The organism is Psychrobacter sp. L7 (assembly GCF_002810365.1).
GTDB lineage: Bacteria > Pseudomonadota > Gammaproteobacteria > Pseudomonadales > Moraxellaceae > Psychrobacter > Psychrobacter celer.
This window is the reverse complement of sequence record NZ_NEXR01000001.1, coordinates 1-461,373: the sequence shown is the minus strand read 5'-3', so window position 1 is coordinate 461,373 and position 461,373 is coordinate 1. Positions and strand designations below refer to the sequence as shown.

The 461,373-nt window shown below is 47.8% G+C and carries 379 protein-coding genes, 10 tRNA genes and 1 riboswitch (1 of these 390 only partly in view); of the genes, 173 read left to right on the top strand and 216 right to left on the bottom strand.

All coding sequences use genetic code 11. The features are described 5' to 3' along the window. Together CAP50_RS01975 and CAP50_RS01970 are read right to left on the bottom strand one after the other, a co-directional pair. A protein-coding gene (locus tag CAP50_RS01975; RefSeq protein WP_100748974.1) for a 4-phosphoerythronate dehydrogenase crosses the window boundary here: on the bottom strand, nucleotides 1–808 show its 5' portion. Its footprint begins 350 nt before the window's first position; the window shows 808 of its 1,158 coding nt (coding positions 1–808); the start codon lies at nucleotides 806–808; its stop codon lies off the left edge, out of view. Between the two features lie 39 nt (nucleotides 809–847). Beyond that, entirely contained in the window at nucleotides 848–1,975 is a 1,128-nt protein-coding gene (locus CAP50_RS01970; protein ID WP_100748849.1) for an AI-2E family transporter, read from the bottom strand. 835 nt (nucleotides 1,976–2,810) lie between these two features. On the opposite strand from CAP50_RS01970, the gene CAP50_RS01965 reads away from it, so the two are divergent. Together CAP50_RS01965 and CAP50_RS01960 are read left to right on the top strand one after the other, a co-directional pair. Continuing rightward, nucleotides 2,811–4,502, top strand: coding sequence for an NAD+ synthase (locus tag CAP50_RS01965; protein ID WP_075101768.1), 1,692 nt, complete (start codon nucleotides 2,811–2,813; stop codon nucleotides 4,500–4,502). Between the two features lie 209 nt (nucleotides 4,503–4,711). Next, nucleotides 4,712–5,986: a hemolysin family protein gene (locus CAP50_RS01960; RefSeq protein ID WP_100748848.1), complete on the top strand. Its 1,275-nt coding sequence runs from the start codon at nucleotides 4,712–4,714 to the stop codon at nucleotides 5,984–5,986. Between the two features lie 34 nt (nucleotides 5,987–6,020). Here CAP50_RS01960 and CAP50_RS01955 read toward each other — a convergent pair whose 3' ends face one another. Then, the gene (locus CAP50_RS01955) at nucleotides 6,021–6,716 is read right to left on the bottom strand and encodes a YggS family pyridoxal phosphate-dependent enzyme (RefSeq protein ID WP_100748847.1); all 696 of its coding nucleotides are present in this window, start codon (nucleotides 6,714–6,716) and stop codon (nucleotides 6,021–6,023) included. A 351-nt stretch (nucleotides 6,717–7,067) separates the two neighbouring features. Between CAP50_RS01955 and CAP50_RS01950 the strand changes: the two genes are divergently transcribed. After that, complete coding sequence (locus CAP50_RS01950; protein ID WP_100748846.1) at nucleotides 7,068–8,123, top strand: type IV pilus twitching motility protein PilT; 1,056 nt, start codon at nucleotides 7,068–7,070, stop codon at nucleotides 8,121–8,123. A gap of 124 nt (nucleotides 8,124–8,247) precedes the next feature. Beyond that, the gene (locus tag CAP50_RS01945) at nucleotides 8,248–9,369 is read left to right on the top strand and encodes a PilT/PilU family type 4a pilus ATPase (protein WP_100748845.1); all 1,122 of its coding nucleotides are present in this window, start codon (nucleotides 8,248–8,250) and stop codon (nucleotides 9,367–9,369) included. Nucleotides 9,370–9,527: 158 nt separating this feature from the next. Here the strand turns inward: CAP50_RS01945 and fur are convergent, their stop codons facing one another. Then, a complete protein-coding gene (gene fur, locus CAP50_RS01940; protein WP_075101773.1) occupies nucleotides 9,528–9,962 on the bottom strand; it encodes a ferric iron uptake transcriptional regulator in 435 nt (144 codons plus the stop codon). Between the two features lie 362 nt (nucleotides 9,963–10,324). Between fur and CAP50_RS01935 the strand changes: the two genes are divergently transcribed. Further along, complete coding sequence (locus CAP50_RS01935) at nucleotides 10,325–10,744, top strand: outer membrane protein assembly factor BamE (protein ID WP_100748973.1); 420 nt, start codon at nucleotides 10,325–10,327, stop codon at nucleotides 10,742–10,744. A gap of 19 nt (nucleotides 10,745–10,763) precedes the next feature. Here the strand turns inward: CAP50_RS01935 and CAP50_RS01930 are convergent, their stop codons facing one another. The 4 genes from CAP50_RS01930 to CAP50_RS01915 form a co-directional block, all read right to left on the bottom strand. After that, nucleotides 10,764–11,096, bottom strand: coding sequence for an RnfH family protein (locus CAP50_RS01930; protein ID WP_241900603.1), 333 nt, complete (start codon nucleotides 11,094–11,096; stop codon nucleotides 10,764–10,766). After that, entirely contained in the window at nucleotides 11,084–12,226 is a 1,143-nt protein-coding gene (locus tag CAP50_RS01925) for a hypothetical protein (RefSeq protein ID WP_100748844.1), read from the bottom strand. The genes CAP50_RS01930 and CAP50_RS01925 overlap by 13 nt, the downstream gene beginning before the upstream one ends. 425 nt (nucleotides 12,227–12,651) lie before the next feature. After that, nucleotides 12,652–13,320: a c-type cytochrome gene (locus CAP50_RS01920; RefSeq protein WP_075101776.1), complete on the bottom strand. Its 669-nt coding sequence runs from the start codon at nucleotides 13,318–13,320 to the stop codon at nucleotides 12,652–12,654. 317 nt (nucleotides 13,321–13,637) lie between these two features. Then, nucleotides 13,638–13,970 carry a c-type cytochrome gene (locus tag CAP50_RS01915; protein WP_100748843.1) on the bottom strand — a complete coding sequence of 111 codons (333 nt, stop codon included), beginning with the start codon at nucleotides 13,968–13,970 and terminating at the stop codon, nucleotides 13,638–13,640. A 387-nt stretch (nucleotides 13,971–14,357) separates the two neighbouring features. Here CAP50_RS01915 and yihA point away from each other — a divergent pair, with 387 nt between their 5' ends. Continuing rightward, nucleotides 14,358–15,122, top strand: a complete 765-nt coding sequence (gene yihA, locus CAP50_RS01910) for a ribosome biogenesis GTP-binding protein YihA/YsxC (RefSeq protein ID WP_198411582.1) — start codon at nucleotides 14,358–14,360, stop codon at nucleotides 15,120–15,122. A gap of 308 nt (nucleotides 15,123–15,430) precedes the next feature. Here yihA and CAP50_RS01905 read toward each other — a convergent pair whose 3' ends face one another. Further along, a complete protein-coding gene (locus CAP50_RS01905) occupies nucleotides 15,431–16,171 on the bottom strand; it encodes an HAD family hydrolase (protein WP_100748842.1) in 741 nt (246 codons plus the stop codon). A gap of 357 nt (nucleotides 16,172–16,528) precedes the next feature. Here CAP50_RS01905 and CAP50_RS01900 point away from each other — a divergent pair. Further along, a protein-coding gene (locus CAP50_RS01900) for an IS5 family transposase (protein ID WP_198411581.1) occupies nucleotides 16,529–17,280 on the top strand; the annotation gives its coding sequence in 2 pieces (ribosomal slippage) (nucleotides 16,529–16,757 and nucleotides 16,757–17,280; 753 coding nt in all). Nucleotides 17,281–17,289: 9 nt separating this feature from the next. Here CAP50_RS01900 and CAP50_RS01895 read toward each other — a convergent pair. After that, on the bottom strand, nucleotides 17,290–18,315 hold the full coding sequence (locus CAP50_RS01895) for an RluA family pseudouridine synthase (RefSeq protein WP_075101779.1): 1,026 nt from the start codon (nucleotides 18,313–18,315) through the stop codon (nucleotides 17,290–17,292). A gap of 461 nt (nucleotides 18,316–18,776) precedes the next feature. Here CAP50_RS01895 and CAP50_RS12660 point away from each other — a divergent pair, with 461 nt between their 5' ends. Both CAP50_RS12660 and CAP50_RS01885 read left to right on the top strand, forming a co-directional pair. After that, nucleotides 18,777–18,944, top strand: coding sequence for a hypothetical protein (locus CAP50_RS12660; protein ID WP_172953039.1), 168 nt, complete (start codon nucleotides 18,777–18,779; stop codon nucleotides 18,942–18,944). A gap of 522 nt (nucleotides 18,945–19,466) precedes the next feature. After that, complete coding sequence (locus CAP50_RS01885) at nucleotides 19,467–23,573, top strand: Rne/Rng family ribonuclease (protein ID WP_100748839.1); 4,107 nt, start codon at nucleotides 19,467–19,469, stop codon at nucleotides 23,571–23,573. Nucleotides 23,574–23,731: 158 nt separating this feature from the next. Here CAP50_RS01885 and CAP50_RS01880 read toward each other — a convergent pair whose 3' ends face one another. After that, nucleotides 23,732–24,658, bottom strand: a complete 927-nt coding sequence (locus CAP50_RS01880; protein WP_100748838.1) for a DUF808 domain-containing protein — start codon at nucleotides 24,656–24,658, stop codon at nucleotides 23,732–23,734. Nucleotides 24,659–25,167: 509 nt separating this feature from the next. Beyond that, nucleotides 25,168–26,244 carry an RNA-guided endonuclease InsQ/TnpB family protein gene (locus tag CAP50_RS01875; RefSeq protein ID WP_100748837.1) on the bottom strand — a complete coding sequence of 359 codons (1,077 nt, stop codon included), beginning with the start codon at nucleotides 26,242–26,244 and terminating at the stop codon, nucleotides 25,168–25,170. Between the two features lie 343 nt (nucleotides 26,245–26,587). Between CAP50_RS01875 and CAP50_RS01870 the strand changes: the two genes are divergently transcribed. The 6 genes from CAP50_RS01870 (at nucleotide 26,588) to CAP50_RS01845 (ending at nucleotide 33,788) form a co-directional block, all read left to right on the top strand. Beyond that, nucleotides 26,588–27,439 carry a DsbC family protein gene (locus CAP50_RS01870; RefSeq protein WP_100748836.1) on the top strand — a complete coding sequence of 284 codons (852 nt, stop codon included), beginning with the start codon at nucleotides 26,588–26,590 and terminating at the stop codon, nucleotides 27,437–27,439. 272 nt (nucleotides 27,440–27,711) lie between these two features. After that, on the top strand, nucleotides 27,712–29,055 hold the full coding sequence (locus CAP50_RS01865) for a homoserine dehydrogenase (protein WP_100748835.1): 1,344 nt from the start codon (nucleotides 27,712–27,714) through the stop codon (nucleotides 29,053–29,055). A 90-nt stretch (nucleotides 29,056–29,145) separates the two neighbouring features. Further along, nucleotides 29,146–30,327 carry a thiolase family protein gene (locus tag CAP50_RS01860; protein WP_100748834.1) on the top strand — a complete coding sequence of 394 codons (1,182 nt, stop codon included), beginning with the start codon at nucleotides 29,146–29,148 and terminating at the stop codon, nucleotides 30,325–30,327. Between the two features lie 403 nt (nucleotides 30,328–30,730). Next, on the top strand, nucleotides 30,731–31,579 hold the full coding sequence (locus tag CAP50_RS01855; protein ID WP_100748833.1) for a DUF2382 domain-containing protein: 849 nt from the start codon (nucleotides 30,731–30,733) through the stop codon (nucleotides 31,577–31,579). Nucleotides 31,580–31,788: 209 nt separating this feature from the next. After that, nucleotides 31,789–33,008, top strand: a protein-coding gene (locus tag CAP50_RS01850; protein ID WP_372046648.1) for an IS3 family transposase whose coding sequence is annotated in 2 segments (ribosomal slippage) — nucleotides 31,789–32,151 and nucleotides 32,154–33,008 — 1,218 coding nt in all. Because the reading frame shifts where the segments join, the coding sequence is not laid out codon by codon here. Between the two features lie 138 nt (nucleotides 33,009–33,146). Continuing rightward, nucleotides 33,147–33,788 (top strand): YsnF/AvaK domain-containing protein, encoded by a 642-nt coding sequence (locus CAP50_RS01845; protein ID WP_100748832.1) that lies wholly within the window; start codon nucleotides 33,147–33,149, stop codon nucleotides 33,786–33,788. 281 nt (nucleotides 33,789–34,069) lie between these two features. On the opposite strand, the gene CAP50_RS01840 is transcribed toward CAP50_RS01845, so the two are convergent. Together CAP50_RS01840 and secA are read right to left on the bottom strand one after the other, a co-directional pair. Continuing rightward, nucleotides 34,070–34,621 carry a hypothetical protein gene (locus CAP50_RS01840; RefSeq protein WP_100748831.1) on the bottom strand — a complete coding sequence of 184 codons (552 nt, stop codon included), beginning with the start codon at nucleotides 34,619–34,621 and terminating at the stop codon, nucleotides 34,070–34,072. 236 nt (nucleotides 34,622–34,857) lie between these two features. Continuing rightward, complete coding sequence (secA, locus tag CAP50_RS01835) at nucleotides 34,858–37,659, bottom strand: preprotein translocase subunit SecA (protein ID WP_100748830.1); 2,802 nt, start codon at nucleotides 37,657–37,659, stop codon at nucleotides 34,858–34,860. Nucleotides 37,660–38,212: 553 nt separating this feature from the next. On the opposite strand from secA, the gene mutS reads away from it, so the two are divergent. Both mutS and fdxA read left to right on the top strand, forming a co-directional pair. After that, complete coding sequence (gene mutS / locus CAP50_RS01830) at nucleotides 38,213–41,194, top strand: DNA mismatch repair protein MutS (protein WP_241900623.1); 2,982 nt, start codon at nucleotides 38,213–38,215, stop codon at nucleotides 41,192–41,194. A gap of 204 nt (nucleotides 41,195–41,398) precedes the next feature. Further along, complete coding sequence (gene fdxA, locus CAP50_RS01825; RefSeq protein WP_045452504.1) at nucleotides 41,399–41,722, top strand: ferredoxin FdxA; 324 nt, start codon at nucleotides 41,399–41,401, stop codon at nucleotides 41,720–41,722. A 90-nt stretch (nucleotides 41,723–41,812) separates the two neighbouring features. Here fdxA and CAP50_RS01820 read toward each other — a convergent pair whose 3' ends face one another. From CAP50_RS01820 to CAP50_RS01700, 24 genes are all read right to left on the bottom strand, one after another. Further along, nucleotides 41,813–42,271 carry a pilin gene (locus CAP50_RS01820; RefSeq protein WP_100748970.1) on the bottom strand — a complete coding sequence of 153 codons (459 nt, stop codon included), beginning with the start codon at nucleotides 42,269–42,271 and terminating at the stop codon, nucleotides 41,813–41,815. Nucleotides 42,272–42,358: 87 nt separating this feature from the next. After that, the gene (locus CAP50_RS01815; protein ID WP_100748828.1) at nucleotides 42,359–43,498 is read right to left on the bottom strand and encodes a serine hydrolase domain-containing protein; all 1,140 of its coding nucleotides are present in this window, start codon (nucleotides 43,496–43,498) and stop codon (nucleotides 42,359–42,361) included. After that, a complete protein-coding gene (locus CAP50_RS01810) occupies nucleotides 43,471–44,679 on the bottom strand; it encodes a methyltransferase family protein (RefSeq protein ID WP_100748827.1) in 1,209 nt (402 codons plus the stop codon). The genes CAP50_RS01815 and CAP50_RS01810 overlap by 28 nt, the downstream gene beginning before the upstream one ends. 87 nt (nucleotides 44,680–44,766) lie before the next feature. Then, complete coding sequence (locus CAP50_RS01805) at nucleotides 44,767–45,285, bottom strand: pilin (RefSeq protein WP_100748826.1); 519 nt, start codon at nucleotides 45,283–45,285, stop codon at nucleotides 44,767–44,769. A 323-nt stretch (nucleotides 45,286–45,608) separates the two neighbouring features. Continuing rightward, complete coding sequence (locus CAP50_RS01800; protein ID WP_100748825.1) at nucleotides 45,609–46,073, bottom strand: type IV pilin protein; 465 nt, start codon at nucleotides 46,071–46,073, stop codon at nucleotides 45,609–45,611. Further along, the gene (locus CAP50_RS01795; protein ID WP_274539903.1) at nucleotides 46,073–46,660 is read right to left on the bottom strand and encodes a prepilin-type N-terminal cleavage/methylation domain-containing protein; all 588 of its coding nucleotides are present in this window, start codon (nucleotides 46,658–46,660) and stop codon (nucleotides 46,073–46,075) included. The genes CAP50_RS01800 and CAP50_RS01795 overlap by 1 nt, the downstream gene beginning before the upstream one ends. Nucleotides 46,661–46,716: 56 nt before the next feature. After that, entirely contained in the window at nucleotides 46,717–50,430 is a 3,714-nt protein-coding gene (locus CAP50_RS01790; RefSeq protein WP_100748824.1) for a PilC/PilY family type IV pilus protein, read from the bottom strand. A 59-nt stretch (nucleotides 50,431–50,489) separates the two neighbouring features. Next, on the bottom strand, nucleotides 50,490–51,299 hold the full coding sequence (locus CAP50_RS01785) for a pilus assembly PilX family protein (RefSeq protein WP_100748968.1): 810 nt from the start codon (nucleotides 51,297–51,299) through the stop codon (nucleotides 50,490–50,492). Between the two features lie 20 nt (nucleotides 51,300–51,319). Continuing rightward, complete coding sequence (locus tag CAP50_RS01780) at nucleotides 51,320–52,279, bottom strand: PilW family protein (RefSeq protein WP_100748823.1); 960 nt, start codon at nucleotides 52,277–52,279, stop codon at nucleotides 51,320–51,322. Then, nucleotides 52,280–52,927 carry a type IV pilus modification protein PilV gene (pilV, locus tag CAP50_RS01775; protein ID WP_100748822.1) on the bottom strand — a complete coding sequence of 216 codons (648 nt, stop codon included), beginning with the start codon at nucleotides 52,925–52,927 and terminating at the stop codon, nucleotides 52,280–52,282. Beyond that, nucleotides 52,924–53,874, bottom strand: a complete 951-nt coding sequence (locus CAP50_RS12780; protein WP_100748821.1) for a pilus assembly FimT family protein — start codon at nucleotides 53,872–53,874, stop codon at nucleotides 52,924–52,926. The genes pilV and CAP50_RS12780 overlap by 4 nt, the downstream gene beginning before the upstream one ends. 307 nt (nucleotides 53,875–54,181) lie before the next feature. Beyond that, nucleotides 54,182–55,003 (bottom strand): ComF family protein, encoded by an 822-nt coding sequence (locus CAP50_RS01765; protein ID WP_241900600.1) that lies wholly within the window; start codon nucleotides 55,001–55,003, stop codon nucleotides 54,182–54,184. 46 nt (nucleotides 55,004–55,049) lie between these two features. Then, complete coding sequence (locus tag CAP50_RS01760) at nucleotides 55,050–56,534, bottom strand: phospholipase A (RefSeq protein WP_100748820.1); 1,485 nt, start codon at nucleotides 56,532–56,534, stop codon at nucleotides 55,050–55,052. A gap of 524 nt (nucleotides 56,535–57,058) precedes the next feature. Next, nucleotides 57,059–59,278: a cytochrome c biogenesis protein CcdA gene (locus CAP50_RS01755; protein WP_100748819.1), complete on the bottom strand. Its 2,220-nt coding sequence runs from the start codon at nucleotides 59,276–59,278 to the stop codon at nucleotides 57,059–57,061. A 51-nt stretch (nucleotides 59,279–59,329) separates the two neighbouring features. Next, nucleotides 59,330–59,869 carry a protein-disulfide reductase DsbD domain-containing protein gene (locus tag CAP50_RS01750; RefSeq protein ID WP_100748818.1) on the bottom strand — a complete coding sequence of 180 codons (540 nt, stop codon included), beginning with the start codon at nucleotides 59,867–59,869 and terminating at the stop codon, nucleotides 59,330–59,332. A gap of 434 nt (nucleotides 59,870–60,303) precedes the next feature. Then, nucleotides 60,304–60,771, bottom strand: coding sequence for a type II secretion system major pseudopilin GspG (gspG, locus tag CAP50_RS01745; protein WP_443555085.1), 468 nt, complete (start codon nucleotides 60,769–60,771; stop codon nucleotides 60,304–60,306). Between the two features lie 493 nt (nucleotides 60,772–61,264). Beyond that, nucleotides 61,265–62,467: a type II secretion system inner membrane protein GspF gene (gene gspF, locus CAP50_RS01735; RefSeq protein ID WP_100748816.1), complete on the bottom strand. Its 1,203-nt coding sequence runs from the start codon at nucleotides 62,465–62,467 to the stop codon at nucleotides 61,265–61,267. A gap of 78 nt (nucleotides 62,468–62,545) precedes the next feature. After that, nucleotides 62,546–63,592: a hypothetical protein gene (locus CAP50_RS01730; RefSeq protein ID WP_100748815.1), complete on the bottom strand. Its 1,047-nt coding sequence runs from the start codon at nucleotides 63,590–63,592 to the stop codon at nucleotides 62,546–62,548. A 238-nt stretch (nucleotides 63,593–63,830) separates the two neighbouring features. Beyond that, nucleotides 63,831–64,754: an AraC family transcriptional regulator gene (locus tag CAP50_RS01725; RefSeq protein ID WP_100748814.1), complete on the bottom strand. Its 924-nt coding sequence runs from the start codon at nucleotides 64,752–64,754 to the stop codon at nucleotides 63,831–63,833. A gap of 402 nt (nucleotides 64,755–65,156) precedes the next feature. Next, nucleotides 65,157–65,232 (bottom strand) — tRNA-His (locus CAP50_RS01720). 38 nt (nucleotides 65,233–65,270) lie between these two features. Next, nucleotides 65,271–65,347, bottom strand: a tRNA-Arg gene (locus tag CAP50_RS01715). A 104-nt stretch (nucleotides 65,348–65,451) separates the two neighbouring features. Further along, a tRNA-Pro gene (locus CAP50_RS01710) sits at nucleotides 65,452–65,528 on the bottom strand. Nucleotides 65,529–65,777: 249 nt separating this feature from the next. Beyond that, nucleotides 65,778–67,298 carry an McrC family protein gene (locus tag CAP50_RS01705; RefSeq protein ID WP_100748813.1) on the bottom strand — a complete coding sequence of 507 codons (1,521 nt, stop codon included), beginning with the start codon at nucleotides 67,296–67,298 and terminating at the stop codon, nucleotides 65,778–65,780. Beyond that, on the bottom strand, nucleotides 67,298–68,770 hold the full coding sequence (locus CAP50_RS01700) for an McrB family protein (protein ID WP_100748812.1): 1,473 nt from the start codon (nucleotides 68,768–68,770) through the stop codon (nucleotides 67,298–67,300). Before CAP50_RS01700 ends, CAP50_RS01705 begins: the two co-directional genes overlap by 1 nt. A gap of 273 nt (nucleotides 68,771–69,043) precedes the next feature. On the opposite strand from CAP50_RS01700, the gene CAP50_RS01695 reads away from it, so the two are divergent. Together CAP50_RS01695 and CAP50_RS01690 are read left to right on the top strand one after the other, a co-directional pair. After that, the gene (locus tag CAP50_RS01695; protein WP_100748811.1) at nucleotides 69,044–69,826 is read left to right on the top strand and encodes a DUF4442 domain-containing protein; all 783 of its coding nucleotides are present in this window, start codon (nucleotides 69,044–69,046) and stop codon (nucleotides 69,824–69,826) included. A 41-nt stretch (nucleotides 69,827–69,867) separates the two neighbouring features. Beyond that, complete coding sequence (locus CAP50_RS01690) at nucleotides 69,868–70,362, top strand: RidA family protein (protein WP_172953037.1); 495 nt, start codon at nucleotides 69,868–69,870, stop codon at nucleotides 70,360–70,362. A gap of 143 nt (nucleotides 70,363–70,505) precedes the next feature. Here the strand turns inward: CAP50_RS01690 and gspE are convergent, their stop codons facing one another. Further along, nucleotides 70,506–72,053: a type II secretion system ATPase GspE gene (gene gspE, locus CAP50_RS01685; RefSeq protein WP_100748809.1), complete on the bottom strand. Its 1,548-nt coding sequence runs from the start codon at nucleotides 72,051–72,053 to the stop codon at nucleotides 70,506–70,508. Nucleotides 72,054–72,487: 434 nt separating this feature from the next. Here gspE and CAP50_RS01680 point away from each other — a divergent pair, with 434 nt between their 5' ends. Together CAP50_RS01680 and CAP50_RS01675 are read left to right on the top strand one after the other, a co-directional pair. Continuing rightward, a complete protein-coding gene (locus CAP50_RS01680; RefSeq protein WP_100748808.1) occupies nucleotides 72,488–73,306 on the top strand; it encodes a thiazole synthase in 819 nt (272 codons plus the stop codon). 96 nt (nucleotides 73,307–73,402) lie between these two features. Further along, nucleotides 73,403–74,842: a WS/DGAT/MGAT family O-acyltransferase gene (locus CAP50_RS01675; RefSeq protein WP_100748807.1), complete on the top strand. Its 1,440-nt coding sequence runs from the start codon at nucleotides 73,403–73,405 to the stop codon at nucleotides 74,840–74,842. A gap of 37 nt (nucleotides 74,843–74,879) precedes the next feature. Here the strand turns inward: CAP50_RS01675 and CAP50_RS01670 are convergent, their stop codons facing one another. Together CAP50_RS01670 and dxs are read right to left on the bottom strand one after the other, a co-directional pair. Continuing rightward, nucleotides 74,880–75,707, bottom strand: a complete 828-nt coding sequence (locus tag CAP50_RS01670) for an inositol monophosphatase family protein (protein WP_100748806.1) — start codon at nucleotides 75,705–75,707, stop codon at nucleotides 74,880–74,882. A 268-nt stretch (nucleotides 75,708–75,975) separates the two neighbouring features. Beyond that, nucleotides 75,976–78,009, bottom strand: a complete 2,034-nt coding sequence (dxs, locus tag CAP50_RS01665) for a 1-deoxy-D-xylulose-5-phosphate synthase (protein ID WP_100748805.1) — start codon at nucleotides 78,007–78,009, stop codon at nucleotides 75,976–75,978. Nucleotides 78,010–78,470: 461 nt separating this feature from the next. On the opposite strand from dxs, the gene ribA reads away from it, so the two are divergent. The 3 genes from ribA to CAP50_RS01650 all read left to right on the top strand — a co-directional run bounded on the left by ribA (nucleotide 78,471) and on the right by CAP50_RS01650 (nucleotide 81,068). Then, on the top strand, nucleotides 78,471–79,157 hold the full coding sequence (gene ribA, locus CAP50_RS01660) for a GTP cyclohydrolase II (protein ID WP_100748804.1): 687 nt from the start codon (nucleotides 78,471–78,473) through the stop codon (nucleotides 79,155–79,157). Nucleotides 79,158–79,164: 7 nt separating this feature from the next. Next, the gene (hemF, locus tag CAP50_RS01655) at nucleotides 79,165–80,199 is read left to right on the top strand and encodes an oxygen-dependent coproporphyrinogen oxidase (RefSeq protein WP_241900599.1); all 1,035 of its coding nucleotides are present in this window, start codon (nucleotides 79,165–79,167) and stop codon (nucleotides 80,197–80,199) included. 401 nt (nucleotides 80,200–80,600) lie between these two features. Continuing rightward, nucleotides 80,601–81,068, top strand: coding sequence for a c-type cytochrome (locus CAP50_RS01650; RefSeq protein ID WP_100748803.1), 468 nt, complete (start codon nucleotides 80,601–80,603; stop codon nucleotides 81,066–81,068). Nucleotides 81,069–81,180: 112 nt separating this feature from the next. Here CAP50_RS01650 and CAP50_RS01645 read toward each other — a convergent pair whose 3' ends face one another. The 3 genes from CAP50_RS01645 to CAP50_RS01635 form a co-directional block, all read right to left on the bottom strand. After that, complete coding sequence (locus CAP50_RS01645) at nucleotides 81,181–82,152, bottom strand: mechanosensitive ion channel family protein (RefSeq protein WP_100748802.1); 972 nt, start codon at nucleotides 82,150–82,152, stop codon at nucleotides 81,181–81,183. A 77-nt stretch (nucleotides 82,153–82,229) separates the two neighbouring features. After that, entirely contained in the window at nucleotides 82,230–82,808 is a 579-nt protein-coding gene (gene gloA / locus CAP50_RS01640; protein WP_100748801.1) for a lactoylglutathione lyase, read from the bottom strand. Between the two features lie 221 nt (nucleotides 82,809–83,029). Then, entirely contained in the window at nucleotides 83,030–83,668 is a 639-nt protein-coding gene (locus tag CAP50_RS01635; RefSeq protein WP_075101817.1) for a carbonic anhydrase, read from the bottom strand. Nucleotides 83,669–84,301: 633 nt separating this feature from the next. On the opposite strand from CAP50_RS01635, the gene potA reads away from it, so the two are divergent. The 4 genes from potA to CAP50_RS01610 all read left to right on the top strand — a co-directional run bounded on the left by potA (nucleotide 84,302) and on the right by CAP50_RS01610 (nucleotide 88,252). Beyond that, nucleotides 84,302–85,567 (top strand): spermidine/putrescine ABC transporter ATP-binding protein PotA, encoded by a 1,266-nt coding sequence (gene potA, locus CAP50_RS01625; RefSeq protein ID WP_241900598.1) that lies wholly within the window; start codon nucleotides 84,302–84,304, stop codon nucleotides 85,565–85,567. Then, nucleotides 85,567–86,454: a spermidine/putrescine ABC transporter permease PotB gene (gene potB, locus CAP50_RS01620; RefSeq protein WP_075101819.1), complete on the top strand. Its 888-nt coding sequence runs from the start codon at nucleotides 85,567–85,569 to the stop codon at nucleotides 86,452–86,454. Before potA ends, potB begins: the two co-directional genes overlap by 1 nt. Beyond that, a complete protein-coding gene (gene potC / locus CAP50_RS01615; protein ID WP_100748799.1) occupies nucleotides 86,454–87,254 on the top strand; it encodes a spermidine/putrescine ABC transporter permease PotC in 801 nt (266 codons plus the stop codon). The genes potB and potC overlap by 1 nt, the downstream gene beginning before the upstream one ends. A gap of 107 nt (nucleotides 87,255–87,361) precedes the next feature. Next, nucleotides 87,362–88,252: a LysR family transcriptional regulator gene (locus CAP50_RS01610; protein WP_100748798.1), complete on the top strand. Its 891-nt coding sequence runs from the start codon at nucleotides 87,362–87,364 to the stop codon at nucleotides 88,250–88,252. Nucleotides 88,253–88,464: 212 nt separating this feature from the next. Here CAP50_RS01610 and CAP50_RS01605 read toward each other — a convergent pair whose 3' ends face one another. The 6 genes from CAP50_RS01605 to CAP50_RS01580 form a co-directional block, all read right to left on the bottom strand. Continuing rightward, nucleotides 88,465–89,409: an EamA family transporter gene (locus tag CAP50_RS01605; RefSeq protein WP_100748797.1), complete on the bottom strand. Its 945-nt coding sequence runs from the start codon at nucleotides 89,407–89,409 to the stop codon at nucleotides 88,465–88,467. Nucleotides 89,410–89,465: 56 nt separating this feature from the next. Continuing rightward, nucleotides 89,466–90,104: a LysE family translocator gene (locus tag CAP50_RS01600; protein WP_100748796.1), complete on the bottom strand. Its 639-nt coding sequence runs from the start codon at nucleotides 90,102–90,104 to the stop codon at nucleotides 89,466–89,468. Nucleotides 90,105–90,327: 223 nt separating this feature from the next. Beyond that, a complete protein-coding gene (gene crcB / locus CAP50_RS01595) occupies nucleotides 90,328–90,699 on the bottom strand; it encodes a fluoride efflux transporter CrcB (protein ID WP_075101823.1) in 372 nt (123 codons plus the stop codon). Between the two features lie 50 nt (nucleotides 90,700–90,749). After that, nucleotides 90,750–91,787, bottom strand: a complete 1,038-nt coding sequence (tsaD, locus tag CAP50_RS01590) for a tRNA (adenosine(37)-N6)-threonylcarbamoyltransferase complex transferase subunit TsaD (RefSeq protein ID WP_100748795.1) — start codon at nucleotides 91,785–91,787, stop codon at nucleotides 90,750–90,752. Between the two features lie 151 nt (nucleotides 91,788–91,938). Next, complete coding sequence (locus CAP50_RS01585) at nucleotides 91,939–92,463, bottom strand: c-type cytochrome (protein WP_100748794.1); 525 nt, start codon at nucleotides 92,461–92,463, stop codon at nucleotides 91,939–91,941. A gap of 77 nt (nucleotides 92,464–92,540) precedes the next feature. Then, the gene (locus CAP50_RS01580; RefSeq protein ID WP_075101826.1) at nucleotides 92,541–92,909 is read right to left on the bottom strand and encodes a hypothetical protein; all 369 of its coding nucleotides are present in this window, start codon (nucleotides 92,907–92,909) and stop codon (nucleotides 92,541–92,543) included. 444 nt (nucleotides 92,910–93,353) lie between these two features. Between CAP50_RS01580 and rpsU the strand changes: the two genes are divergently transcribed. Together rpsU and CAP50_RS01570 are read left to right on the top strand one after the other, a co-directional pair. Further along, on the top strand, nucleotides 93,354–93,569 hold the full coding sequence (gene rpsU, locus CAP50_RS01575; RefSeq protein WP_010195908.1) for a 30S ribosomal protein S21: 216 nt from the start codon (nucleotides 93,354–93,356) through the stop codon (nucleotides 93,567–93,569). 372 nt (nucleotides 93,570–93,941) lie between these two features. After that, complete coding sequence (locus CAP50_RS01570; RefSeq protein WP_100748793.1) at nucleotides 93,942–94,391, top strand: GatB/YqeY domain-containing protein; 450 nt, start codon at nucleotides 93,942–93,944, stop codon at nucleotides 94,389–94,391. A 118-nt stretch (nucleotides 94,392–94,509) separates the two neighbouring features. Here the strand turns inward: CAP50_RS01570 and CAP50_RS01565 are convergent, their stop codons facing one another. Further along, entirely contained in the window at nucleotides 94,510–96,213 is a 1,704-nt protein-coding gene (locus CAP50_RS01565; protein ID WP_241900597.1) for a M48 family metalloprotease, read from the bottom strand. Nucleotides 96,214–96,479: 266 nt separating this feature from the next. On the opposite strand from CAP50_RS01565, the gene CAP50_RS01560 reads away from it, so the two are divergent. The 4 genes from CAP50_RS01560 to thiS all read left to right on the top strand — a co-directional run bounded on the left by CAP50_RS01560 (nucleotide 96,480) and on the right by thiS (nucleotide 98,823). Then, entirely contained in the window at nucleotides 96,480–96,938 is a 459-nt protein-coding gene (locus CAP50_RS01560) for a sulfurtransferase TusA family protein (RefSeq protein ID WP_100748792.1), read from the top strand. Nucleotides 96,939–97,179: 241 nt separating this feature from the next. Beyond that, nucleotides 97,180–98,043: an RNA polymerase sigma factor RpoH gene (rpoH, locus tag CAP50_RS01555; RefSeq protein ID WP_198335748.1), complete on the top strand. Its 864-nt coding sequence runs from the start codon at nucleotides 97,180–97,182 to the stop codon at nucleotides 98,041–98,043. An 87-nt stretch (nucleotides 98,044–98,130) separates the two neighbouring features. Beyond that, the gene (locus CAP50_RS01550; protein WP_100748790.1) at nucleotides 98,131–98,508 is read left to right on the top strand and encodes a DUF423 domain-containing protein; all 378 of its coding nucleotides are present in this window, start codon (nucleotides 98,131–98,133) and stop codon (nucleotides 98,506–98,508) included. Nucleotides 98,509–98,622: 114 nt separating this feature from the next. Then, on the top strand, nucleotides 98,623–98,823 hold the full coding sequence (gene thiS / locus CAP50_RS01545; protein WP_075101831.1) for a sulfur carrier protein ThiS: 201 nt from the start codon (nucleotides 98,623–98,625) through the stop codon (nucleotides 98,821–98,823). A 275-nt stretch (nucleotides 98,824–99,098) separates the two neighbouring features. Here thiS and hpf read toward each other — a convergent pair whose 3' ends face one another. Together hpf and rpoN are read right to left on the bottom strand one after the other, a co-directional pair. Beyond that, nucleotides 99,099–99,479, bottom strand: coding sequence for a ribosome hibernation-promoting factor, HPF/YfiA family (gene hpf, locus CAP50_RS01540; protein WP_075101832.1), 381 nt, complete (start codon nucleotides 99,477–99,479; stop codon nucleotides 99,099–99,101). 590 nt (nucleotides 99,480–100,069) lie between these two features. After that, the gene (gene rpoN, locus CAP50_RS01535) at nucleotides 100,070–101,797 is read right to left on the bottom strand and encodes an RNA polymerase factor sigma-54 (protein WP_100748789.1); all 1,728 of its coding nucleotides are present in this window, start codon (nucleotides 101,795–101,797) and stop codon (nucleotides 100,070–100,072) included. A gap of 330 nt (nucleotides 101,798–102,127) precedes the next feature. On the opposite strand from rpoN, the gene CAP50_RS01530 reads away from it, so the two are divergent. Then, nucleotides 102,128–103,027: a carbon-nitrogen hydrolase family protein gene (locus CAP50_RS01530; RefSeq protein WP_100748788.1), complete on the top strand. Its 900-nt coding sequence runs from the start codon at nucleotides 102,128–102,130 to the stop codon at nucleotides 103,025–103,027. Nucleotides 103,028–103,120: 93 nt separating this feature from the next. Here CAP50_RS01530 and CAP50_RS01525 read toward each other — a convergent pair whose 3' ends face one another. From CAP50_RS01525 to lptM, 4 genes are all read right to left on the bottom strand, one after another. Then, on the bottom strand, nucleotides 103,121–104,227 hold the full coding sequence (locus tag CAP50_RS01525) for a tyrosine recombinase XerC (RefSeq protein WP_241900596.1): 1,107 nt from the start codon (nucleotides 104,225–104,227) through the stop codon (nucleotides 103,121–103,123). 49 nt (nucleotides 104,228–104,276) lie between these two features. Beyond that, on the bottom strand, nucleotides 104,277–105,164 hold the full coding sequence (dapF, locus tag CAP50_RS01520) for a diaminopimelate epimerase (RefSeq protein WP_100748787.1): 888 nt from the start codon (nucleotides 105,162–105,164) through the stop codon (nucleotides 104,277–104,279). Between the two features lie 115 nt (nucleotides 105,165–105,279). After that, nucleotides 105,280–106,638: a diaminopimelate decarboxylase gene (lysA, locus tag CAP50_RS01515; RefSeq protein WP_172953036.1), complete on the bottom strand. Its 1,359-nt coding sequence runs from the start codon at nucleotides 106,636–106,638 to the stop codon at nucleotides 105,280–105,282. Nucleotides 106,639–106,907: 269 nt separating this feature from the next. Further along, nucleotides 106,908–107,222: an LPS translocon maturation chaperone LptM gene (lptM, locus tag CAP50_RS01510; protein WP_241900595.1), complete on the bottom strand. Its 315-nt coding sequence runs from the start codon at nucleotides 107,220–107,222 to the stop codon at nucleotides 106,908–106,910. 739 nt (nucleotides 107,223–107,961) lie between these two features. Between lptM and CAP50_RS01505 the strand changes: the two genes are divergently transcribed. The 8 genes from CAP50_RS01505 (at nucleotide 107,962) to CAP50_RS01470 (ending at nucleotide 119,400) form a co-directional block, all read left to right on the top strand. Further along, nucleotides 107,962–109,194: an acetate/propionate family kinase gene (locus CAP50_RS01505; RefSeq protein WP_100748786.1), complete on the top strand. Its 1,233-nt coding sequence runs from the start codon at nucleotides 107,962–107,964 to the stop codon at nucleotides 109,192–109,194. Between the two features lie 153 nt (nucleotides 109,195–109,347). Then, nucleotides 109,348–111,495, top strand: coding sequence for a phosphate acetyltransferase (gene pta, locus CAP50_RS01500; RefSeq protein ID WP_100748785.1), 2,148 nt, complete (start codon nucleotides 109,348–109,350; stop codon nucleotides 111,493–111,495). Nucleotides 111,496–111,700: 205 nt separating this feature from the next. Then, nucleotides 111,701–112,609: a nicotinate-nicotinamide nucleotide adenylyltransferase gene (locus tag CAP50_RS01495; protein WP_100748784.1), complete on the top strand. Its 909-nt coding sequence runs from the start codon at nucleotides 111,701–111,703 to the stop codon at nucleotides 112,607–112,609. Between the two features lie 233 nt (nucleotides 112,610–112,842). Then, on the top strand, nucleotides 112,843–113,244 hold the full coding sequence (gene rsfS, locus CAP50_RS01490; protein WP_100748783.1) for a ribosome silencing factor: 402 nt from the start codon (nucleotides 112,843–112,845) through the stop codon (nucleotides 113,242–113,244). Between the two features lie 224 nt (nucleotides 113,245–113,468). Next, complete coding sequence (locus CAP50_RS01485; protein ID WP_100748782.1) at nucleotides 113,469–114,260, top strand: MOSC domain-containing protein; 792 nt, start codon at nucleotides 113,469–113,471, stop codon at nucleotides 114,258–114,260. Nucleotides 114,261–114,559: 299 nt separating this feature from the next. Then, nucleotides 114,560–115,390: an N-acetylmuramoyl-L-alanine amidase gene (locus CAP50_RS01480; protein WP_241900594.1), complete on the top strand. Its 831-nt coding sequence runs from the start codon at nucleotides 114,560–114,562 to the stop codon at nucleotides 115,388–115,390. Between the two features lie 28 nt (nucleotides 115,391–115,418). After that, complete coding sequence (locus CAP50_RS01475) at nucleotides 115,419–115,613, top strand: hypothetical protein (protein WP_100748780.1); 195 nt, start codon at nucleotides 115,419–115,421, stop codon at nucleotides 115,611–115,613. 55 nt (nucleotides 115,614–115,668) lie between these two features. After that, nucleotides 115,669–119,400 (top strand): hypothetical protein, encoded by a 3,732-nt coding sequence (locus CAP50_RS01470; RefSeq protein ID WP_100748779.1) that lies wholly within the window; start codon nucleotides 115,669–115,671, stop codon nucleotides 119,398–119,400. A gap of 308 nt (nucleotides 119,401–119,708) precedes the next feature. Here CAP50_RS01470 and purL read toward each other — a convergent pair whose 3' ends face one another. Beyond that, nucleotides 119,709–123,707 (bottom strand): phosphoribosylformylglycinamidine synthase, encoded by a 3,999-nt coding sequence (gene purL / locus CAP50_RS01465; RefSeq protein WP_100748778.1) that lies wholly within the window; start codon nucleotides 123,705–123,707, stop codon nucleotides 119,709–119,711. A 522-nt stretch (nucleotides 123,708–124,229) separates the two neighbouring features. Between purL and CAP50_RS01460 the strand changes: the two genes are divergently transcribed. Beyond that, a complete protein-coding gene (locus CAP50_RS01460) occupies nucleotides 124,230–124,724 on the top strand; it encodes a pyridoxamine 5'-phosphate oxidase family protein (RefSeq protein WP_075101845.1) in 495 nt (164 codons plus the stop codon). Nucleotides 124,725–124,956: 232 nt separating this feature from the next. Here CAP50_RS01460 and pgsA read toward each other — a convergent pair whose 3' ends face one another. From pgsA to acs, 4 genes are all read right to left on the bottom strand, one after another. Continuing rightward, nucleotides 124,957–125,637: a CDP-diacylglycerol--glycerol-3-phosphate 3-phosphatidyltransferase gene (gene pgsA, locus CAP50_RS01455; RefSeq protein WP_100748960.1), complete on the bottom strand. Its 681-nt coding sequence runs from the start codon at nucleotides 125,635–125,637 to the stop codon at nucleotides 124,957–124,959. Between the two features lie 505 nt (nucleotides 125,638–126,142). Further along, nucleotides 126,143–126,583 carry an MgtC/SapB family protein gene (locus CAP50_RS01450; protein ID WP_075102627.1) on the bottom strand — a complete coding sequence of 147 codons (441 nt, stop codon included), beginning with the start codon at nucleotides 126,581–126,583 and terminating at the stop codon, nucleotides 126,143–126,145. Between the two features lie 73 nt (nucleotides 126,584–126,656). Next, the gene (locus CAP50_RS01445; protein WP_100748777.1) at nucleotides 126,657–127,871 is read right to left on the bottom strand and encodes an NAD(P)/FAD-dependent oxidoreductase; all 1,215 of its coding nucleotides are present in this window, start codon (nucleotides 127,869–127,871) and stop codon (nucleotides 126,657–126,659) included. Between the two features lie 222 nt (nucleotides 127,872–128,093). Then, nucleotides 128,094–130,055: an acetate--CoA ligase gene (acs, locus tag CAP50_RS01440; RefSeq protein ID WP_100748776.1), complete on the bottom strand. Its 1,962-nt coding sequence runs from the start codon at nucleotides 130,053–130,055 to the stop codon at nucleotides 128,094–128,096. Nucleotides 130,056–130,494: 439 nt separating this feature from the next. Between acs and CAP50_RS01435 the strand changes: the two genes are divergently transcribed. Further along, nucleotides 130,495–131,796: an NAD(P)/FAD-dependent oxidoreductase gene (locus CAP50_RS01435; protein WP_100748775.1), complete on the top strand. Its 1,302-nt coding sequence runs from the start codon at nucleotides 130,495–130,497 to the stop codon at nucleotides 131,794–131,796. Between the two features lie 208 nt (nucleotides 131,797–132,004). After that, a complete protein-coding gene (locus tag CAP50_RS01430) occupies nucleotides 132,005–133,051 on the top strand; it encodes a pirin family protein (protein WP_100748774.1) in 1,047 nt (348 codons plus the stop codon). Nucleotides 133,052–133,265: 214 nt separating this feature from the next. Here CAP50_RS01430 and nemA read toward each other — a convergent pair whose 3' ends face one another. Further along, the gene (gene nemA, locus CAP50_RS01425; RefSeq protein ID WP_100748773.1) at nucleotides 133,266–134,375 is read right to left on the bottom strand and encodes an alkene reductase; all 1,110 of its coding nucleotides are present in this window, start codon (nucleotides 134,373–134,375) and stop codon (nucleotides 133,266–133,268) included. A 671-nt stretch (nucleotides 134,376–135,046) separates the two neighbouring features. On the opposite strand from nemA, the gene CAP50_RS01420 reads away from it, so the two are divergent. Next, nucleotides 135,047–136,234 (top strand): hypothetical protein, encoded by a 1,188-nt coding sequence (locus CAP50_RS01420; RefSeq protein ID WP_100748772.1) that lies wholly within the window; start codon nucleotides 135,047–135,049, stop codon nucleotides 136,232–136,234. Between the two features lie 6 nt (nucleotides 136,235–136,240). Here the strand turns inward: CAP50_RS01420 and CAP50_RS01415 are convergent, their stop codons facing one another. Next, nucleotides 136,241–137,668 carry an outer membrane protein transport protein gene (locus tag CAP50_RS01415; RefSeq protein ID WP_100748771.1) on the bottom strand — a complete coding sequence of 476 codons (1,428 nt, stop codon included), beginning with the start codon at nucleotides 137,666–137,668 and terminating at the stop codon, nucleotides 136,241–136,243. 219 nt (nucleotides 137,669–137,887) lie between these two features. Here CAP50_RS01415 and CAP50_RS01410 point away from each other — a divergent pair, with 219 nt between their 5' ends. Next, nucleotides 137,888–138,655: a hypothetical protein gene (locus CAP50_RS01410; protein ID WP_100748770.1), complete on the top strand. Its 768-nt coding sequence runs from the start codon at nucleotides 137,888–137,890 to the stop codon at nucleotides 138,653–138,655. An 89-nt stretch (nucleotides 138,656–138,744) separates the two neighbouring features. Here CAP50_RS01410 and CAP50_RS01405 read toward each other — a convergent pair whose 3' ends face one another. Further along, on the bottom strand, nucleotides 138,745–139,647 hold the full coding sequence (locus CAP50_RS01405) for a DMT family transporter (protein ID WP_100748769.1): 903 nt from the start codon (nucleotides 139,645–139,647) through the stop codon (nucleotides 138,745–138,747). Between the two features lie 133 nt (nucleotides 139,648–139,780). Then, on the bottom strand, nucleotides 139,781–141,055 hold the full coding sequence (trpB, locus tag CAP50_RS01400; RefSeq protein ID WP_100748768.1) for a tryptophan synthase subunit beta: 1,275 nt from the start codon (nucleotides 141,053–141,055) through the stop codon (nucleotides 139,781–139,783). A 315-nt stretch (nucleotides 141,056–141,370) separates the two neighbouring features. Here trpB and CAP50_RS01395 point away from each other — a divergent pair, with 315 nt between their 5' ends. After that, the gene (locus CAP50_RS01395) at nucleotides 141,371–142,978 is read left to right on the top strand and encodes a GMC oxidoreductase (protein ID WP_100748767.1); all 1,608 of its coding nucleotides are present in this window, start codon (nucleotides 141,371–141,373) and stop codon (nucleotides 142,976–142,978) included. A gap of 204 nt (nucleotides 142,979–143,182) precedes the next feature. On the opposite strand, the gene CAP50_RS01390 is transcribed toward CAP50_RS01395, so the two are convergent. Further along, nucleotides 143,183–143,437 carry a DUF4282 domain-containing protein gene (locus tag CAP50_RS01390; RefSeq protein WP_100748766.1) on the bottom strand — a complete coding sequence of 85 codons (255 nt, stop codon included), beginning with the start codon at nucleotides 143,435–143,437 and terminating at the stop codon, nucleotides 143,183–143,185. Between the two features lie 187 nt (nucleotides 143,438–143,624). On the opposite strand from CAP50_RS01390, the gene CAP50_RS01385 reads away from it, so the two are divergent. From CAP50_RS01385 to CAP50_RS01375, 3 genes are all read left to right on the top strand, one after another. Continuing rightward, the gene (locus CAP50_RS01385; RefSeq protein ID WP_100748765.1) at nucleotides 143,625–144,629 is read left to right on the top strand and encodes a lipoate--protein ligase; all 1,005 of its coding nucleotides are present in this window, start codon (nucleotides 143,625–143,627) and stop codon (nucleotides 144,627–144,629) included. Between the two features lie 220 nt (nucleotides 144,630–144,849). Then, nucleotides 144,850–145,848 carry a PAAR domain-containing protein gene (locus CAP50_RS01380; protein WP_100748764.1) on the top strand — a complete coding sequence of 333 codons (999 nt, stop codon included), beginning with the start codon at nucleotides 144,850–144,852 and terminating at the stop codon, nucleotides 145,846–145,848. Between the two features lie 13 nt (nucleotides 145,849–145,861). Then, entirely contained in the window at nucleotides 145,862–146,314 is a 453-nt protein-coding gene (locus CAP50_RS01375; protein ID WP_075102234.1) for a hypothetical protein, read from the top strand. 587 nt (nucleotides 146,315–146,901) lie between these two features. Here the strand turns inward: CAP50_RS01375 and CAP50_RS12855 are convergent. Beyond that, nucleotides 146,902–147,144, bottom strand: coding sequence for a transposase (locus CAP50_RS12855; protein WP_274539904.1), 243 nt, complete (start codon nucleotides 147,142–147,144; stop codon nucleotides 146,902–146,904). 265 nt (nucleotides 147,145–147,409) lie between these two features. On the opposite strand from CAP50_RS12855, the gene CAP50_RS01365 reads away from it, so the two are divergent. Continuing rightward, on the top strand, nucleotides 147,410–147,967 hold the full coding sequence (locus CAP50_RS01365) for a hypothetical protein (RefSeq protein WP_075102233.1): 558 nt from the start codon (nucleotides 147,410–147,412) through the stop codon (nucleotides 147,965–147,967). 38 nt (nucleotides 147,968–148,005) lie between these two features. Next, entirely contained in the window at nucleotides 148,006–148,905 is a 900-nt protein-coding gene (locus CAP50_RS01360; RefSeq protein WP_100748763.1) for a tetratricopeptide repeat protein, read from the top strand. Between the two features lie 96 nt (nucleotides 148,906–149,001). Here CAP50_RS01360 and CAP50_RS01355 read toward each other — a convergent pair whose 3' ends face one another. Continuing rightward, nucleotides 149,002–151,137: an NADPH-dependent 2,4-dienoyl-CoA reductase gene (locus tag CAP50_RS01355; RefSeq protein WP_100748762.1), complete on the bottom strand. Its 2,136-nt coding sequence runs from the start codon at nucleotides 151,135–151,137 to the stop codon at nucleotides 149,002–149,004. A 641-nt stretch (nucleotides 151,138–151,778) separates the two neighbouring features. On the opposite strand from CAP50_RS01355, the gene CAP50_RS01350 reads away from it, so the two are divergent. After that, nucleotides 151,779–153,446 carry an AMP-binding protein gene (locus tag CAP50_RS01350; RefSeq protein ID WP_100748761.1) on the top strand — a complete coding sequence of 556 codons (1,668 nt, stop codon included), beginning with the start codon at nucleotides 151,779–151,781 and terminating at the stop codon, nucleotides 153,444–153,446. Nucleotides 153,447–153,562: 116 nt separating this feature from the next. On the opposite strand, the gene CAP50_RS01345 is transcribed toward CAP50_RS01350, so the two are convergent. The 4 genes from CAP50_RS01345 to hemA all read right to left on the bottom strand — a co-directional run bounded on the left by CAP50_RS01345 (nucleotide 153,563) and on the right by hemA (nucleotide 157,299). Further along, entirely contained in the window at nucleotides 153,563–153,982 is a 420-nt protein-coding gene (locus tag CAP50_RS01345; protein WP_172953035.1) for a DUF6691 family protein, read from the bottom strand. Nucleotides 153,983–154,059: 77 nt separating this feature from the next. Continuing rightward, nucleotides 154,060–154,497 carry a YeeE/YedE family protein gene (locus CAP50_RS01340; RefSeq protein WP_100748759.1) on the bottom strand — a complete coding sequence of 146 codons (438 nt, stop codon included), beginning with the start codon at nucleotides 154,495–154,497 and terminating at the stop codon, nucleotides 154,060–154,062. A 189-nt stretch (nucleotides 154,498–154,686) separates the two neighbouring features. Then, nucleotides 154,687–155,820 carry an aminotransferase class V-fold PLP-dependent enzyme gene (locus tag CAP50_RS01335; RefSeq protein WP_100748758.1) on the bottom strand — a complete coding sequence of 378 codons (1,134 nt, stop codon included), beginning with the start codon at nucleotides 155,818–155,820 and terminating at the stop codon, nucleotides 154,687–154,689. Between the two features lie 123 nt (nucleotides 155,821–155,943). Continuing rightward, complete coding sequence (gene hemA / locus CAP50_RS01330) at nucleotides 155,944–157,299, bottom strand: glutamyl-tRNA reductase (protein WP_100748757.1); 1,356 nt, start codon at nucleotides 157,297–157,299, stop codon at nucleotides 155,944–155,946. A 564-nt stretch (nucleotides 157,300–157,863) separates the two neighbouring features. Here hemA and CAP50_RS01325 point away from each other — a divergent pair. The 11 genes from CAP50_RS01325 to CAP50_RS01280 all read left to right on the top strand — a co-directional run bounded on the left by CAP50_RS01325 (nucleotide 157,864) and on the right by CAP50_RS01280 (nucleotide 167,024). Next, complete coding sequence (locus CAP50_RS01325) at nucleotides 157,864–159,762, top strand: tetratricopeptide repeat protein (protein ID WP_100748756.1); 1,899 nt, start codon at nucleotides 157,864–157,866, stop codon at nucleotides 159,760–159,762. Nucleotides 159,763–159,912: 150 nt separating this feature from the next. Further along, a complete protein-coding gene (gene lolB / locus CAP50_RS01320) occupies nucleotides 159,913–160,611 on the top strand; it encodes a lipoprotein insertase outer membrane protein LolB (protein WP_446737498.1) in 699 nt (232 codons plus the stop codon). A gap of 104 nt (nucleotides 160,612–160,715) precedes the next feature. Beyond that, on the top strand, nucleotides 160,716–161,672 hold the full coding sequence (gene ispE, locus CAP50_RS01315; protein ID WP_100748755.1) for a 4-(cytidine 5'-diphospho)-2-C-methyl-D-erythritol kinase: 957 nt from the start codon (nucleotides 160,716–160,718) through the stop codon (nucleotides 161,670–161,672). A 301-nt stretch (nucleotides 161,673–161,973) separates the two neighbouring features. Then, nucleotides 161,974–162,049, top strand: a tRNA-Gln gene (locus CAP50_RS01310). Nucleotides 162,050–162,212: 163 nt separating this feature from the next. Continuing rightward, a tRNA-Gln gene (locus CAP50_RS01305) sits at nucleotides 162,213–162,288 on the top strand. Nucleotides 162,289–162,398: 110 nt separating this feature from the next. Further along, nucleotides 162,399–163,346, top strand: a complete 948-nt coding sequence (locus CAP50_RS01300; RefSeq protein WP_058367921.1) for a ribose-phosphate pyrophosphokinase — start codon at nucleotides 162,399–162,401, stop codon at nucleotides 163,344–163,346. A gap of 394 nt (nucleotides 163,347–163,740) precedes the next feature. Continuing rightward, entirely contained in the window at nucleotides 163,741–164,415 is a 675-nt protein-coding gene (locus CAP50_RS01295) for a 50S ribosomal protein L25/general stress protein Ctc (RefSeq protein ID WP_100748754.1), read from the top strand. Nucleotides 164,416–164,605: 190 nt separating this feature from the next. Next, nucleotides 164,606–165,190: an aminoacyl-tRNA hydrolase gene (pth, locus tag CAP50_RS01290; protein ID WP_100748753.1), complete on the top strand. Its 585-nt coding sequence runs from the start codon at nucleotides 164,606–164,608 to the stop codon at nucleotides 165,188–165,190. A gap of 139 nt (nucleotides 165,191–165,329) precedes the next feature. Beyond that, nucleotides 165,330–165,710 carry an aspartate 1-decarboxylase gene (gene panD / locus CAP50_RS01285; RefSeq protein WP_075102220.1) on the top strand — a complete coding sequence of 127 codons (381 nt, stop codon included), beginning with the start codon at nucleotides 165,330–165,332 and terminating at the stop codon, nucleotides 165,708–165,710. Between the two features lie 117 nt (nucleotides 165,711–165,827). Then, nucleotides 165,828–165,998 carry a hypothetical protein gene (locus CAP50_RS12645; protein ID WP_172953034.1) on the top strand — a complete coding sequence of 57 codons (171 nt, stop codon included), beginning with the start codon at nucleotides 165,828–165,830 and terminating at the stop codon, nucleotides 165,996–165,998. 15 nt (nucleotides 165,999–166,013) lie between these two features. Continuing rightward, nucleotides 166,014–167,024, top strand: a complete 1,011-nt coding sequence (locus CAP50_RS01280) for a calcium/sodium antiporter (protein WP_100748752.1) — start codon at nucleotides 166,014–166,016, stop codon at nucleotides 167,022–167,024. Nucleotides 167,025–167,265: 241 nt separating this feature from the next. Here CAP50_RS01280 and CAP50_RS01275 read toward each other — a convergent pair whose 3' ends face one another. The 3 genes from CAP50_RS01275 to CAP50_RS01265 all read right to left on the bottom strand — a co-directional run bounded on the left by CAP50_RS01275 (nucleotide 167,266) and on the right by CAP50_RS01265 (nucleotide 168,522). Next, nucleotides 167,266–167,940, bottom strand: a complete 675-nt coding sequence (locus CAP50_RS01275; RefSeq protein WP_100748751.1) for an RDD family protein — start codon at nucleotides 167,938–167,940, stop codon at nucleotides 167,266–167,268. A gap of 227 nt (nucleotides 167,941–168,167) precedes the next feature. Beyond that, nucleotides 168,168–168,244: transfer RNA gene (locus tag CAP50_RS01270), tRNA-Arg, on the bottom strand. Between the two features lie 188 nt (nucleotides 168,245–168,432). Continuing rightward, nucleotides 168,433–168,522: transfer RNA gene (locus CAP50_RS01265), tRNA-Ser, on the bottom strand. A 436-nt stretch (nucleotides 168,523–168,958) separates the two neighbouring features. On the opposite strand from CAP50_RS01265, the gene CAP50_RS01260 reads away from it, so the two are divergent. Continuing rightward, nucleotides 168,959–169,765 (top strand): hydroxymethylpyrimidine/phosphomethylpyrimidine kinase, encoded by an 807-nt coding sequence (locus tag CAP50_RS01260; protein ID WP_100748750.1) that lies wholly within the window; start codon nucleotides 168,959–168,961, stop codon nucleotides 169,763–169,765. Between the two features lie 75 nt (nucleotides 169,766–169,840). On the opposite strand, the gene CAP50_RS01255 is transcribed toward CAP50_RS01260, so the two are convergent. From CAP50_RS01255 to ppx, 5 genes are all read right to left on the bottom strand, one after another. Beyond that, a complete protein-coding gene (locus tag CAP50_RS01255) occupies nucleotides 169,841–170,410 on the bottom strand; it encodes a YggT family protein (protein ID WP_075102216.1) in 570 nt (189 codons plus the stop codon). Between the two features lie 131 nt (nucleotides 170,411–170,541). Then, on the bottom strand, nucleotides 170,542–171,375 hold the full coding sequence (gene proC, locus CAP50_RS01250) for a pyrroline-5-carboxylate reductase (protein WP_100748749.1): 834 nt from the start codon (nucleotides 171,373–171,375) through the stop codon (nucleotides 170,542–170,544). A 202-nt stretch (nucleotides 171,376–171,577) separates the two neighbouring features. Continuing rightward, nucleotides 171,578–173,242 carry a tRNA lysidine(34) synthetase TilS gene (tilS, locus tag CAP50_RS01245; RefSeq protein ID WP_100748748.1) on the bottom strand — a complete coding sequence of 555 codons (1,665 nt, stop codon included), beginning with the start codon at nucleotides 173,240–173,242 and terminating at the stop codon, nucleotides 171,578–171,580. A 328-nt stretch (nucleotides 173,243–173,570) separates the two neighbouring features. After that, nucleotides 173,571–174,374, bottom strand: a complete 804-nt coding sequence (locus tag CAP50_RS01240; protein WP_100748747.1) for an acetyl-CoA carboxylase carboxyltransferase subunit alpha — start codon at nucleotides 174,372–174,374, stop codon at nucleotides 173,571–173,573. A gap of 391 nt (nucleotides 174,375–174,765) precedes the next feature. Next, nucleotides 174,766–176,292 (bottom strand): exopolyphosphatase, encoded by a 1,527-nt coding sequence (gene ppx, locus CAP50_RS01235; RefSeq protein ID WP_100748746.1) that lies wholly within the window; start codon nucleotides 176,290–176,292, stop codon nucleotides 174,766–174,768. A 510-nt stretch (nucleotides 176,293–176,802) separates the two neighbouring features. Between ppx and CAP50_RS01230 the strand changes: the two genes are divergently transcribed. Next, nucleotides 176,803–177,138 (top strand): DUF962 domain-containing protein, encoded by a 336-nt coding sequence (locus CAP50_RS01230; protein ID WP_241900619.1) that lies wholly within the window; start codon nucleotides 176,803–176,805, stop codon nucleotides 177,136–177,138. 110 nt (nucleotides 177,139–177,248) lie between these two features. On the opposite strand, the gene hemL is transcribed toward CAP50_RS01230, so the two are convergent. Then, nucleotides 177,249–178,550 (bottom strand): glutamate-1-semialdehyde 2,1-aminomutase, encoded by a 1,302-nt coding sequence (hemL, locus tag CAP50_RS01225; RefSeq protein ID WP_075102210.1) that lies wholly within the window; start codon nucleotides 178,548–178,550, stop codon nucleotides 177,249–177,251. Between the two features lie 72 nt (nucleotides 178,551–178,622). Next, on the bottom strand, nucleotides 178,623–178,976 hold the full coding sequence (locus CAP50_RS01220; RefSeq protein WP_075102209.1) for a zinc ribbon domain-containing protein YjdM: 354 nt from the start codon (nucleotides 178,974–178,976) through the stop codon (nucleotides 178,623–178,625). Nucleotides 178,977–179,261: 285 nt separating this feature from the next. Here CAP50_RS01220 and ygfZ point away from each other — a divergent pair, with 285 nt between their 5' ends. From ygfZ to CAP50_RS01195, 5 genes are all read left to right on the top strand, one after another. After that, on the top strand, nucleotides 179,262–180,014 hold the full coding sequence (gene ygfZ / locus CAP50_RS01215; RefSeq protein WP_075102208.1) for a CAF17-like 4Fe-4S cluster assembly/insertion protein YgfZ: 753 nt from the start codon (nucleotides 179,262–179,264) through the stop codon (nucleotides 180,012–180,014). A gap of 57 nt (nucleotides 180,015–180,071) precedes the next feature. Beyond that, a complete protein-coding gene (locus CAP50_RS01210) occupies nucleotides 180,072–181,400 on the top strand; it encodes a D-amino acid dehydrogenase (RefSeq protein ID WP_100748744.1) in 1,329 nt (442 codons plus the stop codon). Between the two features lie 546 nt (nucleotides 181,401–181,946). Beyond that, nucleotides 181,947–182,150, top strand: a complete 204-nt coding sequence (locus CAP50_RS01205; protein WP_100748743.1) for a CsbD family protein — start codon at nucleotides 181,947–181,949, stop codon at nucleotides 182,148–182,150. A gap of 807 nt (nucleotides 182,151–182,957) precedes the next feature. Next, nucleotides 182,958–183,623, top strand: coding sequence for a hypothetical protein (locus tag CAP50_RS01200; RefSeq protein WP_100748742.1), 666 nt, complete (start codon nucleotides 182,958–182,960; stop codon nucleotides 183,621–183,623). Nucleotides 183,624–183,808: 185 nt separating this feature from the next. Beyond that, on the top strand, nucleotides 183,809–184,177 hold the full coding sequence (locus CAP50_RS01195; RefSeq protein WP_100748741.1) for a hypothetical protein: 369 nt from the start codon (nucleotides 183,809–183,811) through the stop codon (nucleotides 184,175–184,177). Between the two features lie 38 nt (nucleotides 184,178–184,215). Here CAP50_RS01195 and CAP50_RS01190 read toward each other — a convergent pair whose 3' ends face one another. From CAP50_RS01190 to CAP50_RS01160, 7 genes are all read right to left on the bottom strand, one after another. Then, entirely contained in the window at nucleotides 184,216–184,527 is a 312-nt protein-coding gene (locus tag CAP50_RS01190; RefSeq protein ID WP_100748740.1) for a Nif3-like dinuclear metal center hexameric protein, read from the bottom strand. A 51-nt stretch (nucleotides 184,528–184,578) separates the two neighbouring features. Beyond that, complete coding sequence (locus CAP50_RS01185; RefSeq protein WP_100748739.1) at nucleotides 184,579–185,226, bottom strand: DNA-3-methyladenine glycosylase; 648 nt, start codon at nucleotides 185,224–185,226, stop codon at nucleotides 184,579–184,581. A gap of 146 nt (nucleotides 185,227–185,372) precedes the next feature. Then, entirely contained in the window at nucleotides 185,373–186,086 is a 714-nt protein-coding gene (gene purC / locus CAP50_RS01180; RefSeq protein WP_100748738.1) for a phosphoribosylaminoimidazolesuccinocarboxamide synthase, read from the bottom strand. Between the two features lie 124 nt (nucleotides 186,087–186,210). Then, nucleotides 186,211–186,525, bottom strand: a complete 315-nt coding sequence (locus CAP50_RS01175; protein ID WP_227679979.1) for a hypothetical protein — start codon at nucleotides 186,523–186,525, stop codon at nucleotides 186,211–186,213. Between the two features lie 81 nt (nucleotides 186,526–186,606). Beyond that, entirely contained in the window at nucleotides 186,607–187,512 is a 906-nt protein-coding gene (gene dapA / locus CAP50_RS01170) for a 4-hydroxy-tetrahydrodipicolinate synthase (RefSeq protein ID WP_075102200.1), read from the bottom strand. Between the two features lie 478 nt (nucleotides 187,513–187,990). Continuing rightward, on the bottom strand, nucleotides 187,991–189,166 hold the full coding sequence (locus CAP50_RS01165) for a hypothetical protein (protein ID WP_100748737.1): 1,176 nt from the start codon (nucleotides 189,164–189,166) through the stop codon (nucleotides 187,991–187,993). A gap of 519 nt (nucleotides 189,167–189,685) precedes the next feature. After that, entirely contained in the window at nucleotides 189,686–191,101 is a 1,416-nt protein-coding gene (locus tag CAP50_RS01160) for a Do family serine endopeptidase (protein ID WP_446737500.1), read from the bottom strand. Nucleotides 191,102–192,360: 1,259 nt separating this feature from the next. Here CAP50_RS01160 and CAP50_RS01150 point away from each other — a divergent pair. Beyond that, nucleotides 192,361–194,637 (top strand): cation:proton antiporter, encoded by a 2,277-nt coding sequence (locus CAP50_RS01150; protein ID WP_100748734.1) that lies wholly within the window; start codon nucleotides 192,361–192,363, stop codon nucleotides 194,635–194,637. An 85-nt stretch (nucleotides 194,638–194,722) separates the two neighbouring features. Here the strand turns inward: CAP50_RS01150 and tmk are convergent, their stop codons facing one another. Both tmk and mltG read right to left on the bottom strand, forming a co-directional pair. Next, a complete protein-coding gene (gene tmk, locus CAP50_RS01145; RefSeq protein WP_241900618.1) occupies nucleotides 194,723–195,355 on the bottom strand; it encodes a dTMP kinase in 633 nt (210 codons plus the stop codon). Between the two features lie 175 nt (nucleotides 195,356–195,530). Continuing rightward, the gene (gene mltG, locus CAP50_RS01140; protein ID WP_100748732.1) at nucleotides 195,531–196,838 is read right to left on the bottom strand and encodes an endolytic transglycosylase MltG; all 1,308 of its coding nucleotides are present in this window, start codon (nucleotides 196,836–196,838) and stop codon (nucleotides 195,531–195,533) included. Nucleotides 196,839–196,963: 125 nt separating this feature from the next. On the opposite strand from mltG, the gene CAP50_RS01135 reads away from it, so the two are divergent. Together CAP50_RS01135 and CAP50_RS01130 are read left to right on the top strand one after the other, a co-directional pair. Next, nucleotides 196,964–197,728, top strand: a complete 765-nt coding sequence (locus CAP50_RS01135) for a DpnI domain-containing protein (protein ID WP_100748731.1) — start codon at nucleotides 196,964–196,966, stop codon at nucleotides 197,726–197,728. A 79-nt stretch (nucleotides 197,729–197,807) separates the two neighbouring features. After that, nucleotides 197,808–197,999, top strand: a complete 192-nt coding sequence (locus tag CAP50_RS01130; protein WP_100748958.1) for a DpnD/PcfM family protein — start codon at nucleotides 197,808–197,810, stop codon at nucleotides 197,997–197,999. A 4-nt stretch (nucleotides 198,000–198,003) separates the two neighbouring features. On the opposite strand, the gene CAP50_RS01125 is transcribed toward CAP50_RS01130, so the two are convergent. Both CAP50_RS01125 and CAP50_RS01120 read right to left on the bottom strand, forming a co-directional pair. Continuing rightward, nucleotides 198,004–199,044, bottom strand: a complete 1,041-nt coding sequence (locus tag CAP50_RS01125) for an aminotransferase class IV (RefSeq protein WP_100748730.1) — start codon at nucleotides 199,042–199,044, stop codon at nucleotides 198,004–198,006. A gap of 8 nt (nucleotides 199,045–199,052) precedes the next feature. Then, nucleotides 199,053–199,724, bottom strand: a complete 672-nt coding sequence (locus CAP50_RS01120) for a hypothetical protein (protein ID WP_100748729.1) — start codon at nucleotides 199,722–199,724, stop codon at nucleotides 199,053–199,055. Nucleotides 199,725–200,338: 614 nt separating this feature from the next. Between CAP50_RS01120 and aroE the strand changes: the two genes are divergently transcribed. Beyond that, entirely contained in the window at nucleotides 200,339–201,199 is an 861-nt protein-coding gene (gene aroE / locus CAP50_RS01115; protein ID WP_100748728.1) for a shikimate dehydrogenase, read from the top strand. A gap of 3 nt (nucleotides 201,200–201,202) precedes the next feature. Here the strand turns inward: aroE and CAP50_RS01110 are convergent, their stop codons facing one another. After that, complete coding sequence (locus tag CAP50_RS01110) at nucleotides 201,203–202,324, bottom strand: FUSC family protein (RefSeq protein WP_100748727.1); 1,122 nt, start codon at nucleotides 202,322–202,324, stop codon at nucleotides 201,203–201,205. 588 nt (nucleotides 202,325–202,912) lie between these two features. On the opposite strand from CAP50_RS01110, the gene CAP50_RS01105 reads away from it, so the two are divergent. Continuing rightward, nucleotides 202,913–204,733 carry an acyl-CoA dehydrogenase C-terminal domain-containing protein gene (locus tag CAP50_RS01105; protein WP_100748726.1) on the top strand — a complete coding sequence of 607 codons (1,821 nt, stop codon included), beginning with the start codon at nucleotides 202,913–202,915 and terminating at the stop codon, nucleotides 204,731–204,733. A 198-nt stretch (nucleotides 204,734–204,931) separates the two neighbouring features. On the opposite strand, the gene ybaK is transcribed toward CAP50_RS01105, so the two are convergent. Further along, nucleotides 204,932–205,420, bottom strand: coding sequence for a Cys-tRNA(Pro) deacylase (gene ybaK, locus CAP50_RS01100; RefSeq protein ID WP_100748957.1), 489 nt, complete (start codon nucleotides 205,418–205,420; stop codon nucleotides 204,932–204,934). A 339-nt stretch (nucleotides 205,421–205,759) separates the two neighbouring features. Here ybaK and plsB point away from each other — a divergent pair, with 339 nt between their 5' ends. Beyond that, the gene (gene plsB / locus CAP50_RS01095; protein ID WP_100748725.1) at nucleotides 205,760–208,459 is read left to right on the top strand and encodes a glycerol-3-phosphate 1-O-acyltransferase PlsB; all 2,700 of its coding nucleotides are present in this window, start codon (nucleotides 205,760–205,762) and stop codon (nucleotides 208,457–208,459) included. Between the two features lie 122 nt (nucleotides 208,460–208,581). On the opposite strand, the gene ettA is transcribed toward plsB, so the two are convergent. After that, nucleotides 208,582–210,243, bottom strand: a complete 1,662-nt coding sequence (ettA, locus tag CAP50_RS01090; protein WP_100748724.1) for an energy-dependent translational throttle protein EttA — start codon at nucleotides 210,241–210,243, stop codon at nucleotides 208,582–208,584. 482 nt (nucleotides 210,244–210,725) lie between these two features. On the opposite strand from ettA, the gene CAP50_RS01085 reads away from it, so the two are divergent. Then, nucleotides 210,726–211,025: a GNAT family N-acetyltransferase gene (locus tag CAP50_RS01085; protein ID WP_100748723.1), complete on the top strand. Its 300-nt coding sequence runs from the start codon at nucleotides 210,726–210,728 to the stop codon at nucleotides 211,023–211,025. Nucleotides 211,026–211,128: 103 nt separating this feature from the next. Beyond that, nucleotides 211,129–211,422 (top strand): 4a-hydroxytetrahydrobiopterin dehydratase, encoded by a 294-nt coding sequence (locus CAP50_RS01080; protein WP_100748722.1) that lies wholly within the window; start codon nucleotides 211,129–211,131, stop codon nucleotides 211,420–211,422. A 153-nt stretch (nucleotides 211,423–211,575) separates the two neighbouring features. Here CAP50_RS01080 and CAP50_RS01075 read toward each other — a convergent pair whose 3' ends face one another. Next, complete coding sequence (locus CAP50_RS01075; protein ID WP_011512513.1) at nucleotides 211,576–211,731, bottom strand: DUF1328 domain-containing protein; 156 nt, start codon at nucleotides 211,729–211,731, stop codon at nucleotides 211,576–211,578. 537 nt (nucleotides 211,732–212,268) lie between these two features. Between CAP50_RS01075 and CAP50_RS01070 the strand changes: the two genes are divergently transcribed. From CAP50_RS01070 to CAP50_RS01060, 3 genes are all read left to right on the top strand, one after another. Further along, nucleotides 212,269–213,555: a saccharopine dehydrogenase family protein gene (locus CAP50_RS01070; protein ID WP_100748721.1), complete on the top strand. Its 1,287-nt coding sequence runs from the start codon at nucleotides 212,269–212,271 to the stop codon at nucleotides 213,553–213,555. 499 nt (nucleotides 213,556–214,054) lie between these two features. Then, entirely contained in the window at nucleotides 214,055–214,867 is an 813-nt protein-coding gene (locus CAP50_RS01065; protein WP_100748956.1) for a hypothetical protein, read from the top strand. 308 nt (nucleotides 214,868–215,175) lie between these two features. After that, nucleotides 215,176–215,700 (top strand): hypothetical protein, encoded by a 525-nt coding sequence (locus CAP50_RS01060; protein ID WP_100748720.1) that lies wholly within the window; start codon nucleotides 215,176–215,178, stop codon nucleotides 215,698–215,700. Nucleotides 215,701–215,870: 170 nt separating this feature from the next. Here CAP50_RS01060 and CAP50_RS01055 read toward each other — a convergent pair whose 3' ends face one another. Continuing rightward, a complete protein-coding gene (locus CAP50_RS01055) occupies nucleotides 215,871–218,393 on the bottom strand; it encodes a Tex family protein (protein ID WP_100748719.1) in 2,523 nt (840 codons plus the stop codon). 543 nt (nucleotides 218,394–218,936) lie between these two features. Here CAP50_RS01055 and ompR point away from each other — a divergent pair. Together ompR and CAP50_RS01045 are read left to right on the top strand one after the other, a co-directional pair. Further along, nucleotides 218,937–219,695, top strand: coding sequence for an osmolarity response regulator transcription factor OmpR (ompR, locus tag CAP50_RS01050; protein WP_075102182.1), 759 nt, complete (start codon nucleotides 218,937–218,939; stop codon nucleotides 219,693–219,695). A 148-nt stretch (nucleotides 219,696–219,843) separates the two neighbouring features. Continuing rightward, on the top strand, nucleotides 219,844–221,079 hold the full coding sequence (locus tag CAP50_RS01045; protein WP_100748955.1) for a GTP-binding protein: 1,236 nt from the start codon (nucleotides 219,844–219,846) through the stop codon (nucleotides 221,077–221,079). Between the two features lie 117 nt (nucleotides 221,080–221,196). Here the strand turns inward: CAP50_RS01045 and CAP50_RS01040 are convergent, their stop codons facing one another. The 4 genes from CAP50_RS01040 to ubiG form a co-directional block, all read right to left on the bottom strand. Beyond that, nucleotides 221,197–221,463: a DksA/TraR family C4-type zinc finger protein gene (locus tag CAP50_RS01040; protein WP_100748718.1), complete on the bottom strand. Its 267-nt coding sequence runs from the start codon at nucleotides 221,461–221,463 to the stop codon at nucleotides 221,197–221,199. A 184-nt stretch (nucleotides 221,464–221,647) separates the two neighbouring features. Next, entirely contained in the window at nucleotides 221,648–222,481 is an 834-nt protein-coding gene (locus tag CAP50_RS01035; RefSeq protein WP_100748717.1) for a YciK family oxidoreductase, read from the bottom strand. Nucleotides 222,482–222,579: 98 nt separating this feature from the next. Continuing rightward, nucleotides 222,580–223,290 (bottom strand): HAD family hydrolase, encoded by a 711-nt coding sequence (locus CAP50_RS01030; RefSeq protein WP_100748716.1) that lies wholly within the window; start codon nucleotides 223,288–223,290, stop codon nucleotides 222,580–222,582. Nucleotides 223,291–223,345: 55 nt separating this feature from the next. Continuing rightward, a complete protein-coding gene (gene ubiG, locus CAP50_RS01025) occupies nucleotides 223,346–224,194 on the bottom strand; it encodes a bifunctional 2-polyprenyl-6-hydroxyphenol methylase/3-demethylubiquinol 3-O-methyltransferase UbiG (RefSeq protein ID WP_100748715.1) in 849 nt (282 codons plus the stop codon). 346 nt (nucleotides 224,195–224,540) lie between these two features. Between ubiG and CAP50_RS01020 the strand changes: the two genes are divergently transcribed. Continuing rightward, nucleotides 224,541–225,161: a thiol:disulfide interchange protein DsbA/DsbL gene (locus CAP50_RS01020; protein WP_075102176.1), complete on the top strand. Its 621-nt coding sequence runs from the start codon at nucleotides 224,541–224,543 to the stop codon at nucleotides 225,159–225,161. A gap of 160 nt (nucleotides 225,162–225,321) precedes the next feature. Here CAP50_RS01020 and yjgA read toward each other — a convergent pair whose 3' ends face one another. The 9 genes from yjgA to CAP50_RS00975 form a co-directional block, all read right to left on the bottom strand. Then, on the bottom strand, nucleotides 225,322–225,834 hold the full coding sequence (gene yjgA, locus CAP50_RS01015) for a ribosome biogenesis factor YjgA (RefSeq protein ID WP_100748714.1): 513 nt from the start codon (nucleotides 225,832–225,834) through the stop codon (nucleotides 225,322–225,324). 228 nt (nucleotides 225,835–226,062) lie between these two features. Continuing rightward, entirely contained in the window at nucleotides 226,063–227,040 is a 978-nt protein-coding gene (gene rapZ, locus CAP50_RS01010; protein ID WP_446737497.1) for an RNase adapter RapZ, read from the bottom strand. Between the two features lie 182 nt (nucleotides 227,041–227,222). Next, a complete protein-coding gene (gene panC / locus CAP50_RS01005; RefSeq protein WP_100748713.1) occupies nucleotides 227,223–228,104 on the bottom strand; it encodes a pantoate--beta-alanine ligase in 882 nt (293 codons plus the stop codon). Nucleotides 228,105–228,201: 97 nt separating this feature from the next. Continuing rightward, nucleotides 228,202–229,002 carry a 3-methyl-2-oxobutanoate hydroxymethyltransferase gene (panB, locus tag CAP50_RS01000; RefSeq protein ID WP_100748712.1) on the bottom strand — a complete coding sequence of 267 codons (801 nt, stop codon included), beginning with the start codon at nucleotides 229,000–229,002 and terminating at the stop codon, nucleotides 228,202–228,204. A 51-nt stretch (nucleotides 229,003–229,053) separates the two neighbouring features. Then, a complete protein-coding gene (folK, locus tag CAP50_RS00995; RefSeq protein ID WP_100748711.1) occupies nucleotides 229,054–229,644 on the bottom strand; it encodes a 2-amino-4-hydroxy-6-hydroxymethyldihydropteridine diphosphokinase in 591 nt (196 codons plus the stop codon). Nucleotides 229,645–229,668: 24 nt separating this feature from the next. Further along, on the bottom strand, nucleotides 229,669–231,867 hold the full coding sequence (gene pcnB, locus CAP50_RS00990) for a polynucleotide adenylyltransferase PcnB (RefSeq protein ID WP_100748710.1): 2,199 nt from the start codon (nucleotides 231,865–231,867) through the stop codon (nucleotides 229,669–229,671). Nucleotides 231,868–232,030: 163 nt separating this feature from the next. Beyond that, nucleotides 232,031–232,435 (bottom strand): ComEA family DNA-binding protein, encoded by a 405-nt coding sequence (locus tag CAP50_RS00985; RefSeq protein WP_241900592.1) that lies wholly within the window; start codon nucleotides 232,433–232,435, stop codon nucleotides 232,031–232,033. Then, the gene (gene mazG, locus CAP50_RS00980; RefSeq protein WP_100748709.1) at nucleotides 232,419–233,285 is read right to left on the bottom strand and encodes a nucleoside triphosphate pyrophosphohydrolase; all 867 of its coding nucleotides are present in this window, start codon (nucleotides 233,283–233,285) and stop codon (nucleotides 232,419–232,421) included. The genes CAP50_RS00985 and mazG overlap by 17 nt, the downstream gene beginning before the upstream one ends. Before the next feature lie 114 nt (nucleotides 233,286–233,399). Continuing rightward, a complete protein-coding gene (locus CAP50_RS00975; protein WP_100748708.1) occupies nucleotides 233,400–234,476 on the bottom strand; it encodes an RNA-guided endonuclease InsQ/TnpB family protein in 1,077 nt (358 codons plus the stop codon). Nucleotides 234,477–234,646: 170 nt separating this feature from the next. Here CAP50_RS00975 and CAP50_RS00970 point away from each other — a divergent pair, with 170 nt between their 5' ends. Further along, nucleotides 234,647–236,134: a phosphomannomutase CpsG gene (locus CAP50_RS00970; RefSeq protein WP_100748707.1), complete on the top strand. Its 1,488-nt coding sequence runs from the start codon at nucleotides 234,647–234,649 to the stop codon at nucleotides 236,132–236,134. Between the two features lie 71 nt (nucleotides 236,135–236,205). Here CAP50_RS00970 and CAP50_RS00965 read toward each other — a convergent pair whose 3' ends face one another. The 4 genes from CAP50_RS00965 to galE form a co-directional block, all read right to left on the bottom strand. Continuing rightward, entirely contained in the window at nucleotides 236,206–237,606 is a 1,401-nt protein-coding gene (locus CAP50_RS00965; protein WP_100748706.1) for a UDP-glucose/GDP-mannose dehydrogenase family protein, read from the bottom strand. 32 nt (nucleotides 237,607–237,638) lie between these two features. Next, on the bottom strand, nucleotides 237,639–239,312 hold the full coding sequence (pgi, locus tag CAP50_RS00960; RefSeq protein WP_100748705.1) for a glucose-6-phosphate isomerase: 1,674 nt from the start codon (nucleotides 239,310–239,312) through the stop codon (nucleotides 237,639–237,641). Between the two features lie 3 nt (nucleotides 239,313–239,315). Further along, nucleotides 239,316–240,200 (bottom strand): UTP--glucose-1-phosphate uridylyltransferase, encoded by an 885-nt coding sequence (locus CAP50_RS00955; protein ID WP_100748704.1) that lies wholly within the window; start codon nucleotides 240,198–240,200, stop codon nucleotides 239,316–239,318. A gap of 73 nt (nucleotides 240,201–240,273) precedes the next feature. Beyond that, nucleotides 240,274–241,317 (bottom strand): UDP-glucose 4-epimerase GalE, encoded by a 1,044-nt coding sequence (gene galE, locus CAP50_RS00950; RefSeq protein ID WP_100748703.1) that lies wholly within the window; start codon nucleotides 241,315–241,317, stop codon nucleotides 240,274–240,276. A gap of 215 nt (nucleotides 241,318–241,532) precedes the next feature. Between galE and CAP50_RS00945 the strand changes: the two genes are divergently transcribed. Next, nucleotides 241,533–242,519 carry a capsular polysaccharide export protein, LipB/KpsS family gene (locus tag CAP50_RS00945; RefSeq protein WP_172953033.1) on the top strand — a complete coding sequence of 329 codons (987 nt, stop codon included), beginning with the start codon at nucleotides 241,533–241,535 and terminating at the stop codon, nucleotides 242,517–242,519. A 73-nt stretch (nucleotides 242,520–242,592) separates the two neighbouring features. On the opposite strand, the gene CAP50_RS00940 is transcribed toward CAP50_RS00945, so the two are convergent. The 15 genes from CAP50_RS00940 to sdhC form a co-directional block, all read right to left on the bottom strand. Then, nucleotides 242,593–243,879, bottom strand: coding sequence for an alpha-2,8-polysialyltransferase family protein (locus CAP50_RS00940; protein WP_172953032.1), 1,287 nt, complete (start codon nucleotides 243,877–243,879; stop codon nucleotides 242,593–242,595). Between the two features lie 323 nt (nucleotides 243,880–244,202). Further along, the gene (locus tag CAP50_RS00935) at nucleotides 244,203–245,051 is read right to left on the bottom strand and encodes a hypothetical protein (RefSeq protein ID WP_153045420.1); all 849 of its coding nucleotides are present in this window, start codon (nucleotides 245,049–245,051) and stop codon (nucleotides 244,203–244,205) included. Nucleotides 245,052–245,055: 4 nt separating this feature from the next. Further along, a complete protein-coding gene (locus CAP50_RS00930) occupies nucleotides 245,056–246,159 on the bottom strand; it encodes a DUF6716 putative glycosyltransferase (RefSeq protein ID WP_153045419.1) in 1,104 nt (367 codons plus the stop codon). A gap of 5 nt (nucleotides 246,160–246,164) precedes the next feature. Further along, nucleotides 246,165–247,205 carry an N-acetylneuraminate synthase family protein gene (locus tag CAP50_RS00925; RefSeq protein ID WP_100748698.1) on the bottom strand — a complete coding sequence of 347 codons (1,041 nt, stop codon included), beginning with the start codon at nucleotides 247,203–247,205 and terminating at the stop codon, nucleotides 246,165–246,167. Continuing rightward, nucleotides 247,202–247,885 (bottom strand): acylneuraminate cytidylyltransferase family protein, encoded by a 684-nt coding sequence (locus CAP50_RS00920; protein ID WP_100748697.1) that lies wholly within the window; start codon nucleotides 247,883–247,885, stop codon nucleotides 247,202–247,204. The genes CAP50_RS00925 and CAP50_RS00920 overlap by 4 nt, the downstream gene beginning before the upstream one ends. A 15-nt stretch (nucleotides 247,886–247,900) precedes the next feature. Continuing rightward, complete coding sequence (gene neuC / locus CAP50_RS00915; protein WP_100748696.1) at nucleotides 247,901–249,019, bottom strand: UDP-N-acetylglucosamine 2-epimerase; 1,119 nt, start codon at nucleotides 249,017–249,019, stop codon at nucleotides 247,901–247,903. 113 nt (nucleotides 249,020–249,132) lie between these two features. Continuing rightward, a complete protein-coding gene (gene sucD / locus CAP50_RS00910; RefSeq protein ID WP_100748695.1) occupies nucleotides 249,133–250,008 on the bottom strand; it encodes a succinate--CoA ligase subunit alpha in 876 nt (291 codons plus the stop codon). 187 nt (nucleotides 250,009–250,195) lie between these two features. Next, entirely contained in the window at nucleotides 250,196–251,362 is a 1,167-nt protein-coding gene (sucC, locus tag CAP50_RS00905) for an ADP-forming succinate--CoA ligase subunit beta (RefSeq protein ID WP_075101408.1), read from the bottom strand. Between the two features lie 185 nt (nucleotides 251,363–251,547). Beyond that, a complete protein-coding gene (lpdA, locus tag CAP50_RS00900) occupies nucleotides 251,548–253,002 on the bottom strand; it encodes a dihydrolipoyl dehydrogenase (RefSeq protein ID WP_100748694.1) in 1,455 nt (484 codons plus the stop codon). 355 nt (nucleotides 253,003–253,357) lie between these two features. Continuing rightward, a complete protein-coding gene (gene odhB, locus CAP50_RS00895) occupies nucleotides 253,358–254,605 on the bottom strand; it encodes a 2-oxoglutarate dehydrogenase complex dihydrolipoyllysine-residue succinyltransferase (protein ID WP_100748693.1) in 1,248 nt (415 codons plus the stop codon). 163 nt (nucleotides 254,606–254,768) lie between these two features. Then, nucleotides 254,769–257,651, bottom strand: a complete 2,883-nt coding sequence (locus tag CAP50_RS00890; protein WP_100748692.1) for a 2-oxoglutarate dehydrogenase E1 component — start codon at nucleotides 257,649–257,651, stop codon at nucleotides 254,769–254,771. 1,115 nt (nucleotides 257,652–258,766) lie between these two features. Next, a complete protein-coding gene (locus CAP50_RS00885; protein ID WP_100748691.1) occupies nucleotides 258,767–259,477 on the bottom strand; it encodes a succinate dehydrogenase iron-sulfur subunit in 711 nt (236 codons plus the stop codon). Nucleotides 259,478–259,663: 186 nt separating this feature from the next. After that, the gene (gene sdhA, locus CAP50_RS00880; protein ID WP_075101403.1) at nucleotides 259,664–261,514 is read right to left on the bottom strand and encodes a succinate dehydrogenase flavoprotein subunit; all 1,851 of its coding nucleotides are present in this window, start codon (nucleotides 261,512–261,514) and stop codon (nucleotides 259,664–259,666) included. A gap of 389 nt (nucleotides 261,515–261,903) precedes the next feature. After that, entirely contained in the window at nucleotides 261,904–262,308 is a 405-nt protein-coding gene (gene sdhD, locus CAP50_RS00875; protein ID WP_075101435.1) for a succinate dehydrogenase, hydrophobic membrane anchor protein, read from the bottom strand. A gap of 2 nt (nucleotides 262,309–262,310) precedes the next feature. Further along, nucleotides 262,311–262,697 (bottom strand): succinate dehydrogenase, cytochrome b556 subunit, encoded by a 387-nt coding sequence (gene sdhC / locus CAP50_RS00870; protein ID WP_075101402.1) that lies wholly within the window; start codon nucleotides 262,695–262,697, stop codon nucleotides 262,311–262,313. A gap of 1,087 nt (nucleotides 262,698–263,784) precedes the next feature. Here sdhC and gltA point away from each other — a divergent pair. After that, nucleotides 263,785–265,065 (top strand): citrate synthase, encoded by a 1,281-nt coding sequence (gene gltA / locus CAP50_RS00860; RefSeq protein ID WP_100748689.1) that lies wholly within the window; start codon nucleotides 263,785–263,787, stop codon nucleotides 265,063–265,065. A 125-nt stretch (nucleotides 265,066–265,190) separates the two neighbouring features. Here gltA and CAP50_RS00855 read toward each other — a convergent pair whose 3' ends face one another. Both CAP50_RS00855 and CAP50_RS00850 read right to left on the bottom strand, forming a co-directional pair. Then, nucleotides 265,191–266,177, bottom strand: a complete 987-nt coding sequence (locus CAP50_RS00855; protein ID WP_100748688.1) for a hypothetical protein — start codon at nucleotides 266,175–266,177, stop codon at nucleotides 265,191–265,193. Nucleotides 266,178–266,419: 242 nt separating this feature from the next. Next, complete coding sequence (locus CAP50_RS00850) at nucleotides 266,420–266,929, bottom strand: type IV secretion protein Rhs (protein ID WP_100748687.1); 510 nt, start codon at nucleotides 266,927–266,929, stop codon at nucleotides 266,420–266,422. 338 nt (nucleotides 266,930–267,267) lie between these two features. Between CAP50_RS00850 and CAP50_RS00845 the strand changes: the two genes are divergently transcribed. Then, nucleotides 267,268–268,557: a replication-associated recombination protein A gene (locus CAP50_RS00845; RefSeq protein ID WP_100748686.1), complete on the top strand. Its 1,290-nt coding sequence runs from the start codon at nucleotides 267,268–267,270 to the stop codon at nucleotides 268,555–268,557. Nucleotides 268,558–268,863: 306 nt separating this feature from the next. Beyond that, nucleotides 268,864–269,976, top strand: a complete 1,113-nt coding sequence (ribBA, locus tag CAP50_RS00840) for a bifunctional 3,4-dihydroxy-2-butanone-4-phosphate synthase/GTP cyclohydrolase II (protein WP_075101396.1) — start codon at nucleotides 268,864–268,866, stop codon at nucleotides 269,974–269,976. Nucleotides 269,977–270,105: 129 nt separating this feature from the next. Here the strand turns inward: ribBA and CAP50_RS00835 are convergent, their stop codons facing one another. From CAP50_RS00835 to CAP50_RS00810, 6 genes are all read right to left on the bottom strand, one after another. Then, a complete protein-coding gene (locus CAP50_RS00835) occupies nucleotides 270,106–270,588 on the bottom strand; it encodes an acyl-CoA thioesterase (protein ID WP_100748685.1) in 483 nt (160 codons plus the stop codon). 66 nt (nucleotides 270,589–270,654) lie between these two features. Beyond that, nucleotides 270,655–271,605, bottom strand: coding sequence for a hypothetical protein (locus CAP50_RS00830; protein ID WP_100748684.1), 951 nt, complete (start codon nucleotides 271,603–271,605; stop codon nucleotides 270,655–270,657). 99 nt (nucleotides 271,606–271,704) lie between these two features. After that, nucleotides 271,705–272,799 (bottom strand): uroporphyrinogen-III synthase, encoded by a 1,095-nt coding sequence (locus CAP50_RS00825; protein ID WP_100748683.1) that lies wholly within the window; start codon nucleotides 272,797–272,799, stop codon nucleotides 271,705–271,707. Between the two features lie 90 nt (nucleotides 272,800–272,889). Next, nucleotides 272,890–273,924, bottom strand: coding sequence for a hydroxymethylbilane synthase (gene hemC, locus CAP50_RS00820; RefSeq protein ID WP_100748682.1), 1,035 nt, complete (start codon nucleotides 273,922–273,924; stop codon nucleotides 272,890–272,892). Nucleotides 273,925–274,130: 206 nt separating this feature from the next. Next, on the bottom strand, nucleotides 274,131–274,868 hold the full coding sequence (locus CAP50_RS00815; RefSeq protein ID WP_100748681.1) for a LytR/AlgR family response regulator transcription factor: 738 nt from the start codon (nucleotides 274,866–274,868) through the stop codon (nucleotides 274,131–274,133). A gap of 323 nt (nucleotides 274,869–275,191) precedes the next feature. Beyond that, complete coding sequence (locus CAP50_RS00810) at nucleotides 275,192–276,217, bottom strand: histidine kinase (RefSeq protein ID WP_241900591.1); 1,026 nt, start codon at nucleotides 276,215–276,217, stop codon at nucleotides 275,192–275,194. Nucleotides 276,218–276,456: 239 nt separating this feature from the next. On the opposite strand from CAP50_RS00810, the gene argH reads away from it, so the two are divergent. Together argH and CAP50_RS00800 are read left to right on the top strand one after the other, a co-directional pair. Further along, nucleotides 276,457–277,830 carry an argininosuccinate lyase gene (gene argH, locus CAP50_RS00805; protein ID WP_100748679.1) on the top strand — a complete coding sequence of 458 codons (1,374 nt, stop codon included), beginning with the start codon at nucleotides 276,457–276,459 and terminating at the stop codon, nucleotides 277,828–277,830. A 296-nt stretch (nucleotides 277,831–278,126) separates the two neighbouring features. Continuing rightward, entirely contained in the window at nucleotides 278,127–278,417 is a 291-nt protein-coding gene (locus CAP50_RS00800) for an oxidative damage protection protein (RefSeq protein ID WP_075101388.1), read from the top strand. Between the two features lie 265 nt (nucleotides 278,418–278,682). On the opposite strand, the gene phoU is transcribed toward CAP50_RS00800, so the two are convergent. From phoU to pstS, 5 genes are all read right to left on the bottom strand, one after another. Beyond that, nucleotides 278,683–279,483, bottom strand: coding sequence for a phosphate signaling complex protein PhoU (gene phoU, locus CAP50_RS00795; protein ID WP_100748678.1), 801 nt, complete (start codon nucleotides 279,481–279,483; stop codon nucleotides 278,683–278,685). 98 nt (nucleotides 279,484–279,581) lie between these two features. After that, nucleotides 279,582–280,502, bottom strand: a complete 921-nt coding sequence (pstB, locus tag CAP50_RS00790; RefSeq protein ID WP_100748677.1) for a phosphate ABC transporter ATP-binding protein PstB — start codon at nucleotides 280,500–280,502, stop codon at nucleotides 279,582–279,584. A gap of 89 nt (nucleotides 280,503–280,591) precedes the next feature. Then, on the bottom strand, nucleotides 280,592–281,494 hold the full coding sequence (pstA, locus tag CAP50_RS00785) for a phosphate ABC transporter permease PstA (RefSeq protein ID WP_100748676.1): 903 nt from the start codon (nucleotides 281,492–281,494) through the stop codon (nucleotides 280,592–280,594). Nucleotides 281,495–281,560: 66 nt separating this feature from the next. After that, nucleotides 281,561–282,514, bottom strand: a complete 954-nt coding sequence (gene pstC, locus CAP50_RS00780) for a phosphate ABC transporter permease subunit PstC (protein WP_100748675.1) — start codon at nucleotides 282,512–282,514, stop codon at nucleotides 281,561–281,563. Nucleotides 282,515–282,858: 344 nt separating this feature from the next. After that, on the bottom strand, nucleotides 282,859–284,025 hold the full coding sequence (gene pstS / locus CAP50_RS00775; RefSeq protein WP_100748674.1) for a phosphate ABC transporter substrate-binding protein PstS: 1,167 nt from the start codon (nucleotides 284,023–284,025) through the stop codon (nucleotides 282,859–282,861). Nucleotides 284,026–284,297: 272 nt separating this feature from the next. Continuing rightward, nucleotides 284,298–284,414, top strand: a riboswitch (TPP riboswitch). Nucleotides 284,415–284,700: 286 nt separating this feature from the next. Here pstS and thiC point away from each other — a divergent pair. After that, nucleotides 284,701–286,686, top strand: a complete 1,986-nt coding sequence (thiC, locus tag CAP50_RS00770; protein WP_100748673.1) for a phosphomethylpyrimidine synthase ThiC — start codon at nucleotides 284,701–284,703, stop codon at nucleotides 286,684–286,686. 113 nt (nucleotides 286,687–286,799) lie between these two features. Here the strand turns inward: thiC and CAP50_RS00765 are convergent, their stop codons facing one another. Both CAP50_RS00765 and CAP50_RS00760 read right to left on the bottom strand, forming a co-directional pair. Next, nucleotides 286,800–287,690: a fructose bisphosphate aldolase gene (locus CAP50_RS00765; RefSeq protein WP_100748672.1), complete on the bottom strand. Its 891-nt coding sequence runs from the start codon at nucleotides 287,688–287,690 to the stop codon at nucleotides 286,800–286,802. 376 nt (nucleotides 287,691–288,066) lie between these two features. Continuing rightward, complete coding sequence (locus CAP50_RS00760; RefSeq protein ID WP_100748671.1) at nucleotides 288,067–288,933, bottom strand: hypothetical protein; 867 nt, start codon at nucleotides 288,931–288,933, stop codon at nucleotides 288,067–288,069. Nucleotides 288,934–289,235: 302 nt separating this feature from the next. On the opposite strand from CAP50_RS00760, the gene CAP50_RS00755 reads away from it, so the two are divergent. Genes CAP50_RS00755 through CAP50_RS00745 form a run of 3 tightly spaced genes read left to right on the top strand, consistent with a single transcriptional unit; the run spans nucleotide 289,236 to nucleotide 292,731 of the window. Next, nucleotides 289,236–291,161, top strand: a complete 1,926-nt coding sequence (locus CAP50_RS00755) for an ABC transporter ATP-binding protein (protein WP_100748670.1) — start codon at nucleotides 289,236–289,238, stop codon at nucleotides 291,159–291,161. A 44-nt stretch (nucleotides 291,162–291,205) separates the two neighbouring features. Next, entirely contained in the window at nucleotides 291,206–292,096 is an 891-nt protein-coding gene (locus tag CAP50_RS00750; protein WP_100748669.1) for an alpha/beta fold hydrolase, read from the top strand. Between the two features lie 17 nt (nucleotides 292,097–292,113). Beyond that, nucleotides 292,114–292,731, top strand: coding sequence for an alpha-ketoglutarate-dependent dioxygenase AlkB family protein (locus CAP50_RS00745; protein ID WP_100748668.1), 618 nt, complete (start codon nucleotides 292,114–292,116; stop codon nucleotides 292,729–292,731). Nucleotides 292,732–292,766: 35 nt separating this feature from the next. Here CAP50_RS00745 and CAP50_RS00740 read toward each other — a convergent pair whose 3' ends face one another. From CAP50_RS00740 to CAP50_RS00730, 3 genes are all read right to left on the bottom strand, one after another. Further along, complete coding sequence (locus CAP50_RS00740) at nucleotides 292,767–293,774, bottom strand: NADP-dependent oxidoreductase (RefSeq protein WP_100748667.1); 1,008 nt, start codon at nucleotides 293,772–293,774, stop codon at nucleotides 292,767–292,769. A 113-nt stretch (nucleotides 293,775–293,887) separates the two neighbouring features. After that, nucleotides 293,888–294,643 (bottom strand): endonuclease/exonuclease/phosphatase family protein, encoded by a 756-nt coding sequence (locus CAP50_RS00735; RefSeq protein ID WP_100748666.1) that lies wholly within the window; start codon nucleotides 294,641–294,643, stop codon nucleotides 293,888–293,890. A 172-nt stretch (nucleotides 294,644–294,815) separates the two neighbouring features. Further along, the gene (locus CAP50_RS00730; protein WP_100748665.1) at nucleotides 294,816–295,928 is read right to left on the bottom strand and encodes an AOC03_06830 family ribosome hibernation factor; all 1,113 of its coding nucleotides are present in this window, start codon (nucleotides 295,926–295,928) and stop codon (nucleotides 294,816–294,818) included. A 544-nt stretch (nucleotides 295,929–296,472) separates the two neighbouring features. On the opposite strand from CAP50_RS00730, the gene CAP50_RS00725 reads away from it, so the two are divergent. The 4 genes from CAP50_RS00725 to CAP50_RS00710 all read left to right on the top strand — a co-directional run bounded on the left by CAP50_RS00725 (nucleotide 296,473) and on the right by CAP50_RS00710 (nucleotide 300,254). Beyond that, entirely contained in the window at nucleotides 296,473–298,656 is a 2,184-nt protein-coding gene (locus CAP50_RS00725) for a M3 family metallopeptidase (RefSeq protein ID WP_100748952.1), read from the top strand. Then, nucleotides 298,657–298,914, top strand: a complete 258-nt coding sequence (locus tag CAP50_RS00720) for a YheV family putative metal-binding protein (protein WP_100748664.1) — start codon at nucleotides 298,657–298,659, stop codon at nucleotides 298,912–298,914. Between the two features lie 141 nt (nucleotides 298,915–299,055). Beyond that, nucleotides 299,056–299,661 (top strand): hypothetical protein, encoded by a 606-nt coding sequence (locus CAP50_RS00715; RefSeq protein WP_100748663.1) that lies wholly within the window; start codon nucleotides 299,056–299,058, stop codon nucleotides 299,659–299,661. Between the two features lie 26 nt (nucleotides 299,662–299,687). Next, nucleotides 299,688–300,254: a hypothetical protein gene (locus CAP50_RS00710; protein WP_100748662.1), complete on the top strand. Its 567-nt coding sequence runs from the start codon at nucleotides 299,688–299,690 to the stop codon at nucleotides 300,252–300,254. Nucleotides 300,255–300,463: 209 nt separating this feature from the next. Here CAP50_RS00710 and pnp read toward each other — a convergent pair whose 3' ends face one another. The 14 genes from pnp to tpiA all read right to left on the bottom strand — a co-directional run bounded on the left by pnp (nucleotide 300,464) and on the right by tpiA (nucleotide 314,658). Beyond that, nucleotides 300,464–302,566, bottom strand: coding sequence for a polyribonucleotide nucleotidyltransferase (gene pnp / locus CAP50_RS00705; protein WP_100748661.1), 2,103 nt, complete (start codon nucleotides 302,564–302,566; stop codon nucleotides 300,464–300,466). Between the two features lie 725 nt (nucleotides 302,567–303,291). Next, nucleotides 303,292–303,558 (bottom strand): 30S ribosomal protein S15, encoded by a 267-nt coding sequence (gene rpsO, locus CAP50_RS00700; RefSeq protein ID WP_075101373.1) that lies wholly within the window; start codon nucleotides 303,556–303,558, stop codon nucleotides 303,292–303,294. Nucleotides 303,559–303,951: 393 nt separating this feature from the next. Further along, nucleotides 303,952–304,125, bottom strand: coding sequence for a hypothetical protein (locus CAP50_RS12640; protein WP_172953030.1), 174 nt, complete (start codon nucleotides 304,123–304,125; stop codon nucleotides 303,952–303,954). Between the two features lie 67 nt (nucleotides 304,126–304,192). Beyond that, complete coding sequence (locus tag CAP50_RS12635; RefSeq protein ID WP_172953029.1) at nucleotides 304,193–304,354, bottom strand: hypothetical protein; 162 nt, start codon at nucleotides 304,352–304,354, stop codon at nucleotides 304,193–304,195. A 160-nt stretch (nucleotides 304,355–304,514) separates the two neighbouring features. After that, a complete protein-coding gene (locus CAP50_RS00695) occupies nucleotides 304,515–305,039 on the bottom strand; it encodes a type 1 glutamine amidotransferase domain-containing protein (protein WP_100748660.1) in 525 nt (174 codons plus the stop codon). Between the two features lie 452 nt (nucleotides 305,040–305,491). After that, a complete protein-coding gene (gene truB / locus CAP50_RS00690; protein ID WP_100748659.1) occupies nucleotides 305,492–306,535 on the bottom strand; it encodes a tRNA pseudouridine(55) synthase TruB in 1,044 nt (347 codons plus the stop codon). Nucleotides 306,536–306,544: 9 nt separating this feature from the next. Next, nucleotides 306,545–306,934, bottom strand: coding sequence for a ribosome-binding factor A (locus CAP50_RS00685; RefSeq protein WP_075101370.1), 390 nt, complete (start codon nucleotides 306,932–306,934; stop codon nucleotides 306,545–306,547). Nucleotides 306,935–307,138: 204 nt separating this feature from the next. Further along, nucleotides 307,139–309,865 carry a translation initiation factor IF-2 gene (gene infB, locus CAP50_RS00680; RefSeq protein WP_100748658.1) on the bottom strand — a complete coding sequence of 909 codons (2,727 nt, stop codon included), beginning with the start codon at nucleotides 309,863–309,865 and terminating at the stop codon, nucleotides 307,139–307,141. A 197-nt stretch (nucleotides 309,866–310,062) separates the two neighbouring features. After that, nucleotides 310,063–311,547, bottom strand: a complete 1,485-nt coding sequence (nusA, locus tag CAP50_RS00675) for a transcription termination factor NusA (RefSeq protein WP_100748657.1) — start codon at nucleotides 311,545–311,547, stop codon at nucleotides 310,063–310,065. Between the two features lie 113 nt (nucleotides 311,548–311,660). Next, on the bottom strand, nucleotides 311,661–312,161 hold the full coding sequence (gene rimP, locus CAP50_RS00670; RefSeq protein ID WP_100748656.1) for a ribosome maturation factor RimP: 501 nt from the start codon (nucleotides 312,159–312,161) through the stop codon (nucleotides 311,661–311,663). 439 nt (nucleotides 312,162–312,600) lie between these two features. Then, a tRNA-Met gene (locus CAP50_RS00660) sits at nucleotides 312,601–312,677 on the bottom strand. Between the two features lie 123 nt (nucleotides 312,678–312,800). Next, nucleotides 312,801–312,885 (bottom strand) — tRNA-Leu (locus CAP50_RS00655). 223 nt (nucleotides 312,886–313,108) lie between these two features. Next, complete coding sequence (gene secG, locus CAP50_RS00650; protein ID WP_075101365.1) at nucleotides 313,109–313,417, bottom strand: preprotein translocase subunit SecG; 309 nt, start codon at nucleotides 313,415–313,417, stop codon at nucleotides 313,109–313,111. A gap of 440 nt (nucleotides 313,418–313,857) precedes the next feature. Further along, on the bottom strand, nucleotides 313,858–314,658 hold the full coding sequence (gene tpiA, locus CAP50_RS00645) for a triose-phosphate isomerase (protein WP_100748655.1): 801 nt from the start codon (nucleotides 314,656–314,658) through the stop codon (nucleotides 313,858–313,860). Nucleotides 314,659–315,008: 350 nt separating this feature from the next. Here tpiA and pilB point away from each other — a divergent pair, with 350 nt between their 5' ends. The 4 genes from pilB to coaE all read left to right on the top strand — a co-directional run bounded on the left by pilB (nucleotide 315,009) and on the right by coaE (nucleotide 320,106). Beyond that, the gene (gene pilB, locus CAP50_RS00640; RefSeq protein ID WP_100748654.1) at nucleotides 315,009–316,724 is read left to right on the top strand and encodes a type IV-A pilus assembly ATPase PilB; all 1,716 of its coding nucleotides are present in this window, start codon (nucleotides 315,009–315,011) and stop codon (nucleotides 316,722–316,724) included. A gap of 368 nt (nucleotides 316,725–317,092) precedes the next feature. Then, nucleotides 317,093–318,316 (top strand): type II secretion system F family protein, encoded by a 1,224-nt coding sequence (locus CAP50_RS00635; RefSeq protein WP_100748653.1) that lies wholly within the window; start codon nucleotides 317,093–317,095, stop codon nucleotides 318,314–318,316. A 25-nt stretch (nucleotides 318,317–318,341) separates the two neighbouring features. Further along, complete coding sequence (locus CAP50_RS00630; RefSeq protein WP_100748652.1) at nucleotides 318,342–319,244, top strand: prepilin peptidase; 903 nt, start codon at nucleotides 318,342–318,344, stop codon at nucleotides 319,242–319,244. Nucleotides 319,245–319,419: 175 nt separating this feature from the next. Next, entirely contained in the window at nucleotides 319,420–320,106 is a 687-nt protein-coding gene (gene coaE, locus CAP50_RS00625) for a dephospho-CoA kinase (RefSeq protein ID WP_100748651.1), read from the top strand. Here coaE and rlmB read toward each other — a convergent pair. Together rlmB and ppnP are read right to left on the bottom strand one after the other, a co-directional pair. Then, entirely contained in the window at nucleotides 320,069–320,839 is a 771-nt protein-coding gene (gene rlmB, locus CAP50_RS00620; protein ID WP_100748650.1) for a 23S rRNA (guanosine(2251)-2'-O)-methyltransferase RlmB, read from the bottom strand. The two genes, coaE and rlmB, sit on opposite strands and share 38 nt — an antisense overlap. Nucleotides 320,840–321,096: 257 nt before the next feature. After that, nucleotides 321,097–321,432, bottom strand: a complete 336-nt coding sequence (ppnP, locus tag CAP50_RS00615; RefSeq protein ID WP_075101358.1) for a pyrimidine/purine nucleoside phosphorylase — start codon at nucleotides 321,430–321,432, stop codon at nucleotides 321,097–321,099. Nucleotides 321,433–322,050: 618 nt separating this feature from the next. Here ppnP and recN point away from each other — a divergent pair. From recN to CAP50_RS00570, 9 genes are all read left to right on the top strand, one after another. Further along, nucleotides 322,051–323,730 (top strand): DNA repair protein RecN, encoded by a 1,680-nt coding sequence (gene recN, locus CAP50_RS00610; protein ID WP_100748649.1) that lies wholly within the window; start codon nucleotides 322,051–322,053, stop codon nucleotides 323,728–323,730. Nucleotides 323,731–323,991: 261 nt separating this feature from the next. After that, nucleotides 323,992–324,555 (top strand): YqgE/AlgH family protein, encoded by a 564-nt coding sequence (locus CAP50_RS00605; RefSeq protein ID WP_100748648.1) that lies wholly within the window; start codon nucleotides 323,992–323,994, stop codon nucleotides 324,553–324,555. A 107-nt stretch (nucleotides 324,556–324,662) separates the two neighbouring features. Further along, nucleotides 324,663–325,214 (top strand): Holliday junction resolvase RuvX, encoded by a 552-nt coding sequence (gene ruvX / locus CAP50_RS00600; protein ID WP_424108337.1) that lies wholly within the window; start codon nucleotides 324,663–324,665, stop codon nucleotides 325,212–325,214. Nucleotides 325,215–325,327: 113 nt separating this feature from the next. After that, nucleotides 325,328–325,819, top strand: coding sequence for a hypothetical protein (locus CAP50_RS00595; protein WP_100748647.1), 492 nt, complete (start codon nucleotides 325,328–325,330; stop codon nucleotides 325,817–325,819). 64 nt (nucleotides 325,820–325,883) lie between these two features. Continuing rightward, on the top strand, nucleotides 325,884–326,222 hold the full coding sequence (gene tusA / locus CAP50_RS00590) for a sulfurtransferase TusA (RefSeq protein ID WP_100748646.1): 339 nt from the start codon (nucleotides 325,884–325,886) through the stop codon (nucleotides 326,220–326,222). A 100-nt stretch (nucleotides 326,223–326,322) separates the two neighbouring features. Then, a complete protein-coding gene (locus CAP50_RS00585) occupies nucleotides 326,323–327,543 on the top strand; it encodes a methyltransferase (protein WP_100748645.1) in 1,221 nt (406 codons plus the stop codon). 33 nt (nucleotides 327,544–327,576) lie between these two features. Beyond that, complete coding sequence (xerD, locus tag CAP50_RS00580; protein WP_100748644.1) at nucleotides 327,577–328,515, top strand: site-specific tyrosine recombinase XerD; 939 nt, start codon at nucleotides 327,577–327,579, stop codon at nucleotides 328,513–328,515. A gap of 58 nt (nucleotides 328,516–328,573) precedes the next feature. After that, nucleotides 328,574–328,912, top strand: a complete 339-nt coding sequence (locus tag CAP50_RS00575; RefSeq protein WP_100748643.1) for a DUF3817 domain-containing protein — start codon at nucleotides 328,574–328,576, stop codon at nucleotides 328,910–328,912. 202 nt (nucleotides 328,913–329,114) lie between these two features. Further along, a complete protein-coding gene (locus CAP50_RS00570) occupies nucleotides 329,115–329,735 on the top strand; it encodes a class I SAM-dependent methyltransferase (protein WP_100748642.1) in 621 nt (206 codons plus the stop codon). Between the two features lie 124 nt (nucleotides 329,736–329,859). Here the strand turns inward: CAP50_RS00570 and lptG are convergent, their stop codons facing one another. Then, complete coding sequence (gene lptG / locus CAP50_RS00565) at nucleotides 329,860–331,068, bottom strand: LPS export ABC transporter permease LptG (protein WP_100748641.1); 1,209 nt, start codon at nucleotides 331,066–331,068, stop codon at nucleotides 329,860–329,862. Next, nucleotides 331,068–332,417: an LPS export ABC transporter permease LptF gene (locus CAP50_RS00560; RefSeq protein WP_100748640.1), complete on the bottom strand. Its 1,350-nt coding sequence runs from the start codon at nucleotides 332,415–332,417 to the stop codon at nucleotides 331,068–331,070. The genes lptG and CAP50_RS00560 overlap by 1 nt, the downstream gene beginning before the upstream one ends. Before the next feature lie 817 nt (nucleotides 332,418–333,234). Here CAP50_RS00560 and CAP50_RS00550 point away from each other — a divergent pair. The 3 genes from CAP50_RS00550 to sstT all read left to right on the top strand — a co-directional run bounded on the left by CAP50_RS00550 (nucleotide 333,235) and on the right by sstT (nucleotide 337,011). Continuing rightward, a complete protein-coding gene (locus CAP50_RS00550; RefSeq protein WP_100748638.1) occupies nucleotides 333,235–334,890 on the top strand; it encodes a leucyl aminopeptidase in 1,656 nt (551 codons plus the stop codon). A gap of 21 nt (nucleotides 334,891–334,911) precedes the next feature. Further along, nucleotides 334,912–335,421, top strand: a complete 510-nt coding sequence (locus tag CAP50_RS00545; protein WP_100748637.1) for a DNA polymerase III subunit chi — start codon at nucleotides 334,912–334,914, stop codon at nucleotides 335,419–335,421. Nucleotides 335,422–335,808: 387 nt separating this feature from the next. Then, complete coding sequence (gene sstT, locus CAP50_RS00540) at nucleotides 335,809–337,011, top strand: serine/threonine transporter SstT (RefSeq protein WP_100748636.1); 1,203 nt, start codon at nucleotides 335,809–335,811, stop codon at nucleotides 337,009–337,011. Between the two features lie 101 nt (nucleotides 337,012–337,112). On the opposite strand, the gene CAP50_RS00535 is transcribed toward sstT, so the two are convergent. After that, the gene (locus CAP50_RS00535; RefSeq protein WP_075101342.1) at nucleotides 337,113–337,436 is read right to left on the bottom strand and encodes a chaperone modulator CbpM; all 324 of its coding nucleotides are present in this window, start codon (nucleotides 337,434–337,436) and stop codon (nucleotides 337,113–337,115) included. Nucleotides 337,437–337,552: 116 nt separating this feature from the next. Continuing rightward, nucleotides 337,553–338,590 carry a DnaJ C-terminal domain-containing protein gene (locus tag CAP50_RS00530; protein WP_100748635.1) on the bottom strand — a complete coding sequence of 346 codons (1,038 nt, stop codon included), beginning with the start codon at nucleotides 338,588–338,590 and terminating at the stop codon, nucleotides 337,553–337,555. Nucleotides 338,591–339,380: 790 nt separating this feature from the next. On the opposite strand from CAP50_RS00530, the gene CAP50_RS00520 reads away from it, so the two are divergent. After that, nucleotides 339,381–339,743, top strand: coding sequence for a septal ring lytic transglycosylase RlpA family protein (locus CAP50_RS00520; protein ID WP_100748633.1), 363 nt, complete (start codon nucleotides 339,381–339,383; stop codon nucleotides 339,741–339,743). A gap of 80 nt (nucleotides 339,744–339,823) precedes the next feature. Here CAP50_RS00520 and CAP50_RS00515 read toward each other — a convergent pair whose 3' ends face one another. Then, a complete protein-coding gene (locus CAP50_RS00515; RefSeq protein ID WP_100748632.1) occupies nucleotides 339,824–341,845 on the bottom strand; it encodes an ATP-binding cassette domain-containing protein in 2,022 nt (673 codons plus the stop codon). Nucleotides 341,846–342,378: 533 nt separating this feature from the next. Here CAP50_RS00515 and erpA point away from each other — a divergent pair. The 3 genes from erpA to CAP50_RS00500 all read left to right on the top strand — a co-directional run bounded on the left by erpA (nucleotide 342,379) and on the right by CAP50_RS00500 (nucleotide 345,245). After that, a complete protein-coding gene (gene erpA / locus CAP50_RS00510; RefSeq protein WP_100748631.1) occupies nucleotides 342,379–342,759 on the top strand; it encodes an iron-sulfur cluster insertion protein ErpA in 381 nt (126 codons plus the stop codon). Nucleotides 342,760–343,091: 332 nt separating this feature from the next. Continuing rightward, nucleotides 343,092–344,678, top strand: coding sequence for a glutamate--cysteine ligase (gshA, locus tag CAP50_RS00505; RefSeq protein WP_100748630.1), 1,587 nt, complete (start codon nucleotides 343,092–343,094; stop codon nucleotides 344,676–344,678). Nucleotides 344,679–344,726: 48 nt separating this feature from the next. Further along, entirely contained in the window at nucleotides 344,727–345,245 is a 519-nt protein-coding gene (locus CAP50_RS00500) for a disulfide bond formation protein B (protein ID WP_100748629.1), read from the top strand. 137 nt (nucleotides 345,246–345,382) lie between these two features. Here the strand turns inward: CAP50_RS00500 and CAP50_RS00495 are convergent, their stop codons facing one another. Further along, a complete protein-coding gene (locus CAP50_RS00495; RefSeq protein ID WP_198411578.1) occupies nucleotides 345,383–345,910 on the bottom strand; it encodes an IS630 family transposase in 528 nt (175 codons plus the stop codon). After that, nucleotides 345,876–346,229: an IS630 transposase-related protein gene (locus CAP50_RS00490; RefSeq protein WP_075100793.1), complete on the bottom strand. Its 354-nt coding sequence runs from the start codon at nucleotides 346,227–346,229 to the stop codon at nucleotides 345,876–345,878. Before CAP50_RS00490 ends, CAP50_RS00495 begins: the two co-directional genes overlap by 35 nt. Before the next feature lie 377 nt (nucleotides 346,230–346,606). Between CAP50_RS00490 and CAP50_RS00485 the strand changes: the two genes are divergently transcribed. The 5 genes from CAP50_RS00485 to CAP50_RS00465 all read left to right on the top strand — a co-directional run bounded on the left by CAP50_RS00485 (nucleotide 346,607) and on the right by CAP50_RS00465 (nucleotide 351,599). Continuing rightward, nucleotides 346,607–347,161: a copper resistance protein NlpE N-terminal domain-containing protein gene (locus CAP50_RS00485; protein WP_241900590.1), complete on the top strand. Its 555-nt coding sequence runs from the start codon at nucleotides 346,607–346,609 to the stop codon at nucleotides 347,159–347,161. 276 nt (nucleotides 347,162–347,437) lie between these two features. Then, nucleotides 347,438–348,922 carry a UDP-N-acetylmuramate:L-alanyl-gamma-D-glutamyl-meso-diaminopimelate ligase gene (mpl, locus tag CAP50_RS00480; RefSeq protein ID WP_100748627.1) on the top strand — a complete coding sequence of 495 codons (1,485 nt, stop codon included), beginning with the start codon at nucleotides 347,438–347,440 and terminating at the stop codon, nucleotides 348,920–348,922. 373 nt (nucleotides 348,923–349,295) lie between these two features. Further along, a complete protein-coding gene (locus tag CAP50_RS00475) occupies nucleotides 349,296–349,550 on the top strand; it encodes a GlsB/YeaQ/YmgE family stress response membrane protein (protein WP_100748626.1) in 255 nt (84 codons plus the stop codon). Between the two features lie 270 nt (nucleotides 349,551–349,820). Continuing rightward, nucleotides 349,821–350,375: a peptide deformylase gene (gene def / locus CAP50_RS00470; RefSeq protein WP_100748625.1), complete on the top strand. Its 555-nt coding sequence runs from the start codon at nucleotides 349,821–349,823 to the stop codon at nucleotides 350,373–350,375. Nucleotides 350,376–350,423: 48 nt separating this feature from the next. Next, nucleotides 350,424–351,599 carry a type III PLP-dependent enzyme gene (locus CAP50_RS00465; protein WP_100748950.1) on the top strand — a complete coding sequence of 392 codons (1,176 nt, stop codon included), beginning with the start codon at nucleotides 350,424–350,426 and terminating at the stop codon, nucleotides 351,597–351,599. A gap of 140 nt (nucleotides 351,600–351,739) precedes the next feature. On the opposite strand, the gene CAP50_RS00460 is transcribed toward CAP50_RS00465, so the two are convergent. The 4 genes from CAP50_RS00460 to dnaJ all read right to left on the bottom strand — a co-directional run bounded on the left by CAP50_RS00460 (nucleotide 351,740) and on the right by dnaJ (nucleotide 354,843). Then, a complete protein-coding gene (locus CAP50_RS00460; protein WP_100748624.1) occupies nucleotides 351,740–352,426 on the bottom strand; it encodes a hypothetical protein in 687 nt (228 codons plus the stop codon). 30 nt (nucleotides 352,427–352,456) lie between these two features. Beyond that, nucleotides 352,457–352,684 (bottom strand): hypothetical protein, encoded by a 228-nt coding sequence (locus tag CAP50_RS00455; RefSeq protein WP_100748623.1) that lies wholly within the window; start codon nucleotides 352,682–352,684, stop codon nucleotides 352,457–352,459. After that, nucleotides 352,677–353,519, bottom strand: a complete 843-nt coding sequence (dapB, locus tag CAP50_RS00450) for a 4-hydroxy-tetrahydrodipicolinate reductase (RefSeq protein ID WP_100748622.1) — start codon at nucleotides 353,517–353,519, stop codon at nucleotides 352,677–352,679. The genes CAP50_RS00455 and dapB overlap by 8 nt, the downstream gene beginning before the upstream one ends. Nucleotides 353,520–353,712: 193 nt before the next feature. After that, the gene (dnaJ, locus tag CAP50_RS00445; RefSeq protein WP_075101327.1) at nucleotides 353,713–354,843 is read right to left on the bottom strand and encodes a molecular chaperone DnaJ; all 1,131 of its coding nucleotides are present in this window, start codon (nucleotides 354,841–354,843) and stop codon (nucleotides 353,713–353,715) included. Nucleotides 354,844–355,252: 409 nt separating this feature from the next. Here dnaJ and CAP50_RS00440 point away from each other — a divergent pair, with 409 nt between their 5' ends. After that, nucleotides 355,253–355,903 (top strand): DUF2939 domain-containing protein, encoded by a 651-nt coding sequence (locus CAP50_RS00440; RefSeq protein ID WP_100748621.1) that lies wholly within the window; start codon nucleotides 355,253–355,255, stop codon nucleotides 355,901–355,903. 203 nt (nucleotides 355,904–356,106) lie between these two features. Here CAP50_RS00440 and CAP50_RS00435 read toward each other — a convergent pair whose 3' ends face one another. After that, nucleotides 356,107–357,168, bottom strand: coding sequence for a disulfide isomerase DsbC N-terminal domain-containing protein (locus CAP50_RS00435; RefSeq protein WP_241900589.1), 1,062 nt, complete (start codon nucleotides 357,166–357,168; stop codon nucleotides 356,107–356,109). Between the two features lie 395 nt (nucleotides 357,169–357,563). Then, nucleotides 357,564–358,268 carry a pseudouridine synthase gene (locus CAP50_RS00425; RefSeq protein WP_100748618.1) on the bottom strand — a complete coding sequence of 235 codons (705 nt, stop codon included), beginning with the start codon at nucleotides 358,266–358,268 and terminating at the stop codon, nucleotides 357,564–357,566. 263 nt (nucleotides 358,269–358,531) lie between these two features. On the opposite strand from CAP50_RS00425, the gene CAP50_RS00420 reads away from it, so the two are divergent. From CAP50_RS00420 to CAP50_RS00390, 7 genes are all read left to right on the top strand, one after another. Continuing rightward, complete coding sequence (locus CAP50_RS00420; protein ID WP_100748617.1) at nucleotides 358,532–359,128, top strand: YigZ family protein; 597 nt, start codon at nucleotides 358,532–358,534, stop codon at nucleotides 359,126–359,128. Between the two features lie 136 nt (nucleotides 359,129–359,264). Next, nucleotides 359,265–360,314 carry a YheT family hydrolase gene (locus tag CAP50_RS00415; protein ID WP_100748616.1) on the top strand — a complete coding sequence of 350 codons (1,050 nt, stop codon included), beginning with the start codon at nucleotides 359,265–359,267 and terminating at the stop codon, nucleotides 360,312–360,314. A 128-nt stretch (nucleotides 360,315–360,442) separates the two neighbouring features. Continuing rightward, nucleotides 360,443–360,985, top strand: coding sequence for an acyl-CoA thioesterase (locus CAP50_RS00410; protein WP_100748615.1), 543 nt, complete (start codon nucleotides 360,443–360,445; stop codon nucleotides 360,983–360,985). Between the two features lie 465 nt (nucleotides 360,986–361,450). After that, nucleotides 361,451–361,840 carry a DsrE family protein gene (locus tag CAP50_RS00405; protein WP_100748614.1) on the top strand — a complete coding sequence of 130 codons (390 nt, stop codon included), beginning with the start codon at nucleotides 361,451–361,453 and terminating at the stop codon, nucleotides 361,838–361,840. 343 nt (nucleotides 361,841–362,183) lie between these two features. Then, complete coding sequence (locus CAP50_RS00400; RefSeq protein ID WP_100748613.1) at nucleotides 362,184–363,227, top strand: NAD(P)H-dependent flavin oxidoreductase; 1,044 nt, start codon at nucleotides 362,184–362,186, stop codon at nucleotides 363,225–363,227. 354 nt (nucleotides 363,228–363,581) lie between these two features. Then, nucleotides 363,582–363,836: a DUF2798 domain-containing protein gene (locus tag CAP50_RS00395; protein ID WP_075101317.1), complete on the top strand. Its 255-nt coding sequence runs from the start codon at nucleotides 363,582–363,584 to the stop codon at nucleotides 363,834–363,836. 140 nt (nucleotides 363,837–363,976) lie between these two features. Then, nucleotides 363,977–364,954, top strand: coding sequence for a zinc-binding dehydrogenase (locus CAP50_RS00390; RefSeq protein ID WP_100748612.1), 978 nt, complete (start codon nucleotides 363,977–363,979; stop codon nucleotides 364,952–364,954). Nucleotides 364,955–365,221: 267 nt separating this feature from the next. On the opposite strand, the gene CAP50_RS00380 is transcribed toward CAP50_RS00390, so the two are convergent. From CAP50_RS00380 to guaA, 4 genes are all read right to left on the bottom strand, one after another. After that, the gene (locus CAP50_RS00380) at nucleotides 365,222–365,920 is read right to left on the bottom strand and encodes a hypothetical protein (protein WP_100748611.1); all 699 of its coding nucleotides are present in this window, start codon (nucleotides 365,918–365,920) and stop codon (nucleotides 365,222–365,224) included. Between the two features lie 118 nt (nucleotides 365,921–366,038). Continuing rightward, complete coding sequence (locus tag CAP50_RS00375) at nucleotides 366,039–366,851, bottom strand: hypothetical protein (RefSeq protein WP_153045418.1); 813 nt, start codon at nucleotides 366,849–366,851, stop codon at nucleotides 366,039–366,041. A 45-nt stretch (nucleotides 366,852–366,896) separates the two neighbouring features. After that, entirely contained in the window at nucleotides 366,897–367,583 is a 687-nt protein-coding gene (locus CAP50_RS00370) for a DUF2628 domain-containing protein (RefSeq protein WP_100748609.1), read from the bottom strand. 317 nt (nucleotides 367,584–367,900) lie between these two features. Next, nucleotides 367,901–369,511, bottom strand: a complete 1,611-nt coding sequence (gene guaA / locus CAP50_RS00365) for a glutamine-hydrolyzing GMP synthase (RefSeq protein ID WP_100748608.1) — start codon at nucleotides 369,509–369,511, stop codon at nucleotides 367,901–367,903. A gap of 630 nt (nucleotides 369,512–370,141) precedes the next feature. Here guaA and CAP50_RS00360 point away from each other — a divergent pair. The 3 genes from CAP50_RS00360 to CAP50_RS00350 all read left to right on the top strand — a co-directional run bounded on the left by CAP50_RS00360 (nucleotide 370,142) and on the right by CAP50_RS00350 (nucleotide 375,423). Then, complete coding sequence (locus tag CAP50_RS00360) at nucleotides 370,142–371,863, top strand: FAD-binding oxidoreductase (protein ID WP_100748607.1); 1,722 nt, start codon at nucleotides 370,142–370,144, stop codon at nucleotides 371,861–371,863. A gap of 189 nt (nucleotides 371,864–372,052) precedes the next feature. Then, nucleotides 372,053–373,699: a glycerol-3-phosphate dehydrogenase/oxidase gene (locus tag CAP50_RS00355; RefSeq protein ID WP_100748606.1), complete on the top strand. Its 1,647-nt coding sequence runs from the start codon at nucleotides 372,053–372,055 to the stop codon at nucleotides 373,697–373,699. A gap of 158 nt (nucleotides 373,700–373,857) precedes the next feature. After that, complete coding sequence (locus tag CAP50_RS00350; protein WP_100748605.1) at nucleotides 373,858–375,423, top strand: FGGY-family carbohydrate kinase; 1,566 nt, start codon at nucleotides 373,858–373,860, stop codon at nucleotides 375,421–375,423. 39 nt (nucleotides 375,424–375,462) lie between these two features. Here CAP50_RS00350 and CAP50_RS00345 read toward each other — a convergent pair whose 3' ends face one another. Further along, a complete protein-coding gene (locus CAP50_RS00345) occupies nucleotides 375,463–376,623 on the bottom strand; it encodes a MalY/PatB family protein (protein WP_100748604.1) in 1,161 nt (386 codons plus the stop codon). Nucleotides 376,624–376,686: 63 nt separating this feature from the next. Continuing rightward, nucleotides 376,687–377,490 (bottom strand): crotonase/enoyl-CoA hydratase family protein, encoded by an 804-nt coding sequence (locus tag CAP50_RS00340; RefSeq protein ID WP_100748603.1) that lies wholly within the window; start codon nucleotides 377,488–377,490, stop codon nucleotides 376,687–376,689. A gap of 172 nt (nucleotides 377,491–377,662) precedes the next feature. Between CAP50_RS00340 and CAP50_RS00335 the strand changes: the two genes are divergently transcribed. Both CAP50_RS00335 and rlmF read left to right on the top strand, forming a co-directional pair. Further along, nucleotides 377,663–378,322 (top strand): LysE family translocator, encoded by a 660-nt coding sequence (locus CAP50_RS00335; RefSeq protein WP_100748602.1) that lies wholly within the window; start codon nucleotides 377,663–377,665, stop codon nucleotides 378,320–378,322. 65 nt (nucleotides 378,323–378,387) lie between these two features. Further along, a complete protein-coding gene (rlmF, locus tag CAP50_RS00330; protein ID WP_100748601.1) occupies nucleotides 378,388–379,410 on the top strand; it encodes a 23S rRNA (adenine(1618)-N(6))-methyltransferase RlmF in 1,023 nt (340 codons plus the stop codon). A gap of 115 nt (nucleotides 379,411–379,525) precedes the next feature. Here rlmF and CAP50_RS00325 read toward each other — a convergent pair whose 3' ends face one another. The 5 genes from CAP50_RS00325 to dnaA all read right to left on the bottom strand — a co-directional run bounded on the left by CAP50_RS00325 (nucleotide 379,526) and on the right by dnaA (nucleotide 387,953). Then, nucleotides 379,526–380,134 carry a manganese efflux pump MntP gene (locus CAP50_RS00325; protein ID WP_100748600.1) on the bottom strand — a complete coding sequence of 203 codons (609 nt, stop codon included), beginning with the start codon at nucleotides 380,132–380,134 and terminating at the stop codon, nucleotides 379,526–379,528. A 137-nt stretch (nucleotides 380,135–380,271) separates the two neighbouring features. Beyond that, nucleotides 380,272–382,878, bottom strand: coding sequence for a DNA topoisomerase (ATP-hydrolyzing) subunit B (gene gyrB / locus CAP50_RS00320; RefSeq protein WP_100748599.1), 2,607 nt, complete (start codon nucleotides 382,876–382,878; stop codon nucleotides 380,272–380,274). A gap of 575 nt (nucleotides 382,879–383,453) precedes the next feature. After that, the gene (gene recF, locus CAP50_RS00315) at nucleotides 383,454–384,683 is read right to left on the bottom strand and encodes a DNA replication/repair protein RecF (protein WP_100748598.1); all 1,230 of its coding nucleotides are present in this window, start codon (nucleotides 384,681–384,683) and stop codon (nucleotides 383,454–383,456) included. Nucleotides 384,684–384,879: 196 nt separating this feature from the next. Next, nucleotides 384,880–386,055, bottom strand: coding sequence for a DNA polymerase III subunit beta (gene dnaN, locus CAP50_RS00310; RefSeq protein WP_075101301.1), 1,176 nt, complete (start codon nucleotides 386,053–386,055; stop codon nucleotides 384,880–384,882). A gap of 452 nt (nucleotides 386,056–386,507) precedes the next feature. Then, nucleotides 386,508–387,953: a chromosomal replication initiator protein DnaA gene (dnaA, locus tag CAP50_RS00305; RefSeq protein ID WP_075101426.1), complete on the bottom strand. Its 1,446-nt coding sequence runs from the start codon at nucleotides 387,951–387,953 to the stop codon at nucleotides 386,508–386,510. A 618-nt stretch (nucleotides 387,954–388,571) separates the two neighbouring features. Here dnaA and rpmH point away from each other — a divergent pair. The 8 genes from rpmH (at nucleotide 388,572) to CAP50_RS00265 (ending at nucleotide 396,144) form a co-directional block, all read left to right on the top strand. After that, complete coding sequence (gene rpmH / locus CAP50_RS00300; protein WP_007394757.1) at nucleotides 388,572–388,706, top strand: 50S ribosomal protein L34; 135 nt, start codon at nucleotides 388,572–388,574, stop codon at nucleotides 388,704–388,706. A 199-nt stretch (nucleotides 388,707–388,905) separates the two neighbouring features. Next, nucleotides 388,906–389,277 (top strand): ribonuclease P protein component, encoded by a 372-nt coding sequence (rnpA, locus tag CAP50_RS00295; protein WP_100748597.1) that lies wholly within the window; start codon nucleotides 388,906–388,908, stop codon nucleotides 389,275–389,277. 1 nt (nucleotide 389,278) lies between these two features. Beyond that, on the top strand, nucleotides 389,279–389,644 hold the full coding sequence (gene yidD / locus CAP50_RS00290) for a membrane protein insertion efficiency factor YidD (protein WP_100748596.1): 366 nt from the start codon (nucleotides 389,279–389,281) through the stop codon (nucleotides 389,642–389,644). 216 nt (nucleotides 389,645–389,860) lie between these two features. Next, the gene (gene yidC, locus CAP50_RS00285; RefSeq protein ID WP_100748595.1) at nucleotides 389,861–391,543 is read left to right on the top strand and encodes a membrane protein insertase YidC; all 1,683 of its coding nucleotides are present in this window, start codon (nucleotides 389,861–389,863) and stop codon (nucleotides 391,541–391,543) included. Between the two features lie 175 nt (nucleotides 391,544–391,718). After that, nucleotides 391,719–393,176, top strand: coding sequence for a tRNA uridine-5-carboxymethylaminomethyl(34) synthesis GTPase MnmE (gene mnmE, locus CAP50_RS00280; protein ID WP_241900588.1), 1,458 nt, complete (start codon nucleotides 391,719–391,721; stop codon nucleotides 393,174–393,176). A 113-nt stretch (nucleotides 393,177–393,289) separates the two neighbouring features. After that, a complete protein-coding gene (nrdR, locus tag CAP50_RS00275) occupies nucleotides 393,290–393,748 on the top strand; it encodes a transcriptional regulator NrdR (RefSeq protein WP_058369796.1) in 459 nt (152 codons plus the stop codon). Nucleotides 393,749–393,816: 68 nt separating this feature from the next. Beyond that, nucleotides 393,817–394,872, top strand: a complete 1,056-nt coding sequence (ribD, locus tag CAP50_RS00270; RefSeq protein WP_100748593.1) for a bifunctional diaminohydroxyphosphoribosylaminopyrimidine deaminase/5-amino-6-(5-phosphoribosylamino)uracil reductase RibD — start codon at nucleotides 393,817–393,819, stop codon at nucleotides 394,870–394,872. Between the two features lie 597 nt (nucleotides 394,873–395,469). Next, complete coding sequence (locus CAP50_RS00265) at nucleotides 395,470–396,144, top strand: riboflavin synthase (RefSeq protein ID WP_075101296.1); 675 nt, start codon at nucleotides 395,470–395,472, stop codon at nucleotides 396,142–396,144. 383 nt (nucleotides 396,145–396,527) lie between these two features. On the opposite strand, the gene CAP50_RS00260 is transcribed toward CAP50_RS00265, so the two are convergent. Next, nucleotides 396,528–399,404: a response regulator gene (locus CAP50_RS00260; protein WP_100748592.1), complete on the bottom strand. Its 2,877-nt coding sequence runs from the start codon at nucleotides 399,402–399,404 to the stop codon at nucleotides 396,528–396,530. A gap of 252 nt (nucleotides 399,405–399,656) precedes the next feature. Between CAP50_RS00260 and fmt the strand changes: the two genes are divergently transcribed. The 10 genes from fmt to CAP50_RS00210 all read left to right on the top strand — a co-directional run bounded on the left by fmt (nucleotide 399,657) and on the right by CAP50_RS00210 (nucleotide 411,198). Continuing rightward, complete coding sequence (gene fmt, locus CAP50_RS00255) at nucleotides 399,657–400,742, top strand: methionyl-tRNA formyltransferase (RefSeq protein WP_100748949.1); 1,086 nt, start codon at nucleotides 399,657–399,659, stop codon at nucleotides 400,740–400,742. Between the two features lie 85 nt (nucleotides 400,743–400,827). After that, the gene (locus CAP50_RS00250; RefSeq protein WP_100748591.1) at nucleotides 400,828–402,402 is read left to right on the top strand and encodes a transcription antitermination factor NusB; all 1,575 of its coding nucleotides are present in this window, start codon (nucleotides 400,828–400,830) and stop codon (nucleotides 402,400–402,402) included. A 57-nt stretch (nucleotides 402,403–402,459) separates the two neighbouring features. Then, nucleotides 402,460–403,881 carry a threonine synthase gene (gene thrC, locus CAP50_RS00245; RefSeq protein WP_100748590.1) on the top strand — a complete coding sequence of 474 codons (1,422 nt, stop codon included), beginning with the start codon at nucleotides 402,460–402,462 and terminating at the stop codon, nucleotides 403,879–403,881. Between the two features lie 341 nt (nucleotides 403,882–404,222). Beyond that, nucleotides 404,223–405,320, top strand: a complete 1,098-nt coding sequence (locus CAP50_RS00240; protein WP_100748589.1) for a LysM peptidoglycan-binding domain-containing protein — start codon at nucleotides 404,223–404,225, stop codon at nucleotides 405,318–405,320. Between the two features lie 64 nt (nucleotides 405,321–405,384). Further along, nucleotides 405,385–406,617 carry a DNA-processing protein DprA gene (gene dprA, locus CAP50_RS00235; RefSeq protein ID WP_100748588.1) on the top strand — a complete coding sequence of 411 codons (1,233 nt, stop codon included), beginning with the start codon at nucleotides 405,385–405,387 and terminating at the stop codon, nucleotides 406,615–406,617. Between the two features lie 89 nt (nucleotides 406,618–406,706). Continuing rightward, on the top strand, nucleotides 406,707–407,336 hold the full coding sequence (locus tag CAP50_RS00230; protein WP_100748587.1) for an L-threonylcarbamoyladenylate synthase: 630 nt from the start codon (nucleotides 406,707–406,709) through the stop codon (nucleotides 407,334–407,336). A gap of 336 nt (nucleotides 407,337–407,672) precedes the next feature. Continuing rightward, nucleotides 407,673–408,191, top strand: coding sequence for a GbsR/MarR family transcriptional regulator (locus CAP50_RS00225; RefSeq protein ID WP_100748948.1), 519 nt, complete (start codon nucleotides 407,673–407,675; stop codon nucleotides 408,189–408,191). A 233-nt stretch (nucleotides 408,192–408,424) separates the two neighbouring features. After that, nucleotides 408,425–409,366 (top strand): fatty acid desaturase family protein, encoded by a 942-nt coding sequence (locus tag CAP50_RS00220; protein WP_100748586.1) that lies wholly within the window; start codon nucleotides 408,425–408,427, stop codon nucleotides 409,364–409,366. Nucleotides 409,367–409,530: 164 nt separating this feature from the next. Continuing rightward, nucleotides 409,531–410,586, top strand: a complete 1,056-nt coding sequence (locus CAP50_RS00215; RefSeq protein ID WP_241900586.1) for a TIGR01777 family oxidoreductase — start codon at nucleotides 409,531–409,533, stop codon at nucleotides 410,584–410,586. Nucleotides 410,587–411,015: 429 nt separating this feature from the next. After that, a complete protein-coding gene (locus tag CAP50_RS00210) occupies nucleotides 411,016–411,198 on the top strand; it encodes a hypothetical protein (RefSeq protein ID WP_193833346.1) in 183 nt (60 codons plus the stop codon). Between the two features lie 24 nt (nucleotides 411,199–411,222). On the opposite strand, the gene CAP50_RS00205 is transcribed toward CAP50_RS00210, so the two are convergent. Further along, nucleotides 411,223–412,623, bottom strand: a complete 1,401-nt coding sequence (locus tag CAP50_RS00205) for an alpha/beta hydrolase (protein ID WP_100748585.1) — start codon at nucleotides 412,621–412,623, stop codon at nucleotides 411,223–411,225. Nucleotides 412,624–413,152: 529 nt separating this feature from the next. On the opposite strand from CAP50_RS00205, the gene grpE reads away from it, so the two are divergent. Both grpE and dnaK read left to right on the top strand, forming a co-directional pair. Next, complete coding sequence (gene grpE, locus CAP50_RS00200) at nucleotides 413,153–413,752, top strand: nucleotide exchange factor GrpE (protein WP_100748584.1); 600 nt, start codon at nucleotides 413,153–413,155, stop codon at nucleotides 413,750–413,752. Nucleotides 413,753–413,949: 197 nt separating this feature from the next. After that, entirely contained in the window at nucleotides 413,950–415,887 is a 1,938-nt protein-coding gene (dnaK, locus tag CAP50_RS00195; RefSeq protein ID WP_100748583.1) for a molecular chaperone DnaK, read from the top strand. A gap of 123 nt (nucleotides 415,888–416,010) precedes the next feature. Here dnaK and CAP50_RS00190 read toward each other — a convergent pair whose 3' ends face one another. Together CAP50_RS00190 and CAP50_RS00185 are read right to left on the bottom strand one after the other, a co-directional pair. Further along, complete coding sequence (locus CAP50_RS00190; protein WP_100748582.1) at nucleotides 416,011–416,835, bottom strand: methyltransferase domain-containing protein; 825 nt, start codon at nucleotides 416,833–416,835, stop codon at nucleotides 416,011–416,013. A gap of 125 nt (nucleotides 416,836–416,960) precedes the next feature. Then, nucleotides 416,961–418,211 carry an 8-amino-7-oxononanoate synthase gene (locus tag CAP50_RS00185; RefSeq protein WP_100748946.1) on the bottom strand — a complete coding sequence of 417 codons (1,251 nt, stop codon included), beginning with the start codon at nucleotides 418,209–418,211 and terminating at the stop codon, nucleotides 416,961–416,963. Nucleotides 418,212–418,628: 417 nt separating this feature from the next. On the opposite strand from CAP50_RS00185, the gene CAP50_RS00180 reads away from it, so the two are divergent. The 4 genes from CAP50_RS00180 to CAP50_RS00165 all read left to right on the top strand — a co-directional run bounded on the left by CAP50_RS00180 (nucleotide 418,629) and on the right by CAP50_RS00165 (nucleotide 421,534). Beyond that, nucleotides 418,629–419,174: a porin family protein gene (locus CAP50_RS00180; protein WP_100748581.1), complete on the top strand. Its 546-nt coding sequence runs from the start codon at nucleotides 418,629–418,631 to the stop codon at nucleotides 419,172–419,174. 175 nt (nucleotides 419,175–419,349) lie between these two features. Next, nucleotides 419,350–419,904, top strand: a complete 555-nt coding sequence (locus CAP50_RS00175; protein ID WP_100748580.1) for a porin family protein — start codon at nucleotides 419,350–419,352, stop codon at nucleotides 419,902–419,904. A gap of 241 nt (nucleotides 419,905–420,145) precedes the next feature. Next, nucleotides 420,146–420,634, top strand: coding sequence for an NfeD family protein (locus CAP50_RS00170; RefSeq protein ID WP_198411585.1), 489 nt, complete (start codon nucleotides 420,146–420,148; stop codon nucleotides 420,632–420,634). Nucleotides 420,635–420,673: 39 nt separating this feature from the next. Next, on the top strand, nucleotides 420,674–421,534 hold the full coding sequence (locus tag CAP50_RS00165) for an SPFH domain-containing protein (protein WP_075101278.1): 861 nt from the start codon (nucleotides 420,674–420,676) through the stop codon (nucleotides 421,532–421,534). A gap of 88 nt (nucleotides 421,535–421,622) precedes the next feature. Here the strand turns inward: CAP50_RS00165 and hemN are convergent, their stop codons facing one another. Together hemN and CAP50_RS00155 are read right to left on the bottom strand one after the other, a co-directional pair. Next, complete coding sequence (hemN, locus tag CAP50_RS00160; protein ID WP_446737499.1) at nucleotides 421,623–423,086, bottom strand: oxygen-independent coproporphyrinogen III oxidase; 1,464 nt, start codon at nucleotides 423,084–423,086, stop codon at nucleotides 421,623–421,625. 351 nt (nucleotides 423,087–423,437) lie between these two features. Further along, entirely contained in the window at nucleotides 423,438–425,978 is a 2,541-nt protein-coding gene (locus CAP50_RS00155) for a penicillin acylase family protein (protein WP_100748578.1), read from the bottom strand. Between the two features lie 294 nt (nucleotides 425,979–426,272). Here CAP50_RS00155 and CAP50_RS00150 point away from each other — a divergent pair, with 294 nt between their 5' ends. Further along, the gene (locus tag CAP50_RS00150) at nucleotides 426,273–427,841 is read left to right on the top strand and encodes a YifB family Mg chelatase-like AAA ATPase (RefSeq protein WP_100748577.1); all 1,569 of its coding nucleotides are present in this window, start codon (nucleotides 426,273–426,275) and stop codon (nucleotides 427,839–427,841) included. Between the two features lie 51 nt (nucleotides 427,842–427,892). Here CAP50_RS00150 and CAP50_RS00145 read toward each other — a convergent pair whose 3' ends face one another. Next, on the bottom strand, nucleotides 427,893–428,576 hold the full coding sequence (locus tag CAP50_RS00145) for a phosphoglycolate phosphatase (RefSeq protein WP_100748576.1): 684 nt from the start codon (nucleotides 428,574–428,576) through the stop codon (nucleotides 427,893–427,895). 228 nt (nucleotides 428,577–428,804) lie between these two features. After that, nucleotides 428,805–429,305 carry a DUF4385 domain-containing protein gene (locus tag CAP50_RS00140; RefSeq protein ID WP_100748575.1) on the bottom strand — a complete coding sequence of 167 codons (501 nt, stop codon included), beginning with the start codon at nucleotides 429,303–429,305 and terminating at the stop codon, nucleotides 428,805–428,807. Nucleotides 429,306–429,493: 188 nt separating this feature from the next. Between CAP50_RS00140 and CAP50_RS00135 the strand changes: the two genes are divergently transcribed. Beyond that, on the top strand, nucleotides 429,494–429,850 hold the full coding sequence (locus CAP50_RS00135) for a hypothetical protein (RefSeq protein ID WP_100748574.1): 357 nt from the start codon (nucleotides 429,494–429,496) through the stop codon (nucleotides 429,848–429,850). 83 nt (nucleotides 429,851–429,933) lie between these two features. Here CAP50_RS00135 and CAP50_RS00130 read toward each other — a convergent pair. Beyond that, nucleotides 429,934–430,009, bottom strand: a tRNA-Phe gene (locus CAP50_RS00130). 147 nt (nucleotides 430,010–430,156) lie between these two features. Then, a complete protein-coding gene (locus CAP50_RS00125) occupies nucleotides 430,157–430,579 on the bottom strand; it encodes a hypothetical protein (protein WP_100748573.1) in 423 nt (140 codons plus the stop codon). A gap of 400 nt (nucleotides 430,580–430,979) precedes the next feature. Here CAP50_RS00125 and hisB point away from each other — a divergent pair, with 400 nt between their 5' ends. The 4 genes from hisB to CAP50_RS00105 all read left to right on the top strand — a co-directional run bounded on the left by hisB (nucleotide 430,980) and on the right by CAP50_RS00105 (nucleotide 434,166). Continuing rightward, the gene (gene hisB / locus CAP50_RS00120; RefSeq protein ID WP_241900585.1) at nucleotides 430,980–431,639 is read left to right on the top strand and encodes an imidazoleglycerol-phosphate dehydratase HisB; all 660 of its coding nucleotides are present in this window, start codon (nucleotides 430,980–430,982) and stop codon (nucleotides 431,637–431,639) included. Nucleotides 431,640–431,783: 144 nt separating this feature from the next. Then, nucleotides 431,784–432,419 (top strand): imidazole glycerol phosphate synthase subunit HisH, encoded by a 636-nt coding sequence (hisH, locus tag CAP50_RS00115; RefSeq protein ID WP_100748572.1) that lies wholly within the window; start codon nucleotides 431,784–431,786, stop codon nucleotides 432,417–432,419. Nucleotides 432,420–432,546: 127 nt separating this feature from the next. Next, entirely contained in the window at nucleotides 432,547–432,936 is a 390-nt protein-coding gene (locus CAP50_RS00110) for a hypothetical protein (protein WP_100748571.1), read from the top strand. 276 nt (nucleotides 432,937–433,212) lie between these two features. After that, on the top strand, nucleotides 433,213–434,166 hold the full coding sequence (locus CAP50_RS00105; RefSeq protein WP_100748570.1) for a DJ-1/PfpI family protein: 954 nt from the start codon (nucleotides 433,213–433,215) through the stop codon (nucleotides 434,164–434,166). A gap of 75 nt (nucleotides 434,167–434,241) precedes the next feature. Here CAP50_RS00105 and CAP50_RS00100 read toward each other — a convergent pair whose 3' ends face one another. The 13 genes from CAP50_RS00100 to CAP50_RS00040 all read right to left on the bottom strand — a co-directional run bounded on the left by CAP50_RS00100 (nucleotide 434,242) and on the right by CAP50_RS00040 (nucleotide 449,568). Continuing rightward, nucleotides 434,242–435,561, bottom strand: a complete 1,320-nt coding sequence (locus CAP50_RS00100; RefSeq protein WP_100748569.1) for a valine--pyruvate transaminase — start codon at nucleotides 435,559–435,561, stop codon at nucleotides 434,242–434,244. A gap of 246 nt (nucleotides 435,562–435,807) precedes the next feature. Further along, the gene (locus CAP50_RS00095) at nucleotides 435,808–438,426 is read right to left on the bottom strand and encodes an ABC transporter permease (RefSeq protein WP_100748945.1); all 2,619 of its coding nucleotides are present in this window, start codon (nucleotides 438,424–438,426) and stop codon (nucleotides 435,808–435,810) included. Beyond that, on the bottom strand, nucleotides 438,416–439,117 hold the full coding sequence (locus tag CAP50_RS00090; protein ID WP_100748568.1) for an ABC transporter ATP-binding protein: 702 nt from the start codon (nucleotides 439,115–439,117) through the stop codon (nucleotides 438,416–438,418). The genes CAP50_RS00095 and CAP50_RS00090 overlap by 11 nt, the downstream gene beginning before the upstream one ends. A 68-nt stretch (nucleotides 439,118–439,185) precedes the next feature. After that, nucleotides 439,186–439,971, bottom strand: coding sequence for an arylesterase (locus CAP50_RS00085; RefSeq protein WP_100748567.1), 786 nt, complete (start codon nucleotides 439,969–439,971; stop codon nucleotides 439,186–439,188). Between the two features lie 99 nt (nucleotides 439,972–440,070). Beyond that, nucleotides 440,071–441,411 carry an MFS transporter gene (locus CAP50_RS00080; protein WP_153045417.1) on the bottom strand — a complete coding sequence of 447 codons (1,341 nt, stop codon included), beginning with the start codon at nucleotides 441,409–441,411 and terminating at the stop codon, nucleotides 440,071–440,073. 287 nt (nucleotides 441,412–441,698) lie between these two features. Further along, on the bottom strand, nucleotides 441,699–441,944 hold the full coding sequence (gene nqrM, locus CAP50_RS00075) for a (Na+)-NQR maturation NqrM (protein ID WP_100748566.1): 246 nt from the start codon (nucleotides 441,942–441,944) through the stop codon (nucleotides 441,699–441,701). 121 nt (nucleotides 441,945–442,065) lie between these two features. Beyond that, nucleotides 442,066–443,151: an FAD:protein FMN transferase gene (locus CAP50_RS00070; RefSeq protein ID WP_241900614.1), complete on the bottom strand. Its 1,086-nt coding sequence runs from the start codon at nucleotides 443,149–443,151 to the stop codon at nucleotides 442,066–442,068. Nucleotides 443,152–443,453: 302 nt separating this feature from the next. Next, entirely contained in the window at nucleotides 443,454–444,689 is a 1,236-nt protein-coding gene (gene nqrF, locus CAP50_RS00065) for an NADH:ubiquinone reductase (Na(+)-transporting) subunit F (RefSeq protein ID WP_075101262.1), read from the bottom strand. A 121-nt stretch (nucleotides 444,690–444,810) separates the two neighbouring features. Next, entirely contained in the window at nucleotides 444,811–445,419 is a 609-nt protein-coding gene (nqrE, locus tag CAP50_RS00060; protein ID WP_075101261.1) for an NADH:ubiquinone reductase (Na(+)-transporting) subunit E, read from the bottom strand. Then, nucleotides 445,419–446,090 (bottom strand): NADH:ubiquinone reductase (Na(+)-transporting) subunit D, encoded by a 672-nt coding sequence (locus CAP50_RS00055; protein WP_075101260.1) that lies wholly within the window; start codon nucleotides 446,088–446,090, stop codon nucleotides 445,419–445,421. The genes nqrE and CAP50_RS00055 overlap by 1 nt, the downstream gene beginning before the upstream one ends. A 1-nt stretch (nucleotide 446,091) precedes the next feature. Next, on the bottom strand, nucleotides 446,092–446,994 hold the full coding sequence (locus tag CAP50_RS00050; protein ID WP_075101259.1) for a Na(+)-translocating NADH-quinone reductase subunit C: 903 nt from the start codon (nucleotides 446,992–446,994) through the stop codon (nucleotides 446,092–446,094). After that, entirely contained in the window at nucleotides 446,975–448,210 is a 1,236-nt protein-coding gene (locus CAP50_RS00045) for an NADH:ubiquinone reductase (Na(+)-transporting) subunit B (RefSeq protein ID WP_075101258.1), read from the bottom strand. The genes CAP50_RS00050 and CAP50_RS00045 overlap by 20 nt, the downstream gene beginning before the upstream one ends. Before the next feature lie 5 nt (nucleotides 448,211–448,215). Beyond that, nucleotides 448,216–449,568: a Na(+)-translocating NADH-quinone reductase subunit A gene (locus CAP50_RS00040; protein ID WP_075101257.1), complete on the bottom strand. Its 1,353-nt coding sequence runs from the start codon at nucleotides 449,566–449,568 to the stop codon at nucleotides 448,216–448,218. Between the two features lie 1,073 nt (nucleotides 449,569–450,641). On the opposite strand from CAP50_RS00040, the gene hisA reads away from it, so the two are divergent. From hisA to CAP50_RS00025, 3 genes are all read left to right on the top strand, one after another. Further along, entirely contained in the window at nucleotides 450,642–451,379 is a 738-nt protein-coding gene (hisA, locus tag CAP50_RS00035) for a 1-(5-phosphoribosyl)-5-[(5-phosphoribosylamino)methylideneamino]imidazole-4-carboxamide isomerase (protein ID WP_075101256.1), read from the top strand. A gap of 252 nt (nucleotides 451,380–451,631) precedes the next feature. Further along, nucleotides 451,632–453,287, top strand: coding sequence for a mechanosensitive ion channel family protein (locus tag CAP50_RS00030; RefSeq protein ID WP_172953028.1), 1,656 nt, complete (start codon nucleotides 451,632–451,634; stop codon nucleotides 453,285–453,287). A gap of 257 nt (nucleotides 453,288–453,544) precedes the next feature. Next, nucleotides 453,545–453,805, top strand: coding sequence for a hypothetical protein (locus CAP50_RS00025; RefSeq protein WP_075101255.1), 261 nt, complete (start codon nucleotides 453,545–453,547; stop codon nucleotides 453,803–453,805). A 106-nt stretch (nucleotides 453,806–453,911) separates the two neighbouring features. Here CAP50_RS00025 and rnr read toward each other — a convergent pair whose 3' ends face one another. From rnr to thrS, 4 genes are all read right to left on the bottom strand, one after another. Beyond that, nucleotides 453,912–456,203 (bottom strand): ribonuclease R, encoded by a 2,292-nt coding sequence (gene rnr / locus CAP50_RS00020; protein ID WP_075101254.1) that lies wholly within the window; start codon nucleotides 456,201–456,203, stop codon nucleotides 453,912–453,914. A 141-nt stretch (nucleotides 456,204–456,344) separates the two neighbouring features. Next, the gene (locus CAP50_RS00015) at nucleotides 456,345–457,589 is read right to left on the bottom strand and encodes a toxic anion resistance protein (RefSeq protein WP_075101253.1); all 1,245 of its coding nucleotides are present in this window, start codon (nucleotides 457,587–457,589) and stop codon (nucleotides 456,345–456,347) included. Nucleotides 457,590–458,089: 500 nt separating this feature from the next. Next, on the bottom strand, nucleotides 458,090–458,593 hold the full coding sequence (gene infC, locus CAP50_RS00010; protein ID WP_075101252.1) for a translation initiation factor IF-3: 504 nt from the start codon (nucleotides 458,591–458,593) through the stop codon (nucleotides 458,090–458,092). Nucleotides 458,594–458,616: 23 nt separating this feature from the next. Further along, nucleotides 458,617–460,551 carry a threonine--tRNA ligase gene (gene thrS, locus CAP50_RS00005; RefSeq protein ID WP_075101251.1) on the bottom strand — a complete coding sequence of 645 codons (1,935 nt, stop codon included), beginning with the start codon at nucleotides 460,549–460,551 and terminating at the stop codon, nucleotides 458,617–458,619. Nucleotides 460,552–461,373 lie beyond the last annotated feature (822 nt).

The window sequence follows — 461,373 nt, the reverse complement described above, 5'->3', positions numbered from 1 at the left end:
AGACATCGAGCACCACTTGCCGACCGGTACGCTCAATATCCGCCTGCAAAGCAGCAGCATCGATGACGGGCCCGCGAGCACTGTTGATCAATAAGGTACTGGCTGGCATCGCATCCAGAGCGTTTTTGTCGATTAAATGCCGCGTTGGATACTCACTGGCATGACTACTATGATTGGTACTGCCCGCCGCACTGGTCGCATTTGCTTTGTCGGTCAAGGGCACATGCAGGCTGACCACATCGCTTTTTTCGATGGCTTGCGCAAAGCTGGCATTATTGAGGTTTGAGGCTGGTAGCAGCGGATCATAGCCGAGCACTTGCCAGCCCAAACTACTGGCATATTGCGCCAATGTACTACCGATATTGCCCAGCCCAATGATGCCCAATGTGGGCGGCGTCGATGACCGCTGCCAGTACTCAGGCCGCAAAGTCAAAATAGCGCCCAGCACGTACTGCGCCACAGAGTGCTTGCTACAGCCTGCCGCATTGGCAAAGTGAATACGACGCGCCGCTAAGTAATCTTGATCGACATGATCGGTGCCAATCGTCGCCGAACCGACAAACCTCACGCTGTCGTTGTCTTTCAATAAATCTGCGTTGACGTGGGTCACTGAGCGTATCAGTAAGACATTGGGCTGCGTATCCGCCAATAGCTGCGCGTCGATATCGCGCCCTGCCACTTTGATCATACGCACGTGCCGTCCTGTCGTCCCACTGAGCGTGTCATTATTAAAAAACTCAGACAAGCTGGCGATATTGCTATCGGCCACGATGGTAAGATCTGTTGCCGCATTTGGTTTATTTTCCATTGCCATATCCGCGCTCTTATTTAACATGGTCGTGTACCTCTATTCTGATTTAGTCACAGTTGGCAACGTCTGAGTCTCAGACAGTACCACGTCTTGCTGAGCAAATATCTCATTTTTATGCTGAGATATCCATTCACGCCAAACGGCCAGCCCAATGGCTAGCACCACAGGCCCGATAAACAAACCGACAAAGCCAAACGCTGTCAGCCCGCCCAATACCCCGATAAATATAATGATAAAAGGAATCTTGGTGGCACCGCTGATGACGATAGGCCGAATCAAATTGTCCACCCAGCTAATGACAAATATCCCCCACAGTGCCAAACCGATACCCTCTACTGTATGGCCTTGGCTTAGCAGCCAGACCGACACCCCGCCCCACACAAACGGCGTCCCAAACGGAATCAAGGCAATAATAAAGGTAACAATGGTCAACAAAATAGGACTGGGCGCGCCTGAGAAATAATAGCCAATACCCGCAAGCAAAGCCTGCGCCAGCGCGGTCAGCCCGATGCCATAGACCACCGCTCGCGTCGTCGTGCCGACCGAATCAATATAGCCATCGATGCGATTGCCAATGATATTGCGCAGGGCTTGGCGTATTTGCCGTACCAAACTGGTACCATCTCGGTAAAAAAAGAACAGCGTCATCAATGCCATACCCAGCTTGGCAAGTCCACTAAACACCACATCAAAGGCAACTTTGCCATAATATAAATGCGACTGCACCCACATCCGAAAAGCTTCTAGCGTGCCCTCTGGGTTTTTATTGATGCGCCACAAGATATCTTTGACCTGCTGACCGATAACTGGCAAGTCCTTGATAGACTCTGGCACATCCAGATAGCCCACCTTGATACGATAGATCAAGTTGCTGATAAGGCTCAACGCCTCTTGTTGTAAAATAAAAACCCCAATGACCAGCGGTATACCGATGATAAGTGAGATACTCACGGTCATAATCGCCGCGCTAAAATCCGGACTGAGCTTTACTTTTTCATAAAAAAAACTATAAATAGGAAACGTCACATACGCCAAAATCGCCGCCCACAAAGCCGGCACAATAAAAAACTGTACCACCTGAAAGCACAGTACAAACAACGCAACCAACAAGGTAATGGCCAGCAGGCGCTGAATAATAAATTCTTTTGTCCAGTTTTCAATCATAGCGTATAAACCAAAGGCGGACAGCAAAGACCATCACAGTTTTGCTGGCAAGTTTATAAATGGGTGATGAATATCCGTCTATAGATCATGTCCATAAGTCGTATTCACAAGCGAGGGTTTGTCCAACATTCATAGCGATAACACCATCACGATAGCAGTAGCAAGTCCTATGATACCGTAACACATTTAGCGGCCATTCTTTTTATAAAAACACGCCAAAAACAAAGCGATCATCACCCCTCATTATGCAACAAAATATCCCAAATAAATAACGCTATGTTGTAATCTTTACTTACAACTTTCTCTATACAATCTTACCGAGCTATGAGCACAATAACCACACTGCACCATAGGGTTTTGGTCGATAAAAACCATCACCGACAGCAGCGCGCTTCTGCCCATTTGCAGCAGATATCTCATCAGGTAATTCACCGGCGCGTTCTATTTGTCACGGTAATTGATGTTATACTAAAGCGATTATTTTACGCTTTTTGGGCGCATCAATGGCAATCCACCATAAAATAAAGACCGTTACAAAGCCGCTATCACATGGACATCACCATTTTGATATCAAATCAAGAGGTTAGCGTCGTGTTATCGATGACGCTAATTTGAGAGATTAGCAGGATATTGGCGCACGTATCAGGTGCCGCTTTACGCCTTCTCTCAAAGCGAAAGTTTCATCTAGGCGCTGTATGATTTAATAATCAAGCGGTCTATACCAGTGCTGTATAACCGCATTATTTTGCATAAATGTTGTTTGAATGAATGTTGGATTCTTAGACCCACACTGCCTGACCACATTTTAAATACTATATCGATAGGAAAAATAACAATGTCAAAAGACACTGATAATCCCAATCTAAACCCCTCGAGCGAGGCCAGTCATACCAGCAAGCCGCCAGAGACCGTTACTTTTGCACTGGCACAGTCACACTTTTTGGTCGGTGATATCACTGCCAACGCCGAAAAAATGCGCACCTTAGCGCTGCAAGCACGTGAGCAAGGCGCCGACGTTATCGTCTTTCCAGAGCTGGCCTTATTGGGTTACCCACCACAAGACCTATTGCTGCGCCCAAGCTTGTCAGGCCGCGTCAAAAGCGCGCTATCGACCCTAAGCGATATCGACGACATCGTCATGATTGTCGGCTATCCGCACGTCGATCATCACGGTACCTTCAACTCAGCGGCTATCTTACATAATGGTCATCAAAAAGGCTTTTATCATAAGCAAATCTTGCCAAACTATGGCGTGTTTGACGAGCGCCGCTACTTTGATAAAGGCCGCAATCAAGTGCTGTTTGACTATAAAGGTATCACCATCGGTCTGCTGATCTGCGAAGACCTGTGGGAAAAAGGCCCAGTCGCTGAGCTAAAAAAACAAGGTGCTGATATGATCGTCAGCCTAAACGCCTCACCGTTTGAGATCGAAAAACAAGAAAACCGCAAGACCATGCTGGCCAAGCGCAGCCGCGAAAACGACTTACCTATTATCTATATCAATGCCGTGGGCGGACAAGATGACTTGGTGTTTGATGGCGGCTCGATGGTGATACAAGCAGATGGCAGCGTCGCCCACGAAGCGCCGCGTTTTATGAGCCAATTACTGCTGGCCACTTTAGATGTCAAAACAGCCAAGTTCGACAGCCAAACCAAAGCGCCACTGAGCTTGAGCCGCGAGTCGGAGATGTATCAAGCATTGGTAGTGGGGCTACGTGATTATGTCAATCTTTCTGGATTTTCAGGTGTCATCGTCGGCCTGTCAGGCGGTATCGATTCTGCCTTGACGCTTTGTATCGCGGTCGACGCGCTGGGCGCAGATAAAGTCTATGCAGTGATGATGCCGTACGAATACACCTCACAGATCAGCTTAGAGGACGCGCAAGCACAAGCGCGCCGCTTAAACGTTTCTTATACTGTCTGCCCAATCTTTGATGCGGTGGAAGGTATCCGTCATACCCTAGCGCCACTGTTTAACAAATCGCCTGCTGATACCACCGAAGAAAACATCCAAGCACGCGCGCGCGGTGTGGTGCTGATGGCACTGTCCAACAAGTTTGGTCATCTGGTCATCACCACTGGCAACAAGTCAGAGCTGGCAGTTGGTTACTCAACATTATATGGCGACATGGCAGGCGGTTTTGATGTACTAAAAGACGTCTATAAATCACAAGTATATAAGCTGGCAAGCTACCGTAACCGCCTAGAAGACACGCCTGTGATTCCAGAGCGCGTCATCACACGGCCGCCGTCCGCTGAGCTGCGTCCTGACCAAAAAGACCAAGACAGCCTGCCTGATTATGATGTATTGGACAGCATCTTGATGTCGTATATCGATGAAGACATGGGCTATCAAGAAATCGTCGATAAAGGGTTTGAGGCAGCTATGGTGGCCAAGGTCATCAAGATGGTGGACAACAGCGAGTACAAACGCTGTCAGGCTCCTATCGGCACCAAAATCAGCCACAAAGCCTTTGGTCGCGAGCGTCGCTATCCACTGGTCAATAAGTGGTCAATCAAAGGCTAAACGCTCAGCGCTTTCGTCTTTAGTGTCTAAGTCTTTACTAACTTAGAAGCTAAAGCAGCGCTTAATACTATTTTACTTCCTTATGATTAGCTGGGTGCTTGCCCAGCTTTTTTGGTTTTTATACATAAGGATTCTATACCCATGCTGTTTTTCTTTTTATGCTAATCCTGCATTATTTTTAATGAATCTTATCTTTTACCGAGTCTGTCATGAGTTTGCTAACCGCTAGTGTGTTTTTGCTTTTATTACTTGCCTTGAGTGCCTTTGTCTCTGGCGCTGAGATTGCCATTGCTGCTGCTCGCAAGATCAAGCTACAAATCATAGCAAAAGAAGGAGAGGTACGCGCCCTTGATGTGCTACATATGCAAGAAAATCCTGGTGGCTTTATCACTGTGGTGCAGGTGGTGTTGAACGCCGTGGCCATCTCCGCAGGTGCTATCGGTGAGTCTGCTATCAGCCCTTATTTTCAATTGGTGGTCAAAAACGAAGCCGTCTCGTCAGTCACCTCCTTTGTCCTCATCACCAGCCTGTTTTCTTTGCTCGCGGACTTGATGCCCAGACGCTTGGCGATGTCCAATGCCGAGGCTTTTGCCGTGCGTTTGGTGCGGCCAATGATGGCGCTGACGTTTATCTTTAAGCCTGTTATTTGGGTGTTTGACGGCGCGGCCAATATGTTGTTTAAGTTTTTTGGTATCTCCACCATTCGTCAAGATGACATCACGCCAGAAGACATCTATGCGGTGATGGATGCTGGTGCCGAGGCAGGCGTGCTCAAAAAACAAGAGCATCACTTGATAGAAAACATCTTTGAGATGCAGGAGCGTACCGTCACCTCAGTGATGAACCCTCGCGAGCATATCGTGTACTTCGATACAAAAATGAGTACCGAACAAATCGTCGAGACGATGATTGAACAGCCGCACAATAAGTTTTTGGTCTGTCATGACGATGATTTAGAGCATATCATCGGCTATGTCGAATCTCGTAGTTTTTTGGCGTTGGTGCTCAATAAGCAAGAAGTCAGCCTCACGGACAAGTCCCTGATAAAACCAGCGCTGTTTGTGCCAGATACCTTGTCATTGTTTGAAGTGCTGGAGATGTTTAAATCCACAGGTGCTGACTTTGCTGTCATCGTCAATGAATATGGCTTGGTGGTGGGCGTCATTACCTTAAGGGATGTCATGAGCATCGTCATGGGCGAGCTTGTGACATTAGAGGAGCAGCCTATCGTTCAGCGCACTGACAACTCATGGCTGATCGATGGTATGACGCCTATCGAAGATGTGGTGCGCGCGCTCGATATCGTCAATCTGCCGCGCAATCAAAACTATGAAACCATCAGCGGCTTTATGATGTATATGCTGCGCAAAATCCCCAAAAAGACCGACTCTATCGAATATGCCAACTATCGTTTTGAGATCATCGCCACCGACAACCTCAAAATCACCCAAATGCTGGTTACCAGACTTGATGAGACAGGGTAACTGGAGAATAGTTAGAGAAAAGATAGGATGGCATCTACTCTCGCGACCCAAATATGGCGGTACCCACGCGCACCATCGTCGAGCCATGAGCGATGGCGTCCGCCATGTCCCCACTCATGCCCATGCTCAGCGTATCCCAATGCGCCAAGTCTGGATGCTTATCTTTAATATCTTCAAACAACTGCTGGGTACGGGCAAAGGCATTGGTATCTGTCTTGGCAGGGATAATCATCAGTCCGCGCAGTATCAGACGCTCATAGCGCTTCATGGCACTTATCAGCTCAGGCAACTCGGCTGGCAGACAGCCTGACTTACTGTCTTCATCATCAATATTGACCTGCACCAATACATTCAATGGCGGTAAATCCTCTGGCCGCTGATCATTTAAGCGCTTGGCGATAATGCCGCGCTCGACGGTTTGTACCCAATCAAAATGCTCAGCGATGTCACGGGTTTTGTTGCGCTGGATACTGCCGATGTAATGCCAAACGATATGCTCAGCGTCAGGTTGACTTTGTAGCTCATTGATTTTTTCGAGCGCCTCTTGTAAGTAGTTTTCGCCAAAGTGGCGCTGACCTTGCTGCGCCAGAGTCGCGATCATCTGTGCAGGTTTGGTTTTGGAGACGGCCAGTAGTGTTACCTGCTCGGCTTGAGAGTCCGCTTGCTCACAAGCTGCCACCACCTGTGCATGAACGCGTTGCCAATTGTCGATTAAGTATTGCTTATCCATAGTATTTTCGCTGTTGTTATATAGGTTTGTTTATAAGCTTCGCCCGTTGCGGTTGGGTCTAGCAATTGCGTCTAACATTAACTGTCTCGCTCCCCATCTGCGACCTACAATGCTAGACAAATTTTACATTTTCTTTGGGCAGTAGATGGTTAAATGCCGGCAGTCTTGTTATGATATTGTTACATGGTCTAACATATGCTACTGAATATAAGCGTCATGGTAAAGACAAGGTAGGTTGGCAGATCGCTTTACCCAAGGCTGCGTCCTGCTGCGCCAGATATTAGCATCACACCATCATTGGCTTTTACCATCTTTTGTTTGACCTTTTTTGACTGATAGGACTATCCGATTATGGCTGAAAAAAACACCTTAAGCATCGAAGACTTGTTGCGTTTTACGGTTAAACATAAAGCATCTGATTTACATATTTCAGCCGGTATGCCCGCGATGATTCGTGTCGATGGCGAGATGACGCGCATCAATATGCCAGCGATGACGCATCAAGCGGTGCATCAGCTGATTTATGACATCATGAATGACAAGCAGCGCGCCGATTTTGAGGAGTTTTTTGAGACGGACTTTTCTTTTGAGATTCCCAATCTTGCCCGCTTTCGGGTAAACGCCTTTAATCAAAACCGCGGCGCAGGTGCTGTGTTTCGTACCATTCCCTCTAAGGTCCTAACGATGGAAGATTTGGGCATGGGCGATGTGTTCAAACGCGTGTCAGACTTCAAACGCGGCGTGGTGCTGGTGACTGGCCCGACCGGCTCTGGTAAATCCACGACACTGGCAGCCATGATTGATTATATCAATGAGAGCCGCAAAGAGCATATTTTAACCATCGAAGACCCGATCGAATTTGTCCACGAATCGAAAAAAAGCCTCATCAACCAGCGCGAAGTACACCGTGATACCTTGGGGTTTGAGCCAGCCCTACGCTCGGCACTGCGTGAGGATCCCGACGTTATCTTGGTGGGTGAGCTACGTGACCTTGAGACCATTCGCTTGGCACTAACGGCAGCTGAGACTGGCCACTTAGTCTTTGGCACCCTGCACACCAGCTCAGCGGCCAAAACCATTGACCGTGTGATTGATGTGTTCCCTGCCGCCGAAAAAGACATGATTCGCGCCATGCTCTCAGAGTCGCTACAGGCAGTCATCTCACAGACCTTGCTGCGCCGTCAAGCAGGTGGCCGTATCGCCGCCCACGAGATCATGCTAGGTACGCCGGCCATCCGTAACCTCATTCGCGAAAACAAAATCGCCCAGATGTATTCGGCGATTCAAACAGGCGCAGGCGACGGTATGATCACCCTTGACCAGACTTTAAAAAACCTCGTGGCCAAAGGCACCATCAGCAAAGACGTGGCGCGCCCTTATGCCAAGCAGCCTGAGACTTTTTTATAGGCGGTAATTTGCCATTAAGACAGCACTGACGCAGTGCTCTGCAGTATCAGCATCACTGCGGACATCACGGATCACATAATTTTAGATATTTTTTTAGGCGATTGACATCGAAAGCAGGTACAACATGGACATTGATAAACTATTGCAGTTAATGATCAATAAAAACGGCTCTGACCTTTTTATTACTGCTGAAGTGGCGCCTTCGATGAAGGTGAATGGCAAGATATTGCCTGTGGGTAAGACCCCGCTGACTCCTGCCCAAACCCTAAAACTGGTCCAAAGCGTCATGACGGCCAGTCAGCAGCAAGAGTTTAAAGAGACCAACGAGTGTCAGTTTGCCATCACTGATGAAGCCAAGCAGGCACGGTTTCGGGTCAGCGCGTTTGTACAGCGCGACATGGCTGGGATGATTTTGCGTAAAATCGAAAACAAAATCCCAACCGTCGAAGAGCTGCGCCTGCCACCTGTTCTCAAAGAGCTGGCGATGAAAAAGCGCGGCATCATCCTACTGGTCGGTGCGACAGGTACGGGTAAATCGACGACGCTTGCTGCCATGATCGGCCATCGCAACCAGAACTCGCAAGGCCATATCATTACTATCGAAGACCCGATCGAGTTTGTCCACAAGCATCGCGGCTGTATCATCACCCAGCGCGAGGTCGGTATCGACACCCACTCTTTTGAAGCAGGTTTAAAAAACACCCTGCGCCAAGCCCCTGATGTCATCTTGATTGGTGAGATTCGTAACCGCGAGGTCATGAGCTACGCGATTCAGTATGCTGAGACGGGACATTTGGTATTTGCCACGCTGCACGCCAACAACGCCAACCAAGCCATTGATCGTATCATTCACTTTTTTGAGACCAGCCGTCACAACCAGCTGTTTATGGATTTGTCGCTCAACCTGCAAGCGATCATCGCCCAGCAGCTCATCCCAACACCGGATGGCAAAGGGCGACGCGCAGCGATTGAGATTTTATTAAACTCCCAGCTCATCAGCGACTATATCCGTAAAGGCGAGATTCATGAGATTAAAGATGTGATGAAGCGCTCACGAGAGAGCGGCATGCAGACCTTCGATCAGGCACTGTTTGATTTATATGAAAACGGCGAGATCACCTATAAAGAAGCGATCTTGCATGCTGATTCACCAAACGATTTGCGCCTAAAAATCAAGCTCAGTAGCAAAAACAGCGCCCATCTTTTAGACGAAGGCGCAGACGGTTTGTCGCTAGATATCACATAAGCTTAGCGGTTGAATCAAGACCATAAAAAAAGCCCTCATAAAAAAAATCGTGAGGGCTTTTTGCTGCGTGCTAGTATTTGAGTATGTAAGCACTTAAACAAATAACAAAACGGTTAAAGGTGATAAAGCCTTATCAGACTTTGATAACTTAACCGCTGTTATTTGACGCTGTCTTTGCATTCTTGATCATCACAAATACCGTATAGCACCAGTGAGTGACCCGATAGTTTAAAACCATGCGACTCTGCAACTTTGAGCTGCTCCTCTTCGATAGCTTCATTATGAAACTCGACGATTTTGCCGCAGTGGTCACAGACCAAGTGGTCATGATGCTCTTCTTGGGTGATCTCAAACACCGATAGATTGTTTTCAAAGTTATGACGCTCGACGATGCCCGCTTGTTCAAACTGGGTCAATACTCGATACACCGTGGCCAGCCCCACATCTTCGCCTTGGTCGATCAGCGCCTTGTACACCTCTTCGGCACTCATATGATGCAGCTCTGCATTTTCTAGCAGCTCTAAAATTTTGATACGTGGTAAGGTGACCTTCAACCCTGCTTTGCGTAAATCTTGATTGGTAAAAGAAGCCATAATATCCCTTGTGACTGTGACAGTCTTAGCAAATAAAGAACCAAAAAATAGGAGGTAGATAAGCTAATAAACTACTTTATAAAGCGTGTTTTATCTAAGACATGCCAAACATGCCTTTTGCAATTCATTGATATCTCGCGTATGACCCTTGCTTATCTTTAACGCCTATATGGTCTATCATTTCGCCGAAAATATCAATGCAAGTCCATGAATTTAAAAAACAAATAACCAAATCGCCTCGATAGCGTTTGGTAAATAATGTCGTAAGTGGTAGGCAATTGCAAGTAAATGACGTATCATTTGTTCAAGATAGTCGGCCAGACACCTTAGCATTGATGGTGGCCGCACCTAACCCATTTCTTATGAGTCATCTTACCATGATAAAGACATTAACTTTTCGTCCGTTCAGCCCTGCACGCACATTACGTAACATTATTCTAACCAGTATGCTCAGCGCTACCGTCGCGATGTCCGGCTGCTCTTTACTGAGTGTTTATAAGATTGATTTACCACAAGGCACTGCCATCACCCAAGCCCAAGCACAAAAGCTGCAAGTGGGTATGAACCAAAACCAAGTGCTATACATCCTCGGCAGTCCTGCGATTAAAGATACCCTAGAGCCAAAGCGCTGGGACTATATCTACGACTATCAAGCGGGCACTGAAGGCCAACGCCAAGGCATTGCTGATGTCAAAAATGCCAGCCAGCACCTGATTGTCTACTTTGATGATAATGGTTTGGTCAGCCGCATCGAGGGTATAGAGAGCTTGCCTGCGTCGTAACATGAGGGCTGACAAGCCGCTAGCTTCGTGATTTGTTTTTGCGCTGAGACATCGGATCAGCGCTCAAACTACGATAGACTTCGATACGATCAAAAGGCTGCAAGCGATAGCTAAGCGGCTGTTTTTTCGCATAGACACCCACATGCCAGCGCTTTGCCATTGGGGTTGCCACCTCCGCCATCTCCTCGCACCACGCGGCCAAAGCGGCAAACTGCGTCAGCCACCCTGCTTGCGATAGCGCTTCATACAGCGTGGTATCAGGGCGCACCTGTAGTGACTGGTAGTGCTGACGCGTGGCATCCTCGGCATAGGCCAAATATACGGTGATAGCGTCGTTATTTAGCTCAGCCACTGTAGCACCCAACCTAGTAATGCCAATATCAGAGCCAGTGGTACCACCAACCGTATCGCCACGCGCCACAAGTTATAAAACCCTTCACTACCGAAATTAAGCGACTTGCGCAAATGACTGATTTTCATTTGCCAGCCAGCAAATATCGATAGGAGCAGCACCGCGATACTACTGATAATAACCAAGATACCGACCAACCAAGTGGCAGGAATCACAACGACCAGCGCCAATGCCACCACCAAAGTGATCACCAAGCTCACTACCAGCCCAAACTTATGCGCCAGCTGCTGGGTACTATAGTGCAGCAAATAACTGGCAACGAATAGCACCCCTACCCAATACAATAGCTGAGCGATAGGCGGCAATGCCATGCCACTGACAAACAAAGCCATCATCCCGACTAGCAGTTGCAGTATCCAAATCGGTAGCACCAGCTTGGTCGCACGTGGCTCGGCGGCCAGACGGCTACGAGCAGGTTTTTGGGCGTTGTGATTGTCCACACCGACGGCGGTCACTGACTGCTTGCTGGCCAAGCTTTGACCGAACCAATACAGCCCCGTACCCGCCCCCACACTGACCAGCGCCAAGGCAACCGCACGCGCCCACTCGCCTAAGCTCACCTCTGTCATGGCAAAGTCAATATTTGGCAGTCCATTGACCGCACCCAGCAGTAGCCCCGCAACCATCAACCCCAGACCAATCGGTAACGGCGCGACACCCACTAGGCTCAGCAATACAGCGATGACCATCAGACCTGCCGCCATTGCAAAACTCGGTAGCGCAGGCGCGCTATCAAGCGCCGTCAAAGCCGCCAAGATACCTGTACTAGCGCCCGAGATGACCAACGCAGCGATGACAATCGACACCAGCGCCGCAAGCCAACCAAAACTGCGCCATATCGGACTGGCATCCGCCTCGCGGGTCAGCTTTTGCATACCAGCCAGTGGCGCATCGACGCTCCGATACGCCAGCGCTATCTCTGCATACACCACAGGTAGCGATACCAATACCATCGCCAGCAGCCACAATAGCCAAAAATCTATCTCACCGACTGAGGCAGGGGCAAACCAGCGAAACAACAGTAACGGCAGCAAGGCAGCAATGAAGTAAGAAGCATAACGGATCATCATAATCTAAATCCAAATGAGCTAGGGCGTGTCATCGTTTATGTCATTGACTATATAGCTAAGGTGCAAAACACTGAGCTTGCAACAACAAACCTTAAAACAAAGAAGCTGTTAACAGGCAAACTTTCATGATAGTAAGCCCACAATCGATCGCAACAGGCTAATTGACGACACGCGCTTAAGTGAGGAACAGTAATTTATCACGATACAACATCATGACATAAAGGTAAGCCCCTATGAGGGGTTTTATCTTTATAAGGTCATGATAGTGATAATATAAGGGAGCAGCAGTTATAAAAAAACCCCGAAATCGGGGTTTAATCATTAAACAATGCTTCATTATCACATAATAACGACTGGCTATCAGGCACTCATTATCAAATCAACGGACAACCGCGCTCTGTGGCCTGTGCCGTGATTGCTGCAGATTAGTGAACGGCACTGATGTAGTCTGATAGGATACGAATATCACGATCTGATAGCTTCGATGCTACCGTCTGCATCATACCCATCTCACCTTCTTTGGCAGCGTCGTTGATACGTTTTTGCTCATCGCTATCGATATCATCGGCTCGGCCTGCGGCGCGGAATAGTTTTAGCTGAGTTGAGATATACTCGGCATGCTGGCCGCCTAAGCGCGGAAATGCTGCCCACTCGTTACCAGCGGCATCTGGACCATGACAGCCTGCACAGCCGATCACGCCGCGCGACTTATCACCACCCAAATAGAGTTTGGTGGCTTCTTGGTTGGTCGCAGGATTACCAAAACCGACACCCCAAGGAGCTTGGCTGGCATAATAACCTGCCACATTGGCTAGGTCTTGCTGAGATAAGTTGGCGACTTGCGACTGCATGATGCCATTCTTACGATAGCCTGTTTTAAACTCGACCAACTGCTTATAGAGGTATTTTACGTTTTGGCCACCCAAGTTAGGCTGCGCAGGGACAACGCTAACACCATCAACACCGTGACAAGCAGCGCAGACGGTCTCTGCAATTTTCTTGCCTGCATCGACGTCATGCTCAGGAACAATAATAGCAGCTTGTACGCTGAAACTTGCAACGCATAAGCTGGCAGCAGCGATTAACTTTTTCATTGATACAAATCCTACTAACTCGGTGTAAGCATTATTTAGAGTGATTGTACTGATAAGATACCTGATACCGACCGCCCTATAATCAGCGAGGCAAGTATATAATTTAAGGTCTTGGCCACAAGCAATCTGAAAGTACTTACTAACATCAGGGTTTATTTTCGATTATTATAGCAAGACTTTGTAGCATTTGCCTACTTAATCGTCACATCTACCAGTTTTTCTAGTCGGCTTATTATGCCGCTTGCAAAAAAATAAAAGCGCTTTCGGGCAATAAAGCCCAGCGCTTTAGATGGCATGACTTATTGATTTTCTACTGATTATTTGCTCATATACTCGATCAGCTGACGGTAATCATCATCACTGCAGCTGTCACAGAGTCCGCCCGCTGGCATCTGCGTCATGCCACTTTTTACTGAGTTTATCAAGGTTGGCATGCTCTTTTGTTTGATGAGCTGCTGCCATTTGGCGCTGTCGCCTTTTTTGATGGCATTGAGTGCGCCACTATCGTGACAGGCTGCACATGAGTTATTATAGGTCGCTGCGATATCAGCAGCAGCGCCCGTTATCATCGTGCTGCCTAAGATGAGCGCCGCCGCGCCGCTTATGAGTACACGCTGAGTACGGTCAAAAAGTGTGGTGATTGAAAACATTGAACACCTCCTTTGGATATGACATTCGTTTAGTCTATTTTTTGATTAAACGTGTGTCGCTAACTATCTCTTAGCAAATATTGTAACAATGTATGTCATACAAATACAGATAAATATAGTTTGGCTTTGGTAACCTAATGATGACTGGTGTTACTACTATGATAGCCTGCGATATGTGAGTGCCTGTGATATTTATATGATATTAATTGCCGTTATTTCAATAAGTAAGCGGACGAATAGTATAGAATAAGCAATTATCAAGTCGTCTGCCATGCCGACTGCTATAAACGTTATGTGACGCTTATGCCCTACTGTCGCCTCTCGCTGGTCTAAACGACGCAACGCCTTACCACTGTATCCAATTTTTTTAAGATTAATGAGTCACTTATGAGCACCCCGTTTACCGATGCCGCCACCGACCAAGCCTTATTTAACACCAAGTCTCGTCAAAAAATTCAACAAACCGCTTTTATGATGTCAGCGCCGACTTTTCGCCTTTGTCCTGCCGATATGGGCTTAGAGGTCGCCTTTGCAGGCCGTTCAAACGCGGGCAAATCCTCTGCCATCAATGCGCTGACCAACCAGCGCCAACTGGCACGCTCGTCCAAAACCCCTGGTCGTACGCAAATGATCAACTTTTTTAGCGTCGGTGATAGCGACAGACGACTGGTCGACTTACCAGGTTATGGCTACGCCGCTGTCCCTTTAGAGATGAAAAAAGAATGGCAGGTTGAGCTAGAAGAATATCTGGTATCGCGCTCAAGCCTTGCAGGGCTAGTGTTGATGACAGACATCCGTCATCCGCTTAAGTTTTTTGATGAGCAAATGCTGCATTGGGCCAAAGATGGAGATTTGCCCGTACATATCTTGCTTACCAAAGCAGACAAGCTAAAATACGGCGCCGCCAAAAACGCCCTGCTCAATACCCGTAAAAGACTAAAAAAACTGGGGTTAAACTGTAGCATTCAGCTGTTTTCTGCCTTGCGCAAAGAAGGGTTAGAGGAGCTGGCTGGCGTGATGGGCAAATGGTATGAATATCAGCTCGATGGCGATAAAATCATTGAAACCAGCCTCAGTGAGTCTGCCGACACTCAAGATGGCGAGACGACGACAGCTGTAGAAGGGAGTGATGCAAAAGACGGCGCTAAATAAGCTGCGCCACGCGGAAAAGCGGCGTGCTAGGGCGTGTCTTTATTTTGAAAATAGTGATGAAAATGAGATAAATGGCGGTCAAACAAGGAAAATAGCGCCGTTAATATCGGGATATAGACCAGCTATTTGACGATGGTTGACAAGATTTGGCCACTTTTAGCCCATTTAGATAACTATAGTCGATGCACTCTAAAAAGCGCATAGCGCTACTGGGATGAATTTTGCGCAGCCTCTGGGAACGCAGCACGCAAGTAAAATTTATACCAGTAGCGCGTTTAAATTTATATAACAGTTTTATTTTCAACTGGCTATAGCGAGTGACTTGAAGACACGCCCTCGCCACATAATAGCGCCATCAATGCTTGCGGCGTCTCAACCTGATAGTTAGGCTGCTGCGCGGCAAGCTCTGCCGCTGATGCTGTGCCATAATTGACCGCAATACTGGTCATGCCCAGCTGCGTCGCCATCTCGATATCATAGACGCTATCACCGACAAAAACCGCGTCGGCAATACCCTGCTGAGTAGCCTGTAATATATCAATGAGCATCTGCGGATCAGGTTTTGAGCCTGCTTCATCAGCACAGCGGGTCATCACAAAATACTGATGACTGCTCGAGGCTGCAAGCACCCGATCTAGACCTTTTCGTTTTTTGCCTGTGGCCACGGCCAGCTGTTTGCCTTGACGCTGTAGCGTTTGTAGCATGCTTTCTATCGGGGCAAACAGCGGCGTGCGATGGCTATTGGCAATATAGTACTCAGCATAGCTTTGCTGAATGGCCTGCTTTTGTAAATCGCTGGCCTGCGGATATAAAATATCAATGCCATTCAGCAGGCTAAGACCGATGATATCTTGCACAGCCTTATCTGTCGTTTGAAACCCGTGCGCCTCCCCTGCCACATGCATGGCCTCCACGATTAAACCCACCGAATCCATCAAGGTGCCGTCCCAATCAAAGATAATCAGCGTCTTATCGGCCAGATTATGCGGGTTGGATACGTGAGAGCTGGCTTCGGCAATAGCAATACTGGCAGCAGATTGTGGATTCATAAATAAACCTTGATAACTGTTAAGACTTGACGACCTTTAAAACTTGATAACTGACGTGTGACTTGATGACTTTTATGAATAAAGACTATGAATAACGACGATACATGGCGAGTGTCAATACAAAAACGTCACGGCGACTTATCAAAAATAAGCGGGCGTGACGTTTAGCGCACGTATTCGACTTTATCGTCCGTCCTTAGCGCGTGTTGAACAGTCACAAGAAGATAGACACACTGTCATCATACGCGAGAGTGGGACAAAACTAATGGGACAATACTAGGGCGTGTCCCTAATCTGGAAAAGCAAGTATAAAGCCTTTAAAATAAAGAGACTATTTACCACATGGCTCTCTAAATTATGGCAAGAACAGTGCTCAATGATAATACATGGGAACAACTCCAAAGTACCATGAAAGCTCATGGCTGTCATACTTGGAAAAACGACAGACAAGTCATGGAAGCCATATTGTGGAAACTTCGTACAGGAGCCCCATGGCGTGATATACCGAGTGAGCTATGTCCATGGAAAACCGCCTATAATCGATTTAACAGGTTGTCAAAAAAAGGCTTATGGGAGCAATTTTTTTTGACCTACGAGCAAGTATTGATGAAGAATGGGTATTCGCAGACGGAAGCTACATCCGCTGTCATCAGCATTCAAGCGGCGCCAGACGAGGAGAACTTCGAGCCACTGGAAAATCTCGAGGTGGAACAACCACCAAGATACATCTCGCCGTCGACTCGCATGGAAACCCGATTGATTTTAAAATCACTGGGGGTGACGTCCACGACAGCCAAGCGGTAGATGACATCATAGAGATGTTAACGGATGCGACCTACTTCATTGCTGATAAAGCTTATGATTCTGAAACCATTAGAAACAGGCTAAAGCAAGACAACATAAGCCCTGTCATCCCTAAAAGAAGAAATGCTAAACAACCAGATGTAGCGTTTGATCATTATTTATATAAGCTACGACACTTAGTTGAAAACACGTTTGCAAGGCTAAAGCAGTTCCGTAGTATTGCGACTCGATACGAGAAATTGGCTCGTAATTATAAGTCTATGCTGTATCTAGCTTGTACTATGATTCATTGCAAACTGAATTAGGGACACGCCCTAATCAGGTAGTGTGCTCTGCTCAGGGAGCCAGTCGGCCATGTCTTCTGGCAGCGGCGCGGTGATACTCTTATAGCCTGGGATATCCAAACGCCACGCGTGCAAGCACAGACGATGGACGCCTGATTTGTCGTGCACGTTATATTTATCATCGCCCAAGATAGCGTGACCGATATGCGCTAAGTGTACACGAATCTGATGGGTGCGCCCAGTGAGCGGCTTGGCTTCAATCAAGCTCACAGGCTGATCGGCCAGCATAAAACGTTCATGAATGATAATGTCCGTCTGGCTGTCTTTGGCTTGCGGGTCTTGGCTATCTACCTTGACACGGCGCTCACCATTAGCAAGCGTATAGCGTAACAATGGCGCATCGATACGTTGCTCACCCATCACAGGCTGGCCTTTGGCGATACACAAATAGTGTTTTTGGATGGTTTTATCCACCAGATGCTGCTGCAAGGCTTTTAGCGTTGAGCGTTTTTTAGAGATCATCAGCAAGCCTGAGGTATCCTTGTCGATACGGTGCACCAGCTCCAGATATTTTTTGCCAGTGACTTCACGCATGGCCTCGATGACACCAAAATCCAACCCGCTACCACCATGCACCGCAATGCCCGAAGGCTTGTTTAGCACCAACATCCCCTCATCTTCATACACCACTCGTGCCAGCAAGCTATTGGCAAACTCGGTGCTGATGATGGGCTTTTCGCGCGTCGCCAGCTGAATGGGCGCGATACGCACGACGTCTTCACGCTGGACTCTATCATGCGCTTTACAGCGTTTATTATTGACACGCACTTCATCCGAGCGAATCATCTTGTAGATGTGCGATTTTGGCAGACCTTTTAGGCGGTTGAGCAAAAAATTATCCAAACGCTGGTCATGCTGATGGCGCGTTACCTCTAGATAATTGACTCTGGCAAAGTTGCTGATTTCATCGTCAGCGCTTTGCGGGCGTGTTTTGCTATTGAAAATAGCAGGCGCTTCGTGGATCGGCGCGTCATCGGTCGTTTTTGAGTTTGTCATTTTTCGTTAGGTATTTACACAAAGATTTGCTATAGTTTAGCATGTTGAGCGCCAATTAAGCAGAAGCTGCGCAATAATCATTATTGCAAAAGATTGCCTAACGCTATTGTACCAATCACGGCTTTATGAGTGATTGCCCAAGCGCGGTTAGCGATGCCTCTGCCAGAATGGGCCGTCTCATCTGATTTTAGGGTGCATAAACTGAGTAAAGCTGTTTTTATAGACATCGCTTCTCAGACCGCCCCATAAATTGTAAACGCGGCATGAATGCTTCTTTTTTGATAAAAGCAAGTTTCTTTACCGCATGGCTATTTGTATGATAAAACTGATAGTGACACAAAATACCATTGCGTGAATAATGCTGGCAAAACGCCTGTTTATTGACCATTTACTCCATAACACTGATTTACTACCCGCATAATCACGACTGTTTTTGATAACACATTATCAACGTCTTTTATGTGAGGCAGCCGAGCAAGTATGGGACGTTTTACCTTAGCATCGAGACAGATATCGATAGCCGCCTTAGTATCGGTGGTCAAACAGATGACAATAAAGACATAGACATAAACCGTGCCGATAAGCCGGTCATTTACTCTGTTTGCCAAGTACGCCCCGCCGATGACTGATGCGACCATAGCTAACAAAACGCCCAAGATATGATTGACGCAATCGCAAAAGAACGAAAAATAAAGCAAGACCCATTGTTTTACCTGATCTAACAGATGCTGCATCGCGCTATTTTTTATAATAGTCTTGATGACAGCGATTATTGCTAGACTTTGAGGATGCATAGCAACAACACAGCGCCTTTTTTAGGAGCAGTATTTTTAGAGTCGTCGCTAAGGCTTGCCCACTCTGACACAGTGCGCGGTCATAATGACCCTAAAAACCACTGACCAAAAACTTACCTAAGACGCTGATGCATAGATGTTTAGAACAATCTGCGTTTGCATGGTTTGACATAGCTTGTTTGATATGGCTTGTCTGACACTGCTGGCCTCTTTAGATCACAGTAAAGCAGCCCTTGAGGCTAATTGCTTATGTTCTCCGGTCACCATATCTGCCGCCGATGTCGCCATTTGCAGCACTTGCCGGCACCTCCTAAAGTCCAAGCTTAGTCGTCGTTATGCGTACTCATAGGATAAAATATGAAACGCATTTTGATCAACGCCACTCAAAACGAAGAAATTCGCGTCGCCCTTTGTAAAGGCAACCATCTATACGATTTTGATCTAGAAAACCGCACCCGCGAACAAAAAAAATCCAATATTTATAAAGGCCACGTGACCCGTGTCGAGCCATCGCTTGAAGCGGTGTTTGTCGAATACGGCTCACAGCGTCAGGGCTTTTTGCCGATTCGTGAAATCTCTGCTGAGTATCTAAGCGGCAACCCACGTGATGAAAACATCAAAAAGCTCATCAAAGAAGGCGACGAGCTAATCGTTCAGGTCGAAAAAGAAGAGCGCGGTAACAAAGGCGCCGCCCTATCGACTTATGTATCACTCGCTGGCCGTTATTTGGTATTGATGCCCAACAACCCTCGTGGCGGCGGTATCTCACGCCAAATATCAGGCAAACTGCGTGAAGACATGAAGCGCATGCTAGGCAATCTTGACTTGCCAAAAGGCATGAGTGTCATCATCCGCACCGCTGGTATCGGTAAAACTCAAGAAGACTTGCAGCACGATCTCAATCACTTGCTCAACATCTGGCAAGCCATCCAAGAACAGAATAAAAAATACCCATCACCGCGCTTAGTGCATCAAGAAGCTGGCGTCGTAACCCGTGCCGTGCGTGACTATCTGCGTGACGATATCGCTGAGATTTGGATCGATAACGAAAACGCGTACGTTGAGGCGGCCAGCTTCATCGATGCTGTCATGCCAAAACAAGCCGAAAAACTGCGCAAATACACCGATTATGAGCCGATGTTTTCGCGCTTTAATATCGAAAAGCAAATCGAGACGGCCTATCAGCGCGAAGTGCGCTTGCCCTCAGGCGGCTCTATCGTCATTGATCAAACCGAAGCACTGGTCTCTATTGATATCAACTCCGCCAAGTCAACCAAAGGCTCAGACGTCGCCGAAACCGCCTATCACACCAATTTAGAAGCCGCTGACGAGATTGCCCGTCAGCTACGTCTACGTGATATGGGCGGCTTGATTGTCATTGATTTTATTGACATGAATGACAATAAGCATCAAAAAGAAGTCGAAAAACGTCTGATTGATGCGACCAAATACGACCGCGCCCGCGTGCAGTTCGGTGATATCTCTAAATTTGGTTTGATGGAGATGAGCCGTCAGCGCTTGCGTCCCTCACTTGAAGAATCAACCGGCTATATCTGCCCGCGCTGTCATGGCAACGGTATGATTCGTGATTTGCGCTCATTATCGCTATCGATTATGCGTCAAATCGAGCAGATCGCCCTAAAAGAGCGTCAAGGTGAAGTACAGGCCGAAGTGCCAACTGATATCGCCGCCTTTTTATTAAATGAAAAACGTGACAGTTTAGTCTATCTTGAACAAGACAGTGGTACGCGCATTACTATTTTGCCGCACGCGCATCTTGAGTCACCAAACTTTAAGCTACATTTTAACCGCGACGGTTTTGCCCCATCAAGCTACGAGCGTATCACTGATACTCAGCAGCAAGAGCATAGCGATTTGGGCTACGATGTCGATTGGCAAACGGCCGAAAATGAGCGCCCAGAACAGCAGCCAACGCGTCAGCCGCGCCAAAGCAGCGACAAAAGTTCAGCACAGAAAAACAACGGCCGCGCCCAGACACCGTCAAACGCTCCTGCGCAAACACAAAACAACAGCGCACAACAAACCGAACGCCATCAAAAAGACCGTCATCAAAACGATCGTCGTCAAAACAACAGCACCAACACCGCGGCCGCGACACGCGCGCCGCAAGCGGATAAGCCTCAACCAGCAGCCACGCCATCAGCGAGTGTGACCGCCGCCCAGCCGCAAGCCGTTGCTTGGCTATCCAACCTGTTTGCTCAGGCACCGCAAGCATCAACCACGCCTGCCGTGAGCAGCCGTGATGCTGCCGAGGCAATCGAAGCCTTGGTCAACACTGGCGCACAAAGCTTAGGCGCTTTTGGTCAAATCGATAACAGCGCGCTTAGTGTCGAAAGCCGTACCGCGAGCACCGAGCAAAACTCGCAAGCCCCTGAGCAGCACACCGATGGCAAATCAGACAGCGCCAACCGCCAGCAAGCGCGTCGCAGCTCAGACAATAAAAACGAAGAGAGCAACGACGACAGAAGAAGACGCAAATCACGTAAGTCTCGCTCTGCTAAGCCGCGTCAACGCAAAGAGCAAAATAGCGAGAGTAACCAAAACGTAAGCGCTGAGACCCAAAGCAGCTCAGAGGCCGCCGAAAGCGCAAACGAGCAGCCAAATAAACGTCAGCAAGACAATAGACGTAGCAGTGAGCGCAGTCGCAACAACCGCCAAGACAACGGCCGCGATACTGGTGAGCGTAAGGCAGCAGACGAGCAGCCGCTCAATAAACGCAAATCGCACAGCCAACGCGGTTCACGCGGCAAGCTAGAACGCGGTGAGACGCTTACCTCTGATAGCGTCAAGCAGTCCTCTGGCAAAAACGGCGAAGCACACACCAGCAAACAAGCCGCGAACACGCGCCGTAACCAAGACCCAAACGAAGTCATACTGCAGGTCAACGAAGCCCCAGCGATGCTAAAATCGCCAGAAGTGGTGCACCTATCCTTAGATGATAGCAAGCCAGCCTCTGCCAAACACTCATCTGCTGACAAGCCCCATTCAGCAAATGACAGTACAGCAAACGACACTGCGAGCAAAAAAGACGCTGGTCAAGCCACTACGGCCAAAGGTAATGCGCAAAAAACGCCTGCCGATAAGCAGTCAGCAAATAGCCAAAGCGTCGAGAAATCTAGTAAAAACGGCACTACGGCACAGGCAGATACCAGCGGTGATAAAGCGGCGCACAGCAAAGCGGCAACCGCTAACGAGCAGGCAACTACTAAACAGCCGACCGCCGACGAGTCATCAGCTGCGAAGACCCCTGCTACGCGCTCAGCCCCAGCGCCGGCTGATCGCGCTACTGCCACCAAGTCGCAAGACACCGCGGCAAACACAGGTGACCGTGATACCGGCAATGCAAATGGCAACGCTGCAAAACAGACGCACGCCACTGCCAAAGGCACACAGAGCATAAGTGCCCAAAGCAGCCCTACTGCGGATAAAGCCGATGCGGACGTTGAACGCGCAGCACCCTTGCTCACGCATGATGCCTTGTTTGCCAACCGTTACGTCACCGCTCAGAAGTTTGGACAGGCCAGTAACGACCCACGTGTCGTGCGTCGTCAGCAGGCACAGTCCCAGTCCACTGAGCAGCCAGCGGTAGAATCGGCAACACTTGTACCAACGGTGCGCGGTAGCGTTGGTGACTTTGTGCGTCAAGCACTCACCGATGCCGAAAGCCGTCTAAAAAATGACGGTGTGATCCGCTGCTTTATCGCGGCTATCGAAGCGCACTCAGAGCAAGCAAAATCTGCTGACAGCGCGCAAGCACAGCAACCAGTTGCTGACGTTCAAGCTCGAGGCTTTGACTTTAGCAATTATGGCTACCAGCCATTGGCGGCAGACTATCTGGCGCGCTTTGAGGCGATGACTCAGGCCGTTAGTCAATTTGCTACCACCCAAGGCAAAACAGCAGTCGCGCCTCGAGCGATCGGCAAACGCGCTAGCAATGACCCCCGTGGTCAACATCCTGATTATCAGGCAGACGAGGTGGACGCTCATGATGTCGATGCGACTGCTCTAGCCAATCAAGCACAGGCAGACGATGTCAGCGCTGAAAGTGAGCAGCTGCTAAAAGCCGATAAAAACGTGGTGCCTGCTACTGGTCCATCAGCTGACCATGTTGACAATGCCGATAATCGCACAAAGACGGCTGAGTCTGACAGCGAAGTCGCCCAGCAAAGCGATACATCTGAGTCAGAGGCACCGTCTAAAGACGCAGACAAAGGCGCAGAAAAGGAAGACAGCCAAGCGGCCAAGTCCAAAACCACGATCGCCAGTTATAAAAACATGATTGAAAATGTGGCCGAGCAGTTATTGCCACAGACCGGCATGTTTAACTTGACCACGCCAAAGGTTCCTAAGGCGCGCAGTCGTAAGCCAAAGACTGAGCACAAAAAGCCGACACAAGCTGAAAAGACAGACGCTGAGGATGCCGATAAGCAAGCAGACAGTTAATCACCGTCGCTTGTACTATTAAACCGCTTGTATTACCGCTTGTATTATTAAAAACAGTACAAGCATAGATACTCAAAAGCCCCGATAGTGAACTATCGGGGCTTTTATTTTTCTTCACTTTGCTGAGTAATGCGTTATCTGTTTAACGTCATGCAAGCTTAGTGCGTCGCTGACTTTGTATCGTCGTCACGCATTTTGCCAACGATAGTGAAGATCCCAACGATAATAGCACCGATTATAAAGCCAATGACCCCATTTAAGATAGCGGTGGTCACGCTCTCAAAGATACCCGTCAAATGGGCGATATCCTCGACACCGTGATGCAAAAAGCCAATACCATGCACCAAGATACCACCACCCACTAAGAACATGGCCAATGTCCCAGCGATGGATAAAAACTTCATCAGCTTCGGCGCGGCGGCAAACATCACCTTACCCAATTTTTGTTTAAACGTACTTTCTTGCTCCATCAGATGTAGGCCTGCATCATCTATTTTGACAATACCAGCGACCAAACCATAAATACCGATGGTAATACCAATTGCCAAAATGGACAATACCAAACTGCGTTCTAACAAGGTAGCGCTTGCCGTTGCCCCTAGTGCAATCACGATGATCTCAGCGGATAAGATAAAATCAGTTCGTATCGCCCCTTTGATTTTGTCTTTTTCAAAGTCGACTAAGTCGACGGTTTCATCGGCATTAGCCTGCCGGCGAGCGTTTTGCTCTTCATCATGCGGCAAAGCATGCGGCCAAAATCGATGAATGACTTTTTCTGCACCTTCATAAACCAAAAACAACCCGCCACACATCAATAAAAATGTCACTAAAGGCGGGTAAATAGCACTAATAATAAGTGCCGCTGGGACTAATATTAGCTTATTGACAAAAGAACCTTTGGCGACCGCCCACACCACTGGTAGCTCGCGGTTGGCTTTGACCCCCGTGACTTGCTCTGCGTTTAGCGCCAAATCATCGCCCAGCACCCCCGCGGTTTTTTTGGCCGCGACTTTGGTCATGACGGAGACGTCATCCAATATCACACTGATATCATCGAGTAGGGTTAATAAACTGGCACCTGCCATGTGGGCTCCTTAGCGCAATCATTGAAGTGAGTGATTGAAATAAATAATATTAAAGGGATATATACAAAGAATTTATATAAATTTTTAGCAAAAACAATGCCATTAGCAGTAGACTATCTGCTCGAACATCACGATCAGACATCATAACCAGATGTTGTGGCTCAGCACGGTAGCTAAACATTGATAGTAACTAGCCAAGCTTTGATATTACATAGTACAAATGTATCTTGTTTTTTGAATTTAGGTGTACAAACGTTATGTTTTTCAACATCGCGATGACGTCATTTTAGATATCATCAGCCCCAAATAAAACGGACACAACAACTACTATGTGCCACGTGCTGCTGGTGTTTATTTAGCGCCGTATCTGTCGGCGGCGGTACAGCACGCCAGGAAAGCGCCGTCATAGAAGTATATAATATCGCCGTACCTGGCCATCGCTAGGCCTGCTCAGCGATGGCTATTATTTATCTTGACTTCCTCCCCTCCCTAAATGGAGGGGATTCCTACTAAAGACGGCCAAGCCCGACCGCGAGAATGTTTTTTGCTCCATTAACATCTCTGTTATGGGTCGTTTTACAAGAACGACAAAACCATACTCTTATACCAAGACTTTCTCTACCTTTCGGACTGTCTTGGCGGGAGCCGCAACACGAGCAGGTTTGGGTGCTGTACGCTTCATTGACTTCGATATAGTGGCAACCTGCGTTCGCGCATTTATAATCCAGTTGCCGCTTAATCTCAAACCAACCAGCGTCATAGACGGATTTGGCCAGTTTGGATGAAGTGAATGAGTTTGATTTAATCTTTCCAACAACGATTAAGTTATTGGCTTTGATAAGCTTTGATGTGAATTTATGGATCAAATCCTGGCGGGTGTTTTTAATCTTGGTGTGAATGGCTTTGACCCGCTTTTTATTCTTGGCTCTTTGGGCAATGGCCAGTTTTTCAGCGTATTGATGCGTGACTTTGGTTTGTAGTTTGTCACCATCACTACTGACTGCGGCATCTTTACAACCTAGATCAATACCGACTTGGCCAGTACCACACTTAATCTTTGGAAAATCTTTAACAGTGACACAGGCGTACCAATGACCGCTATTGTCCTGTACCAATTCGCAAGTATTGATGTTGTAGAGCGAGAGATTATAGCTATCCCATAGGTCTATTGTGAGCTTTTGACGGTCAGCTAAGCTAAATTGCAGGGTGCTTTTTAGAGACTTTTTACCGCTTTGGCGCGTACTGATATGTTTAATAGCGGTCTTTTTAAAAGGAATCCAGCCCAAGCTTCTTCTCTTGGCCTTTGGGTTGTTGGTACGCCAGTTGAGTTTGGCTTTTTTGAATTGTTTACGGGATTTAGCGTGAACCTCACTGATCGCTTGCAAGGTTTGGCTGTGCAAGTTTAAATACTCGCCACTACCTTTGGTATAAGCGGCCAAATCATAAGCTGAAAAGAATTGACCTGTACGCTTAAGATGTTTAAAACTAAGCTCATTGACGTAATTCCAGACAAAGTTGACCGACCCAGCTAAGATATTGAGCTGAGTGGCGTGTTTGTCTTTGATGCGTAGCTTGAGCGTTTTCATGGAATAATTATGATCTCAATGGGTGTGGTTATCAAGGTATTCGCAATATTGTACGACAATGACTGACGCCTGATATCCACGCCCTAGAAGGATGTGGTTTTACGGCGTTGGATGATAAATATGTTAAGATAAGCGGCATTATCAAGTGGGGACGTTTCTCGTTTGAGAGAAAAACCCCTTTATATTGAACCTTTTAACTCTCATTGATAAGCGCTATATCCACGATCACAGTCTGGCATGATGGCGGCGGTTTTCTCACGTTGCCCCATACTGCACGCGATAGCGTTTATTTGTTTTATGCCGACGCATTTATGATTAGGCGCAATGCCTACAGGAAACCTATATGTCATCCTCCATCACCCAAAAAGCCCACACTGTCATTGGATTTCGCAAAACCCGCCTATCACGCTTTATGATGGGGGCGTTATTGGTCGCCATTGCTGCTGGCTGCTCAAACAATGCCGCCGATGCTACCAGCAACACCGGCGTGGTCAATAGCACTCAGGCAAATACCAAGACGGTATCGGCAGAGAGTGATGCAGCGGTGGTCAGCGCGTTGCAAGAAAACCTAAAAACCTCGGGGATTGAGGAGACTATCCTCTCAGCCGTACCGACAGATATGGACGGTATCTATTGGGCGACTGCTGAAGGGCTACCGTCTTTTTTTACGGATAAGTCGGGCAAGCACATCATTCAAGGTCAGATCATCGTGGTCGGTGATGGCGCGCCGGTCGATATCAGCGCCGCATTGGTGGCCAATACCGCCCAAAAAGCATTGCAAGCGGTCGATAAAGACGAGCTGATTATTTACCCAGCCAAGGGTGAGACCAAAGCGGTGGTCTACTCGTTTACCGATGCCGACTGCCCTTATTGCACCAAGCTGCATGAAGAGATGGCGGATATCAATGCGCGCGGCATCGAAGTTCGTTATTTGGCGTGGCCTCGTAGCCAAGCATCGGTACCCAAAATGGAGGCAATATGGTGCAGCCAAGATCGCCATGCCGCTATGAATCAAGCAAAAATGGGTGCCAATGTGCAAGCACCTAGCTGCGAGAACCCAGTCGCAGCGCATATGGCACTAGGCGCAAGATTGGGCGTGCGCGGTACGCCAGCTATCTTTACGGAGTCTGGACAGCAAATCGGTGGCTATCTGCCGGCTGAGCAGTTGGCACAAACAGCGATTGACGCCAGCTAACACGCTGCTGTCATACCGTTGACTTTGGCGACAGTCAGTTTGGGTAGACGTCACAACTGCATGTCGGTATGATACGATGAAGCGTCATAAAACATCAGTAACACAACCGTAGTGTAAACATCAATGTGAGTCTTTTTTATTCAACGATAATGACGCCTTGATAACCCTATCACAAACGACATTTGCGCCCACCGTATGCTCGATACGACCAGCGCATTTATCTGATAGCAGTGTTATGCTGGGCGTCTTATATTTAACCTCTTGAGGATACTGTGAGTCATTCCATCAAACTAGCGATACTTGGTCTAGGCACCGTCGGAACGGGCGTGATCAACCTAATCAATGACAATTTAGATGAGCTAAAACGCCGCAGCGGCCAAGACATTACCATTACCGAAGTGGGTACGCGCCGTCATCGTGATGATATTGATCCCAATATTATGCAAAGCAGTGACTTGATGGCAATTGCGGCAAGCGACAATGTCGACATCGTGATCGAGGTGATCGGCGGCACCACACTCGCCCGCGAAGTCATTATGCATGCCATCAAAAACGGTAAGCATGTGGTCACCGCAAACAAAGCCTTACTCGCCGAACACGGCAATGAGATCTTTGCTTTTGCAGAAGAGCATCATGTCCATGTGGCATACGAGGCAGCAGTCGCAGGCGGTATTCCAATCATCAAAGTGATGCGTGAAGCCTTGGCGGCCAATAAAGTAGAGTGGCTGGCCGGCATCATCAACGGCACGGGCAACTTTATCATGACAGAGATGCGTGATAAGGGTCGTCCGTTTGCTGATGTACTGAGCGAAGCTCAAGCGTTAGGATATGCCGAAGCCGACCCAACCTTTGATGTCGAGGGCATCGATGCGGCGCATAAACTGGCCTTACTGGCCTCTATCGCCTTTGGTATCCCGCTACAGTTTGATAAGGTATATTGCGAAGGCATCACAGGTATCACCTTACAAGACGTCAACTATGCCGAAGAGCTGGGCTATCGCATCAAGCATTTAGGTTTTGCGGTGCGCCGTGATGGCACAGGCGACGATGCTGCGACTGGTATCGAGCTGCGTGTCCATCCGACCCTCATCCCGCAAGACGCTCTTTTGGCCAATGTCAATGGCGTAAAAAACGCAGTCTTGGTCAATTCACACCCACTCGGGCAGACCTTGTACTGCGGTGATGGCGCCGGTGCAGGCGCGACCGCGTCGGCGGTGATGGCTGATGTCATGGATCTGGTACGTGTGTTAGGTAGCAAGGATGCCGACGATACAAGCAACAACGGTCACCATGTGCCGCACCTCGCGTTTATCCCTGAGCAATTATCTGACACACCGATCCTACGCGCCGAGCAGATGACCACGGGTTACTACTTGCGCGTCCATGCTTATGATAGCCCAGGAGTGCTGGCCGATATCACACGCATCCTCAGTGATGCAGGTATCAATATCGATGCGATTTTGCAAAAGCCGGCGCACAAGGTTGGTCAGGTGCCCGTCATTATCTTGACGCTGCCTGTGGTTGAGAGCCGCATGAATCTGGCCATCGAAAAAATCGAAAAACTAGACACAATTACTGATAAAGTAGTACGCATTCGCCTAGATGAGCTAGCGTAAACAACAGCAAGATGGATAGCTGCTAGCCTGTCAGCGTTTGGCCAAAAAGTGCCACACGTTCATTTAAATACGTAAAAAGGAATAATAACGATGTCAAATGATGCAATTGTGATTTTAAATGGTGCCCGTACTCCTATGGGCGGTTTTCAAGGCTCGCTAAAAGATGTGAGCGCAACCGAGCTTGGCGGGGCGGCGATCAAAGCTGCTGTCGAGCGCTCAGGTGTCGATGTCGATAGTATTGATGAAGTCATTATGGGCTGTATTTTGACAGCAGGCTTAGGTCAGGGTCCTGCCCGCCAAGCGATGCGCAACGCCGGCTTGTCTGATGCGACGGGCGCGGTCACTATCAACAAACTGTGCGGCTCAGGCCTAAAAGCAGTCATGCAGGCTCACGATGGCATCAAAGCGGGCAGCTTTAAGGTCGCAGTCGCAGGTGGTATGGAGTCGATGACCAACGCTCCTTATATCATGCCAGGCTCGCGCGCAGGCTACCGTATGGGGCACAAAGAAGTCAAAGACCATATGTTTTTAGATGGTTTAGAAGATGCAGAAACTGGCAAGCTAATGGGTATGTTCGCCCAAGAAATGGCTGACGAAAAAGGCTATACACGTGAGCAAATGGACGAGTTTGCCATCGAATCGCTCAATCGTGCGCTGACAGCAATCAAAGACGATCACTTTAAAGATGAGATCGAACCCGTTACTTTTAAAACCCGCAAGGGCGAGCAAACGGTCGATACCGATGAGCAGCCAGGTCTTGCCAACGCCGAGCGCATCCCTACCCTGCGTCCAGCATTTGCCAAAGACGGTACCATCACCGCCGCAAACGCCAGCTCAATCTCAGACGGTGCAGCAGCAGTCGTGTTGATGAAAGAATCACAAGCCAAAGAAGAAGGTCGTGACTATCAAGCACGTATCATCGCCACCGCGTCTAACTCTCGTCATCCAAGCGAGTTTACCATTGCACCGATTGGCGCTATCGAAAAAGTCCTTGCTAATGCTGGCTGGTCCATTGCTGATGTCGATCTTTGGGAGATCAATGAAGCCTTTGCTATGGTCACGATGGCGGCGATGGATGAGCTAAATATCGACCATGCCAAAGTCAACGTCGAAGGCGGCGCTTGTGCTCTTGGTCATCCAGTTGGATGCTCTGGCGCGCGTATCTTGGTCACTTTGATCAATTCACTCAAGCGTACAGGCAGCAAAAAAGGCGTGGCGACCTTATGTATCGGTGGCGGCGAAGCCGTGGCAGTGGCCATCGAGCTTGCCTAATCAGCAGCTGCCTGATGATAGGGGCAATATCTAGATTAATATAAGCCCTAATAACTGTCAGGCTGCTTATTCTTTAATATATCAATCTCTTGAATGTATCAAAACCGCACGGCGATATGCTCTGCGGTTTTTTTGTGTTTGTCATTTCCTAAAATAGCCAAATTATTGCACCGTGTAAAAACGCGTTAACTTGTACCCCTTACTCTGTTATGCCGCTTACAGCCTATTACACGTCATTACCTCAAGCGCACACTTTGCTACCTTGCTTATATATCTCATCTAAAATCAGGGTGTTACGATAATTACAAGTTGAGGCAGCAACTGCCAAGGTAACATTCAATGACTTAACCAAACGTTGTCATTTTAATAATCAATAATGAACTCATAAAAAAGGAAGACAATAATGAGCCAACTAATCCGTTTAAAAGACATCCAAGCCACACACCGCGACCTAATCGGTGATGACTACTATGACCCAACGGGCAAGACTGCCTATGGCGTCAATGAAGAAAAAATCGGTAAAATCGAAGGCGCACTGGTAGAAGATACCACGGGCCGTATCCGTTATCTGATCGTAGATGTAGGCGGCTGGTTTAGCTCAAAAGAAGTCCTTGTCCCAGCAGGTCTGGCACGTATCGTCGGTGATGATGTATTCTTCGATAGCTTAACAGAAGCGCAAGTCGAAGCGATGGAAGTATACGACCATGATTATCAGTACAGCTACAAAGAGCAGTACGAAAAAGACCGCCAAGCCTTTGTTGCAGACAGCGTACCAGCAGCTGAGCGTATGGAGATTGCTGATCATGCTTATGAAGCGCCAAACACCCTAGAGCTATTAGAAGAGCGTCTAACCGTCAATAAAGATCGTATCGTAGCAGGTCTGGTCAAAGTCGGTAAACATGTGGTCACAGAAGAGCGCAACGTCGATGTCGAGCTAGAAGAAGAGCACGCCAATATTCAGCGTACCAATGTCGATCGCCCAACAGATCGCCGCATCGGAGATGTCGATGGTAATGAAACCATCGAAGTTGAGCTAGAAGCAGAGCGTGCACGCGTGGGCAAAGACACTTATGTGGCAGAAGAAGTCAACGTCGGTAAGACAACTGAGCGCCATACGGAGACGATCGTCGAAACCATTCAGCGCGAAGAGCTAGACATCGACCGTGATGGTAATGTGGTAGACCGTGAGGGCAACATCGTCAATCGTGACGACATCACTGCCGAAGACGTACGCCGTGCTCGCGGTATGTAATCCACAACAGCCTTATACTGGCCTACTCCCTGATTGGTTATAATAATATGATAAACACACCAGTCATAGTCGCCATTTACAGCTAAGTACGGCTGCACTACAAGATAGGAGGCAGCGTCACTTAGCAAATAAAGGCCAGAGCATGTCTCTGGCCTTTTTTCTGGCTTTTGTCCCGTCCTAAAATAAGTTTACGAAAAAGGGACTTATTTATGGACAAGTTAGCAATAGCAAAGGTTAAGCGCACTCAAAAAGATTACACACTAGGCTTTAAACTCGCCGTCGTTGACAGTGTAGAAAAAGGCGACATGACCTACAAACAAGCACAATCAATTTATGGCATACAAGGACGCAGTACCGTATTGGTATGGCTGCGTAAGCATGGTAAATTAGACTGGACCCATCCCCCTAAGAGTCAGACTATGCCGCATAAAGAAACCCCAGTGCAAACCATCAAACGTCTAGAGCGTGAGTTGGCGGATGCCAAAGCACATAACCTTATTTTAAGTAAGGTTGTTGACGTCTTTGAAAGTGACTATGGAGCACCTACTAGAAAAAAGTCTTCTACGGCATCCTCTGGCAACTCAAAGAAGACAAACAAATAAGTCTAGCTCAAGGATGCCGTCTACTTGGTGTGAGCCCGCAAGCGGTATATCAACACCGTACTCGGTCACAGGAAAAAGTGAGCAGGTTCACAGTCATCAAAGACTGGGTACACGCATATCGAATGCTCATGCCTCGCATAGGTGGGCGTAAGTTATACTGGCTGATTAAACCGAAACTGATGGCTCATGGCATAAAGATGGGCCGTGATGGCTTCTTTGATTACTTAAGAGCACACCGCTTGTTAGTGCTACCTAAACGTAGCTATACAAAAACGACCTTTAGTAAGCACTGGATGAAAAAGCATGCTAATTTAATCAAAGATGCCCCTGCACCTATCAGGCCTGAACAAACACTGGTCGCTGATATTACTTATGTCACGTCCAAACAAGGAATCCACTACCTATCTTTAGTGACAGACGCTTATTCAAGACAGATCATGGGGTATCATTTAAGTGAGAGTATGCCAGCAGCTGAAGTGGTAAAAGCGCTCAAGATGGCAGCTAAAAGACGTTCTTATACTCATAAAGCCATTCATCACTCTGATAGAGGTCTTCAGTACTGTGCATCAGAGTATCAAGAGGTACTTAGATTAAACAACATCACACCGTCGATGACCGATGGTTATGATTGTTATCAAAATGCGTTGGCTGAGCGAGTCAATGGTATTTTAAAGAATGAGTTCTTGTTGTATGAATGCAATACGATAAGTGAGCTTAAACAGCTGATTGATGAGTCTGTTTATGTCTATAATCATGTTAGACCGCATTTAAGCTTAAATATGAGAACACCTGCTGAGGTACATGATAGCTATTTATGTCCTGCTTAATGTAAAAAAGCCAGATACATAAGGTATCTGACTTAGCAAAAAAACTATCAATCTATTTTAGGACGAGACATTTTACCAAATAGCACATCGCTCTTGCGCCATGACATTGATAGTATTTCATAATATAAGGATATCAAAATGACCACTGACCCTAATGCCGTCACCGACTCCAACCGCGACCCATCAAAAGACAATGGCATCTCTACATCAGCCACTCCTCTTCACAAAGACACCACGCAGATGGCCGAAGATACAGATCCAGCAGTTGACCGGCATCCCTCATCACAAGCGGTTGGTCATTTAGAGCTGCTAGAAGAGCGCCCTGTGGTCAACAAAGAACGTCTTGATGTCGGCAAAGTCACAGTGACCAAGCACCGTCGCACCAAGACCATCGATGTGCCGATAGAGCTGGTAGAAGAGTATCTTACCATTCGTACTGAATACCACGATGCCGAAAGCCAAGACTTACTATCAGGTCAGTATGATGATAAAGATATTTTGCGTCATGTCGAGCCTGCGCTAGATAGCAAAGCGGTGGTGACGGTCAATGGCCAACAGATTGAAATCGATGAAGCACCGCTTGAGATCGTTTTGTCTCGTCAAGTTGCCACCATTACCAAGGAGACATTTGCCATTCAAGAAGTTGATGTCAACAAAACCACACATACCCATACCGATAGTATTCAGGTGACCCTAAAGCATGAGGAGCTTGATGTCACCGAAGAAGGGTTTTTGGCTCATGAGCATGACGCCGCTGATGATATAGCCAATTCAAAATAAAACCGATAGGTGCATCTTAATGTGTATTAACTATAACATCTTTATCAGAAGCCCACGATAAGTAAGCTGATGACATAAAGGCAATACAAGGCAATACGACAAAAAAAGCAACGCTGCGTTAGCGTTGCTTTTTGCGTAAAGTATCGGTCATCAATGCGGATTCGTAAAATATAAATATAACCATATGAGTGTATTAGTCATTATCGACTGCAGACTCGCTCTCACTGCTGGTTAGCTGTTTAGTTGGTTAGCTGTCTAATGATAAAACCACGACGGCGTGGTTAGGCAGCTGACTCATCGGCGCTAGGCTCGGCTGTTTTTTTACATTCGTAAGTGCTGACATTATCGGCATCGGCACCAGCGGTACGCATTATACCTGTCTCACGCTCTGTATGCGCCACACGCCACTGTACAAACCCTACACCACCATCGATGGCGGTATCGAGATTGAAAACTTCTGGGTTGCTCGCATCATTGGTTTTGGTCAAAGTCGCAGTGCCATTGGCAGTTTCGATGACCACTTGATTATCAGCGTCTTTATAAGTTGCCTTTACCTCTAGTGCTGGCGAGCATGAGTAGGTCATCTGAGTGACACCACTATTGACCATCGCGACCGTATCATCTGCCACCTCATCAGCTGGCACGTCCATTACCACATCATTTGGCTCGGCAGGCTCAGCAGACATCGGTACAGATTGCTCTTCGCTGATGCTTTCTTCTAGGCTGGGCTCAGTTTCTTGCTGTTTTTGGCAAGCGCTGACAGTCATGACACCAGCCAATAAGCCCGTTAAAACGACAGAGGTTCGAAATTGTTTTAATAATTCTACGTTCATCACACTCTCCAAAACAAATATGTTAAATACTATAGCGTGTCCCTAAATGCACGCCTATGTACAATTTGTAAACAATCCATACAAAAACAGTGAGCATTTACCTGTTTCTAGAGGCTGTCTGCAAGCCAAAAAAGACACTTAACGTCTTTCTTGGTGTCCTAACCCTTCTCATAAAAAAGCCCCTATCTGTGCAAGATAAGGGCCTGTAAACATCTCATTTAAATTGCTTGATATGCTTAGATCTTGCCGTGGCACTGCTTGTACTTCAGGCCTGAGCCGCAAGGACAAGGCGCGTTACGGCTGATATTCATACCCGCGTATGGGTTTTCCCCAGCAGCGCTCGCACTGGCATTCGTACCTGCAGCACCGGCTGTCATACCAGCGGCAGCCGCGCCTGCTGCTTGGTTACGGTTTTGCGCTGGTGGCTGCGCGGCACCGGCGTTGCTGTCTAAGTTATCGACATCATTGTGCTCAAACTGCATCTGCATTTGCGCGGCGTTTTCACGCTGCTGCGCCTCTAGCGCTTCTAACTCTTCTTTGGTTGGAATGTGCACGCGTGATAAGTCTTGTACGGTCTCAGACTTGATAGCACCAAGCATCATCTGAAACAGCTCAAAGGACTCGCGCTTGTACTCTTGCTCTGGGTTTTTTTGCGCATAACCACGCAGATGGATACCTTTACGTAGCTGATCCATCTGAGTTAAGTGCTCTTTCCAGTGCTTGTCCAGACTTTGCAGCATAAAGTGGCGCTCAAGCTGGGCGGCGTCTTTTTCGCCCATCTGCTCGCGGCGAGTATGATAACGATCCAATGCCGTTTGGATGATTTTGGCACGTAAGCCTTCTTCATCTAGGCGGCGGTCTTCATCCAGCCAGTCATTAATCGGCATCGAGATTTTAAACTCATCCTCTAGCTCGTCTTCTAGGCCGTCGATATTCCACTGATCATCGATAGAGCCTGGCGGAATAAACTGATCAATCATGGCATTATAGACTTCATGATGCATGACATCGATGGCCTCTTTTAAGTCCATCTCTGCGAGCAAATCATCGCGCTGACTATAGATGACTTTACGCTGCTCATTAGCGACGTCATCGTATTTGAGTAGGTTTTTACGGGCATCAAAGTCGCGGCTTTCGACTTTACTTTGCGCGTTTTCGATCGATTTTGAGACCATCTTATGCTCGATGGCTTCGTCTTCTTTTAGTCCCATGGCGCGCATCATATTGACCACGCGGTCGCCTGCGAAGATACGCATCAAGTCGTCTTCTAATGATAAAAAGAAGCGCGACATGCCAGGGTCACCTTGACGACCGGCACGGCCACGTAGCTGATTATCGATACGGCGTGACTCATGACGCTCAGAGCCGATGATATGCAGACCACCAGCGGCCACGACTTGGTCATGTTTGACTTGCCATTCTGCTTTTAGGCGTGCCATTTCTTCTGGGCTGACCGCATCGATGTCTTCGATAAACGACTGCCAGTTACCGCCCAAGATGATATCGGTACCACGGCCTGCCATGTTGGTGGCGATGGTCACCGCTTTTGGGCTACCTGCCTGCGCGATAATCTCTGCCTCACGCTCGTGCTGCTTGGCGTTTAGGACGTTATGCTTGATGCCTTCTTGATCGAGCAGATAAGACAACTCTTCGCTGGCCTCAATCGTCGCTGTACCGACCAGTACCGGCGCACCTTTGGCCTGAATCTCTTTGATCTCGCGGATGATGCCTTTGTATTTACCAAGCTTGGTCAAGAAAATCTGATCGTCCATGTCGATACGGGCGATCGGCTCGTGCGTCGGAATCACGACGACGTCTAAATCATACGTGGATTTAAACTCCGCCGCTTCGGTATCGGCCGTGCCCGTCATGCCAGAGAGTTTGTCATAAAGACGGAAATAGTTCTGGAAAGTTGTGGTCGCAAGCGTTTGGTTTTCTGCCTGAATCTCGACGTTTTCTTTGGCTTCTACCGCTTGGTGCAGGCCCTCTGACCAGCGGCGACCGGGCATGGTACGGCCCGTGTTTTCATCAACGATGATGATTTCACCGTCGTCAACGATATAGTGGACGTTTTTGACAAACACATGGTGAGCGCGAATGGCGGCTTGGACGTGCGCGAGCAGCGGCAAGCGACTTGGGCTATACAAGCTCTCGTTTTCGCCCAGCTCACCGACTTCTGTTAAAAAACGCTCGATTTTTTCATAGCCTTTTTCGCTAATCTCAATCTGACGGTTTTTTTCATCAATCCAAAAATCTTCATCTTCGTTATTTTTATTGGCTTCTTCGTCTTTTGAGCGCTTAAGCCGCGGAATGATGGTATTAATCAGCGCATACATGCGTGAAGAGTCTTCGGCTTGCCCTGAGATAATCAGCGGCGTACGTGCTTCATCAATTAAGATTGAGTCAATCTCATCGATGATACAAAAATTCAGCGGGCGCTGTTTTTTCTCAGCGAGGCTAAACACCATGTTGTCACGCAAATAATCAAAACCGTACTCGTTGTTGGTACCGTACGTGATATCGGCTTGATAGGCGTCGATTTTTTCTTGTGGCGGCTGCTGTGAGTAAATCACGCCGACGGTCATGCCCAAAAAGTTAAATAGTGGACGGTTGAGCTCCGCATCACGCGCCGCAAGATAGTCGTTGACCGTGACCAGATGCACGCCTTTGCCGCTGATGGCGTTTAGATACATGGCCAAGGTACCCATGAGGGTTTTACCTTCACCTGTTTTCATCTCGGCGATTTTGCCTTCGTGCAAGGTGATACCACCGATCAGCTGCACATCATAGTGGCGCATGCCATTGACGCGCCATGACGCCTCACGGCAGACAGCAAACGCTTCTGGCAATAGCGCATCCAAGCTCTCGCCGTTTTGGTGCCGCGCTTTAAACTCGGCAGTTTTTTGTTGTAATTGCTCATCAGACAGGGCTTGTATCTCAGCCTCTTGTGCGTTGATCTTACTGACCACGCGGCGCATGCGTTTTAGTTCGCGGTCATTTTTGGTGCCAACCACACTGCCTATAATCTTTGATAACATAATTTTTTGACCTATGGAAATATTCGATAATTAGTGCGCATTAGCCAATGCCTAGCGTCGCACCCTGCTGGGTGCTTGTCGTCACTCGGCGCAGTAACATCTAATACTGCGCGCTATTTTATGATACTGCGCCTAACTAAGTATCGCCCAATTAAGTGTGCCGTCATTATATATGGTTATGACGCTGATGGATACAAGGGCTGTGAGCAGATATTTGCCGACGTAAAAACAGCGCTGAACGTGTTAAAATAGCGCCTATACCCTTAATTTAACAGCTGTTTGGTGATATCAATAAACGCAAATAACTGCCAACCTGCATCCCTGATTTTTTCTAAAAAATACGCATTCTTTCTAAGCAAACCCATTTAAGTACCATAAGAGACTCTGCATGACCGTCAACACCTCTGCCCCGCACGCTCGTATTAGCCATCCTGCGCCCACAACAGATACCGCGGCCAAGCAGCCTTTATCCAAGGCAAGCGCTACCAAATCTGCAGACGCCGATCAGCTACTTATCGGCGATACTGTTTATCATTTGGCCGATCACACGCCGATGATGGTGCAATATCTAACCATGAAAGCCAACTATCCACAAGCGCTGCTGCTATACCGGATGGGTGATTTTTATGAGCTGTTTTTTGATGATGCCAAGCGTGCCGCACAGATACTAGACATCACGCTCACGCGCCGCGGCACCGACAAAGCAGGCAATACCATTGCCATGGCGGGTGTGCCATTTCATGCCGCCGACAGCTACATGGCGCGGCTCATCGCGGCAGGTCAGACAGTGGTCGTCTGTGAGCAAGTGGACGACGCATCAACCGATGCAGCCAGTCCCTCATCCGCTCCATCGGCGATGGGCGATAAACAAAAAAAGAGTAGCAAGGCCACTGGTATCATGCGCCGTGAGGTGGTCAAAACGCTGACCGCAGGCACCATCACGGATGATGCACTGATCGCGCCTAACCACACGCCGACCGTGGTGGCAATCGATATCGCCCAGCCGCGAGCAAACAGCAAGCAGCCACTACAGGCCGCCGTCAGTCAGCTCGACTTAGCCGCTGGCACTTTGACCACTCAGAGCCTGAGCGCCAATCATGATGACTACGATGACCTACAAACGCAGATGCTGACGGTGCTTGCCCGCTTCGCCCCTAGCGAATGTATCATCAGCGAAGCACTGAGCGATGCTACTGGCAGTACTGATACCGACTGGCCGCTATGGCTGCGACAGCACCTGAACTGTCCGATCATCGAAGTCGCTGCCAATGACTTTCACCGCGACCATGCCGCAGATACCCTTTGTCAGCAGTTTGGAGTGCAGCGTCTCGATGGGCTTGGTATCCATGACGCGCCGCTTAGCCAGTCTAGCTGTGCCGCCTTGATTCATTATGCGCAGCAAACCCAGCAGCGTCACGTGCCGCAGGTCAATCAGCTTATCGTCGAGTTTAGCGATGATTACTTGATCATCGATGCCGGTAGTCAGCAAAACCTTGAGCTGTTTGCTCCAGTCAGTAGCAGCGGCACATCGCTGATCTCAGTCGTCAATCACTGCCAAACGCCGATGGGACGTCGCCTGCTGGTGCAGCAAATGAAACGCCCCTTGCGCCAGCATGCGCGTATCAATATGCGCCTAGACGCCATAGACAAAATTTTGCAAGCAGACAGCCCAGCTGACAGCAGCAAGCAAGGTAGTCCGCATAGTCCGCAGCTACAGCGTCCCTCATTGGTCAGCCATATACGCGACACGCTAAGCGCCATCGGTGATATCGAGCGCATCACCAGCCGTATCGGCCTGATGAGCGCCAAACCGCGAGACTTGCGCAAACTGGTGGACGGTATCAACAGCAGCGCGCAGCTGAGCACCTTATTAGAGCAAGCAGGCATCCATCACGAGCAGGCAGGACTGCTGGCCATGCTCATGCAGCAACTGCCCGCGCAGCTGCCTGCGGTACAATCCGTCGCCGAGCTGATCGAGCGTGCCATTATCCCAGAGCCGCCTGCTCATATCCGCGATGGCGGTATGCTGGCAGCAGGCTATGACGCCGAGTTTGATCGCCTCACACACCTGCATGACAACATCCAAGTGACACTAGATGAAATGGTCGCGCGTGCCCGTCAGGACAACCAGCTACCCAGTCTAAAAGTCGGGTTTAATAAAGTCAGCGGCTTTTATTTTGAATTACCTAAAATGCAGGCACAAAATGCCCCGGCGCATTTTATCCGGCGGCAAACGCTCAAAAGCAGCGAGCGCTTTATCACTGATGAGCTAAAAGAAGTGGAAACCGAATATCTAAGCGCGCAGTCATTAGCTCTAACTCGTGAAAAGCAACTGTATAATGAGCTGTTAACCATATTAGGTAGCCACTTGGCTGAATTGCAACAACTGAGCGCTGCCATCGCGCAATTAGATGTGCTTAGTAATTGGGCACAACTTGCAAAGGCTTATAACTGGCAACGTCCAGTCATGAGTAATGGCTCACAAGATGACGACTTACTGAAAGATGGCAACTTGTCAAAAAACGGCAGCCAAACCAGTATCGATATTAAACAAGGTCGTCATGTCGTCGTCGAAGCTGCGCTCAATCCTGCCAACATTAACAATACTATTCAACAAAGCAGTACGAAACCTAGCAGCCATTTTGTTGCCAATGACTGTGCGCTCGGCAGCGAGGCAAATCCTGAACGCCTCCTCATGATCACTGGCCCTAATATGGGCGGTAAATCGACCTATATGCGTCAAACTGCACTAATTGTCCTGCTTGCTCATTGCGGCAGCTTTGTGCCAGCGGCCAGCGCGCGCATCGGTGATATCGACCGCATCTTTACCCGTATTGGCTCGGCCGATGATCTGGCAGGCGGCAAGTCGACCTTTATGGTCGAGATGATCGAGACGGCCAATATCTTAAACCAAGCGACCGATAAATCACTGGTGCTCATGGATGAAGTCGGCCGCGGTACCGCCACCACCGACGGGCTGGCCATCGCCCACGCTTGTGTCAACCGGCTGCTTGAGATCGGCTGCTTGACCCTGTTTGCCACCCACTACTTTGAGCTGACACAATTGGCTGCGCAAAATAAAGGTATTCGTAACGTCCATGTCGCCGCCAGTGAAATCGATGGGCAACTACTACTGCTGCACCAAATCCGTGATGGCGCGGCCAGCTCTAGCTTTGGCCTCCATGTCGCCAAGATGGCCGGCATTCCGCCATCGGTGATTGGTGACGCCAAACGCTACTTGCGCGATCATCCAACGATGGTGGCGAATACTCAAAGCGTTGATGACGCTCAAGCCGTTGATGACAAAAGCGACTTAGCTAAGTCGCGAATGGATAATTGCCAGCTTGACGAACAAAGACCGCTGACCACCATAGAGGCCAACCCTCTAAGCCATGAGCAAGCAGCGGCAGATATTCCACAGCAAAATCAGCTATTTAGCTTACAAGACGAGCTGACCGCCATCAACCCTGACAACCTAACGCCCAAACAAGCTCATGATTTACTGTATCATCTAAAGGATATCATTAGTCACTAAAGGGAATTGTCAAATCAGCATAAAGGCGCTAAAATATGGCTTGTTTTTAGTCAATCTAGTTTTTTAGTTACTCTAGCCCTTATGGTGCATCATTAAGCAGACTGCCGCGACGATTGAGTATCGCGATCGCCGTCATACTCGCCGCGGTAGGCGCTGACGATACAGGCACCATATCAGCCAAATCAATAACAGGTAGACATCACTATGACCTTTGTCGTTACAGATAACTGCATTCTTTGCAAATACACCGACTGTGTGGAAGTCTGTCCTGTGGACTGCTTTTATGAAGGCCCAAACTTCCTCGCTATCGACCCTGATGAGTGCATCGACTGCGCGCTATGCGAGCCTGAATGCCCCGCTAATGCGATATTTTCGGAAGACGAAGTACCAAAAGGGCAAGAAGTGTTTATTCAGCTCAATGAAGAGCTGGCACAAAAATGGCCAAACATTACTGAGATGAAAGGTCAATTGCCAGAAGCTGAAAAGTGGGATGGTGTGGAAGGTAAGATTCAGTATTTAGAGAAGTAGGCAGCCTGATCGCACTTTGATGCGGGGATAAAACCCCGTCAATAAAAAACCACCGAGTGGCAACTGCTGTTCGGTGGTTTTTTATCATAACTACTGACAAGCTTGTGGTAAATACGCGTCTTTGATACCCGTACTTGCCTGACACTGCCACGTCCCATCCGCTAAATAATCAAGGCTGAGCGTCTGCGCTTGCAAATAAGGCAGGTTTTGAATACGACAGATAATAGCATTTGCTGTCGTACTGCCAGCCAGCGGTGCTGTGACACTAAACTGACAATATTTGGTCTGGGCTGGCATATTTAGCCCACGAGGACTAAAATCTGTCACCCCTGCGCCATTGTCAATCAAGGTACGATATGGCATTTGATACTGATTTATTTCTTTATAAACAGTCATGATCTGGGTCTTTCTGACCTGCGTCTGATAGCTGATGGTCGCTGTCGCTGCCAAGATACCGATGATAGCGACGGCGATCATTAGCTCTATCAAGGTATAACCTGACTGAGTAGATCGTACTAAATTTTTTTTATAATTTGGAATAGCTTGCATGACGTTGCACTAAGTTAGTGTTGTACAAACCGTAGTGCAAAGAGTGTACCAATTACTATATCTTATAATATCTATAAGTTCTTTATATTATCCCTTACCAGTAGTTTTTTTATAAATGAACTTAACTAACATTTCGTGTTTACTAAGCCAACTATTTGGATCATCAGTATTCGATAGAAATGTTATTACATTGCCTCTATTGTCAACAGTCATTAGAGCGTTAGTGTTTGGCAAACGTCCATTTCTCCAATATAGAGTTGACGTTTTAGGTGCATATTCATATCCTGCAAAACCATGACATCCTCGAACTTGTTTTTTATCACAGTTTATATTTTTTGGTCTGTCTGTAATATTCGGATATTTTCGCTTACTTATTGTATGAATGTATTCAGCAAGTGCTACGCTTGTTCCCGACAGTCCGCCTACAGCAGATAGAGCGTAAAAGTCTAAACCTCTTATCTGTTTAGTTTGATTCATGAATGGAACGTTGGGCTGAGCTTCTGGTTGTCTTTGTAGAAAACCTATATCGTTATTTTTAAAACCGAAATATTCTTCACTAGTGCTTATATAACTGTCTTGATAATGTGATTCTATAACTTGTGATAACAGGCAATAGCCTATATTTGAATATACATTTTTGCTATTAGGGTCGAAGTCTAGCTTAATAGCTTGTAGGTGCGCCATATGATAAGGACACCAAGGATTAGCAGTTATCATAGAGTCAGGCGTTATATTCCTGTCGAATCCTGCTCTATGCGAGAGCAAGTCAGCAACAGTTATCTTTGCTACCCTCTCATCTTGTAGTTGATACTTATCAGTCAGATCTAGAAGGTCTACCAGTTTATCGTCTAACTTAATTTGTTGCCTCCTAACCAAGTCTAAAATTAATTCTGAGGTAAATACCTTTGTAACGCTTGCATAATTGAATCGAGTTTTTATATCTACTTTTGGACTAAGATAGGGCATGTCAGCCCATCCAGCAGTACAAGATGAAATATTATCCGCATCATCTACATAAGATAATTGTAAGTTTTTATAGTTAAGCTCATCAATAGCATAGTAAGCAACTTGCGACAAACTACTTTGACTCTCACCTTCACACTCTAAGCTATTTAAAACAAACCGTTTCTCAAATGCTGATATTATATAATCAGAAAATTTAAGATATAAGGTACCAGACAAAATAATCAATAAAGCGGTCAGTAGGTAGGATGAATTTTTAGCCAACGAAAAATTCCTCTTTTATCTATGTCTTTGCAGTATTGCCTATATTCAGGAAATTTCATCAGATGACGTTCTTCGCTTTTAGCACGTCCATAATATATGAGACTTATAAAGGTTAAGCCTAGTATATTTTTCCACCACTCAGTACTTAAGAACGTTACACCTATAAAGGGCAATGTATATAACCACCAATACAAATTTTTCGAGATATAGGCAGGATGCTTAGTATACCGATAAATCCCCCTGTAAATAAGACGTCGATAGCTTAAATTTGAAAACGTCATTCCAAATTCAAATGTCGCTAACCAGTATATAATCCATGTAATATTAATAATAATAAAGAAAGCCCAATATAATACCGTATCTTGTGGAATAACTTGGCTCCAAATCAGGCTATCTTGCTGTTCGTTGACTCGTCGCATAATCCATACTAAAGGCGGATAACAAAGCAGCGCAAATAACCAACCCAAAAAGTTACTATCAGTATCTATAATCTGATTATTAATGATAGAAGAACTAAACAAGTAACCAAATATCCCGATCAGCATGTCAATACTAATACCAAAATTAAATAGTAATAAACTAATAGCATCTGCATTAAAGCGCCATTGCGTATCTAATAATAGTGTTAAATTAGTCAAAAATATAGAGTACATAAATGGGATAAAGACTATTTTTACCGCTGTTTTTAAGGTGAATCTTCTGATTATCACTTTGTTTAGTGCTATCTTACCATTTAGCATTTTACCTATTTTTGCGTATTCATCTTCTGGCTTTAGCAACCTTCTATCTACAAAATACACATATCCAACTGTCAATAAAATGATAATGGGAAAACTAAATAATAAATCATCAACTAACACAGAATAGTTTGCCAACCCTATTTGGGTCACTGCAAATGCGTAAATATAAATCAAGACAACTTGTAGTAATAATATAATCGTCTTGCTTTTTATACGATCGTTATTGACTGCATTTAAATTGTATTTATTTCTTTTATATGGATTTTGATGATAAGCAATTATATATAATGGTAAAACACAAATGAGTAACCATAATTTTACGAGGTATTCTAATGATAGATATTGCATTAAGTAAAACTTTATAAGGGCATAACCCACAAAAAAACTGCATATTAGTACTAAAGATGCAATCTTCGGGTTTTGATGAACAGATATAATCATATCAATAGAATCTCGTTGTCTATATAAAAAAAAGAGACATCACTAAAATGTCTCTTTTCTATTATTCATATTATACTATACGGTATATTAACCGCCAGAAGAAGAAGAAGAAGAAGAAGAAGAAGAAGAAGTAGAAGGAGTAGTAGTTCTACAACTTGCAGGATAATACTTATTGAATTTAGCATCACTTGGAGCACACTTCCAAAGAATAGAGCCTGAATAACCTCCAGCTTTTGGTACAGCAGTGGTGCCGTCATTTTGCATAGGTGTTAGTACCACTGTTGATCCGTCTAGATCGGTTACATTCGTCCCTTTAACTTTAGTAGTGATAACCCCATCTTCAACTGTGACTGATTCTACATACGTAGATTTGATGTTAGTTGCAGCATCCATTCCTGCAGCTTCATTATCTGCAGGTAGTTTACCTGTATTCTGATAATACTCCGCTACTGCATTTTTTCCAGACGAAGCAAATGTTATCACTTCTGACATTTTTGCGCGATTAGTATAGTCCTGATAAGCAGGAAGCGCAATCGCCGCCAAGATACCGATGATAGCAACCACGATCATTAGTTCGATTAAGGTAAAACCTTTTTGAGCGTTCATAAGAACTCCTTTAGAGGGGATAAAGATAACGGATATGCGCTCGCGTTATCTCTCGTTATGTTAGGTATTGGATATAGTGTATTGGTCTTTCGTGCCCTAGTAGATGCATATAGCGTGCCAATATCATTAACCGCAGTAGGTATAGGTGCTAAGTGCTCGATTGTTATCGCTATTTGTGGATATTTTCGTTCAGTCACTTACTATACTGTTATCTACTGACACTAATTGTTACGCTAAGCATACCTAAAAGTGTCAGTTTATGTCAATAATGGCTACTCTGGCTCACGATAACTGACAATAATTGTCAGTTTCCAGACTATTTTTTAGTCATTCCACTCGCTGCCAGTGCCACATTTTTTTTCAGCACCGATAGTACGGCATTTAATGTTTTGATAATTAAGGCTCAAGACGCCATCGCTTGCCATTTGCGTGTTCTTCTTAGGCTTGGCAGTGATCAGCCACTGTGAAGTCAAATCAGTACCCGTAACCCCTGCGATATTGCCAATACTGACATCGTACAACGCCTGCCCTTGCGTAGGATACGCTTTTGCAAAATCCGTCTTCACCTTAGCACTGATGGCACCATAACTGCCCTGCGCCAGCTTACGACTCTCAATCTCTGAGGCGATATTTTGCATCTCTGTCATCATATCGACCCGCTTGGTCTTGATGACATAACGCTGATAGCTGGGATAAACGATAGCCGCGAGCACACCGATGATAGCGACCACGATCATCATCTCGATGAGGGTAAAACCACTCTGTGTATGCTTGCTACTGTTGATCATCACCACTCCTTCTGGCCTGTGCCGCAGTTCTTATCGCCTATTTTTACTTCATTCTTACTTTGACAACGCACACCGTTACTGCCGAGCATCATATAGTGAGCATTTTTAGTGATACCTGTGTTGTTAGGTGAGGCTAGCATTTTCCATGAGCGACCTGTGACTGTATCAACATCAGTGCCGCTAGTTATCAAAGAGCTGCTGGTGTCTCTACCATCAACCAACGTAATCTGGTAACGATAATTACTAGCGTTACTCCCACTTGGGACATAAATCGTTTTATTGGTTGGTGTGTCGTCATAAACATAAGTTGGAGTAGCAGTACCGTTGCTAGTAGTTATTTTTTGTGGAGCAAACCCTTGATAGCTAAGCTGTCTGCTGCGCCATCGCTCCAGCTCTATTTGAAGTTGTTGCATCTTAGCTTGGACATCACGCTCCGCATTTAGTACTGCATAGCGCCGATAGCTAGGAATAGCGATGGCAGCTAATATACCGATGATAAAAATGATAATCATCAGCTCGATAAGCGTAAAGCCCTGAGCCACGCGGCGCGCGATTGATGAGCGATATGCCATTATGTTTGCCGCCATCTTTTGTCACCCTTATCTTTTATCTTAACGAAGTCTCACTATAAAACACCAGTTTTTTATTGACTGCTGTTTTGCTCATACCATGCTTTTGGCTGTAGCGTATAGCGCTCATTAAATAAGTATTCCGTTGCGCTACCATCACCGCCAGCTTGACTTGGCTTACCAGTACCAGGATAAAGATCTTTGATATTACTGTCGTTCTTAAAACCATCTTGACCGTATCCAGCACGGTTTGCAGCTTCGATACGATCAGCAATAGTAGTAGTACCTATCAAGACCTTTATGTCTTTGTTATCAGCGTTGTATGCACCAAGCGTCAGCTCTTGAATACCTTGTCCTGCTGGAACGTAGCCACCAGTGCCTGTCACTGAATCATCATCCATACAGATACCGTAAGGTAGACAATATAGCTGACGCTCTGAACCACCTACGATTCGTGCTGCACAACTTGAGACGACGCCATAGATTTTATCGGGGTTATAGACAGTGGTATATAAGATATTGTTGATAGCAGCCATGTCACCTACACCCTTGTTGTATCTGACTTTACTATAGCCGTCAAAACGAGTCAGTGGATAATACCAGCCTTTTTTGCCACCCGTAATCATCAACTTCTTGACCTCAGACTTCTTATCGGCAGTCACAGTACCCGCAAGCTTATCGGCCAAATTCACCAAGTTTTCATTTTTCAAATCAGTGACAGTTTTAGTGAATCCATCTTTGTATAAATCAATACTCGAGATATCAGTGTCAATGATACCGTAGACTCGATTGGCATACTCATTGTTGTCACGCAATGTCGACAGTGGCGAGCTACGATTACCAGAGATGACATTAATAAGGGCAAAGATACTACCGTTGTTAGAACCGCCTTCGCTACGGTAGAAGCTTACTACTGGACGGGTATAAAAACGGTATGCATATTTTTTGTCGACATCAGCACTGGCATTTAGGATACGAGTCATACTTTTATTGCTAAACTTATCAACTGCGTCAAAACCAAACTGCTCGATTCGCGCATTTTCAAAGTCTGCTCGAAACACCTGTCCACCAAGGTCAGCAGCATAAAGATGATCCATCAGCCCGTCATTGTCACGGTCAAGTACGGTAATTTCGCCCGTAAAACTATGAATCATGTTGCTATTATCACTTTTGGTCGCTGACCAAATTAAATCACCAGTCTTAGCATTAACCATGTAGATAGCATTGCCTTTAGCAGGCTTGCTATCAGTAGGAGCATACTCAGCGTCTTCGTAGCTCATATCATAGCCACCACCAAATATCAGGACATCAGTAGGTTCAGTGTTTTTGTTAGCGTCTGATCCTTTATTTAAGCGAATTTTGGCCGCTGTTGGTTTACTCCAAATTTGTCCAAGTCGAGAAAACTTCGTCGAGGGCTCACCGTTTAAGGTGTTTGGCGTGATAATAAATTTAATTTTAGGACTGGATTTATCACTAATGTCTATACCGTAGAAAGCTTGTCCACCCATTCGCAAGCCACCATAAGCAAACATACCCTTATCATCTGTAGTATCCACCGTGACTCTTTTATTCTCTAAATCGTATTTATAATCAGTGGTGACCAGCCACGGCGCATCCACACCGAAATATGGTGTTCCAACTTCATCTTTTATAGAGCCTTCTACCAATGCTTTTGGTTGCGTCTCCACCATAAGCTTAGGGATGATAGCGAACTCTTCTACACCTGTATCAGCGTCGACTAAATGCAGTGCCCCATCCATTGAGCCAAATAATACGTAATCGTCGCGCGTATCAGTGATACGGCCATTGTTATCTAGGGTCGCGCCATAAGAGACTGCTGTGGGTGTAGAATGCACTACTCCACCGAGTACCTTGACTTCATTGGTAGGCTGGTCGAGTTTTAGCTTATCTACTTCATCAGAGCTAGTCGACTGACCATCTTTAGTCAATACTTCACTAAAACCTAAAAAGCTCAGTAAACGACGTTTGTTTATTTCATTTGCGTCGGTATAAACACTATCAACAAGGTTGCCGAAGTTTTGTGGCTTACCATTACTATCCACAGTTATTTTGCGTAAAACAGGCGTCTTTTTGTCCTGTAGAGTATCTTCTACATAGACAGTACGTAGACTAGATAGTCCAGAGTTTGGAGACTTCAGCTGTGCATAGACACCGCCAGCGGCAATATTATTGTTAGCCGGCTTACCATCTACACTAACTCCAACGGTTTGCCACAAGTCTTGAGTGGCAGCACTTAGGTTACCTGCGACATCTTCATATAGCAGCTTATCGTTTTTACCATATAATGTGCCTTTATTTAGGTCATATTTTTTTAGGTTGCCGCGCCAGATACTGCTTGCTGAGGCAATATCTGGATCTAGCATAGGTAGATAGGCATAAGGTAGCTGATTAGCAGCACGATATGGATCATCAGGAATTGTGATCGTGCCAGAGGGTGCTGTGTTGATTATTTGAACCAAACCTGAAGCAAAGTCAACGATACTGGCAGCAATATCTTCAGACTTTTCTGTATAGTAAAAACCGCCATCGCCAAAGGTTTTTACTTCATCATCACCTTTGCGTTCACCAAGTTTACAAAGGTTACGAATATCGTCATTGACATTATTTCCGCTGTTGCAATCGGTGACTTCTTTTGACTTACCATTGACAATAATATTACGAGTACCTGTTAAGCCATCAAAATCTTTACCAAATCCAACGGTCGCCGTTTTGATCGGTAGCCCTTTTGGGTTGTTAGCAGGGTTACGTAGTAGCGCAGCATAGCTTGCCATACATGCCCAGCCTCGATTACCATTTACATTTGGCAAACCACTGCAAGTATTTATAGATAAAGATGATGAGTAAGACAGTGAGTTATTCATAATAGCTTTTGCTCCGCTAGTGCTACTACCATTAGGATAACCATCAGTTAATAGATAAATACCATTACCACTACATTCTTCATCATTGAGGGGCGATATATAACTGCCGTTATTTTTGGTACTGTTATCAGAGTAGTCAAAACCGCTCCACCAAGTACTATTACTAGAACCACTATCTTTTGTAGAGGTGCCCATCATATAAGCACCAGATTCTGCTAAAGCGTGGGCTGTAGGCGTTCCTCCATCAGGGTTTAGACCTATGACCTTATTGAGCAATTCAACACGCTGCTCTGCGCTCAACTCGCGGGTAGGTGTTAGAATAACTGCCCGACTACCATCACCATTGAGGCTATAATTCCCCATGCCAATACTATAATCATCAGGTAGCGAACCTGTCGGTTTGAGACTTCCATCTTGTACGTTATAAACCCTATCAGCAAGTAGCTCTAAAAGGGCTAATTTGAGCTGTGTCATGCGATCAGTTGTTATATTACTTCGATCATATTTATCAGTACAACCATAAGGAGTATAGATTCCTTGTGCATGCACTTGATTAAAATTTAAAACTGTATTACCGTTTTCATCTCGTAGCAGACCATCAGGCTGATTTGCATCCTTTTCACGCTCATACACAACCAGCTGAATGGCTTTATCTGCTCTATCACTCTTTTTACCCCTACAATAGCCGTCATAATAGCTCATACTTCCTGATGTATCTAACATCATAAAAATAGCAGCCGTTCCAGGCTTAGCAGGTGCATAAATCTCTAAGTCGCCAATCGGTTTACGCTTAATAGTGGCAGTATTGGTATGCGCAGATGTCGTTATCAGACCCATAATTATTGACGCTGTCAATGCTTTGATAGGCCACTTGCGTGAGTACGATTTGTTATTTCTGTAGATCATGACCTACTCCTAATAGCAATTTTTTAATATTTGACTCAGACATAACTATGGTGGTTGGACTAACTAGTAGGTAATGTGCAGAGCTTACCGCTACCTTTACCAAAATTGACACATTTAGTGCGCTTAGATTGGTTTTCGACATTGGCCATCTCATAGATGACCGTACTTGGCACACCCGCTTTTGTCATACAGCCTCCGATAGTATCAGCCGTATCATTTACTGAGTGTAAGCGGCTTGTTTGTTCAAAACAATTTTTGCTACCTACCGATGTGTCACCATATGCTGGTAATACTGCCGTACTATTGATATCAAAAGTAAAAGCTTGACTAGATATCTCGCTACTGTCTTGACCGATTGTATAACTTCTAAAAGGCTCGTTTTCAGAGCTAGGCGGCGTTAGGGCAACACTGACCTGAGTCATGCTGGCATTACGAGCGCTGATGTAGTCATCAGACACAGCTGGATTACAATAACCTTTATTATTCAAACTACCAGATGGAGTAATGATTGAGGCTTTATTGATGTCAAAAAATTGCCCCCGTGGACGAAAGCAAAAGATATACTCATGATCTATACTATCGCTATTTAACATGAAGTGCCCAAAAGGACCACTACGTGAGATCATGTCGTTATAAATATTTGTGTTACTACTGCCATTGATGCTCTGTTCTATATTTTGATGAGCATTATCAGCTGACTGTAATAATAAGGTATTTATTTGGTCACTGGTGGCCAGTCGTAAGTCTGTCGTACTCTGTCTGACCGCAATAACACCTACCAAGATGATTAACATCAAAAATAACAATACCACGATTAATACAGCACCCTGTTGGGCAACTGGCAACTCGCTAGGATATGAGCTCGGCATATCAGACACTTGACTCTCCTTTATGGTGTGTTATTGACAGTAGCCACAATGCTCATTATCCGAGCACTTCGTAGCAATATAGTCGATTCATAGCTACGTCGATAGTATTTTTTACGCGAGCTATCTGCTTTAAGTTCGTGCTTTGTGCCTAACAAAGTAAACTCATCTGCATCAGTATCAGTGATGAGCGGTGTGTTACTACGTACGATCATGCCAAGCTTGACGCTTGTAATAGCAGGTTTTTCGCCCTTAGTTGGCTTATCAATATCTAAATAAACGCTAGGCGGCAAATAAGTCAGCTGATCGACAGCTGCCTGCACACCCAAAAGGATTTTGAATTGATCAATAGCTGCAACTACTACTTCACCATTGCCAGTAAATGCCTCTGTCACATTACCATCTGTATCTACGCGCCCTGCTGTACAAGCTAATACCAAGTCTTTAGTGGTAGCTGAATTACTTGCACCTGTTGCTAGACGCACAAAGTAACGCTCAACGACCCAATCTTGTTCTGCTACTTCAATTTTTCCACCTTCACAATCATATAGATCATATGGAGTGATGTTCTTATACTGAATAGTTAATTGGTCACTTGGCTTATCTTTGATGTTGGATAAACCAGTAGCGCTATTTAATGTAAGGTACTTGGTGGCGGTTGTATTATTTGTACCTAAGTTAGTTTGAGTTAATACAATACCACCATGATCAGTAGCATCCGTGATATAACTGATAGGGTTCCCTAGATTTGCTAGACGAACGTGTTCTTCAATAGCTTGCATAGCGAAAATACTGCTATCTTGTACCTCAGAAGCGCTTTGTTGGATGGTGATGGTACGAGTATTAATCAAATAGACCTGCATTACAGCTGCAGAAACCAAAAGTCCAAGCACTAAAGCAATCATCAACTCAATAAGAGTGAAACCACGCATGTTCGTTAAAGATGCATTGGACAACAAACGGGCAGTACGGTATTTTGTCATCTAGTAAGCCTCCGAGATAAGACAGTGACTACCTGTCTTATATACACCATTAGCAGAGGCACAAGCTTTACTATCATTATCATCAAGGATAGCCTTGGTATCACTCCATGCCGTGATAACACACATTTGCTGTTGAATGGCTTGTGCAGATGTACCTGGGCACATAACGATACTAACACTAAGATCTTGATCTTTTGCCATTTTTTTAACTATTAAAGCATCACGTGCTGCCAACTGATTGATATCACAGGACTGCTGGGCGATCTCTTTACCTTCTAGGGTTTTAGTGGTGGTAGATAGACAGCTATCTGTTCCTACAATACTCACGACTTGACTATCGATCGTAACGCTATCCGTTGCATTACTACTAACCACCGCTTGTACAGTTGGTACTGCGTTGTTATCACTAGCTACTGCTTTGGCAAAGCTGCTGCCACTACCTGTCACATATGCTTCAGGATAGGCACGCATAACCTCAGCTAAGTTACGTATTATAGTCAAAGACTTTGTGCGTATAAGACTCTCATCTGTGGCACTGACTGCACGCATTTGTAAAGCACTAAAACCCAATACTGCAACAGACAACAGTAATACAGCAACCAATACCTCTACTAGCCCGATACCTGACTGCCTATTATTAACTCTCATTCACAAACCCCTCCTAGCTTGCTACTGATTAGTCCTACGCTACTAACAACTACCTGTCTAGAGGTGGCAGATTTGTTACTATCACAAATAGTATATGTGACCCCGGTACTTACTGTTTTATTAGGCCTAAAAGTTATCTTATTCGCTGAAGACTTTACAATACTCTTCGCATCATATGGATAAGTCGCAATAATTACTAAGTTTGATTCTGTAGGGTTTCCAGTTCCGCTCCCGTCTCCAGTTCCGCTCCCATCTCCAGTTCCGCTCCCGTCTCCAGTTCCGCTCCCGTCTCCAGTTCCGCTCCCGTCTCCAGTTCCGCTCCCGTCTCCAGTTCCGCTCCCGTCTCCAGTTCCGTTCCCGTCTCCAGTTCCGCTCCCGTCTCCAGTTCCGTTCCCGTTCCCGTTCCCGTTCCCGTTCCCGTTCCCGTTCCCGTTCCCGTTCCCGTTTCCGTTTCCGTTTCCGTTCCCGTTYCCGTTCCCGTTCCCGTTCCCGTTTCCAGTTCCGTTCCCGTTTCCAGTTCCGTTCCCGTTTCCGCTCCCAGTTCCGTTCCCGCCACTATCTGGATCTGTCGGTGGCGGACCTAACGCCCATGCTGAATTAATAAAAAAGCTTGTCCAGTCTTTAGGTCTTGTTACTGTTAAAGATACTAACGGGCCTGAATAAGGAACCTCAACATTGATCATATTGTTTGACTTATTTCCATTAATATAGCTAACGGTTACGGGTATTTTATTAATACTACTTTCAGCTCTAGCCCCTTTTAAAACATTTACTAAAGTAGTGGTTGTTGATTTTACTCGCTGATTTGCTAACTGTTTACTTATACTAGGAGCAGCAATGCTTGCAACAATACCTAAGACCACGATCGTCACCATTAGCTCAACTAATGTGAACCCTAAGCAAGCTATAAATCTGGCTTGTGATATCTTTACCGTAGAATTATGCATGTCGCTATCCTATTCTTGGTTACTGTCAAAAACTGACGTGATTTTTATCAAAAAATAGCGTATTTAACCGCTTAAGGAAATTTAATCTTTATAAAGGCATCTTAAAAAGTTGTTTAATATGCTTGAACTATATACCTGCAATTTTTGTACCATTTACTATTACTCAAGTCTATGCTCATTGCTGATCTAATAGATTTACCAAGTCTAGCGATACGGTCTCTTATCTTATCAGTTACTCATATCATCGTTACAGAAACATTCCAGAATTATTTAGTGTATATCAAATCGAAGTCGCAAGCCAGCAAGCTTACTGCTGACTCCCATGAGCGAGTGCATAGGCAGATAGGTGGTAGCGGTTGGTCGGCAATGAGGACGCAGAGGCGGTATTGGTAGCTGGCTTATACAAAGCGCGACCCAGCGCTTGTAGGCTCGCGCCTGTGGTTGCGACATCATCGAACAGCAGTAAACGTTTAACTGGCGGGGTTTCGGTCAGCACAAAAGCATTATTGAGATTACTGAGGCGCTCAGCGCGTGTCAGGCCTTGCTGGCTGACGGTGTGATCGATACGCCGGACACCTTGCCATAGCGGTATCTGCCAATGCTTAGACAGCTGCGCGGCTAAGATACTGACCGGATCAAAGCCACGTTTTACCAGACGTTGAGGGGTGGTTGGCATCGCGACGATGACAGCATTATCGTGATGGCAGCCATGTGGCCGTGGTAGTTGACGAATCGCATGGAGCAGCAGTGGCAGTTTGCTCATGTCTTCGTCATGCTTGAAAGCGCGAATGGCTTGCCGAATAGGATAGTCATAAAAAGTAGACGCATGAATGCTCAAGGCGCTGCCAGCTGCGATATCGACTCTAAATGGTTTGGGTAGCCACGTAATACCATGATGGCAATGAGCACAGAGCAGACCGCGACTCAAGTGACGATGGATATACCGAGCAACCTTACCACGGTAAATATCGGTAAGCATTGAATCAGCAATCGGAGGAGTGGCTGGGGATAGATGAGAAGACAGCAGCTGGGATGGTGCGGTGCTGCGATATACGCGGCATAGCTGGCAGCGTATATCTACATACTCTGCCAGCCATAGTCCAGTTTGATAAGGAGCCAGTCGGCGCATTGCTTGTACTCCTTAGCAGTCAAAGACCGTCGACGCCGATAAGGCCTTAAAACCCCTTCCAATCATTTAAGACGATACCAAAACCGATGGAGGTGTTTTCGTGGTTATAGTCGATGATAGACTCGCCATAGCCTTGGAACAGCTGTACATAGCCATTGACGTTTTCGGTCAGTGGATAAATGTAGTCGATCTGCGCCGCGCCTTTGTTGGTGCTGGGGTTATAGCGCAACGTGCCGCTTAGGCTTTGCTGATCTGGCAAGTCGTATAAGAATTTGATATCACCATAGCCCATGTAGTCTTCGATATCAGGGTTGTCTTCGCTGCTGCTGCTTTCGTTATTGACGCGCGCCCAGAGCCGCGGCACGACCGACAACTTACCCCATTCAGCCCCTGCCATCAGATACGCGCGGTTCCACGAACGCGATAACGGATCATCTTGGCCATTAGAGTGATGAATGGCACCTGCACCTAGCATACGTAGACGGCCGCCAAAGGGTAAGTCAGCGGTCACAGGCTGGGTCAAAAATATTTCAGGCTGATAGTCGGTGGCGCGAAACGGTCGAGAGTTATCTTCGTTATATACCTGCCAGTGCGACTCTTGGGTATAGCCAAACCATAAATCAGCACTACTATCAAACAAGTCCTCTGCCACTTTGGTCTTTAACGACAGCTGAAACTTCAGCTCCGTCTCACGGACGTCATTGGACGTAAAAGGCTCGGTGTCTTGTGAAGGGGTGCTTGGCCCCAAGTTAGGGTCAAAGGTATAAAATAGCGGCAGTACGTAGGTTGGACGATAAGGTCTGACGGTCCAAGTACCGCGCTCACTGTTTTTATCCAAGTCATAAGATAGGCTCAGCGGGGTGTACTTTTCGATGTCTGTTTGCTTGACACCGACACTTTCGAGTACTTTGGCTTCTCGCTGGGTCAACCCCACCGTGTCTAGACTCTGCGTCTCAGGAAAAGATGCCGCTTGTTGGGGCAGCTCGGCAGCGACGGCGCTGCTGCTATCGGTTGTGATGGTAGAGCTTTCTTCTACAAACACCACTTGCGGGTTGCCTGACAGTGTGCTTTGAAAGGTTTTGGCTAAGTCCACAGGCTGTTTGGTGGTGGTATAGCTCGGCGTTTTGCCTTGCTCTGCCACTTTATCAAAACAAGCCAAACGCGCGGTCGCCAGCTGTACCTCGGTACATTCAGCAAACAGTTCTGCTTGTTTGGCGATAAATTCTTTACTGACCACTTTACGGTTTTGCTTACCTGCCTCTGCGCTCGCTGGTTGCTCAGTATCGGCCTCGCTGTGCGGCACCTCATAATCCTCATACTCAAACGCCGCGTCTGGAACTGGCAGCTCCCGATAAGTTTGCTCGTCCATCGCAGCGTGAGCTTGTAAGGCCGTCAAGCTCAAAGCCGCCGCGATTGCAACACGCAGATGGCGATGGCTACTTTGACGACAGTTGAGTGATAAGCCATCAGATGGCTGGCTTGTGGCACAGGCTTGCGGTAATTGACGTTGAGTAATGATATGGGCAAACATAGGTGTCCTTTATCTGACCAATAATAAGGTCAGTAGAGTATTTTAGATAATGAATATACCATTAGCATCAGCGCTAATATAAAAACCATTCATTAATGAACATCGAGGGCCGTGCTGACAATTCGCCTAGCCCCTTCAGCATTGTTGCTTTATTGTAATGAAAAGATAGACACTATACTAGCGTTATCCTTACCGCAAATACAGATAATAACAAACACAAAAAGACAAAGCTCCGTATGAGCTTACTTTGACTAGCGAGAGACAATAGAGGTTACCATGATATCAAGCACCATGCCTGTATAAACAAACAAGATAAACAGACAAAGATATTTAATACCTATAAAAGCAAATAGTTAGTCGGTCACCCTGCCAATCCCAAGACACCTTACCAAAAAAGCCAAGCGCCTAACATAGTAGGCGCTTGGCTTTTGATTGGCAAAATATACAGCATTAGCTGTTACATCAGGCGGGTGTTTGAAGGTGAGACATTCACCCTTTCAGCTATTATTCATCCATGTAGATGATTAGCGATTGAGCGCCTCTAAAGTCTGCTCAAATACCGAACGCCCGATTTCCCCTACTTGCTGATTGACCAACTGCCCGTCTTGATAATAGAGCAATGCTGGCGGCCCAAATAGTTGATAACGCGCTAAGATGGCTTTTGAGTCCTCTGTCGTCTCTGTGATATCGAGTCTGACCAGCAGCCAGTCTTGCATCTGAGCGGGACGATTGTGAAATAGGTTTTTGTCCATAATACGGCACTCAACACACCACTCTGCTGTCAGATCGACAATGACTTTCGGATTGTCAGCCAAAATAGCATCTAGCTCGGCAAGGGTAGTGATGTGCGCGTCATTGGCGCTATTGCTCGCACCTGATACGCCGTTTGCAGATGTCATCATCATAGGCGCGGCGCTTAGAGAGGCCAGCGGATGCAGACTGTCGTCGTTACCCAAAGCGGCACCCACCATCAGACAAGCCGCCCAAATTCCAGCGATTAAGCCCAGCGCTTGGGTTAAGATACGACCTTTACCAAGCCAGCTCCATGCCCATGTCGACAGTACCATAAACCAAAGCGCCCATACGACCAGCATGACAGGCGAGATAAAGACGCGCTCAATCAGCAGCAGCGCCACAGCAAAAAGCAGCAACGCAAAGCCTTGCTTGACCCAGTTCATCCACGCGCCAGCTTTGGGCATGATTTTGCCTTGAGTGGCACCGATTAGGATCAGCGGCGCGGACAGACCAAAACCCAGCATAAATAAAGCGACAAACCCAAGCAGCGGGCTGCCAATGGTGGACACCGCCAGCAGCGCGCCAAATAACGGTGCTGAGACACAGGGCGACACCACCAGCGCAGATAAAAAACCAGCGATTAGGCTACCGCCCGCACTACCAAGCTTGCTATCTCCTGCTTGACTCAAGCGCTGCATCTTACTACTGATGGCATTGGGCAAACGAATATTAAAAACACCCAGCATATATAACGCCAAAAGTACAAACACAATGGCAAAGCTGATTAAGATAATCGGGTTTTGTAGCCAGCCGATGATGCCCAAAGACTCACCAAACACCGCAATCACCGCACCTAAAATCCCATAAGCAGTGGCTACCCCAATGGCGTAGCTGCCTGTCAAAAGCACACCGCGTTTGACCGTGGGATTGTCTTCACGGGCGACGATATTGGCCACAATGGGTAGCATAGGCAGGACGCAAGGCGTCAAGGCCAAGCCCAAACCTGCTAAAAACAGCAATGCCAATGCCAGCCATGGATGAGACGCTAGACCAAAAGGGTCGCTATCCATCATTCCGATAGCGGCAGTCTCACTACTACTTGGGGCGCGATCAGAAGACTGCTGGGTGTCTGCTATGGGCGCAGCTGCACCGGCAATCTCACCCTCCAATGACACATCTTCTATCAAATCATAATCGACGACTTCATCATCCATCTGCCCACCAGCAAGGCCGCCAGCACTCTCTGGCGACGCAGTAGCCGATGATGTGGTTAGCGGCTCACTGATAGTCGCCTCATCTCGAGCGTCAGTATCTACGGTATAAGCGTCAGCATTGGCCGCAGTGCTTTTAGCTGTCGCGCCTTGGCCAGTCGCTGATGCATTATTGGCGCGGCTCTGGGAGGGTGCAGCGGCGATACTGACTGTGGTTTTTATCTTTTCTGGTGGATAGCACAGTCCTGCTTTGGCGCAGCCTTGCCAGCCAATCGTAATAGCAGCATTGTCTAGAGGCTTGCCATCTGTCGTACTCAGCGTGGTGCTCGCCACTACATTGGCCTGATCGAACACTGGTACACGGCCAAAGGTCGGATCGTCGATAGAAACGGGCTGCTGATTAAAGGTAAACGGCGCGGCCTTTACCCCATCAGGCAGTGTCAGCTTGAGCTGATTTTTATAAATATAGTGCTCAGGGGTGATATCAAAATTGATCGACAAGCGCGTGCCAGCTTTGGCAGGGCTGCTGCTACTGCTGACATCAAAAGCCTCATCAACGGATAAAAACTTTTTTTGTGCACGACTGTCACTGCTACCACCAAACAAATCGCCCAATCCTGCTGCGTGCGCGGGCATCGGCGCGCTTAGCCCTGCTAGCAGAGCGCTGGCACTTAGCACAAGTGCCGATAGATAAGGGCGGTTTTTTACACTGTAATGGGGCGCATGCTTGGCTTGTTTAGGAGCGATGGTTTCGCGGGTAGTCGTGGTCGGCGGCTGTGTTGCTATATGTGCGGGCATGAAAGGCTACCTATTTATTACTCAGAATCGAATCAAAATGTCAGCAACGGCTTAGCGTGGCACTGCGATATCAACTTTGGTGGTGATCTTCTCTGGTGGATAGCATAGTCCTGCCTCAGCACAGCCCTGCCAATGAATCACCACAGGGACGTTTTTTGCGCCCTTGCCATTGGCAGTGGTTAAGGTGGTGGTAGCGGTGACACTTTTTTGAGTAAATACAGGCACCTTGCCAAAGGTCGGATCATCAATGGTCACAGGCTTTTGGTTAAAGGTAAATGGCGTGGCATTGATGCCTTTAGGAAAGCGCAGTTTCAGCTGGTTTTTATAAACATAATGTTCAGGGGTGATATCAAACGTAATCGACAGCTGCGTGCCTTTTTTGGTGCCCTTGCTGCTGCTATCCACGCTAAACGCTTGCTCAACTGATAAAAACTTTGACGACCCGTTATTGCTGCTGTTAAATAAACCGCTAAGGCTGGCTGCCTGAGTGCTTATGGTTCCCGCTGCTATCAGTGAGCTACTAGCAAAAATGATGGCCGCCGCACGCACGCTGGCTGACTGGTGTTTTGTCGTAGATGTCGATATACCCATAAATGATACCTCTTAATAACTGATGTCAAACTTGATAACGCAGATTAAATCATGCTCAAAGCAGCGAGGCCGCTCATACAGCGCAACATACATTAAAAATAATTATAATATTAATATATATACCGAGACAGTCTATAGCAAAACGCACTCAATAAAGAGTGGTTAACAAAAATCATAACTTGTGTCACTAATAAAAAATATCAACCAATAAGCTGTTATTGGTTGATATCTAATCATTATAAAAAACTGCAAAGCTTGAGCTTGCTTCTCTCTAAAACTGGTACAGTGTTACTGGAATGAGTTTTTCGTAACCTCTAGGAGCACAGCTCGCAAATAAATTGATAGCAGTAGCACGGATAATATCGGCATGTCGATGTCATTTTGGACTGCCTTTACCCTGCGCCGCAATACATTACTTGCCTTGCTATTGTGGACTATAGCTGCGCGTAAATATCCGCATCTTGCCCTTCACCGCCCTGCTGGCCGTCGGCTCCTAATGAAAACAAGTCATAAGGACGGCCTTCGCTGCCTGGAGCGACATACTGCATCTCATTTTCCCAGCCATCTGTCGGATAGCCACCTTTGATATAGCCGCCTTCGGGATAGTTTTTCGCGTCGCTTGGCGGCGTGATCAGCGCCTCTAGTCCCTGCGCGGTGGTAGGATAACGCGAGTTGTCCACTTTATACATATCAAGCGCGTTTGAGACAGTAGCCAGTGCGGTTTCAGTGGTTTTGATACGGGCTCTGTCGCTTTGTCCCACCACTTTGGGTACCACAAGGCCTGCTAGGATGGCCAAAATGACAATCACCACCATAATCTCGATCAAGGTAAAACCGGACTGACCACTCAGCTTCGCATGAGTGGTATTTATCGGGCTGCTACCTGTATTGTCCATCGTCATCTGTGCTCGGGGGGCGGCTGGGGTTTTATCAGTCATTATCATCACTTTTATCATCGCAGTTGTGTCAGTTATCAGGGTGCTTAAATGGCGTTTAATGCTTGGCGCTACTTGGCGCATGGTTACCTGATTTGATTTATTCGCCATTATCTATCGATATAGGCACCATGGTCACTATAGACCATGATTTTATTTTTATCCAGCGCCGCCAGGTGACTTGTCTTATGAATTTATGTTTTTTGGCTTTGTATCTTTTTTGGTTTTATAAACCAGCGGGCAGGTTTTAGAGATACTGACGCTGGTTACTATAGCTTACTACGGGGGTTGGCAGAAGTTTATCCGGCTCGCAGTCAACAATGTACAACAGTAAGTAAAGCTTAAGTAAGCTGGCGCAAGTTTAAGCAAGATAGACCCACGGCTCACCGTTATCTAATCGCCCATACAGTCCGCTCAAAACAAAGTCTATATCGTCGATTCACCCTAAGTTACATAGCGTTTAACCGGCCAAATCATTCATATTGACAATCGGCAGCATCACTGCCATGACGATAATCATCACCACCACGCCCATTAACACCAGCATCAAAGGCTCAAGTAATGACAATAATGTACTGATAAAGTTGGTGGCTTCGGCCTCTTGCATGTCGGCCGCTCGACTGAGCATGTTTTCCAGCTCGCCTGAGTTTTCGCCGCTTTTGATCATCTGCACCATCATCGGCGGAAAATAGGAGGATTTTTCTAACTGCGTAGAGAGGCTAGCACCTTCTGTGACTCGATCGGCTGCGCTCACAATGGTTTGTTTGATATGTAAGTTGGTCGTCACCGCCGCACCGATATGTAGGGCTTCAATCAGCGGCACCCCTGAGCGCACCAATATCGCCAAAGTACTGGCAAAGCGCGCGGCATTGAGTCCCTTAGACAAGCGCGCCATTATCGGTAGCTTGAGTACCAGACTGTCAATGGCCAGCTTGCCCGCTTGCGTTTGGGCAAACCGATAACACAAAAAGGCCAGCGCGGCCAATACCAACAGCATCAGCCACCACCACTGAGTGATAAAATTGGACAGTGTGAGTACGATCTGGGTGATCAGCGGTAGCGCTTGCTCTGATTGCTCAAAGACCTTGACGATTTTTGGCACCACAAAACTCATCAAGCCCATGATTACTCCGACCGCCATCACCATCAGCACAATCGGGTAGACCATTGCCCCTTGGATTTTCTTTTGTAAAGCAAAGCGGTTTTCGGTGTAATCTGCCAATTGGTTGAGGATCAAATCCAGATGACCTGACTTTTCTCCTGCGGCAATGGTGGCGATATATAGCGGCGGAAAGCTGGCTGCTTGCTGTAGTGCGCGCGCAAGACTCAAGCCTTCTAACACATGAGAGCGCACAGCGAGCATCAAAGATTTGATATGCGTCTTTGGTGATTGTTTGGCGACGGCGGCTAGGGTTTCTTCTAATGGAATACCTGCTGCCAGCAAGACAGACAGCTGACGGGTTAAGAGCGCCAGCTCATAAGCGGAGGGCTTTTTATAGCGGTTTTTATGCTTAGCTTGTCTGTCATTGACCGCACTGACTTCCACGGGCGTCCACTGCTTATCACGCAGCTGCTGGCGTATCTGCCGCGCCGAATCGCCCTCGAGCAGGCCTTTTTGCATACTGCCGCGCTCATCAAGCGCTTTAAAATGATAGGCTGGCATAGCAGCAGATATCCTAAGAAGATCAAAGAGAGTGAATGATAAAACAGCGCTCAAAACCTTAGGGCATGGCTTTGTCGCCTAAAACAGTGGCGTGGAGTCGTTGCTGTCCGGCATCAGCCCTTGGAGGAGCAAGACATCTAAATGCTGCTGTTGGAGCTTTTTATCAAAGTCATTGACCTCAGCGATCAGCATTCTCTCGATGCGTTTATCACTGGCAAACACGCTCAGCCGTGCACAGATGACAGCCAATTGATAAATGCGTTTTTTGCAATAGCCGTCTAGCCCTTGTAGCAGCCGCACCATATGCGGTGTCTCTAAACTGGCGTAGTCATAATCCGCCACCACCTCGGGCGCAAGCGCCGTGACGCTATAGCTAATGGACAGATGCGCACAAAAATAACAACTAAACAAATAGCCGACTACATGGCCGATATAATAGCCTCTATCGTAAGTAAAACTACTCACCCCAAAGTGTCCAAGCACATAGCTATTGAGGCTGCCTTGATCAAAGATAGGTTTGGTATTTTTGAGCCTACCGATCGTGGCAAAGCACAGCGGGTTACGGCCATCTTGAGTGGTCAGCTGCCACCCTGCTGGCTGCTGCGCGGGCATGTGGCGGACGATATCAGCAATGATGTCGTCGACCACATGTAGCTGCTGCCAAAGGCGCTCAAGCCCATCGGTATCCATCAGCCCGCGTTTATCAAGCTGCTGCGCCAGCAAATATTGCTGGTATTCTACAAACTGTGATTTGAGCGTTTGTACCAAATAAGTCGGACGGGTATTGGCAGGAGCCATATACAAGAGCCGCGTACGCTCATGCTGGGCACGGTACAAGGCCAGACGCTGGGCGGCAACGCTGTCCTTATCGGCAGAAGCATCAGCTTGCGCCTGTGATGTGGCTATATGCGCCGTCGTCGTGTCCGCAGCGCTATCAACCGTAAACAAGGCCAACAGTGCCGCTTTATCAAAGGCCACAGCGCTGTCATCCGTTTGAGCGTCTGTCATGGGATATTGCGCATCACTAACGGTGCCTTGAGGCGCATTACTTGGTTTGTTGCCATTGGCTTCGATAGCGGATTGGCTACCGGCTTGGGCGTTTGGCTTTGCGGTTGGTTCAGTCATAACATACCATCTGCAGCAAAATGAAACATCATCTAGATCTGACTATATGCCTGCTTTATAAGGAAATATATCACGCTTGTCACAAGCACTGGCGTCTAGATGACTCAATATTCCATAGTACCTGAACATCGACGTATTGTCAGCCGTCCATCAGCAAAATACCCACCGCCGCACGCGGCTCAAAACACCTAGACTAAACAAAATACCTAGCCAGATAAACGCGGCATCACGTCATGCGCTAGCCGTGATACTGCTGGCGATAGGCTTTGGGTGAGACGCCGTAAACGCGCTTGAATGCTTGGCTAAAGGTTGAGTCCGACGCATAGCCGACCAGCTCACTGATACGGCTGATGCTGTTTTGTTGCAACCGCAAATAGCGCGCTGCCAAGCGCAAGCGATAATCAATCAGATACGTGAGCGGCGGCATACCGACTGTGTCTTTAAAGCGCTGCGCAAAGCTTGAGCGCGACATCCCCGCGACCTCTGCCAGCTTATGTATCGTCCAGCTTTTGCTTGGGGCTTCATGCATGGCGGCCAAGGCTTTGGTCAAAAATGGGTCTTTCATAGCCTTTAGCCAATTCTCAGTGGCTTCAGGCAGGCTTTCGATATAGACGCGCAAACACTCAATCATCATGATACTCGCCCAGTGATTGATGACCGCAGTCTTACCCATACGCTCGCGCTCAGCCTCCAAGGTTAGCAGCTTAATCTCCACATCGATGACCTCAAACCTACCATCAGACTCTTCATTGATTTCGGGCAAAATCGATGGCAGGACAGACAATAAAGGCCGTATCATCTCTTTGTCATACTGACACTCAATCAAAATCAGAGACGAATTAGACTCGCCCTCACCTTTGACATCTAGCGTCTGCGCTTTGCAGCTATTGAGCATCTCATCTAGCGGCTGGGCGGCATCACCATCATACGCTAGCGCATAGCTTGTGTGCTGATGGGTATTGGGAATCATGATAATATCGCCTGCCTGTACCTCTCGTCGATCATTGCCAACATCGATACAAAAACTGCCAGACATCACCAAGTAAAATAAAATTGTGTCTTTTCTCGTCAATGAATAAGACCAATTACCCACGCAATTTAGCCGATAGTATTTGGTTTCAAACAAATGCACATTTTGTAGCAATACGCTTAGAGCGTCCATCTGTCGTTCCTCAGTGATTATGAGCAGTGTCCAAACCTAGCAAAATAAACTATCTCATAGAGATGACACAAGTCAAATATCCGCTCGTGGACTCTGGTTAAAAATATACATACGTTAGACACATAGACCAAACTCGAGGCGCGCCAATACTGTCCGCACTTATGTGTTTGGCAAATGGCACTTAAATCAAACGATAGAATGACAAATATGAGCGCCAAGCATCAGATCGCGGTATAAACACCCAGGCACAAAAAAACGCCGGCCAAAACCAGTGTCATTATTTATGAGCATCAAAGGATAAATATAAAGAGTAACGACAGAGAAGTCTAATAAAGAAACAGAAAAATGGGCAGCAATGGAGCCAAAGCGGCTGCTGACATATAAAGAAAGGAAAATAAAAATTGGGGCGACTGATGGGACTCGAACCCACGACAACCGAGATCACAACCCGGGGCTCTACCAACTGAGCTACAACCGCCATAATATGGCCAAGGAAGGCAAGATATGCAGGCTAAATGGCGCGCCTGGCAGGATTCGAACCTGCGACCACCTACTTAGAAGGCAGGTGCTCTATCCAACTGAGCTACAGGCGCTCTTAAGGGCTTTTTATATATCTAATTAAGATTACAATACTATTGTAGTATAAACTCAATCATCATACATAAAAAAAAGCCTGTAAGGCTCTTAAATAAATAGATGGTCGGAGTGATAGGATTCGAACCTACGACCCTCTGGTCCCAAACCAGATGCGCTACCAAACTGCGCCACACTCCGATATTTCTATTTTCACGATAGTTTTGTTAAGTAACTTGTCGTTGGCAAAGCCGCTAACTTGTTAATGTTCATCGCTATCGAGGTGCACATATTAAGGGGTAAATCTGATTGTGTCAACACCTATTTTTGATAAATTTAAAAGAATTATTAAATTACCGCAAAAACGCATGTTTTTATAAAAAAGGCCACAATCAACGCCTTAATATCGATGTTACCTACTCATCGACAGGGGCATTATACTACATTTTCTCAAGGAAGCAAGTCACCGCCCTTATTTATCGTGCCTGTGTTGACGTTAAAGGGTATTAGCCATAGCGTGGCATGATCTGGCACCTTGTTGGCGAGCGCTTCTGTGACAGGCAGCTGGCGAAGCATCGTTGGTTGCTGCGTATCATCTTGTACAGGATACACCAGCCAAGCCTGCGGCGCTTGATAAGCCTGCGCATAGCTGGCCAATTGATAAGCATCGCTGGGGCTGATAGCAGCAGCATGTGCTAGCGTTTTCCATTTGATATCGATCACATGACTATAGCAACCTGCCCTGTCAGTAATCGTCTTTGTATGATGCGTATGAGTTGAATTGTCATTGTCAGGCGGCGTTTGATAAATCAACAAATCAGGGCGGATAGACAAACAAGCTCGCCCCTCCTCGTCATTTAACCAGACCCGCTGCGCCTGAAACAGCGGCTGATACCCCGTACTGACGCGCCGAAACAGTGCGGCAATACGTAAGCTGGCCCACTGCTCAAAAGCTTGGTTCATATCTAGCAGTAGGCACAAACGTAGTGATGATGGCTGCTGTTTTATTGCAGGTGGCGCGATACCATTTGCCCCAGCGACACTCGACTGGCGCAGTAGCCAATACGCCATCTCTAATAGCTGCTGCGCACCTTGCATGGCGTTCGCATGCAGTGGTTGCATAGCAAGCTGGCGTTTGGCTTGCTGATAGACTATCGCCAACTGCGTCAGCTCATGAGCATGTAGCGCAGAGATCCGCTGCCATGTCGTCGACAACTGAGCACCAATGCGACGAAAACGCACAGAGGTCTGTAGTAATGGGCTAAGTTGCTCTAAAGCACTTTTGATCAGCCGATTGGCTAGCATCTCTTGGCTGAGCACACTACGCTCACACACGAACTTATGCGGCTGCAGCAGGTTGCGCTGCAGTTGCGCTTTTATCACGAGGCGACCTTGCAATGAGGTTTGGTTATCGATCTGCGTTTGATAGTGCTGGGTGGGTGGGTGCTGCGTCAGTCCTTGCAAAAACTGCTGAATGAGCCAATCTGACAATGGCAAAGCGTTGATCGGTAAGGGTGCGGCGTGGCGATTAAATTGCCCAAGGTGTTTGCTATTTGGCAGTGTTTGCGGTGATGAGTCGTCGCTGGCGATCAAATCTGCCAGCATCCTCTGCACCCAAAGCCGAGTGCGGCTGATAGCGCGCTGCTGCTCTGATGGCGACTGACGCTGAGGCGGTGTATTTGTCGCTGCCATCCGTTTGGGTAATATCTCGAGCACCATGCCACTTGGCAGATGCACAATACCGATATAGTGACCCACCTGAAGCTGCCACTGGCCCCGCTTGCGCTTGATGCCAAATACCGCAAACTCTTGCGCCAGTAGCCACTCAAAATCAGTCACGTACGCAAAGTCGCGCGCGGTCAGCCGCTGATGCTCAAACACTGTCATAATGCCTGTCTGAGAAACAGCTGGCCGCAGCAGGTCAGAATTACCAGCGGTATGAAGGTCGCTATCGTTATGGAGCACAGTCATCAGTATAACCGCTGATAGATAGCCGCCTGCGCAAATGCGCCTGTGCCTGCTATAAGATCTGCATTTATCCTATAGCCCCCTGCCCCTAGAGCCGAGTGCGGCTGACCAAAAAATGAATCATGACCCAAATAGCCAGCGGCGCTGTCGTTTTGCGTCGCCGTCTGTGTAGGCCGGCTACCTGCCAGCAGCGCTTGGCTATCTTGTATAAACTGCATCGCTAGCGGCTGCTCATCATCTTGAAAGATATATTGTAGCACCGCCACTTGCCCACCTGCAGCTTGCGCTAATTGTGGAATGATTTGCTCGGCCAGTGCGCGTTGTAAGTGCTCCAGACTCTCTATCGCCCATAAAAACGCATGGCCCAACTGCGACTCGCTGCCAAGCGTTTGCGTGATGCGCTGATTGAGGCCGCGGAGTAGTTTATCGAGCGCTATCGTGGCAGCTGGCTCAGCACTGTCTGCGCTGTGGCCTGTCTTTATACTTGGTAGCAGCTCAGGCTGTGGCGGACAATCGACAAATCGGAAGCGCCGGCGCAGCGCCATATCTAGCGGGGCTAAAGAATGGTCTTGCGTGTTCATGGTGGCATAAATATCGACATTGGCCGGAATACTAAAAGTACGGCCAGAATACGCCAGCTTTACCGTCATCGCATTGGCCATGTCAGTGCGTTTATCTGGCTCAATTAAGCTTAGCAGCTCACCAAAGACTCGTGATACGTTGGCACGGTTGATCTCATCGATCAGCATAGCATAGCGCTGTTTGGGGTCGCGAGCGGCGCGCTGACACAACAACAAAAACGCGCCATCCTGAATACCATACTGCATCTGTAGGCCTGCGGCATTGGTGGCGGTATTGGCAGGCGTCATGACAGGGCGAATCCCTTCGACAAACTCTTCATAGCCGTATGCTTGGTGAAAGCTCACCATACTAAAGCGCTGCTGGCTAAGGGCTTGCTGGCGCGCGCTATTGTCGAGCTGCGCGTGCTCAAATTCGGTTAGCTGCTGTGATAAACCCTCTAGCAAGTCGATGCTATCAGGCAGCAAATACCACGCACCGCTCTCATCCTTATCAAAATACGCTTGACTAGCGCGGTTATCACAGCTGACCGTCCGCGAGTCAGCAGGACTGTGGCGACGCAGCGCCAACCAAGCGGTGCTGCTTAAGTTTTTGTCGCGGGCATTTTTGGCCGCCTTTGCCACAAAAAAAGGATGGGCGACAATCTCTGGTACTTTTAGTAAATCCTGCTGCGACTTGCGCATCTGCAAAAATATCAAGCATAGCACCTCGCGCCAGCTCAAGTCCTGTAACAGCTGGGCCAATAGCGCCTCATCATCTGCGGTGGGCAGATCGTCGGTATATTGCTGGGCGATTTGTAGCAATCGATAAGTCTTACCGGTACCAGCGACGCCCGTGTAGATGATATTGACTGGTTGGTGAGAGCGGTTTGGTTGAGTGAGCAAGACATCAGACATAACATTATCCAGCAGAGCAAAAGTGTATAAACATGAAACAAGCAATAGGCGGGCTGATTATAACAAGGAAAATGGCGATGTTAGGGCGGTCTGCTCGTTACCTTTCTATCATTTTGTAAGCGCAGCAGTTCATGCTAATAATAGTAGGCAGAACGCGGTTAATGTACCATAGTAGCGGTGACGACTTGGCAGCCAATAGGCGCTTCGTCGTTATTGATGAGGTTTCATCATACGCAATGTCACCTTTAACCTATCTATATAAAGGAATTTTGTATGTCAGGATTATTAAAAAAACTCCCTACCAAGCTGACCAATAAATTGCCAGCCAAAGTAGCTGACAGCACAAGATCGCCAGTCGAACCACCAAACAGCACGCTCAAGCCCGTCAGTAACCAATTTACCAAGCTATTGTCAGTGACCAAATACTTACCGGCCAGCGCCCGCTCTAGTATTTTATCCAAGGCTTTTGGTAAAGTGGTGCCCTATGTCGGCACCACGGGCGTCTACTATGAGACGGTTGAGCCAAACCAAGTGGCGGTCAGCTTAAACAACACCAAAGCCGTACAAAACCATATCGGCTCTATCCACGCCGTTGCCATCACCCTGCTGGCCGAAACAGCCACGGGGTTTATTTTGGGTCTAAACCTGCCCTCGGACCGTGTCCTGCTGATTAAATCTTACTCGGTAGATTTTTATCGCCCCATCAAAAAAGGCCAGATCGCTGCTATCGCCACCTTGTCTGATGAGCAGCGCTTGACCATCCTCAATACTCCAAAAGGTGAGATGGTCATCCCTTGCGTCATCCATGATCGCGAGTCTGATAGCGAGCGCGACCCTATCGTGGTCGAGATGACATGGGCTTGGATACCCAAATCAGAGCTAGAAGCCAGACGTCAAGGCAAAGCGAATGCGCAAACAGCAGCAAGCGCTGACGCAGCATTGGCAGATACGCGTGACGACCAGACCGATGACGCTCAACCCGCTTCACAACTAAGCGATACACCCTCTGCGCAAGATTTGTCTGCCGCCACTACAGATATGGCCAAAAGCACATAGATTGCGTGATCAAATAAAAACCCAACAACAAGGAGACAATGATGTCCAAACTTATCCATACATTGACAGCCCCTTTATCCAAGGTACTGCTGGTCAGCGCCTGCGCGTTGGGGCTTAGCATGACAGCCACGGCCGCTCCAGCAAATGCCAGCCAACATGCCACACTTAGCAAATCCAGCCCTGTCTTTTTGGGAGAAGGTGGCAACTATCCTTTTTCTGAAGCGGTGCGGGTCGGCGATACACTATATATGTCAGGCCAGATCGGCTTTAAAGACGGCAAGCTGGTCAAAGGCGGCGTCAAAGCCGAAACCAAGCAAGCGCTAGACAACATTCACGCCACGCTCCTAAAGTATGGCTACCAAAAGTCAGATGTGGTCAAATGCATGGCGATGCTGACCGACATGGATGACTTTACTGACTTTAATGACGTCTACAAAGCCACGATGGCCAAGCCTTATCCGGTGCGCTCAGCCTTTGGCGTCTCAGAGTTGGCAGCGGGCGCAAGCGTCGAGGTTGAATGTATCGCTGTCAAATAATCGCGGTATTCACTATTGCGGTACTCACTATCAATGTGCCACTGCATACCCGTCACTATCGATAGAGCACGACCAAATAACTGGCTTTGATAGTCAGTTATTTTTGTGCCGTTTATATGCTAGGCATCCTCATAAACCCCCTATCAATTTAAAAGCGGTTCATCATTTAGCGCGCTTTCTTTGGTCACGCGCAGCACTTCCTCTAACGTCGTCCGACCTGCTATCACTTTGTGCAGCCCATCAGCGCGAATCGACGATGTTTTTTGGCGGGCGTAGGCTTCTAGCTCATACTCAGCGGTGTTGCTATGAATCATACGGCGCAGCGTATCATCGATGGGCACCACCTCATATATGGCAGTACGACCTTTAAAGCCTGTCTGGTTGCATTTGTCGCAGCCGACGGGTTTGGGGAGTTTGATAAAGGTGTCTGTCGCTTGTGCGCCTGATGGCCCCGATGTCAGATCAATCTCGGTAAAGAGCTTGGCCTGCTCACTATCTGCAGCTTGCCAGCCATGACAATGCGGGCACAAGGTGCGCACCAAACGCTGGGCGACGACCCCTATCAGTGATGATGATAATAAGAAAGGCTCAACCCCCATGTCTTGTAAGCGGGTAACGGCCCCTATAGCGGTGTTGGTATGTAGCGTCGATAATACCAAATGTCCGGTAAGCGATGCCTGTACAGCAATTTCTGCGGTTTCTAAATCGCGAATCTCGCCGACCATCACCACGTCTGGATCTTGTCGTAACATCGCGCGCAGACTCTTGGCAAAGGTCATATCGACTTTATTATTCACCTGCGTCTGGCCGATGCCATCGAGCTGAAACTCTATCGGGTCCTCAGCGGTCAAGATATTGCGAGTCTGATCATTTAGGTCAGTCAATGCCGAGTATAAAGTAGTGGTCTTACCAGACCCCGTCGGCCCAGTCACCAAGATGATACCGTGCGGGCGATGGATAAGGCGCTTTAGCTCACTATAGTCGCTGTCAGACAAACCCAGATAGGTCATGTTTAAGCGGCCTGCTTGCTTATCGAGCAGTCGCATCACCACCCGCTCGCCAAAACTAGAGGGTAGCGTCGACACCCGCACATCGACTTCACGCCCTGCTAGACGCAAGCTGATACGGCCATCCTGTGGTACGCGTTTTTCGGCGATATCGAGTTTGGCCATCACTTTGATACGCGAGACCAAGAGCGGCGCTAATTGACGCTTTGGGCTGATGATTTCTTTTAGCTCGCCATCGACGCGAAAACGCACGACCAAGCGTTTTTCAAAGGTTTCGATATGAATATCAGACGCATTGAGACGGATGGCCTCAGACAGTAGCGCATTGATCAGGCGGATGATGGGGGCGTCGTCTTGCTGATCCATCAAGTCTTCTGTCTCAGGCACGCTATCTGCCAAGCTATCGAGATCCGGATGGTCTTCAAGTCCTGCAGCAATGTGCTGTGACTCGCCCGTATTGCCTGCATAAGCGGCGTTTAGGCGTTTTTCAAACTCATCGGCGCTGACACTGTCATAGGTTGGCACGCCGCGCACGCCCTGCTGCTGCAAAAACCGCACCGCTTCATTAATCGCCGATAGCGGTGTGGCCTTGGTCAGTACCAGCGTCGCGGGCAGCTCAGGGTCTATCGCAAGGATGACCAAAACCTGATGGCGTTTGGCAAAACTATAAGGCAATTGCATCATAAGAACGACCTGATAACTAAGAATAACTGCGGTATGAGCAGCATATGATGACAGCAGAGGTATGTGTAAAATCGACTCTCTCTAAAATGGCATAGCGCTCTTAATTATAGAGCGCGGCTTAGCATAGCGCGGCTCAGCGGCGCACCGCCTTAGTCCAAAAAAGACTGCCTGTAAACCTGCATGAGTTTGGTATAATAGCATTTTGTGTCAGATGCGTATTAGTTTATCTGCAAGACGCGCGCCCCTATCGCTTGGTGCCAATTGCGCCATCTAACGCGCCAAGTCCACAGAGGATTTTTATTTTGTCGATAGTGCGCTATTATCAGTTCAAGACTTATCTGATAAGCGGTGCACGTTTGCACTAAGACACACCCTTTTATATTTGACTGTCTATTTATTAGGTCATCTTGCCGCCCGTTATTAGGATTTGAGTTATGTCAGAAAACGCCCACCCCACTCCCACGCCGCTACTATCAGACACTTTTAGCGTCGGTAGTCGTACCTTTTCTTCTCGGTTATTGGTCGGGACGGGGAAATATAAAGACATGGCGCAGACAGGTGAGGCCATCAGCGCGTCGGAGGCAGAGATTGTCACCGTCGCCATTCGCCGTACCAATATTGGGCAAAATAACGATGAGCCCAATTTGCTCGACGTCATCTCTCCAGACAAATACACTATTTTGCCAAATACTGCTGGTTGTTTTGATGCCGAAACGGCGGTTCGTACCTGTAAGCTTGCTCGCGAGCTGCTGGGCGGGCACAATCTAGTCAAGCTTGAGGTGTTGGGCGATGAAAAAACCCTCTACCCTAACGTCATGGAAACGTTAAAAGCGGCCAAAGTCTTGATAGAGGATGGGTTTGAGGTGATGGTATATACGTCTGACGATCCTATCGTCGCCCAAGAGCTTGAGAGCATGGGCTGCGTGGCGATTATGCCGCTCGGTAGCTTGATTGGCTCTGGACTTGGCCTGCTCAATCGCCATACCCTCAGCCTAATCATCGAAAACGCCAACGTACCCGTATTGGTCGATGCAGGCGTCGGCACTGCCTCGGATGCAGCAATTGCCATGGAGCTTGGCTGCGATGGGGTCTTGATGAACTCTGCCATTGCCAATGCGCAAAACCCAGTCTTGATGGCACAAGCCATGAAGCACGCTATCTGGGCTGGGCGTGAGGCGTTTTTGGCGGGCCGTATGCCGATGCGCAAAATGGCAGCCGCCAGCTCGCCGCAGACAGGCTACTTTTTTCAGTAAACGTTTGCTAGTAGCTCAGCGGACACCTGATCGTGTGGCGCCAGATATGACGCCACCATCACAGGTCTTTTTTCCAACATCATAAAAGGATTTATTATGCGACTTCTCACAGCAGTCGATCAATTATTTTTACTTCTTGAGTCGCGTAAACAGCCCATGCACGTTGGCGGCTTGTTTTTATTTGAATTACCAAAAGCGGCGGATAGTGATTTTGTCTATCAGCTGGTAAAACAAATGCAAGAGTCCGACGTGCCGCCAAGCTTTCCTTTTAACCAAGTGCTAGAGCATCTGATCTTTTGGAAAAAAGACAAAAACTTCGATGTGGAGCATCATCTGCATCATGTCGCGCTGCCAAACCCTGCGCGGATTCGCGAGCTGCTGATGTATGTGTCAAGGGAGCACGGACGGCTGCTAGATCGCGCCATGCCGCTATGGGAATGCCACGTGATAGAAGGCATCCAGCCCGAGACTGAGGGCGGTGCTGAACGATTTGCGCTGTATTTTAAAATCCATCACTCATTGGTCGATGGTATTGCAGCCATGCGTTTGGTACAAAAATCCCTATCGCAGTCCGCCACCGAGCCTGTCACCCTGCCTGTGTGGTCATTGATGGCGCGCCACCGCAACCAAGTCAACGCCATACTGCCCAAAGAGCGCTCTGTGCGGCGCATCATCAAAGAGCAAATCTCTACTATCAAACCGGTGTTTACTGAGCTGCTGGACAACCTCAAAAACCATGGCGACGAAGGCTATGTCGGCACCTTTGATGCGCCGATGAGCATCTTAAACAAACGTATCTCCGCCTCTCGTCGTATCGCTGCGCAGTCTTATGATATCGAACGCTTTAACGATATCGCCGCCCGCCTAAAAATCAGCAAAAATGATGTGGTGCTTGCCGTCTGTGCAGGGGCCATTCGTCGTTATTTGCTCGCCATGGATGCCCTACCCAGCAAGCCGTTGATCGCTTTTGTCCCGATGTCGCTACGTACTGATAATAGCGTCTCAGGTAACCAGCTGTCATTTGTCCTAGCAAACCTCGGCACGCACCTTGATGATCCACTACGCCGCATCGAGCTTATCCACCGCAGCATGAATAACGGCAAACGCCGTTTTCGCCGTATGAATCAGGCCCAAGTGATCAATTACAGCGTGATTGCGTATGCGTGGGAAGGCATCAATCTGGCGACAGGCTTATTCCCCAAAAAACAAGCCTTTAACCTGATCATCTCCAATGTACCCGGCTCAACCAAGCCCTTATACTGGAATGGCGCAAAGCTACAATCGCTATACCCTGCCTCTATCGTCTTTGATGGTCAAGCGATGAACATCACGCTCGCCAGCTACCTCGATAGGATTGAGTTTGGCATCACTGCCTGTAGTAAAGCGCTACCGCATATACAAGACATGCTGATACTGATCGAAGAAGAGCTGGATTTGCTAGAGGCGACCAGCAAAGAGCTTGAGTTTCAAGGCATCACGGTCAAGGACAAGTGTGATGACCAAAACCCTCAGCACACAAAAAAGCTGGCACCATAATGGTACCAGCTTTTAAGATTTGATCGTTGACGGCGGCTTAAAACGCATCGCCCCAAGTCGGTACCACCACTTGCATCAATGGCTTGAGCAGCTTGACGTTACAAGCAAAGATAGAGCCTGATGTCATCGAGTTGTGCGCGCCAGTATGATCGACGACCACGCCGCGTGCTTCGGTGACAATCAGCTCACCTGCTGCGATGTCCCACGGCTTGATAGACATCTCAAAATAACCATCAAAACGACCTGCCGCCACATAGCACAGATCCAGCGCGGCTGAGCCTAAACGGCGAACTTGTCCGCCCGCTTCAGAGATTTTTTGTAGGCTTTCAAAGTGCTGCTTGGCATAAGAGATGACTTCGCCATTGCGTTTGCGCTCAAGCGGATGACCGGTGGTAAATAGCCCACCGTCGATGACTTTACGCTCACTGACATTGATACGGCGTTGGTTGAGACGCGCGCCTTTGCCGCGGCTGGCAGAAAACATCTCGTCACGCACAGGATCATAAATCACGCCGTGCTCGGTCACGCCTTTATATTGTACGGCAATAGAGACACAAAACTGCGGCACGCCATGGACGAAGTTTTTGGTGCCGTCTAGTGGATCGATAATCCAGCACCAGTCGGCATCTTCGCCGCGGCCTTCTTGCATACCAAACTCTTCACCCAAAAACGAATGGTTTGGGTAGCTGGCTTTTAGTGTCTCAATCGTCAGCTCTTCGCTAAAACGATCAATACGGGTGACCAGTCCATCAAGCCCTTTTGACTCGATGTCTAGCTCGATTTTGTGACGGTTTTGATGCGCGTATAAAATCTCTTTACCGACTTTTTCAGCAGCACGTGCTGCGATGACGACCATGGGTTCCATAGATAACCTATTTGCTTGATGAATGAATATACTTAAGAGATAACACTGATAAAATGTACAAAAAATAAAGCCAACTTAAAACTAAATCCTATCAACCTAACAAAAACCCTAGCCGCCAAGCAAACCAAATAGATGATTGCTAGTCGTTGCACCGCCCAAGTTGTCAAATAATTCACACCTACGGCAAGTAGGCGAGGTTTAAGCAAAAAACCTATAAGCTTTATTTTTTACTCTGCTATTTTAGCAATTTTTTATGAATGATAGGGTTTTATTTTAGCAGTTGCTTGAGCTGACTGACCACACCTGCAACATCCAGACCACAGTCGGCCATTTGCTCTGCGGGTGCGCCGTGCGCGATAAAACGATCCGGAATACCGATATTGCAAATGGCTGGGCGATGATGCTTAAAGGCCGCCGACTCATTGAGCAAGTATTCATTGACTGCACTGCCCGCGCCGCCCATCAGCATGTGCTCCTCTAGGGTGGCGATATGGGTGATGCCGTCTGCCAGTATCTCTTCTAACAATACGGTATCTAGTGGCTTCACCCAGCGCATATTGACCACATGTACCTGACAGTGCAACTGCTGAGCGATATCTTGAGCAGCCGAATCAGCGGCAGCGACCATGCTGCCAAACGCCAGTAGCACCAGCTTAAGGGAGGCGTCATCTTGTCCTACTACCGACTCAATCATCGCCTTGCCGATGTCATAGGTCTGCGCGGGGCGCTCGATGGCAGCACCTGTACCGACGCCGCGCGGGTAACGAACAGCCGTACAGCCTTGATACTCATAGCAAGTATTTAATAAATGATAACACTCGTTTTCATCTTTTGGCGCAGCGATTAGCATGTTGGGTACGCAGCGCAAAAAAGCAAAGTCAAACACACCCGCATGGGTCGCGCCGTCCTCGCCCACCAATCCTGCGCGATCGATGGCAAACGTGACATCAAGATCTTGCAAAGCCACATCATGAATCAGCTGATCGTAGCCGCGCTGCAAAAACGTCGAGTAAATCGCCACGATGGGTTTGACGCCTTGCGTTGCCATACCAGCAGCCAGTGTGACGGCATGCTGCTCAGCAATCGCCACATCAAAAAACCGCTCTGGGAACTGACGGGCAAAGTCGGTCATGCCTGAGCCTTCTTCCATCGCTGGCGTGATGGCGAGCAATTTGTCATCTTCATGCGCTTTGTCACACAAAAACTGGCCAAATATTTGCGAATACTTTAGCGCAGGCTGCGATTTTTTAGCAACAGGCGGCGTATCATGCGGCTGCTCATCTGGTAGCTTACTAATGGCATGATAGCCAACTGGGTCTAGCTCTGCAGGCGCAAAGCCTTTGCCTTTCGTAGTATAGACATGTACCAGCACGGGGCCTTTGACTTGTTTTGCTAATGACAAGACGCGCAGTAGCTCAGGTATATTGTGGCCATCAAAGGGGCCAAAGTAGGTAAAGCCAATGGCTTTGAATAAATTGTCCTCGAGCTGCGGCACATCGCGCATCTCTTTGTGGCGTTTGCGCCGATCAAACCCCTGCATATCAGGGCGCTGGCAGACGATAGGCTGACCGGTATCAGAGATATCTACTTGATACCCCGACTCCCATAGCATGGCCAAATGCCGCGAAAACCCGCCAATCGAGCAAGATATCGACATGTCATTATCATTTAAAATCACCAACAAGTCGGCATCTTGCTGCACCGCGTCGTTCATGGCTTCAAACGCCATACCGCCTGTCATCGCTCCATCACCGATGATACAAGCGACCGTCTGCGGCAGCCCCTGATACCGCAGCGCCAGACTCATACCGAGACCCGCTGAGATGGAGGTCGATGAATGACCAACACCAAAGGTGTCGTACACAGACTCGGCGCGCTCAGGAAACGCCGTCAACCCGTCTTTTGCACGGATACTGCCCAGCTGATCGCGGCGACCCGTCAGCACTTTATGAGCGTAGGCTTGGTGCCCCACATCCCAAACGATCTGATCATGCGGCGCATCTAGCAAGTAATGCAGGACAATGGTCAGCTCGACCACACCTAGGTTGGCACCAAAGTGTCCGCCACTTTGACCGGCCGAATACAACAAAAAAAGGCGCAGCTCATCGGCTAACGCAATCAGCTGGGCGCTACTAAAGGCATTTAAATCAGCAGGCGTATCGATACTATCGAGCAGCGGCGTCTGCGGGCGCACACGTGGGATTGCCGTATAAGTCTGCTGCAAACTGGGCAGCTGAACCGCAGACGTAGTGGCTGACGCAGATACGGACTGAGACTGTGGGGAATAAGGTGACTGCTGCATAAACCGTACGATACCTACCAATCTGCTGACAAAACGTGCTTTAGGGTATAAAAAAAAGATAGCCAAGCGACGTCAATAATATCTACATCATTATTGATGTAACAAGCCATATAGTTATTTATGTAACACCGGCATAAAGTCCATCATGCGGCGTCTCACAGCAAGCACGCGAGCATAATATATAGCGCGGCGCGGCTTGGGATGAGTATTATGCCTTATTATCAGACATCAATACCGAATGTTCGTGACGACATAGTAATGTAAGGGTAAAGACTTGTCACTGTATCCGTCAAAATAGTATGGCATAATAGCATTTTTTTTTAATTGTCGCTTTAATCATCGTGCGCCGTCTGTGAACTTTGTGTGTTTTTACCATAAAGCGCAAAACCATGCTATCGTCATGAGCAGGTGAGCGCGTTTTTACAGACTCTACTGCCACCACCGGCTTATGCAGGACAGTAATGTCATATCAATTTATTACCAGTGCCAAACTACCGACTCGTCATGGCGAGTTTGATATTCATGTTTTTGAAAACGACGACGGCCAAGAGCATGTGATGCTGACCGCTGGGCTGTCTGCGTGTGAGCAAGTAGCGGCCGATGAGACGGCAGACAACACCCGCGTGCCGAGCACAGCGCATGCAGCCTCAGAGCCGCCGGTGCCCTTGGTACGTATTCATTCTGAATGCCTTACTGGCGATGCCTTTAGCTCACTAAAATGTGACTGTGGCCCGCAGCTCAATACCGCCATGCAAGCCATCCAAGAAGCAGGCTGCGGCGCTATTTTGTACTTGCGCCAAGAAGGCCGCGGTATTGGTTTGACCAACAAAATCCGCGCCTATGCGCTACAAGATCAGGGCCATGATACGCTAGATGCCAATTTAATGTTAGGCTTACCAGCTGATGCGCGCATTTATGACATGTGCGGCCCCATGCTCGCCCATGTCGGCGTCGATGCGGTGCGGCTCATCACCAACAATCCAGATAAAGTCGCCTACTTGACCGAACACGGTATCAATGTGGTGGAGCGCGTGCCTCTGCTGGTGGGTGTCAACGATATGAATGCGGATTACCTCGCCACCAAACGCGACCGCATGGGACATTTGCTCGACAAAGACTTTAATACTGCCATACACCTAAATAAATAGATATGTTATGAGTATTCCAGATACAGCTAATACCAATATAGACCAAAACGTCATAGACAAAAACGTCGCTCAGGCACAAGCAGATGCGGCAAACCCTGCCATACCAAACGATAACGATATCGCTCGCGTCCGCGCGTTTTTGGTCGATTTGCAAGCACGTATTTGCCAAGCGCTCGAAGCACAAGAGCGTGACGGCGGCGGTGATGCCTCCTTTGTCCCTGATGATTGGCAGCGCCCAGAAGGCGGCGGCGGCCGCTCTTGTGTCTTAGCAGACGGTGAGGTGATCGAAAAAGCCGGCGTGATGTTTAGCCACATTCACGTGCACAACCTGCCCGCGTCGGCGACGGCGCGCCACCCCAATATCGCAGGGCGCAAAGCTCAAGCCATGGGCGTGTCCCTCGTCGTCCATCCCAAAAACCCAAACGTCCCGACCAGCCATGCCAACGTGCGCTTATTCGTCGCCGAAGCAGAAGGCGAAGCGCCGATTTGGTGGTTTGGCGGCGGATTTGATTTGACACCGTTTTATCCTGTGCTAGCGGACTGCGTCCACTGGCATCAGGTCTGTCATGATTTGTGCGCGCCGTTTGGCGACAGCGTTTATCCTGATTTCAAACAGTGGTGCGATGAGTATTTTTATCTGCGTCATCGCAATGAGCAGCGCGGCATTGGCGGGTTGTTTTATGACGATGTCAATACCGAGAGCCGCGGCTGGGACTTTGAGAGGTGTTTTGACTTTATGAAAGCAGTAGGCAACGGCTATCTTGATGGTATTTTGCCTATTTTTGAGCAGCGCAAAGCCGCCCCTTATACCGACGAGCAGCGTCAGTTTCAGCTGTATCGGCGCGGCCGCTATGTCGAGTACAACCTCGTCTATGACCGCGGTACCCTCTTTGGGCTACAAAGTAATGGCCGCATCGAGTCTATCTTAGTCAGTATGCCGCCGCTTGCCAGCTGGCATTACCGCTTTGAGCCAGAGCCTGGCTCGCCTGAGTTTGAGCTGACAGATTTTTACTTAAAACCGCGCGACTGGTTGACTCTATAGCAGGTCTGCCTATAATAAAGACCAAGGTATTTTTCTATTGCTTAAGTTTTTATTGCTTACGTTTTTATCTATCTTACCAAGCGCATATAAGGTCAGCTGTCATGGCTGACCTTATTTATATAAGGCAGATATCAAACAGCAAAACCATCCGCCAAGACACGTCGACGATGCCTGATAAGCCACGTGACAAGCGCGCTTACGATGGATATTACGATGAGATAACAACTATTTTAACTATCCTTACTTAGTTAACCGTTACAATAGAATGTATTTTTAGCAAAAGTCATTTAGAAGCACTGATGTTTCTAAACATTATGCGTTCATTTTTATAATAAAACGTCATTTGCGGCGCGTTTTTCTCAGCACGCCGACGATTAGCCAAATTTAAAGGAGTAATTTATATGGCCCAAGTTATCAAATCCTCACTTACCTCGGTCTTTGGTATCACATTGATGGCGGCCGCTTTAGGCCTCAGCGCTTGTAGCACCTCTGTGGACCCTGATGTCAAAGCGCGTCAAGACAACATGAAAAGCTGGGGCGATGCGATGGGCGTCATGGGCGATATGGCCGAAGCCCCTGACACCTTTGATGCAGAAATTTTTAAAGAGCAGGCTGCGTTTTTGGCAGAAGATGCCGCCACGCCTTGGAGCCATTTTGAAAACCAAGAAGCCGCGGGTAACGCGACTGAAGCGGTATGGTCAAATACCGACGGCTTTCGCGCGGAAGCAGAAAACTTCCAACAAGCGACAGCTGAGCTAAATGCTGCCGCCCAAACCGCCACTAGCATGGATGATGTCATGCCAGCGTTTGGTCAAGTGGGCCAAAGCTGCAAATCATGCCACACTGACTTTAAAGTCAAAAACGACTAAGTCCAGAGCAACATCTGTCAAAACCACCTGACACAAAAAACCGCCTTATCTGCTGATTTGGCGGTTTTTTTTTGCTATAGGTTTTTTGGTTGCTATAAAAGTATCTATCGGCTTACTTTGCCGCTTGCGGATCGGTAGCAGGAGATTGCTGCGTCTGCATCTTATCCACAATAGCACTGACAGACGGATCGCTTAAATCTATGGTACGTATTGGGAACGGGATATTGACCCCTGCCGCATCCAGTGCTGTCTTGATCTCGACGATGACTTGATGAATGGAAGCGACTTTATTGGCCTGCGTGCCATCTTCGATAAACCAGCGTACCGTCAGATCGATAGACGAGCCGCCAAATCCAGTCGCAATCACGCTAGGCTGAGCTTTCGTCGAGACGCTATCGGCCTTATCTAACGCACGTAAAATCTCCGCTTTTGCCGCTTCGATATCGTCTTCGTAGCCGATACCGACTGCCACCTGCAAACGGCGCTGCTTATAGGCCGTATTGACCGTCAACGCCGAGGTGTAAAGGTCTGAGTTGGGAATGACCACTTGCCGACCGTCATAAGTCTTGATGGTGGTGGCGCGGATTTTGATGTCCTCCACCGTCCCTTCATAGTCGCCTGAGACAATCTGATCACCGATACGAAACGGCTCTGAGAGCAGCAGCAAAATACCTGATAGTAAGTTTTGAAAAATATCTTTAAACGCAAAACCAATCGCCACCGAGCCGATACCGAGTGCGCCAATCAGCTTGGCGGGCGTAAACCCTGGCACCGCAATCACCATCGCAATCATAAAGCCGATAAAGATAATCAGTGTCCCGCCTACCCGCTGAAACACCTTGACCAAGTTTTGATGGCGACTACGGCTACCTAAGAGTTTATGAACGATTTTTTTGAACAGTATCGACAAAAACCAAAAAATCAGGATAACAATGAGCGATGCGACAAAATAAGGAATACGCTCCAAAAACCCCACCATGATGTCATTGGCCGAATCAAAGATGCTGTGATACGTCAGCGTATCAGTCGGCGACTCAGGCGCACGGTCAGCGTTTACTGTGGTTCCTGCCTCAGGGGTAGGCATGGGCGGTTCACTCCTTTGATTGATTGGGTAACGCAGCGGCTCATTGTATTTTGTGGCGCATCATGCACCTCAACACTCTACGCCATCAAGTCTGCTTGCACAATCTCAATCCAATAGCCATCGACGTCTTTGATAAAGGCGATGTGTTTCATGCTGCCATCTTCTGGACGTTTTTTAAATTCGACATTGTTTTTGTCAAACCAAGCCACCGCTTCTGCTAAATTGGGCACACTAAAGCAAATATGACCAAAGCCCTGCGGCTCACTATTGCCATCATGATAGCTAAAGTCGGCCTGACTCTCTGTGCCATAGTTGTGGGTTAGCTCCAAGATACCGCGCTGACGAAAGGCAAAGATCTCTAGATCGGCACCTGACGGCAGATTCTCTCGCTCACTATCGGTCAGCTTGGCCAAAAAGTACAAATCAAACTCCATCTCAGGGAATTTTTTGACCGCCAATAGGGTCATACCCAGCACCCCAGTATAAAACTCAAGCGACTTAGCAGGGTCTTTTACGCGTAGCATGGTGTGGTTAAAGGTAAAGCCTGAGGTTTGCGCTGAGATCGGCTGAATACCTGCACGCGCGACGCTGCTGGCAGGCTGCGCGATAGTCGCTGCATCATCAAGAGAGGTTGAGCTAGACGCTGAATGAGACATAACAATCCTAATATACCTAATATAAAATTAATATAAAATTAATATAAAATTAATATAAAAAACAAATGAATCAGCAAGCGAATCACAGCATGGCGATGCGCTTGCTACTTTTATGATAATCAAAAATGCACCAATCAATGATAGGGTTTTGTAAGCAAAAAGCGCACCGCTCTGGTGTGAGGGCCGCTTTCGTCAAGTGAGTACAAAACTCCAAGCACAGATCAGTCTTCTAAAAACCGTACCTTACCGGTTTCTAAGTCGTACTCTGCCCCAACGATGAGCAGCTTACCACTCGTCGTCAAGTCCTCTAGGGCTCGGGAGCCATGTTTGAGCTGACTGACAGACATACGCACGTTGGCACTGATAGAGCGATCTAGCAGCTCATCGGCATCGACGTCTTGACCATTGGCAGTCGCCAGCTCGTGCAAATTGTAAACACTTGGACGAATACGATCGACGATAGACTGTAGGTTTGGCGTGTAGTTTTGTTCAGGGTTGATGAGCGCTTCTACGCAAGCGGTCACCGCGCCGCAGTGTGAGTGACCGAGCACCACCACCAGCTTGGTGCCGAATTTTTCAGCAGCAAACTCAACCGAGCCAATCTGTGACGGTGCGACGACATTTCCTGCCACCCGAATCACAAACAAATCCCCTAACCCTTGGTCAAAGACAATCTCAACCGGTACGCGTGCATCTGAGCAGCCCAAGATAATCGCCAACGGGTCTTGATCACTAATAAGCTCTGGGCGCCTCTGCATCGCAGGATCTGGGTTGGTGAGGCTGTCGACGTAACGGGCGTTACCTTGTTTTAAAAGCTCAAGCGCTTCTTGACCGGTTTTGGGGCGTGTGTCGTTAGGCATGAGAAATCCTTTTTTTTCGAATGTTAAATGATAGATGGCTGCTCATATATCGCAGATAAATAATATGATGGATATATAGACCAAAAGACGGCCAATGACGATGAGGTCATGCCGCACACTTTGGTATCAGCCATGACATGATTGTATAGGAACACCGACAAAAAAATGCTAAAAACTTTTGTTTTAATGTCGTTAATATCGCTATAAACGCCTCTGCCACTATCCCCAAGACCCTCATGCTCATGATGAAATGCAACCAACTCGACATAAAACTGGCACACTGTATATCAACACACTTTATGCTACTAGGACGGCACCTATTTTAATTGGATTAACCATACAAAAACCGCGCCTAGGATAATACAATCTGCTCGAAAGAAAAATGTCCAAGCACATAAACGCCTTACTATTATACTACCGTAAAAGCCATATAACGAGCGCTATCGCCATCCGAGCCATCCGCGCCATTCGCTTTGGCTTGCGGGTATGACTCGCGTAACTGATAACGAAGTTGCACTGATTTATAGTAAGGGTTTGTTATAATACGCAATAACCAGACCATGCTCATGCCAGCCCTTGTCGTGCCCTACGCTAAAAAAGTACGGACAGGCAAGAGGCTTAGGAACCAGATTTATGACCCAATCTTCAGCAAACACGCATACCAACCCTGCGTCATCAGACACTGTACTGCTACAACTGACTGGCCTACAAAAAACCTATGATCAAACTGAGGTCTTAAAAGACATCAATCTTGATATCCAGCATGGTGAGTTTTTGACCCTGCTTGGCCCGTCAGGCTGCGGCAAGACCACGCTGCTACGCTTAATCGCGGGGTTTGAGCAGCCAACGGCAGGGGCGATTTATCTAGACGGCGTACAGATGGCAGGGCTATCCGCGGATAAGCGGCCGGTTAACACCGTGTTTCAGCAGTATGCGTTGTTTCCGCATATGAGTGTCGCGCAAAACGTCGCCTATGGCCTCAAACTCAAAAAAGTCCCCAAAGACGAGATTCGGTCGCGGGTACGTGAGATGCTGGCGATGGTGCAGCTAGAGCACTTAGCCAATCGCAAACCACAAGATCTGTCTGGCGGTCAGCAGCAGCGCGTGGCCATTGCGCGCGCGGTCATCAATCGCCCCAAACTACTGTTACTCGATGAGCCATTATCGGCGCTCGATCACAAGCTGCGTCTGCAGATGCAGTCAGAGCTCAAACGCTTGCAGCGCGAGCTTGGCATCACCTTTGTCTTTGTCACTCATGATCAAGAAGAAGCACTGTCGATGTCCGACCGTATCGCGGTGATGAAAGACGGCAAGTTTCAGCAAATCGGTACGCCAATCGAGATTTATGAAACCCCTGCCAATCTATTTACGGCCAAATTTATCGGTGAGACCAATCTGTTTAAGGCAGAGGTCAAAGGCGTGTACCCCGATCAGCCAGATCGTGATGGCCGCGTGACCAATGGCCGCATCGAGGTTGAAGTCTGTGAAGCGCAGGTGCAAGAAGGTAAAGCCACATTGCGCAACTTGCGCCGTCCTGCTTTTGCTAACGATGTACAAGTAGGCGACATCGTCAACCTACTGCTGCGTCCTGAAGACTTGCGCATTTATGATCCCAAAGACGACAGCCATGCAGGCTTGCTGGGCCGTGTCATCGAGAGTAACTATAAAGGCAGTACCTTAGACTCGATTATCGAGCTGGCCAATGGTCATATCATCAAAGCCTCTGAGTTTTTTGATGAAGACGATCCTAGCTTTGATTATAAGCTCAATGAAGCGGTCAAGGTGGCGTGGGTCGATGGCTGGGAGTGGGTATTGCCCGAAGACCATTTAACAGAACCACAAGCACCTGAGCAAAGCGTGGCTATACAAAAAACAGCCATACAAAAGGATGTCAGCTAATGGCGCGTACTAGCCGTTTTAACTTGGGCAATAAAAGCCCGTTTCGTACAGCAACGCTATGGCTCATCTGGGGTTGGCTGCTGATATTTGCTTTGTTGCCAAACATCTTGGTCATCGCGGTCAGTTTTTTGACCCGTGATAGCAGCGCCTTTATTAGTCTGCCTGTCAATATCGACAGCTATATACGTATGGTGGATCCGCTGTATTTTGAGGTGTTTGTTCATTCCCTCTGGATGGCTGGTATCACCACGGTGATTTGTTTATTACTCGGCTATCCGTTTGCTTGGCTGGTCTCCAAAGCCCAGACGCGCTGGCAGCCGCTGCTGATGATGCTTTTGATTTTGCCGTTTTGGACCAACTCTTTGGTGCGGACTTATGCGCTCAAATTATTGTTTGCCAATAATGGTTTGATCAATAAGTCCCTACTGACGCTGGGTATCATCGACGCGCCTATCGATATCTTGTACACGCAAGGCGCGGTGATAGCAGGCCTGACGTATTTACTGTTCCCGTTTATGGTGCTGCCGCTGTATGCGGTCTTTACCGATCTGCGTAACGACATGCTGCTGGCTTCGCAAGATTTGGGTGCGTCGAAAACCCAGACCTTTTGGCACGTGGTGCTGCCACTGACCACGCCTGGGATTATCTCAGGGGTGCTCTTGGTGCTGCTGCCTGCGATGGGGATGTTTTATGTGGCAGACGTGCTGGGCGGCTCGCGTAACCTGCTGGTGGGTAACATCATCAAAAACCAGTTTTTGGACGCGCGTGATTGGCCCTTTGGTGCAGCGGCAAGCGTGCTGTTGACACTGGCGATGGCCGTGCTATTGCTGGCTTATCGTGCCAGTAGCCGCCGCATTGGTAAGACTGATTTTAATGAGGTGGCCTAATGCCTAATAACCAACGCCACATCAAACCGCCGAGCCTCGGCAGTATCGCAGCCAAAGGCTATCTTGGCTTGATTTATGCTTTGCTATATCTGCCCATTATCGTCTTGGTGGTGATGTCATTTAATAAATCAAAAATCGGCTACAACTGGGGCGGCTTTAGCCTCAAATGGTACGAGTCGCTATTTAACAACCAAGCGATGCTCGATGCATTTTGGCATTCTATCGTCTTGGGTTTAGTCGCTGCCACCGTCTCAACCCTAATCGGCACGCTCACCGCCCTTGCCCTACATCGTTACGACTTTCGCGGCAAAGGCTTATTGAACGGGCTGCTATTTGTGCTGATGATGTCGCCTGAGATTGTCCTTGCGATTTCACTGTTGGCCTTATTTTTATTAATTGGTCTGCAGTTAGGCTTTGTTTCGCTACTGCTTGCCCATATTACCTTTTGCTTGCCCTTTGTGGTCATCACCGTGTTTGCGCGCCTAAGCAGCTTGGATGAGCGCTTGATGGAAGCGGCGCGCGACTTGGGCGCTAGTGAATCGACCATGGTACGCACCGTCCTGATTCCTGTCATCTTGCCGGCGGTGATGGCAGGTTGGTTGCTCGCCTTTACCTTATCACTCGATGATGTGGTGGTATCGACCTTTGTCACAGGGCCTAGCTATGAGATTTTGCCGCTGCGGATTTATTCGATGGTACGCGTCGGCCTCAAACCTGAGGTCAACGCCATCGGTACGTTACTACTGGTAGCCTCTTTGGTACTGGTCGTCATCTCACAGCTATTATTACGGCGACGCTAGACGTTGAAGGCTGGCTAATAGCAAGCACTTGATAGAAATATTTGAGTGGAATTCACTGATATATTGTTTATAATGAATTTTTCTCACCCAAGTGCTTAGGTTATCTTATGTTAGAGCTTCGTCATCTCAATACATTGACGGCACTGCGCGCGCATGGCTCGCTGGCTGCGGCCGCCGATGAGCTGCATGTCACCGCCTCTGCCGTCTCGCATCAGCTAAAAGAGCTGGAAAACTATTATGATGTCAGCCTCGTCAATCGCCGCACGCGCCCGCTGAGCTTTACCCCAGCAGGCAAGATAGTGCTGGCATTGGCCGACAGCATCCTACCGCAAGTCACCCGCACCAAATCCAATCTAAAACGCCTCGCCCATGGGCAAGCTGGTCGCCTGCGCCTGGCCTCTGAGTGCCATAGCTGCTTTGATTGGCTGATGCCAATACTCAACCAGTATCGCCGCGAGTGGTCGGATGTAGAGCTGGACTTTGCCACAGGGTTTGAGCCGGAGCCACATCATCTATTGATGGAGGGCGATATTGATCTGCTAATCACCACCAGTGATTTGCCGATAGAGGGTATCAGCTATCAGCCGCTATTTGAGTATGAGAGCCGTTTGGTACTGTCGCCCACACATGACTTGGCGGCGCAAGACTTTATCGCGCCTCATGACTTAATCGATGAAACCTTGATCGCTTATCCCGTCGAAGCCAAACGCCTCGATATCATCGCAGGCTTTATGACGCCAAGCGATGTGAGTTTCAAAAATGTCCGTACCACAGAGCTGACAGCAATGCTGATACAGCTGGTCGCCAGTGAGCGCGGAGTTGCGGCTCTCCCTGATTGGGTGGTGGCGGAGTATGAGAAAAAAGGCTGGGTGGTATCTCGTCCATTGGGGGACGGCGTGCATTGTCAGCTATATGCCGCAACGCGCACGGCCAGTCAAGATATGGCTTATATGCAGGGATTTGCGAGTTTGTTAGAGGGTATTGTAAAGCCGGTTTAAAGTTTTATTTACCATAATCACTCTTTATGGGTAAAAGTTCGGTACCCTAGTTAGGACTTGAAGCATTGGCTGTATGATAATGGTATCAGTGATTTTTCTCACTGAAATAGTCGCAGTGTACTTCGTTGTGTACATGCAGTGAGCTTTTGAATAGTAGATCACGTTATTTTTATTTACCGTAAACGCTATTATAGGAATAAGTACAGCTAACGTCATATTGGCTGGCGCTTTCTTCCCTGTTTCATTTTCATATTCGCTAGCATCAATCCCGACAATATCAATACCATTGCCAGCATCTTCCACCATTGCACAACCTCTCCTGTGAACAGCACGGAGGTTGTCATACCGAATACTGGCACCAATAGAGCAAACGGCATAACCTTAGAAGCCGTATTTTGACTAAGCAGATGCGCCCACAGTCCAAAGCCTATCAGCGTTGAGATATACACAATAAACCCAAGTGATAACCAAGACTTAAGCGATGCCTTAGTAAACGTCGCCAGCTGCCATGCCTCGGTCTCAAATATGAGAGAAGATAGCGTTAAAATCACGCAAGCGATCAGACCACCCCAAACCACGAGAGTGAGAGCAGACAACGCGGATGCCTTATTCTTTCCAGTATTAGACGAAATAATAGCTCCGTCTGATCCTTGCTGCGTCGCTTGTGTTGACACCTGTTTTGAAGCAATGTTACCAAAGCTCCAGCCTATGGCCGCAATTAAGATACAGACAAACCCAGCCAAAGGCATATCACCACCAAGATTTAACGCAATGACGCTAAGCCCTAGAACACCAACCAGCATACCGATGATTTGCATGCGACTCACTGCCTCACCTAGTATAAAATACGCCAACAATACGGTGATAAAAATTTGAACTTGTAACAATAGTGCCGTCAATCCTGCTGATGCCCCTAAGTGCATGGCAGTAAAGACAAAAGCATACTGCATGACAAACGTACCGATAGCATAGATAAATAATGTACGGTTAAATTTTGGCGGCTTCAGTAAGAAAACCAGTGGTACAGCGGTAAAGAAAAAACGCAGGGCGGTGAGCATTAGCGGTGGAAAGCTTTCAAGTCCCCATGCAATAAAGGTAAAGTTCACACCCCAAATAAAGGTGACTAGTACAGCCAATGCGGTGTATATAGGAGTCATATCGTTGGCCTAGAAAATTATGGCTGGTTATATCTTGTATTAACCATAGGATGTTTTTAGAGAGTGAGTACTACACTTACAAACAATAGAATGGCAATGAGCATCAATGTTACGCCGCCGATTTTTGTAATTAAGTATAGATTATCTTGAGCTTTCCATAGATATCGACTGGCTAAAGCAAATACTTCTGCATAGCAGAAATGGATCAGTAAGACCAAGAAGCAAAAAGCTGAAGCTAAAATCAAAAATTGAGAAAGATAAGTTTGCTCAGTATCGATAAATTGCGGAAATACAGCCATAAAAAATAAGATAGGTTTTGGGTTAGAAAGAGAGGTTAGCAAACCTTCTTTGAATAACCTACCAGCACTTGTGCTACTCACATCTGAAGTGTTGTCAGACTCTAGGGCAAATGACTTTCTTTTTCCAAAGGCCATTTTAAAACCCAAGTAAAATATATACATTGCGCCCAACAATTGAATGGCCAAGAATATTTTCTTTGATGTTGCAATCACTAGTCCAATACTAGTAGCTGAGACAATCGCTACACCTAGCATTCCTAGAGACAGACCTAAGATGCCATAAGCGGTCTTTTTTCGACCATGCGTCAGGGAGTTTGTAATACTTAGAATGACACCAGGACCTGGGCTAGCAATAGTGGCAGAAGCGATAAGTACGTATAAAGCAATATTATTCATTAAACACGACTACCAGAGTAAGCTTTTGTTGGTATTCTAGCATCTAATTTAGATATCAAACTATGCTTATTTTAGAAAGGACAGTCATTTTGAAAAACAAAAGAGCATACCCCAAGGGAACCAGTCATTTCACCCTTCGAACCTATTAACAGACCACTTAAAACAGACTGGTATAATAGAACCACTTATATCAACCCCCTAAGTAAGCAATATCTAGTAAAAATCATAAAACCAGCTTAAAAAAATAAAACCCAAGCGCGGTCGCCAGCAGTGTCAGCCCAACGTGCAGACCGATCAATGCCAGTCCTGCCAGCAGCCGCCCATCATAGATAAAGCCAAACACCTCAGCGCTAAAGGTGCTAAAGGTCGTCAGCCCGCCCAAAAACCCAGTTATCACAAATACCCGCACATGATCAGGCAAACTACTTCCCATACGCTCAAACCATACTAGCGCCAGACCGATCAGCAGACCGCCCAACACATTCGCGCCAAGCGTACCAAGCGGTATCCAGCTATGTACGGGATTAAAACGCGACAGCCACGCCCGCAGGCAAGCGCCAAGTGCTGCTCCCAAACCGATGGCAAGCCACTGCATAGATTATCCTTCCTTTGTATGGCTTTTAAACTGTATATGGCTGCTAAACATTACACCGCAGGCAGTTCCGTCATCGGCCAACGCGGTACGCAGCTGACGGCTAGATCATCGGCCTGCCCTGCTTGCAGGCGCTCATAGCCTGCATAAGCGATCATCGCCCCATTATCGGTACATAACGCCGGCGGCGCATAATGCACGGTAGCATTGATCTTGGCCAGCTCACGCTCCAAGGTCTCCCGCAAGTGCTTATTGGCACTGACCCCGCCCGCGATCACTAGGCGACTCATCTCTACTTGTTTTAACGCCTTCACGCATTTTTTTACTAGCGTATCGACCATGGCATGTTGGAAGCTGGCGGCAATATCGGCGCGCACTTGTGGGTCGCTGTCAGAGCCAGCAGTGTCTTTGATAAGATTATGCACCGCTGTTTTCATACCGCTAAAAGAAAAATCCAGTCCACGATGCAGCATCGGACGCGGCAGCTCATAAGCACTGGGGTCGCCATTTTCGGCTAATTTAGCGATATTAGGGCCACCAGGATACGGCAGGCCGAGCATTTTGGCCGCTTTATCAAAGCACTCACCCGCGGCATCGTCGATCGACTCACCTAGGATTTCATATTGCCCAATACCCTGTGCGGCGATCAGCTGCGTGTGCCCGCCAGATACCAGTAGCGAGACAAATGGAAACGCTGGCGGATTGGCACCCATCAGCGGCGCCAGCAGATGCCCTTCCATATGATGGACCCCTATCGCAGGGATATCCAAGCCATATGCCAAGCTGCGCCCAAATAGCGCGCCCGTCATCAGCGCGCCGATTAGGCCTGGGCCTTTGGTATACGCGACGGCATCGAGCTCGCTTTTTTTGACATCGCACTGCTCGAGCAGCTCATTGAGCAATGGCACCAGTTTGCGAATATGATCGCGGCTGGCAAGCTCGGGTACCACGCCGCCATAAAGGGCGTGCAGCTCTATTTGTGAATACAGCACCTGCCCGACCAAACCTTGATTGTCGCTATCCATTTGCTCACTGTCAAAGATCGCCAGCCCCGTCTCATCACAAGACGTCTCTAAACCCAATACCTTCATATTTTTGCCTTTATCATACCTTGGTCTGCGTGTTGGTTTTGACCACGCTTTTATCTGCGACTCTCTATCTAAGCACTTGCACAAAAAAACCGCCATTGTCTGTCACAATGACGGCCAGTTTAGCAAATTTCAATGGCTCATATCGCCTAAATCAGCTCACGGCAGCTACCATATAATCAACCGCTGCATAGACCTCCGCTTCGCTTACTTTGTCAGTCGCCTGCGCGGGCATCTTGTTAAAGCCCTGCGCTGAGTGCATATGTAGCGTATCTATACCCTTAGCAAGGCGAGGCGTCCATGCTGCTTTATCACCGTATTTTGGTGCATCGAGCAGACCTGCTTCGTGGCAGACTTTACAGTTGGACTCGTATAGCTTCGCCCCTGCGTCAGCTGCCAACACTTCAGGCTCATCTGGGGTTGGTGGCTCGACTGCTTCGGCCGGTTCAGCTGTCGTCGTTGCTGGCGCTTCTGCCGGCACGGCTGGCTCAGACGTCTGCGGTTCAGGCGCTTCAGGCGCGGCGGCAGGTGCCTCCTCTACTGCCATGCTCGTTTCGGCAGGCGCATCAGCGGGCGGCTCGGTAGTGTTATTATCACTACAAGCGCTTAGCATCAACAATGCACTGATACTGATGGCCGATACGGTCAATGTATTTATAAGCTGTGGTTTGTTCATCATGATCACACCTCTATTTGCTATTGTATGTCGATGGCTGCCGACGACAGCGCATACACTGATAGATCGCCAAAAGAGCGTTATTCGTCGGTCGCAGGCTCAGCATCGGCGTCTGCTTCCGCATCACTAGCTGCCATGTCAGCTGCGCTATCGGTAGCAGCGGCCTCAGCAGTGCCAGCATCTGTCGCCTCATCTTGGGCGTCTGTGCTTTCGGCATCGGTACTTTCAGCATCAGTGCTTTCTGTCGCCATCGGCGCTGTCTCGGGGAAATCCATCTGTTCAGCGGCAGGAGCGTTGCTACGTGCAAGCTCAGAGGCCTCATCGACACGGTCTTTGGCCAACACTTGATGCGACTCGCCTTCTTTGTCGCCACTACACGCGCTGATACCAAAGCCTAAAGCGACGACAAATGCGGTGCTTAGCGCCGTATTTAGTACTGATTTTTTCATTGCAACATCCTCAATAAAGTGCACATAAAACGATTGATATGATGCAAATAATCATAGCATAAACTCTACCCAAACCGTTATAGACAGTAGGGTTTTTTCTTGATGGCCACACTTGCCAAAAACAGCTCTACTGATGCATATAGTCCATCTCACCTTGCAGTGACCAATCAAGCCTTCTAACGGCGTCATTCGCTTTTGTTTGGTATTCATGACGCCGCTATACTGTACCAGTAGACAAAAAGGGCGCAACTTAATGATAATTATGGATTAATCAGCAAAAACCATTGACTTTACTACTATTTTTTATTAAAATACTCGCCCTTGTGCTCTAGCACAAAATTGTCCTAGTTTGAGCTGATGCCGGTAATCTTGAGATATTACGGCTAAATACTACTATACAGCCAAACTAATGCCCTTATATCTCATCCTAATCAAGGAGTCTTCATGCCTGCAGTTAAGGTTAAAGAAAACGAACCAGTTGACATCGCTATCCGTCGTTTCAAACGTGCTTGTGAAAAAGCCGGCGTACTATCAGACGTACGTAAGCGTGAGTTTTATGAAAAACCAACGCAAGTACGCAAGCGCAAAAAAGCCGCTGCTGTAAAGCGTTATAAGAAAAAATTGCAACGCGAAACCATTCGTACCACTCGTATGTACTAATCACTTATTTGATTAGCTAAATACCAGCGCTACAGGAACGCCACTGCTATCGATTGATATCAGTGGCGTTTTTTGTGCTACAATTTTTGTTATTATTACTGATATAGTCGATCCGATATAAAAACGATACAGTGAGATGAAGAGTTGTTTTTCGCAGCATCTGTCGGCGTAGGCACAGCAAGCAAGAAAAACAGTTTTTCATTGAGCTGCTTGATAGCCATGTATCTGATTTATTTGGATTCAAACATATATTGTTATCAGCTCATACGGTATTCATAAAACTATACTCATAAACCATACCCATAAAAAACACCAACGCAGGCTGTTTTTATGGCACGCCTCCCTAGTCTCTAATCCATAAGGATAATAACAATGAGCCAACTCAAACAAACACTGTCAGACAGCATCAAAACTTCTATGAAAGCGCGTGAGCTTGAGCGCGTCAAGGTGCTACGCAATGTGCAGTCAGTCGTCAAACAAATCGAGATCGACCGTCAGACCGAGCTAGACGATGCCGCCGTCTTAGAGGTACTACAAAAGCAGCTAAAACAGCGCCAAGAGTCACTCGGTATCTTTACCGAAAATGGCCGTGATGATTTGGCAGCCAAAGAGCAGTTTGAGATCGATGTCATTAATGAGTTTATGCCCGCCCAGATGGACGATGACGAGCTTGCCGCTTTGGTCAATGCAGAGATTCAAGCGCAAGGCGCAACATCGATGCGCGATATGGGTAGTGTCATGGGCGCGCTAAAGAGCAAAACAGCAGGCCGCGCCGACCCTGCCACCATCTCAAAGCTGGTCAAAAACGCGCTACAAGGCTAAGCGCTGAAAAGCTAAACACTGTAAATCTAGGCACTACAAATCTCAGTATAACGATTTCGCGCGAGCAGCTGTATCTCAGTGAGCATTTACATCAATAACCGCCCCAATCAATAATCGCCTAAGGCTCAAAGTCTTGGGCGGTTTTTACGTTTTTTATTTCAGCTTTGATATTGGCCAATAGTGGGCGCGCGCTACCAGCTTGCGCAGTGTTTTGGAGATTGTCTGCCAGCTGCTTGGCTTGTGTCAACGAGGTAAGCGCGGCATCATAACGCCCACTCCACAGCTGGTCATGACTGCGATAGCGCAGCGCATTGATGGTGGCGATATTGGCCAGCTTTGGTGTGATGGTGGTTTTGGCCAGTTTTTCGTTGGCCAATTGCAGGCTTTGCCACGCATAGCGGTCACTTGGCTGCTGCTGGGTTAAAGGCTTGAGTAATGCTTGCGCTTGGAGCGGCTGATTGCTATTGGTCAGCGCCTCTGCCAAATAGAGTCGCAAATCACGGCGCTCAGGATATAGACGCTGCTGATTGGCCAAAATGTCCGCCGCTTTTGCCCAATTGCCTTGCTCAGCTAACAACTGGCTATGAGTAATCGATAAAAGTGGCTCAAGCCCTTGACGCTGAGCTGCGGGCAGTTTGTTTAGCGCTGCAAGCACCTCATTGGCATCATCAAAGCGCTGCTGTTCACCATACCACTGCATCAATGCCAGCTTGGCCCCAGCGCTGTTTTTGGCCGCTGTCGTTAGCACCGTTTCTGACGCATGCTTACCTGTACTCTGTACGCGCCAATAGAGCAGGTCAAACAGTGCTTGGTGGCGCTGCTGCTCAGCCAATGATAAAGGTGGATAGTGCTGGGCTCGGCTTTGCGATTCGCTCAAACGCTCGTTGCTTAGTGGATGCGAGCGCACAAAGCTTGGTAAAAATCGATTTTCAACTTGATTGAGCTGGCTTTGCTGATTCATGGTGGCAAAAAATCTTGGCATCGCCCTTGGATCATAGCCCGCTTGGGTCATAATTTGCATGCCCACACGGTCGGCCTCGCGCTCGTTATTGCGGCTAAACGCCATGCTGCTGTTCATCGTCGCAGTCTGGCTCCCCATCATCACGGCTGCGGCAGCATCTCCATCGACCGCCGACGCCGCAATGGCTGCCAGCATACCGCCTATCTGCATCAGTAGCGCTTTTTTGCGCTCGTCTGCCCCGCTCTCATAATGGCGCTGACTAATATGAGCAACTTCGTGAGCAACGACGCTTGCCAGCTCATCCATACTACTGGCGGCGAGTATCGTCCCCGTGTTGATACCGATGACGCCCCCTGGCGCAGCAAAAGCGTTGATACTTGGATTATCAATAATGACCAAGCCCATCGGTGCCTGCTGCCTTGCTTGCGCATTGAGTCGCCATGTCATGTCTTTGACGGTCTCGTGTATCCACGGGTCATGCTCCATCTTGATGCTTTTATTGATATTGCGTAATGACCACTCACCGAGCAGCTTATTTTGATACTGCTCAGCAAAGCTCAGCCCTTGCCCGCGTAAGCTTGGCAAGCTTAGCTCTTGTGTGTCGGTGGACTGCCACGAATCATAAGGCGCAGACGACGCTTGGCGCAGATCATTGCCGGCGGCGTGACTACTCTTAGGGGTCACAGCGGTCATCGCCGATATGGTCAATATCGCCGCTGATAGGATAGATAAGGACAGCCTGTGAGCCACGCTGCGCCTGCGCTTATGGATAGAGACAGTATCAGGCATCAGCAAAGTCGGCAACGATGCTACTTCATAGGCGACTGTACGGCCTTTAAGCGATTGATGAAAATGAAACAAATGCGCATCCTATACAAATAAATCCTAACGTCGTTTTGACTATACGAGCTTGTTTGGGCAAAATCAATTGTCCCGCGCCTGTGACTACCAATCACCACGCAGACCGTCACGATTGTGCAACATGACTGTGCAATCGTTATCTCATTATCATTCTAATGAACCGAATATGACGTTGACTATATTCAACTGCAATCGCCCTTGCGCTATTTGTTATAATGACAAACCATCTCTTAAGTTAAAACCCTCGCATATGATAAGGTTTGTTTATGTCTGCCGATAGTCAGCCAATTACCCGCCCCGCCTCTGACGTTATTTACTTTGCGGCGGATTTGCCTGCAACTGAGCAACAGCAAAGCTGCGAGCTGCTACACTTGCTGGGTGACGCAGTACTCATCAGCGATACGCCGCTGGACATAACACCGCCGCGCCTGACGATAAAAAAACTGGTCGACGGCCGCGGACTGGCCTGCCCGATGCCTTTATTAAAGACCAAAGTGGCTCTGCGTGAGGTGGCAGCAGGTGAGTCGCTATATGTAGTAGCGACCGACCCCAACTCACAAGCAGATATCACCGCGTTTTGTCGCCAAAGCCAGCAAATGGGCAGCGCAGCACCCTTATCTTTAAGCGTTCATGAAGTGACCCATCAACCTGCCAATGACGATAAATCTGTCGCGCATTTCGATACAATATATCACTTCATCATTACCAAAACCGATAGCAACTAACGATGGCTATCCTTTACAATTACAACTATAAAGATTTTTATCTGACTATTTGCTTAACTATTTAACCAAGGTCAAAAATATGGCTAATCCTTCTAATAATGCTGCAAAAACGAGTAAAAAAGACGAGGCAGCGCCGATAAAAAATGAAGCACGCGATGCGGCGCTAAAAGCCGCGGCCGAGCGGCCACCCTACGACGCTCGCACCCTTGGCGACACTAGCACCCGTGACTTGGTGCCTGCGATGCCGACCCACTTGTCCGCGCCAGGCGTCAACTTGGGTGCCTATATCAATACTGTTCATCAAATCCCCATCTTGACACCGACCCAAGAGCAGGAGCTGGCGCATCGCTACTATGACGAAGGCGATGTAGAAGCGGCGCGCTTATTGGTCATGTCACATCTGCGTTTTGTCATTCATATTGCTCGTAGCTACTCAGGCTACGGATTGCCGCAGGCGGACTTGATTCAAGAAGGCAACTTGGGACTGATGAAGGCGGTCAAACGCTTTGATCCTAATAAAGGCGTACGTTTGGTATCCTTTGCCGTTCATTGGATCAAGGCGGAGATTCATGAGTTTGTGATTCGTAACTGGCGTATCGTCAAAGTCGCTACCACCAAAGCGCATCGTAAGCTGTTTTTTAATTTACGCAGCTTAAAGAAAACCAATAACCAGCTAACGCTAGAAGAAGCGGATGCCATTGCCAAGGACTTAAACGTCACGCGTAAGCAAGTGCTAGAGATGGAATCGCGCCTGACCTCTTACGACGCCTCATTTGAAGCGCAATCTAGCGATGATGACGATGGCCGCTATGCGCCGCAGTTGTTTTTAGAAGATGGCATCGATCCCGCCGAGCAGCTCGAAGAAGAAGACTGGGAAGAAAACAACTCCTCAGCACTGCTTGCTGCGATGGGCACATTGGATGATCGCTCACGTGACATCGTCGAGCAGCGCTGGCTCTCTGAGCAAAAATCCACCTTGCATGAGCTGGCAGCAGTCTACTCTATCTCAGCGGAGCGCGTGCGTCAGATCGAAAAAAACGCCATGGACAAGATTCGCGATGCCATGACCATCGATAGCGTTATCTTACCTGATGACATTCAATAGACAGCACAGAGTACAAGGTAATAGAATCGCTAGTTCAGGGCAATAAATAGTGCAGAGCATGATGCAGTACATAACACGAGTTTTTCTATGGTAAATTGGATAGGAATTGCGGCGATTAATATGGCCATTGCCGTGGCTCTAGGGGCATTTGGCGCGCATGGTCTAAAAAACCTCGTCAGCCTGCAACAGTTAGAGTGGTGGCATACCGCAACGCTGTATTTATTTGTCCATGCGCTCGGTCTGCTGATCGTCGGCGTATTGATACGTCTAAGGTACGCGACGCAAGCCCCCGCATGGCTGCTACAAGTCGGTATTATCATATTTGCTGGTAGCCTATATGCGATGACGCTGGGCGCGCCGCGCTGGTTTGGCGCTATCACGCCTATCGGCGGCGTACTGATGATAGCAGGCTGGCTATGGTTAGCGATATCCGCGTTTACCATCAAGCCGGCAGCCGCAAAATAGCTTATCAGGGCTGATAGCCATGATAAAAAAATGATAAAGAGTAAGGCGACTGATAGTATGACCCATATGTCAGCGCCGATAAAAGGAACAAGACTGCATTAGGGAGCATCTGTTATGAGTACTATTAGTGTCAATGGTAAACATCTACAAACCACACACCAGACGGTGCAGCTGGTCATCAATGAGCTTGGCCTGAGTAAAGGTCGCTATGCGGTAGAAGTCGACGGCGAGCTGATACCAAAAAGCGAGCTTGCTGGCATGCGTGTCAAAGAAGGCATGAGCATCGAAGTGGTACAAGCCGTCGGCGGTGGCTAGGTCTTAGCGACCGTATAGCTATTTACTCTGCCGTTACGTATCGTCAGTTCGATATAAAATCGCTATGCTGATAATAAACGGCTCTGATTAAATAGTTCTGATATAGCAACCGGCTCTGATATAGTAAATGGCACAAAAGAAAAGACCTTAGCTCATAAGTGCTAAGGTCTTTTCTTTTATGCCGTTTATTTGTTTATAAGAAATTAAGGCCTAATAAGGTAATGACATTATAATAGTAGTTGTGTTGTCCTACGCCCTATTAGACCTTAATAGGATCATACCGCTGGCGCTATCTCGGCTGGCGTCACATCTTGATAACGTCCATCACGCCCTGCCCCTTGTGTTTTCTTACGCTCTTGACGGGTTTTGTACTTACGGACTTGTCTATCGAGCTTGTCTGCCATGTCGTTGATGGCTTTGTACATATCATCTTCAGACGCTTGGACAAACATCTCTTGACCCGCCACTCGCATAATGGCTTCGGCCTTATGGCTCTTCATGCCGCCGTCACTGGCGCCGCTATTATCGAGCGATAGTATCACTTTAATACTCTGTATCTGATCAAAATGTCGCTCTACTTTTTCTAGCTTTTCGCGAACTGCCTTGTCCATGGCTTCGGTAACACTGATATGATGACCACTGATAGAAACATTCATATTATTGTCCTTTTGTTTATAACTCACAATCAACAGATGACATAGCCGTCCTGCCTGTATCACCCTGCCTTACCAACAACTCATTAATCAAATCTAAGACCCTTGTTAGCTATGCCTCTGATAGATAGACCGTTAGCCACCAGTATCTTTAGCAAAAATCAACGTATCCTTATATCGTCTCTTTGGTTGCTAATGAAGATAAATACCGTCAAGGTAAATACATTCTATAAATACGTACTGAGGTTAAACTCTTAGATTTTGTACTTGGGTTTCGTTGTTGGTATGACTCTAATTTGTCATGAAAGCGGCGTAGTAGCAAGCCATTAAATTGTAATTAAATGTAATAAAAACTGTTGTTTCTATCAAGTTTCTATATAATCAAAAAATTTTATTTTTTATATCTAGATATAGAGTGCAGCAACACAGTAGCATGGTCTATGGCTGATATTGACGCAAAAAAATAACGCCGCTCATATCGTGATACTAGCGGCGCTATTTTAGTTTTTGAGCATATAAAATGAAATGGACTGAAGACATATCTATTCGAAAATAAGCGCCTGAACATGAGTGCTTGATGATAAAAAGATGCGTTAATATTTTTGTTTACGCTGGGTGGACGAGCCGATATTCATCGCTTCACGGTACTTGGCCACCGTACGCCGAGCGATATCGATACCATCCGCCAATAGCGTCTCTTTGATACGGCTGTCTGATAAGGGCTTTTTGGGGTCTTCGTCGGCGATCAGCTGTTTTATCATGGCGCTGATAGCGGTCGATGAGATATCACCATCTGCGCTACTGACATGCGAAGAAAAAAAGTGCTTAAGCGAAAATAAGCCCTGCGGTGTCAAGATGGTTTTGCTGGTGGTCAAACGTGAGACCGTCGATTCGTGCAGCCCGACCTCATCGGCAATGACTTTGAGAACCAATGGCTGCATGGCGGTGGCACCCTGCTGCAAAAACGCTTGTTGATGATGCACGATGCTGGTCGCGACTTTTAGTAGGTTTTGATTGCGCTCTTCGATACTCCTGATAAACAATCTGGCATCGGTGAGGTTGTCACGCAGGTACTGATTATCAGGGCTATCATCACCGCGCTTGACCAAGCTGGCGTACTCTTGATTGACCCGTAGCTTGGGTAGCGTCTCAGGGTTTAGGCGTACTTGCCAGCCGGCCTCCTGCGCGTCAGGCAAACCCGTAGGGCGACGAATGGGCGTGACCAGCACATCGGGTATGTCGTAGCTGTCTGGCGACTGAGCATGGTCGGGCTGGTTTTTTTGAAAGACGACGCCTGGTAGCGGGGTCAATGTGCGCAGTAACGTCAAGGCAGGCATGATGTCCTCAGAAGTCAGCCCTGTGTACTCAGTCAATGCCTTGATATTATTGCTGACCAGATACTCACTAGCAGATAAAAGCGCGTGAGCTTCTTTTAGATATGCGGTACTGGGATCGAGCTTTGCGAGCTGCAGGGCAAGGCATTCGCTTAAATCACGAGCGCCAACGCCCAGTGGATCGCAAGACTGGACAATACGAAGCACGGCCAGTATCTCATCGCGCTCGACCCGCTCCTCCCACTGATAAAAGCTGGCCATGGTATCCAAGCTCTGTAACAGCTCATCGATATCGAGCCGAACAAACCCCATCTCATCCATCGAGTCTATCAAATATTCAGCGATCAAAGTATCGGTGTTTGATAAACGCTTAAAGTTTAATTGCCAGCGCACATGGTCTTGAATAGTGGCAGAGGTGCCCCCTTGATAGCTATCAAAGTCCTCATTCGCGTGCTGCGCGCTGCTGGTCGTCTGACTGCTCGCGGCGGATGCATAGTTATCGGTATTATAATTATCGGCACTATAGTTATCTGTACGATAGTCAGTAACATTGTCATCATCATTGTAGGCCGCTGCGTCGAAGTCCTTTAGACTATCATCACCTGCAGGAGCGCCGTTTGTCTCCAGACCAGCTGTCGCCAAACGGTCAATGTCTATGTCTACGCCACTATCTGCCCCATACTCGCCCGTCTCTTTTGCTGTGCTACTAAACGCATCGGTGGCCGTCGTCTGATTCCAGTCATCAAGCGTTAAGCTATGCTCAGCTGTCTCCATACTGTCGTTCGCGCCGCTGTCAGAGCCCTCACTGTCGCCATATTCTTCACCGTCCTCGATGCGTTCGAGCAAAGGATTGCTATCGAGCTTGGCCTGAACCTCTTGCGCCAGCTCAAGACTAGAGAGCTGCAGCAACTTAATGGCTTGCTGCATCTGCGGGGTCAGCTTTTGTGAGGTACTCAGCGTGGTTGCCAATCCGAACGACATACTCATGGGTGGCTTATTACACTCCGACGATGGTGATAGTCAATAAACAACTGGCTAAAATTGTGATTTAGCCCTAACAGGACACGACGATAGCATTTTCTGTTGCAATTTTGCTACGATAATTTATGCCTAGCCCAGATACGCTTATTTTACTATTACTATAAAACCTTCTAAAATCAATGTTTTCGCTATCATTGCTGGCATGCTGACGCAGCCGACTGGCAAAGCCTACAAAATCTCAATATTAGGGCGCGTCCTCAATTCAATCGATAGTTATCTAAATGGGCTAAAATAAACACCAAAACAAACGACAACTAAAACACAATTGAGAATATTATGAACCACAACCAAGCGAACGACCAATCATTTGCCGTCGCTGCCATTCAAATGAATAGCCAGCAGGACATCGAGCAAAACCTAGCAGACATTGAGACGGCCATTAGCGCCGCCGCCCAACAAGGCGCTCACATGGTGGTGCTACCAGAAAACTGCTGTAGCATGGGGCAACAGTCTGCCACAGCCGAGCGCTTCGATGAGCTATCATCGACGATAGCAGGCTATGCCAGTACTCATGGTATCTATGTGCTGGCAGGCTCATTGCCTTGTCCTTATCGCCCTGATGGTATTGTCGTCCCTGATGGTAGGCTGCGTCAAGTCAGCCAAGTGTTTGCCCCTGACGGTACGCGCGTGGCCCGCTATGACAAGATTCATCTGTTTACCGCGACTGTCGCTGACAAAACAGGCAGCTATAATGAAGCGGCGACCTTTGAGCCTGGCACCCAAACCGTCGTGACGCCGCTAGAGACTGATGATACGGTCTACCAGCTGGGTATGATGGTCTGCTTTGATTTGCGTTTTCCAGCGTTGGCTCAGCGCCTTCGTCAAGCTGGGGCAGATATGCTAAGTGCTCCTTCAGCCTTTACCTATTTGACTGGGCAAGCGCATTGGTCACTGCTGCTACGGGCACGGGCACTAGACAGTCAATGCATGGTGATTGGGGCGGCGCAAGGGGGAGACCACACTTATCAGGACGGTCACACACGGCAGACATGGGGACATGCTGCCATCACCGCCTATGATGGCACGGTGCTCAGCAGCTACGATGACAGCGAGCTACAAAAAGTGAGCGCCACAGAAAACCAGCGCTATGCCATGGTGATGGCGTCTTTAGACAAATCGCAACAGCAGCAAGGACGACAGAAATTGCCGATTTTTGACTGTCATCGTTTGGCATAAAGCCGTCTGACGAATAATTTGATGATTAAATTGTTAATAGGGCAATGCCGTCACATGATACAAGACGATAGAATCTTATAAACAATGCCAAGTCTACTCGGTATCACCATCAACTTGTGTGTGAGTGGCACGCGGATGAGCGCGGTCATAAACCTGCGTGAGCTTGGCAAAATCAACATGGGTATAGATCTGTGTGGTGCTGATATCACTGTGCCCGAGCATCTCTTGTACCGCACGCAGGTCACCACTGCCTGAGAGCATGTGTGAGGCAAAACAGTGACGCAGCAAGTGTGGATACATGTTTTGGGCGATACCAGCGCGGGCAGCGGCTACTTTTAGACGCTGCTGCACCGCTCTGGTCGATAGGCGGGTGCCCAGCTTTTCGCTGATAAACAGTGCGGTGTCCATCTGCTCAACCCACAACTCACGGTGCGGCAGATAGCGGCGTATGGCTTCAGCGGCTTTGCGCCCTAGCGGTAGCAAACGCGTTTTGTTGCCTTTTCCTGTGACGCGCACGCGTAAGTCAGACAAGTCGATATCGCTCACATCAAGTGCCACCAGCTCGCCGACACGAAGACCACTGCTATAGAGCAGCTCAAACATCGCCTTATCACGTAACCAAAGGCGCGCCTGCTCTGGGGTATCAGGCACTTCTTGCTCAAGCAATTGGGTGAGTAAATCGACATCTGCGATAGATGGTAGAGGTCTGGCACTGCGTTTGAGCTGATAGCCAGTGGTTGGGTTGATACGGGCTAGGCCCTCCTCTATCAGCCAACCATAAAAATGGCGAATGGCGGACAGCTCCTGTTGGACACTGGCCAGGGCAAGCTTGTCTTCATCGAGGCGCTGGCTGATATGCTGAGCCAACTGACGTTTGTCACAGCGCGTCCATGTCAGACGCTTGCCCCGCAAAAACAGCGCCAACTGATTTAACCCAGCAAAATAAGCCGTCAAGGTGTGCTCAGAATGATTGCGTACCGACAAGGTGTTGAGCCAGCGATGCACTGGGGACAGCAGCTCACGCAGTGCCGCATCGGCCTCTCTGCTTGTCGCCAGCGAGCCTGAGCGCCGCGCTTGTGAGGCGTCGTCTGCTGCTAATGCCGCCGCTCGCCCTAAGTCTGTATCTACCTCTTTATCTAAGTCTTGTTTTTGACTGGTGCGTCGCTGCGTCTTGTTATGAGACGTCCTTTTGCTGGACATGACCATTGCTGTTACCTACTCGCCAAACGTACATGCTGGGCAGTTTTTATTAACCCTCAGAGCTTGGTTTGATACCCGCTTGCGCCATCAGCCCATCCGGACTAAACACTCCTTCGTAGACAAAGGCCGTCGGGCCGGTCATCATCACCGAATAACCAGGCTGCCACTTGATAATCATACTACCGCCATATAGCTGCGCGCGTATCTCTTCGCCCTCGTCGAGCCAGCCTTCACGAATACCGACGGCAACCGCCGCACAGGCACCTGTACCACACGCTTGGGTCTCGCCCACGCCGCGCTCATAGACACGCAAGCGAATGTGCCGCTGATTCATGATTTGCATAAAGCCGACATTGACCCGCTCTGGAAAAGCAGGGTGCGACTCGATGGCTTTGCCTAACATTTCGACATCGGCGCTTAGGACGTCATCGACCTTGATCACCGCATGGGGATTGCCCATATTGGCCACATAAAGCTGCACAGGCGTGCCATCGACATCGAGATGATAGGCGTTTTGAATTTTGGTAGTGGCTTTTGGGGTAAAGGGAATCTCGTCTGGCTCAAACTTGGGCTTGCCCATATCGACCTCGACCCAGCCGTAACGGTCGGTGGTCAACGAGATGATGCCGCTGGCCGTCTCGACACGCAGACGCTGCTTAAATGATAGCTTTCGTGCCTGCACAAAACGGGCAAAGCAGCGCGCGCCATTGCCGCACTGCTCTACTTCTGTTCCATCGGTATTAAAAATACGATAGCTAAAATCCACGTCAGGACGCATCGGCGGCTCGACGACCAACAACTGATCAAAGCCGATACCGAGATGACGATCGCCCAACAATTGCACCAACTCTCTGGTGAGATCTAAGCGCTGGGTCACCAAATCGATGACCATAAAATCATTGCCCAGACCATGCATTTTTGTAAATTCTATTAGCATACCCTTGATATCCTATCCTAATTTTTATGTATGCGTTATATTAGCACGCTGTCAGATACAATGATAATTATCACCGTTAAATACCCAATTATCGTCATCAGTTCGGCCATACGGGCTAGGGCGCGTCCTGCCACAGCTGCTCATCTACATAGAGCGCCTCGACTGTCTCGCGCGGGCGAATCAGTTGATGACGCCCGTCCGCTACCATGACTTCACTGGCGCGCGGGCGCGAGTTGTAGTTACTACTCATGGTAAAGCCATAAGCCCCCGCTCCTGTGATGGCCAGCGTATCGCCTGTCTGTAAGGATAGCAGACGATCTTTTGCCAAAAAGTCGCCCGTCTCACAGATAGCGCCGACGATATCCCACGCTTGGGTATCAGGCGTCTCGATACCAGCGCTTGGCAGCACAGTTGGTATCACTGCCATTTCAGCCTGATAGAGCGCTGGACGAATCAAATCATTCATTGCCGCATCGACGATGGCAAAGTTTTTGTGCGCTGTCGGCTTGAGGACATCGACGCGGGTCAACAGCACGCCTGCATTGGCTACGATGCTACGGCCCGGCTCAAAAAACACTGTCAATCCCAGCTGACTCAGCTTAGGCAGTAACGCTTGCGCAAAGTCCTCGATAGATACTGGCATCTCGTCGATATAGCGGACGCCGAGGCCGCCGCCCAAATCGATATGGCGCAGCTCAATACCGTTATCACGTAAGCCCTGTATCAGCTCAATGACTTTATCTAATGCCGCCACAAAAGGCGCCACTTCTGTCAGCTGCGAGCCAATATGACAATCAATACCGACAATCTCGATATGCGACAAAGTCGCGGCTTGCTGATAGAGCGCTAGCGCTTCTTGGTGCGCGACACCAAACTTATTGTCTTTTAGGCCCGTTGAGATATACGGATGGGTCTTGGCATCGACGTCTGGATTGACACGTAGCGAGATCGGCGCTGTCTTATCCAGCGTCTTTGCTACCTCGTTGATCAACGCAAGCTCGCTGATAGACTCGATGTTAAAGCAGCCGATACCTTGGGTGAGGGCATACTCAATATCGCCATAGGTTTTGCCGACGCCTGAGAATACCACGCGATCAGCCCTACCACCTGCTGCCAGTACGCGCATCAGCTCGCCGCGTGAGACGATATCAAACCCAGCGCCCGCCTGTGCCAGCACCCCTAGCACCGCAAGGTTTGAGTTGGCTTTTACGGCGTAGCATATCTGATGCTCTACGCTGGCAAAGCTTTTGCTATAGGCGTGATAAACGTCCAATATTGCTTGTTTGGAGTATACATAGCATGGCGTGCCGTAATGATTGACCACCTCATCGATATTGACCTGCTCCATATGCAGTGCGCCATCGCGATAATCCAGCGCAGGCAGATGAGCGGTTAGCGCCTGCGGGTCAATATACAGCCCTTGTGCGGTATGGGTAGTGACGGATTCGCCGATTTTTTGCTCAGAATGACTCATATAAATATCTCTACATTGATCAAGGTGTTAAGAAGATGGCAAGGACAAAAATGCACGACTAGCGCGGCAACAGCCCTATCAAATATTGTATGGCTAGCATATAAACGACTCCCAAACACGGCCATAACAGTGTGGACACCGAGACAATCAAGCTCACAAGCTGGCTCACCCTAAGAGCGGCTACCCTGCGATGCTTAATTGCTAGTTGCTAGTTGCTTAGTGAATTAGTGAATTAGTGAATTCATAACTTACTAGTTTGGTCATTTGCCTTAGTAGTCGTTGGGATCGGTACTGGGCGCTGGTAGCTGCCAGTCATCACGCGGCTGATACTTATCATCATCAATACCAGCAAAGGCGGCATCTTGCGGATGGCTGGTACTGCCGAGCGTCTCTGTGCTTTGCTGCACCGTTTGGTTGCTATCATCTACCAGATACAGGCCGCCCTTTTGCCCGCAGCCTGACAAAGCCAGCAGTGATACGGCACTCACGATAAATACTGGCTTCATAGAAGTAAGGCCGGCGCGGCGATGGGCGACTGCGCTGGTCGCGTTCTGGAGATGGGTCGAGCGGCGAGTAAAAAGCATAGCGTGGATGACCTATGTGAATGACCGATAACGGTGTATATAACAGTATGGTGTATATAACAACATATAGTGAGCTCAGTATAAAAACTGATACAGTGCGACTGGGATGAATTTTGCGCCGCATCTGTCTGCGCAGGCACAGCACGCCAAAAAAATTTATACCAGTTCCGCGTCGAAATATAGTGTATCTGTTTTATTTAGAATCGACTATAAATAAGCGAATGAGTCCGCCAAAAAAGCGTCCATGGGCGGATTGGGTAATCGCATTATGACATAAAGCGCCCCTTATACTGAATATGATAGGGTAATAAATTCCTCATCGTTTTATTGGCGGACAAACGGACAGTTTTTGAGCACAAAAAAGCGCATTATCCTGATTTAGACAAACTTTCTTACAATTTTTATTGGCTGCTATTTTTTGTGTTAACGCTCGATAGACATTGACTACACTCGGTGTACAGTTGTATTTGCCAAGCAACGATTTATGGCTTTAACCCTGATAGTTATCATGGTATAGCCACAAAAATGTGTTACATTATAGACGGACCTTGCGACTGTGTTTGGGTGCTAGCGGGCAACTCAACACACACTGATCGACCGTGACAGCCAAGGATACCTCAAATCAGCCATATGCTTGCTTGACCTATGTCAGCTTGGATATCGCTGGTTTTTGTGTATTACCCCGCGACTCATTTACTGAGTCACCATTTAACAAAAATCATCTAAGGATAGAGAGAGTATGAGCGACAGCCTAAATCCCAATTTTTACGACCAAAACGCAGAAACATCCACCCTAACCAACCCTACCTTAGTCCTCAACTGCGGTTCTTCTTCTATCAAGTACGCCCTCATCAGCGAAGACAACTCTATCCGTATCACTGGACTGGCCGAAAACTTAGGCCTTGACACCGCCCGTATCAAACACACCACTATCAATGGCGATAAGCTAGAAATCTCTATCCCAGGCGGCCGGCACAAACTGGCCTTACAAAAAATCCTTGAGTTATTAGAGCAATATCACTTTATCGCTGTCGGACACCGCGTGGTCCATGGTGGCCGCGAGTACTCAGAAGCGGTACGTGTCGACAAGCATGTCTTAGACGAAGTCAAACGCCTAAAAATATTGGCCCCGCTACACAACCCAGCTCACGCTTTGGGCATCGAAGCGGTACAAGCCATCTACCCGGAGATTCCGCAGGTGGTGGTTTTTGATACCGCCTTTCACCAAACCATGCCGCCGGTGGCATTTCGCTACCCAGTACCAAAAGCCCTCTACGAAGATCATAAAATCCGCCGCTATGGCTTTCATGGCACCTCTCATGCCTATGTCTCAGAGCGCGCCAGTGAAATCACTCAAACAAAAGGCCCGCATGGCTGGCTGACCGCGCATCTGGGCAACGGCTGCTCGGCGACCGCCGTCTATGATGGCAAGAGTCTGGATACCAGCATGGGGCTGACCCCGCTTGAGGGCTTGATGATGGGCACCCGTAGTGGCGATGTCGACCCAAGCTTGCACATGCACCTAAAGCGCCAGCTCGATATGAGCTTAGAAGACATCGATGCGATGCTCAATAACGAAAGTGGCCTACTGGGTATCTCAGGGCTATCGAACGACCTGCGTACAGTCGAAGAAGCGGCCAACGAAGGCCACCAAGATGCCAAACTGGCTATCGAGATGTTCTGCTACCGCGTGGGTAAGTATCTGGCCAGCTTAAGCTGTGCGCTGCCTGAGCTGACGGGTATCGTCTTTACCGGTGGTATCGGTGAAAACTCGGTCACCACGCGTACTCGTATCTTAGAAGTGATGCGTCATTTTGGTATCAAGGTCGATGCCAACAAAAACGCAGGGCTGTTTGGCGGTAGCGAAGGCAGTTTCCACGCAGAGGACAGCCATCTGGAGCTTTGGGTCGTCCCAACGGACGAAGAATGCCGCATCGCTCAAGAAACCCGTGAAGCCTTGAGCCTCACCTAGGTTCTGTCTGCTGACAGATCCATCGTTAGGATGGGTTTGTCAGCGTTTTTGTCCGTGCCTTTGATGATCGCTATCAAAAAGCGCGGCATCTATCTGACTCATTCTGGCAAGGATGAACACGCTTTAAAAATACAATAAACCGTAGGATACACTATGCAAACCATTTTACTTGTTCCCATTAGTCGTGGTATCGGTGTGACATCAGCGGCGCTCGGCCTGATTCGCGCTTTTGATTATAACGGTATCAAAGCCGGCTTTATGAAGCCGTTTTTGCAAGATGATACCTTTGATAAGCAGCATAGCTTGGACAGTACCAGCGCTTTGACCATGCATGCTTTTGGTCTCAATCCACCAAAATCGATCAGCCGTCAGCGCGTTGAGCGTATGCTGGGTGATGACAACCTAGACGATTTGATGGAAGAAGTGGTGGTCAATTATCATACGATTGGCGACAATCATGACGTGGTCATCTGTGAAGGTCTGGTGCCGACCACAGAAACCTCTTATGCCTCACAAATCAACCGCGCCATCGCACACGCACTCGATGCCAAAATCATCTTTGTCAGCACGGCCGACACCAAAAATCCGGCGCATTTGGCAGATAAAATCGATGTTCACGCGCGCGAGTTCGGCGGTATCGTCAACGCCCGTACCCTTGGGGTGATTTTGATGCGCGTACACGACGTGCCAAACACCTTTGAGACGCAGCCCGTCGCACCAGGCGAGGCCATCGTCAGCTTAGATGACACCTTTATGCAAGAGGTACAGCGCCTCTCCCCTACTTTTAACACCGATGCATTTCGCCTAATCGGGGTGGTGCCGTTTAGTGACTCGCTGTCTGTGCCACGCACGTGGGATATCGCCACCGAGCTCGATGCCAAGTGGCTCAATGTCGGCGAAGCCAAATCGCGCCGCATCACCCGCATTAGCCTCACCGCACGCTCGGTGTCACGTGTCGACGAGGTGTTTAAACGCGGCACCCTGATCGTCGTACCAGGCGATCGCGATGATTTGCTATTGGCCGCAGGCTTGGCCTGTATCAATGGTATCCCGCTGGCAGGACTGGTATTGACAGGCGGCGTCGAGCCAAGTGCCACCGTCGCTGAGCTATGGCAGTCGGCGCTCAAAACGGGCATCCCGGTCATGAGTGTCGAGTCCGACAGCTACGAGACGGTACAAAGTCTTGTACATATGAGCTCTGAGATTCCAAGTGACGACACCGAGCGCGCTGATGAAGTGGCGCGTTATGTGGCCGCGCACCTAGATTTGAGCTGGATTAAGACGTACTTTAGCCAAAACCATGAGCCGCGCCTGTCGCCTTCTGCGTTTCGTCATCAAGTAGTCAAAAAAGCCCAACATGCCAAAAAACGCATCGTCCTACCAGAAGGCGCGGAGCCGCGTACGGTCGAAGCAGCCTGCATCTGTCAAAGCCGCGGTATCGCCAACTGTGTGCTGCTCGCCAAGCGCGCCGATGTCGAGCAAGTGGCCAAAAACCGCGATCTGACCATTCCTGATGGCCTTGAAATCATCGATCCCGATAGCCTTGATATGAGCAAATATATCGCTGCTGTCGTCGAGCGGCGCAAAGGCAAGACCAGTGCAGAAGTGGCCGCCGAATACCTAAAAGACACGGTCTATTTAGGAACGATCATGCTACAGCTAGACGAAGTCGACGGCTTGGTATCTGGTGCTATTCATACCACGGCAAACACCGTGCGCCCTGCCTTTCAGCTCATCAAAACCGCACCGCAATACTCCTTAGTATCGTCAGTGTTCTTTATGCTATTGCCTGAGCAAGTAGTAGTCTATGGTGACTGCGCCATCAACCCAGATCCAAATGCCGAAGAGCTCGCCGAGATTGCCATTCAGTCAGCGCAGTCGGCCGCCGCCTTCGGTATCGACCCAAAAGTTGCCATGATCAGCTACTCTACTGGCTCATCAGGGAGCGGCGCGGATGTGGAAAAAGTCACACGTGCCACCCAAATCGTCCGCGAGCGAGCACCTGAGCTAAAAGTCGATGGCCCGCTACAGTATGATGCCGCCTCTGTGATGAGTGTCGGTAAACAAAAAGCGCCCGACTCTCCTGTCGCAGGTCAAGCCAATGTCTTTATCTTCCCAGACCTCAACACGGGCAACACCACTTATAAGGCCGTACAGCGTAGTGCCAATGTGGTCAGCGTCGGCCCCATGCTACAAGGCCTCAACAAGCCGGTAAATGACTTATCTCGCGGCGCACTGGTCGATGATATCATCTATACCATCGCCCTGACCGCCATCCAAGCCTATAGCGACTTGATTTAATCACCGCTTGGCTCGCGTAGTACTGTCTTTTGTTTTTCTGTTATTTAACCGACTGTCATACTGATGGTCGGTTTTTTATTAGTGAGATTTAAGCAAATATAGTGCGCTTTTCATGACATCTGCTGCCACACTCTCACAATGATGCTATAGTTCATCTCACGTCTTTGAGCCACTACATTTTTATCCGCTTTTTATTCGTTTATCTATGTCAAACACCGCCCTGCAACCTGCGCAACCTGCACCTGCCATTCGCGCCTATCTTGGCGGCTCGTTTGACCCTGTCCATCGCGGGCATGTACAGATGGCGATGGCAGTCTATCAAAGCCTGCTACCACTTGCCCAAGCGCAGCAGCGCGCGCTTTATGTGTCGTTGTTGCCCAATGCCCGCTCGCCCTTCAAGCGCCAAAGTAGCGACCCTAAGCATCGTTTGGCCATGCTAAAGCTGGCGATACAAGGCACGCCACTATACATAGATGAGCTTGAGATTTGGCAGCCGCCGCCTGTCTATACCATCGATAGCGTGCGCACTTTGCGCCAGCGTTATCCTGCCGACAGCTTGATATTTATCATGGGTATGGACAGCGCCCGCAGTTTGAATAAATGGCAAGATGGTCTACAGCTGACCGATTATGTACATCTGTGGGTCTTTTATCGCGATAGTATGTCAGTCCCTGATATGGGTAACACTAGACTAGCGCTACAATATTGGCTGCCCACACCTTTGCAGACGGCAGTCACCGACTCGCCAGCGGCATTGACCCAGCCTATCTCTCAGCCTTCTTTTATTCAAACGCCTACAGACCCTACGATCGATCAGGCGGTCTTGAAAAACCCAGCGTCTGGCCGCATTTATATAGACATGCGGCAAGTAGCAGCCATCTCCAGCACGCAGATACGGCAAACGCTACAGCAGCAGCCCCGTGGTGATAGCGAAGCGGCACCTGATAGCGCGGCTGGCAACCATACCAAGCCAGTTATAGACGAGCAAATGACTGCAGCATCCGCTATCAATGCTATTATGAACCCGCCCGATCCACTCGCTAAATGGTTAAATCCTGCTGTTTATCATTATATTATCGCCCATCAGCTATATTCTGCGGCGCAATTCCGTTAAAATCGCCTTATCTTTGTTATTTTGCCACGCTCGCCTCTCTAGGACTTGACCGCTGATACGCTGACTGATGTTTTGGCGAATGGTTGGATTACTGGCTTAATAGCCACTTTGACATAATGTCACTTTGACATAATGTCACTTTGGCATAATGGTCACTTTGACAATGTCGTCCTAGGCAGACGGATGCTTTAACATTTTATTTTATATATTTACGACTTAAGAGATGAAAATTTATGACCAATACCATGACTGACGACCGTTTAAAAGAATGCTTAGCCATTGTAGAAAGCGCCCTCGATGACATGAAAGCAAAAAACATCACCGTGATGAATGTAGAGAGCCTAACCGATGTCATGGAGCGTATCGTCATCGCAAACGGTACCTCAAAGCGCCATGTCCGCGCGATGGCTGACAGCGTCGGAGCCGAAGTCAAGCAAGCGGGCTTTATGCCACTTGGCCGTGAAGGCGGTAACGACTCGGATTGGACCTTGATCGACTTAGGGGCTGTCGTCGTGCATATGATGACCCCGCAAGCCCGCGAGTTTTATGACCTAGAGGGTCTGTGGTCATCGCCTGAGAGCCTAGCTGAGCTGGTCGCTACCCCGCGCGAAAAGAAAGCCGGTCGCCGCAATTAATCTACGGCCACCAGCTGTCTTTTCTACAGACGCCTATATATCGACTGATATTAGCCGACTGCCTTATATAGGCTAATGCAAGTGATACAAAAAAGATCAGCGAACCCGTCTGGTCTTTTTTTTTGGGTTTTGATCAACAAGACTGCAACTGCGCCGCGTTTGCGCTACTATGATGTCATGATAAAACCATTTTATCTCCAGATAATCATCTGCTAGGACACGCCATGAGTACTGCCATTGCCAACACCGCTACCCCAAACGTTCATACAGATTTTAATCACCCGTTACCGCTGCATATCGCGACCCTGATAGAGGTACGCGCAGGCAAAGCCATGCCATTCGCCCGCGAAGCCATGAGCGCGATTGACAAAGCACCGATTAGCGCCCCTGTCGCCGTTGACTTTATGGGCTTGACCACAGACGAACAAGCCGATCGTAAGCATCATGGCGGCCCGCTAAAAGCGGTGCACCAGCTACCGCGCGCCACTTATACCAAGATCAATGCAGCGTTTGATCTGAACGTGCGGGTCGGCACACTCGGCGAAAACCTAATCACTGAAGCAGTAAATGACCTGCCTGAAATGGAAGAGTCTAGCGTCTGTATCGGTGATGTTTTTCAATATGGTGAAATAGAGAATGCTGCCAGCCTCCAGCTGCGTATCGTCCAGCCACGCCGTCCTTGCTACAAAATAAACGACCAAATCGGCCAGTTTACTAAAGTGCCCAACATCGCGGCATGGGTAAGCAAACAAGGCATCGCTGGCTGGTACTTTCAGGTGGTGCGCGATGGGATGGTCGATGCAGGTTTGCCTGTCTATCTGATCGAGCGCCCTTATCCCTTTGCGGCGCTCCAGACGCTATGGCAGCTGTCCAATTCAAAAGAAAAGTATGATGCCAAGGTGATCGAGCCGTGGTTGGCGATTGAGTGCTTGGAGGACAGCTGGAAGACCGTTTTGGCCAAAAAAATACGACAAGATAGCATCAAGACCCACAACACTGATCGCCCATCGACCTAAAAAACGGATAGCAATACCAATCATAATGGTTGAAAAAATAAATACGCAAAAGCCTTATACTAGGGCGTGCCCTCATTTGAAAATAGGGATAAAAATGAGACAAATTGCCGTTTGACAGCACTTGGCCAGATTTAGCCATTTTTCATCGTTTTTAAGCCGTTTAGCTGACTGTGTTAAATGACAGTCGATTGGATTGAGGCCACGCCTTAGATTACATTTTTAAGAGTACATCCTTATTGTAAAAGCAAAAACTTTCAAATAGGCCAAACATGGTAAAACCTTTCGCATGGGCTCTGTGCATGATCCTGCCATTCAGCGGCTGCGTGGCAACATCGACGCCGCGTTATGTCATTGATAGCACCAGCTATCAAGCCACGGGAAAAAGCCAGCGCATCAAAACCATCGTCCTGCACTACACCGTCTCAGACAATGAGCGCTCGATAAAAACCCTGACCACCGGTCAAGTCAGCGCCCACTATCTGATTTTGGATAGGGATGACGACAAGGTTTATAGCTTGGTAGATGAGAGCGAGCGCGCTTGGCATGCAGGCGACAGCGGGTTTGCCGGTAGGACGATACTTAACGATACCTCCATCGGCATCGAGATTGTCAATGCAGGCATCAAGCCTCAATATCGCAATACTCTAAACAATGGCGCGCTCGACTATCATCCGTACGAGCACTATGTCGCATTTGATGAATTACAGATTAAAAAAGTCGCCGAGCTGGTGCAAGATATTGCTAAGCGTTATGACATCCCGCCGAAAAACATCGTCGGCCATGCTGATATAGCACCGTCCCGTAAAATCGACCCCGGTGCCAAGTTCCCTTGGCAGCGACTATATAAAGAGTACGGCGTTGGCGCTTGGTATGATGAGTTTGATAAGCAGTTCTTTATGCATCCAGACACCTTTGCCGCAGCGACGATACCTGAGATTAAGCAAGAACTGCGCGAATATGGCTATCGCATTAATAACAGTGACGAATGGGATAAAGCCAGCCGAGATGTAGTCTATGCCTTTCAGCTACATTTTCGCCCGCAGCGACCAACGGGCGAGATGGATTTGGAGACTTATGCTATCTTAAGGGCATTAAATAAAAAGTATGCTGGTCGTGATGACTTTTATTAAGCGATAAAAATATTAGGAGATATAAACCATGACTAACTCACAATACGACGAACAAGACGAGCTACAGAGATACCTAGAAGAAAAAGCCAAACAAGAACAGGAGCAAGAAAAGCAAAAAGAACAAGAGCCTGAGCAGCTGTCGGCTTATGAGGCTTGTGTGCTAAGAGAAAGCGCTAGAATTCATGAGTTGATCGCTGAGGCTCAACAAGAAGTTAAAAAGTAAGTCTGTGAAATATAGATTTAATGAACTATTAACTCTCAAAACTTAAGGATTTCAATTGAAAGTATCCGCATCAAATATAATTAGCTGGGTAGAAAATAATAATAAATTGGCGCAACAAGAGCTACCTCAAATAATAAGGCGGCTCTGCTTTGATGCACAAGATACAAAGACAACATCGTTCCCTGCTGGCGACTCTACTTTCATGCCATCGTGGGATGGTACACTTGTTTCAATAAATGGCAGTGCTTGGGTTCCTGCTGGGGAATCAGTTTGGGAAATAGGTACAGATAGCTCCGTAGGTAGCAAAGCAAATAGCGATTTTATAAAAAGAACAGAAGATAGTTCAGAAGACTTCAAAGCTGAGAACATCTATATTTTTATTACTCCTCGACGTTGGAAGAATAAAGAAAAGTGGATTACTGATAATAAAAATAAAGGCGGCTGGAAAGAGGTTAGAGCATACGATGCCACTGATTTGGAAGAATGGATTGATAGTCAACCTTCAAATGCTGTGTATATTGCAGAGATACTAGGAATTGGCGGCTATGGCGTTAAGAGCGCAGAAGCTTATTTTAATGATTGGGCAAATCAATGTAAACCAGCTATAACTAAAGAAGCGCTGATATCGGGAAGGGAAAGCTCTTTCGAGTCACTGGATAAAGAGTTTACTGATAATTTTACTAAGGATAATTATTCAGTTATTAGTGTGTACTCTGACAGTATTGAAGAGTCTGTGATAAGTGCTATCGTTGCCGTAACGAATAATAACAAGCTTCTCTTAAACTCTTTAGTAATTACTGATGAACAAGGTTGGCAGTACGTTCAAAATAACCCAGAAGTTAAAATCGTAATTTGTGCATCACCTGAAATATCTAAACAACCTAGTTTTAAAAACGACTTAACACTAATATCACCTCAGTCATTAGGTAACAAACCTATTGATGAGAAAAATATTATTCTAGAACGAGCCAGTTATTCAGAGTTTGAGAAAGCTTTAGTAGCTTTAGGGGAAGAAGAAAGCGATGCAAAACGCTTATCACATCAAGCAGGTAGGTCGTGGACAGTTTATAGAAGACTTAAAGCTATCAATTCAGCTATATCCAAGCCTGACTGGTCAAAAGATAACTCTCTAGCTCTTAGTTTATTGTCCTTAATTGGCTCATGGGATGGAAACAATGCAAATGATAAGGCATTTGTGTCTTCTATTGCAAAAACTGAATATAAAAATATCGAATCTGAGCTTTTACAGTTAGCTTCTGTTGATGATACGCCTGTCATTAAAATTAATCAGGTATGGAAGATAAAATCTCCTGTAGAAGTATTACCTTTTGTTAGTAATGCTATTAGCAGTGAGTTAGTCGAGCGTTACTTTGATAATTTACTAGAATTATTTTCAAGACAGCATCCAAAACTTGAACTAGATGTCAGTCAACGTTATATGGCTAATGTCATTGGTAAGCAGTTCCCTTATTCGGAAGTATTACTTGAAGGTATTGCTAACTCATTAGTTAAATTAGCTGTAATAGGAGATGATTTTATTGAACTAAGTTCTACTAGCTTTCAATTTAGAATCAATCGCTTAATAAAAGAAATTTTATCAAGTGGTAGTAGAGAAAACTGGTTGACACTAGAGCCTTACTTTAGAAGCTTTGCAGAAGCGAGTCCAGAAGAGTTTTTGGGTTCAATCGAAAAAGACCTTCGAAGAGAAAATCCTTTAATTCAAACTTTATTTACAGAAAGTAGTAGTGACGTCATGACTGGTCAGCGTTACTTCAACAACCTATTGTGGGCATTTGAAGTTTTAGCTTGGAATCCTAGATATATCACTCGTGTATGCAAAATTTTAATCGAATTAGATAAATTCATAGTTCCTTCAAACTGGACTAATAGTCCGTTCAACACTCTTTATTCTTTCTTTAGACCGTGGTTTCCACAGACTAATACGACGGTAGAACAACGCATAGAACTATTGAATCAGATAATCACGCTTGACGAAGAAACTGGCTTTGAAATACTTTTAAGACAAAGAGACTTGAGGGGTGATCATGCAATCCCTAATGCCCAACCCATTTATAGAGATGATAATGCTGGGCATATCGTATTAGAATTTGATAGGTACAAAGCTATCGAATACGCTAACGAAAAATTAGTAGACTTAGCAAACCTGAATCCGGATAGAATTTATAAAATTCTTGAGTTGTACTTACTTGATAGTTTTGACTTATGGCAAAAAGTACTTAAACTGCTTGATGAGTTGGCCAAGTCAGAGATAGAAGACGATGTTCGTATACGTTTCCAAAATAAATTGAGACAGTTCAAAAATCGCAACCCTAGAACCTTTTTGAAATATGAGGAAGTAGATCAGCAGCTTGATCACTATATTGAATTATTTAAACCCAAGTCTATAGTTAATAATTGCTTATGGCTATTCACTGACCGAGCTGATAGCTTTTTTAAAGGGACTTCTAATGATTATGATTACAAAGAGCGCCAAAAAATAGGCGATCAAAAAAGGGTTGAGGCAATCACAGCAATTTATGAAAATCATGGGGAAGAAGCAATATTTGAACTATTGGCTAAATCAGAGAGTAAAAGACTCTGCTCAGCTGCAATTATTCATTCCAAAATTTTACTACCTAAAGACATTATAGATTTATTAATTCGAAATATCGATTTATATGATCTTAGTATTCTAAATAGTATCGTATGGTCTGAGGGAAGCTCAAAAGCTATCGCAAACTTTAAATTAATTATGGATGAATCAAATTTATCTTCTATATTGAATGATGAAGATAAAGTTAGTTTGCTTTTAAACTTACCACTTAATAAAGATGTATGGGATACAGCAAAATTATATAATCTTGAAGATGAATACTGGGATAGGTTTAGTGGTTATTTAGCTTGGATAGGCGACATACAAGATAAGGAATACTGTGTCGGAAAGCTTATAGAAAGACAACGTCCAGTAGCTTTATTAAATGCTATTAACTTGAATTTTACAGTCTTACCAGTCGAACAGCTTCTACAAACTTTAGAGCTTTTTATTAACAACCCTGAGGATCAATATCAAAATTTTGACAGTCACACAATCAAAGAGATGATCGAATATCTTGAAGAGCAAAATGGTTTAGACGAGTCAAGATTGGTGTATATAGAGTATCATCTGTTTTCATTGTTTGGGTACGATGAAGCGATCAGGCTAAAAACTCTTTATAGAAATATAATGAATGATTCAAGTTTCTTTATGCAGCTACTTCAATCATTTTATTTAAAGGATGAGAGTCGGTCTGAACAAGATAAATCCACAGCTTTTCATAACTACAAAATACTTGATGAATGTAAGGTTTTACCGAGCATTAATAAAGAAATGGAGCTTGACGAAGCTACTTTCAAAGCTTTTATTAAAGAGGTTAGAAATCAAAGTCAAAAAATTGGAATTTTAGACGCTTGCGATAGAGTACTTGGTCAAATACTGTCTCACTCACCGCGTGAAGATGATGGCAAAAGTATATTGACGATAGTTGCAGATGTTTTAGATCTATTTGATGCTGAAGATCTAAGACGAGGGTTTTATTTAGGTACTGTCAACCAAAGAGGTGCTCATATGAGGGATAAAGGAGGGAAGCAAGAAAGGGCTTTAGCGGACAAGTATAAACAGTATGCTAAGCCTTGGGTTATCTCACATTCTCATGTATCTCAAATGTTTGAAGATATAGCTCGCTCATACGAAAGTGAAGCTAAATACTGGGATAATCAAGATAAACTGATGTCTGAAAATCTCCGTTAACTATTAATAGTTGTCTGGCGGCGCGTTTTAGCCCTGATTGTAGCGGATATACTTGGTTGATCACTGGGCTGCGAGGACTTGACTAGAGGTGATCGCTCGAATGTTGGAACGTCTCTCGCCTTAGCCCCCGCCCTAGTGAACAAGCAAGATAGTAGCGAAAAGCAGGATTAGCTCCCCTAAAATCATTGGGTGTCGCAAGCTCCACACCAATTTACTTGAAACTACAAAACCTCAAACAAAAAAAGGTGAGCTTTACGCCCACCTTTTTTTATTACCTCAAACAATATTCTAAACCGACTCAGTCGATCTTAACGCAACCAAGCGCGAGCATTACGGAACATACGCATCCACGCGCCGTCCTCATCCCATTCTTCTGGTTTCCAGCTGTGATTGTAGGCTTTTAGATTACGCTCAGGGTGCGGCATCATGATGGTGACGCGGCCGTCAGTGCTACATAGACCGGTGACTCCGCCGAGCGAGCCGTTTGGATTGAGCGGATACGTCTCGGTTGGATGACCTTGGCTATCGACATAACGCATGGCGAGCTGACCGTGCCGCGCCATACCATCGATTTCGGTGTTGTCCAGCGTGGCATAGCCTTCACCATGCGCCACAGCGATTGGTAAGATGCTGTCTTGCATGCCTTTAAACAAGATAGACTTGGTACGCTCGACTTTGACATTGACCGTACGCGCTTCAAATCGCGCTGATTTATTGGCGATAAAACGTGGGAAGTTTTCTGCGCCTGGGATCAGGTCTTTCAATTGCGCCATCATCTGACAGCCGTTACAAACGCCGAGGCTAAAGGTGTCCGGACGGGCAAAGAAGCGCACGAACTGCATGCGCAATTCGTCATGGAACAAGATAGAGTTCGCCCAGCCTGAGCCTGCGCCGAGTACGTCACCATAACTAAAGCCGCCACAAGCGACCAAACCGTCGAAGTCACGTAGATTGATACGGCCTTCTAGCAAGTCGCTCATGTGTACGTCGACCGCTTCAAAGCCAGCTTGGGTAAAGCCTGCTGCCATCTCGGTCTGACCATTGACGCCTTGCTCGCGCAGGATAGCGACTCTCGGCTTAGTGTCGCGGCTATTTAAGTACGGTTCTTCCACTTTTTGGTTAAGATCAAAGTTTAGTGCAGCGATCAGGCCTTGATGGCTGGCATCAGAGATTAAGTCATACTCTTGCTGGACGCACGCTGGGTTGTCACGGCGACGGGCGATTTGGTAGCTGACTTGGCTCCACTCTTGTTGCAGCTCAGCACGGCTAAAGCGTAGGGTATCGTCACCCATGAGCGTTGGGGTTTGAATGATAAGGCTATCTTCTTCAGTGCTTTGACCGACAAGGCTAAGCATATCGCTGACGTTATATTGCTCTGCTAGCTCCATCAAAGCTGCGACGTTTTCTGGTAAAACTTGAACCACCGCACCCAGCTCTTCACTGAACAGTTGACCGAGTAGATTGTCATCAGCCAATGACAACTTGATACCTTGACGGCTGGTGAACTGCATCTCTGCAATCGTCGCCAGCAAACCACCATCACCGATATCATGATAGGCGCTAATGATGCCTTGCGCGTTACCCGCTTGGATAAAGTTAAAGAAATCGATCAAGTCGCTTGGCTTTTCAAGGTCAGGACATTCGTTGCCCAATTGGCTTGCCGTTTGCGCGAGGATTGAACCGCCCAGACGCAGCTTGCCTTTAGATAAGTCAATACGGTAAAACGCACTGTCGCCGTTGATCAGCTCAGGGGTTAGGGTTTTCGCCACGTCAGCGACTGGTGCAAAGGCCGTCACGACCAAACTCATAGGCGAGACGACTGATTTTTCTTGTTTTTCACCTTCATCGTTATCCGTCCAGTTGGCACGCATCGATAGCGAGTCTTTACCGACTGGAATCGCAATACCTAGTGCTGGGCACAGCTCTTCGCCAACGGTATAGACAGCGTCAAACAATGCCGCGTCTTCCGCGTCGTCGCCACATGCCGCCATCCAGTTCGCCGACATGGTGATATCAGATAGCTGAGCGATACGTGCACCGGCGATGTTGGTGATGGCTTCACCAACCGCCAGACGCGCCGAGGCTTTTGGATTGATAAGGGCGACAGGCGTACGCTCGCCGACACTCATCGCTTCGCCAGTCATCGGCTGACCATCTAGCGCCACCAGACCTGATGCTGTCACCGCGCAGTCAGCGACGGGCACTTGATAGCGGCCCACATACTGATCACGCACCACCATACCGGTGATCGAGCGGTCACCGATGCTGATAAGAAATGATTTGCTAGCGACAGTTGGATGACGTAGCACGTCTTTGATGGATTCGGTTAAACTGATATCAGCCAAGTTCAGCGCGGACAACTCAGTCTCTTGACGCTCAAAGCTGCGCTGCATCTTTGGCGTACCACCGAGCAATACTTGCATCGGCATATCAACCGGCTGCTCATCCAATAGCTCATCATCAACGATAAGCTGACGCACTTCAGTCGCTTCACCTAAGATAGCATACGGGCAGCGCTCACGAGCACAGATCGCATCAAATTGCGCTTTACTCTCTGGGCGAATCGCGAGGACATAACGCTCTTGCGCCTCATTTGACCAGATGGCCATTGGCGACATGCCTGCTTCTAGCGACGGGATTTTACGTAGGTTTAAATGCGCGCCCATGTCATGGTCATCGACCAGCTCTGGCATGGCGTTTGACAGGCCGCCTGCACCAACATCATGGATAGAGACGATTGGGTTGCCGTCTTTACTGGCATTACTAGCGTCAGCATCGTTACCCGCTAAGGCCCAGCAGCGATCGATGACTTCTTGACAACGGCGCTCCATCTCGGCGTTATCACGCTGCACTGAAGCAAAGTCTAGACCTTCATCCAACTCACCGCTATCGACCGAAGACGCTGCGCCGCCGCCCAGACCGATTTGCATCGCAGGGCCACCAAGGACGATAAGCAGGTCGCCTTCACGAATGGCGTTTTTTTCAATGAGGTTGCGTTTGATATTGCCATAACCGCCCGCCAGCATAATTGGCTTATGATAGCCGCGCATCTCGCTGCCGTCTTTGGCCGCTGAAGTATCAAGCTGAAAACTGCGGAAATAGCCGCATAGGTTGGGACGACCAAACTCATTGGAGAAGTTGGCGCTACCAAGTGGCGCTTCGGTCATAATCTCAAGGCTAGTCGCCATACGATCTGGCGTACCGTAGTCTTGCGTGCTTAATTGACCAGACTGCTCCCACTTCTCAGGCATCTCAGGGATATGCAAGTGCGATACGTGGAAGCCTGTCAGACCGGCTTTTGGCTTACCGCCGCGGCCCGTTGCACCTTCATCACGAATCTCACCGCCTGCGCCCGTTGCCGCGCCAGCATAAGGAGCAATCGCCGTTGGGTGGTTGTGGGTTTCGACTTTCATTAAGATGTCGATGGCTTCTTGATGGAAGGCATACGGATGGATTGAGTTGGCGTCCATCGCATCGGTCGGCACCGGATAATAACGCAACCCCTCTGCCCCTGCCATTACCGCCGCGTTGTCTTTGTAAGCAGACAAGATGCCCTGCGGGTTTGATTGATAGGTGTTTTTTATCATCTGAAACAATGACTTTGGCTGCACTTCGCCATCGATCGTCCAATCGGCATTAAAGATCTTGTGACGGCAATGCTCAGAATTGGCCTGCGCAAACATCATCAGTTCAACGTCGGTCGGATTACGCTGCAGCTCATTGACATAGGCATTCATCAGATAATCAATGTCTTCGCTCGATAGCGCAAAACCAAACTGAGTATTGGCCGACTCAAGGGCACTGCGTCCTTCACCCATCACATCGATACGATTGAGCGCCGCTGGTGGTTCGTCATCAAACAACTTGCTCACGTCGTTTAAGTCATAAACCAAGCTCTGGGTCATACGGTCAAATAACAACTGCTCAGCATTTACTGGCAGTTTTTCGTCTGCTTCACCATCGACCGTGAGGGTATAAACAATGACACGTTCGACGCGATTGATTTTAATTTCACAGTTATTAAAAATATCGGTCGCTTTACTTGCCCATGGCGAGATCGTCCCAAAACGCGGCCCGACGATCACTTGTATCTGATTGGCTTCTGGGGCGACAAGCTCAGTGCCCGCTGTGACGCCCAGCAAGTCCCGCGCTTTTTGCGCGTCTTCATCAACAAGCTTTCGTGATAGCACATACACTTGCTGAGTATGGATCTGGCTGACATTTAGTTCGGTCTTTTGCTGAAACTGACTGATGAGTTGCTGCGTCTGAAAATCGGTAAGAAACGGTTGTCCGGCGATGGTCATCATAAAGGCATAATCCGTAAGAAAGGCATCTCTGCCATGCAAAGTAAATGGTCTGCGTATTATAACAAGAAGCCCCATAATAAGCAGGTCAAAACCACGATAAATTGCCAAAGTGACGGCTTCTTTACTTGATGCAGCAGCAATCTGCTGCGCTAATGGCTGCCCTTTTGCCCGTTATGGCCGCATGGCGCATTGCCGCTCACTGGTGCTTTATGCATAGATAGTCTTATTTGACTTATCTGTTTAGCATTGAGAGGTTGCAAAGCAGCAAGCTTTGATGGATGCCGTCACAATTTTTACCTAATACTTATAGTCCTTACAAACCGTCACATCGCATTACTGGCAGCCTATATAAATGCTTTGCCAGTAGTCGTTATGCTAGATAGCAGTTGCTGGATAGCGGAGGTCTTTTATATTTTTATCCAAAGTCTTTGCTCAAAGTCAATCGACATCACCATCAAATAACACACTATCAAATATCAACAATCTATAACCCTAACAAACTATAAAGAAAAGGAAATCCCTATGAGTAGACAAGACCATATCGATAAAGTGCAAGAATTGGTAAAAGATGTCAAATTTGCCATGATGACCACCCGTACGCATGAAGACCACCTGCATGCCTGCCCGATGACCACCAGCGAGACCAGTATCGGCGCCAAAGAGATTTGGTTTATCGGTGATAAAACCACCGAAACCGTCAAAGACATCGAAAGAAACCCACAAGTAAACTTGGCTTATGTCAGCCAAGATGCCAAAAATTACGTCTCGATCAATGGTAAAGCCGAACTGGTCGAAGACCAAGAAAAGCTCGATGAGCTATGGTCGCCGATTTATAATGCGTTCTACGAGCAAGGCAAAGAAGACCCAAATGTCCAGCTCATCAAAGTCGTGCCACATGGCGCTGAATATTGGCTCAGTGGTAGCTCAGTGGTCAATATGTTTAAGATGACCACCGCTGCGGTCATGGATGGCAAAAAAGCGACCAATTTGGGGGAAAACAATTCAGTAACGCTATAACTATAGAGGCAATCGCGCTATAAGAGGTATTAAATAATAAGAAGTATAAATATAAGCGATAACCATAGCAAAAAACGCCAGTGGCTGATGCGACTGGCGTTTTTTTGCTGGGAATTAGGTGTTAAGTATGATGTGTTGAGGATTGTGTGCTGGTATCAATTATTAAAAACTAGGGTCTTTGACCGGTAGATGACTTTATAGACACAGTTAAATATATAGACACAGTTAAATATCAGCCGTTTTGTTTGAGATACGGCCACGCCGCTTTTAGATAAATCATCATCGACCATAGCGTCAAAACCACGGCGGCCACCATAAGCGCGTAGCCGATGGTTTCAAGCGACTCCCAGTTTAGCAGCAGTACGGTAATCGCCACCATCTGAAAAGTGGTCTTGAGCTTACCGACATAAGAGACCGCCACACTGGTGCCTTTGCCCAGCTCAGCCATCCACTCACGTAACGCCGATACCGCGATTTCACGCGAGATAATCACAATCGCTGCGATGGCCATGATGATATTTGGGTGCCACTGCACGAGGATAATCAAAGCTGCCGCCACCATCAGCTTGTCAGCGACAGGGTCCAAAAAGCGGCCAAAGGCTGAGGTGACATTGAGCTTACGAGCAAAATAGCCATCGAGCCAATCGGTAATCGCCGCTAAGATAAACACACCCGTCAATAATAAATGGCGCAATAAGCTATCGCTAAACTCACTCATCCCTACCCGCGCGATGACATTATCTGAGATGGCAGGCATGCCAATTCCCATCGCTGGCGGCCAGTAAGCAATGGCTACAAACAGCGGAATCATTAAGATACGAGCAATGGTCAGATTGTTTGGCAAGTTAAAAATACTTTTGGTATTTTGCTTACTTGGTGGTTCCTGCGTATGCAAATGCGTACTCTCAGTCATGGCAAACCCAGTTTTATATAGACATAATAATGGCAGATAGCTTAGCACTTTTCGGGCAAGCCGTCATGCCATCTCTTATACTGCCCCCAAAGATAAAACGTAATGTCATGTAACCAAAATCGCCGAATCGTAGCCAAATCACCATCAGTTGCGTTATGATAGCCATGCAAACGAAAACACTTGTACACTTAAATATGTAAGTAAATATATCTGCCTATTGAACGGATTATAATTGCCCTAATCTTAGTAAGTATAGTCAGTACTGAAGATATCTTTTTAGAGCTCTTTGTAGATAAGAACCAAAACGGCCATGTACAGTACCTTTAAGCATACTACTGATGTGTTTAGTGCCATGCAGTGCCGATGAAAACACGTAATAACCGCATAACAACAACAAGACACCACCACTGCCTTGTAGCACGATTTTGCTACCTGTCCAGTTTTCCTCAGCCCACAGCACCTCCTCTGTGGGCTTTTTTTTGGCTGGTAGGTTTTCTACAGCAGATTATGGAGTGTCTTTTTCTTTTTTGCTCTTAAAGGGCTCAGAAAACTGCAAAATCAAAAAACCAACCGCTGACAGAATAATGGCAATCTCGTAGCGACCATAGGCCACCGAAATACCGATTGCGCCCGTGTTCCATAAGCTGGCCGCCGTAGCAGTGCCTTTTGAACCCATCTCGTTTTTAAATATCGCCCCGCCGCCGATAAAGCCCATACCCGTGATGATGGCATACATAATCCTCGCCTCACCTGCTGATTCATAGATATCCATACCCACCAGCATAAATGCACAAGAGGCAATCGTCACTAGCGGAAACGTCCTCAGCCCCGCGCCGTTGTCTTTCATCTCGCGGTTGAGCGCGATGGGCAATGATAAAATAAAGGCAATACCCAATTGAAAAAAGTGGTACTGCATGAGGTCTAAGTCTATATCGAAGCCAAACATAGCATCTCCTCCTTGGATATTACCAACGGGCCTCCCGCCCAGCGCCGATTATTATAAACGCCCTCTGTCATTATCAAGGGGTAGCAACGCACCACCCTGCAAGCGCGGCGCAGATCACATCAACTGTCTGCTGCGCCATGTGATAGCAGCTCTCGATATTGCCTTGCCCGCACCAGTCGCCACTGACGATCCATTGACGAGACGCATCAGTGAGTATGCCTTGGGCGGGGGTTTGCGCATCGGAGCGCGTCGCGGCATAGCGCCAGCGATGACAGTCGATCTGTGTGGGAGCACAGACATCATCCCAGCCCAAAGCATGCTGCGCTGCTGTCAATAACGCAGCTTGTACAGGCTCTATCTCTTCATCGATCTGCTGCTCGGACCAGTCGTTGCGGGCATGGATGGTGATACTCGGTAGCAGCGTTTCATGGGCAGGTTTTCGCTGCTCTATAAATATCCTATCGATGATCGAATCATTGACATAAGCGACGTCCCATCTGCCACCGTCTTCTGCATCCGTCAGCGCCGCGGGAAGCGCCTGCCCTTCATTCCAGCCGAGCATCAGCGTGTAGCAAGCTTGCATCTTGATGGGGCTGATGCTCCCTTGTTTGTCAAAACCACTGCCAGCCATCAGCTCGCCCGCTTGCACGTTTGGCGCGGTACAGATCACCCAGTCAAATAGCCCAAGACTATGGCCTGCTTCATCAAACAGCTCAGTTTTTTGCTTAGTTTGTTGCTTATTTTCATCAGCTACTGGCTCAGTGTACTGCGCCAGTGGTGCCACACGGGTTTGAAAGCACATGGTGGTGTGCTGTAGCTCGCCTGCCAGCGCGCGCCCCCAACTGGTCATCTTTGGGGTACTAATATAGCGGGCTTGCTCGGTATTCCAGCGCTCTTTTTTTATGGTAGAGGGCTGCTGGCCCGCCGTATGGGCAGCGGTCATCTCGATCACCTTGGCACACCACGGCTGTACCATACCTATGTTGAGCCATGGCGCTATAAACTGCTGAAAGCTGGCGGTCTTTGCAGTAAAAAACTGCGCCCCAAACGCCCATTGCCAGTTTTTATGCGTTTGGCTGTCGCGGCGATATCGGGTGGCCAATCGCCCCACGCTGCGAGATTTTTCAAAAATCGTCAGCTGCGGCATCGGCTGGGCGGCAGGCGTATGACCAAACGCACGCTCCAACAAAGTGGCGGTAAACAGTCCCGTCAACCCGCCACCGATGATGGCGATGGTCGGTGCAGCGGTATCAGCAGGATGACAAGAGTGGAGTGTGTGCTCAGACATAACGACAGTCGGCCTTGTGGTATTTTGATCAAAATAATGTGTGTAAGCCAGCATGTGCAGGCAGTCATGTGAAGACAGGCCATATACAAACAGCGAGGCTCATAAAAGCTATTGAACCCTTAAAACCTGCTGATATCAATATCATCTACGTAAAAAAGCCATGCTACCGTCGATAACATGGCTTTTTTTATTGTTGATACTATTGCTTACTTATCTGCCTGCTTACTCACCGCGTTCCGCCTTGACCACCTCAACCAGCTGATTGATCACTGAACTGTCGGCAAGCGTGGATAAGTCGCCCAACCCCACATACTGCCCTGCAGCCAAATTACGCAAGATACGGCGCATGATCTTGCCTGAGCGGGTTTTGGGCAGTGCATCGACGATATAAATGGCATCAAGATTGGCAATCGGGCCGATCTCTGTACGCACGTGGCGATTTAGCTCGGCTTTTAGCGACTCTGTGGCCGTCTCGCCAGATTTTAGGATAATAAAAGCACAGACCCCCATGCCGCGTATCTCATGCGGCATACCGACGATGGCCGCCTCAGCGGTCGCCGGATGCGCCACCACCGCGCTTTCGATCTCCGCTGTGCCTAAGCGATGGCCTGAGACATTGAGCACATCATCGACACGGCCGGTGATCCAGTAGTGCCCATCTTCGTCGCGCTGAGCACCGTCCCCTGTAAAGTAATAACCTGGGTACTCACTAAAATATGTCTTTAAAAAGCGCTCATGGTCGTTATAAATCGTACGCATCTGCCCCGGCCAGCTGCTTTTAATTGCCAGATTGCCTTCGGCAGCGCCTTCTAAAACCTCGCCATCACTATTGACAATCTCTGGCTTGATACCGTATAGCGGGTTCATCGCCGCCCCTGGTTTGGGCGCGACCGTACCTGGTATGGGAGCCATGAGAATACCGCCTGTTTCAGTCTGCCACCATGTATCGACGATGGGGCATTTGCCACTACCAACGATATGATAATACCAGTCCCAAGCCTCTGGGTTGATTGGCTCACCGACCGTACCCAGCAGGCGTAGGCTGGAGCGATCCGACTCACGGACAAAGGCATCGCCCTCTTTCATCATCGCTCGAATCGCTGTCGGCGCTGTGTACAAAATCGTCACGTCATGTTTATCAATAATATGACCAATGCGCGCCCACGTTGGATACTCAGGCACTCCTTCAAACATCACGGTCGTCGTACCATTGGCAAGGGGTGCATAAGTAGTATAAGTGTGCCCCGTCACCCAGCCGACATCCGCTGTACACCAATAAACGTCATTGTCTTTGATATCAAACACGTCACGGAAAGTTGAGACGGCATACGTCAGATAGCCACCCGTGGTGTGCAGCACGCCTTTGGGCTTACCCGTAGAGCCTGAGGTATATAATAAAAACAACGGGTCTTCGGCATTCATCACCTCAGGCTCGCAATGCTCAGACTCGCCATCGATTAAGGTATGGTACCAAATGTCGCGGCGGCCACTCATCGGTACTGAGTTACCAGTACGGTGCACGACGACGACGTTGGTGACCGTGTCGGTGCCATCCATGTCCAACGCCCGATCGACGTTGGCTTTTAGCGGAGTGTGTTTATTGCCGCGCACGCCTTCATCTGCGGTAATGATGACTTTGGAGCGACTATCGACCAAGCGATTGCCCAAGCTTTCAGCAGAAAAACCGCCAAATACCACAGAGTGTACTGCACCGATGCGGGTACAGGCCAGCATACCGATCATCGCCTCTGGTATCATCGGCATATATAGGGTCACTCGATCGCCTTTTTCGACACCCAGCTTGCGCAGGGCATTGCCCAGCCGGCAGACTTCCTCGTGCAGCTCTTTAAATGAGATAATTTTATGCTGCGACGGGTGATCGCCTTCCCAAATGATGGCAGGCTTGTAAGGATGGGTCTTTAGATGACGATCGAGACAGTTGACAGAGACATTGAGCTGACCGTCTTCAAACCATTTGATACGAAAATCGTCCAAATCATAGTTGACGTCGCTGATTTTGGTGGGTTTTTTTATCCAATCGACTAGCTCGGCACGCTGTGCCCAAAAGGCATCATTACTCTCAGGAGATTCGATAGATTGCTGGTAGTCTGTTTGGTATTGCTCCGCGCTGGTATTGGCGGCGGCAAGAAAATCGTCTGTAACAGGAAATGATTTTTGCGTCATAGTATTCATCCTTTTTAATTATTATGACTCGCACAAACCGCCGCGCACGGCTGCCTGTACAAGCAATAAGAGTCATCTTCCATAATGTGTGACACTCTGTGTTAGTTTGACAAATAAGCGGGACGGTTGCAAGGCATCAACGCCCATTCATAACAATTTCACTGTACAGCCGTATACTTGCTGATTGCTGGCGCGCAACTGCACCATTACATTTAATCCTTGTAACCTGATATGAAATATGGACAATAGCTACACGCCAGCGGCGATGACACGCGCCTATATTGGCTTTTTTTCGCCGATGAGGGTTTTTGGCTGTTGTTACGCACTTAACCTGTTTAGCTTCCTTTTATTTGCGTTACCCTGTATCTAGGCTTCCCTTTATATGGGCTAATTTAGACGTCACGCGCATCCTCCACCCCTTTTTATTTATGAGATCCCCATGAGTCACCATCGTCCCGCTTCCCACTCTACCCATTACGACGTCATCATCATCGGTGCGGGCGCATCCGGTCTATACTGTGCGCTTACCGCTGGTCGCCGTGGTCGCCGCGTGCTGGTGCTCGACCATGCCAATAAAGCAGGCAAGAAAATCCTCATGTCGGGGGGCGGACGCTGCAATTTTACCAACTATGTCGTCGAGCCGAGCCATTTTATCGGCGCCAATCCGCACTTTTGTAAGTCGGCTTTGAGCCGTTATTCCAATTGGGAGTTTATCGGTATGGTAGCGGCGCACCATATTCCCTATCATGAGCGCGAGCACGGTCAGCTATTTTGTGACGACTCAGCCCAAGACATCGTGACTATGCTGCTAGATGAGTGCGCGGCAGTCGGTGTGCATATCAAGCTTAGTACACAGATTGATGGCGTAAAACCGATCGATAGTGCCAACCATGCACGCTTTGAATTACGCACCAGCAGATCGCTGAGTAAAAAAGAAAAGCAAGCAAGAAAAGAGGCCACAAGCTCACCCACGTTGCCACAAACCACTTACCGCTGTGAGTCGCTGGTGGTGGCAACGGGCGGCTTGTCGATTCCGACGATGGGTGCCAGCGGTCTTGGCTATGAGCTGGCGCAGCAGTTTGGTCATACTCTGGTGGCAACCGATGCCAGCCTCGTGCCTTTTACCTTTACCGATCAGACTGGCGAGCTTATCCGCTCACTGGCAGGCATCAGCCTACCGGTAATTGCCAGCAATGAACGCATCTCCTTTAGACTGCCGCTACTATTTACCCATCGCGGGCTCTCAGGCCCTGCCATGCTTCAGCTTTCAAACTATTGGCATACTGGAGAAACCATCCGTATCAACCTGCTGCCAGATACTGATATGACTGCGCTCCTGCTTGCTCACAAAAAATCCCATCCGCGCCAGCTGGTTCGTACCGTTTTGGCTGACCATACCACCAGCCCGCTACCCAAAAAACTGCTCTCCGCCCTACAAGCGCATCTGTGGGATGATATCAAAGAAACCGAGCTTGCCAATATCAAGGACGAGCGGCTACTGGAGCTGGGCGCGGCGCTCAACAGCTGGCAGCTCAAACCCTCTGGCACCGAGGGCTACCGCACCGCCGAGGTCACACGCGGCGGGGTGACCACCGACGAGGTATCATCAAAGACCATGCAAAGCAATTTGCAAGAGGGCTTATATTTTATCGGTGAGGTTCTAGACGTCACCGGCTGGCTGGGCGGCTATAATTTTCAGTGGGCGTGGGCCAGTGGCCATGTATGCGGCGAGGTAGTATAAGTGGTATAAGCCGCATTATCATGCCTCTACTGCTCTTGCTCTGTGCAAAAAACCCAACCCAACCAAGCTTGCGTCAGTGTGATAATGATTCAAACAAGCACAATATGTGTTATTTTGAATATACAGTAAGATAATACTACATTGAGGCATCTGACGCTTGGCTCCCGTTATGCTGCATAAGCCATATACTATTTTTATGAGGTGATACATGCGTCCGATCAAACATATTCATGGTGACAAAGCGCCGCACTGGATAGGTGATGGTTTTTATGTAAAAACCTTAATCAACCATTTGGATGATGACTCCGACATTAACTATCGCCATACTGACCCGTTTTTGTTATTTGACTATGGCCAGCCGACCACCTTTGCCCCAAACCCTCATTATCAGACCAAGCCGCACGGCATCGGACAACATCCGCACAAAGGCTTTGAGGCAGTGACTGTCGCGTATGCAGGTGAGATCAGCCACGCTGACTCGACCGGCGGTCGCGGCGATATTTTGGCAGGTGATGCCCAGTGGATGACCACAGGGCGCGGAATCACGCATGAGGAGTTTCACTCTGAGGCGTTTGGTGCGCGCGGCGGGCTCTTTAGCATGGTACAGCTGTGGGTCAATCTGCCGAGCGCTCATAAACTAACAGCGCCAAGATATCAGAGCATCAAGCGCGCCGACATGCCGATGGTGACGCTGACAGCAGATAGTAATCATCAAACAGTGATTGGCACAGCGGCGATTATCGCTGGTGATTGGCAAGGTATCAAAGGGGCGGCCAGCACCTTTACGCCCATCAACCTCTGGGACATCGCGCTACATCATGCAGGCACAACGACGCTACAGCTCCCTGATACCCACAATGTGCTCCTGCTGGTACAAGAAGGCGAGGTGCTGGTGAATGGCACCGCCATCAGTGCGGGTCATTTGATTCAATTTGCCGCGCCAACCCAGCACCGTACTGAGATAGCGGCGGAGCAAGTGGCAACTCATGACCGTATTGAGCTGTACCTTCTCGCCGCTCATACTGACGAGCTGGCCGCTACTCCTGTCAAAGCGCCTGTCAAAGCGCCTGTCAAAAAAACGCCTGTCGAAACTTCTGCCAAACTGCTGTTACTTAGCGGTGAACCTATCGGCGAGCCTGTAGCAGCCCACGGGCCCTTTGTCATGAATACCAAAGAAGAGCTGCATCAAACCTTGCGTGATTATCAAGCAGGTCGTTTTGGGCAATGCCCCCTGTATCAATCGCCGTTATATTAATAACCGCTATATCGTCGATACTAATACTAAGGCGTATCTCAATTCAATCGATAGCCATCTAAATGGGACAAAAATGAGGAACCGCCCTACTAAAGGGTCTGTCAAAATTAACAAATATCGAAGCCCTAACATCGAATTTCTCATAAAAAAGCCGCTTTACAAAGATGTAAAGCGGCTTTTTAACGCTTAAAATTTAAAGTTAGTCATCGCGACATTAGGCTTGTTTTTTAGCCAAAAACGCATAGTCAGTATAGCCCTCACTGCCGCCACCATAAAAAGTCTGCGGATGCTGCTCATTGAGCGGCGCTGCTTGGCGGATACGCTCGGCCAAGTCGGGGTTGGCAATATAGTCGCGACCAAATGCCACCGCATCGATGTAGCCAGCTTGGATATTTTGCGATGCTTTTTCGGCAGTATAGCCGCCAGCTGCAATAATCATGCTGTCAAACGCTGTGCGGATACGCTGGCGGAAGCCTTCGGTATAAGGCGTGCCACCCGCCCAGTCAGGCTCTGAGATATGTAGGTACATCAGGCCGCGCGCATTGATCTGCTCGATCAGCCAAATATTATCGTCTTCATCGTAGCCAGCATCTACGCCATTAAACGAGCCTTGCGGTGACACACGAATACCGACATGATCGGCGTCCCATGCATCGATACAAGCATCGATGACATCGAGCGTCAAACGCGCGCGGTTTTCGCGACTACCACCATACGCATCTTCGCGCTTATTGGTTTGCTCAACCCAAAACTGATGCAGCAGATAACCATGAGCGCCATGAATCTCTACCCCATCAAACCCCGCTTCTTTGGCATTTTTTGTCGCTTGCGCAAAGTCTTTGATCACTTGCTGTATCTCATCTAGTGTGGCTGGACGCGGCGGCGTGGTCTCCACACGGATCGCTTGCTCGTTGCTATCACGTAGTGAGGTTCGAGCGCCGACCTTGACATCGGAGGCGGAGATCGGCGCTTGCCCATTTGGCTGCACGCTTTTGTGCGCGACCAGTCCTGTGTGCCACAGCTGCACGACGATTTTGCCGCCTTTGGCATGGACATTATCGACCACAGCTTTCCATGCGGTGACTTGATCTGGCGTATGAATACCAGGCGCGCCAGCATAGCCTTTGGCCTGAAAAGATACCTGCGTCGCTTCGGTGATGACCAGCCCTGCTCCTGCGCGCTGCGAATAATACTCGCCTGCCAATGCGGTCGGCACATCGCCTGGCTCGACTGCGCGCAGACGGGTCAGAGGTGCCATAATGATGCGGTTTTTTAGGGTTTGGGTGCCCATTTTTACGGGTTCAAATAAATTATCGTGTGCCATATTGTGCCCTATGGTGTTTGTCGTTATTGGTGAATGTTCGTTATTACGCTGCTGATTATAGTCGACGCTAAATAAATCAGATACATCGCTATCAAGTCGCGCAATGCTTTGTCATGCATACCTATTATGGTATCGGTGCGCTGCGTATCGATATGAGCTGCGACCGAATAAAGACATAAAAAGTCATATTGAACGACCGTTATCTTTATAGGGAGCGGATGGGTTTATTCAAGCAAGCGTTACAAACAAAAACACCTTTGGTCTTTATCTATCCTGCCCCTTGCCCTGTCATCCATGCAGCAAATCAACGCAGCCAATCATGCTTAATGATATGACGATAAAACCTCGGCTAAATATGTCACAATGACGTGTACCATACTGCCCTGCGACCTATATTAGCGATCAAGCAAAGGATAAAATGCCTGTCGCCAATACCAATAAAACCATGGGTGAACAAACCAGTAAATAAATAGATCAGCAAAACTGATAAGGAAACTATAGTGAGTTCAGTATAAAAACGATACAGTGGGACTGGGATGAGTTTTATGCAGCATCGAGCAGCGCAGGCACAGCACGCAAGGAAAATTTATACCAGTTTCACGTTGACATATAATGTATCTGTTTTACTTAGAATCGACTATAGATATGTCATGCGATGGAGTATAAAGGGGATGCAGTTTAGACAAAAAAGCAAATTGGCATACAGTATGGCGCTTGGACTATTGTGCGTGGGCATCAGTGCTTGTCAGCCACCGGCAGCGGATAGCACCCCATTGGAGGATACCGCTGCGGATGCGCCAACCACCGAATCACCAAACGCCCCTGTGCCGACCACTACTGACACGCCCAAGCTGACAGAAGCCAAAACGCCAAAAGCGCTGACCAAAGCACTGGTGGCGCTATCTGAAGAAACCTTAAAACAGCAGCTAATCTGTACCAAACTACACGGCACCATAAACGCCATCGATCATAAAAGTCAGGCAGAAAGCATTCACACAGTGCAGCGCCAGATACAAACGTGCTTACCAAGCGCCAATAATACCGAAGTGCTGCAACTGCTGATTGAGTATCAAGCGATGTATCAGCGTTTTTTGCAGTTTAACCCGCCGACCGACAGCGCCGCGTTTTTTACAGTGATGAATGCCGTCGAGCGCGGCGAAAAAATCACCGTGGCACAACTAAAACAAGTGCCGCCACGGGTTCGCTATCTCATTGGTCTGGTCATGGGCCGCTCTGATATCGAGGTGCGCTATATCGGCGCAGGCAACTTTGAGTTTTATCATAATCTGAACGCCATGGCAGAGATATTTACCCCTTATTTGCCAGACGATCAGCGTGATTTTATCCAGCGTATGGCGCAGGACAACCAGCATAAGCTGTGGTTTGATGCCGCGATTACCATACCCTTTGATACTGTGGCTGAGCGCGCGGTGTTTTGGGAGGATTTTATGACGCGCTATCCTGACAGCTATTTTTATGATGATGCCAAACGGTTATTTACGCTGTATCGATATCTACTGTTTTTTGGCTCAGAGCGTACGCGGTGGACAGATGATGACATACGAACCTTAACTCAGCCTACAAATGATAGGCTGCTTCAGCAGCTGGCCAGCCGTCCAAATAGTCAGCTGGCAAAAGACGCACAGACCTTTTTGGCATTTATGCAGCAGACGGCGGCCGAGCGCCAGCAACACTATCCGATACCTGCTAGCGGTGAACGTGGCGGTGATGACACCAATCAAGACAACATCGCCCGCTATCAATTAAGCCGCGCCCTAAACCTCACGCTGCCGCAGCCAGCAAATAGCAAGGACTGCTTGACAGGTATTGTGTGCATAGACGCGCAAGCCGCTGCATAAAAAGCACTAGAAGTGATAGCCAAGCTTCATGCCTAGCGCGTAGCCAGTGCCGTCGTCGATATTTGCCACACGGCCATCGATCTTGGTATCGACAGGGCCACCCTCAAACCACATGTACTGGCCACCGGCAGAGACGCTCAATTGCTCGCTAAGCTTATACTGTGCGCCCAGTCCCAAGGTGGTGATGGCGTCATAAGGCCCCAATAAGCTAAGCGGTGCGCCAGTGCCATGGTCATAACCGGCGCGAATCTCTCCTGAGAGCTGTGGGTTAAACTGCTTACCCAGCGCCACCTCGACCGCGTAGCCATCTTTTTTGTAAGCGGCGAGCGGCTCTTGTGTGGCCACGGTAGCCACCGGCGGCGTCACGCTAAAATCGCTCCAGTCCACCCAGCGCGCATTGAGCATCCCAAGTAGCTGGTATTTTTCACTCAGACCGGTTTGAAAATCAAAGTTGAGCGATTGTGGCATTTTTACCTCTGACTTACCAGATAATGGTAAGGCAACCTCATCGGTAGCAGGGCTGGGCGTGACCCCATCACCGCCAGCAGCAGGCGGCAAAATCACTTGCAAATTCTCCACCCCTGCCACCTGATACTTGGCAGGCGCGCGATAGGTCAATGCCGCTCGTAGGGCAATCTCGGGTATCTCATAAGCCATGCCCAGTACTGGTGCGAGGGTACTTTTGTCTTCAAAGTCCAGCGTATAATAGGTCGGCGCTTCTGCCACTGGCGTGGCAAGTCCATTGACCGTCTCTAACGCTGCTGCTTCCGCTGCGCTAATGGTGCCGTTGTTTTGCTTATCGACCAGATTGTTATACTCCGCCAGAGTTGGCACGCCAAACGCGGCACCGACCAGATCCAGCACTTCCGCCACTGCCGTAGTCATGCCCACAGGCTGCGCGCCTGTGACTTTACCCTTTAGTGTCTGGTGCTCAAGCCCGCCATACAGCCAGATATTGTTGGTTACCTTACCGCCGCCCAATAACGTGATACCTGTCGTCTCGATGCGCGCCTCTGTCGGCCCCATTTCATTATTAAATATATTGCCTGCTGGATATTTGGTATCGACTCCAAAAGGCTTTTCGTAAATCAGCGCCAACGCGGTGTTGGTGGTCGGTGCAATTTTTATCGCCGCTCCAGGCAAGTCAAAATCATCCATCATGTCGTCGATTTTGTTGCCGGCGATATCGGTGCCTTCGATTTTTGGATCGATATAGGCGTAGGACAGCTCAGCGTAGTTGCCCGGCTCAAAAAACGGCGCAACAGACTGCTTGCTATACTCTAGGCCAGCGGCATGCGCCGCGCTGATACTTAAACTCAGACTCAGTGCGGTGACACTACTGGCCGCCAGCAGATATCGTGAGGCTTGATTAAAATAAAAAAAACGAGAAGTCGCAACCGTGCGAGCCAACCGTACAGATGGCAGTGATGTCATGACAATATCCTTTTGTCAGTAAAAAACGCTAAGATAGGACAAAACGCGAGACCACCGTCCTATCCCTAGCTTGTGTGTCTCTCGATTAAATAGCGAAAGCTAACATTTGTCAATATAAAAGCAACGCCGTCATCCAATAGGCGGTGTTTTATTCGTATTAAATAGTGGCAATATCGCGTATTTAACGTATCAAAAACATCGATCAAACAGAGAAAAAACATGCAGACGCCAACCGCAGCGCCCCAAACAAAGTATCGAAAACACCTTGCAAAAAAACACTTGCCAGCGGCTTGCAGTGTGGGGCTTATGTTGGCCTTGAGCGGCTGTCTTGCGACAGAAAAGCTCGACTATCAGCTAATGCGACAAGAAGATGCAAAATGGGTCGCGGTCGAGCAACTGAGCGATAGACTCATCGCCGTTGGTAAGCCCAGCGCGCCTATGGAGGGCGTGGATAATACAATTGTGTTTGCAGGGGAAAAGCACAGCTATTTGGTACAGAGCGCAAACCAAGACCCTGAGCTGACAGCTATACTCAATCACGTCGATCTGGCGTATTTTTCCTTTAAACCCATGCCAACAAAAGACACGCCGCACTTTGCGATAAGAGTTGGTGAAAGCGGCTGCCCCTCAGTGCAGGGCTGTATGGCTTTGAGACTAGGGTATGAAAAATCAACGCAGCAGCTCGCCGCCGGTGAAACGGATCAGCTTGAGGACGCTGGCTTTACGTGTCACGATGGCTTTGCTGGCGGCATGACCCGCTGTACAAAAACCTTGCGGCGTCTGCCCGTCACGGTAGCACCGGCCATTAAAAATAGCGAGACGCTGCCTTACCGTTTTGCTCAGCCAATCGCCCTGACGTTTTATCATTATCAGCCAGACACCACGTTGGCAGAAGAAAAAAGGCTAAAGGCGTTGATGCCTCTTGCCAAAGCCTTTGACATCATTACCTTCCCTATTCAGCTGATCATGATCGGAGGCGCAAATTAACCACGCCGCCGCGGGCTTGACATGGTATTTGGCTGCTAGTATTTGACTGCAAATCCTTACCTTTCAGCGATGAGATGGCCTGCGCGACTTTAGGATTTCAGCAGTTTTTTAACCGACAGCTCAAGCGACAGATAGGTACCGATTAATATCACCACCGAGCCAATGATGGCGCGGGTATCTAGCGCCTCGCTCAGCAGCACATAGCCCAAGATAATGGCAAAAATCGGAATCACCAAAGTGATGCTCGTCGCCCGCGTCGGTCCGATATTTTTGATCAATTGGTTCATAAAGATGAGGGCAATCGCTGTAGAAAAGACACCTATACAAACCACCGACACCCACGCCTTGGCGCTGATGCTCTGATCATAAGGAAAAGCATAAAAGGCCACAGGCAGCATCAAAATACTGGCGATGATCAGCGAGCCTGCAGTGATGGCCACGGGTGAGACATTATATAAATAATGACGGGTGATATTGGCTCCGACTGCATAGCCGACGCAGGCAAGTAGCGCATAGCCCATCGGCAACAAACCGTTAGCCAATCCGGCCTCTGAGACACCGCCAGCAAACAAGCTTTCGCTCATCAAAATAGCGACTCCGATTACGCCGATTACTAAGCCCAGCACTTGTCTTTTGGACAGCCGGTCTTTAAAAAAAGTACTGGCGATAAAGCCGCTCATCATTGGCACAGAGGCATTGAGCACCGCCAACACTCCTGCATTGACCGACTGTGCTGAAAAAGAAAATAGCATAAAGGGCAGTGCCGCAGAAAAGATACCGACGAGTGCCAGCAGCTGCCAATGATCGCGCAGACCGTCACGGTTTTTCTTATTGACCATGACAAACACCAGCATCACCAGTCCAGCAAATATCACCCGCAGACTGGCAAACGCTAATGAGCCAAACTCAGGCACGCCAATACGATAAAACACAAACGACAGCGACCACATAAACGACAGCGTGATAAAAATAATGAGATCGCGTTTGCTCATGAGTTCGTCCTAGTTAGCGCTGAGACTGCCTTAGCAGTCATAAAAAATGCCATGTGATAAAACATGGCAATGATAACAGCTTAGGACGCATTGAACATAGCGTAAGTAGCGATTAAGTATCGACATCTGATTGCTATTTTGACAAATCCACTTTGTCTAAGACAAAATCAATATCTTTGTCACCGCGGCCTGATAAATTAACCAAAATCGTCTCATCAGGCGACATGTCTTTGGCCGCACGCATCGCATAGGCGATGGCGTGTGCAGTCTCTAGAGCAGGTATGATGCCTTCAAGCCGCGATAGCGCCATAAATGCCTCTAGGCACTCTGCATCTGTCGCCGACTCATAAGTGGCCAGATTGTTATCCTTCAAGAGTGAGTGCTGCGGGCCGACACCTGGGTAGTCCAGACCAGAGGCGATCGAATGCACAGACGCAGGCTCGCCGTCTTTATCGAGTAGCACGTAGCATTTAAACCCATGAATCTCGCCTTTGACTCCAAGTGTCATGGTGGCGGCATGATTGGCCGTCTCCAACCCCTCACCAGCAGGCTCGACCCCTATTTTTTCTACGCTGTCATCACCCAAAAACCCGCTAAAAAGACCAATGGCATTGGAGCCGCCGCCGACACAAGCGATCACTTTGTCAGGCAGTTTTCCAGTAGCGTCCAAAAACTGTACGCGTGCCTCACGGCCAATCACTGACTGAAAGTAGCTGACGATCTCTGGATATGGCGCAGGCCCGAGCGCCGAACCAATGGCAAACATACTGGTGTCCAGCTCATTGAGATACGTCTCAAAAGCACTGTCGACCGCTTCTTTTAGCGTCCCCGCCCCATGCGAGACAGGCACGATATTGGCACCCAAGATTCGCATACGGCTGACGTTTGGATGTTCCTTTTTGATATCGACCACACCCATGTGTATCTCGCACTCCACGCCCATCAGCGCTGCGGCCGTGGCAAGTGCTACCCCATGCTGGCCTGCGCCCGTCTCGGCGATGACTTTGGTTTTGCCCAGTTTTTTGGCGAGTAAGACTTCACCTAGGCAGTGGTTGATCTTGTGCGCGCCCGTATGATTAAGGTCTTCACGCTTAAAATAAATCTGCGCGCCGCCGCAGTGTGCGCTTAGTCGCCTAGCATGAAATATCGGACTTGGTCTGCCCACATACGTCTCACGCAAGCGCTGCATCTCAGTGATAAAGTCATCGTCTTTGATGATGTTGCGAAACCCCGCTTCGATCTCACTCATGGCTTGAGCCAGCTGAGGATGAGCGATTTTGCCGCCGAACTCGCCATACAGCCCGTCATTACTCGGCAAGATTGATTGGTGCAGACCGTAGCTGTCTGTTACGTTTTTTGTATTATGGTTTTGTGTGGTATGGCTGCTGGCGGTGTTTTCTGTTGTCATCGTAAACCCTTATATCTATTAAATATGACGCCGTGATTTTGCTCATTAAAAACAGATTTGACTGTAACAAACTTGGTTAACAAATTTAGTTGTATCTTTGTTCTAGTACATTGAAACAAATTTTAAGCCAACTTTTCATCTAGGTCAAGTCGCATCGTATATTTGACTGCCCCTTCCTCGCGTCATGCACCGTTTTTTATGCACGATACGTCACTGAGACGGCAGACATCGCACAAACTGTCGCCAAGAAATAATAAAGTAAGATAATATTGCTAGACTCTCGTTCATTAGATAAATCAGACCATCAGGAAGCTTATGCAGCGTCGTCAACTTATCAAAGCCATGGGCTTAGGGCTGGGAGCCGTCAGCACCTCTGCAGCCATCAGCGGTTGCCAAACTCTCGCCAAGCAGCCAAAACTGCCTACGACTGTCACCCAAGCGGGTCACTTTCCTAACATCATCGTCGGTAGTGGCTACGGCGGCGCGGTATCGGCACTGCGCTTGAGCGAGCAAGGGCATAAAGTACTGATACTTGAGATGGGCATGCGCTGGGACAGAACGCCTGAGCACGATACCTTTTGCAAAATGATCAGCGCCGATAAACGCTCAAGCTGGTTTAGCAATATGCCAAACGCTCCTATTCCGATTCCCATTCCTATTAAGAAATATCCAGGTGTGCTCGATCTCATCGAATATGATGAGATGAAAGTATTCGCCGGACGCGCTTATGGCGGCGGCTCTATCGTCAATGGCGCGATTGCTATCCAGCCCAGACGCACGCATTTTGAAACCGTCTTTCCGTGGATAGATAGTGACGAGATGTACGATACTTATTTTCCCCGTGCTATGAAAAACCTGAAAGTCAGCAACATCCCCGAATCGTTTTTTAATGAGTCCAAGCATTACGAATTCACCCGCGCCGCGGAACGCCAAGCGTCGAGGGCAGGACTGAAAACCGAGTTTTTTGGCAACAGCTATGACTTTGATTACATGCAAAAGGAAGCGCGTGGCGAAGTCTATGCCTCAGCACTCGGCGGTGAAGTCATTTATGGCAATAACGCTGGCAAGTTTTCACTTGACTTAACCTACCTAAAAGACGCCGAAGCCACGGGCAATGTCACGGTAAAAACCCTACGCAAAGTCAATAGCATCCAAGCGCTCGATAATGAGCAACTCAGATTAGAAGTTCACGTCCTTAATACCACAGGCGGCATCGATAACATCGCTAGTATCGAGCATTACACTTGCGACAAACTATTCCTCAACGCTGGTAGTACCGGCACCTCAGAGCTACTGCTCAAAAGCCAAGCCGAAGGCAAGCTGAATAACCTAAACAAATACATTGGCCAGCATTGGGGCCCTAATGGCAACATCATGACGGGGCGCAATTTCGTCCATGCCGCGGGCACTACCCAATCGACCATTCCGGTCAAGGGCATCAATATGTGGGACGGCGACAGAGACGGCTCTAAGTATAAAATCTTTGCTGAGCTTGCGCCCCTACCACTCGGACTTGAGACGTGGACGACGCTGTATCTTGCCATTACGGACAATCCAGAGCGCGGCAATTACTACTATGACAAAGCCAGCAGAACCGTGAAACTCAACTGGAAACGCGAGCAAAACGAGTATTCGGTGAACGCTGCTAAAGAGCTGATCGACAAACTCGCCAAAGTAAATGGCGGCTCGACTTCAAGCTTACTGTTTACCAAAGGCTTCGGTGATGACTTTTGCTATCACCCGCTAGGCGGCTGTGTGCTCGGCTTGGCGACTGATGACGTAGGCCGCGTCAAAGGGCATAAGAATATCTACGTGCAAGACGGCGCGCTCATCCCCGGTAGCGCGGGGGTCAATCCGTATGTATTTATCACTGGGCTTGCTGAGCGGAATATGGCGAGGGTTTTAAAAGAAGATTTTGGGTAGGGTGTTAGAGTTTTAGAATTTTCTTAGGTGGAAAAACCTCTTGGTAGCATTTCTTTATAAATATATTTATGCCTATTATGAATTAAGATAAAACTGCTATGACTATATCAAAAATCATGTTTGGTCTTAAACGGTGGGCTACATATGCGCTAACCTACTTAGGCACAGCTTGTTAAGACCGAACACTTTTTTTCAAGCGCTTACTTACAGTTGACTTTTCTCACTGATTGTCTTTAAGTATTTATTATTGCGGAATATAACCATAATAAGCTCGCAATACACTCTGACAGAGATTGCACCAAACACCATAACCATTAACCCTGCAAAAAATCCTGCCGCACCCATACCTGAGAACATCACACTAATTCCGCCAACAAAAACGGCAAATAGCGATAGCCAATATATAATAGTGATAACTCTGGGTGTAATGAAAGAATCAAATGATAATAACGAATTCATGGTCTAATGTCCTAAATGGAATGCGGATTGTTAAAGCTAATGACAAAATAAAGCTTAATATTAAGTGTAATATTGTAGCAACATTATACCTATGTAGATTAACAAAACAATCTAATTATAGACATAAGTTCACTTTAATCGTGATTAATTTTCATACTGCTTTTAAATAATTGAAAAAGGACAAAAAATGAAACTACGCATCCTAAAATCCGCCGTGACCAACCCGTGGTTTAACCTCGCCACCGAAGATTGGATATTTAATACCCTCGACGCAGACTCGCACACATTATTCCTATGGCGCAATAGCGAGACCGTGGTCATTGGCCGCTCGCAAAATCCGTGGGTGGAATGCAAAATCGATAAGATGGAAGCCGACGAGGTGTTTTTGGCGCGGCGACAGAGTGGCGGCGGCGCGGTGTTTCATGATTTGGGCAATACCAACTTTACCTTTTTATCGCCCAAAGATGACTACGATCAAGAAGCGAACTTTACCATTATCATCAATGCGCTAAAAAAGTTGGGTATAGAGGCAGATTTATCTGGGCGCAACGACATGCAAGTTGGTGATAAGAAAATATCCGGCAGCGCCTTTAAACATGCCGCCGATCGCAGCTTTCATCATGGTACGTTACTCGTCAATGCCAACATGCAAAAGCTCGGCGACTACCTCAACCCCCATCCGCTTAAACTCAAAGCTAAAGGCATTAAATCGGTTCGTGCGCGCGTGGCAAACTTGGTTGAGTTTAATGAGAATATCAATCATGAGATTTTATCTGATGCGATTATCGAAGCGTTTTATGAATATTATAATGATACCGCGCCAGTAGAAGAATTGGATGAAGCCAGTCTCGCTAAGCAGCCGACATTAAACAAATATTATCAGCAAATGGCGGATTGGGATTGGCGCTTTGGCAAGACGCCTGAATTTACTCATCACATAGAGACGCGATTTGATTGGGGCATTATTGATTTGCACCTTGATGTGAAGCAAGCAGTGATACGCGATGTGGTTATCTTCTCTGATGCGCTAAACGTTGAATTAATTGATCTATTAAAAGAGACATTGACTGATATCAAATATGACAAACATGAGATTAATGCCAAGCTTGCTGAATTAGGTAAGGCTCATGCTGATTTGGCAGCGCAAATTGATGACGTGTCTAAGTGGCTGACTAGTGAGATGGAAGGTTAGGTTTTTGCTTGATATCTGTAATGAATGCATAGACTCAACTTCCTTTTGCAGCCAATTACTCAAAAGCATCTATACTTTACGCCGACTGAGATTGATATATAGCCTACACCTTTAAATAAACTTAAGTTTGATATTTAGCGTCATAGCCCTCTATAATGTGATGCACATAATAGATCCGCTATAAAAGTCCAAACTTTAAACGTTTAAGCAAGGTAGCACTATGGCAGCCTATATCACCGTCGGCGCAAAGACCTCTCACGGTGGGATGGTCATCTCCGGCTCACCGCACACCACTCACAACGGTATCTCTGTCGCGCGTAAAGGCGATAAAGTCATCTGTAAAAAATGTAAAAAGGTCACTACTATTGTTAGTGGTGACCCGTCGTTTATTGTCGATGGCGCACCTATTGCTCGCGGCGGCGATGTGACAAGCTGCGGCGCTAAGCTGATTGCGATTCAGCAGTCATTTGCGGAGTCGGATTTTGATGTGATGGGAGTTGAGCAGGCAGAGCCTTTGGTGTTTGCAAATTCGGAGCCTGATAGTGAGTTAAGCAATAACTTTGTACAAGACAATGGTGCATTTGGTATAGGAGGTAAAAAAGATTGGATTAAAGGTGCCTTTTCTCTCGGACTATGGAGCCAAGAGCAAGGAAAATCACCTTTAGAAACTCGTAGATTGTTAGATGAGTACAACACTGGCAAACACTATACCAACAAAGCACACCCCTTATTATCAACCGATAAGCCTAAAAACTATGTTGGTAATGAAGAGATGTTTAACCACTATCTACATGGTCAAGGTCAACCCTTAACACTAGAAAATCTAGGTTCCCTAGAGTTATTGAAAAAAGCAGTTGTTAGAAAAGGAGCATTCAAACAAGATGGATCAATACAAAGTCGATTTATTCATCAATTAGTTAGAAAATTCAAAATAAATGATAAAGACTACACTTTTGAAAACTCTTACAATGTTGGTAAAGAAATTGGGATATGGGCTTATGGTAGTGGCGTAATAGCTGGTAAATTCGAAGGTATAATAAATAAAAACTCTGTAAGTGATATTAGAATCTCTGGAAAAATCAACTACTTCTTCAAAGATAAATTTAAAGATCCTTACGATACATTTGACTGGATACCAGGAAGCTGGGATCCGAACGGTACGCCCTATAAAATCACAGGGAGTTGGTCGAACTATATAAACATAACTATTAAAAAATAGGTAAGGATAAAAGTTGTTTAAAAAACATAAAAACCTCTTAGTTTTATTATTCATTACTCTGTTAACTATAACAGTATTATCACTTCTTAATCATAAGATATATCAACCGCCAATCCTAGGTAAGTTAAAACTGAAATATATCTCTAGCGAAAATTACCAATTGACTTACAAGGGTGAAAAAATAGCAGGCAAAGTAACAGCTGTTGATAGCTGGTATGTACAAAACCCTTATGTTTATGGCTCAACCACGAATTTTAAAACGTCGATAGGCGATGGAATAATTTATTTCTTTATCAATGTGTGTGACGGAAATATTTTCGAAACAGAGAGTTCTATAGAATTTGAAAATTATTTGAATGGTAAGAAAATACTGAAAAATAAAAGAAACTGGATGAGTGGCGATAATGCTATAGATATCAAAAGAGCTGAATACTCCTCAAATATCGACTGTAATAACTATCAATAATTTAACAAAACACCTATCACGAAATTTTATAACCCCATCCATGTTAATATCTTAACAAAAAAAATCAGTATATATTGCGTTAAAAATCACTGATAAAAAATCAATAAGTAATCGAACATAATAGACACCACCCCTGTTAAAATATTTTCTGAATCCGAGTATAATTATCAAAACTATAAATCACGCAACCTAAAAAATCTGGAAATAAGTGATCGCACTAAAAAAGAGTATTATAGTCATTTTTTCTAATTTATATTTTTTTAATAGTCTTTAGTTTTTAAACAAGTCCACATATCAAAACTATCAATCATACAGATATGTCAACTAGATTCAACCCCTTACAGTACGTTGACACAGGTAGAGAACTAACAGATGAAGCAGTGGATGACTGGAGATTAACTTATCATATTAAAAATATCTAACTCTAAGACAATCGATATATAGTCAGTTCGAAATAAAATCGATGCGCTCATATGAACGGGCAACTGGTATAAATTTTCCTTGCTTGCTGTGTCTACGCTGACAGATGCTGCGCAAAATTCATACCAGCTGTACTGTATCGGTCTTAAAGTGAGTTAACTATATAGTCAATCCAACTTAAAGTTGTAACAGCAGACATTGCTGAATAAATGATTTAGATTATTCTTACCCCAGCCTTGCCTGAGCGTTTTTACTTCAGCCCACTTCTTCTCAATAGGGTTTAGATCAGGGCTGTAAGGCGGTAGCCAAAGAATACGATGACCATGTCGGTTTAATAGCTTTTTGATACGTTTGTTCTTATGAAGTCTGGTACTCGAGCATAGCTCTCCCCTTGCACTCGGGCAAAGCAGTGCTTTGCTTTATCCTCGCTCATGTCCATGATGATGACACATTTGTGACCAAGCTTTGGAATATGTCCTTGTTGTGAAGCGGAGTCTGGTTATCAGGACTTTACCTTAGAATCCATTATTCATAATCGTAACAAGTGGGTTGAATCTCCAAAATTTAAATCGAATGAGAAATATAGAGAGCAATTAGTGAACTACTTGAAATATTTAGAACAGATTAAACAACCTAGTTTTGAAAAATATTATTGAGTATGTAGGAAAATAATCAGTGAAAATAAGAGGCAAACAATATAAATTATCCGACATTTTACTTATTGCTTTCGTTATTATTTTATTTATATGGACTGTAGACTTAGAACCAAATAAAGAGCTTGAAATATACCAACAAGAATTGGTTGAGAAAGAAAGCTGGCTCATATCCGAACTTAATAAAATTGCTAATTTTATGAGCTTCAAAGTAAGCGATAATAGTCATTCTAATAGGGATGTATGGTACACATCCAGATATGCAAGCCCCGAGTTTGACAAGAATAGACTGTTACATTTACATGGCTTTCTTCTCAAAGAAGGCTGGGTAGATATGACTGATAAAATTGACAAAAACGATTATATAGCTAATACCTCAAGTAGATCTGATCAAACAGCCAAACGTGTCCATATTCTATGTAAGGATAAAGCTACCATTTTTATGTATATGACCGACATGCAAAATGATTATCTTATTGATTTATTTAAAGCACGTACTTTGGTGGAGCTTAAGTACGATTACAGCTTACCTTGTTATGACTTAAATGAGCCACAGTATAGTCATACTAATGCCAGATAATAAATAATAGATAAAAAAATTTCTCCGAAGGAATTATAATGTATCAACAGAAAATTTATAACTTAGCCCAATCTATATTGCTAGCGACAGTGCTATCCAGTAGCTTAATAACTTCTGCTTGTTTAGCAGAGTCTTCAAACACACCTATATTATCTAATCAAAGCACCCCTGCTGAAATATACGAGCTTGGCCTTGCCTATTTTGAGGGTGACTCAGTCCCTCAGAGCTATGACAAAGCTTTTGAACTGTTTCAAGAAGCGGCTAACCAAAAGTACTCTGATGCTCAATTTAATCTTGGTGTTATGTACGAAAATGGAGTAGGCGTTGCTCAAAACTATGAAAAAGCAATGCAACGGTATTTGTTAGCAGCTGATAATGGAGACTTTAAGGCTCAAAATAATATAGGCTCACTGTACTATTTTGGCAAGGGCGTAGATCAGAACTATGATAAAGCCCTTGAATGGTACAAAAAAGCTGCTGATCAAGGGGTAGGTGTAGCACAACTTAATATGGGTGGTCTCTATGAGAACGGTTATAGTGTACCGCAAGATTATGATAAAGCTTTTGAATGGTATGCATTGGCAGCTGACAATGGAGACTTTGATGCCCAAAATAATCTTGGCACTCTTTATGAAAACGGCTACGGCGTACCGCAAGACTATGACAAGGCTTTAGAGTGCTATACCAAAGCCGCTGATCAAGGGTTAGATTTAGCACAACTTAACATCGGTGGTCTTTATGAGAACGGTTATGGTGTGCCGCAAGATTATGATAAAGCTTTTGAGTGGTATCAAAAGGCCGCCGATCAAGGCAATCAACAAGCCAGTAATCGAATCGGTAGATTGGTTATGAATGGTAAAATCGACGATGAAGGTATCGTTATTTATAGCACACAAGAAACGGGACTCACATTAGGTGATATCGAAGAACCCCTATAGAATTAAAAAGGGTCACAGTTTACGAAGTAAAAAACGGCAGGAGATCCCTCCCCTACCGTCCTTTCAATTTAAAACTTTAATTCAAAAATTAAACTTTTAAATACTCGCCGCAACCTCAGCGCCATCACGAATCGCACGTTTGGCATCTAGTTCAGCGGCGAGCTTTGCACCGCCAATCAAATGATACTGCGCGTCTGGCGCATCGCCGACATTTGGCATCAACTCTACGACCGACTCTTGACCGGCACAGACCACCACGCTATCGACACGCAGCAGCTGACTTTGACCTTGGGCATTGGTCACCCAAATGCCCTCGTTGGTGATTTTGTCATACTGTACGCCTGCGACTTGGATGACGCCGTGTGACTTGATATGGGCGCGATGCACCCAGCCAGAGGTTTTATTGAGTCCGCTACCCAGACGGCCTTTAGTGCGCTGCATCAAGTACACTTGGCGAACCGGCTTAATGGCTTCAGGCTTAATCAAGCCACCCTCCGTTTGGTAACTCGTATCAGAGGTCACGCCCCACTCTGCGCGCCACTCGCTGATAGACTGCGGCGTGGTGCGGTAGCTTGGATCTTTTAGCGCGTCAGGGCCGATTTCATCAAGTGATTGACCGTGGTTGGCCGTCAGATATTCACTGACATCAAAGCCAATACCGCCTGCGCCTATGACTGCGACCGTCTCGCCAACTGATTTTTCGCCCGATAGCAGCTCAGCATAGCTGATGACTTGTGGCAGCTCAGCACCTTCTAGCTTGCCTTCAAGGCTTCTTGGGACTACGCCTGTCGCGACAATAACATGATGGAACTTGGCTTTCTCAAGCATGTCTTTATCAACTTTGGTATTGAGTTTAATCTCAACGCCTAAGTGCTCAAGCTCATTGATATAGTAGCGAATGGTCTCAAAGAACTCTTCTTTACCAGGGATGACTTTGGCATAGTTAAACTGACCGCCCAAGACGTCTTTGGCTTCAAACAATGTCACGTCATGCCCACGCAATGCCGCGACATGAGCCGCTGACATACCAGCGACACCGCCACCGATGACTGCGACTTTTTTCGGATTCTTGGTTTTCTTATAAACCAATTCCGTCTCATAGCAGGCTTGCGGATTGACCAGACAAGTCGAGCGTTTATTCTCGAACGTATGGTCGAGACAGGCTTGGTTACAAGCGATACAAGTATTGATGCGGTCGGTCTGACCGTTTTTGGCTTTATTAACCCAGTGCGCATCGGCTAAGAACGGACGCGCCATCTGAATCATATCCGCCTGACCACTGGCGACGATATCCTCTGCCGTCTCTGGCATGTTGATACGGTTGGCTGCCATCATTGGGATACTAATATGTTTTTTAATCTCAGCGGTGAAATCGACAAAAGCGGCGCGCGGCACGCTGGTGACGATAGTCGGGACGCGTGCTTCATGCCAGCCAATACCGGTATTCATAATGGTGACGCCCGCTTCTTCTAGTGCCTTGGCGACTGTGATGACCTCGTCCATGACGTTGCCGTCTTTGACCAAGTCAATCACTGACAAACGGAACAGAATGATAAAGTCTTCACCCACCGCCGCACGAACGGCTTTGACCACATCGACAGCAAACTTCATACGGCCATTGATATCACCGCCGTATTGATCGCTGCGTTTATTAACATGACGAGATAAAAACTGGTTGAGCAAGTAGCCCTCTGAGCCCATAATCTCAACACCATCATAGCCTGCTTGCTTGGCAAGCTTGGCGCAGCGTGCATAGTCCTCGACGGTTTGTTCGATGTTTTTGACACTCATCTTGCGCGGTTTAAACGGCGTGATGGGTGATTTGATGGGGCTTGATGAGACGATAAATGGATGATAACCGTAGCGGCCACTGTGCAAGATTTGCATGATAATTTTGCTATCAAACTTATGTACCGCACGAGTGACGCGCTGATGGTTGATGACGTCCATTTTGCTATTCATGGTGCCGCCAGCGGGTAGCAGCCAACCTTCGCGATTGGGCGAGATACCGCCTGTGATCATCATCGCCACGCCGCCCTTTGCGCGCTCTGCAAAATAAGCCGCCAGCTTGCCATAATTATAAAAACGGTCTTCAAGGCCGGTGTGCATCGAGCCCATGACCAGACGGTTTTTTAAGGTGGTAAAGCCTAAATCTAATGGCTCGAATAGATGTGGATAGTGGTCGTTTGCGCGAGCAGTTTCTATGGTTTTGGCAGTGCGGCTGGCTGTCATATCATTTTCCTTATGAATGGTTTGTGAGACTACTTTTAAGCTGGCTGAGCGTGCAAAAGTTTCGCTTTTATATCAGCTGGGCTGCGGGATTGAGCATTGCTGATATCCTAACACACCGCTATTATTATCAGCTACGCGGACAAGCGACTGATGAGTGGGCAATATATTGCCGCGATAGATGGACAATACGGTTTTTGACATTTGTTTGAATATCTGCCATAAAACCTGCCCCATTTTTCGTACGATTGGCTATAATAGCGGGGCGCTGCTTTTTACTCAGCCAAACAGTCGGTCAAGCAACCAGACAAAAAGCCTGTCGCCTGTGACGCAAAACTCACTCTACTTAGCGGGCCATTCAGTGATACGCTAGGCAGTTTACTGACAGCCGCCGTTCAGTGACAAGCGTTGTCGTTGAGTGACGTTACAGCTGCCACCATGCGACTGCGATCAGTTTTGCGCAGGCTTTGAGCCAATAACTCTGATGACCAATGCACCGCACGTGAGTCGCGTTTTGCCAATAATTCGATGATATTGGCGTCGCTGTGTTATTTTGAGCTGACTTTAGGTTGAGCTGACGTAGCAGCCGCTTCGCTCATCCCTTGCACCATCGCATTATAGAAATACGATAAAGGACTATCCTAATGACAGACTTTCATACCGGTCTTGGCAAAACGCCTGCCAATCACCAACCGCTCACTCCTATCGACTTCATCATCCGTAGCGCGCAGGTCTACCCTGACAAAACCGCCATTATCTACGACGATCTGACGCACAACAACCTCACCCAGAGCTGGCAACAGACTTATGATCGCTGTCGTCAGCTGGCTGATGGTCTGCGCAAACTGGGTATCGATAAGAATGATACCGTCGCGGTGATGATGCCAAACACCCCAGCGATGGTCGAATGCGCCTTTGGGGTGCCGATGTCAGGCGGTGTGCTTTGTACCCTTAATACCCGTCTCGATATCAATGCGCTTAGCTTTTGTTTGCAGCATTCAGAAGCCAAAGTATTGATCTTGGACAGTGAGTTTGCTGAGCATGCCGAGATTATTGATGAGGCCTTTCCCAATCTTATCGTCATTCATGCGACAGATGCCGCGATCGATATTGAGCGTTTTGGTCAAATGAGCTACGAAGAGCTCATCGCCAGCTCAGACAACCTAGACAACTGGGAACGTCCAACGGATGAGTGGGATGCCATCGCCCTTAACTACACCTCGGGCACCACGGGCAAACCAAAAGGCGTGGTCTATCACCACCGCGGTGCCACGCTTAACGCTGTTTCCAATATTCTAGATTGGGACATGCCCAAACACCCGATGTATCTATGGACACTGCCCCTATTTCACTGCAACGGCTGGTGCTTTCCTTGGACCATCGCCGAGCGCGCCGGTGTCAACGTCTGCCTGCGCAAGATTGATGCAGATTTGATTTTGCAGCTGATTGCCAAGCACCAAGTGACGCATTACTGCTCAGCGCCTGTGGTGCACAACATGATCGCAGGTGGCAAGGCTGAATATAAAGCAGCCATTACTCATGAAGTCAAAGGCTGGGTCGCTGGTGCGCCGCCCTCTGAGACCATGCTGGCAGCGATGGAAGCGATGGGCTTTCATATCTCGCACGTCTACGGTCTCACCGAAGTCTATGGGCCAGTCACCATCTGCGCTGAGCAAGACGAGTGGGAGACGCTGGATGTCGCTGGCCGCGCCCAGAAAAAATCACGTCAAGGCGTGACCTCGCATCTGATGACGGGTTTTGAGCTGTTTAAACAAGGCACCACGGAGCCAGTCGCCGCTGATGGGGAAGAGATGGGCGAGCTGGCCCTGCGCGGCAATATGGTGATGAAAGGTTACCTAAAAAGCCGAAAAGCGACCGAAGAAGCCTTTGCTGATGGTTGGTTCCGCACCGGTGACTTGGGGGTCAAATACCCTGATGGCTATATCAAGATTATGGATAGGCTAAAAGACATCATCATCTCAGGCGGCGAGAATATCTCAAGTATCGAGGTCGAAAACGTCTTATACAAAATGCCTGAGATCCAAAGCTGCGCCGTCGTCGCCGCACCGCACGACAAATGGGGCGAAGTGCCCGTGGCCTTTATCGAGATTCATGCTGGTAGCACCTTACAGCGCGACCATGTGATGGAGCACTGCAAGCAGTACTTGGCAGGCTTTAAAGTGCCCAAGTACATTATCTTTGCTGAAATACCTAAAACCAGCACGGGCAAAGTACAAAAATACGAGCTGCGCCAAGCGGCCAAATCACTGGCACACGAAACACCCAAAGTCACCGCCAGTGCCAAAGCATAGCCATTAATCGTTTTATATCAGTACTGTAAAAAGGTCAGCCTAACGACTATCGTTAGGCTGACCTTTTTGATGCATAAGTTTTGATATATGGGTATTGTCACTTAAGTCACCAGCGCTCAATCAAGCTTTGGCTCCACCCACTGATAGATGAGCATACCTGCTAGCATAGCAGCGGCAAATACATACGCTTGCCAGTGCCCTGTCCCCAGTAGCACAATGCTTGGGCCTGGACAGATACCCACAAGCCCCCAACCGATACCAAACATCATCGCGCCCATTAGCAGCTTTTTGTCAATCACAGTCTTACTTGGCAATAAGATAAAGGTGCCCGCCCAGCTGGTTTTTTGCCGCTTGGCCAACTGTACACCGATGATCGCCACTAGCAGCCCCCCACCCATCACCAAGGCCAAGGAGATATCCCACGCGCCAAAGACATCCAAAAACCCTTGCAACTTAGCAGGGTCGGTCATGCCTGCTATCAGCAGTCCCAAGCCGAATAATAAACCGGCCAGTAATCCAATCATATTTTTTAGCATTATTGTGCCTCATACTTCATCTGTTTATTCAAGCCGTTATAGATAAAACGAGCCGTCTATACTGCGTTAAGTCATTTTTAAAACATACCGAGTACATGCCTGCCCACATACACAGTCACGACACCAAACAACATAAAAGTCGCCGTCGCTGCCATTGAGCGTTTTGACAGGCGCGCGTTGCCGCAGATACCGTGGCCACTGGTACAGCCTGACCCCAAACGCGTGCCAAAACCCACTAATAGCCCAGCAACGAGCAACAAGGGTAATGACGTGGTGATCTCTATATCTGGCAGTGGTCGCACCAGACTATATAGTAAAGGCGAGACAATAAGCCCTGCGATAAACAGTATCTGCCACACCTCTATGTGTTTGGGTTTTAGCACGCTTGACACGATACCGCTGATGCCGGCAATACGCCCAATACCCAATAGCAAAACAACGGTCGATGTCCCTAATAGCAGACCCCCGACCAAGGATATCGGCGTAAAGGCCAGCCAATCTATCTGTATACTCATCATATTTACCTAAGCCAATTTTTATCAAAAATAAAATACATTCGTTTTACATAAATACATTATATAATAAAATATAATAAAAGGGTAAAAAAATACTGAACCCAATGATTATAGGTTCAGTATGTGATCTGGATGATGCCCAATCAGATAAATGGTGATTAGGGCATGCCCTCAGTTTAATACGAGCTATTAACTGGCCAATACTTCATCTAGCGCAGTTTCAAAGCGCTGCACAGCTCCGTCGATATCAGTCAATTTATCCAGACCAAACAGACCTAAGCGGAAGGTTTTAAAACTATCAGGCTCGCCGACTTTGAGCGGTACACCAGAGGCGATCTGTACGCCAGCCGCCGCAAACGCCGCGCCTTTATGCATATCATCACGGTCGGTATAAGAGACGACCACGCCTGGTGCTTGATAGCCTTCTGCTGCCACGCTCGCAATCCCTTTGGCTTCGAGCACGTGACGAATGCGCTTACCCAGCTCCCACTGCGCCTCACATAACTGATCAAAGCCGATTTTTTTGGCTTCATTGACGGTGTCGCGGAACTGACGCAAGCTATCAGTGGGCATCGTCGCATGATAAGCATGGCCGCCGTTTTCATAGGCGCGCATGATATTTAGCCACTGTTTTAGATCAATACTAAAGCTGTCCGACTCGGTGTTGTCTACTTTTTGTACAGCCGCTTCACTTAGCATGACCAGCCCTGCGCCTGGGGTGCTGCTCCAGCCTTTTTGTGGGGCGCTGATCAGCACATCGATGCCCAAGTCTTTCATATCAAGCCAGACACACCCTGAGGCGATACAGTCAATGACCAGCAAGCCACCAACGCTATGGACCGCCTCGGCCAATGCCTTGATATAGTCTGCTGATAAGATAATACCTGATGAGGTTTCGACGTGCGGGGCAAATACCATGGCAGGCTTGGTTTCTTTAATTTTAGCGACTGCATCTTCGATCGCGACAGGAGCAAACGGCTTTGGCGTATCGCCGTCTTCGCGGTGTGCTGTCAGTACCGTTGATGACTTGGCGATTTTGCCTTTGTCTAAAATTTGTGTCCAACGATAACTAAACCAGCCGTTACGGATGATCAAGCAGTCTTCATCATTGGCCAGCTGGCGCGCCACAGCCTCCATTCCATAAGTACCAGAGCCAGGAACGATGGCGACCGCATCGGCGTTATAGACAGATTTTAGGTCAGCAGATAAGTCGTTCATGACTTGCTGAAAGGCTTTTGACATATGGTTTAGGGCGCGGTCAGTATAGACCACGGAATATTCTAGTAGGCCGTTTGGATCAATATCTTGACGTAAGGCAGTCATGGGATGCTCCTTGCTCGTTTTCGGATTTTTGGATGGGTATAACCTGTATTTTCGCCCCATTGATTATAGGGGGTAATCTACCAAAAAACCAACCCGTGTTTAGTGAACGGGCGAGTAAGAGATTTAGCGGCGGCGGTGGGCGTCTTGGAGTCCCGAGACCACAAAATCTAGCAGCTCACTATCGCCTTGGCGGGCGGCTTTGCGCATAAGCTTGGATGGTGCGTGGGTCAGCGTCTGGGTAAGGCGACGTGACAGCTCGGTGAGGATATCTTCGGGATCGGCATTGTCTTGCTGTAGCTTGGCGATAGAGGCTTGTAGCAGCTTGTCCACCTGATCATGAGTACGGGCACGATACTGCTGGATGTCTTTGCCAACTTGACGGACCTGAAAACGGCGATCCATCTCAACGACCAGCTGACTGACCAGCAACTCGGCATCGACCGCTGCCTGCCTGCGCTGCTCGATGTTGCCTGCGATCACATGCTGCAAATCATCGACCGAGTACAGATATACATCATCGATACGGCTAATGGTCGAGTCGATGTCGCGCGGTACTGCCAAGTCGATCATCAGCATCGGCTGATAACGACGGCGCTTGAGTGCCTGTAGCGTCATGGTTTTATCAATGAGTACATCCATACTGCCACTACAGCTACTGACAATATCGGCCTCGCCCAGCACTTGCGGCAGCTCCGCGAGTGCTCTGACCTCGACGCGGCGATTGGGATGGCGCAATTCGGCCGCCAAGGCTTCGGCGCGCTCAGGGTTGCGATTACAAATAATCACTCGCCCCACACCCAGCCCTGCGATATGCGTCGCCACCAAGCGGTTCATCTCCCCTGCGGCAACGACCAATAGCGTCCGACTGGGCAAATCATCAAATATCTGCGTGACCAGTTTGGCCGCAGCAAAGCTCAACGACACCGCTTGCGCGCCCACCTTGGTCTCATTTCGCACGCGTTTGGCCGCGGCAAAGACTTGATCGACAATCCAGCCGAGCTGATTACTCAAGGCTTTTTGGTCTTGTGCCAAATGGACGGCGCGCTTGATTTGACCAAGGATTTGCGGCTCACCCAAGATCATCGAGTCCAAACCTGCGGCCACTCGCAGCCAATGCGTCAGAGCATGGGTATCACGGTGCACATATAGATGAGGCTCAATCTCGGCCAGTGGCAGCTGCTTAAACTCAGCCAGCCATGTTTTTATCTTAATAATATGAGCGCTGATGGCGGCGGCCGATAGAGTGGTGCTGGTGGTCGTGGCGGCGTTGGTTGCAGACTGGGCAGGTTCGCTTTCTACAGGCTGCGGTACCAGTGCATAAATCTCGGTACGGTTACAGGTCGAGACGATCACGCTGCCATCGGTAAAGACCTCTAACTGCTCGAGTGCGACATTCACATCGTCACCAACAAGCGCCAAGCGCTCTCGTAGAGCGACTGGTGCGGTTTTGTGATTGACCCCAATGACCACTAATCTCATTATTGATAGACCATAAACATGACGCTCACCTGCCAGCCATACGGTGTTTTGATTGTTTATATAAACCAATTCTTATATAGTCGACTCTAAATAAAACAGATACATTGTATTTCAACACGGAACTGTATCGTTTTTATCCTAAACTCACTATATATAATATATAAACAAAAAATACCGTTTGCGACGACAGCGCTAAAAGGAAGAGCTTAAAATCGCCTATTATATCATTATTACCAGCGTTAATTAACACTCACCCACTTCGGATGAGTATTTGCTTGTATCTGGGCACCTGCCCGACAAATCAACTACCTAGGCGACTTTTATAACTGATATCATTACATGACGCCCTGCATCTGTGCTTGTGCGCTAGTTGAGTAACACGGCTGCTATTGTTTATCTTGTCATTCTACTCTTATAATGTTTGACAGGCGCTTTCATCTGAGTGTTACCCTAAGTTTTCATCTCAGTCTGCATCATTGAAAACGCACCTTAACCTGACGAACCACCCCTTATTAAACGCTACCTATGGATTAGGCAGTCACTATCGGGCGAACACAGCTATTTATGATTTTTTTTGGGTCATTATTTCGGGCACCGCCAGCACTTGATGAGCGATTGAGCCTACGCGCTTTATTAAACCTCATTATAGAGCGCTTGTGCCAACGCTATCGGCTAACGCTATCGTTGGCTGTTTGCCTGTGCCTATCTGCCCCTGTGCACGCCAGTGCTATCGATATTCCAGCGAAGGCAGAAAACCAGCAAAACAGCGCCAGCACCCTTACGAGCGCAGCGACACCCAGCGCCGGCGAAAGACTGCCAGAGACTGTCGATGTGCAGCGCTTGGCTCCTGCTAGCATCTGGCAGCCTGAGCTAAACGAGCCAAGCTTGTACGCGCTTTTGGCGGCGGAGTTTACCGCTGACCGCGATGACAAACAACGCGCCGTCGCCATCTATAAACAGCAATCATTCAAAAAAGATGCCACCGCTGTCTTTGAGCGGGCGCTGAGCTTGTCTTTACAAAACGAGAGTGTGAGCGACTCGTTACAGTTTGCCAAAACATGGCAAGAGCAAAACCCCGATCACGTGCCTGCTTGGTTTTATGTCGCGCATTTGGCACTGCGCGCGCACGATTACGTCTTGGCAGGCGAGACGCTAAACCGCATCTTACGCTACGACCCACGCGCCGACTTAAGCGAGATATTAATCGGTATCTATCCCAATACCGATGCTGACAAACGCGATCTACTCGCCGCGCTTCAGCCGCTCGATAGCAAGCAAAATGCATCCTTATCGGTACTAAAGGCAGGCCTGCTCTATCAATTTAATGAGCCTGAGATTGCTATTGTACATATCAACCGTGCGCTGGCACGCCAGCCTGATTATGTGCCTTTTATTACCCTAAAGGCAGATATCTTACGCAAAATCGTCACCGCCGAAACCGTGGTCAATTACCTTAGCCAAGCGCGCCTGCGCAACCCTGATAGCAAGAGTCTGTACCTATACGAGATTCGCTATTTACTGGACTTAAAACAAAGCCAAGAGGCGTGGCAATTATTGCTACAAGCGCACGAGCATTTTCGTGAGGATGCGGAGATTACCTTGCTTGCCGCCTTGGTCAGTCTGGATATCGAAGAGTACCGCAGCGCTGATGAGCTGCTAAATATACTCGCCAAATCTCCGGCCTATCTCGATCGGGCCTATTACTATCTAGGCATCAGTGCTGAGCGTCAGCAGCGCTTTGAGCAAGCCAAACACTATCTCAATGCAGTGATGCAAGAAGACTTGGTATTGGAGGCACGTCGAAAGGTGGTGGCGTTTGAGCTACTTGATGACGATGTCGCTGCCGCCATCAGCACTTTAGAAAAACTACGCAAACAATTTAGCGTCTTTGCCCCTGACACTTATGTCATGCAGGCCGATATTTTATGGCAACAAAACGAGCCGGATGAAGCGCTACGGCTGTTGACTCGGGCAGCGCGTAAATACCCTGACAATGAGATGCTATTGTTTGCTCGCGCTCAGCTCCTCGATGATAAAAACGACTATATCGTCAAACGCACCTTGCTCAATCATCTGCGCGCGCTCGATCCGAGCAGTCTGGCCTATCAGCTAAGTTACGCCCAGCTGCTCTTGGCCAATGAGCCAAACTCTGAGCAAGGCTTGGCCTTGGCGACCGACATCATCCAGATTCGTTATGATGATCCACGCTACGACAACGAGCTGCACTTGCAAGCGCTCAACATATTGGCAAGTAACGCCTTGACCAACCAACGCTATCAGCAAGTCATCGACTATCTACAGACGCCTTATGATGTCTTTCCGACCTTACGCTCAGGCACGCTGTTGCTACGTGCCTATCAAGGCCTGGGCGATAACGCCAAAGTCGAGGCTTTGCTTGCCGACTTGCAGCAGCGCTTTTCATTTGGTCAGCATAATATCAGCGACCGCATACAACTGTATTAGAGTCTGTGCAAAAGCGGGGTGCGGGGCACCGGTTACAAGGCACTTATAAGAAGCTAACAGCCGCGTATAAGCGAGTAACAAATAACGCTTAAGCTAGCCTTTAATCAAAATTATTATTTTTGCAAATTTGTTTGTTTTTGAGGATGTTTTATGCCAGTTGCCACCCTTTTTTTTCAGCTCCCTGCCGAGTTTAAATCCAAATATAAATCCAAGTGCAAATCTAAGTTTCAGTCTAAAGCTAAATCGCAAAAGCTGATCCTGCTGACAGCGATGGCGGCTACCCTTGCCATCACCTCTGGCTGTCAGTCTCTAAAGACTGCCAATGCTAGTCATCAATCAGGCACCATGATACAAGGTCAAAACAGCGAGCAGCCAAACAAGCTTGAGCGTTTTAATATCACCGGCAAGATTGGTGTGACCACGCCTGCCAGTGACAGCAGCGGCGCGCAAGGTGGCAGTGCGTTTTATGCATGGGGCCAGCAAGACGATCGATTTGCCATTGAGCTGATTGGCGCACTCGGTATTGGCAAAACCAATATCGAATACGATGGTCAGACGGCCACCTTGGTCAGTGAAAAAACCGGTACTTTGACCGCTGATGATCCTGAGACCCTACTAAAAAAAGCCACAGGCTGGCAAGCGCCCATCTCGCAAATGCCCTACTGGATATCTGGTCGCCCCGCGCCCTCAGACAGCGCGCCCAAGCTCGATGCACAAAACCGACTGATAAGCTCGGTCAATGGTGAATGGACAGCCAACTTTACTTATAAAGGCTCAGACAAACGACCTTCCAAAATCAGCGCAGTGCAGCCACAAGGCAACAAGGTTGTCATGACGATTAATCATTAATCTATCATGTATCAATAACGGATCGCCTTTCAAAAGCTATCGTTGCTCATTAAGATAGCTTTTTATGACTGTACCTTATGATGAAAAAACATGACTGAAAACATATGATTGAAAATATAGCCGCATCATCTGCTTCTACGATGACTCGTCTCTCACCTGCCAAGCTCAATTTGTTTTTGCACATCACTGGCAAGCGCGCTGATGGCTATCATGATCTGCAAACGGTTTTTCGCCTGCTTGATTGGGGCGATTATCTGCACTTCTCACTTGTAGATGGCCTAGTAGACATCGATAGCACTTTAGCGATCGATCAGCTATGTGAGCGACTATTAAGGCTGACAGGCGCAGAAGCCATCACCAGCCATGTCACGGACAATCTGATCTTTCAGGCTGCTCGCGCTTTATTGGCCGCGGCCATAGCGTCAAACAAGCTACCCAAGCAGCTTGCGCCAGTGACGATTGAGCTGGACAAACACTTACCCATGGGCGCAGGGCTGGGCGGTGGCTCCTCTAATGCAGCGACGACACTGCTGGCACTTAATGAGATATGGGCGTTTGACTTCTCCCAAGATAAAATGATAAACATCGGTACGACAGTGGGCGCAGATGTGCCGATTTTTATCTTTGGTCAGGACGCGATTGCGCAGGGCATTGGTGAGCAATTAACGCCGATAGCGCTACCAGATCAGCAGTATTTGGTCTTGACGCCTACGGCACATGTCAGCACCGCTGAGCTGTTTACCCATCCTACGCTGCAGCGTGATATTATCCCCCTCTCCATACCGACCATCAAGCGCCAAGCAGCGCACTATACACAAGCTCTACATGCGCCGTATCACAATGTCTTCACACCTGTCGTCACCGGCCTCGCCCCTGCCGTCGATGATGCATTACAGTATTTACAAGTCTTAGAGACGGTAGCACGCAGCACAGCACGGATGACCGGCTCTGGTAGTGCGGTATTTTTGCCATTGGATGCCAGTATTGCTACCGATAAGGCGTTAATAAAAAAATGGCTGGCAAATGCGCCTTGTCCTGCTTACTTGGTAGATAACTTATAATGGCGCTATCAGAGTACAGGCTGCGTCCCAAAAGCGGCGGCTTTCCTATACACACTAAGGCGGCTGATATAAATACTCCTTGCGCGCTACGCCGATGGAGACTACGTAACTGTATTTAAAAAGAGTATCACAACAGCACGTCAGAAAAATTTATACCCGCTCCACGTTGAAATATAGTGTATCTGTGTTATTTAGAATCGACTATATAAAAAATCGAGTGCAAAATTTTTTAATAAATACTAGAAAAAGGCGCAAATGACTTGCAAAATCTAAAAATTTACTTATAATAGGTCGCCACAATAGGGGTATAGCCAAGTTGGTAAGGCATCAGGTTTTGATCCTGACATCCGTTGGTTCGAGTCCAGCTACCCCTGCCATTTTTAGTTTGGATTGCTAGTGATAGCAATTGACAACACCTTCCCAATTTCGGTATAGTTCGCAATGAACACCGCTAGGGAACGCCGTCTTAGACGGTTGATAGGTAGCGACGCCTAGCTAATACTTTGTTAGCATTCAGCGCTCGTCCTGCCTAGACATTACAGGGGTATAGCCAAGTTGGTAAGGCATCAGGTTTTGATCCTGACATCCGTTGGTTCGAGTCCAGCTACCCCTGCCATTTTTTACTATCTTAGTAGTCTATAATTACTTTCACCACTCTTTTCTTTATTTGGGCAGTTAGACACTGCTTAGTGGTCGCTGCTTGAGTCAATAAATAGGACTTCAGTCATGCCTTATTTGGCAATTTTTACGGGCAACGCCCATCCAGAACTTGCGAAAACCGTCGCCGACCACCTACACATTCCTCTTGGTAAAGCTGACATCACGCGTTTTTCTGATGGCGAAATTGCCGTGGAAATCAAAGAGCACGTGCGCGGTAAAGACGTGTTTATCATGCAGCCGACTTGTGCACCGACCAACGACAATTTGATGGAAATCATGATGATGGCGGATGCGCTTCGTCGCTCTAGTGCGGGCCGTATTACAGCAGTCATGCCGTATTTTGGTTATGCCCGTCAGGACCGTCGTCCACGCTCAGCTCGCGTCCCTATCTCAGCCAAAGTCGTCGCCGATATGCTAAATATCGTCAGTATCGACCGCGTCATGACCGTAGATTTGCACTCAGATCAGATTCAGGGTTTCTTTGACATCCCTGTCGACAACATCTACGGCACCCCTGTCCTGTTAAATGACCTACAAAAACAAGACTACGACAACATCATGGTGGTATCGCCTGACGTTGGCGGTGTGGTACGTGCTCGTGCGATGGCCAAACAATTGGGCGACACCGACATGGCGATCATCGATAAGCGCCGTGCCCGTGCCAATGAGTCGCAAGTAATGCACATCATCGGTGATGTGCGTGATCGTGACTGCGTCATCGTTGATGATATGGTCGATACCGCAGGCACCCTATGCAAAGCCGCTGAAGCATTAAAAGAAAACGGCGCGCGCCGCGTATTGGCTTACATCACCCACCCTGTACTATCGGGTAATGCGCTAAAAAACATCTCTGAGTCAGCCCTAGATGAAGTGGTCGTGACTGATACCATTCCATTGTCTCCTGCTGCTCAATCTTGTAGCAAAATCCGCCAAGTCAGTATCGCACCGATGCTCGCTGAGAGCTTACGCCGCATCAATAACGAAGAGTCTATCAGCGCCATGTTTGACGCCTAACGACTTATCTGTCAGTGGCGGTTTGCACATACAGCTACACACACACCTGATATAAAAAAACAGCGCCATATTTGATGATATGGCGCTGTTTTTTGTGTTCGCATTTTGCGTAGGTCTTTATTATTGCTACAAAACCACGTATAATGCGCGCCTGTGCCGACCGTTTGTGTGATCTTTGATGGTTGGCATCTTTAAAAGTGCTGATCACGTTTGCCAGATAGGTTTTTGCTGATATTTGTCAGTAAACGATGACGGCAAATATATTGCTCTGTTTCTTGGTTGTCAGCGTCATTGATGACCGGTCATCGAGCTTTCATCACGTATTAGTGGATTGGTCGCAAATCCACTTTTTTATGACCAGACACTTCATTTATCTTTTTATAGGATTATATCCATGAGTATTAATCATTTCGAACTAAGTGCAGTTGCCCGTTCTGCAGAACAGCAAGGTAAAGGTGCGAGCCGCCGCCTACGTAAGCAGAACCTAGTACCTGCTATCATCTATGGTGGTGACGAAGAGCCAACTGCGGTTTCTATCAAAATCAATGAGCTGGTTAAGTCTCTTGAATTTGAAGCGTTTTTCTCACACATCTTGACGCTAAATGTCGATGGCGAAGCGCATCAGGTCGTTATCAAAGACCTACAACGCCATCCAGCTAAAGGCTTCCCAATGCATGCTGATTTCCAGCGCATTGTAAAAGGTCAGAAAATCAACATGAATGTTCCTGTGCATTTCACTGGCCGTGAAGAAGCACCAGGTACAAAAGCTGGCGGTATCTTGTCTACCCTCGTCTCTGACATCGAAATCGTTTGCCTACCATCACAACTACCTGAATACCTAGAAGTTGACGTATCAGGCATGGAAATCGGCGATCTATTCCGTCTATCAGACATCAAACTACCAGAAGGTGTTATCATCTTCGAACTTGATATGGAAGATGCACACGACCGTACTATCGTTAACATGCAGCCACCAACGGTTGAAGAAGTTGACGAAGATGCTGACGAAGTCGATGCAGCTGACGTACCTGCGACCGAGCAAGGCGCTGAAAACAAAGACGGCGAATAATAAACGACCGCTAGGTCGTGGCACTATGCCGTCGACCTGCTGATAGGTTCGTTTCGTCAAAAAAAACAGCAGGTGATGTATATCTCCTGCTGTTTTTGTAAGTAGGGTTTGAGCATCACAGTGCTGTCAGACATAAACGACAGCACAATCAACCTTACGCTCATTTATCACATTTAAGCAGGATGTTTTTATGGCCATAAAGCTTATTGTCGGTCTTGGTAATCCCGGTCAGCAGTATATGTTTACGCGTCATAATGCAGGATTTTGGTTTGTCTATCATTTGGCGCAGCAGTTCAATATCGCCCTTTCTCCTGACAAAAAGTTTCATGGGATAACGGGACGCGGACAGATTCATGGCGCTGATGTACGCTTGCTGATGCCATCGACCTTTATGAACAAATCGGGTCAATCGGTGGTACCGATGGTCAACTTTTATGGCATCGACAACGATGAGCTGTTGATCGCGCACGACGAGCTGGATATTCCAGCGGGTAGTATCAAGCTCAAAACCAATGGCGGCCATGGCGGCCATAACGGTCTGCGCGATATCACCCCGCATATCGGCAACGACTTTCATCGACTGCGTATCGGTATCGGGCATCCAGGTCACAAATCAAAGGTCAGTGGACATGTCCTCTCAAAGGCCTCACCTGATGAGCAGATTGCCATCGACAGTGCTCTGAGCGCCGCGTTTGATGCGTTGCCATTGCTGTTAGGCGGCGATATCGAAAAAGCCCGTTCCCAAATTAATGGCTTTAAACTGCCCGAATCATAACGGCCAGACCTTTACCGCTGGGTTTTTACCGCTGGGCTTGTTACGTGATACTTTATAGTAGTCTTTTATTTTGACAAAATCGTCCCCACTAACATGATGATTTCGTTCATTAATCTTTGTTACGCTAAGGAAGCAACTTATGCTACTTAATATGCTTAAATGCAAATTACATCGTGCCCGCGTCACTCATGCCGAGCTGCACTACGAAGGCTCATGCGGTATCGATGGTGATTTATTGGACCTCGCCGGTCTGCGCGAAAACGAATCAATCGACATCTATAATGTCACCAATGGCAAGCGTTTTCGTACTTATGCGATTCGCGCCGAGGCAGGCTCTGGTATCATCTCATTAAATGGTGCTGCTGCTCATATGGCAGACTTAGGTGATATCGTCATTATCTGTGCTTATGCGCACTTTGATGAAGCAGAAGCTGCGACCTACCAGCCAAAACTGGTTTACTGCAACGAAGACAACACGGTAAAAGACACCGCCAATATTATCCCTGTACAAGTGGCTTAAGCGCCTGACGCTCCAAGCGCTGCTGACCCATATCAGACGTCACCGCTGTCAGCCGTCAGGGCATATATATGACTATCGTACATAAAAGCTGACTCTACAGAGGATTCAGCTTTTTTTGTGCCATTTTTATCTGGCACATTTATATTTTTCTCCAAACTTAAAGATGGGCGGCGCTGGACAATACCTGCCAGCTACTTTGTAGATAAACCTATTTTTAACGGTTTGACAAGTTTTAACGGCTTGACAGGGGTTGGCGTGTTTTTTGAGTTTGGTGTCATGATTCATTGATAAGGAAACATACTGATGTGGTTGGCAGTTACTGCTGTATTGATCGGCTTGGCAATTTTGGTATGGAGTGCAGACGTTTTTATTGATGGTGCCACGGCGCTGGCAAAAAAACTCAATGTACCCAGTTTTTTGATTGGGGTCATTATTTTGGGTCTTGGCACTTCTGCACCCGAAATGGTGGTGTCGGTACTGGCCGCCTTAGAAGGCAGTCCGGAGCTGGCACTGGGTAATGCCTATGGCTCAAACATCATCAATATCGCCTTGGTACTGGGCGCAACTGCCCTAATAAGCCCCATAATCATCCATAAAGGCATCATAAAACGCGATCTGCCAATATTGCTCATCATTACCGCTTTGGCCGCGTGGCAGCTGCGTGACGGGCAGCTGAGTATCGTTGATGGACTGGCACTCTTAGCACTATTGGTCGTGGTCTTAGGCATCCAGATCGTGCTGAGCTTGCGAGAAGGCAGCTCACATAAGGTTGATGATATCGATGATAATAAGATTGTAGAGCACCGCGCAGTGGATGACGCGCTGAGCGCAGCAAATAGTGAGCCAAGCTTGCTGCGTGGTTTGTGGGCATTGTTCCTTGGACTGACCATGCTGGTGGCCAGCTCGCGCGCCATCGTCTGGGGTGCAGTAGAGTTGGCGACGCTATGGGGATTGAGCGAGCTGATTATCGGTCTGACCATCGTCGCCGTCGGCACGTCTTTGCCTGAGCTGGTGGCCAGCCTATCAGCGGCGCGCAAAGGCGAACACGATATGGCACTGGGCAACATCATCGGCTCTAATATTTTCAACACTTTAGGCGTGGTGGGTCTGGCAGCCTTGATCGCTCCGATTAGCGCCAGTCCGATTATTTTGTCGCGTGATGTGCTGGCGATGAGTGCAATTACGCTGCTACTTGTCGTGCTGTGCGGCGCCGCTTTTATCAGACATCGCCCCTTTAGCCGGGGCTCAGGTGCGGCGTTGATGCTGTTTTTTGTCGGCTACACACTGTGGCTGATGCAAACCGTCAACATGTAGAGAGAAGATGAGATCGAGGTAGGTGTGCTAACTGCCAGCGCTTTATCACCCCTGTATGATAAGCGGCACAAATGACGCTTATCATATAGTGAGTTCAGTATAAAAACGATACAGTGGGACTGGGATAAATTTTACGCAGCCTCTGTCGGCGTAGGCACAGCACGCAAGGAAAATTTATCCCAGTTCCACGTTGACATATAATGTATCTGTTTTATTTAGAATCGACTATACAATCTCACAGTTATTGATTTTTCTTACGGTTTTTAAAACCGCGCCATAGTCCCTCATGCGCCACTTTTGGCATCTTAAGAGTAATGGAGTTTGAGAGCATATCTTGTACGGCAAGACCGCGGCGATTAAACAAACAAAACACGTAATTAAAAATTAAACCCAAGAACGCACTGGTTAGCATAATCGTGCGCGAACCACCGATCAGGCTACCGATGACACCAAACAGCAACGGCATCAAACAAGCCGCCAATATGCGTTTAAACGACTGCCCCCAAGTCAATAAATGCCCAGCATTGTTGACGGTCTTTAGCCGCCATGTCTGCATGCCAAGGGTCTGGCCGCCGCGTCGCCAAAATATCCCATAAAACGCCACCAAGGTCAAAACAAAGGCCGGCGTCATGACAAGGTTTTGATACCAAGTCGGTAGCGACTGCGCTTGCGACGATTCGGTACCAGTCTCCATGGTCAGCAAAGTCCCAATCACCGTCAACATCGTACCGACCAAAAACAACAGCGCCAAAATCAGCATACCATCATACAAAATCGCCACCACCCGAGTTAAGGGTTTGGCAATGCTAGGTGCTTCATTTGGGTCTTGCTGCACAGGCGCACCGGGTGCAGAGGGTTTAGGCGCAGAGGGGTTGGACGCAGTTTTTGGCGGGCGTTTGGATAAACTTTTTGACATGGTACAAGCTCATAGCAAGCAGTGAATAGTAGCGCTATTGTACCGTAATTCAAACGCTTATCGTACCTTTGATGATTAAAGACATATGCGCCACGTGCTACTGGTATGTATTGTGCGCAAATGATAGATATAAAAAAGACAGACACAAAAAAATCGCCAAAGTGTCATAAGACAGGCGATTATTTTAGGTTTTGCTTAAACCTTAAAAAGGTAAGCTAGTATGCAAATGGTGCGCCTGGAGAGATTCGAACTCCCGACCCCTTAGTTCGTAGCCAAGTGCTCTATCCAACTGAGCTACAGGCGCGTATTTTGCATATCATTCACTACAGTGTTTAATAACAATTGCAGTAAATTAGGTTGGTCATTATATAGATAATATCGCTTATGTCAACTGATTTTTTAAGATAATTTCAAATTATTTTTTGAAGTCATCGCTAAAAAATCATTTATCGTCGATATACTGCGTTAGCACTATTATAACAACAAAATAAATGGCGGTGAAGGAGGGATTCGAACCCTCGATACGCTTACACGTATGGTTCCTTAGCAGGGAACTGGTTTCAGCCACTCACCCACTTCACCGAACGAAGTAAGACACTTATAATACTGTTCAAAAACAGCCTTATAAATACAGTATCGATGCTAACGATACGTCTTATGTCGTGGGCGAGTATTATAACAAAGCCAAAACGAATTGCAAGCCTTGTCGGCAGATTTAATCTCGCTTTTATGATAATTATTGATTTAAATGCTTTTATCGCTCATTGTGCCCAACAATACTGCCCAAATCTGTACATCAGAGACCTCCTATACACAAGGCTGCAATAGGCTGGTTTGTTTGAATGAACCACCTGCCATAAGTACAATCAATGCAACACAAAACTGGCACTTTTTATGTCTGTAGAACGCTACTTGTTTTAAAACAGGTTAACGCTATGCTGATACTGGCTTTTTGCTTATTGGCTGGCTATAGTATTTATCAGTTTTCTGATAGCTCTTATAAATAAAAGGATATGTTATGCGACCCGTGGTACTGTGTTTTTCAGGATTGGACCCCTCAGGCGGTGCTGGGCTACAAGCGGATATCGAGGCCATCGGCCAAGCCGGCGCCCATGCCGCCATCGCTTGTACCGCCATCACCATCCAAAGCTCGCAGCAGGTGTATGGGTTTGAGGCGTGTGCGGCCAGTTTGGTCAAAGATCAAGCCATCGCCGTGCTCGAAGATCTGCCGGTCCGTGCCATAAAATCCGGCATGCTTGGCACCACTGACAATATCGCCATGCTTACAGAGCTGTTTGCCAAGCAAACCATCGACGCTGACACGCCGTTTGTCTTAGACCCTGTGCTGGTCGCCAATAGCGGCGGCAGCTTGGGCAATGAGCAGACCTTGGTCACCGCCTTTCGCAAGCTGCTCCCCTACGCGACCTTAATCACCCCCAATACGCATGAGCTGCGTGCGCTAAGCGGCGAGCAAGACCTACATGTCGCTGCACGAAAACTGTGTGCGCAAGGCACCCGTGCCGTCTTGGTAAAAACCTCCCATGACTTCGACAGCGGCGATATCGAGCAGTATCTGTATATCAATGGTGAGATGGTACATCAGAGTATTTTGCCGCGCCTAAAAGGTGAGTTTCATGGCTCTGGCTGCTCGCTTGCCAGCTTTATCGCTGGACGCTTAGCCGTGGGCGATGCGCTGGTTGACGCCGTCAAAGCGGCAGATAACTGGATCACTCAGACGCTACGCGCCGCTGACGTCCCGCACCCTGACGACGCCGCCGCCCAACTGATACCCAATCGTTTTGTCAATTATTCACAAATCCAATAAATATATACAAAAAGGGCGCTCTATATCGATAGAGCGCCCTTTACTCAGGCTAGTTAACAGCGCAGCGCCCTAGTGTTAACCCAACATTGGCATAAAGCTGGCGGCCAAACCACCGATGAATATCTCAAGTAAATAAAACGCCAAAAAAGCCACCATCGGTGACAAATCAAACATGCCTAAGTTTGGCGTGATGCGGCGAAACGGTGCCAAAATAGGCTCCGCCAGACTGATGATAATACCGATAATTGGATGCTGAGACTGAGTAAATACCACAATCCAGCTGACGATAATAGAGCCGATGACCAAGTAGCGACACATACGCAAAAAGTCTAATAATAAGCTGGTGGTGCCCGTAAAAAACAACGGCACCGGCGCAATGCCTTTATGCATCAAAGCGGCTTTGCCAGAGATGTCGATCAGACGAATCAAAAACATCAATACAATGGCAGCGATGCTGATTCGGCCTTGCGCGACGGTCGGAAAAATACGCCCAAACACATCGACGATATGGGTCGCTTTATAGGCAGGGGCAATCATGGGGTTACGAGCATCCATACCAGCAAACTGCAGCATAAAACGAATAAACACCAACATCATGGCGAAAGTGGTGACCAAATCAAAGATTTGAAATAACATGTTGTTCATGAAGCGCTACTCAATGTGACGTTATTAACGGATTTTAAGAAGACGAATGTCTTTATCAGGCGTTTTTTGATTAAAAGTGAGATATGCCGTCGTGTCTGACATATCCCAAGATAGATAACAGCAGTCAGCGATTATTTACTCATCTCTTCGCTCAGCGCTTGGCTGCGATCGTAGCAGGCTTGCATGGCTTCAATGATTTGACGACCAATCTCGTTGGCTTGCATAGACTCGACGGCCGCTTGCGTCGTACCATTTGGCGAGGTGACCTTACGGCGCAGCTCGGCTGGTGCGTCATCACTATTCATCGCCATTTTTGCCGCGCCTAGCATAGTCTGCATGGCCAGTGCTGACGCTTGCTCTTTATTCAACCCCAGCGCGACTGCACCATCAACCATCGACTCGATAAAGTAAAACATATAAGCAGGCGCTGAGCCTGAAACGGCCGTGACCGCATGCATATGTGCTTCATCATCGACCCACATGACTAACCCTGATGCTTCCATCACCGCCGTTGCCAATTGCTTTTGTTCTGCAGAGATAGCGTCTGTACCATATAGGCCAGTCGCACCCATCTGAATCATCGCCGGTGTGTTTGGCATCGCGCGCACGATATTGCTATAGCCGCCGAGCATGTCTGTCAATAAAGCCGTCGACAGACCTGCCGCGACCGAAATCACCAGCTGCTGATCTAGCGCAGCGGCAAAGCCGCGCACCACCGCTTTCATCACTTGCGGCTTGACAGCCAATACCACGATGTCAGCACCGATAACAGCAGCGGTAGCATCAGCGGTTGGGTCGACAGCGTTTAGCCCTTTAGCAGATAGCTGCTCGCGCACCTCGCTACTAGGGTCAGCAACTGTAATCAAGCTTGGCTCCACACCGCAGCTGACAAGCCCACTAATCAGAGCCTGCGCCATGTTGCCGCCACCGATAAAGCTGATTTTTTTATTATCTAATACTGACATACTTGTCTCCTACGCAAAAATCCAAAAGTATTCAAACTAACATACTGCTAGGGAAAATGACACTCAGTTTACCATACTGCTACTGGCATCGTTTGATAAATTCAGCGGCTTACTTGCCCGCTTGCTGCCTCATTGACTGATAGAGTTATCGCCTCTATTTGGACGGACTTTGGTGTTGCTTTGGTGTTGCTGGCTTTGTTGTCTAGCGCGCTTTTTGTATCATAATCTGACTGACGACACCCTCAGCTATCTCATCAAACGCCGCCGGATGATTACTCTCTACGCGCATGATATCTGTGTGCAATATCCAACAATCAAAAGGCGACAGCAATAAGATAGGCACGGCAGCTGCGTTTTCGATCAGATCGTCTTGCCCGTCTTTTAAATGCCTACAGTCGACGCTTACTATCACCAAGCTTTCACGCAGCCATACTGGTATGCCCAGCGTTTGATATAGTTTTTTGCCCGCTTGTGGTCGCGGCATGGACACCGTGCGCACACGCTGCTGCCGCGCCAACGGTGCAAACGAGAGACGAATGGTACCCTGATGGTTGGCAAGCTTATCTCTTAGTGTACCTTTGCTTAACGTGTCCTTGCTTAACGTAGCACTGCCGCTTCTATCACCACCCAATAAAGCAGCCAAAGCATGAGGCCAAATCTTGGCTTGCCAAACGAAATATGTGTCACTGCGTAATGTCATCAAGATAGGCTGCTGTCTGATAGCAGGTGTACTAGCTATTTCAGCTGTCAGATCAGAGATTACATGCTCCACCTTACCCAGCGGTAATGTCAGCCAATCCAGCCAGTCGCTACTTATGCGATACAGCCGCTGACGATAACGGCGAATGACGTAAGACTGTAGACCCGCTTGCCAAAAAAGCGAAGTTTGGTGATTAGAGTCCTGACGCCGGCTAAGGTCGAATACTTCATCTACCAGCTGCTTTGTGGGTGGTAATGGCTCATCTTGAGTAAGCCAATGATGCAGCAATTGGCGCTGACGGTATGGCGACAGCGTGTTTAGCACTGCTATATCTAGTACCCGCTGGGCGGACGCGAGCTGCAAGTCACTGACTGCTACCCGCTGCAGATCCTCTATTGCCTGATCATTGATGATGGATTGTGCGTCACTTAATAGCTGGGCGCTACGAGCGATATTATCAATAACGTTTGGATTGTACGTGGCCAAAACTGGCATGATATCGCGGCGCAGACCACTACGGACGTTGTCTCCTGCCTCATTGGTTGGGTCATCAATATAGGGGAGTTGTAGACGCTGCGCATAACGGCTGATCATACTGCGTTTGGCAGTCAACCATGGCCGCCACAGTGCGTTGCGCCGGCCACTTTGTGTTTGCGTGCGCCACGGCTGCATCCCTGATAGCCCATTGACCCCAGCGCCTTGTATCAGCCGCATCAGTATCGTTTCGGCTTGATCATCAGCATGATGCGCAAGCATCAGTACATCGTCGGTGTTGAGTACGGCGCGCATCACCTCATAGCGGGCGAGCCGTGCTGCCTGCTCGTCTTGACCTTTGACCTGTGCGCGCAAGATTTGACAAGGCATATTTTGCGCGGTGGCCCAACGCGCGACGTGCTGCGCCCAGACGCTGCTATCTGCTTGCAGGCCATGATCGACGTGCAGCAACTGCGGCAAAAACGGCAAGCGGCCGTGATGATATAGCTGGACACACAGCGCCGCCAGCGCTAAAGAGTCTCGCCCACCACTACAGGCCAGCCAGACACGCCGGCCATGCAGCTGCGCGCCGTATTCTGTCAGACTACTCAGCAATGCCTGCGCCAAACCTTCGTCAATTGGTAGCGTCGCTATGGGCTTAATAGGAGAGGGAATAATTGCGCTACTGGTCATAATCAGCCTTGTCTGTACCAATCAAAATATTATGAGCCTTAACATATATACGTCGTATAGAAATTATGCTGCTAATTATAGTAAAGTCCAAATACGTCAGATACATGGCGATTAAGTCACTCAATGCAAAGTTATTTTTTTAAAGTGTTTAAATCGTAGTAGTTAAAAAGTAGCGGAGAATGTCTGAGCGCTTAGATGATTGGATAATTTATTGGCTCAAAATCTTATAAACCACCTCTTCTAAATCACCTATGCATAAAAAAACGCGCCATATAATGACACGTTTTTATTTTAGCACTTTTATTTTGCGATATGACTCATCAATAAATCAGCAAGGCAGCATCACTTCAGAGTTAAAGGATTTGAGCTTTTCATAACGCAGCGCGCAGCGGGTTTCAACATCCATCTCATTGAGCGCTTTTAATTGCTCAGTGAGCAAGGACTTTAGTGCATCCATGACAGGCTGCGGCTGGACGTGCGCGCCCTCACCTTCCTCAATGACCGCATCAATCAGACCCATTTGATGCAGGTTTACCGCGTTTAGCTTCAACGCTTCACTGGCGTCTTGGGCTTTTTCGGCAGTCTTCCATAAGATAGAAGCGCAGCCTTCAGGTGAGATGACCGAGTAGATACTGTTTTGTAGCATATTGACCCTGTCACCCACGCCGATGGCCAGCGCACCGCCTGAGCCGCCTTCACCGATGATGGTCACGATGATAGGAACTTGTAAACTAGAGAAGACTGCGATACTCTCCGCGATGGCTTGTGCTTGGCCGCGCTCTTCTGCGCCCACTCCTGGGTACGCGCCTTGGGTATCGACAAAGGTCATCACCGGAATATTAAAACGCTCAGCCATTTTTACCAAACGAATAACTTTACGATAACCCTCAGGATTGGCCATACCAAAATTATGGGCGATACGCTCACGAGTGCTGCGACCACGGTGCTGACCGATGACCATCACAGGCTGACCCTCAAAACGCGCCAGACCACCTACGATGGCCTTGTCATCAGCAAACGCGCGGTCGCCATGTAATTCATCAAACTCGGTAAACAGCTGATTGACATAGTCCATAAACAATGGACGCTTAGCGTGCCGTGCAAGCTGCACACTATCCCAGACAGTGCTCATAAATGCTTCCCTTTAATAATTATACTCAATAATGTTATCGGTTTTTGATAATAAAAGTACAGTTGTAAACTCAATAGAAGCTATAGTAGCACATCTTAAATGGCATGACATTATTGTCAAAGCGGCTTTTGTTACCTAGATCTGTAAACCACCTTACTAACGATAGGGCACATGCCACCGGTAAGGCACATTGATACGTCGATGGTGTCCGTCATCTGGCATAATAATATGGTTAATTCACTTTAAAACCGATATAGTGCAGCTGGTATGAATTTTGCGTAGCCTCTGTCAGCGTAGACACAGCAAGCAAGGAAAATTTGTACCAGTTGCACGTTTATATGAGCGTATCGATTTTATTTCGAACTAACTATAGTCATAAATGCTAGAGCCATCAGACCTCTATCACGCTAAGCTTGATACCCCATTTGGCAAACTGCTCAATCTCGGTATGCAAATCTGGCAACAAAAACGCATAGTGCTCACTACTATCGGCAACCGTGATCTGCCAGCAGTGATCATCGACGACAGCGAGCTGTAATGCTGGTAGCTCATGGTCGCTGCGGCTGTGATGCGCCAATACTGCCAAGCGCAGGAGCAAGCACAGATAGACCAACTGGTTGCCGCCGATGGTACAGGTCTGCTCCAACATATCGGCTTTTAGCTTACGGCGGTGATTGAGCATCAGCTGCGCCATGCGCTTTTGGTCGACCTGTGAAAACCCTGGAATATCTGAGTGCTCAAGCAAATAAGCACTGTGCTTATGGTAGCTACTGTGACTGATCGCCAGCCCTATCTCGTGCAAAAACGCCGCCCGTCTGAGCAAATCGCCATCATCACTACTCAGACCCAGCGTGTCTTTGACTTGTTCAAATAAATGCCGACTGGTTTTGACCACTTGTTTGGCTTGTTTTTTGTCACCTGAATAGCGTTTGATCAGCGCCAGCACACTGCGGTCACGCACGTCTTCACTCGCAAAACGCCCCAACATATCATACATGACGCCTTCGCGCAGCGCGCCGTCAGAATAGACGATGGTTTCGATGCCCAGCACTTTCATCACCGCGCGCAGGACCGCCACCCCCGCTGGAAACACCGCCTTTCGATGCTCTTTGACACCTTCTAAATCGATATCGCCGACGTTGCCGATCTTTAGCAGCAGTTTTTCGAGTTTTTTCACCCCTTTATAGGTGATGCGCTCTTGCTCATCGGCCCAGCCTTTTGACACCAACACATTTCGCACCGCTTTGATGGTACCGCTTGAGCCGACCACACTACTCCAGCCGACTTTTTGATAACGGCCATTGATCGCCAGTACTTCTTTACGCGCGCCTGCGATGGCATTGGTAAACGCGTCTTTGGTAATCTGCCCATCAGTAAAGTACTTTTGGGTAAAGGCCACGCAGCCCATCTGCAAGCTCTCGGTCAGTAGCGGGTCGAACTCTTGGCCGATGATAAACTCCGTCGAGCCGCCACCAATATCGATGACCAAACGCTTATCACTACTGGCATTGGTATGTGAAACGCCCAAATAAATCAAACGCGCCTCTTCTCGTCCTGCGATAATCTCGATAGGCTTGGGCAAAATCTTATTGGCACGGCTGATAAAGTCATTGGCATTTTTGGCTTGGCGCAAGGCGTTGGTGGCGACCACCCGAATACGCTCAGGCGGCACCGAATCCAAACGCGCCACAAAGCGGCTAAGACATTCAAGGCCGCGCTTTTCAGCCGCCGCGCTTAGGATGTTGTGCTCATCCAGCCCCGCGGCCAGCTGCACTTTTTCTGACATAGAGACGACCTTACGCACCTCCCCATGATCTAAACGAGCGATGGCTAAGTGAAAACTATTGGAGCCGATATCAATGGCGGCCATCATTTCATCGTCGGCGATTGGCGGGTTTGTAAAATAATCAATGGGCATAAGCGAAATCGTTACCATATTAGTGAGATAAAAGGTACATACATGGGCGGCGCTGGGTCAAACGGCTGGCTCAAGTAAAGCCAAGCTGTCAAACACCTTATAATAACCAAACTATAAAAACCACATGACAAAAACGGGCCATCAACATCAATGTGAGAGGCCAACAGACAGCAGTGACACAATTTTCGCCATTAAAGCATTTATGCCAAACACTGGCAAGCGACCCAAATGCTAATTAAGCAGCAAGCGCATCATCGACAAAATAACAAATGCGCCATAAACATCCATTGCTTGTGTTAAGGATAGCGTTTTGCTACATTAAAAACGACCAATATTATAATAAATAACAGTCACTTAATGACCGCCTAGCCGTTTTAGTAAAACAAAAAGCCCCCTAATGTCCACACTCAATAAACGATTAGCAAGGAAGCTAAATAAATGAATCAAACTACCATACAAAACACTACCAAAAACACCGATGCTCAAGCGGCCAGCAATGCTAAAAAAAGCATGATGATAGCTGTCAGCCCAACCAAACAAAGCTTTTATGATTTTTATTTAGATGAGCATCAAAACATGGCTTGCCGCCGGTTGCACTTCGCAGGTAGTAGCTTTGGCTTACTGGGCCTGGCAAAGTCGGTCAAGTCGCGCTCGCCCGCCCCGCTGCTTAAAGGCATCGCCGCAGGTTATGCCTGTGCCTGGGTCGGTCATTTTTTCTTTGAAAAAAACAAACCCGCGTCGTTTAAGTCTCCACTAAAAAGCTTTGTCAGCGACTTTCGTATGTACAGTGACGTACTGCGCGGCCGACTGAGCCTAAAAGATGCTAAGTTTGATAAAATCAAATAAAGGCTGTACACCGCATTCATATCCATAAAAAAAGGTCAGCACCATTTATGATACTGACCTTTTTAGAGCGCTCATTTTCAGAGCGTTCAAACCCATGCTAAAAACCGCAACTACGCTGTTGCCATCTCAGCAAATATCTCGTCAGCGGCTTTGATTGAGGCATCGATGTCTGCATCGCTGTGCTTGATAGACATAAAGCCTGCTTCATATGCTGACGGTGCCAAATAAATACCGCGATCTAACATGCCATGGAAAAAGGTGTTAAAGGCTTCCATATCACACTGCGTCACGTCATTGAAGTTTTGCGGTACAGTAGTGTCGCAGTCTTTGACAAAAAACATGCCAAACATGCCGCCGACGTTATTGGTGCGTAGATTGATACCATGTTTGTCCGCAGCTGCCTGAAAGCCGCTGATTAGCTTATCTACTTTGGCCGATAGCTCGTCATAAAAACCCGCGACCGTTAAGTCCTCAAACATCGCAATACCTGCACGCATGGCAAGTGGGTTGCCCGATAGCGTACCCGCTTGATAAACGCCGCCTAGTGGGGCAATACAAGACATGATTTTCTCTTTTCCGCCAAATGCGCCTACTGGCAGGCCAGCGCCGATGATTTTGCCAAAACAGGTCAGATCAGGGTCGATACCGAAATGTGCCTGCGCGCCGCCAAGACCGACACGAAAACCCGTCATCACTTCATCAAAGATCAGCACGGCGTCGTTGGCAGTGCACTCAGCACGCAAGGTATCGTGAAACGCTTGCGTGGGCACGACCATATTCATGTTGCCAGCGATCGGCTCCAAGATGACACAAGCGATCTCATCACCCCACTTTTCAAAACAATCCTTAATCGCTTGCGGATCGTTATAAGGAATGGTGATGGTATGCTTGGCAAAATCCGCTGGCACGCCTTTTGAGGTTGGCTCGCCAATGTCGAGCATTCCTGAGCCTGCTTTGACCAATAAGCTGTCTGAATGGCCATGGTAGCAGCCTTCGAACTTAACGATTTTGTCACGTCCCGTATAGCCACGCGCCAAACGGATGGCGCTCATGGTCGCCTCCGTGCCTGAGTTGGTCATGCGAATCATCTCAACGCTTGGCACGATCTCGCAGATCTTATCGGCAACGGTGGTTTCAAATGGGGTTGGTGTACCAAAGCTCAGGCCATCATCCGCCGCTTTTTTGACCGCATCGATCACCTTTGGATGAGCATGACCCAAAATCATCGGCCCCCACGAGCCAACATAATCGATATAGCCATTGTCTTCGGTATCATAGATTTTGCTACCGCTGGCACGATGCATAAAAATCGGCGTACCACCTACTCCAGCAAAGGCACGGACAGGTGAGTTGACACCGCCTGGGATATGTTTGCGAGCTTGCGCAAATAGTTGTTCGTTTTTAGTACTCATAAATATTCTCTATTATTGTAGTAAAGGTAATGGTGACGTAAGCCATCTTTAGTCTGTTGGCTTGCAGGCGTTTTATGCCTTTTTTACCACCGAGGATTTTAGCTTCATCGGCCCATAGCCATCGAGCTTACAGTCGATATCATGACCATCGCTCGCATCTGGTAGCAAACGAATGCTTTTGGCCTTGGTGCCTACCTTGATGATGAGTGAGGAGCCTTTAACTTTTAAATCTTTGATGACGGTCACCGCGTCGCCATCTTGTAGCTCGTTGCCGACGGCATCGCGAATGACAGCGCCTTGAGCCTCGGCTTCTGCAGCGTCAGTTTCCGCGGCTGTCCACTCATGGGCACACATGGGACATACCAGCAACGCACCATCTTCGTACGTATATTCAGCATCACATTTTGGACAATTTGGTAAGCTCATCGTTTCCTCGGCAGCCAGCAATATTTAGGTGTATTGTAGAGCTAACATTGTACCGTAACTCGCCATCTTTAACCAATTTGTACGGTTGAAAAATGGTCACTCTACCCAACTTATACCGTAACCATTGGCGAGGCACTGTTGTTTTTTACGGCAGTACTTTTTGTGGTACTCTTCTTAATCTCATCTGGTTTTTATAGGCGCGTATTTGGTCAAAGGAGTCTGATACCAGCCCTTACCTACTATGCGCAAACCCTGCTAATCAGCGCTCAAAAAAGGATAATAACAATGACTCAATCTACCGATATACCGACTCTGCCGCAGTTTTCTCAATTGACGCTCCAAGGCGAGGATGCCGAAAAATTCTTGCAAAGTCAGCTGACCATTGACGTCACCAAACTCGGACTCAGCTATCAAGCTGCTGCCATTAGCAACCTAAAGGGCCGCATCGAGTTTGGCATTTGGATCAAAAAACAAGCCGAAAATCACTTTGATATCGTCATCAGCGCTGACTGTGCCGACAGCTTACAAGCCCATCTTAAAAAGTACGGCGCATTTTCGAAGTTTGAGACCAGCACTCCAGCCGCCATCTATCCTTGTGTGCTCGCTGATGAGCCGACTTTTAGTCACAAAGACGAGCACCATACGATAGAAGAGGCCAATGCATGGGCGCAGCAAAGTATCGCCACTGGCAACTACTGGATCGTCGCGGCGACACAAGGGCAGTTTCAGCCGCAAGAGCTACGCCTGCATCAGCGCGGCGGAATGGACTACGATAAAGGCTGCTACTTGGGTCAAGAAGTCATCGCCCGTATTTATTTTAAATCAGCGCCAAAGGCGTTTTTGCACTACGTCAGTGGCACAGGCGAGATGCCAGCAGCCGGCGACAAACTCGGTAAGATTCAGGTGGTCAACGCCATTGCTAGCAATAATGGCTTTGAGGCGTTAGTCGTTGCCCGTCCAGAACATTTAGCCGACAGCGAGCTGACAGTGTTGGCATTGCCACCAGCATTGCAAGCGGATGTGGCCCGCCAGCCATAGCACAAAACATCTCGCAGCCGTAACAGCACTTTTTTTAAAAACGCAGCAGAGCAATCTATGACACATATCGCGGTACTCGGGGCAGGCGTGGTGGGTGTGACCACCGCATGGTATCTTCGCCAAGCAGGCTATGATGTGACCGTCATCGAGCGTGAATCAGCAGCAGGAATGCAGACCTCGTTTGCCAATGGCGGGCAGATATCGGTCTCGCACGCCACCCCTTGGGCCAATCCTGCAACCCCAAAAAAAGCACTAAAGTGGCTAGGTAAAGAAGACGCACCGCTGCTGTATCGCCTGCGAGCGGACAAGGCGCAGCTCAGATGGGCGCTGCAGTTTTTGCAAGAGTGCCGCGCGGACAGAGCGGATGCCAATCTGGTACAGATGGTCCGATTGGGGCTGTTTTCACGAGAGGCTTTGCAGCAGCTACGCGCGGATATCGGTATCGAGTATGAGCAGCAAACGCGCGGCATCATGCATTTTTATACCGACCAAGCAGAGTTTGAGGCAGCCATTGCTCCGACCGAGCGTATGCAAGCGCTTGGCTGTGAGCGCCATATCATCGATATTCGTACTGCAGTCAGCTTAGAGCCTGCACTCTACCCCATCGCTCATAAGCTCACAGGCGCAACCTATACCAGCCGTGATGAGTCGGGCAACGCCCATCTATTTACTCAGCGCTTGGCTGCGCTCTGCCTTAAAGCTGGCGTACAGTTTTTGTATGATACTGATGTCCTCGCCATCAATCTTGATACCCAAACGTCGCAGCCGCACGTGCATAGCGTCACCCTTCGGCCCAAAGACGAAAACGCCCAGAGCTTTAGCGCCGATAGCTATGTGCTGGCGCTTGGTAGCCATAGCGTCGCCCTGATGAAACCGCTTGATGTACAGCTGCCTATCTTCCCCGCCAAAGGCTACTCAGCCACTTATCAAGTCAATCCTCGCGCCCCGCATCTAGCGCCATTTGTCAGCCTAATCGATGATGAGTTTAAACTGGTGGCATCGCGCCTCGGTGACAAGCTACGGGTCGCGGGCACCGCCGAATTCAACGGCTACAATCTGGATCTAAACCCCACTCGCTGCGCGGCCATCACTCGCCGTGTGCAGCAGCTATTTCCAAAAGGCATCATTGCAAGCTCTGTACAATACTGGACAGGGCTGCGGCCGATGACCCCATCAAACGTACCGCTGATAGGCCGCGCGCACAGAGGCCATGTCCGTCACGGTAGTCATAATACAACAGCGAGTTTTGATAATTTATGGCTAAACACGGGGCATGGCACACTTGGCTGGACCCACGCTTGTGGTTCGGCAAAAGCTATTAGTCTGTTAATACAGGGCAAAACTCCATCCGTCGATTTTGACTTTGTCGGTGTGACTACTGCATAAAAGCTGCCGAGCATTCTCGTAAAATAGATACCCGTAGCCCGTGACGCTAAATACTCGTAGCACGTGACGCCCTGTAGCACATAGCATCTTGCATACCAGCTTTATTTCGGATTGATTATGTTTAGTGCCTAATATTTAGTCCCTAATCTTGCTAATAAATTTTTATCCATTTCCATTTTTGCGATATCGTCTTTACGGTACTTTGTTGAAAAACCTGCCTTTTATTACACAAAGCTGCCACTCCTAACACAGGCACGTAGATCTCTATAATGGTGCAACACTCTAAACACTGCCTATACAGACAAGGCTATTGTGAGCGCCTATATTAGATATCACCAGTTGGCTCACGCTTGATTGCCAATGCAAGTTAAATGTTGGTAATAATCAGCAGCCACTGAGTGATACGGTATAAAAAGACAGATGGAACGCATGTCTTATTACTTAATATTCTAAGGCTTAATATCTAAATGCTTAGTCTTTAGACAAAACTTAGCTTTTAGACTCAGTCTCAACAATAAATTCGATCATAATAGAAGGAATATAATAATGAATGAACATACGCTAAAAGGTGAATGGAACCAAATGAAAGGTGCGGTTAAACAAAAATGGGCAGAGCTCACCGATGATGACCTCACTCATATCGAAGGCAGCCGCGACAAGCTAGTAGGCCGTGTACAAGAGCGTTATGGTCATAGTAAAGAAAATGCCGAGCGCGAAGTAGACGAATGGCGTCGCCACAATAACTACTAACAGTAACTACTAATTGTACTTACTAAGCTAGTCTTCTTTACTCACTCACAGTGACCAGCTCAATTACTTGCTTTTGAGTACTTGCTGTTAAGTAAATGATAAATAGTAGAGAATAAAAAAGACCGCATGAGAGTGTGCGGTCTTTTTTTGTATCGAACGAGCAGATACAATAAAACCGCATAGCAATGAATTGTTATGCGGTTTTATTGTTAACCATCCATGTTACCTATCACGGTTGCGTCATGCGCATCCTTGCACGCTATTCAACATAATGTGATACTGGGCATCCTGCCCTTTTTCTACGACTACCAGCAATCACTGCTGTTGTCAGCACAGAAAATGTGTCCTTACTTCAGTTCCCATTATCATCCTGATGCTGATCACTGAATCATTATCCTTAATGCGGTCTACTCAATCCTTGAGTCACATTCCCTAATGCCGTGTGACTATAATGCCCAATCTATAATGTGATGTTAAGTGGCGTAAGCGTCATTGCGTGTAAGCATATACTTACATCAAAACTTATACACTCATTTTTATCCATCCAAACTATTGATAATTATAAATTTTATTTTATAAAAGTAACCGCCTGCTTGAAAAAATCATACGGCAATTAAAATAGATTGGCGCTGAACCTCTCTGCATCCCGCACATTAGTCACCCAAAGTAGCCGATGCTTACGCAAATATTTGCAAAGTTTACAACTTATTAACAGCCAAGACACGCAGCAATGAGATTAGCGTCCTACTATGGTTATGTAAGCAAATATTTCAAAAAGAAGAAATATCCCCTATAGGAGAAGACATTGTGAAAATATTAAGACCTTCGTCTTTATCAGCGGTGGTCACCTCTGGTCTTGCTATCGCATTACTGAATGTCTCTACCGTCGGTTGCACGGTCGCCGCGCCTGGATACGGTTATGATTACCCCATCTACGGCGGAGATGGTGATTATGACCGTGTCAGTTACAAGCGCGTCAGTCAGCAGCTACGCAATAACTTGCGCCGTAAAGGCTATCAAGTAATGGATATTAGAGCGGACAGTCATCGAGGCCGCCGCGCGCTCATTGCTTATGCCAAAAAGAACAACCAAGCATATGAGCTAAAATATAGCTATCCTGATCTGCGCTTGATCAGCTCAAACAAAAAATCTTGGTCCAATATTTGGGACGACGAAGACTATTATAAGAACGATAAATATAAGAACGATAAACATAGGAATCATGGTAAGTACAATAAGCACTATAAAGGTGATGATGTCGAGGATCGTATCAAACAAGAGTCACGCTACCCTGCCATCAAACAACGGGCGATCAGAAAGGTTGGCGCCATGGGTTACCGCGTCAAAGACATTGAGCTGGAAGAGAAAAACAATCGCGGAGTGTTTGAGATTGAGGCAAAACGCGGCTCCCAAGAGTACGAAATATTGCTTGGCTATCCCAATCTAAACGTCATCAAAATAGAAAAAGACTAATTTTGATGAGATAGTGCACGTCTCATTGATTATTCTTGTTTGTCCGTGCATTATTCGCGCGACTTTTTATTAGATTTTGGCATCGTTGTGGTCTTGATGCCTCTGGTCAAATAAGCCAGCCCTTGGTTTGTTTGGCCATTTTTTATAAACTGACTCATCACATTTTGACCCCATAAGAGGTTTTTATGCACATCACTACTTTTGTAAAGCCCACCGCAGTGACTGCTATGGTTGCTGCCTTGGCGCTGACGACTGGCTGCGTCACCGCGCCTGGCTACAATGCCTATGGCGATCTATATGAAGACATTTATAAAGACACCAAGCTGTATAAGAAGCACAAAAAAACGCTGAAAAATATCGATAAAGAGCTGTATCAGCCTGCCATCGAGCAGCGCGCTGCCAATAAAGTCAGCAGCATGGGGTACCGTGTCAAAGATGTAAAATACAAAAAAGGCGATCACAAAATAAAGGTAAAAGCCAGACGCGGCGGCGAAGACTACAAGATCGAGCTTGATTACCCAAGCTATCAGGTGATTAAAATAAAAGAAGATTGAACCTAATTAAGCCACTATTCGCTATCCTGCCTCATCTCTTACCAGTCAAGTACTTCAATGACATCATAAGCAGGCGTCTCATAAGGGTGCGCCTGCTTTAACGCACTGATGACCTGCTCGATATTTTCTTTTGCCACCACCATCTCAACGCGCCATTCGGTTACTTTTTCTAGTCTATCCTGCGCCCCGATATGCGGGTGACTACCTGCCAAAGGCTTAAACTGCCCTGTACCCTGCACTTGCCAGCAGCACGTTTCATAATTGCCAATCTTACCGCCGCCCGCGGCAAACAGCGCTGATTTTACCGCCTCGAGCGCCTCATCAGGGATAAAAACGGTTAATTTATACATAAAACACTTCCTTCGAGCTTATTTAAAAAAATTACTATAGCTATAAACTTACTATTTTTTAGATAACGATGGATGATCAGTCCATATATAGCGTAGTAGCCAGTCCTTGGCGTCGCCTGCATAGTCGATGCCGATACGCGGGCGCAATGACACTGGCGGCTGACAGCCATCGTCTTCGACCCAAACGTCAGATACAGGGGCAATAGGCTTGCCATATAAATCACGATCAATGTGCAAGCGTTTGGTGAGCTTACCTGGTCCTGCAAACTGTTTGGGAGCTGTCCGCTGCTTACTGGGACGCCATTGCTGCTCGTCTGTGAGACGGTCACTGTCGCCAGTCAAAAACCCTGCTCGTATCAGCACAGACTCGGGCGACTGAGCAGCGCCGCTGACTAAGTTGAGCATATGATGGACGCCATAAGTCAGATAAACATAAAATACGCCACCTGGCTCATACATAATCTTGGTACGTGAGGTGCGCGTGCCAGCATGAGCGTGGCAGGCTGGGTCTGCTGCCCCAATATAGCCTTCGGTCTCCGAGATGCGCATACGTAGGATTTTTTCTGTGCCGTCGCTATCTATCAGCCGCCTGCACAGTACCTTACCTATCAAATCAGCGGCGACCACACAGGTGGGACGCGTAAACCAAATCGGCTCTAGTGCCTTGCTGTTTGTTTTGGGAAACCGCGTGTGAGACATGACTATCGACCTACGTGACACATTCAAAGGTATTATAAGTAGAATACCGTACTTGTACCGTGCGTCTTTTTTACCAGTTCCGTAATTTTTTGCATAAAAAAACTGAGCACACGGCTCAGTCTTTTATAACGGTCTAAAAAAATCGCTTAGCTTAATGGGACGCCAATGCGGTTGGCCACTTCTTCGTATGCTTCGATCACATCACCCAATGACTGACGGAAACGGTCTTTGTCCAGTTTTTTCTTGGTGGTTTTATCCCAAATACGGCAGCCATCGGGTGAAAACTCATCACCCAAGACGATACGGTCATGGAATACGCCAAACTCAAGTTTGAAATCGACCAAGATCAAATCACCAGCGGCAAACAGCGCTTTTAGTACGTCATTGACCTGATAGGTCAGCTCTTGCATTTTTGCCAACTGCTCTTTGGTCGCCCAACCAAGAGACATGGCCAGTGACTCATTTACCATAGGATCACCCAGCGCATCGTCTTTATAAAACAGCTCATAAGTAGGCGGCGTCAGTGCTTGCCCTTCTTCTAAGCCCAAACGGCGTACCAAACTGCCAGCGGCAAAGTTACGCACCACGCACTCTACCGGAATCATATCCAGATGCTTGACCAACACTTCATCTTCTGACAGCTGCTTTTCAAAGTGGGTTTCGATACCCGCGTCTGCCAGCTTTTGCATGATAAACGCATTAAAGCGGTTATTGACGACGCCCTTGCGTGCTAATTGCTCGATACGCTTACCATCCAGCGCTGAGGTATCATCACGGAAGTGCAAAATCAGAAGATCGTTGTCTTCTGTTTCATATACAGATTTGGCCTTACCTTTGTACAGCAGTTGTTGCTTTTGCATTATGGGAGTTCCTGTTCGTTCAAGCTTATGTGGTAAAAACGCGCAGCTACCGCTTTGGTTTGGCTCAGTCGATCATATACAATCGGCAAGGCAAAAACTCAGCGGTATAAGTAAAGAAATAAAATTAGTTTGAAGGCGTGCTAACCGTACGCTGAGGCTTTGGCAGTTGATACTGACTGCCTGAGTCATTTTTTAGTGTTAAGGTGTTTGTACCAGCGTTAGGCGTAGGATATAAAGGGACAAAAGGTGCAGGCTCTTTATTCGCTGGCAACTCAATCGGTGCCAGTTTTTTGCTTTGTTGGTATTCCAAACTACCATTGTCGCGTTTGCCAAGTACGTTTTTGATACTTTGGCAACCGCTCAATACGAAGGTGCTACCTAAAACGACGGTTAGCAGCGCAGGGATTATCTTTGTGATCGTCGATGATGTTTTCATCATGTTATCTCTCTGAGTTAGCAATTTTAGCAATTATTGCTCAATGATACTAATGGTGCTCGATCATACGATAGCTCAATATTACTATAGTAAGTTGGCACGCACCAAAGCTTCATCGATAGTGGCATGATGCTTTTGTGCCAGCCATACCAACGGCAAGCGAATCCCTTTGTCGATCATACCCATTTTGTGCAGGGCATATTTGGCAGGAATCGGGCTTGACTCAATAAACAGATCACGATGCAGATGCTTGACCACATCATGAGCTTTGTCAGCAGCGGCAAAGTCGCCGCGCAGACCAGCGGTAAAGGTCTCACTCATGGCTTTTGGTGCGACGTTGGCCGTCACGGAGATATTGCCCTTACCGCCGACTTTCATCAAATCAAGCGCGGTGCCGTCATCACCAGATAGCACCACCATTTTATCACCTACAGCTTTGATCAGCTGCTCACCGCGGCCCACTGAGCCTGTGGCGTCTTTGATAGCGACGATATTGTCGATATCACATAAGCGCTCGACGGTCTCTTGGGCGATATCGACGACGGTGCGTCCTGGCACGTTATAGAGCATCTGCGGAATGTTGACCGCCTCGGCGATGGTCTTGTAATGCTGAAACAACCCTTCTTGCGGCGGCTTATTATAATAAGGCGCAACGAGCAAGGCACAATCTGCACCAGCGTCGGCAGCATCTTGGGTCAGCTTGATGGCTTCCATGGTGTTGTTGGCGCCTGTGCCCGCAATCACCGGTACGCGACCTTTGACATGCTGCACAAAATAACGAATCACATCGCTATGCTCTTGCATCGATAGCGTTGCTGACTCGCCGGTGGTACCAACGGCCACCAGACAATGCGTGCCTTGCTCAATTTGCCAATCTATGAGGTCTGCCAGACGTTTATAATCGACCGTGCCGTCAGGGTGCATGGGCGTTACCAAGGCTACCATTGAGCCTTGTAGTCGGGTTTTAATCTCGTCGTATGCTGTGCTCATAACCGTGCCTTACTGTATTATCCTAGCTTTTATCAAAGCTGTCACATGATAGGTCGTTTGCAAATGCCAGTGTGCGCCTCTACTCTACCTATCGTTATATAGGCAAAAATAGACGCTCATGGTATTACGTGCGATGTTTTATCTTACGTTACGTACTGTCGTACTGTCGTACTGTCGTACTGTGGAAATGCTGGTGTACACCAAGCACTTGCGATATAAATGCGTCTGTCTGATTCTAAAACAGAATCATTAACACATAATCATAAAAAACGCCTGTTAGTGTAGCATATTTTGATTTGACCGCTATCAATCAATTGAGATTACATCTACGTTGCCAATCAATAAAATGCTCACCGCCGCTCACCCATGACCTGCATCAAAAGTGCTACCCGTCATTAATGAGTCACCGTTTGGTGGCTTATTAATGATGGATTAGTGTAGCGCAATGCAGCAGCGCTGATAAGTGTTTTACAAAATATTAACGAATCGTCAACACATCGATAGTGGGCCGATACAAGCGAAACGGCAGACCACGCGTGCCAATACCGCTACTGACAAATATCTGGGCACTGGCATGCTGGTATAAACCGCGCTGCTTACCCATACGACTATTGCCAAGCATACCTTTGTGGCCACTGCGCTGGATGTCTTGTTGCTTTTGCGCCTGCCATATGTTTTTTTGTGTGGCTTTTGCTGCCCCTGTGATCAATAACGGCCGTGGTTGTGGCGATTTTGGCAAATCGCTGATACTATCAAACCGTGAGGCCAAAATAATCACCGGCTGACGCGCGTGGGTGATTTTTGTCCCAAGCTTGGCTTTGTCAGCGCTGTTTTTCTCATTGATTTCGCCACATTGTACAGGGACATCTTGCCAACCACACAGCACGGCTACAGGCGCATCTGATGCGTGCGCCGCTAAGCGCTGGGTATCCTTTGTATTGTCAAAACGACTGGCAGATGGCAGCACGGCGGCGCACCTGAGCGGCAACGAGGTACACTGCTGACCAATGTAGCTGATATCAAGCACATCAAACGCGCAGGCCAAAGTGTCTTCTAATAATGGCTGGCCTTGCTTGGTGGTGTTGAGCGACTGATAACGCAAGTCTGAGGTACTCATCACTGTATAGACCGGTTTGTTGACCCCTTTAAACAGCATCAGCTGCCCGACCAAATCGGCGCTAGGATAATACAGCCAATCACCGGTAATCAAAACCGCATCCACTGCCAAGTCATTGATGGTCGCAACCAGCTTACGAATATGGCGCGGCTTACCACTATATAGCCCAATGCGTAGGTCTGCCAATACAGCCACCGTCAGTGGTGCCGACAAATCCAAATCGACAGTATGGTGCTCAAGGCGCAAACAATTGGGCTGTATGATAACGGTATAAAAATAGAGCAGCATGGCCGCCACCGCGATGAGCAGCACCGGCCACGCTAGGTCAAATAGACCTTCCATCCAGCCTGTCAGCAGAAGCAGCGCCCAAACGGGCATAGTATATGCGGCATAATACAGTATGAGCTTGCCCCAGATACGCAAAAACCGTCTGGTCGGATTGGCATTGAACGTCTGTAATCCTGACCATAGTAGAATATACGCAAGCAATGCGGCTGCTATAGAGATACTTAGCGTATAAAATGCGTGGTCAGTCATAATTACCTAGCGGTTATGGATAAAGGTGGAACAATCGAGCAGTGGCTTTTGAGCAGCACTTAGCCATCATTGCTTATCAGTCAATGCTTATCTCGCAGGGGCTACAACGCCTTATAAACTGAGCTGGGCTGACAAAATAGGGCTGAAAAGACGCAGATCATAAAATAATAGCTGGCAAACCCTAACGATTAGACAACACCTGCCACCGCCAAACGTGCGACCAGCCAGCATCGCCCAAACGATATGTGGCGAGTTGGATAAAAAATCAGCCATTATAGAGGCCGAGCTCTATGATAGACAAGCACAATTGTAAACCCATGTATTCACTTGGCCTATCTTGCGCGCCGTACTGATGGTACTTACCGAGACGTCTCTAATGAAGCATAGGGTTGATCGACCCGCTCAGCATTCTGCTGGCTGCCTCATTATACTGACAGCCTATGTCAATCATTACCCTATTTATTCAGTTTTCTCCAGTCAGATGCTCGTATTGCGTGACGGCTCCTGCATGACACAAAGCTACTCGATACGCAGACCAATGATACCTGGGATACCTTGACGAATGACCTCAATGGTCACCACGCCTTTTTTGGGTAACGTTGAGATGGCACTGGAAAAATCAGTGACTTTTTTAATCGGCTTTTGGTGAAAATTGGTAATCACATCACCTGCCATGATGCCTGAGCGCGCCGCCAGCCCTGTGGGGTCGACTGTGGTGACTAAGATGCCAGTTTTGTTGTCAACTGCCAGCTCTGCTTGCTCATCGGCGGTCAAGTCACGTAAGCGCAGCCCAAGCTGTATATCATTGTCTTGCTGATCGCCGCTTTGTGCTCGGACATCATTGGGCGCATAGGCCAGCGTGCCACGCGCGAGCATCCGTTTACCATCGCGCTGAATCTGTACATGAAACGCGTCGTTGGGCTTGGCACGGTTGAGTAAATTCAACAAATCCGAGGCGCGCATGATTTGCACATCATTATACTGCAAAATAATATCGCCAGATTTTAGCCCTGCCTTTTGAGCGGGCGAATCTGGTGACACGCGAGTCAGCAACGCCCCTTGCGGACGCGCCAAGTTATACGCTTCTGCCAAGTTGCGATCGATATCTTGTGGATAGATACCAAGATAAGCACGGGCGACTTCACCATTGGTTTTTAGCTGCTCGTAGATATCCATCGCCGCATCAATCGGGATAGAAAACGACAGCCCCATATAGCCACCTGTACCACTAAAGATACGCGAGTTGATACCGATGACCTCGCCGCGCTGGTTAAACAGTGGGCCACCTGAGTTTCCTGGGTTGAGTGCCACGTCGGTTTGAATAAACGGCACACTGGTATCGCGTGAAAAATTGCGCGATTTGGCGCTGACGATACCAGCCGAGGCCGAATAATCAAAACCAAAGGGCGAGCCAATCGCCAGTACAGGCTCCCCAACTTTTAAACTATTTGAATCACCGATCGGTAACGCGGGAAACTGCTTACCACTGACCTTTAGTACCGCCACATCCGAGCGCTCATCGCTACCGACCAAGGTGGCATCCAGCTCTGTCCTATCGTTAAGCGTGACGGTGACTTTGTCCGCGCCTTCGACCACATGATGGTTGGTCAACATATAGCCATTTGTAGTGACAAAAAACGCGGTGCCGTAGGCATGCTCAATCGCTGGGGTCGCGGCTTGATCCGGAATACGCAGACGATCGCCAAAAAACTGCCTGAGCAGCTCTGCCGTTTGGGCCTTAGCAAGCTCCGCCTCACTGACGGTTTTGGTGACATTGACACGCGCCACCGCTGGGGTGACCTGCTGTACCAAATCCGAAAAATCCGCCGTGGTGACGGCAGCATGCGCGCTTGGCATCGCCGTGGTATATACCCCTGCCAGCATCGCTGTGCTCATGGCAAGCGCTAAAGTGCTGCGCTGTAGCCAATGGCGCATACGAGGTTTGGCTGGCGCTGTAGACATATTGATAGGCATCGTGTCCTCCATATGAGTGTTCATTATTATTGTCGGTGGCCGTGCTGTGGCGAATATTATCGCTGCATCTCAAAGACGATGCTATGTACAGTTAGGTACAGTGCTGCTGGAATACGTTTTGCACAGTCTGTATGACACCTGATAGCACGCAATAAAACCTATTCGGACAGGACGAGACAAACAATGTAGCAGCACAGCCGCGTGATGCAAAAGTGGCCATGGCCATGTCTTATCGTTTTATCCGTACTGTTGTCCCTGATTTCAATCCCTTTTTGTTATGCAATAGGTTACTGGTTTTTTTGCTGCAATACCATTGGCCGTCAGTATCTTTGTATCAGTATCTTTGTATCAGTATCTTTGTATCAGTATCTTTGTATCAGTATCTTTATATCAGTATCTTTATATCAGTATCTTTATATCAGTATCTTTATATCAGTATCTTTATATCAGTATCTTTATATCAGTATCTTTATATCAGTATCTTTATATCAGTATCTTTATATCAATATCTTTATATCAATATCTTTATAGTAGCGACAGGCCATCGGTACGACAAAGATGGCGACAAAAAGGCAGCTACTGTATGATAAATCAAAGCGCTGGCCTGTATTATCTGCATAAGACCAGTATCTTTTAGCGCTACATCATGATCTGCTGCGGCGCTAACGCTGCCAAATATGGCCGGTTATCACGCAATAGTCAGTCACACGGCAACTGGCAGCGATGAAATAAAATCATGTTATGATAGCAAGCCAAATAACTTTATAAACAAACAAAAGTCAATCAAAAAACCGATTGGATTGACCTTGCGTTTATCAACTTGGCTCGTATCGCCCTTATTTTCCATCTTTTGCATGACTAGAGGCGTTTATACCTTATCTCAACCTTGTCAATAACTCAAAACCGCCTATCAGCTACCGAGTAGGCCATACGGGTCATATAAACCCGCCAACCGAGTCCATGATTGGCGTAGGTTTGATGACACGGATTGACTGTTGGATTTGGTATTTTTATCTGGGAATGCTTTTGTCTTTATTACTTTATAGTATATATCACATCTGGCTCATGTTTGGATGCATGATGGCTATCTGCTGATGGCCTTGCTACTAAAAAGCTTGCGACCGTTTGCGACATCGATACACACTGCAGATAGTAGGCAGCGCGGTCGCCCAAGCAATGGATAGATATAACATATGACAAGATTACAAAAGGATTAATGTATGGATACCGCCCTATTACTATCTGGCGTGGTTGGGATTGGCATCGCCGCCCAATGGCTGGCTTGGTATTTAAAGCAACCGTCCATTTTATTTTTATTATTGATAGGTATCATCGTCGGGCCGGTTTTGGGTATTTTTGACCCTGATTTGGTGCTCGGTGAGCTGATGTTCCCTTTCATCTCTTTGGGGGTGGCGATTATTCTATTTGAAGGCTCGCTGACGCTAGAGTTTGATGAAATCAAGCAACACGGCACTGTCGTACAAATGCTGGTCTCGGTCGGCGTACTGATCACCATTGCTATCGTGGCGTTATCGACGTATTTATTATTTGATGTCGATCCACTGATTGCCCTGTTATTCGGGGCCTTGGTCTGTGTGACAGGCCCGACAGTCATCATGCCGCTACTGCGTAGTGTACGCCCCAATAAGACCATCTCCAATATCCTCAAATGGGAAGGCATCATCATCGACCCGATCGGTGCCATCGCTGTGGTATTGGTCTATGAGTACATCATCTCAGGCGGCGAAGCCAGCAGTATCTTATTGTTTGCCAAAATTGTGGTACTAGCGACAGCGCTTGGGATGGCAGGCGCTTGGCTGCTTGCATTCCTCATGCGTCGTCATATGATTCCTGAGTTTTTGCGCAATGTCTTTACCCTAGCCTTTGTGCTGGTGCTGTTTTCGGTATCGAACCATTTAGAGCACGAGTCGGGTCTATTGACGGTGACGGTATTGGGCGTGGCGCTGGCCAACTGGCCAAAATTCCCGCGCGAGACGATTTTGGAGTTTAATGAATCCTTAACCATCTTGCTCATCTCTGTGCTCTTTATCATCCTTGCCGCACGTGTTGAGCTGGCAAGCTTGCTAAGTGTTGGGTTTGCAGGATTGGTGCTGCTGGCTATCGTCATGTTTGTGGCACGTCCTTTGTCTGTCTGGGCATCGGCCATCGGCTCAAACCTTAAGACCAATGAAAAGCTGATGATCAGCTGGATTGGGCCGCGTGGTATCGTCGCTGCTGCTATCTCATCTTTGTTTGCTATCCGCTTACAAGAGTATGATATCCAAGGCGTCGAGCTGCTAGTGCCACTGGTGTTTATGGTCATCATCGGTACGGTCTTGATCCAAGGTTTGGGTGCCAAAATGGTCGGCAACTTGCTGGGCGTGCGTGAGCCTGAAACCAATGGCATATTGGTGGTCGGCTCAAACCCTGTCGCGCTTCTTATCGCCACCTCACTCAAAGACCAAGGCTTTGATGTCATCGTCGCTCACAACAACTACACCAATATTGCTCGCGCCCGCATGAGTGGCCTACGTACTTACTTTGGCAACCCCATCTCAGACCACGCCGACCATCATCTGGATTTGATCGGTATCGGCCGTCTGTTTGCCATGAGTATGGATAAGGAGATGAACACCTTATCTGAGATACATTATCGTCACGAGTTTGGTGAGCGTAAGCTGTATCGTCTTAAGTTTAGTGACGAAAAAGTCAAAAGCGAGCGCGACGATAAGCAGTCAAACTTCCATTCACAATGGCTGTTTGGCAAAGACGTCACCTATACCAAGCTTGCCAGTATGCTGTCCAAAAAGGCACGTATCAAAATCACCAACATCACTGACAGCTATAGTTTTGAGCAGTATAAGGCCGATAACAAACAATTTGTGCCGCTCTATACCGTCGACAAAGAAGGCAAGCTCCACGTCATCACCGACAAGTTTGATGGGACGGTGCCGCGCGATCGCAAGCTTATCTCCTTGGTAGTGGACGATGAGGTGCAACCAAAGCCAGTCGATGTAACGCCAAAGCAAGAGCAAGCGCGTATGGCGGCGGATGCCAACTTTGAATCCAGCTCCAAAGCGCCTGAAAAACGCAAAGAAAAAGAGCTGAACGAAGAAAGTACTGACGCTACCGAGCCTGTGAGCGTAACGGGCGCAGACAAAGTCGCTGGCGATACACCTGCCGAGCAAAATCCTGAGCAAAATGCGCCAACGCACATGCCAAAAGACGCAAGCAGCAGCTTGGATACAGCCGCAAACGCCGCCGCGACGTTGGATGCCGCGACGCCAGACCGCTCAGCGGCTCAAGTACAAAACGACAATGCTGATACTGCCAGCTCCGCTACAGCCGCCAAAACCAAGGCAGCTAATAGCAGCAATACCAATGGCAATGGCCATGCGCCTAAGACCAAAAAAGGCTCGCTGGATCCCAACCGCTTCCCTGATGCCGGTCAAGATACTGCAACCGACACGGACAGCCACAAGGACCCTGACGCATAACTGAACCATAACTAACGCATCACCAGACAAGCAACCATAGAGAAACCCCCAACCGACGTTGGGGGTTTTTTCTACGCCGCCGCTTTTATATTAGCTCCAGCCTCTCTTGTACCGCCTGCCAGATGCGCGCACCAACCTCCTCGGCGCTGCCCGACGCCTCGATGCGCTGTATGCGCTCAGGATACTGGCGCGCAAGCGTGTCAAACCCCTCATACACCCGCGTAAAAAACGCATCCGCTTGCTGCTCAAAGCGATCGGCGGCGCTGCGCTTGCCAGCACGCCGCATCCCCTCAGCGACTGGTAAATCTAACCACAACGTCAGCTCAGGCAACTGCGGTACAAACTGGGCAATCAGCATATCAATCTTTGCGCGCACTGCCTCATCACCATGGGCGCGGCCAAACCCTTGATAAGCCACGGTTGAGTCGGTAAAACGATCACATATCACCCACCTGCCAGCTTGTAGCGCGGGCAAAATCACTTGCTGCATATGATCGCAGCGCGCAGCAAACATCAATAGTAGCTCAGTGTCGTCATTTATGTCGGTCGCAGGGTCTAGGAGTATCTGGCGCAGATGCTCAGCAAATGGGCTGCCACCAGGCTCGCGGGTACGCAGATAGTCGATACCACGGCTATCTAAACGTGTGCATAGCTGCTCGATCGCTGTGGTTTTACCCACGCCCTCAGTGCCTTCAAAACTGATAAAGCGACCTTGTATTATCTGATTATCAGTAGTGTCTTGCGCCAGATTGGTATCGGTATTGGCAGGTATAGATACAGACATGAGATGACCTTGTGTCATGATTAAGCGCTATGAGGTGACATAGCGCTTGATAAATAGGTGTATGGTTTCAAAAAGAGCATCACGTAACGGAAATTATCGCTAACGGGTATTACTGCGGCGGTGTTTGTGCTTTCTTTTCGCGCATGATGCTTAGGTAATCTTTTACCGCTTGATTGTGCTCAGCCAAGCTATTGGTAAATTTGTGCCCGCCATTGCCTGTTGCCACAAAATATAGCGCCTCGCTATCTGCTGGATGCAAGGTCGCCTCGATAGAAGCGGCCGACGGCAGGGCGATGGGCGTTGGCGGCAACCCATCGATTTGATAGGTGTTATATGACGTTTTTTCATCGATGTCTTTACGGCGAATATTACCATCATAACGGCTGCCCATACCATAGATGATGGTTGGGTCTGTTTGCAGGCGCATGCCCTTATCCAAACGGTTTTTAAACACTGCCGACACCAATGGACGCTCATCAGCGATGCTGGTTTCTTTTTCGATAATAGAGGCCATGACCAGTGCCTGATAAGGCGTCTGATACGGCAGGTTCGGCGCACGGCTTTCCCAAGCATCAAACAGCGCTTGCTGCTGACGCTTATACAGATCTGTTAGTACCTGCTTATCGGTTGAGCCTTCACCATAATAGTAAGTGTCTGGCGCAAACCAGCCCTCAAGGTTGTGATTGACGATGGGGTCGTTGCTACTGATTACCGCCTCTGGCAAGATACCGACCAAGTCAAGCCCCTGAGCGATGCTGGCATTACTCGCGGGAGTGGTGCTGTCGTCACTATCTTGCAATACTTCTTTTTTGATGCCTGGGTTGTCACGTAAAGTCTGATAAAGGTCGCTTGCAGTCTTGCCTTCGATGATCTGTATCTTGACCATGGCAGCTTTTGCGCCTTGCTCTAGTATCTGTAGTGCCTCGGCGATGGTTGGATTTTCAGGCAGCTGATAGATACCAGCGTGCAGCGGCGCATCGACTTGCGACTTGATATAGAGCTTGGCCACACTGGCAGAAAACAGCGGAATCTGCTGTTGCCACTGCGGCAACAACCCATAGTAAGTCTGACCCTGCTCAATCGTCACCATCTGCGCTGGCTGCTCGATACGGCCAAACAGCGTCTGATAAACCATCACCAAAAAAAACGCGGCGATCAGCCCCAGCACCAGTAACACCTGATAGCCTCGCTGCATAAAAAACGACGGATTGTCGACTTTGTAAGTGCGCGGTTTGCCCTCGCCGCTGATGAGCGATACATCTGTCGCAGGCGCGTCTGCTACGTTGGTGGCTGACGGCTCTACAGGCGTGTCATCCGTACGCGGCTTTTCAGCATTCGACGATGCAGCATGGTCTTGCTGGTTTTCTGGTGTATCATTGGGGCGTTCGGGCGGCGACTCAGGGGTTGGTGTGCTCATGACAACTCGCGGGGCAGAAGTTTGCTAGAATTTAGCACTGAACCGTGTGATTTTCAATGGGATTTGTTTAGCTTGTTACTTTTACTGCAGCGCTTACACCTACTTACTGGGCACAAAAACGCATCATGAACTTATATTTTAATCAAAGTCTGGCCAAAAACTACAACTCCAAACCACAGATTATTCGTGTGCTTAGTGAGGCATGGGTAAAAGACAACGGTTACTGCCCCAACTGCGGCATTCAACCATTAGCTGAGTTTGGCAATAATAAACCTGTGGCTGATTTTTATTGTGCAACTTGTGCCGAGCAATACGAGCTAAAAAGCAAACAATCAAAATTAAGCAATATTATCAATGATGGCGCTTATGCCACTATGCTTGCGCGTATCAATAGCGACGACAATCCAAGCTTCTTCTTTTTGACCTACTCCCAAGAGTATCGCGTTAATAATTTTCTGATTATTCCCAAGCAGTTTTTTAAGCCCGATATTATTATCAAACGTAAACCATTGGCAGCCTCTGCCAGACGTGCAGGTTGGGTCGGCTGCAATATTGACCTGCGCCGAGTACCAGAAACGGGAAAAGTGTTTTTGGTCAAAGACCAGCAAGTGATACCGCGCGACAGTGTCTCGCAGCAGTTTCAAAAGACGTTGTTTTTACGTCAGCAATCCATCACGTCACGAGGTTGGACGCTAGATGTTTGGCAGTGCATTGATAGATTGGGTGATAAATTTAGCCTGCAACAAGTTTATGCTTTTGCAGATGACCTACAGCGTAAATATCCTGATAATAATCATGTTAAGGACAAAATTCGCCAGCAACTACAAGTGCTACGAGATAAAGGCATTATTGAGTTTGTGGGCCGTGGTCAGTATCGAAAATTAAGCTAAGCTTACTATAGGCGATCACTTCTCTAAAGTCTTTTTGCTAGGATCAGCAGCACCAATCCTAGCAACAGTGAGAATGATTATGAAAAATGACACAGGCTTAAAAACTTATCAAATAGAAATAGTTGAAACGATGAGCGCTATTATAGACATAAAAGCTGAAGACGATTCTTCAGCGATTATGCAAGCACAAGAGAGATATAGGAACGAAGATATTGAGTTGAATTATGATGATTTAATCGAGACTAAATTTAATATCTTTGATGTGAAATAAGCGACTAGTTAAACTCAACCACCTCACCTGATAGCAAAGTAAGCGAGCTCATCGGCATCACCCCGCGCAGCGCATTACAAAAGAAAAGCCGCGTTATCTGTGGCAAATCCTTATCATGTAATGAACGCACAACTACTGGTCGTTCTGTATTCGCAAGCGCATCGATGATTACTTGTCGCATGACCCCAGCGACACCCGACTGCGCCATCGACGGCGTATACCATTGGCCAGTGGTCAGACAGTTGGCTTGAGTTTGGTCGTGATCGCTGCTGGTTGACACAGGTAGCGGCGACTCTGCTAGTTGATAAAACACATTGCTCATCGTGCCCTCCACCCAGTGTCCGCTCATATCGCGTAGCAGACCTTCGCCGATCTCTGGCTGTGGAGGGTTTGGCACCGGCTGAGCATTTAGCCACTGCGTCTTATACCGTTGCAGCTCACCGCTCGCGAGGACATTGTCCAAGCGATTGAGGCTTTTGAGTCCTGCCAATGGCGGCGGTAGGCAAGCGATCTTCGCCGATAGACAAACGGCGGCACAATTAGGCTGCCTAGGCATCCTGCGTCCATCAGGTAGCGTGATTTGCTCTGCTGTCTTGACAGGCATAGCGGCCACTTTTAGCCAGACATCACAGGCGCGACCAGCTGCATCAGACGCATAGCCATAGCCGCGTACCGCCTGCGTACTACGCGTGACGATCAGCTTTAGCATGCCTTGTTGCAGCTGCTTGCCATAGACGGACAGTTGGCTCATGAGTGCTGGGCAGTCTATATCCAGCTGCAGTGCTTTTGCATGGCTAAGCAGTCGCTGTCGATGCTGCTGCTGCCACAGTATCTGCCCGTCGACGACGCCCATGGTGGTAAAAAAACCATCAGCGTATGCCAGTCCGCGACTGTCTAGGGCGACTGCAGATGCCGCTGATTGTTGTTTTGCAGCATCTAAGTCTAGCGCCTCTAGGTGCTGGCCGGCCAATTGTAGACAGTGCCAAGCACTGCTCGGTAGGGAGGCAGCGTTAGCAAGTGGTAGTGCTATATCAGATGTCGGCATTGAATCGCTTAGCCGTCATCTGTTTGGGTGGCTGATTTATTGATGATCAGCATACAGCTATAAAACTCACACTTGGCCAGCTCGACTTTTTGACCACCGATGACTTTATTTTTGACGACTTGGCCCGCCAGCATATCGGCGATGACTTTACCGCCATCGTCGCCCATTAGTTGCCGTGCCAGCTTGTAGGCTTTTTTGGCATGGTTTTGACTGTGCTCTTTTTCTTTATCTGAGTCGGTGGGATTGGCATAGTACCAGCCAAGCTCGAGATATTTTTCGGAGTCGATAATATCTAGATACGGCGCGTCGGTCTTCATAAAACGATATTTGGATGCTGGATTGCTGGCATAGTCGAGACTGTTTTCGTCTGTACTAAGCACCTTGCCAAATGTGGTTTTGATGCCGTCCAGCTCGGTGACCTTTAGGGGCTCTACTTTTTCATTGCTCCATGCCGAGACATCGTATTTGACAGGCGTGCCCTGCTCAGCCACCGCGCCGTCGAGGTCTGATTTTGAAGCCGCATTGTCTTGGGTTTGCGGTTCAGTGACGGTCTGCGCACTGCTATCGGTGGCCGCATCTGAGGTTTCGGGATCGTTTTTGTTGCTATCACAGCCGCTCAATGACAGAGCCGTCGCCATTATTGTACCGACTAGAAGGGTCTGTAGGTTATTATTCCACATGGGCAATTTACTCACACTTTTAGATGGGTCTCAACGTAGTATTAACGAGCTGGCAGCGATGCCGCTGATAACGATGAATGATTGGGTAACAGCTTATGCTTTATTCACTTGTACTTTATATTCACTGGTACTTTATAAAATAGTGATGCTCTACTCTATATAGTCAGTTGAGAATAAAACTGTTATATAAATTTAAACGCGCTACTGGTATAAATTTTACTTGCGTGCTGCGTTCCCAGAGGCTGCGCAACCTACGTTTAAAAATAGCATCCCAGTAGCGCTATGCGCTTTTTAGAGTGCATCGACTATATAGCTCATACGTGCCTCATACGCTTGTTAGTTTACCCAACTGCATAACACTTGACTACCCTTTACGTTACGCATCCCCCTCCCAGAAAGTACAGATTTGTTAAAAACCTAACCCAGCAAAGCCTTTTTCAGCAAAACCGTTGTCAAAAAAACGCATAGTGTACTTCCGCTTCCGCATAGCCATGACCTATATCAATCTGCTCAAGCGTAGGGTTTGTCAACACCCGCGTTATCCCTTATGATGATTGGCCTCTAGCAGCGATTTATCGATTATCTTTTGCCTATTGTTTATCCGCGGACTCTCTATGACCCAACACTTTATCGTCATCGGCAATCCCATTGCCCACAGTAAATCCCCTGAGATTCATGCCCAGTTTGCCGCTCAGACGGGGATGAATATTAGCTATCAGCGTCAATACTGTCCTGATGATGCCGCCAGCTTTACTGCGCTGCTCGAAGCGTTTTTTCATGGCGGCGGCGTGGGTGCCAATGTCACCGTGCCGTTTAAACAAGTCGCCTATGCATGCTGCGCGGCGCGTGGCGGCTTGTCTGAACATGCCAAAGTAGCAGGCGCAGTCAATACTTTATGGTTAAATACAGCATTGTTAAAAAACGGTGCATCCATCTCTGAGGCCATTTATGGCGATAACACAGACGGTCAAGGTTTGGTCAATCATATACTGAGCTTGGGCTGGCCACTCGCAGGCGCGCGCGTGGCACTGATCGGCGCTGGCGGCGCAGCTCGCGGGGTGATTTTGCCACTGATTCAGGCAGGTATCGGTGATTTGAGCATTGCCAATCGCACAGTGAGCAAGGCGGAGGAGTTGGCTTGTGAGCTGAGCGCTGCAAGCGACGTGATTGACGCACATGCTATCTCGACCTGCGCGACAAGCGAGCTGACAGGAGACTTTGACATTATTATCAATGCCACCTCTATTGGGCTATCTGGTGAGACGTTGCCACTGGCAGATACGCTAACGGCTCATTATGCCTATGACATGATGTACGGACGCACGCTGCCGTTTTTGCAGCATTTTGCCACTCGCGGCGCGCAGACATCGGACGGTTACGGCATGCTCATCGGCCAAGCGGCACTGAGCTTTGAGCGCTGGACGACGCAAAAGGTAGATGTCGCCATAGCGACTGCGGCGTTACATGATAAATAGCGCTTAACCAACACGCGCCAGCAGCCAGTTTTCTATACGTCTCAATGGGCGACGTAGGCGCATCGAATGCATAGCCAGCCCGCCACCTAGGCCGACCACGCAGCCGAGCGCTGTATCAAGCATCCGCGCGCGCATGACTTCCTCGGCTATCGGTGCCACCATCGAGGCACTGCCGTACTCTGCGATAAAGATGGTCAGCGGCGTGATAAAGATGACGGCCAGACCATAATGCCGATCGACCAATGACTCGATCAACAGCATCATCGCGAGTATCGAGGCGGCCACGCCCCACTGCGACAGCCCCCACGACAGCATCCAGCCAGCGACCGCCATGCCAGCGATGGTGCCGAGTAGTCGGTGTAGCTGCTTGATCCACATCGTGCGTAGCTGCATGCCCTGAATGATGATAAAACAGCTCATCGCCGCCCAGTAAGGATAGGGCATCTCAAAAAACATGGCGAGCGCTAAGGTTAAGCTGACAAAGCCCGCCACAATCGCACTATCACCGACCGTATCTGCTTCATAATGATAGACAGGCGCAGGCGCGACCGCACGCGTCATCAACAAAAACAGCGTATACAGCGCCGCCAATAACATCGACACCCCGCTGCCCAATACCACCAGCCCCATCGCCGCTGGCACCTGCGCCAGTGGTATCGGCATAAACAGTGCTATCGCGCCTGCCATCATCACAAACAACCCTGCAGGTGGCGGCTGACGATAGTAACGCCCCAGCACCACGACCCCAAAGGCCATCAGCACAAACACCGGCAATCTAAGCCATGGCAACTGCTGGGCGATCAGCCCTAAAGCAAAGCTCATCGCCATCGCAAACCCCCATGCCATGACCGTCACCAACCGATACGGCAACGTACCCACCAGCGGTAGGTTTAAGATAATCATCGCCCCCAGCGACGCCTTAATACCTGAAGGCAGCGCATCAAAATATGCCCCGACAAACACCGGAAAACTAATAGCAAGGGCGGCGATAATGGGCATGTGCCATGGTCTTTTGCTGCGATTGACCTTAAGCAGATGATCCAGCTCGCCATCGATGAGCGACTTGATACGAGTCCACAAGGCGGTGCGCCAAACGACATGCTGGTTGCGTAGTTTTTTGCCCATAATTGGCCTACTGTCTCCTAGATATAGGTTGCTTTAGTCGGTGGCCTACCCTGCTCTTTAGGTAATGCCTGCTTAGGTAGTGCCTGCTGATTATTGTCACGCTGCTCTTGCTCCTAGACCGCTGTGATAACGGCGGCCACAAAAGCAGAGCACTGATATAAAAACACTGATATAAAAACACTGATATAAAGGTGTTGATATAAAAGTGCTAAGATAAAACTGCTAAAAGTAACAGACTAAAAAAAGCCCCATCATTCGTATTTCAACAAAACTAAAAGTAATAAACTTTTATTAAAATCATGAATATTAGTTATCTATTGTATATTTGTATGCATAGAAGATTTATACTCATACAAACGCCATAGCAGCTGACTTTTACTAAGGACGTTTGTAGGGCTTTCATGGAAGACATCGACTGGCTGCTCTTATCACACTCCATGACCACTGACAGACGACCAACAGACCATTGGTTATCAAATAGATACAGTGTCTACCTCTATCCCAAATAAGTAAAGATCGCTTACATAAACACTGGCTCAACGACTGCGCCACAAGCCTATGAGAGCGAACCAACCAAAGAGAGCGATTATGTTAACTTACAAAGCACCCTTACGTGATATCAAATTTTTGATCAACGATGTGTTTGATTATCAGACGCATTACAAAAGCTTAGACAACGGCGAAAACGCTGATCCCGAAACCGTCGATATGATTTTGCAAGGCATGGCGGATTTTGCCGAAAACGTCCTATCACCACTTTACCAGCCTGCTGACGAAGAAGGCTGTCATTTTGAAAACGGTGAAGTCACTACCCCAAAGGGCTTTAAAGAAGCCTATCAGCAGTTCGTCGAGGGCGGCTGGCAAGGCATCTCATACCCTGAAGAGTACGGCGGTATGAACTTGCCGATGTCCATCAACCTCATCAAAGCTGAGATGATCGGCACGGCCAACTGGCCATGGGCGATGTATCCAGGCCTATCTACTGGCTGTATCAATACTTTATTACAGTACGGCTCTGATGAGCAAAAAGCCATCTATCTACCAAAGCTGGTCGAAGGCTCATGGTCAGGTACCATGTGTCTGACTGAGCCGCAGTGTGGTACCGATTTGGGGCAAGTAAAATCAAAAGCCATCCCGCAAGAAGACGGTACGTATAAAATCAGCGGCACCAAAATCTTTATCTCAAGCGGTGAGCACGACCTAACCGACAACATCATTCACATTACTTTAGCACGCCTACCCGATGCCCCAGAAGGCACGCGCGGTATCTCGCTGTTTATCGTACCGAAGTTTTTGCCAAATAGCGATGGCGAGTCGGGCGAGCGCAATGCGGTGGTTTGTGGCTCTATCGAACACAAAATGGGCATCAGCTCATCATCAACTTGTGTCCTTAACTACGATGGCGCGACAGGCTACCTAATCGGCGAGCCAAACAAAGGCCTAAAAGCGATGTTCACCTTTATGAACACCGCGCGTATCGGTACGGGTATCCAAGGTCTGGCGCACACTGAGCTGTCTTTCCAAAACGCCTTGCCTTATGCCAAAGAGCGTCGCTCGATGCGCACCTTATCAGGCACCAAAGATCCTAAAAAAGTGGCAGATGCCATCATTCATCATGCTGATGTTCGTCGTATGCTCTTGACCCAAAAAGCCTTTGCTGAAGGTGGTCGTTCGATGATCTATCACTCAGCGCGCTATGCGGACAAAATGTCACAAGGCGTGGCCAATGGCGATGAAGCAGAGTTTGAAAAATGGGATGACAAGCTTGGTTTTTATACCCCTATCCTAAAAGGCTTTTTAACTGAGCTGGGTATCGAAGCGGCCAAACACGGTCAGCAAGTCTATGGCGGCCATGGCTATATCAAAGAATGGGGCATGGAGCTGATCGCTCGTGATGCTCGTATCGCGACCATGTACGAAGGAACCACGGGCGTACAGGCGTTAGATTTGCTCGGTCGTAAGGTCATCTTGCAATCTAAAGGCAAGATCATCCGTGACTATACCTCAAGCATCATGAAATGGTGCGGCGAGTATGCGCTGGATAAAGACATGCGTAAGTTCGTTTGGGCATTGACCAAGCTATGTGCTGAGTGGAACACCTTGACCGTTCGTCTGATGCTGATGGCACGTAAAGACCGCGAAATCATCTCTGCGGCCTCTGATGACTTCTTAATGTACTCAGGCTATGTGATGATGGGCTATCACTGGGCGCGTATGGCAGCAGTCGCGTATGACAAGCTCGAAAACGGCGGCACAGAAGCGCCAGAGTTCTACCAAGCCAAAATCCAAACCGCCGAGTTCTATTTCGATAAGCTACTGCCACGTACGTCAGGTCATGCTGAAAGTATGGTTGCCCCAAGCGAGAGCATGACAGCGATGGATATCGACAGCTTTGCTTTCTTAGACTAAGACTGCCCCTCGCACTCATTTATAACGATGAAAAAGCGCCTATGATTTAGGCGCTTTTTTTATGTGTCATAGAATACCAAAAAGCGGGGGAAAATATCTGCGAGAAGATAAAAATGTGGTCGAGTTATATATGGTGAGTTCAGTATAAAAACGATAGTCGCAAGTACCGACAGCCATCAGCCTATCGATACCATGCTGCTAGTCATCGGTGATCGCAGCAAAATGCGCATTTAGCGTCGTGGCCAATTGATGCGGCGGCAACTCTATCTCTAAGCCGCGACGACCACCGCTGACGTAGATAGTAGACTGCGTTTGAGCCGAGCAATCTATCATCGTCGGCAAGCGCTTTTTTTGTCCAAGCGGGCTGACGCCGCCCAGTACGTAACCGGTTGTGCGCTCAACCAGCTTACTATCCGCCATTTGTACTTTTTTGCAAGACAAGACTTTGGTAGCAGATAACGCTTTGGCTATCTTTTTGAAGTTTAAGGTCTTATCAACGGGCAATATGGCCACGGCAAGCGCGCCTGCATCGCTCGATACCACTAAGGTCTTAAAGACTTGAGCGGCATCCACGCCCAGCTTTTCTACCGCCTCCAGACCAAACGAGGCCGCTTGTGCATCGTGGGTGTATTCGTGTAATTGATAATCCAGACGGTGTTTTTTGGCAAGATTGATAGCAGGCGTCATAGTGGGTTCACTTACCTTTTTTAATAGATATATTTTAATAGATAACAAGACAGAGCGGTTTTCATCAGTCAATGCGTCCATTATTGCGCTAAACGGATCAACTTTCAAACGATTGTACCGCTAGCTGCGCGCGCCTAGCCTTGTTTTTAAATACTGTCTCTCTCTGCTGCCCTTAAGCACTGTCTTTAAGCGCTGCTTTCGCTTACTGCCTGATGACTGATAGATAAGCGATGACCGCTGGCATATGAATATTAGTAGTATATACAGACAGCATATATCGCTTTGCTGGCTTTTATGGCATCATAAGCGCACTATATTTGATGACTTTTGATACTGATTATGATACCGAAGTTCCTAAAAAAACGGATTTTTAAAGCGCCCGTCACCACGGACAATACCGCAACTGACGGCCAACCAATCACGCCTAAGCCTTATGCAAATGCCCCGATCAATCAGCTCTATCGCAAGCTATCGGGTCAAATGCTGGACGTCGCGGTCAAACCCACACTACTAGGAGAGCTGCCTGAATTTGACAGCGACGATCAGACGCTCAGGTTTTATGTGCTGCAAGATTATTCGCGCTCCAATAGTATTTTGATTGACCTACAAACCCAAGAGCACAACCTGCCGCCTGCGTTGGTCGGCGTCCAAGATAGCGCTCATAACATCAAAGAAAACGCCGCTATTATCTTTTTAAAGCACCCAAGTGCCAAAGACAGCCAACTCTCGCCGCGACTATCGCGTTTGGTCTCTGCGGTGTTGCAGTATCCGGAACTTAAGGTTCGGTTGGTACCGGTGTCTATTTTGTGGGGACGCGCGCCAGAAAAAGAGGACTCGTTATTTAAGCTGTTGACCGCCGATAACTGGGAGGACCCAAGCATCACCAAGCAATTATTTAATATCGGAGTGATGGGGCGCGATACCTTTGTGCAGTTTCATCCGCCGCAGGACTTGCGCGCGCTGATCCACGAGCAGTTACATACCACGCCCGTAGAAGACGATCATGCTCAACCTATCAGCGATGAGATGCCCGCTTATACCATGACCACTGGCGCGGATGGCAATCGCGAGCTGGTGCGGATGTTGCAGCAGCAGCTCACCACCTATCTTGACAAGCAGCGTGCCAGTATGCTGGGCCCTGATCTATCAGACCGCCGCAACCTTGTAGACAAGCTCGTGTACTCGCCTGCCATCAAGCACGCGATAGAAGCCGAGGCCAAGGCTACGGGCACCAGCGTACGTGAAGCGCGCAGTGTCGCCAAAGGCTATGCCAATGAGATGGTCAACGACTACTCGCACTCGATCATTCGTGGTTTTTACAAGTTTTTGACGTGGCTATGGACACAGCTATATGATGGCGTCGAGGTCCATCATTTCGAGCGTGTACGCGAGCTGGCAGCAGACTACGAGCTGGTCTATGTGCCGTGTCATCGTAGCCATGTCGATTATTTGCTATTGTCTTATGTCATCTACAAGCGCGGTCTGAGCATTCCTTATGTCGCCGCTGGTGACAATTTAGACGTACCAGTATTAGGGCCGCTACTACGCGGCGCGGTGGCGTTTTATATTCGCCGTAGTTTCCGTGGTAACGCGCTTTATACCGCGGTATTGCGTGAGTATATGCATACTCTCATCACCCGCAACACGCCGATTGAGTACTTTATCGAAGGAGGCCGCTCTCGCTCAGGGCGATTGTTACCACCGAAGATGGGCATGCTGGCGATGACGGTTCATAGCCAGCTGCGCCGTACCAACAAGCCTGTGGTGTTTATTCCAACCTATATCGGTTATGAGCGCATCATGGAGGGCGGCACCTACGTCGGCGAGCTAAAGGGCAAGCCAAAAGAGTCCGAATCCCTTATTGGCTTACTCAAAGTCGGGCGCAAGATCGAGCGTATCTTTGGTAATGTCCATTTGAGCTTTGGTACGCCGTTGCACCTAAGCGATTTTATGACCAAGTTTGATGTGCCAGCAGACAGCCTGCCTGCCGATCGCACCGATACCCCGCTTGACGAAAAAACCAGCGCCATGGTGGACAATATCGGCGTCAAAATCATGCAGCATATCAATAAAGCCGCTGTCATCACGCCAGTATCATTATTGTCACTGGTATTGCTATCAGCCCCAAAAGCGGCGCTTGATGAAGACATTTGCCGCGAGCAAATCGCCTTGTATCAAGGGCTCGCCCAGCAGCTGCCTTATGCCGATGATACTTTTATCACCGATATGAGCCCGCAGCAAATCATTGATTATGGTATCAAGCTCAAGCTCATTGAGCGCACGCCGCACATCTTAGGCGACATCATTCAGATTGCTGGCAAGCAGGCAGCGTTGCTTAGCTACTTCCGTAACAATATCTTGCACGTCTTTATTTTGCTGTCGTTCTTATCGGCCTTGGTCGCTCGTAATGGCCGCATCGAGCGCAGCCGTTTGGACAATATTGCCACGCAGCTGTATCCATTTTTACAAAGCGAGCTGTTTTTGTACTATCCGGCGCACAGCCTAAACGATACCCTCAACAAAAAAGTCGATAGCCTGCTCGCTCATGGTCTTATCGTCGAGCTTGGCGATGGTATCTTGAGCGTCCCTGAGTCCAATAGCAAAGGCTATCAGCAGCTACAAGTACTGGCCACGCCCGTCGGCCAGAGTCTTGAGCGTTACTTTATGACCCTTGCCCTACTCGCGCAGCAAGGCTCGGGCAATCTGACTGAAAACGAGGTGGTGGATTTGTGTCACTTGCTCGGTCAGCGCTTGTCGGTGCTATATGCCGACGACATTCCGGATTTCTTTGATCGGGCGTTGTTTACCAGCTTTATCAGTGCCTTGACGCGCCTTGATTACTTACAAAAAGAGGAAGAAACTGGGGTGCTGACCTTTGATCATCGTATCAATGACATCGCTCACCATGCCAAGTACGTCCTGACGCCTGATATGATGCAAATCTTGCAGCAAGTTGCAAGCTTAGATGAAGAGGAAATTACCCACGCGATTACTGAGATTAGCAATAAAAAGCAGCGTAAATTTGGTCGTAAGCGTTAATTGATACCGTTATATTAAGCCGCTCACGATACTGAGCAGCATAAATAAAAAAAGACCTCTAACTGATTAGAGGTCTTTTTTTATTTAGCACTATATCTTATTGGGCACTATAAGCAACGCTCTTAGGTAGAAATCTTTTTATACTTCATACGCTTAGGAGTAGCATCATCACCCATAGTCTTTTTGCGATAGGTTTCAAACTCAGAGTAGTTACCATCGAACCATACAGGGCCTTCTTCTTCGAACGCCAAGATGTGGGTAGCGATACGGTCAAGGAACCAGCGATCATGCGAGACTACCATGACGGTACCAGGGAATACTTGAATCGCATCCTCTAGCGCACGCAAAGTTTCGATATCCAAGTCGTTTGATGGCTCATCGAGTAACAAGACGTTAGCGCCCTGCTTTAGTGTCTTAGCCAATTGCAAGCGGTTACGCTCACCACCTGATAGCTGTCCGACATGCTTTTGCTGGTCTGAGCCTTTGAAGTTAAAGCGGCCAATATAAGCACGGCTTGGGGTCTCATAGTCGCCTACCTTGATGATATCAAGGCCGTCTGATACTTCTTCCCAGACGGTTTTGTTATCGTCCAAGTTATCACGTACCTGACCAACATAGGCAACCTTGACACTTTCGCCCAGCTCGACTGAGCCAGTATCTGGGGTATCACGCTCGGTAATCATGTTAAATAGCGTGGTTTTACCCGCACCGTTTGGCCCGATGATACCGACGATGGCGCCTGCTGGCACGTTAAAGCTGAGGTCTTCATAAAGCAAACGATCGCCAAAAGACTTGGAGATATTGTTGACTTCGATGACCTTGTTACCTAGACGTGGACCAGGTGGAATATAAATCTCAGCAGTTTCGTTACGTTTTTGGAACTCAGTTGAGTTTAGCTCCTCAAAACGCTGCACACGAGATTTGGACTTGGCTTGTTGGCCTTTTTGATTTTTACGAATCCACTCAAGCTCTTTTTTCAGTGCTTTGGCAAAAGACTCTTCTTGCTTTTGCTGCTGCTCAAGACGGTTGTTCTTTTGCTCGAGCCACTCAGTATAGTTGCCCTCATAAGGATAGCCATGGCCACGGTCCAGCTCCAAAATCCACTGCGCGACGTTGTCTAAGAAATAACGGTCGTGAGTAATGGCGACGATGGTACCACTGTAGTTTTGCAAGAACTGCTCAAGCCACGCGACAGATTCGGCATCCAAGTGGTTGGTTGGTTCGTCAAGTAGTAGCATATCAGGACGTGACAATAGCAGACGGCATAGCGCCACACGGCGTTTTTCACCACCAGATAATTTGCTGACATCTGCATCCCATGGCGGCAGACGTAGCGCATCAGCGGCTTTTTCCAGCTGGGTATTTAGGTTATGAGCGTCCCACGCTTGGATGATGTCTTCCATCTTGCCTTGCTCTTCGGCCAGCTTATCAAAGTCGGCATCGGGCTCTGCGTATTCGGCATAAATCTCATCCAGACGCGCGAGCGCATCTAACGCCTCACGCATGCCGTCTTCGACGTTACCACGGACGTCTTTGCTGTCATCAAGCTGTGGCTCCTGCGGTAGGTAACCGACTTTGGTACCTGTTTGCGCGCGCGCCTCACCACTAAACTCAGTATCGACACCTGCCATGATACGTAGCAAGGTAGACTTACCCGCACCGTTGATACCTAGCACACCAATTTTGGCACCAGGGAAAAATGATAGGTTGATGTTTTTTAGAATCTCACGCTTAGGCGGAACAAGTTTTGACACGTTGTTCATCGTGTAAATATATTGAGCCATTAACACTCCGATAGACTGCATAGACAAGGCGTGACAGTCGCACTTTGCACGGATGCTCAGTGGGCTGCGCCTCAAAAATCAGGGTTGTAAATTGTCTGCCATTATCGCATTGTGGCGCATACCCTGCAAGCGAGTAGACGGCTTTCGTGCCTTTTCTGCTAAAGTATTGGATTAATTGGTGAAATATGCCAACTTTATTGAGTTTTTTGTCGGCCGCAACGAGCCTTAATGATTTTGATAAGGGTAGGCTATCGTAACATTTACCCTATCCACGATTACCCGAAAGGGCTATAAATCTCCTCGCAGACAGCGCATAATAAGGCATAACGTATTTGGGCAGATAATAAATAGACAATGACGCCACCTATCATCGATCGAGAGCCTTTTTATAAGATTCATTGATCGAGAGTTTTCGTATAAAAGACACTGTTTAAATACCCCCGACCTAAAACAATCTAATAAAACCAATAACGGAGCATATGATGAGTACACAGGATTTTACCGCAGATAACGCCCCAACCATCACCCACAACGAGTCCGCAAACCGCTTTGAGACCACCATCGACGGTCATACAGGCTATATCAGCTATCAGGAGCGCGACGACAAACTGGTGTATGACCATACCATCGTGCCAAAAGAGCTTGGCGGCCGTGGTCTTGGTACAGCGCTGGTCAAGCATGCTCTCGACTATGCGCGCGCTCATGATAAAAAGGTGGTGCCGCAATGCTCATTTGTCGCCTCCTACATCAATAGACGACCTGAGTATCAAGACTTAGTATAAAGGATTTGGTATAAAAGACTTGATATAAAAGACTGTTCGCCAGTCAGCAGACGTCATCGTTATTTTTAATAAACCAAACCACAGAACAATAAAGGTTATTAATATGAGTAGTTTATCTGACAAACAAATCAATCTACAGTTAGAAGAGCTGGCAGGATGGCAACGTGACGGCAATAGTATTGTCAAAACCTATCACTTTAGCGACTTTATCGAAGCCATGAGCTTTATGAATCAGGCCGCTTTTCATGCGGAGGCGCTCGAGCATCATCCTGAATGGCGCAATATCTACAATGTGGTAGAAGTACGCTTGACCAACCACGATACCGGTGGCGTCTCAAGCTTGGATGTCCGTTTGGCCAAACGCATGGAGCACATCATTCAGCCCAAACGCTTATGAGCGCTACTTGGTAGACAAAAACGGCAGCCACAAAAAAGTCCTCGATTCAAATCGAGGACTTTTTTTACCAAATATACTTAGGCATCTTGCCTGTATATTTAAACTTGCCTGCATATTCAAAATAGTTAAACCTCTTAGCTGCTTAACTGCCGACTACATACGGCGGCTCACAAATGCGACGATAAATAAAATCACCGCCAATGCCAATAAAATATACGCAAAGTTTGCTGATAAGCCTGCGACACCGCCGAAGCCCAAGAAACTTGCTAACAATGCGATAACGGCAAAAATAATAGCCCAGCGAAACATAATCTTCTCCTTGAATGATAATCGAAACCAGATCGCAGATCTGTCTGCTATCCCTTGTTTTCATACTCATTAATTGTTTTTTTTTATACCTATTACAACGGCTTACGACCATAGATTAGCAACATTTGTCGCCAGACAACGTTCATTTTGGTAATAATATCGGTGGATTATGTAACCTTTGTAGCAAATCTTAATACTCGCCAAACCTTGTTTGTGTTTATAAAGATTGTGTGTAGCGACAGTTGGTGTTTTATAAGTCACGCTTTTTTTGTCCATTAAATCTGTTATAAACCCTCATAGTGACCCATTAAAAAAGTGACCCACTAAAAAGCAGCTAGGCGCAGTATGGAGGACACACCCTAATCATCAGCCTTGCTCTCACATTTTTATAGAGAACAGACTGTCGCAACCCAACCATAAAATGACTGTCAGTACTGCACTTGACCAGATGATCATTGAGCAAAAGTTGCTATGATGATGGTAGCTACGATAATGAACGAGCCGCTAAAAACAACCATTCATATAAGGAAGAGAGTTATGGATACCAATACGGATACGACCAATCACACCGCTGCAAACAATACTGAAAAACGACCTTATGCGGTCGTACTCTATGGGGCGACCAGTTTTGTCGGGCAGATTACCGCCCATTACTTGACCCATTTTTTGTCAAATGCCAAAAACAAAGACGGCTCTAATGTCACATGGGCCATCGCCGGCCGTGATGAAGCAAAGCTAAACGACTTACAGTCCAAACTTGTCAGCAAAGTCGACACCATCATCGCCAATAGTAACGACGCCGCCAGCCTCGATGCGATGACCAAACAAACCCAAGTCATCATCTCAACTGTCGGCCCCTACCTCAAGTACGGCGAACCATTGATCAAGTCTTGTGCAGAAAATGGCACCGACTACGTCGATCTGACTGGTGAAGCCATCTTTATCAAAGACATGATGGATAAATATCAGGAGGCGGCAAAGCAAAGTGGCGCTCGTATTGTCAACTCCTGTGGGTTTGATTCCATTCCTTCAGATTTGGGGGTTTATTTTACCCAAAAGCAAGCCGAAGAGAGATTTGGTGAGACATGCGATATCATTCATATGCGCGTCAAGGCAGCAAAAGGTGGGCTGTCTGGCGGCACTATTGCCTCAATGGCAACGATATTTGAAGAAGTCGGAGAAGACAAATCGCGCCGCAAGCAAGTGGCCAACCCTTATTTGCTAAACGATGATAAAGACGCGCCAAACGTACGCCAAGACAACATCAGCAAACCAAAATACGACAGTGAGCACAAACGCTGGCTTGCGCCCTTTGTCATGGCCAGCATCAACACCCGTATCGTCCATCGCACCAACCAACTGCTCGGCTATGAGTACGGGCGTCAGTTTAAATACGATGAAGCGATGTGGATGAAGGACGGCGTCAAAGGTCAACTATCGAGCTATGCGATGAGCGCAGGCTTATTTGGATTTGCCACAGCGATGATGATCAAACCCAGCCGTGAGCTACTATCCAAGCATGTGCTGCCGAAGTCAGGCTCTGGCCCTTCTAAAGAAGAGCAAGAAAACGGCTACTTCGATATTCGTCTGTTCGGTCAAACCACTGGCAACCAGACCATCAACACCAAAGTCACCGGCGATAAAGACCCAGGTTATGGCAGCACTTCGCGTATGTTGTCACAGGCCGCTCTTTGCTTGGCACAAGATATCAGCAAAGACGATGTGGCTGGCGGATTTTGGACGCCAGCGGCCGCGATGGGCGATACCTTACTGTCGCGTTTAGAGGAACATGCTGGTCTTCGTTTTGAGGTGGTCGATGCCTAACATTATTATCATGGATAGATGAGGGGCTGCATCACATGCATCCCAGCCGCACTGTACTTATTTTATAGCAGATCAACTATAGTCTCTGACCGTATCTTATTTATAAGGTGCGGTTTTTTATGGCAAAAATTTTAGAAAATTCAATGAAACTTCAAATGACAAATCTGGGCGGCTGTTAATAAATACAACTAGTGTACTTTTTTAGTGACAGATGTTGCCTGTTCACGATTTTTTTATACATTATGCTACACATTCCTAGCCTAATGTCACAGCCATCTTTTGGTCACTAGCGTAGGATAAAAAGGTCACATAACAAAGGTCGCATAACTTTTTGTGCCTGACCTTTTAAACATCTTATGAAGAATAAACACCTTATAAATACTGCTCCTGACCACTTAGCTTCTGGTAACGCACAATGAGTGGCACATCGTTCATGTTACGTAGCCATGAGAGTGATATAAGACAGAGCAAAATCAATAACAATCAAGAGGGAACCACGATGAAATTGCACGTATTAACCGCCGCTGTATTTACTTCAGGCTTTATGATGTTGGCAAGCTCTGCCAATGCAGCCATGACCACCGATGGCCATGGCAACGTTGGCTATGATAGCTACGATGAGTGCGTCAGCGCAGTCAAAGATGGCTCAGCCAAATTTTATACCCCTTATACTTATCAAAACCCCAAGCGCCAAGCCGGTGAAGCCGCCGTCAAACAAATGACGCTAGCAGAAGTGATGATTCCCCAAAGCGTGGTCGATCGCCGTAACTTACGTACTAAGGATTACTCTGCAGGGGCCTGTGACCTAGGCGTTGGGCAATCAAACGGTCGTTATGGGGTATCGGGCGCGTTGGTCGGCAAGTATGTCCCTATCGCTGCTGATATGCCCGTCAACGTCTATATGGACAAAGCTGGCAACCCAGTTCGCTTGAGTATGCAGCAATGTGACAACCATTTTGGCGATAAATTTCCCACACCTATCGTCAGTGAAGCCCCTGCCCCAGAGGCACAAATTGCGGTCAATGAAGCGCGCAGCGTAGAGCCTGTCGTCGTCGAGACAACGCGCGTGATACGTCCAGCCAAATACAGCGTCAAAGAAGTCATCATCGCCCCAGACGATCAGATCAAACGCGTCAACACCACTCAAGGCACGGCAATCGCCATCGAAGATAGTGCCAATCGCGCTGTGATTGTGGGCGAAGAGGCCGATGCCGACGTCCTTGACAACACAGAGATCAACCAAACCTTCCCTGTGGTTCGCGTTCCTGATGCTGACGAGATGCCTCAGGTAACGAAAGAGGTAAATAAATAAGGGATTGGCATATAATCGCTCTTAAATACGTGCTCACGGCGCCAAAAAACGAAGATAAGCAAAGACAAGCTTGGAAAGAGATTGTCGCAAATGTATTACCAATGTTTCATAATGTTACAAGAAAACACCAAGCTGTTAGAACCTTAATGACTTTACTACTGAAATACTGGCTCTAGAGCTGGTATTTTGCGTTTGGGAATAATAACAAGCTCATATCAGCACATAAGGTAGTGACTCAAAGTTCACTATCTTATGCGCGGATTTGTGGTTTTGTACATAATCATCTTATTATATTTTGGAGTTTTATCATGAAAAACACAGCCTTATCACTACTCATGGGTGCGACGCTTATCTTACCAACTATGGCGATGGCAGCCCCAGTCAACACAGCAGAGGTAACCCCAGCGGATAAACTGGCCGAACCTGTAGACAATACCTTACAGGCCGAAATCGAAGGCCCAGACGGTGAGCTACTGGCCACTCAACCTGGCGCTGTAGAAAGTGAAGAGGCAGTCGCTATCACAGATGCAGCAGCCATGGAGGTGGCGACTGAGGAAGCTGCTGAAGAAGCGACTGAGGAAGAAAATGATGCAATGGCAGCGGCTGGCATGCAACCTGCGCAAACCGAGCAGCCTGCACCAGCACTCAACATGCAGCACAGTGATGCAAACTATCAGCCACTATTGGCAGGTGAAGGCGCAACCGACGACGAAGCTGCCAACACAGAAATCACATTACAAGAAAAGAAAAAAGACAAGCGTGGTGAGCTACTCGCAACGCAGCCTGCGGATGTCGAGTTTAAAGAAAATCGCCGTATCGCTATCGCACGCTAAGATCTGGGCGCAATAATAGCGTCTCGATAATAGCAGCGCCGCAATTATAGCGCCGCTAACAAACAGCATAAACACAGATAGCATTTTGCCTATTAAGGCACAATCGATACAAGCGTATGACACAAAAAAGGCAGCCCAATGGCTGCCTTTTTTATCTTTGATAATACTGATTATTTTTTGCTTTTGGTCACGCCGGCTTCTTGTAGCAGTGCGCCCAAAGTCCCCATTTTGGCTGGTGCGTCGGCTTTTGGCGCCTTGCTGCGGTTCGAGGCACTGTCATTAGCTTGACGATGGTCACGCGGTTTTGTTGCACGTTTATCCGCTGGCCGCTTATTGTTTGGACGATTGCTGCGCGGACGGCTCGCTTTTTCATCACCACCAGTATTGCGGGCCGCAGGCTTGGCAGCTGGCCGCGCTGATTTTTCTGCTTCAGGCTTCATGCTAAAGCCAATACGGCCGCGTTTTTCGTCGATAGAGATGACACGTACCGAGACGATATCGCCTGGTTTGACACGGTTCATCGGATCAGCGACAAAATCATTGGCCATCTGCGAGATATGTACCAGCCCGTCTTGATGCACACCGACATCCACAAAACACCCAAAGGCGGTGACGTTGGTGACCACGCCTTCTAGCTGCATGCCTTCGCTTAAGTCTTTAATGCTATTGACGTCTTCACGGAAGTTGGCGGTCTTAAACTCAGGGCGTGGATCACGCGCAGGTTTTGCCAGCTCTTCAATGATGGCTTTGACACTGACATTGTCGTCATTGGCCGCCAGTGCTGTGGTATCAATGCTATTTAATACGCCATCATTACCCAGTACCTCTGACAATGCTTTACCGGTTTGCGCCAGCAAGCTGTCAACCAATGCATAGCTCTCTGGATGGACGCCTGTCGCATCCAGTGGATTGCTGCCATCGTGGATACGCAAAAACCCTGCCGCTTGCTCAAAGGTCTTGACCCCGAGGCGTGGGACGTTTTTGAGGGCCTCACGGCTATCAAAAGCGCCGTGTTCTTTGCGGTAAGTCACGATTTGCTGAGCGACGTTTTTGTTTAGACCAGCGATATGCGCCAAAATAGCAGGGCTCGCAGTATTCACATCGACACCCACCGCGTTCACACTATCTTGCGTGACTTTGTCTAGGCTGTCGGCCAATTGGTTTTGGTTGACATCGTGCTGATATTGACCCACGCCAATGGCTTTTGGATCGACTTTGACCAGCTCAGATAGCGGATCTTGCAAGCGACGGGCGATAGAAACCGCACCGCGTACCGAGACATCTAAATTAGCAAGCTCATCACTGGCAAGCTCACTGGCAGAATAAACAGACGCGCCTGATTCATTAACGATCACGGCTTTGGCTTTTAATTCAGCGTTGGCGGCCAAAATCTCTTTGATCATCGCATCGGTTTCGCGGCTCGCCGTACCATTACCGATAGCCACCAAATCAACCTTATAAGTGCTTAATAACTCATCGATAACTTTTTTGGCTTCATCCATCTTATTATCAGGAGCAAACGGATACACCGTCGCCACCACAGGCTTGTCTTCATTATCTAACATGACATGGCCTTGGGCATCGACAATCGCCATCTTCACGCCGTGACGGATACCTGGATCGACGCCCAAAATCACCTTGCGGCCAGCAGGTGCAGCCATGAGTAGATGCTGTAAATTATTGGCAAACACCTCAATCGCATCGGCCTCAGCGGTCAGACGTTTTTCGGTCAATAAACGATGCTCGATATGCGGACGCCATTTATCCTTCCAGAGACTGGTCGCCGCCTCCTGCAAAAACTCACGACGGGCAGCAGGCGCTTTGGCATCGATATCAAAATAACTGATGATTTTTTCGATAAAGGGAGCGTCTTCGCCATCAATCTTTAGGCCCAAGACGTTTTCTTGGCGCCCACGCAGCATCGCAAGCAAGCGATGATTGGGCAGACGCGCTAGGCTCTCACTGTGCTCAAAGTAGTCTTTGAATTTTTCGCCCACTTCGCGTTTTTCGTCACTGGCGACAGTCGAGACGATGCTCGCTGTCTTTGCAAAGCCATTACGCAAGTTATCAAGCAAATCCAGCGCTTGCGTCCATTCATCAACGATGATGGCTTGTACGCCCGCCAGTTGTTTGTCTAGATCACCAAAGTCGACCTCTATCTCATTACCCTTGTCATCAGAGATACTGGCTGGTGCCTCATAATCTGCCAATGCATCAGTGGGGGTAATCTCTTGGGTCAACAGCGCTTGTGCTGGTACATCCAAACCGGCAGCGCGGGCTTTGGCCGCAGGAGAGCGGCGGCGCGGACGGTATGGGAGATAGATGTCTTCTAGCTCAAGTTTCGATGTCGCATTGTCAATGCGCGCCTGCAGCTCATTTGTCAAGTTGCCTTGCGTGCTGAGCAGCTCAGTGATTTTGAGGCGGCGGCTGGCCATGTCACGCTCATAGTTGAGCGATTTTTCTAGCGCTCGCAGTTGTGCATCGTCAAGATTTTGCGTCTTTTCTTTACGGTAACGGGCGATAAACGGAACTGTCGCGCCCTCATCATAAAGTTTGACAAACGCATTGACTTGAGCAGTCTTAATGCCAAGCGCGCGAGCAAGCTTGTCGTGAATATTCGCGTGTGTGGTTGCATCCAAAACCTGTGTATTTGTCTGGGTTTGAGATGGCGTTAAGGTATCAGTGCTACTCATATACGTATCAATCGTTGAGAAATGTAGTTTTGCATTATAGCAAAAGCTGCATGAATAAAAATCCTTTTTATCTTTTTGCGCTTTTGCCTAGATTTTATGACCGATATCGCCTTTTATCCTTTCTGTTTCGGCCTTGTTAAACAAACGCATACAGCATTTATCCTGATGGGTGATGCAATTGCTGGTGCAATCTTATACACTAAAGTATCAGCGGCGCAGTTTGGTGATGTCTTGTAGAGCGAATCTCTAAGTCTGACTATTTTGTATCGCTTACCGCCGCTACATAATCGTGTGTACTTCTATATTTAGAAGTCTATAGTCGAACCCAAATAAATCAGATACATGGCTATCAAGTCACTCAATGAAACGGTGTTTTTATATTGGATTGACTATAGGGCATATTAAGAGGGATCTTTGTTGTTAGATAATTTTTTAGACAGTTTTTAATCACAGAGCAAATAATGATAAGGGTGTTGCTCAGCGCAATTTATGCGTGACACCGATAATGAATGTTCATAATAATTTTTATAAGAGGATGCCTGTATGACAGATAATAATAGCCCAGATACTTTGACTCAGCGTATTTTGGTCGTCGATGACGATGCCCGCTTGCGCTCTTTGTTGCAGCGCTTTTTAGAGGACGATGGTTTTGTCGTGCGCACCGCTCACGATGGTAGTCAGATGGATAAGCTGATGCAGCGCGAGTTGTTTTCGTTGGTGGTGCTTGATTTGATGCTTCCTGGTGAGGACGGTATTAGTATCTGTAAGCGCTTGCGTGAAGACAATGCCGACATCCCTATCATCATGCTCACCGCCAAAGGCGGCGACGCTGATCGTATCGCTGGCCTCGAAGCAGGCGCTGATGACTACTTGCCAAAACCCTTTAACCCAAAAGAGCTGCTGGCACGTATCAAAGCGGTACTGCGTCGTCAAAACCGTGAACTGCCGGGTGCGCCAAGCCATCAACTAGAAGTGGTAGAGTTCGGACCATGGACGCTTGATTTATCAACGCGTACGCTCAAACGCGACGGCAATGTCGTGACTTTGACGACAGGCGAGTTTTCCGTCCTAAAAGCCTTGGTGCAACACCCGCGCGAGCCTTTGACTCGTGACAAGCTTATGAATCTGGCGCGGGGCCGTGAATGGGGGGCGATGGAGCGCTCTATTGATGTACAGGTCTCACGCCTGCGCCGCTTGATTGAGGACAATCCGTCACAAGCGCGCTATATCCAGACAGTATGGGGCGTGGGTTATGTGTTTGTACCAGATGAGGCAGAAGCCGAAACCGCCAAGAGCGAATAACCACATTGCCGTCTTTTCGGTTGGTATGTAAGCTGTTTTGCCGTTGGCGATCGTGATCTTTTAGCGCTTATGGCTTTAATCTTTTGCGATAAGCGTTTTAGGTCATCGTGCCGACAGGCAAAATATATCTTTGGGCACGCTTGTTGAGATTATTTTGACATCAACGACTATTTTTCAAAACATACCCTGCACCTTAGTGACAGGGTTTTTGGGTGCTGGCAAAACGACCCTCATCAATCACTTACTGACTACCAAACCGACCGAGCAGCGCTGGGCGCTCTTAATCAATGAGTTTGGTCGTATCGGTATTGACGGTACGCTGCTAAAAGGTGCTGATTGGTGGCAGGCGGCGCAAGAGACGATCGCCGTACGGGAGGTCAGCGGCGGCTGTATTTGCTGCACCAGTCAGCTACCCTTACAAATCGCCATCAGCCGCCTACTCAGTGAGCACAAGCCGCAGCGTTTGCTCATCGAGCCGACCGGACTGGCTCACCCTCGCGAGCTCGTCCAGCAGCTGAGCGAGCCACATTGGCAAACTGCCCTACAGATGCAAGCGGTACTCACCGTCTTAAATGCCAAACAATGGCAACAAGCCAAATATCGTGAGCATGAGGGCTTTGCAGTGCATGTGCAAGAGGCCGATGCACTGATTATCAATCGTTACGATCATCTAAGCGCCGACGAAATACAAGCGCTACAAGCATGGATAGCCACACTGAATCCGCACGCTACTATCATTTGGGCGGCACATGAGCCTGCTGCGGCCGTTAGTCATGACAGCGATCATAGCGATAATCCTGATAACAGCAGCAATGGCAGCAGTGACAAAAATAACACGCTGCCAGCCTATATCGCCATGCTACGCGAGCAGTTGACCAAGCCCAGTCAGTTCTTAAACCGCCAGCATAAGGTTGCGCTTGGGCCATTGGCCAAATCAGTACTTCGCACACCATTGCAGGGTAACACTTCTGCCGTCTTTGCGTTGGCTGATCCTACATTGGCTGGCAATAGCGCCCAAAATAGTACCGATAGCGAGCTGCCTTATCGTTATCACGAGACACAGCAAGACCTGCTCTTGGCCGGTTGGCGACTGCCAGCGCATTATGTGCTTCCCGCAGATACCCTACAAAGTTGGCTGCTGAGGCTACCAAACTGGCAACGCATCAAAGGCGTGGTACACACCTCTGATGGTTGGTTGCAGCTGAACTTCACGCCTGATAGCCTAACTACCCGTACAGTCGGTACGCAGAGCGATAGCCGCTTGGAGGTCATTTTGCAAGGTGCTGACAATGGCAGCAATGATGGCGCTGACTATACGCCTGTCGCTATCGACTGGCAAACCTATGATCGTCAGCTTATGGCAATGGTCGTGGCATTAGGGTAGCGAGCCTCTATTCACTTATTGGTCGCTTCTGTATAGCTTCAATACAGGCTACACACAAAAAAAGCCAATACTGTAGAAGTATTGGCTTTTTCAATTCACTCTTATCATGTGTGCCTGCTATCGAAGCTGACTGTCCTTACTACCGCGCCGATTAAACAGCTCCGTTGCCCGTGCGGCTTGTTCAAGCTCGCTCTGACAGCCGACACAATGCTGCACACCGGGTACGGCCAGTCGCCGTGCTTGTGGAATCGCATTGCCACACTCATCACAAAACTCAGCGCTTTCACCTTTAGGCATAGCCCGTCGCGCCCGCTCTAGTGCGTCGTTGACCGTTGCATCCATTTGCTCGTGCTCAGCACCATCTCTTGACCATCCACCTGCCATAACGTCATCCTATTTATTATTAATGCCATTTGGCTTTTAAACAATAAAATCCTTTAATAACAAATAGATGGGGCTTTATTTATGGATTACAATGCCAGTTAGGGGCGGTAGATGAGGACGCCATCATCAGATATAGGCTAAGCATGATGAGACGTGCCTAAGCCATTTTTCTTATTGGCGATCGCTAGTCTTTTGGTTGCAACGCGACCACTTGCCCGCGCACGCCGATACTGGCATCACTCATCAAGCAGACATAACCTGCCATGATATCCTCAGGGGTTTTTAGGCTCATGGGGTTTTCTCCTGGGTAGGCATGAGCGCGCATGTTGGTACGCGTCCCACCCGGGTTGATACAATTAAAACGTAAATTGGTGGTGTTTTTTGTCTCTTGGGTAAAGATATCGCTCATACCTTCCACTGCCTGCTTGGAGAGCGCATAGGCACCCCAAAACGCGCGCGGATGCGTGCCCACACTACTAGAGGTAAAGACGATAGAGCCATTGTCTGCGTCTTTGAGCAGCGGTAGTAGCGCCTGCGTCAGCATAAATGTCGCCGTACAGTTGACCTTCATCACTTGTGCAAAGGTATCGACGTCATACATCTCAAGCGGTGTCAGCTGCCCAAGCAGACCAGCATTATGCAAGATACCATCTAGCTGGCCGATTTCTTTATCGATCAGCCCCTCTAGCTGCTGCAACTCGGCATAAGTGGCACCCTCTAGGTTCATCGGTAGCATGGCAGGCTGCTTGCCGCCAAAGCTCTCAATCTCATCATAGACATATTCAAGCTTGCTGCTGGTACGTCCGAGCAACAATACAGTCGCGCCATAGCGCGCATAAGTCAAGGCGGCGACCCGCCCGATACCGTCACCTGCTCCTGTCACCAAAATAGTCTTGCCATCCAAGCAGTTGTCAGGGGGCACAAAGCTGCGGATCTCGTCATGTGTCAACGGCTGGGTAAAACCAGCTGTGTCTGTACTGCTCTGCGGTTTGGTTGGCTGATTCGTAGTGTCACTCATGGCATTACTCACTGCTTATTATTAAATAGTTAGGATGCTTAATCGTTATTTCGATAAATGGCTTATAGGCTTAGCTTGTAGCGCTTATCTTGTAGAAGCTATAAATAATCGAACTGACCCGAAGACAATAAAAGTTTATTTAATGCTTCAGGTGTCTCAGTAATATAGTCTGCGCCCCATTTTTTTAGGCTTTTTTGGTCTTCAGGCGGGATATAGCCATAAGCGGCCAAAATCGTCGGCATGCCAGCGGCGTTACCGGCTTCGATATCGCGTATATGATCGCCGACATACAATACGCAGCCTGCCGCACCGCGCGGAATACCGAGCTTCTCTAAGGCCACATACATTGGCTCAGGATCAGGTTTTGAGCGCGAGACATCGTCGGGACACACCAGCACCGCGCAGCGCTCATCTAATTGCATCACACTGAGCAGCTGCTCGGCCAAATAACGCGGCTTATTGGTGACGATACCCCATGGCACGCCTTTTGCTTCCAGTGTGCTCAGTACCTCGTCGAGCGCAGGAAACACGCAGCTATCGACGCAGATGTCTGCTGCGTAATCGTCCAAAAACTGCTGACGAAAGCGCTGCAGCTCTTCATCACTCGCCTGCAGTTGGTCATTATGACGCAGCATCAGCTGCACCATCGCCGAGGCTCCGGCAGAGACTTGCTCTCGAATTTGCCCCTCCGGCGGCGCTTGCCAATCGTTTTCACCGCTCATCTTTGCGATGATGCGGACAAAGTCGGCAGCAGTATCGATTAACGTCCCATCAAGGTCAAATAAAACCGCTTTTACAAATTGGCTCATAATAAATGCTCTTAGTCTAAAAGATAAATGTAGGCAAAATCACTTGAGGGCGGCGCTATCGTAGTGGCTTTTGTACCGCCATCATATAATTGACATCGACGTTTTGTGCCAGCCAGTAGCGTTTGGTCAGCGGATTATAATGCAGGCCAATGATGTCTTGGCGTCTAAATCCAGCATGGACAGCCATTTTGTCAAGCTCAGCGGGGGTGATGAACTTGGCATAATCGTGAGTGCCGCGATCAAGCAGACGCAGCACATACTCTGCACCAATGATGGCAAACAAATAAGACTTGGGGTTGCGGTTGATCGTCGATAGCACGCACACCCCGCCTGGTGCCAGCAGCTCAAAACATGCCTGCACAATCGACTGAGGGTCCGGCACATGCTCCAGCATCTCCATGCAGGTCACCACATCGAACTGACCGGCGTGCGTTTTTGCCAGCGTCTCTACAGGGATATGCTGATAGCGCAGCGTGTGCCCAAGGCCACTTTGCTCGGCGTGGAGAGTAGCAGCTTTTAGGTTTTCGGTTCCCAAATCAATGCCTGTGACATCTGCGCCGCGGCGTGCCATTGACTCTGACAATATCCCGCCGCCGCAGCCTACATCCAGCACTTTTTTGCCCGCCAGACCCTGCTCAGCGGTCTTATCAGTGTGCTGCTTATCAACAGAGGGCTGCGCGCTTTGATAGTCGCGTTTGATATTTTCTTCTATCCAGTTGAGGCGTAGCGGGTTGATTTCGTGCAATGTCGCAAAGGCGCCCGTGCTGCTCCACCACTCCCCTGCCAGCTTATTAAATTTATCCACCTCGCTGGCATCCACATTGATGCTGTTAATCTCGGCATCATTGACGCGGCTATCGGTATGCTCATTGGCAGTTGACGAAGAAGCATGGACTGAGCTCATGATATTTCCTTTATTGTCATTATAAGTGTCGTATATGAAGGGATTGTCGTACAACGTCTACAACGCGCACGACGATACACTCAATATTAGCATGAGAGTAGCGGCTTTGTCGTGAGGTACATCGTCACGGATTGTGAGTCATGGCCATCGATTCGCTCACAGCTTTACAACCATTCGTTAAGAATCGGATTCACAAGCGCCTATGTTTTACGTTATCATAGGCGCTACTCTATGGTAGGTCGACCGTACTCGACACTATATCGTTTATACAGCTTTTAGCACTTTTGGCCTGTCTAAGCGGTAAAACCCATCATCACCCTAAGTTTATACATCTCAAGGATAAAGTATGAAACGTGTCATCACACTGACTGGTCTGGCTATGGCTATTGGTCTTGCCACTATGGGCGCACAAGCTGCCGACTATGTCGCCGGAAAAGACTATCGCGTGCTCGACAATCCAGAAAAAATCAGCGGTGACGCCATCATTGTTCGTGAGTTTTTTTGGTATGGCTGCCCGCATTGTAACGTCCTCAATCCGCATATGGAAAAGTGGGCAAAAACCAAAGACAAAGATGTCGCGTTCTTTAAAACCCCAGCGGCGCTCAACCCTGTTTGGGAAGCCAACGCCCGCGGTTTTTATGCCGCCCAGCTATTAGGGTTTGAAAACAAAACCCACGACGCTTTGTTTGATGCCATTCATAAAGACGGCAAAAAACTCTTTGACCAAGCATCATTGAGCAAGTGGTATGCGTCAAAAGGCGTAGATGAAAAGAAGTTTAACAGCCTATACAACTCGTTTGCCGTCGGTACAAAAATCGGCCGCTCACAAGCTGGCGCAAAGCGTTATCAGCTCTCAGGGGTACCAGCAGTCGTGGTACAAGGCAAATACGTCGTCACCGGTGAAAGCGCCAAAGTACCCAAGGTCGTTGACTATTTGGTTGACAAAGCACGCGCTGAAAAGAAATAAACCCAGCCCTTTAACCGAGCGCTTCGGTCTTATCGCAGCCTCGGGCATATCCTGATAGTAAGCCTATAAACGAAAGCCAATCATTTGATGATTGGCTTTTTTATTTGTTTGCATTTATAGCATTTATAGCGTTTATAATATTGATAGCGACGCTGAGCAGTTATTTTTTGAGCTGCGACAAGATGGCCACTTCTCGTATATAACTGGCCAAATCGGCTTCTGATTCTGCTAGTAGCTCATCATCTTGCATGTGTTTGGCGTACTCAATCCATAACAACAGCTGATACATGCTGTTGCGCTCAGAGGCTTTGTATTGTTTGACAAACTGCTTTAGCGTGCCTTCGTCATTGATATTGAGGCGATCATACCAGCTCTCGATTTTGGAGACTTGCTCTTTTGGAAAATAGGCATCAAACAGCGCTTTGACAAGCTCGTGGCGGTTTTCTTCGCCGATAAGCTTACCCACACGCTTGGTCTGACGATTGCGCGCATTGGCACTGGTAATGTCCGCCAATGCCATCAGCTCAGCCATAAAATAATCACTGGCTGGCAGTTTTTTTAGCTGTTTTTTCGACAAGCTTGCAAGCGGTATGGATAACTGCTGCAAGCGCTCATGGGCTTTTTTGAGTTCTGTGCGCGAGACGCGCATATCCTGTTCTGACCAGTCAATCATAAAAGCGTTCCGAAGTGATGAATAGTAAAATAATAAAGTGCACGTCTGCTAGAGCGTGTCTTTATTGCAAAAATGGTGATAAAAATGAGCTACATTGCGGTCAAACAAGGAAGATAGCGCCGTTAATATCGAGATATAAACCCGCTATTTGACGATGTTTGGCAAAATTTGGCCATTTTTAGCCCATTTAGACAACTATCGAGTGAATTGAAGACACGCCCTAGGGGTTTACCACCGGCTTTTTTCGCGGTGCTTGGCCAACACCTTGACCCCTGCTGGCATGCTCTGTGCCAAACGGCGCTGCAAGGTATCTGTGATAAATACCGAGCGATGCTTACCGCCAGTACAGCCAATCGCCACCGTCACGGTATGACGGTTGTTGTGCAAAAACTCAGGCAGCCAGCGCGTCAAAAACTGCTCGATATCGTCCGTCATTTCTGCCACTTCTGGATAATCGGCAAAAAATGTGGCGACCTCTGCATTTAGACCAGTCGCCGCTCGCAGCTCAGGGTTCCAATGCGGATTGGGTAACACCCTCACATCAAAGACAAAATCAGCATCGATAGGGCTGCCATACTTAAACCCAAAAGACAAAAGATTGATAACAATCTGATTGTCCATGCCGATATGCGCACGTAAGCTGTCTTTTAACTGATGGATATTTAAGCTGCTGGTATCGATTCTGATATCAGCTTGACCTGCTATCGGCTCTAGTAGCTCTATCTCTCTTTTGATAGCCGCTGGCAAGTTAAAGGCGATATGACGGGCATTATCACTGTCCACATCTTGCGACATCAGCGGATGGACACGGCGAGTGGCATTGAACCGCGCGATTAAAGTATGCTCTTGCGCGGTGACATAAACGACTTTGACCGCCTGCTTGCCATACGTTGTTTTTAGCGCCTCATAAGTCTCTGCAAAGTTAGACAAATCAGCGCGCGGTGTGCGAATATCGACCCCAAGGGCGATACGGCGTATACCACTTTCCATCACCAGCTTATGAGCTGCCTGTGGCACCAAAGACAAAGGCAAATTATCGATAGAATAATACCCAAGATCCTCTAAGATATTGAGCACTGATGTTTTGCCAGAGCCTGAGCGACCTGAGACGACAAGGATGCTAAGTGCATCTGCGGCGGCTGACCGTCGCACTTGCTCCAAAGCCTGCTCAGACGGCTGATTGCTATTGTGTTGCTCCATGTCCATCACCCACCTGTCCTAGGTTATCCAAGCCATACATACCAAACCACGCTACTCAGCCATCATAAAAGCGGTCTTGCTTTTGCCACAGAGCAGCTATGGAAATTGTTGTCGGTAGTTGACGCTATTGCTTCCTGCACATTGCGATATTACCATGGCTAATGATATGACGGCGAATTACATAATGACTACTTGATCGTCACTAGCTGATTGTCCAATAAACGCGCGCGCCCCAGCCATGCCGCTACCAAAATAACCATGTCTTGTTCATCTTTATCAAAATCCTCTGTCATAGCATCCAGCTCAGCGGTTTTTATCTCTAAATAGTCAACAATAAACCCTGCATTTGTGAGTTGCTCACGCGTCTGTGCAAGTAGCGCCGCTATGTGCGGCAATATCGAGCCTTGCGGCGCTATCTTTATATCTTGTAATTGCTGCGCCAAATTCTGCAACGCTTGATGGAGCATAGGCGCCACCTGTCGCTCGCTGGCCGTTAGGTACTGATTGCGTGACGATAGCGCCAAACCATCGGCAGCACGGACAATGGGCGCAGCGATAATCTCTAGCGGATAACTAAGGTCTCGCACCAATTGCTTGATAATCGCCAACTGCTGGTAATCTTTTTGTCCAAACACCGCCGCATCAGGCTGGATGATATTGAACAGTTTTGCCACCACGATACCCACCCCATCAAAGTGTCCAGGACGTGACTGCCCGCATAGCTGCGCGCTAATCGTCCCTGCCAGCACTGCTGTCGCGGGCGGCAAGACTGGATACATCTCCTCAATACTGGGGGCAAAAACATAATCGGCCGCCACTGTGGCAAGCTTTGCCACATCGTCGTCCAGCGTACGCGGGTAGCTATCAAAATCCTCACCTTCACCAAACTGTGTGGGATTGACAAAAATACTCACCACCACAATATCAGCGTGTTGCTTGGCGATGTTTACCAGCTCAAGGTGGCCATCATGCAAGTTACCCATCGTCGGCACCAGAGCGATAGATTGCTGAGTGCGATGCGGCTGCAGCGCTGCACGCAAGTCTGATATCTGCTGATAAATGATTGGCATGATAAAGCCTTCTGTTCTTAATAATCGTAATTGCCGAAAGACAAAGTCAAACTCACTAAAAGGTCAAACTATCATCAATTCAACTTAAAACTTAAAACTAGCTAAATTGATGCTGGGCGGTAGGAAAGCTGCCCTCGCGTACCGACTGCTGATACAGGGCAAACGCGCCTTCAATACTGCCAGCACGATTGCGCGTATCGGTCAAAAAATCATGGACAAAACGCGGCACGCGGCCGTGCGCCATACCGAGCATGTCATGCATGACCAGCACCTGACCATCGGTATCTGCGCCTGCGCCGATTCCGATCACTGGTACCGCGACTGCTTGGGTCACCGCTTTGGCCAGCTCAGCGGGCACACACTCTAATACTAGCAGCGCTGCGCCTGCGTCGACGACAGCTTTGGCATCAGCCAGTAGCTTGTCTGCTGCTGTCTCACCGCGGCCTTGGATTTTATAGCCACCAAAGACATTGACCGACTGCGGCGTCAGCCCCAGATGCACACACGTTGGGGTGCCTGCCTGCGCTAAGGTTGTGACCAGATCGCACAGCTCACGACCGCCTTCTATCTTCACCACGTGCGCGCCCGCCTGCATCAGCTTGCGGCTATTGGCCACCGCTTCTGGCAAAGTGACGTAGCTCATAAACGGCAGATCTGCCAAAATCAAAGCGCTGCTATTACTCCGAGCGATATTGGCGGTATGATAAACCATATCGTCAACCGTGACAGGCAGCGTTGAGTCATGGCCTTGAACGACCATCCCCAAGCTATCACCGATTAAGATCGTGTCAATCTGTGCCTTGTCCATCATCCGCGCAAACATCGCATCATAGCAAGTCAAGCACGTAAACTTGGTGCCTTCTTTTTTAAATTTATTTAGCGTAGATAACGTCGTCATATAGCCCTCAATCCCTTTGATTATCAGCTGAATATCTGGCGAGCGCGCCGCTCATGAGTTATTTTTTAATAACTTGAGACCTGTCCAATCGCAGCTTGGCGGATAGTCCGCAATCGGCTTGCCCAATACCTGTAGCTCTGGCGCTAACTCACGTAGCGGCAGCAAGACAAAGTTACGCTCACACAATCCAGCATGCGGTATGGTCAGCTTAGCATCCGTCATTTGCAGCTGATCATATAGCAAAATATCGACATCCAAACTGCGCTCACCCCAACGGCGCAAACGCGCCCGTTTTGCTTGTGCCTCTAGCTGCTGACAAAACGCCAATAGCTCAAACGGCAATAACGTCGTCTCAAACCCCGCGACCGCATTGATAAAGTCAGGCTGGTCTTGTGGCCCCATCGGCGCTGACGCATAAAACGATGACACCCGCAGATGACGTATCTGCGCATGCGCTTGCATCGCGTTGAGGGCGGTCTGTAGATGTTCGGTCGGCGAGCCCAGCTCATTGGCCAAATTACTACCTAACCCCACATAAGCGCATGCCCATTCTGCGGCGTCCTGATTATTGCCGTAATCATGTGTGCTATTGATGTCTGCGGCACCATCTGTGCTTTGACTGTTATGAAGGTGATTATTCATACCATTGGCTCTCACAGTCACCGATCAAACGTCTTTGGTGCTGGGCTGACGACGGCGACGCTTTGAGGGTATCGGGCCTTTATCCGTCTCTATCAGACTGATGATCGTCTGAGGCATTGCAGTTTGTGTTTTTTTGGTCGCGCTGGGCGCAGACGTTTTTGTTTTTTTAGTAGTAGCGGCTTCTTTATGGTCTGTGCCGCGCTTAGCTGGCGGCTCAGCTTCGGTAGTAGACTGAACAGCTGGCTTTGGCGCTTGTTTTGCATAAGCCTTAGCCGGTTTTACGGGCGTCTGCTCGCTGGCATCGGTCGCTTGCGTTTTGGTCGTAGTAGCAGTACTGCTGGGCTGACGGCGGCGACGCTTATAAGGTATCGGCGCATTATTGAGACTCACCAATGCTGGCGACTGGGCAACCGTAAGCGCAGGCTTATCTGGCACCAATGCGACGGCTGACGGCTTATCATCGCGGCTAACGGCTTGGGCCGATGGCGTCTGCTGTGTTGTGGGTGAGCTTTCTGCTTGCGCCTTTGGTTGTTTTTGCGACTGTTTAGGCACGGCTTGCTGTTTGTCTTGATCGGTGCTTTGAGCCTCTTTATCTTGCGGCAGCTGTTTTTTTAGCGGCGGTACGACTGCTTCGTGCTCGATGACAAACAATGGCTTTGGCGCGGCAGGCTTTTTGTGCGACTGCTTGATAGCGGTCAGTGACAATTGCTGCAATTGTGCCAGCTCCGCCTCGTCCTGCGACAATGGTCGATTGTCATCATGACGGCCAGCGCTTGACTTACTGTTTGGCTGACTATTTGATTTGCTAGTCGCTGGCTGTGATTTGGCACGGCGGCGACGCGCAGGAATACCGCCTGTATCAGCGCTGTCTTTTTGAGGCGCTTTTGATGGCTTGGTCGACGCGGTATCTGTCACGCTATCGATACTGCTATCTGACTTTTGGTTTTGGCGGTTGCGCCCGCGGCTGCGTTGGCTTTTTTTGTAAGCGCCGCGGCGTATGCTTTCATCAAATGCATCAATCGCTTGCTGCTGCTCGGACGTGGAGAGCGTCTGATACGTCTGCCACCATTCGCCCATACCATTAGTCGACTCAGACAAGGGGTGCTCAGAATCGCCGCACTGCTCACGCAGCAATAAAAAATCAAAACCTGCGCGAAAACGTGGATGCTCAGAGAGCTGGACGATTTGCTTGTTACGCGGTGCGGACAGCTTGGGCTGCAAAATCCAGATATCACGGATAAATTGCTCAGCAAACTTTGGAATGGCGGTTTTGATACGCTGACGGTCGATGACTTTGCCAGCGGCGTGCAGTTGCGCATCGGCAAAAGGCATGTTGCGTTTTTTGGCTTTTTCTAGCTGGTGCAGGTAGTTTTCCCACAATAGCGCTGCGTAAAAGAACGCCGGATTGATACTTTTGCCAGCAGCGATGCGCTTATCGGTATTGATCGCCACTTGCTTGACCAGTGCGCTTGGCTCAGCAGGTGGATAAATAACCAAGCTATCCATTGCCCCTGACTCAAACAATAACGGCAATAGCGGTACCAAATAGCCACCGGTAAACATCTTTTGCGTCTCATCATAGAGACGATGCGGCGATATTTGCTCAAGTAGCGCCCAGTTGTCCTCGTGGAACTGCTCAGCCAATGCTTCATCAAACTCAAAGCCAAGCTTGGCCTTAAAACGCAGCGCCCGTAGTAGACGTACAGGGTCTTCTTCGATACGAGTAGGCGCGTGGCCAAGCAGACGAATGATGCGATTGTCGATATCGTCAAGCGCCCCGCAAAAATCATGGACCACGCCTTTGAGTGGTTGATAATAGAGCGCATTGATAGAAAAATCACGACGGGCAAAGTCTTGTTTGATATCGCCCCAGACATTGTCGCGCAAAATCATACCATCTTGGTTGGTATTGGCGTTGTTGGTCGGTGGCCCGCGAAACGTCGCCACTTCAATCAGCTCACGGCCAGAATACACATGCGCCAATTGAAAGCGGCGACCGATGATACGGCAGCGCTTTCCAAAGACGTCTTTGATCTCATGCGGCTTGGCATCCGTCACTGCGTCAAAATCTTTTGGACGCAGACCCAATAATGTGTCACGCACCCCGCCCCCGACGATATAGGCATCAAACCCAGCTCGGGTCAATGTGGCAATGACTTCAGTAATGGAATTGGGTAATTCAGATTTATTCAGTTCTAACTGCTTGGCGGCACGCTCGGCCATGCATCTACTCCTCGCCGGTATTCTTTGATCACCCCTAACAGACACAGTGTTTATCAGGCGGATGTAACGACTAGTTTAACAAATTTTGCGCCTGCTGGGTGTGTTATGACCGTTACTTACGTGCTATTTTGTCAATATTCGCCTTGATTATTGCCAAACGCCTTTATTCATCTTGTACGCTGATGCGCGCTCGGTTTTTCTCAACGGTCTTCTGACCGATGCCTTTGACCTTTGCCAAGTCATCGACCGTCTGAAAACCGCCAAACATCTCGCGGTATAAAATAATCGCCTGCGCCTTACTACTGCCGATACCATGCAGCGAGACCAGCTCGCCCTCACCGGCACGATTGATATTGACCACCGTTTGCGTGCGTGCTTGCAACTGCGCGGTCTCTTGCGCCAATAAAGACGCGTATGCTTGCTGCGGACTGGCAAAACAAGTCGCTGCCAAAGCCTCACTTAGCATGAGCGCCATGATAAGTAATGCCCCAGCGGCAGCCGCACCGACTGCGCTGACGGCTGTGCTGAGCATAGCACCGATCAAGCCAGGCTTATGATGAGCGTTCATGTCTTTTTGCCGCCTCCCACAAGGCATCCATTTCCTCAATACCGCTATCTTCCAGACGCTTGCCTGCCGCCGCCAGCTGCGCTTCGATATAGCCAAAGCGTGATTTGAATTTATGCACACAGGTCAGCGTTGCCGCTTCGGCATCGAGGCTGAGCTTGCGTGCCACATTGACCAGCGCAAACATACAATCGCCCAGCTCTTTTTCGATATCGCTAATATTGGCTTTTATCTCCGCCTTGGATTTATCCCTAATCTCCGTCTTTAACTCCTCGATCTCTTCTTCTAACTTCTCAAACGCGCCAGCTACCCCCTCCCAATCAAAACCCAGTTTTGACGCTTGGCTTTGTACCGACTGCGCTTGCATCAGCGCGCTACCCGCTTTGGTATTATCCAGTCGGCGCTTGGGTTTGCCGCGCGCCTCGCGGGCTTGCTGCTCCTCGAGCTTGATCTCATCCCAGCGTGCTTTGACCGCGGCGTCGTCTGTCAGTGTCTCCGCCTCAAAGACATGCGGGTGACGGCGGATAAGTTTCTCTTGCAAGGTAGCAATCACATCGCTCATATCAAAACGCCCTTGCTCAGCGTAGAGCTGGCAATGAAACACCACTTGCAGCAGTACATCACCCAGCTCGCCCTTGATGTCTTCGTCATCATCCGCTTGTACTGCTTCGCCAAGCTCGTAGGCTTCCTCAATCGCATAAGGAATCAGGCTATGATTGGTCTGTTTTTTGTCCCACGGACAGTCGGCACGCAGCCGCGCCATCAAGGCAAGTAAATCATCAATCTGGCCGGTGGCCTCAGGGGTGCCCTGTACGGGCGTGGGTAGCAACGTGGTTTGCTCTAACGGTTTCATAAAAGACGCTCTTGTTTTTGCGGGTTGGTTCCTGTGTCAGCTAGTGTATCATTGAGTAGCAACTGGCTTATAATGGTTTGACTTCCTCCCCTCCCTAAATGGAGGGGATTCCTACTAAAGACGGCCAAGCCCGACCGCGAGAATGTTTTTTGCTCCATTAACATCTCTGTTATGGGTCGTTTTACAAGAACGACAAAACCATACTCTTATACCAAGCGCTGCTCTACCTTTCGGACTGTCTTGGCGAGAGCCGCAACACGAGCAGGTTTGGGTGGTGTACGCTTCATTGACTTCGATATAGTGGCAACCTGCGTTCGCGCATTTGTAATCCAGTTGCCGCTTAATTTCAAACCAACCAGCATCATAGACGGATTTGGCCAGTTTGGATGAAGTGAATGATTTTGATTTAATCTTTCCAACAACGATTAAGCTGTTGGCCTTAACAAGCTTTGATGTGAATTTATGTATTAAGCCTTGTCGGGTGTTTTTAATCTTGGCATGAATGGCCTTAACCCGCTTTTTGTTTTTGGCACGTTGAGCGATGGCCAGTTTTTCTGCGTACTGATGGGTCAGCTTAGTGGTTAGAACATCGCCATTACTACTGACTGCTGAATCCTTACAGCCTAGGTCAATACCGACTTGGCCAGTACCACACTTAATCTTTGGAAACTCTTTAACGGTGATACAGGCATACCATCTGCCTCGTGCATCTTGTACCAACTCACAGGTGTTGATGTTGTAGAGCGAGAGGTTATAGCTATCCCATAGGTCTATTTTGAGCTTTTGACGGTTGGCTAAGCTAAATTGCAGGGTGCTTTTTAAAGACTTTTTACCGCTTTGGCGCGTACTGATATGCTTAATCGCGGTCTTTTTAAAGGGAATCCAGCCCAAACTTCTTCTCTTGGCCCTTGGATTATTGGTACGCCAGTTGAGTTTGGCTTTTTTAAACTGTTTACGGGATTTAGCGTGAACCTCACTGATCGCTTGCAAGGTTTGACTGTGCAGATTTAGGTGTTCACCCGCCCCTTTGGTGTAAGTGGCCAAGTCATAGGCTGAAAAGAATTTGCCTGTGCGCTGTAAATGTTTAAAACTTAGCTCATTGACGTAATTCCAGACAAAGTTAACCGCACCAGCTAAGATATTGAGCTGAGTGGCATGTTTGTCTTTGATGCGTAGTTTGAGCGTTTTCATGGAATAATTATGATCTCAATGCAGTTGGTTATCAAGGCACTCGCAATATTGTACGACAATGACTGACGCCTGATATCCACGCCCTAGAAGGACGTGGTTTTACGGCGCTGGATGATAAATACCGCCATTCACTGTTTATTGTTTATTGTTTATTAAAGGAACATATCATTATGCCCACCTCTACCGTCCCCAGCTATCAACCAGCGTCTGAGTTTCCACCGATGACGATTGGCTCATTTAAGGCCTATGATATTCGCGGTGAGCTCGGCGTTAGCCTCGATGAAGACATCGCTTATCGTATTGGTCGCGCCTTTGCACAGATATTGTTTCAGCGGTATCAGCAAGCGTCCGCTAATCAAGACAGTGAGCTGGCGACGCTACAGCCCGCTATCGTCATCGGCAGCGACATTCGCCACTCAAGTGAGGAGCTAAAACAAGCAGCCATCAAAGGGATAGTCGATGCAGGCGTCGATGTCATCGACCTTGGTATGACCGGTACTGAGGAGGTGTATTTTGCCACCAGCCACTATGCGGCATTAGGCGGTATCGAAGTCACCGCCAGTCACAATCCGATCAACTACAACGGCCTAAAGCTGGTCAAAGAGCAGTCAAAACCCATCAGCGCTGATGATGGTCTGGCAGAGATTCAGGCATTGGCGGAGTCTGGGCAATTTACCAGCAGTGATAAACCAGGGGCATTGCAGCTGCTGACGGATAAAAGCGCCTATATCAATCACTTGATGACCTTTATCGACACCGACAAGCTCAAACCGCTAAAGCTGGTCATCAACTCTGGTAATGGTAGCGCCGGCCCTGTCATTGATTTATTAACTGACAAATTGACGCAAGCGGGCGCGCCGATCGACATCATCACACTGCATCATACCCCTGATGGTAGCTTCCCCAACGGCATCCCCAATCCGATGATTACCGCCAACCGAGCCGCGACGCAGCAAGCGGTGTTGACTCACAAAGCTGATCTGGGTATTGCCTTTGATGGCGATTTTGATCGGTGTTTTTTGTTCGACGAGACAGGCGAGTTTATCGATGGTAGCTATGTGGTGGGTATGCTGGCGCAAGCCTTTTTAAATAAGTATCCAAACGAGTCAATCGTCTATGACCCACGAGTGATATACAACACCGAAGCGGTGATTGACGCGCATCAGGGTGAGGCGGTCATCAGTAAGTCTGGGCACTCCTTTATCAAGCAAGTCATGCGCGAGTCGGGCGCGGTCTATGGCGGCGAGATGTCGGCACATCACTACTTCCGCGACTTCTTCTATTGCGACAGCGGCATGATTCCGTGGCTACTGACCATTGAGCTGCTATCCATCACCGGTAAGACGCTGTCGGAGCTGGTCACCGGCTATATCAATGCCTACCCCAGCTCGGGGGAGATGAACTTTCGCCTAACCACAAATGACGCGCCCGCTATTATTAAAGCCATTGAAGACAAGTATCGCAGCCAAAACCCCAGCAAAACCACCCTTGATGGCCTAAGCCTCGACTTTGGCGACTGGCGCTTTAATTTGCGCGCTTCTAATACCGAGCCACTCATTCGGCTCAATATCGAAACGCGCGGCGATCAGCCACTTTTGGCGGATAAGATACAAGAGATCGAGCAGTGGCTGGCGGCACAAGGGGCGATGCCAGCATAAAGCCTTTACCTTGGTACAAAGAGTGCTAATGGTCAGACAATAAAGGCTCGCTAGTGAATATGAGCGCGCCTTTATTTCGCACGACCGATGCCCATATAGCTCCCTACCAAGGCTGCAATTTGTGAGCGGCTCATGGCATTTTGCGCATCAAATATCGGCATGGCGTACTGATTGATTTTGCCAATATCTAACTGATCGCGCGGTGACCAACTGATGATAAAAATAGCCTGCGCCTCTGCAAGATGCTGATAAGGCTGGGCAACCAGCTCCAGCAGCGGCTGCTGCGCATACAGCACAGTCAGCTCATGTTGCGCCTTATCGCTATAGACCAGTGTGCGGATATTGTACGACCATAGCAAAGCCAATAACGGATGGATGGCCGAGCCTGAGGTGCGTCCTGAGCCAGCCTTATAACTACCGCCCCAGATCATTACAGTTTTATTGTCGATAAACCCATCAAAATACTGCCAAAACTTACGAAATATCAGCTCTTTTTGATCTTCATTGATATGTATGACTGACTCTAAGAGCGGCATATTTAAACGATGGATTTGACTAGATCGCTGCAGTTGCTGCAGCTCACTTGGCAGGGTGTTGCCACCAAAGCCCCACCCTGCTTGTAAGTAACTACTGCCCACCCGCTGATCTAAGCCCATGATACGGCTGACTTGTCCAATATCGACGTTTTGACTATCCGCCAAGCGCGACATCTCATTCATAAAGCTCACCCGCGTCGCCAGCATCGCCATGATGCTACTACGAGCAAACTCAATGGTCGCAATATCGGCATGATGGGACGCGCTTGCATGCTGCATCAATGGCTTTAATATGGCCAAATGCTGACTACTCTCTGGTGTTTTTTCGCCCAGCAGCCACAAGGAAGGGTTTAACATCGAGCTATAAGCATCGCCGTCTTTTAAAAACACAAAGGGCACATAATACACCCACGCCCGCTGCAGCCGCTGCGCCAGTGCAGCCACCTGCCCTAATGCCTGAATACCGCTCATGATCAGCGGTAGCGACTGCTGATGACTGTGATTAAAGGCGGTAATCCAGCCGTCCTCTAGCCATATCGCGTCAATACTGTCTAAAAATAGCCAATATAACGCCACGCTGGCTGGTTTGGGCGGGTTATCAGCGTCGTTATGAGTGCCATCGCCCGTTTTATCATAGCGCTGCAACAGCTGGTCTGCACTATTGGGTAACGGGTGGTGACTGATCAGCTGCTGCTGCTCATACATCTGCCACAGTGCTTGCAGATGATGCTCAAAACCATACTGCTCTAACTGCTGGGCCAGTAGGACTTTATCGGCATACAGATGCACGCACTGACCGAGGCTTGCCAGCACCACCGCACTGGTGATGGCCTCGATACTATGACCGACCAGCACACAGACATCAGTCTCCTTTACTGGCTTTGCTTGCCAGCCCCGCGGGTCAGACAAACACTTATCACTATTATCCGTGCTCATGATATTACCTTGTAAACTGATGATTATAGGCTTTAAGACAACTGATTGATGTGGCGTAGCAGCTGATCGGTGGAGCTATCAAACTGCCCTTCACGCTCATCTTGCATGGCATGATATACGGACTCCGCCATCTGCTTACCCATCTCAACCCCCCATTGGTCAAAGGGGTTGATATCCCAGATGCTAGCCATGACATAGACCTTGTGCTCATACAGCGCAATCAGCGCGCCTAGACTATGCGGGGTCAGCTCATCGAGTAAGATAGTGGTTGACGGCTGGTTACCGCGGTAGTATTTGTATTTATCAGCAGCGCTATCGGCCGTGCCACCACTGCCAGTTGTCGCCACGGCGGCATTCCCAAAGGCCAGCACTCGGCTCTGAGCCAGACAGTTGGCGAGCGACAGCTCATGCTGCTGCTGCAACGGCGCGTTTTTTTGCTTATCATGATAACGGCGCACGCAGGCGATAAAATCACATGACACCTGCTGCGTGCCTTGATGCAGCAGCTGATAAAACGCATGCTGCGCATTGGAGCCGATCTCACCCCACAGTATCGGGCAGGTATCATAGTCGAGACGCGCGCCGTGCTGGGTGACTGACTTGCCATTACTCTCCATCTCAAGCTGGGTTAAGTAGCTTGGCAGATAGCTCAAACGCCCATCATAAGGCAGCACCGTGTGGGCATTGACGCGTAAAAAAGTACTGTTCCAAACAGCAATCAAACCCAATAAGACCGGTAAATTCTCTGCAAAATCAGCCTGAGCAAAGTGCTCATCCATACTGTGCGCGCCTGCCAGTAGCGCCTTAAACCCCGCCATACCAATCCGAATGGCCAGCGCCAGGCCGATCGCCGACCACATCGAAAACCGTCCGCCGACCCACTCCCATAGCTGTAGCTGATGCTCAGGATGGATCCCCCACGCGCGCATCTTTGCGCTATTGGCAGAGATACCGATGAAATGCCGACGCAGCACACTGTCCTCTGTACCCGCATGGCGTTTGGCGGTAGCGAGCAGCCATGATAAGGCCGTCTTGGCATTGGATAAAGTGTCTACCGTACCAAAGGATTTGGACGAGATAATAAATAAAGTGGTCTCAGGATTGAGGTGCTTGAGTAGGTTGTCCAGCTGGGTGCCGTCCATGTTGGAGACAAAGTGCACGTCGATATCGGTATCGGCCCATTCATCAAGCGCCGTCGTCGCCATCAAAGGCCCAAGATCTGAGCCGCCGACGCCGATATTGACCACATCAGTAATGGCCTTGCCCGAAAACCCGCGCCACGTGCCGTTGCGTACCCGCGCCGATAGGCGAGCCACCTGCGCCAGACTGTGATGCACATCGGCCACCACGTCTTGCTCGCCGACCTGTAGCGCGGCGGTCGCTGGCAGACGTAGCGCTGTATGCAATGCCGCGCGCTGCTCGCTGGTATTGACCATCGCACCTTGTAGCAGCGCCTCGATACGAGCCGATAGATCGCAGCTATCAGCAAGCCCTAACAGTCCAGATAACACCGACGTATCGATACACTGCTTGCTATAATCCATGTATAGCGCCCCCGCCCGCGTACTAAAACGCGTGGCGCGCGTGGCATCTTGCGCAAACAAATCCGCCACCGACCAGCGCTGCGCCGCTACACTCTGTAGCTGCGACCAATATACCGAGTGACGGGCGCTGCGATAAGCACTATCTTGCTGTCTATCGTCCATGGGTTACTTATCATCCGCGAGTTGCCGCTCGGCAAAGTAGATAAACGCCTGCATATATGAGCGCATATCGCCAGCATCATAGCTATCACCGCGCATCGTCGTCACATTGACCCCCGACTCACTAATCAGCGCATCGATGGCATCGGTCAGCTGAATCTCACCACCGACCGAGGCAGTAGTCTGCGCCAGATAGTCAAAGATTTGATTGCTAAACACATAGCGGCCGACCACGGCGAGATTGGACGGCGCGTCTGCTAAGCTGGGCTTTTCGACGAACCCTGCCACCTTAACACTGCTATTGCTATTTGTGTTGTCATCGATATCGCTCGCATCACTAAACGCTTGACTCAATTGCGCGATGCCGTATTTATGCACGTCCTCATCTGCCACGCTCTCGACCAATATCTGCGAATGACCATCATTGGCAAAGGCATCGATCATAAAGGCTAAGTTGTCCACGCTCATATCGGTGGTGTATGGATCGAGCACCACATCAGGCAATAACACGGCAAAGTCATGCTCGCCGATGATGGGACGGGCGGCCAATACCGCATGACCCAACCCCAATGCCTTGCCTTGACGGATCATCGACACCGTCACGTCCTCTGGTAGCCAGTTGAGGCTATCGGCCAGCTCGTCTTTGCCTTTATGACGCAGCTGCGTATCTAGCTCGGCATTGATATCGAAGTAGTTTTCGATCGCGCTCTTTTGTGCATGGCCGACGAGGACGATGTGCTTGATACCAGCAGCGATGGCTTCCTCGACCACGTAATGAATGGCGGGGCGATTGCCCAGTGGCAGTAGCTCCTTGGGCACGGATTTGGACAGTGGCAGCATACGGGTGCCAAAGCCTGCGACGGGGATAACGGCGTGGGTAATGTTTTTCATAGTGGTTTATTCAAATCGATTTATTATAAAGTAGAAGCACGATAGGGTTTTACTCGTACTGAGTACATTGCGTTCAGTGGCTATCATAGCCATTCGGATTTTGACTTTGCCAGCGCCACGTGTCTGCACACATCTCAGCGACAGACAGCTTAGCTTGCCAGCCAAGTAGTGACTTTGCTTTATCGGCACTGGCATAGCAGCTGGCGATATCTCCGGCACGGCGCGCGACAAACTGATACGGCACACGCTGCCCTGTGGTGTCGGTAAAGGCATTGACCAGCTCTAACACAGATGTACCTGTGCCAGTCCCTAAATTAATAGGCAAAAACCCTACTGAGCTTTGCTGTACATTGACTTGCTGCTGTAAATAATTCAATGCCGCGACATGACCTGCTGCCAAATCAGTGACATGGATAAAGTCACGCACGCCCGTGCCATCGACGGTCGGATAGTCATTGCCAAATATGCTAAGTTTCTCCAGCTTACCGACAGCGACTTGCGAGATATAGGGCATGAGATTGTTTGGAATGTCGTTTGGGTCTTCGCCTATCTGCCCTGATGGATGCGCGCCCACTGGATTGAAGTATCTCAGAGCGATTAGACTCCAGCTAGTATCGGAGACGGCTAGATCTTCTAGGATATGCTCGACGGTCAGCTTGCTTTGGCCGTAAGGGTTTGTACAGGAGCGCGGGGCAGTCTCATCGATAGGCAGGGTCTCAGGATCGCCATAAACCGTGGCAGAGGAGGAAAACACGAGGTTTTTAACATCATACTCTGCCATGACTTCGAGTAAGGTGATGGTGCCACTGACGTTGTTATTATAATATAGTAAGGGCTTGGCCACGGACTCACCGACGGCTTTTAACCCTGCAAAATGTATGACACCAAAGAATTGATGGGCATCGAATACTTGTCTCAATGCCTTGGCATCACGGATGTCACCCTTAACAAACTCAATAGGTGCACCGATAAGATGAGAGACACGATTGATCGCTTCACGGCTACTGTTAGATAGATTGTCATAAACAACTATCTCATAGCCTGCCTGATGCAAGGCTATACAAGTATGAGAGCCGATATAGCCTGCGCCGCCAGTTACTAATATTTTGTTTGTCATAGACAGTACCAACAATTTTATTGTGTGTTATTTCATTTTTTTGATTATAAATGCAACTATACTGGTAACCAATCAATATTACCAACATCAATAGCTTATATACAGCTATCGCCAGCTATGAATGCCATAAAGATCAAAACTGACTTTAGCACATTATGGTTGAAGCACGTTATACTGGTGTTTGCTTTCTACCTACTCAAGCTATCCATTATATTATGAAATTTGAAGCCTATATCCAGCCACTACTCTCAGGCTACTACAAACACTATCGACAGCCTGAACAACGGTTAGCCTTGGTCGTCGGTATGTGGCCGTGGCGAGATATGGTGAGAGACTGGGTGTTTGAGTCCTTTCATATCCAGATTCAGCGGCACTTTACTCAGCGCTATTTTGAACAGTGGCTCAGACCCTTTATCAGTCGGGTCAATCCTGTCGTCTATATCTGGGGCTATAAAGCGCCTGATTATTTGATTGACTATGTCCGTGAGCACGGGCTGGATGTTTTCTTTCTAGAGGATGGTTTTATCCGTTCAGGGCCTGATGATGATAGCAATACTCCACCACTCTCTATCGTGATGGACAGCCAAGCGCCCTACTTCGATACTACTAGGCCTAATGACTTGACGGATCTCATCGCAAACTTTGACTTTGAGCAAGACAGCTATGACGAGGAATGGGCGCAAGAAATGCTAGATTATTATGTCTCGCATCGGGTGAGTAAATACAATCATCAGCCTTATGTCGATGTCGTACCCATCTATGGGGTGAAAACTAAGAAGCGGATATTGGTGCTAGGACAAGTACCCCATGATGACTCATTAAAATACGGTGGCGGTGAAGATATCACATTGTTAGATGTAGTCAATCAGGCCATCGAAGACAATCCTGATGCGCAAATCATCGTGAAGCCACATCCGATGACACTGGATGACCCTTCTGTCGTTAGCACCCTTACTGATCTGAAATGCTTAATCCTTACCCAGTCTATTCATTTGGTGGATGCATTGGAAACCATCGATCACGTCTATACGATTACGTCACTGGGTGGATTTGAGGCGTTACTCAGAGGAAAAAAGGTCACCGTGTTAGGGCGACCTTTTTATGAGAAACTACTTATAGAAAACAATCAACAAATTATAAGCATAATAAAGATTAAGTTATACTATTTAGTATTTCATACGTATTCAGAGCTATCATTATAGACAAAACTAAACTGTTAAACGAATATGACAGTTATTGCAAACTTAAAGAAAGTGATTAAAGACTACTCACTTACTACACAAACTCAATTCCATCAAACTGCATAATAATCTCTTTATGCTCCTGCATCATCTTAATACCTTTTACGTTTCTATAATCTTGAGTTAAATGATTAGTTAGATGATTCACAACAGAATATATTTTTGAATCTGGACTTAAAACTTGACTATACACTAATGCAGATGAAGTAATACCAATTATTCCTTTAAAACGTACCTGCCTAACTAACTCCTCGATTAGAAAATCAGACTCGCGAATAACTTTCACTCTTCCATAACTTTCTCTTTCTAGATTTATAAAGCCTTGCATAACCTCTTCATGCTCTTGTTTAGGATGTAACTTTATGAATATAGTAGACGCATCATTTTCGTCAAATTTCAATAGTAAATCGCTTATAATCTTAACATATTGCTTTCTATTAATATGAAACTTCTGGCTCAAATATAAATAGTCATTCGACTGTATGTTATATTTACTAATTATTTTATGAGCATTATCGACATCTTCTACATTCTCGTCAGCATGAGAGAAATAGAAGTTACTGTCTCTTACATTAAATATTTTAGAAGTTAATTCTGGAAAACTAGTATAGGCCTTATCGTAATCTTTATGAGGTAGTAGCACTGCTTGAACATGTTTGCTAGGATGCAACTTTAATAAGTTTGCTTGTACTTGAGGCTCTTTAACTATTTTTACAACAAACTTCTCTACGCTCTTCACAAGTTGCTTAGTTAGCTTAAACCTCTTATACATCCTTTTAAATGCTTCAGTTTCACCTATTGTTTCCCTTGCAATTGCTTTGATATTAATGGTTCTGATATCTCGAGATACATTGCAACTCTCTTCCACTCCCAACCTGTATGTTCCTAAGCCCTCTTCAACCAAAGCCATTACTATACCTTTATCCTTAGCAAGACTGATCAAAATTGAATAGTGATACTGAAAACTACCGACATATAAATTTTTAAATACCAGCTTATTCAGTAGTTCACTATAGATCTTAGTGAACCGTACGCTTAGATCAAGGCTAATTCTGTTAGGGTTTCTAGGTATCTCTAAAAAGAAAACATGATCAAACAATTCACTATCAAATCTATCGTGAATATTTTGAGGAACATAAACATTCGCTGAGGTACATAAAACGAGTAAGCAGTTAGAATCCGACTTTAATTCGTTTTTAGCTATTAATTTACTTGTATGGTTCAATTGTCCTAAATTTGAAACTACAAATAAATTTTCAAACTCAAACGTACTGTTCACGAAATCTATAAAATATGCATTATCTCTATACAACTCAACCATTAACAGCATCCCTAAATAGCTATTTAACTTTAAACCATGATGTTCGTATCAATATTTAACTGACTAATAATTTACAATATTTTATTCAGCTCAATTTCAAGATCATTATATAGAGCCCAGATTTGGTCAATAATATCGACAATCTGTCCTCCCCCTAAAGCTTGAAAGTCTTCAACTTTGATGTTTCTGAGATTATCATAAGTACGTTATAAGCTTTGACATTACCTACCAGTCATGACGCATCGCTGTGATTTATGAATTCTATATAAATAACTTATTAGTCGTTATATAATATGCTTTAAAGGCTTGCCCATAAGCAATATTTATTTAATACCTTGTAAGTCTTGAACTATAGTACTCTTTATCTTATCAAACTCGTCTGAACTATTTAAATGGCCAAATAAATTATGTGTATTACAAGGATATTTTCTTATAATCAAATTTCCATCCTCTAAATTCAGTCTTTCTATTTGATTAATATCTACAGCTGATCCTTCACAATAGCTAACTATTGTTTTACATGCAAAGCCTCCAGAAACTTTTTGTACTAAAGCTAAATCTGAGATAGACAACATAGATAAGTTAAATTTAAAGTTCATAAGGTTTCTATAATTATTTGTAAATGCACTGAATGCTAAAGTTTGAGGATAATAACTAAAAGCCAAATCTGCCCGTAAATAATGCCCAAATAATATTGAGGCAAATCCTCCTGCAGAAAACCCTATAGTATATACCTTCTCAGCATTCAGTTTTTGCAAATGCACATACAATGCATTTAATATCAGCGGAAATCCCATTAAGTACCAAAGCTGAAAATTGTCTTTTACAAAGATATAATTAAAATCATCGTGTTGCCTTGCAAAACTACCAAAGCAAAAGCCAAGCTCACTATTATTTAATTTCTTGAGATCAAAGTCATCATTTAATGCATTTTTTACATATTTTTCAACAAAGCCTTGGAAAATAACTATTACAGGTAAATCTTTACCATTTTCTTGTACTTTAAACATTTTTCTTATATTTACAAGCTTCTCAAAACCCTCATTATAATTTAGTGCTTGTTTTAACAAATACTTATCAGTACAGCTATCTTCTAATAACTTATGATCTACAAAGAAATTTTTGTAGCTTCTAATACCTTTTAAATAATCTGCGCGATTTTTCCAACTCATTAATTTAGACCCCATAATTAAAATAATCGATCGACTTAAATATCCTTTCTTTATTAGTTATAGCTTGGATGGAAATATTAGGTCTTATAAAAAAAATAACACCTATTAAGGTATGGTACATAAGGTTTCTATTGTAAGGTCTATCTAAATACCTTTTTTCAATACTTTTAAGTACTACAAATTTCTCAGGTTCCTTGACTCTATATTGTAGCCATTTATCGTTTGCATTAATCTCACGATATAGATGAATATCTTTTAAATAAAGACCACTACCTTTGAAAAACTCTCGAGACTCAGCATCAGCTAAATACCTGCTAATTAATGCTACTGATTTATTATAAATCAACCCCTCAATAAGTGCAGATGAAGATATGCTTAAATATAGATCAGCCTCTTGAACATCTTTATAATCAAGCTCTTTTACTATCCGAACATTCTCATGTTTATCTACATCCTGTCTCAGCTTAACAAAGAAATCAAGCTCAGTATTATCTCTAACTTTATATTGAAAGAAAACTTTTCGATTTTTAGCAAAAATTAGGTTCAACTTCCTTCTAAAGCTGTCTGTATTATTGATGACATTAGGAATATTAGTTTGCTCAAAAAAGATAGCATGTTTATATCCTCTCTCACATGAAGGTTTATTTCTGGGAACATTAAGATTTTCAATCCAACTCATTCCGTATAATAGACCATTATTCTTGATCCTTAATACCTTGCAGATTTTACTATAAAGCTCATAATCTGCTCGAGAGTTCAGCCACACTTGATCAGCATTTAGCCTGCTAATAAACGCATCGAGCTGATAGTGACTGACAATACCTGGGAATATTGAAATAACTTTAGTCTGAGTATTAGCCAGCCTTCTAATAACGAAATTTAAAAGATAACCGCCCAAACAAGCCACCACATAATCATAATCATAATCAACCAAGCAATCCAGATTATCTCTTTGAAGATAAACTATTTCTTTATGGTTAATAGGACAGTAATCTGTATCAATACCTATAAAAACTGATTGACAATCATACTGGGCGCATAGTCTTAAAGCTGTCGCATGGACAGCTTTAAAGTGAGAGTCTTTTTTAAACAAAAAGGCAATCTTCACATTCATTAGCCTACTTGATCTTTCTTTAACTGCTCACCTTTAGTAATTTTACTTTGAGCAGTTTTACCAATCAATAACTCATATTGATCGACTAAGAAGTCTCCTGTACCAGGGCGACGTACCCATAAATTATCTTCGGTAAGAGTTTCACCTTTCTCGATATCTTTATAAGCAACAACAGAAGCAAATGCAAAGTCACTTGTGACTTTTTCTTCGGCAACCGCCCCTTTAGACCCACCACGGGCTTTTGCAATAGCTTTACTGCCCTTGATAAGCTCAGCCATGCCATCAGGGTCCATAGAACAATTGATATCTGGTCCAGCTCTATCATAGCTATCAGTAAAGTGCCGCTCTAATACACTAGCTCCCAATGCCACAGCCCCCAAACATGCATAATTATCTACACAGTGATCAGACAAACCAATTACAGCATTAGGGAATGCTTCTTCTAATTCAGTTAAGGCACCTAAACGTACTAACTCGTATGGGGTTGGATATACGTTAGTACAATGTAAAAGTGAATAAGGAACTTTTGCAGCTTCTAAGATATCCACAGACTTACGAATACTTTCGATACTATTCATACCAGTGGATAGAATTATTGGCTTACCAAAAGATGCCACAAGCTTAATAAGTGGATAGTTATTACATTCGCCCGACCCAATCTTGTAAGCCTCCACGCCCATACGTTCAAGTCGATAAGCTGCTTCTCGAGAGAAAGGAGTACTAATAAACATCATTCCTTTAGATTCAATATACTCTTTGAGGGCAGTTTCATCCTCTTCATTTAATGCACAGCGCTCCATGATTTCATAAATAGAGACATCAGCATTGCCAGGAATGACAGATTTAGCCTCCTCAGACATTTCATCTTCCACTACATGCGTTTGATGTTTAACCATTTCTGCACCAGCGCGATGTGCTGCATCTACCATCTCTTTAGCCACGTCTAAAGAACCTTCATGATTAATGCCTATTTCTGCAATAACTAGTGGTTCATAATCATATCCAATATCACGATTTCCAATTTTGAAGCTCGGTTTCATAATAACTCACCTTTAATAATTAAGTTTGCTTTAGCTAAGTCTGCATAAGTATCAATATCTATTGATTCATCTTCACCCATTTCGACAAACCTAGTCGGCTGGCAGAAAAACGAATCACTTTTAATAATATTTTCAAAAGAAGTAACGTATATGGCACCATTGATACGTAATGCTTTTGGTAGTTTCTGTCTTGGTGCTTCTAAGTCTGATATATGGCGAATAGCGGCCATTTCTCCATTATCATCCTCAACAACAACTTTATAGGGATGGTGCTCGCATAAAGTCACTGAGACCACAGAGTTTATAGAAACATCACTTTCATATTCAGTGATGCATGCTTCGATATCACTAACTTGTCTTAACGGGCTAGTTGGCTGCAAAAGAATACAGATTTCATCAGACAGACTCATATCAGAGTATATATCTTTTAAGACTTCTACCGTTCTAGCACTATCAGAAGATGTTATTTCGCGTCTAGCATGAACCTCTGCATCATAATGCAAAGCCTCTTTTGCAATTTTTTCTGAGTCGGTAGACACAACAACTCTACTAATCTCTGGTATGTTTTTGGCAGATTTTATAGCTCTAGCTAATAAAGAAACCCCATCTACAAGTTGAAGATTCTTATCTTTAACGCCTTTCGACCCACCACGTGCCGGTATAACTGCTATGTATGTCATATATAGCTATTCCTATTAAAGGTCTACAAAAACTTTTTGAACAGGAATGTTCCACATTCTTTCGCTACTGATATGAGATTCAAATAACTCTGTACTATTGCCTTTACCAAACCATGTAGATTTCTCAACATTAAGCTTACTTAATTGAGTAAGAGCTTGCTCAATTTCTTCCTCTAAATACCCACAATCTAACACTGAAGGTCCTCTAAATCGTGAGTTTTGTCGAGTACCTATATTTATACTTGGTAAACCGTAAAAAGGAGCTTCCCTTACACCCGCACTTGAGTTTCCTATAATTAGGTTAGAGTTTTTTAAGAGCACTAAGAAAGATTCAAAGTTAATGGATGGAAATACTCTAAAATTTGCATGATCTTCGTAGTTTTTAATAACGTCAAGTATTTTCAAGCTCCCAGGGTCATTGTTAGGATAGATAACCACATAATTCTTTTTAGATTTACAAAGAACTTTAAACAGGTTTTGAGTATATTCCTCAATATATTGCTCTTCGCTGGTTACAGGGTGAAACATCACAATTCCATAATTATCAAAGCTAATATCATAATGATTTTTAGCGTCTTCTAATCTGGGTAAGCTATCTGACTCCATAATATCTAAATCTGGAGAACCTATTATAAATATCGCTTTCTTATTTTCTCCCATTTGTATCAATCTCTGCTTGGCTTCATCGTTAGCAACCATATGTATATGAGAAAGTTTAGTAATTGAATGCCTTATAGAGTCGTCAATAGTACCTGACAGCTCACCACCTTCTATATGGCATACACGAATATGATTGAGTGCTCCTACCGTAGCTCCAGCCAATGCTTCTATTCTATCTCCGTGTACCACTATCATATTAGGATCTATGGAATTTACTAGTCGTGAGATAATGCTGATCGTATTAGATAGTATAGAGCACATAGGCTCATCAGTGTGCTGATTTGAAATGAGATAGCTATTCTTATAATTTTGCTTTTTAACTTCTTTGAATGTCGAGCCATATAGTTTCATCATATGCATGCCTGTAACTAAAACATGAAGCTCAAAGCCTTCCATACTTTCAACTCTATCCATTAAGCTTTTAATCTTACCAAAGTCTGCTCTCGTTCCTGTCACAAATAGGATTTTTTTCATTGTTAAAAATTCACTTAAAATAGAATAAAAAAAGACACCCCATTGTAGAGATGTCTTTTTGATAATTCAACACAGCTTTAGTGGCTTTTTGTAGACTTATGCTGACGTCTACCTTACCAGCCAGTAACTTCTTTTAGCTTATCGCCTAGCTTCGATGGGTCACGTGTATACGCGATACCCGCATCTTCAAAGGCTCTAAACTTCTCTTCTGCAGTACCTTGACCACCAGAGATGATCGCGCCAGCATGGCCCATACGCTTGCCTTCTGGAGCAGTGACACCAGCGATGTAGCCGACCACAGGCTTCGTCACATGGTCTTTGATATAAGCGGCGGCTTCTTCTTCAGCGGTACCACCGATTTCACCGATCAAGATAATCGCTTCGGTTTGTGGATCTTCTTCAAACAGTTTTAGCGCGTCGATCTGGTTCATACCAGGGATAGGGTCACCACCGATACCGATACAGGTTGACTGACCAAAGCCAAGCTTTGTGGTCTGCGCGACCGCTTCATAAGTCAAGGTACCAGAGCGTGAGATGATACCGACTTTACCTGGCTGATGGATGTGGCCTGGCATGATACCGATTTTGCACTGGCCTGGAGTGATGACGCCTGGGCAGTTTGGACCCACTAGACGCACATCGCCCGCTTCTTCTAGATAGCGCTTAGCTTTTAGCATATCGATAGTCGGTACGCCTTCAGTGATCACGACGATCAGCTTCACGCCAGCATCGATCGCTTCGACGATTGAGTCTAGTACAAATGGTGCTGGCACATAGATCACAGACGCGTCAGCTTGAGTCGCTTCCATCGCCTCGCTCATGGTGTTAAATACTGGCAAGCCTAGGTGCGTTTGACCGCCTTTACCTGGCGTGACACCGCCGACGACTTTGGTGCCGTATTCGATGGCTTGCTCTGAATGGAACGTACCATTTTTACCCGTAAAACCTTGTACCAATACTTTGGTATCTTTATCGATTAATACACTCATTATTTTTTCCTTGTATTCGGTTGTCTTGTGACAGCGACTTGACGACTGATGACCACTATCAATGATGATCTGACAATGACGATCTGAGCTTATCAAGTGCCATCACGCTTTGACGACTATGCGATAGCGCTTATATGCTTAGAGTGTGGTTTTATCGCCCTACTCTAAGGCGCTGGCGCAATCGGTATTAAGCTTGTACAGCTTCGACAATTTTTTGTGCAGCGTCTGCGAGGCCCTGAGCTGAGATCAGTTTTAGACCAGACTCTTCTAGGATTTGCGCGCCTTTTTCAGCGTTGTTACCTTCTAGACGGACGACGACAGGTACTTGTACGTCAACTTCTTTGACCGCAGCGATAATGGCTTCTGCGATCATGTCACAGCGTACGATACCGCCGAAGATGTTGATAAGAACGCCTTCTACGCTGCTGTCTTCTAGGATGATTTTGAACGCTTCTACAACGCGATCTTTGGTTGCACCGCCGCCCACGTCTAGGAAGTTAGCAGGCTTACCGCCGTACAGTTTGATGATGTCCATGGTCGCCATGGCAAGACCAGCACCGTTGACCATACAGCCGATGTTGCCTTCTAGAGCAACGTAGTTTAGGTCAAACTCAGCCGCTTTTAGCTCACGCTCGTTTTCTTGCGTTTTGTCTTGTAGCGCAGCGATCTTAGGTAGGCGATATAGGGCGTTTGAATCGATACCGATTTTGCCATCGACACAAACGATTTCGCCGTTTTCGCGTACGGCTAATGGGTTGATTTCCATTAGGGCAAAGTCATTTTCGACAAAGGCTTTGTATGCGCCAGTCATCAATTTTACGAACTGGTTGATTTGCTTGCCTTCTAGGCCAAGTTTAAACGCCACATCACGCGCTTGGAACGGCATAAGACCCACTAACGGATCTACATGTACTTTGAAGATTTTTTCTGGTGTCTCATTAGCGACTTCTTCGATATCGACGCCGCCTTCGGTTGATGCCATAAAGGTCACACGGCGAGTAGCACGGTCGACCACAGCACCAAGATATAGCTCAGTCTGTACTGGATACATATCTTCTGCAACCAAGACGAAGTTGACGGGTTGGCCATCAGCATCAGTCTGGAAGGTGACCAAGTTGGTACCGATGAGCTCTTCTGCCACTTGTTTGGCTTCTTCACGAGTCTTAACCAGCTTTACACCGCCCGCTTTACCACGGCCACCAGCGTGTACCTGTGCTTTGATGACGGCGATATCGGTTGGGGTTTTGTCAAAAGCAGCAGCAGCTTCGTCGCCATTGTGGGCGATGATGCCTTCTTGAATAGGCAATCCGTAGCTTTTTAATAGCTCTTTTGCTTGATACTCATGTAAATTCATTGATTGTATCCCTTGTTTTTTACAATTAATAAAAAGTGAAAATAAGTGCGCGTAGACCAGAGTCTGGCGCACTTATGACCATAGCAGCAGCGCCGATAGCAGCACTATCATTGACGCCTAAATAGTCAAGTCATAAATCGATACTTGCTTATTTGTTTGCTTGTTTTGCAACGGTAGCGAACGACTTATTTTTTACGCTTTTTACGCTGGATAGCGTGAATGGCGCGGCCATCTGCAGATAGCGCCGCTTCGTGTACTGCTTCTGAGATCGTTGGGTGAGCAAACGTCATCAGCTGCAGGTCTTCGATACTAGAGACAAACTCCATCGCGATCATGCCTTGATGGACGATATCACCTGCGCCTGCAGAGATGGCATGCATACCTAACAAGCGATCTGTTTTGGCATCGGCGACGACTTTGATAGAGCCTTGGCCTTCGCTTTGCGCGAGCGCACGACCGTTGGCCGCTAGGTTAAATGAGCCAGTTTTGACTTCATAACCTGCTTCTTCGGCTTCTTGCTCAGTCATGCCAACCCATGCGATTTCTGGATGGGTATAGATGACGTTGATGATGGTATCGTAGTTGACCTGAGCTTTTTCGCCATGGATACGCTCGACAGCCATCATACCCTCTTCCATCGCTTTGTGCGCAAGCATAGGACCACGTACCAAATCACCGATGGCATAGACGCCGTCTAGATTGGTTTTGCACTGATCGTCGACATCGATTAGACCGCGCTCGGTCAAGGTGATACCGCTGTCTTCGCCCAGTAGTTTTTCAGAGTAGGCACGGCGACCGACACAGACGATTAGCTTATCAAAGCTTTCCTCACTCGACTCGCCTTTGGCTTCGCTGGTCACAACGACTTGATCGCCTTTGACTTCAGCGTTGGTGACTTTGGTATCGACACGGATATCAAGGCCTTGCTTTTTCAGCAGTTTGCCGGCTTCTTTGGCGATGTCTTTGTCAGCAGCAGCTAAGAAGCTTGGTAGTGCTTCATATACCACAACCTCACTACCCAAGCGGCGCCATACAGAGCCTAGCTCCAGACCGATCACACCCGCACCGATCACGCCAAGACGCTTCGGAGCTTCAGTAAAGTCAAGGGCGCCAGTCGAGTCGACGATACGGTCGCCATCAGTTTTGGCCACAGGAATCTCGATAGGCACAGAGCCTGCCGCAAGAATGACGTTTTTTGCGGTGATGGTCGTCTCGCTGTCGTCTTCTAGCGCGGTAAATTTAACTTTTTTCTCGCTACCTTTACCATCGATGAGCGTACCCCAGCCTTGTAGCCAGTCAACGCCATTGCCCTTGAGCAATGCTGCCACGCCGCCGGTCAACTGCTTGACGATGCCTTCTTTACGAGCGATCATCTGCTCGATATCGATAGAGACATCACCTGTGCTGATGCCATGCTCAGCTAAGTCATGCTTGGTCGCTTCATAACGATGCGAGCTATCCAGCAAGGCTTTTGATGGGATACAACCGACGTTTAGACAAGTACCGCCAAGCGCAGGCTCACCTTTATACACGCGTTTTTCGATACAGGCCACGCTCATGCCAAGCTGACCTGCGCGAATGGCTGCTTCATAACCGCCAGGACCGCCGCCGATGACGACCAAATCATAATTGTCTTTCATAGTACGTTCCTATTTTTTTAGATTATTTTAGATTTTGCTCATGTTGTGTGAGGTATATCGGCACGATGGTGTCACTTTTTTGCAATAACGACCGTTCTCATCTTTAACCACAGGCCTAATCATCTGTCTGGTTTTGATGACGTCTGTAGTCGCCAATAGGCTGCCCCAAATACAGACAGCTCGATAAAGCTTACTAACGACCAGCCGTCAGACGCCGCCCTATATGGCTGCGTTTTCATTAAACGTCATAAATAAACGGCTTGATTATTGCTAAGCGTGATTTTGCTTAAATGACAATGGCCGATACCAAAGTTAAAAAACTTGTATCAGCGATTGCCAATACAAGCTTAGAAGCTTACAGGTCTAAAAGAAGCATAGTAGGATCTTCGACCAATTCTTTTAGTGTCACTAAGAATTGTACCGCTTCTTTACCATCGATCATACGGTGGTCATAAGACAGCGCTAGGTACATCATTGGCAAGATCTCAACTTTACCGTCGACTGCCATTGGGCGCTCGTTGATCGCATGCATACCTAAGATAGCAGTTTGCGGTGGGTTCAAGATAGGCGTTGACATGAGTGAGCCAAATACGCCGCCGTTTGAGATAGTGAATGTACCACCCGTCATCTCGTCTAGACCAAGCTTGCCTTCTTGCGCCTTGCTACCGTATTCACGGATTTTGGCTTCGATGTCCGCCATACCCATACGGTCAGTATCACGCAGTACTGGAACGACGAGGCCGCGATCTGATGATACCGCCACACCGATGTCATAAAAACCATGATAGACGATGTCATCACCGTCTAGTGAAGCGTTTACCGCGGGGAAGCGTTTGAGTGCTTCGGTCGCCGCTTTGACAAATAGCGACATAAAGCCTAAACGTACGCCATGACGTTTTTCGAACTGGGCTTTGTACTTAGTACGCATGTCCATCAACGGCTTCATATTGACTTCGTTAAAGGTCGTCAACATAGCGGTTTCTTGGGTAGCTGACAGTAGACGCTCAGCGACACGCTTACGTAGGCGCGTCATTGGGACGCGTTTTTCGGTGCGCTCGCCAGTTGACTCTGCCACAGGACGACCGCTATCTGACTTGATAGAGCTGTCGGCTTTTAGCGTTGGGTTTGCCATATCACTCTTGGTCACACGGCCACCGCGGCCACTGCCTTCGACGTTTTTCGGATCTACGCCAGACTCTTTGGCCGCTTTACGAACGGCTGGGCTTTGATCTTTATGGTCGGCTTCGTCTTTTTTGTCAGTGGCTTGTACTGGCTCACCGCCATCTGTACCTTGCTTGGCTTGCACTGGTGCCGCTGGCTGGTCTGGGTTGACTGCTGGCTCATCGTTTGAGTCTGTGCTGCCGCTTGCGCCCGCTTCAAACTCAGCGATTAGCTCGTCAGATAGTACTGTGTCATCTACTTGCTTGACGATTTTGGTCACAACACCATCATCAGGTGCCACAACTTCTAAAACAACTTTGTCAGTTTCGATTTCAGCCAATAGGTCATCACGGTTTACTTGCTGACCTTCACTGACATGCCATTCGACGATCGTGCCATCGGCAACCGATTCTGGAAAAACGGGGGCTTTGATATCAGCCATCGATATACTCCTTAGATTTGGATATTTATATGCGTTATTAAGTCGTGATAGGCAGTCAATACTGTGTGCAACAATGTCACTGATAGGTATTGCCAGTACTGACTGTCATCGCCTGCTTCATGTGTCTTCTATAATCTATAACTTGTAACGTCTGTCACTTATCTTACTTTGCCAGCTCATCGACACTGATACCAAGACCGCCTGCGATCAGTGCTTGCTGCTGCTGAGCATGCAGTTTTGGCGAGCCTGTCGCAGGAGCGGCGCTCGGCGGACGTGCCACTGGCTCCATGACTTTTGCCTTGGTTGGATGTGGTACGACGATACGGAACATATGCGGCGCTAGATAGTACCAAGCACCTTGGTTCAATGGCTCTTCTTGCGTCCAAACGATTTCTTTTAGGTTGCTGTATTTTTCGATCTCAGCAATCAAGCGTTTTTCTGGCAATGGATAAAGCTGCTCAATACGGACGATGGCCACATGATCAAGGCCAAGCGCACGGCGCTGCTCAAGTAGATCATAGTAGACCTTACCACCACAGAGCACCATACGAGTGATGTTGTCTGCATTGTGCTCATCCATCTCTGGCAGTACCGTCTCAAACTTACCGTTGGCAAGCTCTTCTAAATGAGAGGTAGCCAGCTTATGACGCAGCAGGCTCTTCGGTGACATAACGATAAGCGGCTTACGAATCGGGCGTACCGCTTGACGACGTAAGGCATGATAAATCTGTGCAGGCGTCGTTGGGGTAATCACTTGCATGTTGTCTTCGGCACATAGCTGCAAGAAACGCTCAAGACGTGCTGATGAGTGCTCAGGGCCTTGACCTTCATAGCCATGTGGCAACAGCATGGTCAGACCACAAACGCGCTGCCATTTGGTCTCGCCGCTTGAGATAAACTGGTCAATCACCACTTGTGCGCCGTTGACGAAATCACCAAACTGCGCTTCCCAAACGATTAGCGCGTTTGGTACGGTGGTTGCATAGCCGTATTCAAAGGCCAGTACCGCTTCTTCTGACAACAATGAGTTATAAGTGGCAAAACGTGCTTGGTCTTCGCTGATATGCGATAAGGGCACATACATACTGCCGTCATTGACGTTGTAGATCTCACTATGGCGATGCGAGAAAGTACCACGGCCGACGTCTTCACCAGTGATACGAACCAAGACATTGTCATGATCGACCAATGACGCATAGGCCAAGGTTTCAGCAGCGCCCCAGTTCAATGGTTCTTCGCCTGTTTGCATGGCTAAGCGCTGATCGACCATTTTTTGTACTTGACGCTGTAGCTTGTAGCCTTCTGGCATCTGCGCCATACGGCGGCCATACTCTTTTAATTTTTCGATATCGACGCTGGTATCCCATTCATCGACCAAATCATGGCCTAGATAGGGCTTCCAATCGACAAATAGCGCTTCGTTTGGCTTGCTGACCAAGGCATTAGCGACATAGTCACCACGGTCTAGCGACTCACGGTAATCATCTTCGTACTGTTTTTCTTCTTCTGCGCTAAGGACGCCATCGGCGATGAGCTTTTGTGCGTAGATAGTACGCGTCGTAGGCAGTTTTTTGATAACTGCATACATCAAAGGCTGCGTCGCTGATGGCTCGTCGGCTTCGTTGTGGCCGTTACGGCGATAGCAGAACAAATCAATGATGATGTCTTTGTCAAACTCATGACGGTAGTCTAGTGCCAACTGCGCGGCAAACACCACAGACTCAGGGTCATCGCCGTTGACGTGTAAGATAGGTGCATGCACCATCTTGGCCACATCAGTACAGTACTCGGTTGAGCGTGCGTCTTCTTGACGGCTGGTCGTAAAGCCGACTTGGTTGTTGATCACGATATGAACTGTACCACCCGTGGTATAAGCACGCGTCTGCGACATCTGGAAGGTTTCTTGAACCACACCCTGACCAGCAAAAGCAGCATCACCGTGGATGACGATTGGCAGCACTGAGTTACCGTCTTTGTTGTCCATAAACGGCTGATCGTTACGGCGAACTTGACGTGCACGTACCGAGCCTTGCAAGACGGGCGCTACGATTTCAAGGTGCGAGGGGTTGAAGGCTAGAGCCAAATGCGCCTCACCGCCTGGTGTCATGACGTTAGAAGAAAAACCGTTATGATACTTAACGTCGCCTGAGCCTTTTTCTGGCTGCACTTTGCCATCGAACTCATCAAACAAATCGGCAGGGTTTTTACCTAAGATGTTGACCAATAGGTTTAGACGGCCACGGTGCGCCATCCCAATGACCATCTCTTTGGTGCCATAGCCGCCAGCACGTTGGATGATTTCATTGATGGCTGGGATAAAGCTCTCGCCGCCTTCTAGACCGAAACGTTTGACGCCGGTATATTTACGAGCCAGATATTTCTCTAGGCCTTCAGCCGCTGTCAGACGCTCTAAGATAGATAGGCGTTTTTCTTTATCAAATTCGATATAGCCTAGATTGGTCTCGAGGTATTTTTCCATCCAGCGTTTTTCGGTGCTGGTGGTCACGTGCATGTATTCAACACCGATATAACGGCAGTACACACGCTCCATGATTTCGATGATCTCACGGAGTGTCGCTTCGTCTTTACCGATGTTTAAATCATTAGTCGGAAATACCGTATCGAGATCGGCCTCTGATAGGTTGTGATACGCAAGCGTCAGATCTTCTACTTCGGCACGCGGATGCAAGTCTAATGGATCTAGCTTGGCGCGGCGATGACCACGGCGGCGGTAAGCTGAGATCAGCTGCTGCACACCCATTTGTTTAGGGTCCGCGCAGTCGGCACTGCCAGCAGGCGCGCTACTGGTGTCGGTGTTGACTTTATTGGCGGTTTGATTGCGGGCCAGCAATAAAAACTGATCCTTAATAGCATTGTGTTTGGCGTCATTTGGCGACTTGTACTGTTTAAAATACGTTTGCCAATCCGCATCCACACTATCAGGATCTGTTAGGTATTGCTCGTAGAGCGCTTCGATATAATTGGTATTGTCAGCGGCCAGTTCAGTATGTCCTAGCTCTGCTGCGTCTTTCGTTATACTATTCATAATAATCGTCTATTTGATAGATAAATGAATGGAATCGTGCTTATTATTGTGTAATCTGTCGTATATCTGCTATGTAAACCTTGTGTCACATCAGCGGCTGAGCGTTTATTGACTAAGCGCTTATTGATTGTCAAAAGTCTGGATAACCTCTGACATAACTTACGTCAAGCAAGAGTCAAACAAATTGACCGCTGACTGTCTCTCGTCTATTTTTGCATTGCCGCTAACATACGGTGTCGACAATAGCTAAGTAGTGCTGATCGCAGTTATTACAATACCGTTGGTAAAAATATAACTATTTGTGAACGCTCAGTTTTCTGAACCAACTCGTTTCACAACATTAATTTATATATAATGCAAAAAGCCATAACAAATCTATTAACTAACATGTATTAACCATGGGTTATCCATGCTGGTGTATGGCAAGCTCATAGTATATATCCATCTGACACATATAGCTGGCTAGGGGCATAGAGGTATTGCGTTAGCAACCAATGAATCGCCATTTTTCTTGCTTTCAGCTAGCCTTTTATACGGCTATTTTGGCTGAACCGTTATCCTATCAATGAGATAGGTGACACTTTTAGCCAAATATACATTGCTGTATAGGGTAGCATGTCTACTTTTTACGACATAGTTTGTTTGTTCAATACTAGGTATTTACATAATGAATATCTATTATCAATATAATGATATCATTATTGGCTGATTCTGGCTTGCTATTATACCTAAAGTAGCAAAATCTTCCTAAACATTCGGCCCAATCAAACACCAAATCTACCTAAATAAAGGCAAATACCTCATCAAAACCCTGAGCTAATGTGCGCTTACCCGTATGACTTTTCTATCAAGTTACTGGTATTGCGTATTTAATTATATAGGGCGCGCGCCTTTATCACAGGCCTTCTTACACATGACCAACGTACTGTCAATATAGCTTTACCATCATGCTGTCATCGATGCACGCTAAAAACACATGGCGCTTGCGATGCTGTTTGTAAATGTAGGTTGCGCCGTTAAGAAGCCAACACGCCTTAGTCAATAAAAAACACCACCTAATAACTAGGTGGTGTTTTTTTTACAGTATCTGTAAAAAACCATGCAATTATAAACGATTAACCTGCTTGGTCAATCAACATATTACGCAGATGACCAATTGCTTTGGTTGGATTCAAGCCTTTTGGACAAACTGACACACAGTTCATGATACCGCGGCAACGGAACAAACTAAACGGATCGTCCAAACGTGCAAGACGCGCTTGCGTATCACCATCACGGCTATCAGCCACAAAACGATAGGCGTGTAGCAATGCTGATGGACCTAAGAACTTGTCAGGGTTCCACCAGAATGATGGGCAGCTGGTCGAACAGCATGCACATAAGATACATTCGTACAGGCCGTTTAGTTTTTCACGCTGCTCAGGTGATTGCAGACGCTCTGTCGGCGGTGCTGGCTGATCATTGATTAAGTATGGATGTACTTTTTCGTATTGCTCGTAGAACTGGTTCATATCGACGACCAAATCACGAACCACAGGCAGACCTGGTAGAGGACGGACGGTGACTTTTTTTGGCAAGGTGTTCATGTTGATAAGACATGCAAGACCGTTTTTGCCATTGATGTTCATGCCATCAGAGCCACAAATGCCTTCGCGGCAAGAGCGACGGAAAGTGAGGGTCTCATCTTCTTTCTTTAGGCGTAATAACACGTCAAGCAACATACGATCTGAGTCTAACAGCTCAATCGTATAGGTTTGCATGCGCGGCGCTGCGTCCACATCAGGATCGTAGCGATAGATTTCGATGGTGCGAGTACCTCGGCTCATAATGCTAAACTCCACACATAGGTGATGGCGGGCATACAAAGACTGCGACCTCACCGCGCTAACGACTGATTTATCGTTAGCGCGGGCAAGTGCATGTAGCTGGCGGTCACCTTTTAATAAATGAATAAGGGATAAAACGTTTGCGCAGTTTATATATCGAGTATATATCAGGCGCGGCGTCTAATATTAGTAGACGCGGACTTTTGGCTCGATATAGTCGACTGTCAACGGCACTTTACGAACTGGCTTATAAATAATGCGGTTGCCTTCAGAATACCACAAGGTATGCTTCATCCACTCGTGATCGTTACGGCCATTTGGTGCGTAATCATCATCCTCTGGGCGATCGTAGTCAGAAACGCTGTGCGCGCCGCGGCTTTCGTGACGATGCGCCGCTGAGATCATTGTGGCTTTCGCAACTTCGTATAAGTTTGCCACTTCAAAGGCTTCGATACGAGCGGTGTTAAAGACTTGTGATTTATCGGCCAAGTGGATCTTGTCGATTTTTTCACCCAGTGCCAAGATTTTTTCGACACCTTCGTCCATGATGGCTTGGGTACGGAATACGCTGGCATGTTTTTGCATGGTAGCGCGGATTTCATCAGCGACATCTTGCGCGTTGTAGCCTTCAGTAGACTGCTGCAGCTTGTCTAGGCGACGCATGGTAAAGTCAAGCACACGTGGATCTAATGGCTTATAGTTGTGGTCGGCATGATGGAACTCATCAACGATGTGCTTACCAGCCGCGCGGCCAAATACCACCAAGTCAAGAAGTGAGTTGGTACCTAAGCGGTTGGCACCATGGACACTGACGCACGCACACTCACCGATGGCATAGAGGCCTTTCACCACGTTGCCTTTAGCGTATAGACCGTTTTCATCGGTACCCGCTTCTAGATCTGGTACGATGACCTGACCATGAATCGTGGTTGGAATGCCGCCCATCATATAGTGAATGGTCGGGATAACTGGAATTGGCTCTTTGGTGATGTCGACGTTGGCAAAGTTTTTACCGATCTCAAACACTGATGGTAGACGCTTCATAATGGTATCGACACCTAGGTGCGTCATGTCCATTACGATATGGTCAGCGTTCGGGCCACAGCCGCGGCCTTCTTTGATTTCTTGGTCCATCGAGCGCGATACAAGGTCACGAGGCGCTAGGTCTTTGACCGTTGGCGCATAACGCTCCATGAACGCTTCGCCATCTTTGTTACGCAAGATAGCCCCTTCACCGCGGCACCCTTCGGTCAATAGTACGCCGGCACCATGCACGCCCGTTGGGTGGAACTGCCAAAACTCCATATCTTGTAGCGGGATACCAGCACGCACGGCCATACCAATACCGTCACCTGTGTTGATATAAGCGTTGGTAGACGCGGCGAAAATACGGCCTGCACCACCTGTCGCGAGCACGGTGATTGGTGATTGGAAGACAGCGATGGTACCAGTTTCTTGCTCAATCGCCACCACACCGTTGATGTTGCCATCTTCGTCCTTGATCAAATCAAGCGCGATCCACTCGATAAAGAACTCGGTGCCTTGCTCTAGGTTTTTTTGATACAGCGTATGTAGCAGGGCGTGACCTGTACGGTCAGCTGCCGCACACGCACGTTGTACCGCTTTTTCGCCATAGTTTGACGTATGACCACCAAATGGGCGCTGATAAATCGTGCCATCTTCGTTACGGTCAAACGGCATGCCCATGTGCTCAAGCTCATAGACGACTTTTGGCGCTTCACGGCACATGTATTCGATCGCGTCTTGATCACCTAACCAATCTGAGCCTTTTACGGTGTCATAAAAGTGAAAATGCCAGTTATCATTGCTCATGTTACCCAAACTTGCACCGATACCACCTTGGGCTGCGACGGTGTGCGAACGGGTTGGGAATACTTTGGTCAAAACTGCAACCTTCATGCCTGACTCAGCCAAATGCAGTGAAGCACGCATCCCTGAACCACCACCACCGACGATGACGGCATCGTAGTTTAGGGTCTTAATATTACTAATGGTATTATCTTGTCTAGTTGCCATTACGGTTTTCCTAATGCCTGTTAATGCTTAGAAGTAAATAAAAAGGCTATCTGTCCTGTGTCTGTACACCAATACTTATTTTCTCAGTGCAGCTTATCTAAAGCACATGACACATCTGGCCTTTAACCACTTAATTTGCATATCTATCGTTATACTGGGCTGAGCGGTATTATGCTCGGCGGCTTATTTATCGAGCGCCCTATCAGCGCATTTGTCTTTTCAAACATAAAATATTAGACATAAAATAAACAAGCAGCCAAACCCAATGCTATGACTATTTTCGGCTATGTATGAATGGCAGTGATAACCAAGCTATCAATCACGTTTACAGCCATCCATTTTTATCGATATTTTGGCGTTACCACCCAATCTGGGTGCTCACCTCATCATTAAACAGCAACGACACCAAAGCCATTACCCCAAAAAATCATGATGCCCCAAAATAGAAAGACTAAAATAGAGATAATCATCAAAGTCTGTAATACCAAACGCAATCTTGGCGCGCTCTCACCCATCTTGCCTGAGGTGATATAGTCAGTGAATACAGTCCACATACCTACCCAAGCATGGCCTGCAAGTGCCACCACAGCGACCAAGCTAAACAGACGCATCGGTAAGCTGGTCATAAATGATGACCACTCAAGATAGGTAACATCGCCATGGGTCAAAAAGAAACCCAGCAACACCACACTATAAACGGCCAAAACGACCGCGCTGATACGCTGGACAATCCAATCACGTGAGCCTGAACCTGTCAGACCAGTTGCGCTTTTGATTCCTGAATCATTTTTAATCATTAGAACATCACCCATACAAATGACGCGACAATTAAAATCGCTGCAATCACAAAACTGACCTTAGATGCGGCGCGGCCAGATTTTAGCTCTTCGTTCATGCCCATATCAGCAAATAAGTGCTTGATGCCCATCACAAAGTGATAAGCAATCGCAGCCACAAATATCCATGCTAAAAAGCGCACAAGTACGTTGTCAAACACGGTCTCAAAACTCTCAGGCGACGCCAATGAGTTCTGTAGTAACCACAGCATGACAGGAATCAATAAAAATAAAATAATGCCAGAGATACGATGCAAGATAGAAGCGATCGCAATCGGTGAGCGATTAACGCTAATCACTTGGCTTAAAGGCAGATCAATAGGTCGGTTGCTTTTCACAGCGGGCATCCTTTTTGCGGTTATACTCCTGTATCTGCTATCAACGCATGACATAGATCGGGATTGTGTCAATTAAGCGTAGAGCAACACACGAGACGAATAAAGTAAGGAAGAGCTAGCTGACTTCGTTTAGTTTGTGCTAAAGGTGAAGAAAGAATCATGTGGTAAGGTATTGATACTTTGTCTACGACTGCTCGGTTTACAACTGCTTGGCAAACAGATCGGTCAAACAACCTGTCTATTATACAACAAAGAAAATAAACATGAGTAAGATCGATTAACTAGTCTATTTTTACTGGTCGCACTTATCACAAGATAACCGTGTTTTGTTATCTTGCGATTGTGTTATCTATAAGGGTGCAAACCTGACGCTAAGTGTTTAAAAATAGAACAGTTAACAAGAACATTCAAACCATCGGTTGGGTTTGGGTCTATTGACATTGTCCAGCTGTAACCAAATATGAATACCAGTATGAATAGAGAAGCTCTAGACGACACTATATCATGACCACTTATCAATTCGCACAAAACTCGTGCCAGTTAAGTAGCTGCAATTATAAAATGACTGGGCGATAATTACAAATTTATCCATTATGTGGTAAAAAAGGAACAATCAGTTCACAATACAACAGCGTTTTGTCTTATCAAACATAGCGATACGGCCAGCAATCCTAAAAAAATTTGCCGCACGTACCTTGTCCGCCATATCCATACTGCCAGCTTGCACAGACAAATCATCTCGCCAATCGTGGATACCGAGTCTGATACTTATAAAATCCAAGTGACATCACAGCGCGTCTTTGCCACCAATAAAAAGTAAGATTTGCGGCAAAATAACCAATCAGACATATTTTGATACAAAAATTACAGTGAATAAACACGACTAAACCGTGCCAATTGACGGCATTGATGGTAAAAGTCTTTTCAAATCGCAGGGAATTGCTGCTAATATACCCAGCATATTAAATGCGTTAAATGTATTTTGACCGTTTGACTGAGCATGGCGCGAGGGTAAGCGCCTGTAGTAATCCTGGGCGCGAGGGTATGCGTCTATAGTAATTTTATTCTAACAAGTTAAATCAATGGAGAGCAATTTATGGCTGACACTAATGCCAAACTAACCGTCAATGGTGAAGAATACGAACTTCCTATCATCAAAGGTACTTTAGGGCGCCCAGTTATCGATATTGCTGCTCTACAAGACTCAGGCTTTTGGTCTTATGACCCAGGTTTCAAAGTAACCGCTCCTGTTGAGTCAAAAATTACCTATATCGACGGTGGTAAAGGTGAGCTGTTGCACCGCGGCTACCCTATCGACCAGTTAGCAAACAATGCTGAATACCTAGAAGTGGCCTATGCCTTGATTCATGGCGACTTGCCAAACGCCGAGCAAAAAGCGGACTTTTTTGAAAAAATCCGTAAGCACACAGGCGTACATGACCAATTACGTAAATTCTTTGAAGGCTTCCGCCGTGACGCGCATCCAATGGCGATTATGGTGGGCGTTGTGGGTGCCTTGTCAGCGTTTTATCATGACAACCTAGACGTCAGCAACGAAGAGCACCGCGAAATCACTGCCATTCGTCTGATCGCAAAAATGCCAACGCTTGCGGCGATGAGTTATAAATACTCGCAGGGCGAACCGTTCATGTATCCACGCAACGACTTTAGCTACGCGGAAAACTTCTTGTACATGATGTTTGCCACGCCTGCTGATGTGGACTATGAGCCAAACGACGTGGTCACCCGCGCGATGGACAAAATCTTCACCTTGCACGCAGACCATGAGCAAAACGCCTCGACCTCTACTGTGCGCCTAGCTGGCTCAACGGGTGCCAACCCTTACGCCTGTATCGCCGCTGGTATCGCCGCCCTTTGGGGTCCATCACATGGCGGCGCCAACGAAGCTGTGCTTGAGATGCTAGATGAAATCGGTACTGTCGAAAACGTGCCAGCATTTATGGAAAAAGTGAAGAGCCGTGAAGTGAAGCTCATGGGCTTTGGTCACCGTGTTTACAAAAACTTCGACCCACGCGCCCAAGTCATGAAAGAGACCTGTGATGAAGTACTCGGCGCACTAGGCATCAACGATCCTAAGCTTGAACTGGCCATGGCACTAGAAAAAATCGCTTTAGAAGATCCGTTCTTCGTTGAGCGTAACCTGTATCCAAACGTTGACTTCTACTCTGGCATCATCCTAAAAGCCATTGGTATCCCAACGTCTATGTTTACCGTGATCTTCTCATTGGCGCGTACTTCTGGCTGGATCAGCCACTGGTTAGAGATGCACAGCGCACCGTTCAAAATCGGTCGCCCACGTCAGCTATACACTGGCGAGACGCATCGTGACTTTGTCAAAGTAGAAGACCGCAAGTAATCTGCTTAGATACGGCACGTGTATAAAAGAATCATAAAAAATCCCGCTATATGCGGGATTTTTTATGAACGATAGATAAGCACTGTGATGCTGGCTGTCGCCGTCATAGCTTGAGCGGTGGCTGTTTATTCAAATGCTTTAAGCGTTTGTTCGTACTTGGCAATTTGCTCATCATAACCCTTGATGGTCTCGTTAAACTTGGCCATGAGTGCTTCAAACTCTTGTTGTTGATTGAGCTTCATTTGCTGCATATCGATGACTTGCTGCGCCTCTATCTGCTCCCAAACCTGATGCTGAATGATAAGACGTGCCAGCGCCGGACTTTTGGCACTGAGCCTACCTGCAATCTCAGCATGCTCAAACAGTTGCGGCACCAAAGTCGCTATGTTTATCAAGGTATCTACCTCGTCAGCGCTCAGCGGCGTGATCACTGGCTGATAAAGTGCCGCCGTTGCCTGCTGGTAGCTGTCGATGATCTCATCTTCTGTTTGCATGACAGGCTTGCGCGGCTCGAGGCTAATACGTTTGAGGACGGTCAAATCGCGCTCGCCCACTTCTGTGCTGGTGTTGATATCTGCTGCTGCCTCATCGCCACGCTCACTATTTTGAGCCGTCGCGGCGGCATTGGCACTGATATTAGTATTAGAGTTAGCATTAGCATCGACGTTGCTATTGTTATTGGCAGTCGTGGCGTCACCGCTATTTGTCGTATTATCGCCTGCTGTGTCCGCACTATTTAACAATAAATCTTCTGCACTTTGGGTCGAATCTGCCGCTTGCAGCGACTCATACTCGGCCTGTAGCCGGCGCTGCAACCTTTGCATTTGCGTCACATAAATTGACTCAAACTGCTCGATACGCGCCGCCGCCGACTCACTTTGCGGTACAGGCTTGCTGTCTTCGCTAGCTGCTTGCTCAGTCGCCCGGCTATCATCGACGACAGGCGCGGTCTCGGTCTGCTGTTGGCAGCCGCCGAGTAGCAATGCACCACTCAACGTCGCAGCCAGTATAGTCGTGGCAGCATATTTACTATTAGGTGAGGGTGTTTTATTCATATGACTATCATGAGCGGTATCATGACCCTTTGCTTTATTTAGTAAAAATTTATACATCAGAGTACATATCCTTTGTTGACGCAAAATAATGAGTTGACGCAAAATAATAAAAGGTAGGCGTACCACCGCCATCCGTTGCTGAGTGATACTGTGCTAGCGTCTGGATCATAAACCTCTCATAGCACCATTTAGCATACTTTTATCATAGTGGTTATTGATCCCAATAAGAAGCGTCAATTGTGAACGGAGTGTCGAGCTGGCGACGTTGACAGTAGACTTGTGGCATTAAACGTATAACATCAGACTCCAGAAGTGGTCGTCAAAAACGGTATACAGCGCTCAAAATCACGGCAGTCCTGACCACGCTGGCGACGGACAAAATAGTCTTGCACCATACGCGCCTGCTGCTCGATACCATACTTAAAAAAGGGCTTGCCGACTGTAAATACGTAGTCATAACGCCGATCGACCAACGCCCCGCGTACCACCTTGATACCTTGCTGTAGCTGCCAAACGTGCGTTAGCTCATGTATCAGCCAGCTTTGCTTACTTAAGGAGGACTGGCTAAAATCTGTGATCCAGTCTGCTGGATGAAAGTAAATATGCCCATTGGGGCTGACAGCATAATGTCTAAGCACCCACCACGCTGTTTTTAATTGCACACCCTCCAGCCTAATACTGTCGCCAAATACCGAGCGTGCCAGCGCAACCTCACCTGTGCTCAGATGTCGCGACCGTCTCTTTGGGCGCTGATGACTTGATAAACGCCGCGCTTGGCTCAATAACTGCTGTACGGTCTCACGTATCATAAACAATCAATGCCGTTATATAGGTGCATAATATAATTGCCGTTATGTATGTGCATAATATAAGTACCGTTATATAAGATATAAGTGCCTAGATAAACACCTAGGAAGTACAAGTGCTGCTATAACTGGTGCTGTCTTATTTGTTTAATAAGGCTTTTGATACAAAAATAAAAGCCGTGAAGACAGAAGTTATACATTAGGGTAAGGAGTGCTAGAATAGTGCTATGCGTCATTGATATCCTATGATAGATAGTCGATACATTTTAATTTGATACTGAGCCTGTGCTTTTATATTGACTATCCTTTTGCCGCCACATTGATAAACGATAGAGAGTGTTATGCCGCCAAACTTTCATGCCGATACCCCGCTTGCCCAGCGCATGCGCCCAGCGACGCTCGATGCCATCATCGGTCAAGAGCATCTGCTGGCAGCTGGGGCACCGCTACGACGCTTGGTCGAGCAAGGCCATCTGCCCTCCATTATCTTGCACGGTGAGGCAGGCATTGGCAAAACCACCATTGCTATGCTATTGGCTGATGCCGTGGGTCGGCCGTTTCATGCGTTGTCGGCACTCAATACGGGGGTCAAGCAGCTACGCGAAGTGCTGGAGACTAAAGACTCGTTGAGCTTTGAGTCGCCAGTGGTATTTATCGATGAGATACACCGCTTTAACAAAGCGCAGCAAGATGCCTTACTTGGCGCGGTCGAGTCTGGGGATATTACCTTGATTGGGGCAACTACCGAAAACCCCTCATTTAGCGTCAACAATGCTTTGCTATCGCGTTGTCAGGTTTATCGTTTGGAGCCACTGACACCCGAACAAATCGCCGCCGTATTGCAGCGCGCCATTTCAGAAGATAGCATTTTCAAAGACTTGGCCGTGGATTTGCAGGCACAAGACACCATTAGCCAACTGGCGCACGGCGATGCCAGAAAGGCACTTAACCTGCTAGAGCTGGCCATACAAACGGCGGATACCAGACAATCGCCGCTGATCATCGATGATGCGCTGGTCGCTCGCGTCGCGCAAACGGCGCTGGTACGCTATGACAAAGACGGCGAACAGCATTACGATATTGTCTCAGCCATGATAAAGTCCGTGCGCGGCTCCGACCCTGATGCGGCGCTCTACTGGATGGCGCGGATGCTGGTGGGCGGAGAGCCAGCTGAGTTTATCGCGCGGCGCTTGGTCATCTTGGCGAGCGAAGATATCGGCAATGCTAACCCCAATGCCCTACTCCTCGCTGATGCCGCCCTGCGTAGCGTTCAGTCCATCGGTATGCCAGAGGCGCGCATTATCTTAGGACAAGTGGTGGTGTATCTGGCGACCAGTGCCAAAAGTAACAGCACTTATAAAGCGATAAATGCGGCGATGGCCTTGGCAGAAAAAGACGCCTCTCCCGTACCACTACATCTGCGCAATGGCGTGACCAAATTGATGCGACATCAAGGCTATGGGCAGGGCTACGCCTATCCACACGACTATCCCAATCATTATTATCCGCAGCATTATCTGCCAGATACGCTGCTGGGTACGCGCTTTTATTATTTTGCTGATAATCAGCGCGAGCAGCACAGCAAACAGTTTATGGACTGGCTAAAATCCCAATCTGCCAGTAACTCTTAAAACCTACCCGTTTATTAGTAATACTGAACGCTGTTTTTGACAGACTTCGGGATATAGTTTGGAGATGGGGCAGCACGATAGGATGAAAAGCGTTAAAATGTCCTCATAATGATATATAAGCAATGAGACAATCGTGCCTAGCGTCCGTACCTATAGCCGGGGCGTGCCCATCATCGAATAAATGTAGCCAGCGGCGCGTTGCCTAATCGCAACAGCCTATGGCGTCAGCGGCTGTTACAATAGGCGGATCATGCTATATATGTTACCTCACACCTATCTACACATAATAAAATATTGAGACTTACTATGAGTTTAAATACCATTCCTGAGATTATCGAAGACATCCGTGCTGGAAAAATGGTCATCTTGATGGATGATGAAGACCGCGAAAACGAAGGCGATATCATCATGGCCGCCACCCATGTACGCCCTGAAGACATCAACTTTATGATCACCCATGCTCGCGGCCTAGTGTGTCTGACCCTATCGCAAGCGCGCTGCCAACAGCTAGCACTACCGCTAATGTCTGATCGCAACGAAGCAAAGTTTAGCACCAACTTTACGGTGTCTATCGAAGCGGCTGAAGGCGTCACCACAGGTATCTCAGCGGCTGACCGTGCGCGCACTATTCAGGCAGCGGTCTCTGCATCAGCCAAACCCGAAGACATCGTACAACCTGGCCATATCTTCCCTATCATGGCACAAAACGGCGGCGTCCTGCACCGTGCCGGCCACACCGAAGCAGGCTGCGACTTGGCTCGCCTAGCGGGACTGGAGCCTGCAGCGGTCATCGTCGAGATCATCAACGCTGATGGTACGATGGCACGTCGTGACGATCTTGAAATCTTTGCCAAAGAGCATGGCATCAAGATGGGTACAATCGCTGATCTGATCAATTACCGTATCGCCAACGAGCAAACGGTAGAAGAAGTAGAGACGCGTCCTTTTGAGACCGAACATGGGACTTTTACCTTGCACCGCTTCCGTGAGTTTGGCGCTGAAGAGACGCATTTGGCGTTGGTGAAGGGCGATGTCAGCGAAGGCGTCAGTACCGTCCGTGTCCATGGCTTCCATCCGCTGCGTGACTTGTTTGCCGCCAAAAACGATATGACGGGTCGTAGCGGCTGGAGCGTACAGTCAGCGTTGGAAGAAATCAGCGCCTCGGAGCGCGGCGTGCTGGTTTGGATTGGTAGCAATCAGCCCGTTGATCTAGGCGATGCGCTGGATAAAGCGGCGGACAACCAATCGCAATCAACCATCACCCAGCAGCCGTATCGTAGCATCGGGGTTGGCGCACAGATTTTGCGTCATTTAGGCGTGCGTGATATGCGCTTATTGTCATCGCCCATGAAGTTTTATGCACTATCAGGCTTTGATCTAAACGTAGTAGATTTTGTGCATGCACCCAAGCAAGGCTAGGCGCTGTGATCGTTATTTAATCACTATTTGATTGTGATTAAATAGCCCTGTCAGCCAATCATAAAAAAAGCACGCTCAGTTTATGAGCGTGCTTTTTTATGTGCGAATGATTTTTATAAAAGTTGACGCTCAAACCTCAGGCGTATGACCAACGGTCGCTTCCAATGCCAATAGACGCGCGCGCTCGGCGCTGCTCCACTGCAATTTGTCTTTGCCAGCGCTGTCCAAACGCACCACCACCGCCTCAGCCGTCGCCACTATCAGACTTTGCGCCGTACTATAGTAACTATACTCCATCACGATACTGGTACGGCCCAAGCGCTGGCAGCGCACCCCTAATAACAAAGTATCAGGGTAAACCACAGGACGCAAATACTGACAGCTTGACTGCGCTAATACCGTCACCATGCTGCCATCAAACATGCCTAATGCCTGCAGATAAGCGATACGCGCTGACTCAGCATAACGATAAAACACCACGTTATTTAGATGGTTAAAGGCGTCCATCTCACCCCAGTGAATCGGCTGATGATGGATGACGGGATAGTGAGCCAGCTCAGTCGGCAGGGGCTCATTGACTGTCGGTAAGTCGGCTGGTAGGGAGCGGTTCATAAAGTATCCTTTTTTATCATCCTATTTTTTATTATTTGGGTGTGTCTTATCGTCAAGAACCCAGCACTAGCGCTGCGGTTTGGCTAAGACTTGCGTGGTCAATAGCGCCGTGGCCTTGGGTGCTTCGACAATCAACTGATCTAGCCAATTTATCACCTCTGTCACGTCGTTGGGGGCCTGCATCATCGTGATATTGGCCGTTTGATCTGACGCTTGCGGGTTGGCCGTCTGTTGCTGACGCTCATCAGCGCTTGGTGTGAAGGTTATGAGCTGTTTGCGTGCCTGCGACAGATAACTGATGAGCTGCTCACGGTCGCGCATATTGCTGGCTTGCATGGCCAAATTGAGCGTCATAATGGTCTCGTGGATGGCCAGCTGCCTACGGGTCAGTGACTCTTTGTCTTTAGCTGTGTCTTCAGCTGAGTTTTTATTGTCCTTGCTACCCTCTTTATGATCGTAACGCTCATGGCGCTGCAAAAAGGTTTGGATATTTTGCAGCGCCAAATTGTGCATCTGCCATGGACTTGGCTGCGAGCTTTGCGCTTGTAGGCGCTCAATATCTTTTAGCAGGCTTTGCTTAATCACCACCGTCAGCGCAGGGGCAATCTCATTACTGCTTTGCGACAGCTGCCAGTGTAGCCCCCGCAGCAAATCAATCGCCGCGCTATCGTTGTTATCCACCAGCAGCCTATCCACCGCTTTTATTTGAATACGTAGTAAATCCAGCTGATTTTGCGCTTGGCTACTGGCTGCCACGCGCGGCTCAGGTAGCGTCTGCTGACTCATGGCAAACAAGCGATCATCCATCTCGTTTAAACGGCTGATGACTTGCTCGTTACTTTGCAGACGCTCATGGACCCTCTGCTCAAAACGCTGCTGGCTGATATATAACCAGAGTAAGGCGGCGATAAGCAATAAAATCGTCAGCCATTGCAAGCGTATGAGTAGCATATTCGCTTGCCGGCGCTGCTGAATAGCAGAAGGGTCCTTAGATGAAGACTCAGGGTTCATAGACATAGTACAGCACCGTTACTGGTAGATTGGGTCATGGTTGTCGCAAGCCGTATAAAACGGGAATAATCATCCTGATGACAAAACAGCCATATCCTAGGCGTATCAAGCACTGATCGCAGCCAGTATGGTGGCTGGTGCCAAATCCTCCACCCGCCAGTAGCTCAGCTGCTCATCGGCCACCATATTGGCCAAGCGCTCACCCAGCACCACATAAGCAAAGTCCGACAGCTTGAGCTTGGGCAACCCATCAGCCCCTGTACTGTCTGCCAATGGCTGCTTTGCAGTATCCTTAGCACTCGTGTCATCAGTTGCTTGTCGTTTACCTTGACTGACCACTTGCCGCCAATGCTCAAAGGCGGTGGCACTACTAACGATGACGACAGGTTTTGACTGTTTGGGTATAGGCTGTGGATGCTGAGCGACGCTTGGTGTTGCTGGCTCTGCAAGTTCTGGTGCTGATGCTAATGTTGATGATGGAGAGCTAGGCAAAGAAGCGGCCGTAGCAAACTGCTGTAACCACTGGTTGTATTGCCTACAGGCCTCATGAGGCATGATACGCTCGTACCAAGCGATACTATCGATATGGACACCGCGCGCTTGTAACGTGTTGACCAATAAACGGCGGCCACCAAGACCGCGCCATACCAACAGCTTGTCCCCTGCTTGCAAGCTGTCGATCTCTGGCATCGCAAGCATGCCTTCATTATTGGCCACGCGCGGCTGCAGCACGTGATAGCTTGCCGCCTTGATTTTTGCTTCATTTAAGACCGCAGCTGTCGCCTCTCCTACCGCAATCAAGTGACTGGGGGCGCTGAGGGTTTGCCGCTCGGTGGTTTTTTGGCTTTCATCATTTTGGTTATCACCATTCGTCTCAGAGTGTTGGACATGGCGCTCGCGGGCAAGCGCTTGCCAAACCGCTAGTCCCGCCGCTGCTGCCGTAGGACTGACGATGACCAATGCCTGATAGTCACCTGCAAACCACTGACGCATCAGCGCCATGTCCGCATCTGTGGTAGGACGCGGCTGTAGCGTCAGCATCGGAATCTCTACCACGCTTAGACCCGCAGCTTGTAGGTGCTGCGTCAGCGGAGCGGCACGCTCTACTGGTCTGGTATTGATGACCACGCGCGTAGGCGCTGATGGGGCCGCACTCTTATGCCGAGCGGTAGATGTTGGATGAGATGAGGTAGATGACATAGACGTACCATGACAAAAATCAAAAGAAATAAAGAAGTCGCAAACCCGTCTTAATTACTGGCTTGCAGCTTAGACGGCGATATCTGCGTATTATTTGGTATCATAAATCGCTGATAAAATAGCGCCGGCACCATCTGCAAGTAACATATCAGCCACATCGATACCCAGCTGATTGGCCTGAGCTTCTTGCTCGTCTTGGCTACCAGTTAAGGCAATGCGTTTTTCTGCTTTTAGCAGCTCGCTACCATCGGCCTGCCCCACGCGCCCGCGCAGCCACAATATGTTGCCGTCGTCATTGTTGCCATTTTCGGTATTTTTCGCACGGTCATCCTCGGTCTCGTCTGCCATTTGCAAGACCGCATAGGCTGCGATCGGTACCTGACAGCCGCCTTCTAAATGACGGTTGAGGGCACGCTCAGCAATCAGGCGAATACGCGCTTTATTATCATTTAGCGGTGCCAATAGCTGCAATACTGCATCATCGCCCTCGCGGCACTCAATCGCCAACGCTCCTTGCCCAACCGCAGGCAGACAAGCATCGATATCCAGCTCACCGCGAATACGCTCGTCCAGCTCAATACGCTGCAAACCACTGGTGGCCAAAATAATCGCGTCATACTCGCCTGCGTCCAATTTGCTCAAACGGGTACCAACGTTACCACGCAGGGTTTTGATTTGTAGATCTGGGCGATAAGCCTTGATTTGACACTGACGGCGCAAGCTTGAGGTGCCAACGATAGCGCCTTGCGGCAACGCATCGATACTATCGTATGTATTGGACACAAACGCATCGGTTGGGGCGGCGCGCTTGCAGTACACCCCCAACGTCAAGCCTTCAGGCAGCTGCATGGGCACATCTTTTAACGAATGCACGGCGATATCTGCGTCTTTATTATAAAGCGCTTGCTCAAGCTCTTTGACAAACAAACCCTTGCCGCCAATTTTTGCCAGTGGCGTGTCCAAAATTTTGTCACCCTTAGTGACGATTTTTAGCAAATTAATCGTCATCTCAGGATATAGCGCCAACAGACGATCGCGGATATGCTCAGCTTGCCACAAGGCTAATGGGCTTTGGCGAGTGGCGATGTTTAAGGTAGTCAAAGCAGGTTGCTGCAGATTGCTCATAAAAGGCCTCAATAAGTTTGATATACAATATCAGTGCGAATCATCTCTGCATGAAACGATACGGTCGATTTGCCACAAAAATGGGCGCTATCACTCGTTGATAGTAAACGCTGACGCAAAAAAATACCCCTATTTAAGCATAAATAAGGGTTTGATGATATGGGATGATTATTTCTCTATAAAAACAGTCAGTTACAGACAGCGTTTTACATGCTTTGGATTTTATCACGTAAGGCTGGCAGGTGGCGACGACTCACCGCCAATGTCTCATCGATGCCTTTAAAGCGCACTTGATATTGGCCGGCATCCAAGGTTTCTAAGTAGTCCAAAAAGCTCAGATTGATAATGGCATTGCGATGGACGCGAAACAACCGGTCTTCAAACTCTTGCTCAAGCTCTTTTAGTGTTTCATCAATCAATACGATACCATCCTTGTGACGGACTTTGACGTATTTTTGATCGGCAGTAAAGTAGTAGATGTCTGTGAGTTTAATCAATTCGACGCCGCGATGGGTACGAGCGGCGATATGCTCACGTATTGGCCGCGCTGTCGGGTCCTCAAGCTTACGGATTTCGTTGAGCTGGGCGGCGTTTAGAGTTTTGGCTTTGTTTAGTGCCTCCAGCAGCTCATCTTTGTTGGCAGGTTTGAGCAAGTAGCCGATGGCATTGGCCTTGAGAGCAGCAATAGCATAGTGATCGTAGGCGGTGACAAAGATAATGGCTGGCGGATGCTCAAGCTCGTTTAGCGCTTGCGCACAGCGCACCCCATCCATCTCAGGCATACGAATGTCTAATAATATGATATCTGGCTGCTGGGTTTTGACAGCGACAATGGCTTCTGCCCCTGTCGTGGCTTGTGCCACCACCTGATGGCCTGACTCTTGTACAATTCTGACCAAACGCTCGCGCGCCAATGGCTCATCATCGCAGACTACGATCCGCATGCAAACTCCTGTTTTAGGACATACTTAATACGATTTAGTGAAATAATTCATCAACCTATTATCAATAATAACACTAACGCCCAAGGACTTGGCATAAAAAAATGTTTGATTATTGCAGGTGTTTTAAACATTTAATGTAGGTCTGGCCGCGCTTATTTATCGGTCAAATATATAGTAGATATTGACGATTATCGTGCCGATTATAAACAGTACGGTGCAATAACTGTGCCATACTTTATATTAATCGCACTAAACAAAAGTTTGTATTATTAATAAATATCTATTGATAATCGCTAGCTTACAGATAGCTAGATGACAGACCACTATATCCCGACGTCTTGTAGCGGATAATCAATCAAGGTAATGATTTGACTGTTGGTCACTTTGCTTCTGATATCGGCGCTTTGGCCAAAGTACGAGCGCAGACGCTCTGCTTGGATATAAAAATTCATGTGCTGGCGCAAGTCATGATTGATCATCAAGGTTTTTTTGGGGAGCTGGACGCTGATGGTGATGGTGACGCGGTGCTCATACCAAGTGACTTTGATATGAATAAAAATCGTCTCTGTGGTCATCTCCACCACGTTGAGGAGCATTTTTTCTAGCACACTTTGCAGCGTCAAAGCAGTGATGACCATGTCATACATAATGTCTTCATCTGGCAGTTGCCAAGTGACATCAAGCTTGTCAGATAGCCGGCTAGACTCGATGGCCAAATAGTGCTCACACAAAGCGATCTCTTCTTCAAAGCTGATCTCACGCGCGCCACTAAAGCTGGCGCGAAACAGCGCGGAGACGTGCTGTAGTAACTGAGAGGCGCGCGCTGGATTGGACTCAATCAGCGACACCAGTGTGTTTATGGTATTAAAGAAAAAATGCGGCGTGATACGGGCTTTGATTAAGTCGTTTTGGGCGTTTAGTTTGTGCTCAAAGGATTGATTAAGGGCATTCATCTCACGATAACGGCGCAAAAAGTATAATAGAAATACCAAGGTAAAGCCGCCTGCCAGGATTAAGTCAAAAACCACTTCTAACACAAAGTTTTGTAGGCTGTATTCGTGCCAGCCCATGTTTATCATGACCAGCAAGACCAGCACCATAGAGACAGCAGAGGCCAGCATAAGGATGGCGAGCACATACATACTGACCTTGGATATGCTCATGCTCTTAAAAACAGGGCGCAGATAATCAATGATATATAAAGAAGGGATGATGCTTAAGGTGTTTTGTATCACTCGGCTGCCAAACTTGATTATAAAGTCAGACCAAGTAGCTAGGTCATGGCGGTCGATCACCGTCACAAACAGCGACCAAAAAAAGATATAAATCAGCCATTGCCAAGGCTTCATGACTTCCATGAGCTTGGGGATAAAAAACTCTAAGCGCTCCGCTAGTAAGGCAACCTCATCATTTGCTATACTTGAGTTCTTATTCTCTTGACTTGTCTTGTATCGATATGAACGCCAACTCTTCAAACCCTAGTAATCCTGAATTAAATAAAAACGTGTCAGTCTCTGATTCTAGCACAGATGACTCTACAACAAATAACACGGCGCAAAGCAGTCCTGCCAGCGCGCCAGGCCAGCAAATGTGGGGCGGACGCTTTAGTGAAGCGACGGACAGCTTTGTGGCCGCTTTCACCGCTTCAGTCGGCTTTGATCAACGCTTTGCCCGACATGATATCCAAGGCTCTATCGCTCATGCGACCATGCTCAAAGAATGCGGGATTTTGACCGCTGATGAAGTGGCGACCATCATCGATGGTCTACAGCAGGTATTAGCTGAGATTGAAGCAGGCGAGTTTAATTGGTCTATCACCCTAGAAGACGTACACATGAACGTCGAGTCACGTCTGACTGATATCGTCGGCGCGGTGGGCAAAAAACTACACACTGGCCGTAGCCGTAACGATCAGGTGGCCACCGATATCCGCCTGTGGCTACGCGAAGAAACCGACAACATCATCGCGCTGTTGGTGCGTTTGCAAAACGGCTTGCTGGATTTGGCCGAGCAGCATACGGACACCATCATGCCAGGCTTTACGCATCTACAAACCGCGCAGCCTGTCAGCTTTGGCCATCACGTGATGGCATGGTTTGAGATGCTCTATCGCGATACCGAGCGCCTCGTCGACGCCCGTCGCCGTATCAATCAGATGCCACTTGGTAGTGCTGCGCTTGCTGGTACGACCTTTCCGATTGACCGTACCATCACCGCTAGACTGCTAGGGTTTGATGGCATTTGCCAAAACTCACTCGATGCGGTCTCAGACCGAGATTTTGCCATTGAGTTTACCTCGGCGGCCTCTATCCTTATGATGCATATGTCACGCATGAGTGAAGAGATTATCCTATGGATGTCGGCGCAGTTTAACTTTGTACAGATACCCGATCGCTTCTGTACTGGCTCGTCGATCATGCCGCAAAAGAAAAACCCTGACGTGCCAGAGCTGGTACGCGGTAAAGCGGCACGGGTCTTCGGTCAGCTGATGACATTGTTAAGCCTGATGAAAAGCCAGCCGCTTGCGTATAATAAAGACAATCAAGAAGACAAAGAGCCGTTATTTGACTGCGTCGATACCTTGACAGGTTCGCTACTGGCATTCGCTGATATGCTACCAAACATCACACCAAATAAAGACAGTATGCGTCAAGCGACCATGAAGGGCTATGCGACAGCGACTGATTTGGCAGATTACCTAGTACGTCAAGGCGTGGCATTCCGCGATGCCCATGAAGTGGTCGGCAACGCGGTGGCTTTAGGCATCAAAGAAGGCGTTGATTTAAGTGACTTGTCATTGACGCAGCTTCAGCAATTTAGCGACGCGATCGGCGATGACGTCTTTGATTACCTAACGCTAGAGGGCTCACTCGCCGCCCGTGATCATTTGGGTGGTACCGCGCCCAATCAGGTCAAGCAAGCGGTGGTTAATGGCCGCGCGCGCTTAAAAGCTTTTGCATAAACAGAGACATGATATTTCGACGCAGAACGGGTATAAATTTTCCTTGCGTGCTGTGCCTGTGCGGACAGGTGCTGCGTAAAATTCATCCCAGTCCCGCTGTATCTTTTTTATCCTGAACTCACTATACAACACCCGCGCCTAGCACTTATGACTTAGCGCGGGTGTTTTTTGTCATCACATCGCCAAAACTTTTATCAAACAACTTAGCTGTTACCGTCTATACACCCGATAGCCTTTGCTAAATTTACTCAGATCGTTATCATAGGGTGATATTCATAGTTTATAAGGAGCCTCTAATGACTGAGACTTTTAACCCGCAAGCCAATACCGTGTTTTGCCGCAAATACAAGCAAGAGCTACCAAAAATGCCGCACCCACCCTTCCCCAACCAAAAAGGCAAAGAGCTACAAGAAACAGTCTCTGACAAAGCGTGGAAAGAATGGCTAGAGCAGCAAACCATGCTAATCAACGAAAACCATCTCAGCATGATGGACCCTGAGGCCAAAAAGTTTTTGACCGAGCAGCGTGAGAAGTTTTTGGACAACGAAGATTATGAGCGCGCGCAGGGCTGGACACCAGAAAAATAAAAACTCGGCATCACTTTTATACTTATATCAGTATAGTTAGCTGAATGTAAAACTGTTATGGATTTAAACGCGCTACTGGTGTAAATTTTACTTGCGTGCTGCGTTCCCAGAGGCTGCGCAAAATTCATCCCAGTAGCGCTATGACATTTTTAGAGTGTATCGACTATATGTTAAATATTAGAACGCGCTATCTTTAAATAGCGCGTTTTTTTAGTGCACACTTAGTGCACACAAGGTAGGATTTTTATAAATTCCCTTATCACCTTTAATCCGTATCTGGCAATTCACTGTTAGTGGTTGACATGCTGGCTGACATATTCGCTGACATTGCGCCAACGTGACGCGCCGCCATCCGATCATTGGCTTCTTGCACGGCTTTTTCGACCAGTGCATAGTCTGAGTGGCGTACATCTTGGCCGCTGATATAGTTGATGACCAGCTCGGCGATGTTTTGCGCATGATCACCAATACGCTCGAGCGCGCGCAACACCCACACGATATTGATGACCTTGGAGACGTGGCGCGCGTCCTCCATGATATAAGTCATCAACGCACGCATCGCTGATTGATATTCCTCATTGACCACATCATCATTGCGCATTACCTCAAACGCCTGCTCAGCATTGGACTGACTAAAGGCCTCTAGCGCATTGTGCAGCATCAGACGCACCTGATTGCTCAGATGCTGCACTTCGGCATAGCCATACGCTGACTTGCCTTGGGCGGCGAGCTTATTGGCCATTTTGGCAATTTTGACCGCTTCATCGCCGATGCGCTCCAGATCCACCACACCTTTACTGATGGACATCACCAAACGCAAATCACTGGCCGCAGGCTGACGCTTGGCGACCAATAACAAGATATGCTCATCGAGCTCGACTTCCTGCCGATTGATTTCAAAATCCATCTCGATGACTTCTTGCGCCAGTGTTTCATTCTTGTCGATAAGGGCATGAATGGCTTTGGCAACTTGGCTAGCCGCATGGTCGCCCATCACCAAAAACAGACGAATGGCTTCATCCAAATCTTGATCAAAACTTTTGGAGATGTGCTTATCACTTTGCATGAGAGGTATTCCCTAAATATCTGTATATTAATGGCGTGCTGCTGGCATGGCTGTATTTTTGTTATTGAAAATTAACGATAGTTTTAATCTGTACAGCATTAGCCATAACGACCCGTAATATAATCTTCCGTGGCTTTTTGCGTAGGCGTGGTAAATATCTGATCGGTCTCGCCCATCTCAACCATATCGCCCAGATACATATAGACCGTATAGTCTGAGACGCGCGCCGCCTGCTGCATGTTATGGGTGACGATGGCGATGGTATAGTCTTTTTTTAGATCTTCGATCAGATCTTCAATAGCGCCTGTCGAGAGTGGGTCAAGTGCCGAAGTTGGCTCATCGAGCAGTAGCACTTCAGGCTTGGTAGCGACACTACGGGCGATACACAGACGCTGCTGCTGCCCGCCTGATAGCGACAAACCTGAAGCTTTGAGCTTGTCTTTTACCTCCGGCCATAGTGCCGATTTTTTTAGCGCCCATTCCACCCGATTATCCAGCTCAGCTTTGCTTAGTCTTTCATAAAGACGCACACCAAAGGCGACATTGTCATAGATAGACATCGGAAACGGCGTCGGCTTTTGAAAGACCATACCGACTTGCGCGCGTAGCAAATTGACATCGATGTCTTTGCCTAAGATATTTTTGCCATCGAGGTTGATACTGCCTTCTGCACGCATGCCAAGATATAAATCATACATACGGTTAAAGGTACGGAGCAGGGTTGACTTGCCGCAACCTGACGGCCCGATAAAGGCAGTGACTTTTTTATCAGGAATGTCGATATTGATGTTTTTTAGCGCCTGAAACTCCCCGTAATAAAAGCTTAAATCACGAATCTGCATCTTCGCTGCTGGCATGTCTTTGGGAATATCATGCAGTGTTTGCTTAGTTAAGTTTGCCGAATTTGGCTGCGACAGTTGCGTGGGCGTCGCCATCGACCTATGTAGTAAGCTGGCTGTGGTCGTATCAAAGTTGCTACTATCTGCTGTGCTACGCGTTTTGCTGATGACGTCATTCATAATGTTATCCAACCTAGCTTGATGAATATAAATTTAAGTAAATGCTGTATGTAAAGTGATTTGGCGGTAGGCGTTATCGACTCTGGCGACTATTTGCTGGAGCTGCGACCACCGATAAACCTTGCCAATACATTTAGTACCAGTACCGAAGCGGTAATCAGCAATGCAGCGGCCCATGCAAGTGCATGCCAGTTGTCATAAGGGCTCATGGCAAACTGATAAATGGTGTTTGGCAAGTTGGCAATCGGCTGGCCCATATCGGTACTAAAGTATTGATTGTTTAAGGCGGTAAATAGCAAGGGCGCGGTCTCACCGGTGATTCTGGCAAAGGCTAATAGCACACCGGTGGTCAGCCCCGCTCGAGCCGCCTTAATCGTCACTTGCGTGACCATCTTCCACTTCGGCGTGCCCAGTGCATAGGCCGCTTCACGAATACTATTGGGCACCAAATTGAGCATGTTTTCTGTCGTGCGTACCACCACAGGCACTACAATCAGTGCCAATGCTAGTGCACCCGCCCACCCAGAGAAGCTTTGGCCTTTGACCATCAACGCATAAATAAACAGACCAATGACAATCGAGGGGGCAGAGAGCAAAATATCATTTAAAAAGCGCGTCACTTTGCCAAGCAGGCTGCCTTGCGCAAACTCAGACAAATAAATCCCTGTCATCAGGCCAATGGGCGCACCGATAAATAATCCCGAAAACGCCAACATCACCGAGCCGACAATGGCGTTACGTAGGCCGCCTTCGCTCATTGGCGGCGGCGTATCGGCGGTAAAGATAGGCATCTGTATCATGCCCTGAAAGCCTTCAACAAACAGCGTCACCAGTATCCAAAACAGCCAAATCAAGCCAAATACCATCGCCGACATGGCAAAACCCAAACCCAGCTTATTGGCCCAGCGCCGTTTGTTATAAAGACGCTTGTCGTAGCGGCTATCAAAGCCAGTCTGCGCAGGTAACGCTGCGTGCATCGCATTAGTAGGCATAACACTCATTTCCCATATTCTTATCAGTACCAATAATCATCAAAACCTATCAAATCAATCGAATCATTAGCGATTGCCTGCTTTTTGGTCCATACGCATCAGCATGAGCTTAGCCAGCGACAGCACAATAAAGGTGATGATAAACAGTATGAGGCCAAGGTGCAGCAGCGAGGCCAAATGCAGCTCACTAGAGGCTTCGGCAAACTCATTGGCCAGTGCTGAGGTAATGGTGACGCCAGAGGTAAACAGACTTGGACTGATATTAAAGGCGTTGCCAATAAGGAAGGTCACGGCCATAGTCTCGCCAAGGGCACGACCCAGTCCCAAAATGACACCACCAACCACGCCAGCTTTGGTATACGGCAAGATAATCTTAAACATCACTTCCCAAGTGGTCGCACCCATGCCGTAAGCCGATTCTTTTAATAAGTCTGGCACCACAGAGAAGACATCGCGCATGGTGGCCGCTATAAAAGGAATAATCATGACGGCAAGCACCAGTGAAGCGGTAAACATGCCCAGTCCCATTGGCGCACCGGTAAACAGCTTACCGATGATAGGCAGTGGGCCGACGTGTTCGATAAACCACGGCTGAATGTGATCGCCAAAAAACGGCGCAAAGACAAACAGTCCCCACATACCGTAGATGATAGAAGGAATACCTGCCAGCAGCTCAATGGCGATGCCGAGAGGCTTTTTTAAGAAATTCGGACACATCTCGGTCAAAAAAATCGCAATGCCAAAGCTGACGGGCACGGCAATTAAAATAGCGATAAAGGACGTCACCAGCGTGCCATAAATAGGCGCTAGCGCCCCATACTCATTGGCAACCGTATCCCAGTTATTACTGGTATAAAACCCCAGACCAAATGCTTGAATACTCGGCCAAGCGCCAATGATCAAAGAGAGCAAAATACCGCCCAAAGATAGCAGTACGAGAATGGCAAATGCCTTGGTGGCATTGACAAATAGTGCATCGTAACGTTTTTGTTTTGCCAGTTGCGACCTTAAATCATTCATAAGTGTCTCAGCATTAAATAATATTAAATCAAAATCTTTAAAAGACTCATCAGGTCTTATCACAGCAAACTAAATCTTAATAAAGGGCGCTATTAACGGTCATTAATAACGCTATTTTTAAATTTGTTGTGATAAAACCTTTGAGACCACTACTGGAGAATAGGTGTCTCAAAGGGGCTTACAAGTGCTGCTATAGTCAGCTGAATGTAAAACTGTTATGGATTGAAACGCGCTACTGGTATAAATTTTACTTGCGTGCTGCGTTCCCAGAGGCTGCGCAAAATTCATCCCAGTAGCGCTATGACATTTTTAGAGTGTATCGACTATATACATATGTAGACAAACTACTGAGCTGGGGTGTAGACAGGCTGACCATCATGGCCTTTGACCTCATTCCACTTATCTTTAAACAGTGCCACTGCGGTATCGGAGAAAGGCACATAATCAAGCGCCATGGCACTATCATCACCTTGGGCATACGCCCAATCAAAGAAGTTCAGCACGCCAGCCACTTGCTGTGGGTTTTCTGGCTGCTTGTGTACCAAGATAAAGGTAGCAGCAGCGATGGGCCACGCTTGCTCGGTCTCAGAGTTGGTGATGACTTTATAAAAGCCTGCTTGCTGTGACCAATCAATGTCACCTGCCGCGGCAAAGGTCTCAGCGGATGGCTGTACGAAGTTGCCCGCCGCGTTTTTTAGGGCAGCGTGTGCCATGTTGTTTTGCTTGGCATAAGCATACTCGACGTAGCCGATAGCGTTTTTCATACGGTTGACGTAACTTGATACGCCCTCGTTGCCTTTACCGCCTGCCCCTGTGGCAGAGGTAGGCCATTTGACGGTTTTATCGACACCCACGCTGTCACTCCAATCGTTTGAGACTTTGGCCAGATAATCGGTAAAGTTAAAAGTCGTGCCTGAACCATCTGAGCGAAACACGGTGGTAATGGCAGCATCTGGCAGGGTCAAATCTGGGTTCATGGCAGTGATAGCAGGGTCATTCCATTTACTAATCTTACCCAGATAGATATCGGCTAAGGTTGCGCCGTCCAGCTTTAGCTCACCTGGCCCCACACCATCGATATTGACAATCGGTACCACACCGCCGATGACGGTTGGAAACTGAATAAGTCCTGCTGCGTCCAGCTCTTCAGGAGTCATCGGTGCATCAGAGGCACCAAAGTCAACGGTTTTTGCTTGGATTTGTTTGATGCCACCTGAGGAGCCGATAGACTGATAGTTGACCTGACCGCCAGTTGCGGCATTATAGTCATAGGACCATTTGGCATAGATAGGCTGCGGGAACGACGCGCCCGCACCAGTGATGTTCATGGCGATGTTTTCAGCTGATTTAAAATCGCTTGCTGGAGAGGATGTCGCTGTGCTGGTGGTTTCGGCCACTGTCGCCGCGCTGGTGTCACTCTGCGCTGCTGACTCTGCGGTGTCGGTGGATTTATTACAAGCGGTGAGTACTAAGGTGCAACTAACGGCGACTGCCAATAACGAATAACGCATGTAGGACTCCTAAAGTTTAACAACGATTGAACAAAGCATGATTGGTGGCATGTGTGACATCTTGACAAGTTTTTATGACAGTTTGATGACAACCGCCCAACTCTTTTATATGCGTGATAAATAGGGTCAAATCAGTCGCCGCTTAAGGCTAACGCTCATTAGCCTGCGTGTCATGATTCAGAGCCTCATGCGCACGTTGACTGACATACCGATGGTCAAACACCAGTAGCCCTCACGGCAGAAGTTTGTTAGTATGAGACTGATTTACAACACTGACAGACTCGGGGTGCGGTGTACGAATGGCTGACTGCCTTTGTACATTCGCTGAGAGATCACCCGCCGAACCTGATGCGGTTAGTACCGACGCAGGGAAGTCTTCAGCACTGTATTATATAAGGCAGACACGGGCAGAAATGCCCCGTTATCCTCATGACTGTTAGCCTAAATGCCCACTTTGTGGTGCTAAGCTTTATAGCGTTAAGTAGTGCGAAGCAATGATGAGAGATACCAAGCGTCGCTTACAGGTTGATGACATCCTCCGCGAAGGCAGATTTTTGCGATGATAAATTTGATAGCCAGTGACGACGCAGCAAAAACTGCCTAGATGATACGTGCTACCCCCGCAGCTTCTGGCGGTGTTGCTTTTATTCAAAAACCAACACGCTAGGACAGCATATGACAACTTCAACTCTACCTCCAAAGACCCAGCAAAACGCCTCTGACAAAAAAGCCGACGCGCTAAAAACCCCTGCGCACCGTAGCGCCAAAGACACGCGCTTTGAAGAAGAAGCACGCGACTTACACCGTATTCTCCCCGCCTCGCAAAAAGTCTATATCGAAGGCTCAAGACCTGATATTCAAGTACCGATGCGCAAGATTACGCTAGATCCTACGCCTATTCAGGGCGTTGATGAGTCCGACTGGGAGCAAAACCCACCGTTTTATGTCTACGACACCTCAGGCGTCTATACCGACCCTGATGCCCAAATTGACCTAACCCGCGGCTTGCCCAAACTGCGCGAGGGCTGGATAGCCGAGCGCGGTGATACAGAGCAGCTAAGCGGTTTGTCCAGCTCATACGGGCAAGCGCGTGCGCGTGATATCACCACAGCCAATCTACGGTTTGCCCATATCGATAAGCCGCGCCGTGCCAAAAAAGTCAATGGTAAAGCAGGCAATGTCACCCAGATGCACTATGCGCGCCGCGGTATCATCACCCCTGAGATGGAATATATCGCCATTCGTGAGACGCAAAAGCAGCATGAGCTGACCGATATGCGTCAGCATGACGGCGAAAGCTTTGGTGCCAACACCCCAAAAATCATCACCCCTGAGTTTGTACGTAGCGAGGTCGCGGCCGGTCGCGCCATCATCCCGAATAATATCAATCACCCTGAGTCTGAGCCGATGATTATCGGGCGTAATTTTTTGGTAAAGATTAACGCCAATATCGGTAACTCAGCGCTCGGCTCCTCTATCGATGAAGAAGTCTCGAAGATGACATGGGCGACGCGCTGGGGCGCAGATACCATCATGGATTTGTCGACAGGCAATCATATCCACGAGACCCGTGAATGGCTGATTCGTAACTCGCCTGTGCCCATCGGTACGGTACCGATTTATCAAGCATTAGAAAAAGTCGACGGCATCGCCGAAGACCTAACGTGGGAGATATTCCGCGATACACTTATCGAGCAAGCTGAACAAGGCGTTGATTACTTTACCATTCATGCAGGCGTGCTGCTGCGCTATGTGCCACTGACGGCCAATCGCTTGACAGGTATCGTCTCGCGTGGCGGCTCGATCATGGCGCAGTGGTGCCTTGCCCATCATACAGAGAGTTTTTTATACACGCATTTTGAAGAGATTTGTGAGATCATGAAGCAGTACGATGTGGCTTTTAGTCTAGGCGATGGTCTGCGTCCTGGCTGCTTGCAAGATGCTAATGACGAAGCGCAGTTCGGTGAGCTACGCACGCTTGGTGAGCTGACAAAAATCGCTTGGCAGCACGATGTACAGGTGATGATCGAAGGTCCAGGGCACGTGGCGATGAACCGCATCAAAGAAAATATGGACTTGCAGCTAGAGACTTGCAGCGACGCGCCGTTTTATACTTTAGGGCCGCTGACCACTGATATCGCACCCGGTTATGACCATATCACCAGTGCTATTGGCGCGGCGATGATTGGCTGGTTTGGCACTGCCATGCTCTGTTATGTGACGCCAAAAGAACATTTAGGACTGCCAAATAAAAAGGACGTGAAAGACGGTATTATCACCTATAAAATCGCCGCGCATGCCGCTGATCTGGCTAAGGGCCACCCAGGCGCGCAAGCTCGCGATAATGCCTTATCTAAGGCGCGTTTTGAGTTCCGCTGGGATGATCAGTTTAATCTGGCACTCGATCCTGATACCGCACGCGAATATCATGATGAAACGCTGCCAAAAGACGCGCACAAGTCGGCGCATTTTTGTTCGATGTGTGGCCCTAAGTTTTGCTCGATGAAAATCACCCAAAACGTCCGTGAGTACGCTAAAGGTTTGGATGCGGCAGAAAGCTTAGGCACAGAGGCGATGAGTGCAGCTGAGATTGAACAAGGCATGAAAGAGATGACCGAAAAATACCATAGCGAGGGGCGACAGCTGTATAAAGAGGTATAACTTCTCTGATTTGACCGCTTTATATTTAATGACTTTATATAGCAAAAAGCTCGCTTCTACATGCATAGGAAGCGAGCTTTTTTATGATAAGTATTTCTTAGTCAAAGAGCTGTTTACACATTTGAGGCCTGATAGATCTCTGCAATCGAGGCATTCATGGTATCAGCAAACTCTTTATCGCTTTGTTGTTTGCTCAACCCTTCGGTAAACGCGCGTGAGAAGCTGGCAATCATACCAGGATTTTGCTTAAGCTTTTCGCAGGCCTCACGACGACTATAACCGCCAGATAAGGCAACGACTCTTAGCACTTTTGGATGATCGATCAGCTCTTGGTAAAAACCCTCTTCTTCGGGCAAGGTTAGTTTAAGCATCACTTGATGGTCATCATTTAGACGCTCAAGGTTACGCAAAATATCTGCTTTGAGTATCACTTCACATTCATGCTTTTGGGCGCTATCGATATTAACCTCAGGCTCTACGATAGGCATAAAGCCTTTGGAGAGGATTTGCTTAGCCACATCAAACTGCTGCTGTACCACCAGCTCAATCCCATCGACGTTAGGCTCATAAATCACCGAGCGCATCTTGGTACCAAACACCGGATAGTTTTTGGCTTTATCCAGTAGCGAGTCTAGCTCTGGCATCGGGCGCATGACTTGTACGCCGCTCATTTGCTCGGCCAAACCCTTATCCACCTTCAAAAACGGCACGATGTTTTTATCTTCCCACAGATAATTTGCCGTTGGCTTGCCATTGACCTCACGCTCCATGGTGTCTTCAAATAAAATCGCCCCCAGCACGCGCTCGTTATCAAAGCAGTCGCAGGTCATGATACGCGCGCGCATCTCGTGCACCAGATCAAACATCGCGTCATCATTGTCATAGGCATCGCTGCTGATGCCGTAGTTTTCTAGGGCTTTTGGTGTGCTGCCGCCACTTTGATCAAGCGCGGCGATAAAACCTGAACCATCCTTTATACGCTGTCGTTGTTTTTGGTATTCCATTGAAAAGGTATCCTATTTTTATTGATTAAAACCAAACATCACCAATTGGCTCAATCTATATGAGCCTTGCTATTTGTAGATAACCTTACCATAGGATGCTTTATCTGCCTATATAGGATGCGTGACAGCGCCGCCAATTTTTATGATATATCAGTTGAAAATAGCCAGTTGAAAATAAAACGGTTATATAAATTTAAACACGCTACTGGTATAAGTTTTGCTTGCGTGCAGCGTTCTCAGAGGCTGCGCAATCTACGTTTAAAAACAGTACCCCAGTAGCGCCATGCTCTTTTTAGAGTACATCGACTATAGGTATAAGAATTTTATGCCAAACCACGTACACCACAGCCTTACATCAAACTCTTATGCCAAAACCTTATGCCAAAAACAGTACCGCCACACAGCCAATCGCCAGCAGCAAGCCTAGCACATTGATACGACCGAGCCGCTCTTTAAACACAGCCACACCGATGAGCGTCGCGACGGCGATAACCCCGACGTTCATCCCAGTAAAGACAATACTAGGAGAGTCGGACAATACTTGGTGGGCGCGCACATACGCGTAGATATTGCCCATGTTTAGAGCGCCCAGTAATAGCCCTGCTGCCAAGGCACTACCCTGCCAACGCACGCGTGTCACAAGCAAATAAATCAGCAATAACAATCCTGCGACGCCAAAGCTGACAAACAGCGTCAGTGGAAAGGCCGTGCCTTGTTTGGCGACTTGTTTAAACAAGATATCGACGATGCCATAGCCTGCCCATACGCCAAATAGCCATAGCGGGGTACGCGCGGCGGGCGGGCTTATACTAGCGTGCTCGCCTCCACCGGTATGTTTGGGCCGGTAAACCAACGCCCCCAACGCCAAAAACCCTAAGACCAAACCGAGCACTCGCGTGCCTGTCAGCACCTCACCAAATAATAAAAAAGCGGCGATAATAGGAATAATCAACGACAAGCGCTGGGCAGCGTCGGTTGCGACCATGCCGACCGATGCAATCGCACGGCCCAAGATAATAAAAACCGTCGGCAGCAGTATCCCAAGCGCCAGAATGATGCCCCAAGCGTTGCCAAGCGTGCTGATGCCGCTGACATCTGGCGTTAATAAAAACCATGTCAGCAAAAAAGCCACAGGATAACCTGCGACGATGGTCTGGCGAATATCGATATTTTTTTGCCGCAGGATTTTGAGCAGTACCGAGACGGCCACACTACACAGTACTGCTATCACCAAATACATCATAACCCCTACCTCTATCCTTTATTCATGTCAGAGCAACATCGCGCGTCAGCAATATACAAAACCATGGTAAACACTATAAAACCACTGAATGTAACAAAACATTTCCAATACAACAATGGCTTTTTGGTGTTTTATTGTGCTGATATTCATGGCATCTATATGCACGCAATTACAATTAGCCTGCAGGTCTGACAGGGAATTTTGCTAAAATAGCCAGCACTCCCAATCACAAAGTAAAGATTCAAAATAACGACCGTCATCGTTTGTTTTGGCGTACTGCTATTGATGTTTTATCACTGCCTATGAATGCTCTATTTCGCTTTTTTGAAAACCGCTTACCGGCCTTCCCCACCACCCCCATGCCGCTGCCCTCGCCTCGTGACGGTATGCTGCAGTTTTTGTGGGCTTGTACAAAGGGGCTGCGCGGCTGGCTGCTGCTGTTTATGGTGTTGTCAGCAGGCATCGGTATCTATGAAGCGATGCTGTTTGCATGGATTGGCGATATCGTCGATTGGCTTGGCGTCTATACGCCGCAGAACTTATGGCTAGAAAAAGGCGATATGCTGCTGCTGATGCTGGCGGTGATGATTGTCAGCCCGTTTTGGATTGCCTTATCCTCGTTTATTCATTTTCAGACCTTGCAAGGCGTGTTTCCCATGCAGATGCGCTGGCGTTTTCATCAGCGTATGCTTGGGCAGTCCATGCAGTTTTATCAAGACGAGTTTTCTGGACGCGTCTCGGCCAAGGTCATGCAGACCGCGCTTGCGGTGCGTGATACGGTGATGACCGTCACAGATATGTTTATGTATGTCACCGTATATTTTGTGACCAGTGGCATTATTTTATTTAATTTAGACAGCTTGTTATTGATTCCCTTTATCCTGTGGTTTGGGTTGGTGGCGCTGGCAATATGGTATTTTATTCCAAAGCTCAAACAAACCGCCATCGTACAAGCAGATGCGCGCGCGTTGATGACGGGGCGCATCACCGATGCCTATGCCAATATTATGACTGTCAAGCTGTTTAGCCACTCACGCCGTGAGCTTGGTTATGCCAAAAACGCCATGGGGCAGTTTTTAGGAACGGTACATGCGCAGATGCGCTGGGTCAGCTATTTAGAGGTCTTCACCCATCTTATCAGTGTGATTTTGGTCAGTAGTACCGCAGGGATTGGCCTGTATCTATGGCAACAAAGCGCGGTCGGGGTCGGGGCGATTGCCGCGGCGACGGCGATGGCGCTACGGCTCAATGGCCTGACGCGCTGGATCATGTGGCAGACTGCCAGCCTCTTTGAGAGTATCGGCACGGTACAAGACGGCATGCGCACGCTATCCGCGCCGCAGACGATCGTCGATAAGCCAAACGCAGCTGCACTAAGCGTCACCGAGGGACATATCGTCTTTGATCATGTCGACTTTAGCTATGAGAATGAAGACCACGATACCCATCACGCCACCGATAAAACGTTTAAACCGTCGGTAGCGACCACTGAAATGGCGCAAGACAACTCGGTCAAGCTGCTTGATGACTTTTATTTGGATATCAAACCAGGAGAAAAAATCGGCTTGGTCGGGCGCTCAGGAGCGGGCAAATCCACGTTGGTCAACTTGCTGCTGCGCTTTTTTGATGTCGATCGCGGCAAGATATATATCGATGGTCAAGCGATCGATGACGTCACACAAGACTCTCTGCGTCAGCAGATCGGTATGGTGACCCAAGACACTTCACTGCTGCATCGTACCGTACGTGAAAACATCGCTTATGGCCGTCCCGACGCCTCTGATGAAGAGATTATCCATGCCGCCAAACAAGCCCAAGCATGGGACTTTATCAAAGACTTATATGACGATAAAGGCAATACAGGTCTTGATACTCAAGTGGGTGAACGTGGCGTCAAACTCTCTGGCGGTCAACGTCAGCGCATCGCCATTTCTCGTGTTATGCTAAAAAACGCGCCGATCTTGTTATTGGATGAGGCCACCAGCGCGCTTGATTCTGAGATTGAGTTTGCCATTACCGAAAGCCTCAACGATATCATGACCGGCAAAACTGTGATTGCCATTGCCCATCGCCTCTCTACTATCGCCGCACTCGATAGGCTGGTAGTGATGGAAAAAGGCCGAATCATCGAGCAAGGTAGCCATGACGAGCTGTTGGCACAAGGCGGCGTCTATGCGCGCTTGTGGCAGCGTCAAAGCGGCGGGTTTTTGGGCGAAGACACCCCCTAGACCGCCATCATCATAAAAATAAAACATAAGGAAGTGGGCAGTTTATGGAAGCCTTTACCCATCGTATCAACTTAAGCGGCAAACAAGCACGCTACTACGACCTTGGTAGTCTCAACCCATCAGTAGCAGCAGAGCACAACAAACGTGCGCCTGCGCACTTTTATGGGGGCAACAGCTTTACGGTCGGTACTTATACGCCGCTGCTGCATGAGCTAGCAGCAGCGTTTGATATCAGTGCGCTTGCCCTACGCGGCTACTGGTACGATAAGCCGCAAAAACGCCGCCTCACTCGTGAGCAAGACGCTGAGCTATTGATTGAATTTTTGGAGCGCACCCAAGATCGGCCTGTGGTTGGTATCGGTCATTCGCAAGGTGCCACTGCCACCGCCATGGCCGCCGCCAAACGCCCAGATTTATTCTCCCAGCTGTATCTGATAGAGCCGGTCACCTTTACCAAAAACCAAGCGCGGCTATATAACTTATTGCCGCGGCGGTTTTTGCTCAGTCGAGAGCCATTTAAAAGTACGCTGACCAAACCCACTATTTGGGCGAGCGTTGATGCGTACTATCAAGCCCTACGCGCCAACCGAGCCTACAAACGCATCAGCGATGCACATTTATACGTGTTTGCTGAGCAAAGCTTGAGCGTCAATGCCAATGGTAGCCACACGCTGATGTTTGCCCCAGAGCAAGAGCTTGCCAACTATTTTGGTGCGCCGCATATCGACACCGCTCTAAAAAATCTCCGCTGCCCTTATACACTGATCACAGGCAAGCCGACCTTATTTATCAGCAATAAAGTCCGTAAGCAGTGGCAAAAATTTGTCCCTGCCGACAGTATCATCTCTTTGCCAGATTACGGCCATCTTTTGCCAATGGAAGCGCCCAAACTGTGCGCCCAAATTATCAATGAGCATTATAAAAACAGTCACTAAACTAAGCAATATAAGCCATGAGCGACCTTTTTGCCCCTGCCCCAACCGATAACTTATTGCCTTATGATGGTAGGGTAAATGACTTCGGCCGTATCATCGAGGATGACTGCCAGCTCTACGATGCATTATTGACCGAGCTACCATGGCAGCCTGATAGGGTGACCTTATTTGGCAAGACGCACGTCACCACTCGCCAAGTGGTATGGATGGGTGAAAAAGATCTGAGCTATCAGTACTCAGGTCATACCCGTCACAGCCTACCATGGTCAGATACCGTGTTTCACGTGAAACATCGTATTGAACAGCAACTATCAAGCATCGGTATTGATACCAATTTCAATTCTTGTCTGCTCAATTACTACCCGACAGGGCATGATGGTATGGGCTACCACGCCGATGATGAAAAAGAGCTGGGCGCGCGGCCTGTGATTGCTTCTTTATCACTGGGTGCCACACGCAAATTTGTCTTTAAGCACAAAAAAACTCAAGACAAAGTCGCACTTTATCTTGAGTCCGGTCAGCTAATCGTCATGCATGGCGAGACGCAGCACTTTTGGAAACACAGCATCACTAAGACAAAAACCGTCGCCGATGGGCGCATCAGCCTAACCTTTCGGCACCTACAGCCAGCTTAACGAATATAACTGCATGGGTATGGCTAATCGGTTTTTTATTTTACTTGTAAGACTATCTTGCCAAAGGCATCGCCTTTTTGTAGCTCATGATGCGCCGCCACCACTTCAGAGAGTGGGTAGACGCTTTGAATCTTTAAACGTAACTTTCCATCAGCGATGAGCTGTAAAACGCGTGCCATATCATCACCGCTGCGCTGTGCTTTGTAGCCTGTGACCGTTAGCTGCTTTTGCTCACCTGCTGCTTTGAGTTTATCAACCCAGATAGTCGGCAAAACAAAAACCCGAGCCGCAGGCTTGAGCACGCTCAGCGCTCGTACGCCTGCCTCATCACCGACCAGATCCAGTAGCACATCAGCTTGCAGATCAGGAAACGCCGCGCCGTTGGTATAGTCAATCCAGCCTGCCAGCTTGTCTTTATCGATTAAGTCTGCAAGCTTGTCATACTTCTCAGGTGAGCAAATAACCGTGACCTTGATATCGTCGTTGTCTACTTTATCCATCAATAGCTGTATCGCTAGGTGCCCCACCCCGCCTGCGGGTGCATTGATGACGACGTGCTGGCCTTTTTTGATATCAGCAAACTCAACAAACTGTAGCGCGGTTTGGCCAATACAAGGCAGTGCGCCTGCTTGCTTTAGTGTGACAGGATTGGGCACTTTGGCCAGCAGTTTGGCATCTACTGCCACATATTCAGCGTAGCAGCTGCCCTCAAAGCTCAAAGCCGCCACCTGATCACCGATGGCAAATTTATCACTACGGCTATCTACCACCGTACCTGCGACATCGAAACCCAAAATTGCTGGCTCGTTTTTATCAAACTTATTGTGTTGAATCGCCTCTGCACCCCAGCCTTTGCCTTGACGCGTCTTATAATCGACGGGGTTTATCCCTGCATACGCCACTTCGATCAAAACTTGCTCGTCTGCCAACGATGGCATCGCCACCCCGTCTTGATACTGCATCACTTCAGGTGCACCAAACTCTTTGATGAGGACAGCGTGCTGCGTGGTTGGCAGTGGTTTTTCGGTTGTTAAATTAGACATGGTATATATCCTTATCCGTCTATTGATTAAAGTATTTTTGGCTTTTTATACATACGTTTATACACGTACTCATACATCAGAGTCGGTGTCGTCACTCTCATAAGCTGCACCCGCTATAAGGTCAGCTCAGCACTGAGCGGCAGATGATCAGATAGAGTCGACCAAGGCTTGCCCGTGTGTACCCATGCGTCTTTGACCGTCAGATTGCGCACATAGATACGATCTAAGCTGAGCACTGGTAGCTTGGCTGGAAAGGTGGGCAAGAGCTTGCCATGACAGTGCTTAAAGGCTTCTGTCATGCCGAGGCTGGCCGCCAGCTTATCACAAGACATTTTCTTCCAGTCATTAAAGTCCCCGGCCAAAACCAGAGGTTGGTCGTCATCGATTTCGTTACGTACATAGTTGGCGATGGCCTCGTACTGTTTGATACGGTCGCGCTCAAACAAGTTTAGATGCGCGCACAATACCACCACTGGCCGCGCCCAGCCGACGGGTTGTACTTCACAGTGGAGAACGCCGCGCTGCTCTAGCTTATTGACGGTGATATTGACGTTATGCTTTGGGTCTAAGGGGAAGCGGCTGAGCACCGCGTTGCCATGATGGCCATTTTCGTACTCTGAGTTTTTGCCGTAGCTGTTTTGTAGTTTTAGGTACTCGCCAAACCACTCATGCTGAGACTGGTCAGGGTACTCATTGTATTGCATATTGCGCTTTAGGTTTTGACCCTGCACTTCTTGCAGACACAGCACATCAGAACCTATGATATCGAGCGCTTGCGCGATGCCTTGTATTTTGACTTGGCGATTCATCGGCGACATGCCTTTATGAATGTTATAGCTGGTTAAAACAAAAGAAGTCGTGGTAGTCATAGGTTTGGTCATAAACTCAGTATGGTAGGATAAGGGCGGCATGGTCTGCGGTGAGCCAAAACCGACGTAAAAAGAGCATTGATTCGTTGTGAACCAATGCTCTTATGTTATACCTAACTGCCGCCGATGGCTAATGCGTCATCGTATAACGCCAGTATCTGGCAGCCCCGGTTTAGTAGCGAGTCACCAGAGCAATCGGTTGGTCTGCACCCATGATATCTTGTGGCATAAACACCGCTTTACCACCATTATGAATGACATGCTCAATGATTTCACCGATGGCATCATCCGTCACGCCATCAGCAGCTGGGTCGTCTGCGAGGCTCAGTGTCTGCGCTTGTTCATCTATCTTTGCAGGCTGGATATAACCGCGGCGGACATAGAGGGTCTCGCCTACGCCTTGATAGGCACTGCGATAGACTTCTTGCAAGTCAGTCTGGAGCATACTGGCGCCACGTGCTTTATCTATCTCACCGAGGGCTTCTTGATGTAGCGACGAGCGATAGCCCTCGACCGCTTCTTGTACGCTATCGATGATATGCTGGGCGCTGCCATCTTCTAGGTTGGTCGCATTGGTGACGGTAGCAATGATGTTGTCAGGACGATCACAGACTTCTTTATAGTAGCCGATGTTTTTGGCATCACCCACGATGACCAGCGGCATTTTATTATCGCCCCACAGCTCTTGCACGCTTTTATCGACTTGATTAAAGAACTCTTTAAGATAGCTGCTTTCGTTGTTTGATGAGCGATCTGAGCCACCATCGCCTGTGGTATAGGGGCCATTATTTTCTACAGGAAATGGGATATTTTCCATGTTGTTTTGAGCATCGTCATCTTTATCAAACTCTCTGATGACACGATCGTTCGAGGCTTCGATGAGACGCGCATGTTCGCGGGTCAGCACCACGGTGTAGTAGTGGACGGCACTTGCCATATCACGTACTAGATCACGGGTGGCAAAACGATCTGAGATAACGACGCGCTCTTGGGTATCGATCGGCATACGGATGACTTTTACATCATCGGTGCTGGCAAATATCGCTAAGGTGTCAAGGTTATAGTTGTGATTGAGCTCTTTGGTTTTTGCGTAGATATTGTCCAAAATAACAGTAGCCGTACGCTTATCATGCTCGCTATTTAAACGCTCTTCGACGACTTTTAATTGGTTTTTTAGGGCAATAGGGTCTTGATCGTTGGCAGGGTGCTCACGATGCGTTTTTACAAAGATACTGACCGCAGGGTTGGCTTTGGTTTCACGTAAGCTCTTTAGAGTTGCTTTCATATATTGCTCCTTGTTTTATTATGATTTCACGGCTTTTTAGTATTTATTAAACCTAATATTTTTACACTTAGTATTTATTAAACGATGTTTTCTATTAAAAAAACTGCTTAAAAAAAACATCCACTTAAAAGACAGAGCTGCTTGTTTTTATGTTGTACTGCTTGTCATGCCTATGCTGATAGTCCATTACCTTGATGCTAACAGCTAAACCTCACGCTCTATAGGGTGAATTTGCAAGCAAATGATAGCGCTTTGTAAGCGAAACACTCTTTATTGTATAAATCATTGTATATAAACTTGCCTGACTCAAAAAATGACGGATTGTTTACAAGATTTTGCTCACTCACTGTTTTGTTTTATCGCACTGTCTACCTACACCGTTTGCGATTTTGCGCTGTTTGCGGTATGACTGGCGCGTAGGTTGTATTTTTGGCAAACGAACCCATCTTTTATACAGCTTATAAATAAAACAATAAGGCCGCCTACACCACCTCATGCCAAACGCATGATTGTCAATTATTCATATCAGATACCGGACGCCACTATGACAGCCATTTCTCCAGCATTACACCTTGTCGATTTTGACAACGTCTCACCCGCCACTCTACAAGACCAAGTCCGCAGCGCCATTGATGCGGCCAATGCTTTTTTAGATACGATGCCAGATTTAGACTCCTTGCCAGCTGACCGCCAAATAAGTGCTGAGCAAGCACTGGCAGATGTGATGAGCTTTGACCATATCAATCTGGCGTTGGACCGCAGTTGGGGGATTTTGTCGCATCTAAATAGCGTGATGAGTAATGATGATATCCGTCAGGTACATCACGAGCTGCTCCCCAAGCTTTCCGCTTATGGCACACGCGTCGGCCAACACCAACCGCTCTTTGGCCGTTATCAAGCCATCAAAAATGACACAGCGTTTTTTGCAGCGCTTGAGCCTGCGCGCGCACGGGCGATTGAGCTGGCACTGCGTAGCTTTGAGCTATCAGGCGTGGCATTGCCAAAAGAGGAGCAAGCAGCTTTTGCTGATATTCAAAGCAAGCTCTCAACTTTATCTGCGACGTTTTCAGACCATATTTTGGACGCCACTCAAGCCTATGCTCTGCCGCTTAGCCAAGCGCAGTTGGCAGGGTTAACCGACAGTGGCTTAGCACTGCTAGCAGATGCCGGTGAACAATATAAAGCGCGTGAGCTGGCTCGTGGTACGCTCTTGCAGGCCGATGTCGATGCCCTACCGACGCCTTATTATGTGGCCAGCTTAAACATCCCTGTATATTTGGCCATCATGACCCATGCCGACGACCGCGATTTGCGCGAGACGCTATACCGCGCGTATGTGACCCGTGCCTCAGAGTTTGACACGCATACCAATGCCAAAGGCGAGTCGCTAAATAACGCGGATATCATGAATCAGATTCTGCAGCTGCGTGAACAAAAAGCCAAGCTGTTGGGTTTTGATAATTATGCAGAGGTTTCTTTATCGACTAAGATGGCGGACAGTGTGATGGAGGTCGAAGACTTTTTGCGCAACTTGGCCACGCAGGCCACGCCAGCGGCGCAGCAGGACTTAGCGCAGCTACAGACATGCGCCCAAGACTACGGCATTGCTGAGCTACAGCCATGGGACAGCGCTTATATCGCCGAAAAAGTCAAACAAAGCAAGTTTAGCTTGTCGCAAGAAGAGATCCGTCCATATTTCCCCTTACCAAAAGTCATCAGCGGCTTGTTTGCAATCGTTGAGCGCCTATACGGTATCAAGGTACAAGAGCACAGCGAGTCGGTGTCGCGCTGGCACGATGACGTGCGTTTTTATCAGTTGTTTGATGCCGATGATACATTGCTTGGAGGGTTTTACTTCGACTTGTTTGCTCGTAGTGGCAAGCGCGGCGGCGCATGGATGAGTGGCTTTCAGTCGCGCTATCGTCATGAGGCCGCAGAGCATCAGCAGCTACCAGTTTGCTTTATGGTTGGCAACTTCACCCCTGCCTTAGATGGCAAGCCAAGCCTATTGACCCATGATGAGGTATTGACCTTATTTCATGAGTTTGGTCACGGTCTCCATCATTTATTGACCCAAGTGACGGTCGGCGATGTGGCTGGGGTCAATGGGGTTGAATGGGACGCCGTCGAGCTGCCCAGTCAGTTTATGGAAAACTGGGCATGGGACAGCGAGGGCATCGCGCTGATTAGTAGTCACGTCGATACTGACGAGCCACTACCAACCGATAAGCTTGATGCTCTACTGGCGGTAAAAAACTTCCAAAGCGGCATGCAGACCTTACGTCAAATCGAGTTTGCCTTGTTTGATTTGCTGATTCATGCACACACGCCAGCACTTGATTATGAGGGTATTTTGGCGACACTAGATGCGGTACGTCGTGACGTCGCTCTCATGCATACCCCCGACTACAACCGTTTTGCCAATGGCTTTAGTCATATCTTTGCAGGCGGCTATGCGGCTGGCTACTATTCGTACAAATGGGCAGAGCTACTCTCTGCCGATGCCTTTAGTAAGTTTGAAGAAGACGGTATCTTTAACCCAATCACCGGTAAGGCGTTTCGTGAGACGATTTTGTCGGTCGGTGGTAGCTTCCCTGCCAAGACCAACTTTGAAAACTTCCGTGGTCGTAGTGCCAGTATTGATGCGTTATTGCGCCATAGCGGTTTTGTCGCGACTCAAGGCATGCAAAACACCGATACTACTCACAGCACGCGCGAGGGCATCTAAATGCGTTATCAATCATCAACCCCCAAGCGCCGGTTTTTAGCAGGCGTTCGTTGCCCTAAATGTCAGGCGATGGATGCGGTGGTGCAGGTAAATATCGTCACGCCCGTAGCTGATGAATATATCGAGTGTACCCAGTGCGGGCACACAGAGCGCCGTCCAGACCCTGATGCCATCAGTGCCAAGAACCATGCCGAAGACCAGCTCGCTCGCGATGCCATGACGACAGGCACCAGCGGGACAGTGAAGTTTAAGCCCTAAATGGCACATATCGCTATTTGATGATAGCGACGTGTTTTATTCTTTAACGGTGTTTTAAGCCTATCTTTTAATAGATAGGCTTTTTATTTTGAGTTTGCTATAGTATGGCCTCTGATATCTTTGACATAAATTGACCAAAGTATGAAAAACAAAAAACCGCACCCTTTATTAAATAAGCATTTAAACAACAAACCCTCTAAATCGCACTCAAAAGCCGCAGTCACTGTGATATTAGTTTTGCTTGTTGCAGCTTTTGGTTACTTTATTTGGACGCAGTCTCAGCCTAAAGTAAGCGAGCCTATCGACCAATCCTCGTCGGCCTTAGCTGAACAGACTAAAATAACAAATACGGTAGCGTCTCCCGATGTCTCACCAGATGATATAAAGAGCGATATAGAAAAGAGTGATGTAGAAGGTAGTATAGATGACACGGCTGATGATGGCACCAGCCGTGATAATAATACGATAAATACCGAAAACAATAGCGCTGCGATGGCCAGCAACCAAATACCAGATCCAAAAGCCATCCTACAAGCACCGCTACCACAGAATAATAGCTTAGCCAAAGAAGAGATTGATCGGTTAGAAGATGAGCGCCAACGTCTCGCCGAGCAAGAAAAACTGGCCGCTGAGCAATTAGCAATGAATAAAAAACTTGCCGATATGAAGGCAGAGCAAATCGCTCTACTCGAACAGCAAATCGCCCAGCTAGAAGCGGATAACGCCAGCAAAACCACTGAGCAATAAACATTGGATTTTTTAAGGGGCTGATCATGGCAAGCATCCAACTCACTCACGCCCCTATCTTAAATAGTAGCGCGCAGCTGCTTATCCTGCCTGTCAATACTGCTGGCATTTTGTTAGACCCTATTCTCACGCGCGCCAAAACGCTGTTTCCTGACAACTACCAGCGCTATCATCGTGCCTGCCGCGACGGTAGCTTGCACGTGGGCAGCTGTCTTTTGCATAAGCGCATGCGCGAGCAAGCGGGACTTGCAGCCAGTAGTAATGGCAATCAGCCAAGCCACATTGCCAATCTTGTGATATCAGACCATCCCTACCATTCGGCTCGTATGCGCTGGCTGACTGCCGCGTTGATACAGCTACGTGAGCAGCTGATACCACTGATACGCTATCACGGAATGCGTAGGGCCGCTCTTCTGGCCCGTCCCCTAATTTATGATACTACGACGCGGCAGCACTCACCTGCTACCGCGCATTTAGCAAATGCCGTACCGCCGGATTGGGCTACAGAAATATTACCGCTTTTGATGCAGCATTTACAAGATCTGCCCAAACTGCGTATCAATGTACACGTCCCCAAGCATTTTGACATTTAAGCATCCATTAAAACAATCTGCCAAATAGCATCCGTGCTTGCTTAAGTCTAACCGACACACCAGTCGACACCAGCAACATGTATATTGCTTGTGTTGCATGACCTATCGGCTTTATAACGGCCAAAAAAAACCGCCTTAAGCATTCATAAAGAACAACTTAAAGCGGTTTTGGGTGTTTATAAAATGCATCACACGTTTATAACGACAGCTTAGTTTTGCTCAACACCCTTCATGGTTAGCTTGATGCGACCACGGTTGTCGACGTCTTGAACCAAGACATTGACTGACTGACCTTCGCTCAGATAGTCTGATACGCTCTCGACGCGCTCTTCTGCGATTTGTGAGATATGCACAAGGCCATCGGTGTTTGGCAATACATTGACAAAGGCACCAAAGTCTACGATACGGGCAACCGTACCGGCATACGTTTTGCCTACTTCCACTTCAGCCGTCAACGCTTCGATTTTGCCAATTGCCGCTTTGGTCGCTGCTTTATTTTCACCAAAGATACGAATCGTACCACCGTCATCGATATCGATGACTGCGCCAGTCTCTTCAGTCAACTGACGAATCATAGCGCCGCCTTTACCGATGACATCACGGATCTTGTCTGGGTTGATCTCGATGACCGCGTAGTTTGGTGCATGCGCGTTGATTTCAGTGCGGCTTTGCGGCAAGACTTTATTCATCGCCTCAAGGATATGAATACGACCAGCATGCGCTTGCTTTAGCGCTTGCTCCATGATGTCAGGGGTGATGCCTTCGATTTTGATATCCATCTGCAGCGCAGTGATACCGTCTTTTGAGCCCGCCACTTTAAAGTCCATGTCGCCCAAATGATCTTCGTCACCTAAGATATCTGATAGAACAGCAAAGCGATCGCCTTCTTTTACCAGACCCATGGCAATACCTGCCACAGGGGCTTTTAGAGGCACGCCAGCATCCATCAATGCCAAGCTAGCACCGCACACAGACGCCATAGAAGACGAACCATTTGACTCAGTAATCTCTGATACCACACGAATGACGTACGGGAAGCGCTCGCTGTCTGGTAGCATGGCTTGAACACCGCGGCGCGCTAGGCGACCATGACCGATCTCACGGCGCTTAGGGATACCTTCACGGCCTGTCTCGCCGACAGAAAAGTGCGGGAAGTTGTAATGCAGCATGAAATGATCACGAATCGTACCGCTTAGTGAATCAATCATATTGACATCACGGCTGTTACCCAACGTCGTGGTTACTAGCGCCTGCGTCTCACCACGCGTAAACAGCGCAGAGCCGTGGGTATAAGGCAATACGCCAACTTGCACGTCTAACGCACGCACGGTCTCAAGGTCACGGCCATCAATACGCGGCTTGCCTGATAAGATATTGTCACGAACGGTGCGGTATTTCAGATCTTCGTAGATGTCTTTTATCTCAGAGACTTTGCTGTCGTAGTCTTCTGATTCGCTATCCCCTGCCAGTGCTTCGATGGCAGCATTTTTGATATCATCGAGTTTGCTATAGCGATCTTGTTTGTTGGTGATAGTATAGGCATCAGCCACTTGCTCACCAAACTGCGCTTTCATGCTACTCTCAAGCGTCTGATCTCGCTCAGGTGCCGCAAACTCTTGCTTGGCAGTGCCGACTTCTTCTGCCAAAGAGGCGATATTGTCGATGACGATTTGCTGCTGCTGATGACCGTATAACACAGCGCCCAACATCTGATCTTCTGACAGCTCTGCGGCCTCAGACTCTACCATCAACACTGCTGACTTGGTACCAGCAACAACCAAATCTAGATCACTACTCTCTAGCTGCTCAAGCGTTGGGTTGAGTACATATTCACCATTGATAAAACCAACACGCGCTGCCGCGACAGGGCCATTAAATGGCGCATCAGAGATAGCAAGCGCCGCTGACGCACCGATAAGCGCTGCAATATCAGCAGACTGAGTCTTGTCTGATGACACCACGGTGGCGGTAATTTGGATTTCGTTTACATAACCTTCAGGAAACAACGGGCGAATCGGACGATCGATAAGACGCGAGGTAAGGGTTTCAAACTCGCTAGCGCGGCCTTCACGTTTGCCATAAGCGCCTGGGATTTTACCCGCGGCATACATTTTTTCTTGATAGTTTACGGTGAGCGGAAAGAAGTTTTGACCTTCTTTGGCTTCTGATTTTACTACCGCTGCTACAAGGACAGTCACCCCGCCCATATGAACCAAAATAGAGTTGGCTTGACGAGCCACGCGTCCTGTTTCGATGACAACCTGCTGGTCGCCATACTGAAATTCGCGCTTAATAGTATTAAACATTGTCATATAATCTTCCTAATGTTGACTGACAAAAACTAATATCAGCATCGTATAAAGCTGATATCTGTCATTAAAATTCTTTGAATATAGCCGTTCGCTGACTGACATCGTTTGCTATGTCATAGCCGCGGCGGCATATCTCATTACGATCTTTGTATCCATGCCTGCCACAGATATTTTGCTGGTATGTATATGTGGCTGTGCAGATGTGGTCTTACTATCGTTTGATCGATCTATTATCTAAAACCAATGCAGCGCGCTTAGCTACCTGCATCTTATGCTACCTTGTGCAATATATTTATGATGACTGCCTTATTGGCACTCCCTGCATAAACACCCTACTCACTGGCAAGTCCTCTATCTAACAATCGCTAAGCCATCAAGTTAACAATGCATTATTTTACAGTGATTTGTGGCTATTGACCAATCAATTACAAAACGGTACGTCCACCGCTGATGATCGACCATTATCACTATAACAGACAGTAAGAATAACACACAGCGCACGTGCTACACGCATCACCGATGCAAACAGTATTACTTATTAACTTCTTAACTTCTTATAAATTAAGCATAAAAAAAACGGCGTGAAACTATTCCACACCGTTTTTAGAAAAATCTATTGTATCGATATCAGCAAGTAAGTGTGACGCGCTCTGCTAGAAGCTTGACAGTTAGCGCCTAAAGGGGCGTCACTTATCTGAATGAGCGCTCGTACTATCGTCGCTGTATTAACGACGTAGACCTAACTGGCTAATAAGAGTGGTATAGCGACCAAGATCTTTACCTTTTAGGTAATCAAGCAATTTGCGACGCGTGTTCACCATACGGATAAGGCCGCGGCGGCTATGATGGTCAGCTTTGTGCTCTTTAAAATGGTTTTGCAAATCATTGATACGTGCACTTAACAACGCTACTTGTACTTCTGGAGAACCCGTGTCGTTTTCGCTGCGCTGGTATTGGGCAATGATTTGTTCGCGATCAGTATTGGTTAGCATAAATATCTCCGGCAATGCTAAAAGCTCTAAATACGCTCGAATTTGAGCGATATATAAAGCAGTAAAATAAAAAGTAAAACAGCTTATACGGCATTCAGGACAACCCTGCATTACTAGAGTTGACCTAGTGTCTCTAAGCTCAATCACATAAGATCATCATCTAAAAAAGGCAGATAAGTCACGGCTCTATCTCGCTCCTTATGAGCGCAATGATTTAAGCCTAATGCTATCTTCAAACCAAATTTAAATGTGGCGGCAATTATAACAAAAAACTGCTGAACCCGCAGCAGTTTTTCATATTAGTTTGTGATAAAAAGCGAAGGATACAAACCGGCTCAAACGCGTCAAAAGATGATAGTAGATCTATAAGTTATTAGACCAACTATAATGCTTCTATTTTTTTGCGTCTTTTTGTGTCGCATGCGCGCCCAGCTCGTTGTCCTCTAAAGGCACCGTGGTGGCTTCCGCTAAGCTATCTGGCGTCGCATCTTCACGTGGATTGATATCCTCAGACAGTTTTTCAATTTCTTGTTCTTGTTGATCCATATTATCTGTGGACTGACTCATAATCCCTCCTATTTTTATTATTTCCATTTAGTTACAGCTAAACTCAACTATAAATAAGCTGTATTGATTACTGATCTTTTTTTACATTTTCTAAATTATCAGCAATTCTATCAGCCGCCGCCTCAGAATTCTCTGTGTGGTTGTCTTCAGTTTGGCTTTTTAGTGCCGCCTTTGCTGATTCTGAGCGTTGTTGTTCTAGCTTCGTATCGTTTGGATTTGAATTGGCCATGATAGTTTCCTCTTGATAATAAAACTTGATAATAAAACTTGATAATAAAACTTGATAATAAAACTTGATAATAAAACTTGATTGTAAAATAAGTGTAAATGTTAGCTGTTGAAGCGTTTTAAACAGAACAAGTAATAGACAAAATATTGCACATACACAGTTACGATAATGCTTTGTCAATAGCAGCAACGAAATTGTCAATATCGTCTGGATTACGCGAGGTAATCAAATTACCATCAACTTGTACGGTCTGGTCTACAAAGTCTGCCCCAGCATTTTGCAAATCTGTCTTTAGCGAATGATAAGCCGTAAGCGTCTTACCTTTTGCGATACCGGTATTAATAAGCACCCAAGGCGCATGGCAAATCACCGCTAAAGGCTTACCAGCATCATTAATAGCATGAATCAGCTGATGGGCGTCTTGCTTGCCGCGTATGGTGTCAGCATTGACGGTACCGCCTGGCAAGACCAACGCGTCATAGTCGTTCGCGTCTGCTTCGCTAGCAAAAATATCAGCAGTAAACGTATCTGCTTTATCGACGTCTTGCTGCATCGCTTGGACTTGCTTGTCTTTGTTGGTAGTAATCAACACTGTCTGATAACCCTTATCTTTTAGCTGGTTATTGACATCTTCATACTCGGCTTGTTCAAAGTGATTATGTAATAAAAAAGCAATGGTCTTCATCGTTATCCGTATCCTTATCGTTGTCTCTGTTAGAAACTACTTTTTATCGATTTATAGCCACGTATTTATTATTCTATTTTTAGATAGCAAAATCATAATCCATTATTTTTATTTGCTTATATTTTTATTAATAATTATTACCATATTCCCTCTCAATCCTATATATTAAAACTACAATGCGTTTCTAGTTTTTCTTATAATTTATTATTATTTTTATAATTCATTCAAACGTCCTGTTTTTTCTTATCTTAATAAAACTCTTAATTATTATCTTTATTATGAGTATTTTTATTATTATGATGTCACGTTTCCCTCGCTGACTTAATCAATGTACAAAAAAAACAGGTCTCACCATAGGCAAAACCTGCAATAAAATGTGACGATATGTGATTAGTGTAAACTGTTAGTAAGCCAACTGGGCAATAAGCTGCTGATCAACCAAAACGGTAACATTAACGTTGAATAAGCTTTTTCGGTTGTAGCCTACCGTTTAGACTGACAGCACCCAAACCCAAAAACTGACCTTGCTCATCTAGCAGACGAATATCTACTGGTACGTCAGAGGCGAGAGCTGTGTTGCTGACAGTCGTTTCGTGAGCCGCAGTAGCTTCTACTACTTGGCTGCTGGCAGACTGGCGAATGTTTTGGGATATATAAGCCTGTAGCTCATCTGTCAATTGTGCAGACACATTTAGACGCTGTCCCATATGGACACGCTGACATTGCTCGGCCGTCAGCGTCATTTGTGCAGGTATCTCGATACAGGCATCTATCGGCATCAGCTGCGTGAAACGCTCGGCCAATGGCAGATCTTCTAGAGCAGATAAAGTGATGGCATTATCAACCTTAAAGCTACCAACTTGTAAGCGGCGCAGGGCGGTGAGATGGCCGAGTGTGCCGAGCGCTTTAGCGATGTCTTCACCCAGCACGCGCACATAAGTACCTTTGCTACAAGTGACGGTTAGCTGAATCTGCTCATGATCGAGCGCTGTTAGGCGAATAGAGCGGATAATAATATCTCGCGGCTCACGCACGACGTCGATGCCAGCGCGGGCATATTCGTAGAGCTTTTTACCGTCTTTTTTTAGGGCAGAGTACATCGGTGGTATCTGCTGCTGCGCGCCTAAAAACTGCTGGGCAAGCTCCTCTAAAGCGGCAGCATCAAATGTCGGCACAGAAGCCGTTGCAACTACTTGACCTTGAGCATCTCCTGTATCTGTCTGGCCGCCAAGCAAAATGGTGGCTTGATAAGATTTGTCGGCATCTAGCTGATAGTGGCTAAACTTGGTGGCCTCTCCCAGACAAATCGGCAACAGACCGGTGGCCATGGGGTCGAGCGTCCCCGTATGGCCTGCTTTTTTGCTGTCATGGTTTGGGGATTTAAACAAATACTTAACCTTGGACACTACTTGCTGCGAGGTCAGACCATAGGGCTTATCCACCAAGATAACCCCTGAGACTTTTATCTTGTCATTTTGCTTCGCTGGGATAGACATAATATAGGCTTACTCGTCATGCTCGTTTTTTTCGGTTTTGCTGACGGCCTGATTGATCAAATCCATCATATAATTACCATGCGCTGTCACTTCATCATAGTGAAAACGCAAACGCGGGGTCGTACGCGTTTTTAGGCTGTGGCTAAGCTCGGTGCGCAAAAATCCTGCTGCTTTATTGAGCACACTGATGCTCTCTTCATGATTGGTCTTGGTCATCGCATCATCGAGCCCTGGCTCCATGATAGTGACATAAATGTCAGCGTAACCCAAATCAGGACTGACTTTGACACTAGAGATGGTGACAAAACCGGTCAAACGCGGATCATTGACTTCGTCGCGAATAAGGACGGCAAGCTCACGCTGGATTTGATCGGCTAAGCGTTGTAAACGTTGATTCATGTTATTACCTTAATATGAGTATGGCTTAGTTAATATGGCTTATTTTTATTGGTTAAGTGACTTGGTCATGAGGACTTATCTATGGTAAAAAAGGCCTAGCAGGATGTACCTGTTAGGCCTCTGTACTACGGTCTATCCACCACACCTTTCAGACTTGGCTGATAGAGCCTATGGTCTGATGGGTGTTTGTATCTAGCTTTGTTTTTAGATAGTACGAGCGAACTCTTGGATTTCAAAGACTTCGATCTTATCACCCGCTTCGACATCATAACCACGAACCGCAAGGCCACACTCCATACCAGTACGTACTTCATTGACGTCTTCTTTATAGCGACGTAATGACTGCAACTGACCTGTAAAGATAACCTTGTCATCACGCAAGACGCGAATAGGCTTGTTACGGTAGATTGTACCTTCGACCACCATACAACCAGCGGCGGCACCAAACTTACTAGAGCGGAAGACTTCGCGAACCTCAGCGATACCAAGGATTTTTTCGCGATGTTCAGGCGCTAGCATACCGCTCATTGCCGCTTTGACATCATCGATTAGACCATAGATGACGCTATAATAGCGGATATCGATATTGGCGACATCAGCTTTGCGGCGTGCTGTCGCATCTGCGCGGACGTTAAAGCCGAGCAATACCGCTTCGCTAGATTCAGCAAGCGTGACATCAGATTCAGAGATAGGGCCCACACCTGAGCTGATCACTCTGACTTTGACTTCGTCCGTTGATAATTCGTTTAAGGCGGCCAGTAAGGCTTCTAATGAGCCACGAACATCTGTCTTTAGCACGATGTTCAAGGTCGATACATCGCCTTGTTCCATCTGATCAAACATGTTCTCTAAACGCATTTTGTTCTGACGCTCGAGTTGACGCTCGCGCTCACGATTGGTTCTAAAGTCCGCAACTTCACGTGCTTTTTTCTCATCAGTGACGACTAAGAACTCGCTACCAGCGGCTGGCGTTTCAGGTAAACCTAAAATCTCGACAGGAATAGAAGGACCCGCTAACTTGATACGCTGACCGCGCTCATCTGTCATCGCGCGCACTTTACCGTAGTATTCACCTGCCAATACCAAGTCGCCTTGCTTGAGTGTGCCTTTTTTGACCAACACGCTCACCACAGGACCACGACCTTTTTCTAGTCTTGACTCGATGACCACACCTTGCGCTGAACCATCAAGTGGTGCTTCTAGCTCCATCAGTTCAGCTTGCAATCCGATAAGCTCTAATAACTCGTCGATACCGTCGCCTGTCTTAGCAGAGATACGTGCCATCGGGGTATCGCCGCCCCAATCTTCTGACACCACTTCTTTGGTCGTCAGCTCATTGAGAACACGATCTGGGTCAGCACTTGGCTTATCCATTTTGTTGATAGCAACGATAATCGGCGTACCAGCAGCGCGCGCATGGTCGATGGCTTCTGCTGTTTGTGGCATCATACCGTCGTCAGCGGCCACGACCAAGACGACGATATCAGTCGCTTGCGCGCCGCGCGAACGCATGGCACTAAATGCTGCGTGACCTGGGGTGTCAAGGAAAGTAATCACACCGCGGTCAGTCTTAACATGATAAGCACCGATGTGCTGAGTAATACCGCCTGCTTCGCCAGTCGCTACTTTGGTCTCGCGAATCTTATCGAGCAATGAGGTCTTACCATGGTCAACGTGACCCATGATAGTGACGACAGGTGGACGGGTTTGCACGTTACTGCTGCGCTCATCGACAGCATCTTGTAAATCGTCTTCGACCTTGGTATCACTGACAGGGACAGGGTTGTGGCCCATCTCTTCAACGAGCAGACTTGCTGTCGCTTGATCGATGGTGTCTGATTCGCGAGCAATTTCACCCATTTTCATCAGTAATTTAATGACTTCACGAGCCTTGACTGCCATACGCTGCGCAAGATCTGCAACAGTGATATGCTCACTGATTTCGACGTCATAGATGATTTTTTCGACAGGTTTTTCAAACTTGTGCTGTGAGGCTTGCGTTGAACGTAAACCGTTTTTGCGGTTTTTGAATTCACGCTCATCTTGGTTTTTACGGCGGCGGCCACGAGCACCCGTGCTACTAGCACCACGCTTGATCTCACGGCGCTCTTTTTCAAACGACTCTTCTAGAGCATCACCGACCAGACCTTCGGCCAACGGCTCATCTTTACGCACTTCTGCCACAGGCTCACGATCGGTATATTTGCCTGCCATTTTACGCATTTGCTCAAGCGTACGCTTTTGCGCTTCTTCTGCTTGCTTACGGCGTGTTTCTGCTTCAATTTCACGCAGACGCGCTTCCTCGGCTTCGCGCGCTTCACGAGCTTTACGCTCAGCAGCGGTTTCTACCTTTGGTTTGGTCGTAGCGGCTTTTTTCTTCGGTTGCTCTTTTGGCTTCACTTCAGCGGCTGCTTTGCCACCTTTTTTTACCACCACAGAGGCTGAAATATCGTCGTTTTTATCGTCAGACTTTTTGCTTGAACCTAGGCTTGCACGCATAGCGGCCAGCGTTGCCGCTTGACGCTCTTCTGCTTTTTTCTTAGCAGCAGCACGTTCTTCTGCTTCTTTAGCAGCACGAGCTTGGGCTTCGATTAAGGCTTGCTCACGAGCAGCCAACTCTTCAGCCATCTTTTCTGGATTGGGTTTTTCAAAGACTTTCTTTTTACGCACTTCCACATTGACGCTCTTAGACTTACCTGAAGAGCCGGTCACACGCGCGGTGCTAGTCGTCTTAGACTTCAGACTAATACGGCGCTTTTCTTGCTGACCATGACTTTGCTTTAAATACGTCACCAACTTCTCTTGCTCAAGCTCGGTGACTGGGTCATCCTCTGCGCGAGCAGGCAGCCCAGCATCCACCAGTTGCTGTCTTACAGCACTTGCGGTTTTGCCTACCATATCTGCCAGTTCTTTGACGGTCTTATCTGCCATTTATTATCACCTACTGTCTATTATTTGCTATATGTTCAATTCAGTTGTTGGCTACAAATGATTGGGGTAAGGCTGATTTCATGCGCTCATCTGTCCGTATTGATACGGCAATAATGCCTGTGACGGTATGAGTGCCTGTTATCAGCGCTTTATTATCAATAGCATATCACCAAAAGACAGCGATATGCAGTTACCGCTTATTCATCGAACCAAGATTCCCGAGCTTTCATGATGAGTTGTCCTGCAGTTTCAGAATCTAATCCTTCGATATCTTCTAAATCGAAGACGGCTTGTTCTGCCAAGTCATCTACGGTAATGATGTCTTTTTGTGCCATTTTATAGGCCCAGCTGACCGTCATCCCTTCAAGCTCTTGCAGCTCTTGACTTGGCTCTTTCATGTTTTGTTGTTTGACCAGCTCATCTGCGATGACCACTTCTTTTGCACGCTCTTGAATGATGTCAATCGCTTCGTCGTCCAAACCTTCGATATCATAAAAAGTCTCTACAGGTACGTAGGCGACTTCTTCGATACTGGTAAAGCCAATATCCACCAGCGCTTGTGCCAGATCATGATCGACCTCCAAACGCTCATAAAACAGCTCAATAAAGGCTTTGGATTCGTTTTCTTGACGCTGCTGATACTCTTCTTCTAGCATCATGTTGAGCTTATAACCAGTCAGCTCTGAAGCCAGACGGACGTTTTGACCTTGTGAGCCAATCGCACGCGCGAGCTGGTCGTTGGTGCTAAAGATAATATCAGCGGTTTGGGTATCTTCATCGAGGATGATACTGCTAACATCGGCTGGCTCTAGCGCACTGATGATAAATTGGGCTGGGTCATCTGACCACACCACCACATCGATACGCTCACCATCGAGCTCTTGCTGCACCGCTTGGATACGCGTACCACGCATACCAATACAAGCGCCAACTGGATCAATACGATGGTCGTTGGTCTTGACTGCTATTTTAGCACGAGTCCCAGGCAAGCGAGCGACGTTACGGATTTCGATGATTTGCTCTGCAATTTCAGGCACTTCTTTTTGCATCAAGGCTGAGAGCATCTCAGGGTGCGTGCGTGATAAAAGCAGCTGCGCACCACGGTTTTCACGGTTAACATGATATAAAATAGCGTTGATACGTGATTTTGGACGTAATTGCTCACGAGGCAACATCTGATCCCGTGACAAATAGCCTTCGGCATTGTCACCTAAGTCGATGATATAGCCATCACGAGTTTGTTTTTTTACTTCGCCATACATCATCTCACCGATACGTGGCTCAAAAGCGTCTGCAACCAGTGCACGCTCCGCTTCACGGATCTTTTGAATAATGACTTGTTTGGCTTGTGTGGCAGCGATACGGCCAAACTCAATCGACTCGATCTGCTCTTCTTTGATGTCACCGATGGACCACTCGTCTTGATCTAAGTCACTGATGGCCAACTGACACGCAGGCATTTCGTGATCTTCATCGGCAACCACTGTCCAATAACGATAAGTATCATAGTCGCCAGTTGCACGGTCGATTGATACGCGCACCGCCACTTCTGGCTGCTCGGTATATACTTTTTTCTTGGTTGATACCACCAAAGCATCTTCTATAGCTTCAAAGATATCTTCAGGATTTAAGCCCTTTTCATTACTGACAGTTTCTACTACCGTTAAGATTTCACGACTCATGCTATACCTGTCCTATCATTTTTTAATTGACTTAAATTTTATCATTAATGTATTAACGTTGTTTTTCACCATAAACCATCTAGGTCATTTGTGCAGTCGCTCAGGTAGGCCACCTAAGCATCTTCGTATACCAGATTGGCTTTATCAATATTACTTAACGCAATATCAAACTGCTCGCCATCAGCGGCCGTCAACTTCAATGAAGTGGCATCGATACTGTCTAGCGTACCTGTCACTTTGCGGCGTTTTTGCTCACCTGTCCCGATCGCTTGGATCAAACGTAGGCTGATGGTTTGACCAACATACGCATGCATTTGCTCATCTGAGAAAAACGCGCGATTAAAACCAGGCGATGACACCTCTAAGACGTACTCACCTGCGATGGGATCATGCACTTCAAGAATACCGCTGACTTGATGGTTCACCGCCGCACAGTCTTCGATAGTGACGTGTTTGCCCTGAGCCTGCTCTTCTGGCAGTGCTTCGATATAAATACGCAGCAATGAGCGACGGCCTTGCGGCGCAAACTCTATGCCCCATAGCGCCACATCACAAGCAGCAACTGCAGGCGCGATGATATTGGTCAGTTCTGCAACTTTGGTCGAAAGTTTCATAATTTATTTATATTTTCCTGTTCACTTATCTATCATACTCACAAACTCTATTAAAGTTATGCTGATCGTTTACCGATGATAATCACTCACCGTGATGAGTCATACTCATATACTGTAAACCAAGACAGATTGTTATATGTATGCGCGTTTATATAAGGCTGAGCAAAAAAAACATCAAGCTCAGCCAAACATTGCTTTTATTATTCATAAAGCAGTACTATCGATAAAGGAGTGGGGAATAAAAGATAGTGTGCTTACGAAACAATCGTGCCAATGGCGGCAAGTGACGACCCGTATCGTGCTCTATAGACATAGAGCTTAGCATAAGTAGGATAGATACCGCGATAACACTGACCTTCAGATACAAAAAAACCCACAAACATTATGGTGGGTTAATCGTTACTGACAAATTTAGTGTACAAAACATCAGTATAAAAAGTGGTAGCGGGGGCTGGATTTGAACCAACGACCTTCGGGTTATGAGCCCGACGAGCTACCAGACTGCTCCACCCCGCATCAATCTAGAACGCATATTATAGGGAAGGTTTGTATGATTGTCAATACTTATTTTAAATAAAATTTAAACAAGCCTTTTATCATCAATCAATCTGCCCTGACGTCATGCTGCGTCATAAAACTTGGTGCGATTGGGGGGACTTGAACCCCCACAGCTTGCGCTACCACCCCCTCAAGATGGCGTGTCTACCAATTCCACCACAATCGCGTTTTTTACTGCTTTTATTTGCCATTCAGCTTATCAAGTGTCTATATAAGCAACTCTAAAGCCAGACTGCGAAAACAGAAAAGGCATTGTAAATCTAACGTCTAAAAATAGCAAGTACTGCTGGAAAAAAGACCGTCATTCAAACCCTAATCCATAAAAAACCAGCCATTTACTACTCTACTGCCTACAAGGCTTCCCCTGTAGGCCGACAGTGAGCCAGCCGTTATTGAGGGTTTTGGGTCAAGGGGCGCGGCGTTTGCGGCGCTGACACCGGTGCATCTAAGCGAAACTGATCTTCTGCTTGCTTACGCGCATGTACTGCTAGTGTCATACTGGTGATAAAAAATATCACTGTCAAAACAGCAGTCGCTCGCGTCAAAAAGTTTGCGGAGCCTGCCGCCCCAAAGACGGTACCAGACGAGCCTGCACCAAAAGAAGCCCCAGCGTCTGCCCCTTTACCATGCTGTATCAAAATCAAGCCAATCATGGCAATCGCCACAATAATATGCAGGGCTAATATAAACGTAAACATGCTGGCCTCTTTTGCCGCGTAATGACGACTGATAACGGAAAATAAATCTAAGAATCAATATATAAGCTGACTTGAATCTAACAAAGCGACAATCTAACAAGGCGACTTCAAAGTCCGGACCATTAGCAAATAACAATGTTAACTTTCTATTGCTAACCTTTTACGTTACCTACTAACTCTACTTTACCTACTATGAAAGCACAGAGGCGACTTCACGCAAAAGTCACTGCCCGATCGCTTATATATGAGATTATATAAATAAGGCGCATTGTACACGATTACAAGGGCACTGTTAAACCCACTTTTATCAACTGATAAAGACATTTTGTATACAAATGATGACCTTACCATAACCGTATGTTTATAGTGCCCGCATCAGTACCAGCATCACTATACATACCAGTGAACCAGTTGCGATGTTAGGCGTAATGTCAGACGCCTTAGGCTCGCCCATTGCCAAAAGCTTGCGCAATTGCCAAAAAGCTGGCAGCTTTTAATGAAGCGCCGCCGACCAGTGCGCCATCAATCATAGCATCTGCCGCAAAACTATCGGCATTGTCAGCATTGACGCTACCTCCATATAAGACTGTGATATTGTCCAATGCTTCCCCGTAGCCTGCGACCGTCTGCTTGATATGCTGATGCGTCGCGCTGACCTCGGCCACGGTAGGCACTTTACCTGTACCGATGGCCCATACTGGCTCATAAGCGATGATAAGGCGATCGAACAAGGTGTCAGCAAGCGCAGGCTGCTGCGTTAGTATGTCTTTTATGACGGTGAGCTGCTCATCGATAACTGCAAGTGTTTGTCCAGCGTCATACTGTGCTTGTGTCTCTCCGATACAAAACACCACGCCTAGGCCTTGGTCAAACGCATGGGTCATTTTACTGAGTAAACAAGCATGCGTCTCTTGATGATACTGACGACGCTCAGAGTGACCAAGTAATGTCCAAGTTGCGCCAGCATCGGCCACCTGCTGCGCTGAGCAGTCCCCTGTATAGGCACCTGTAGTGCCACTATGTGCGCTGATATCTTGCGCAGCACACAATACTGGGCTGTCTTGTAGATGGTCGCTGACACCGGCCAAGTGGATACAGCTAGGAGCCACCATTAACTGGCAGCCAGCGCTATTGGCACCGTCATTTTTATCAGCAGTCGCCAATAAATCGCTTAATAATGTCTGGACATCATCGCTCGTTGCAGGATTTTGTTTCCAATTACCAATTACCCAAGCTTGCATCTGTAGTTACCCTGTCTTAAGTATTTATGCCAATTCGGCTAATGTGCGCGCCAGTATAACAAATAATTCACAACTGCTATAGTATGGTGCTGCATCGGCTGTCATGGCTGGATATGGCTGCAGCGGCTGACCGCACTAAGCCATCTGGCGCTCTTTATTGATCTCTTATTATCTTTTTGGTGTCGTCAATAAACAGTTTAATAGTTGCCATAAGTTCTTTAAACTAAAGTAATGTTCTATATTATTACCCTAATACCCAAAAAAACTGCATAGTAGCATTCGTTTACTACCTATTTATTCGTGCAACAGCAGATAACGATACAAACGTTTGTTATTGAGGAGAGGTCGTCATGTCTATCACAACCAGCAAATATGGTGGTTTAGCGCAGCAGCTGATTAGCGAAGGTATCGTTAGCGAAGCAAATATGAAAACCGCACAGACCGAGTCGCAGCAGCAGCAAATAGGACTGGTGTCATACTTGGTAGACAACAAGCTGGCCGACGCCTATCACTTGGCACAAATGCTTTCACAAGCTTTTGGCGATCCTTTGTTTGATCTAGACGCTCTGAGCCTCGATGTCATCCCTAAAGACTTGGTCGATGAAAAAATCGTCCGTAAGTTTAATGCCTTGCCTTTGTTTAAGCGCGGCCAGCGTTTGTTTGTCGCCTTAAGTGATCCAACACGTATCGATGCCATTGATGCCATTGCATTTAACTCACGCCTATCTATCGAAACGGTGGTGGTCGAAGAAGATAAGCTCAAAAAACGCATCGAAGCGCTTTATGCAGACAGTATGCAGGGGCTTGATAGCTTTTCTGATAGCGATTTAAACGTCGGTTTTGAAGACGGAGATGACGCGGCTGATGAGGGCGAGACCAAGCTCAGTGATAGCGTCGATGAGGCCCCTGTCGTTAAGTTTGTCAATAAGATGCTGGTGGATGCCATTCGTATGGGAGCTTCAGATCTGCATTTTGAACCCTATGAAAAGACCTACCGCGTACGCTTTCGTGTTGATGGGGTCATGCAAAAAATGGCCAGCCCGCCTGTCCAGCTTGCCGGTAAGATCGCAGCACGCCTAAAGGTCATGTCACAAATGGACATCTCTGAGCGCCGTATCCCGCAAGATGGCCGTATCAAACTAAAACTGTCAAAAAACAAAGCCATCGACTTTCGGGTAAACTCCTTGCCGACGCTGTTTGGCGAAAAAATCGTACTACGTATTTTGGACCCCTCATCGGCCATGCTCGGGATTGATGCCTTAGGTTATGAGCCAGATCAGCAAGAGATGTTTTTAGAAGCTCTTCATAAGCCGCAGGGCATGCTGTTGATCACCGGTCCGACAGGGTCTGGTAAAACCGTATCGCTATATACTGGTATCAACATCCTCAACACGGGAGCAACCAATATCTCCACTGCCGAGGATCCAGTGGAGATCAACCTTGAAGGCATCAATCAGGTCAACGTCAACCCAAAAGTTGGCCTAACCTTTGCCAATGCTTTGAAGTCGTTTTTGCGTCAGGATCCCGATATCGTCATGGTCGGTGAGATTCGAGATTTAGAGACTGCGGAGATTGCAATAAAAGCGGCGCAAACAGGCCACATGGTACTCTCAACCCTGCACACGAACTCTGCCCCTGAGACGTTGACGCGTCTACGCAATATGGGTGTGGCTTCTTTTAACATTGCCACCTCTGTCAACTTGGTCATTGCTCAGCGTTTGGCACGGCGCTTGTGTAAAAACTGCAAAAAAGCCATCAATGTACCGCGGCAAAGCTTGCTTGAGCTTGGCTTTACTGATGCCGATCTAGATGATCCAGACAACGTCATTTATGAGCCTGTCGGCTGTAATGAATGCCGTGAAGGCTATAAAGGCCGAGTGGGTGTTTATGAAGTCATGAAGGTCAGCCCAGACATCTCTCGCATCATCATGGAAGATGGCAATGCCATGGATATCAAAGACGCTGCGCTCAAAAACGGCTTTCGCGACCTGCGCCGCTCTGGCATTTTAAAGGTATTACAAGGGGTGACCAGTATTCAAGAGATGATGCGAGTAACCTCTGAATAGCACCAACTCTCATCGCGTCAAAGAGGAGCATACTGCGTCATTGCTAAATGATGTTTTTATCAAAGACACTAGCAGTAATTTTGGTCATCATTTGCCAGTCATAAGTAGGTATGGCTTTTCTTTTATAAACTAGCAATAATATCTACCAGATATATTTCAAAATAAAACAGATGAGCACTGGTTTTTTAGGCTAAAATAAAGTAGGGAATGCAAAAGGTTATGCTATCGCTACTACGCTATGCCCAGTTGTATTTACAAGAGCAGTGCCATAAAACCACTGTTATAAAAATGGCTAAAGTCAACGTTATTGGCGAACCATCGTTTATATATTTGCAATATCTAATAAGACAATTTTTGAGGGTAGAAACATGGCAAAAGCGAAGACCGACATGCTGTCAGACTTTGTCTACGATGGCGTAAACCGGCGCGGACAAAAGGTAAAAGGCGAGACCACCAGTCGCAGCTTAGAGCTGGCCAAAGCCACCTTGCGCAAACAGGGTATTACGGTTAAGGGCATCAAGAAAAAACCTAAGCCGCTTTATACGTTTAAAAAAGCCATTAAACCCATCGATATCGCGATTTTTTCTCGTCAATTGGCCACCATGATGAAAGCTGGGGTGCCTTTGACGCAGTCTTTTGAGATTGTCGCTGACTCATTAGACAATCCCAGTATGAAAGATTTGGTATTGCAAATAAAATCTGATATCGAATCTGGTGGAACCTTCGCCTCTGCCCTACGCAAGCATCCGCGCTACTTTGATGACCTGTTTTGCTCGTTGGTTGATTCTGGTGAGCAATCAGGCTCGCTTGAGACCATGCTCGAGCGGGTGGCTACTTATAAAGAAAAAAGCGAGATGCTCAAAGCCAAAATCAAAAAAGCGGTCAAATACCCGATTGCCGTTATTATCGTCGCCGTCATCGTGACCATGATTTTGCTCATCAAAGTGGTACCCGTGTTCTCTGATCTTTTTGAGTCTTTTGGCGCTGAGCTGCCCGCCTTTACCCAAATGGTGGTGGGCATGTCTGAGTGGATGCAGTCATGGTGGTTTGTTTTGATTGTGCTCATCGGCGGCGCCATTATCGGGTTTTCAGAAGCGAAAAAACGCTCCAAAAAATTCCGTGACTTTTTGGACCGCGCTGTTTTGAGGGTACCTGTATTTGGTAATATTGCTTATCAAGCGATTATCGCCCGCTTTGCCCGCACCCTCTCAACGACTTTTGCCGCGGGGGTACCGCTCATCGATGCGCTAGACTCCACAGCAGGCGCAACCAACAACGTGGTGTTTTATAATGCCACTCAGCAGATCAAAAACGACGTCTCTACCGGTCAGCAGTTACAGTTTTCGATACGTTCTACCAATTTATTTCCTAGTATGGCCATACAGATGGTCGGTATCGGTGAGGAGTCTGGTAGCTTAGAGGAGATGCTAGACAAGGTGGCTGTCTATTATGAAAGCGAAGTCGATAACGCGGTTGATGGCCTGACCAGTTTGATGGAGCCTATGATTATGGCGGTGCTTGGGGTATTGGTCGGTGGCCTCGTGATTGCGATGTATCTACCGATCTTCCAAATGGGCTCAGTGGTCGGCTAATACCTCACTCAAGGACTGCGATTTCATGCAATTTATACAGTTATTACAAGACAATACGATTGTGGCTTTGGTCGTATTTGGGTTATTAGGGCTTTGTGTCGGTAGTTTTTTAAATGTGGTCATTCATCGGCTCCCGCTGATGATGTTTGCAAGCTGGCGACAAGAATGTAGTCAGTTTCTGGCTGAGCAAGCAGACATGCCGCGCGAGCATACGCAGCCACTGACCCGTATCGTCGCAGGCGACAGCGCGATTACCTTGAGTCGGCCGGCATCGCGCTGCCCGCACTGCGCTCATAAAATCACCTGGTATCAAAACATCCCTTTGATCAGTTGGCTGATGCTGCGCGGGCGCTGCGCTGCTTGTAACGCCGCCATCGGTATTCGCTATCCACTGGTGGAGCTGATCACCGCCCTACTCTCTGTGCTGATTATTTATCAATTTGGGGTGAGTGCAACAGGCTTATCGGCATTGGTCTTAGTATGGACGCTAATCGCCTTAACCGGTATCGATTTTGATACTCAGCTCCTCCCTGATCGCTTAACCTTCCCTTTGGCGGGGCTAGGTCTAGCAGTCAACAGTCAAGGCTGGTTTGTCTCACCCAGCCAGTCGATTTGGGGGTTGCTGTTGGGGTTTTTGTCGTTATGGGTGGTGGTAAAGCTGTTTTATTTGATCACCAAAAAACACGGCATGGGTCAGGGCGACTTTAAGTTGTTGGCCGTATTGGGCGCTTGGCTGGGACCTATGATGCTCCCGCTTATCATCTTACTCTCCTCCCTGCTAGGCTCCATCGTCGGGCTGGTCTTAATAAAAAAACAAGGCGAGAGCAGACCCTTTGCCTTCGGCCCTTATATTGCTATTGCCGGTATAGTCGCCTTATTATATGGCACAGATATCGTCAGTTGGTACTTAGGCATGTATACTTACTAAAACAGGCGTGAGTTTTACCATACGTTCTAAAAAACATACTGTAAAAGTAGCAGGGTAAGTGGCAATGGCGCTTATCTCTCTCATCTTTGTGCCAGCCTCAAATCATCAGCACAGATGGGGCAAAACAGCTGCGCACGTTTTCCTCTCTATCATATCGGTCAGATAAGTCATTATTATGTCAAACTCTAACGCTTCACCTTATTCTCACAAGCCGCAAACCCGCCAAAAGCAAAACAAGACACTGGTGGTCGGATTGACAGGCGGTATCGGTAGTGGCAAATCTGCTGCTAGTGACTGGTTTGCGCAGCAAGGCATCGATATTATCGATGCCGATGTGATTGCCCATGAGGTGGTGGCAAAAGGCAGCGCGACATTGCGCAAAATCCAAAGAAAATTTGGCGATTGGGTGTTAAATGGCGACGGCTCGATGGACAGAGCGGCGGTGCGTACGCACGTTTTTACCCATCCCGAAGCGCTCATCGAGCTTGAAGCCATTACTCACCCAGCGATAAGAGAAGCGGCAAAAGCACAGTTAGCCGCCAGCACCTCGCCTTATGTGGTGCTGTCCGCGCCGCTACTCATAGAGGCGGCAGAAGCGGGGCTGGCAAACTTGTGCCAACGAGTACTGGTGATTGATGCCAGCGAAGACACCCAGCTTGAGCGCGCCAGCCAGCGTGATGAGCAAAGTGTCCAAAAGATCAAAGCCATCATGGTCAATCAATTAAGCCGCGAAGCGCGCAACCGTCACGCTGATGATGTCATCTTAAACGATCGCGACCTAGCGGCTCTATATGCACAGCTGGAGCCGCTACACCAAAACTATCTTACGCTTGCCCAGCAGCTAAAGTACGCTGCCGATTGACCTCATATAGCGCCATACCGGTGGCCACGCTGACGTTTAGGCTTTGTAAGTTGCCATGCTCATTGCCTGACATCGGGATATAGACCAGCTCATCACAGCGCTCTGTGGTCAACCGGCGCATGCCCTCTCCTTCTGAACCCATGATAATGGCCGTTTTGCCGGTCAAGTCCGCTGCATGTATGGGCTTGGCCGCATCACTAAGCGCCGTACCAAACACAAATACACCAGCATTTTTGATGTGATCAAGCGTACGAGCCAAATTGGTCACACTGACAATCGGCATCAACTCAGCGGCGCCGACAGAGACTTTTGCCACTGTTGGGGTGAGGCTGGCGGCGTGATGTTTTGGACAAACCACCGCATCCACGCCCATCGCAACAGCCGTACGCAGACATGCACCGAAGTTATGCGCATCAGTGATTTGATCGAGTATCAGCAACAAGCACTGCTCGCGCCCCGCGATGGTGTCTAGCAGCGCTTCGTCCGCGAAACCTAGAGGGCGGGCATTAAGTACCACACCTTGGTGCTGCGGGCTGCCGCACAGCTGGGTCAGCTTGTCTTTTTGTGTGGGCTGAATGCTGATGCCATTGGCTTCGGCTTCGGCCATGATTGCTTGCACGTGAGGGTCGCTGTCACGACCTTGTTGGACAAACAAGCTAAGACCATCGAGCGGACGATGTTTGAGTAAGGCATCAATTGCGTGAATGCCATAAAAATAAATGGGTTTTGCCATAATAGGCCTACTTAAGTATCAAATGGATATCGCCAAAGCGATAAAAAACAACAATAAAAAAACAGTGTAACCTCATCAAAAACAAATAAACCATACCGACTGATATGGTTTATCCGCGATCGATTGAGATTTTTATTTGGGGTGACGCTTGATGAGTACGTAATTTGGTTGATTTTGCTAAGAAGACTATATGCAGACTATCTAGCAAAATGCAGATAATAGGCGGTGGCCTGCGCCATTGCCGAGTGTATGCGTCTTTAGCCTTCTAAATGACAGATATACTGTACGATCTCTTCGGTTCTGAGGTTAAAGCCGCTGTTGCCTTCGACCACAAATGACTGGCCTGCACGGTAGTAGCTAAACGCTTCCTCACCATTGATTTTGACCTCGCACTCCCCGCTGGTGATCTCGATACGCTCAGAAGTATTGGTACTAAAATGATAATGCTCCACCAAATTATCACAAGGTAAGATGATGCCTAGCGTCTTATGACGTCCATCCTCAAACATAATGGTATGGCTTGAGCAACGACCATCATAAGAGACCGTCGCATGAGCATTGACTGTTACATTGGTAAATTGCGCCGCTGTCATAGTGGCTTCCTTATCAAATAATTATGGTAAAACTAAAAAATAAGTACAGATGAAATGACTTTATGAATCAGCATTGCAAGCGGCCTAGCCTACTATAAATGTGCTGTATTCGATCGAGTGACAGTCTTTGCCCAATCGCGGACACAGACTCTCGCACACATACTGACATTAGCCTTAATATCTAGTTGATATCTGGTTGACAGCTTAAGATGCCTACCCGCGTGTACCGACTATGGTATCGATGAGATATTACGATAAGATGACTTATCATTATCAGACGCCAAGCATAAAACAAGCTAGCAAGCGTTTGTCATTATGTGAGATTATGCTACCACATTATATCTATAAAGTTTGTTACAGGGGCAAGGAAAATATTGCGGCAGGCGCAAGAGGTGCCACCGATGGCCGCTGACTTTATCCAAAGCGGGCTGCAAAGATTTATGTTATTGCGCGGCTTTATGATTTGTATTTAGCGGCGTTTGCCACCATAATATTTGCCAATCACTATAGTCTATTGAGTACCATAAAAGAGCCATTTTATCGTTGTATTTATTCTATTTTAGCGATGACTTCATCTAAATAATCGGTGAAACTCATTGTCTGTCATGAGAGGCGTTGATGCTAGTATCACTCACTTTACATCAGTTTGCATTGATCGCTCAGCATGAGCTGAGTATGGCGGAAGGCTTTAACGTCATCACCGGCGAGACAGGCGCCGGTAAGTCGCTGCTGCTCGATGCGCTGTCTTTGTGTGCAGGTGAGCGAGCCGACAGCGCAATGATCAGACATGGGGCGGCACATGCCGATATCTATGCTCAGTTTGATGTGGCAAACAATGCGCTCATCGCAGAATGGTTTGCCGAACATGATCGCGCCTTAGATGAGCCAGATGTGTTGATTCGTCGCCAGCTTAGTCAAACAGGGCGCTCAAAGGCTTGGTTAAATGGTACGCCCGTCAGCTTAGCTGAGCTAAAGAGCCTCGGTACACTGTTGGTCAATATTCATAGCCAGCACGCCCAGCAAGCACTGCTAAAGCCGCAGTTTGTGGTGCAGTGGTTGGACGCCATGGCACAAACCACCACGCTGGCTGCGCAAACCGCGAGCAGCTATCAACACTATCAGCAGCTAAAACGCCGCGCTGATGAGATTGCCAGTCGCGAAGCGCTGCGCCATGACCGTATCCAGCTGTTACAAAGCCAACTGGCAGACATCGAGCCGCTCCTCGCTGTGGATTATACCGACATCGAAGCGGAGCACGAAGAGCTGTCTAATATCGAAGCTTTGATGATGGAAGCCAGTCATGGTCTGCATCTGCTCGACAACGATACCGATGAGCCAGACGTCATGACCCTGCTTGGGCAAGCGATCAAGCTGTGTGATAATCAACTGGGAGTCAGTCAGACGTTTGAGCAAGCCTCAGAGCAGCTACATCTGGCTCAGCAGCAAATCACCGAAGTCACAGGATTGCTATCAGATTATGCCGAACAACAACTGCCCGACCCTGAGCGCTTGCAAACATTAGACAATCTCATCGGCCTCAGTCATCGCCTCTCGCGCAAGCACGGCTTACCCGCTGTTGATTTGATTGAGGAAGCCAACCACTGGCAAGCGCAATTAGAACAATTAGAAAACGAACCAAGTAGTGATGCCATGGCCGCGCAAATCGAGCAAGCGTGGCAGCAATATCTGCTGCTGGCCACCAAACTCCAGAAAGCACGCGAAAAAGCCGCGCCACATATCAGCGAACAACTGGTCCAGCAGCTGCAGCCACTAGCGCTACCCAATGCGCGCTGCGAGTTTGTCTTTACCAAAAAACCCGACCCAAGCCAATATAATGCGCAAGGCTGTCATGATATCGATTTGTTGTTTAGCGCCAATGTCGGTATGCCCATGCAGCCGCTGCATAAGATCGCCTCAGGCGGCGAGCTGTCGCGGATGGCACTGGTGATGCAAGTGCTACAAGCCACCAATGCGGACAATGATGCCGCCAAGCCCATGTTGGTCTTTGACGAGGTCGATGTCGGTATCAGTGGCGGCACCGCGCAGGTGGTCGGTGAGCTTCTGCGTAAACTGGGGCAGACTCAGCAGCTACTGGCCATCACGCACCAAGCACAGGTCGCCGCACAAGCGCACCAACATATCTTGGTACAAAAACATCATGACGAGCAAACCGAAAGTGAGCTGGTCATCTTGACAGATAGCGCGCAAGTCGATGAGCTGGCACGCATGTCGGGCGGCGTGACCATCACGGAGGTCACTCGTGATCACGCTCGTAGCTTGCTAACGGGTGTCAAATAAGGCATTTGCTATCCTGCATAGTAATCCTACGGCTCTGTATAGATGGATATCATTAGCCTACTTTAAAACAGCGAGCGCAGGGCTAAAAAACCATTGCGAGCGAGACCACTAAAGTCAAACCGCTGATAAATATTTGCTTTGGTTGATTTTTTTGGTCATCATCGCCATATAACCTTCTCTTACTTGCGTGGTTGTGTTTTTAATGCAGTAATGTCTTTATCCTTTTATTGTTGATTGTATTATTAGGTTGCAGTTGCTTCTATGTCTAAAGCCAATTTGACCCATCATTTCTTAATCGCGGCACCAGAGCTGCCAGACCCACGGTTTGAGCAGGCGCTGATTTATATCTGTCGTCACGATGCGCATGGCGCGCTTGGTCTGATGGTCAATCGTCCCTTGGAGCAGTCGCGCGTGGGCAAGCTATTAGAGGATCTGAGCATCGAAGTGACAGACCCGCAAGTGATGGAAGACGTGGCCTTAGAAGGCGGGCCGATGTATCCTGAGGTCGGTTTTGTGCTGCATACTGGCCAGCCGGAGTGGGCATCGTCGTTTGCTATTTCAGAGAATGTCTGTATCACCACCAGCCAAGATATCCTCAAGCGTATCGCTGCAGGCCAAGGCGTTGGTCACTATCATCTGTGCTTGGGGCATGCCAGCTGGGCCAAAGACCAGTTAGAGCGTGAGCTTGCAAGTGGTGACTGGCTGGTGTGTCCGGCGGATCTCAACTTGTTGTTTGATACCCCGTTTGCGGAGCGCTGGCAGATCGCCGCTGACAAAATTGGCGTAAATTTCGACTACTTAAGCAGCGATATCGGCCATGCTTAATGGCAGTGACTCAGCCAAACCCAGACACCAAAGCTCGCTACTAAGCTGCAACACAGGAAAATTTTTTGATTATGGTAGACCGTTCTTTTATGAATGATAATGCAGAGATGAGAGACGATGAGGGCGCTCAAGCACCCCATGTCGCCACCGATATCGATAACGATACAGCCGAGCCGAGCGCTACCGAACCGAGTGTCAAACCGCATCTGATCTTAGCGCTAGATTATGGTGTCAAAAAAATGGGCATGGCTTTAGGCAATACCATTACTGAGACGGCGCGCGCCTTTGATATCTTGGCGATGAACAATGGTCAACCTGACTGGGACAACTTACTGGGTATCATAAAAGTATGGGGCGTGGCGAAGGTGGTGGTCGGCTTACCACTCAATATGGACGGTAGCAGCTCCATGCTCTCTAAACGGGCGCACAAATTTGCGCGGCGGCTGGCGCATAGAGTCATGGAGCAGCGCCTACCAGTGACTGTGACGCTGTGTGATGAGCGTCTGACATCGGTAGCAGCGCGCGAAATCGCGTGGGAGAATGGCTGGATCCAAAACGAGCGCGACCCGATTGATGATATCTCTGCGTGTATTTTGATGTCGACGTATTTTGCCGATCCAAATAGCAGCTTGGCTATCGATGCGATCAAGCCTGACTAGGGTGTGTCCTCAAGTAATGTCGCGCAGATAGTCGCGCACAAACGGACGGCTAGTATTTAACGCTTAGGTATTGCCACGCCCATCCTCTAAACCAATATATACGACTGATGATTATGACCACCGCTTTAAACCAACCTGTATCCAATAAGTCGCGGCATGGTTTTGCGCCGCTTGCTATCGCTCGTATCAAAGGCGCACAGCGAGCCAACCAGCTGGCGATTTATCTGATTTATGCGGCCATTTTTGCTTTTGTGGTCTTTGGTACCATCGCTAGTATCAAGGCCTTTCATGACAATCAGCTGCTTTATCAGTTATTTTATAACCTGCCTTATGCCTTGGTGGCGCTGACCATTCCTGCCAGCCTTTATGGTGCCTTTATTATTTATCGTTATCGCCTAAACCAAGCATCAATGGTAATCATGACCATCGGCGTCTCAAGCATCGTGCTACTCGGCGGTTTGTTATTTGCTGATACGGCTTGGCTAGGACTGTCTTGCTGGGTGGGCGTGGCGTTTTTGTTTAAAGTTAGCTTTACGCGCTTTTTTAACTTTTTGGCGGCGCAAGAACAAACCGGCAGCCCTGAAGGTACCACTAAAAAACCATAACACCCGCTCTCGTTTTCAATCACACACCACTTTCACCTTATTTTATTGACTCAACACCAAGACTATGACAACTTCCATACCAGATACCATGACACAGACGGCGGTTCACCATCATTTAGACACTCAAGGATTAATCTGCCCTGAGCCGGTCATGATGCTGCATCGCACCATACGCAACGCTGATGCAGGCGAAGTGATAGAAATACTGGCCACGGACCCTGCGACGACGCGTGATATTCCTAATTTTTGTCGCCATCTTGGCCACACTCTTGTACAACAAGAAACGCTGGCTGAGAATATCCATGTAAACGCCGATGCCGATGAGATTACGGTGTCAGACGATGATGACGCCCCGACGAGCGCCACGCTATATCGCTATTTGGTCAAGAAAAAAAGCGCGTAAACCGACGTGCTGACGTTACGCGTCCTAGGCATGCCCTCATCACATAAAGATATCTTTGCTTTGTACGAAATATATCATTCACAAATTAAAGGTAGATCGTGTGTTAACACCTGAAAAACAGTACGTACAGTGGTATGAAAACCAAACCTTGCGTCACGCGCGCTGGCTGTCTGAAAGCAATCATGGGCCGCCTGCGCGCATTATGATAGTTGATGACAAAACCACAGCAGATGAGGCCTATCGCTTAGCGTGCGAGGGTACATCCTTGCTATGGCGCGGTGACTTTTATAATGCCCAGCAACTACTGCAAGCGCTTGGTCGGCGCATCGAGCGTACCGAGGAGCGCGCCGCGCTTCGCAAAACAAAAAAAGCCGCTAAGGCTAATAAACGGGCAACCTCCGAGCCATCGACTGATGCTACTGTATTGATACCCAATTTGTTTCATCAGCAGCGCCAAACCCAAGCTCAGCGCGCTCGTATATTGGGCCGTTTGCTCCTAGAACTCGATACCGACTATGTCAGTCAATTACGCCGTGCTCCTGATATGAGCGCCGCCTGCATAGCGGCGTTTGGCCAGCTAGAAGGAGCCGCAGATCACTCTTGTGTCCTATCGCTTCGTGACATACAAGGCGCGCTTGGCGCGGCGCAGTGGCGCGCAAAAGGCGTGCCAATCGACACTCTGGGTTTATCGATATATCCGCACTACGGTGTCTTTGCCCCTACGCGTCATGAGTATGTATCGCTACTGCTCAAGGCACCGCTACCCAAGACTTGTGATGTCGCCTACGACATCGGCACTGGCACAGGGCTGCTGGCGATTATTTTAGCCAAGCGCGGTGTCAAAAACGTCATAGCCACCGATCTCAATCCACGGGCGCTGGCTTGTGCTGATGAGAATTTTACGCGGCTAGGATTGTCTAGCATAGCGTTACAGCAAGTGGATTTATTTCCCGCCGATGCGCCACCTGCCAATCTGATTGTCTGCAATCCACCTTGGCTACCTGCCAAGCCCAGCTCGCCGCTTGAGTACGCCGTCTATGATGCCAATAGCGCGATGCTGCGTGGCTTTTTGCAAGGCGTCCGAGATCATTTAAGCGAGCACGGTGAAATTTGGCTGATCTTATCGGATTTGGCTGAGCACTTACAACTACGCACCCGAGAGGAGTTATTAGGCTGGTTTGCTGCTCACGAATTGACCGTAAAATATCGCCTCGATACCAAACCTACCCATGGCCGCAGTCAAGACGACTCTGACCCACTCTATGCGGCGCGCCGTGCTGAGGTCACCTCGCTGTGGTGCTTGACACCTAATAAATGCTAGCCTGATGAATGATAAATAACTGAGTAACATGCCATGAGCCGTGACCGTGCCGTACAACAGCGCCAACCCAAAGCATTGGCTGTCGATGACGAGCCTGCCTATATCACCGAGTTTCGCCAAGCCATGCTGGCGCGCGGTCTGGCAACGCGGACGCGTAACGCTTATGTCCGCGACCTACGTACCTGTGAGCTGACCAATACCGCGCCATTGACCAAATGGCAAGCGGATGACGTGTTACACTGCCTATCTACCCTCGCTATAGAAAACAAAACCCCGCGCACCCAAGCGCGCATGCTCTCAAGCCTGCGCCAGTTCTATCTATGGATGATTGCCAGCAACCTGCGCGAGGACAATCCGTGCGAGCGTATCAAAAGCCCCAAGCTTGGTCGTCCATTGCCAAAGGATTTGAGCGAAGCCGATGTCGACAATCTATTGGCTGCCCCCGACACTAGTACCACGCTTGGCCTACGGGACAAGGCCATGTTAGAGGTGCTCTACGCCTGCGGCCTGCGCGTCAGTGAGCTGATTAATTTATCGCTTGAGCAAGTCAACCTAAACTCAGGCTGGTTGCAAATCACAGGTAAAGGCAATAAGACCCGACTGGTGCCCCTTGGTGAATATGCAAGCGATGCGCTAGAGGACTATCTGTCTCACGGGCGTGGCGAGCTGATTGCGCATCTCAAGTCAGGCAATTGCCAAGCAGTGTTTTTGACGGCGCAAGGCGGCTATATGACGCGGCAAAACTTTTGGTACTTATTAAAGAAATACGCCAAAGTCGCCAGTATTGATAAAGAATTGTCACCGCATACCCTGCGTCACGCCTTTGCGACCCATTTGCTCAATCATGGTGCCGATCTTCGCAGCGTGCAGTTATTGCTTGGGCATAGTGATCTGTCCACCACGCAGATTTATACGCATGTGGCGACAGCGAGACTGCAAAAATTGCATGCCGAACATCATCCACGCGGCTAGTATTGAACGGTTAACATAAAAACTGACTATTTATTGAAGATTGTAAGAGGAATATCACGTGTCGCAAGCTCAGCCATCTTTACAGCCTACGCTCACCAAAGGGCAGCATGCTGCCCTCAAAAACTTGACCATAACGGGTTATTTAGAAGGCACGTCTTTTTTATTGTTGCTTGGTATCGCTATGCCACTAAAATATATGCTCGGCATTTCTGAGGCGGTGACATATATCGGTATGGCGCATGGGGTACTATTTATCGCTTATATCCTGATGCTGCTGCTCACAGCCAGCAAAATAAAGCTGCCGCTATGGGCCATGCCGGCTGGCGTGCTCGGCTCGTTTTTGCCGTTTGGCCCGTTTGTGTTTGATTACTTTTTAAAAAAGCGTTTGCGAAAGTAAGATTAAAGAACTTTATGACTCAAACCTATACTTATGTGGTGAAAGCGAGATTGTAGATTTGATATGCAGAGCACAATCTGAGATAGAGGCGGCAAGGTATAGAGTCTGCTCTATCAATCCCTAGCTGCAAACTAACCCTTTTCTCGCTACAATACCTGCCATAGCTTATTAACCTTTTACCTATCTATTATTTGAGAATCGCATGAGCCACTCTACAAACCACCGTCCCCCTGCCGACCTGCTAAAAAATGCTGAACACTGGCGTGAAGACATTCATTTTCGCCAAGAGGTACTGGGTAAGCCGTTTGATTTTTCGACCACTTGGGGTATTTTTTCACCGCAAAAGCTCGATGACGGTAGCCTAATGCTGCTCGATTATGTGGATTTTCAGGCGGATGATGACTCGATCGACTTAGGCTGCGGCTATGGCGTGCTCGGAATGACGGCAGCGCGTGAGTGCCCGAACGGTCAGCATACACTCATTGATAAAGACTTTATGGCGGTAGAATATGCGCGCCGTAACTGCGTGCAAAACGGTCTAAAAAATGTCGATGTGCATTTATCAAATGGCTTCAATCATGTGGCAGCGGACAAAGATTTTAGCCTTGTGATGTCAAACTTGCCAGCCAAGGTCGGCAAAGAGCAGCACTATCTATACTTCCTCGATGCCTATGCGCGTATGCGTCAAGGTGGGCGGTTTTATGTGGTGACCATCAATGGTTTGCGCCAGTTTATGAAGCGCTCGTTTACCGAAGTATTTGGTAATAGCGAAAAGGTCAAACAGGGCAAAACCTATACCATTACTATGGCGACCAAAGAATAAGCTTCAGTAACTTAAAAGCTGCACAAACAAAAATCCCGCCAACACATCAGCATGTTGGCGGGATTTTTGTTTTTTATTCTCTTGCTTAGGGCATTAAAGATGGCATACCACCTACCACATTGTCTTACATCTGCCGTTTTATCAGATAAAAACCCAAGGCGGCGCTACCAAGTATCGGTAATAGCACCATCAATAATGGCAAAAATCCTGTCGCTAATGAGACAAAGCCGACCAAATCTTGCACATAGCTAAATAGCAAACCAAACAGTAGCGCGACGACGATACGCAGACCCAAGCTGTGCGTACGCAGCGAGCCAAAGACAAATGAGCAAGCAACGATCACCAGCGATAAAATCGATAGTGGCGACAGCAGCTTTTGCCAAAATGCCAGCTCATGCTCTAAAGAGCGATTGCCCTGCCCTCGCATAAACTGACGATGCTCATATAGTTGCGTCAGAGACAAATCCTCTGCCTTACGCGTCAGTAGATACACCGACTCTGGGGCAAATGGCAAACTGAGCGTATCAGAGGCGAAGACGGCTTGACTACTCTCGAAGCCTTGGTTGATACTAAGCGTGGTCATGTCATTGAGCTGCCACTCGTAACGATACTGTCCGCTCGGTGTGCCGCTGCTACTATCTAGAGCTTGCCGGCCGACATATTGCCCATCTTTGGCATGAATAGCGGTTTGCAAATTGCCATCATTGTCCAAATGCCAGCGCTTCACCTCGCCGATGTTGCCTTGTACGTCGGCATAATCGATATATAAAATATCGCTGCCAGCAGGCTTTGCACTACCATCTTGTGCATTTTCAAAGCGTGGTTGCACCGTCCAATAGCCACGTACCGAGGTCACAAGCGAGCGGCTGCCCTCATCATTGATGTCTTTTGCCAACTGATTGGAGTGTGGCAAGACAAACTGATTGATCGCTAAGGCAAGCAGCACAAAAATTAGAGCGGGTTGTAGCACCCAACCGACGATGCGATAGATACTGACGCCAGCGGCGCGCATGACGACCAGCTCGCTTTTGTTGGCCAGCAGCCCCAAACCTACGACCGCCCCAAGTAGCGCCCCTGTCGGAATAAACTGCTCTAAAAAGTAAGGCGATCGATAAAAGATATACTTAATCGCCTCACTCATCGTATAGCTATCATCGAGCGAATCAAGCTCGGATAAGTAAGAAAAAATAAGCTGCAAGGCCCATAGACCGACAACGGCCCCGATGATAGCAAGCAGCGCATTGCGTCTGACATAGCGGCCGAGCACTTTTAGTTGACCGGGTTTTTGGGCCAGTGGCTCAGCGCTTGGGGTTTTGGCAAATAAGGAGCGCATTATGATTGCCCTCCTGACGTGTTGTCATTTGGATTGGCGCGACTGTCGGCCACTGTTTGCGGCGGCTGAGGTTGGCGAAAGCGCAGGCGATGCTGCACGCGGCTGCCCCAGTTCATATACAGCGCCAACGCCATAAACCCTAAGATTAGCCACGCATACGCCCACACGCTGACGCTGCCTTTACTCACCGCGTTTTTGAGCGAAATGATACCCAGCGCGCAGCTGACAAACAATAAAATCGCGGGAAACAAACGCAGCCAGCGACCTTGACGGGGACGCACTTGTGCCAGCGGTACCGCCAGCATCGGCGCGATAATCATCAGCCAAGGCAACGCAAAACGATAACCGAGCTCACCTTGCGCAGCGCGCTTGGCCTCGACCGTGCTCACTTGTGCACTGCCGCTACCGGTTGCCGCTTGCCACAACGGCCCGATGGCTTGGGTTTCGATATTGTCTTCGGTGACGACGTCTTTGGCAGACTCAGTCAAACTGATACGGTAGCGATCAAAGCCTACTTGATTGTACTTTAGACTCCCTGCGCCGACTTCGTATCGTCGGCCTTGAAACAAATCCAATTGCGTCACGCCGCGGCTCCCTGTATCGACCTGCTCGGCACGTTTGGCTAAGGTGATGGTGTCTTTGCTGATATCATGATTGACAAATGTCTCTGGCAGCTCTGGAATATCTAACTGCTCAGCGGTTTTGGGATCGATGCGATTATCGACAGAGACCGCGGCGCTTTGATCACGCTCATTTTTTGCTGTATTTGCCGCCGCGTTTTTGGGCTGACTGCCCTTTTCTGATTTTTCTGATTTTTCTGATTTTTCTGATTTTTCTGATTGAATCAATATCACATCTTGCAGCTGCTTTTTGTCCTCGCTCAGACTGCCGACATACAGATGATAATTACCACTACTGATAAACTCTTTTGGGCGAATCAAATCAAAGGCGCTGGTCAAGGCTTGCTGTTGCCACACCGCCTCAGATGAGCGCACCCCCCACGGCTTGCCAACGATAGACAACGCCGCCTCGCCGACAAACAGCGCGAGGATAAATGGCGTCATCAAGCGTGCCAACTTACCACGCGACACACCGCTGGCATTGATGACTGCCATTTCTTGATCGACATATAGACGGCCAAATACCAGCATCAGCGCAATAAAAAACGCCAATGGCAAGATAAGCTCTAAAAAGTACGGCAGATTGTAGCCGATAATGGTAAATAACAAACTGATGTCTAAGCGACCTTCAGCAGCTATCCCAAAGTAACGAATCAAGCGCCCACCGAGCATCATCACCACTAAAAACCCCAACACCAAAGCGGTGGTCGAGGCAACTTGTTGGGTCATGTAGCGGCGTAATATCACAATAGAGACTCTTAAACAGTTGGTATGCGCGTGCTGTATGATAGAGCGCTGGCTCAGGCGTGGCGCTTATTTGGCTATTATAACGGCTTTTTTTGGGCGGCAGGTTTGTACCGCTCGCCGATAGTTAACGGATAATAACAACTAACAGTAGTAGCGTTAGCTATACTACACAAATACAAGCCATTAATATAACCGTTAATGCTAGCATGTTTTGGCAAAAAATGGCTGTGAAAAATGTGCTAAAACATTACCTAACCCTTGCTAAGATTGAGGCGGTGGTTTATGCAGCATTCGCTCTTAAGATCGCGCAGCAAATATATACGAAAACATTACTTAACCGATGCCGACAGCACGCTGATTACCTGATATGCTACACTACAACAAGCGCCCAACCTTCCAATGCTTTGACTGAAGCTTTGACTGAACCAATGGCTTAATCTTGGATTTTATCGTTGGTTTGAGCATAGCGGTCAGATATCGGCTGGGCAAGATGACTCTATGTTTTTATCACCTTATCACCTCGAACCATACACATAATCTCAGGCATCGTCTGGCAGTCACTTGTCATGCGGCTATTGCACTGAGTCTGTGCGGCATTAAGCTTACGAAAAATTAAGCTGGTGATAAACAGCCGCTTGGCTCGGTGATTATTGATTTAACTGATTGAAAAGCTTAGCCATTTAGCAACCCAGTTGTTAAACAATTTGGTTGTTTAACAATCTGATTATGTAACAACCTGATTGTTTAGTACCCCGATTAAAAGGCGGCATCTATTGACCATTCAAATAAGGATAACTATATGAATATCAAATTAACTCAGCAGCTCCCCAAAACCCATACCCAAAAAATCCTCAAAAAAGAAGCGAAGAGCAAAGACGCGGCTTGTTTGGTGGTGTTGGTGGATGACAAAAAAAACCTCTTCGCTGAGTCTGCGCTAGCTGACTATAGCGCTCGTATTGAGCAATTGATGGAAGTGTCACACTTTAGTGGTAAGGCCTGCGAAACCGTTGCTGACTTGGCATTGGCCGGTGACAAAAAAACCACCAAGCAAAACCCAGTTCAGTTATTGTTGGTCGGTGTTGGTAATATCGACAAGCTTAACCACACTGCCCTACAAAAAATCGCCAAAACCATCTATAGCAATACGCAAAAACGCGTCGCCTCTATCACGGTCGCGCTCGGCGATGACCTAGAAGAAAACCACTTTGGCCAATTTGCGCTAAATCTACTAGCGGCCAGCTATCGTTTTGATAAATACAAGTCTGAGCAAACCACACCGGTACTCACGGATGTGTATTTGTTGGCCGATGCAGCATTGCAGCCAGCGCTAGACTTCGCGCAAGCGGTGTTCGCCGGTCAAAGCTTGACTCGTGACGTCGCCAATGAGCCAGGCAATATCTGCTTCCCAGCGTATATGGCAGAACAAGCCCAAGCGCTTGCAAAGACCTATCCTGACCTCCTAAAAGTGACGGTGCTGGGCGAAGAGGAAATGTCGGCGCTGGGCATGAACTGCTTTTTATCGGTGGCTAGAGGTTCTAGCAAAGAAGGCAAATTGGTACTACTCGAGTATCGCGGCAAGTCTAACTTTAGTGCCAAAGCAGGCGCGACTGATACTTATCCAGCCGGCAATAGCAGTGCAAAAGTCACCGGTGGCCTAAAAGCGTTGGCTGATAAGCTCCCCACCAAACTGCCTAGCAAAAAATCAGACAAAAACACTGATAGCAGCCATGACGATGCGCCTATCGTGTTGGTCGGTAAAGGCGTGACCTTTGACTCAGGCGGTATCTCTATCAAGCCAGGTGCGGCCATGGATGAGATGAAGTTCGATATGGGCGGCTCAGCGTCTGTATTGGGTACCATCAAAGCGCTGTGCGAAGCGCGTCTACCAATTAACGTGGTGGGGGCACTCGCTTGTGCAGAAAACATGCCATCAGGTGAGGCGACGCGTCCTGGTGATATCGTCAAAGCCATGAACGGCAAATCGGTTGAAATCTTAAACACCGATGCGGAAGGTCGTTTGGTGTTGGCCGATACCTTATGCTACGTCCAGCGCTATCAGCCAAAAGCCATCATCGATGTGGCGACATTGACGGGCGCTTGCGTGGTGGCCTTAGGGCATGTGCGCTCAGCGGTGTTTAGTAATGATGAAGATGTGTTGTTTGAACTAGAAAACGCCAGCTACTCATCAGGTGACCTCATCTGGCACATGCCATTAGATGACGACTATCAGGCGCAGCTTGATTCACCCATCGCCGATATGCAAAACATCGGTGGTAAAGGCGCAGGCGCTGTGACCGCAGCTTGCTTCTTATCACGCTTCGTCGAAGAAGGTCAGCCATGGGCGCACCTAGACATCGCAGGCACCGCATGGAACTCAGGCAAAGATAAAGCGGCAACCGGTCGCCCTGTGCCTTTATTTATGCAGTACTTAAAAAACAGTGCAAACGACGCTTAATACAGTGATGACGACCAATTTATGAACGTAAGTTTTTATGTATTAAGCGAGCGTAAAGCCCAAGAAATCTTGGGCTTTATTTGTCAGCTGACCCAAACGGCGCTCAATAAAAGCAGCCAATCGCTACTGATTTTGTCTCAAGATGAGACATTACTCAGCTCGCTTGATGAAGCGCTATGGACGCACGACGCGACCAGCTTTATCCCGCACCAGCGCCTTTTGGGCCGCGATCCTCACTCCATAGAACCTGATACGATGGAGCCTGATGCCGCAAAGCCTGATACCTCCGATATCGAGGAGGCAATATCAGCACCCGTCATGCTCGGCAGTTATATGCCAGCGGACTTCTCAGGTATCGTTCTCAATACCACATTGCAGCCTGTCAGCGATTTTATAGCCGCGACCAGTCCTGCCAAACCCACTCGAATACTTGAGCTGATAAAACCTGATGCCAAAAGTATGCAAGAAGGCCGTCATAAATATAAGCATTATAAACAGCTCGGCTATGAGCTAACGCACTATAAGGTATAGCTTATACAGTCGATTTGTTCTAAAGACGACATAGCGCTACTGCTATACACGTTACTTGCAGACTGTCTGCTGGTTTATTTTCCAGCTTTGTCATCTTAGCTTTGTCATCTTAGCTTTATTCCATCAGCTTTGTCATATCAGTCACCTCGCTATTCCATCAGCTTTATTTTATCAGTCACCTTGCTCAGTTTTCCTCGCGCGCTTGCCTGTCTTTCCTTTATTCTACTTACCATTTTTGTGGTTTTTACAGCGTGGTTTGGTGCTGTCTGATTTGCCGCGTCCAGTATGACTGGTAGGCGAGTATCCGAAAAAATGCTACCATCCTCCGACTGTTTTTCTATTTTTATGATTCATTTACTTCTGACTGACTAACTCGAGGGTGTACAAATGCGTTCATTGATTGCGATGTACCAGCGTATAGGGCTGGTACCGCTCATTATTATCGGTTTAATATTAGGGGTGCTAATAGGCTGGCTAGCACCAAGCGTTGGTATCGCCTTAGGATTGTTGGGGACGCTATTTGTCGGTGCGCTAAAAGCAGTCGCGCCGATATTGGTCTTTGTGCTGGTGATGGCGGCCATTAGTCAGCATCGTAGTGGCAACGAAGTGTATGTCAAACCGGTGCTCATCATGTATATGTTTGGCACATTTTTGGCGGCATTGACTGCTGTCGGCGCCAGCTTTTTATTCCCAACTGAGCTGGTACTCGTCAACGCAACTGTCGAGCAAGTGCCACCGGCCAACCTCAAAGAAGTACTCACCAACTTGCTGATGAATCTGGTGGCAAACCCTGTCAATGCCATCGCTGAGGCCAACTATATTGGTATCTTGGCTTGGGCAATTATCATCGGTTTTGCACTGCGTCAAGCCAGCGACACCGCGCGTACGGTCGTCGGCGACTTTGCCAATGCCATCTCACAAGTGGTGAAATGGGTCATCGCTCTCGCGCCATTTGGTATCTTAGGTTTGGTTGCCAATACGGTCGCTGAGACAGGCTTTGCATCATTGGCAGGTTATGCTCGTATCTTGATGGTATTGGTCGGCTGTATGGTATTTATTGCCCTCGTTGCCAACCCTATTATCGTCTTACTCAAAACCGGCAAAAACCCTTACCCTCTGGTATTTACTTGCCTGCGTGAGTCAGGGATTACAGCATTCTTTACGCGTAGTTCGGCGGCCAACATCCCTGTAAACATGAACCTTGCACGCAAACTGGGCCTACACGAAGACACTTACTCTGTCACCATTCCACTTGGTGCAACTATCAATATGGCAGGGGCGGCGATTACCATCAACGTCTTGACGCTGGCGGCAGCGCATACGATCGGTATCGAGGTGAGCTTTGCCTCTGCGCTCTTATTGAGTTTGGTCGCGACCATTAGTGCTTGCGGTGCCTCTGGGGTCGCTGGTGGGTCGTTATTGCTGATTCCTCTGGCCGCAAGCCTCTTTAGTATCCCCAATGACATTGCCATGCAAGTGGTTGCCATCGGCTTTATCATCGGCGTGATTCAAGACTCGGCCGAGACCGCGCTCAACTCGTCAACTGACGTCTTATTTACTGCGGCAGCCGACCCTAAATACGCGCGTTAATCCGGCGCAATCCGTATCTGTACATCACACACTGTAAAACAAAAGGCCTCAATGATCGCAATGAGGCCTTTTTTATGAGCTGGGCTTTATCACTGGTTTGGTTACTTTAGATGCTCGGTATCCACTTCAATGATTGGCGTCTGTCCTTCTAGCTGGCGTTTGAGCTGACGCAGCTGCTCGACTTCTTCTAATAGCTCCAGTATCAGGCCGATCGCTGGCACACTGGCATCAAAGTCACGGCTCAGACGAGAGGCGCGGCGCACCGTGGTGAGCTGATAGCCGGTAAACTGCTCACGCTCTGGCACGTCATACTCGATGATGTTTTCTTCCATCAGCTCGATGACCCATTGACGCTCTTGACCACAGGCAGATACCAGCTCATCCAAGCTCATGATAATATCGGTAAATTCAGGCGAGTGTTTCATTATTATTATCCTCTTTTGGTTGCTATCCTTATTTGTGCTTTATGTCATCGTGATCGTTTTCATCTCTCCCCGTTATCGCTTTTCGCTGACCTCTGTCGAGAGCAGCGCGGCAGTTATCAGCGATTGATACTGGTATCAGCAAAGGCTTGCTTTAGCTGCTCATAGGCTTTTGTCACAGCCTCGCTATTGCTATCAGTGATATCAGGGTTGACGATATTGAGGGTTAAGTATAAGTCGCCCGCTTGTTTGGCAGGGATACCCTTACCTTTTAGACGTAAATTGCTGCCAGATTTGCTGTTTTTGGGAATGGTCACGCCAAGGGTACCAGCGGGCGTGCTGACATTGATTTTGCCACCCAATGCCGCTTCCCATGGCGAGATATTTACTGTCTGATAGACATCAGCGCCCTCGATACGGATATTGGCGTCGTGGCGGATTTTCACCTTTAAAAACAAATCACCGTTTTTGCCGCCACCCATGCCAGCTGAGCCTTGACCTGCTAGGCGGATTTGCTTGCCATCAGTGATGCCTTTTGGGATTTTAATCTTAAGGGTTTTATTTTCATAATCCACGCTGCCATTGGGTTGGCGTACCGGCACGTTTAGTTTGATACTATAGTCATCACCACTATAGACTGAGGCCAAGTCCACCGCAATCTCGGCGTGCTGATCTTGGCCTTTACTATCCTGCGCGCCAAAGCCACCCCCAAACTGCTCAAAACCGCTACCTTGCGTGCGGCCCCCTGCCTGTCCACCAGCTGAGCCATGCGCGCCGCGACCAAATGCCGAAAATATATCATCAAAGCGAAAGCCGCCATCGCCAAAGGCTTGTCCATCACCAAACTGATCTTTAATATCTTCCCAGCGAAAACCACCCTGTCCGCCCGCCGACTGACCACCAAACCCGCCAAAGCCTCCAGCGCCGCCTTGACCGGCAAATGGGTTATCGAGCATGGCATCATATTGCGCACGCTTGTCTTTCTCTCTAAGCGTCTCATAAGCGTTGTTGATTTCAGCGATTTTGTTATCCGCGTTTGGGTCGTCGCTCACATCGGGGTGATACTGACGAACCAGCTTACGATATTTTTTTTTGATATCAGCGTCTGAGGCGTCTTTTTTGACCCCCAAAATGTCGTAGTAGTTTTTTTCTGCCATATTATTTTTCCTTATCGCATTTATTATTAACGATTTACTTAATACATAATATAGGGATGATGCGGCAATATTTCATTGCTTACCATAGCATAGCCACATAATGGCTGGGCAAAATTTACACTTGTCCACTTTATCTATACCAATTCATATCATCGACCCGCTATAAAATAAATATGGTGCCACTGGGCGTAATTTTTCTTGCTCTCTTATTTGGCCTATTTACTACCTTTACTTATTATTGGAATAATTAGTCATTTGATGAAAAACAGCACATATTTTTTAATAAGCGAATCAAGTAAAAATATATTTAATTACATAGTATTAGCATTACAGAAATAATCTTTACATTATTATCGATATTAGCTGGTTACTACTATCCTGCGGCGACCCGCTGGCTTAGCCCTTATATTTTAACGCTCCGGCTGATATCTCTTTATTATGGTCGCTACTTTCTCATATGACCCAAATAAAACTACTGTCTATATCATCACTAGCCAAACGTCTATCCATCTACTTATTTACTCACCTGAACAAACCACGCTCAGCGCAGACGTGATATCTAGCAATGCTTTCAAGGTATTTAATAAAGAGCATTATCCAACTGATTTTGTTGAAAAAAGCAGTGGTTTTTTATGAATGCTGATATTTGAACTGGGGCGTTTTTTAACAGAGCCGTAAGGATACGACAATTTATGTGCTATAAAATGAATATAACTTTGATACTCGCAGGGAGTATCGATGATATAGGCAAGGTTATCTGTCTATTTTATAAACTGTATAAAGGTATTGAATGTCGTATTTAATCAAGTCTTTGGTTATCACCTTGTCACTGCTACTAAGCACCAGCGTTTTTGCAGGTAACACCAGTTATTATGGTAGCAAGTTTCACGGAAAGCGTACTGCCAGTGGCAGTATTTTTAATATGAATGCCTTGACCGCTGCGCATCGTACGCTGCCCTTCGGTACTAAGGTACAAGTGACCAATCAAAAGACAAAGCAAAGCGTGATCGTCAAAATCACGGATAGAGGGCCTTTTATACGAGGCCGTATTTTAGATTTATCGAAAGCCGCTGCTGGTCAAATCAACTGCCAATTGTGCACCACCACCATGGAGATACTGTCTTATGGTGATGGTAAATACCGTAAAGAATAACGTGAAACAAAAGGGAGAGCCTATGCTCTCCCTTTTTTTATGTGCGGCGATTTATCCAGGTACGGCATCCAGTTACGGCTCTATTCAAAACCCGCTTCCATTTCTTCCAGCGTTGTCATGGCCAGCAGTAACTTTTCTTCATTAGCGCTTTGCTGCTGCTGTAGGGTGCTTTGCTCATCCAGCAGTTTCAGCAAGTCCGCTTTTCGGCTTTCTTCATACAGACTGGTATCGGCAAGCTTTTCTTCTATAGCAGTCAGCGCCGTTTCAGTCTTAGCCAATGCTTTTTCGGTATCTTCAATCTCACGGCGAACCGGTGCAGTCAGTTTACGCTGTTCGGCGGCCATTTTGCGCTGCTCTTCTTTGCTCAAAGCAGGCGACGTAGGGTTGTCTTTGGCTGCTACAGTAGACGCTGCTGTATTTGCTAGGCTATCACGCGTTTCACGTGAAACAAACTTTTTACTCTCTTTTTTACTTTTTTTCTTACCTGCTGCTTTGTCTGAGCTATTTTCTTGTTTGCGCTTCTCGCTCAGCCATTTTCCGTAGTCGCTGATATCACCATCGAACGCATCGATTTGCCCGTCATGCACCAGATATAGCTCATCACAGACGTTGGCAATCAGCTCACGATCATGCGAGACCAGCACTACCGCTCCCTTAAAGCCTTGTAAGGCAAGGGTCAGCGCCTGACGCATTTGTAAGTCCAAATGGTTGGTCGGCTCATCGAGGACCAGCACGTTTGGACGCTGCCAGACAATCAAAGCCAGCGTCAGACGAGCGCGCTCACCACCAGAGAACAGCTCACTTGGCGTATCGATACGATCACCACGAAAATCAAAGCTACCGAGAAACGAACGCAAATCGGCGTCTGATGTCTTACCAGCTAGGCGGCGCATCATCTGTAGCGGGGTGGCCGCCGCATCTAAAGCGTCCATTTGATGCTGGTTAAAGTAACCAAGCTTTAAGGTATCGGACACGCGGTAAGTACCTGACAAAACTTTCAGCTCGCCGACCAAGGCTTTAATCAAGGTCGACTTACCGGCGCCATTCATACCCAGTAGCCCAAGACGCGTATCAGGCGTGACCTGCACATTGGCGTTACGAAGCAAAGGCGTATCGCTATAACCAATATCGGCGTGCGTCATCTCAATCAGCGGCGAGCTCATATGGGCTGGCTCATAAAAGCGAAAAGAGAACGGGTTGTCCGCCATCATCGGCGACAGCTCTGCCATACGCTCAAGCTGCTTGATACGGCTTTGTGCCTGTTTGGCTTTACTGGCTTTGGCACGAAAACGGCGAATAAAGTCATCCAAGTGAGCGCGGGTGGCTTGCTGTTTTTCAAACGCTTGCTGCTGCTGCGCCATGCGTTCGTGACGGGTACGGATAAACTGCTGATAATTACCGGTATAAAGGGTGATTTTTTGTTGTTCGACGTGCAAGATATGACCGACGGTAGCATCCAAAAACGCTTGGTCGTGCGAGATGACGATGACCAGTCCGGTATAAGCATTGATCCAAGTCTCAAGCCATAGAATGGCGTCTAAGTCTAAATGGTTGGTCGGCTCATCGAGCAGCATCAAATCGGCGCGGCTCATCAAGGTTTTGGCGAGGTTTAAGCGCATGCGCCAGCCACCCGAAAACCCTGAGACAGGCAGCTCATGCTGACTGGTGTTAAACCCAAGGCCTGCCATGATTTGTGCAGCTTTGGTCGGCGTACGGTAGCCATCGATTTCATCGAACTGCTGATGCAACACCCCAATTTGCTCGTCACTGACAGCGCTTAAATCACTGAGCGCGGCATTAATCTTGTACCACTGCTCATCACCGCTCAACACGTAATCAATCGCCGTCTGATCACTGGCTCCGACCTCCTGCGCCATGTGCGCCACCTGCCAGCTATCAGGGATACTCACCTCGCCTTTGTCCAGCGTGACCTCGGTGTCCCCCATACCCATCTGCGTAAGCAGTAGCGCAAACAAAGTAGATTTGCCGGTGCCATTATTGCCCGTTAGGCCGACTTTATGACCCGGATGGAGCTGAAAGCTTGCCCCTGCAAACAACTCTCGACCATCACGGCGTACGCTTACGTCTTTAAATTCGATCATATAATCTCTTCATCTCAACAATAATATAAAACTCAAGGCAATAAAAAACACACGTCTGGTATGTTTACTGGCGGCTATTATTTCAAACGCCTCACCGATAGGCAAACGATTAAATCACTATTTTACAAGCAAATCTTGATTGCTATGATGGCCATCATCGCTAAACAGAATCGCTAAACGTGGTCAGTTAACATAGTCGGTTAACATAGTCGCCTCGGTGAGGCCGTACGGCCGCATCGCGAAGGCAGTTTTGTTTATTAATAGCGCATAACCAAGCGTCACTCTTGACAAACGAATCCACACCCCCATTATGATATACTGCGATACCATAAGTGCCTATGGCCGAGCATGTATTTAGCGCGTGAGTGATGACACTCATATCATATTGATAACAAGGATTGATAACGCGCGCATCGCTTTGCCATAATGACAGCATTCCATTGAATCAAACGCCGTGCGTATCTTTTTTTGCAAGACTGTGCTTGCAAACCCAAACAGGACGACAGCCTTTGATCCTAGTAACTGAGGTAGATATGAACGAATCAGCCAATCAATTTAACCCAAGCGCCACCCAGCCTGTAGACCCAACGGTTTTAAACCTAACAGACAGCGCCGCTCAAAAAGTGCGCCGCCTGCGCGAAGAAGAAGGCGATGACACATTGATGCTGCGCGTCTATGTCACCGGTGGCGGCTGCTCAGGATTTTCTTATGGCTTTAATTTTGCCAATGACCTAAACGAAGACGATGCCAACTTTAATAATGGCGATGTGACCTTGGTCGTCGACTCGATGAGCTATCAATACCTGCAAGGCTCTACCGTTGACTACACCGAGGGCTTAGAGGGCGCGCGTTTTATCGTGACCAACCCCAACGCCACCACGACGTGTGGCTGCGGCTCGTCCTTCTCTATCTAAATGACGCTTTTTTGCGGTTTGAGAACGACGGTTCAAGCACCTATGGATAAGGCTCCTATCTTATCTATAGGTGCTTTTTCGTCTCGTGCCTGCCCATTCGCTAAATGGGCAGTAAGCCAGACTGCTTTTTTCTGTGATTTGTGTGTCAATTTTTTTAGTAAAACCAGCCAAAACCGCCTTGGATAAAGCTTATCGTATTTGTAATTGTCCGTGGTTTTCAGGACTGCTTTGAGCTAAACTGACCAAATTCTTCATCCTTATATTTACCTCTTTTATGGTCAAACGCCCGTCGTGTTTTGGTCTACCATAATCAATAACAATAGATGCCTATTATGAGTAATTTTGCGAGTAGCTTTGTGAACTTTGAAATCCCCAATTGGTTTGACCATCAGCATCTGACTGGGATGCTCCGCGGTATCGAAAAAGAAGGCTTGCGTGTTAAACCTGATGGTTTTTTGGCACAAACCCCGCATCCAGCTAAACTGGGTTCCAAACTTACTCATCCGTTTATTACCACAGATTACTCAGAAAGTCTGCTTGAGCTGATCACTGACCCAAAAACCTCTCCCAAAGAAACCTTAAACATGCTGCGCCAGCTGCATTTGCTGGTCTATCAAGGTATGCCTGAGGGTGAGCTGATGTGGCCGTTATCCATGCCGTGTATGCTGTCATCAAACGATGAAGATATTCCGCTGGCCGACTATGGCAGCTCTAATACGGGCAAGTTAAAAACACTGTATCGCAGCGGGCTTGGTATCCGCTATGGTCGCCGTATGCAGACCATCGCAGGCTTGCATTATAATTTGTCGTTTGGTGATGATTTGTTTGCGGCTTGGCAAGAAAAGACGCCAGCGGCGCAAAATCTGACGCTGACGGAGTTTAAAAACGATAAGTATCTTGGACTGATCCGTAATTTTAAGCGCCTAACCAGCTTGGTGCTGTATCTATTGGGAGCCAGCCCCAGCGTTTGTCCGTGTTTTTTAGCGGGGCGCGAGCATGACCTAGAGCGCCTCAATGACTCGACCTACTACAGACCTACCGCCACTAGCCTACGGATGGGCAAACTTGGCTATACCAACAGCGTACAAGAGCAGCTCGACATCCGCTACAACAACTTGCCTGAGTATATCAAAGGACTGCGCCGCGCGATTCAGACGCCGCATGAGAGCTTTAAAAAACTGGGTTTGGATGATGCGGACGGCAATCCTATTCAGATTAACAATCATATTTTGCAAATAGAAAACGAGTACTATAGTCCTATCCGCCCCAAACAAATCGCCATGAGCGGTGAGACGCCAACCGAGGCACTAGAGCGCCGTGGTATCGCCTATGTCGAGTTTCGCGCCATCGATCTCGACCCGTATAGCGATGTCGGTATCCGTCTCTCTAGCGCTTGTTTTCTAGAAGTCATGGCGCTGTACTGTCTGCTAAATGACTCGCCTGACTTGCTCCCTGAGGAAGAAGAAGCGCTGGCAATCAACCTTGAGCGCGTGGTAAACGAAGGTCGCCGCGAGGGCTTGCACATCATCAATAACGGCGAAGAGCAATCGCTTGAGAGCTGGATGCTTATGCATTTAGATCGTATGCAGCCACTTGCCGAGCTATTTGACGCGCACTATGGTGGTAATGACTACCGAGCAGCCGTGGCCTTGATGCAAGGCAAAGCCAGTCATCCAGAATCGACGATTTCGGCGCAAGTCAATGCCGATAGCAAACGCTTGGGCAGCTTATGGCAACTTGGATTTACCTTGGCAGAGCAGCATCGTGACGCGTTGTTGCAGCAGACCTTGAGCCCCAACACCCAAGCCAAATATGAGGTATTGGCAGAAAAATCTATTTTGCAACAAGCAGAGATTGAGTCTGCCGAAACAGAAGACTTTATGGACTTTTTACAACAATACCGCCAGCAACCAACTTAACCACTGGTTTGATATCTTAGACAACGACCTAATAAGAGTGACTGTCCCATGCTACCGCTGACCACTTACCGCAATCTACAAGTATTTTTGGTCGTTATGGCCGTGATAGGTATGAGCTTTGCGCTGTTCTTTTTGCAGCGCTATATGGGGTTTACCCCTTGCCCGCTTTGTATTTTTCAGCGTATCGGGCTGATTGTGATGGGCGTGTTTGCCCTGATGGCGGCTTTATTTCACCCCAAATCTATGGCGGTGCGTCTGGTATTATGGCTAGGTAGCTTGGCGGGTATTGGCTGGTCGACTGTGGTGGCAGGCCGTCACGTCTGGCTACAGCACCTACCTGCTGATCAAGTGCCTTCTTGTGGTCCGGGGCTAGACTACTGGCTAGACACCTTACCTATTTTGCAGGTGTTTAAAGAAGTTTTTGCAGGCTCTGGTGAGTGCGCCGCTATCGACTGGACGTTTATGGGACTGAGTATCCCTGAGCAGTCTTTGATTTTGTTTAGTCTATTGCTGGTCGTCCACGGTTTGGTGTTGTGGCGTATCGTACGTCCTATCGCCTCTAAATAGTCCTCTTTATCCCCATGCCATACCGATACGCCTATCGGTATGGCATGATTTTATAAAAATAACCAATAACAAAAACGCTACAAAGGTATTCTAAACCTTTGATATCTTGTCACAGCTTATTCTATTTGCTGATATAGTCAGTCTAGAATAAAAGAGATACAACCCATATCATGAAACAGCTTAGGTAGATTATTCTCCATCCAGCCTTGACGTAGAAATTTTGCCTGTGCCCACTTCTTTTCAATGGGGTTTAGATCAGGGCTGTAGGGTGGCAACCAAAGAATACGATGGCCATGTCTGTTCAGTAGTTTTTGAATGCATTTGTTCTTATGAAATCTAGCATTGTCCATCACGATCACACATTTTGTTTTAAGACTTGGTATTAGCGTGTGTTTGCACCAGTGGTAGAATATGCTGCTGTTAATATTTTGCTCAAAGTAATCTAAGGCAAATAACATTTTTTCATAGAGCGCATCAATAACGTTAGTGCGCTTTCTTGCTTGCCAGTTATAGCTGTCGATACAGGGTTTACCTATCGGTGCATAGCCATGAGAACGAATGGTTTCAGCCTCAAAGCCGCTTTCATCCATGTACACAATGGGATAGCCTTGCTGCATAAAACTATTGAGCTTACTCTGATACGCTGCTCTTTTTATTGGACACACTTTTGGATGCTCTAAGGTCTTTTTTTTGACTGATACCAAGGCGCTTTAGGGCAATATCAATGCCTGACTTGCTACAGCCTAAACGTTGAGCTCGCTCGTACATGTAATCGTCTGGATACTGCGCGACGTCTTTGAGAAGTGCTTCATTTGGTATTTTACTGGGTGGCTTATCCCGAGTTTGTTTGATACTTGGATTTTTCAGCCAACGCTGTAAAGTGGTTTTGCTGATGTCATAGAAAATACAAGCTTGACGAATGCTCATGTCTTTGTCTTTGACGCTTTTTATAACTTGCGTTCGAAAGTCTGCTGAGTAAGTCATAATGATTATATCTTTCTCTTTATTTTAAAAGCATTGTATCTTATTTATAAAAGACTGACTATAAGCAGACCTGCATGACATACGCCGCTTTATAGAATTGCCAAGCGATTGAACGCTGTTTATCTACCTCAAAACCAACGATGAGTCACATGATAATCGTCTCATAAAAATCATGGTTTTTGATGGTTTGTTTGGTTTTTTCATTACTTCTCGATTTTGACAATACCCTGAACTTGCCGATATGATAGGCAGTCTTTTCAGATGTTGTTTAAAAAACTGTTTTTGGTGTGACCATGATATACCGTGCGCCTAGTTGCTCTTTTATTGTATCGATGATCAGACGCTTTCATCGTCTGCTTTTAGGTATACCGCTTTGCGTGTTAGTGGTTGGTTGCGATAGCGCCTCTTCTAATACCAACAAAGAAGTGAGTACTAAGGTTGCGCCGGTCAATAACGCTGCAGACAGCAGCTCATCTACCGTCGATCTGGCAGACAGCCTATCTAAATCTAAGGCTGATGCCGACGAGCTCGACGCCGTAGAAGGTCGCTCACTGATCATGGCAGCGCAATCAACTGCCGATAGCAGCATTGACAATGTAGATAGGGATGGGGGCACCGCCGATTATGGCTCGCTACAAGCCACGCTAATAGGCGACTACGGCGGTATGGTGCCCTGCTCTTTTTGTGACAGTATCGATATCACCCTAAACCTATTTGCCGATGGCTCCGTCCTAAAAACCAGTCTGTATAATAACCCTTCCCAGCCCAAAGTCCCGACGATTGAGTCTGGCATTTATCGTCAAGATAATGACCTCATTACCATCGTTTATGAGCAAGAAAACATAGAGACCTACCGTATTCAAGACAATCATCTGATATTGATGGACAATGACAAACAGCTCGATGACGATTATGTTCTATCGCGTAAATAGCGTATCCATTTGTTGCTGACTCATGCCTGTTATGATAAAGCCTCAATACTGCGCTTACCCATTAGGTGTTTTTTATTGGTCATCGAACGACGTTTACTTTACAATGAATCCCACTCTTGGGCACCAAACGTTTGCACATCCAACCTTGCAGACGAACTCTAACAAGCAAGTCTAGCCAGCAAGGTTCAGCCAGCAAGTTTACCCCGATAGATCTTATGTCTTTGGATCTACCAACTTGAGAGTCCACCTTTTTACTTCAGCACGTACGGAACGTCTATGCATATTCATATCCTTGGCATTTGTGGTACTTTTATGGGGTCGCTGGCATTGCTGGCGCGGGCGCTTGGGCACAAGGTTACCGGCTCAGACGCCAATGTCTATCCGCCGATGTCGACCCAACTACAAAATGCCGGCGTCGTCATCGAAGAGGGATACCTGATCGAGCATTTACAGCCCGCGCCAGACTTAGTAGTGGTAGGCAATGCCATGAAACGCGGTATGGATGTCATCGAGTACCTGCTAAACGAAGGACTGCGCTATACCTCAGGTCCGCAGTTTTTGTCTGAGCAAGTATTGCAGTCGCGTCACGTCATCGCGGTAGCCGGTACGCACGGCAAGACCACGACCACGACGATGCTGGCTTGGATACTGCACTATGCTGGTATCGATGCAGGGTTTTTGATCGGCGGTGTGCCACTGGTCGATACGCCTGATACGCACTTGCAGCAAGTGTTTGCCCACAGCAGCTATCTTGGTGCAGACAAACTTGCTGCGAATAAAGACAGTGAGGATAAAAACGGCGGCTATTTTGTCATCGAAGCCGATGAGTATGACTCTGCATTCTTTGATAAGCGCTCTAAGTTTGTCCATTATCGTCCGCGTACGGCTATCTTAAACAACCTTGAGTTTGATCATGCCGATATCTTTGCCGATCTCAATGCGATTCAGACGCAGTTCCATCATATGGTTCGCATGATTCCTAGTACGGGTAAAATCATCATGCCCGCCGCCACAGCCAGCCTAGAGGACACCTTGGCAAAAGGCGTCTGGACGCCCGTCTGGCGCACCGCGATTGATGATACAAATACCACTGCCGCAGACAGCGCCACGGCTCGTAGCGACTGGCATGCTAAGCTATTAACCGCTGACGGTAGTCGTTTTCAGATCAGCTATCCTGCCGATAACGCAGCAGCGGTTGTAGAGTGGTCGATGAGCGGTATGCATAATGTCAACAACGCCCTCGTCGCAGTCGCCGCCGCCTACGATGTGGGCGTGAGTGTAGAGACCGCGTGTGCTGCTCTATCAGACTTTGCGGGTATCAAGCGCCGTATGGAGCTGATTGGCAATGTCGATGATATCTTGGTTTTCGATGACTTTGCTCATCATCCAACTGCGATCACCACCACCTTAGACGGTGCCAAAAAGAAGCTGGCGGACCGACGCATTTGGGCCATCATCGAGCCGCGTAGCAACACCATGAAGATGGGCATTCATCAAGACAGCCTTGCACAGTCAGCGGCGCTAGCCGACGATACGCTCTGGTATGAGCCGTCTGGTCTGGAGTGGGGGCTTAAAGAAGTTATTGATACCGCGATGGCCGAGGATAGTACCATCGGTCATCAGCAAGTACTTTGTAGCACTGAGGGTATTATTGAGCATCTCTGTGCGCATGCGCAGTCAGGTGATGCGATCGTCATTATGTCTAATGGCGGCTTTGAAGGAATTCATCAGCGACTACTCACCGCCCTACGCGAGCGATAGGCGCAGCACGCAAGAAAAACAGCCTTCCATTGAGCGACTTGATAGCCACGTATCTGATTTTTAGATGCGACGCTATTATAAGTCGCCTATCACATACCCAAAGCGCCGTTTATGGATGATAAACGGCGCTTTTTTGTCTGATGTTTATCATTTTTTACTTCAGCACATACCTTCGCCACCCGTTAGCGACTTTACTACCTTTGTAACCTTCCGATTACCTATTTCCTCTGCTTGATAGCAAATAGCGGTTTTTCCTCACATAGCCCATACACAGATAACATTTTGTGCTTACTCTTCAATCCTTAGAATGACTACAATAAATTCATCAAAGCACAGCACGCAATTATAAATGATAAAAAATTAGGAGAATAATATGAGCTTTATTTGGATGATTATCGTCGGTTTGGTCGCAGGGTTATTGGCACGTGCTATCAAGCCAGGTAGCGATCCCATGGGCTGGATTATGACGATTGTACTAGGTATCGTCGGAGCAATGCTCGGTGGCTTTATTGCAGGGCTTATCGGTATCAACGCTGACGGCGGCTTTATGGGTCTTATCTTCTCTGTCATTGGTGCCATCATCTTACTGTTCTTGTATGAGATGATCGTCAGTAAGCGCCGCGTATAAGCAACGCGTCTTAGCTAATTTGGTAGAGATAACTTGATAAAACCGCATTGATAAAAAAGAGAGTGTTGAGCAAAATCAATCAAGCAAAACCTATCCAGCAAAAGCACGCTATCTTACCCAAAAGCCTTGCGATCAGCAGGGCTTTTGTATGCATAGGCACAAATTCTAACGCCCGCGAACCTAAGGGGAAAGTATTGATAAGCATTACTTTTGTCCCCATTTACCTTATAATATATACCCTATTTTATCCTTAGCATTGAGGTAAGCATTATGGCATTACTCCCTATTTTAAACTATCCAGATCCGCGCTTGCGTACGATCGCTGAGCCTGTCAAGGAAGTGACTGCTGAAATCAAAACCTTGATCGCCGATATGATTGAGACCATGTACGATGCTCAAGGTATCGGCTTGGCAGCCAGTCAAGTGGATCGCCATATTCAGCTAATCGTCATGGATTTATCTGAAGATAAAAGCCATCCTCGCGTATTTATCAACCCAAAAGTGACGCCACTGGTCGAAGAAAAACAACCGTACGAAGAAGGCTGTCTGTCAGTGCCGGATGTCTATGACAAAGTCGAGCGTCCGACCAAGGTGCGTATCGAAGCCCTAAACGAAAACGGCGACAAGATAGACGAAGAGGTCGAAGGCCTACTAGCAGTATGTATCCAGCACGAAATGGACCACTTAAATGGGGTTATTTTTGTCGATTACTTGTCTCGTCTCAAGCAAACACGAGCCCGCGATAAAGTACGTAAAGTACTCAAAATCCGCGAAAAACAAGGCGCGCATGCTGCTGAACAACAGCCGCAAACCACTAACGCATAAGCCTAGCATATTTGCTATTCGCTTTTACCAAAGGTTTTTTATATGACGATGATCAAAATTGACCAATATTTTGACTCTGCCGCTTGGCAGAAATTTACCAAAGCTGCTGAAGGTCGCGAAACCCCATTTTTGGTGGTGGATCTTAGTCGTATCAAAGCCAAGTATCATGAGATGGTCAGTCTGTTTCCAAAAGCAAAAATTCACTATGCCATGAAGGCCAGCCCAGCGGTTGAAGTCATCGAGCTATTGGCAGAGCTGGGTTCAAACTTTGACTGTGCTTCCATCTATGAGCTGGACCGCGTGCTTGATTGCGGCGTTGAGCCATCACGCATCTCGTATGGCAACACCATCAAAAAAGCCGAGCACGTCAAGTACGCCTTTGATAAAGGCATCGAGCTATATGCAACTGACTCAGAAGCGGATCTAAAAAACATCGCCAAGCATGCACCTGGTGCTAAAGTGTTTGTACGCATCTTAGTACAAGGGTCAGAAACCGCTGAATGGCCGCTGTCGCGCAAGTTTGGTTGCCACCCCAATATGGCGATTGATCTACTCATTCAGGCACGTGAGCTGGGTTTGGTGCCTTATGGTATCTCGTTCCATGTCGGCAGCCAGCAAAAAGACGTGGCTGCTTGGGATGATGCGCTGGCTAAGGTCAAATATATGTTTGACTGGATGAAAAACGAAGAAAATATCAAACTGCAAATGATCAACCTAGGCGGCGGGTTTCCGACCAATTATATCAGCGAGGTCAACCCAATTCGGGTATATGCCGAAGAGATCACTCGTTATCTCACTGATGACTACAACGAAGACGAGATGCCTGAGATTATCCTTGAGCCAGGCCGCTCGTTGGTCGGCGGCTCAGGCGTGTTGGTCAGTGATGTGGTACTGATTTCGCGTAAGTCGCATACGGATCTCACTCGCTGGGTATATACCGACGTGGGATTGTTCCAAGGTCTGATTGAGACGTTGGGCGAGGCCATTAAGTATCCTGTGTATACGCCAAAAATGGAAACATCAACAAGCGAAGGCACCGTGGTACTGGCAGGCCCGACGTGCGATTCAACCGACATCATGTACGAAGAAGCGGGCTATCAGCTACCAGAAGAGCTGGAGATTGGCGATAAAATCTATTGGCTGACCACAGGCGCTTATACCAACTCGTATTCTTCAGTCGAGTTTAATGGCTTTCCGCCGTTAGACGTGGTTTATATTGATTAACTTTTAGACCATTGATATCCATCATAAAGCGCGGCACTGTGATAAGCAGTGCCGCGCTTTTTTGTACTGGTTTGATCATGGTTAAAATATCAAAAACACGACCGAGCGTGAGCACTACCGAATATGTTGATGATGACCACTCACTGTATCAATAATGAAATCGGCGTGTTGTTGCTGCTATCTCGCGTACTATGACTGCCATAACCTGAGCGTCGGGTTTGATTGTTTTGTGAGATTTGCCCGATAGTGACCCACTGCCCACGCGGGACGATCATCGTGCTATCAAGCCTTTGGCCGTGCATGCGATGGGCGCGGTGACTGTAATCGTTGTCTCGGTTATCAGCAGAATGGTCGCGCTCGAGCTGTTCTGCGACTTGGACTAATCTCACTTCGATTTGCCCGCTTGGTAATAGCCTTGGCGTCACTTCAATGCCTTGCGTCGTTGGTAGTACCTGCTGCTGAATCACAATCTGCCCTATAGGACGGTGATAATTCGGATAGCCATTGACAATATAGGTTTGGTTTAATGAATACAGAGTAGCTGTGCTAATACTGGCCGCACTGCCCGACAGCGTTTGGATTTGATATAAGTTACTACCTTGCTGTTGACTGCTCTGCTGGTGAATAATACCTGCACCTTGAATACCGCGATGATTAATAACAACCTGACCTTGCTGGATGCTACCTTGTGACTGGCGGTCATTACCAACGCGTACCGTCACCGTGAGCGCTTGCGGCTGACGATCAATCAAAGACAATAGCTGCTGCAGCTTTGGGTAATTGGCAGGCGTGGTGCGGATGACCAGCTTGTCTTGATAACTGGTCACCGTACCACCGTCACGGCTACTCTCTAGCTGCTAGCGTACCGCTGGTATGAGTGCCTGACCACCATAGGTATCAATGACATAAGTCTCATAAGTCGCCGCTTGGACAGCCACCAGCGGCACCATCATACCAACAGCCGTGGCTAGTAGGCTTTTATAAATAGCATGGCTATAAAGGACACGGCGACTGTGTTTGACTGCCATCACAGTCGCTACCGCACAACTGAGCGCTTTAAGATGAGCACGGGCAGAGCTACTCATTTAAACCCAGTACATCTTGCATATCATATTGCCCAGCGCTCTGCTCAATCACCCAAGTGGCGGCGCGTACTGCACCAGCGGCAAAGGTCATACGTGCACGGGCGCGGTGGGTAATCTCGACCACTTCACCATCAGCGATAAACATCACCGTATGATCACCGATGATCTCACCGCCGCGTATCGCATGAATACCAATGCTACCCGCTTCGCGCTCGCCGGTCTGCCCTTCACGACCATAGATAGCGACGTCTTTTAATCTCTGTCCGCGCGCGTCGGCCACTGCTTCTGCCATCATGTAGGCGGTGCCCGATGGTGCATCGATTTTGTGCTTATGATGGGCTTCGATGACCTCCACATCGGCATCATCCCCAAAGGCTTTGGCTGCCATACCAAGCAGCTTTAGCGATAAATTCACACCAGTCGAATAGTTGCCTGCGTAGACGATAGCGATTTGCTCGCTGGCAGTTTTTAGCACTTGCTCTTGCTGCTCATTAAAACCTGTGGTGCCGATCACCATCGCAACGTCATTTGCCGCACAGACTTGCATGTTTTGCTCAGTGGCATCGGGCAAGCTAAAATCAATCAGCACATCGATGTCATGAATCACTGCCTTTAAATCATCGACGATTTGCACCTCTAAATGCCCAATCGCCGCGACCTCGCCCGCATCTGCACCGACAAGGCTTGAGCCTTGACGTTCAATCGCGGCGCTCAGTGTCGTTTGTGGGTTGTCTTGTACCGCTTCGATGAGCATGCGTCCCATACGGCCACCAGCACCGATGACGCCGACTTTGATGGTTTGTTCTTGTGTTTGTTTTTTGGTTTGTTGAGTCATGTTTTGTCCTAGATATTTATGTTTTTAGCACGGTGGTGCTTATAGGTCATTTATCCTAAGTTTAGCAAATATCCCTACGTGGGTGGTTTTTTATACACCCATTAAAAACCCCTAGCGTTTCACGTGAAACACTAGAGGTCTGTTATTGATTCATTAAGCCATATGCGTGATCAACGCGATGAAAACCCTTTGATCAATCAAATAGATCGCCGATCTTTTTAAAGAAAGATTTTTTATGCGGCGACTGCTGATGCTTGCTATCACCATCTAGTGTGTCTTGGAATTGACGCAATAGGTCTTTTTGCTCACGCGTTAGGTTCACGGGCGTCTCGATGACCACACGGCAGATCAGATCACCTTTCATGGTGGTGCGTACTGGCGTTACACCTTTACCGCGCACGCGTAACAGCTTGCCACTTTGCGTACCTTCAGCGACCTTGATTTTGACTTTACCATCCAAGGTTGGGATTTCCACTTCTTTACCCAAAGCGGCATCAGTGATGCTGACGGGCACATCCATATACAGATCCGCGCCTTGGCGAGTAAAGACGTCATGAGGTTTGACGCGTACCTCGACATACAGGTCACCATTTTGTACGCCAGCGCCGCCCGCTTCGCCTTCGCCTGCGAGACGAACTCGGTCGCCATCATCGACGCCAGCTGGGATAGAGACTTCCAGCGTGCGTGACTTGTCCTTGACGCCGTTACCATGACAGTCAGGGCATGGGTTTTTGATTTGCTTACCTGATCCGCCACACTGCGGGCAGGACTGCTGTACAGCAAAAAAGCCTTGCTGCATACGTACTTGGCCTTGACCATGACACATCTGGCACGTCACCACGTCAGAGGCGTCTTTTGCGCCTTTGCCATCACAAGTGCCACAAGGCGCAGGCGCGGTAAAGCTGATTTCTTTTTTAGTACCGCGTACCGCTTCTTCGAGGGTGAGCTCGATCACATAACGCAAGTCCGAGCCGCGACGCGAGCGACCACCGCCGCCGCCGCGCGACTGACCAAAGATATCGCCAAAGTTGCCAAAGATATCACCGAAGATGTCTTGGAAGTTACCGCCGCCACCAAAACCGCCGCCGCCCATACCGTTTTCAAACGCCGAATGCCCCATACGATCATAGGCTGAGCGCTTTTCTTCATCGCTCAACACCTCATACGCCATCGATGCTTCTTTGAATTTGTCTTCGGCATCAGGGTCATCAGAGTTGCGATCTGGATGGTATTTCATGGCCAGCTTGCGGTAGGCTCGCTTAATTTCTTTGCTGTCAGCGGTCTTACTGACACCTAATACTTCATAAAAATCGCGCTTACTCATGGGCTCTCCTATCGTCTTCGCAGGGCCGCCGATCGATCGATTCATCAACCCATAGCAATTATCGTCTGTTGCTATTCAGACTCGCGGTAATGTTTCACATGAAACACGGCGAGACAATAAAAAGCAAAGAAGAGAATCGTCTGAATCGTACAAGCGAATACGGCGGGGTGCTGCTTAGCCAAATCAATTATTAAAAGTTTGCGCTATTTATGGAGATGGCAAGGTGATTTATCAAGCGCATTAGGGGTGAAATTGTCGGACAGAGGATGATGGATGCCCAAAACAGAGTTCGTTAAGAATAGCACAAAGGTTTTTATACCTTTTTGGCAGGCCTTCATGCTAGTATTTATCGCCATATTCGTACGCATTTAAATTTAGGCTTTTAGATTGGCGATAAGGTAGTATTTTTATGAAAAAGCTGTTGGTTTTATTGGTCGTCATTGCGGTGACAGTTTATGCAGGCTCGCCTTACTACAGTGCCTATCAGCTCAAAAACGCCTATGATACCAACGACGGTGCGGCGATTGCGGCCGCCATCGACTACGAGCAAGTCAGGCCAAGCGTACAAACCCAGCTCACCAATCAATTTGCGACCACCATACGCAGCTACCCGTTGGTGGCCGAGCTCGGCGGCGAGCCATTAATACAAGCGGCCAACACCTTTATCATAAAGGCCGTCAATGGTGCCATCACCGCACAAAATATCGAAACCGTCATCAACACCCAAGGTCAAGCCAATACCGCGACCAAAGAGCTGGCGGCGGCGTGGGCCATCGCCAGCAATCAGGTCAATCTAAAAAACTTGATTCAAAACCTCATCATTCATCGCGGTGATATCGATGCGGTGGTCAAAGATCAAATGCAACAGGTCATGCAAAAACAAGCGGCTGAGCTAGAAAAACAAGCCGTGCAAGGCAATGATAGTGACAAACCAGCGCTGAGCTATTGTGGCATCAACTGCTTTACCATCAGCGGACAGATCAAAGGCTATCCGCTGACCATCGAGATGCAGCGGCAAGGTCTGATTGAATGGAAAATCGTCGATATTGTGTTGCCATAAGCCTCTTTTTATCAGTATGGGATAAGCGCCGTGTCATTATTGGTTGAGAGCACTAGCGCTACAACACGTTTGCGCTAAATCCAGTAGATAAAACAAACACCAAAAAACCGCCTTATGAGCCATATCATAGGGCGGTTTTTATGATTATTGTCGATTATAAGTCAAAAGCGCACAGCGTTTATGGCGTGCGACCGCTCATCTATTTACTCCACGCCCAAAAACTCTAAAAACTCCGGACTCTCAAAACTTGCTTGATACAGCACGCCGTCTTCGCGGTAGATGGCTGGCGTCGCCATCACGGCCAGCCCTGCTGCTTTTTCGCGATTGGGGGTTAGATGGTCGGCTTGACAGTTTGCTGGGGCAGGTGTCATCTCTCCTTGCAGCATGGCTTTGTCAAACGCTTGACGGCGGCTATCTTCACTGCCTTGACACCAGATAGCACGCATCTGCTCAGGCGATGCTTCATATATCGGATAACCAATAATATGCACCGTGACGCCTTTATCATTGAGCATCGGTAGCTGCTGATGGAAGCGGCGGCAATAAGGACAGTTGACATCGTCCGCCACATAAATCACCGCTTTTTCGGTGGTAGTGGCAGGATAGGTGATCAGCTGCTGACGGTCTAACCCCTGAAAAACTGACTGGTTTTTGCGTTGCTCAAAGGTTTCATCTAGCCCCATAAACCGACCGTTTTCGATGACAGATATCTCGCCATCGGTGATGTACTGCGCATCATCGGACAATAAAAACGGCACGCCCTCTAGCGTCGCGCCCCAGATCACCCCTGGCACCGCGGTATAAAAAAACGGTGTCTTGGCACTCATGTGTTTGAGCGCACTCATATTGGCGAGGATGGCCGACTTGGTCTCGGCACTCACCGGCTGCCCTGCTTGCTCACTACGGCTGCGGGCAGGGGTTTTGGTCACCACCTGCTTACTGGGGTTTTTTTGTAACTCGCCTTGGATGACGTACTTGCCATCTTCGGTGATATGTAGTGGCGGCTGGCCGGCGAGGCTGACCTGATACATATTGGGCAGCTGCGATGGCACAATCGCCGTAATCTGGGCTTTGATACCCGCTTGGGTCAAGCGCTCGCGCAGCTGACTATCGAGCGTTTGGCTCACACCGCCTGCTGATTGCATTTGATTGGGCGTTTTTTTGCTGACGTCGGTGGCGCTCGGCTGCGCACAGGCGGTGGCAGTAAGTAACATGGCCGCCATCAAGCTGGTAAATTTTAATACAGGGAGTTTCACAAAGACCATCCTATTTGGTGGATTGATAGCAAGCGTTTATCAAACAAACGGCGATAGGCATCACTATCAAATCGCTGCTAATAAGGCATCGGCACGTATTACTTATGTGTGCTGCCACAGGCGCTATCAAAACAGTTTTATCAAAAACGGCTATCAATAAAGACAACGATATTATGTAAAAAAACAAAGTAAAAAGAATAAAAAGACTTTAGCACAAGAAGGGTATTTGCAAAGCGCTCAGGGCGCAAGTTTGCAAAATTGCTACCCAGCTTTAAGAGATAGGCAACACACAAGCGGCCATAGATGATTTTTTCATAAAAAAAGCAGCACACATGACGTGGCTGCTGATGAAGTGTCTTTAGTAACATATTATCGCTTTGGCCAATCGGCACTCAAACTCAATGTTAGAATTTGGCCACTTCTTCTGCGCTCAAAAAGCGACTGTCGCCTTTTTCTAATCCATCAAGCGTGATATGGCCGATACTGGCACGGTGCAGCTCAACAACTTTATTGCCAAAATATCCCATCATGCGTTTGACCTGATGATACTTACCCTGCTCAAGCGTCAGACGCGCATGAGTTTCATCGATGAACGCTAGCGTAGCAGGTTTGGTCGGCTCGTAGTCACCGTCGAGCAAGATGCCCTCTGCTACTTTTTTGACAGCGGTTGCTTGCGCGTCGCTGTCCATAGGATCGGCCAGTGTCAGCTCGTAGACCTTGGCGTGCTCATGCTTGGGACTGGTCACGCGGTGTAGCCAGCTGCCATCATCACTCAGTAGGAGTGCGCCTGTGGTATCGACATCGAGGCGGCCTGCAATACGCAAGCTGGCAAGCTCAGGCACAGCGATCAGCTCGGTGACAATCGGATGCTCTTTGGCTTTTAGCGTACACTCAAAGCCTTCAGGCTTGTACAATAAGATATAACGGTTGCCTGTCGCCACAGATAGCGACTCACCGACCCACATCACCTCATCATTGAGTACATCAACGTGTAGGCCTGGGTCTTTGACCACTTCATCATTTACCGTCACCTCGCCGGCGTGCAAGATCTTTTTGGACTCTTTGCGCGACAGCTCAGTGGCTTTACTTAAAAATTTATCTAAACGCATGTATTTGCTACCATCAGTTTTGTATTACCAATCCCAGCTTTCGTAAGCCCCGTCTATCAATCCTGTGCGCTTTGGCGTCAAGATATTTAGAACAAATCGCTTAGCACGCAAGCGCGAGCGGCTCGTTATCTTCTTAGCTGAGACATGGTACTATAATGAAAATTAATTGCACACTGTGCTAGGGCGTGTTTGAACATTCACAAACAAGCACTGACAGTACAAGTGTCACCAGTTTATCATATCCAACCTAAACCTGATGAAATATGAGCTATCAAACGCTAAAACACGCCGTCACTGCGCGTTTAGAAATCAAAAAGTCTGAGTTTATCGCTCATGCCTATCCTGTCAACTCGCGTGAGCAAGCGATGTTTCACGTGGAACAACTGCGCGAGCAATATCCCGATGCGCGCCATTGGTGCTGGGCCTATATCATCGGCGACCCTGACAACACCACCAGCGCAGGCTTTGATGACGATGGCGAGCCAAATGGCACGGCGGGCCGTCCGATACTGGGCGTACTACAGCACAAATCTATCGGCAACGTCATCATCGTGGTGGTGCGTTATTTTGGGGGTATCAAGCTCGGGGCAGGTGGCCTGACTCGCGCCTATGCTGGCTCAGCACAAGCGGCCGTCGACCAAATGACACTAAGCCCTTATATACCGATGGCGAAGGTGCAGATAGTCGCGACGTTTGCCACTGAAGCCCAGTGCCGCTATGTAATTGAGGACTTGGGCGGGCAGGTTGAGGATGTCGCTTATAGTCAGCAAGTCATGCTGACCGCGACGCTTGCCCAAGCAGATATTGCCGACTTAAAAGAACGGCTAGCGATGGATGGGCGCGTCTTAGAGTTATCATAAATTTTGAGTAATCATACGTTCACTGAGCGTTCACTGAAAAGCATTGGTTTTGGCCACGGCCGTCGGTATGATAAGGCATTGATTGTTAAAGATGATTTTAACGATAATTTTAATAACTGTTAAATAAGAAGCCTTTATGCCCACATCTAGTAGCCCTGATACCGCGTTTTCCTCTGCCCCGTTTAAGCCGCCATTTTGGCTAAGCAACCCTCACTTACAAAGCATCTTGCCGAAGTTTTTTGCGCCCAAGCCCCCTAACTATCGCCGCGTCATCAAATCTGACTCACTGGGCGAGACAGACATCGCTTATGACTTTTATGATGCGCATCCGCTCACAGAGTCAGCGGATCAGACGCCTCACCAAACCCCATTGATTGTCCTGTTTCATGGCATGGAGGGCAGTAGTGACAGTCACTATGCGCGCGCGCTGGCGTATCAAGTACACGCGCAGGGCTGGCATTTCGTCGTCGCCCACTTTCGTAGCTGCGGCGGCATTCCAGCCAAAGGTCGCGTGTTTTATAACGCGGGTGACACAGATGAGGTACATCATATGCTACAAACGCTGCGCGAGCAGTATGCCAATGTCTATGCCGTCGGCGTCTCACTTGGCGGTAATGCCTTGGCAAAATACCTAGGCGAATATGGCGACCAAGCGCTATGTAAAGGCGCTGCTGTGATCTCAGCACCAGTCGATATGTCGTCAGCGGCGCTTAGTATGCACAGTTTTTTGAGCCATCGCATTTATACGCCATATCTGCTCAACCCCATTATCAAAAAAGCCCTCGCCAACGACATCAGCCCAGAGGAAATGGCATCGATCAAAGCGGTCAATCGTATCAGCGATTTTGATGATATCTTCACCGCACCGCGTCACGGCTACCGCTCAAACAATCACTATTACTATAGTGCCTCTGCTCTGCCGCACCTTATCAATGTCACCCGCCCGTTATTGCTCATCAGCGCCAAAGACGATCCTTTCTTGGGCTTTACCGCTACAGAAAATGACGTATCGGACACTGTCACTATCTTGGACACCGAGCACGGCGGGCACGTGGGCTTTATTCGTTATCGCACAAGCAAAGACAAATCGACACCTCTGTATACACAGTCCCGATTTGATATCAATTGGTTACCCGAAACCGTCTGCGCTTACTTCAAACACATTGGCGTGCCTTCTGCAGCGTGATAATCGAGCGGGCGGCGTTTTATCGCATCCCGCCAGCGTTACCTCTTACCTGACTCCCTGTCTTTTAAGACTACTGGCTTTTTAAGACTACTGGCTTTTTAAGACTACTGACCCTTTGAGACTGTCCTATGTATCCATTTATTCGTTATGCCAGCACCATCGTGCATGCTGCGCTACAAGCAAAAAGAGGCCGTACCTTAACGTTTAAAGATACCAGCGAAATCCATTTTCGCTGTCGTCTGTCAGATATCGACAACTTCCTTGAAATGAATAATGGCCGCGTCCTCACTCTGTATGACTTGGGTCGTACGGACTTTGCAGTACGGAGCGGGCTGGGTCGTCAACTGCTCAAGCAGCGTTGGGGCTTGGTGGTCGCTGGCAGTACCATCCAATACCGCAAGCGTATTCGCGCCTTTGACAAAGTCACGCTCAAGACCAGAGTAGTGGGCTTTGATGAGCGCTGGATCTATATCGAGCAGTCAATGTGGGTCAAGGGCAAACCCTGCTCCTCGGCCCTACTGCGTACAGGCGTCACCGAAGGCGGCAAGGTAATAAAAACCGCACGTATCCTAGAGGTGATGGGGCAATCAGACTGGCAGCTACCGCCGACAGGCTACGTGGCAGAGTGGATCGTCAGTGATGCCGACCGTCCATGGCCGCCGCAAGCGTAGCGCCCAGATAGTCAATCCTCAATAAAACGGGCATGCAAGATACTCTGTATGACATGGTGTCACGTGGTGCCACCTGCTACTGGTGTTTATGTTGCGTAGCATCTGTCGGCGTCAGCACAGCACGCGAGACAAATAAATACCAATCGCGCGGTAACTGTTTGTGAATATTCAACGCCCCTTAACTATATTTAAGCGGTAGCGTAAGTCACCAGAGAGTAACCTTATGACTACTATTTGCCAACACGACATTATACAAATAAGTATAGTAATTGCTATAGTGATATCTAATCATAGGTTACTATAATCAATTGAAAATAAAACTGTTATATAAGTTTAAACGCGCTACTGGTATAAATTTTACTTGCGTGCTGCGTTCCCAGAGGCTGCGCAAAATTCATCCCAGTAGCGCTACACTCTTTTTAGAGTGCATCGACTATACTTAACATCGTCCATAAGGAGAATAACATGGCAAATAATACGGACTATCGCACGGACTACGTGGGCACGTTATTTGATAACGCAGAGTCCAACCCCAGCAAAATCACCCTCGCCTTTACCATGGCGGGCAAAGCGCTTGAACAAGGTCACTCAGCCTCAGTCATCCTAATGGTCGATGCGGTGCACTTGGCACTGCCCTATGCGCTAGATAACGTTGATATCGGCGCGCCATTTAAACCTGCTAAAGAATTGCTAGAAGCCTTTATCGACAAAGGCGGCAATGTGCTTGTGTGCGGTGCATGTATGGAACATAACCGTATTGAAGACACCGCCATCGATACCCGCTTTACCAAGATTAGCGGCGATGATGTGGTGGCGCTGCTGATGCATGCCAAAGGCTCGCTGCAGTTGAATTAAGCGATTTTTTGTCCCTACAGGTCAGGTTTTAGAGGTTTAAAATCTGACCTTTTTTGCGTTAGGCTTTATGTTTTATATCGTTTTTCCTTGAGCTCGTTTGACGACGATTTACGGTGCCTCTGCTATCCTTATTTAGCAACTAAATAAACACTATCTCACCCACCGCGCGCCCAGCTTTGCTACAGTAAGTCATGCTACTCTTATAACCACACCACCTCAAAAGCCGAAGTGGCCGAGCAAACGAGCGCAATTGCCTTATTAGGTGGCTGGTTAAGTGGCTGGGCGATTTGCCGCCATTTATCGTGCTTTTTTGGTTTGGTATAAAATCAACAGGAGACCCGTCATGACCTTACAAGATACTCTGCAGTTAACCCATCCTATCGTCCAAGCACCAATGGCAGGAGCGACCACACCTGAGCTGGCGCTGACAGTGAGCAATTTTGGTGGGCTTGGCTCATTGGGTGCTGGCACCACATCGCCTGAGGTATTACACGAGCAACTCAATACCATCAAATCGCGCACCGACCGTCCTTTTATGATTAACTTAATGGTGTTGTCTGAGCATGAGTCTAATACCTTTATTAGCGACATCCCTGCTTGGTTAGACGAGTATTATCAAAAAAATCAGATAGACATCTCATTGCCAGAGCGACCAGCGCTTAGGTTTGCAGACCAGCTACAAGTGCTCTATGACAACCCCGTGCCTGTCGCCAGCTTTACCTTTGGCATTATCAGTGCCGAGCAAGTGCAGCGCTTACAGAATCTAGGCACATGTGTCGTCGGTACGGCCAATCATCCTCACGAGGCAAAAGCATGGGCGGATATTGGCGCGGACGCCGTTTGCGTACAAGGCGTCGAAGCGGGCGGCCATCGCGGTGGCTGGCTACCACAAAGCGCAAACGACCCCATGGGGCTGCTGACATTGATTGGTCAAACGCGCGCTTGCACCAATATTCCACTGATCGCCGCGGGCGGCATCATGACGGGGCACGCCATCAAAGCAGTACAGACGGCGGGTGCTGAGCTGGCGCAAATTGGCACGGCATTTCTGACGACAGATAAATGCGGTATCAATGATATTTATAAGCAAGCCTTACTGGATGCCAGCACGGGCAAGCGCAGTAGCGAAACCCGCTTAACTCGTCTGTTTTCAGGCAAGCAGGCACGCGGTTTGTTGAATGACTATCTGCGCGACTTTGCGCCGTTTGAAAGCGCTGATACGCTACCGCCTTATCCACAATTAAACGCCATGACCAAAGCGCTGCGCGCGCATGCAAAGAAAAACGACGATGCCGAGCATCAGTCTTTATGGGCAGGTCAAGGAGTGGCGCAGGTCAGACAAGAAAGCACGATTGAATTGTTAGAGCGCCTCATAGCAGTAGGATAAGTGTGGTCGGTGCCGCTAGGCTTTGTCGTGAATCGTCCTTATAGTTAACTCACTTTAAAAACGATACAGTGCAGCTGGTATGAATTTTGCGCCGCATCTGTCAGCGTAGACACAGCAAGCGAGGAAAATTTATACCAGTTGCCCGCTCATATGAGCGTACCGATTTTATTTCGAACTGACTTATTACACATGATGTTTTTTATGGCGCACACTCATTAAGATATAACGAACTTAGTCATTAATAATAACGATTTTACCCACGTTTGAGCACGCGATATAATCTGCTAAAAATTCAGTGTCGTAGCGTCATCGCGTTTTTGACTGTTATCGACATCGCGTAGGACATCCAATACTATGGCAAACTTTCCTATCATCAGAATACGCACACGGCGCAAATACTACCGTCTGATATTTACCGGCCTGATGGCAATGATGATGTCGCTTATTATCTCAACTGCCCTACTACTGGTAAAAGTCGGCTTGGTCGATGGCTTTTTTGGCGAGCTGCTGCACTCGTGGGGGTTGGCCTTTGTTTTTGCATGGCCAAGTGCATATATCTGCGCCTACCTTATCCAAGAGCATGTCCTGAGCCGCATTGAGTTTTATTAAAACCATGAGCACAATGAAGCGACGAAAACACTCCTTAACCAAAAAAGTACTGATAAAACGCTGCTAGAGTTGCTAGTGTTGATGCCTGTACAGATATTCGCTCGTTTAAAAACCGTTAAAACGACAATAAAGGAATGCTTATGCGTAGCGCAACTTATAACGAATTTGGCAAACCCACCGAAGTCCTCAGCCTTGGCGATCGCCCTATCCCTGAGCCACAGGCCAATGAGGTACGCGTCAAAACTATCCTCGCCTCTATCCACAACCATGACTTGCTCACCGTGCGCGGTCAGTATGGCTTTAAACCCGAGCTGCCGGCGATCGGCGGTAGTGAAGCGCTGGGTGTTGTTGACGCCGTTGGCAGTGACGTTAAAGGGTTAAAAGTCGGGCAACGCGTGGCGGCGGCCAGCGTGCAAGCGACATGGGCGGAGTATTTTGTCGCTGACGAGGGCATGGTGTTTGCCATCCCTGAGAGCTTGGATGATGAGATGGCCGCGCAATTGATCGCCATGCCGCTCAGTGCCTTGATGCTGCTGGAGTTCTTGGAAGTAAAAAGCGGTCAATGGCTTATTCACAATGCCGCCAATGGCGCAGTCGGTAAATCACTTGCCATGCTGGCGGCGGCGCGCGGCGTCCATACCATCAACGTCGTACGTAGTGGCGAGGCCATCAAAGAGTTAGCAGCCCTCAACATCAAACACAATATCAACACCGAAGATGATGACTGGAAAGACCAAGTCCGACAAATCATCGGCGATGATAGCATTAGCGCAGCGGTTGATTCTGTCGGCGGCGACGCCAGCGGCGACTTATTATCGCTGCTCGGTCATGGTGGCACTTTGGCGTCCTTTGGCATCATGTCAGGCCAGCCCATGACGCTCAATCCGACGCATCTTATCTTTAAACAAGCAATCGTAAAAGGATTTTGGGGCAGTAAAATCAGCCAAGAGATGAGCGTGGATAATAAACAACGCTTAATCGATGAGCTAATCGAACGTGCGACCAGTGGCAAGCTCCATCTGCCTGTGGAGGCCGTGTTTGATTTGGCAGATATCAAAAAAGCGGTCGATGGCAAATTGCAGTCAGGTAAAAATGGTAAGGTGCTGTTAAAGCCATAAGAATTTTTACAAATACCTGCCTGCCTATATTAAACCGCTTAACCTAGAGAATTATGCTAAAGAGATTACCCTTGAGCAAACGCCTGATTACTTAGATCGCTTTATGGCGAGCCAGACAGTCGGGCGTTATGTGGTAAATGTGCGAGGTTAGGTTATTGGTTTAGAGAAATGAGTTTTTAGATGATGGCAGCGCTCTTTTTGGGGTGCTGTCATTTTTTTAAAGTATTTACGAGATCTTAAGCGCTTGAGCAGCATCTGAAAACATACTCACGTCGTATAATAAAAATACCAACCATCATGCAGCTCCGTGAGAGATATTACCGTAAGGGCATAGGGCGGTATCATATAACCAACTTCAATATCATTATTCGGCGCTTTTAGGTAACCAAATTCATTATCCAAGAAGCCACCCATCGTTAGCACGATATAACCGTCCTCTCGGGCCATACTTACGATACCTGAGCGATCTAGCTTCTTACGCAGTAAAGCGACTTTTTCTACCTCTAAGTTATCTGCTCTAATTTTTCCAGCATAAGCTGCCGCTATCTCTCGCTCAGTTGTATAGCTATCATCATTGGAGATAAGCTGATCATTTAGTCTCTTATGGTGACGCCGCATATTACTTATTTGATAGACGTTGGCCTCTTGGCTGAGGGTATCTATGGCTTGTAAATTACTTTTATTCAGCAAAAAATGTACTTGATTACCCATACCGATTGCTGAAAGATAAAATGCAATCACAGTAACTATGGGAAATATCGCTAAAGGCATATAAGAAGATGGCTTTTTATATCCTTTGCTAAATATATTTAACACCGAAAATAATAACCCAGCAATGAGAAAAAATAGCAGAGTCAGCAAACTCAAAATCGGTCCAAAACTGCCAAAATAGGGAGAGTTAAGTAAGCTTACCGAGAGAATAAATAGGACAAGATATGTGACGTATTTTTTATTTTTTGCGGTCATAACAGTCTCACACTGGGTTTGATTATTGCTATATCTTAACGTGAGTCTGTTATGAGTAAGATGAAATAAAGATGGAGCGAATGACTTTCAAATGCAGCCATTTTTACATTATCAACAACTAGCCACACGCCCAATCAAACTCATCATTCAGCAAATCGATTTGACCATTACCACCACCCATATTGGCATCACCAAACTCTTCTTCAAACTCAATATAAAAAGGACTAAATTCTGGCATCGCTTGAATGGGGTTGGCCGTACCACCAAAATGGGTTTTTGCATGAAACCTATCAAGCTTTAACGCCTCCCCTTTTTCAGAAAACATAGGAATATAGGCATCCTCATCGTCTTCATCAGGCCATTCGTTTAGCGATTTGCCAATATTTGGATCATTAATACGGACTGTCTGTTGCACAAACTTGGCAGGCTGATCTTTGACAAAGCAAGTGCTACCCCATTCTTCAATCTCATAGTCTGGATATATACAATCTTCTTTATTAGGCAGTGCTGTCGTTTCACCTTCAAACTCTTCTTTAGTTAGCCAAAGTAATACCCATCCGCCGCCAATAATGTCTTCAAGATAGATTTCTTGAGGGTGACGATTATTAGCGTAACGATTTAGTAACGACCAAAATGCTGTAGCGCCTGAAGCATTTGCCTCAGCTGATTTATTAATAACACCCTCAACACCATCTACCCTATCTTCAAAGGCATCATCCGCTTGAAAAAGCGATATTGCCACAAGATCTTTCCCTTTTGCGCGATACGCTTCAGGCACTAATATCGTCCATAAGTGCGCCATTGGTAGCCCGTTAATCCTGCTTCGCGGCCATTGTTCTGTGCTAATACCGACAGGGCGGCCAAATGCCCAACCACACCCATGATCATTATCCGTTAGTTCCAAATCATATGCTTGCTTTAATGGTTTCACCGCTCTTGTCTCACCTCATTAGCTTAATTTTATTTATTAGACCTACTACACCAACCAAAACCAATCAGGGGCAAACAAGTAGCTCAGACCCATTGATAATAATACCACCAAGATACTACCCACAATTGCGCCAACCCATGTCGTACCGCCTTTTTTTGCTAACTCTTGCTCACGCATAGCTGGGTCTATATTATCGCCCATGACTTCTTTTATATTTTTGATACTGTGATTAAAGTAAAAATAATTACCTAACATACCTGTTAATACTGCCCACGCGATAAAAAAACTGGTTTGACCTATAGCGCTATACATTTCCATACCGAGCAGATGCATCAAAACCAAATCAACCGCGTTAATACCAATGACAATACATAGAGCTACTAAGTACATTTTGCGATAACACAACCAAGACGTTCCCAAAAGCAGCCCAGCAAAATTAAAACTATGAATGCTCGAACCATTATTGTTAACTTCTAAACGTGGCTCACTGTCCTTAAACCATTTATTACGGTAAAAATCATCATATTTTTTGCCAACGAAGGCCGCGAGCAACGTGTCAGCTGCCTCAGGGTCAGAAGCCGACTGGCTTTTTGAGATTTGTGCATCTTTTGCGATATTGATAGTCGTGAGCGGCGGCGGTGTTTGTGCTTGAGCCTCAGAGAGCTGGTGGCCACATTTTGAGCAAGACCCTGCGTCATTTGAGTTTTCTTGATTACAGTAATTACAAAACATCTTATCCCTTATTTTTACTGAATGGTTGCTGACCTTATTTCAACTCACATCTTAAACAACCAATTAAAGTTGATTACATTATAGTTAATAAAAACAAATGTTCAATAAAAACTAAGGGCTTTACCACTATTTGCTGATTTCAAATAAAAAAACACCCAACCAAGTTGAGTGTTTTTTATACCTATAGCGAGACCATTTGATTATTGATAAGTTGTATATCAATTCAAAAAATTTGAGTAGCGAGCAAAACGAGTGATAGCGCTACATCAGGTAGGCTGAACGAGTTTGACAATGCTAATCAGATTTTTAGTTTGATACTACTCCCACTCAATAGTCGCCGGCGGTTTACTCGACACATCATAAGTCACGCGCGAGACGTCTTTAATCTCATTCATAATGCGATTACTCACCGTCTCGATCAAATCATACGGCAGATGGGCAAATCGCGCGGTCATAAAGTCTACAGTTTCAACCGCACGTAGCGCAATCACCCACGCATAGCGGCGGCCATCACCGACCACGCCGACCGATTTGATCGGTTGGAATACCGCAAACGCTTGCGCGGTTTTGTCGTACCAGCCTGAACGCTCCAGCTCTTGCATAAATATGGCATCGGCAAGGCGTAAGATGTCAGCATATTCTTTTTTGACCTCACCTAAGATACGCACGCCAAGACCCGGCCCTGGGAACGGATGACGATAAATCATCTTCTCTGGCAGACCTAAAGTGATGCCGAGTTTACGCACTTCATCTTTAAATAAGTCGCGTAATGGCTCAACGAGTTCAAACGCTAAGTCATCTGGCAGACCGCCGACGTTATGGTGGCTCTTGATCACATGCGCTTTGCCTTGATGCGATTTGGCTGATTCGATAACGTCAGGGTAAATCGTCCCTTGTGCCAAAAACTCAATGGTTTTGCCATCGCTTTGTGCGCTGATTTCGCGGGCGCTATTGGCAAAGACATCGATAAAGGTTTTGCCGATGATTTTACGTTTGGCTTCAGGGTCAGACTCGCCTGCTAAAGCATTTAAGAATAAATCTTCGGCATCGACACGGATGACCTTGACGCCCATGTTTTCGGCAAATACTTGCATCACCTGATCGCCTTCGTGCAGACGCAGCAGGCCATTATCGACAAACACACAGGTCAGCTGATCACCGATTGCCTTGTGCAGTAGCGCGGCAACCACTGAGCTGTCGACACCGCCTGATAGACCGAGCAATACTTGTTTGTCACCGATTTGCTCTTTGAGCTGTGCCACGCGCATATCGATAATATTGTCAGGCGTCCAATCGCCGGCGCAGTCGCAAATCTGATGGACAAAACGACCCAATAACGCCTGACCTTGTAGGGTATGCGTCACTTCCGGATGGAACTGCAGACCATAGTATTGCTTGTCATCATTGGCCATAATGGCAATCGGGCAGCTTGGTGTGCTGGCGATGATATCAAAGCCTTGTGGCGCTTCGATGACCTTGTCGCCATGGCTCATCCAGACGTTTAGCGTGGTCGATTTGTCTTCACTGACGCTATCTTCGATGCCACTAGTAAGCTTTGAGTGGCCATTGACATTGATGGTCGCCGCGCCAAATTCATGGATATCACTGGCATGAACTTGCCCGCCGAAGCGCTCTGCCATCGCCTGCATACCATAGCAAATACCCAGCACTGGTACGCCAAGCTCAAACACAGCGTCATTGATACGCGGGCTGTTTTCCGCATGCACGCTCTCAGGGCCGCCCGATAGGATGACACCTTTGGCACCAAAGTCCATGATACGCTGAGTGTCGATATCATAAGGGAGCATCTCACAAAAAACGCCAGAATCGCGCACACGGCGAGCGATGAGCTGGCTATATTGCGAGCCAAAATCAAGAATAAGAATACGATCTTCTTTGATAGTAGGGATAGCAGCGGCAGTGGTCATAAATCGATGTCCATCAAGAAAAATTAGTACCCTATTTTAACAAGTTTGCGCCCATTAATGGCTATTAGATGATGAATTATTCACGATTATTGACTGTTATAAGTAAATACCAGTAAAGATTGAAACCATCAAACAACAGCATGATAAAAAAACAAGCAGCAGCAGGGCCAAATCAATCAACAAACGGCGCAAATTAAGCCGCACCGCTATAAGCCATAGTCAGTTGCAAACGAAACTGTCATAAGTTCCAAAGCGCTACTGGGATGAATTTTTGCAGCCTCTGTGTATACAGCATACAAGGAAAATTTATACCAGTAGCGCTGTAACATAAATACTATAAGTTTTTCTTATACAAATGACGCATACCTATAAAACATTTATTTATATTATGCTATGCTTTCATCATCATTACTTTCCCTTTACTGCTATAGCTTTAGCAGCAGACACTCTCACATCATACTTAAATTATGGTCATGTAAAAATATTGGACACAGGGCTGATAAGCCTACTTACTATCCTCTCATATTATCTCGATATGTTGTTAAGACGGATAGTAGGTAAATGGCGGCGGCTCTGAGTGATATAGGGCATGACGATAGCGTTATAATAAATGGATAGGTTATAACTTCTATGAGCACACGTAACTCACTTTTTCGTAAAGCGGCTAACGCAGCTGCAACCTCACACGATGAGCATGCTAATCCAGATTTAGCAGCCACAAACAACATCCCTATCGAGCAGACACGCTGGAATGGCTGGGGCAATGTCAATATCAATAAAAAAGTCTCCCCGTACGGCGCAAAGCTGATCAAATCACATATCGGTAAGAGCACAAAGCTACCTTCTGTCAGCCTCAAAGACGTGCTAAAAACCGTCTCAAAATCGCGCCTGCCTACCGCTATTACTGACCTTGATATCGTCTCTACTGACCGAGAGGTCAGACTCAGACACGCACGTGGGCAGAGCTTCCCTGATTGGATCGCCATGCATAGCGGCGATTTTGAGACCTTCCCTGATGGCGTGGCACATCCGCAATCGACCGCTGATGTCGAGCAACTTCTCAAGCTGGCACGCGAGCACGATCTGATTGTTATTCCATTTGGCGGCGGTACCTCGGTGGTCGGGCATATCAATCCACAAAAGGGCGCGCGGCCTGTTTTGACCGTCGCCATGAGTAAAATGGATCGGCTAATCGACTTGGATTTTGATAGCCAAATCGCCACCTTTGGCGCAGGCACCCAAGGGCCAGCGGTCGAGGCGCAATTAGGCGAGCACGGTTACCGTCTAGGTCATTACCCGCAGTCTTGGGAGCTATCGACGCTCGGCGGCTGGATTGCGGCGCGCTCAAGTGGCCAGCAATCACTCGGCTATGGACGCATCGAGCAGATGTTTGCTGGCGGCACTTTAGTGACGCCGCAAGGCGTGCTAGAGATTGCTGATATCCCCGCGTCATCGGCAGGGCCTGATCTGCGCGAGATGATGATGGGTACTGAAGGCCGCGTAGGTATCTTTACTGAAGTGAAGATGCGCGTACAACCGCAACCTGAGCAAGAAGTATTTAAAGTTGCTTTCTTGCCCAACTGGGCAGCAGGCAAAGCGGTGCTCAAACAAGCGGTACAAAGCAATATTCGCCTATCTATGCTGCGTCTCAGTAATGCCGCCGAGACTGACGCGCATCTGCATTTAGGTACCTCGCCAAGTCAGTTTTTAGCGATTAGTACCTATCTAAAAGCGCGCGGGCTTAATTCAGACAAAGTCATGCTCACCTACGGCGTCTCAGGCGATAAAGCGCAAAATAAACTGGCGCTGATGCAGTTTAATAAGTTATTAAAACAGCACGGTAGTGTCACCGGTAAGATCACCAATATCATGGGTAGCGTATGGGCGCATGGGCGCTTTAAGTTCCCGTATCTGCGCGGTACGCTGTGGGAGCGCGGCATCATGGTCGATACCTTTGAGACCGCCACCAATTGGGGGCGCATCGATGAGCAAATGGCGCAGATGCAAGAGGCGGTAAGAACGGCCTTAGCGAGCGAAGGAGAGGAAGTAATGGCCTTTACTCATATCTCACATGTCTATAAGCAAGGCGCGAGTCTATATACCACTTACTTTTTCCGCGCGGCCAAAGACCATGCAGCAACACTAAAGCGCTGGCAAAAAATCAAACACGCCGCCAGTACTAGCCTTGCCAATGGTAAAGCCACCATTTCACATCAGCATGGCGTTGGCCGTGACCATGCCCCGTACCTTGCGGCTGAAAAAGGCGAGCTGGGACTACAAGTGACTCATGATATGCTCAAAAGTCTAGATCCTGAGCAGCGCATGAATCCAGGGGTATTGCTTGAAGATTAATTTTAATTAAGAGCTTTGTTTATAGACAGTTTAGTGGAAGAGCGCTACAGCGTGACTGATATTCGTTTTGCGCCGCCTCTGTCGGCGTAGGCACAGCACGCAAGAAAAATGAATATCAGTCGCGCGTTATTATTCAACGTATTTATTTCATTGGGTGTCAAAGTAAATTGTTATTAAGAAGAAAATCTTATGAACCAAAACAAACAACGCCAGCAAGCCCTTGCGCCCTTAACGAAATCTGAACCTTGGGATATGCTCATTATCGGCGGCGGTATCACGGGTGCCGGCATTGCCCGCGAGGCGGCTCGCCGAGGTTTATCTGTATTATTAATTGAGCAAAAAGACTTTGCGTGGGGCACCTCCAGCCGCTCGAGCAAAATGGTGCATGGCGGCCTGCGCTACATTGCCTCAGGCGATTATAAAACGACACTGCTTAGCGTACGCGAGCGCGAGCGGTTGCTTGACGAGGCAAGCGGTCTGGTCAATGAGATGCACTACGTCATGCCGCACTACAAAGGCAAGTTTCCGCCGCCGTGGATATTTAATACCTTGCTGCGCGTCTACGACAAGATAGCGGGCAAGCGCTATTTTAAATACTTTAAAAAAGACGCTTTTTTACGGCTAAATCCTAATATCAAGCAAGATAAGTTTTTGGGTGCCAGTCAATTTAGCGATGCGATCACCGATGACTCGCGGCTGGTGATGCGCGTACTCGATGAAGCAGTACATGACGGCGCGCAGGCGATTAATTATCTCAAAGCCGAATCATTACTCACTAATGAGCAAGGCTTAGTCGTCGGTGCAATGCTTAAAGACACGGCTTCTAACAATAGCAATCAGACTTTTGACATCCATGCCAAAGTGGTGGTCAGCGCTACCGGTGCTTGGGCCGATACCCTGCGCAGGCAGGCGCGCGCCCAGAGCGGGCACAGCTTTCATCAGCAAATCCGTCCCTCACGCGGTAGTCATTTGGTCGTCAGTCAAGAGCGTCTGCCAATTCAGCAAGCCTACACCTTTTTACATCCTGCTGATAAACGAGCGGTGTTCGTCTTCCCGTGGGAGAACCGCACGGTACTTGGTACCACCGACTTGGATCATCCGCCACTTAATGACCAAGAAGTCGGCATTACCAATGAAGAGGTCGATTATTTATTAGACGCGACTAACTCGCTATTTAATGAGACTGGCTTGAATCGTGAAGACGTCATTAGCACGTGGGCCGGCGTGCGTCCGTTGATCTCTGATGGCGGTGATGGTAAGCGCGTTAGCCCCAGTAAAGAAAAGCGCGATCATAGCGTCTGGCTGGATAATAATCTGGTGACCGTCAGCGGCGGCAAGCTCACCACCTTTCGCCTGATTGCGCTTGATGTGCTGGCAAAATGTCAAGAAGTGCTCGACCTTGATGACTCTGCTACTCAAAACTTAAAAACGAATAGCGATCAAGTCTTTAACAATCCTACGCCGACTCACGCCAAATTTGCCACTTTACCAAAACTCTTACAGCAGCGCTTGCAAGGATTTTATGGTCTGCAGCTCGATAACTTATTAGCGCTAGCACATGACGATGATTTGGCTTATGTCACCGATAGCAACACCATTTGGGCGGAGATTCGCTTTGCCGCGCGCTATGAGCAGGTCATCCATTTAGATGATTTGCTGCTACGGCGTACACGCTTAGGCTTAATCCTCCCGCATGGTGCGATGACGCCGCTGATTAGCGCTAGACTTAAGCAAATTTGCCAGCAGGAGCTGGGCTGGAATGAGCAAAAGTGGCAGCAAGAAGTCGCTCGCTATAGCGAGTTATGGCAGCGTTATTACCATTTGCCTGCCGCTTAGCTTCTTATCGAGTTATTATAAGGATTAGAGCTGATAGGGTACTTCTTTTAAAACAAAAGCTGCGTAGCCTCGAGAATTCTTACGGTCGCAAGCAAGGAAAACTTGTACCAATAGCACGTTCTAATTTTGATAAACATCCCCCATAGTAAAGGACTACTATGACCACCTCTCACGACCCCATCTATTTCTTAGCCATCGACAACGGCACGCAAAGCGTGCGCGCGCTGATCTTTGATGAGTTTGGCAGCGAGATCGCCAAAGCCCGTGTGCCTATCGAGCCGTACTTCTCCGAGCAGCCCAATTATGCCGAGCAGCACGCCGACTACTATTGGCAAAAGCTGACAGAGGCCTGCCAAAAGCTCTGGCAGACCTGCGACATTAAACCTAACCAAATCGCCGGCGTCAGTCTCGCCACCCAGCGCTATACCATGATTTGCCTTGATAAAGACATGCAGCCGCTACGTCCTGCTATCGTCTGGATGGATTTACGCCGCGCTGACACTCATGACATTGGCTTTCTTGACCCGCTTACTAAAATCATCGGTATGGGCGAATTAGTAAAAGACGCCCAGCAAAAAGCGCGCTGTAATTGGCTGGCGCAAAACGAGCCGGAGATATGGGCGCAGACCGCGCATTACGTCAACCTCTCTGCCTACCTCACCTATCAGCTAGTAGGTGAACTTATCGACTCAAATGGTCATTCGGTCGGCTATTTGCCGTATGACTACAAAGCGCAAACATGGCTCAAACCCAATACCCTGAAATGGCGACTGTTTAGCTGTACCCCCGAGCAAATGCCCAAAATTGTCCTACCAGGCCAAATTCTTGGTGAGATAAGCGCCAAAGCTGCCAAAGCCACCGGCATCCCAGAGGGCACGCCGATGATTGCCGCCGCCAGTGACAAAGCCTGCGAAGCTCTAGGCGCAGCGGGGCTTGCCGCCGATACTGCGTGTCTTAGCTTTGGCACCACCGCCACTATCAACACCATCTCCCCCGACTATGTAGAGATACTCAAACACATGCCCGCCTATACCGCCGCCGCCCCAAATTACTACAATCACGAATACATGATTTATCGCGGCTTTTGGATGGTCAGCTGGTTTAAAGAACAATTCGCCCACTACGAGCAACAACTTGCCAAAACCCAAGGCATCGACACCGAAAAGCTCCTCGATACCGCCGTCAAAGGCATTCCAGCCGGCAGCATGGGACTCATCATGCAGCCCTATTGGTCGCCAGGTGTCCGTCATCCTGGGCTTGAGGGCAAAGGCGCACTTATCGGTTTTGGTGATGTGCATACCCGCGCGCACGTGTACCGCGCTATCTTGGAGGGGCTGGCTTACGAGCTCAAACTCGGCTTTGATACCATCGAGAAACGCACTGGCAAACCCATCAAACACCTGCGCGTCTCAGGCGGCGGCTCTCAAAGCGACGCCGCCATGCAGCTCACCGCCGACATCTTTGCCATGCCGGCCTACCGCCCGCACACTTATGAGGCCACTGGCCTTGGCGCGGCCATCAACTGCGCGGTGGGTCTCGGCGTCTACCCCGACCACGCTGCTGCTAGCGACGCCATGACCCATTTAGGCGACGAGTTCGTCCCTATTGAGGCCAACGTGCAACTCTATAAGCGCCTGTATAACGAGGTATATCTTAAGATGTACGAGCGCCTAAAACCCTTATACCAAAGCATTCAAGACATCACAGGATATCCGGTTAAATGATATTCATATTCTATATATTAATATCATTAAGTCTGCTTATTAATCACCCCTAAACGCCGCATAAACCCGATTCAACCCCTCACGCAATATAGCCTCAGGACACGCCACATTAATACGCATTTTCAGATGTCCCTCGCGGCCGTATTTAATTCCCGCGTTTAGCTCAACCTTTGCCGCGCGCAGTTTGTCATACAGCGCCTCATCATCCTTACCGTACGCAGAGCAATCGAGCCAAATCAAATACGAGGCTTCCGGGCGCATCACCTTAATATCAGGCAAATGCCCTGCTAAGAAGTCTATTGTGATCTCGATATTGTGTTCAATATAAGCCAGCACCTGCGTAAGCCATTCCCCGCCATGCTCATACGCGCTTTGCATCACCGTATAAGCAAATAGGTTTAGCTCGTATTCGTCGTTTAAGCGCTGCTGCTGACTGATTTTTTTAAGTAGTGTCTCATCTTTGGCAAAGATCATCGAGCCTTTAATACCCGCGACGTTAAAGGTTTTGGTCATCGAGGTGAGACTCACCACCTTATGCGCGTAATTTTCTGCTTCTGCTACTCTTAAAAAAGGCGTAAAGGTATGGCCAGTCAAGGTTAAATCTTGATGAATCTCATCGCTGACGATGGCGACATCGTGTTTTTGACACAGCGCCAGCAGCGCTTTAAGCTCATCAATAGTCCAGACGCGACCGCCCGGATTGTGCGGGTTGCATAATAGATATAGCTTAACTTTATGCTCCACTATTTTGGCTTCAATATCGGTTAGATCGAGCTGATATCTGCCATCGACTTCCTTTAGCGCTGATGTCACAAGCGTGCGCTTATTTTGCTGCACCTTAGTCATAAACGGCGTATAAATGGGATCATTGACCAGTACCGCATCGCCTATCTCGGTAAAGACATGCATCATCAGCGCAAGACTTGGCACCACCCCTGGTGAAAATAGGATATTATCCTGTGTCAAATCCAAACCATAACGATTGCTATGCCAGTTGATAATCGCCTCATACAAAGCGTCGGTCGGTTTGGTATATCCTAAGATGCCGTGATCGGCCGCGCGCTGTACGCTAGCCAAGATAGGCGGCGCTGCTCTAAAGTCCATATCGGCGACCCACAGCGGAATAGTGTCATCACTATAGTGCCATTTGACCGACCCTGTATTGCTTCTATCGATTATCTCATCAAAGTCATATTGCATTGGCATTATCCTTTATAAAACCCAAAGCTTTACTGTTTATTATGAAAGGTTTAGCAAAGGCTTTTAACGCCCTTTAAACTCCGGCGCGCGGCGCTCAACCATCGCCATCGCGCCCTCCTTTGCGTCCTGTGAGTGAAACAGATGCGGTAGATAACCGTGGATATTGGCCAGCGCTGATTTTGCGCCATTACGGCTGGCATCTTGCGCAGAGGATAGCAGCCCTTGTACGCCAAGTGGTGCGGCTGTGCAAATCTCTTTGGCAATCGTTAGCGCGCGCTGATATTCCTCACCATTTGGCACAACTTCACTGACTAGGTTCAGTTTATCGGCCGTTTGTGCGTCAAAGTTTTTACCGGTAAGCAGATACGGCATGGCTTTTTGCCAGCCCGCCGCCGCGACAAAGCGTACCGTCGCCCCGCCAAAAGGCATGATACCGCGCTGCACCTCCATCTGTGCAAAGTTGCTATTGTCACTTACTATCACCACATCACTATTGAGCATTAACTCAATCCCAGCGGTAAAGCAGGTGCCTTGTATCGCCACCACCACTGGTTTGCTGCGCAATTTGCCACCTATGCCCCATGGGTCGATTTCGTCATCGTTAAATTCAAACGCACCTTTGTCCCATTTATCTTGCAGCTCCATCAGATCAAGGCCAGCGGTAAAGTGCTCGCCATGGGCAAATATCAGCGCACAGCGTAAGTTATCATCGTTCTCATAGCGGGTAAGTGCTTGGGAGAGCTGTTTGATCATATGACTATCAAAGGCATTGCGTTTGTCGGCGCGATTGAGGCCGATGAGACAAATGTAGCCATCGGTCTCATAAGTGATGCGATTGTCTGTGCTGCTATTGCTTTGTGTGGCCATGATCTTGTCCCTTTTATTGATCTAGCGAGTGTGCTTTTAATATAGACACCCTATCGCCATTACACAAGTGGCCGTACTAAACGCCTTACAAAATGAATAGCAGTTGACCGTGATTCTAATAACTGCCACCATCATGAGACTGTCGACAAACATGACAATTTACGAGTATCTTATGGAATTTTGGCACGGCTTTTTACTGATCACCAGCGTTCACTTACTGGCGGCTGCCTCTCCTGGCCCTGACTTTGTCTTGGTCTCACAGCAGACATTGTCTAAGGGACGACGCACTGGATTGATTTGTAGTCTCGGTATCACCCTAGGGCTTGCGGTACACATTACCTACTCTGTATTAGGATTGGCAACGGTGATTGCCCATTCGCAGCCACTACTCACCGCTATCAAGTGGCTTGGCGGTGCTTATCTGATTTATCTCGGTTGGCAAGGGATTGGGGCTAAGCCTGCCTCCGATTTAGCCATAAACGTTCCACAGCAGAGACCTATCCAGCATCCAACGCAAGACGTCTTCAAAGACGACTCAACCCTCGCTACCTTGCGCCGCGGCTTTTTTTGTAATGTGTTTAATCCCAAAGCGCCGGTGTATTTTGTCGCGATATTTACCTTGGTATTGTCGCCTGATATCCCGCTGTGGCAGTTATCGATTTATGGTGTTTGGATGATGGTGCTACAGATGGCGTGGTTTAGCACTGTGGTGATGTTATTGTCCATTCCTGCTATTCTCAAGCGTTTTGGCCGCGTGGAGCATTGGATAGATCGCATCTTAGGCAGCGCGATGATCGCCTTGGGACTAAACCTGATTTTACGCAGCCGATAACACATTTGTTATCCTCGAAATCTGCTAAACTGGTCGATTATATCCAAACATCAAAGCCACTGACTATGACCAGCACCCCTGCAAACTCTAAACATAAAAACCGCTCGCCTGCGACCGCCAAAAAACTTGGCAAGCTACATCCGCGCAACCCGCATCAGGGTCGCTACGACTTTGCTGTACTGACCCGCGCGCTACCTGCGCTCGCCGACCATACCATCAGCAACCCCAATGGCGAGCCGACGATTAATTTTTCTGATGCCAAAGCCGTACGCGTGCTCAATCAAGCACTGCTCGCGCATTATTATGGTGTGAAGTTTTGGGATATTCCTGAAGGCTACTTATGCCCACCTATCCCAGGTCGCGCCGATTATATTCACTATATCGCCGACTTACTTGCGCAAACCACGCATAGTAACGACGACCAAACACCGCCCATGGGTAAAGAGGTACATGCGCTCGATATCGGCACTGGTGCCAGCGCCATCTATCCCATCATCGGTAGCCAAAGCTACGGCTGGCGCTTTACCGCAAGCGACATCGATCCGGTTTCTGTCAATACCGCCAGCGTGATTTGTCAGGCCAATCCCAAGCTCAAAGGTGCGATCAAGGTTAAGCTGCAACCTGAGCCAAACTATATCTTTAAAAACATCATTGGTCGGCAGGACTACTTTGATGTGGTGGTATGCAACCCGCCTTTTCATGCTTCATTAGACGAAGCGATGCAAGCCAATAGCCGCAAGCAGCACAACTTGCAGCGCCATCGCGGCAAAAACGAAAGCGCGCAAATCAGTCGCCACTCCACCAAGTCAGGCAATGCCGCGCAAAACCTCAACTTTGGCGGTCAACATAAAGAGCTATGGTCTGAGGGTGGCGAGATTGCTTTTTTGAGTAATATGATAAGAGAAAGCCAACAGTTTGCTGCGCATGTAGGCTGGTTTACCAGTTTGGTCTCAAAATCCGAAAACGTAAAACCGCTACAACTACTGCTAAAACAGCTGGGTGTGGCACAGATGCGTATTATCGAGATGAGCCAAGGGCAAAAAAACACGCGGGTCTTAGCTTGGCGTTTTGATACTGACGAAGCGTAATTATTGCTAAAACGTAATGCTAACGTTTCACGTGAAACAAAAAACCGCTTTGGCTATCAAAGCGGTTTTTTTTAATCTATTTAGATGGCCATATCGATTTAACTGGGGGCATGCTCTAGCCAACAAACATGACCTTTAAGCCGATGAGTATAAGTACAAACCCGCCGAGCGCTTCTGCTTTGTCCTCAAGATAGGTACCTGATTTTTTACCAAGACAGATACCAAACGCACTAAAAACAGCCGTGACAATCGCAATGATTACACACGCTAACCACGCATTAAGAGCGAGCAAGTTTAAGGTAAAACCAGCAGCCATCGCATCGATACTGGTGGCAATCGCGAGGGTAAACATGGTGCGATGACTGATGTTTTTCTTTCGGCTATCGTTTATAGCAGCCGCTTCATTACTTACTCGCAGCCCCTTATCTACAGTCTCACCCTCATCTGCTAAGAATACTTCATAGAGCATCTTGCTACCCAGTCCGATAAGAATAAATCCACCGATCCAAGGCGCAGCAGTGGCGAGCCAACCTAACAGTGCCGCGCCTAATAAATAGCCGATAAATGGCATCACGCCTTGCGCAATACCAAAATATAACGCAGCATAAATAGCCAAACGCAAGGTATAGCGTGGGTTTTGTTGTTGGGATTTAGCGCCCAGTCCTATCGACACCGCAAAAGCATCCATCGCTAGCGCAATAGCGAGTAACAGTACTTCGATCATTTGATGTCCATTAATTAGAATTGCCAGCTTATGACAATTTACTTGCGAAAGTTTCACGTGAAACAAACTTATTATTAAAAAAATACCGCAATGTGTATCAAAGCGGTATTTTCTATATCTTACGCGGTGGCTAATGCCTAAATATCAAGATTAGACACTGTAAGCGCGTTTTCCTCGATAAACACGCGGCGTGGCTCGACATGATCGCCCATCAAGCAGGTAAACATATGATCGGCTGCGATGGCATCTTCGATAGTGACACGTAGCATACGGCGATTTTCAGGGTCCATCGTCGTATCCCATAACTGGTCGGCGTTCATCTCGCCCAGTCCTTTATAACGCTGGATGGCCAAGCCGCGACGGGCATCTAGCATCATTTGCTGCCAGAGGTAATCAAAATCGCGGATAGGAATATCCTTGGTGGTGCCACTACCCGCTTCGCGGCGAATAAAGGCGCTATCTTCTAACAAAGTATTCCACTCCGCTGATAAACGCAGCAGCTTGCTATACTCGCTCGAATTGATAAAGCTGGCATCAAGCAAATAATGATGCGCCAGCTGATGCACATACACCGTGATACGCGGTAGCCACTGGGCCTTGGTCGACAAGGCATCGCTATCAACCGCTTCGCTCTCATCAGCAGTCAATGCGGGGGTCATACCCAGCAGATCAGCGGCAGCAGCGTCCATATTTTCTGGTTGCGGCTCATGGATATTGACCAGCTCAATCTCAGGGCTTAACTCACTACCGAACTGCTCAAGCTGCGCCTGCATAGCGTCTTTCCACGCCTGCATGGCTGACTTATCATACGTCATATCCGTATTTAGCTTAGGCGTGTGCGTCAAAACATCCAAAATCACTGCAGGGAAACGTATCTGCAAACGTGCCTTAATCAGCTGCGTTTGGTTATAGTCATTTAGTAACGTCTCAAGCGCCTGACCCGTGATAGCAGGCGCATCGGCACTGATATGCAGCTTGGTATTATCGATCGTCGATGACAATAAATAAGCTTTGAGCGCTTCATCGTCCTTTAGATACAGCTCTTGGCGACCTTTTTTGACTTTGTACAATGGCGGCTGAGCGATATAAATATAACCGCGCTCAATCAGCTCTGGCGTTTGACGGAAAAAGAACGTCAGCAGTAGCGTGCGAATGTGTGAGCCATCGACGTCGGCATCGGTCATGATGATGATTTTGTGATAGCGCACCTTGTCAGGGTTGTACTCATCAGGGCCAATACCGCAGCCAAGCGCGGTAATCAAGTTGCCTACTTCAGCAGATGACAGCATTTTATCAAAACGCGCGCGCTCCACGTTCAAGATCTTACCCTTGAGTGGCAAGATAGCCTGAGTTTTGCGGCTACGGCCTTGCTTAGCGCTACCGCCCGCAGAGTCACCCTCCACGATGTATAGCTCTGATAGCGACGGATCTTTTTCTTGGCAGTCTGCCAGTTTACCGGGCAGACCAGCGATATCTAACGTGGTCTTGCGTCGCGTCATCTCACGTGCCTTGCGGGCGGCATCACGAGCTCTAGCGGCATCGATGATTTTATTGGCAATCGCTTTAGCCGCAGTTGGGTTTTCAAGCAAATAATCATTAAACTTATCATGCATCGCCGACTCGACTGCTGACTTGACTTCGCTCGATACCAGCTTATCTTTGGTCTGGCTAGAGAATTTTGGATCAGGCACCTTCACAGAGACAATTGCACTTAACCCTTCTCGTGCATCATCACCGCTGACCGCAACTTTCTCTTTTTTAAACAGGTTTTCGCGATCCATATAGCTGTTTAGACCACGCGTGAGCGCTGAGCGAAACCCTGATAAGTGCGTACCGCCATCACGCTGCGGGATGTTATTGGTAAAGCACAGTACTTTTTCGTTATAGGTATCCGTCCATTGCAGCGCCACTTCGACCGCGATACCGTCGTCTTGCTCACTGGTAAAATGAAAAACCTCGTTGATGCCTTCTTTACCTGCGTTGATATAGCTGACAAACTCTGACAAGCCGCCTTTGTGCTCGAACTCATGACGCTTGTCGATACGCTCATCAGTCAAGACAATGCGCACCCCTGAGTTAAGAAAAGACAGCTCGCGTAAGCGTTTGGCTAAAATGTCGTATTCAAACACCGTACCGGTAAATACATCACTGCTAGGATAAAAACGAATTTGCGTACCCGTTTTATCGGTGGCTTCTAGTTGCTCGATATCGGCATCAGGCACACCATCGGTATATGTCTGATGGTAATGATAGCCTTCACGCCAGATATTCATCTCCAGCTTTTTTGATAAAGCGTTGACGACTGAAACGCCGACACCATGCAAGCCGCCTGAGACTTTATAGCTGTTGTCATCGAACTTACCACCAGCGTGTAGTACCGTCATGATCACCTGAGCGGCCGACACGCCTTCTTCTGGGTGGATGTCAACAGGCACGCCGCGCCCGTTGTCCATGATACTGACCGACTCATCTTCATGAATGATAATATCAATCTGATCACAATGCCCCGCCAGCGCCTCATCGATAGAGTTATCCACTACCTCAAAGACCATATGGTGCAAGCCTGTGCCATCATCGGTATCACCAATATACATGCCAGGACGTACGCGCACCGCCTCTAGGCCGCGAAGTACACGAATATCTTTGGAGCTATAGTCTGAAGGCACTCCTTCCGCTGCAGCAGTCGTTGCGGCAACGCTGCCGACTGTCAGTTGCTCGTGGTCGTTAGGTAATGAATCACTCATGTGCATTCCTTAATCTAGCCATCATCAGCCGTTTGCCATTGACCCATCACTACGATGAAGCCGCATGACATCATGTCAAATCCAATCTGGAGAGTTAACACCAGTAGCGCTATGTCGTGAGCCAAAGTACGAGTCGCCAGTACCTTATAAAAGCTTTCTTACTTTAAGCCAAGCTTAAAACCCATGTTTTATTTTCTTGCTATTAACTTCTGCTCTTTTATGTCTTATCAAAGCTAAAGAAGTAAATAAAACATGTTTATTATCATGAACTTAAAGACAGTTAGAAACTTCAAAACCACTACGTAACGCTACAAAACAACTTGCTGAGAACAGGACAAAAATAAAGCCCTATTTTAGCATTTTTTTGCCTCTAAGTCACTGTTTACTGGTCGTTTTATTGCTTTGGACAGTCGTATTAGGATGGACGGTATTTTAATAAAACCTATGGCATGTCCTCATTTCAAAATGATCATAAAAATGAGATAAAGTGCCGTTGAGTATGATAATCAAATCAGAAAAACAAAGCAGATGATATAGTCAAACTCATTGCGGCTGTTTGACAAGATTTAGCGCTATTAGAAAGGCAAAACCTGCCCTTGTTTCACATGAAACATCATAGGGTTTGCCCATAAACCGTTGACCATAGGCGTGATATCAGCGGTCAGGCTGCTCATAAACACCTGACAAGGCAGTTTGGCTAACGTAGATAATAATATCTCTATCGCTCTCTCATCCAGCTCGGCGGTGATATCATCAAGTAGTACCACTGGTGTGGCGGTGAGCACCCTTTCGTTTTCATTGGTATTTGCTTGTGTCGTGGCATCCGTCTGCAACAATAAAGGCAATTGTGATAAACGTAGCGCGGTGATGAGTAGCTTTTTTTCGCCGCGAGACAAGACGTTTGCCGCTTGCTCTTTTAGTATCGGTATGGTGTCAGCGACTACCTGCTTGCTGCCCGAGCCAGCAGGTAGCTTGTCAGGTGGCATGGTATCGTTGGCTGCTAGGGCATCATTAGAGCGCCAATGGACATGGATATCAGCGCGATGATTGCCGATACGGGTATAACCCAACTGCAAGTCTTGCTCTAAGCGCTCACCAAGTTGCACCTCTAGCGCCACATCGGTATCGTAACCTGCATGGTAGCTTAGACTCAGCTGCTCGGCGTAACTCGGCAACAGCTGAGCGATGCTGTCGGCAAAGAAGGGCTGCCACTTTGTAAACACGTGCTGACGATAATGGTGAATAAGCGCGGCATGATTGCCAAGCCCTTTATCCCAAGACCTCAACTCAGCAAGCTGTACGTGCGTTAAATGCTTACTTTTTTTTAATAAACTATTGCGCTGTTTTAGCAGGCGCTGATATGCCAGCCACTGCGGGTGGAATCCTTGTTTCATGTGAAACACTAGCCAGTCTAACAACTGGCGACGACTGGCGCTGCCCTGCTCTAGCATGTCCATACTAGAAGGATCAATCAATAGTGTCGGTAGTTGCTCAGTCAAGATGCTTTGATTATAGACAGTGCTTTGATTGAGCCGCAGCAGCGTTGTGGCATCGGCTTGCTTTTGGATCGCTAACGTATTGCCATCGCTCAAGCGCGCATGAACGGTGGCAGTGTGTTGATGATGCTGAATGTAACGTTTAGGCTGATGATGGCGAAAGCTTTTGCCTCTGGACAACAAAAATATGGCTTCAAGCAACGAGGTTTTGCCGCTGCCATTAGCACCAATCATCACATTACAGGCGGCAGTGTGCAAATTGACCTGCGTAAGATTACGCAAATTTGAGATTTGTAGACGTTCAATCATGATAACGACAGCCGCCTATTAAAAACGCTTAAACTAGCAGATAAACGTTTGGTAAAAGAAGTGTTTGAAAATTCATTTGAGTCGAAAGCTTAGAGTTTACTAAGGCCTGTTTTTGATCTAAATTGGCAAAAAACAGCCTGAGTAATACTGTTAAAACCACGTGCACGTCGTTTTTAGTGGGGATAGACTGCGAACACTAAATACGCATTGGCATAATCACATACTGATGAAACTCATCACCTAGCTGATTGACCAACACCGAGGCATTGGATTGACTCATATGCATTTGTACATCGCCTTGGATGACGCCCAATACATCTTGTAGATACGCGGCATTAAACGACAGCTCCATCGGCTCACCTTGATATTTCGCCTGAATTACCTCGACCGCTTCGTCTTGCTCAGCGTTGTTGGCGCGTACCTCGACCATACCGTCGGTGGCAAAATTAAAAACCACACCGCGAGATTTTTCATTACTCAAAATCGCCACACGGCGCAGTACTTCTGTCATTTTTTCTTGATTAAACAGCGCCAACTTATCCGTATTGCTCGGCATGACGCGGCGGTAATCAGGAAATTTCCCATCGATCAGGCGCGCGGTAAAAGTCACTACCAGATCATCACTGACCTGCCCTGCACTATCCACCTCACCAAATGGCAAGCTGACTTGCAAAAATTCACGGCCAAAGCTTAGAGTGACAGGATTGTCTTTATCACCCAGCATTTTACCCAGCTCAGAGGCCAAGCGCTCAAGCTCAATGACCGCTTTGCGCGGCAAAATAGCTTGCATATTTAGGTCGCTGCTGACATCGATCACACTACGCGCCAATGCCAATCTGTGCCCATCGGTGGCCACCGTGGTCAGCTGCTGCTGAGAGACATCGAACAACATACCAGTCAGATAGTAGCGTACATCTTGGATAGCCATCGCAAACTGAGTCTTGTGAATCAGATCCGTCAGACGACTACGACTGATGATCAGTGGCGTGATGTTCTCTGGATTGCCTAGGCTTGGATAGTCTTCACTTGGCAAGGTGCCCAAAGTGAAGCGGCTTTTGCCGCTGGTCAGCAAACAGCGCTCGTTTTCTTGCGTGGTCAAATTGATCTGAGCTTGAGCTGGCAGCGATTTACAAATATCTTTTAACTTAGTGGCAGGCAACGTGGTCGTCCCTGCGGCAACACAAGCACCGGCAGGCAATTTCAATGTCGATGTCAGCTCGACCTCTAGGTCAGACGCCGTCAAGATCAGTTGCGACTCAGATAGCTGCAACTTAATATTGCCTAAAATGACCATGTTGTGGCGCTTATCAGCAGCTTTGGCGATCAAATTAATAGCTTTTAGTAACGACTCTCGATTAATCGATAATTGCATGCTTAGTTACTCTTATTTAAAGGATTCTTTTTTTACAAAAAACAAACTACAGTCAGTTCGAAATAAAATCGATACACTCATATGAACGTACAACTGGTACAAACTTTCCTTGCTTGCTGTATCTACGCTGACAGATGCTGGGCAAAATTATACCAGCTGCACTGTATCGCTTTTACAGTGAATCGACTATACAAATAGTGGCTTAATCATACCCTGTCTACTGACGATAATCTATAAAGCATACGTCTGCCTAGACATTGATAGAGTTAAACTAATTTAAAATAGGTGCTGTCCTACTGGTATTCATTTTTCTTGCGTGCTGTAACGATGCAGACAGAGGCTGCACAAAATAGATACCAGTAGCCTATGACATAAAATATGCCAATGTTATGTCGGGTTGACTATAGTATAAACCATATCATGGCGCTAAAACATAGTAAGACTGAGAGCTGCTAACCTGCTTGCAACATAAGGGCTAGCGTCTTGTAATCCTTATCAAACGCTGGGTCTGCTGCACGCAGCTCATTGACCTTATCACAAGCATGCATCACTGTCGTATGGTCACGGCCGCCAAACGACTGACCAATCTCTGGAAAACTATCACCCGTCAGCTCACGTGACAAAGCCATGGCTATCTGCCTCGGTCTTGCGATACTGCGAGTACGTTTGCGCCCCATAATGTCTTTTACCGTCACATCATAATATTCAGCGACGATTTTGCGGATGTTGTCCATATTGACTGCTTGTACACGCATGGCAACGATATCTTTTAGGGCATATTGCACCATCTCTAGTGTGATTTGCGCGCCAGTTAAGTTGGCATTGGCAAATACTTGGTTTAGGGCGCCCTCTAAACGCCTAACATTAGAGACGACGTTTTGCGCGATAAACAGCGCACACTCTTTAGGCAACGTCATCCCATAAGAAGCCGCTTTTTTCTGCAAAATCTGTACACGTGTATCAATCTCAGGCGGATCAACAGCCACCGTCAGCCCCCAAGAAAAGCGCGACCTAAAGCGCTCATCAAACTCTGTCATCTGTGAGGGATGTCTATCAGATGCCAAAATCAGCTGTTTATCACCACTTGTGAAGTCAGCAAATAACGTCAAAAACTCATTACTACTTTTTGTCTTTCCAGCCAATACGTGAATATCATCTACAATCAATAAATCTACTTTTTTTATTTTTTTCTTAAAATCTTCTATTTTATTATTTCTTAATGAATAAACTAATTGATTAATAAACTTTTCAGAAGTGAAATAATAAAAACTTTGATTATTTTTTAAATAGCGATGTGCAACAGAATGCATTAAATGTGTTTTTCCCAAACCAGAAGGCCCATATATAAATAAAGGATTATGCCGGTTTTTTGACTGACGTTTTCCAAGCTCATAACAGGCTTTATAAGCCAAATTGTTAGACTTACCAGTGACAAAGGTCTCAAAGGTGAAGTCAGGGTTGAGATAGCTAAGCGATTTTGCATCAGCAGAGCCAATTAATTCTGCCTGACGCGTATTGGTATCGATGTCAGCCTTTGCCATATGATGATGCGCGGTCTGAAAATTTTGGTCAGTAAGGGTAGGGGAGGGGATATCCTCTGCAAACAGAGAGCCTGACTGCGCTTGTGGGTTGTCTTCTACCTGACGACCAGCATTGTCTACACGCACCACCACTTCTTCGATACTGCCTTGGCTGTGCTTAGCTACCAACTGCTGAATATCTTGTAAATGATTTTTTTTGATGTAAGTTACAAAATAATCATTGGGCGCAAGAATAATTAAACTACTGGCCTCTTGATGCGCTGACAGTGGCCGTAACCACATGGTAAATACGTTGTCCTTGACGCTGTAACGCAAGTCATTTAGGCATTTATCCCAAATAGTGGCTGTATCTATCATGAAACCCATTACCTCGTTAATATCAAATCCCCAGCAAACTGACACCAGAGGCAAGCCTTTTGCTACTACCAGTATCAATATTTTTGCTCGCTTTTGATGATCAAATAAAAAGACAGCCACATGCTGTCTCTTGTCCGCCAAACAAGGTGATAATCTACCACAAATTGCCTGTGGATAACATCCTCTATTTTGGGGATAAGGCTGTGGATACTTTTGGGGGCAAGTAAAAACACTCAGTTATCCATAATCCATGCACAAGTTATCCACAAACTTACCCATAGTGCAAACAGATGATATAAAATAGAAATAACAAGTTAACCACAGAAAAAACTGTGCCCAATAACAACAATATCTATATATATTAATAATTAATTATTATGGAGTTGGCAAAAAACTGTGGATAACTAAACGATTTTGAGACCCTTGAATATCTGTTTGAATGGCAGTTACTACTGGATAAATTATGTTTAAGTATCTAAATTATTTGAGACGCACAGAGGTCTTTACCGGATTCAACGATAATTCCATAAAACAAATTAGTTTATTGACCAAAATAATAGGGAATGGTATAATCCTCCGCTATTACGAATTTAGTCCCATTATTTTGATAGGTGAGTTATGAAACGTACATTCCAACCAAGCGTGATCAAGCGTAAACGTACTCACGGTTTCCGTGCACGTATGGCAACTAAAAAAGGCCGTCAGGTCTTAGCCCGTCGCCGCGCTAAAGGACGTCATCGCCTTACTGTATAATCAGTAGATAGCGATAAGCATGGCCATATGTGCTTGTTGTGTTTCTATTAATTATAGATTGCGATAGTCAGTCTTCACAACTAACACATCGTCATATATTAAAAGCGCCTATATCGGCGCTTTTTTTGTCTCTATACTTTGCTTTGATATTTACGCTATTATTCTTGCTACCATCGTAAGCTCTCAAACTAGGTTGATTATGCCCCATACTGCTTTAGTGACCCCCAATGCTCGCTTTACCAAAGCGCAGCGCCTGCTCACGCCTACAGCGTTCAAAGAGGTGTTTGATGCGCCAGAGCGTAAACTTCATCAAAGCCATTTGATGGCGTTTGTACGTACTAACACGCATGGAGGTGCACGCGTAGGTATGGCGATCACCAAGCGCAAAGTACCCACGGCCGTGATGCGCAATCTAATCAAACGCCAAATACGTGAGCAGTTTCGTATCAAGTCTTTTAATCTAGAAAACAAAGATATTGTTTTTATAATAAAGAAACCTTTAAAAGGTTTAGATAATACAGAGTTAAAAAATCAAATAAATAATATTTTTAAAAAAATAGAAATAAAATAAAATGGGTTTTTTAATAAAAATAATAAATAATTTTTTTTACAAATTTATTTATTATTTCATTGTTTTTTACCAAAAGATAATAAGCCCTATCATACCGGCGCGCTGTCGTTATTATCCAACGTGCTCTAACTATGGCAAGCAGGCGTTGGCATGGCATGGCGGGTGGTCGGGTAGCTGGTTGTTATTAAAGCGCTTGAGTCGCTGTCACCCTTTAGGCGGACATGGCATTGATTTTGTGCCGTTACCGTTGTCTAGTTATCATTATCAATATTTATCCCCTGCTCGGCTTACTGCTCAAGGTTTGTATGTATTTAGAGACACCACAAGCTATGTTTCACGTTTAAACCATCTAATGAGCGTGCTCTGAGCAAACCTGCGCTTGGGTTGGCTGAGGAGAACGCTTTAGTTACCCACAAGTTATCCACACTCTTGTATCATTTAGAGCGGTTTTTTAGTAAAATGATGAACATTTTATGTGATTGACTACTGATATTGCCGCTTCAAACACGGGTGAATACTGTGCGGTGGTCATGATACATGCCTGATTTTTCATTCCCTAATTTTTTCAATCTAGGAAAGATTTATGCAAAAGATATTTCGGGTGATGATCATCATTGCGATGCTAATCACCGCTTATCTGCTGATTTTGGCATGGCGAGATGATTATGCCGATGCGCCAGCTGTAGATACGGTGCCAGAAACCATCACCTCAGTGGGTGCTGACATCCCGTCTACCACTGGTGCAGCAGGTGACATTCCAGTACAGACGATGCCTGTAGATGCGAGCGGCGTCACTGACGCGCCAGTGAAGGACGCAGGTCTAATCACAGTTACCACAGATCGCTATGATATAAAAATCAATCCAGAAGGCGGTGATATCGTCTATGCTGCGCTCAAACAGTATGATGCAACGCTCGATAGTGATAAGCCTTTTGTGTTATTAGAGAATAATAACAGTCGGGTATATGTGGCGCAGTCGGGTCTGATTGGCCAAGATGGTATCGACACAGCAGAAGGTCGCGCAGTTTATAGCCACACTGCCAATAACTATGTGATGGAAGCAGGCCAGCAGACGCTATCGGTACCGCTCACCTACAAAAAAGATGGCGTAACGATCACCAAGACCTTTACCTTTACCCAAGATAAATATCCGATCGATATCAGTTATCAAATCCAAAACGCTTCTAACAATGCGTGGCAAGGGCAAATGTTTGCGCAGCTCAAGCGTGATGACAGCAAAGATCCTGGTATGTCTGATAAAGGCGCGCTTAGCATGGCGACTTATCTAGGCGGTGCTTGGGGTACGCCTGACGACCCTTATAATAAGCTAAAGTTTGGTAAGTTCAACGACGGTGAGCTGACCACTACCAGTGACAAAGGCTGGGTGGGTATCGTACAGCATTACTTTGTTTCTGCTTGGACGCCTGATAACTTCACGGGTAAGTTCTTTAGCCGCGAGTCAGGTAACGACTACTTTATCGGCTTTAATAGTCAGCCTGTCAATGTCGCGCCAAATAAGCAAGTGACGCTCAATGCAACCTTGTACGCAGGGCCAAAAGTGCAGTCTGAGCTTAAAGAAGTCGCTGAGGGTTTAAATCAGACCGTTGACTATGGGTTACTGTGGCCAATATCTAAGATTTTATTTGCGATTCTTGATGGTATTCATAAAGTCATTGGCAACTGGGGTTGGTCCATTATTGTTCTGACGATTTTGGTGAAGATTGCTCTTATGTGGTTTTCGAATAAAAGTTACTACTCGATGGCGAAGATGCGTGCTATCGCCCCGAAACTGCAGGCCCTAAAAGAGGAGCATGGCGACGATCGCATGAAAATGTCGCAAGAGATGATGGCAATATATAAGGAAGAAAAAGTCAATCCGATGGCGGGTTGTTTGCCTATCTTGCTGCAAATGCCGATTTTCTTAGCCTTGTACTGGGTATTGGTTGAGAGTGTGGAGCTACGTCACGCGCCTTGGATTTTGTGGATTCAAGATCTGTCGGCGATGGATCCTTGGTTTATCCTACCGCTGCTAATGGGTGCCTCGATGTTTGTACAGCAGCAGCTCAATCCGCAGCCAGCTGATCCGATGCAAGCGAAGGTAATGAAATTTTTACCAATTATTTTTACCGCCTTTATGCTGTTCTTCCCAGCAGGTTTGGTACTTTACTGGACGGTGAACAACTTGTTTAGTATGACGCAGCAATATATCGTCAACAGAAAGGTTGAAGAAGAGCAAAAACGTCGTACCGCTAAGGTACTCGATTAAGTCACTTCACATTGTTACTTATTACTAAAAACCATCGCAGCGGCGGTGGTTTTTTTATTTATTAGTATTTTCAAATCACTTTGTCATACACCGGTAAACGCAAGATTTGCTATATTAAGTTTGGCTTTGTCAGTCGCTCTTTAGCCGTCTATAATGGGGCTTTTAATTAATGAGAATGATTGTGGATTCTTTTGAGCTGGCGCAAGCCGTACCTGCTACATCTAATACGTCTAATTCATCAGGATTGGCTACGATTGCTGCCATTGCGACGCCGCTTGGGCGCGGCGGCGTCGGCGTAATACGGCTATCAGGTGCGCGTGCCTACGACATTGCGTGTACGCTGACGGGCAAGACAGCATTTATACCGCGCATGGCCAGTTTTTGCCGATTTTATCAAGCGGATGGTACTATCATCGATGAAGGCTTGGTGCTGTACTTCAAAGGCCCGCACTCGTTTACAGGCGAAGATGTGATCGAGCTGCAAGGGCATGGCGGCATGATTTTGCAAAACCAGCTGCTCGCTCGTGTGTTTGAGTTGGGTGCCAAGCAAGCGGGTGCAGGGGAGTTTTCTTACCGCGCCTTTGATAATGATAAGTTGGATCTGGTGCAAGCAGAAGCCATTGCCGATGCCATTGATGCAACCAGTGCGGCAGCAGCGAGCAGTGCCATCCGCTCACTAAGCGGCGAGTTTTCGCAAAAGATCAATCAGCTATTAGAGCAGCTTATTCATTTGCGTTTGCACGTCGAGGCTGCCATCGACTTCCCTGATGAAGAGGACGTTGATTTTTTATCGGATGGCGTGATTCAAGACAAGCTTGAGCAAACACAAGATAAAATCCAGCAAGTACTGGCAACGGCAAAACAAGGCCAGCTGTTACGCGATGGGATTCATGTGGTGTTGGCAGGGCGGCCTAATGCAGGAAAATCAAGCTTGCTTAATCGTCTGGCTGGGCAAGAACGCGCCATCGTGACCAATGTGGCAGGCACCACGCGAGATACGCTACAAGAGACCGTCGTCCTCAACGGCCTGACCTTGCATCTCACCGATACCGCTGGGCTTCGCGATACCGACGACACTGTCGAGCGCATTGGAATTGAGCGCGCGCGTACCGCGATCACGCAAGCCGATATGCTGCTGATGGTCTACGATGTCAGCCGCGACCTTGCAGAAGATAGCACACCTCTACAGCTGGCAGAGCAGCTATTCGGTAAGCTCCCAGAAGCAAAAAAACTACTGATTATCGCCAATAAAAGCGACTTACTCACTGATGCCCACGATAAAGCGCAAATGGCCAACTCACAAGACGAAATCACTCAGCGTGGTTATGAGCAAGTAAATGTTTCATGTGAAACAGGCGCTGGTATCGAGACATTGATCGAAACATTATGTGCTAAGGTTGGTTTTCATCCACCAGAGAATAGTCTCATCGCCCGTACGCGTCATATAGATGCGCTCAGACGGACAGCTGGGCACTTAACAGAAGCGCATGAGCAGCTGACGGTCTTTCAGGCAGGGGAGTTGGTGGCTGAGAGCTTGCGCCAAGCACAACTAAGCCTCGGTGAGATCACCGGAGAGTTTAGTGCTGATGACTTGCTAGGTAAGATATTTGGTAGTTTTTGTATCGGCAAATAATGCTACTGATTGGCTATTTAAGTTCGCGTATTAACTTTTAAAAGTACGTCAGCTATCAAACTCAGCCTCATAAATGACGCCATGTATTCTTAATATCAAAATAAGGAAACGCTATGCACTGCCCTTACTGTAACGCGTCAGATACCAAAGTGATTGACTCGCGTCTGGCGGCAGAGGGTGCGCAGGTGCGTCGCCGCCGCTCGTGCAATAGCTGCCAAGAGCGCTTTACCACCTTTGAGATGGTGGAGGTGGTGATGCCGCGTATCATTAAATCTAGCGGCAAGATTGAGCCTTATGATAATGAAAAGCTGCGCCGTTCTATTTTGTTGCCATTACAAAAGCGCCCCATCACCATTGATGAGCAAGAGGCAATGATTAGCCGAATCGAAAAGCGCGTCAGGCAAATGGGGGAGCGCGAGATTAGTAGTAAGGTGCTGGGCGAGATTATCATGAGTGAGCTAAAGACATTGGACGATGTCGCTTATGTACGCTTTGCCAGTGTGTATCGTGATTTTCAGGATATCGATGCGTTTCATCAAGAGATTGCCAATATTCGCCCCAATGAAAAATAGTCTCTGTCAGTGCCATGGGTGAATGTTCAACACGCCCTACACATTCTTTATAAATGAAGCCAATTCTTATGTCGAATTCTAACCACACGCAAGCTGCACAAGACCGCTATTTTATGATGCTGGCGATTGAGCAAGCTAAGCAAGGATTATACACCACAAGACCCAATCCTGCGGTAGGCTGCGTGATTGTTCAGGCAGGAATGGTGGTCGGGCAAGGGTTTCATCCTAAGGCAGGCCAGCCTCATGCAGAGGTGTTTGCCCTCAAAGACGCAGGTGCGCAAGCGGTTGGTGCCACCGCCTATGTGACTTTAGAGCCTTGTAGCCATACAGGACGTACGCCGCCTTGTGCTTTAGGTTTGATAGAGGCAGGCGTACAGCGCGTAGTGATTGCTGGCCTTGACCCGAACCCGCAAGTAGCGGGGCGCGGCGTACAGCTGTTAGAGCAGGCTGGTATCAATGTGACAGTGGGCGTACTGACAGAGCAAGCAGAAGCATTAAATCGCGGGTTTTTAAAGGCGATGCGTACTCAAATGCCCTACGTTCGGCTGAAGATTGCTACCAGTCTCGATGGCCGTACTGCGATGGCGACAGGAGAGTCAAAATGGATCACCTCGGTAGCGGCTCGTGAGGATGTACAAAAGCTTCGCGCCCTAAGTGGGGCAATTATCACTGGCAGTGAGACCATCGTTACTGATGATCCACAGCTCAACGTGCGCTCTACTCAGTTGGGCGTGCCGGCTGAGCAAGTTCCTACGCCTAAGGTGGTCGTACTCGATAGGCGTCAGCGCTTAGCGCACAACGCACAATCAGAATACCAACTATGCCGCCGCGCAGATACGCTGTATTGGCGTAAGGACGATTTAGCCGAGCTATTAAGGCATCTGGTCAGTGAGCATCAATGCTACGATGTATTGGTAGAGGCGGGTGCTAGCGTCGCAGGTAGCTTTTTATGCCAACAGCTGGTAGACGAGCTGATTGTTTATCAAGCGCCTTGTCTGTTGGGTGCAGCGGCGCAGCCGATGGTGAATTTTCATCCGCTGTCTTTATCTGAACAATTACGTTTTAAAATAAGCGGCCATGAGCAACTCGGCCCTGATCTTAAGCTGACGTTGTATCCTTTATAGACCATAAGTTATAAACACTTTATCCACAAGCCTTGGATATTAAGGTCAAGATACCTGCTTGGTAGATAAGGGGTTAAATAGTTATCTAGATAGTAGACTTCTTGCATAAGTCATCGCTAGCCCTTGCAACTCCGTCAGTGAAAGTCAATAAACTGGTACTTTTGCAAGAGATCTAGTGGCGTTGCCTGAAGGGTATACCTGTTTCACATGAAACTGTGTATAACTCTGTTTCATGTGAAACTAAAAAGGCCCTTGTTTACTGTTTGTTTTATTAATAATCTATAAAAATCATATACTTATATTAATTTTATGCTGTTGGTAGCGTAATAGTAAAAATGCAAAGGTTTGTGGATAACTTTGTATAAAACAAGGATTTATCGCAGACGGGCTTGATTTATTGTTACTTATCCACAACCTATCCCCTTACACGCTTAAAAGACAGGGCTTTTAGGAAATATTTAGATAAAAGCAATGCTCATTCATTGTCTATTGATAAGTAGTCATCATTTAACATTTATCATCTATTGGACGCCATTGTAATAATCGTCACTATTGTTAAACGCTCATAACAGCAAAAAATTAGAATACGAGGTCTCTATGTTTACTGGAATTATAGAAAGTGTTGGAAAAGTCACGTCCATGCAGCCTACTGGCGGCGACATACGCTTGACGATAGAGTCAAGCGAGCTAGACTTTAGTGATGTCAAATTAGGTGACTCTATTGCCTCAAATGGTATCTGCCTCACTGTGGTAGAGATTGGCGATAAATCTTACTCTGTCGATGTTTCACGTGAAACGATTGCTCGTACTGCATTGGAAACCCTAAAGCCTGGAGATATCGTCAATTTGGAAAAAGCGATGCTACCCACCACGCGCTTTGGTGGTCATATCGTTGCAGGTCATGTCGATGGGGTCGGCCGCGTTAGTAAACTACAACAAGACGCGCGCTCTATCTATATCGAGATTGAGATCCCAAAAGAGCTGGCGCATTATACCGCGACCAAAGGCTCTATCACCGTCGATGGCATCAGTCTAACCACCAACCTAGTACGTGATAGTGTGGTTTGCCTCAATATCATCCCGCACACGGCGCAAGTGACCAATATCGCCAAACACTGGTTGGTCGGCAGTAAGGTAAATATCGAGGTAGATATCGTCGCCCGCTATTTGGAACGTCTATTAAATAAGTCGCAAGCTGGTGACATAAACGCACCAAGTCCGCAAAGCCAAATTACCGAGGCATTCTTAGCGGATAATGGCTTTATGAAGTAGTGATAAGCTAAAGCGTAGGTATCGTCGATTCTAAATAAAAGAGTCAGGCATTGATTAACCAGCAAGGCTGATAAACGTTTTCTGGCGTGCCGTTGCTGACAGAGGCTACAAAAACTTCTATCAGCCTTGTTTTTACTATAATCAATTGAAAATAAAACTGTTATATAAGTTTAAACGCGCTACTGGTATAAACTTTACTTGCGTGCTGCGTTCCCAGAGGCTGCGCAAAATTCATCCCAGTAGCGCTACATTCTTTTTAGAGTGCATCGACTATATACGATGCGCACAAAGGCCAGTCAGGTAGCGGGTTAATATTTTGATATTAACCCGCTATTTTTTTGGATATAGATACAGATACAGATATAGATATATTAAGCGGAATTTTAGTGTTTTATCAGATGTTGTAGCACAGCCTCGAGCTTTGTCTTATTGATAGGTTTGGATAAAAACTCGTCCATACCCACTTGTATACAAGCGTCGCGATCCTCGTCTGAGCTGTTCGCGGTTAGGGCGACGATTGCAATATCATCCCCTTGCGCGCGAATCGCTTGCGTGGCTTGTAGCCCATCCATGACTGGCATACGGCAATCCATTAAAATAAGCGAGATATCCTCCCGCTGCGCCTTTAGCTGCTCAAGCGCTTGTTGGCCGTCTTCTGCTACGATACTGCGATAACCCAGTTTACTTAAGATTTTACAGGCGATTTTTTGATTGGTTGGGCTGTCTTCTACCACCAGTATCAGCGGCTCTACGTCATCCTTGTGTAGGGGCGTGGCCACCGTCATGTCGTTTTTTGGCGTTTGGGTGGTCAAGCTTTGCCGAACAGGTAGCGTCAGTCGCGTCAGCTCAGAGAGCAGGAGGGCGCTTTCTAAGGGTTTTAATAAAAAACCATCGCATTGATCCAGCAGGGCAGAGGGTAGACGGCGCTCAGGCTTCATACTACACAAAACCTTAGGCAGTGATTTTTTAGACAATAAGTCATGTAGTGCTTGGCGTCTATCGTTGCTGGCCAGTATCAGGCGCTCTTTGGTTGCCTGTGTCTTTGATGCAAGGCTCTTTGGTGCGGTCTTCGATTCGTTGATAGAGGTCTCGGCGGACAGTTTGTCGCTTTGCTCTGCCACTGGGTCAGAGGGGTTTATGGCGGTGTGGTCAGTGTAGTATTCATAATCCAATAACAAGACGGGCGCTAGGCTCTGGGCGTCTTTGCCAAGCCGCTCGGCCAAGTGCTCGATGGTGGCACTATCAACATCGGTATAGATCGTCGCTGGAATCGATAAATACTGGCACAAGCGGCGCAAGTAATCGGCCAGCAAGGTCTGGTTGACCACGGCGATAAGATGAATATGCTGTAAGTGCTGGTGTGGGTGATAAATCGGCTGATAACTTGGCTGCCGACAAGGCAGATAGAGGTTAAAGGTGCTGCCTTGATTGACCGCGCTTTTTAGCTCAATAAAACCGCCAAGCAAACGGGCAAAACTATTGACGTTATTTAAGCCCAAACCCGCTTCGATACTGTGGTGATAAGCGAGGTTGTTGTGTTGCTGAAGGGACGGGCTTTGTTTATTAAAATAACTCAATAACTGATGCTGTTTGGCGATATCGATACCTGTGCCTGAGTCTTTGATACTAAAACGTACCCAGTAGTGCGGCTGCTGCGCTTTTACCTGTTCATTGATCGGTAGTAGGCTGCCTTTATTGATTTGAGATACTTGCTCAGGACTGATAGCATCGATCGCCAAGGCGACATAGCCTGAGGGAGTAAACTTGATCGCATTATGAAGTAGATTTAAGAGTATCTGGCGCAGGCGTGTATGATCTGTATCGATCACACGTGGACACTCTGGATCAAAGAAATAAATAAGTTCTAGCCCCTGCTGGCGCGCATGATCTATGGCCGCGTCACCCACTTCTTGCCCAAGCTTATAAATATCGACAGGCGCTATGCTCAAGCGGGTTTTTCGAACCTCTATATCGCCGATATCTAGCATGTCGTTGAGCGTGGTGAGCATATAGTGACTGGTTTTTATCAGTGTCTCAAGCGTGTGGTTTTGCTTATCGGTCAAGGTGCTAGGGTCGATAGGCTCGAGTGTGTCTATCAAAGACTCCAGCGGTAGGCGCAGTTTATGCCCCATGATAGAGCGCAGCTCGCTAAACTCATCGATTTTTTGTTGTAATTGTTGGTTTTTTAGCCATAGCTGCTCTGTTTGGTTGGCCAGCTCATTGATATTATTGAGCAAAACGGTAAAGCCATGCACCTGTCCATGCTCACCAAACCATGGCGTCACATGCAGCTGATAGGTTTGTTGGTCTTTTATTCCTAGCACCGTTAGCGTACGCGTGACGCGCAGATTGACCAGTCTTTGTAGCAGCTGTTGGGTGGGGTCGTCTGTGCCAGCGAAAAAGTCTGTCAGCTGCTCGCTGCCACTGCTGTGCGCAGGTCTGATAAAGACTTGTTCAAAACGCTGGTTAAAAAAACTGATTTGACCGTGGCGCATGATCATTGCCATCGGTAATGGTGCTTGCTCAATCAGGCGCTCAAGACGGTGCTTGAGGGTTTTGATGCGCCGATAGTCGTTGTGTAGCTGATAGTTGATACGGCCGAGCGCATGACCTAAGCGTAAAAACTCCCCAGTCGATTGGCTTTCTAAAAATGGCGGCGGGGTATAGGCTTCTTTTGCATTGTCACTCAAATTATCCGTATAACGTAATAGCTGCTCCCAGTTGGTGCGGCGCTTGAGCATGTATAGCAGTGCAGTGATAAACAACCCAATGGCTGCCATCAGTGGCAACCAGTATTTATAAGAGATCCAGTCGATATCAAGCGGCTTATGACGCAATATCATATATATCTGATGGCCACTATCTAGCTCAATGGTGCCTGTCAGATTGCGCGCATTAAGCGAATAAGCGCCATTATTCTGAGCAGAGGCTCTGACAGTCGGGAACGTCACTGTCGAAAATGCAGGCTCGTTCGGACGGGTATCACGATGAATGTATGTCTGTCCGGAGGGCAGCATAAAGATAAGCTGATAGCTGATGCCGTTAAGTGCCGGATGCGCCAAAACTCCCTTTAGCTCATCGTTTCGTAGCACAGCATGCTCAGTGAGCTCGTGTTGTAAGGTAAAAAAAGTATCGACGCTGTGCTGCTGTTGATACTGCCTCATACCATCAAACAACATAACATAATACAGTACTAGCATCACCAGCAATGTTAGGACATAAAAGAACAATAAGCGCTGTAAGGACTGAAACTGTTGCATGAAAGCGAGGTCCTATATCGTCACTTGGCAGGATAAATGTGGCATGACCACTACCATGATAAAGCAGTCAATGTCTTTAATATAACCAATGACGGTTATTTATAGCAAAACAATCGCTGTTTTATTGTCTATAGCGCCTATTATAAAGCGAAAAGACCTCGTAAGTAACGCTGAGTAGGCGCGGTTACAATCATGGCACAATACGCCAAACTCACCTATAATGAAGCACCGAACCCTATATAATGCATGATTATGACGACAATTGCTCCTGCTTCTAAGTTATCCCCCTCATCTAGCCTTGCTGACACGACTTCTAGCACGCCATTACGTGTGGTGTTTGCTGGGACGCCTGAGTTTGCGGCGGTCAGCCTTGAGTCGCTCATTGCCCAGCAACAAGCACTCAACATAGATATTGTGGCGGTTTATACCCAGCCTGATCGCAAAGCGGGCCGCGGGCAAAAACTGGCCGCCTCAGCGGTCAAGCAAGTGGCGCTCGCCCATGATATCGTGGTAGAGCAGCCACCGACCTTTAAAAAATCGAGAACCGAAGGCATGGCAGCCCGCCAGACGCTGCGTAGCTATCAGCCCGATGTGATGATTGTTGCCGCTTATGGGTTGATACTACCTGCGGGCGTACTGACGACACCCACTTATGGCTGTCTTAATATTCATGCTTCGCTACTGCCGCGCTGGCGTGGTGCAGCGCCCATTCATCGTGCGCTCTTGGCAGGCGATAGTGAGACTGGCATTACCATTATGCAGATGGATCAGGGACTAGACACCGGTGACATGCTCTACAAAGTCAGTGCGCCTATCACCGCTGATGACACGGCAGCCAGCCTACACGACAAAATGGCAACATTGGGCGCGGACGCCATCGGTACTGTGTTAAAGGATTTGGCGCACTACCAAGCCCAAGCCGCCGCGCAAGATGACAGTCAAGCCAATTACGCCGAAAAGCTTGTCAAAACCGAAGGCGAGATTGACTGGGCACAACCGGCGGCGACGATTGAGCGTCAAATTCGTGGTCTGACACCGTGGCCAGGCGCTTATACTTTTTTCAATGGTCAACGTGTCAAGATTTTGGCCAGCCTACCGGTCAACCCCTCGCAGCAAACCGAACTGCCCGCTGGTACCATCATCAGTGTCGGACGCAAAGCGATATTGGTCGCTTGTGGCAAAGACGATAGCTTGGCGGCCAGTCATACTGAGCAGGCAAGCGGGACATTGGCCATTACTCATCTGCAGTTTGCAGGTGGCAAGCCGATGACAGCAGAGCAAGTCTGCCATGGCAACCAATTAAATGATGGCGACCAGTTCACCAAAGAATCAAACTAATTCAATTAAGCTTCATGTACTTTAGTTATAAGTTATCTAACCTTTATCAGACGCTATCGCGCATACGTCAAGGAACAGCAACTCAATGAGACATCCCAGCCCCGCGTCTAAAAATCATAAACCCTCAAGCAACCTGATTATGAATGGCAGTGTCCGCGTACGAGTCATACGTACCTTGTTGGCCATTCAAAATGGGCAGTCGTTGGCAAGCGTTCTTGATCCTTTGCTCAATAGCTTGCACGATGGTGATAAAGGGTTTGCCCATGCGCTACTTTTGACGACCTTACGCCAGTGGCATGCGCTGGCGCGGCTGCTGGATAGCTTGGCGGACAACCCCGTCGAGGAAGTTGAAGTTCGTACTACCATTCAGGTCGGTCTGGTGCAGCTACTGTATTTAGAGGTCGCTGACCACGCCGCGATACACGAAACGGTGGAGGCGGCAAAAGAGGTCGGCTTTGCTCATGCAACTGGCCTTATCAATGCCATCCTGCGTAAGGTCGCCAAAAACCCCAATAAGTTTCGCAAAAAATGCAATAAAAACCACAGCCTGCCGAACTGGCTTGCTTATCAGCTCAAGCAAGACTGGAGCGAGCAGTATGATGCGCTGACACAAGGACTGCGGCAGTCAGCCCCGATGTTTTTACGAGTAAACGCGGCGGCCACCTCAGTTGCAGAGTATCAAGAAGTGCTAGATGGGGCAGAGATTGAGACAGAGTTGACCGAGCTTAGCACGGGTTTTTGTCTACCCAGTGCCTCTAACGTTGCACCCCTCACCCTAGCGACTACAGGTCTGCGGCTACGCCAAAGCACTGCTGTCAGCGCCTTGCCTGACTTCGCTGACGGCATCGTGAGTGTACAAGACATGCACGCGCAGCTTGCGGCACCGATTATTCATCGTGCTTTGATGAGTAAGGTGAGCGCTGATAAGTCTCAGGCGGGCTTAGATAATCATGAGCTGCATATCCTAGATGCTTGCGCGGCACCTGGGGGCAAACTGGCGCATTGGCTAGAATTATTGAGCTCTGAAGATGCGTCAGTCTTGTTTCACGTGAAACAAGATAATACAGCAGCGACATCAGCGCCTACGGGCATCAAGCTCACCGCCATCGATAATGAAGCATCGCGTATCGAGCGTATCTATGACAACCTAAAGCGCCTTAACTTTACCCAGACAGACTTGGCACAAAGTAGCAGAGGTATCGCTCTAGATATCGTCTGCGCCGATGCAACCTGCTGGCGCAGCACTGGTGCGTCTAAAAAGCAAGATTCTGCTAAAAACAGCGGTGTATTTGATGCTATATTACTGGATTCGCCTTGTACGGCGACCGGCGTGATTCGTCGTCATCCAGATATCAGCATTTTGCGTACCGAAGAGGACGTCGAGCAGACTGCGTTATTGCAAGCAGAGATTTTGCAAAACCTATGGCCACAGCTCAAAGTCGGCGGTTACTTGTTATATGTGACTTGCTCTATTTTAAAACAAGAAAACGTCCTGCAAATGCAAGACTTTGTCAGTCGTCATGACGATGCGGCGGTGGTTGCGTTTACCGAGGCGTGTAGTTGGGGTATCGAACAGGCGATCGGGCGTCAGTGCTTGCCGATAGATCGCGAGGGTGGCGATGGTTTTTATTATGCGCTGCTACAGAAGACAATGGCATAAAACTGCTGAATAAACCGTTTTAAATATTGAAAAAATCATTGTAGACAGGACAATCTCATGAAATATATCAGTACCCGTGGTCAGACAGCACCGATGGATTTTAGTGATGTGCTTTTGATGGGGCTTGCGCCAGATGGCGGTTTGATGCTGCCTGAGCAGTATCCGAGCATTGATAGCGCTACCCTTGATGAGTGGCGTACGCTGAGCTATCCGCAGCTTGCCATGGCGATTATGCAGCGTTTTGCCACGGATATCCCGGCCACTGATTTGCAAGATATCATCGAGCGTACTTATACCGCTGACGTCTTTGGCTCTGATGAGATTGTCCCTGTCCGCAAACTTGAAGACGACCTGTATATTTTGGGATTGTCCAATGGTCCGACGCTGGCATTTAAAGACGTAGCTATGCAGTTTTTGGGCAATGCCTTTGAATACGTGCTAAAAAAGAAAGGCGCGCGGATTACCATCATTGGTGCCACCAGTGGTGATACGGGTAGTGCCGCGGAGTATGCGCTACGCGGTAAAGAAAACATCGAAGTCTTTATGCTGTCACCGCATGGCAAGATGAGTGAGTTTCAGCGTGCGCAGATGTATAGTTTGACTGATGACAATATCCATAATATCGCCATCGACGGTATGTTTGATGACTGTCAAGATATCGTCAAAGCGCTGCAACAGGACGCGGCATTCAAAGCCGCTTATAATCTCGGTACGGTGAACTCGATCAACTGGGGCCGTATTCTGGCGCAAATTGTGTATTACTTTAAGGCCTATTTTGCCGTCACCACAAGCAATGACGAAAAAATCAGCTTTAGCGTACCATCGGGCAATTTTGGCAATATTTGTGCCGGTCATATTGCTCGTGAGATGGGGCTGCCAGTCGATCGCCTTATCGTCGCCACCAACGAAAACGATGTGCTCAATGATTTCTTTAATCAAGGTGCCTACCAGCCGCGCCCAGCTGAGCAGACTTACGTGACCTCTAGCCCATCGATGGATATCTCAAAAGCCTCTAACTTTGAGCGTTTTGTCTATTTACTGCTCGATAAAGACAGCGCGCGCGTCCATGAGCTATTTGAAGGGGTGAAAGCCGGCCAAGGGTTTGATTTGTCTGATTTAAAAGATAGGGTCAATACTCGCTACGGTTTTGCCGCTGGCAAGTCCACCCATAGCGACCGCTTACAGACCATCAAGGCGCTTTATGAGCAGCATGGTGAGTTGGTCGATCCGCACACTGCCGACGGTATTAAAGTCGCTAAAGAACTACAACGCGCAGGTGAAGTTATCGTATGTGCCGAGACTGCCTTGCCGGTGAAGTTTGCCGATACCATTGTTGAAGCTGTTGGGCAAATAGAGATTGCTCGTCCAGCCCATACCGAGGGGCTAGAGGATTTGCCGCAGCATGTCGTGGTATTAAACAACGACCCTGAGCTGGTCGCTGAACAAATTCGTCAACATGTAACGGCAAATCCAGCGTAATTAATAGAGGTATTTAACGCTCATTGTAAAAAGTAAATCTAGGAAATCATCCACATAAAGGTTACGCCATTGTAATAAAGTGTTTATGATTGTGTTATGGTGGATATAATTGTAATATGAGAAACAGCGTCGGCAGGTCTTCATCGTGCTAGACGCTTTTTTAGCCATAAACATCAGTCAATTACAAAAAACAGCTGCCCAATAGGCGTCATAATAATTGCATTGCTGTGTCTGTAAACTGCGCTGAGTCTCTACGAATATATAATCGAAGGACTTGACAGGTATAGACGTAAGTAGGGTTTGTTAAGGCGGCGACAGCGGTACATATTGTGGATATAACAATGAAGATGAGCTTAAAAAAGATAGCAAAAGCACTGTTGATCACGACATTTAGCAGTGCCATGCTAATGAGTACTGCCCACGCCAATAATCCACCACCTACCATCAAAGCCGATGCCCCCAATCGCTACATCGTCAAAAAAGGCGATACCTTATGGGATATCTCTGGGCGTTACTTAGACAGCCCATGGCGCTGGAAAGATATTTGGGCAACCAATAAACAAATCAAAAACCCGCATCTGATCTACCCAAACGACATCCTTATTTTGTGCGTGATTCAGGGTAAAACCTTGGTCGGTGTCGATACGGGTGAAGGCTGTGCAGGAATCGAAAAGCAGCTGATGGGTGATGTCACCGCCAGTGCGGTCACTGTGACCTCAACGGCCAACAGTATCCCTCCCATTCCTTGGTCAGCGATTCAGCATTGGCTCGATAAAACCATCATCGTCGATCCACAAGATTTTAATACCACGCCATACATCTTGGCTTCTAAAAACCGCAACTTAATCACCGCCAGTGGTGATAAGGTCTATGCCAAAGGCGTACCACTGATCGTGGGGCAACGCTATGGCATTTACCGTGAAGGTGAGAGGTACGTCGAGCCAAAAAACCAAAAAGTCATCGGTCTTGAAGTTACCCAAGTGGCCACAGGCCTAGTAACATCGACAGAAAGCAACGGCGTCACTAGCCTGCAACTGACAGGCAGCTATGGCAAAGAAGTGCGCGAAGGTGATCGGGTATTTGTAGAATTAGACAATGCGATCCCGCCTGTGTTTTATCCAACCCCAGCCAGCGTCAGTCGCGGCGGTATGATCGTACGGGTGATGGATTCGATCAGCTCCGCAGCAAAAGGCAGCGTGGTCGCCATCAACCTTGGTAGTACGCATGGTGCCAAACCTGGTGATGTGTTGACTGTGTACCAAAAAGGACCATTGGTGCGTGATATCAGAGACAATGATACGCCAGTGCGTTTGCCAAACGAGCCAAGTGGGATGCTGATGGTGTTTAATACGTTTGAACATATCAGCTATGCCTATGTACTGGATTCTGAGTTACCGCTAAATGTCGGTGATCAGCTATTACCGCCGCCATATTTATAAACACGCCAAACACAGTACAAGGTTTTGAGATGAGCACCCGATCTTAGCGGAGACGAGCCAAACGATGATGACAGTAGTCACCCCTTCTTTATCAGACGAGCAGCGCGCCATAGTGGCGCTATGGTATGAGGTGAATGCGTCATTGTCTGCTTATCACAAGCTGACGACGAGCTTTGGTAGTGCGCAGCTGGCGTGGACGGCGACAGTAGAGGCTTGGCGGCAGCTGGGTATTCATTACACCCATCTCAAACGCCATGAGCAGCCAGCGCAAACACGCGCTAATATCGACAAAATCCAACAAGCGCGCGTAGAAGGACGCTATGGATTACTGTTTGCTGATCAAGCGGACTATCCTGCCCAGCTGCTACAGATCTATGATCCGCCGCCTGTGTTATTTTATCGCGGTAACCTCTCTCGTCTGCACCAAGCCCAAATCGCCATCGTCGGTAGTCGTAAGCCCACCGCCCACGCACAAAAAATCACCTTTGATATGGCGCAGTACTTAGCGCAGGCAGGCTACATCGTCACCAGCGGGCTGGCCATGGGTGTGGATAAACGCGCACATCTAGGTGCACTGGCACAGACAGATTTAGCTCATCAAGGCCGGACGATCGGGGTAATGGGCACAGGAATTGATGTCAATTATCCCAATCACCACGACCAGCTATTTAGTCAAATCATCGAGCAGGGCGGCTGTATCATCAGTGAGCTGCTACCGCATACGCCGCCTCACAAGCATACCTTTCCACGCCGTAATCGCTTGGTCGCAGGACTCAGTCTAGCGACTATCGTCACCGAAGCCACCATTCAAAGTGGCTCGCTGATTACCGCGCGCTTGACCTCAGAGCAAGGCAAGCAAGTCTTTGCGGTGCCAAGTCATATTGACAATAGCAATGCTGAAGGCTGCCACCATTTGATACGCGAAGGGGCGACGTTGATTTATCATCCTCAGCAGGTTATTGAAGATGTCAGCCTTCAGCTCAGCCATCAGATAGGTCATGGTAGTCGCGTGCCGCCGAACAAACGCACACCTTCTGATAATGATAACGCCACACCATCAGCACAGGTTGCCAATACTGCAGAGAACCCGCTGCCATCTACGATAGCTCATCACCCTGACCCTGTGGTTCCCAAACACTTGCAGCCAATATATGAGAAGCTTGATTGGCATGGGCAAGATTTGGATGCGCTGTTGCTGGCCACCACGCTTGAAGCACCCGTTTTGATCGGGCAGCTGATGGAGCTTGAGCTATTGGGTCTCATCAGCGTACAAGGCGGGCGTTACTTGCGTGTTTAAAAAATGCTATTTTTGCGAGTGGCTGTCTTAGATTGGCTTTTTGCTGTGGTATGATAAGTTTCTACCCTTTTATTTTTTGTACCTTCAACATGAAACCATCCTCCTCCGTTTTGGCCGACTCTGTCAGCCAAGCTGCTACTTGGCTAAAAAATGGCCAGCTACTTGCTTATCCAACCGAAAGTGTCTGGGGTATCGGCTGTGACCCTTATAATCAAGCCGCCGTACAGCGCATCTTGACCATCAAGCAGCGACCAATCGCCAAAGGCATGATTGTCATTACCGATAGTGCCGAACGTTTAGCGCCGTTGCTTGCGCCTTTAACACAGGCTCAGCGTCAGCCTATTTTGGCGAGCTGGCAGACGGACAGCGAAAACACCCAGCCGCAGTATCAACAAGCGCATACATGGCTATTGCCTATTCCGAAAACACTAAGCACCAGTATCCCTCATTGGATAACCGGCCAGCATCAAACCGTGGCGGTACGGGTCATCTCTCATCCGCTTATCCAGCAGCTGTGCCAGCAGTTGGTCAGTGAGCAAAACCCTTTTGGCCTGCTGGTCTCCACCAGCTGTAACCCTTCAGGCCAGCCGCCTGCCATGACTTTCTCTGAAGCTTATGCGTATTTTTCTGAGCAAATCGGCTACTTACAGGCTGATACCTTGGGATATACGCTGCCGAGCCAAATCCGTGACGCGCGCACAGGTTTGATCATTCGTTAGCGCCCACTCATGCTTTACAGAAAACCAGACACACGGCATAAGTAGATTGGACTGGGTTTTGTATTAATCTGACTATATATCGTCTTATAGTCGATTCTAAATAAAACAGATACATTATATATCAACGTGGAACTGGTATAAATTTTCCTTGCGTGCTGTGCCTGCGCTGCTCGATGCTGCATAAAACTCATCCCAGTCCCACTGTATCGTTTTTATAATGAACTCACCATATCATCATATTGTCTTATGATTTCACTATTGACAGAAATAAAAGAATAGCGCAGTATGGAGATAGACAATGGTTATCAATTTAAAAATAGCGTGTATCTATCAATTATGAAACTAAATCCTGTGACTGAAAAATTCGTTTTGCATTGGGGAGAGATGGGCTCGCAGTGGGGCATCAATCGCACCATGTCGCAGATTCATGCGTTATTGTTTATCATTGGCAAGCCTTTAAATGCTGAGCAGATTACTGAAACGCTTGGTGTTGCACGCTCAAACGTTTCAAACAGCCTCAAAGAGTTACAACATTGGGGGCTGGTACAAAAGGTCTCAATACTGGGCGACCGCCGCGATCACTTTACCACCAATACCGACGTTTGGGAGTTGGCACGTATCATCGTGATTGAGCGTCAAAAGCGTGAGCTTGAGCCGACAGTACAGTTTTTGCAGGCGCTCATAGACAGCCCAGAGTTTGAGCACGAAAACAGCGACGTAAAAGCTCGGCTTCGTGAGACACAAGCATTCGTCGAAACAGTGACCACGTGGTCTTCTGAGATGCTACGATTGCCCAGCAGTGTACTCAAAAAGATATTGAAGTTGGGTAGTAGTATAAAAAAAGTCTTACGTTAATGGACTGTGTTAAACAAGCGATGGTGCGTGGTTTAGTGATAGTTAATCTACTGTAAACAGGTGCAGCGCGACTGGTATTCAGTTTTTTGCGGGCGGTGCTTACGCCGCTAGAGGACACGCCCTACATAAACTCATAAAAATTTAAATTGTTATTTCTGTTTTGACAGAAATAACAATAATAATAACAAGATAACCTATAGAGGTTTTAGACCAATCACAAATGGATGTGGCACATGAAACCAAATAACACACAGAGTCAGACAGAGCAAACGGTCAAGGATATGGTGAGGTCGATAGCCTGGCAAGACCTGCGCCAGCTGACTGGTAGGCAGATCGCTTATAATATTATTTTGCCTTATCCGTTTTTATTGTTGTCGTGGTGGTTTGCTAGCCAGTCTTGGTATGTACTGGCGTGCGGTGCGTCTTATCTGTTTTTTGCCGCCGCTTTTCGTCAAGCGCATGATGGTTATCACCATAGTTTAGGTGCAGGTCGGCGTCTGACCACTGCTCTTTTGTTGCTGCTTAGTGTGCTATTGATGACCAGCTTACATAGTATCCGAGCCACTCACATGGCGCACCATCGAGACCCATTAGGCGACCAAGACGTTGAGGGTCGTTTGGCAAAGGCATCATGGCAGCAAGCACTGCTCGGCGGTATCACGTATCGGTTGGCTATCTACCGTCAAGGGCTGCGCTTGAGCAGTCGCCGTCATAGGATGCTGGCTTGGCTAGAGTTTGGGTTGATGGCATTGGTAATCATGGGTGCCCTGATGATGAGCGTGTTTGCTGCGTCTACGGTGCTTGGGCAGGTGGTGCTATACCATCTTGTGGTGATGATGTTGGCCAATGCCAGTGTCGGTATCATCGCTGTGTGGGGCGTGCATCATGACTGTGACGAGACGATAGCTCGCACTGAGCGCAACCCTCTGGTAAATCTGCTGACATTTAATTTACTGTATCATGTAGAGCATCATTTGTTTCCTGCGATACCATCCAACCATTTGCCAACGCTTGCCAAGCGTTTGGACGCAGCCGCACCTCACTTGACCAATGCGCCTGTACTACCCAGCCGCACTACCGTTATAAAGCACATGAAGCATCGCTGGAATGCCATAAAAGACAAGTATCAAAATAGTGATGACAGTGAGTGCCCTATCCGTAAGCGTTTTGCTTAGAGACGAGTAGATCTCTAAATGGATGAAAGAAGGCCAGTTATTTTATAGGTGTTGGTCAATAGGGCGTGTCTTTATTTTTAACCCATTTAGATGGCTATTGATTGAATTGAAGAGATGTCCTAGACCAAAAGACGTTACCAAAAACCTGTGAAAGTCGTTTTGATATGACGGTGAAAGAAGACGATGATGGTGATACAGCGTTTATCTTAAGCAAAGAGTTGACGATACAGATAGTTGGCGATATGAATAAGGAGTCAGACATGCATATCTTAATCAGTGGTGGTTCAGGGTTTTTGGGTCGAGCATTTAGCGACGAAATCATGGCGCGGTATCGTGAGCGAAAAAAGGCACCACAAGTCACTTGGCTGACGCGTGATAGTAACCAGGCGCACCCTGACGATATCGCTACGATGACTTATGATGAGCTTACAAAGACTGATAAAAGCTTTGATGTGATAATAAACCTAGCGGGGGCAGGTATTGCCGACTCGCGCTGGAGCGATAGTCGCAAAGAGCAGCTGATGGCGAGCCGTATCCGGCCTACTGAGGCATTGTTGGCATTTATTGCTCGCCGTCGCAGCAAGCCCAAATTATTGATTAGTGGTTCAGCGATAGGGTGGTACGGCACACAAGGCGATAAACCATTGACAGAAAGTAGTGGTTTTGAGACAGATTTTGCTCATAAATTATGTGATGATTGGGAGCAGTTAGCGCTTAAAGCCACTGAACATCGTGTGCCTGTGGCAATCGTGCGCACTGGTGTGGTGATTCATCCTGATGGCGGGATGCTTGCCAAGCTCTTGACCCCATTTAAAATGGGCGTTGGTGGACAATTGGGCGATGGCAAGCAAATCATGAGCTGGATCAGTCGGGCAGACTGGGTCGGCGCTGTGATATTTATCATTGAGCAGTACCTTGCTGATTATGACAACAGTCAAACCACAAATGATAATTCACTAAAAACCATAAATGATACGCCAGCCATGGTCTACAACTTAACTGCGCCCAACCCTGTGACCAATCATACTTTTACCAAAACCGTAGGTACATGGCTACATCGTCCAACACTCTTTACTTTACCAGAATTTTTACTAAAGCAGATATTTGGTGAGATGTCGACACTACTAATTGATGGTCAAAAAGTATTGCCACAGGCGTTATTAGCGGCGGGTTATGAGTTTCGATATCCTACGCTCATGCAAGCCTTAGAGGCGAAATAGCGCTAAATAAAAGAACGGTCTACGGAGTTGTTTCATGTGAAACAAATACAACCCGTTCACCATCCGCATTGATATGATAAAACTGGTGCCTAATTATGGCTATCAAAAAAAGCAAAGACTCAAGTATCACACTAACAAAACAGTACGCTCGCAAGCCTTATCATGAGAGGTTTTAACTTAGAGGTGTTTCACGTGAAACCATATAACTGATTTATACCAGTTCCGCGTTTAAATGAATAGCCACGCTACTTTGAGCGACCCGAGCGCCATGCATCTGGTTTATTTGGATTCCACTATATGAGGTTTTATGTAAAAAGTGTGAAGCATTGATGAAAGAGCGTCTAAAGGCCAGCTATGATGGACGAAATCAGTTCTTTACCGATAGATTTGCATGTAGCAGGGCACACGCATGGCGGTTAGATATTTCCATTGACGTTATTGATGCGCGGGCTTGCGCCCCTACATTATGGCGCTAAGGTGGTAGGGGAGACGCAGTTTTTGGTGACATCGGGATATGGCTTTGGGCCGGTACCGTTTCGACTGGGGACGCGCTCTGAGATTTGGATAATTACCCTGACGCCCAGTGGTGCCGTTGCTGAGCCGTCGTCATAGTCAGCGCGCCAAAGCAGTCAGTCATTAGGCCGCTAACTGCCCCTGCTCACGAATGACCTCACGGACAAAACTGGCAAAACCGTGGATGATTTTGCGGGTTTCTAATCCTAGCCTCTGATGAATGCTCATAAAGTGAATAAAACCATGCGGCGCACCAAGTACCGTATAATTTCTCACTGATATGCCATGTGTCTTTAGTTGCTCTGCATACGCAAAAGCTTCATCACGTAAGACATCCAGCTCTGAGGTGACGATATAAGTGGGGCAGACGTGGCTGTTGTCCCCCAGCATAGGCGAGTTGAGAATGTGTTGTCGCGGTAAGGGGCTGTTTTTTAGACATGCCGCGTCAAACACCGCCACATCGTCATGATCTAACAACAAGCCTTCGCCGTATAGCTCCCAGCTTGGATAGTCTGTCTCGATATCGGTAACAGGGTAAAGCGGCATTTGCGCAAGTGGCTGAGGCAGACGCTCTAACAGCGCAAACATATCTTGCCCCGCTTCGCCTAGGTCTGCCCAAGCTTGTTTGGCAGGGGCGGTGAGCTGCTGAGCAATAAGGGTCGATAAGCCGCCACCTGCGCTGTCGCCTGCCAAGACGATACGTGATGGCAGCGCGCCAAACATATGACAATGCTCGGCCAGCCAAGCATAAGCGCTGATACAGTCTTTTAGCGCGGCTGGGGCGGGGTGCTCAGGTGCCAATCGATAGTCGACACTGACGACAGGCCAGCCAGTCTGCTGGCTCAGCGCATGACAAAACTCGTGATGCGTATCAATACTGCCGATACAAAACCCACCACCATGAAAAAACAGCAACACAGTCTCATCAGGATTGTGCACGCTGCCTTTTTTGATTGTCTTTCTATAAGTGCTAGCGTCTGGCTGATAGCAGCGAATGGTCATATCGCCATCATCAGCATTTGCAATCACCTTATCAGTCCAACGAACGCTGACCTCACCTTTTTTGCGAAAGCGCTTTATATTATTCATCAGCGTATCGCCCGTCTGTTGCCATACCTTTGGAGACTGCATGGCCACGGCATCGGCAGCGAACCTCTCGCGCAGCTTAGGCATCGGCGTCAGCTCAAGCGGGGTTTTTAGCTTACTATTTATCGCCAAAATCAGCCGTAGATGGGCATCGGCATGCAAGTATTGCTTAGAAGTCGGGCCGCCAAGGTAGCTGACCAAACTTTCTAACAGCGGCAATGGCAAATAGCCCAGCCCTTTCATCGCATAATGCAAGGTATGCGCTTGATGATTAACGACTTGCTGATAACCCAAACACGTGCTTTTTAACGCAAAGCATTGACGCTTAGCGCTATCTTTTGGTACAGCTTCTATCTCAGGCGCTAGCTCGTTTGAGCGCTTTAGATTGATCAACGCTCTATTTAATAAGGTGTTGAGCGATATGGTTGAGTGAGACATAACACCTCGGATACATGATGGTTAGTGTTTGAAATAACAGATGTTTTTGGCCATAGTAAAGCAAAAGAAAACAAAATTGAGTATATTTTGGTAATGGATTGAATGAAAACCGTAAAAATTTTGGAATAAACCAAAGGTTTGGTAGTGGGTGTGAGCTATAAAGGTAAATCAATACCAATAGGGCGGTACCTCTTGCAAAATAGATTGGCTAGATTTGCCTGTTTGTTCCAACGTTTTATTTCAATGTTTGGCCTCACCGTTTATGTCGTTGTCATCACCATGTCTTTAGAGGTCCCACGCTCGTTGGTACAGCAATTGTTGTAAATGGGAAAAAATCCTCAGCTCAAGGCTTGAAATTTGTCCTCATCACCTTTATCAATCAGCTATCAAAGCATATTCGCAAAAAATCAGTGATATCTGTTGATTATCTAATAAAAGCGCAGACTAATAAGAGCACAGCATGACTTGCCGCCAGCAGGTTTGTTGTGCCATACCTCAATCGTCATTATTAAAATTCTAAGGAGCTATCATGAGCGAGCAAAACAATAACCACAAATCCCCTGAGCACAATGTGGCGCACGACAATGTCGAGCATAATGACAGTATTTTAGAAGAAACCATGCAAGAGTTTGATCCAAAAAACAATTCAGCTGAAAACGTCACCATCGACAACGAAATCGATATCGACACTTTCAAAGCACGTATTGCTGAGCTCGAAGGCGAGGTCAAGCATGCCCGTGAGACCACCGCCCGTGCCAATGCCGAAGCTTACAATGCGCAAAAACGCATGGAGCAAGAAGCTGATAAGAGCAAGAAATTTGCCCTACAAAAATTTGCCAAAGAGCTATTGGAGGTCGTTGATAATCTAGAGCGTGCGATTGAAAACGCCGACGCCAGCGATCCGGTTGCCGAAGGCGTGCAGCTGACGCACAAAGCCCTGCTGTCTGTCCTCAACAAAAACGGTATCGAAGTGATTGACCCACAAGGTGAAAAGTTCAACGCGGATGTCCATGAAGCGGTGGGTATTGATGCCGATGCCGACGCTGATGTGGTCGGTACAGTGCTACAAAAAGGCTATAGCCTAAATGGTCGCCTACTACGTCCAGCGATGGTACGCGTGGGTCAGTAGGATTTTTTACTTGATTTTAAGCGTCTAAACCTTACTTATATAAAGGGTTTTGACAAAAAATCACACAAAAGACAATTTTTGCTTGATGATTGCCTTGAAAAAACCGACAGGCAAACCGATATATAGCAACAAGTGACCGACTATGGTCTGAAGATATAAGTAGTTATATTTAAAATATACATTAGGAGCATTTGATTATGGGTAAAGTAATTGGTATTGACTTGGGTACAACCAACTCATGTGTGGCAGTGATGGAAGGTGACAAAGTCAAAGTCATCGAAAACGCTGAAGGTACCCGTACCACACCTTCTATCGTCGCTTATAAAGACGAAGAAATCCTCGTTGGTCAATCGGCTAAGCGTCAAGCGGTCACCAACCCAAAAAACACTTTGTTTGCGATCAAGCGTCTGATCGGTCGCCGTTTTGATGACAAAGTGGTACAAAAAGACATCGGCATGGTGCCATACAAAATCGCCAAAGCGGATAACGGTGATGCTTGGGTAGAAGTAAACGGTAAAAAACTAGCGCCACCACAGGTTTCTGCTGAAATCTTGAAAAAAATGAAAAAAACGGCAGAAGACTATTTGGGCGAAAAAGTAACAGAAGCGGTCGTAACCGTACCTGCTTACTTCAACGACTCACAGCGTCAAGCCACCAAAGACGCCGGTAAAATTGCCGGTCTTGATGTAAAACGTATCATCAACGAGCCAACTGCCGCCGCGCTTGCTTATGGTATGGACAAAAAGCAAGGCGATAGCACAGTTGCCGTATATGACTTGGGCGGTGGTACATTTGACGTATCAATCATCGAAATTGCTGACGTCGATGGCGAGCAGCAGTTTGAAGTACTAGCGACCAACGGTGACACATTCCTTGGCGGTGAAGACTTTGACTCAGCATTGATTGATTACTTGGTCGATGAATTCAAAAAAGAGCAAGACGTCAACCTAAAAGGTGACTCACTTGCGATGCAGCGTCTAAAAGAAGCAGCCGAAAAAGCAAAAATCGAGCTATCAAGCGCTCAAAGCACTGAAGTGAACTTACCATACATCACCGCTGACAGCAGTGGTCCTAAGCACTTGGTCATCACTATCAGCCGCTCTAAGCTTGAAAGCCTAACCGAAGATTTGGTACAGCGTACCATGGGTCCGTGTAAGATTGCCCTTGAAGATGCTGGCCTAAAAGTCGGCGACATCAACGACGTGATCTTGGTCGGTGGTCAGACTCGTATGCCACTTGTACAACAAAAAGTACAAGAGTTCTTCGGTCAAGAGCCACGTAAAGACGTAAACCCTGACGAAGCAGTAGCAGCGGGTGCCGCGATTCAAGGTGCGGTATTGTCTGGTGACAAAACTGACGTTTTATTGCTTGATGTGACACCATTGACGCTTGGTATTGAGACGATGGGCGGCGTAATGACCCCAATCATCGAGAAAAACACTATGATTCCTACCAAGAAATCACAAGTGTTCTCAACAGCAGAAGACAACCAGCCTGCGGTAACCATTCAGGTTTATCAAGGCGAGCGTAAAATCGCTAACCAAAACAAACTGCTTGGCCGCTTTGACTTAACAGATATTCCACCAGCGCCGCGTGGTCTGCCACAAATCGAAGTGACTTTCGATATCAACGCTGATGGTATCATGAACATCTCAGCGACTGATAAAGGTACTGGTAAAGCGCAAAGCATCCAGATCAAAGCAGACTCTGGCTTGTCGGATGAAGAAGTTGAGCAAATGGTACAAGACGCTGAAGCCAACGCAGCTGAAGATGAGAAGTTTGCAAATCTGGCGCAAGTGCGTAACGAAGCGGATGGTCGTATCCATGCGGTACAAAAAGCGCTAAAAGAAGCGGGTGATAAAGTCACTGAAGAAGAAAAATCATCAGTAGAAGCGGCAATCTCTGAGTTAGAGACAGCGACTAAAGAAGATGATCATGACGACATCAAAGCCAAACTTGAAGCGCTAGACAATGCCTTCTTGCCTATCAGCCAAAAAATCTATGCTGATAGCGGTGCAGGCGCAGAAGGTATGGATCCAAGCCAGTTCCAGCAAGGCGCGGATGCAGCAAGTAACAACCAAGCCGACGATGATGTTGTCGATGCTGAGTTTACAGAAGTAGACGACAAAAAATAAAACGGCTGATAAGCTGACCGTTGATTAATGTGACATAAAAACGCACCTTTCGAGGTGCGTTTTTTTATGGCAGTTACTCATTTGATCAATAACTGATATTTGGTTCAACGGTCGATATTTGGTTCAACGATCGATATTTGGTTCAATAAGCTGAGCGCTAATAATCAGTGCTTCATAAGTGAGTATGACACCAGCGTCTCCCGCCTCGTCTATCGCCGAAAACTGCTGCCAGTAGCGCCGCTCAAATTGCTGTAAGCTCAATTTGTTCCAGATGAAAGCCATGCGCGGGCTGGCTTTGTTTTGCGTTTGATTGGTCGATACACCAGTGAGTTTCATGTGTTTGAGTACCGCATAAGGACTAGAAAACGTCACATCAAAGCGCCGTGTCGATAGCGCAATATTGTCAAACCCAGCGTGATGCAATGCCAAGCGCCATTGCTGCATATCAGGATAGTGAAGACCTTGGCCAGTCAGGGCTTTGATTTGCAAAAAATTATTGGGCGTAAAGGTGCTAAAGGCCAGCTGGCCACCTGCTTGGAGGCGAGAGGCAGAGTGGGCAACAAAACTGAGAGGATCATCAAACCATTGTACGGCGTTGGCACTGACAATCAAACTATGTTTACCTTTGAAGTCGATAGTTTCGGCGTCGCCGATGGCGATCTGAGCATTTGGCAAAATGCCTTGCAGGGTAGCTGTTTGCTCGGCGCATAGCTCATTGATCAGCCAGTGCTGGCTTTGAATGTGCTCGGCCAATAGGCGGGTCATTTGACCTGTACCTGCGCCAATCTCTAAGACGCTGTCTTGCGTTCTTTTGGGGATGGTCGCCAGCAAGTCGTGACAGATCTTTTGCTGGATAGTGGCGTGCTCATCATAACGACTGGCATTGGCAAAATGGCGCGCGATGGTTTGCTTTCTGTGATCTAGCTTGAGTGCGGCTGAGTGTGTCATCTATGCTATTACATCCTATCTGTCGGCGAGCCATTTTTCCTAAACCATATCATCGTCTTTACCTGATCGTAAGGTACCTGTACGTCAGTCATCGCCAGTAGCGATTCAACCTATATTTAAGACAACTACAGTTGCTGAATTAACCGCTCACAGTCATCATAGGTCAGTTTGGCATTCATCACTAGACGAATGCGCGCGCTATTGGCAGGCACGGTAGGCGGCCTAATAGGCAGTGCATAAAACCCAGCGGCCTGTAGCTGCTGGGCTTTGGCCAGTGTGCGCGCATTATCGCCCAATATATAAGGGACGATAGGTGAGGTATAGGCGCTGCTGGCTGCGCTGGTAGAGTATTTGAGGGCAATGGCCTCGCTCAGCTCGGTAGACAGTAGCGCCAAATGCGTCCGTGCCGACGTCAAGCTTGGCATTTTGGCCAACACAAAACGTGTCCAAGCATGGTTGATGGGCGGCAATGCGGTACTAAAGATAAGTGAGCGCATGTGATTGACCAGCCAGCGCTTGATGGTTTCATCGCACATGATATAAGCGCCAACGGAGGCAAATGCCTTGCCAAAGGTACCAACCAAATAATCAATTTGCCCGAGTGTCTGCGTTTCCTCTGCCAGCCCAAGCCCTGTCTTACCTAAAACTCCGATGGCATGAGCCTCGTCAACATACAGCTCAATGCGCGCATCTTGGGCTTTTATTTGTACCAGCTGTTGTAAGTCTGCGCGATCACCATCCATACTAAACACGCTTTCGGTCACGATAATGATGCGCCTGATATCGTCATCGGCTTGCTCGATAAGCCGAGCCAGATGAGCATAGTCATTATGACGATAACGGCGATAGCCAACGGTTTTGTTTTGGCTAAGGCGCAGCCCATCGATGATACTGGCGTGCACCAGTTTATCTGCTAACACCAGCGTTTTGATGGGTAAGGCGGTCAGCGCAGGCAAAATACCGATATTGGCATGGTAGCCGCTGTTAAATACCAACACAGATTTTGGCCTACTCAGATTGCTAGGACTGCTAGGACTATTAGAGGCATCTTCTTGACACACTGCCGTTTGATACCACGCTTGCATCTCAAGCTCTAAGGCTTGTAACTGCGTGTCGTCTCCTGTGAGTAGCCGTGAGGAGGTGGCACTCATCTTAGGATAATGCGTGTCAGCCAGCTGATCCATCTGCTCAAAAAACGCCCTTTGTAGCCTACTGTCGCTGCCCAAGCCCAGATAGTCATTACTGGCGATATTTAGTAAGCGTTTGCCTTGATAAACAACATAGCGCCCATCATGCGCCAGCGCCGGTATCTGTCGATACTGCTCATTTTTCTTTAACGTCTGTAGTGCTTGCTCCAGCTCGTCCTTGAGGGTCATCATCTATTTTTTCCTGTTATTTTGATAAAACAAAGCGATTTTTTGGCCCTTTTCGGTCTCTTTGTCCCTTGCGGCTAGGGCCTGTCTTTTATTCAAGCGATAATCGTCTAACTGGGTGAAACATGAGGATATGCTCGGTAAAACCTAGTGCTCAGACACACACGCTGCCTTCGCTTTCGGTGAAATAAGTAGGGATTATTGCACAAAAACGGAGGTTGTAACAAAAGATTTCATATCTTTGCCTTTGTAACCCACACGCTGATAAATACTTGCAAAACTTAACTCTCACACCATCAAACACTGACAGAGAGTTTGAAATAGTTTGTTACTATATATTCATCGTTAGCAAACAAGGCGATAAGGCCAAAAGCCTATATAAATAGATAACTTGTTTGTCACAATTTTAAGGAGATTATCATGAATACTCTACAGAAAACCCTACTTGCGCTAGCTACTGGTTCATTGTTGACAGTCAGTGCTCAAGCTGCGACGACTTATAGCAACGGCTACACAGGCCAACCTTATGTGGGTGTAAAAGTCGGTCAGTTTGACTTGGATATCGACAATGCTGATGACCCAACTGCTTATGGTGTTTATGGTGGTTATAACTTTGACCAAAACTTCGGTATCGAAGCAGAGTATGTCGGTTCAGACGATGCTGACTACAGAAATGGTGACTTAGATGCCAAAACGTATGGTGCTTATGGTACGGCCCGCTACCAGTTTCCAAACACGGGTTTATACGCCAAAGGTAAACTAGGGGTAGCCAAAACTGAGGTCGAAGGCGACTACACGGTTGGTCCATTAAAAGTGTCAAACTCAACCAGTGATACTGGTATCGCAGGTGGCGTGGGCCTTGGTTATTCAGTGAACCCAAACTTTGGGGTTGAAGCCGAGTACGCCATGATGGATAGCGACGTCGATGCCAAGCTATTAACAGTGGGCGCTCATTTAAAATTCTAAATCGATGATGAGATGACTAAAAGTCTACCGGATTAGGAATTTATAAGAGAAACACAGTCATACAATACAGTCATAAATAGTTATGCAGTCATTGAGAAACGACAGTTGTCTATCTCGTTTCTCAAACCAATACTCTATATAAGATTGACGAACTACACTATCTTAGGGGAATATTATGAAAACTTTACAAAAAACACTATTGGCTTTAGCCGCAGGTTCATTACTCACTGTAGGCGCGCAAGCGGCCGTCACTTACGGTAATGGTTACACCGGTCAAGCTTACGTCGGTGCCAAAGTCGGTCAATTTGATCTAGACGTCAATGGTGCTGATGATCCAACGGCTTATGGTATCTACGGGGGTTATAACTTTGATCCTAACTTTGGTATCGAAGCTGAGTACGTCGGCTCAGATGATGCAGATTATCGCGGTGGTGATATTGATGCTAAGTCTTATGGCGCTTATGGTACTTACCGCTATCAGTTCCCAAATACAGGGTTATATGCCAAAGGTAAATTAGGTGTGGCAAAAACTGAGATAGAAGGGGACTACACGCGCAGTATCGGCGATACTGAAATCAGAACGGAGACGTATTCGGACAGTGATACGAGCCTAGCTGGCGGTGTTGGTCTTGGTTATTCAGTAAATCCTAACTTTAGCGTTGAAGCTGAATACGACAAGCTGGGAAGTGATGCTGATCTAATGACTGTTGGCGCTCAGCTGAAGTTCTAAGACATTGATTGATTACAATTTATATTTATATATCAGACAAAAAACGATCGCTTTGGCGGTCGTTTTTTTATGTGGCAAAGGTTATTCTGCGCTTTTTGATTTCATCTAAGGTATGGGCGCTGTGTTATGAGCGTTGTATATTGATGATTTTTAAGAGGTTATAAACGCTCAAAGTATGCTACATTGAAAGCTAGGATAGCAAGCTAGGATGATTCAGACAGGGTGGGTGGCAATGATGGAGATGTTTTTGATGATTGAGCCTTGGCATTGGTTGGTACTGGGCTTTTTGTTGCTGATTGTTGAAATGTTTGTGCCGACATTCGCCAGCCTGTGGTTTGGTGCCGCGGCCATTATCGTCGCAGCATTGGCTTGGCTCTTGCCGATTTCTCTTTTTGTGCAAGTTGTCATTTGGTTGGTGCTGTCGGCGGTGTTTTTAGTCGCATGGTTTAAGTTTATCAAGCCTTTATCAGTGGACCGTACCAAAGCTGGATTGGGCGGTGGTGTGATCGTAGGTGAGACAGGAATGATTGTGCTATCACCGCAGCCCGAGCGTGCAGGTATCGTACGCTTTAGTGTCCCTATCGTTGGCGCGGCAGAGTGGATGTGCCGCACCACAGGAGAGGAGATTGCAGTTGGTGAGCGGGTGGTGGTGACAGATATCGTGGGCAATGAGCTGATCGTCAGAAGTATGCAATCGCCTACGCTGAGCCAAAAAAATAGGCAAGTTTGACTGCCAGTCAAATACAATTATCAATTATAGGGATGAATTATGGAAAGCTTTAGCATTGTGATGGTGGTGTTGATTGCGCTGGTAGTCTTTACCGTGTTTAAAGGGGTGCGTATCGTACCGCAAGGTTATAAGTGGGTGGTGCAGCGACTGGGTAAATATAGCCAAACGCTAGAGCCTGGTCTCAATCTTATTATCCCTTATGTCGATGATGTCGCGTATAAAGTTACCACCAAAGACATCGTACTCGATATTCCATCACAAGAAGTCATCACCCGTGATAACGTGGTAATCATCGCCAACGCGGTGGCGTATATCAATATCGTCCGCCCCGATAAGGCGGTCTATGGTATCGAAGATTATGAGTATGGTATCCGTAATCTGGTACAGACTTCCCTGCGCTCGATCATCGGTGAGATGGATTTGGATAACGCACTATCTAGTCGTGAGGAGATTAAAACCAAGCTCAAGCATGCCATCTCAGAAGACATCGCTGATTGGGGAATCACACTCAAAACAGTCGAGATTCAAGATATCAACCCCTCAGATACGATGCAAGCGTCAATGGAAGAGCAGGCCGCAGCAGAGCGCCTGCGCCGTGCGACAGTGACGCGTGCCGATGGACAAAAACAAGCCGCTATCTTGGAAGCAGATGGTCGCCTAGAAGCCTCACGTCGTGACGCTGAAGCACAAGTGGTGCTGGCCAAAGGCTCTGAGGAGTCCATTCGTCTGATTACTGCCGCGATGGGCGATGAAGAGATGCCGATTGTTTATCTGCTCGGTGAGCAATACATCAAGTCGATACGTCAGCTTGCAGAGTCTGATAACTCAAAAATGGTGGTACTGCCTGCCGACATCTTGAGCACGGTCAAAGGTATGGTCGGCGACAAGTTTAAGGTGTAACAACGCTACGGTTGAGCGCTCATATTGACATAACAAAAGACCTCAAAAACGAGGTCTTTTTTGTGGATAAAGTATTTTTTTAAGTACGTTAAATCACTTTAGAAAAGCGGTTTTTGTGCTTTTTGTCCAAATATTCATCAAACACCATGGCGACGTTGCGAGCGAGTAGACGACCTTTTGGCAGCACACGGATACCAGCGGCATCCATATCGATCAGTCTGTCCTCTTGCATCGCGCCTAACTGCGCAATCTCATCAATAAAATAGGTGATGGCATCGATACCAAATTTTTGATTGACGTCTTTAAAGTCGATGTAGTCGTGACACAGCAAATTCATGATCACATACTCGCGCAAGCGATCTTTGATAGAGGTTTTGATCACTTTGACCGCGGGCATGATGGCCAGATTGTGCTGCGCGGCATCGATGGTGGCTTGATAAGCTTGCAGGTCGGTATCGTTTTGTAAGATATAGCGGCTATTGGCATTGGCGATTTGACTGATCGATGAGACCCCAAAGCCGAGCAAATCACAGTCGCCCATGATGGTATAGCCCTGAAAATTGCGATGCAATTTACCCTCGCGCTGTGCCACAGCCAGCTCGTCATCGGGCTTGGCAAAGTGGTCGATGCCGATGTATTGATAGCCTGTCTCGGTGAGCGTGTTAATGGTATTGCCCAGCATGGTCAGTTTGGCTGCAGGGCTAGGTAAATCCGCTTCTTTGATTTGACGCTGGGCTTTAAAGCGCTCTGGCAGATGCGCGTAGTTAAACACCGACAGCCGGTCGGGTGCCATCTCGATGATGCGACGTACGGTTTGCTCCAATGTCTCAGGCGTTTGATGCGGCAGACCGTAGATCAGATCGATATTGATAGAATGAAAACCCAATTCGCGTGCTTCAGTAAGTACGTTTTCGATCAATTCCGCTGAATGCACGCGGTTGACGGCGATTTGGACGCTCTCGTCTAAGTCTTGTACCCCTAAGCTGATGCGGTTAAAGCCCAGATCGCGTAGGACCTTGAGGGTGTTGCCACTCAGCTCACGCGGATCAATCTCGATAGAGTAGTCGCCTTCATCATCACTCAAAAACTCAAACTGCGTCTGTAAAAACTGCCAGAGCTGAACCATCTCTTCATCACGCAAAAAAGTTGGCGTGCCGCCGCCTAGGTGTAGCTGCTTGACGACAGGCTTGCTACTGCCCTCTGGCGCCGACAACAAGCGGCGCTTGTGGGTAATCTCTTTGATTAAGTACTGTAGATAGTCGCCTGAGTCGCTGTTTTTTTTGGTGATGATTTTATTGCAAGCGCAGTAATAGCAAAGGTGGCGACAGAACGGAATGTGAAAGTATAAAGACAGCGGCGCCCTCGCTTCGCGATTTTTTAGAATTTTGGTCTCTAACTCTACTGGTATCGGGGTAAACTCCAGCGCTGTTGGATAAGAGGTATAACGTGGCCCTGAGCGATTGTATTTTTGGATCATCGTTTCATCAAACGCTGGCAGCTGTTTGCTGGTGATACTGCCGCGCGTACTGGCATATGGGTTGTCAGGCTGCATGACAGGGCGCGTGGTCGTCGGCTGCTCGTCAGCGCGGTTGTAGGGCTGCTGAGTATCTGGTTGTGAGTATTCTGTCATACGGCATTCCTCGGGTTGACCATACAGGCTGCGGTTTTGGGTATCGCTTTTGGTTGTATAGAGATGACTGATTTACTGCCGCTAGTATAACAAATCCCTACCAGTAGTGGGGAGACGACTTATAGCAGAGGGGTAAGGACTTGGATGTGGAGAGGTAATAGTGGGGGGTTAAAGGCTTAGAATTGCTACGCTCTTGAAACGGCGCGCTCAGCAGAAAAAAGACCTCAGCGGTGTGATCTGAGGTCTTTTGATAAGGTTAAATAGCAGTTGGTTTTACTCGGTTAATTGCAGCGTATCGTCCACCGCTTGAGCTGCAATCTCACCGGCACTAAACGGCAGGCGAATCCAGTCTTTTGCAGCGTAACGCCGCGTCTGGTCACGGTGATAAGGGCGTGTGCTATCCGCGGATTGCGAATACGCCAGTAAGGCGTTGACCACAGGGCCTTTGTCATCAAACGTCACCGCTTGCATATATGTCGGGCCGTTATTGATAAAGGCATACTCACTGGCATCGGCGTTTGGTGCTGGGCCGCGCGCTACGTTAAAGACGCCTTCACGTCCTTGGCCACCATGCATCGGAATACGCTCGTTGTTTTTGCTGGCATCAAGGGTGTATTGTAGCTCGCCCAATGTGGCATCGAGCGCCACGCCATTGTTTTGAAAATAGGCAATCGCATCTGCCAAGGCGGTACGGGTGCCCGCTGTGATTTTAAGATCGCGCGGTGTGTTGATAGGGTCAGACTCATCAAACGGCACAGCAAAGGCATCATCAGTGGTTTCGGTAAAGTCGACATTGCGCCAAAACTCTCTAAAGACATGAGCGCCCCTACTGCCTAAGTTATTACGGCGGTCCCAATTGCTCAGCACTGTGCAGGCTTGGGTCGCGTCGATACTGCCACCGCTCGATAACGTCAGCACCGGATTGGCGACGCAGTCAGCGAGGACATCGTCAAGCACTAGCTCCGCGACATAACTGCGGTTGCCATAGACCACTTGTTGGAGGTTTTCTAGAGTAAAGGTGTCGCCGCCTAACCCATCTGAGTTGTCCAAACGGTCAAATATTTGCTGAAAACCCATACGCGTGCGCATCAATAATGGTACGCCATCTGGTAGATTGGCCGAGATAAAGGGGGCTAAGCGCCGACGCAGTAGTGGTGAAAAATCAGTCAATGGCTGGTTTGGATTGCTAAACCAATAGCTGTCATTGGAGTTGGCCACATAATCATCACGTATCAAAAAAGGTAGGTTTGATGCGCCAAAAATCCCAGCTTGCGGCGAATCTGCATCATTGCCCCATTCACAAGCGGCCTTACTACCATTGAGCGCGGGTAAATCAAAACTGACAATGCCTTGTAAAAACGGCTGTCCTGCGATGCAGCTCTTTAGCTTGTCTGCGGTCACATGAGGGACGGTTGAGATATCAGCGTACAAGGCTTTGCCATGTCTATCCGCAGCGATGGTATTAACAAACCCAAGCCCGACGGTGTCTTGCATACGCTCTTTTAAATCTTCGACACTATCGGCTTTATTCATACTAAGCCATTGGTTAAGTGAGCGCGGGTTTTCTGAGGCAGCATCACGAATGGTAAAGGCCAGATTGTTACTGCCCCATGCTGGCAGGAGACCATTGACGGTGTTGACCGCGAGCATCGGGCCATAGTGCGACAGATAGATGGGCTGAGTCAGGCTGTCGTTGTCAGGCAGCTGGATTGTCACATCGACTTTTTTGATGTCGCGCTTCTCAACAGTACCTTCAGTGTTTTCATAGGTATATTTCATCGGATTGCCATCGACTAGGTTAAGCTGATAGAGCGTAAAGCGTTTGGCGGTAGAGACGGTATGACTCCAAGCGACGTCTTTATTAAACCCAATATTGGGAAATGGCTGACCTTGCTGAGCGGCGCCCATGACGTCTAGCTCGCCCGGCAAGGTGAGATGAAATTGATAAAAACGCTGTACGCCATCCCAAGGCTCGTGCGGGTTGCCATAGAGAATGCCGCGCTGGGTGCCGGTGACCTCACTGCCCAAGGCATAAGCATTACTGCCGCCATCCATCACATTGATGGTGGTCATATCAAAATCAAAGCCCGCCGCCAGCTCTGATGCTGAGGCCGATGAAGATGAGGATGAAGATGAAGATGAAGAGGAGTATAGCGATGTCTCTGATGCCGCACCTGAGCTGGTAGGCAGCCTACGGCTCGTCATAGCAGTATCTACTGCAGGCGGGGCTGCAGCGACGATGGGCGCAACAAAATTGGCAAGACCGCCGCGCAAGTTGGCCTTGCCATAAAGCGCAAGCAAGTCATCGGTATCGATTTCTTGTACCCATGGCGCGCCTGCACATTCAGGGTCGATGTTGTCCACCCCTGTATCGCGCAAGTAGCGGCTATAGCCTGCCGCATAGCCTGCTACGGCATCAAGTACTTCTGGCTGTTGGGCGGTCAAAAACTGCTGGCGTTTGGCAGGCGAGTTGTACCAGGTATAAAACACATCGCTGGTGACATCACCGTCCTCGCCCAGATAGAGCATGCTCTGACCACGAGCAACCACGATTTCGCGGGCCAGCGAGCAGATGTTGTCTTCGGCAAAGGCATAACCAACGCCGTATCCTAGGCTTTTATAGTCTTTTGCGGTGATATGCGGGATGCCAAACTCGGTGCGCTGAATGTCCACCTCGTAGGTGGTCGTGGGCTGGGCGGTATCAGTGTTATTAAAACTATTGTCACTATCCGAACAACCGAATAGAGCTAAGGAGACGGCCACTGTCAGTAGCGTAAGGGTCGGCACACGCCGATTAAGCGCATTGATGCTCATAACTTATCCATCCTTGGTTGGTTAAAAAAAGCGTGGTACATAAAGCTCGACTCAATCAGCTTTATGAGGCAATAACATCCTTTTATTGCTCATGCGTTTAAGACTAGGGTTGAGATTAAGACGCATCTATTCATCATATAACAATATAGAAGCGTGATGCTAGCGCTTACGCCTTATTTAATGCATCAGTATTGAGTGATATTAAAACCGAAGATGAAGAGAGTGAAACACGACATTTGCGCACTGATAAATAATGTTTTATTATCGATTGATTCCCTATGTTAGGAAGTACTGATGTCGTTTGCCCAAGTCTATACCCGCTCAGTCGTCGGACTGCATGCCCCCAAGGTCATCATTGAGGTGCATTTATCGCAAGGATTGCCTGCACTCACCATTGTGGGTTTGCCAGAAGCGGCCGTCCGTGAGAGTAAGGATCGCGTACGCTCCGCCATCTTAAACTCGGGCTTTCAGTTTCCCAATCGTCGTCTGACCATCAACCTAGCGCCAGCGGACCTGCCAAAAGATGGCGCGCGGCTGGATTTGCCGATTGCGATTGGTATCTTAGCGGCGAGTGGTCAGATCGAACCTGAAGGCTTGTCCGCGTTTGAGTTTATCGGCGAGCTGGCGCTAAATGGCGAGCTGCGCCAAGTCAGCGGCAGTCTGGCAGTAGCACGGGCGATAAAAGCAGAGGGGGTAACGGCGCGGTTAGGGCAAATGACCACGACAGCTGACCCAAAAGGCTGCGCGCAAAAACTGCCGCAGTTGATCGTGCCCATGGATAATGGTGCTGAGGCCAGCCGCGTCGAGGGTGTAAATGTATTGGCCGCCGAAAGCTTACAGGCAGTGTGTGAGCACTTACAGTCACTGACTGACCCAAACGCGACCTCTCAGCGTTTACCCATTGTCACGCCCAGCACCGTGCAGCGGCATGTCGGCTATCAGGTAGATTTGGCTGATGTCAAAGGCCAGCATCATGCCAGACGGGCATTAGAGATTGCGGCAGCAGGCGGTCATTCGTTACTGTTTACAGGGCCGCCTGGCTCTGGCAAGACGCTGATGGCATCGAGATTGCCGACCATCTTGCCAGATTTGAGTGATGAGGAGGCGCTGGAGGTAGCCAGCACTTACTCGGTGGCAGACAGTGATTATGATTATGGTACACGGCCCTTTCGTCAAGTGCATCACACCATATCGGCGGTGGCGCTGGTGGGCGGTGGCTCACGTCCGAAACCTGGTGAAATAACACTTGCTGATAAGGGGGTTTTATTTCTCGATGAGCTACCAGAGTTTGATCGTACTGTGCTCGAGGTCTTGCGTCAGCCGTTGGAGGCCAAGCAAATCACCATCAGCCGTGCCAACTCACAAATGACCTTTCCGGCCAGCTTTCAGCTCGTAGCGGCGATGAACCCTTGCCCATGTGGTTATGACGGTGATGGCTCGGGACGCTGCCGCTGTCGACCTGAGCAGATCAAGCGCTATCAAGACAAACTCTCAGGGCCGCTACTCGATCGTATTGATTTGCACATCACTGTACCTGCACTACCCATCGCAGACTTGCAGAGCGCGCAGACAGGCGAAACCTCCGCACAAGTCCGCGAGCGTGTCGCCGCCGCGCATCAACGCCAAATAACGCGGCAACACAAGGTCAATAATGCACTGAGCCCAAGCGAGATCGATAAGTATGTGCCACTGGGCGAGGGCGAGCAGCAACTGTTGCAGTTGGCTCAGCAGCGACTTAATTTATCGGCGCGTGGCTATCATAGAGTCTTACGCGTTGCTCGCACCATTGCCGATCTTGCCGCTAGTCAAGATGTCACCAGCGCTCATTTGTCCGAGGCGCTCAGCTATCGAGGCAAAGCATAACAGCAAATCAGGATCGCTTAAGTTAAAGTCTTATAGGCTGTGTTTTATTGCTTACGCATCGTTTTGCAAGATCCATTGCACCAAGGTGGCAAAGTCATCGAATGCATGGGTGGGATTTAGCTTACGAATATCTTGTCCATAGTTGTAGCCATAAGACAGCCCCAGCGTGTCCATACCGGCGTTTTGGCCGGCCAAGATATCATTTCTAGAGTCGCCTATCATGATGGCTTGTGCTGGCGTGACGCCCAGCGTTTGGCAGACATGTAGCAGCGGCGCGGCATCTGGTTTTTTTTGCGCTAAGCTATCGCCGCCGAGCACGGCACTAAACAGCTCTTGCCAGCCAAAGGACTGTAAGATTTTTGGGACAAAACCAATGGGCTTGTTGGTGACCAAAGCCAGTGTGTAGCCCGCTGCTCTTAGTTGTTTGAGACCATCATCGACGTCTGGATAGGCGACCGTTTTGCTACCGCTAATGTCTTTATAAGCCGTAAAAAACACCGCTTCGGCGTGATCTAGAGTGTCTGTATTTAGCTCGTCTTCTAGCACCTCTATTTTGCCGACCAAGGCACGTGCCACCAGCATGCGTGAGCCGTTGCCGACCCAATTACGTATGGTATCAATAGGGTAGGTGTCTTTGCCAAGTGTGCTCAGCATGGCGTTTACGGCATCTGCCAAGTCTGGTACGCTATCGATGAGCGTACCATCAAAATCAAAAATCAACAGTTGCTTATCCATTATTCCTCTCGGTTTCGTGTTGCTATAGCGGATTTAAGATAGCTTCGATGTCAAACAATACCAAACAATATAAGGCAAGGCAGGCAAGCGACAGTGTGCAATGAGTTGGGGCACTGCAAGCGAGCCAAGCGCTGTATTGATTTTATGCAAGGATAGCTATCTTGATCGTCTGTGCTACCATAGCACAGCTAAGCTTTTGCACCCACTGTTATGCAGGCTTGAATATCGCTAGTCGACATCTTTATAGCGCTCGCGGTGCGCTTTTTTCATTTGTAGATAGGTGTCATTTTTACGGCACGCGTCCCATTTCTGTTTAAAAATACGAGCGGACTCTGCTTTGATAGGGTCCTCTTGCTGCCGCGGTAACTCTTCGCGGCCATGCGCGCCGCTTTGGCCTTTTTTATCGTCAGGTACCGGCCCTTTGTATTTTTTGCCGCCCTTGTGATTGGCGTAGCGCCGCGCGCGTGTGTAGCCCATTTGGATAAACTTGCGCGCCATGTCAGCACCGACAAAATCATCCTTCGCCAAGTAATCCAAAAACATCTGATAAATCGTTTCGCTACTTTGCTTGGCAACCTCAGGGGTGGCAAAGCGCCAGTGCGGCAAAATCTCAGACTTATAAGGCTCGACCAACAGCACGCCTTGCTCGCCGCGCCCGACTCGGTATAGCTCAGGCTGCGCGCGTAGGTCTAGGTTTTTATAATCTAAGTCATAATCAAACTCTCGCATCGTGCCCTTATCCTTTGTATGATGTTTACGGCTACTATCGAGTATACTGAGCGCAGCTGTCTAAAAAACAGCGCAAAAGTGTTATACAACCGTGACAGTGAGCGATTACTATATGAGTCACCGCTGCTGGCTTTATCGCTAAGGCCAGCATTAGATAGCGTTTGATGATTATTGAGTAGGTCAAAACCATGACAATAAAACGTATAAAACCATGTGGCATCACCTCGATTTTATGTTCAAAATACAGGTTGGGTGTCGCGGCGCTACTCATCAGTGTGCTCAGTAGCACGGCGGCATATGGCGCGTGGTTTGAGCGTTTTATCCCGCAGGGTGAGACCTATACCGTACGAGAGATAGACCGTGACTTGGCCTTTGTGATTGATGGTTTTATCTATGATGCGCGCACGTCGTGTTTTTTGGCGGTGGGGGATCGGGTGGTGTTTTTTGAGGGGCGTCATGGTATTGATTACCGCGCCACGGTGTATGATTTGGATTCGCGCGAGCGCTGTGAGCTGTTATTGCGTGGTAGGCTATACCAGCGTTAAGTGAGTATTAATCCATAAAAATCAGCCATAAAAAAACCCCAAACATTTCTCAATGTTTGGGGTTTTAGAATCTAGTAAACGAATGGTGGCTCGAGGCAGGATCGAACTGCCGACACACGGATTTTCAATCCGTTGCTCTACCTACTGAGCTATCGAGCCGTCTTCGTTGAGGCGCTATTAAACTAAATATCGCCGCTGCTGTCAAGGGGTTTTTGCATTATATGTGATAAAAGTCTCTATATCCGTCAATATAAGCGAAATAATCGGGTTTTGTCTTACTTTGAGTGATTGAATTGAGGACACGCCCTAGTTTTTGACGCGCAGCAGCTCATACTCGCTCATGATACGATGAATAGCATCATCGGCAGGGACGAACTCTCGCACGCCTTTTTTGACCTCGGCATCATACACCAGTTTGATAAACTTGGCATCAATCGCGCGTTTGCGGTTTTCTGGATGTACGGTGAGGTATTGCAGGCGTTTGGCATTGGTTTGCCCGTCATCGAAGCAAGCCACCGCGGCGATGGGCTTATCATTAAACATACCGATGTATAGATATTGCCCACGGCTAAATCCTTGCTCAACGAGCCGAAGCACCTCTGCACCACTAGGCTGGGTCTCATCGCTGTCATATAGTGCCGCCAAGCGCTCGGCCAGCTCATTGTCGCGTGCAGGTTTTTTGATCAGCGGGGCGTCTAAGCGGTTGATGGCAATGGCTTCTAAAGGCATGGCAGTTGTTCCTATCAAAAATGGAATATTATAAGTAGACAGTGATAAGGTCAGGTCGGTATAAACAAGATAGCACGCGGCATCACAGCGTCACAGCATTGATGATTGATAAAACTCAATGCACTATTTTAGCAGAATACGCAGATTTTGTGCGTGGTTTGGCGCTTGGCCGTGGCGGTCGTGGTTAGGGTTTGCTATGATGCAGGTAGGCCGCGTATTGTCTCTGGCAGACAGACTGCATTTAGCTCATGCGCGCCAGCCATATTTTAGTCTTTTTTAATCTTTTGTAATTGACAGACTTTGTTGACACCGCTCGCAACGTACGAGTGTTTATTGGACGTTTATCGTCCTATTTTATTGAGCACATTTTATTGACCGCTTTTATTGATAGAGAGTAGCCATGACAGCCAATTCGACCACCCATACCCCTGAACAATCCCTGCCACAAACCCCAAACCTACATGGCCGTCCAGCGCGCACCGCCACCGTCGAGCGCAATACCGCTGAGACCCAAGTCAAATGTACGGTCAATCTCGATGGCACCGGTCAAGGCGTCGTCGACACAGGGGTGCCGTTTTTGGATCATATGATCGATCAAATCAAGCGTCATGGTCTCTTTGATCTGGATATAAAATGTACAGGCGATACCTATATCGATGACCATCACAGCGTCGAGGACACAGGTATCACCCTTGGGCAGGCATTTGCCAAAGCGCTCGGCGACAAAAAAGGCATTCGTCGTTATGGGCATTTTTATGCGCCGCTCGATGAGTCATTGACTCGCGCGGTCGTCGATCTCTCAGGGCGTCCAGGCCTGCATATGGATATTCCATTTACCCGCTCACATGTCGGCAAGTTCGATGTCGATCTGTTTAGCGAATTCTTTTACGGCTTTGTCAACCACTCATGGATGACCGTGCATTTGGACAATCTTAAAGGCAAAAACAGCCATCACCAAATCGAGTCGACCTTTAAAGCCTTTGCTCGCGCCCTGCGTATGGCCTGTGAATATGATGAGCGTGCGTTGAATACGCTACCGTCGACCAAAGAGGCGTTTTAAGGATAGGTGCGGTGCTGCTACGGTCATAGCCGCGCTTATTGCACGGCTTGTACCGTTGGCGCTTTTGCTCGTAGCAGGATTTATCTGTACCTCATCCGCTGTTATCAAATATAATAAAAACGATTCAAAAACGAGAACCAATCAATGACCAAAATCGCCTTATTAGATTACGGCATGGGTAATTTGCACTCAGCTGGCAAAGCATTGTCAGCGGTAGGGGCAGACGTCTCTATCACCAATGACCCAAAAGTCGTCGCTGCTGCCGACAAAATCGTCTTCCCCGGTGTCGGTGCCATGCGCGACTGTATGGCTGGTATGGCCGATGCGGGTATCGATGATGTCGTACGCGACGCGATCTTTAACAAACCCGTGATGGCCATTTGTGTCGGTATGCAAGCGCTGTTTGAGCAATCGGCAGAAAATGGCGGCACAAATTGCCTAGGCATCCTAAATGGTAGCGTAGAAGCCTTTGATCCGGCGTGGACAGACGAGCAAGGCGCGACGATTAAAGTGCCGCACATGGGCTGGAATACCGTTAGCGGTATGGACTTTCACCATCCATTGTGGCGCGGTATCGATGATCATGCGTATTTTTATTTTGTGCACAGTTATTACTGCGCGCCTGCCGATAGCGCACAAGTGGCCGCTGTCTGTGACTATGGTCAGCCGTTTTGTGCCAGCGTGGTCCAAGACAACTTGTTTGCCACCCAGTTTCACCCCGAAAAAAGCCATACCGCAGGCTTGCAGCTATTAAAAAACTTTGTGGAGTGGGATATATAGCCTGACAACGCTGTCTTTTTCATCAGTAGTCACGCTGAACAGATATCAGTTTGAAAGGCGAGTCGACGGCGTTGCTCATTTTTTATTGGCCGCAGCTATTGCTTGCTGTTATGTATGGAAAACACCAGTGGATTTTACCGCCTTTAAAATCAATATCATCGACGTCACAGGCCTAGCCAAAGATGCGCTGCACATCTATGTCGGTGTCGGGGTATATCTGCTGTGCCTGCTGATACTGCGCCCTCTTATCAAAAACCAAAATCTCAGAGCTTTTATGGCACTGCTGGTGGTGGTGAGCGTGGCGCTGCTCGGGGAGTATCTGGATAATCGCCATATCATCATTCCAAAAGGGGTGTTTGCGCTGGGAGTCTTGGATATCAAAGCCAGCCTACACGACCTGATAAACACCTGCCTGCTGCCCTTGGTGCTTTATGCGGCCAATAAATGGCTAAAAATATTTCAGCCCACCCCCCATACCAAAGCCTTACTCAAGCGCCATAAAAAAATGGACGGCTAGCTTTTGCTGTCGCCCGTCACTATAGTCAATCCGATATAAAAACGGTACAGCGAGAAGACACGTGGTTTCTCGTAGCCTTGAGCGGCGCAGGCACAGCACGCAAGAAAAATTTGTACCGGTTGCAGGCTCATAAGCGGCCTTATCTTTACAAAGCTTACGAAACATAAAAAGTCTCGTCTATTTCACGTCTCCTTATTTTGCTACTTTACAGGTGTCATCTTTTTTGATGAGGCTAATACAAGTCATAAAACTATAAGCAATAAAAAAGGAAGTACGATGAATATCCAAGAGCTATTAGACAAAGCCAAAGATACGTTAGACAAGGCCAAAGACACCTTGGGGTTAGAGCCGCAAGAGATAGAGGCAGGCGTTTTTATACCCTCCCCATCCTCGCTAAAAATAGCCGCACCGAGTAAGACCAACTACGATCATACCGAGTACGACGACCCCTATACCGGCGATAAAAAAATCATGATGGTCTGTACCCAAGAGCAGTATATGACCATGAAAAACGGTAATAAATTTAAGACCGGTAATCACCCTGTAGAGATGATGGTGCCGTTATTACACTTTAAGCAAGCAGGCTTCGATATCGATGTATTTACCCCAACCGGCAAGGCTGTAAAAGTCGAGCAGTGGGCGATGCCAGAAGATGATGACGACGTCAAACAACTCTATAGCGAGTACGAGACCAAGTTTGAAAGTCCAAAAAGTATCGCGGATTTTGTCAAAAATGACATGGCTGATAGCGATGCCAGTGATGACTATGCAGCGATTTTTATCCCTGGTGGTCATGGCGCGATGCTCGGCCTGCCGGAGGATAAAAACCTTGGTGAGTTGCTACGCTGGGCGTATAAAAACGATTTGTTTACCTTAGCGATTTGTCATGGACCAGCAGCGTTATTGGCGGCTAATCTAGATAGCCCTCACCGCTCTGATAAAAAGGCAAATCAAGACGATGCTGGCAGTCGCGACTTTATCTATAAGGGCTATAAAATGGTGGCGTTCCCCACTGCGATGGACAAGCAAATGCCAAAAATTGGTTATTTGCCGGGTGATTTAACGTGGTACTTTGCGGATAAGTTAGAAGATTTAGGCGTTACCATTGACAATAAACTGGCCTCGGGGCAAACGCATCAAGATCGTAAGCTAATCTCAGGTGATGGGCCGCTCGCAGCCAATGACTTTGGTAAGATAAGCGCCAAAGCGTTGCTAAACGCGCTTAATTAACAGGTTTTGATGCGTTTAATCCAAAAAAAACGGACTATTTATTAGTCCGTTTTTTACATTCAAAAAGAGCAGGTTTTACTTAGCCTCATCATATAGCTTTCGTACCACCTCACCAATCACTGCAATGCCTTTGGCCAACGTGTCCTCATCCGCCGCGATACTCATGCGAATACACTCATGCGCATGCTGATAATCACTGACATCGACACCAGGGAAGAAATACTGACTTGGGACGATAAGCGTGCCTTTTTCTTTTAGGCGTTCGTACAGCTCAAGCGTGGTAATCGGCAAGTCCTTAAACCATAACCACAGAAATATTGCACCCTCAGGCTTATGAATCGATAACGGATAGTCGCCCAGCTCGCTCTTTAGTAGCGCAACCGCAGTTTTTGCTTGCTGCTGATAAAACGGCTTAATCTCGTTATCCGACAAGTCTTTAATGGCATCGTTTTCGACCAGAGGCGTGGCGATAGACGCCCCAAAGCGCGTGGGCGAGAGATTGACCACCGCATTCATCGCGCTGACCGCTGCAGTGACCTCAGGCGCGGCCACGATAACTCCCGTACGCACCCCCGGCAAGCCAATCTTGGATAGGCTAAAACACAAAATGGTATTGTCATCCCAATTGAGCGTGACGTCTGAATAAATAATATTGGGGAAGGGCATACCATAAGCGTTATCGATGATCAGTGGTACCTCATAGCGACGCGCAATCTTGGCCAAGCGCGCCATTTCTTCATCGGTCAACACATTACCGGTTGGGTTGGTCGGGCGTGAGCAGCAAATCGCGCCAATACGGCCTTCGGTCAGCGCAGGCAAGCTCTCTAACGCCTCAAAATCCACGCGATATTTAAAGAAGCCCTCTTCGCCCTCATGCGTCACTTCTTCAATATGCGGCAACACAGCGGTAAAGTGCTGACCCTCTATATGCACGTCACTATAGCCGATATATTCAGGCGTCAGCGGCAATAAAATGGATTTATCGCTAGACGCGTTTTTTTCGTCAACGAAAGCGCCGCCAAACAAATTAAACAAAAAGAAAAACGCATTTTGTGAGCCATTGGTCAGCGCGATATTGTCCGCCGTGAGATTCCAATCATAATGGCGATTAAAGAAGCCCACCAACGCCTCGATAAAGGCGGCATCGCCTTGCGGATTGGAGTAATTGGCCATACTGATGATTGAGGTACTATTTGCTTCGCCTGTATCGTTATCATTGCCAAGCTCTCGATACGTCTGCAAAAACAGCTCGTTGACCGCATCGATCCGCGCCGGATTGCCACCACCGAGCATATTGACTGGCTGATCGCTTTTAAGCGCATCGCCTAGATCGTCCATAAGCTGAGAGATGCCGGTCGGCTGGGTAAATTTCTGACCAAACTTGGAGAATTTCATAAGGTTACCGTGCTGTTTTAGAGAAGTATAAGGGAGAATTTAATCGATAAAGTTAGGCTAGTATAGCAAAAGGTTTCTATAAAATAAGCAATCTGCGCGGCTGATATTGGTTTATATAGTTGTGTCTTAAGTAAAAAAACGCCCACTATATCCATAGCGTGCGTTTTGGTTTGAGGGTTTAGGAATTCAGGGATTTGGGGCGGAATTCTTGCAAAGCTAAAATTGAATACAATTTTTTAACGCTTCTCAAACCATCGCCCGTACTCGTGCCATAATCCCGCGTCCAATCACCAAGCGCACATAAATGATCGCAATACCCAGCAGCAGGGCGAGCAGCAGCCCGCCGCCAATGCTTAAGCTCATCCACGGCACACTATAGCGTAAGTCAAACCATTGGGTAATCGCAAACCACGCGCCAACGCTGGCGATAACCACCGCAAATGTCGCCGCACTAATCCCAAGCACGCCAAGCTCTAAGATATTGAGCATATATAAATCGCGCTTTTGCATCCCCAGCAGGCGAAATGAGGCGCTCTCGGTCATACGGTCCTGTGAGGTGGACAGCAGCGAGCTGATCAATACCATGACGCCTGTTAGCAATGCCAGTAGGGTGAAGACATAGACCAAGCGGCTCATTTGCACGACCAAATCTTGGACTTGCTCGGCGATAGCGGTACCGTCAATGGTGGTGACAGCAGGGAACTTGCGTACCAGCTGACCTTGTACCTCGGCGATACGGTCCTCAGGGATATGCGCGGTGGCAAACTGGATTTGCGGCGCGCTGGACAGCACCGATGGCTCAAACAAAAAATAAAAATACGGACTCGGGCCACGCTCGAAGCGCGAGCGGATACTGGTGATTTGCCCGACGATTTTGATCCCTTGGATATTAAAAATGATCTCGTCGCCCATGTCGACATTGAGCAAACTGGCGGCCGTATCCAAGATAGATAGGGGCGCTATGGTCTGCGCGGCGTTGCCATTATCGGGATGATCGGTGGTGATAGGCGCATAGAGCGCGTTTTTTTCTAGAGAATCAGTGATGAACTCAGTATCCATCACCGTGTCGGCGTAGCTTAAATTAAACACTCGCGCCGGATTATCAAAGCCTTCTGTAGGCTCGATATCTTGTACAGGCACACCGCCAGCGGTGACGATACGCGCGCGAATAACGGGGTAATAGCTGACCGGTGCGCCAATGATGTTATTAATCGCGTCGTGTTGTTCGCTTTGCACATCGAGCAAAAATATATTGGGCGCGTCTGCAGGGTAGGTGTTGATAAACTGCTCGTTGATACTGTGATTAAGCGTGGTGATAAGTGTTAGGACGGCGACCGACAGCGATAAGGTGACAAAAAACAGCGCCGATTGGTTGCCTTTGCGCGCCAAATTATGAATGGCGATACGCTGCATCCAGCTGATACGGTGGCGCGAGGCCAGTTGTGCCAAGAGCCATAGCCAGCCACGAGCAAGCAGCCAAAATATCGCGACAAAGCCAATCAGGCCGATCAGCAGCTGCGCGCCCAGTAGCCACGAGCCCACTTCATAAGCAAAAAACACATACAGACTTGTTAGCATCAGCCCGTACCATAGTATAGGCAGGCGTCGATACCATGGCAGGTTTTGATTGGACTGACTTGCGCCTTGATTGAGCAAGGTGGCAGGTTTGGTGTGGTTCAGCGGGCGTAAACCGCGCTGGGCGATGACAAAGCTCAAGAGCAGCGCGATGATGATGGTTTTTAGGACGCTAATGGGGTTGATCGCTAGCGCCACATCGGCAGGTAAGATAGCGCCAAGGTAAGGCTGACTGACCTGTAGTAAGCCGGCACCAAGGATACTCGCTGCGATACAAGCGATGATGGTGGTCGTAAGTAGTAACTGATAGTAGCTGCGTTTGAGCGAGGCAAGCGGCTCACCTAAGGCTAGGCGAATGGCGTTGCTTGGCTGCTCTTTGCTGACAAAGGCACTAATCACCCCATACATCGCCACCGCCGAGAGCAGGAGGACGGCGATGACCAATAGCTTTAAAAACATCAACACATTATCAGAGATACGCGAGACAGACGTATCCGCTGACTTGGCGTCAGACAGCTCGATATCAGGATGGCTTACGAGTAGCTGCTCAAGCGTTGCGTGCTGCGCCGCTATCGTCTCGGCATCTCCTGCCATCTCGATACGGTAGTTGACACGGCTGCGCTGCCCCAATAGGTTGGTGGCTGCCAGCGCTTGTTGCTGTATCAAGACCCGCCCGCCAAAGCCAAAGGCACTTAAAGGGCGATCTGGCTCTTTGGTCAGTACATCACGGATGGTAAAGCGTCCATCACCGATGGTGACGACATCGCCGACGGTAGCGCCAAGACCATTTAGCACCTCTGGCGCGACGATGATGCTATCGGCTGTCAGCTGTTGCCACAGCGGTTGTCCGGAGGCCAGCTCGACGTCGCCATATAATGGATAAGCAGGAGAGACGGCTTTGAGCTGTGTCAGCAATGTCTGCTCTGCGCTCACCACCATCGCACTAAACTGATGGTCGTAGACGACTTGGCTGGCAGGCAGGGTGTTGACTTGTGCCATGACCTCGCTTGGCCAGTCTTGTTTGCTGTTGAGTATCAGATCGCCGCCGACCAGCGCTCGCTGATTGTCAGTGATGTAGCGATCGACGGACTGCTGGATAGAGTCCAGAGTCAGATAAGTGGCCAGCGATAGTGTCAGCGTCAGTAAAAACAATACCGGATACACCCAGCGTCGCCACCAGCTACGGGTGAGGGCTTGCGCGCCTAACGTGCGAGTAAATAGCTGACCTATCAGGCCATGAGGCTGGGTTGTAGCAGACTGAGTTGTAGCAGCGCTTGGTTTATTTTTCATCAGCGTTTGACCCATCTATCATACCATCATGCATGGTGATGACTCGATCGGCCATGTCAGCGAGTGCTGGATCATGCGTCACGACGACCAGCGCCGAGCCTGTCTGCGCACGCAAGTCTAGCAATAGCTGCATGACCTGCTCGGCGTTTTGCTCATCCAAGTTACCTGTCGGCTCATCGGCAAAGACAATCTTTGGCTGGGCGACCAGCGCGCGCGCCACCGCTGTGCGCTGCTGCTCACCGCCGGATAGTTGACTGGGCAAGCTATCACGTCGATGGCCGAGCCCGACTGCTTCGATTAAGGCATCGACCCGCGCAGGATCAGCACGACGCGCGATATCTAGCGGAAAAGCGATATTTTCGCGCACGCTCAAGGTCGGCAGTAGATGAAACGACTGAAAGACAAAGCCCATCTCGCGCTGACGAATCACCGCTAGCGCATCTTCATCAAGCGCGCTTAGCGTTTGTCCAGCCAGCGTAACCGAGCCACTATCGGGATAATCTAGCGCGGCCAGTAGACCCAGTAAGGTGGATTTACCTGAGCCTGATTTGCCCATAATCACCACAAATTCGCCGGCATCGACATGGATGCTGACGTCTTTGATGATGGCCAGTGATTGCTCACCGACTTGCACGGTTTTATGTAAATGCGCGGCACTGAGTATGGCGTTACTGGTAAATGTGGCGGTCATGGGACAGTTCCGGTTGGTTGGTTTAAGGCCATAAGGCATCGAAGTGAAGCAGCTACAGATAAGCGCCTTTAATTACGCTCACTTTCGACTATTTTTTCTAGCTTGGGCGTGAGCACTGGCAAAACATTTTCATTAACGATCATGCGATAGCCCTCTTTAGTCGGGTGAATGGCATCCGCTTGGTTGAGGGCGGCATCACCGCCCACCCCGTCCAAAAAGAACGGAATCAGCGTAACCCCCGTGTCTTCGGCGATGCGCGGATAAATTGCGGCAAACGACTCTACGTAGTCTGAGCCAAGATTGTCATAAATCTGCATACCGCCCAAGATGACTTCGCTGCCACCTGCTTGCAAGCGTTTGATGGCGGTACGGATGTTATTTTCGATAGTGGCGACTTCTATACCGCGCATGGCATCGTTGGCACCGATGGTCAGTATGGTGATATCAGGTTTGGTCTGTAGCACCCAATCCAAGCGATTGACCAGCCCTGTGCTGGTCTCGCCGCTCAAGCCGGAATTGACGACAGTGATATTGGGATAGCCCATCTGTTTTAACTGAGCTTCTAGTTGGGCAGGGTAGTTATCTTCAGGCGACACGCCCAAGCCTTCGGTCAAGGAGTCGCCCAGCGCCAAGATGGTCAGCGCTGCTTGCTGCTCATCCAACCGTGAGGTGGATGATGTGTCGGCAGTCTGGCTGGTTTGAGTAGTTTGGCTGATAGGCGGGGTTGGTTGTGTACTGTCGGCTGGCGTGGTATCAGCATTATCAGGCGATTTTTGACAACCAGTGGCGGCCATCATCATGGCTAAGAGAGCTGCCACCGGTAGGTGCGAAGTCAAACGAGAAGATGGTTTCATAATACGTAGTCTGTCCTATAAGCAATCAAACCAGTGTAGCAAAATAAGATCGCGACCAATATTATGATAAGGTTACCGTGATTTAGGGTTAAGCCGATGTTAAGCGTGCTTACCATCGACCATGATTGGGCGACTGACCAGCCACGCCATCACGACGTTGATGATCATCAAGATCAGCAGCATAAACAGCGCCAGGTCCCAACTGCCTGTGGCATCATGGATCCAGCCAGTACCAAGCGGACCAAAAAACGCCAGCAAATACCCCACCGCCTGTGCCATACCAGACAACTCACTGGATTGGTTGGCGGTATAAGTGCGCATCGAAAACAGCATCATACTTAAGGTAAAAATCGCCGAACAGCCCATGCCCATGAGCCCAGACCACAGCCAAGCAAGGTCGGTCGATAGGTACATGATGCCCAATACACCAAACACGTTTAAGGCGGCGGCAAAGACGGCCAGTGCCTGAATCGGTCGACCGCGATTGACCAGCCACGTCAGGCTCAAAATCGCCACCGGTGCCATAAACTGAAACACCGATCCCATTTGTCCAGCACTCACCGCAGACAGCCCCTTACTGAGCCAAATTGATGGTAAAAAACTGGCAACGGTATAAAACAACAAAGACTGCAGACCCATAAATACCGCAATCTGCCAAGCAAATGCTGAGCGCCACACCGAAATGTCTGATGAGCCGGTAGCGAGCGGCGCCACCACCCGTGTCGATGAGCCTAGCCGCACCCGCAAAAACACCCACAAAACCAAGGCAAAAAAGCCCAAAAGCGCCCAACCGCCAAGCGCCCACTGCCAACCAAACTGCTCAGATAACGGCAGCACCACGCCGGCGACGATGCCTGCGGCGACGGTCAAGGTCAAGCTAAAGCAGCCTGTCACCAGCGGTATGTGATTGGGCGTGCGCTGTTTGATGACAGGCGCGGCCAAGGTATTGGCAAAACCAATGGCCAGCGTTAGTAATACCGTCCCGCTCAAAAAGCCAATCCAAGTCGGAATTACCGAGCGGATGACCATGCCAATCGTTAGCAGGGCAATCATCGCAATCAAGGTATTCTCAAGCCCAAAGCGCTTACCGATGGCAGGCGAGATAAGCGCGCCCAAGGCAAAAGTCAGCATCGGCACTGCGCCCAGCCAGCCAAGCTCAGTCTCAGAGATACCAAGCGCCTCTTGCACCACAGGTGCGATAGAGCCAAGCGCCACGATAGGCGCGCGCATGTTGGTCGCGAGTAATACGATCGCGCATAGCACCAGCCAAAAAGTAAAGCGTGATGATGGCGGGATGGATGATTTTGACGCTTTTGTTTGAGAAGCAGACAGATTTGCAGAGGTAGACATGGCAGCACGACTATTATATAAAATAAAAAACACGTCATTAGATAGCGCCGCCGCAGCACCGCTTATAAAATAACACCGGAAAAGTCTCATTAAAACGATGAGTTAGAAAAGCCGTTAGAGCTTTACAACATGGGCAGAAAGCCTGTCATATGAACTTGCTGCCCTATCAATCAGGGCAAACTTAGTATATGGATGATAACGATGAAGGTTTGATTCTAGTTTTGTAAAACATCAGCGGCTTATAAAAGCTATCAAAACGAATATGGCACAAGAAAAATAGCGCCAACTCTATTTTGTAGAGTTTGACGCTATTATAAGAACAATTGATGACTAAATACTACCAGCGTATGGTAACAAACGTGGTATCTATACCTACTCTAGACAGATTTGCCTAACTGAGCGGCTTTGAGCGCGGTTTCTTGCTGCTCGGCGATGAGTGAGTCGCATTTGTTTGGGTCATTGCCACAAAATGAGCAATGCTCGTCGCCCATCAGTTTGGCCACCCCGCCGCAAGAGCCTTTTAGGGGCTTTTTTTTCACCATATATCCAATACCCATAAAGACAAAAAACAGCACAAATACGGTAAAGGTAATCGCAAGCATGGGGAGCAATTGAGTAAGCATAGAGGAAACCTCGTATTAAAAATAGGGCTGTCATCTATAAAGACAACACCTTTATAGTATAGCAGATTTTTGCAGATGCCGCTTGAGTGTATCAAGATGTTTGGCGCATGCAGCTGGCAGTTTACAAGGGTTTGTCGGCGCGTAATGCTTGCATCGCTGGTGTCTGTACCACTTGCCATTTCCCAATATTGTCAGCGTCTTTGGTGGTTTTTTTATCACTATCACGATCGGTATCGGCTAATACCACAAACATCGCCGCTAGGTTTTGCTTTTGAGCGACGTCTAGCGCCTGCTGATACGGCATGGCAGTCAGCGCTGTCGCCCACGCATCGGCCAGCGCCACAGACTCTGCGGCGACAGTGACAGAAGGCGCGCCGCCCGCGATGGGAGTGCCTGTGGTGGGGTCGATGGTATGGCTATAGCGCTCGCCATCAAACACCACAGAGTTGCGGTAGTTGCCAGAGGTCGCCAGATGCATTTGATTGGCCGTGCTGATGGGTTGGCGAATCGCTGATATGGTCTCGCGCTCACTGACAGTGCTGTCTTCGATAGGGGCGTCGATAGCGATTTGCCAAGGCTGTTTTTGTTTGTTGACACCAGAGGTCGCAATTTCGCCGCCTATCTCCACCATATAATTATTGATTTGATAGTCGTCTCTGAGCACATCAGCGATGACATCGACGCCATAGCCTTTTGCCACCGCAGAAAAATCCAGCCCCACGCCTTCTTTGGTTTTGTAGATGCTTTGCTGATCTTGTACGATACTGTCAAAATCGACCAAGGCTTTTGCTTGAGCGATCTCGAGTGCAGTGGGCGGACTTTGTAAGCGCTCGACGGTCATGGTACTGCCAAAACCCCACGTCTCTACTAGGGGCATCACTGTCGGATCAAAGGCACCGCCGGACTGCTGATAGACGGTGCGCGACACCTCAAGCACATGCGCAAAGTCGGCATCGATCGCTATGGGCATGTCTTTTCCCAGCTGGTTGAACTTAGAGATGGTAGAGTCAGATTGATAGGTCGACATGCTGTCGTTGATCTGTTGCAGCCGCTGATCAATGGCTGCTTGTATGGCCGCTTCATCCGCCCCTGCTGGTAACTGATAGCTAATATGATAGCTGGTGCCCATCGTTTCACCGCTTAGATAGTCATAGTCAGGGAGCTGCTGGCAGGCACTGAGGCTCAGTATAGCACCTACCGTGGTCATCGTCAGTAAGGTCGGGCGTATGGATTGAGACGCGGCAAAAAACGAGGCAAAAAACGAGGTTACATTTGTCATATGAGTCATCACAGCTTGATAAAGCAAAGGGGTAAATGGAGCGTCAACGAATAACGTCGCTAAACCTCTCCTATTTTACACCTCTTATCACTTATAAGGCCAATAGCGTTGCCTCAGGTTACAGTTCAAGTTTTAAGTCAGTGCTTTTCTTAGCGGTCAATTTTTTGACAAAAAAAAGAGCCTCACTTGAGACTCTTTTTTGAATATCGCTTTTAGTGTTGCTTTTTTACTTAACCACCGAAGTCATCAAGTAGGATGTTTTCATCCTCCACGCCCAAACTATGGAGCATGTCGATTACCGCCGCGTTCATCATCGGTGGCCCGCACATGTAGTATTCACAGTCTTCTGGGTTTGGATGGTCTTTTAGGTAATTTTCAAGCAGCACATTATGGATAAAGCCGGTCGGACCATCCCAGTTATCTTCTGGTAATGGATCAGATAGCGCCACATGCCACTCAAAGTTATCGAACTCTTCTTCGAGCTGATCGTAGTCTTCGACATAGAACATTTCACGAATCGAGCGCGCACCGTACCAAAAGCTAATCTTACGCTTAGAGTTCAGACGTTTTAGCTGATCGAAGATATGCGAGCGCATCGGTGCCATACCAGCACCGCCCCCGACAAATATCATCTCAGCTTCGGTATCTTTGGCAAAGAACTCACCATACGGGCCTGACACCGTCACCTTGTCCCCAGGTTTTAGGCTAAATACCCAAGACGACATCTTGCCCGGCGGGATACCTTCAGGACCACGCGGCGGTGGACTGGCGATACGGATGTTAAACTTGATGATGCCTTTTTCTTCTGGGTAGTTGGCCATCGAGTACGCACGAATAACAGGCTCATCAACTTTTGAGACGTATTTGAAGACGCCGAACTTTTCCCAGTCTTCACGGTACTCTTCGCCGATATCGAAGTCTTTGTAATGTACTTCATGCGGCGGCGCTTCTAGCTGTACATAGCCACCAGCGCGGAAGTTGACTTCCTCGCCTTCTGGAATCTTAAGTACCAGCTCTTTGATAAAGGTTGCCACGTTATCGTTAGAGACAACTTCACATTCCCATTTTTGTACATCAAAAAACTCAGGGTCGATCTCGATTTTCATGTCTTGCTTGACAGCTACCTGACAGGCTAAGCGCATGTGATTGCGAATCTCGCCTTGTGTAAAATAGCCTTCTTCGGTGGGCAGGATAGAACCGCCACCTTCAATAACGCGGCAACGACACTGCGCGCACGTACCACCACCACCACAAGCTGAAGATAAGAAAATACCTTCGCTTGCTAGGGTTTGCAGTAGCTTGCCGCCCGCTGGTGTCACAACGTCATTATCGGGATTATCATTGATATGGATGGTAACATCACCTGAACTGACCAGTCTTGAGCGCGCCGCCAAAATAATGGCGACAAGGCCCATGATGATCAAGGTAAACATAGCAACGCCACCAATCGCCGTAGCATAATCCATGATATGTATCCTTAATCTATGGAGTAGGGGAGGAACAGGACGCCCAGCGTCTACTGCTCCCCCTACCGAATAAATGAATTAAATAGGTCAAATCGCTAACTAGGCTTTTCAGCGTAGCGGTTTAGATTGACATACCGCCAAAAGACATAAAGCCAAGTGACATCAGACCAACCGTGATAAAGGTAATACCAAGACCACGCAGCGGTGCTGGGATGTCTGAGTATTTGAGCTTTTCACGGATGCCAGCCAATGCGGTAATCGCCAATGCCCAACCAAAACCTGCGCCCACGCCATATACGACCGATTCGCTAAAGTTGTAGTCACGCTCCACCATAAACAGAACACCACCCAAGATGGCACAGTTGACAGTAATCAGCGGTAAGAACACCCCAAGCGCGTTGTACAAGCTTGGAACGAACTTATCTAAGAACATCTCTAGAATCTGTACGGTCGCAGCAATCAGACCGATATAACTGAGTAGGCCTAAGAAGCTTAGGTCAATATCAGGAAAACCTGCCCATGCCAGCGCCCCACTTTTTAGGATAAACTGAAACAACAGATTGTTTAGCGGTACGGTGATGGCCATCACGACAATGACCGCGACCCCAAGGCCTATGGCCGTTGAGACTTTTTTGGACACTGCCAAAAAGGTACACATACCTAAGAAGTAGGCCAGCGCCATATTCTCGATAAAGACTGAGGTTATAAATAAACTAACATAGTGTCCCATTAGTGACCGCCTCCATGTACCATGCCTTTAGATTGCGGCTTCATGACAAACTCAGCGTCTTCAACTTGTTCTGGTTTCCAGATACGCACGATGGCGATAAACAAACCGATGATAAAGAACGCTGACGGTGGTAGTAATAACAAACCATTTGGAATATACCAGCCGCCATCAGTGACAGGCTGCAAGATGGTGATACCAAACCAGGTACCGGCACCGAGTAGCTCACGGATGGTTGCAACAAATAACAATACCGCTGAATACCCAAGACCGTTACCGATCCCATCCAAAAAGCTAGGGACAGGCGGATTGCTCATGGCAAAGGCTTCGGCACGGCCCATCACGATACAGTTGGTAATGATCAAACCAACGAAGACCGATAGACCTTTACTCACATCATAAGCCACCGCTTTTAGTACCTGATCGACCAAAATAACCAACGAGGCAATAATCGTCATCTGGACGATGATACGGATGCTCGATGGAATTTGCTTACGGATGATAGAGATAAAAAAGCTCGAAAACGCCGTTACCAGTGTCAAGGCCACACACATCACCATGGCGTTGGCCATGCTGGTGGTGACTGCCAATGCCGAGCAGATACCTAGGATCTGTAGGGCAATGGGGTTATTGTCAAAGATAGGCGTGGTTAAAATACTTTTGGTGTCAGCCATGTTATGCCTCCTTGCCGTTTGCTACTGGCGGCAGCGCTGCCAGTTCGGTGTTCGGTTCAGCTGTCAGCGTCGCTTGACTGGCTTGCGTGTCTGCATTGTCAATCGTTTGACCACTATCTTGGCGCAGCTTATCTAGATAAGGCTTGTAGCCTTGCTCACCCAGCCAAAACTGAATCATATTGCTGACACCGCGACCCGTTAAGGTTGCACCGCTGATGCCATCGACCCAGTTGTCTTTTGGTGTGCCAGCTTTGGTCACACCAGTGGCCACATTGCCATCTTCGTCATACGACTGGATGCCACTCCATTGGGCGCGCCACTCTGGCTCTTCGATACGAGCACCGAGCCCTGGGGTTTCTTTATGCTCATAAAAACTGATACCTTTGATGGTATTCATGTCGCTCTCAAGCGTTAAGAAACCATAGATCGTGCCCCATAGGCCGTAGCCTTGAATCGGTAGCACCACCATTTCAGGATTGCCAGCGTCGTCGCTTTTTACGTAGACTTTGGCATATTTTGGCTTACGGCCAATACCAGCGGGATCGTTGTTGCCCAAGTCTTCACTCAAGGCTTGGTTTTTGGTCGCTTGACTGGCGTCATAGGCGTTGCGATCAGGGATGCCAGCGGCTTTTAGCGCATCATCATCGAGATAGTCGCCTTTGTTTAGGTCGATGATCTCGACATCAAAATCTTTAAAACGCTCAGCCACATCGCTTGCTGTATCTGACTCAGCATTGTACATGCCAGCGGCAACGAGGATGTTTTTGTTACGGTCTAAGCGAGCGTTTTCGATTTGTGCTGGTTTTAGACCCACAGCAACTGCCGAGACCAATACAGAGCACACCAAACATAGCGTCAGTGCAACGCTGATGGTTTTTGCGTTATTACTTTTGGGCTTGGACATAACGAACCCTCCGAGCAGTTTGGCGTTTGATGTTTGCTTGGGTAACAAAGTAATCAAACAATGGAGCAAATAAGTTGGCGAATAAAATGGCCAGCATGATGCCTTCTGGGAAGGCTGGGTTGACGACGCGAATCAATACGGTCATAAAGCCAATCAAGATGCCATACGCCCAGCGGCCTTTATTGGTATGCGCAGCAGAGACAGGATCGGTTGCCATAAAGACGGCACCAAAGGCAAAGCCACCGATGACCAAATGCCAATAAAACGGCAAGTTCATCATCAGATTGTCTTCTGAGCCGATCATGTTAAAGACCAGCGAGGTGGCGATGAGACCGACCACACAGCCTGCCATGATGCGCCAGGAGGCGATACGCGTCCACAGTAGTACGACCGCACCCATGAGGATAGCGAGCGTAGAGACTTCACCGATACTGCCTTGCATGTTGCCCAAGAACGCATCACTCCAAGTGATGGCATTGCCATAGACATCGACGAAATCTTGTGGAGAGACGCCAAGTGCTGCAAGACCAAGCGGTGTCGCGCCAGAGAAGCCGTCCACTGCCGTCCAGATTGAGTCACCAGACATATACGCTGGATAGGCAAAGTAGAGGAAGGCACGACCTGATAGGGCAGGGTTTAGGAAATTTTTACCCGTACCACCGAAGACCTCTTTTGCCACGACCACACCAAAGATGATACCCAAGGCGACTTGCCATAATGGGATATCTGGCGGTAGACAAAGCGCAAAGAGCACTGAGGTCACAAAGAAACCTTCGTTGACTTCATGTCCGCGCACCACGGCAAAGATAATCTCACAGAGAATACCAACCGCGAAGGTGACGATATAAATGGGTAAGAACTGCATGGCCCCATAGACAAAGCTGGCCCAGATACTATCTGGGTTGTAGCCTGCCATGCTGGTGATGACCGTGCGCCAGCCTTCAGGCTGCAAGCCTAGCTGAGCGATGGCAGTTAATGCTTGGTGGCCGATATTGTACATACCCCAAAACATCGCAGGGAAGGTACAGAGCCAGACAGTAATCATGATGCGTTTTAGATCGATACCATCGCGCACGTGTGACGAGGCGTAGGTAGTGGTACCTGGCTGACGCAAAAACGTATCGAACATCTCAAAGATGGCATAGTACTTTTCGTGTTTGCCACCCTTGGTGAAAGACGGCTCCATACGATCGAACATATTGTGTAAAAATTTCATCGTGGTTAGCCCTCCAGCTCAATGCGCGTTAAGTTATCACGCAAGATATCACCGAATTCATATTTGCCAGGAGAGACGAAGGTGCATAATGCCAAATCTTCTTCGTCCAATTCGAGTGCGCCCAAATCAACGGCGCTAACGATGTCCTCAACAATCAAGGCACGTAGTAGCTGTGTTGGCAGATAATCTTGCGGCATGACTTCTTCATAGACCCCGATGGGTACCATCGCACGCGGTGAGCCGTTGCTGGTGGTGGTGAAGTTGTATTTTTTGCCACCAAAAAACTGCGAGATATAGATTGGCAGTTTAGAGAAGCGGTTTTTACCAGCGGTAAAGAAGTGAAATGCTGGACGCTCACGGCCTTCAGGTAGGACGCTGACTTGGTTGTGAAAGCGGCCAAGATAAGCGATGTTGCTAAACACCTTGCGTCCTGACAGCACTGAGCCTGAGATGACACGGTTTTCACCAGCGGCCAGTTGGCCTTTGGTCAATGCTGTGATGTCAGCACCGCGTTCGGTTGCGATCAGATGTGGAGTATTGACTGCAGGGCCTGCCAAGCTAATCATACGGCGTGTGTATAGGCGGCCAGTGGTAAAGAGCTTACCGATAGCAATCACGTCTTGATAGCCAATCGTCCAGACGGTGACACCGCGCATGATTGGATGCAAAAAGTGAATGTGCGTGCCGGCCAGTCCTGCTGGGTGCTTACCTGCAAAACTATGATACTCAGTGACGTTACTTGCCGCGGTTTTTGCAACGGGCGTCAGGCTAGCATCACCATGATGACAGACGAAAGTCTTAGGGCTGAGGGTAGATAATACTGCGAGGCCATCATTGAACGCTTGCAGCTCCTCATTGATCAGCAGCATCGGGTCAAACGCAAGTGGATTGGTATCCATCGCGGTGACAAAGATGGCATGCGGACGGGCACCGATTTCTGGTGCGCGGCTATAGGGGCGCGTACGAAACGCAGTCCATTCGCCAGAGGCCAGCAGTTGGGTTTCAACGACCTTCGAGTCTAGGTCAGCAAGTTGCTGGGAGTCATAGCGCTCGAAGTCTACTTCTTCACCGTTTAGGTCGACCGCAATCACAAGGCTTTCAAACACTCGGCGCTCGCCGCGATTGATCGCGACGACTTTACCAGCAGCAGGGGCGGTGTAGATAACACCAACACGTTTTTTGTCTTCAAAAACGGGCTGGCCTTTAGCTACGACATCACCTTCTTTGACATTCATTGTGGGTTTCATACCCACATAATCATAGCCAATGACTGCTACATGTGTTGGTTGGTGCTCAGATATCTCGCGGGAGGGTTCACCGGTGATGGGCAAATCCAAACCTTTTTTGATGGTAATCATAAGCGAAAACTTAGTCCATAGTCTAAAACGATACCAGACGTCCTGTTTGGTATATCGGCAGCATGAACATCTGCGTCATTTAATAAAGCCCTCAACTCGCTATTCCTATAGTAGGATAGAGATACATAAGGCTTTGAAAACAACGCAAGAATATCACTGCTAGTAAGAGTATTAACGCTGACCTTAGACTCCTTAACAACACGTTAATGTCTTATTCGAATTACCAAAGTTGGCGACTGGCTACCAAGGTGTATGCTAAAACCATCAAACCAAACGCACTCACTTTGAGCGTTGGCCAAAAGCGACTGCATTGATCGTAAACAGCTCCATCATACGTTTCATTGAAAATTAAAACCTGTAAACCAGCACGATTGTCGCTTTATGAACTGGCTTTTTGTTGCAGAGCCAATGACATAAAAACGCAGCCAAGTAATCTACAAAGATAGATAAACTGGTCGAAGCCACACTAGCCCTGCCGCTGGTAGACATACTGTGTATGACCATCTGCCGCTGGTAATCTAGGAGTGACTTTCTAAGGCGTTATCTCATGATAGGGATGTAAGGGAGATATATAAAAAGACGTCTCAAGGGTAATGGCGCAGCGCAGTCTGCTCTCAGACTGGCATTGAAGATTGTTACGTTAACCCTTTTAGCCAACTGTCAGCCAATATTGTACTGGTTCATTTAGCTGTTGCTCGACTCATCCTGACCGCCATGAGCACTTCAGTGATGGTTAACTGAAAAAGTGTGGCGCATGGTTGCTATCATATAGAAACAAATACAAATTTACCTAGGATTATACGCTAAATTGACCTAAAATTGCCAGCCGGTAAGTGAATTTACCTAATGTTGTCAGTGATTCCGTCTGCTAAAACTTATGGTTATGATTGTTAAGTTTTTGGCATTATTTGTTGTTTGAATTATTCAGATTTGAGCCAACACGAAGAGCATTTACTGATACTATATTCTGACTGATTTTGTTAGCCACTGATTTCGAAACGGTCTGCGGTAGTGTTTTAATATCAGTGATATTGTGATTACTTATTTTATTAGTGCGTTATAAGGAATGTCCTATGTGTGCTGTGCCTGTCATTATTCCGGCGATTGATTTAAAAGATGGTAAATGTGTGCGCTTAAAGCAAGGCCGTATGGAGGATGATACGGTGTTTTCTGACGATCCTGTGGCCATGGCGGCGCGCTGGGTAGAAGAAGGTGCTCGCCGCTTACATTTGGTGGACTTAAACGGGGCGTTTGATGGGATACCAGTACATAGACAAGTGGTCAATGACATCGCCAAGGCTTACCCAACCCTGCCTATCCAGTTGGGCGGCGGTGTGCGTAATATGAACACCATCGAGCAGTACATCACCGCAGGCTTGACGTATATTATTATCGGCACCAAAGCAGTCGAAGATCCCGACTTTGTCACTGAAGCTTGCCGTGAGTTTGCAGGGCATATCATCGTGGGTATCGATGCCAAAGACGGTATGGTGGCGACCCATGGCTGGGCAAATGTCACTGATACTCGCGCCACCGAGCTGGCCAAGCGCTTTGCCGATGTAGGCGTATCGTCAATCGTCTATACCGACATCGCCCGTGACGGCATGATGCAAGGCGTCAACGTCGAACAGACAGTCAATCTAGCTCGCGAAGGTGGCCTGCCTGTGATTGCCTCAGGCGGCGTGACCGACATAAAAGACATCGAGCTGCTAAAACCCTATGGCGACTGTATCGAGGGTATCATCACCGGCCGCGCCATCTACGAAGGCACACTCGATTTGCGTGCTGCTCAAGCATACCTAGACAGCTAAGCTTACCTAAAATTTGCTAAAAAATTACTCGCTAGGCTCTTACTTGCTGTGCTCAGCGCTCAATGGCGAGAATAGGCAACGCGCTACGGCTATCTGTTTGCTGCGCCATAGCGGCGGCGTCAAGCAAATAGCCGTATGTTTGCTTTATAGTAATAGACTCACGCCTAGCTGCTAAGCTAAGACAAAGGGCAGGGACCACGCTTGCATAAGACCTTGAGGTTTTGGCAATGATGCAACAAGCAAAGGATGCTTATGTCGATTTATCTAACGCAAAAAATGCCCACCATCATCCGCCGTCTGGCCAGTATATGCGGTCAGCTGCTGTTGCTATTGGCGCTGCTTTGTTCGCTGCCAGCTCATGCAGCTATTGAAGACGCTGCCTCCATTAGCGCTGCGCTCAGTGGTGACAATGTTGACAATGTAGAAGCGCTTGATGAAGACAATGCCGAGCCAGCACCTGCTACCTCTGACAGCATAGCTGAAACGCCAGAGGCCCTAGAGCCATCACCTGAGCCTACCCCGCCGCCCATCATCAGTGGTGAGAGCACCAATAACGCGCAAATCGAGACCACGCCAACTCCGCAAACAGATAATGATATCCGCCAACGTATCACTGGCATATTTTCAGAAATAGACGGGTTGCAAGCGGTCAATGTCAGCGTGACGCAAGGGGTGGTTACCCTGACGGGAGAGACGCCCAATGAAAAAAAGGCGCAGCAAGCTATTAACTTGACCAATCGCTTGACAGACGTGGTCACGGTCGAAGACCGAATCAATCGTACCCTCGATGTACAAGACAACGTCACCACTGTCTATCAAGGCCTAAAAGCACAGGTGACCAATCTAGTGAAGGCGCTACCGCTACTATTGGTCGGTATTGTGCTGTTTGCCTTGGTGACTTGGTTTGGCAGCTGGCTCTCCAATCGCAAAAAAATGTGGCAACGTCTGACGCCAAATCCATTTGTGGCAGAGCTACTGGCCCAAACCATCAAAGTCATTTTTATCATCTTTGGTCTGATCTTGGCGCTGAGTCTGATCGGCGCAGAGACTGTTTTGGGTACGCTACTTGGCGGGGCAGGCGTGATCGGTATCGCGGTTGGCTTTGCGGTCAAAGACACGATTGAAAACTATATTGCCTCACTCATGCTTAGTATCCGGCAGCCGTTTCGCGCGCGTGACCACATTGTCATCAATGGGCAAGAGGGTATCGTCGTGCGCCTGACATCGCGGGCGACTATTTTGATGACCTTAGATGGCAACCAGCTGCGCATTCCGAATGCCGAGGTCTTTAAAGGTACTATTCTAAATTACACCAAAAACCCTGAGCGCCGCTTTACTTTTGAGCTGGGTGTGGACGCCAACGATGACCCACTGGCAGCCATTAAGGTTGGGCTAGATGCGATACACCAGTTGGCGTTTGTCTTAGATGAGCCAAAAGCGATTGCTGTCATTACCAATGTCGGCGACTCAAATATCATTTTAGAGTTTCAGGTATGGGTGGATCAATCCGAGACCGATTTTTCTAAAGCGCGTAGTATCGCCATTCGCGAAACCAAGCACGCGCTAGAAAATGAAGGCTTTAGCTTACCTGAGCCCATTTATCGACTGCGTTTTAACCATAAATTAGAGCACGCTTTTGAGCAGATGCCACAAAACAACACCACCTCGGGTGCTACCCTTACGACCACCGTGCCCAGCGCTACCTCAAGCAATCAAGTGCCAAGCTCCACCGATGATAAAGATAAAGAGCAAGCAAAAGCCCGTGCCAAAACTATCCTGCAAGGCCGCAGTGGCAGCGATGTCCTCGATGCCCGCCCCGATGATAAGCTGATGGAAAAGGTCGAGCAAGAAATTGCCGAAAACTCAGATGAGACTGATTTGCTAAATAACAATAGCCCGCAAGAATAATCAGCTTAGCGCCTGTCCTCAACTCAATAGATAGCCACCTAAATGAGTGAAAAATGGCTAAATCTGGCCAAACAGGGCCAAATAGCTGACTAATATCTCGAGATTATCTGTGCTATCTTCCTTGTTTAGTGGCAATGTTTAGCGGCAGTTTATCTCATTTTTATCATCATTTTTAAAATGCGAACACGCCCTAAAAAACGGCATAAAAAGTGCAACAAAATAGATATTTGATGACTATCTAGAGACGAGACACTTTTATGCAAATGAAACATTTGATTATTTTCGCACTTGTGGGCATGGTGGCATTATTGGGTTTTAATCTGATAAGTGGGCATCAGCGTGATAAGCACAGAGAGGTACTAGTAAACAATAATAGCGCTGAGTCGGCGGCTGTGACAGATACAGGTGCAAACACTGGCGAAAATATTGCCAATCAGCCGTTAGGTCAGCAGCCCAAGGCCATCTTGGATGATGCTACCACGCAGATAGAGCAAGCACAGCGAGCCGAGCAGCAGTGAGTTGTGCAAGTGGCTAAAGCCCAGTAGCGTAGCGGGCACAAAAAAAGGCTAACACTGGATTAGCCTTTTTTATCAATACCTTTTTATCTACCACCTCTTATGTGGCTTAGCTTTTTTTGCTTGAGCCTTTGCGGTTGCTGCTCTTTTTAGCTGGTGATTTTTTGGTTGGTGGTTTTTTAGCTTGGTCTTTTTTGGTTTGGTCTTTTTTGGTTTGGTTCATCTCACTGGCTTGTAGCTTGGCTTGTAAATCAAAGTCAATTTGTAGCAAGTCCATATTGACGCCTGCGACTTTGACTTTGACCAAATCGCCCAGACCAAACAGCGTGCCTTTGTCTTTACCGATGAGCTGCTGCTGCGTCTCATCATAGACAAAGAAGTCATCGCCGACGTTTGAGATATGCACCAGACCGTCGATATACAAGTCAGTCAAGGTGACAAATAAGCCAAAGCTCGTCACGGTGGTCACCACGCCATTGAACTCTTCACCGACATGATCTTTCATGTAGTGACATTTGAGCCATGACTCCACAAAACGCGAGGCTTTTTCGGCGCGGCGCTCGGTATCTGAGGTTTGCGTGCCAGCACCTTCGAGTGAAAAATCCATCACTGGCTGCTTGCTACCCGTGACTTTTGCCTTGATCGCACGGTGTAGCATCAAATCAGGATAACGGCGGATGGGCGAGGTAAAGTGACTGTACTCGTCATACGCCAAGCCAAAGTGACCGATGTTGTCCGGCGCGTAGTTGGCCTGCATCATCGAGCGCAGCAGCATGCTATGGATACTAATGGCATCAGGTCTGTCTTTGGTGGCTTCGATGATACGCTGATAATCGGCCTGCGTTGGGCTTTCTTCTGGGAAGCTCAAACCAAAGTTTTTGGCGTATTCATGGATACGCATGGATTTTTCGCTATCTGGCTGATCGTGGTTACGATACAAGACAGGCAGTTCATGCTTGAGAGCAAAGTTTGCCGCACAAGTATTGGCCAGTAGCATACATTCTTCGATCAGCTTTTGCGCATCGCCGCGCGTACGTGGCAATATTGCTTCGATGCCACCTTTTTCATCAAACTTAATGTAGGTCTCTACTGTCTCAAACTCCATCGCATGGCGCTCTTCGCGTTTTTTCAAAAGCAGCTCGTAGAGTTGATGCAGTGTATCAATTGATTTTTTGACGTCTTTATTGCCTGTCAAAGAATCAGGCACGCTTTTGTCTTTTGGATTGTCGAAATACGCGTTGACTTGGTTGTACGTCAAGCGTGCTTGTGAGTGCATCACACCTGGATAAAAATCATAGCCTGTGATTTTACCAGCGCGCGATATCTTGATATCAGCCACCATACATAGGCGATCAAGATCAGGGTTTAGCGAACACAGACCATTCGACAATACTTCAGGGAGCATCGGAATCACACGATGCGGAAAGTATACTGACGTACCGCGCTCATACGCGTCTTTATCTAACGGCGAGTTTGGCGTGACGTAGTAGCTGACATCTGCAATAGCCACTAAGACGCGGTAGTTACCACCTGAGCGTTTTTCGGCATATACCGCATCATCGAAGTCGCGTGCGTCTTCACCATCGATGGTGACTAAGGGCAAATGACGTAAGTCAGTACGGCCCTTTAGGTCTTTGTCAGTAGGCTCTTCGTAATCATTGGCTTGCTTGAGAGCCGCATCACTAAATTCTGATGGAATATCATAATTGAGCAACGTCGTTTCGATGATCAGCTCGCGGTCGTTATCATCGGAGAGGACTTCAGTGATTTTGCCAGTAGCAAACTCGTGCTGGTTTGGCCAATCGATGATGTCTATTTTGACGGGCGCGCCTTGCTTGGCGTTTAGAGCCTGTACGTTGTCATCAGTGACAGTAATGGGTTGGTGATGGTTTGGACTACCAAGCTCGACACAGTAGCCTTCATCATCACGTGTTAGCGTGCCGATGAAGTTGTTTTGACGACGCTCTATGATATCGACGATGCGGCCTTCGGTGCGACCGCGATTGTCTGTTGAGGTGCCGATCGCGGCTACCGTATCGCCATTAAATACCCAGCGCATTTGTTTTTCGTGCAAAAACAAATCGGGCATGTCTTCTAATAATACAAAGCCAAAACCTTTGGGATGCGCCGACACAGTACCGGTGACCACATCTTGTTTGGTCACTGTCCGATAACGATAAGGACGACCTTCACGGTTTACTTGACCGTCGCGTGCCATGGCTTTTAGGCGATTGCCCAGCGCATCAAACTGATCTGGGTCTTCAATCTCAAAGATCTGCGCCAGTTGCTTGTGAGTGACTTCGCCATGCTCATTAATCGTGCCCAGTATCAGCTCGCGACTAGGGATAGGATTGTCATATCTTTTTGCCTCACTTGAGGCGTTTGGATCGTTCCAACTCATAAATTACCGTATCTATTTTTAAAATTATTAATAAGGGCTATCTTAACACGAACGACGAGGCAATATCTTGCGTCAATCGCCTAATCTGTATTAAGTCGCAACAAGCTGTCTGCTTTTAAAGAAGACAGCTGAAAAAAACCATCAAATATCGATATCCACCGCACTAGACTTATCGGTGATTTTTTTGCTGTCTAATTCCTTTGAGACCTCTAGCACCGTGGTCTGATTGGATTTGTCGAGATACTTTTGTGCTTTATCGACCTCAGTGGTCAAGGTATTGACCGTTTGTTTCATGTTCTCTAGCGCTTCAATTTTATAATTGCTGATCATGTCCATCGTATCATAGACATTATTGAAGGCGTTTTGCAGTTTATCAAGCTCGATACTGCTGCTGGTCGCCTGCTCATGGATCTCGCCCGATTGGCGTTTGAGCATCGCAGAGGTCGATTCGATCAAACTGCTCGTAGTTTTATTAAGCGCAGTGATTTGATCAAGTACCAGTTTTTGATTGGTCATCGCTTGTGCGACCACCACCGCCGTGCGGAGCGCTGAGATGGTCGTCGTGGTCGCGCGGTCGACACCTTTGATCAGCTCCAGATTATTTTTGCGAATGGTATCAAGCGCCAAATAGCCTTGGACGTTGACGGCCAACTGCGTCAAAAAGTCGGTATTTTTTTGGCGCACATAAAATAGCATCTCTTCTTTGATGATGCGCGCTTTTTCTGGGTCAGCCGCCTCGATGGCATAGACTTTTTGCTCCAACTGCTCATCGATTTTTTTACCCACGTAAATGTACTGACGAATCGATTGCATCAGCTCCCACATATTGACTTTTTCTTGCTCGATCATGGCATTGTCTTTGAGCAGCTCGTCTTTGCCGTTATAGAGACTGGTCACGACAGCATTGATATGTGACTGCGCTGACTCGTATTGACGAAAGTAATCTTGAACCTTATTGCCAAAAGGAATAAGGCCAAACAGCTTGCGTGAGCTGGTCAAATCTTTTTTGCTAGGGTCCAAATCTTCGACGATACCACGCAGCTCTGTCAGAGATTTGGCGATAGGGGAGTTATCAAACAGATTGTCGTTGATGCTCTTTGCTGGCAGCTCGAGCATACGATTAGAGACTTGCGCGGACTCACGAATCTCTTTATTGCCTAAGTTATGTATGGACTGGACGTTTTGCTGAAACTCAGGGCTATGTACAGAGTTGGTGATGACATGATCGACAAAAGCATCAACTTTAGCATCGAGCTCTGGTATTTGGCTTTTATCGAGAGTCACCATCTGGTCGGCTTCACTTTTTTGTACTTCTTTGACGGGCTCAGGCGGCGTCAGTGAAATGCTTGGCGCAGCGGCGTTTTCTGGTGGCGTCAATTCTTGCATAAAGTTTCCTATAATCTCTAAAAGGACAAAATCAGTAATATATCATCCGTGCGGTTTATGTAGTGTCGACTATATCGGGTATTGTTTTATTTAAAAGACAAGTCGCGGCCTGTATGTCACAGCCTGTGTCTTATATAAAGCCGAATAAATACAAAGGCGAATGAATACAGAGCCATTGAGCTTTAGACTAACTGGTAATGAAAAGCTTGAGAAGAGAGGTTTTGTAAAATAGCGTCAGCTTGTGATACCAAAAACAGCGTTTAAAACGCTATAAATGATAAAAACTATAGGTGATAAAAGCCATGGCTAATAAAGGCAGTATCGCTGCTTATGATAAAGAGGCAGAAAGCCTATATACAAAAAAACCATCAATATCCCGTAGCATATTGATGGTCAACAGTATAAGTATCCATATTAATCAATACCGACATTATCTAACATCGGCGGATTAGCATGCCGATTGACAGCCGCCACTAACTAATAGCAATCTGGTTAGTCGATCACTTTTTCTTAGTTGGGCCGAGCAGCATACCCATCTGACGACCTTCCATCTTAGGATATTGTTCGACGTTTGAGATATCAGCGGTATCTTCAATGATGCGGTCAAGTTGCTTGCGACCAATATCTTGGTGCGCCATTTCGCGTCCACGGAAACGAATACTAATCTTAACCTTATCTTGAGCTTCCAAAAAGCTGATAATTTTACGCAGCTTAACTTGATAATCCGCCTCTTCAGTACTGGGGCGTAGTTTCATCTCTTTAAGCTGAGTCTGCTTTTGGTTTTTCTTAGCTTCTTTGGCCTTTTGTTTTTGATCATATAAGAAATGCTTGTAATCCATGATCTTACATACAGGCGGTTTTGCTTCAGGAACCAATTCGACCAAATCTAAGTTTTCATCACGCGCCGCTTTCATCGCGGTTTCGATATCGACCACGCCCATTTGTTCGCCGTCTTCTTTAACGAGTCGGACTTCTTTGACTTTGATATCTTCGTTGATGTTCAAACGGTTGGACTGTTTAATAGGTATTACTCCTCATCTGTTTTTGGGGTCTGTCGGCCTTTTTTACCGACAGCGGTCTGTACTAATGCCATAAAGTCAGAGATACTCATCACGCCAAGGTTTTCGCCTTCACGCGTCCGGACATTGACGCTGCCCGTTTCAATCTCTTTATCCCCTAATACTAGCATATAGGGGATACGTTCTAATGTTTTCTCTCGTATCTTAAATCCAATCTTTTCGTTACGCAAGTCGCTAACGGCTCGAATACCGACGTTTTTCAGCTCATTAACCACATTTTCACAAGCCTCTGCTTGCTTGTCAGTGATATTCATCACCACCACTTGCTTGGGTGCAAGCCATACTGGCATCCAACCGGCATAGTGTTCGATCAAAATACCGATAAAACGCTCGAAAGATCCTAAAATAGCACGGTGTAGCATGATTGGGGTTTCACGCTCGTTTTGTTCGTTGACAAACTCTGCATCAAGACGCTCAGGCATATTGGGGTCGACCTGAATGGTACCGCACTGCCAGACGCGGCCTAGAGAGTCTTTTAGACTAAATTCAATTTTGGGACCATAAAACGCGCCTTCACCCGGCAAGTATTCCCAATCGAGACCTGAGCTGTCGAGAGCATCGGCCAAAGCTTTTTCGGCAAAATCCCAAGACTCATCAGAGCCGACACGCTTTTCAGGGCGGGTGGAGAGCTTCATGATGATGTTATCAAAGCCGAAGTCTTCGTAGACTTTTAGGGTTAGTTTAATAAAGTCAGCGACCTCTTGCTGAATTTGTGCTGCGGTACAGAAGATATGCGCATCATCTTGCGTAAAGCCGCGTACGCGCATCAAACCATGCAAGGAGCCTGATGGCTCATTACGGTGACATGAACCAAACTCTGCCATACGCAGTGGCAGGTCACGATATGACTTTAGGCCTTGGTTAAATACTTGCACGTGACACGGGCAGTTCATTGGCTTTACCGCATAATCACGGTTTTCGCTGGCAGTGGTAAACATATTGGTGGCATAATTACCCCAGTGGCCTGAGCGCTCCCACAAGCTACGATCGACGATTTGCGGCGTTTTAATTTCTTCATAGCCGTGATCGTGTTGGACTTTGCGCATATATTGCTCAAGCACTTGATAAATCGTCCAGCCATTAGGGTGCCAAAACACCATGCCCGGCGCTTGCTCTTGCATATGAAACAGATTGAGCGCTTTACCAATTTTACGGTGGTCGCGTTTTTCCGCTTCTTCAATACGCTGGATATAGGCCTTTAGGTCTTTTTTATCAGCCCACGCTGTACCATAGATACGTTGCAGCTGCTCGTTTTTGGCATCACCGCGCCAGTATGCACCCGACATTTTGGTCAGTTTAAATACTTTTAAGAAGCGCGTATTTGGCACGTGTGGACCACGGCACATATCGACATATTCTTGATGGTGATACAGACCAAAGGCTTCTTCACCCGGCATATCATTGATCAGTTTCAGCTTATAATCTTCGCCGCGCGCTTCGAATATCTTGATGACTTCATCGCGCGGTGTCATTTTTTTGATAACATCATAATCTTGTTTGATCAGTTGCATCATGCGTTTTTCGATGGCTTCCATATGCTCAGGGGTAAACGGCGTCTCGCTATAGATGTCGTAATAAAAACCATCTTCGATGACCGGTCCGATGACCATTTTTACCTCTGGGTAGAGCTGTTTTACTGCATGACCTAACAAGTGGGCGCAGGAGTGGCGAATGATATCGACACCGTCAGCGTCTTTTGGCGTCACGATTTCAACTTTGGCATCATGGGTGATCGGATCGTGTGCATCGACTAATTGACCATCAACGCGCCCAGCGACCGTCGCTTTGGCAAGTCCTGCACCAATACTCTGCGCCACTTCCATGACGGTTGTATTGCCTTCAAAGTTTTTTACGCTACCATCTGGTAAAGTAATCGCTACCATAATCTATTCACCTTTTTGGATCCGTTGGCAGTGATGATTGCAACCATCAATCATATAACCGTAAGACCGCATCAATTATATCTAACTGCTGTGATATGTTAAGAAAAGTACCACCCAAAACACTAAGTTGAGACGATATTAATAGCAGGCTTTTGGCCACTTTATCTAAAGGCTCACTTTAGCATTACAAGGTAGTGTCATAAAAGCCACTATTATAGCAAACACTGCCTAGCAACACTAGGTTGGAGACTATAGATACAAAGTGACAAAAGTGTTATGACAAGCGACGTCAGCACGGTGACTGTTTAAGTATCGATGCAGCACTTGATGCTTCAAAGTTATCTAATTACCGATGCTATGAAAAATAACGTTTCATCTCGCTGCATCATGTTTATATCGGGTTGACTATATAAGTATTTATTAAGCAGATTTCAATAGGTAATAGATAACGCCAATTTTGCTACCACTATATAACTAATGAAGTGATGATGGTTTAAGTCGCATCGCTGTTTTAAAAAGTTTTTTCACTAACATATTGAAAACACTAGTCTATTTTATATTTATCAAAATTAATTAAAAAACTTATCAAAAAGCAGTTGACACCCGTCAGAAACTCTCTATAATACGCACCTCATCAGGACGAGCTAAGCATTACTAGGGTAGATTACATAGTAACAACGCAGCGAACCTTGAGAAACAAATTAGATAAAAAAGCTTGACAAACCAAATCGTTATGATATGATAGTCGGCTCGCTAGATAGGATAAACCAATAAGGTTTAGCGCTATTTAGCCTTACTTACTATAAGTAAGCGAAATATCTT

Excerpts from the sequence above, each read along its gene's own strand:
- CAP50_RS01970 (WP_100748849.1), bottom strand. The coding sequence starts at position 1,975 with ATGATTGAAAACTGGACAAAAGAATTTATTATTCAGCGCCTGCTGGCC.
- CAP50_RS01965 (WP_075101768.1), top strand. The coding sequence starts at position 2,811 with ATGTCAAAAGACACTGATAATCCCAATCTAAACCCCTCGAGCGAGGCC.
- CAP50_RS01960 (WP_100748848.1), top strand. The coding sequence starts at position 4,712 with ATGAGTTTGCTAACCGCTAGTGTGTTTTTGCTTTTATTACTTGCCTTG.
- CAP50_RS01955 (WP_100748847.1), bottom strand. The coding sequence starts at position 6,716 with ATGGATAAGCAATACTTAATCGACAATTGGCAACGCGTTCATGCACAG.
- CAP50_RS01950 (WP_100748846.1), top strand. The coding sequence starts at position 7,068 with ATGGCTGAAAAAAACACCTTAAGCATCGAAGACTTGTTGCGTTTTACG.
- CAP50_RS01945 (WP_100748845.1), top strand. The coding sequence starts at position 8,248 with ATGGACATTGATAAACTATTGCAGTTAATGATCAATAAAAACGGCTCT.
- fur (WP_075101773.1), bottom strand. The coding sequence starts at position 9,962 with ATGGCTTCTTTTACCAATCAAGATTTACGCAAAGCAGGGTTGAAGGTC.
- CAP50_RS01935 (WP_100748973.1), top strand. The coding sequence starts at position 10,325 with ATGAGTCATCTTACCATGATAAAGACATTAACTTTTCGTCCGTTCAGC.
- CAP50_RS01925 (WP_100748844.1), bottom strand. The coding sequence starts at position 12,226 with ATGATGATCCGTTATGCTTCTTACTTCATTGCTGCCTTGCTGCCGTTA.
- CAP50_RS01920 (WP_075101776.1), bottom strand. The coding sequence starts at position 13,320 with ATGAAAAAGTTAATCGCTGCTGCCAGCTTATGCGTTGCAAGTTTCAGC.
- CAP50_RS01915 (WP_100748843.1), bottom strand. The coding sequence starts at position 13,970 with ATGTTTTCAATCACCACACTTTTTGACCGTACTCAGCGTGTACTCATA.
- yihA (WP_198411582.1), top strand. The coding sequence starts at position 14,358 with ATGAGCACCCCGTTTACCGATGCCGCCACCGACCAAGCCTTATTTAAC.
- CAP50_RS01905 (WP_100748842.1), bottom strand. The coding sequence starts at position 16,171 with ATGAATCCACAATCTGCTGCCAGTATTGCTATTGCCGAAGCCAGCTCT.
- CAP50_RS01895 (WP_075101779.1), bottom strand. The coding sequence starts at position 18,315 with ATGACAAACTCAAAAACGACCGATGACGCGCCGATCCACGAAGCGCCT.
- CAP50_RS01885 (WP_100748839.1), top strand. The coding sequence starts at position 19,467 with ATGAAACGCATTTTGATCAACGCCACTCAAAACGAAGAAATTCGCGTC.
- CAP50_RS01880 (WP_100748838.1), bottom strand. The coding sequence starts at position 24,658 with ATGGCAGGTGCCAGTTTATTAACCCTACTCGATGATATCAGTGTGATA.
- CAP50_RS01875 (WP_100748837.1), bottom strand. The coding sequence starts at position 26,244 with ATGAAAACGCTCAAGCTACGCATCAAAGACAAACACGCCACTCAGCTC.
- CAP50_RS01870 (WP_100748836.1), top strand. The coding sequence starts at position 26,588 with ATGTCATCCTCCATCACCCAAAAAGCCCACACTGTCATTGGATTTCGC.
- CAP50_RS01860 (WP_100748834.1), top strand. The coding sequence starts at position 29,146 with ATGTCAAATGATGCAATTGTGATTTTAAATGGTGCCCGTACTCCTATG.
- CAP50_RS01855 (WP_100748833.1), top strand. The coding sequence starts at position 30,731 with ATGAGCCAACTAATCCGTTTAAAAGACATCCAAGCCACACACCGCGAC.
- CAP50_RS01845 (WP_100748832.1), top strand. The coding sequence starts at position 33,147 with ATGACCACTGACCCTAATGCCGTCACCGACTCCAACCGCGACCCATCA.
- CAP50_RS01840 (WP_100748831.1), bottom strand. The coding sequence starts at position 34,621 with ATGAACGTAGAATTATTAAAACAATTTCGAACCTCTGTCGTTTTAACG.
- secA (WP_100748830.1), bottom strand. The coding sequence starts at position 37,659 with ATGTTATCAAAGATTATAGGCAGTGTGGTTGGCACCAAAAATGACCGC.
- mutS (WP_241900623.1), top strand. The coding sequence starts at position 38,213 with ATGATGGTGCAATATCTAACCATGAAAGCCAACTATCCACAAGCGCTG.
- fdxA (WP_045452504.1), top strand. The coding sequence starts at position 41,399 with ATGACCTTTGTCGTTACAGATAACTGCATTCTTTGCAAATACACCGAC.
- CAP50_RS01820 (WP_100748970.1), bottom strand. The coding sequence starts at position 42,271 with ATGCAAGCTATTCCAAATTATAAAAAAAATTTAGTACGATCTACTCAG.
- CAP50_RS01810 (WP_100748827.1), bottom strand. The coding sequence starts at position 44,679 with ATGATTATATCTGTTCATCAAAACCCGAAGATTGCATCTTTAGTACTA.
- CAP50_RS01805 (WP_100748826.1), bottom strand. The coding sequence starts at position 45,285 with ATGAACGCTCAAAAAGGTTTTACCTTAATCGAACTAATGATCGTGGTT.
- CAP50_RS01800 (WP_100748825.1), bottom strand. The coding sequence starts at position 46,073 with ATGATCAACAGTAGCAAGCATACACAGAGTGGTTTTACCCTCATCGAG.
- CAP50_RS01795 (WP_274539903.1), bottom strand. The coding sequence starts at position 46,660 with ATGGCGGCAAACATAATGGCATATCGCTCATCAATCGCGCGCCGCGTG.
- CAP50_RS01790 (WP_100748824.1), bottom strand. The coding sequence starts at position 50,430 with ATGATCTACAGAAATAACAAATCGTACTCACGCAAGTGGCCTATCAAA.
- CAP50_RS01785 (WP_100748968.1), bottom strand. The coding sequence starts at position 51,299 with ATGCCGAGCTCATATCCTAGCGAGTTGCCAGTTGCCCAACAGGGTGCT.
- CAP50_RS01780 (WP_100748823.1), bottom strand. The coding sequence starts at position 52,279 with ATGACAAAATACCGTACTGCCCGTTTGTTGTCCAATGCATCTTTAACG.
- pilV (WP_100748822.1), bottom strand. The coding sequence starts at position 52,927 with ATGAGAGTTAATAATAGGCAGTCAGGTATCGGGCTAGTAGAGGTATTG.
- CAP50_RS01765 (WP_241900600.1), bottom strand. The coding sequence starts at position 55,003 with ATGCGCCGACTGGCTCCTTATCAAACTGGACTATGGCTGGCAGAGTAT.
- CAP50_RS01760 (WP_100748820.1), bottom strand. The coding sequence starts at position 56,534 with ATGTTTGCCCATATCATTACTCAACGTCAATTACCGCAAGCCTGTGCC.
- CAP50_RS01755 (WP_100748819.1), bottom strand. The coding sequence starts at position 59,278 with ATGCCCGCACATATAGCAACACAGCCGCCGACCACGACTACCCGCGAA.
- CAP50_RS01750 (WP_100748818.1), bottom strand. The coding sequence starts at position 59,869 with ATGGGTATATCGACATCTACGACAAAACACCAGTCAGCCAGCGTGCGT.
- gspG (WP_443555085.1), bottom strand. The coding sequence starts at position 60,771 with ATGACGATGGACAATACAGGTAGCAGCCCGATAAATACCACTCATGCG.
- gspF (WP_100748816.1), bottom strand. The coding sequence starts at position 62,467 with ATGCCAGCCTATCATTTTAAAGCGCTTGATGAGCGCGGCAGTATGCAA.
- CAP50_RS01730 (WP_100748815.1), bottom strand. The coding sequence starts at position 63,592 with ATGACTGAACCAACCGCAAAGCCAAACGCCCAAGCCGGTAGCCAATCC.
- CAP50_RS01725 (WP_100748814.1), bottom strand. The coding sequence starts at position 64,754 with ATGGACGCTCTAAGCGTATTGCTACAAAATGTGCATTTGTTTGAAACC.
- CAP50_RS01705 (WP_100748813.1), bottom strand. The coding sequence starts at position 67,298 with ATGACTGTGCTCCATAACGATAGCGACCTTCATACCGCTGGTAATTCT.
- CAP50_RS01700 (WP_100748812.1), bottom strand. The coding sequence starts at position 68,770 with ATGTCTGATGTCTTGCTCACTCAACCAAACCGCTCTCACCAACCAGTC.
- CAP50_RS01695 (WP_100748811.1), top strand. The coding sequence starts at position 69,044 with ATGTCAGGATTATTAAAAAAACTCCCTACCAAGCTGACCAATAAATTG.
- CAP50_RS01690 (WP_172953037.1), top strand. The coding sequence starts at position 69,868 with ATGTCCAAACTTATCCATACATTGACAGCCCCTTTATCCAAGGTACTG.
- gspE (WP_100748809.1), bottom strand. The coding sequence starts at position 72,053 with ATGATGCAATTGCCTTATAGTTTTGCCAAACGCCATCAGGTTTTGGTC.
- CAP50_RS01680 (WP_100748808.1), top strand. The coding sequence starts at position 72,488 with ATGTCAGAAAACGCCCACCCCACTCCCACGCCGCTACTATCAGACACT.
- CAP50_RS01675 (WP_100748807.1), top strand. The coding sequence starts at position 73,403 with ATGCGACTTCTCACAGCAGTCGATCAATTATTTTTACTTCTTGAGTCG.
- CAP50_RS01670 (WP_100748806.1), bottom strand. The coding sequence starts at position 75,707 with ATGGAACCCATGGTCGTCATCGCAGCACGTGCTGCTGAAAAAGTCGGT.
- dxs (WP_100748805.1), bottom strand. The coding sequence starts at position 78,009 with ATGCAGCAGTCACCTTATTCCCCACAGTCTCAGTCCGTATCTGCGTCA.
- ribA (WP_100748804.1), top strand. The coding sequence starts at position 78,471 with ATGTCATATCAATTTATTACCAGTGCCAAACTACCGACTCGTCATGGC.
- hemF (WP_241900599.1), top strand. The coding sequence starts at position 79,165 with ATGAGTATTCCAGATACAGCTAATACCAATATAGACCAAAACGTCATA.
- CAP50_RS01650 (WP_100748803.1), top strand. The coding sequence starts at position 80,601 with ATGGCCCAAGTTATCAAATCCTCACTTACCTCGGTCTTTGGTATCACA.
- CAP50_RS01645 (WP_100748802.1), bottom strand. The coding sequence starts at position 82,152 with ATGCCTACCCCTGAGGCAGGAACCACAGTAAACGCTGACCGTGCGCCT.
- gloA (WP_100748801.1), bottom strand. The coding sequence starts at position 82,808 with ATGTCTCATTCAGCGTCTAGCTCAACCTCTCTTGATGATGCAGCGACT.
- CAP50_RS01635 (WP_075101817.1), bottom strand. The coding sequence starts at position 83,668 with ATGCCTAACGACACACGCCCCAAAACCGGTCAAGAAGCGCTTGAGCTT.
- potA (WP_241900598.1), top strand. The coding sequence starts at position 84,302 with ATGACCCAATCTTCAGCAAACACGCATACCAACCCTGCGTCATCAGAC.
- potB (WP_075101819.1), top strand. The coding sequence starts at position 85,567 with ATGGCGCGTACTAGCCGTTTTAACTTGGGCAATAAAAGCCCGTTTCGT.
- potC (WP_100748799.1), top strand. The coding sequence starts at position 86,454 with ATGCCTAATAACCAACGCCACATCAAACCGCCGAGCCTCGGCAGTATC.
- CAP50_RS01610 (WP_100748798.1), top strand. The coding sequence starts at position 87,362 with ATGTTAGAGCTTCGTCATCTCAATACATTGACGGCACTGCGCGCGCAT.
- CAP50_RS01605 (WP_100748797.1), bottom strand. The coding sequence starts at position 89,409 with ATGACTCCTATATACACCGCATTGGCTGTACTAGTCACCTTTATTTGG.
- CAP50_RS01600 (WP_100748796.1), bottom strand. The coding sequence starts at position 90,104 with ATGAATAATATTGCTTTATACGTACTTATCGCTTCTGCCACTATTGCT.
- crcB (WP_075101823.1), bottom strand. The coding sequence starts at position 90,699 with ATGCAGTGGCTTGCCATCGGTTTGGGAGCAGCACTTGGCGCTTGCCTG.
- tsaD (WP_100748795.1), bottom strand. The coding sequence starts at position 91,787 with ATGAAGGTATTGGGTTTAGAGACGTCTTGTGATGAGACGGGGCTGGCG.
- CAP50_RS01585 (WP_100748794.1), bottom strand. The coding sequence starts at position 92,463 with ATGATGAACAAACCACAGCTTATAAATACATTGACCGTATCGGCCATC.
- CAP50_RS01580 (WP_075101826.1), bottom strand. The coding sequence starts at position 92,909 with ATGAAAAAATCAGTACTAAATACGGCGCTAAGCACCGCATTTGTCGTC.
- rpsU (WP_010195908.1), top strand. The coding sequence starts at position 93,354 with ATGCCTGCAGTTAAGGTTAAAGAAAACGAACCAGTTGACATCGCTATC.
- CAP50_RS01570 (WP_100748793.1), top strand. The coding sequence starts at position 93,942 with ATGAGCCAACTCAAACAAACACTGTCAGACAGCATCAAAACTTCTATG.
- CAP50_RS01560 (WP_100748792.1), top strand. The coding sequence starts at position 96,480 with ATGTCTGCCGATAGTCAGCCAATTACCCGCCCCGCCTCTGACGTTATT.
- rpoH (WP_198335748.1), top strand. The coding sequence starts at position 97,180 with ATGCCGACCCACTTGTCCGCGCCAGGCGTCAACTTGGGTGCCTATATC.
- CAP50_RS01550 (WP_100748790.1), top strand. The coding sequence starts at position 98,131 with ATGGTAAATTGGATAGGAATTGCGGCGATTAATATGGCCATTGCCGTG.
- thiS (WP_075101831.1), top strand. The coding sequence starts at position 98,623 with ATGAGTACTATTAGTGTCAATGGTAAACATCTACAAACCACACACCAG.
- hpf (WP_075101832.1), bottom strand. The coding sequence starts at position 99,479 with ATGAATGTTTCTATCAGTGGTCATCATATCAGTGTTACCGAAGCCATG.
- rpoN (WP_100748789.1), bottom strand. The coding sequence starts at position 101,797 with ATGAGTATGTCGTTCGGATTGGCAACCACGCTGAGTACCTCACAAAAG.
- CAP50_RS01530 (WP_100748788.1), top strand. The coding sequence starts at position 102,128 with ATGAACCACAACCAAGCGAACGACCAATCATTTGCCGTCGCTGCCATT.
- CAP50_RS01525 (WP_241900596.1), bottom strand. The coding sequence starts at position 104,227 with ATGTCCAGCAAAAGGACGTCTCATAACAAGACGCAGCGACGCACCAGT.
- dapF (WP_100748787.1), bottom strand. The coding sequence starts at position 105,164 with ATGCTAATAGAATTTACAAAAATGCATGGTCTGGGCAATGATTTTATG.
- lysA (WP_172953036.1), bottom strand. The coding sequence starts at position 106,638 with ATGAGTCATTCTGAGCAAAAAATCGGCGAATCCGTCACTACCCATACC.
- lptM (WP_241900595.1), bottom strand. The coding sequence starts at position 107,222 with ATGCTTTTTACTCGCCGCTCGACCCATCTCCAGAACGCGACCAGCGCA.
- CAP50_RS01505 (WP_100748786.1), top strand. The coding sequence starts at position 107,962 with ATGAGCGACAGCCTAAATCCCAATTTTTACGACCAAAACGCAGAAACA.
- pta (WP_100748785.1), top strand. The coding sequence starts at position 109,348 with ATGCAAACCATTTTACTTGTTCCCATTAGTCGTGGTATCGGTGTGACA.
- CAP50_RS01495 (WP_100748784.1), top strand. The coding sequence starts at position 111,701 with ATGTCAAACACCGCCCTGCAACCTGCGCAACCTGCACCTGCCATTCGC.
- rsfS (WP_100748783.1), top strand. The coding sequence starts at position 112,843 with ATGACCAATACCATGACTGACGACCGTTTAAAAGAATGCTTAGCCATT.
- CAP50_RS01485 (WP_100748782.1), top strand. The coding sequence starts at position 113,469 with ATGAGTACTGCCATTGCCAACACCGCTACCCCAAACGTTCATACAGAT.
- CAP50_RS01480 (WP_241900594.1), top strand. The coding sequence starts at position 114,560 with ATGATCCTGCCATTCAGCGGCTGCGTGGCAACATCGACGCCGCGTTAT.
- CAP50_RS01475 (WP_100748780.1), top strand. The coding sequence starts at position 115,419 with ATGACTAACTCACAATACGACGAACAAGACGAGCTACAGAGATACCTA.
- purL (WP_100748778.1), bottom strand. The coding sequence starts at position 123,707 with ATGATGACCATCGCCGGACAACCGTTTCTTACCGATTTTCAGACGCAG.
- CAP50_RS01460 (WP_075101845.1), top strand. The coding sequence starts at position 124,230 with ATGAGTAGACAAGACCATATCGATAAAGTGCAAGAATTGGTAAAAGAT.
- pgsA (WP_100748960.1), bottom strand. The coding sequence starts at position 125,637 with ATGACTGAGAGTACGCATTTGCATACGCAGGAACCACCAAGTAAGCAA.
- CAP50_RS01450 (WP_075102627.1), bottom strand. The coding sequence starts at position 126,583 with ATGTTTGGCTTCGATATAGACTTAGACCTCATGCAGTACCACTTTTTT.
- CAP50_RS01445 (WP_100748777.1), bottom strand. The coding sequence starts at position 127,871 with ATGTCTGAGCACACACTCCACTCTTGTCATCCTGCTGATACCGCTGCA.
- acs (WP_100748776.1), bottom strand. The coding sequence starts at position 130,055 with ATGACGCAAAAATCATTTCCTGTTACAGACGATTTTCTTGCCGCCGCC.
- CAP50_RS01435 (WP_100748775.1), top strand. The coding sequence starts at position 130,495 with ATGAGTCACCATCGTCCCGCTTCCCACTCTACCCATTACGACGTCATC.
- CAP50_RS01430 (WP_100748774.1), top strand. The coding sequence starts at position 132,005 with ATGCGTCCGATCAAACATATTCATGGTGACAAAGCGCCGCACTGGATA.
- nemA (WP_100748773.1), bottom strand. The coding sequence starts at position 134,375 with ATGGCACACGATAATTTATTTGAACCCGTAAAAATGGGCACCCAAACC.
- CAP50_RS01420 (WP_100748772.1), top strand. The coding sequence starts at position 135,047 with ATGCAGTTTAGACAAAAAAGCAAATTGGCATACAGTATGGCGCTTGGA.
- CAP50_RS01415 (WP_100748771.1), bottom strand. The coding sequence starts at position 137,668 with ATGACATCACTGCCATCTGTACGGTTGGCTCGCACGGTTGCGACTTCT.
- CAP50_RS01410 (WP_100748770.1), top strand. The coding sequence starts at position 137,888 with ATGCAGACGCCAACCGCAGCGCCCCAAACAAAGTATCGAAAACACCTT.
- CAP50_RS01405 (WP_100748769.1), bottom strand. The coding sequence starts at position 139,647 with ATGAGCAAACGCGATCTCATTATTTTTATCACGCTGTCGTTTATGTGG.
- trpB (WP_100748768.1), bottom strand. The coding sequence starts at position 141,055 with ATGACAACAGAAAACACCGCCAGCAGCCATACCACACAAAACCATAAT.
- CAP50_RS01395 (WP_100748767.1), top strand. The coding sequence starts at position 141,371 with ATGCAGCGTCGTCAACTTATCAAAGCCATGGGCTTAGGGCTGGGAGCC.
- CAP50_RS01390 (WP_100748766.1), bottom strand. The coding sequence starts at position 143,437 with ATGAATTCGTTATTATCATTTGATTCTTTCATTACACCCAGAGTTATC.
- CAP50_RS01385 (WP_100748765.1), top strand. The coding sequence starts at position 143,625 with ATGAAACTACGCATCCTAAAATCCGCCGTGACCAACCCGTGGTTTAAC.
- CAP50_RS01380 (WP_100748764.1), top strand. The coding sequence starts at position 144,850 with ATGGCAGCCTATATCACCGTCGGCGCAAAGACCTCTCACGGTGGGATG.
- CAP50_RS01360 (WP_100748763.1), top strand. The coding sequence starts at position 148,006 with ATGTATCAACAGAAAATTTATAACTTAGCCCAATCTATATTGCTAGCG.
- CAP50_RS01355 (WP_100748762.1), bottom strand. The coding sequence starts at position 151,137 with ATGACAGCCAGCCGCACTGCCAAAACCATAGAAACTGCTCGCGCAAAC.
- CAP50_RS01350 (WP_100748761.1), top strand. The coding sequence starts at position 151,779 with ATGACAGACTTTCATACCGGTCTTGGCAAAACGCCTGCCAATCACCAA.
- CAP50_RS01345 (WP_172953035.1), bottom strand. The coding sequence starts at position 153,982 with ATGCTAAAAAATATGATTGGATTACTGGCCGGTTTATTATTCGGCTTG.
- CAP50_RS01340 (WP_100748759.1), bottom strand. The coding sequence starts at position 154,497 with ATGAGTATACAGATAGATTGGCTGGCCTTTACGCCGATATCCTTGGTC.
- CAP50_RS01335 (WP_100748758.1), bottom strand. The coding sequence starts at position 155,820 with ATGACTGCCTTACGTCAAGATATTGATCCAAACGGCCTACTAGAATAT.
- hemA (WP_100748757.1), bottom strand. The coding sequence starts at position 157,299 with ATGAGATTAGTGGTCATTGGGGTCAATCACAAAACCGCACCAGTCGCT.
- CAP50_RS01325 (WP_100748756.1), top strand. The coding sequence starts at position 157,864 with ATGATTTTTTTTGGGTCATTATTTCGGGCACCGCCAGCACTTGATGAG.
- lolB (WP_446737498.1), top strand. The coding sequence starts at position 159,913 with ATGCCAGTTGCCACCCTTTTTTTTCAGCTCCCTGCCGAGTTTAAATCC.
- ispE (WP_100748755.1), top strand. The coding sequence starts at position 160,716 with ATGATTGAAAATATAGCCGCATCATCTGCTTCTACGATGACTCGTCTC.
- CAP50_RS01300 (WP_058367921.1), top strand. The coding sequence starts at position 162,399 with ATGCCTTATTTGGCAATTTTTACGGGCAACGCCCATCCAGAACTTGCG.
- CAP50_RS01295 (WP_100748754.1), top strand. The coding sequence starts at position 163,741 with ATGAGTATTAATCATTTCGAACTAAGTGCAGTTGCCCGTTCTGCAGAA.
- pth (WP_100748753.1), top strand. The coding sequence starts at position 164,606 with ATGGCCATAAAGCTTATTGTCGGTCTTGGTAATCCCGGTCAGCAGTAT.
- panD (WP_075102220.1), top strand. The coding sequence starts at position 165,330 with ATGCTACTTAATATGCTTAAATGCAAATTACATCGTGCCCGCGTCACT.
- CAP50_RS01280 (WP_100748752.1), top strand. The coding sequence starts at position 166,014 with ATGTGGTTGGCAGTTACTGCTGTATTGATCGGCTTGGCAATTTTGGTA.
- CAP50_RS01275 (WP_100748751.1), bottom strand. The coding sequence starts at position 167,940 with ATGTCAAAAAGTTTATCCAAACGCCCGCCAAAAACTGCGTCCAACCCC.
- CAP50_RS01260 (WP_100748750.1), top strand. The coding sequence starts at position 168,959 with ATGCGACCCGTGGTACTGTGTTTTTCAGGATTGGACCCCTCAGGCGGT.
- CAP50_RS01255 (WP_075102216.1), bottom strand. The coding sequence starts at position 170,410 with ATGAACAACATGTTATTTCAAATCTTTGATTTGGTCACCACTTTCGCC.
- proC (WP_100748749.1), bottom strand. The coding sequence starts at position 171,375 with ATGTCAGTATTAGATAATAAAAAAATCAGCTTTATCGGTGGCGGCAAC.
- tilS (WP_100748748.1), bottom strand. The coding sequence starts at position 173,242 with ATGACCAGTAGCGCAATTATTCCCTCTCCTATTAAGCCCATAGCGACG.
- CAP50_RS01240 (WP_100748747.1), bottom strand. The coding sequence starts at position 174,374 with ATGAGCACTGTCTGGGATAGTGTGCAGCTTGCACGGCACGCTAAGCGT.
- ppx (WP_100748746.1), bottom strand. The coding sequence starts at position 176,292 with ATGCCCATTGATTATTTTACAAACCCGCCAATCGCCGACGATGAAATG.
- CAP50_RS01230 (WP_241900619.1), top strand. The coding sequence starts at position 176,803 with ATGATGATAGCTGTCAGCCCAACCAAACAAAGCTTTTATGATTTTTAT.
- hemL (WP_075102210.1), bottom strand. The coding sequence starts at position 178,550 with ATGAGTACTAAAAACGAACAACTATTTGCGCAAGCTCGCAAACATATC.
- CAP50_RS01220 (WP_075102209.1), bottom strand. The coding sequence starts at position 178,976 with ATGAGCTTACCAAATTGTCCAAAATGTGATGCTGAATATACGTACGAA.
- ygfZ (WP_075102208.1), top strand. The coding sequence starts at position 179,262 with ATGACTCAATCTACCGATATACCGACTCTGCCGCAGTTTTCTCAATTG.
- CAP50_RS01210 (WP_100748744.1), top strand. The coding sequence starts at position 180,072 with ATGACACATATCGCGGTACTCGGGGCAGGCGTGGTGGGTGTGACCACC.
- CAP50_RS01205 (WP_100748743.1), top strand. The coding sequence starts at position 181,947 with ATGAATGAACATACGCTAAAAGGTGAATGGAACCAAATGAAAGGTGCG.
- CAP50_RS01195 (WP_100748741.1), top strand. The coding sequence starts at position 183,809 with ATGCACATCACTACTTTTGTAAAGCCCACCGCAGTGACTGCTATGGTT.
- CAP50_RS01190 (WP_100748740.1), bottom strand. The coding sequence starts at position 184,527 with ATGTATAAATTAACCGTTTTTATCCCTGATGAGGCGCTCGAGGCGGTA.
- CAP50_RS01185 (WP_100748739.1), bottom strand. The coding sequence starts at position 185,226 with ATGTCTCACACGCGGTTTCCCAAAACAAACAGCAAGGCACTAGAGCCG.
- purC (WP_100748738.1), bottom strand. The coding sequence starts at position 186,086 with ATGCAAAAGCAACAACTGCTGTACAAAGGTAAGGCCAAATCTGTATAT.
- CAP50_RS01175 (WP_227679979.1), bottom strand. The coding sequence starts at position 186,525 with ATGATGAAAACATCATCGACGATCACAAAGATAATCCCTGCGCTGCTA.
- dapA (WP_075102200.1), bottom strand. The coding sequence starts at position 187,512 with ATGAGCACAGCATACGACGAGATTAAAACCCGACTACAAGGCTCAATG.
- CAP50_RS01165 (WP_100748737.1), bottom strand. The coding sequence starts at position 189,166 with ATGACTGACCACGCATTTTATACGCTAAGTATCTCTATAGCAGCCGCA.
- CAP50_RS01160 (WP_446737500.1), bottom strand. The coding sequence starts at position 191,101 with ATGCGCCATTGGCTACAGCGCAGCACTTTAGCGCTTGCCATGAGCACA.
- CAP50_RS01150 (WP_100748734.1), top strand. The coding sequence starts at position 192,361 with ATGGATACCGCCCTATTACTATCTGGCGTGGTTGGGATTGGCATCGCC.
- mltG (WP_100748732.1), bottom strand. The coding sequence starts at position 196,838 with ATGAGCACACCAACCCCTGAGTCGCCGCCCGAACGCCCCAATGATACA.
- CAP50_RS01135 (WP_100748731.1), top strand. The coding sequence starts at position 196,964 with ATGAACTTATATTTTAATCAAAGTCTGGCCAAAAACTACAACTCCAAA.
- CAP50_RS01130 (WP_100748958.1), top strand. The coding sequence starts at position 197,808 with ATGAAAAATGACACAGGCTTAAAAACTTATCAAATAGAAATAGTTGAA.
- CAP50_RS01125 (WP_100748730.1), bottom strand. The coding sequence starts at position 199,044 with ATGCCGACATCTGATATAGCACTACCACTTGCTAACGCTGCCTCCCTA.
- CAP50_RS01120 (WP_100748729.1), bottom strand. The coding sequence starts at position 199,724 with ATGTGGAATAATAACCTACAGACCCTTCTAGTCGGTACAATAATGGCG.
- aroE (WP_100748728.1), top strand. The coding sequence starts at position 200,339 with ATGACCCAACACTTTATCGTCATCGGCAATCCCATTGCCCACAGTAAA.
- CAP50_RS01110 (WP_100748727.1), bottom strand. The coding sequence starts at position 202,324 with ATGGGCAAAAAACTACGCAACCAGCATGTCGTTTGGCGCACCGCCTTG.
- CAP50_RS01105 (WP_100748726.1), top strand. The coding sequence starts at position 202,913 with ATGTTAACTTACAAAGCACCCTTACGTGATATCAAATTTTTGATCAAC.
- ybaK (WP_100748957.1), bottom strand. The coding sequence starts at position 205,420 with ATGACGCCTGCTATCAATCTTGCCAAAAAACACCGTCTGGATTATCAA.
- plsB (WP_100748725.1), top strand. The coding sequence starts at position 205,760 with ATGATACCGAAGTTCCTAAAAAAACGGATTTTTAAAGCGCCCGTCACC.
- ettA (WP_100748724.1), bottom strand. The coding sequence starts at position 210,243 with ATGGCTCAATATATTTACACGATGAACAACGTGTCAAAACTTGTTCCG.
- CAP50_RS01085 (WP_100748723.1), top strand. The coding sequence starts at position 210,726 with ATGAGTACACAGGATTTTACCGCAGATAACGCCCCAACCATCACCCAC.
- CAP50_RS01080 (WP_100748722.1), top strand. The coding sequence starts at position 211,129 with ATGAGTAGTTTATCTGACAAACAAATCAATCTACAGTTAGAAGAGCTG.
- CAP50_RS01075 (WP_011512513.1), bottom strand. The coding sequence starts at position 211,731 with ATGTTTCGCTGGGCTATTATTTTTGCCGTTATCGCATTGTTAGCAAGT.
- CAP50_RS01070 (WP_100748721.1), top strand. The coding sequence starts at position 212,269 with ATGGATACCAATACGGATACGACCAATCACACCGCTGCAAACAATACT.
- CAP50_RS01065 (WP_100748956.1), top strand. The coding sequence starts at position 214,055 with ATGAAATTGCACGTATTAACCGCCGCTGTATTTACTTCAGGCTTTATG.
- CAP50_RS01060 (WP_100748720.1), top strand. The coding sequence starts at position 215,176 with ATGAAAAACACAGCCTTATCACTACTCATGGGTGCGACGCTTATCTTA.
- CAP50_RS01055 (WP_100748719.1), bottom strand. The coding sequence starts at position 218,393 with ATGAGTAGCACTGATACCTTAACGCCATCTCAAACCCAGACAAATACA.
- ompR (WP_075102182.1), top strand. The coding sequence starts at position 218,937 with ATGACAGATAATAATAGCCCAGATACTTTGACTCAGCGTATTTTGGTC.
- CAP50_RS01040 (WP_100748718.1), bottom strand. The coding sequence starts at position 221,463 with ATGGCAGGTGGATGGTCAAGAGATGGTGCTGAGCACGAGCAAATGGAT.
- CAP50_RS01035 (WP_100748717.1), bottom strand. The coding sequence starts at position 222,481 with ATGAGTGACACTACGAATCAGCCAACCAAACCGCAGAGCAGTACAGAC.
- CAP50_RS01030 (WP_100748716.1), bottom strand. The coding sequence starts at position 223,290 with ATGAGCCAATTTGTAAAAGCGGTTTTATTTGACCTTGATGGGACGTTA.
- ubiG (WP_100748715.1), bottom strand. The coding sequence starts at position 224,194 with ATGAGCTCAGTCCATGCTTCTTCGTCAACTGCCAATGAGCATACCGAT.
- CAP50_RS01020 (WP_075102176.1), top strand. The coding sequence starts at position 224,541 with ATGAAACGTGTCATCACACTGACTGGTCTGGCTATGGCTATTGGTCTT.
- yjgA (WP_100748714.1), bottom strand. The coding sequence starts at position 225,834 with ATGATTGACTGGTCAGAACAGGATATGCGCGTCTCGCGCACAGAACTC.
- rapZ (WP_446737497.1), bottom strand. The coding sequence starts at position 227,040 with ATGGACATGGAGCAACACAATAGCAATCAGCCGTCTGAGCAGGCTTTG.
- panC (WP_100748713.1), bottom strand. The coding sequence starts at position 228,104 with ATGCCAATCATTTATCAGCAGATATCAGACTTGCGTGCAGCGCTGCAG.
- panB (WP_100748712.1), bottom strand. The coding sequence starts at position 229,002 with ATGACGACGTTATCTACGCTAAATAAATTTAAAAAAGAAGGCACCAAG.
- folK (WP_100748711.1), bottom strand. The coding sequence starts at position 229,644 with ATGAATAATCACCTTCATAACAGTCAAAGCACAGATGGTGCCGCAGAC.
- pcnB (WP_100748710.1), bottom strand. The coding sequence starts at position 231,867 with ATGGCCGAGCGTGCCGCCAAGCAGTTAGAACTGAATAAATCTGAATTA.
- CAP50_RS00985 (WP_241900592.1), bottom strand. The coding sequence starts at position 232,435 with ATGAACGCTCATCATAAGCCTGGCTTGATCGGTGCTATGCTCAGCACA.
- mazG (WP_100748709.1), bottom strand. The coding sequence starts at position 233,285 with ATGAAACCGTTAGAGCAAACCACGTTGCTACCCACGCCCGTACAGGGC.
- CAP50_RS00975 (WP_100748708.1), bottom strand. The coding sequence starts at position 234,476 with ATGAAAACGCTCAAACTACGCATCAAAGACAAACATGCCACTCAGCTC.
- CAP50_RS00970 (WP_100748707.1), top strand. The coding sequence starts at position 234,647 with ATGCCCACCTCTACCGTCCCCAGCTATCAACCAGCGTCTGAGTTTCCA.
- CAP50_RS00965 (WP_100748706.1), bottom strand. The coding sequence starts at position 237,606 with ATGAGCACGGATAATAGTGATAAGTGTTTGTCTGACCCGCGGGGCTGG.
- pgi (WP_100748705.1), bottom strand. The coding sequence starts at position 239,312 with ATGGACGATAGACAGCAAGATAGTGCTTATCGCAGCGCCCGTCACTCG.
- CAP50_RS00955 (WP_100748704.1), bottom strand. The coding sequence starts at position 240,200 with ATGAAAAACATTACCCACGCCGTTATCCCCGTCGCAGGCTTTGGCACC.
- galE (WP_100748703.1), bottom strand. The coding sequence starts at position 241,317 with ATGACAAACAAAATATTAGTAACTGGCGGCGCAGGCTATATCGGCTCT.
- CAP50_RS00945 (WP_172953033.1), top strand. The coding sequence starts at position 241,533 with ATGAAATTTGAAGCCTATATCCAGCCACTACTCTCAGGCTACTACAAA.
- CAP50_RS00940 (WP_172953032.1), bottom strand. The coding sequence starts at position 243,879 with ATGGTTGAGTTGTATAGAGATAATGCATATTTTATAGATTTCGTGAAC.
- CAP50_RS00935 (WP_153045420.1), bottom strand. The coding sequence starts at position 245,051 with ATGAGTTGGAAAAATCGCGCAGATTATTTAAAAGGTATTAGAAGCTAC.
- CAP50_RS00925 (WP_100748698.1), bottom strand. The coding sequence starts at position 247,205 with ATGAAACCGAGCTTCAAAATTGGAAATCGTGATATTGGATATGATTAT.
- CAP50_RS00920 (WP_100748697.1), bottom strand. The coding sequence starts at position 247,885 with ATGACATACATAGCAGTTATACCGGCACGTGGTGGGTCGAAAGGCGTT.
- neuC (WP_100748696.1), bottom strand. The coding sequence starts at position 249,019 with ATGAAAAAAATCCTATTTGTGACAGGAACGAGAGCAGACTTTGGTAAG.
- sucD (WP_100748695.1), bottom strand. The coding sequence starts at position 250,008 with ATGAGTGTATTAATCGATAAAGATACCAAAGTATTGGTACAAGGTTTT.
- sucC (WP_075101408.1), bottom strand. The coding sequence starts at position 251,362 with ATGAATTTACATGAGTATCAAGCAAAAGAGCTATTAAAAAGCTACGGA.
- lpdA (WP_100748694.1), bottom strand. The coding sequence starts at position 253,002 with ATGAAAGACAATTATGATTTGGTCGTCATCGGCGGCGGTCCTGGCGGT.
- odhB (WP_100748693.1), bottom strand. The coding sequence starts at position 254,605 with ATGGCTGATATCAAAGCCCCCGTTTTTCCAGAATCGGTTGCCGATGGC.
- CAP50_RS00890 (WP_100748692.1), bottom strand. The coding sequence starts at position 257,651 with ATGAATAGTATAACGAAAGACGCAGCAGAGCTAGGACATACTGAACTG.
- CAP50_RS00885 (WP_100748691.1), bottom strand. The coding sequence starts at position 259,477 with ATGAGCCGAGGTACTCGCACCATCGAAATCTATCGCTACGATCCTGAT.
- sdhA (WP_075101403.1), bottom strand. The coding sequence starts at position 261,514 with ATGGCAACTAGACAAGATAATACCATTAGTAATATTAAGACCCTAAAC.
- sdhC (WP_075101402.1), bottom strand. The coding sequence starts at position 262,697 with ATGCCCGCTGTGAAAAGCAACCGACCTATTGATCTGCCTTTAAGCCAA.
- gltA (WP_100748689.1), top strand. The coding sequence starts at position 263,785 with ATGGCTGACACTAATGCCAAACTAACCGTCAATGGTGAAGAATACGAA.
- CAP50_RS00855 (WP_100748688.1), bottom strand. The coding sequence starts at position 266,177 with ATGTATAAATTTTTACTAAATAAAGCAAAGGGTCATGATACCGCTCAT.
- CAP50_RS00850 (WP_100748687.1), bottom strand. The coding sequence starts at position 266,929 with ATGATACGTGAGACCGTACAGCAGTTATTGAGCCAAGCGCGGCGTTTA.
- CAP50_RS00845 (WP_100748686.1), top strand. The coding sequence starts at position 267,268 with ATGCCGCCAAACTTTCATGCCGATACCCCGCTTGCCCAGCGCATGCGC.
- ribBA (WP_075101396.1), top strand. The coding sequence starts at position 268,864 with ATGAGTTTAAATACCATTCCTGAGATTATCGAAGACATCCGTGCTGGA.
- CAP50_RS00835 (WP_100748685.1), bottom strand. The coding sequence starts at position 270,588 with ATGAACCGCTCCCTACCAGCCGACTTACCGACAGTCAATGAGCCCCTG.
- CAP50_RS00830 (WP_100748684.1), bottom strand. The coding sequence starts at position 271,605 with ATGTCTATGAACCCTGAGTCTTCATCTAAGGACCCTTCTGCTATTCAG.
- CAP50_RS00825 (WP_100748683.1), bottom strand. The coding sequence starts at position 272,799 with ATGTCATCTACCTCATCTCATCCAACATCTACCGCTCGGCATAAGAGT.
- hemC (WP_100748682.1), bottom strand. The coding sequence starts at position 273,924 with ATGAGCAATCTGCAGCAACCTGCTTTGACTACCTTAAACATCGCCACT.
- CAP50_RS00815 (WP_100748681.1), bottom strand. The coding sequence starts at position 274,868 with ATGCGGATCGTAGTCTGCGATGATGAGCCATTGGCGCGCGAGCGTTTG.
- CAP50_RS00810 (WP_241900591.1), bottom strand. The coding sequence starts at position 276,217 with ATGAAGCCTTGGCAATGGCTGATTTATATCTTTTTTTGGTCGCTGTTT.
- argH (WP_100748679.1), top strand. The coding sequence starts at position 276,457 with ATGTGGGGCGGACGCTTTAGTGAAGCGACGGACAGCTTTGTGGCCGCT.
- CAP50_RS00800 (WP_075101388.1), top strand. The coding sequence starts at position 278,127 with ATGACTGAGACTTTTAACCCGCAAGCCAATACCGTGTTTTGCCGCAAA.
- phoU (WP_100748678.1), bottom strand. The coding sequence starts at position 279,483 with ATGCAAAGTGATAAGCACATCTCCAAAAGTTTTGATCAAGATTTGGAT.
- pstB (WP_100748677.1), bottom strand. The coding sequence starts at position 280,502 with ATGAATGACGTCATCAGCAAAACGCGTAGCACAGCAGATAGTAGCAAC.
- pstA (WP_100748676.1), bottom strand. The coding sequence starts at position 281,494 with ATGCCTACTAATGCGATGCACGCAGCGTTACCTGCGCAGACTGGCTTT.
- pstC (WP_100748675.1), bottom strand. The coding sequence starts at position 282,514 with ATGAATGATTTAAGGTCGCAACTGGCAAAACAAAAACGTTACGATGCA.
- pstS (WP_100748674.1), bottom strand. The coding sequence starts at position 284,025 with ATGCGTTATTCGTTATTGGCAGTCGCCGTTAGTTGCACCTTAGTACTC.
- thiC (WP_100748673.1), top strand. The coding sequence starts at position 284,701 with ATGACAACTTCAACTCTACCTCCAAAGACCCAGCAAAACGCCTCTGAC.
- CAP50_RS00765 (WP_100748672.1), bottom strand. The coding sequence starts at position 287,690 with ATGGAATACCAAAAACAACGACAGCGTATAAAGGATGGTTCAGGTTTT.
- CAP50_RS00760 (WP_100748671.1), bottom strand. The coding sequence starts at position 288,933 with ATGATGTATTTGGTGATAGCAGTACTGTGTAGTGTGGCCGTCTCGGTA.
- CAP50_RS00755 (WP_100748670.1), top strand. The coding sequence starts at position 289,236 with ATGAATGCTCTATTTCGCTTTTTTGAAAACCGCTTACCGGCCTTCCCC.
- CAP50_RS00750 (WP_100748669.1), top strand. The coding sequence starts at position 291,206 with ATGGAAGCCTTTACCCATCGTATCAACTTAAGCGGCAAACAAGCACGC.
- CAP50_RS00745 (WP_100748668.1), top strand. The coding sequence starts at position 292,114 with ATGAGCGACCTTTTTGCCCCTGCCCCAACCGATAACTTATTGCCTTAT.
- CAP50_RS00740 (WP_100748667.1), bottom strand. The coding sequence starts at position 293,774 with ATGTCTAATTTAACAACCGAAAAACCACTGCCAACCACGCAGCACGCT.
- CAP50_RS00735 (WP_100748666.1), bottom strand. The coding sequence starts at position 294,643 with ATGACTACCACGACTTCTTTTGTTTTAACCAGCTATAACATTCATAAA.
- CAP50_RS00730 (WP_100748665.1), bottom strand. The coding sequence starts at position 295,928 with ATGAAAGCAACTCTAAAGAGCTTACGTGAAACCAAAGCCAACCCTGCG.
- CAP50_RS00725 (WP_100748952.1), top strand. The coding sequence starts at position 296,473 with ATGACAGCCATTTCTCCAGCATTACACCTTGTCGATTTTGACAACGTC.
- CAP50_RS00720 (WP_100748664.1), top strand. The coding sequence starts at position 298,657 with ATGCGTTATCAATCATCAACCCCCAAGCGCCGGTTTTTAGCAGGCGTT.
- CAP50_RS00715 (WP_100748663.1), top strand. The coding sequence starts at position 299,056 with ATGAAAAACAAAAAACCGCACCCTTTATTAAATAAGCATTTAAACAAC.
- CAP50_RS00710 (WP_100748662.1), top strand. The coding sequence starts at position 299,688 with ATGGCAAGCATCCAACTCACTCACGCCCCTATCTTAAATAGTAGCGCG.
- pnp (WP_100748661.1), bottom strand. The coding sequence starts at position 302,566 with ATGACAATGTTTAATACTATTAAGCGCGAATTTCAGTATGGCGACCAG.
- rpsO (WP_075101373.1), bottom strand. The coding sequence starts at position 303,558 with ATGCTAACCAATACTGATCGCGAACAAATCATTGCCCAATACCAGCGC.
- CAP50_RS12640 (WP_172953030.1), bottom strand. The coding sequence starts at position 304,125 with ATGAGTCAGTCCACAGATAATATGGATCAACAAGAACAAGAAATTGAA.
- CAP50_RS12635 (WP_172953029.1), bottom strand. The coding sequence starts at position 304,354 with ATGGCCAATTCAAATCCAAACGATACGAAGCTAGAACAACAACGCTCA.
- CAP50_RS00695 (WP_100748660.1), bottom strand. The coding sequence starts at position 305,039 with ATGAAGACCATTGCTTTTTTATTACATAATCACTTTGAACAAGCCGAG.
- truB (WP_100748659.1), bottom strand. The coding sequence starts at position 306,535 with ATGTCTATCCCAGCGAAGCAAAATGACAAGATAAAAGTCTCAGGGGTT.
- CAP50_RS00685 (WP_075101370.1), bottom strand. The coding sequence starts at position 306,934 with ATGAATCAACGTTTACAACGCTTAGCCGATCAAATCCAGCGTGAGCTT.
- infB (WP_100748658.1), bottom strand. The coding sequence starts at position 309,865 with ATGGCAGATAAGACCGTCAAAGAACTGGCAGATATGGTAGGCAAAACC.
- nusA (WP_100748657.1), bottom strand. The coding sequence starts at position 311,547 with ATGAGTCGTGAAATCTTAACGGTAGTAGAAACTGTCAGTAATGAAAAG.
- rimP (WP_100748656.1), bottom strand. The coding sequence starts at position 312,161 with ATGAAACTTTCGACCAAAGTTGCAGAACTGACCAATATCATCGCGCCT.
- secG (WP_075101365.1), bottom strand. The coding sequence starts at position 313,417 with ATGTTTACGTTTATATTAGCCCTGCATATTATTGTGGCGATTGCCATG.
- tpiA (WP_100748655.1), bottom strand. The coding sequence starts at position 314,658 with ATGCAAGCTTGGGTAATTGGTAATTGGAAACAAAATCCTGCAACGAGC.
- pilB (WP_100748654.1), top strand. The coding sequence starts at position 315,009 with ATGTCTATCACAACCAGCAAATATGGTGGTTTAGCGCAGCAGCTGATT.
- CAP50_RS00635 (WP_100748653.1), top strand. The coding sequence starts at position 317,093 with ATGGCAAAAGCGAAGACCGACATGCTGTCAGACTTTGTCTACGATGGC.
- CAP50_RS00630 (WP_100748652.1), top strand. The coding sequence starts at position 318,342 with ATGCAATTTATACAGTTATTACAAGACAATACGATTGTGGCTTTGGTC.
- coaE (WP_100748651.1), top strand. The coding sequence starts at position 319,420 with ATGTCAAACTCTAACGCTTCACCTTATTCTCACAAGCCGCAAACCCGC.
- rlmB (WP_100748650.1), bottom strand. The coding sequence starts at position 320,839 with ATGGCAAAACCCATTTATTTTTATGGCATTCACGCAATTGATGCCTTA.
- ppnP (WP_075101358.1), bottom strand. The coding sequence starts at position 321,432 with ATGACAGCGGCGCAATTTACCAATGTAACAGTCAATGCTCATGCGACG.
- recN (WP_100748649.1), top strand. The coding sequence starts at position 322,051 with ATGCTAGTATCACTCACTTTACATCAGTTTGCATTGATCGCTCAGCAT.
- CAP50_RS00605 (WP_100748648.1), top strand. The coding sequence starts at position 323,992 with ATGTCTAAAGCCAATTTGACCCATCATTTCTTAATCGCGGCACCAGAG.
- ruvX (WP_424108337.1), top strand. The coding sequence starts at position 324,663 with ATGAGAGACGATGAGGGCGCTCAAGCACCCCATGTCGCCACCGATATC.
- CAP50_RS00595 (WP_100748647.1), top strand. The coding sequence starts at position 325,328 with ATGACCACCGCTTTAAACCAACCTGTATCCAATAAGTCGCGGCATGGT.
- tusA (WP_100748646.1), top strand. The coding sequence starts at position 325,884 with ATGACAACTTCCATACCAGATACCATGACACAGACGGCGGTTCACCAT.
- xerD (WP_100748644.1), top strand. The coding sequence starts at position 327,577 with ATGAGCCGTGACCGTGCCGTACAACAGCGCCAACCCAAAGCATTGGCT.
- CAP50_RS00570 (WP_100748642.1), top strand. The coding sequence starts at position 329,115 with ATGAGCCACTCTACAAACCACCGTCCCCCTGCCGACCTGCTAAAAAAT.
- lptG (WP_100748641.1), bottom strand. The coding sequence starts at position 331,068 with ATGCGCTCCTTATTTGCCAAAACCCCAAGCGCTGAGCCACTGGCCCAA.
- CAP50_RS00560 (WP_100748640.1), bottom strand. The coding sequence starts at position 332,417 with ATGACCCAACAAGTTGCCTCGACCACCGCTTTGGTGTTGGGGTTTTTA.
- CAP50_RS00550 (WP_100748638.1), top strand. The coding sequence starts at position 333,235 with ATGAATATCAAATTAACTCAGCAGCTCCCCAAAACCCATACCCAAAAA.
- CAP50_RS00545 (WP_100748637.1), top strand. The coding sequence starts at position 334,912 with ATGAACGTAAGTTTTTATGTATTAAGCGAGCGTAAAGCCCAAGAAATC.
- sstT (WP_100748636.1), top strand. The coding sequence starts at position 335,809 with ATGCGTTCATTGATTGCGATGTACCAGCGTATAGGGCTGGTACCGCTC.
- CAP50_RS00535 (WP_075101342.1), bottom strand. The coding sequence starts at position 337,436 with ATGAAACACTCGCCTGAATTTACCGATATTATCATGAGCTTGGATGAG.
- CAP50_RS00530 (WP_100748635.1), bottom strand. The coding sequence starts at position 338,590 with ATGGCAGAAAAAAACTACTACGACATTTTGGGGGTCAAAAAAGACGCC.
- CAP50_RS00520 (WP_100748633.1), top strand. The coding sequence starts at position 339,381 with ATGTCGTATTTAATCAAGTCTTTGGTTATCACCTTGTCACTGCTACTA.
- CAP50_RS00515 (WP_100748632.1), bottom strand. The coding sequence starts at position 341,845 with ATGATCGAATTTAAAGACGTAAGCGTACGCCGTGATGGTCGAGAGTTG.
- erpA (WP_100748631.1), top strand. The coding sequence starts at position 342,379 with ATGAACGAATCAGCCAATCAATTTAACCCAAGCGCCACCCAGCCTGTA.
- gshA (WP_100748630.1), top strand. The coding sequence starts at position 343,092 with ATGAGTAATTTTGCGAGTAGCTTTGTGAACTTTGAAATCCCCAATTGG.
- CAP50_RS00500 (WP_100748629.1), top strand. The coding sequence starts at position 344,727 with ATGCTACCGCTGACCACTTACCGCAATCTACAAGTATTTTTGGTCGTT.
- CAP50_RS00490 (WP_075100793.1), bottom strand. The coding sequence starts at position 346,229 with ATGACTTACTCAGCAGACTTTCGAACGCAAGTTATAAAAAGCGTCAAA.
- mpl (WP_100748627.1), top strand. The coding sequence starts at position 347,438 with ATGCATATTCATATCCTTGGCATTTGTGGTACTTTTATGGGGTCGCTG.
- CAP50_RS00475 (WP_100748626.1), top strand. The coding sequence starts at position 349,296 with ATGAGCTTTATTTGGATGATTATCGTCGGTTTGGTCGCAGGGTTATTG.
- def (WP_100748625.1), top strand. The coding sequence starts at position 349,821 with ATGGCATTACTCCCTATTTTAAACTATCCAGATCCGCGCTTGCGTACG.
- CAP50_RS00465 (WP_100748950.1), top strand. The coding sequence starts at position 350,424 with ATGATCAAAATTGACCAATATTTTGACTCTGCCGCTTGGCAGAAATTT.
- CAP50_RS00455 (WP_100748623.1), bottom strand. The coding sequence starts at position 352,684 with ATGAGTAGCTCTGCCCGTGCTCATCTTAAAGCGCTCAGTTGTGCGGTA.
- dapB (WP_100748622.1), bottom strand. The coding sequence starts at position 353,519 with ATGACTCAACAAACCAAAAAACAAACACAAGAACAAACCATCAAAGTC.
- dnaJ (WP_075101327.1), bottom strand. The coding sequence starts at position 354,843 with ATGAGTAAGCGCGATTTTTATGAAGTATTAGGTGTCAGTAAGACCGCT.
- CAP50_RS00440 (WP_100748621.1), top strand. The coding sequence starts at position 355,253 with ATGAAAAAGCTGTTGGTTTTATTGGTCGTCATTGCGGTGACAGTTTAT.
- CAP50_RS00435 (WP_241900589.1), bottom strand. The coding sequence starts at position 357,168 with ATGGTCTTTGTGAAACTCCCTGTATTAAAATTTACCAGCTTGATGGCG.
- CAP50_RS00425 (WP_100748618.1), bottom strand. The coding sequence starts at position 358,268 with ATGCGTTTAGATAAATTTTTAAGTAAAGCCACTGAGCTGTCGCGCAAA.
- CAP50_RS00420 (WP_100748617.1), top strand. The coding sequence starts at position 358,532 with ATGAGCTATCAAACGCTAAAACACGCCGTCACTGCGCGTTTAGAAATC.
- CAP50_RS00415 (WP_100748616.1), top strand. The coding sequence starts at position 359,265 with ATGCCCACATCTAGTAGCCCTGATACCGCGTTTTCCTCTGCCCCGTTT.
- CAP50_RS00410 (WP_100748615.1), top strand. The coding sequence starts at position 360,443 with ATGTATCCATTTATTCGTTATGCCAGCACCATCGTGCATGCTGCGCTA.
- CAP50_RS00405 (WP_100748614.1), top strand. The coding sequence starts at position 361,451 with ATGGCAAATAATACGGACTATCGCACGGACTACGTGGGCACGTTATTT.
- CAP50_RS00400 (WP_100748613.1), top strand. The coding sequence starts at position 362,184 with ATGACCTTACAAGATACTCTGCAGTTAACCCATCCTATCGTCCAAGCA.
- CAP50_RS00395 (WP_075101317.1), top strand. The coding sequence starts at position 363,582 with ATGGCAAACTTTCCTATCATCAGAATACGCACACGGCGCAAATACTAC.
- CAP50_RS00390 (WP_100748612.1), top strand. The coding sequence starts at position 363,977 with ATGCGTAGCGCAACTTATAACGAATTTGGCAAACCCACCGAAGTCCTC.
- CAP50_RS00380 (WP_100748611.1), bottom strand. The coding sequence starts at position 365,920 with ATGACCGCAAAAAATAAAAAATACGTCACATATCTTGTCCTATTTATT.
- CAP50_RS00370 (WP_100748609.1), bottom strand. The coding sequence starts at position 367,583 with ATGTTTTGTAATTACTGTAATCAAGAAAACTCAAATGACGCAGGGTCT.
- guaA (WP_100748608.1), bottom strand. The coding sequence starts at position 369,511 with ATGACCACTGCCGCTGCTATCCCTACTATCAAAGAAGATCGTATTCTT.
- CAP50_RS00360 (WP_100748607.1), top strand. The coding sequence starts at position 370,142 with ATGAGCACACGTAACTCACTTTTTCGTAAAGCGGCTAACGCAGCTGCA.
- CAP50_RS00355 (WP_100748606.1), top strand. The coding sequence starts at position 372,053 with ATGAACCAAAACAAACAACGCCAGCAAGCCCTTGCGCCCTTAACGAAA.
- CAP50_RS00350 (WP_100748605.1), top strand. The coding sequence starts at position 373,858 with ATGACCACCTCTCACGACCCCATCTATTTCTTAGCCATCGACAACGGC.
- CAP50_RS00345 (WP_100748604.1), bottom strand. The coding sequence starts at position 376,623 with ATGCAATATGACTTTGATGAGATAATCGATAGAAGCAATACAGGGTCG.
- CAP50_RS00340 (WP_100748603.1), bottom strand. The coding sequence starts at position 377,490 with ATGGCCACACAAAGCAATAGCAGCACAGACAATCGCATCACTTATGAG.
- CAP50_RS00335 (WP_100748602.1), top strand. The coding sequence starts at position 377,663 with ATGGAATTTTGGCACGGCTTTTTACTGATCACCAGCGTTCACTTACTG.
- rlmF (WP_100748601.1), top strand. The coding sequence starts at position 378,388 with ATGACCAGCACCCCTGCAAACTCTAAACATAAAAACCGCTCGCCTGCG.
- CAP50_RS00325 (WP_100748600.1), bottom strand. The coding sequence starts at position 380,134 with ATGATCGAAGTACTGTTACTCGCTATTGCGCTAGCGATGGATGCTTTT.
- gyrB (WP_100748599.1), bottom strand. The coding sequence starts at position 382,878 with ATGAGTGATTCATTACCTAACGACCACGAGCAACTGACAGTCGGCAGC.
- recF (WP_100748598.1), bottom strand. The coding sequence starts at position 384,683 with ATGATTGAACGTCTACAAATCTCAAATTTGCGTAATCTTACGCAGGTC.
- dnaN (WP_075101301.1), bottom strand. The coding sequence starts at position 386,055 with ATGCAATTATCGATTAATCGAGAGTCGTTACTAAAAGCTATTAATTTG.
- dnaA (WP_075101426.1), bottom strand. The coding sequence starts at position 387,953 with ATGATAGATACAGCCACTATTTGGGATAAATGCCTAAATGACTTGCGT.
- rpmH (WP_007394757.1), top strand. The coding sequence starts at position 388,572 with ATGAAACGTACATTCCAACCAAGCGTGATCAAGCGTAAACGTACTCAC.
- rnpA (WP_100748597.1), top strand. The coding sequence starts at position 388,906 with ATGCCCCATACTGCTTTAGTGACCCCCAATGCTCGCTTTACCAAAGCG.
- yidD (WP_100748596.1), top strand. The coding sequence starts at position 389,279 with ATGGGTTTTTTAATAAAAATAATAAATAATTTTTTTTACAAATTTATT.
- yidC (WP_100748595.1), top strand. The coding sequence starts at position 389,861 with ATGCAAAAGATATTTCGGGTGATGATCATCATTGCGATGCTAATCACC.
- mnmE (WP_241900588.1), top strand. The coding sequence starts at position 391,719 with ATGATTGTGGATTCTTTTGAGCTGGCGCAAGCCGTACCTGCTACATCT.
- nrdR (WP_058369796.1), top strand. The coding sequence starts at position 393,290 with ATGCACTGCCCTTACTGTAACGCGTCAGATACCAAAGTGATTGACTCG.
- ribD (WP_100748593.1), top strand. The coding sequence starts at position 393,817 with ATGTCGAATTCTAACCACACGCAAGCTGCACAAGACCGCTATTTTATG.
- CAP50_RS00265 (WP_075101296.1), top strand. The coding sequence starts at position 395,470 with ATGTTTACTGGAATTATAGAAAGTGTTGGAAAAGTCACGTCCATGCAG.
- CAP50_RS00260 (WP_100748592.1), bottom strand. The coding sequence starts at position 399,404 with ATGCAACAGTTTCAGTCCTTACAGCGCTTATTGTTCTTTTATGTCCTA.
- fmt (WP_100748949.1), top strand. The coding sequence starts at position 399,657 with ATGACGACAATTGCTCCTGCTTCTAAGTTATCCCCCTCATCTAGCCTT.
- CAP50_RS00250 (WP_100748591.1), top strand. The coding sequence starts at position 400,828 with ATGAGACATCCCAGCCCCGCGTCTAAAAATCATAAACCCTCAAGCAAC.
- thrC (WP_100748590.1), top strand. The coding sequence starts at position 402,460 with ATGAAATATATCAGTACCCGTGGTCAGACAGCACCGATGGATTTTAGT.
- CAP50_RS00240 (WP_100748589.1), top strand. The coding sequence starts at position 404,223 with ATGAAGATGAGCTTAAAAAAGATAGCAAAAGCACTGTTGATCACGACA.
- dprA (WP_100748588.1), top strand. The coding sequence starts at position 405,385 with ATGATGACAGTAGTCACCCCTTCTTTATCAGACGAGCAGCGCGCCATA.
- CAP50_RS00230 (WP_100748587.1), top strand. The coding sequence starts at position 406,707 with ATGAAACCATCCTCCTCCGTTTTGGCCGACTCTGTCAGCCAAGCTGCT.
- CAP50_RS00225 (WP_100748948.1), top strand. The coding sequence starts at position 407,673 with ATGAAACTAAATCCTGTGACTGAAAAATTCGTTTTGCATTGGGGAGAG.
- CAP50_RS00220 (WP_100748586.1), top strand. The coding sequence starts at position 408,425 with ATGAAACCAAATAACACACAGAGTCAGACAGAGCAAACGGTCAAGGAT.
- CAP50_RS00215 (WP_241900586.1), top strand. The coding sequence starts at position 409,531 with ATGACGGTGAAAGAAGACGATGATGGTGATACAGCGTTTATCTTAAGC.
- CAP50_RS00205 (WP_100748585.1), bottom strand. The coding sequence starts at position 412,623 with ATGTCTCACTCAACCATATCGCTCAACACCTTATTAAATAGAGCGTTG.
- grpE (WP_100748584.1), top strand. The coding sequence starts at position 413,153 with ATGAGCGAGCAAAACAATAACCACAAATCCCCTGAGCACAATGTGGCG.
- dnaK (WP_100748583.1), top strand. The coding sequence starts at position 413,950 with ATGGGTAAAGTAATTGGTATTGACTTGGGTACAACCAACTCATGTGTG.
- CAP50_RS00190 (WP_100748582.1), bottom strand. The coding sequence starts at position 416,835 with ATGACACACTCAGCCGCACTCAAGCTAGATCACAGAAAGCAAACCATC.
- CAP50_RS00185 (WP_100748946.1), bottom strand. The coding sequence starts at position 418,211 with ATGACCCTCAAGGACGAGCTGGAGCAAGCACTACAGACGTTAAAGAAA.
- CAP50_RS00180 (WP_100748581.1), top strand. The coding sequence starts at position 418,629 with ATGAATACTCTACAGAAAACCCTACTTGCGCTAGCTACTGGTTCATTG.
- CAP50_RS00175 (WP_100748580.1), top strand. The coding sequence starts at position 419,350 with ATGAAAACTTTACAAAAAACACTATTGGCTTTAGCCGCAGGTTCATTA.
- CAP50_RS00170 (WP_198411585.1), top strand. The coding sequence starts at position 420,146 with ATGTTTTTGATGATTGAGCCTTGGCATTGGTTGGTACTGGGCTTTTTG.
- CAP50_RS00165 (WP_075101278.1), top strand. The coding sequence starts at position 420,674 with ATGGAAAGCTTTAGCATTGTGATGGTGGTGTTGATTGCGCTGGTAGTC.
- hemN (WP_446737499.1), bottom strand. The coding sequence starts at position 423,086 with ATGCAGCCTGACAACCCATATGCCAGTACGCGCGGCAGTATCACCAGC.
- CAP50_RS00155 (WP_100748578.1), bottom strand. The coding sequence starts at position 425,978 with ATGAGCATCAATGCGCTTAATCGGCGTGTGCCGACCCTTACGCTACTG.
- CAP50_RS00150 (WP_100748577.1), top strand. The coding sequence starts at position 426,273 with ATGTCGTTTGCCCAAGTCTATACCCGCTCAGTCGTCGGACTGCATGCC.
- CAP50_RS00145 (WP_100748576.1), bottom strand. The coding sequence starts at position 428,576 with ATGGATAAGCAACTGTTGATTTTTGATTTTGATGGTACGCTCATCGAT.
- CAP50_RS00140 (WP_100748575.1), bottom strand. The coding sequence starts at position 429,305 with ATGCGAGAGTTTGATTATGACTTAGATTATAAAAACCTAGACCTACGC.
- CAP50_RS00135 (WP_100748574.1), top strand. The coding sequence starts at position 429,494 with ATGACAATAAAACGTATAAAACCATGTGGCATCACCTCGATTTTATGT.
- CAP50_RS00125 (WP_100748573.1), bottom strand. The coding sequence starts at position 430,579 with ATGCCTTTAGAAGCCATTGCCATCAACCGCTTAGACGCCCCGCTGATC.
- hisB (WP_241900585.1), top strand. The coding sequence starts at position 430,980 with ATGACAGCCAATTCGACCACCCATACCCCTGAACAATCCCTGCCACAA.
- hisH (WP_100748572.1), top strand. The coding sequence starts at position 431,784 with ATGACCAAAATCGCCTTATTAGATTACGGCATGGGTAATTTGCACTCA.
- CAP50_RS00105 (WP_100748570.1), top strand. The coding sequence starts at position 433,213 with ATGAATATCCAAGAGCTATTAGACAAAGCCAAAGATACGTTAGACAAG.
- CAP50_RS00100 (WP_100748569.1), bottom strand. The coding sequence starts at position 435,561 with ATGAAATTCTCCAAGTTTGGTCAGAAATTTACCCAGCCGACCGGCATC.
- CAP50_RS00095 (WP_100748945.1), bottom strand. The coding sequence starts at position 438,426 with ATGAAAAATAAACCAAGCGCTGCTACAACTCAGTCTGCTACAACCCAG.
- CAP50_RS00090 (WP_100748568.1), bottom strand. The coding sequence starts at position 439,117 with ATGACCGCCACATTTACCAGTAACGCCATACTCAGTGCCGCGCATTTA.
- CAP50_RS00085 (WP_100748567.1), bottom strand. The coding sequence starts at position 439,971 with ATGAAACCATCTTCTCGTTTGACTTCGCACCTACCGGTGGCAGCTCTC.
- CAP50_RS00080 (WP_153045417.1), bottom strand. The coding sequence starts at position 441,411 with ATGAGACTTTTCCGGTGTTATTTTATAAGCGGTGCTGCGGCGGCGCTA.
- nqrM (WP_100748566.1), bottom strand. The coding sequence starts at position 441,944 with ATGCTTACTCAATTGCTCCCCATGCTTGCGATTACCTTTACCGTATTT.
- CAP50_RS00070 (WP_241900614.1), bottom strand. The coding sequence starts at position 443,151 with ATGACCACGGTAGGTGCTATACTGAGCCTCAGTGCCTGCCAGCAGCTC.
- nqrF (WP_075101262.1), bottom strand. The coding sequence starts at position 444,689 with ATGGATTATGCTACGGCGATTGGTGGCGTTGCTATGTTTACCTTGATC.
- nqrE (WP_075101261.1), bottom strand. The coding sequence starts at position 445,419 with ATGGGACACTATGTTAGTTTATTTATAACCTCAGTCTTTATCGAGAAT.
- CAP50_RS00055 (WP_075101260.1), bottom strand. The coding sequence starts at position 446,090 with ATGGCTGACACCAAAAGTATTTTAACCACGCCTATCTTTGACAATAAC.
- CAP50_RS00050 (WP_075101259.1), bottom strand. The coding sequence starts at position 446,994 with ATGTCCAAGCCCAAAAGTAATAACGCAAAAACCATCAGCGTTGCACTG.
- CAP50_RS00045 (WP_075101258.1), bottom strand. The coding sequence starts at position 448,210 with ATGAAATTTTTACACAATATGTTCGATCGTATGGAGCCGTCTTTCACC.
- CAP50_RS00040 (WP_075101257.1), bottom strand. The coding sequence starts at position 449,568 with ATGATTACCATCAAAAAAGGTTTGGATTTGCCCATCACCGGTGAACCC.
- hisA (WP_075101256.1), top strand. The coding sequence starts at position 450,642 with ATGTGTGCTGTGCCTGTCATTATTCCGGCGATTGATTTAAAAGATGGT.
- CAP50_RS00030 (WP_172953028.1), top strand. The coding sequence starts at position 451,632 with ATGTCGATTTATCTAACGCAAAAAATGCCCACCATCATCCGCCGTCTG.
- CAP50_RS00025 (WP_075101255.1), top strand. The coding sequence starts at position 453,545 with ATGCAAATGAAACATTTGATTATTTTCGCACTTGTGGGCATGGTGGCA.
- rnr (WP_075101254.1), bottom strand. The coding sequence starts at position 456,203 with ATGAGTTGGAACGATCCAAACGCCTCAAGTGAGGCAAAAAGATATGAC.
- CAP50_RS00015 (WP_075101253.1), bottom strand. The coding sequence starts at position 457,589 with ATGCAAGAATTGACGCCACCAGAAAACGCCGCTGCGCCAAGCATTTCA.
- thrS (WP_075101251.1), bottom strand. The coding sequence starts at position 460,551 with ATGGTAGCGATTACTTTACCAGATGGTAGCGTAAAAAACTTTGAAGGC.